This window comes from Sediminicoccus sp. BL-A-41-H5 (assembly GCF_050632405.1).
GTDB lineage: Bacteria > Pseudomonadota > Alphaproteobacteria > Acetobacterales > Acetobacteraceae > Roseococcus.
This window is the reverse complement of sequence record NZ_CP192601.1, coordinates 220673-660543: the sequence shown is the minus strand read 5'-3', so window position 1 is coordinate 660543 and position 439871 is coordinate 220673. Positions and strand designations below refer to the sequence as shown.

General features: G+C 70.5%; 444 protein-coding genes, 5 tRNA genes and 3 pseudogenes (2 of these 452 running past the window's edge). 206 read left to right on the top strand and 246 right to left on the bottom strand.

What is annotated here, in order from left to right; genetic code table 11:
* Nucleotides 1-1668, bottom strand: the 5' portion of a protein-coding gene (locus ACQ860_RS03340; RefSeq protein ID WP_431301992.1) for an HlyD family efflux transporter periplasmic adaptor subunit. Its footprint begins 486 nt before the window's first position; 1668 of the gene's 2154 nt are visible here — the first part of the coding sequence; its start codon is at nt 1666-1668; the stop codon falls past the left edge of the window.
* A complete protein-coding gene (locus ACQ860_RS03335; protein WP_431301991.1) occupies nt 1661-3160 on the bottom strand; it encodes a TolC family protein in 1500 nt (499 codons plus the stop codon). The genes ACQ860_RS03340 and ACQ860_RS03335 overlap by 8 nt, the downstream gene beginning before the upstream one ends.
* Nucleotides 3161-3332: 172 nt before the next feature.
* Between ACQ860_RS03335 and ACQ860_RS03330 the strand changes: the two genes are divergently transcribed.
* A complete protein-coding gene (locus ACQ860_RS03330) occupies nt 3333-3548 on the top strand; it encodes a hypothetical protein (RefSeq protein ID WP_431301990.1) in 216 nt (71 codons plus the stop codon).
* Here the strand turns inward: ACQ860_RS03330 and ACQ860_RS03325 are convergent.
* Genes ACQ860_RS03325 through hisI form a run of 7 tightly spaced genes read right to left on the bottom strand, consistent with a single transcriptional unit; the run spans nt 3502 to nt 9423 of the window.
* Nucleotides 3502-4674 carry an ABC transporter permease gene (locus ACQ860_RS03325; RefSeq protein WP_431301989.1) on the bottom strand — a complete coding sequence of 391 codons (1173 nt, stop codon included), beginning with the start codon at nt 4672-4674 and terminating at the stop codon, nt 3502-3504. The genes ACQ860_RS03330 and ACQ860_RS03325 overlap by 47 nt on opposite strands.
* A 16-nt stretch (nt 4675-4690) precedes the next feature.
* On the bottom strand, nt 4691-5377 hold the full coding sequence (locus tag ACQ860_RS03320; RefSeq protein ID WP_431301988.1) for an ABC transporter ATP-binding protein: 687 nt from the start codon (nt 5375-5377) through the stop codon (nt 4691-4693).
* Nucleotides 5378-5407: 30 nt separating this feature from the next.
* Nucleotides 5408-6517 (bottom strand): lipid-A-disaccharide synthase, encoded by a 1110-nt coding sequence (lpxB, locus tag ACQ860_RS03315; RefSeq protein WP_431301987.1) that lies wholly within the window; start codon nt 6515-6517, stop codon nt 5408-5410.
* Nucleotides 6514-7386: a carbon-nitrogen hydrolase family protein gene (locus ACQ860_RS03310; RefSeq protein ID WP_431301986.1), complete on the bottom strand. Its 873-nt coding sequence runs from the start codon at nt 7384-7386 to the stop codon at nt 6514-6516. The genes lpxB and ACQ860_RS03310 overlap by 4 nt, the downstream gene beginning before the upstream one ends.
* Entirely contained in the window at nt 7383-8018 is a 636-nt protein-coding gene (locus tag ACQ860_RS03305; protein WP_431301985.1) for a GNAT family N-acetyltransferase, read from the bottom strand. Before ACQ860_RS03305 ends, ACQ860_RS03310 begins: the two co-directional genes overlap by 4 nt.
* Nucleotides 8015-8995, bottom strand: coding sequence for a CobW family GTP-binding protein (locus ACQ860_RS03300; protein WP_431301984.1), 981 nt, complete (start codon nt 8993-8995; stop codon nt 8015-8017). The genes ACQ860_RS03305 and ACQ860_RS03300 overlap by 4 nt, the downstream gene beginning before the upstream one ends.
* Nucleotides 8992-9423, bottom strand: coding sequence for a phosphoribosyl-AMP cyclohydrolase (gene hisI, locus ACQ860_RS03295; RefSeq protein WP_431301983.1), 432 nt, complete (start codon nt 9421-9423; stop codon nt 8992-8994). Before hisI ends, ACQ860_RS03300 begins: the two co-directional genes overlap by 4 nt.
* Before the next feature lie 44 nt (nt 9424-9467).
* Between hisI and ACQ860_RS03290 the strand changes: the two genes are divergently transcribed.
* Nucleotides 9468-9920, top strand: coding sequence for a Fur family transcriptional regulator (locus tag ACQ860_RS03290; protein WP_431301982.1), 453 nt, complete (start codon nt 9468-9470; stop codon nt 9918-9920).
* Nucleotides 9921-9923: 3 nt separating this feature from the next.
* Here ACQ860_RS03290 and ACQ860_RS03285 read toward each other — a convergent pair whose 3' ends face one another.
* From ACQ860_RS03285 to ACQ860_RS03270, 4 genes are read right to left on the bottom strand one after another with little or no spacing between them, the layout of a single operon-like run.
* Nucleotides 9924-11585 carry an NTP transferase domain-containing protein gene (locus tag ACQ860_RS03285; RefSeq protein WP_431301981.1) on the bottom strand — a complete coding sequence of 554 codons (1662 nt, stop codon included), beginning with the start codon at nt 11583-11585 and terminating at the stop codon, nt 9924-9926.
* Entirely contained in the window at nt 11582-12256 is a 675-nt protein-coding gene (locus ACQ860_RS03280; protein ID WP_431301980.1) for an XdhC family protein, read from the bottom strand. Before ACQ860_RS03280 ends, ACQ860_RS03285 begins: the two co-directional genes overlap by 4 nt.
* On the bottom strand, nt 12253-12567 hold the full coding sequence (locus ACQ860_RS03275; RefSeq protein WP_213612058.1) for an XdhC family protein: 315 nt from the start codon (nt 12565-12567) through the stop codon (nt 12253-12255). The genes ACQ860_RS03280 and ACQ860_RS03275 overlap by 4 nt, the downstream gene beginning before the upstream one ends.
* Nucleotides 12564-13769 (bottom strand): vWA domain-containing protein, encoded by a 1206-nt coding sequence (locus tag ACQ860_RS03270; protein ID WP_431301979.1) that lies wholly within the window; start codon nt 13767-13769, stop codon nt 12564-12566. The genes ACQ860_RS03275 and ACQ860_RS03270 overlap by 4 nt, the downstream gene beginning before the upstream one ends.
* A 53-nt stretch (nt 13770-13822) precedes the next feature.
* On the opposite strand from ACQ860_RS03270, the gene ACQ860_RS03265 reads away from it, so the two are divergent.
* Nucleotides 13823-14287 carry a hypothetical protein gene (locus ACQ860_RS03265; protein ID WP_431301978.1) on the top strand — a complete coding sequence of 155 codons (465 nt, stop codon included), beginning with the start codon at nt 13823-13825 and terminating at the stop codon, nt 14285-14287.
* Nucleotides 14288-14304: 17 nt separating this feature from the next.
* Here the strand turns inward: ACQ860_RS03265 and ACQ860_RS03260 are convergent, their stop codons facing one another.
* Nucleotides 14305-15195, bottom strand: a complete 891-nt coding sequence (locus ACQ860_RS03260; RefSeq protein ID WP_431301977.1) for an AAA family ATPase — start codon at nt 15193-15195, stop codon at nt 14305-14307.
* On the bottom strand, nt 15192-15800 hold the full coding sequence (locus tag ACQ860_RS03255) for an SRPBCC family protein (RefSeq protein WP_431301976.1): 609 nt from the start codon (nt 15798-15800) through the stop codon (nt 15192-15194). The genes ACQ860_RS03260 and ACQ860_RS03255 overlap by 4 nt, the downstream gene beginning before the upstream one ends.
* A 127-nt stretch (nt 15801-15927) precedes the next feature.
* Between ACQ860_RS03255 and ACQ860_RS03250 the strand changes: the two genes are divergently transcribed.
* Both ACQ860_RS03250 and prpB read left to right on the top strand, forming a co-directional pair.
* On the top strand, nt 15928-17319 hold the full coding sequence (locus ACQ860_RS03250) for a sodium:proton antiporter (protein ID WP_431301975.1): 1392 nt from the start codon (nt 15928-15930) through the stop codon (nt 17317-17319).
* 50 nt (nt 17320-17369) lie between these two features.
* A complete protein-coding gene (prpB, locus tag ACQ860_RS03245) occupies nt 17370-18287 on the top strand; it encodes a methylisocitrate lyase (RefSeq protein WP_431301974.1) in 918 nt (305 codons plus the stop codon).
* Here prpB and ACQ860_RS03240 read toward each other — a convergent pair.
* On the bottom strand, nt 18262-18669 hold the full coding sequence (locus ACQ860_RS03240; protein WP_431301973.1) for a low affinity iron permease family protein: 408 nt from the start codon (nt 18667-18669) through the stop codon (nt 18262-18264). The two genes, prpB and ACQ860_RS03240, sit on opposite strands and share 26 nt — an antisense overlap.
* Nucleotides 18670-18746: 77 nt before the next feature.
* Between ACQ860_RS03240 and ACQ860_RS03235 the strand changes: the two genes are divergently transcribed.
* Both ACQ860_RS03235 and ACQ860_RS03230 read left to right on the top strand, forming a co-directional pair.
* Nucleotides 18747-19850 (top strand): acetoin utilization protein AcuC, encoded by a 1104-nt coding sequence (locus ACQ860_RS03235; protein WP_431301972.1) that lies wholly within the window; start codon nt 18747-18749, stop codon nt 19848-19850.
* Between the two features lie 8 nt (nt 19851-19858).
* Nucleotides 19859-20332 (top strand): DUF192 domain-containing protein, encoded by a 474-nt coding sequence (locus tag ACQ860_RS03230; protein WP_431301971.1) that lies wholly within the window; start codon nt 19859-19861, stop codon nt 20330-20332.
* Nucleotides 20333-20342: 10 nt separating this feature from the next.
* Here the strand turns inward: ACQ860_RS03230 and ACQ860_RS03225 are convergent, their stop codons facing one another.
* The 3 genes from ACQ860_RS03225 to ACQ860_RS03215 are packed head-to-tail and all read right to left on the bottom strand — an operon-like array spanning nt 20343 to nt 22728.
* Nucleotides 20343-20723: a hypothetical protein gene (locus ACQ860_RS03225; protein ID WP_431301970.1), complete on the bottom strand. Its 381-nt coding sequence runs from the start codon at nt 20721-20723 to the stop codon at nt 20343-20345.
* On the bottom strand, nt 20723-21709 hold the full coding sequence (locus ACQ860_RS03220) for a dipeptidase (protein WP_431301969.1): 987 nt from the start codon (nt 21707-21709) through the stop codon (nt 20723-20725). Before ACQ860_RS03220 ends, ACQ860_RS03225 begins: the two co-directional genes overlap by 1 nt.
* On the bottom strand, nt 21706-22728 hold the full coding sequence (locus ACQ860_RS03215) for a histone deacetylase family protein (protein WP_431301968.1): 1023 nt from the start codon (nt 22726-22728) through the stop codon (nt 21706-21708). Before ACQ860_RS03215 ends, ACQ860_RS03220 begins: the two co-directional genes overlap by 4 nt.
* Before the next feature lie 65 nt (nt 22729-22793).
* On the opposite strand from ACQ860_RS03215, the gene ACQ860_RS03210 reads away from it, so the two are divergent.
* From ACQ860_RS03210 to ACQ860_RS03185, 6 genes are read left to right on the top strand one after another with little or no spacing between them, the layout of a single operon-like run.
* Nucleotides 22794-24083, top strand: a complete 1290-nt coding sequence (locus tag ACQ860_RS03210; protein ID WP_431301967.1) for an ArgE/DapE family deacylase — start codon at nt 22794-22796, stop codon at nt 24081-24083.
* On the top strand, nt 24076-25329 hold the full coding sequence (locus tag ACQ860_RS03205) for a Zn-dependent hydrolase (protein WP_431301966.1): 1254 nt from the start codon (nt 24076-24078) through the stop codon (nt 25327-25329). The genes ACQ860_RS03210 and ACQ860_RS03205 overlap by 8 nt, the downstream gene beginning before the upstream one ends.
* Nucleotides 25326-26558, top strand: coding sequence for a Zn-dependent hydrolase (locus ACQ860_RS03200; RefSeq protein ID WP_431301965.1), 1233 nt, complete (start codon nt 25326-25328; stop codon nt 26556-26558). Before ACQ860_RS03205 ends, ACQ860_RS03200 begins: the two co-directional genes overlap by 4 nt.
* Complete coding sequence (locus tag ACQ860_RS03195) at nt 26555-27055, top strand: GNAT family N-acetyltransferase (protein ID WP_431301964.1); 501 nt, start codon at nt 26555-26557, stop codon at nt 27053-27055. The genes ACQ860_RS03200 and ACQ860_RS03195 overlap by 4 nt, the downstream gene beginning before the upstream one ends.
* 2 nt (nt 27056-27057) lie before the next feature.
* Nucleotides 27058-27969 (top strand): M81 family metallopeptidase, encoded by a 912-nt coding sequence (locus tag ACQ860_RS03190; RefSeq protein WP_431301963.1) that lies wholly within the window; start codon nt 27058-27060, stop codon nt 27967-27969.
* A complete protein-coding gene (locus ACQ860_RS03185; protein ID WP_431301962.1) occupies nt 27966-28616 on the top strand; it encodes an MlrC C-terminal domain-containing protein in 651 nt (216 codons plus the stop codon). The genes ACQ860_RS03190 and ACQ860_RS03185 overlap by 4 nt, the downstream gene beginning before the upstream one ends.
* Nucleotides 28617-28637: 21 nt before the next feature.
* Here the strand turns inward: ACQ860_RS03185 and ACQ860_RS03180 are convergent, their stop codons facing one another.
* From ACQ860_RS03180 to flgF, 5 genes are all read right to left on the bottom strand, one after another.
* Entirely contained in the window at nt 28638-30266 is a 1629-nt protein-coding gene (locus tag ACQ860_RS03180) for a GMC family oxidoreductase (RefSeq protein WP_431301961.1), read from the bottom strand.
* 224 nt (nt 30267-30490) lie between these two features.
* Nucleotides 30491-31222: a flagellar basal body L-ring protein FlgH gene (flgH, locus tag ACQ860_RS03175; protein ID WP_431301960.1), complete on the bottom strand. Its 732-nt coding sequence runs from the start codon at nt 31220-31222 to the stop codon at nt 30491-30493.
* Nucleotides 31219-32175, bottom strand: coding sequence for a flagellar basal body P-ring formation chaperone FlgA (gene flgA / locus ACQ860_RS03170; RefSeq protein WP_431301959.1), 957 nt, complete (start codon nt 32173-32175; stop codon nt 31219-31221). The genes flgH and flgA overlap by 4 nt, the downstream gene beginning before the upstream one ends.
* Nucleotides 32175-32960, bottom strand: a complete 786-nt coding sequence (flgG, locus tag ACQ860_RS03165) for a flagellar basal-body rod protein FlgG (protein ID WP_213612079.1) — start codon at nt 32958-32960, stop codon at nt 32175-32177. The genes flgA and flgG overlap by 1 nt, the downstream gene beginning before the upstream one ends.
* A gap of 15 nt (nt 32961-32975) precedes the next feature.
* Nucleotides 32976-33719, bottom strand: a complete 744-nt coding sequence (gene flgF / locus ACQ860_RS03160) for a flagellar basal-body rod protein FlgF (protein WP_431301958.1) — start codon at nt 33717-33719, stop codon at nt 32976-32978.
* A 202-nt stretch (nt 33720-33921) separates the two neighbouring features.
* Here flgF and ACQ860_RS03155 point away from each other — a divergent pair, with 202 nt between their 5' ends.
* From ACQ860_RS03155 to speE, 9 genes are all read left to right on the top strand, one after another.
* A complete protein-coding gene (locus ACQ860_RS03155) occupies nt 33922-34419 on the top strand; it encodes a flagellar basal body-associated FliL family protein (protein ID WP_431301957.1) in 498 nt (165 codons plus the stop codon).
* The gene (fliM, locus tag ACQ860_RS03150) at nt 34416-35501 is read left to right on the top strand and encodes a flagellar motor switch protein FliM (RefSeq protein ID WP_431301956.1); all 1086 of its coding nucleotides are present in this window, start codon (nt 34416-34418) and stop codon (nt 35499-35501) included. Before ACQ860_RS03155 ends, fliM begins: the two co-directional genes overlap by 4 nt.
* Complete coding sequence (locus ACQ860_RS03145; RefSeq protein ID WP_431301955.1) at nt 35498-35908, top strand: DUF6468 domain-containing protein; 411 nt, start codon at nt 35498-35500, stop codon at nt 35906-35908. Before fliM ends, ACQ860_RS03145 begins: the two co-directional genes overlap by 4 nt.
* Nucleotides 35908-36585: a MotE family protein gene (locus ACQ860_RS03140; protein ID WP_431301954.1), complete on the top strand. Its 678-nt coding sequence runs from the start codon at nt 35908-35910 to the stop codon at nt 36583-36585. The genes ACQ860_RS03145 and ACQ860_RS03140 overlap by 1 nt, the downstream gene beginning before the upstream one ends.
* 57 nt (nt 36586-36642) lie before the next feature.
* Nucleotides 36643-37029 (top strand): chemotaxis response regulator CheY, encoded by a 387-nt coding sequence (locus ACQ860_RS03135; protein WP_318646913.1) that lies wholly within the window; start codon nt 36643-36645, stop codon nt 37027-37029.
* Nucleotides 37022-37612: a protein phosphatase CheZ gene (locus tag ACQ860_RS03130; RefSeq protein ID WP_431301953.1), complete on the top strand. Its 591-nt coding sequence runs from the start codon at nt 37022-37024 to the stop codon at nt 37610-37612. The genes ACQ860_RS03135 and ACQ860_RS03130 overlap by 8 nt, the downstream gene beginning before the upstream one ends.
* On the top strand, nt 37612-40707 hold the full coding sequence (locus ACQ860_RS03125; protein WP_431301952.1) for a hypothetical protein: 3096 nt from the start codon (nt 37612-37614) through the stop codon (nt 40705-40707). The genes ACQ860_RS03130 and ACQ860_RS03125 overlap by 1 nt, the downstream gene beginning before the upstream one ends.
* 177 nt (nt 40708-40884) lie before the next feature.
* Nucleotides 40885-41352, top strand: a complete 468-nt coding sequence (gene speD / locus ACQ860_RS03120; RefSeq protein ID WP_431301951.1) for an adenosylmethionine decarboxylase — start codon at nt 40885-40887, stop codon at nt 41350-41352.
* Nucleotides 41353-41441: 89 nt separating this feature from the next.
* On the top strand, nt 41442-42305 hold the full coding sequence (gene speE, locus ACQ860_RS03115) for a polyamine aminopropyltransferase (protein WP_431301950.1): 864 nt from the start codon (nt 41442-41444) through the stop codon (nt 42303-42305).
* A 260-nt stretch (nt 42306-42565) separates the two neighbouring features.
* On the opposite strand, the gene ACQ860_RS03110 is transcribed toward speE, so the two are convergent.
* Nucleotides 42566-42961 carry a carboxymuconolactone decarboxylase family protein gene (locus ACQ860_RS03110; RefSeq protein ID WP_431301949.1) on the bottom strand — a complete coding sequence of 132 codons (396 nt, stop codon included), beginning with the start codon at nt 42959-42961 and terminating at the stop codon, nt 42566-42568.
* Nucleotides 42962-43011: 50 nt separating this feature from the next.
* The gene (locus ACQ860_RS03105; protein ID WP_431301948.1) at nt 43012-43251 is read right to left on the bottom strand and encodes a hypothetical protein; all 240 of its coding nucleotides are present in this window, start codon (nt 43249-43251) and stop codon (nt 43012-43014) included.
* A gap of 69 nt (nt 43252-43320) precedes the next feature.
* Here ACQ860_RS03105 and uvrB point away from each other — a divergent pair, with 69 nt between their 5' ends.
* Nucleotides 43321-45516 carry an excinuclease ABC subunit UvrB gene (gene uvrB, locus ACQ860_RS03100; RefSeq protein ID WP_431301947.1) on the top strand — a complete coding sequence of 732 codons (2196 nt, stop codon included), beginning with the start codon at nt 43321-43323 and terminating at the stop codon, nt 45514-45516.
* A gap of 2 nt (nt 45517-45518) precedes the next feature.
* On the opposite strand, the gene ACQ860_RS03095 is transcribed toward uvrB, so the two are convergent.
* Nucleotides 45519-45728, bottom strand: a complete 210-nt coding sequence (locus ACQ860_RS03095) for a helix-turn-helix domain-containing protein (RefSeq protein WP_431301946.1) — start codon at nt 45726-45728, stop codon at nt 45519-45521.
* Nucleotides 45729-45955: 227 nt separating this feature from the next.
* On the opposite strand from ACQ860_RS03095, the gene ACQ860_RS03090 reads away from it, so the two are divergent.
* Nucleotides 45956-46738, top strand: a complete 783-nt coding sequence (locus ACQ860_RS03090; protein ID WP_431301945.1) for a hypothetical protein — start codon at nt 45956-45958, stop codon at nt 46736-46738.
* Between the two features lie 11 nt (nt 46739-46749).
* Here the strand turns inward: ACQ860_RS03090 and ACQ860_RS03085 are convergent, their stop codons facing one another.
* Nucleotides 46750-48225 (bottom strand): phospholipase D family protein, encoded by a 1476-nt coding sequence (locus tag ACQ860_RS03085; RefSeq protein WP_431301944.1) that lies wholly within the window; start codon nt 48223-48225, stop codon nt 46750-46752.
* 89 nt (nt 48226-48314) lie between these two features.
* Here ACQ860_RS03085 and ACQ860_RS03080 point away from each other — a divergent pair, with 89 nt between their 5' ends.
* From ACQ860_RS03080 to ACQ860_RS03060, 5 genes are all read left to right on the top strand, one after another.
* Entirely contained in the window at nt 48315-49286 is a 972-nt protein-coding gene (locus tag ACQ860_RS03080; protein ID WP_431301943.1) for a Bug family tripartite tricarboxylate transporter substrate binding protein, read from the top strand.
* A gap of 50 nt (nt 49287-49336) precedes the next feature.
* The gene (locus tag ACQ860_RS03075; protein ID WP_431301942.1) at nt 49337-50197 is read left to right on the top strand and encodes an isocitrate lyase/PEP mutase family protein; all 861 of its coding nucleotides are present in this window, start codon (nt 49337-49339) and stop codon (nt 50195-50197) included.
* Nucleotides 50194-51606, top strand: a complete 1413-nt coding sequence (gene cls, locus ACQ860_RS03070) for a cardiolipin synthase (RefSeq protein WP_431301941.1) — start codon at nt 50194-50196, stop codon at nt 51604-51606. Before ACQ860_RS03075 ends, cls begins: the two co-directional genes overlap by 4 nt.
* Before the next feature lie 141 nt (nt 51607-51747).
* Nucleotides 51748-52335 carry a hypothetical protein gene (locus ACQ860_RS03065; RefSeq protein WP_431301940.1) on the top strand — a complete coding sequence of 196 codons (588 nt, stop codon included), beginning with the start codon at nt 51748-51750 and terminating at the stop codon, nt 52333-52335.
* Nucleotides 52332-53312 carry a glycosyltransferase family 2 protein gene (locus ACQ860_RS03060; RefSeq protein ID WP_431301939.1) on the top strand — a complete coding sequence of 327 codons (981 nt, stop codon included), beginning with the start codon at nt 52332-52334 and terminating at the stop codon, nt 53310-53312. Before ACQ860_RS03065 ends, ACQ860_RS03060 begins: the two co-directional genes overlap by 4 nt.
* Nucleotides 53313-53442: 130 nt before the next feature.
* Here ACQ860_RS03060 and ACQ860_RS03055 read toward each other — a convergent pair.
* The 3 genes from ACQ860_RS03055 to ACQ860_RS03045 all read right to left on the bottom strand — a co-directional run bounded on the left by ACQ860_RS03055 (nt 53443) and on the right by ACQ860_RS03045 (nt 54266).
* Nucleotides 53443-53517, bottom strand: a tRNA-Asn gene (locus ACQ860_RS03055).
* 50 nt (nt 53518-53567) lie between these two features.
* Nucleotides 53568-54128: a chlorite dismutase family protein gene (locus ACQ860_RS03050; protein WP_431301938.1), complete on the bottom strand. Its 561-nt coding sequence runs from the start codon at nt 54126-54128 to the stop codon at nt 53568-53570.
* A 64-nt stretch (nt 54129-54192) separates the two neighbouring features.
* Nucleotides 54193-54266, bottom strand: a tRNA-Cys gene (locus ACQ860_RS03045).
* A 122-nt stretch (nt 54267-54388) separates the two neighbouring features.
* Here ACQ860_RS03045 and ACQ860_RS03040 point away from each other — a divergent pair.
* The 12 genes from ACQ860_RS03040 (at nt 54389) to ACQ860_RS02985 (ending at nt 69437) form a co-directional block, all read left to right on the top strand.
* Nucleotides 54389-55060, top strand: a complete 672-nt coding sequence (locus ACQ860_RS03040; protein ID WP_431301937.1) for a protein-L-isoaspartate O-methyltransferase family protein — start codon at nt 54389-54391, stop codon at nt 55058-55060.
* 135 nt (nt 55061-55195) lie between these two features.
* Nucleotides 55196-56626 carry a TolC family outer membrane protein gene (locus ACQ860_RS03035; RefSeq protein ID WP_431301936.1) on the top strand — a complete coding sequence of 477 codons (1431 nt, stop codon included), beginning with the start codon at nt 55196-55198 and terminating at the stop codon, nt 56624-56626.
* Between the two features lie 3 nt (nt 56627-56629).
* Nucleotides 56630-57244 (top strand): DUF2497 domain-containing protein, encoded by a 615-nt coding sequence (locus ACQ860_RS03030; RefSeq protein WP_431301935.1) that lies wholly within the window; start codon nt 56630-56632, stop codon nt 57242-57244.
* 95 nt (nt 57245-57339) lie between these two features.
* Nucleotides 57340-60036, top strand: a complete 2697-nt coding sequence (locus ACQ860_RS03025) for a valine--tRNA ligase (RefSeq protein ID WP_431301934.1) — start codon at nt 57340-57342, stop codon at nt 60034-60036.
* A 24-nt stretch (nt 60037-60060) separates the two neighbouring features.
* Nucleotides 60061-61779: a dihydroxy-acid dehydratase gene (gene ilvD / locus ACQ860_RS03020; RefSeq protein WP_431301933.1), complete on the top strand. Its 1719-nt coding sequence runs from the start codon at nt 60061-60063 to the stop codon at nt 61777-61779.
* A 95-nt stretch (nt 61780-61874) separates the two neighbouring features.
* Nucleotides 61875-62882, top strand: coding sequence for a flagellin (locus tag ACQ860_RS03015; RefSeq protein ID WP_431301932.1), 1008 nt, complete (start codon nt 61875-61877; stop codon nt 62880-62882).
* A gap of 65 nt (nt 62883-62947) precedes the next feature.
* Nucleotides 62948-63295, top strand: a complete 348-nt coding sequence (locus ACQ860_RS03010) for a flagellar biosynthesis regulator FlaF (protein ID WP_431301931.1) — start codon at nt 62948-62950, stop codon at nt 63293-63295.
* Between the two features lie 72 nt (nt 63296-63367).
* Nucleotides 63368-64120, top strand: a complete 753-nt coding sequence (locus ACQ860_RS03005; RefSeq protein WP_431301930.1) for a glycerophosphodiester phosphodiesterase — start codon at nt 63368-63370, stop codon at nt 64118-64120.
* Between the two features lie 127 nt (nt 64121-64247).
* Nucleotides 64248-65420, top strand: coding sequence for an isovaleryl-CoA dehydrogenase (locus tag ACQ860_RS03000; RefSeq protein WP_431305718.1), 1173 nt, complete (start codon nt 64248-64250; stop codon nt 65418-65420).
* Between the two features lie 72 nt (nt 65421-65492).
* Entirely contained in the window at nt 65493-67085 is a 1593-nt protein-coding gene (locus ACQ860_RS02995) for a carboxyl transferase domain-containing protein (RefSeq protein WP_431301929.1), read from the top strand.
* Between the two features lie 5 nt (nt 67086-67090).
* Nucleotides 67091-69088 carry a biotin carboxylase N-terminal domain-containing protein gene (locus tag ACQ860_RS02990; RefSeq protein WP_431301928.1) on the top strand — a complete coding sequence of 666 codons (1998 nt, stop codon included), beginning with the start codon at nt 67091-67093 and terminating at the stop codon, nt 69086-69088.
* A 169-nt stretch (nt 69089-69257) separates the two neighbouring features.
* Nucleotides 69258-69437 carry a hypothetical protein gene (locus tag ACQ860_RS02985; protein ID WP_431301927.1) on the top strand — a complete coding sequence of 60 codons (180 nt, stop codon included), beginning with the start codon at nt 69258-69260 and terminating at the stop codon, nt 69435-69437.
* Between the two features lie 6 nt (nt 69438-69443).
* Here ACQ860_RS02985 and ACQ860_RS02980 read toward each other — a convergent pair whose 3' ends face one another.
* Complete coding sequence (locus ACQ860_RS02980; protein WP_431301926.1) at nt 69444-70775, bottom strand: aspartate aminotransferase family protein; 1332 nt, start codon at nt 70773-70775, stop codon at nt 69444-69446.
* Between the two features lie 97 nt (nt 70776-70872).
* Between ACQ860_RS02980 and ACQ860_RS02975 the strand changes: the two genes are divergently transcribed.
* The 5 genes from ACQ860_RS02975 to ACQ860_RS02955 all read left to right on the top strand — a co-directional run bounded on the left by ACQ860_RS02975 (nt 70873) and on the right by ACQ860_RS02955 (nt 75806).
* The gene (locus ACQ860_RS02975) at nt 70873-71973 is read left to right on the top strand and encodes an NAD(P)/FAD-dependent oxidoreductase (protein ID WP_431301925.1); all 1101 of its coding nucleotides are present in this window, start codon (nt 70873-70875) and stop codon (nt 71971-71973) included.
* A gap of 63 nt (nt 71974-72036) precedes the next feature.
* Nucleotides 72037-73539: a L,D-transpeptidase family protein gene (locus ACQ860_RS02970; RefSeq protein ID WP_431301924.1), complete on the top strand. Its 1503-nt coding sequence runs from the start codon at nt 72037-72039 to the stop codon at nt 73537-73539.
* A gap of 3 nt (nt 73540-73542) precedes the next feature.
* Nucleotides 73543-74151 (top strand): DUF882 domain-containing protein, encoded by a 609-nt coding sequence (locus ACQ860_RS02965; RefSeq protein WP_431301923.1) that lies wholly within the window; start codon nt 73543-73545, stop codon nt 74149-74151.
* Nucleotides 74152-74154: 3 nt separating this feature from the next.
* Entirely contained in the window at nt 74155-74442 is a 288-nt protein-coding gene (locus tag ACQ860_RS02960) for a (2Fe-2S)-binding protein (RefSeq protein ID WP_431301922.1), read from the top strand.
* A complete protein-coding gene (locus tag ACQ860_RS02955) occupies nt 74439-75806 on the top strand; it encodes an FAD-dependent oxidoreductase (RefSeq protein ID WP_431301921.1) in 1368 nt (455 codons plus the stop codon). Before ACQ860_RS02960 ends, ACQ860_RS02955 begins: the two co-directional genes overlap by 4 nt.
* Nucleotides 75807-75932: 126 nt before the next feature.
* Here ACQ860_RS02955 and ACQ860_RS02950 read toward each other — a convergent pair whose 3' ends face one another.
* Complete coding sequence (locus ACQ860_RS02950) at nt 75933-77069, bottom strand: mandelate racemase/muconate lactonizing enzyme family protein (RefSeq protein WP_431301920.1); 1137 nt, start codon at nt 77067-77069, stop codon at nt 75933-75935.
* 93 nt (nt 77070-77162) lie between these two features.
* Here ACQ860_RS02950 and ACQ860_RS02945 point away from each other — a divergent pair, with 93 nt between their 5' ends.
* The 3 genes from ACQ860_RS02945 to ACQ860_RS02935 all read left to right on the top strand — a co-directional run bounded on the left by ACQ860_RS02945 (nt 77163) and on the right by ACQ860_RS02935 (nt 79720).
* Nucleotides 77163-77372, top strand: coding sequence for a hypothetical protein (locus tag ACQ860_RS02945; protein WP_431301919.1), 210 nt, complete (start codon nt 77163-77165; stop codon nt 77370-77372).
* Nucleotides 77373-77552: 180 nt separating this feature from the next.
* A complete protein-coding gene (locus ACQ860_RS02940; RefSeq protein WP_431301918.1) occupies nt 77553-78968 on the top strand; it encodes an amidase in 1416 nt (471 codons plus the stop codon).
* Between the two features lie 80 nt (nt 78969-79048).
* Entirely contained in the window at nt 79049-79720 is a 672-nt protein-coding gene (locus ACQ860_RS02935; protein WP_431301917.1) for a TIGR04282 family arsenosugar biosynthesis glycosyltransferase, read from the top strand.
* A 61-nt stretch (nt 79721-79781) separates the two neighbouring features.
* Here ACQ860_RS02935 and ACQ860_RS02930 read toward each other — a convergent pair whose 3' ends face one another.
* The 3 genes from ACQ860_RS02930 to ACQ860_RS02920 are packed head-to-tail and all read right to left on the bottom strand — an operon-like array spanning nt 79782 to nt 83636.
* A complete protein-coding gene (locus ACQ860_RS02930) occupies nt 79782-81143 on the bottom strand; it encodes an amidase (protein WP_431301916.1) in 1362 nt (453 codons plus the stop codon).
* Nucleotides 81144-82865: an L-arabinonate dehydratase gene (gene araD, locus ACQ860_RS02925; RefSeq protein ID WP_431301915.1), complete on the bottom strand. Its 1722-nt coding sequence runs from the start codon at nt 82863-82865 to the stop codon at nt 81144-81146.
* 12 nt (nt 82866-82877) lie between these two features.
* Nucleotides 82878-83636, bottom strand: a complete 759-nt coding sequence (locus ACQ860_RS02920; protein ID WP_431301914.1) for an SDR family NAD(P)-dependent oxidoreductase — start codon at nt 83634-83636, stop codon at nt 82878-82880.
* Between the two features lie 105 nt (nt 83637-83741).
* On the opposite strand from ACQ860_RS02920, the gene ACQ860_RS02915 reads away from it, so the two are divergent.
* A complete protein-coding gene (locus ACQ860_RS02915; RefSeq protein WP_431301913.1) occupies nt 83742-85256 on the top strand; it encodes an AMP-binding protein in 1515 nt (504 codons plus the stop codon).
* 51 nt (nt 85257-85307) lie between these two features.
* Here the strand turns inward: ACQ860_RS02915 and ACQ860_RS02910 are convergent, their stop codons facing one another.
* The 5 genes from ACQ860_RS02910 to ACQ860_RS02890 all read right to left on the bottom strand — a co-directional run bounded on the left by ACQ860_RS02910 (nt 85308) and on the right by ACQ860_RS02890 (nt 89992).
* On the bottom strand, nt 85308-86189 hold the full coding sequence (locus ACQ860_RS02910; protein WP_431301912.1) for an SDR family oxidoreductase: 882 nt from the start codon (nt 86187-86189) through the stop codon (nt 85308-85310).
* Nucleotides 86186-87145, bottom strand: coding sequence for a Bug family tripartite tricarboxylate transporter substrate binding protein (locus ACQ860_RS02905; RefSeq protein WP_431301911.1), 960 nt, complete (start codon nt 87143-87145; stop codon nt 86186-86188). The genes ACQ860_RS02910 and ACQ860_RS02905 overlap by 4 nt, the downstream gene beginning before the upstream one ends.
* A gap of 73 nt (nt 87146-87218) precedes the next feature.
* Entirely contained in the window at nt 87219-87983 is a 765-nt protein-coding gene (locus ACQ860_RS02900) for a substrate-binding domain-containing protein (RefSeq protein WP_431301910.1), read from the bottom strand.
* Nucleotides 87984-88050: 67 nt separating this feature from the next.
* Nucleotides 88051-89019, bottom strand: a complete 969-nt coding sequence (locus tag ACQ860_RS02895; RefSeq protein ID WP_431301909.1) for a Bug family tripartite tricarboxylate transporter substrate binding protein — start codon at nt 89017-89019, stop codon at nt 88051-88053.
* A gap of 1 nt (nt 89020) precedes the next feature.
* On the bottom strand, nt 89021-89992 hold the full coding sequence (locus ACQ860_RS02890) for a Bug family tripartite tricarboxylate transporter substrate binding protein (protein ID WP_431301908.1): 972 nt from the start codon (nt 89990-89992) through the stop codon (nt 89021-89023).
* Between the two features lie 104 nt (nt 89993-90096).
* Between ACQ860_RS02890 and ACQ860_RS02885 the strand changes: the two genes are divergently transcribed.
* Entirely contained in the window at nt 90097-90885 is a 789-nt protein-coding gene (locus ACQ860_RS02885) for an enoyl-CoA hydratase/isomerase family protein (protein ID WP_431301907.1), read from the top strand.
* Here ACQ860_RS02885 and rfaD read toward each other — a convergent pair.
* Nucleotides 90872-91837 carry an ADP-glyceromanno-heptose 6-epimerase gene (gene rfaD / locus ACQ860_RS02880; protein ID WP_431301906.1) on the bottom strand — a complete coding sequence of 322 codons (966 nt, stop codon included), beginning with the start codon at nt 91835-91837 and terminating at the stop codon, nt 90872-90874. The two genes, ACQ860_RS02885 and rfaD, sit on opposite strands and share 14 nt — an antisense overlap.
* A 47-nt stretch (nt 91838-91884) precedes the next feature.
* Between rfaD and ACQ860_RS02875 the strand changes: the two genes are divergently transcribed.
* Nucleotides 91885-92151: an accessory factor UbiK family protein gene (locus ACQ860_RS02875; protein ID WP_431301905.1), complete on the top strand. Its 267-nt coding sequence runs from the start codon at nt 91885-91887 to the stop codon at nt 92149-92151.
* On the opposite strand, the gene ACQ860_RS02870 is transcribed toward ACQ860_RS02875, so the two are convergent.
* The 6 genes from ACQ860_RS02870 to ACQ860_RS02845 all read right to left on the bottom strand — a co-directional run bounded on the left by ACQ860_RS02870 (nt 92148) and on the right by ACQ860_RS02845 (nt 98491).
* The gene (locus ACQ860_RS02870; RefSeq protein ID WP_431301904.1) at nt 92148-93086 is read right to left on the bottom strand and encodes a tripartite tricarboxylate transporter substrate-binding protein; all 939 of its coding nucleotides are present in this window, start codon (nt 93084-93086) and stop codon (nt 92148-92150) included. The genes ACQ860_RS02875 and ACQ860_RS02870 overlap by 4 nt on opposite strands.
* Nucleotides 93086-94780 (bottom strand): N-acyl-D-amino-acid deacylase family protein, encoded by a 1695-nt coding sequence (locus ACQ860_RS02865; protein ID WP_431301903.1) that lies wholly within the window; start codon nt 94778-94780, stop codon nt 93086-93088. Before ACQ860_RS02865 ends, ACQ860_RS02870 begins: the two co-directional genes overlap by 1 nt.
* Complete coding sequence (locus ACQ860_RS02860) at nt 94780-96480, bottom strand: N-acyl-D-amino-acid deacylase family protein (RefSeq protein ID WP_431301902.1); 1701 nt, start codon at nt 96478-96480, stop codon at nt 94780-94782. Before ACQ860_RS02860 ends, ACQ860_RS02865 begins: the two co-directional genes overlap by 1 nt.
* Before the next feature lie 82 nt (nt 96481-96562).
* Nucleotides 96563-97480 (bottom strand): DMT family transporter, encoded by a 918-nt coding sequence (locus tag ACQ860_RS02855; protein WP_431301901.1) that lies wholly within the window; start codon nt 97478-97480, stop codon nt 96563-96565.
* Nucleotides 97480-97902, bottom strand: a complete 423-nt coding sequence (locus tag ACQ860_RS02850; protein WP_431301900.1) for a redoxin domain-containing protein — start codon at nt 97900-97902, stop codon at nt 97480-97482. The genes ACQ860_RS02855 and ACQ860_RS02850 overlap by 1 nt, the downstream gene beginning before the upstream one ends.
* A gap of 10 nt (nt 97903-97912) precedes the next feature.
* Nucleotides 97913-98491 (bottom strand): carboxymuconolactone decarboxylase family protein, encoded by a 579-nt coding sequence (locus tag ACQ860_RS02845; protein ID WP_431301899.1) that lies wholly within the window; start codon nt 98489-98491, stop codon nt 97913-97915.
* Nucleotides 98492-98604: 113 nt separating this feature from the next.
* On the opposite strand from ACQ860_RS02845, the gene ACQ860_RS02840 reads away from it, so the two are divergent.
* Together ACQ860_RS02840 and ACQ860_RS02835 are read left to right on the top strand one after the other, a co-directional pair.
* The gene (locus tag ACQ860_RS02840; RefSeq protein ID WP_431301898.1) at nt 98605-99522 is read left to right on the top strand and encodes a LysR family transcriptional regulator; all 918 of its coding nucleotides are present in this window, start codon (nt 98605-98607) and stop codon (nt 99520-99522) included.
* A gap of 43 nt (nt 99523-99565) precedes the next feature.
* On the top strand, nt 99566-100114 hold the full coding sequence (locus ACQ860_RS02835; RefSeq protein ID WP_431301897.1) for a histidine phosphatase family protein: 549 nt from the start codon (nt 99566-99568) through the stop codon (nt 100112-100114).
* A gap of 3 nt (nt 100115-100117) precedes the next feature.
* Here the strand turns inward: ACQ860_RS02835 and ACQ860_RS02830 are convergent, their stop codons facing one another.
* Nucleotides 100118-100564 carry a GNAT family N-acetyltransferase gene (locus ACQ860_RS02830; RefSeq protein ID WP_431301896.1) on the bottom strand — a complete coding sequence of 149 codons (447 nt, stop codon included), beginning with the start codon at nt 100562-100564 and terminating at the stop codon, nt 100118-100120.
* A complete protein-coding gene (locus ACQ860_RS02825; RefSeq protein ID WP_431301895.1) occupies nt 100561-100941 on the bottom strand; it encodes a RidA family protein in 381 nt (126 codons plus the stop codon). Before ACQ860_RS02825 ends, ACQ860_RS02830 begins: the two co-directional genes overlap by 4 nt.
* A gap of 91 nt (nt 100942-101032) precedes the next feature.
* On the opposite strand from ACQ860_RS02825, the gene ACQ860_RS02820 reads away from it, so the two are divergent.
* Together ACQ860_RS02820 and ACQ860_RS02815 are read left to right on the top strand one after the other, a co-directional pair.
* The gene (locus ACQ860_RS02820; protein WP_431301894.1) at nt 101033-102952 is read left to right on the top strand and encodes an AsmA family protein; all 1920 of its coding nucleotides are present in this window, start codon (nt 101033-101035) and stop codon (nt 102950-102952) included.
* A gap of 57 nt (nt 102953-103009) precedes the next feature.
* Entirely contained in the window at nt 103010-103975 is a 966-nt protein-coding gene (locus ACQ860_RS02815; RefSeq protein WP_431301893.1) for an IS481 family transposase, read from the top strand.
* On the opposite strand, the gene ACQ860_RS02810 is transcribed toward ACQ860_RS02815, so the two are convergent.
* Nucleotides 103972-104703 (bottom strand): cache domain-containing protein, encoded by a 732-nt coding sequence (locus ACQ860_RS02810; protein ID WP_431301892.1) that lies wholly within the window; start codon nt 104701-104703, stop codon nt 103972-103974. The genes ACQ860_RS02815 and ACQ860_RS02810 overlap by 4 nt on opposite strands.
* Entirely contained in the window at nt 104700-105701 is a 1002-nt protein-coding gene (locus ACQ860_RS02805) for a tripartite tricarboxylate transporter substrate binding protein (protein WP_431301891.1), read from the bottom strand. Before ACQ860_RS02805 ends, ACQ860_RS02810 begins: the two co-directional genes overlap by 4 nt.
* A 191-nt stretch (nt 105702-105892) precedes the next feature.
* Between ACQ860_RS02805 and ACQ860_RS02800 the strand changes: the two genes are divergently transcribed.
* Together ACQ860_RS02800 and ACQ860_RS02795 are read left to right on the top strand one after the other, a co-directional pair.
* Complete coding sequence (locus ACQ860_RS02800; protein WP_431301890.1) at nt 105893-107056, top strand: response regulator; 1164 nt, start codon at nt 105893-105895, stop codon at nt 107054-107056.
* Nucleotides 107057-107075: 19 nt separating this feature from the next.
* Nucleotides 107076-112103: a PAS domain S-box protein gene (locus ACQ860_RS02795; RefSeq protein WP_431301889.1), complete on the top strand. Its 5028-nt coding sequence runs from the start codon at nt 107076-107078 to the stop codon at nt 112101-112103.
* 11 nt (nt 112104-112114) lie between these two features.
* Here ACQ860_RS02795 and tyrS read toward each other — a convergent pair whose 3' ends face one another.
* Nucleotides 112115-113344, bottom strand: coding sequence for a tyrosine--tRNA ligase (gene tyrS, locus ACQ860_RS02790; protein WP_431301888.1), 1230 nt, complete (start codon nt 113342-113344; stop codon nt 112115-112117).
* 53 nt (nt 113345-113397) lie between these two features.
* On the opposite strand from tyrS, the gene ACQ860_RS02785 reads away from it, so the two are divergent.
* Complete coding sequence (locus tag ACQ860_RS02785) at nt 113398-114522, top strand: anhydro-N-acetylmuramic acid kinase (protein WP_431305717.1); 1125 nt, start codon at nt 113398-113400, stop codon at nt 114520-114522.
* 57 nt (nt 114523-114579) lie between these two features.
* Here the strand turns inward: ACQ860_RS02785 and ACQ860_RS02780 are convergent, their stop codons facing one another.
* Nucleotides 114580-114747, bottom strand: coding sequence for a hypothetical protein (locus ACQ860_RS02780; protein WP_431301887.1), 168 nt, complete (start codon nt 114745-114747; stop codon nt 114580-114582).
* 84 nt (nt 114748-114831) lie between these two features.
* On the bottom strand, nt 114832-115794 hold the full coding sequence (locus tag ACQ860_RS02775) for a Bug family tripartite tricarboxylate transporter substrate binding protein (protein WP_431301886.1): 963 nt from the start codon (nt 115792-115794) through the stop codon (nt 114832-114834).
* A 264-nt stretch (nt 115795-116058) separates the two neighbouring features.
* Between ACQ860_RS02775 and ACQ860_RS02770 the strand changes: the two genes are divergently transcribed.
* Nucleotides 116059-116571 carry a hypothetical protein gene (locus ACQ860_RS02770; protein ID WP_431301885.1) on the top strand — a complete coding sequence of 171 codons (513 nt, stop codon included), beginning with the start codon at nt 116059-116061 and terminating at the stop codon, nt 116569-116571.
* A 65-nt stretch (nt 116572-116636) separates the two neighbouring features.
* Here the strand turns inward: ACQ860_RS02770 and ACQ860_RS02765 are convergent, their stop codons facing one another.
* The 13 genes from ACQ860_RS02765 to ACQ860_RS02705 all read right to left on the bottom strand — a co-directional run bounded on the left by ACQ860_RS02765 (nt 116637) and on the right by ACQ860_RS02705 (nt 127808).
* Nucleotides 116637-118154 (bottom strand): amidohydrolase family protein, encoded by a 1518-nt coding sequence (locus tag ACQ860_RS02765; RefSeq protein WP_431301884.1) that lies wholly within the window; start codon nt 118152-118154, stop codon nt 116637-116639.
* A gap of 4 nt (nt 118155-118158) precedes the next feature.
* Complete coding sequence (locus ACQ860_RS02760; RefSeq protein ID WP_431301883.1) at nt 118159-118725, bottom strand: histidine phosphatase family protein; 567 nt, start codon at nt 118723-118725, stop codon at nt 118159-118161.
* Nucleotides 118722-119336: a glutathione S-transferase family protein gene (locus ACQ860_RS02755; RefSeq protein WP_431301882.1), complete on the bottom strand. Its 615-nt coding sequence runs from the start codon at nt 119334-119336 to the stop codon at nt 118722-118724. Before ACQ860_RS02755 ends, ACQ860_RS02760 begins: the two co-directional genes overlap by 4 nt.
* Nucleotides 119333-119950, bottom strand: coding sequence for a glutathione S-transferase family protein (locus ACQ860_RS02750; RefSeq protein WP_431301881.1), 618 nt, complete (start codon nt 119948-119950; stop codon nt 119333-119335). The genes ACQ860_RS02755 and ACQ860_RS02750 overlap by 4 nt, the downstream gene beginning before the upstream one ends.
* A 23-nt stretch (nt 119951-119973) precedes the next feature.
* Nucleotides 119974-120597, bottom strand: coding sequence for a glutathione S-transferase family protein (locus tag ACQ860_RS02745; RefSeq protein ID WP_431301880.1), 624 nt, complete (start codon nt 120595-120597; stop codon nt 119974-119976).
* 22 nt (nt 120598-120619) lie between these two features.
* On the bottom strand, nt 120620-121552 hold the full coding sequence (locus ACQ860_RS02740; protein WP_431301879.1) for a ribose-phosphate pyrophosphokinase: 933 nt from the start codon (nt 121550-121552) through the stop codon (nt 120620-120622).
* A gap of 95 nt (nt 121553-121647) precedes the next feature.
* Nucleotides 121648-122514: a hypothetical protein gene (locus ACQ860_RS02735; protein WP_431301878.1), complete on the bottom strand. Its 867-nt coding sequence runs from the start codon at nt 122512-122514 to the stop codon at nt 121648-121650.
* A gap of 62 nt (nt 122515-122576) precedes the next feature.
* Nucleotides 122577-123311, bottom strand: a complete 735-nt coding sequence (locus ACQ860_RS02730; protein WP_431301877.1) for a polyphenol oxidase family protein — start codon at nt 123309-123311, stop codon at nt 122577-122579.
* Complete coding sequence (locus ACQ860_RS02725) at nt 123311-124264, bottom strand: class I SAM-dependent methyltransferase (RefSeq protein ID WP_431301876.1); 954 nt, start codon at nt 124262-124264, stop codon at nt 123311-123313. Before ACQ860_RS02725 ends, ACQ860_RS02730 begins: the two co-directional genes overlap by 1 nt.
* A gap of 20 nt (nt 124265-124284) precedes the next feature.
* A complete protein-coding gene (lgt, locus tag ACQ860_RS02720; RefSeq protein ID WP_431301875.1) occupies nt 124285-125073 on the bottom strand; it encodes a prolipoprotein diacylglyceryl transferase in 789 nt (262 codons plus the stop codon).
* A 97-nt stretch (nt 125074-125170) separates the two neighbouring features.
* Complete coding sequence (gene mepA, locus ACQ860_RS02715) at nt 125171-125992, bottom strand: penicillin-insensitive murein endopeptidase (protein WP_431301874.1); 822 nt, start codon at nt 125990-125992, stop codon at nt 125171-125173.
* Nucleotides 125989-127401 carry a D-glycero-beta-D-manno-heptose-7-phosphate kinase gene (rfaE1, locus tag ACQ860_RS02710; protein ID WP_431301873.1) on the bottom strand — a complete coding sequence of 471 codons (1413 nt, stop codon included), beginning with the start codon at nt 127399-127401 and terminating at the stop codon, nt 125989-125991. The genes mepA and rfaE1 overlap by 4 nt, the downstream gene beginning before the upstream one ends.
* Before the next feature lie 23 nt (nt 127402-127424).
* Nucleotides 127425-127808, bottom strand: a complete 384-nt coding sequence (locus ACQ860_RS02705; RefSeq protein WP_431301872.1) for a VOC family protein — start codon at nt 127806-127808, stop codon at nt 127425-127427.
* A gap of 70 nt (nt 127809-127878) precedes the next feature.
* Here ACQ860_RS02705 and ACQ860_RS02700 point away from each other — a divergent pair, with 70 nt between their 5' ends.
* On the top strand, nt 127879-128544 hold the full coding sequence (locus ACQ860_RS02700; protein WP_431301871.1) for a substrate-binding domain-containing protein: 666 nt from the start codon (nt 127879-127881) through the stop codon (nt 128542-128544).
* Between the two features lie 69 nt (nt 128545-128613).
* A complete protein-coding gene (locus ACQ860_RS02695) occupies nt 128614-128949 on the top strand; it encodes a hypothetical protein (RefSeq protein ID WP_431301870.1) in 336 nt (111 codons plus the stop codon).
* 48 nt (nt 128950-128997) lie between these two features.
* On the opposite strand, the gene ACQ860_RS02690 is transcribed toward ACQ860_RS02695, so the two are convergent.
* The 6 genes from ACQ860_RS02690 to ACQ860_RS02665 all read right to left on the bottom strand — a co-directional run bounded on the left by ACQ860_RS02690 (nt 128998) and on the right by ACQ860_RS02665 (nt 134138).
* Entirely contained in the window at nt 128998-129732 is a 735-nt protein-coding gene (locus tag ACQ860_RS02690) for a TlyA family RNA methyltransferase (protein ID WP_431301869.1), read from the bottom strand.
* Nucleotides 129733-129739: 7 nt separating this feature from the next.
* Entirely contained in the window at nt 129740-131665 is a 1926-nt protein-coding gene (gene dxs / locus ACQ860_RS02685; protein ID WP_431301868.1) for a 1-deoxy-D-xylulose-5-phosphate synthase, read from the bottom strand.
* Nucleotides 131666-132586: a polyprenyl synthetase family protein gene (locus ACQ860_RS02680; protein ID WP_431301867.1), complete on the bottom strand. Its 921-nt coding sequence runs from the start codon at nt 132584-132586 to the stop codon at nt 131666-131668. It abuts the gene before it with no gap.
* Between the two features lie 14 nt (nt 132587-132600).
* The gene (locus tag ACQ860_RS02675; RefSeq protein WP_431301866.1) at nt 132601-132864 is read right to left on the bottom strand and encodes an exodeoxyribonuclease VII small subunit; all 264 of its coding nucleotides are present in this window, start codon (nt 132862-132864) and stop codon (nt 132601-132603) included.
* Nucleotides 132865-132975: 111 nt separating this feature from the next.
* Entirely contained in the window at nt 132976-133905 is a 930-nt protein-coding gene (locus tag ACQ860_RS02670; RefSeq protein WP_431301865.1) for a histone deacetylase family protein, read from the bottom strand.
* Entirely contained in the window at nt 133902-134138 is a 237-nt protein-coding gene (locus tag ACQ860_RS02665; protein WP_431301864.1) for a sulfurtransferase TusA family protein, read from the bottom strand. The genes ACQ860_RS02670 and ACQ860_RS02665 overlap by 4 nt, the downstream gene beginning before the upstream one ends.
* 62 nt (nt 134139-134200) lie before the next feature.
* Between ACQ860_RS02665 and ACQ860_RS02660 the strand changes: the two genes are divergently transcribed.
* The 5 genes from ACQ860_RS02660 (at nt 134201) to ACQ860_RS02640 (ending at nt 140362) form a co-directional block, all read left to right on the top strand.
* Nucleotides 134201-135079 (top strand): ROK family protein, encoded by an 879-nt coding sequence (locus ACQ860_RS02660; RefSeq protein WP_431305716.1) that lies wholly within the window; start codon nt 134201-134203, stop codon nt 135077-135079.
* Between the two features lie 66 nt (nt 135080-135145).
* Nucleotides 135146-137044, top strand: coding sequence for a PhoX family protein (locus ACQ860_RS02655; protein WP_431301863.1), 1899 nt, complete (start codon nt 135146-135148; stop codon nt 137042-137044).
* A 31-nt stretch (nt 137045-137075) separates the two neighbouring features.
* Nucleotides 137076-138350 carry a DNA polymerase IV gene (locus ACQ860_RS02650; protein ID WP_431301862.1) on the top strand — a complete coding sequence of 425 codons (1275 nt, stop codon included), beginning with the start codon at nt 137076-137078 and terminating at the stop codon, nt 138348-138350.
* Between the two features lie 68 nt (nt 138351-138418).
* Entirely contained in the window at nt 138419-139327 is a 909-nt protein-coding gene (locus tag ACQ860_RS02645; protein ID WP_431301861.1) for an outer membrane protein, read from the top strand.
* 57 nt (nt 139328-139384) lie between these two features.
* Nucleotides 139385-140362: a hypothetical protein gene (locus ACQ860_RS02640; protein WP_431301860.1), complete on the top strand. Its 978-nt coding sequence runs from the start codon at nt 139385-139387 to the stop codon at nt 140360-140362.
* A gap of 7 nt (nt 140363-140369) precedes the next feature.
* Here the strand turns inward: ACQ860_RS02640 and ACQ860_RS02635 are convergent, their stop codons facing one another.
* Nucleotides 140370-141293 (bottom strand): tripartite tricarboxylate transporter substrate binding protein, encoded by a 924-nt coding sequence (locus ACQ860_RS02635; RefSeq protein WP_431301859.1) that lies wholly within the window; start codon nt 141291-141293, stop codon nt 140370-140372.
* Nucleotides 141294-141412: 119 nt separating this feature from the next.
* Nucleotides 141413-142366 carry a Bug family tripartite tricarboxylate transporter substrate binding protein gene (locus tag ACQ860_RS02630; RefSeq protein ID WP_431301858.1) on the bottom strand — a complete coding sequence of 318 codons (954 nt, stop codon included), beginning with the start codon at nt 142364-142366 and terminating at the stop codon, nt 141413-141415.
* Between the two features lie 79 nt (nt 142367-142445).
* Here ACQ860_RS02630 and ACQ860_RS02625 point away from each other — a divergent pair, with 79 nt between their 5' ends.
* The gene (locus tag ACQ860_RS02625) at nt 142446-142883 is read left to right on the top strand and encodes an acyl-CoA thioesterase (protein WP_431301857.1); all 438 of its coding nucleotides are present in this window, start codon (nt 142446-142448) and stop codon (nt 142881-142883) included.
* A 63-nt stretch (nt 142884-142946) separates the two neighbouring features.
* Here the strand turns inward: ACQ860_RS02625 and ACQ860_RS02620 are convergent, their stop codons facing one another.
* The 7 genes from ACQ860_RS02620 to ACQ860_RS02590 form a co-directional block, all read right to left on the bottom strand.
* Entirely contained in the window at nt 142947-143240 is a 294-nt protein-coding gene (locus tag ACQ860_RS02620; RefSeq protein ID WP_431301856.1) for a DUF1330 domain-containing protein, read from the bottom strand.
* A gap of 5 nt (nt 143241-143245) precedes the next feature.
* A complete protein-coding gene (locus tag ACQ860_RS02615; protein WP_431301855.1) occupies nt 143246-144241 on the bottom strand; it encodes a Bug family tripartite tricarboxylate transporter substrate binding protein in 996 nt (331 codons plus the stop codon).
* Nucleotides 144242-144293: 52 nt separating this feature from the next.
* The gene (gene ugpC, locus ACQ860_RS02610; RefSeq protein WP_431301854.1) at nt 144294-145367 is read right to left on the bottom strand and encodes a sn-glycerol-3-phosphate ABC transporter ATP-binding protein UgpC; all 1074 of its coding nucleotides are present in this window, start codon (nt 145365-145367) and stop codon (nt 144294-144296) included.
* Nucleotides 145367-146299: a sn-glycerol-3-phosphate ABC transporter permease UgpE gene (gene ugpE, locus ACQ860_RS02605; protein ID WP_431301853.1), complete on the bottom strand. Its 933-nt coding sequence runs from the start codon at nt 146297-146299 to the stop codon at nt 145367-145369. The genes ugpC and ugpE overlap by 1 nt, the downstream gene beginning before the upstream one ends.
* Complete coding sequence (gene ugpA / locus ACQ860_RS02600; RefSeq protein WP_431301852.1) at nt 146299-147180, bottom strand: sn-glycerol-3-phosphate ABC transporter permease UgpA; 882 nt, start codon at nt 147178-147180, stop codon at nt 146299-146301. The genes ugpE and ugpA overlap by 1 nt, the downstream gene beginning before the upstream one ends.
* A 180-nt stretch (nt 147181-147360) precedes the next feature.
* Complete coding sequence (gene ugpB / locus ACQ860_RS02595) at nt 147361-148710, bottom strand: sn-glycerol-3-phosphate ABC transporter substrate-binding protein UgpB (protein ID WP_431301851.1); 1350 nt, start codon at nt 148708-148710, stop codon at nt 147361-147363.
* Between the two features lie 91 nt (nt 148711-148801).
* Nucleotides 148802-149938, bottom strand: a complete 1137-nt coding sequence (locus ACQ860_RS02590; RefSeq protein WP_431301850.1) for a diaminopropionate ammonia-lyase — start codon at nt 149936-149938, stop codon at nt 148802-148804.
* A 46-nt stretch (nt 149939-149984) separates the two neighbouring features.
* On the opposite strand from ACQ860_RS02590, the gene denD reads away from it, so the two are divergent.
* The 4 genes from denD to ACQ860_RS02570 all read left to right on the top strand — a co-directional run bounded on the left by denD (nt 149985) and on the right by ACQ860_RS02570 (nt 152417).
* Entirely contained in the window at nt 149985-150956 is a 972-nt protein-coding gene (denD, locus tag ACQ860_RS02585; protein ID WP_431301849.1) for a D-erythronate dehydrogenase, read from the top strand.
* Between the two features lie 2 nt (nt 150957-150958).
* Entirely contained in the window at nt 150959-151348 is a 390-nt protein-coding gene (locus tag ACQ860_RS02580) for a RidA family protein (RefSeq protein ID WP_431301848.1), read from the top strand.
* Nucleotides 151349-151434: 86 nt separating this feature from the next.
* Entirely contained in the window at nt 151435-151959 is a 525-nt protein-coding gene (locus tag ACQ860_RS02575) for a surface-adhesin E family protein (protein ID WP_431301847.1), read from the top strand.
* A gap of 92 nt (nt 151960-152051) precedes the next feature.
* Nucleotides 152052-152417 (top strand): hypothetical protein, encoded by a 366-nt coding sequence (locus tag ACQ860_RS02570; protein ID WP_431301846.1) that lies wholly within the window; start codon nt 152052-152054, stop codon nt 152415-152417.
* A gap of 10 nt (nt 152418-152427) precedes the next feature.
* Here ACQ860_RS02570 and ACQ860_RS02565 read toward each other — a convergent pair whose 3' ends face one another.
* Complete coding sequence (locus ACQ860_RS02565; RefSeq protein WP_431301845.1) at nt 152428-153567, bottom strand: ABC transporter substrate-binding protein; 1140 nt, start codon at nt 153565-153567, stop codon at nt 152428-152430.
* Between the two features lie 151 nt (nt 153568-153718).
* On the opposite strand from ACQ860_RS02565, the gene ACQ860_RS02560 reads away from it, so the two are divergent.
* The 4 genes from ACQ860_RS02560 to ACQ860_RS02545 are packed head-to-tail and all read left to right on the top strand — an operon-like array spanning nt 153719 to nt 156775.
* Entirely contained in the window at nt 153719-154729 is a 1011-nt protein-coding gene (locus tag ACQ860_RS02560) for an NAD(P)H-quinone oxidoreductase (protein WP_431301844.1), read from the top strand.
* A 21-nt stretch (nt 154730-154750) separates the two neighbouring features.
* A complete protein-coding gene (locus tag ACQ860_RS02555; RefSeq protein ID WP_431301843.1) occupies nt 154751-155623 on the top strand; it encodes a DMT family transporter in 873 nt (290 codons plus the stop codon).
* Nucleotides 155624-155627: 4 nt separating this feature from the next.
* On the top strand, nt 155628-156383 hold the full coding sequence (locus ACQ860_RS02550) for an alpha/beta fold hydrolase (RefSeq protein WP_431301842.1): 756 nt from the start codon (nt 155628-155630) through the stop codon (nt 156381-156383).
* Nucleotides 156380-156775, top strand: coding sequence for an MAPEG family protein (locus tag ACQ860_RS02545; RefSeq protein WP_431301841.1), 396 nt, complete (start codon nt 156380-156382; stop codon nt 156773-156775). Before ACQ860_RS02550 ends, ACQ860_RS02545 begins: the two co-directional genes overlap by 4 nt.
* Here ACQ860_RS02545 and ACQ860_RS02540 read toward each other — a convergent pair whose 3' ends face one another.
* Entirely contained in the window at nt 156776-157633 is an 858-nt protein-coding gene (locus ACQ860_RS02540; protein ID WP_431301840.1) for a metallophosphoesterase, read from the bottom strand.
* 56 nt (nt 157634-157689) lie between these two features.
* Between ACQ860_RS02540 and ACQ860_RS02535 the strand changes: the two genes are divergently transcribed.
* From ACQ860_RS02535 to ACQ860_RS02520, 4 genes are all read left to right on the top strand, one after another.
* Entirely contained in the window at nt 157690-158844 is a 1155-nt protein-coding gene (locus ACQ860_RS02535) for an FAD-binding domain-containing protein (protein WP_431301839.1), read from the top strand.
* 140 nt (nt 158845-158984) lie between these two features.
* Entirely contained in the window at nt 158985-159113 is a 129-nt protein-coding gene (locus ACQ860_RS02530) for a hypothetical protein (protein ID WP_431301838.1), read from the top strand.
* A gap of 2 nt (nt 159114-159115) precedes the next feature.
* Nucleotides 159116-159874 carry a hypothetical protein gene (locus ACQ860_RS02525; RefSeq protein ID WP_431301837.1) on the top strand — a complete coding sequence of 253 codons (759 nt, stop codon included), beginning with the start codon at nt 159116-159118 and terminating at the stop codon, nt 159872-159874.
* On the top strand, nt 159871-160935 hold the full coding sequence (locus ACQ860_RS02520) for a toxic anion resistance protein (protein WP_431301836.1): 1065 nt from the start codon (nt 159871-159873) through the stop codon (nt 160933-160935). Before ACQ860_RS02525 ends, ACQ860_RS02520 begins: the two co-directional genes overlap by 4 nt.
* A 27-nt stretch (nt 160936-160962) precedes the next feature.
* Here the strand turns inward: ACQ860_RS02520 and ACQ860_RS02515 are convergent, their stop codons facing one another.
* Nucleotides 160963-161802: a nitroreductase family protein gene (locus ACQ860_RS02515; protein WP_431301835.1), complete on the bottom strand. Its 840-nt coding sequence runs from the start codon at nt 161800-161802 to the stop codon at nt 160963-160965.
* A gap of 29 nt (nt 161803-161831) precedes the next feature.
* A complete protein-coding gene (locus ACQ860_RS02510) occupies nt 161832-162551 on the bottom strand; it encodes a DUF1028 domain-containing protein (protein ID WP_431301834.1) in 720 nt (239 codons plus the stop codon).
* Between the two features lie 112 nt (nt 162552-162663).
* Here ACQ860_RS02510 and ACQ860_RS02505 point away from each other — a divergent pair, with 112 nt between their 5' ends.
* Both ACQ860_RS02505 and ACQ860_RS02500 read left to right on the top strand, forming a co-directional pair.
* Entirely contained in the window at nt 162664-163641 is a 978-nt protein-coding gene (locus ACQ860_RS02505) for a Bug family tripartite tricarboxylate transporter substrate binding protein (protein ID WP_431301833.1), read from the top strand.
* Between the two features lie 33 nt (nt 163642-163674).
* A complete protein-coding gene (locus tag ACQ860_RS02500; protein WP_431301832.1) occupies nt 163675-164418 on the top strand; it encodes an NUDIX hydrolase in 744 nt (247 codons plus the stop codon).
* A 6-nt stretch (nt 164419-164424) separates the two neighbouring features.
* Here ACQ860_RS02500 and ACQ860_RS02495 read toward each other — a convergent pair whose 3' ends face one another.
* A complete protein-coding gene (locus ACQ860_RS02495) occupies nt 164425-164817 on the bottom strand; it encodes a rhodanese-like domain-containing protein (RefSeq protein WP_431301831.1) in 393 nt (130 codons plus the stop codon).
* A gap of 99 nt (nt 164818-164916) precedes the next feature.
* On the opposite strand from ACQ860_RS02495, the gene ftrA reads away from it, so the two are divergent.
* On the top strand, nt 164917-165894 hold the full coding sequence (gene ftrA / locus ACQ860_RS02490) for a transcriptional regulator FtrA (RefSeq protein WP_431301830.1): 978 nt from the start codon (nt 164917-164919) through the stop codon (nt 165892-165894).
* 131 nt (nt 165895-166025) lie between these two features.
* On the opposite strand, the gene mazG is transcribed toward ftrA, so the two are convergent.
* Nucleotides 166026-166817, bottom strand: a complete 792-nt coding sequence (mazG, locus tag ACQ860_RS02485; RefSeq protein WP_431301829.1) for a nucleoside triphosphate pyrophosphohydrolase — start codon at nt 166815-166817, stop codon at nt 166026-166028.
* Between the two features lie 161 nt (nt 166818-166978).
* Between mazG and ACQ860_RS02480 the strand changes: the two genes are divergently transcribed.
* The gene (locus ACQ860_RS02480) at nt 166979-167263 is read left to right on the top strand and encodes a helix-turn-helix domain-containing protein (RefSeq protein ID WP_431301828.1); all 285 of its coding nucleotides are present in this window, start codon (nt 166979-166981) and stop codon (nt 167261-167263) included.
* Nucleotides 167264-167303: 40 nt separating this feature from the next.
* Here ACQ860_RS02480 and ACQ860_RS02475 read toward each other — a convergent pair whose 3' ends face one another.
* The 18 genes from ACQ860_RS02475 to ACQ860_RS02390 form a co-directional block, all read right to left on the bottom strand.
* Nucleotides 167304-167570 carry a hypothetical protein gene (locus ACQ860_RS02475; protein ID WP_431301827.1) on the bottom strand — a complete coding sequence of 89 codons (267 nt, stop codon included), beginning with the start codon at nt 167568-167570 and terminating at the stop codon, nt 167304-167306.
* Nucleotides 167560-168129, bottom strand: coding sequence for a hypothetical protein (locus ACQ860_RS02470; RefSeq protein WP_431301826.1), 570 nt, complete (start codon nt 168127-168129; stop codon nt 167560-167562). Before ACQ860_RS02470 ends, ACQ860_RS02475 begins: the two co-directional genes overlap by 11 nt.
* A complete protein-coding gene (locus tag ACQ860_RS02465) occupies nt 168119-168274 on the bottom strand; it encodes a hypothetical protein (RefSeq protein ID WP_431301825.1) in 156 nt (51 codons plus the stop codon). The genes ACQ860_RS02470 and ACQ860_RS02465 overlap by 11 nt, the downstream gene beginning before the upstream one ends.
* On the bottom strand, nt 168271-168471 hold the full coding sequence (locus ACQ860_RS02460; protein ID WP_431301824.1) for a hypothetical protein: 201 nt from the start codon (nt 168469-168471) through the stop codon (nt 168271-168273). The genes ACQ860_RS02465 and ACQ860_RS02460 overlap by 4 nt, the downstream gene beginning before the upstream one ends.
* Complete coding sequence (locus ACQ860_RS02455; RefSeq protein ID WP_431301823.1) at nt 168458-168619, bottom strand: hypothetical protein; 162 nt, start codon at nt 168617-168619, stop codon at nt 168458-168460. Before ACQ860_RS02455 ends, ACQ860_RS02460 begins: the two co-directional genes overlap by 14 nt.
* Nucleotides 168616-169197, bottom strand: coding sequence for a lytic transglycosylase domain-containing protein (locus tag ACQ860_RS02450; RefSeq protein ID WP_431301822.1), 582 nt, complete (start codon nt 169195-169197; stop codon nt 168616-168618). Before ACQ860_RS02450 ends, ACQ860_RS02455 begins: the two co-directional genes overlap by 4 nt.
* Nucleotides 169197-169505 carry a hypothetical protein gene (locus ACQ860_RS02445; RefSeq protein ID WP_431301821.1) on the bottom strand — a complete coding sequence of 103 codons (309 nt, stop codon included), beginning with the start codon at nt 169503-169505 and terminating at the stop codon, nt 169197-169199. Before ACQ860_RS02445 ends, ACQ860_RS02450 begins: the two co-directional genes overlap by 1 nt.
* Nucleotides 169502-170119 carry a hypothetical protein gene (locus ACQ860_RS02440; protein ID WP_431301820.1) on the bottom strand — a complete coding sequence of 206 codons (618 nt, stop codon included), beginning with the start codon at nt 170117-170119 and terminating at the stop codon, nt 169502-169504. The genes ACQ860_RS02445 and ACQ860_RS02440 overlap by 4 nt, the downstream gene beginning before the upstream one ends.
* The gene (locus ACQ860_RS02435; RefSeq protein ID WP_431301819.1) at nt 170116-170562 is read right to left on the bottom strand and encodes a hypothetical protein; all 447 of its coding nucleotides are present in this window, start codon (nt 170560-170562) and stop codon (nt 170116-170118) included. The genes ACQ860_RS02440 and ACQ860_RS02435 overlap by 4 nt, the downstream gene beginning before the upstream one ends.
* A gap of 7 nt (nt 170563-170569) precedes the next feature.
* Nucleotides 170570-170851, bottom strand: a complete 282-nt coding sequence (locus tag ACQ860_RS02430) for a hypothetical protein (protein ID WP_431301818.1) — start codon at nt 170849-170851, stop codon at nt 170570-170572.
* 23 nt (nt 170852-170874) lie between these two features.
* Nucleotides 170875-171294: a hypothetical protein gene (locus ACQ860_RS02425; protein WP_431301817.1), complete on the bottom strand. Its 420-nt coding sequence runs from the start codon at nt 171292-171294 to the stop codon at nt 170875-170877.
* 208 nt (nt 171295-171502) lie between these two features.
* Nucleotides 171503-172123: a hypothetical protein gene (locus ACQ860_RS02420; RefSeq protein WP_431301816.1), complete on the bottom strand. Its 621-nt coding sequence runs from the start codon at nt 172121-172123 to the stop codon at nt 171503-171505.
* Nucleotides 172098-172523 (bottom strand): hypothetical protein, encoded by a 426-nt coding sequence (locus ACQ860_RS02415; RefSeq protein ID WP_431301815.1) that lies wholly within the window; start codon nt 172521-172523, stop codon nt 172098-172100. The genes ACQ860_RS02420 and ACQ860_RS02415 overlap by 26 nt, the downstream gene beginning before the upstream one ends.
* A 298-nt stretch (nt 172524-172821) precedes the next feature.
* Nucleotides 172822-173955 (bottom strand): hypothetical protein, encoded by a 1134-nt coding sequence (locus ACQ860_RS02410; RefSeq protein ID WP_431301814.1) that lies wholly within the window; start codon nt 173953-173955, stop codon nt 172822-172824.
* A gap of 148 nt (nt 173956-174103) precedes the next feature.
* Nucleotides 174104-174382, bottom strand: coding sequence for a hypothetical protein (locus tag ACQ860_RS02405; RefSeq protein ID WP_431301813.1), 279 nt, complete (start codon nt 174380-174382; stop codon nt 174104-174106).
* Nucleotides 174379-174612, bottom strand: a complete 234-nt coding sequence (locus tag ACQ860_RS02400) for a hypothetical protein (protein WP_431301812.1) — start codon at nt 174610-174612, stop codon at nt 174379-174381. Before ACQ860_RS02400 ends, ACQ860_RS02405 begins: the two co-directional genes overlap by 4 nt.
* Nucleotides 174605-174799, bottom strand: a complete 195-nt coding sequence (locus tag ACQ860_RS02395; protein WP_431301811.1) for a hypothetical protein — start codon at nt 174797-174799, stop codon at nt 174605-174607. Before ACQ860_RS02395 ends, ACQ860_RS02400 begins: the two co-directional genes overlap by 8 nt.
* A complete protein-coding gene (locus ACQ860_RS02390; RefSeq protein WP_431301810.1) occupies nt 174796-175146 on the bottom strand; it encodes a DUF736 domain-containing protein in 351 nt (116 codons plus the stop codon). Before ACQ860_RS02390 ends, ACQ860_RS02395 begins: the two co-directional genes overlap by 4 nt.
* Nucleotides 175147-175411: 265 nt before the next feature.
* Between ACQ860_RS02390 and ACQ860_RS02385 the strand changes: the two are divergent.
* Nucleotides 175412-175618: pseudogene (locus ACQ860_RS02385) on the top strand (helix-turn-helix domain-containing protein); the annotation flags it as partial.
* A gap of 229 nt (nt 175619-175847) precedes the next feature.
* Here the strand turns inward: ACQ860_RS02385 and ACQ860_RS02380 are convergent.
* From ACQ860_RS02380 to ACQ860_RS02345, 8 genes are all read right to left on the bottom strand, one after another.
* Entirely contained in the window at nt 175848-176651 is an 804-nt protein-coding gene (locus ACQ860_RS02380) for an MBL fold metallo-hydrolase (RefSeq protein ID WP_431301809.1), read from the bottom strand.
* Nucleotides 176648-177418: a TatD family hydrolase gene (locus tag ACQ860_RS02375; RefSeq protein ID WP_431301808.1), complete on the bottom strand. Its 771-nt coding sequence runs from the start codon at nt 177416-177418 to the stop codon at nt 176648-176650. Before ACQ860_RS02375 ends, ACQ860_RS02380 begins: the two co-directional genes overlap by 4 nt.
* Nucleotides 177419-177425: 7 nt before the next feature.
* Entirely contained in the window at nt 177426-178952 is a 1527-nt protein-coding gene (metG, locus tag ACQ860_RS02370; protein WP_431301807.1) for a methionine--tRNA ligase, read from the bottom strand.
* A 20-nt stretch (nt 178953-178972) separates the two neighbouring features.
* Nucleotides 178973-179962, bottom strand: a complete 990-nt coding sequence (locus ACQ860_RS02365; protein ID WP_431301806.1) for a DNA polymerase III subunit delta' — start codon at nt 179960-179962, stop codon at nt 178973-178975.
* Nucleotides 179959-180579 carry a dTMP kinase gene (gene tmk / locus ACQ860_RS02360; RefSeq protein WP_431301805.1) on the bottom strand — a complete coding sequence of 207 codons (621 nt, stop codon included), beginning with the start codon at nt 180577-180579 and terminating at the stop codon, nt 179959-179961. Before tmk ends, ACQ860_RS02365 begins: the two co-directional genes overlap by 4 nt.
* Complete coding sequence (locus ACQ860_RS02355; protein WP_431301804.1) at nt 180576-181790, bottom strand: D-alanyl-D-alanine carboxypeptidase family protein; 1215 nt, start codon at nt 181788-181790, stop codon at nt 180576-180578. The genes tmk and ACQ860_RS02355 overlap by 4 nt, the downstream gene beginning before the upstream one ends.
* 42 nt (nt 181791-181832) lie before the next feature.
* Complete coding sequence (locus ACQ860_RS02350; RefSeq protein ID WP_431301803.1) at nt 181833-182528, bottom strand: septal ring lytic transglycosylase RlpA family protein; 696 nt, start codon at nt 182526-182528, stop codon at nt 181833-181835.
* Between the two features lie 155 nt (nt 182529-182683).
* Nucleotides 182684-183664 carry a lytic murein transglycosylase gene (locus ACQ860_RS02345; protein ID WP_431301802.1) on the bottom strand — a complete coding sequence of 327 codons (981 nt, stop codon included), beginning with the start codon at nt 183662-183664 and terminating at the stop codon, nt 182684-182686.
* A gap of 134 nt (nt 183665-183798) precedes the next feature.
* Between ACQ860_RS02345 and ACQ860_RS02340 the strand changes: the two genes are divergently transcribed.
* From ACQ860_RS02340 to ACQ860_RS02315, 6 genes are all read left to right on the top strand, one after another.
* On the top strand, nt 183799-185199 hold the full coding sequence (locus ACQ860_RS02340) for an MmgE/PrpD family protein (protein ID WP_431301801.1): 1401 nt from the start codon (nt 183799-183801) through the stop codon (nt 185197-185199).
* Nucleotides 185196-185981, top strand: a complete 786-nt coding sequence (locus ACQ860_RS02335; RefSeq protein WP_431301800.1) for an SDR family NAD(P)-dependent oxidoreductase — start codon at nt 185196-185198, stop codon at nt 185979-185981. Before ACQ860_RS02340 ends, ACQ860_RS02335 begins: the two co-directional genes overlap by 4 nt.
* A complete protein-coding gene (locus tag ACQ860_RS02330; protein ID WP_431301799.1) occupies nt 185981-186718 on the top strand; it encodes a metallophosphoesterase family protein in 738 nt (245 codons plus the stop codon). The genes ACQ860_RS02335 and ACQ860_RS02330 overlap by 1 nt, the downstream gene beginning before the upstream one ends.
* An 8-nt stretch (nt 186719-186726) precedes the next feature.
* Nucleotides 186727-187467 (top strand): HpcH/HpaI aldolase family protein, encoded by a 741-nt coding sequence (locus ACQ860_RS02325; protein WP_431301798.1) that lies wholly within the window; start codon nt 186727-186729, stop codon nt 187465-187467.
* Between the two features lie 53 nt (nt 187468-187520).
* Nucleotides 187521-187610: transfer RNA gene (locus ACQ860_RS02320), tRNA-Ser, on the top strand.
* Nucleotide 187611: 1 nt separating this feature from the next.
* Nucleotides 187612-188940: a GOLPH3/VPS74 family protein gene (locus ACQ860_RS02315; RefSeq protein WP_431301797.1), complete on the top strand. Its 1329-nt coding sequence runs from the start codon at nt 187612-187614 to the stop codon at nt 188938-188940.
* Between the two features lie 7 nt (nt 188941-188947).
* On the opposite strand, the gene ACQ860_RS02310 is transcribed toward ACQ860_RS02315, so the two are convergent.
* The 4 genes from ACQ860_RS02310 to phnF are packed head-to-tail and all read right to left on the bottom strand — an operon-like array spanning nt 188948 to nt 192915.
* The gene (locus ACQ860_RS02310) at nt 188948-189844 is read right to left on the bottom strand and encodes a PHP domain-containing protein (protein ID WP_431301796.1); all 897 of its coding nucleotides are present in this window, start codon (nt 189842-189844) and stop codon (nt 188948-188950) included.
* 5 nt (nt 189845-189849) lie between these two features.
* Nucleotides 189850-190995, bottom strand: coding sequence for an aminotransferase class V-fold PLP-dependent enzyme (locus tag ACQ860_RS02305; protein ID WP_431301795.1), 1146 nt, complete (start codon nt 190993-190995; stop codon nt 189850-189852).
* Between the two features lie 52 nt (nt 190996-191047).
* Nucleotides 191048-192175, bottom strand: coding sequence for an alpha-D-ribose 1-methylphosphonate 5-triphosphate diphosphatase (locus tag ACQ860_RS02300; protein ID WP_431301794.1), 1128 nt, complete (start codon nt 192173-192175; stop codon nt 191048-191050).
* Between the two features lie 2 nt (nt 192176-192177).
* Nucleotides 192178-192915 (bottom strand): phosphonate metabolism transcriptional regulator PhnF, encoded by a 738-nt coding sequence (phnF, locus tag ACQ860_RS02295; protein WP_431301793.1) that lies wholly within the window; start codon nt 192913-192915, stop codon nt 192178-192180.
* An 81-nt stretch (nt 192916-192996) separates the two neighbouring features.
* Here phnF and phnG point away from each other — a divergent pair, with 81 nt between their 5' ends.
* From phnG to ACQ860_RS02255, 8 genes are read left to right on the top strand one after another with little or no spacing between them, the layout of a single operon-like run.
* Entirely contained in the window at nt 192997-193431 is a 435-nt protein-coding gene (phnG, locus tag ACQ860_RS02290) for a phosphonate C-P lyase system protein PhnG (protein ID WP_431301792.1), read from the top strand.
* A gap of 10 nt (nt 193432-193441) precedes the next feature.
* Complete coding sequence (gene phnH / locus ACQ860_RS02285; protein ID WP_431301791.1) at nt 193442-194011, top strand: phosphonate C-P lyase system protein PhnH; 570 nt, start codon at nt 193442-193444, stop codon at nt 194009-194011.
* The gene (locus ACQ860_RS02280; RefSeq protein WP_431301790.1) at nt 194011-195078 is read left to right on the top strand and encodes a carbon-phosphorus lyase complex subunit PhnI; all 1068 of its coding nucleotides are present in this window, start codon (nt 194011-194013) and stop codon (nt 195076-195078) included. Before phnH ends, ACQ860_RS02280 begins: the two co-directional genes overlap by 1 nt.
* Nucleotides 195075-195932, top strand: coding sequence for an alpha-D-ribose 1-methylphosphonate 5-phosphate C-P-lyase PhnJ (locus ACQ860_RS02275; protein ID WP_431301789.1), 858 nt, complete (start codon nt 195075-195077; stop codon nt 195930-195932). Before ACQ860_RS02280 ends, ACQ860_RS02275 begins: the two co-directional genes overlap by 4 nt.
* Nucleotides 195929-196702 carry a phosphonate C-P lyase system protein PhnK gene (phnK, locus tag ACQ860_RS02270; protein WP_431301788.1) on the top strand — a complete coding sequence of 258 codons (774 nt, stop codon included), beginning with the start codon at nt 195929-195931 and terminating at the stop codon, nt 196700-196702. Before ACQ860_RS02275 ends, phnK begins: the two co-directional genes overlap by 4 nt.
* Nucleotides 196699-197397 carry a phosphonate C-P lyase system protein PhnL gene (gene phnL / locus ACQ860_RS02265; RefSeq protein ID WP_431301787.1) on the top strand — a complete coding sequence of 233 codons (699 nt, stop codon included), beginning with the start codon at nt 196699-196701 and terminating at the stop codon, nt 197395-197397. The genes phnK and phnL overlap by 4 nt, the downstream gene beginning before the upstream one ends.
* A complete protein-coding gene (locus ACQ860_RS02260) occupies nt 197394-198527 on the top strand; it encodes an alpha-D-ribose 1-methylphosphonate 5-triphosphate diphosphatase (protein WP_431301786.1) in 1134 nt (377 codons plus the stop codon). Before phnL ends, ACQ860_RS02260 begins: the two co-directional genes overlap by 4 nt.
* A complete protein-coding gene (locus tag ACQ860_RS02255; RefSeq protein WP_431301785.1) occupies nt 198527-199201 on the top strand; it encodes a DUF1045 domain-containing protein in 675 nt (224 codons plus the stop codon). Before ACQ860_RS02260 ends, ACQ860_RS02255 begins: the two co-directional genes overlap by 1 nt.
* On the opposite strand, the gene ACQ860_RS02250 is transcribed toward ACQ860_RS02255, so the two are convergent.
* The 3 genes from ACQ860_RS02250 to ACQ860_RS02240 form a co-directional block, all read right to left on the bottom strand.
* A complete protein-coding gene (locus ACQ860_RS02250) occupies nt 199182-199742 on the bottom strand; it encodes an EF-hand domain-containing protein (protein ID WP_431301784.1) in 561 nt (186 codons plus the stop codon). The genes ACQ860_RS02255 and ACQ860_RS02250 overlap by 20 nt on opposite strands.
* A gap of 128 nt (nt 199743-199870) precedes the next feature.
* Nucleotides 199871-200188, bottom strand: coding sequence for a hypothetical protein (locus ACQ860_RS02245; RefSeq protein ID WP_431301783.1), 318 nt, complete (start codon nt 200186-200188; stop codon nt 199871-199873).
* Between the two features lie 95 nt (nt 200189-200283).
* Nucleotides 200284-200355 (bottom strand) — tRNA-Thr (locus ACQ860_RS02240).
* 66 nt (nt 200356-200421) lie between these two features.
* Between ACQ860_RS02240 and rlmB the strand changes: the two genes are divergently transcribed.
* The 8 genes from rlmB (at nt 200422) to glpD (ending at nt 207329) form a co-directional block, all read left to right on the top strand.
* Nucleotides 200422-201189, top strand: a complete 768-nt coding sequence (gene rlmB / locus ACQ860_RS02235; RefSeq protein WP_431301782.1) for a 23S rRNA (guanosine(2251)-2'-O)-methyltransferase RlmB — start codon at nt 200422-200424, stop codon at nt 201187-201189.
* 4 nt (nt 201190-201193) lie between these two features.
* Entirely contained in the window at nt 201194-201958 is a 765-nt protein-coding gene (locus ACQ860_RS02230) for a 2-keto-4-pentenoate hydratase (RefSeq protein ID WP_431301781.1), read from the top strand.
* Between the two features lie 88 nt (nt 201959-202046).
* Complete coding sequence (locus ACQ860_RS02225) at nt 202047-202277, top strand: hypothetical protein (protein ID WP_318647157.1); 231 nt, start codon at nt 202047-202049, stop codon at nt 202275-202277.
* A 122-nt stretch (nt 202278-202399) separates the two neighbouring features.
* The gene (gene phnD, locus ACQ860_RS02220; protein ID WP_431301780.1) at nt 202400-203473 is read left to right on the top strand and encodes a phosphate/phosphite/phosphonate ABC transporter substrate-binding protein; all 1074 of its coding nucleotides are present in this window, start codon (nt 202400-202402) and stop codon (nt 203471-203473) included.
* Entirely contained in the window at nt 203470-204231 is a 762-nt protein-coding gene (gene phnC, locus ACQ860_RS02215; protein ID WP_431301779.1) for a phosphonate ABC transporter ATP-binding protein, read from the top strand. The genes phnD and phnC overlap by 4 nt, the downstream gene beginning before the upstream one ends.
* Nucleotides 204228-204998, top strand: a complete 771-nt coding sequence (phnE, locus tag ACQ860_RS02210) for a phosphonate ABC transporter, permease protein PhnE (RefSeq protein WP_431301778.1) — start codon at nt 204228-204230, stop codon at nt 204996-204998. Before phnC ends, phnE (ACQ860_RS02210) begins: the two co-directional genes overlap by 4 nt.
* Nucleotides 204995-205846 carry a phosphonate ABC transporter, permease protein PhnE gene (gene phnE, locus ACQ860_RS02205; RefSeq protein WP_431301777.1) on the top strand — a complete coding sequence of 284 codons (852 nt, stop codon included), beginning with the start codon at nt 204995-204997 and terminating at the stop codon, nt 205844-205846. Before phnE (ACQ860_RS02210) ends, phnE (ACQ860_RS02205) begins: the two co-directional genes overlap by 4 nt.
* A 10-nt stretch (nt 205847-205856) precedes the next feature.
* The gene (gene glpD, locus ACQ860_RS02200; RefSeq protein WP_431301776.1) at nt 205857-207329 is read left to right on the top strand and encodes a glycerol-3-phosphate dehydrogenase; all 1473 of its coding nucleotides are present in this window, start codon (nt 205857-205859) and stop codon (nt 207327-207329) included.
* On the opposite strand, the gene ACQ860_RS02195 is transcribed toward glpD, so the two are convergent.
* The 12 genes from ACQ860_RS02195 to ACQ860_RS02140 form a co-directional block, all read right to left on the bottom strand.
* Complete coding sequence (locus ACQ860_RS02195; RefSeq protein WP_431301775.1) at nt 207326-208192, bottom strand: transglutaminase family protein; 867 nt, start codon at nt 208190-208192, stop codon at nt 207326-207328. The genes glpD and ACQ860_RS02195 overlap by 4 nt on opposite strands.
* Nucleotides 208193-208243: 51 nt before the next feature.
* Nucleotides 208244-210694, bottom strand: a complete 2451-nt coding sequence (locus ACQ860_RS02190) for a circularly permuted type 2 ATP-grasp protein (protein ID WP_431301774.1) — start codon at nt 210692-210694, stop codon at nt 208244-208246.
* A complete protein-coding gene (locus ACQ860_RS02185; RefSeq protein WP_431301773.1) occupies nt 210687-214022 on the bottom strand; it encodes a DUF2126 domain-containing protein in 3336 nt (1111 codons plus the stop codon). Before ACQ860_RS02185 ends, ACQ860_RS02190 begins: the two co-directional genes overlap by 8 nt.
* 145 nt (nt 214023-214167) lie before the next feature.
* Nucleotides 214168-214962, bottom strand: coding sequence for an enoyl-CoA hydratase/isomerase family protein (locus ACQ860_RS02180; RefSeq protein WP_431301772.1), 795 nt, complete (start codon nt 214960-214962; stop codon nt 214168-214170).
* A 68-nt stretch (nt 214963-215030) separates the two neighbouring features.
* Nucleotides 215031-215696, bottom strand: coding sequence for a hypothetical protein (locus ACQ860_RS02175; protein ID WP_431301771.1), 666 nt, complete (start codon nt 215694-215696; stop codon nt 215031-215033).
* A 188-nt stretch (nt 215697-215884) separates the two neighbouring features.
* On the bottom strand, nt 215885-216361 hold the full coding sequence (locus ACQ860_RS02170) for a copper chaperone PCu(A)C (RefSeq protein ID WP_431301770.1): 477 nt from the start codon (nt 216359-216361) through the stop codon (nt 215885-215887).
* Nucleotides 216362-216384: 23 nt separating this feature from the next.
* The gene (locus ACQ860_RS02165; protein ID WP_431301769.1) at nt 216385-216693 is read right to left on the bottom strand and encodes a hypothetical protein; all 309 of its coding nucleotides are present in this window, start codon (nt 216691-216693) and stop codon (nt 216385-216387) included.
* Nucleotides 216693-217187: a YcnI family protein gene (locus ACQ860_RS02160; RefSeq protein WP_431301768.1), complete on the bottom strand. Its 495-nt coding sequence runs from the start codon at nt 217185-217187 to the stop codon at nt 216693-216695. Before ACQ860_RS02160 ends, ACQ860_RS02165 begins: the two co-directional genes overlap by 1 nt.
* 13 nt (nt 217188-217200) lie before the next feature.
* Complete coding sequence (locus tag ACQ860_RS02155; protein WP_431301767.1) at nt 217201-219255, bottom strand: TonB-dependent receptor family protein; 2055 nt, start codon at nt 219253-219255, stop codon at nt 217201-217203.
* 67 nt (nt 219256-219322) lie between these two features.
* Nucleotides 219323-219703, bottom strand: a complete 381-nt coding sequence (locus ACQ860_RS02150) for a DUF2946 family protein (RefSeq protein WP_431301766.1) — start codon at nt 219701-219703, stop codon at nt 219323-219325.
* Between the two features lie 32 nt (nt 219704-219735).
* Entirely contained in the window at nt 219736-220272 is a 537-nt protein-coding gene (gene thpR, locus ACQ860_RS02145) for an RNA 2',3'-cyclic phosphodiesterase (RefSeq protein WP_431301765.1), read from the bottom strand.
* A 30-nt stretch (nt 220273-220302) separates the two neighbouring features.
* Nucleotides 220303-220914, bottom strand: coding sequence for an arylesterase (locus ACQ860_RS02140; RefSeq protein ID WP_431301764.1), 612 nt, complete (start codon nt 220912-220914; stop codon nt 220303-220305).
* A gap of 43 nt (nt 220915-220957) precedes the next feature.
* Between ACQ860_RS02140 and ACQ860_RS02135 the strand changes: the two genes are divergently transcribed.
* From ACQ860_RS02135 to ACQ860_RS02125, 3 genes are all read left to right on the top strand, one after another.
* Entirely contained in the window at nt 220958-221680 is a 723-nt protein-coding gene (locus ACQ860_RS02135) for an ABC transporter ATP-binding protein (RefSeq protein WP_431301763.1), read from the top strand.
* Nucleotides 221677-224175, top strand: a complete 2499-nt coding sequence (locus ACQ860_RS02130; protein WP_431301762.1) for an ABC transporter permease — start codon at nt 221677-221679, stop codon at nt 224173-224175. The genes ACQ860_RS02135 and ACQ860_RS02130 overlap by 4 nt, the downstream gene beginning before the upstream one ends.
* A 111-nt stretch (nt 224176-224286) precedes the next feature.
* Nucleotides 224287-225081: a Bax inhibitor-1/YccA family protein gene (locus ACQ860_RS02125; RefSeq protein WP_431301761.1), complete on the top strand. Its 795-nt coding sequence runs from the start codon at nt 224287-224289 to the stop codon at nt 225079-225081.
* Between the two features lie 60 nt (nt 225082-225141).
* Here the strand turns inward: ACQ860_RS02125 and ACQ860_RS02120 are convergent, their stop codons facing one another.
* From ACQ860_RS02120 to ACQ860_RS02105, 4 genes are read right to left on the bottom strand one after another with little or no spacing between them, the layout of a single operon-like run.
* Nucleotides 225142-225315 (bottom strand): hypothetical protein, encoded by a 174-nt coding sequence (locus tag ACQ860_RS02120; RefSeq protein WP_431301760.1) that lies wholly within the window; start codon nt 225313-225315, stop codon nt 225142-225144.
* Between the two features lie 7 nt (nt 225316-225322).
* Nucleotides 225323-225514: a heavy-metal-associated domain-containing protein gene (locus ACQ860_RS02115; RefSeq protein WP_431301759.1), complete on the bottom strand. Its 192-nt coding sequence runs from the start codon at nt 225512-225514 to the stop codon at nt 225323-225325.
* 7 nt (nt 225515-225521) lie between these two features.
* Nucleotides 225522-225923, bottom strand: a complete 402-nt coding sequence (locus tag ACQ860_RS02110) for a MerR family transcriptional regulator (RefSeq protein WP_431301758.1) — start codon at nt 225921-225923, stop codon at nt 225522-225524.
* Complete coding sequence (locus tag ACQ860_RS02105) at nt 225920-228274, bottom strand: heavy metal translocating P-type ATPase (RefSeq protein ID WP_431301757.1); 2355 nt, start codon at nt 228272-228274, stop codon at nt 225920-225922. Before ACQ860_RS02105 ends, ACQ860_RS02110 begins: the two co-directional genes overlap by 4 nt.
* A gap of 85 nt (nt 228275-228359) precedes the next feature.
* On the opposite strand from ACQ860_RS02105, the gene ACQ860_RS02100 reads away from it, so the two are divergent.
* The 8 genes from ACQ860_RS02100 (at nt 228360) to ACQ860_RS02065 (ending at nt 238559) form a co-directional block, all read left to right on the top strand.
* Nucleotides 228360-229436, top strand: a complete 1077-nt coding sequence (locus ACQ860_RS02100; RefSeq protein ID WP_431301756.1) for a trypsin-like peptidase domain-containing protein — start codon at nt 228360-228362, stop codon at nt 229434-229436.
* Between the two features lie 63 nt (nt 229437-229499).
* The gene (locus tag ACQ860_RS02095) at nt 229500-230537 is read left to right on the top strand and encodes an alpha/beta hydrolase (RefSeq protein WP_431301755.1); all 1038 of its coding nucleotides are present in this window, start codon (nt 229500-229502) and stop codon (nt 230535-230537) included.
* Nucleotides 230534-231502 carry a D-2-hydroxyacid dehydrogenase gene (locus tag ACQ860_RS02090; RefSeq protein WP_431301754.1) on the top strand — a complete coding sequence of 323 codons (969 nt, stop codon included), beginning with the start codon at nt 230534-230536 and terminating at the stop codon, nt 231500-231502. Before ACQ860_RS02095 ends, ACQ860_RS02090 begins: the two co-directional genes overlap by 4 nt.
* Entirely contained in the window at nt 231503-232915 is a 1413-nt protein-coding gene (locus ACQ860_RS02085) for an amidohydrolase family protein (RefSeq protein WP_431301753.1), read from the top strand.
* A gap of 2 nt (nt 232916-232917) precedes the next feature.
* Nucleotides 232918-234129, top strand: coding sequence for a M20/M25/M40 family metallo-hydrolase (locus ACQ860_RS02080; RefSeq protein WP_431301752.1), 1212 nt, complete (start codon nt 232918-232920; stop codon nt 234127-234129).
* A gap of 20 nt (nt 234130-234149) precedes the next feature.
* Nucleotides 234150-235127: a Bug family tripartite tricarboxylate transporter substrate binding protein gene (locus ACQ860_RS02075; RefSeq protein WP_431301751.1), complete on the top strand. Its 978-nt coding sequence runs from the start codon at nt 234150-234152 to the stop codon at nt 235125-235127.
* A 1-nt stretch (nt 235128) separates the two neighbouring features.
* Nucleotides 235129-237414: a penicillin acylase family protein gene (locus tag ACQ860_RS02070; RefSeq protein ID WP_431301750.1), complete on the top strand. Its 2286-nt coding sequence runs from the start codon at nt 235129-235131 to the stop codon at nt 237412-237414.
* A 5-nt stretch (nt 237415-237419) separates the two neighbouring features.
* Nucleotides 237420-238559, top strand: a complete 1140-nt coding sequence (locus ACQ860_RS02065; RefSeq protein ID WP_431301749.1) for a benzoate/H(+) symporter BenE family transporter — start codon at nt 237420-237422, stop codon at nt 238557-238559.
* A 6-nt stretch (nt 238560-238565) separates the two neighbouring features.
* On the opposite strand, the gene ACQ860_RS02060 is transcribed toward ACQ860_RS02065, so the two are convergent.
* Nucleotides 238566-239438 (bottom strand): 3-keto-5-aminohexanoate cleavage protein, encoded by an 873-nt coding sequence (locus tag ACQ860_RS02060; protein ID WP_431301748.1) that lies wholly within the window; start codon nt 239436-239438, stop codon nt 238566-238568.
* 132 nt (nt 239439-239570) lie between these two features.
* On the opposite strand from ACQ860_RS02060, the gene ACQ860_RS02055 reads away from it, so the two are divergent.
* Nucleotides 239571-241556, top strand: a complete 1986-nt coding sequence (locus ACQ860_RS02055) for a methyl-accepting chemotaxis protein (RefSeq protein ID WP_431301747.1) — start codon at nt 239571-239573, stop codon at nt 241554-241556.
* Between the two features lie 16 nt (nt 241557-241572).
* On the opposite strand, the gene ACQ860_RS02050 is transcribed toward ACQ860_RS02055, so the two are convergent.
* Together ACQ860_RS02050 and pobA are read right to left on the bottom strand one after the other, a co-directional pair.
* A complete protein-coding gene (locus tag ACQ860_RS02050) occupies nt 241573-242535 on the bottom strand; it encodes a Gfo/Idh/MocA family protein (protein WP_431301746.1) in 963 nt (320 codons plus the stop codon).
* Complete coding sequence (gene pobA, locus ACQ860_RS02045; RefSeq protein WP_431301745.1) at nt 242525-243685, bottom strand: 4-hydroxybenzoate 3-monooxygenase; 1161 nt, start codon at nt 243683-243685, stop codon at nt 242525-242527. The genes ACQ860_RS02050 and pobA overlap by 11 nt, the downstream gene beginning before the upstream one ends.
* Before the next feature lie 68 nt (nt 243686-243753).
* Between pobA and ACQ860_RS02040 the strand changes: the two genes are divergently transcribed.
* Together ACQ860_RS02040 and ACQ860_RS02035 are read left to right on the top strand one after the other, a co-directional pair.
* Entirely contained in the window at nt 243754-244371 is a 618-nt protein-coding gene (locus ACQ860_RS02040; RefSeq protein WP_431301744.1) for a DsbA family oxidoreductase, read from the top strand.
* On the top strand, nt 244371-244853 hold the full coding sequence (locus ACQ860_RS02035) for a CinA family protein (protein ID WP_431301743.1): 483 nt from the start codon (nt 244371-244373) through the stop codon (nt 244851-244853). The genes ACQ860_RS02040 and ACQ860_RS02035 overlap by 1 nt, the downstream gene beginning before the upstream one ends.
* Here the strand turns inward: ACQ860_RS02035 and ACQ860_RS02030 are convergent.
* Entirely contained in the window at nt 244843-245436 is a 594-nt protein-coding gene (locus ACQ860_RS02030; RefSeq protein WP_431301742.1) for a nuclear transport factor 2 family protein, read from the bottom strand. The two genes, ACQ860_RS02035 and ACQ860_RS02030, sit on opposite strands and share 11 nt — an antisense overlap.
* Before the next feature lie 2 nt (nt 245437-245438).
* Entirely contained in the window at nt 245439-246320 is an 882-nt protein-coding gene (locus ACQ860_RS02025) for an alpha/beta fold hydrolase (RefSeq protein WP_431301741.1), read from the bottom strand.
* A gap of 89 nt (nt 246321-246409) precedes the next feature.
* Here ACQ860_RS02025 and ACQ860_RS02020 point away from each other — a divergent pair, with 89 nt between their 5' ends.
* From ACQ860_RS02020 to ACQ860_RS01980, 9 genes are all read left to right on the top strand, one after another.
* Complete coding sequence (locus ACQ860_RS02020) at nt 246410-247510, top strand: ring-opening amidohydrolase (RefSeq protein WP_431301740.1); 1101 nt, start codon at nt 246410-246412, stop codon at nt 247508-247510.
* A gap of 86 nt (nt 247511-247596) precedes the next feature.
* A complete protein-coding gene (locus ACQ860_RS02015) occupies nt 247597-248052 on the top strand; it encodes an SUF system Fe-S cluster assembly regulator (protein WP_431301739.1) in 456 nt (151 codons plus the stop codon).
* 8 nt (nt 248053-248060) lie between these two features.
* A complete protein-coding gene (gene sufB, locus ACQ860_RS02010) occupies nt 248061-249515 on the top strand; it encodes a Fe-S cluster assembly protein SufB (protein ID WP_431301738.1) in 1455 nt (484 codons plus the stop codon).
* Nucleotides 249515-250255: a Fe-S cluster assembly ATPase SufC gene (sufC, locus tag ACQ860_RS02005; RefSeq protein ID WP_431301737.1), complete on the top strand. Its 741-nt coding sequence runs from the start codon at nt 249515-249517 to the stop codon at nt 250253-250255. The genes sufB and sufC overlap by 1 nt, the downstream gene beginning before the upstream one ends.
* Nucleotides 250252-251520 (top strand): Fe-S cluster assembly protein SufD, encoded by a 1269-nt coding sequence (gene sufD, locus ACQ860_RS02000; protein ID WP_431301736.1) that lies wholly within the window; start codon nt 250252-250254, stop codon nt 251518-251520. The genes sufC and sufD overlap by 4 nt, the downstream gene beginning before the upstream one ends.
* A 58-nt stretch (nt 251521-251578) precedes the next feature.
* The gene (locus ACQ860_RS01995) at nt 251579-252826 is read left to right on the top strand and encodes an aminotransferase class V-fold PLP-dependent enzyme (RefSeq protein ID WP_431301735.1); all 1248 of its coding nucleotides are present in this window, start codon (nt 251579-251581) and stop codon (nt 252824-252826) included.
* Entirely contained in the window at nt 252823-253287 is a 465-nt protein-coding gene (sufU, locus tag ACQ860_RS01990) for a Fe-S cluster assembly sulfur transfer protein SufU (protein WP_431301734.1), read from the top strand. Before ACQ860_RS01995 ends, sufU begins: the two co-directional genes overlap by 4 nt.
* Nucleotides 253280-253636, top strand: coding sequence for an SUF system Fe-S cluster assembly protein (locus ACQ860_RS01985; protein WP_431301733.1), 357 nt, complete (start codon nt 253280-253282; stop codon nt 253634-253636). The genes sufU and ACQ860_RS01985 overlap by 8 nt, the downstream gene beginning before the upstream one ends.
* Before the next feature lie 12 nt (nt 253637-253648).
* On the top strand, nt 253649-254017 hold the full coding sequence (locus ACQ860_RS01980; protein ID WP_431301732.1) for a HesB/IscA family protein: 369 nt from the start codon (nt 253649-253651) through the stop codon (nt 254015-254017).
* A gap of 24 nt (nt 254018-254041) precedes the next feature.
* Here the strand turns inward: ACQ860_RS01980 and ACQ860_RS01975 are convergent, their stop codons facing one another.
* The gene (locus ACQ860_RS01975; protein WP_431301731.1) at nt 254042-254863 is read right to left on the bottom strand and encodes a sulfite exporter TauE/SafE family protein; all 822 of its coding nucleotides are present in this window, start codon (nt 254861-254863) and stop codon (nt 254042-254044) included.
* A 147-nt stretch (nt 254864-255010) separates the two neighbouring features.
* On the opposite strand from ACQ860_RS01975, the gene ACQ860_RS01970 reads away from it, so the two are divergent.
* The 5 genes from ACQ860_RS01970 (at nt 255011) to ACQ860_RS01950 (ending at nt 260673) form a co-directional block, all read left to right on the top strand.
* Nucleotides 255011-255919: an SDR family NAD(P)-dependent oxidoreductase gene (locus ACQ860_RS01970; RefSeq protein WP_213611495.1), complete on the top strand. Its 909-nt coding sequence runs from the start codon at nt 255011-255013 to the stop codon at nt 255917-255919.
* Between the two features lies 1 nt (nt 255920).
* Nucleotides 255921-257075 carry an acyl-CoA dehydrogenase family protein gene (locus tag ACQ860_RS01965; protein ID WP_431301730.1) on the top strand — a complete coding sequence of 385 codons (1155 nt, stop codon included), beginning with the start codon at nt 255921-255923 and terminating at the stop codon, nt 257073-257075.
* Between the two features lie 100 nt (nt 257076-257175).
* The gene (locus ACQ860_RS01960) at nt 257176-259188 is read left to right on the top strand and encodes an acetate--CoA ligase family protein (protein ID WP_431301729.1); all 2013 of its coding nucleotides are present in this window, start codon (nt 257176-257178) and stop codon (nt 259186-259188) included.
* Nucleotides 259185-260000 (top strand): nitroreductase family protein, encoded by an 816-nt coding sequence (locus ACQ860_RS01955; protein WP_431301728.1) that lies wholly within the window; start codon nt 259185-259187, stop codon nt 259998-260000. Before ACQ860_RS01960 ends, ACQ860_RS01955 begins: the two co-directional genes overlap by 4 nt.
* Complete coding sequence (locus tag ACQ860_RS01950) at nt 259993-260673, top strand: NUDIX hydrolase (protein ID WP_431301727.1); 681 nt, start codon at nt 259993-259995, stop codon at nt 260671-260673. The genes ACQ860_RS01955 and ACQ860_RS01950 overlap by 8 nt, the downstream gene beginning before the upstream one ends.
* On the opposite strand, the gene ACQ860_RS01945 is transcribed toward ACQ860_RS01950, so the two are convergent.
* Genes ACQ860_RS01945 through ACQ860_RS01930 form a run of 4 tightly spaced genes read right to left on the bottom strand, consistent with a single transcriptional unit; the run spans nt 260670 to nt 264186 of the window.
* On the bottom strand, nt 260670-261542 hold the full coding sequence (locus ACQ860_RS01945; RefSeq protein ID WP_431301726.1) for an MBL fold metallo-hydrolase: 873 nt from the start codon (nt 261540-261542) through the stop codon (nt 260670-260672). The two genes, ACQ860_RS01950 and ACQ860_RS01945, sit on opposite strands and share 4 nt — an antisense overlap.
* Nucleotides 261539-262447 carry a DMT family transporter gene (locus ACQ860_RS01940; RefSeq protein ID WP_431301725.1) on the bottom strand — a complete coding sequence of 303 codons (909 nt, stop codon included), beginning with the start codon at nt 262445-262447 and terminating at the stop codon, nt 261539-261541. The genes ACQ860_RS01945 and ACQ860_RS01940 overlap by 4 nt, the downstream gene beginning before the upstream one ends.
* Entirely contained in the window at nt 262431-263369 is a 939-nt protein-coding gene (locus ACQ860_RS01935; protein WP_431301724.1) for a DMT family transporter, read from the bottom strand. The genes ACQ860_RS01940 and ACQ860_RS01935 overlap by 17 nt, the downstream gene beginning before the upstream one ends.
* Nucleotides 263362-264186 carry an FAS1-like dehydratase domain-containing protein gene (locus ACQ860_RS01930; protein WP_431301723.1) on the bottom strand — a complete coding sequence of 275 codons (825 nt, stop codon included), beginning with the start codon at nt 264184-264186 and terminating at the stop codon, nt 263362-263364. Before ACQ860_RS01930 ends, ACQ860_RS01935 begins: the two co-directional genes overlap by 8 nt.
* A 115-nt stretch (nt 264187-264301) precedes the next feature.
* Here ACQ860_RS01930 and ACQ860_RS01925 point away from each other — a divergent pair, with 115 nt between their 5' ends.
* The 4 genes from ACQ860_RS01925 to ACQ860_RS01910 all read left to right on the top strand — a co-directional run bounded on the left by ACQ860_RS01925 (nt 264302) and on the right by ACQ860_RS01910 (nt 266921).
* Nucleotides 264302-265051, top strand: a complete 750-nt coding sequence (locus ACQ860_RS01925) for a class I SAM-dependent methyltransferase (protein WP_431301722.1) — start codon at nt 264302-264304, stop codon at nt 265049-265051.
* Nucleotides 265048-266001, top strand: coding sequence for a glycosyltransferase family 2 protein (locus ACQ860_RS01920; protein WP_431301721.1), 954 nt, complete (start codon nt 265048-265050; stop codon nt 265999-266001). The genes ACQ860_RS01925 and ACQ860_RS01920 overlap by 4 nt, the downstream gene beginning before the upstream one ends.
* The gene (locus ACQ860_RS01915; protein ID WP_431301720.1) at nt 265998-266339 is read left to right on the top strand and encodes a DMT family transporter; all 342 of its coding nucleotides are present in this window, start codon (nt 265998-266000) and stop codon (nt 266337-266339) included. Before ACQ860_RS01920 ends, ACQ860_RS01915 begins: the two co-directional genes overlap by 4 nt.
* A 63-nt stretch (nt 266340-266402) precedes the next feature.
* Entirely contained in the window at nt 266403-266921 is a 519-nt protein-coding gene (locus ACQ860_RS01910; protein ID WP_431301719.1) for a GNAT family N-acetyltransferase, read from the top strand.
* A 3-nt stretch (nt 266922-266924) separates the two neighbouring features.
* Here the strand turns inward: ACQ860_RS01910 and radC are convergent, their stop codons facing one another.
* The 4 genes from radC to ACQ860_RS01890 are packed head-to-tail and all read right to left on the bottom strand — an operon-like array spanning nt 266925 to nt 275823.
* Nucleotides 266925-267728: a RadC family protein gene (radC, locus tag ACQ860_RS01905; RefSeq protein WP_431301718.1), complete on the bottom strand. Its 804-nt coding sequence runs from the start codon at nt 267726-267728 to the stop codon at nt 266925-266927.
* A 55-nt stretch (nt 267729-267783) separates the two neighbouring features.
* Nucleotides 267784-270033: a xanthine dehydrogenase family protein molybdopterin-binding subunit gene (locus tag ACQ860_RS01900; protein ID WP_431301717.1), complete on the bottom strand. Its 2250-nt coding sequence runs from the start codon at nt 270031-270033 to the stop codon at nt 267784-267786.
* Between the two features lie 49 nt (nt 270034-270082).
* Complete coding sequence (locus ACQ860_RS01895) at nt 270083-272170, bottom strand: methyl-accepting chemotaxis protein (RefSeq protein ID WP_431301716.1); 2088 nt, start codon at nt 272168-272170, stop codon at nt 270083-270085.
* 59 nt (nt 272171-272229) lie between these two features.
* Entirely contained in the window at nt 272230-275823 is a 3594-nt protein-coding gene (locus ACQ860_RS01890; protein ID WP_431301715.1) for a hypothetical protein, read from the bottom strand.
* A 20-nt stretch (nt 275824-275843) separates the two neighbouring features.
* Between ACQ860_RS01890 and ACQ860_RS01885 the strand changes: the two genes are divergently transcribed.
* On the top strand, nt 275844-278774 hold the full coding sequence (locus ACQ860_RS01885) for a bifunctional [glutamine synthetase] adenylyltransferase/[glutamine synthetase]-adenylyl-L-tyrosine phosphorylase (RefSeq protein WP_431301714.1): 2931 nt from the start codon (nt 275844-275846) through the stop codon (nt 278772-278774).
* Nucleotides 278755-280251 carry a M81 family metallopeptidase gene (locus tag ACQ860_RS01880; protein ID WP_431301713.1) on the top strand — a complete coding sequence of 499 codons (1497 nt, stop codon included), beginning with the start codon at nt 278755-278757 and terminating at the stop codon, nt 280249-280251. The genes ACQ860_RS01885 and ACQ860_RS01880 overlap by 20 nt, the downstream gene beginning before the upstream one ends.
* Here the strand turns inward: ACQ860_RS01880 and ACQ860_RS01875 are convergent.
* From ACQ860_RS01875 to ACQ860_RS01855, 5 genes are all read right to left on the bottom strand, one after another.
* The gene (locus ACQ860_RS01875) at nt 280248-281063 is read right to left on the bottom strand and encodes an ABC transporter permease (RefSeq protein ID WP_431301712.1); all 816 of its coding nucleotides are present in this window, start codon (nt 281061-281063) and stop codon (nt 280248-280250) included. The genes ACQ860_RS01880 and ACQ860_RS01875 overlap by 4 nt on opposite strands.
* 108 nt (nt 281064-281171) lie before the next feature.
* The gene (locus ACQ860_RS01870; RefSeq protein WP_431301711.1) at nt 281172-282086 is read right to left on the bottom strand and encodes an ABC transporter permease; all 915 of its coding nucleotides are present in this window, start codon (nt 282084-282086) and stop codon (nt 281172-281174) included.
* On the bottom strand, nt 282083-282454 hold the full coding sequence (locus ACQ860_RS01865) for a VOC family protein (protein ID WP_431301710.1): 372 nt from the start codon (nt 282452-282454) through the stop codon (nt 282083-282085). Before ACQ860_RS01865 ends, ACQ860_RS01870 begins: the two co-directional genes overlap by 4 nt.
* Complete coding sequence (locus tag ACQ860_RS01860) at nt 282454-284103, bottom strand: peptide ABC transporter substrate-binding protein (protein ID WP_431301709.1); 1650 nt, start codon at nt 284101-284103, stop codon at nt 282454-282456. The genes ACQ860_RS01865 and ACQ860_RS01860 overlap by 1 nt, the downstream gene beginning before the upstream one ends.
* Nucleotides 284100-284825 (bottom strand): orotate phosphoribosyltransferase, encoded by a 726-nt coding sequence (locus ACQ860_RS01855; RefSeq protein ID WP_431301708.1) that lies wholly within the window; start codon nt 284823-284825, stop codon nt 284100-284102. The genes ACQ860_RS01860 and ACQ860_RS01855 overlap by 4 nt, the downstream gene beginning before the upstream one ends.
* A 53-nt stretch (nt 284826-284878) precedes the next feature.
* Between ACQ860_RS01855 and ACQ860_RS01850 the strand changes: the two genes are divergently transcribed.
* Nucleotides 284879-285790 (top strand): mitochondrial fission ELM1 family protein, encoded by a 912-nt coding sequence (locus tag ACQ860_RS01850; RefSeq protein ID WP_431301707.1) that lies wholly within the window; start codon nt 284879-284881, stop codon nt 285788-285790.
* A complete protein-coding gene (locus ACQ860_RS01845) occupies nt 285787-286617 on the top strand; it encodes a sulfite oxidase heme-binding subunit YedZ (protein WP_431301706.1) in 831 nt (276 codons plus the stop codon). Before ACQ860_RS01850 ends, ACQ860_RS01845 begins: the two co-directional genes overlap by 4 nt.
* Nucleotides 286618-286620: 3 nt before the next feature.
* Here the strand turns inward: ACQ860_RS01845 and ACQ860_RS01840 are convergent, their stop codons facing one another.
* The 24 genes from ACQ860_RS01840 to ACQ860_RS01725 form a co-directional block, all read right to left on the bottom strand.
* Nucleotides 286621-286914, bottom strand: a complete 294-nt coding sequence (locus tag ACQ860_RS01840) for a hypothetical protein (protein ID WP_431301705.1) — start codon at nt 286912-286914, stop codon at nt 286621-286623.
* A 92-nt stretch (nt 286915-287006) separates the two neighbouring features.
* The gene (locus ACQ860_RS01835; RefSeq protein WP_431301704.1) at nt 287007-287762 is read right to left on the bottom strand and encodes a cold-shock protein; all 756 of its coding nucleotides are present in this window, start codon (nt 287760-287762) and stop codon (nt 287007-287009) included.
* A gap of 99 nt (nt 287763-287861) precedes the next feature.
* Nucleotides 287862-289118, bottom strand: coding sequence for an NAD(P)/FAD-dependent oxidoreductase (locus ACQ860_RS01830; RefSeq protein ID WP_431301703.1), 1257 nt, complete (start codon nt 289116-289118; stop codon nt 287862-287864).
* Nucleotides 289118-289513 carry an AtzH-like domain-containing protein gene (locus ACQ860_RS01825; RefSeq protein WP_431301702.1) on the bottom strand — a complete coding sequence of 132 codons (396 nt, stop codon included), beginning with the start codon at nt 289511-289513 and terminating at the stop codon, nt 289118-289120. Before ACQ860_RS01825 ends, ACQ860_RS01830 begins: the two co-directional genes overlap by 1 nt.
* 46 nt (nt 289514-289559) lie before the next feature.
* Nucleotides 289560-289889, bottom strand: coding sequence for a hypothetical protein (locus tag ACQ860_RS01820; protein ID WP_431301701.1), 330 nt, complete (start codon nt 289887-289889; stop codon nt 289560-289562).
* Between the two features lie 100 nt (nt 289890-289989).
* Nucleotides 289990-290625: a LysE family translocator gene (locus ACQ860_RS01815; protein WP_431301700.1), complete on the bottom strand. Its 636-nt coding sequence runs from the start codon at nt 290623-290625 to the stop codon at nt 289990-289992.
* Nucleotides 290626-290629: 4 nt separating this feature from the next.
* Nucleotides 290630-291424: an FAD binding domain-containing protein gene (locus ACQ860_RS01810; protein WP_431301699.1), complete on the bottom strand. Its 795-nt coding sequence runs from the start codon at nt 291422-291424 to the stop codon at nt 290630-290632.
* Between the two features lie 12 nt (nt 291425-291436).
* A complete protein-coding gene (locus ACQ860_RS01805) occupies nt 291437-293809 on the bottom strand; it encodes a xanthine dehydrogenase family protein molybdopterin-binding subunit (RefSeq protein WP_431301698.1) in 2373 nt (790 codons plus the stop codon).
* A gap of 90 nt (nt 293810-293899) precedes the next feature.
* The gene (locus tag ACQ860_RS01800; RefSeq protein ID WP_213611552.1) at nt 293900-294403 is read right to left on the bottom strand and encodes a (2Fe-2S)-binding protein; all 504 of its coding nucleotides are present in this window, start codon (nt 294401-294403) and stop codon (nt 293900-293902) included.
* A gap of 61 nt (nt 294404-294464) precedes the next feature.
* On the bottom strand, nt 294465-294701 hold the full coding sequence (locus tag ACQ860_RS01795; protein WP_431301697.1) for a hypothetical protein: 237 nt from the start codon (nt 294699-294701) through the stop codon (nt 294465-294467).
* A gap of 80 nt (nt 294702-294781) precedes the next feature.
* Nucleotides 294782-295837: an ABC transporter ATP-binding protein gene (locus ACQ860_RS01790; protein ID WP_431301696.1), complete on the bottom strand. Its 1056-nt coding sequence runs from the start codon at nt 295835-295837 to the stop codon at nt 294782-294784.
* A complete protein-coding gene (locus tag ACQ860_RS01785) occupies nt 295834-296841 on the bottom strand; it encodes an ABC transporter ATP-binding protein (protein WP_431305715.1) in 1008 nt (335 codons plus the stop codon). Before ACQ860_RS01785 ends, ACQ860_RS01790 begins: the two co-directional genes overlap by 4 nt.
* A gap of 11 nt (nt 296842-296852) precedes the next feature.
* A complete protein-coding gene (locus ACQ860_RS01780; RefSeq protein WP_431301695.1) occupies nt 296853-297797 on the bottom strand; it encodes an ABC transporter permease in 945 nt (314 codons plus the stop codon).
* A 46-nt stretch (nt 297798-297843) separates the two neighbouring features.
* On the bottom strand, nt 297844-298785 hold the full coding sequence (locus ACQ860_RS01775) for an ABC transporter permease (protein WP_431301694.1): 942 nt from the start codon (nt 298783-298785) through the stop codon (nt 297844-297846).
* 86 nt (nt 298786-298871) lie between these two features.
* Nucleotides 298872-300467: an ABC transporter substrate-binding protein gene (locus ACQ860_RS01770; RefSeq protein WP_431301693.1), complete on the bottom strand. Its 1596-nt coding sequence runs from the start codon at nt 300465-300467 to the stop codon at nt 298872-298874.
* Nucleotides 300468-300609: 142 nt separating this feature from the next.
* Nucleotides 300610-302199, bottom strand: a complete 1590-nt coding sequence (locus tag ACQ860_RS01765) for an ABC transporter substrate-binding protein (RefSeq protein WP_431301692.1) — start codon at nt 302197-302199, stop codon at nt 300610-300612.
* On the bottom strand, nt 302196-303782 hold the full coding sequence (locus ACQ860_RS01760) for an ABC transporter substrate-binding protein (protein WP_431301691.1): 1587 nt from the start codon (nt 303780-303782) through the stop codon (nt 302196-302198). Before ACQ860_RS01760 ends, ACQ860_RS01765 begins: the two co-directional genes overlap by 4 nt.
* A gap of 25 nt (nt 303783-303807) precedes the next feature.
* On the bottom strand, nt 303808-305388 hold the full coding sequence (locus ACQ860_RS01755) for an ABC transporter substrate-binding protein (protein WP_431301690.1): 1581 nt from the start codon (nt 305386-305388) through the stop codon (nt 303808-303810).
* 69 nt (nt 305389-305457) lie between these two features.
* On the bottom strand, nt 305458-307029 hold the full coding sequence (locus ACQ860_RS01750) for a TRAP transporter large permease (RefSeq protein WP_431301689.1): 1572 nt from the start codon (nt 307027-307029) through the stop codon (nt 305458-305460).
* Nucleotides 307026-307574, bottom strand: coding sequence for a TRAP transporter small permease subunit (locus ACQ860_RS01745; RefSeq protein WP_431301688.1), 549 nt, complete (start codon nt 307572-307574; stop codon nt 307026-307028). The genes ACQ860_RS01750 and ACQ860_RS01745 overlap by 4 nt, the downstream gene beginning before the upstream one ends.
* Nucleotides 307574-308671 (bottom strand): TRAP transporter substrate-binding protein, encoded by a 1098-nt coding sequence (locus ACQ860_RS01740; protein ID WP_431301687.1) that lies wholly within the window; start codon nt 308669-308671, stop codon nt 307574-307576. The genes ACQ860_RS01745 and ACQ860_RS01740 overlap by 1 nt, the downstream gene beginning before the upstream one ends.
* A 132-nt stretch (nt 308672-308803) precedes the next feature.
* Nucleotides 308804-309598 (bottom strand): phytanoyl-CoA dioxygenase family protein, encoded by a 795-nt coding sequence (locus ACQ860_RS01735; protein WP_431301686.1) that lies wholly within the window; start codon nt 309596-309598, stop codon nt 308804-308806.
* Between the two features lie 13 nt (nt 309599-309611).
* Nucleotides 309612-309740: a hypothetical protein gene (locus ACQ860_RS01730; protein WP_431301685.1), complete on the bottom strand. Its 129-nt coding sequence runs from the start codon at nt 309738-309740 to the stop codon at nt 309612-309614.
* A complete protein-coding gene (locus ACQ860_RS01725) occupies nt 309737-309940 on the bottom strand; it encodes a hypothetical protein (protein WP_431301684.1) in 204 nt (67 codons plus the stop codon). Before ACQ860_RS01725 ends, ACQ860_RS01730 begins: the two co-directional genes overlap by 4 nt.
* A 77-nt stretch (nt 309941-310017) precedes the next feature.
* Here ACQ860_RS01725 and ACQ860_RS01720 point away from each other — a divergent pair, with 77 nt between their 5' ends.
* Nucleotides 310018-310962, top strand: a complete 945-nt coding sequence (locus tag ACQ860_RS01720) for a Bug family tripartite tricarboxylate transporter substrate binding protein (RefSeq protein ID WP_431301683.1) — start codon at nt 310018-310020, stop codon at nt 310960-310962.
* Nucleotides 310963-311046: 84 nt separating this feature from the next.
* Nucleotides 311047-311121: transfer RNA gene (locus ACQ860_RS01715), tRNA-Val, on the top strand.
* A 102-nt stretch (nt 311122-311223) separates the two neighbouring features.
* Here ACQ860_RS01715 and ACQ860_RS01710 read toward each other — a convergent pair.
* Nucleotides 311224-311433, bottom strand: coding sequence for a hypothetical protein (locus ACQ860_RS01710; protein WP_431301682.1), 210 nt, complete (start codon nt 311431-311433; stop codon nt 311224-311226).
* Between the two features lie 330 nt (nt 311434-311763).
* On the opposite strand from ACQ860_RS01710, the gene ACQ860_RS01705 reads away from it, so the two are divergent.
* Nucleotides 311764-312912, top strand: coding sequence for a hypothetical protein (locus ACQ860_RS01705; RefSeq protein WP_431301681.1), 1149 nt, complete (start codon nt 311764-311766; stop codon nt 312910-312912).
* 180 nt (nt 312913-313092) lie between these two features.
* Here ACQ860_RS01705 and ACQ860_RS01700 read toward each other — a convergent pair whose 3' ends face one another.
* The 22 genes from ACQ860_RS01700 to ACQ860_RS01595 all read right to left on the bottom strand — a co-directional run bounded on the left by ACQ860_RS01700 (nt 313093) and on the right by ACQ860_RS01595 (nt 335493).
* On the bottom strand, nt 313093-313380 hold the full coding sequence (locus ACQ860_RS01700; RefSeq protein WP_431301680.1) for a hypothetical protein: 288 nt from the start codon (nt 313378-313380) through the stop codon (nt 313093-313095).
* A gap of 32 nt (nt 313381-313412) precedes the next feature.
* Nucleotides 313413-313766, bottom strand: a complete 354-nt coding sequence (locus tag ACQ860_RS01695; RefSeq protein ID WP_431301679.1) for a hypothetical protein — start codon at nt 313764-313766, stop codon at nt 313413-313415.
* A 243-nt stretch (nt 313767-314009) separates the two neighbouring features.
* Nucleotides 314010-316436 carry an AAA family ATPase gene (locus ACQ860_RS01690; protein ID WP_431301678.1) on the bottom strand — a complete coding sequence of 809 codons (2427 nt, stop codon included), beginning with the start codon at nt 316434-316436 and terminating at the stop codon, nt 314010-314012.
* Nucleotides 316433-316648, bottom strand: coding sequence for a hypothetical protein (locus tag ACQ860_RS01685; RefSeq protein WP_431301677.1), 216 nt, complete (start codon nt 316646-316648; stop codon nt 316433-316435). The genes ACQ860_RS01690 and ACQ860_RS01685 overlap by 4 nt, the downstream gene beginning before the upstream one ends.
* Nucleotides 316645-316953, bottom strand: coding sequence for a hypothetical protein (locus ACQ860_RS01680; protein ID WP_431301676.1), 309 nt, complete (start codon nt 316951-316953; stop codon nt 316645-316647). Before ACQ860_RS01680 ends, ACQ860_RS01685 begins: the two co-directional genes overlap by 4 nt.
* A 202-nt stretch (nt 316954-317155) precedes the next feature.
* Nucleotides 317156-317404, bottom strand: coding sequence for a hypothetical protein (locus tag ACQ860_RS01675; RefSeq protein WP_431301675.1), 249 nt, complete (start codon nt 317402-317404; stop codon nt 317156-317158).
* A gap of 110 nt (nt 317405-317514) precedes the next feature.
* On the bottom strand, nt 317515-318270 hold the full coding sequence (locus ACQ860_RS01670; protein ID WP_431301674.1) for a hypothetical protein: 756 nt from the start codon (nt 318268-318270) through the stop codon (nt 317515-317517).
* Between the two features lie 108 nt (nt 318271-318378).
* Nucleotides 318379-319725: a tyrosine-type recombinase/integrase gene (locus tag ACQ860_RS01665; RefSeq protein ID WP_431301673.1), complete on the bottom strand. Its 1347-nt coding sequence runs from the start codon at nt 319723-319725 to the stop codon at nt 318379-318381.
* A gap of 285 nt (nt 319726-320010) precedes the next feature.
* A complete protein-coding gene (locus ACQ860_RS01660) occupies nt 320011-321339 on the bottom strand; it encodes a sigma-54-dependent transcriptional regulator (RefSeq protein ID WP_431301672.1) in 1329 nt (442 codons plus the stop codon).
* Complete coding sequence (locus ACQ860_RS01655; protein WP_431301671.1) at nt 321336-322778, bottom strand: sensor histidine kinase; 1443 nt, start codon at nt 322776-322778, stop codon at nt 321336-321338. Before ACQ860_RS01655 ends, ACQ860_RS01660 begins: the two co-directional genes overlap by 4 nt.
* A 54-nt stretch (nt 322779-322832) precedes the next feature.
* Nucleotides 322833-324143 carry a cation:proton antiporter gene (locus ACQ860_RS01650; RefSeq protein WP_431301670.1) on the bottom strand — a complete coding sequence of 437 codons (1311 nt, stop codon included), beginning with the start codon at nt 324141-324143 and terminating at the stop codon, nt 322833-322835.
* A complete protein-coding gene (locus tag ACQ860_RS01645) occupies nt 324140-324439 on the bottom strand; it encodes a monovalent cation/H+ antiporter complex subunit F (RefSeq protein WP_431301669.1) in 300 nt (99 codons plus the stop codon). The genes ACQ860_RS01650 and ACQ860_RS01645 overlap by 4 nt, the downstream gene beginning before the upstream one ends.
* Nucleotides 324436-324762, bottom strand: a complete 327-nt coding sequence (locus ACQ860_RS01640; protein WP_431301668.1) for a Na+/H+ antiporter subunit E — start codon at nt 324760-324762, stop codon at nt 324436-324438. Before ACQ860_RS01640 ends, ACQ860_RS01645 begins: the two co-directional genes overlap by 4 nt.
* On the bottom strand, nt 324759-326282 hold the full coding sequence (locus tag ACQ860_RS01635; RefSeq protein ID WP_431301667.1) for a proton-conducting transporter membrane subunit: 1524 nt from the start codon (nt 326280-326282) through the stop codon (nt 324759-324761). Before ACQ860_RS01635 ends, ACQ860_RS01640 begins: the two co-directional genes overlap by 4 nt.
* A complete protein-coding gene (locus tag ACQ860_RS01630; protein ID WP_431301666.1) occupies nt 326282-326704 on the bottom strand; it encodes a sodium:proton antiporter in 423 nt (140 codons plus the stop codon). The genes ACQ860_RS01635 and ACQ860_RS01630 overlap by 1 nt, the downstream gene beginning before the upstream one ends.
* Before the next feature lie 5 nt (nt 326705-326709).
* Complete coding sequence (locus ACQ860_RS01625) at nt 326710-327126, bottom strand: MnhB domain-containing protein (protein ID WP_431301665.1); 417 nt, start codon at nt 327124-327126, stop codon at nt 326710-326712.
* Between the two features lie 4 nt (nt 327127-327130).
* Nucleotides 327131-329437, bottom strand: coding sequence for a hydrogen gas-evolving membrane-bound hydrogenase subunit E (gene mbhE / locus ACQ860_RS01620; RefSeq protein WP_431301664.1), 2307 nt, complete (start codon nt 329435-329437; stop codon nt 327131-327133).
* A gap of 378 nt (nt 329438-329815) precedes the next feature.
* Nucleotides 329816-331495, bottom strand: a complete 1680-nt coding sequence (locus ACQ860_RS01615; protein ID WP_431301663.1) for a thiamine pyrophosphate-binding protein — start codon at nt 331493-331495, stop codon at nt 329816-329818.
* 65 nt (nt 331496-331560) lie between these two features.
* Entirely contained in the window at nt 331561-332496 is a 936-nt protein-coding gene (locus ACQ860_RS01610; RefSeq protein WP_431301662.1) for an SMP-30/gluconolactonase/LRE family protein, read from the bottom strand.
* Complete coding sequence (locus tag ACQ860_RS01605) at nt 332496-333299, bottom strand: crotonase/enoyl-CoA hydratase family protein (protein WP_431301661.1); 804 nt, start codon at nt 333297-333299, stop codon at nt 332496-332498. Before ACQ860_RS01605 ends, ACQ860_RS01610 begins: the two co-directional genes overlap by 1 nt.
* A 59-nt stretch (nt 333300-333358) precedes the next feature.
* Nucleotides 333359-334357, bottom strand: a complete 999-nt coding sequence (locus ACQ860_RS01600; RefSeq protein ID WP_431301660.1) for an acyl-CoA dehydrogenase family protein — start codon at nt 334355-334357, stop codon at nt 333359-333361.
* The gene (locus ACQ860_RS01595) at nt 334357-335493 is read right to left on the bottom strand and encodes an acyl-CoA dehydrogenase family protein (protein ID WP_431301659.1); all 1137 of its coding nucleotides are present in this window, start codon (nt 335491-335493) and stop codon (nt 334357-334359) included. The genes ACQ860_RS01600 and ACQ860_RS01595 overlap by 1 nt, the downstream gene beginning before the upstream one ends.
* A gap of 109 nt (nt 335494-335602) precedes the next feature.
* Between ACQ860_RS01595 and hemP the strand changes: the two genes are divergently transcribed.
* The 8 genes from hemP (at nt 335603) to ACQ860_RS01555 (ending at nt 344779) form a co-directional block, all read left to right on the top strand.
* Complete coding sequence (gene hemP / locus ACQ860_RS01590) at nt 335603-335785, top strand: hemin uptake protein HemP (RefSeq protein ID WP_431301658.1); 183 nt, start codon at nt 335603-335605, stop codon at nt 335783-335785.
* Between the two features lie 128 nt (nt 335786-335913).
* Nucleotides 335914-337953, top strand: coding sequence for a TonB-dependent hemoglobin/transferrin/lactoferrin family receptor (locus tag ACQ860_RS01585; protein WP_431301657.1), 2040 nt, complete (start codon nt 335914-335916; stop codon nt 337951-337953).
* Nucleotides 337954-338742, top strand: coding sequence for an energy transducer TonB (locus ACQ860_RS01580; RefSeq protein ID WP_431301656.1), 789 nt, complete (start codon nt 337954-337956; stop codon nt 338740-338742).
* A gap of 23 nt (nt 338743-338765) precedes the next feature.
* On the top strand, nt 338766-339782 hold the full coding sequence (locus tag ACQ860_RS01575) for a hemin-degrading factor (RefSeq protein WP_431301655.1): 1017 nt from the start codon (nt 338766-338768) through the stop codon (nt 339780-339782).
* On the top strand, nt 339779-340639 hold the full coding sequence (locus ACQ860_RS01570; protein WP_431301654.1) for a heme/hemin ABC transporter substrate-binding protein: 861 nt from the start codon (nt 339779-339781) through the stop codon (nt 340637-340639). Before ACQ860_RS01575 ends, ACQ860_RS01570 begins: the two co-directional genes overlap by 4 nt.
* Nucleotides 340639-341637 carry a FecCD family ABC transporter permease gene (locus tag ACQ860_RS01565; RefSeq protein WP_431301653.1) on the top strand — a complete coding sequence of 333 codons (999 nt, stop codon included), beginning with the start codon at nt 340639-340641 and terminating at the stop codon, nt 341635-341637. Before ACQ860_RS01570 ends, ACQ860_RS01565 begins: the two co-directional genes overlap by 1 nt.
* A complete protein-coding gene (locus tag ACQ860_RS01560) occupies nt 341634-342395 on the top strand; it encodes a heme ABC transporter ATP-binding protein (protein ID WP_431301652.1) in 762 nt (253 codons plus the stop codon). The genes ACQ860_RS01565 and ACQ860_RS01560 overlap by 4 nt, the downstream gene beginning before the upstream one ends.
* Before the next feature lie 98 nt (nt 342396-342493).
* Nucleotides 342494-344779, top strand: coding sequence for a xanthine dehydrogenase family protein molybdopterin-binding subunit (locus ACQ860_RS01555; protein ID WP_431301651.1), 2286 nt, complete (start codon nt 342494-342496; stop codon nt 344777-344779).
* A 95-nt stretch (nt 344780-344874) separates the two neighbouring features.
* Here the strand turns inward: ACQ860_RS01555 and ACQ860_RS01550 are convergent, their stop codons facing one another.
* The 4 genes from ACQ860_RS01550 to ACQ860_RS01535 are packed head-to-tail and all read right to left on the bottom strand — an operon-like array spanning nt 344875 to nt 350256.
* On the bottom strand, nt 344875-345849 hold the full coding sequence (locus tag ACQ860_RS01550) for a Bug family tripartite tricarboxylate transporter substrate binding protein (RefSeq protein ID WP_431301650.1): 975 nt from the start codon (nt 345847-345849) through the stop codon (nt 344875-344877).
* A 47-nt stretch (nt 345850-345896) separates the two neighbouring features.
* The gene (locus ACQ860_RS01545; protein WP_431301649.1) at nt 345897-346565 is read right to left on the bottom strand and encodes a hypothetical protein; all 669 of its coding nucleotides are present in this window, start codon (nt 346563-346565) and stop codon (nt 345897-345899) included.
* Nucleotides 346562-347971: a PhoX family protein gene (locus ACQ860_RS01540; protein WP_431301648.1), complete on the bottom strand. Its 1410-nt coding sequence runs from the start codon at nt 347969-347971 to the stop codon at nt 346562-346564. The genes ACQ860_RS01545 and ACQ860_RS01540 overlap by 4 nt, the downstream gene beginning before the upstream one ends.
* Complete coding sequence (locus tag ACQ860_RS01535) at nt 347968-350256, bottom strand: molybdopterin-dependent oxidoreductase (RefSeq protein ID WP_431301647.1); 2289 nt, start codon at nt 350254-350256, stop codon at nt 347968-347970. Before ACQ860_RS01535 ends, ACQ860_RS01540 begins: the two co-directional genes overlap by 4 nt.
* Before the next feature lie 80 nt (nt 350257-350336).
* Between ACQ860_RS01535 and ACQ860_RS01530 the strand changes: the two genes are divergently transcribed.
* From ACQ860_RS01530 to ACQ860_RS01505, 6 genes are read left to right on the top strand one after another with little or no spacing between them, the layout of a single operon-like run.
* Nucleotides 350337-351731 carry an aspartate aminotransferase family protein gene (locus tag ACQ860_RS01530; RefSeq protein ID WP_431301646.1) on the top strand — a complete coding sequence of 465 codons (1395 nt, stop codon included), beginning with the start codon at nt 350337-350339 and terminating at the stop codon, nt 351729-351731.
* The gene (locus tag ACQ860_RS01525; protein ID WP_431301645.1) at nt 351728-352909 is read left to right on the top strand and encodes an O-antigen ligase family protein; all 1182 of its coding nucleotides are present in this window, start codon (nt 351728-351730) and stop codon (nt 352907-352909) included. Before ACQ860_RS01530 ends, ACQ860_RS01525 begins: the two co-directional genes overlap by 4 nt.
* A gap of 9 nt (nt 352910-352918) precedes the next feature.
* On the top strand, nt 352919-353251 hold the full coding sequence (locus tag ACQ860_RS01520) for a DUF423 domain-containing protein (protein ID WP_431301644.1): 333 nt from the start codon (nt 352919-352921) through the stop codon (nt 353249-353251).
* The gene (locus tag ACQ860_RS01515; RefSeq protein WP_431301643.1) at nt 353248-354153 is read left to right on the top strand and encodes an SAM-dependent methyltransferase; all 906 of its coding nucleotides are present in this window, start codon (nt 353248-353250) and stop codon (nt 354151-354153) included. The genes ACQ860_RS01520 and ACQ860_RS01515 overlap by 4 nt, the downstream gene beginning before the upstream one ends.
* On the top strand, nt 354150-355238 hold the full coding sequence (locus ACQ860_RS01510) for an enolase C-terminal domain-like protein (RefSeq protein WP_431301642.1): 1089 nt from the start codon (nt 354150-354152) through the stop codon (nt 355236-355238). Before ACQ860_RS01515 ends, ACQ860_RS01510 begins: the two co-directional genes overlap by 4 nt.
* A gap of 23 nt (nt 355239-355261) precedes the next feature.
* Nucleotides 355262-356233: an alpha/beta hydrolase gene (locus ACQ860_RS01505; protein WP_431301641.1), complete on the top strand. Its 972-nt coding sequence runs from the start codon at nt 355262-355264 to the stop codon at nt 356231-356233.
* Between the two features lie 81 nt (nt 356234-356314).
* On the opposite strand, the gene ACQ860_RS01500 is transcribed toward ACQ860_RS01505, so the two are convergent.
* Nucleotides 356315-357256 (bottom strand): Bug family tripartite tricarboxylate transporter substrate binding protein, encoded by a 942-nt coding sequence (locus ACQ860_RS01500; RefSeq protein WP_431301640.1) that lies wholly within the window; start codon nt 357254-357256, stop codon nt 356315-356317.
* Complete coding sequence (locus tag ACQ860_RS01495) at nt 357256-358317, bottom strand: alcohol dehydrogenase (RefSeq protein WP_431301639.1); 1062 nt, start codon at nt 358315-358317, stop codon at nt 357256-357258. Before ACQ860_RS01495 ends, ACQ860_RS01500 begins: the two co-directional genes overlap by 1 nt.
* Before the next feature lie 170 nt (nt 358318-358487).
* Here ACQ860_RS01495 and ACQ860_RS01490 point away from each other — a divergent pair, with 170 nt between their 5' ends.
* The 4 genes from ACQ860_RS01490 to ACQ860_RS01475 all read left to right on the top strand — a co-directional run bounded on the left by ACQ860_RS01490 (nt 358488) and on the right by ACQ860_RS01475 (nt 363660).
* The gene (locus tag ACQ860_RS01490) at nt 358488-360716 is read left to right on the top strand and encodes a fused MFS/spermidine synthase (protein WP_431301638.1); all 2229 of its coding nucleotides are present in this window, start codon (nt 358488-358490) and stop codon (nt 360714-360716) included.
* 16 nt (nt 360717-360732) lie between these two features.
* Entirely contained in the window at nt 360733-361440 is a 708-nt protein-coding gene (locus ACQ860_RS01485; protein ID WP_431301637.1) for a MarC family protein, read from the top strand.
* A 69-nt stretch (nt 361441-361509) separates the two neighbouring features.
* On the top strand, nt 361510-362649 hold the full coding sequence (locus tag ACQ860_RS01480) for a mandelate racemase/muconate lactonizing enzyme family protein (RefSeq protein ID WP_431301636.1): 1140 nt from the start codon (nt 361510-361512) through the stop codon (nt 362647-362649).
* Nucleotides 362650-362706: 57 nt separating this feature from the next.
* Nucleotides 362707-363660: a Bug family tripartite tricarboxylate transporter substrate binding protein gene (locus ACQ860_RS01475; RefSeq protein WP_431301635.1), complete on the top strand. Its 954-nt coding sequence runs from the start codon at nt 362707-362709 to the stop codon at nt 363658-363660.
* Between the two features lie 109 nt (nt 363661-363769).
* Here ACQ860_RS01475 and ACQ860_RS01470 read toward each other — a convergent pair whose 3' ends face one another.
* Entirely contained in the window at nt 363770-365086 is a 1317-nt protein-coding gene (locus ACQ860_RS01470; RefSeq protein ID WP_431301634.1) for a hemolysin family protein, read from the bottom strand.
* Nucleotides 365087-365178: 92 nt separating this feature from the next.
* On the opposite strand from ACQ860_RS01470, the gene ACQ860_RS01465 reads away from it, so the two are divergent.
* From ACQ860_RS01465 to ACQ860_RS01455, 3 genes are all read left to right on the top strand, one after another.
* Nucleotides 365179-365619: a DUF3429 domain-containing protein gene (locus tag ACQ860_RS01465; RefSeq protein ID WP_431301633.1), complete on the top strand. Its 441-nt coding sequence runs from the start codon at nt 365179-365181 to the stop codon at nt 365617-365619.
* A 137-nt stretch (nt 365620-365756) separates the two neighbouring features.
* Nucleotides 365757-366029 carry a hypothetical protein gene (locus tag ACQ860_RS01460; protein WP_431301632.1) on the top strand — a complete coding sequence of 91 codons (273 nt, stop codon included), beginning with the start codon at nt 365757-365759 and terminating at the stop codon, nt 366027-366029.
* Between the two features lie 9 nt (nt 366030-366038).
* Nucleotides 366039-366782: an SOS response-associated peptidase gene (locus ACQ860_RS01455; protein ID WP_431301631.1), complete on the top strand. Its 744-nt coding sequence runs from the start codon at nt 366039-366041 to the stop codon at nt 366780-366782.
* 12 nt (nt 366783-366794) lie between these two features.
* On the opposite strand, the gene dksA is transcribed toward ACQ860_RS01455, so the two are convergent.
* Together dksA and ACQ860_RS01445 are read right to left on the bottom strand one after the other, a co-directional pair.
* Nucleotides 366795-367211, bottom strand: coding sequence for an RNA polymerase-binding protein DksA (gene dksA, locus ACQ860_RS01450; RefSeq protein ID WP_431301630.1), 417 nt, complete (start codon nt 367209-367211; stop codon nt 366795-366797).
* A 150-nt stretch (nt 367212-367361) separates the two neighbouring features.
* Entirely contained in the window at nt 367362-367742 is a 381-nt protein-coding gene (locus ACQ860_RS01445) for a flagellar assembly protein FliX (RefSeq protein ID WP_431301629.1), read from the bottom strand.
* Nucleotides 367743-367931: 189 nt separating this feature from the next.
* On the opposite strand from ACQ860_RS01445, the gene ACQ860_RS01440 reads away from it, so the two are divergent.
* The 17 genes and pseudogenes from ACQ860_RS01440 (at nt 367932) to ACQ860_RS01360 (ending at nt 382644) form a co-directional block, all read left to right on the top strand.
* Nucleotides 367932-369023, top strand: a complete 1092-nt coding sequence (locus ACQ860_RS01440; protein WP_431305714.1) for a flagellar basal body P-ring protein FlgI — start codon at nt 367932-367934, stop codon at nt 369021-369023.
* Nucleotides 369024-369347, top strand: a complete 324-nt coding sequence (locus ACQ860_RS01435; protein ID WP_431301628.1) for a rod-binding protein — start codon at nt 369024-369026, stop codon at nt 369345-369347.
* Nucleotides 369344-369745 (top strand): hypothetical protein, encoded by a 402-nt coding sequence (locus ACQ860_RS01430; protein WP_431301627.1) that lies wholly within the window; start codon nt 369344-369346, stop codon nt 369743-369745. Before ACQ860_RS01435 ends, ACQ860_RS01430 begins: the two co-directional genes overlap by 4 nt.
* A gap of 44 nt (nt 369746-369789) precedes the next feature.
* Complete coding sequence (locus ACQ860_RS01425) at nt 369790-370539, top strand: RibD family protein (protein WP_431301626.1); 750 nt, start codon at nt 369790-369792, stop codon at nt 370537-370539.
* A complete protein-coding gene (locus ACQ860_RS01420) occupies nt 370536-371588 on the top strand; it encodes a zinc-dependent alcohol dehydrogenase (RefSeq protein ID WP_431301625.1) in 1053 nt (350 codons plus the stop codon). Before ACQ860_RS01425 ends, ACQ860_RS01420 begins: the two co-directional genes overlap by 4 nt.
* A gap of 15 nt (nt 371589-371603) precedes the next feature.
* Nucleotides 371604-372005, top strand: a complete 402-nt coding sequence (locus ACQ860_RS01415; protein ID WP_431301624.1) for a 6-pyruvoyl trahydropterin synthase family protein — start codon at nt 371604-371606, stop codon at nt 372003-372005.
* Between the two features lie 2 nt (nt 372006-372007).
* Nucleotides 372008-373042: a glycosyltransferase family 4 protein gene (locus tag ACQ860_RS01410; RefSeq protein WP_431301623.1), complete on the top strand. Its 1035-nt coding sequence runs from the start codon at nt 372008-372010 to the stop codon at nt 373040-373042.
* Nucleotides 373035-373922 (top strand): class I SAM-dependent methyltransferase, encoded by an 888-nt coding sequence (locus tag ACQ860_RS01405; protein WP_431301622.1) that lies wholly within the window; start codon nt 373035-373037, stop codon nt 373920-373922. The genes ACQ860_RS01410 and ACQ860_RS01405 overlap by 8 nt, the downstream gene beginning before the upstream one ends.
* 276 nt (nt 373923-374198) lie before the next feature.
* On the top strand, nt 374199-375434 hold the full coding sequence (gene urtA / locus ACQ860_RS01400; protein WP_431301621.1) for an urea ABC transporter substrate-binding protein: 1236 nt from the start codon (nt 374199-374201) through the stop codon (nt 375432-375434).
* A 150-nt stretch (nt 375435-375584) separates the two neighbouring features.
* Nucleotides 375585-377135 (top strand): urea ABC transporter permease subunit UrtB, encoded by a 1551-nt coding sequence (urtB, locus tag ACQ860_RS01395; protein WP_431301620.1) that lies wholly within the window; start codon nt 375585-375587, stop codon nt 377133-377135.
* Nucleotides 377132-378193, top strand: coding sequence for an urea ABC transporter permease subunit UrtC (gene urtC / locus ACQ860_RS01390; protein ID WP_431301619.1), 1062 nt, complete (start codon nt 377132-377134; stop codon nt 378191-378193). The genes urtB and urtC overlap by 4 nt, the downstream gene beginning before the upstream one ends.
* The gene (gene urtD, locus ACQ860_RS01385; RefSeq protein WP_431301618.1) at nt 378190-378954 is read left to right on the top strand and encodes an urea ABC transporter ATP-binding protein UrtD; all 765 of its coding nucleotides are present in this window, start codon (nt 378190-378192) and stop codon (nt 378952-378954) included. Before urtC ends, urtD begins: the two co-directional genes overlap by 4 nt.
* Before the next feature lie 112 nt (nt 378955-379066).
* Nucleotides 379067-379759 carry an urea ABC transporter ATP-binding subunit UrtE gene (urtE, locus tag ACQ860_RS01380; RefSeq protein ID WP_431301617.1) on the top strand — a complete coding sequence of 231 codons (693 nt, stop codon included), beginning with the start codon at nt 379067-379069 and terminating at the stop codon, nt 379757-379759.
* 183 nt (nt 379760-379942) lie between these two features.
* Nucleotides 379943-380218, top strand: coding sequence for a hypothetical protein (locus ACQ860_RS01375; RefSeq protein WP_431301616.1), 276 nt, complete (start codon nt 379943-379945; stop codon nt 380216-380218).
* A 110-nt stretch (nt 380219-380328) separates the two neighbouring features.
* Nucleotides 380329-381225: pseudogene (locus tag ACQ860_RS01370) on the top strand (IS481 family transposase); the annotation flags it as partial.
* 45 nt (nt 381226-381270) lie between these two features.
* Nucleotides 381271-381552, top strand: a complete 282-nt coding sequence (locus ACQ860_RS01365) for a hypothetical protein (RefSeq protein WP_431301615.1) — start codon at nt 381271-381273, stop codon at nt 381550-381552.
* Nucleotides 381553-381582: 30 nt separating this feature from the next.
* Nucleotides 381583-382644 carry a ketopantoate reductase family protein gene (locus ACQ860_RS01360; protein WP_431301614.1) on the top strand — a complete coding sequence of 354 codons (1062 nt, stop codon included), beginning with the start codon at nt 381583-381585 and terminating at the stop codon, nt 382642-382644.
* Nucleotides 382645-382656: 12 nt separating this feature from the next.
* Here the strand turns inward: ACQ860_RS01360 and ACQ860_RS01355 are convergent, their stop codons facing one another.
* The 3 genes from ACQ860_RS01355 to ACQ860_RS01345 all read right to left on the bottom strand — a co-directional run bounded on the left by ACQ860_RS01355 (nt 382657) and on the right by ACQ860_RS01345 (nt 386327).
* The gene (locus tag ACQ860_RS01355; RefSeq protein ID WP_431301613.1) at nt 382657-384066 is read right to left on the bottom strand and encodes a DUF1254 domain-containing protein; all 1410 of its coding nucleotides are present in this window, start codon (nt 384064-384066) and stop codon (nt 382657-382659) included.
* Nucleotides 384067-384290: 224 nt separating this feature from the next.
* Nucleotides 384291-385268 carry a Bug family tripartite tricarboxylate transporter substrate binding protein gene (locus tag ACQ860_RS01350; RefSeq protein WP_431301612.1) on the bottom strand — a complete coding sequence of 326 codons (978 nt, stop codon included), beginning with the start codon at nt 385266-385268 and terminating at the stop codon, nt 384291-384293.
* Nucleotides 385269-385331: 63 nt separating this feature from the next.
* The gene (locus ACQ860_RS01345; RefSeq protein ID WP_431301611.1) at nt 385332-386327 is read right to left on the bottom strand and encodes a polyprenyl synthetase family protein; all 996 of its coding nucleotides are present in this window, start codon (nt 386325-386327) and stop codon (nt 385332-385334) included.
* A gap of 157 nt (nt 386328-386484) precedes the next feature.
* Between ACQ860_RS01345 and ACQ860_RS01340 the strand changes: the two genes are divergently transcribed.
* The 3 genes from ACQ860_RS01340 to ACQ860_RS01330 are packed head-to-tail and all read left to right on the top strand — an operon-like array spanning nt 386485 to nt 389073.
* On the top strand, nt 386485-386682 hold the full coding sequence (locus tag ACQ860_RS01340) for a DUF2007 domain-containing protein (protein ID WP_431301610.1): 198 nt from the start codon (nt 386485-386487) through the stop codon (nt 386680-386682).
* On the top strand, nt 386675-387391 hold the full coding sequence (locus tag ACQ860_RS01335) for a tRNA1(Val) (adenine(37)-N6)-methyltransferase (protein ID WP_431301609.1): 717 nt from the start codon (nt 386675-386677) through the stop codon (nt 387389-387391). The genes ACQ860_RS01340 and ACQ860_RS01335 overlap by 8 nt, the downstream gene beginning before the upstream one ends.
* A 47-nt stretch (nt 387392-387438) precedes the next feature.
* Nucleotides 387439-389073 (top strand): flavin-containing monooxygenase, encoded by a 1635-nt coding sequence (locus ACQ860_RS01330; protein ID WP_431301608.1) that lies wholly within the window; start codon nt 387439-387441, stop codon nt 389071-389073.
* Nucleotides 389074-389213: 140 nt separating this feature from the next.
* On the opposite strand, the gene ACQ860_RS01325 is transcribed toward ACQ860_RS01330, so the two are convergent.
* The 4 genes from ACQ860_RS01325 to ACQ860_RS01310 all read right to left on the bottom strand — a co-directional run bounded on the left by ACQ860_RS01325 (nt 389214) and on the right by ACQ860_RS01310 (nt 392849).
* A complete protein-coding gene (locus ACQ860_RS01325) occupies nt 389214-389999 on the bottom strand; it encodes an SDR family NAD(P)-dependent oxidoreductase (protein ID WP_431301607.1) in 786 nt (261 codons plus the stop codon).
* 21 nt (nt 390000-390020) lie between these two features.
* Nucleotides 390021-390755, bottom strand: a complete 735-nt coding sequence (locus tag ACQ860_RS01320; RefSeq protein ID WP_431301606.1) for an SDR family NAD(P)-dependent oxidoreductase — start codon at nt 390753-390755, stop codon at nt 390021-390023.
* Entirely contained in the window at nt 390755-391696 is a 942-nt protein-coding gene (locus tag ACQ860_RS01315) for an alpha/beta hydrolase (protein ID WP_431301605.1), read from the bottom strand. Before ACQ860_RS01315 ends, ACQ860_RS01320 begins: the two co-directional genes overlap by 1 nt.
* Nucleotides 391697-391790: 94 nt before the next feature.
* Nucleotides 391791-392849, bottom strand: coding sequence for a class I SAM-dependent methyltransferase (locus tag ACQ860_RS01310; RefSeq protein ID WP_431301604.1), 1059 nt, complete (start codon nt 392847-392849; stop codon nt 391791-391793).
* 144 nt (nt 392850-392993) lie between these two features.
* Between ACQ860_RS01310 and ACQ860_RS01305 the strand changes: the two genes are divergently transcribed.
* Genes ACQ860_RS01305 through ACQ860_RS01290 form a run of 4 tightly spaced genes read left to right on the top strand, consistent with a single transcriptional unit; the run spans nt 392994 to nt 396343 of the window.
* On the top strand, nt 392994-393764 hold the full coding sequence (locus ACQ860_RS01305; protein ID WP_431301603.1) for a class I SAM-dependent methyltransferase: 771 nt from the start codon (nt 392994-392996) through the stop codon (nt 393762-393764).
* Complete coding sequence (locus ACQ860_RS01300) at nt 393764-394462, top strand: acetyltransferase (RefSeq protein ID WP_431301602.1); 699 nt, start codon at nt 393764-393766, stop codon at nt 394460-394462. The genes ACQ860_RS01305 and ACQ860_RS01300 overlap by 1 nt, the downstream gene beginning before the upstream one ends.
* Complete coding sequence (locus ACQ860_RS01295; protein WP_431301601.1) at nt 394459-395379, top strand: hypothetical protein; 921 nt, start codon at nt 394459-394461, stop codon at nt 395377-395379. Before ACQ860_RS01300 ends, ACQ860_RS01295 begins: the two co-directional genes overlap by 4 nt.
* A gap of 7 nt (nt 395380-395386) precedes the next feature.
* Nucleotides 395387-396343, top strand: coding sequence for a hypothetical protein (locus tag ACQ860_RS01290; RefSeq protein WP_431301600.1), 957 nt, complete (start codon nt 395387-395389; stop codon nt 396341-396343).
* On the opposite strand, the gene ACQ860_RS01285 is transcribed toward ACQ860_RS01290, so the two are convergent.
* Nucleotides 396322-396753 carry an acyltransferase family protein gene (locus ACQ860_RS01285; protein ID WP_431301599.1) on the bottom strand — a complete coding sequence of 144 codons (432 nt, stop codon included), beginning with the start codon at nt 396751-396753 and terminating at the stop codon, nt 396322-396324. The two genes, ACQ860_RS01290 and ACQ860_RS01285, sit on opposite strands and share 22 nt — an antisense overlap.
* Before the next feature lie 77 nt (nt 396754-396830).
* Between ACQ860_RS01285 and ACQ860_RS01280 the strand changes: the two genes are divergently transcribed.
* A complete protein-coding gene (locus tag ACQ860_RS01280; RefSeq protein WP_431301598.1) occupies nt 396831-398009 on the top strand; it encodes a glycosyltransferase family 2 protein in 1179 nt (392 codons plus the stop codon).
* A 6-nt stretch (nt 398010-398015) separates the two neighbouring features.
* On the opposite strand, the gene ACQ860_RS01275 is transcribed toward ACQ860_RS01280, so the two are convergent.
* Genes ACQ860_RS01275 through ACQ860_RS01260 form a run of 4 tightly spaced genes read right to left on the bottom strand, consistent with a single transcriptional unit; the run spans nt 398016 to nt 402306 of the window.
* Nucleotides 398016-398669: an acetyltransferase gene (locus tag ACQ860_RS01275; protein WP_431301597.1), complete on the bottom strand. Its 654-nt coding sequence runs from the start codon at nt 398667-398669 to the stop codon at nt 398016-398018.
* Complete coding sequence (locus ACQ860_RS01270) at nt 398666-399781, bottom strand: glycosyltransferase family 4 protein (protein ID WP_431301596.1); 1116 nt, start codon at nt 399779-399781, stop codon at nt 398666-398668. Before ACQ860_RS01270 ends, ACQ860_RS01275 begins: the two co-directional genes overlap by 4 nt.
* Before the next feature lie 57 nt (nt 399782-399838).
* Nucleotides 399839-401149, bottom strand: a complete 1311-nt coding sequence (locus ACQ860_RS01265) for a glycosyltransferase family 2 protein (protein WP_431301595.1) — start codon at nt 401147-401149, stop codon at nt 399839-399841.
* A complete protein-coding gene (locus ACQ860_RS01260) occupies nt 401146-402306 on the bottom strand; it encodes a DegT/DnrJ/EryC1/StrS family aminotransferase (protein WP_431301594.1) in 1161 nt (386 codons plus the stop codon). Before ACQ860_RS01260 ends, ACQ860_RS01265 begins: the two co-directional genes overlap by 4 nt.
* 370 nt (nt 402307-402676) lie before the next feature.
* Between ACQ860_RS01260 and ACQ860_RS01255 the strand changes: the two genes are divergently transcribed.
* From ACQ860_RS01255 to ACQ860_RS01245, 3 genes are read left to right on the top strand one after another with little or no spacing between them, the layout of a single operon-like run.
* Nucleotides 402677-404857, top strand: a complete 2181-nt coding sequence (locus ACQ860_RS01255; RefSeq protein ID WP_431301593.1) for a glycosyltransferase — start codon at nt 402677-402679, stop codon at nt 404855-404857.
* Nucleotides 404850-406286 (top strand): hypothetical protein, encoded by a 1437-nt coding sequence (locus tag ACQ860_RS01250; RefSeq protein WP_431301592.1) that lies wholly within the window; start codon nt 404850-404852, stop codon nt 406284-406286. The genes ACQ860_RS01255 and ACQ860_RS01250 overlap by 8 nt, the downstream gene beginning before the upstream one ends.
* The gene (locus tag ACQ860_RS01245) at nt 406283-407020 is read left to right on the top strand and encodes a glycosyltransferase family A protein (protein WP_431301591.1); all 738 of its coding nucleotides are present in this window, start codon (nt 406283-406285) and stop codon (nt 407018-407020) included. Before ACQ860_RS01250 ends, ACQ860_RS01245 begins: the two co-directional genes overlap by 4 nt.
* A 1-nt stretch (nt 407021) precedes the next feature.
* Here ACQ860_RS01245 and ACQ860_RS01240 read toward each other — a convergent pair whose 3' ends face one another.
* The 3 genes from ACQ860_RS01240 to ACQ860_RS01230 are packed head-to-tail and all read right to left on the bottom strand — an operon-like array spanning nt 407022 to nt 409686.
* On the bottom strand, nt 407022-407918 hold the full coding sequence (locus ACQ860_RS01240; protein WP_431301590.1) for an NAD-dependent epimerase/dehydratase family protein: 897 nt from the start codon (nt 407916-407918) through the stop codon (nt 407022-407024).
* Nucleotides 407915-408634, bottom strand: coding sequence for a sugar phosphate nucleotidyltransferase (locus ACQ860_RS01235; protein ID WP_431301589.1), 720 nt, complete (start codon nt 408632-408634; stop codon nt 407915-407917). The genes ACQ860_RS01240 and ACQ860_RS01235 overlap by 4 nt, the downstream gene beginning before the upstream one ends.
* A gap of 23 nt (nt 408635-408657) precedes the next feature.
* On the bottom strand, nt 408658-409686 hold the full coding sequence (locus ACQ860_RS01230; protein ID WP_431301588.1) for a GDP-mannose 4,6-dehydratase: 1029 nt from the start codon (nt 409684-409686) through the stop codon (nt 408658-408660).
* Between the two features lie 134 nt (nt 409687-409820).
* On the opposite strand from ACQ860_RS01230, the gene ACQ860_RS01225 reads away from it, so the two are divergent.
* From ACQ860_RS01225 to glgX, 6 genes are all read left to right on the top strand, one after another.
* Nucleotides 409821-410738 (top strand): PfkB family carbohydrate kinase, encoded by a 918-nt coding sequence (locus ACQ860_RS01225; RefSeq protein ID WP_431301587.1) that lies wholly within the window; start codon nt 409821-409823, stop codon nt 410736-410738.
* A gap of 74 nt (nt 410739-410812) precedes the next feature.
* Nucleotides 410813-413290 carry a glycogen/starch/alpha-glucan phosphorylase gene (locus tag ACQ860_RS01220; protein ID WP_431301586.1) on the top strand — a complete coding sequence of 826 codons (2478 nt, stop codon included), beginning with the start codon at nt 410813-410815 and terminating at the stop codon, nt 413288-413290.
* Between the two features lie 5 nt (nt 413291-413295).
* Nucleotides 413296-415527 (top strand): 1,4-alpha-glucan branching protein GlgB, encoded by a 2232-nt coding sequence (gene glgB / locus ACQ860_RS01215; protein ID WP_431301585.1) that lies wholly within the window; start codon nt 413296-413298, stop codon nt 415525-415527.
* Nucleotides 415520-416785, top strand: coding sequence for a glucose-1-phosphate adenylyltransferase (gene glgC / locus ACQ860_RS01210; protein WP_431301584.1), 1266 nt, complete (start codon nt 415520-415522; stop codon nt 416783-416785). The genes glgB and glgC overlap by 8 nt, the downstream gene beginning before the upstream one ends.
* Nucleotides 416782-418215 (top strand): glycogen synthase GlgA, encoded by a 1434-nt coding sequence (glgA, locus tag ACQ860_RS01205; protein WP_431301583.1) that lies wholly within the window; start codon nt 416782-416784, stop codon nt 418213-418215. The genes glgC and glgA overlap by 4 nt, the downstream gene beginning before the upstream one ends.
* A gap of 7 nt (nt 418216-418222) precedes the next feature.
* Nucleotides 418223-422086 carry a glycogen debranching protein GlgX gene (gene glgX, locus ACQ860_RS01200; protein ID WP_431301582.1) on the top strand — a complete coding sequence of 1288 codons (3864 nt, stop codon included), beginning with the start codon at nt 418223-418225 and terminating at the stop codon, nt 422084-422086.
* 81 nt (nt 422087-422167) lie between these two features.
* Here glgX and ACQ860_RS01195 read toward each other — a convergent pair whose 3' ends face one another.
* The 8 genes and pseudogenes from ACQ860_RS01195 to ACQ860_RS01160 all read right to left on the bottom strand — a co-directional run bounded on the left by ACQ860_RS01195 (nt 422168) and on the right by ACQ860_RS01160 (nt 428668).
* The gene (locus tag ACQ860_RS01195; protein ID WP_431301581.1) at nt 422168-422689 is read right to left on the bottom strand and encodes a hypothetical protein; all 522 of its coding nucleotides are present in this window, start codon (nt 422687-422689) and stop codon (nt 422168-422170) included.
* A 211-nt stretch (nt 422690-422900) separates the two neighbouring features.
* Nucleotides 422901-423389 (bottom strand): hypothetical protein, encoded by a 489-nt coding sequence (locus tag ACQ860_RS01190; RefSeq protein ID WP_431301580.1) that lies wholly within the window; start codon nt 423387-423389, stop codon nt 422901-422903.
* Nucleotides 423390-423441: 52 nt separating this feature from the next.
* A complete protein-coding gene (locus ACQ860_RS01185) occupies nt 423442-424044 on the bottom strand; it encodes an IS5 family transposase (protein ID WP_431301579.1) in 603 nt (200 codons plus the stop codon).
* Nucleotides 424023-424193, bottom strand: a pseudogene (locus ACQ860_RS01180) (transposase); the annotation flags it as partial. The pseudogene ACQ860_RS01180 and the gene ACQ860_RS01185, both read right to left, overlap by 22 nt.
* Nucleotides 424194-424300: 107 nt before the next feature.
* Nucleotides 424301-424927, bottom strand: coding sequence for a tyrosine-protein phosphatase (locus ACQ860_RS01175; protein WP_431301578.1), 627 nt, complete (start codon nt 424925-424927; stop codon nt 424301-424303).
* Nucleotides 424928-424935: 8 nt separating this feature from the next.
* Entirely contained in the window at nt 424936-426048 is a 1113-nt protein-coding gene (locus tag ACQ860_RS01170) for an S-(hydroxymethyl)glutathione dehydrogenase/class III alcohol dehydrogenase (protein WP_431301577.1), read from the bottom strand.
* Between the two features lie 187 nt (nt 426049-426235).
* Nucleotides 426236-427216, bottom strand: coding sequence for a Bug family tripartite tricarboxylate transporter substrate binding protein (locus ACQ860_RS01165; protein WP_431301576.1), 981 nt, complete (start codon nt 427214-427216; stop codon nt 426236-426238).
* 291 nt (nt 427217-427507) lie between these two features.
* Nucleotides 427508-428668 (bottom strand): deoxyguanosinetriphosphate triphosphohydrolase, encoded by a 1161-nt coding sequence (locus tag ACQ860_RS01160; protein WP_431301575.1) that lies wholly within the window; start codon nt 428666-428668, stop codon nt 427508-427510.
* Nucleotides 428669-428745: 77 nt separating this feature from the next.
* Between ACQ860_RS01160 and ACQ860_RS01155 the strand changes: the two genes are divergently transcribed.
* Nucleotides 428746-429096, top strand: coding sequence for a HesB/IscA family protein (locus ACQ860_RS01155; protein ID WP_431301574.1), 351 nt, complete (start codon nt 428746-428748; stop codon nt 429094-429096).
* On the opposite strand, the gene ACQ860_RS01150 is transcribed toward ACQ860_RS01155, so the two are convergent.
* Nucleotides 429077-429301, bottom strand: a complete 225-nt coding sequence (locus tag ACQ860_RS01150; RefSeq protein WP_431301573.1) for a hypothetical protein — start codon at nt 429299-429301, stop codon at nt 429077-429079. The genes ACQ860_RS01155 and ACQ860_RS01150 overlap by 20 nt on opposite strands.
* Before the next feature lie 112 nt (nt 429302-429413).
* On the opposite strand from ACQ860_RS01150, the gene ACQ860_RS01145 reads away from it, so the two are divergent.
* Nucleotides 429414-430184, top strand: coding sequence for an exodeoxyribonuclease III (locus tag ACQ860_RS01145; RefSeq protein ID WP_431301572.1), 771 nt, complete (start codon nt 429414-429416; stop codon nt 430182-430184).
* A gap of 4 nt (nt 430185-430188) precedes the next feature.
* Here the strand turns inward: ACQ860_RS01145 and ACQ860_RS01140 are convergent, their stop codons facing one another.
* Nucleotides 430189-431262, bottom strand: coding sequence for a glycosyl hydrolase family 8 (locus tag ACQ860_RS01140; protein ID WP_431301571.1), 1074 nt, complete (start codon nt 431260-431262; stop codon nt 430189-430191).
* Nucleotides 431263-431376: 114 nt separating this feature from the next.
* Between ACQ860_RS01140 and ACQ860_RS01135 the strand changes: the two genes are divergently transcribed.
* Complete coding sequence (locus ACQ860_RS01135; protein ID WP_431301570.1) at nt 431377-432045, top strand: hypothetical protein; 669 nt, start codon at nt 431377-431379, stop codon at nt 432043-432045.
* Between the two features lie 13 nt (nt 432046-432058).
* Here the strand turns inward: ACQ860_RS01135 and ACQ860_RS01130 are convergent, their stop codons facing one another.
* The 6 genes from ACQ860_RS01130 to ACQ860_RS01105 form a co-directional block, all read right to left on the bottom strand.
* The gene (locus tag ACQ860_RS01130; RefSeq protein WP_431301569.1) at nt 432059-432847 is read right to left on the bottom strand and encodes a substrate-binding periplasmic protein; all 789 of its coding nucleotides are present in this window, start codon (nt 432845-432847) and stop codon (nt 432059-432061) included.
* 54 nt (nt 432848-432901) lie between these two features.
* Nucleotides 432902-433756 (bottom strand): transporter substrate-binding domain-containing protein, encoded by an 855-nt coding sequence (locus ACQ860_RS01125; protein ID WP_431301568.1) that lies wholly within the window; start codon nt 433754-433756, stop codon nt 432902-432904.
* A 113-nt stretch (nt 433757-433869) separates the two neighbouring features.
* Complete coding sequence (locus ACQ860_RS01120) at nt 433870-434022, bottom strand: hypothetical protein (protein ID WP_431301567.1); 153 nt, start codon at nt 434020-434022, stop codon at nt 433870-433872.
* Between the two features lie 36 nt (nt 434023-434058).
* Nucleotides 434059-434232 carry a hypothetical protein gene (locus tag ACQ860_RS01115; protein WP_431301566.1) on the bottom strand — a complete coding sequence of 58 codons (174 nt, stop codon included), beginning with the start codon at nt 434230-434232 and terminating at the stop codon, nt 434059-434061.
* Between the two features lie 63 nt (nt 434233-434295).
* On the bottom strand, nt 434296-435210 hold the full coding sequence (ltnD, locus tag ACQ860_RS01110; RefSeq protein ID WP_431301565.1) for an L-threonate dehydrogenase: 915 nt from the start codon (nt 435208-435210) through the stop codon (nt 434296-434298).
* A gap of 54 nt (nt 435211-435264) precedes the next feature.
* Nucleotides 435265-436548 (bottom strand): amidohydrolase family protein, encoded by a 1284-nt coding sequence (locus ACQ860_RS01105; protein WP_431301564.1) that lies wholly within the window; start codon nt 436546-436548, stop codon nt 435265-435267.
* Between the two features lie 167 nt (nt 436549-436715).
* Here ACQ860_RS01105 and ACQ860_RS01100 point away from each other — a divergent pair, with 167 nt between their 5' ends.
* Entirely contained in the window at nt 436716-437516 is an 801-nt protein-coding gene (locus ACQ860_RS01100; protein WP_431301563.1) for a DUF2092 domain-containing protein, read from the top strand.
* Complete coding sequence (locus ACQ860_RS01095) at nt 437513-438148, top strand: hypothetical protein (protein WP_431301562.1); 636 nt, start codon at nt 437513-437515, stop codon at nt 438146-438148. The genes ACQ860_RS01100 and ACQ860_RS01095 overlap by 4 nt, the downstream gene beginning before the upstream one ends.
* Before the next feature lie 145 nt (nt 438149-438293).
* On the opposite strand, the gene ACQ860_RS01090 is transcribed toward ACQ860_RS01095, so the two are convergent.
* Entirely contained in the window at nt 438294-439532 is a 1239-nt protein-coding gene (locus tag ACQ860_RS01090; protein WP_431301561.1) for a flavin-dependent oxidoreductase, read from the bottom strand.
* Nucleotides 439525-439871: the 3' portion of an amidase gene (locus ACQ860_RS01085; protein ID WP_431301560.1), read on the bottom strand. It continues 937 nt past the right edge of the window; the window shows 347 of its 1284 coding nt (coding positions 938-1284); the start codon falls outside the window, past its right edge; its stop codon occupies nt 439525-439527. Before ACQ860_RS01085 ends, ACQ860_RS01090 begins: the two co-directional genes overlap by 8 nt.

Here is a 439871-nt window from a genome sequence, read left to right as displayed (position 1 = left end):
GCGCGAGACGCGGGAGCCGACTTCGATGGTCTCCGCACGGCCCTGGCCGCCCTGGCGCTCGGGCGGCATGAGCACGACGCCGGAGACGGGGGCGCGCACCTCCGCATTGCCGAGGTCGGTCTCCAGTTCCCGCACGCGGGTCTCGGCATTGGCCAGTTCGAGCTCGGCGGTGCGCAGGTGCAGTTCGCTGCCGCGCTCCATCGTGGCGGCCAGATCCTGCTGCGCGGCTTGCAGCTGGAGTTCCTGGTTGCGCTGCTGCTGGATGAGGTTGCGGTGCTCCTCGGCCGGGATGATGCCGCGGCTCAGCAGCATCTGGCTCTGCTGGACGCGCGCGCGCAAGTTCGTCGTCTCCAGCTCGGCCGCCGCCAATTGCCGCCGCGCGCGCGCCACCTCGAAGCCATTGGCCCAGCCGCGCAGTTCTTCCACGCGCTGCCGGGCGCGGATCTCGGCCGCGCGCGCTTCGCGCAGGCGGGTCTCCACATCGCCGCGATCCATCCGCAGCAGCACCTCGCCCTGCCTGACGGCGCCGCCATAGCGGAACAGGCGCTCGCGCACCGTGCCATCATAGGGGGCGACGACGCTGACATTGGCGCCGGGCTCCAGCACGCCGACGACGGCGATGCGCGCGCTGACGGGCTGGGCCGTGGCCGTCATGGTGATCGCGCCGCCCGCGCCGCCGGCCGCGGATTCCTCGGGGCCGCTGGGCGAGAACCAGGTCCAGGCGGCGACGCCGAAGACGCCGAGGAAGGCGGCGGCCACGGCCGCGATCCGCAGCGCCGCGATTCGCCGTGCGATGCGGGCCGAGCGCGCGGCCGAATCCTCGAGCTTGAGGAAGGCATCCTGCAGTTGCGTGAATTGCGAGGCGAGCTCGGCCTGCAGGCGCTCGGTCTCGGTCACGTCGGTGAAGACGGCGGTGATGGCCGGGCGCCCGGCATGCGGCCCGGTCTGCACGCGCCAGCTCGTGGCTTCGACCGAGAGGCGGCGCTCGCCCGGGAAGTCCAGCACGCGGCGGCCCTGCGGCGCCTCATCCTCCTGCAGGGGGGCGAGCACGGCATCGATGAAGTCGTCCGTGCCGTCACGCTCGCTCAGCAGGAGCGCGAGGCTCTGGCCGATCGCCGCCTCGGCATCAATGCCCAGCATGCGGGCGGCGGCGGGGTTCACCGTCATCACCCGCGCATCGGGGCCGATGGCCAGCACGCCATCCGTCATCACGTCCAGCGCGCGGCGATAATCGAGGGCGAGGCTCTCGTCGCGCCCGCGGCGTGCCGCGTCTCGCTCGGCGGTCTCCAGCTCGGCGGCGGCGCGGCTGGCCAGGCGCCCCAGGCCCTCGCGCTCGGCCTCGGTCAGCCGGCGCGGCGCGCGGTCCAGCACCAGCACGGCGCCGCGGCCGAGCGGCAGGGGCGCGATGGCGGCGAAGCGCAGCGCCTGCTCGCCGGTGACGAGGGCATGCCCCGCGAAGCGCGGATCGGCGGCGAGATCGGCGATCTCGGCCAGCGCCTCGCCGAGCGCGGCGCTGAAGGGCTCGTCGGCCAGCGCGGCGCCGGTCACGGCGGCGATGCCCTGGTCGCGCAGGACGACGGCCGCGATGGGCACGCGGCAGAGCAGGGCGGCGAGCCGCGCGATGTCCTCGAAACCGGGCCCGGCGGGGCCCGCAGCCGCATCAGTCATTCAGGGAGATCCGCCATGTGTCGAGCGTGGTGCCCAGCACCTGGTCGAGCTGCGTGAGCGCATTGGCATAGGCGATCACGGCCGAAAGCTCCGCGCTCTCGGCCGATTGGAGCGAGCCCTGGAAGGAGACGACCTGGAAGTTGGAGGAGCGGCCCGCCTGGAGCTTCACCAGTTCCGCCTCCAGCTGCTGCCCGGCCAGTTCGCGGGCGCGGCGCGCCAGCTCGGCCTGGCGGCGCAGCGTGTCGATGTTTCGGACGATGTCCTCCACCGCCTGGCGCAGCCGGTCGCGCGCCTGCTCGATGGCGAGCTCGGACTGGCGGAGCGCGATGGTGGCGTTCACCTCCGGCTGCTCGCGCGCGATCTGGCCGATCGGGATATTGACCTGCAGGCCCACATTGAAGTCGTTGCGGACCTCGGCCAGCGCGCCCAGCGTGCGGGCCAGCTCCGCCCGCTGCGCCGCCCAGCCCGTGCCGGCGACCAGCGAGACATCCCACAGGCGCTGGTTGCGCGCGACATCGAGGTTGATGCGGTTGATCTCCACCGCCAGCAGCGTGCGGAGATAATCGGGCTGGTTGGCGGCGGCGACATCGAGCGCGCGCTGCGGATTCACGCGCGCGGATTCGGCGGCCGGCCGCTCCACTGCCCAGATCTTCTGGTTCTGGTTCACGGCGAGCAGCGTGAGCAGCGCGAGGCGCGCCGCCTCATGCTGGTTGCGCGCGCCGACGAGCTGGAGCTCCTGCTGCGCGATGCTGGTCTCGGCCTGGATGAGCTCCACCTGCGCGAGGCGGCCCGCGGTGAAGAGCGCCTGGTTCACGCTGGCGAGTTCCCGCGCGCGCCGAAGGGCTTCGGTCGCGATGCGCAGCTGCTCCTGCGCCTGCAGCAGCGTCCGGTAGCTCGTGATGGTCTGGGTGATCTGGTCCGAGACCAGCGCCTTGAGCTGGAGCTTGCTGTTCTCCTCCTGGATGCGCGCGATGCGCACCGGGGCCATGGCGAAATCCACGCCGCCACCGGCGAGCAGGGGCTGGATCACCTGGAAGGTGGCGCGCCCCTGGCCGCTCGGGCTCTGGCCGCGCGTGTTGCTCTGCACGCCGAGCCAGCCGAACTGGAACTGCGCGCCCGTGGGGGCCGCGATGTTCACGACGGGGCCCAGCGTCGCCTGGGTCAGGTTCACGCCATTGCTGCGCGAGCGGGTGACGCCGCCGGTGACGCCGAAGCGCGGATCGAAGGTCGCCTCCGCCACGCGCAGCGAGAAGCGGTCGGCCACGCGCTGCAGATATTGGCTGCGGATGGCTCGGTTGCTGCGCAGCGCCAGGAAGACGGCCTCGGGCAGGGTCAGCGGGATGCTGCCCTCGGGCATGTTGGCCGTGGGCATGGTGGTGTTGGCACGCGCCGGCGGCCGTTCGCGCGCCTGCTGCGCCCCGGCGGGCGAGATGGCGAGTGGGATGGCGCACAGGACCAGCGCCGCACCGAGGATCGCCCTGCCTCCCTGCATCGCGCCTCCCTGCATCGCAACGTCTCCTTTTTGCGCTCTGGTATAAACTATTCCACTCTCGGGGCGTCCGCCGCAAGCCACCCGGCCATGGGTCTTGCCGATCGGCGGGATCGTCCCCCTCGACCGCGGGCGCGGTGTGGTGTTCCCTTGGGGCATGATTCGCGCGCGCGCCGTGTCGCTCCTGCTGCTCCTGCTGGTCCCGGCCTGCGCGCCGCCCTCGACGCTGCGCGAGCCGGTCATCGGCGCGAGCTTCGAGCCGGTGAACGCGCCGCTGCCGCCGCTGCCCGCCGTGATGGAACTGACCGGGGACCCGCCGATCGCCCTGCCGGACCCCTCGACCTTCACTCCGATCTTAGCGCCTCGATCGGGTCCAGCCGGGCGGCCATGACGGCCGGGTAGAAGCCGAAGAACACGCCGACGGCGAGCGAGACGCCGGCCCCCAGCGGGGCCGCGACGGGCGAGAAATGCACGGGCCAGCCCGACATCCAGGCGAAGCCCACGCCGCCCGCATAGCCGAGCGCCACGCCAAGCGCCGCCCCCAGCAGGGAGAGGATCAGCGCCTCGCTGAGAAACAGCCGCCGAACATCGCGCCGCCGCGCGCCGATGGCCAGCCGGATGCCGATCTCGCGCTTCCGCTCGGCGACCGACATCAGCATGATGTTCATCACCCCCACGCCGCCCAGCACCAGCGCGATGCTGCCCACCGCGCCGAGCAGCAGCGCCACCAGCCGCACCTGGCTGTTCATGCCGGCGATGAGCTGGCGCGCGGAGAGCACGTTCAGCGTGGAATCCCGCATCCCCGGCCCCAGATGCTGCTGCAATTGCTGCGCCGCCAGCTCGGGGTCGGCGTCGCCGCGCAGGCGGGCGACCGCCATCGACAGCGCGGGGGCCGCCATGACCCGCCGCGCATTGGGCAGGGAGAGGAAGAGTGTGCCGTTCACGTCCATCGGCAGCATGGGGTTCATCAGCACCGGCTCGATGATGCCGATCACGGTGAAGATGTAGCGGCTGACCCGGATCTGCGAGCCAACGCGGATGGGCGAGAAGGGGGTGGAGAGCTGCTGCGCGAGGTCGGAGCCCAGCACCGCATGCAGCTCGAAACGGTCATGCGGCGAGAGGAAGCGGCCCTCGGCCATGGGCAGGCGGCCCACATCGGCGAAGCTGCCGGTGGCGCCGATGAACCCGGCGTTTCGCGTCTGCCCCTCATAGGAGATGGGGCCGCCGCCGATCATGAAGGGCGCGATCTCGCCCACGGTCGGCACCATGAGCGGCACGCTCTCAATGTCGCCCAGCCGGAAATTGCCGAGGCCGGTCGGGCTGTCGGCGCGCAGGACCAGCGTGTCGGTGCCCATCTGGCGGAACTGCCGGATGGTCTCCTGCCGGGCCATGGTGCCGGCATGCAGCATGGAGATGACGGCGCCGGCGCCGACGACGATGCCGATGAGCGCGAGCAGGCTGCGCTGCCAGGAGGCGAGCAGGTTCCCGGCCGCTTCCATCAGGGTTTGCCGGATCATGCTGAAGCCCCGGCGCTCATGCGTGCTCGAGCGCCATCTGGTCTTCGAGGCGCCCCTGCTTCAGCACGAGCCGGCGGCGGCAGCGGGCGGCCACACCCGGGTCATGCGTGATGATGAGCACCAGCACGCCGAGGTCACGGTTGATCTCCTCGAAGAGGCCCATGATCTCGCGGCTCACCGTGGGGTCGAGGGCGCCGGTGGGTTCATCGGCCAGCAGGATGGCGGGCTCGCCCACCAGGGCGCGGGCGATGGCGACGCGCTGCTTCTGCCCGCCCGAGAGCATGTTGGGCACGTGGTTCAGGTGCTGGCCGAGACCCACGCGTTCCAGCATCACCTCGGCCCGGCGGCGCGCCTCGGCCTCCGGCGTGCCGCGATACATCAGCGGCAGGGCCACGTTCCGCCAGGCATTGAGGCGCGGCATCAGGAAGAATTGCTGGAAGACGAAGCCGATCATCTTGTTGCGCATGGCCGATTGCGCATCGGCCTCGGCCGCCAGCACATTCTCGCCGCGGATGCGGTAGGTGCCCGAGCTGGGGCGATCCAGCAGGCCCACGATGTTCATGAAGGTCGTCTTGCCCGAGCCCGAGCCGCCCATCAGCGAGACCAGCTCGCCGGCCGCCAGGTCAAGGTCGATGCCGTGCAGCACCGTGCGCTCGGTAGGACCGATTTTGAACTTTCTGGTGATGCCGCGGAGCTCAAGCATATAAAAATGGTAGCCGAGCGCGCGGCCGCGTCAAAGCTGCCTGAGCACGGCCTCCGCCGCCGCCTCGCTCGGCAGGCCGTGTTCGGGGCGCAGCCGGGCGAGGGCACGGGCGAAGCCGTCCCGCTGGCGGGCCACCGCCTCATCCTCCTCGAAGAGCGTCCTGAGCCCGGCGGAGATTCGCACCGGCTCGCAATGCGGCAGCAGGAATTCGGGGACCACCGGCTCATCCAGCAGCAGGTTCACGAGGCTCGCGTATTTCAGCCGGAACAGCCGGCGGATGATGAAGTTGGTGGCCGGGTTGAAGGTATAGGCGATGACATGCGGCAGGCCGGCGACCGCGGCCTCGAGCGAGGAGGTGCCGGATTTGATCAGCCCCGCCCGGGCGGCCGCGAAGGCATCGGCCTTGTCCTGCGGGCTGCGGACCATGCTGACCGGCCGGCCCCATTCGCCCGCCCGTGCGCGCACCGTCTCCTCCACCGTGCCCGCCAGGCCGATGATGGGGTGGATGTCCGCGGGCAGGCGCTTCAGCGATTCGGCGAAGATGGGCAGCAGCCGCTTCACCTCGCCGCGCCGGCTGCCGGGCATGATGATGAGGCGGCGGCCCTCACCGGGCGCGTTCGCGGCCACGCCGTGCGCGGCCTCGCTCTCCAGGATGGGGTGGCCCACGAAATCCACGGGGATGCCGGCCGCCTCGAAGATCGGCGCCTCGAAGGGCAGCAGGGCGAGGATGCGGTCCACGCGCCTGGCGATCTTCTTTACGCGCCCCGGCCGCCAGGCCCAGACCTGGGGGGCGACGTAATGGATGACCGGGATGCCGAGGTGCCGCACGCGCGCGGCCAGGCGCAGCGTGAAGCCCGGGCTGTCTATGGTGATGATGAGGCGCGGGCGGCGGGCGGTGATGTCGGCCACCGTCTCCTCCATGCGGCGCTTCAGGCGGAGGATGCTGGGCAGCACCTCGGCCAGGCCCATCAGCGCCAGTTCGCGGATGTCGAAGAGGGAGGCGAAGCCCTGCTCGGCCATGCGCTCCCCGCCGATGCCGGCGAATTCCAGGCTGGCGTCGCGCGCCCGCAGCGCCCTGATCAGGCGCGCGCCGAGGATGTCGCCCGAGGCCTCGCCGGCGGCGATGTAGAGCAAGGTCATGCGAAGAGGGCTGGCGCGGGGCGGGGGATGGGCGCGCGCGGCCAGTCGCGGTGGTTGCGCACCGCGCCATCGGCGCGCACCGCCTCGAGCCGCGTGGGGTCGAGATCGGTGAAGAGGAGGCCCGGCGCGTCGAGCGGGTTGGCCGCGACCACGCCATCCTCGGCGAAGCCGCGATCCACGGGGCCGAAGACGCTGGCGGCGCCGTGATTCTCATCGAGGGCCACCGAGGCCGCGAAGCCCCCGACCGTGGGGGCGAGGGCCACGAAGCACTGGTTCTCCATGGCGCGCGCCGCGGCACCGATGCGCACGCGGTGGAAGCCGTGCAGCGTGTCGGTGCAGGTGGGCACCAGGATGAGCCAGGCGCCAGCTTCCACCTGCGCGCGGACGAGCTTGGGGAATTCCGCATCGTAGCAGATGGCGATGCCGATCAGGCCCCAGGGGGTCTCGAACACCATGGGCGGGGCGCCGGCCGAGATGCCCCAGCGCTCATCCTCGAAGCGCGTCATCATGCGCTTGTCCTGGAAGGCGAGGCTGCCGTCGGGCGTGATCAACGGCGCGCGGTTGATGATGCGCGCGCCGTCCCGCATGGGCAGCGTGCCCGGCTGCAGCCACAGGGCATGGCGGCGGGCCGCCTCGCGCATCGCGGCGAGGATGGCATCCGCGTGGTCCACCATCGCGCGCAGTTCCGTCGCGGCATCGGGCGCGCCGCCGGCCAGTGCGGCGCCCAGTTCCACGCAGGCATATTCGGGCATGTGCAGCAGCTCCGCACCGCCAGCCTTGGCCTGCGCCGCCCAATGGTCGAGCTTGGCTGCATAGGCCGCGACATCGGGCGTGGGCTGCACCGGCCAGGCGAGCGTGGCCAGTCTCATGGCTGGGCCTGCGATTCACGCTCCGCCGCAGGGGCGCCTTCCCGATCGCGGCCGAGCGCCTTGATCCAGAAGGAGAGCGCGTGCGGCGAGGGCCGCGCATCGCCGATCTCGGTCCAGTCGAAGACGCAGGAGAGCTCCGGGTGATGCGTGTAGCCGCGCTTGCGCCAGAAGGCGTCGAGCGGCGTGTAGCCGGCCGGCCGGCGCGGGTCATTGCTGTTGCGGACCACGGCGCAGAAGGTGGCGAGCGGCAGGCCGAGCCTCTTCGCATGCGCCTCGCGCGCCGCGAAGAAGGCGACGCCCAGGCCCTGGCCGCGATAGGGGGCCAGCAGCACGGATTCGCCGAAATAGGCATATTCCAGCGGGTTGCGCCCCGACGCCTCGAAGCAGGCGCGCACTGGGCCATGCGTCGCCGCCATGGGCTGGCAGGTGGCGGCGCCCACGATCTCCTCGCCGTCCCGCGCGAGGATCACCGCGGCCCCCTGGTCTTCGGCATAGTGCCGGAGGTAGCGCGCCTCCTCGCCCTCGGGCGCCTGGTACAGGTAGGGCCATTCGGCGAAGACGGTGGCGCGCAGCCGGGCCAGCGCCGGCACATGCGGCAGCAGGCCGGCGCCGGTGACGGTCTCGATCTTCATGCGGCGGCCTTCAGGAAGGCGCGCAACCCGTCCTCGACCACGCGCGGCTCCAGGTCGCGCAGGATGAAGACGAGGCGGCTCGAACGGTCATCGCCCTCGGGCCAGGATTCCAGCATGCGGGGCGGGTGGAAGCTGTGCTGCACGCCATGCATCACCACGGGCCCGCGCTGACCCGCGAGGTTCAGCACCGCCTTCATCCGCAGCATGTGCTGCCCCTGGGTCATCGCCATCATCTCCAGGTAGCTGGCGACACCCTCCCAGGGGAGCGGCGCCTCAAAGCGCAGGCAGAGCGCGCGGATGCGCGCATCGTGGAGGTTCACGTCGTGGTGGTGGTGATGGTGATGGTGGCCCGCGGCGGCGATCCAGTCGCTGATCTGCGGCAGCTTGCCATCGGCGGAGAAAGGCCCGGCGTTGATGAGCTGTGCGGCCGCCACCTCGCCCGTCAGGATGGGCGCCATCGGGTTCAGCGCGGAAAGCCGCGCCACCAGCGGCGCGGGGTCCGCGAGGTCGGTCTTGGTGACGACGATGCGGTCGGCCACGGCGGCCTGGCGCAGCGCCTCGGGCTGCTCGTCGAGCGTGGCCATGCCATGCACCGCATCCACCAGCGTCACCACGCCATCCAGGCGATAATCGCGCAGCAGCAACGGGTCGCCCATCAGGGTCTGCAAGATGGGGGCGGGGTCGGCCAGGCCCGTGGTCTCGATCACCACGCGCGCGATGGGTTGCGGCCGGGCCGCGAGGTCCCGCAAGGCGCGGGAGAGATCGCCGCGGATGGTGCAGCAGAGGCAGCCGGCGGCGAGCAGCACCGTGTCCTCGTCCAGGCGCTCCACCAGCAGGTGGTCGAGGCCGATCTCGCCGAATTCGTTGATCAGCACGGCGGTGCCGGCCATCCCGGGCTCGCGCAGCAGCCGGTTGAGCAGCGTGGTCTTGCCGGCGCCGAGAAAGCCGGTGAGCAGGGTGACGGGGATCTGGTTCATGCGCCGTAGAGGCTTTCGGGGCTGACGAGCGGGGCGGCGATCTCGGTCAATTCGCCGTCGCGGGGGGCAAGAAAGAAGCAGTTCCGCCGGCCGGTGTGGCAGGCCACCCCCTTCTGGTCCACCAGCAGCAGCAGCGTGTCGCCGTCGCAATCGAGGCGCAGATCCACCACATGCTGCACTTGGCCGGAGCTCTCGCCCTTGCGCCAGAGGCCGCCCCGGCTGCGGCTGTAGTAGCAGGCGCGGCCGGTGGCCAGCGTCTCGCCCAGGGATTCCGCGTTCATCCAGGCCATCATCAGCACCTCGCCCGTGTCATGCTGCTGCGCGATGGCGGGCACCAGGCCCCGCGCGTCGAAGCGCACGGCGGCGAGGAGGCGCGCGCGGGCCTCGGCATTCGGGATTTGCAGCGGGGGAGGGGAGGTGCCGGTCATCATCCTGCACTATATGGCATTGCGGAACCGCAAGTGAGGGCCCCATGGAGATCGAAGCGACCCTGGACCGGGCGGCCGAGCAATGCGCGGCGCGCGGGACGCAGCTCACGCCGCTGCGCCGGCAGGTGCTGCGCCTCGTGCTCTCGGCGGGGCAGCCGATGGGGGCCTATGCGCTGCTCGACAAGCTGCGCGAGGAGCGCGGCGTGGCGGCCCCGCCCACCGTCTATCGCGCGCTGGATTTCCTGCTGGAGCAGGGCCTGATCCACAAGCTGGAGCGGCTGAACGCCTTCCTCCCCTGCATCGAGGCCGGCCATGCGCATGCCGGGCATGACCACCAGCACCAGTTCCTCATCTGCGGCACCTGCGGCGCCACCACCGAGCTGACCGACCATGCGGTGGCCCATGCGTTGGAAGCCGCCGCCGCACGGGCCGGCTTCAAGCCGGGCCGGATGACGGTCGAGGTCGAGGGCACCTGCGCCAAGTGCCAGGCGGGTTAGGCTTCAGCCCTTCTTGCCGAAGCCCCCGTGGTTGAAATGGGGCGCCGATTTCAGCGAATCCACCGTGTCGAAGTCGCGCAGCACGCCGTCATCCGCCACCTCCACCTCGATCAGCCGGTCGGCATGCTTGCCCACCAGCTGGCGGGCGCCGACATCGCCGGTGATGGCCATCATCTCCGGCAGGAATTCCCGGCCCCAGAGCACCGGGTTGCCCTGCTTGCCGCGGAAGGTGGGCTGGACGATGGCGCGGCCCTCCTCCGGATCGAAGGCGGCGAGCAGGCGGGCCATCACGGCGCTGTCCACCAGCGGCATGTCGCCCAGCGCCACCAGCACGCCCTCGGGCTCGGGCGGGAGTGCCGCGAGCCCGGCCTTGAGGCTGGAGGAGAGACCCTCCGCATAATCCTCGGCATGGACGAAGAGGATGGGCCGGCCGGACAGCGCCTCCTCCACCCGCTCGCGCTCATGCCCGGTGACGACCAGCACGGGCCGCACGCCGGAGGCGATGACGTTGTCCACCACGCGGGTGACCATGGCGACCCCCTGGGAATCCGCCACCAGCAGCTTGTTGAGCGGCGCCATGCGGCGCGAGCGGCCGGCGGCCAGCACCAATCCCGCCACCTGGCGCGGGCGGCGCGGCGCATTGGCGGGCGGCGGGGATTGCGGCGCCTTGGCCCGTGGCAGGGGCCGCGTCTCGATTTCCTTGAGCAATCCGCCGACACCCATGCCCATGATGTCGCGCGCGCGCACGGTCAGCCCGGCGAAGAGGCGCTGCAGCACCCAGTCGAAGCCGTTGAGCTTGGGGCTGCGGGCGCAGCCGGGCAGCACCATGGCCGGCACCTCGCCCACGGCGCCCAGGCAGATCAGGTTGCCCGGGTCCACCGGCATGCCGAAATGCTCGATGCGCCCGCCCGCCTTCACGATCGCGGCGGGGCCCACGTCGCGGCGGTCCACGGTCGCCGAGGCACCCGCGATGAGCAGCATCTCGGCGCCCTGGCGCATCAGGCGGCGCAGGGCGTCCGCAGCCGCCCCCGTCTCGTGCCGCACGCGCTCGACCGGCAGCAGGCGGCCCATCAGCGCCTCGATGCGCGCGCCCGTCACCTCGACCGCGCCCTCCATCACGCTTTCCTTCACGCCGGGCAGCTCGGTGAGGACAAGGCCCACCTTGAGCGGCCGGAAGGGGTGCAGCGTGAGCAGCGCCTGTTGCCGGAGCAGCACCTCCGCGACGCCCAGGGCCGGCCCCGGAACGGCGAAGGGGATGATCTTCAGCGTGGCCAGCATTTCCTTGGGCTGGACCACGCTGAAATTGGGCAGCGTCGCCAGCGTGATGCTCTCATCCAGCGCGTTCAGCCGGTCCACCAGCGCCGCATCCACGGTGAGCAGGCCGGTCGTCTCCGCCACCAGGTTCACACGCCCCGTGGCGGCGCGGCTGCGGGCGATGAGGGGGGAGAGCAGGGCGTCGGCCAGGCGGCTGGCCGCCTCATCCTCCGGCACATCGCCCTGGCCGAGGCGGGCGGCGATGACCTCGCCGAGGCCGGCGGCGCGGAGTGCCGCGATGGCATCGACGTCCAGCACCGTGCCCTTCTTCAGCACACGCTCCTTCAGGCGGACGCTGTGCGCGAGGATGGCGCCCTCGGCCTCGTCCAGGGGTGTCGGACCGAAGATCATTTGCCGCGCCGCCGCGCCACGATCTGCGCGATGATGGAGAGCGCGATCTCGGGCGCCGTCACCGCGCCGATGTCGAGGCCGACGGGGGCCGCGATGCGGGCGATGTCGGCCGCCTCATGGCCCATCTCGGTCAGGCGCTCCACGCGCTTCGCATGCGTCCGCTTGCTGCCCAGCGCCCCGATGTAGAAGGCCGGGCTGTTGAGCGCGACGTCCAGCGCCGGGTCGTCCAGCTTCGGGTCATGCGTGAGCGTGACCACGGCGGTGCGGGCATCCGGCGCCAGGGCGGCCATCGCCTCATCCGGCCAGTCGTGGTTCAGGATGACGCCCGGGAAGCGCTCCTCGGTCGCGAAGCTGCCGCGCGGGTCCACCACGGTCACGGCGAAGCCCATGGCCACACCCAGGGGCGCCAGCGCCTGGGCGGCGTGGACGGCACCGATGATGATGAGGCGCAAGGGCGGGTTGAAGGGCTGGAGGAACCAGCTCTCGCCATCCTGGGCGAGGGTCGCCGTCCGGTCCGAGTTCAGCGCCTGCTGCGCGGCCTCGGCCAGCGTGCCGGGCAGGGCATCCTCGGGCCAGAGATGCTGCTCGCCATCGGAAAGGCGCGTCAGCAGCACGACGGAGCGCTGCGCCGCGCGGGCCGCCTGCAATCGGGAGAGGAGTTCCGGCGTCATCCGAGCTTTTCCACGAAGACCTTGAGCTTGCCGCCACAGGCCAGACCCACTTCCCAGGCGCGCTCATCCGAGATGCCGAAGTCAAGCAGTTGCGGCTTGCCGTCGCGCATCGCCTGCATGGCAACGTCCGCCACGGCCCCCTCGATGCAGCCGCCCGAGACGGAGCCCGCCATGCGGCCCGAGGCGGTGATGGCCAGCATGGAGCCGGCCGGGCGCGGGCTGCTGCCCCAGGTCTCGACCACGGTGGCCAGCGCCACCTGCTCGCCCGCCGCGGCCCATTCGGCGGCGGTGGTCAGGATATCCTCGCTCATCGACGCTTCCTCTCCCCCAATGCCTCGATCAACTCGCGCAGGCTGGCGAGGTTATGGACCGGGCGGAATTCATGCACATGCGGCAGCATGGCCTTGATGCCCTGGGATTTGGGTTGGAACCCGGCATATCTCAACAGGGGGTTCAGCCAGATCAGCCGCCGGCAGGAGCGTTTCAGCCGGTCCGTGGCTTCGGCAAGACCCCGCCCGCCCTCGCGGTCCAGCCCGTCGGTGATGAGCAGCACCACCGCCCCCTGGCCCAGCACGCGCCGGCCCCAATCCTGGTTGAAACGCTCCAGAGCCTCGCCGATGCGGGTGCCGCCGGACCAGTCGGGCACCATGTGCGAGACCATCTCGAAGGCGATCTCGGGGTCGCGGTGCTTCAGCTGGCGGGTGATGTTGGAGAGCCGCGTGCCGAACAGGAAGGAATGCACGCGCTCGCGGTCATTGGTGACGGCATGCAGGAAGTGCAGCAGCACCTGGGCGTAGCGCGCCATGCTGCCCGAGATGTCGCAGATGGCGACGAGCGGCGGCGGGCGCGTGATGCGGCGGCGGCGCAGGATGCTCCGGAACTCGCCGCCCTGGCGCGTGGTGGCGCGCAGCGTGGCCCGCATGTCCACGCGGGGGCCGAGCGGATCGGTGCGGAAGCGGCGGGTGGGCCGTTCATCGAGCGGCAGGACGAGGCGGCGGATCTCCTGCTTGGCGGTGGCGATCTCGGCCGCGCTCATCGCCTCGAAATCCATCGTCTGCAGGCGCTCGCGCTCGGAGACGGTCATCGCCGCGTCGAGCTGGCGGGGCTGCTCCTCCGGCGTGGGCGGCGGGGGCTTGGGGCGCTCGCCCGCCATCGCTTCCGCGATGCGGCGGCCGCCGGGCTTGGACTTCTCCTCGGGCTTCTGCGCCTCCATCAGGGCAAACGCGGCGGCCGCGGCCGCGCGCTCCGGGTCGCGCCAGAAGAGGTCGAAGGCGGCGTCGAAGATGTCCGCCTGTTCGTGCCGGCGGAGCAGCGTGGCCTTCAGCGCCGCGCGGAGGCTGGCCTTGTCGCCGAGTTCGATGAGGGTCAGCGCCTCCGCCGCGCCCAGCGCATCGCCGGGGCCGACCTGCAGGCCCGCGCGGCGCAGCAGGCGGACGAAGGCCAGCAGGTTGGGGGCGAGGGCCGCCGATGCCTCCCGGGAACGTTCCGCTTCCCTTGCGCCCGGAATCAGCACCGCCCTAGGCTCCGCTCGAGGTTGAGGGGCAAAATATGAAAATTTTCCCGTCCGTGCTGGCCGCAGCACTGCTGTCCTGTGCCCTCATGGCGCCCACGGCCCAGGCGCAACGCCGCGATGAGAAGGTCGGGCGCGTCGGCAACGTGGACATCCTGCGCGTCTGGGAGGGCGGGCGCTTCGACCGCTGTTTCGGCCTGGTTCCCGGGCTCGGCGGCGGCTTCCGCGTGTTCTGGAATGTGGGCCGCAACTACATCATCACGGCGCCGGCCGTGGGAACCCGGCAAGCGGTGGCGGTGGTGGTCACCACCCCGCGCGGCATGGTCCAGACGCGCGGCCGGCTGATCGGCGAGCGCAGCGTCATCGAGCTCAACAACCAGGAGGCGCAGCAGATCATGTCCCTGCGCGGGCGCTTCGAAGTGGACGTGCAAGGGACGATCTTTCCCTACCAGCTGCAAGGCGTAACGATGGAGCAGGTCTTCGTCGCGGTCGAGAACTGCGCCCACCGGAACGCCAGGTAGCGGGCCCGCCGCCCGCATCACGCGGGGCCGCGGCTTTCCTCGATCAGCCGCGCCGCCTCCTCGCCCTTCAGCTTGGCGATGTCGTCCTGGTATTTCAGCAGCACGCCGAGCGTCGCATCCACCGAGGCCGGCTCCAGCTCGCGCGCATTCAGCGCCGAGAGCGCATTGGCCCAGTCGATGGTCTCGGCCACGCCGGGCAGCTTGAAGTAGTCACCCTCGCGCAGCTTCTGCACGAAGGACACCACCTGGGCCGAGAGCGTTTCCGCCACCTGCGGCGCGCGGAGCGCCAGGATCGCCTTCTCCCGCGCCGCATCGGGGTAGTCCACCCAATGGTAGAGGCAGCGGCGGCGGATGGCGTCATGCACCTCGCGCGTGCGGTTCGACGTGATGATCACGACCGGCGGCGTCGCCGCGCGCAGCGTGCCGAGCTCGGGCACGGTGATCTGGAAATCGGCCAGGACCTCCAGCAGGAAGGCCTCGAAGGGCTCATCCGCGCGGTCCAGCTCGTCGATCAGCAGGACGGCGGGCTCCCCCTCCAGCGCCTGGAGCAGGGGGCGCGACTCGAGGTAGCGCCGGTCGTAGATCGAGCTTTCGATGTCGGCCACATTGCCCGCGACCTCGGCGAGGCGGATCGCCATGAGCTGGCGCGCATGGTTCCACTCATAGGCCGCGGCCGAGAGATCAAGACCGTCATAGCACTGCAGCCGCACCAGCTTGCGCGGGAGCTGCGCCGCCAGGACCTTGGCGATCTCGGTCTTGCCGGTGCCGGGCTCGCCCTCGAGGAAGAGGGGGCGGCCCATGCGGAGAGCGAGATGGACGGTGGTGGCCAGCGCCGTGTCCGCCACATAGCCGCCGGCCGCGAGCAGGCCCGCGGTGGCCGCGACATCGGCGGGCAGGGCCTTGCTCACGAGGAGAGGAAGATCAGGTAGAGCACCCAAAGCATCGCGCCGCTGCCGAGCCAGAAGAAGAGAGGCATGCCCATGAACTCCGTGGGGATGAGGGAGAAGATCGAGATGGCGGCCGGCGCGGGGGCGGGGGTGGGCGCGGCGCCGGGGGTGGCGGCATCGGCCTTGGGGGCCAGGGCCGCGGCAAAGCGGTCGAAGAACTGGTCGGCCATCTGCTTGGCGGTACTGTCGATCAGGCGCGCGCCGAGCTGCGCCATCTTGCCGCCGACCTGCGCCTTCACGCTGTACTTCAGCAGGGTCTCGGTGGGGCTGATCGCCTCCAGCGCCACATCGGCGCCGCCCTTGGCGAAGCCCATCGCCCCACCATTGCCCTCGCCGCTGATGGTGTAGCTGGCGGGCGGGTTCAGGTTCTCGAGCTTCACCTTGGCGGAGAACTTCGCCGCCATGGGGCCGATCTTGATGGCGAGCTTGGCCGTCAGCTCGGTGTCCGAGACCTTCTCGATGGATTCGCAGCCCGGAATGGCGGCCTTCAGCGCCTCGGGGTCGTTCAGCGCTTGCCAGACCAGCTCGCGCGGGGCGGCAATCTGCCGCTCGCCATGCATTTCCATGTGGATACTCCGCCAATTCGCCCCGTTATTAGGGGCGGGGGGGCCGGCGCGCAAACCCCCCCAACGCGCATTGACGGGGGCGGTTCATTCGGGAAAAGACCTTAATCACCCTGTCGGGAGCTTCATCTTGCGCGCTGCGACCCTCGTCTTCCTCCTGGCCTGCCTCGCCCTCCCGGCGGAGGCCGCGGCCATCGACGGGCGCCAACTGGGCCTGGTCTGGACGCTGCCCTTCGTGGGCATCCTGCTCTCCATCGCGCTGATGCCCATCCTGACGCCGGGCTTCTGGCACCATCACTACGGCAAGGTGGCGGCCTTCTGGGGGGCGATCTTCCTGCTGCCCTTCCTCATCGTCTTCGGGCCCGCCATGGCCGGGCAGGAGGTGGTCTTCGTCCTGGTTCAGGAATACATTCCCTTCATCGTTCTGCTGCTCGCCCTCTACACGACGGGCGGCGGGGTGCTGCTGCGCGGCACGCTGGTGGGCACGCCCGCCACCAACACGGCGCTGCTGGCCATCGGCACGGTGCTGGCGAGCCTGATGGGGACGACGGGCGCCTCCATGTTGCTGATCCGGCCCGTGCTGCGGGCCAACCAGCACCGCACGCGCAAGGTGCATATCTTCGTCTTCTTCATTTTCCTGGTGTCGAATATCGGCGGCAGCCTGACGCCGATCGGCGACCCGCCGCTCTATCTGGGCTTCCTCAAGGGCGTCTCCTTTTTCTGGCCGACGACGCACCTCTTCCTGCCCTTCCTCTTCTGCGCCCTGATCCTGCTCGGCATCTTCTACACGCTGGACAGCATCCTCCACGCGCGCGAACCCAAGCGCCCCGCGGACACCGCCCCGCGCGAGAAGCTCAGCATCGAGGGCTGGCCCAATGTGTGGCTCATCGGCGTCGTCGTGCTGGGCGTGCTGCTCCAGGGCGTCTGGAAGCCGGGCGACGTCCAGGTGCTGACCGAGAGCGTGGGGCTGGAGCGCATCGTCGCCATCGGCATCTTCCTGGGCGTCACGCTCGTCTCCATGCTCATCACCTCCAACGCGCTGCGCGAGGCCAATGGCTTCGCCTGGGGCGCCATGGCGGAGGTGGCGAAGCTCTTCGCCGCCATCTTCCTCTGCATGGGGCCGGTGCTGGCCATCCTGAAGGCGGGGCCGGAGGGCTCGGCCGCGGCCCTGGTCGCCCTCACCTCCGACGCGTCGGGCGCGCCCATCCCCTGGGTCTATTTCTGGATGGCGGGCGTGCTTTCGAGCTTCCTGGACAATGCGCCCACCTACCTCGTCTTCTTCAACATGGCCGGCGGCGACCCGGCCTATCTGATGACGCAGGGGGCGGCGACGCTGGTGGCGATTTCGGCCGGCGCGGTCTTCATGGGGGCCAACTCCTATATCGGGAATGCGCCCAACTTCATGGTGAAGGCCATCGTCGAGGAGAACGGCGTCCGCATGCCCTCCTTCTTCGGCTATTGCGGCTGGGCGGCGATCTTCCTGCTGCCCTTGTTCGTGCTGGTCACCCTCATCTTCTTCTGACGGCGGGGCCGGGTTAAGCTCGGGCCAACCGTTAGAGGAAGGCCAAACCCATGCCCTATGTGATCGGCGCCGATCTGCCCACGCAACCCGCCGGCGAGCGCTTCCGCGCCCTGCTGGACCGCCCCGAGATCCTGGGCATGCCGGGCGCGCACCTTGGCATCGCGGGGCTGCTCGCAAAGAAGCATGGCTTCGAGGCGCTGTATCTCTCGGGTGCTGCCATGTCCGCCTCCATGGGCCTGCCCGACCTCGGCATGATCACCATCGAGGATGTCTGCTTCTTCATCCGCCAGGTGGCGCGCTCCACCGGCCTGCCGCTGCTGGTGGATGGCGATACCGGCTATGGCGAGGCGCTGAACGTCATGCACATGGTGCGCGCCTTCGAGGATGCGGGAGCGGGTGCCGTGCACCTGGAAGACCAGCTTCTGCCCAAGAAATGCGGCCACCTGAACGACAAGAAGCTGGCCAGCGCCGATGAGATGTGCGCCAAGGTCGCCGCCGCCCATCGCGCCCGCCGCCACCTCTACATCATCGCCCGCACCGATGCGGTGGCGAGCGAGGGGATGGATGCGGCCGTGGCCCGCGCGAAGCGTTACCTGGATGCCGGCGCGGATGCGATCTTCCCCGAGGCGCTGACCACGGTGGAGATGTTCCGCGAGTTCCGCGCCCGCATGCCCGGCGTGAAGCTGCTGGCGAACATGACCGAGTTCGGCCGCACGCCCTTCCTGACCAAGGAGGAGTTCCAGGCGCTGGGCTATGACATGGTGATCTGGCCGGTGACGCATCTGCGCATCGCGGCCAAGGCCTGGGATCAGCTCTACGCCCAGATCGCGTCGGAGGGCGGCGCGCAGGGGGCGGTGGACCGGATGCAGACGCGTGCGGAGCTCTACGAGACCATCGGCTACCACAAGTATGAGGAGCTGGATGCGAGCCTGGTGCGGACGATCATTCCGACGGCGATGCCGCAGTAGCGCCCCTGGCGCGGCCGGGCGGCGGCTCCCCGCAGTCGCCCTCCGGCCGCCCCTGGGCCAGTTCCGCCTGGACCCGCTCGGGCGTCTCCTCGCTCTCCCGCTCGAGTGTCATGAGGTCGGCCTGGGCCCCATGGGTCGCGCGGATCCCTTCGTCCAGCTTGAGCTGGATGGCGGCCGTGTCGCGGTTCCGGGCGCTCTGGATCGGGAAGACCATGACGAAGGTCACGGCCGAGGTGAGCGAGTTGATGACGAGCCGCCAGGTGTTGGGGAAGCCGAAGACGGGGCCGGTCACCACCCAGGCGAGGACCAGCGGGATCGCCGCGAGCAGCGCACCGGGCCGCCCGGCCCGCCGCGTGCAGGCCTGGGCCAGGCTTGCCGTCATGTGTGGGGTGTCCATATGCGGAAAACGCGGCCGCGCCCTCTTGTTACGCACCGCCTTTCCTTTTCGCGCGAGGCGGCATGGCTGAACCCCTGCTCATCGGCTCCGAGGTCTACCGGCGCTCCACCTATGGCCCGAAGCACCCGCTCGCCATTCCGCGCGTCTCCACCACGCTCGACCTGATCCGCGCGCTGGGCTGGCTTGACCCGGTGCAATACCTCGACAGCCCGATGGCGAGCGTGGAGCAGCTCACCCGCTTCCATGATCCGGGCTACATCGCGGCCCTCCAGCGGGCGGAGGCGGCGCAGGGCGTGGATGCGGAGGATCGCGAGCGCTACCGCATCGGCGCCGATGGCAATCCGGTCTATCGCGAGGTGTTCCGCCGCCCGGCGACCAGCGCGGGGGGCGTGATCCTGGCCGCGCGTCTGACGGAGGCGGGCGGCGTCGTGCATGTGCCGGGCGGCGGCACGCATCACGGGATGCGGGATCGCGCCAGCGGCTTCTGCTACGTGAACGATGCCGTGCTGGGGCTGATGGAATGGCGGGGGCAGGGGCTCAGCCGCATCCTCTACCTCGATATCGACGCGCATCACGGCGATGGCGTGGAGATCGCCTTCCGCGACGAGCCGCGCGTGACGACACTCTCCATCCATGAGGCGGGGCGCTGGCCCTTCAGCGGCGCCGCGCATGCCGCCCCGCATGCGCTGAACCTGCCCGTGCCGCCCGGCTTCAACGACAGCGAGATGCGCGCCCTGCTGCATGGGTTCGTGCTGCCGCTGATCGCACGGTTGCGGCCCGAGGCGGTCATGCTGCAATGCGGGGCGGATGCGCTCGAGGAGGACCCGCTGGCGCGTCTCGGGCTTTCCAACAACGCGCATGCCGAGTTCATCGCGGCGGTGAAGGATGCGGCGCCCCGCTTCATCCTGCTGGGCGGCGGCGGCTACAACCCCTGGACCGTCGCGCGCTGCTGGGCGCGGGGCTGGGCCGCGCTGAACGCCCTGCCCGTGCCCGCGCGCCTGCCCGAGTCCGCCGAGGCGGTGCTCCGCGCGCTCACCTTCCACCGCGCCGCCGGCCGCAACCCGCCGGAGCACTGGTTCACCACCCTGGCCGATGAGCCGCGCGAGGGACCGATCCGCGAGGAGGTTCGGGCCCTTCTCGCCCAGGGGCTGGAAGCTGTGGCATGATGCCCCGCATGAAGCGCCTCCTGCTCGCCCTCGCCCTCCTGATGCCCACGCTCGCGGCCGCCCAGCCCGGCGTGGACCGCCCGCAGCCGCGCCTCGCGGAAGAGCCCATGGTGATCGTGACGCGGGATGGCACGCGCCACGCCTTCCGCGCGGAGATGGCGATCCAGCCGAATGAGCAGATGGTCGGCATGATGTTCCGCACCACCATGGCGCCGGACGAGGCCATGATCTTCGACTGGGGCGCCCCGCGCGAAAGCAGCATGTGGATGCGCAACACGCTCATCCCGCTCGACATGCTCTTCGTCGCCGCTGATGGGCGGATCCATCGCATCCATGAGCGCGCGGTGCCGCAGAGCCTCGCGACCATCGACAGCCGCGGCCCGGTGCGCGCCACCATCGAGGTGCCCGGTGGCACGGCCGAGCGGCTGAACCTGCGCGTGGGCGACCGCGTGCTGCAGCGGATCTTCGGCAGCGCCCCCTGAACTGTCGCGATTACCGGGGCAGTCGCGAGGAGTGATGGTCGGCGATGCGCCAGAGGCCATCAGGCCCCCGCATCATCACCATGCTGAAGCGGGACGGCTCCTCGCTCATCATCCCATCCGCGGCGCGGCGCAGGAAGGTGTAGTGGCCCGAGGCGACGGCCAGGCCCGGCGCCAGCTCGCGCAGGGCGAAATCGCCGAAGCGCACGTCGATGCCCGCAGCGCCCGGCCGCGTCCGCACGAAATAGGCGGTGATGGCAGCCGTGCCCACGGTCTGTTCGCGGCTGACCGAACCCCAGAGGCGCGCATCGGAGGTGTATTGCGCGGCGGCATCCGGGGCGGCTGCCTGGGCCGTGCCGATCCCGGCCAGAAGCAGGGCGACGGCCGCGCGCATCACGCGGCGCCGCGCAGCACCTGGCGCCAGACGCGCAGGACATTGCCCGACCAGAGCAGCCCGATCTCGCGCGCGCCATAGCCGCGCTTCATGAGCTCGGCCGTGATGTTCGGCGTCTCCGCCGCGCTGGACCAGCCGGCGACGCTGCCGCCGCCGTCAAAATCCGACGAGATGCCGACATGGTCGAGGCCGATTCGGCGGATCGCATGCTCCACATGGTCCACGAGGTCGGCGACGCTCGCCTGCGTCACGCCGCCTGGGCCGGCGGGCTTGAGGAAGGAGGCGACGGCGGTGATCTGCGCCACGCCGCCCACCGCGCGGATCATGTCGAGCTGCTCGTCATCCAGGTTGCGCGGATGGGCGCAGAGTGCCGCGCAGGCCGTATGGGTGACGGCGATGGGCGTGCGCGAAAGCTCCGCCGCCTGCATCATCCCGGCCTTCGACACATGGGAGCAGTCGAGCATAAGCCCCACACGGTTCATCTCGGCGATGGCGGCGCGGCCGAGCGCGGAGAGCCCGCCATGCTCGGTCTCGGAATCATTGAGGTTGCGCCGGGGGCGGGCGCTGTCGGCCAGGGCATTGTGCCCGTCATGCGTGAGCGTGAGGTAGATGGCGCCCAGCCGCCGCCATTGCGCGATCCGCCCCAGGTCATGGCCCATGGCATAGCCGTTCTCGACGGCCGAGAGCACGGCGGGGATGCCGGCGGCGAAGCTCGCCTCCAGCTCGTCCGGCGTCGCGCAGAAGCGCGCGGCGGTCCCATCGGCGCGGGCGCGGATGTGGCGCAGCATGGCCTCCGCGCGCGCGCCGGCCGCGGCATGGCCCGCATGGTCGCGCGCCCCCTGGCCGACATAGGCAATGAAGACGGCCGCGCTCATGCCGCCGCGCCGCATCTTGGGCAGGTCCACGCATTGCCCGGTCTCGCTCAGCCAATCGGGCGTCTCGGGCCAGCGGATGTCGATATGGGTGTCGAGCACGAGGGGGTTCATCGCGCGTCTCCGAAGCCGGTCAGGAAGCGTTCGAGCAGGCTCCCCAGGATGTCCACATTGTAGCCGCCCTCCTGGCAGATGGCGGTGGGCAGGCGGAGCGCGCCGATGGCCGCACCCGCACGGGCGAAGCCATCGGCCGTCACCTTCAGCGCGGCCAGCGGCTCGAACTCGCTGGCGTCGAAGCCGAGGGGGACCACCAGCGCCTCCGCGCCGAAATCGCGGATGGCGGCGATGCCGTGGTCGAGCGCGGCGAGCCAGGCTTCGTCGCCCGTGCCGAAGGGCTGCGGCAGGTTGAGATTGGCTGCCCTCGTCTCCTCCGCGAAGCCGACATACCAGGGGTAATAGCGACCCGGGTCGGCATGCAGCGAGACGGTCAGCACGTCATCCCGCTCCCAGAAGATGCCCTGGGTGCCGTTGCCGTGATGGCTGTCCACGTCCAGCACGGCCACGCGCTTCGCCCCCGCATCGCGCAGGCGCTGGGCGGCCAGCGCGCTGTTGTTGACGTAGCAATGCCCGCCGGCCCGCGCGGCATAGGCATGGTGGCCGGGCGGGCGGCAGAGCGCATAGGCCACGCCACCCTGGGCCGCCACATCGGCCGCCGCCAGCGCGCAGCCGGCGGCGCCGATCGCGGCCGTCCAGGTGCCGGGGCCGATGGGGCAGGCGGTGTCGGCCGTATGCGCGCCGGCGCGGGCGATGATGTGCGCGGGCTTGCGGCTCGATTGCGCCAGCATCTCGGGCGTGGGGTGGATGTTCGCGACGATCTCGCGCCCGGCTTCCGGCAGCGCGGCCCATTCGGCGGCCGCGTGCTCCAGGAAGTCGAGGTATTCGGCCGTGTGCAGCGTCAGCAGCGCGTCGCGCGGCGCGGGCGGCGGAAGGTCAGGCTTGAGGCCGAGCGCATCCAGCCCCGTGCGCAGCGAGGCGGCGCGGGCCGGCACCTCGTAATTGGCGCGGACCTGGCCGCGCATGAGGAAGAATTGCGGCGCATGCAGCGCCTCGTCCGGGTGATGGAAGGCCTTCATGCACCTGAGTGAAGCGCGGGCGCGGGGCCTCGACAACCTTCATCACCCCTGGCCATGCTGCGGGCATGACAATGCCCGATGCCGGCGCGCGACGCGCCATCCTCGACGCCTGCGATTCGCTGCGCGAGGAAACCCTGGACTGGCTGTTCCGCCTGGTCCGCTGCCCCTCCACCCTGGGCAATGAAGCCTCCGCCCTGAACGAGATGGAGCGGCTCTACCGGCATCTGGGCCTCGCGCCGCAGCGCATCGCGACCGACCCCGCGAAGCTGGCCGACCATCCCGGCTTCTCGCCGCCGCTGATCGACTATGCGGGGCGGGACAATGTGGCGGCGATCCATCGGCCGAAATCGGCCAAGGGGCGCAGCCTGGTGCTGCAGGGCCATGTGGATGTGGTGCCCGAGGGGGCCGCCGACATGTGGGAGACGCCGCCCTATGCGCCGAGCATCCGCGGCGGCCGTGTGTTCGGCCGTGGCGCGGGCGACATGAAGGCGGGCATCGTGAGCTATGCCATGGCCTTCGCCGCCCTGAAGCGCGCCGGACTGCAACCCGCCGCCGAGGTGCAGATGCAGGCGGTGATCGAGGAGGAATGCACGGGCAATGGCGCCCTCGCCACCATGCTGGCGCTGCCCAAGGCGGATGGCGTGATCATCCCCGAGCCCGGGCCGGGCCTCGATGCGCTCTACACGGCCGAGGTCGGCGTGGTCTGGGCCTGGGTGACGGTGAGCGGCCGGCCCGCCCATGTGCGGGACATGCAGGCCGGCATCAACGCGATCGAGGCGGCCAACATCATCGCCGGCGCCTTCAAGGATTACGAGGCCGAGCGGAACCGGGGCGAGAACATCCACGCCGCCTTCCATGGCGTGAACCACCCGGTGAATGTGAATCTCGGCACCATCACGGGCGGCGAGTGGAACTCCTCCGTCGCCACGCGCTGCCGCATCGGGCTGCGGGTTGGCGTCATGCTCGGCTATTCGGCGCGGCAGACCAAGGCCGATATCGAGGCGCTGGTGGCGAAGGCCGCGACCCATGAGCGGCTGCGCGGCGCGCAGGTGAAGCTGGAGTTCAAGGGCTTTCTCGCGGATGCCTGCGTGTTTCCCAAGGACACGGCGATCAGCGCGCTGGCCCAGCGCAGCTACGCCGAGGTGACCGGCGGCACGCTGCGCGACTATCCGGCGACGGGCCTGACCGATGGGCGGCACTTCGTGCTCTACCAGGGCACGCCCTGCGCGGTCTTCGGGCCGGATGCGCAGGACATCCATGGCATTGACGAGAGTGTCGGCATCGAGAGCATCCATGGCATCACGCGCAGCATCGCGCTGACCATGGCCGAGTGGTGTGGAGTGGAACATGCATAACCTGCCCTTGAGCGGCGCCCGCCTCTGGGACAGCCTGATGGAGATGGCGCAGATCGGCGGCACGGCGAAGGGTGGCTGCAACCGCCAGACCCTGACCGATGTGGATGCCGAGGGCCGCGCGCTGTTCCAGCGCTGGGCCGAAGCCGCGGGCCTGACCATGACGGTGGATCGCCTGGGCAACATGGTCTTCCGGCGCGAGGGGCGGAATCCCAGCCTGCCGCCCGTCGCCATCGGCAGCCATCTCGACACGCAGCCCACGGGCGGCAAGTTCGACGGCGTGCTGGGGGTGCTGGCCGGGCTCGAGATCATGCGGGCGCTGCATGAGGCCGGCGCCGAGACCGAGGCGCCGCTGCTGCTGATCAACTGGACCAATGAGGAGGGCTCGCGCTTCTCGCCCCCCATGATGGGCAGCGGGGGGGCCATGGGCATCTTCACCGAGGCGGAGATCCTGGCGAAGCAGAGCCAGGACGGCGCCGTCTTCGGCGAGGAGCTGCGCCGCATCGGCTGGCAGGGCGCCGCCGATCCGGCGGATCTCCAGAAGGTGGGCCATTACCTCGAACTGCATATCGAGCAGGGCAAGCTGCTGGAGGATGCGGGCCTGGATGTCGGCGTCGTCACCCATGCGCTGGGGCAGACCTGGTTCGAGGTGGTGGTGGAAGGCGAGGAGGCGCATGGCGGCTCGCCCATGGCCGGCAGGCGCGATGCGCTGATGGCCGCGGCCCCGCTGATGAGTGCGGTCGAGGAGATCGCCCTCACCACCCTCGCCCCCTCGGGCGAGAAGGGGCGCGGCACGGTGGGTGTGGCGGAGATCTATCCCTCCAGCCGCAACATCGCCCCCAGCCGTGTCTTCTTCACCATCGACATGCGGCATGGCGACCCGGCGGCGCTGGAAGAGATGGAGACGAAGCTGCGCGCCCGCGCCGAGGAGATCGCGATCGCGCGCGGCGTGAAGATCACCGTCACGCGCTTCTGGCACTCGCCGCTGACGCCCTTCGACCCGGCGCTGATCCAGCGCGCGCGGGAGAGTGCCACGGCGCGCGGCTTCAAGTGGCGCGACATCCCGACCGGCATCGGCCATGACGCGGTCTACATGGCGCGCCGCGTGCCGACGGTGATGGTCTTCTGCCCCTGCCATGGCGGCCTCAGCCACAATGAGGCCGAGAGCATCACGCCCGAATGGGCGACGGCGGGCATGCTGGTGCTGGCCGATGCCGCACTCGCCACCGCGGGGCTGGTGCGCCCGTGAACCTGCCCCTCTCCACCGAGCGCCTCTGGGCGCGGCTCATGGAGATGGCGGCGATCGGTCCCATTCCGGGCGGCGGCAACAACCGGCCCGCGCTCTCGGCGCTGGATGGTGAGGCCCGGGCGCTGCTGGCGCGCTGGGGGGCGGAGATCGGCCTCACGCTGAGCGTGGATCGCCTCGGCAACATGGCGCTGCGGCGCGAGGGCAGGGACCCCAGGCGCAAGCCCGTGCTGGTCGGCAGCCACCTCGACACGCAGCCCACGGGCGGGAAGTTCGACGGGCCCTATGGCGTGCTGGCGGGCCTCGAGATCCTGCACGCGCTGCATGAAAGCGGCACGGAGACGGAAGCACCCATCATCCTGGTGAACTGGACGAGCGAGGAGGGCTGCCGCTTCAGCCCCTCCATGATCGGCGCGGCCGGCGCCATGGGCATCCTCAGCGAGGCGGAGGTGCTGGCCCGCCCGGCGCTGGATGACGGGCAGCCCTATGGCGAGGCTCTGGCCGCCACCGGCTGGGCCGGCGCTGCCGACCCTGTGGCCTTGCAGGACGCCGCCGCCTATTTCGAGGCGCATATCGAGCAGGGCCCGGTGCTGGAGGCGGAAGGCTTCGACCTCGGCATTGTCACCGGCGGCTTCGCCACCGAGCGCGCGCTGGTCACCGTCACCGGCGAGACGAGCCATGCCGGCACCACGCCCATGGAGATGCGGCGCGACGCCGTGCTGGCGGCGGCCGAGATGATCTCGGCCGGCGAGGCGGTGCTGTATCGCATCGCGCCCGAGGCGCGGATGACGGTCTGCCGCTTCCTGGTGGACCCCGGCGCCGATGGCGTGGTGCCCGGCCAGGTGCGCTTCGCCTTCGAATATCGCCACCCCGCGGACGCCGTGCTGGCGCAACTGCTCGGCGAGGCCGACGCCGCCATGGCCGCCATCGCGGCGCGGCGTGGCCTGACGGTCAAGCGCGAGCCCTATTGGAGCTTCGCCGCCGTGCATTTCGACGGCGCGCTGGCCCAGCGCCTGCGCGCTTCGGCCGACCGCCACGGCTATCGCCACCGGGACATCCTCTCGGGTGCCGGGCATGACGCCTATCACGCCGCCGCGCGCATGCCGGCGGTGATGCTCTTCATCCCCTGCCACGGCGGCATCAGCCACCACCCGAGCGAATCCATCTCGCGCGAATGGGCGGAGAAGGGGCTGCGCGTGCTGGCCGAGGCGGTGCTGGAGACGGCGCGTTGACGCCCATCCTCACCAGCGAGCGGCTGACGCTGCGCGAGTTCCGCGCCGCGGATTTCGAGCCCTTCGCCGAATTCTGGGCGAGCGAGGCCTCGCGCTTCGTGGGGGGGCCGATGGGCCGCCCCGATGCCTGGCGCCGCATGGCCATGTATGCGGGCCACCGCGTGCTGCGCGGCTATGGCATCTGGGTGATCGAGGCGAGGCAGGGCGGCGCCGTGCTCGGCCAGGCTGGGCTTTGGTTCCCCGAAGCCTGGCCCGAGCCCGAGATCCACTGGACCATCTTGCCCAGCCATCAGGGCCAGGGCTACGCCACCGAGGCCGCGCGCGCCATCCGCCGGCACGCCCGGGATAATCTGGGCTTCACGCGGCTTGTGAGTTGCATCGAACCCGCCAATGACGCCTCCATCCGCGTCGCCCTGCGGCTGGGCGCCGTGCGCGAGGGCAGCGTCACGGTCCCGCCGCGGATCATGGATCTCTATCGCCACAACATGGATTTCTGAACATGCGCATCGCCGTCGCCGGCTTTCTGCACGAGAGCCATTCCTTCGCCCCTCGCCCGACGGAATGGGCGAATTTCCTGACGCCGGGCGGGCTGCCCGCGCTGCAACGCCCTGCCGCGATGATGGAGGGGCTGCGCGGCACCTCCACCTGCGCCTGGGGCGGCATCACGGAGGCGATGAAGCAGGGTGCGAGCATCGCGCCGCTCGGCTGGTGCTTCGCCAACCCGGCCGGCCCCGTGACGCGCGAGGCCTTCGAGCGGATCAGCGCGATGATCCTGGACGCGCTCTCGGTCGCGATGGAGGAAGCGCCGGTGGATGGCGTCTTCCTCGACCTGCACGGCGCCATGGTGAGCGATGACTACCCCGATGCCGAGGGCGAGCTGATGCGCCGCGTGCGCGCCGTGGTCGGGCCCGCCATGCCGCTTGCCATCACGCTTGACCCGCATGCCAACATGACGCGGCAGATGGCGGAACTGGCCGACGTGATCGTGCCCTATCGCACCTATCCGCATGTGGACATGCTGGCGGTGGGCACCCGCGCGATGGCGCTGCTGATCCAGCGCATCAAGCGCGGCCAGCCCTGGGCCATGGCCTTCCAGGAACTCGATTTCCTCATCCCCATCACCAGCCAATGCACGATGGTGGAGCCGATGGCGGGTGTCATGAGCCAGCGCGCGGAGCTGGAGGCAGGCATCGTCGAGCTCGCCTATTGCTTCGGCTTCCCCTATGCGGATTTCCCGGGCTGCGGCCAGGCCATCGCCGCCTATGCCGAGACGCCGGAGGCCGCATCGGCCGCCGCCGAGGCGCTGGCCAAGGCGATCCGCGCGCGCGAGGCGAGCTTCGCCGGTGCGGTGCAGCCGGCGGCCGAAGCCGTGGCCGAGGCGATCCGCGCCTCGGGTCCAAGCCCATCATGATCGCCGACACGCAGGACAATCCGGGCGGCGGCGGCCATGGCGACACGACCGGCCTGCTCGCCGAACTCATCGCGCAGGATGCCCAAGGCGCGGTGCTGGCGCCGATGAACGACGCCGAGAGTGCCGCAGCCTGCCATGCGGCGGGCGAGGGGGCCACCATCACGCTCGAGCTCGGCGGCAAGAGCGATGGCGCGCCGCTGACCGTGACCGGCGTGGTGGAGAAGCTCGGCGACGGCCGCTTCACGCTGACCGGCCCCATGGGCAAGGGCAACCCGGCGGATCTCGGCCCCTCGGCGCTGCTGCGCATCGGCGGCGTGCGCGTCGTCATCGTCAGCCGCAAGATGCAGGCGCATGACCAGTCCATCTTCCTGCAACTGGGCGTGGACCCGGCGGCGCAGAAGATCGTGGCTGTGAAGTCCAGCGTGCATTTCCGCGCGCATTTCCAGCCGATCGCGGCGAGCGTGCTGGTGGCGGCCGCCCCCGGCCCCGTGGTGGCCGACCCGGCGAGCCTGCCCTTCACGGCGCTGCGCGAGGATATGCGCCTGCGTCCGGGCGATAATCGCCGCTTCGGCTGGCAGAAATACCGCCAGCCGAAGAAGGGGCCGCAATCCGTGCTGGAGATTCCGGAGAAGCCTGAGGAAGAATGAGCCCCGGGCAGGCGGCGCGGCTCAGGCCGCGCTCGCCATTTCCCGCCCGCGGATGAAGTCGCTCGCCTTCTCGGCGATCATCAGCGTGGTCGCGTAGGTGTTCGCGCTGACCATGGCCGGCATGATGGAGGCATCCACCACGCGCAGCCCCTCCATCCCGTGCACGCGCAGCCGGTCATCCACCACCGCCGTCGGGTCCTCGCGCGGGCCCATGCGGGCGGTGCCGATCAGGTGGTAGGTGGTGCTGCCGTTCTTGAAGGCGAAGTCCAGCAGCTCGTCATCCGTCTGCACATCGGGGCCGGGCAGCGTCTCCTGGTCCACGAAGGGGGCGAGCTCAGGTGTCGAGAGCATGCGGCGCAAGAGGCGCATGCCGCCGATATGCACGCGGCGGTCCATCTCGTCGGAGAGGTAGTTGGGCTGGATCTCCGGGTCCTCGAACACGTCGGTGCTGCGGGCGCGCACCCAGCCCTTGCTCTCGGGGCGGTGCTGCCAGGCGCCGGCCGTCATGCCGGGATAGTCGTCCAGCACATAGACCATGCCCTCCTTGTAGGAGCCGGGCGTGAAGACGCATTGCAGATCGGGCTGGTCCAGCCCCTCGAAGCTCTTCCAGAACACATGGGCGTGGCTGGGCGCGGTGGCGAGGATGTTGGGCTGGCCCGTGCCCCAGCGCAGCAGCTGCTTGCCGAGGTTGAGGCCCTTCGACAGCTCGTTCAGCGTCTGCGTGCCGGGCTTGGCGCGCATGACGAAGCGGCTCGCATAATGGTCACGGAAATTTTCGCCGACGCCGGCGAGTTCGTGCTTCACCGCCACGCCCAGCTTCTGCAGCAGCCAGCCCGGGCCGATGCCCGAGACCTGCAGCAGCCGCGCGGTATTGGCCGTGCCGCCGGAGAGGATCACCTCGCGCCGCGCCCGCACCTCGACGGGCTTGCCGCCGCGCTCCGAAAGGTAGCGCACGCCGACGGCGCGCTTGCCCTCCATGATGATCTCGCAGGCCCGCGCATTGGTGCGCAGCGAGAGGTTGGGCCGGTTCAGCGCATTGTGCAGGAAGGCGCGATAGGCGCTGACGCGGCGTCCGTTCAGGATGGCGCGCTGGAAATAGCCCACACCCGCCTGGTCGCCGCTGTTGTAGTCGGGGTTGCGGGGAATCCCGAGGCCGACGCAGCCGGCGATGAAGGCCTCCGTCACCGGATGGATCCAGTCCATGTCGGTGACGGGAATGCCCTCGGTGCGGCCGCGCCGCTCGGGGTCGCCATAGCCGATGCGGCGTTCGGTTCGCATGAAATAGGGCAGGCAGTCGGCATAGCCCCAGCCGCGATTGCCGCGCTGCGCCCAGTGGTCGAGGTCGTTCGGCTGGCCGCGGTTGTAGATCATCCCATTGACGGAGGAGGAGCCGCCCAGCGTGCGGCCCTGGACGGTCGCGATGCGCCGGCCGCCCGTGCGTTCGGTGGGTTCGGTGCTGAACTGCCAGGTGACGCCCGGGTCCTTCAGCGTCTTGATGAAGCCGGCGGGGATATGGATGAAGGGGTTGCGGTCCTTGGGGCCGGCCTCCAGCACGCAGACGCTGGATTGCGCGTCCTCGCTGAGCCGTGCCGCCAGCAGCGAGCCCGCCGCCCCGCAGCCCACGATCACATAATCGAATTCATCCGCCATGGCGCTTCCCCCGGTGTTGGGCGAAGCCTAGCAAGAGGAATGAACCGGAGCCAACACGGCCCCGACTGGGCCGCGCGCCCCCGCCCAGGCTGCTCCGTGCCCGCCGCCCCATCCGCCCCCCGGCCGGCGCCGCGGCTCCGCCGCGGCAACGAGCGCGAGCTGCCCAGGATGAGCACCAAACCGGGGCCCCCGCAAAAATGCCGAAGGCGTTTTTGTGGGGAGACCTAGAACGGCGAAATGATGTCGAGCAGCTGCTGCCCGAGCCGCGGCTGCTGGATGTCCGAGAGTGAGCCCCGCCCGCCATAGGAGATGCGCGCCTCGGCCAGCCGGTCGTGCCGGACCGTGTTGTCGCTTGCGATGTCCTGCGGGCGCAGGATGCCTTGCAGCGAGAGTTCGCGCATCTCGTTGTTCACTCGCACCTCCTGCCGCGCCATCACCACCATGTTGCCGTTGGGCAGGGTCTGCGTGACGGTGCCGGCGAGGCGGAGATTCACCGTCTCGTTTCGCCGGACATTGCCGTTGCCGTCGCTGTTGCCGGCGCTGTCGGTGTTGAGCAGGGCGGAGGGGACCGCGCCCGGCGGATAGAGGCGGCGGGGTGCCCGCTCCTGGCCATAGAGATTGACCGCGGCGGCCGTCTCGCTGCCGGTGCGGCTGCGCTGCGTGCGGTTGGCGAGCTGCGCGTCGTCATCGATGGTAACGAGGATGGTGATGAGGTCCCCCACCTGGGCCGCGCGCTGGTCGCGCAGGAAGGTGCGGCTGCCGGGGCGCCAGAGCGAATTGGCCAGCGGCGGCGCCTCATAGGGCGCGGGCATGGGCATGGAGACGGGCCGGTAGCGCGGGTCCTGCGTCGGGTCCGCCACGGGCGAGAAATCGGGCGCGCGGCCGATGCGCGAGAGGCGCTCGGCCTGGCCGCAGGCGGCCAGCGCCAGCGGCAGGAGGAGGAGCGCGGCCTTCATCGCGCGGCCACCGGGATGGCGCCCATGGCGACGCGCACGCGGCCGGGCGCGATGGCGATGCCCTCGACGATGTTGCGGCTGGCGAGGTTCATCACCGGCACGGTGGCGCCGCGCGCGGCGGCTTCCAGCGCGCGGCCCTGGGCGGTGAGCTGAAGCCCGCCCGCATCCAGCAGCAGCGTGACCAGCGCGTTCTTCTGCACGATGGAGGGCGGGCCCAGATCCACCAGCGCGAAGCCCTGGTCCGCCGCCATGGGCCGGCGCAGCTCCTGCCCCACCACCTGGGAGATCTGCTGCGCCTGGCCCGGCCGCACGCGCTCGGCCCGCAGGCGGGAGAGGCGGGCGTCATTCGGCCCGATCACCTCGCCCAGCGCGAGGCGCCGCGTGGCGACGACGACGGGCACGGTGACGACGGCGCGGCCGGCCAAGCGCATGCGCTGCGTGCCCGCGCCATCGGCCAGCACGACAAGCGTCGCCTGGAAGCGCGCGCCGGGCTGCTCGACGCTCACCCCTTCGAGGGCGAGCTGGAACCAGGCCTGGGCCGGGATCATGGGCGGGATGAGGCCGGGCAGCTCGATCTCCATCTCGGGCTCGATGCCGTGGCGCGCGAGTTCGTCGCGCAGCAGCGCCTCGATCTCGGCGCGCGGCACGGTGCGGCCGGGGCGCTCGATCACGATGCGCTCCGTGCCCGTCAGCGGCCGCCAGTTCACGCCGTTCTGGCGCGCGATGTTCACGATGTTCTGCGTCTCCAGTACCATCCGGCGGCCGGGCTGGGGGCTGGCCGCGATGACGCGCTCCGCATGCGGCCCCGCATGTTCGAAGAGGTCGGAGACGCGCAGAACCTCGCCCTCCAGCAGCGCGTGCGGGCGCAGGATGGCGGGCGGCGGCGCATTCTGCGCGCGGGCGGTCGCGGGCCAGGCGAGGGCGGCGAGTGCCAGGAGGTGGCGGCGGTTCATCAGCGCAGCCTCGTCAGCGTGCTGAGCATCTCGTCGCTCGCGGTGATGACGCGGCTGTTCATCTCATAGGCGCGCTGCGCGGTGATGAGGGAGGTGATCTCCTGCACCGTGTTCACATTGCTGGTTTCGATGAAGCCCTGCATGACCGAGCCATGGCCCGGCTGGCCGGGTGCGGCCGCCTGCGGCTGGCCCGAGGCCGGCGTGGCGAGGAAGAGGTTGTCGCCCACCGCTTCCAGCCCGCCCTCATTGGCGAAGATCGCGGTCTGGATCTGGCCGACATTCTGCGGCGCCACCTGGCCGTCGAGGCGCGCCAGCACCTCGCCGCTCGCGTTGATGGTCACGTCACGCGCGGCCGCCGGGATGGTGATGCCGGGCTGCACCACGAAGCCCTCGGCCGTGACCAGCACGCCCTCGGGGCTGAGGGCGAAGGTGCCGTCGCGCGTATAGGCGATCTCGCCCGAGGGCATCTGGATCTGGAAATAGCCATTGCCGCGGATGGCGAGGTCGAAGCGGTTCTCCGTCTGCTGCAGGTTGCCCTGCTCGGAGATGCGATAGACGGCGGCCGTTCGGACGCCGAGGCCCACCTGGGCGCCGGAGGGCAATACGCTGCCCGTGTCGTTGCTCTGCGAGCCGACGCGGCGGAGGTTCTGGTAGATCAGGTCCTGGAACTCGGCGCGGCGGCGCTTGTAGCCGGTGGTGCCCATGTTCGCGAGGTTGTTGGAGATGACCTCGACATTGGTCTGCTGCGCGAGCATTCCGGTCGCGGCGATGGCGAGTGAGCGCATGGGTCAGGCGTCCTTTCAGCTACGGCGGCGGAGCAGGCGGTCCACGGCGCTCTGCTGCCGCTCCCCCTCGCGCTCCAGGAACTGGGTGGCGAACTGGAACTCGCGCAGCTCGGCCATCATGCGCGTCATCTCCAGGACCGATTGCACGTTGCTGCCCTCCAGCGCGCCCTGGACGAGCTGCGGGCGGGCGATCTCCTCCGGCGCCTGGCCCGCGGCATCGAGGTGGCGGTCGCCCTCGGCGCGGAGCTGCTGCTCATCGGCGAAGCGGACAATGCGAAGGCGGCCGATCACGCCATTCTCGGAGCGGATGGTGCCGTCGCCCTGCACCTCGATGCGCGTATCGCCCGGCGCCACGGCGAGGGGGCGTGAATCGGTGTTCAGCACGGGCGCGCCGGTCGTGTCCACGATCTGCCCGTCGGCGCCGATGGCGAAGCGCCCGGCCCGGGTGTAGCGCTCGCCGCGCGGGGTCTCGACCACGAAGAAGCCCTGGCCCGAGATCGCGATGTCGAGCGGATTGCCGGTCGAGCTGATGGCGCCGGGCTGGGTCTCGCGCCAGCTCGCGCGGTCCCAGGTGTAGCCGACCTGGGCCGCGCCGTTCGGGCCATGCACGCGGCCCTGGCGCTCGACATGTTCGGCGAAGACGGGGCGCTTCGCGCGGAAGCCGGGCGTGTCGGCATTGGCGAGGTTGTGGGCCGTCAACTGGCTCGCGCGCTGCTGCGCCGAGAGCCGCGAGAGAACGATGTAGCCGGGGCTGTCCATGGGCACTCCGTGGGATGCGTCGCGCTGGGTTCCGCAAGCCGCGTGCCAGCGTGGCGGCAGCCTTGAAGCGGGCGGCGGGCAGCGCTTGCCGCGCCCGCCGGGCAAAGCCTGCCCGCCCCCGGCAAGGTGCGCCGTCGCAAGGCTTCGTTAACCCGGACGCGCCACACATCGCGCTCCGATCACCAGAAGGGTGTTGCAGGCGATGGCCGCGGCGAAGGGCGAAGAAGAGGCGGGGGAGGCGGAAGCCAAGCCCCGTGGCTCGAAGAAGAAACTGTTGTTGCTGGCGGTGCCGCTGCTGCTGGTCGGCGCGGGTGCGGGCGTGTGGTTCAGCGGCATCCTCTCGCCGGCACCTCCGCCGCCGCCGGCCGCCGAGGCCGAGCCGCAGCCTGTGAACCGCCAGCCGGTCTTCGTGAACATGCCCGACATCACCGCCAACCTGAACGCGCCCGGGCGGCGCGCCTTCATCCGCGTGAAGAGCCAGGTGGAGGTGGCGGGGCCGGCCGATGCGGCGGCGCTGCAGGCCGCCATGCCGCGCCTCGTGGATCTCTTCACCACCTATCTGCGCGAGGTGCGGCCCGAGGAGCTGCGCGGCAGCGCCGGCACGCACCGCCTGCGCGAGGAGCTGATCGCGCGCGCCAACATCGCGGCCGCGCCGGCCCGCGTGACCGACGTGCTCTTCACCGAGATCCTCGTGCAATGAGCGGCACCTCCGAAGAAGACGACATGGCGGCCGCCTGGGGCGCGGCGCTGGCCGAGGAGGGCAGCGCCGCCCCGGAGGCCGAGGCCGCGCCGGAGGAAGTGCCGGCCGACGCCGCGCGCGTGCTGAGCCAGGCCGAGATCGACAGCCTGATGGGCTTCGACGGCGGCGCGGGCGGCGATGCGGTCAAGAGCGGCATCGAGCAGGTGATCCATTCGGGCCTCGTCTCCTACGAGCGCCTGCCCATGCTGGAGATCATCTTCGACCGGCTGGTGCGCATCCTCTCCACGTCCTTGCGCAACTTCACCTCGGACAATGTCGAGGTCTCCATCGAGCGGCTGGCGAGCCAGCGCTTTGGCGACTACCTGAACTCCGTCCCGCTGCCCGCCATGCTGGCCGTCTTCAAGGTGGCGGAGTGGGACAATTTCGGCCTCATCGTCGTGGATTCCGCGATGATCTATTCGGTGGTGGACGTGCTGCTGGGCGGGCGGCGCGGCACGGCGGCCATGCGCATCGAGGGCCGGCCCTACACCACGATCGAGCGCACGCTGGTCGAGCGGCTGATCGGCGTGGTGCTGAAGGACCTCACCGACGCCTTCGCGCCGCTGACCAATGTCCTCTTCGAGTTCGAGCGGCTGGAGGTGAACCCGCGCTTCGCCACCATCTCGCGCCTCTCGAACGCCTGCGTTCTGACGCGCCTCAGGATCGAGATGGAGGATCGCGGCGGGCGGCTCGAATTGCTGCTGCCCTATGCGACGCTGGAGCCGGTGCGCGAATTGCTGCTGCAGCAGTTCATGGGTGAGAAATTCGGCCGCGACAGCATCTGGGAGCGCCACCTGGCCGAGCAGCTGCGCCACACCGACATCAGCCTGGATGTGGTGCTGGACGAGCAGGTGATGCCGCTCTCCTCCGTCATCGCGCTCAAGCCGGGCGATCGCATCGTGCTGAACGCGCCGCCGGGCGCGCCGGTGCGGCTGCAATGCGGCACGGTCCCGCTCTTCGCCGCCGAGTGGGGGCGCCGGGAGAACAAGCCGGCCGTGCGGATTTCCGACCCTCTGCGTCCCCTCTGGGAGGTCCTGCCATGAATGCTCTGGAATGGGCGGTGCAGCTCACCGTCATCGGCCTGTTGGCGGCCACGCTGCCCATGGCCTGGCGGCTGGATCGCATGCTGCGCGCGGTGCGCGCTGACCGCGCGGCGCTCCAGCAGGGGGCCGAAGGGCTGGGCGAGGCGTCGCGCCATGCGGAGGCCGCGCTGATGCGGCTGCGCGCCACGACCGAGCTCGCCGGCCGGCAGGTGGCCGAGCGCGTGGCGGGTGCGGAGACCATCCGCGAGGATCTGCGCTACCTGGTCGAGCGCGCCGAGAGCCTCGCCGACCGGCTGGAAGCGGCGGTGCAGCAGGCCCGCCCCCTGGCGGGCGCCGCGCCGGCCGCCGCACCCCAGGTGCGCAGCGAGGCCGAGCGCGAGCTGATCCGCGCGCTCGGGATGAAGTGATGCGCTGGCCCACCCCCCGCCTCCTGCCGGTGGCGTTGCTCGGCATGGCGGCACTGGCCGGCGTGAAGCTGGAGGCGCTGCTGCGCGGTGGCGAGGCGCCCGGCATCGTCACTTCCGCCGTGGCCCAGGCGCCCACGGCGCCGCCCGCCGCGACGCCCCCCGCCGCTGCGGCCGCGGCGCCCCAGGCCACACCGCCAGCCGGCTCGCCAGCCACACCGCCAGCCGCGTCGCCGGCGGCAGCGCCCGCCGCGCCGCCGCCCGCGCCCGACCAGGCTGCCGAGCGCGCCGTGCTGGAGGCGCTGCGCGCCCGCCGCGCCGAGATCGAGGCGCGGGAGGCCGCTCTCGCCCAGCGCGAGATGCTGATGGCCGCCGCCGAGCGCCGCCTGGCCGACCGGCTGGAGGAGCTGAACGGCCTGCGCCAGCGCCTGGAGGCCGAGGGCCGCCAGCGCGACGAGCGCACGGAGCAGGGCTGGCGCCAGATGGTGCGCCTCTATGAGGGCATGCGACCGCGCGATGCGGCCGGCATCTTCGACGAGCTGGAGATGCCCGTCCTGCTGCAGGTGGTGGACCGGATGCGCGAGGCGAAGGCGGCCCCCGTGCTCGCCGCCATGCGGCCCGAGCGCGCCCGGGCGCTGACCACGGAACTCGCGCGGCATCGCTCGCGCCCGCTCGAATAACCGCATCTTAACCACGCCCGGCGCATCAAGGCGCGCCGCAGCAAGGAGCAACCGCCGATGGCCCTGGACAAGAACATGAACGTCCTCATCGTGGACGACTACAAGACGATGTTGCGCATCATCCGCAACCTGCTCAAGCAGCTCGAATTCGACAATGTCGAGGAGGCGACGGACGGCGCCGAGGCGCTGGCCAAGCTGCGTGCGGGCAATTTCGGCCTCGTCATCAGCGACTGGAACATGGAGCCGATGACCGGCCTCGACCTGCTGAAGGAGGTGCGCGCCGATGCGCGGCTGAAAAACCTGCCCTTCATCATGATCACGGCCGAGAGCAAGACCGAGAACGTGGTCGCCGCCAAGGCGGCCGGTGTCTCCAACTACATCGTGAAGCCCTTCAATGCGGAGACGCTGCGCGAGAAGATCGAGAAGGTGCTGGTCCATGCCTGACGGGAGCGGGCAGGACCCGATCGAAGCCGCCGTGCGCCAGGTTCTCGGCAGCCTGGCCGGCGACATGACCACCACCGAGGCCACGCTGCTGGCCGAGCTGGAGGCGCTTGGCCGCGAGGTGCAGCGCGCCAAGTCCGAAATGGCGGCGCTGCGGGTGGACGACATCAACGCCCGCCACATCCCCTGCGCGACCGATGAGCTGGACGCGGTGGTGGAGCACACGGCCAATGCGACGAACGAGATCCTCGATGTCTGCGAGGGGCTCGAGGTGATGCAGGCCCGTCTGCCGCCCTCCGAGGCGGAGGCGCTGGGCACCGCCGTCACGCGCATCTATGAGGCCTGCTCCTTCCAGGACATCACCGGCCAGCGCATCAGCAAGGTGGTGACGGCGCTGAAGGCGATCGAGACGCGGGTGGCGAGCGTCACCGCCCGCTTCGGTTCGAGCGAGGGCGCGCCCCCGCCCGAGGAGGAGGCGCCCGCCGCGCCGGTGACGGAAGGCCGCGCGCTCGCCAATGGCCCGCAGATGCCGGGTGCCGGCACCAGCCAGGAAGAGATCGACAAGCTCCTGGCGAGCTTCGACTGATGCGCGCCGGTGCGCGCGCCCTCACGCTGGCCATGCTGGGGCTGGCGCTCCTCGCGCCGCCGGGTGCGGCGCAGGAGAGGGTGGGCGTGCGCACCGGCGATCATCCGGGGCATGGGCGCATCGTCTTCGACTGGCTGGCCGCACCCGTCTATCAGGTGGAGCAGCAGGGCGACCGCGTGATCCTGCGCTTCCCGAATGCGGAGGCGATTGATCTGGCGGGTGCCAGGCGGCTGCCACGCAACATCCTGGCGGTGGCCAAGGTGCCCGGCGGCGTGGAGCTGACGCTGCGCCCCGGCGCGCGCATCCGCCATTTCCGCAACGGGCCGAAGGTGGCGCTGGACGCGCTGGACCCGGGCGAGACGCAGGGCACGGAGGCGCCGCGTGCGCCGACCGAACCGCCCCGCGCCGCGGCCCCGCGCCCGACGCGGGAAGCGGCCGCGCCGCCCGCGCCCGCTGCCGCTTCCGCACGCAGGGAGACCACCCGGCCTGAGCCTGCGCGAGCCGAGCCTGCACGCCCCGCGCCGCCGCGGGCGGAGCCGGACCGCATGGAGGTCGCGCGCCTTGAGCCGCCGCGCCCGGAGCCGCCGCGCCCCGAGGCGCCCCGTGCGGAGGCTCCCCGTGCGGAGACTCCCCGTGCAGAAACACCACGTGCCGAGCCGGTGCGCGCCGAAGCCCCGCGCGCGCCGGCGCAGCGCCCCGAACCCGCGCGGCCGGAGCCCGCTCGCGCCGAGCCGCCGCGTGCCGAGCCCGCGGCCGAACCGGCGCGCGCCCCCGCCGCTCGCCCCGCCGCCGCGCCGCCCCCGCCCAACAGCCTCGCCGGGCCGCCGCCGGTGCGCGCCCGCCTGCTGGATGAGCCGGGCATCGGCCCCGGCATGCGCCTGCCGCTCGGCGCCGGCAACGGGCTTGCGGCCTTCCGTCGTGGCGAGCAGGCGCTGATCCTCGCCGAGACGGAGCGTCCCATCGAATTCGGCGGCCTGCTGCGTGAACCCGCTTTCCAGGGCATCCAGGCGCGGCCCGTGCCGGGTGCCACGCTCATCACTTTCCCTCTGGCCCTCGGCCAGCAGCTCGCCGTGCGGCAGGAGGGGAATGACTGGTTCCTCTCCGTCGTGCCGCGCCAGCATCCCGCCGTGACCGCGACGCCCACGCTGCGCGCCGAATTCGACCAGGGACGCGCCATCCTGCACGCGCCGCGCCCCGGCCGCGTGCTCAGCCTGCCCGATCCGCTCACCGGCGGGCCCCTGCTGGTCGGCCTCGTCACCCAGGCCGCACCCCGCCAGCTTGGCACGCGGGGCCTCGCGGAGCTTGACCTGCTGGAGACCTTCCTGGGCGTCGCCGTGCTGGCGCGGGCCGATCGCGTGGCGCTGCGCCCCGGCGCGGGACGCTTCCTGCTCTCGCTCGAGGGCGGCAGCGTGTCCCTCGCCGCGGGCCCCGAGGCGATGCAAGGCCTCGCCCCCGGCATGACGCGCAGCTTCGACATGCCCGGCCAGGCCATGCCCGCGCTGCTGGAACGCCTGCGCGCGCAGCAGGCCGGCATCGCCTCCGCGCCGCCGCTCACGCGGGCCGAGCCGCGCCTCGCCGCCGCGCAGACGCTGCTGGCGCTCGGCCTCCCGCAGGAGGCGCAGGCCATGCTGCGCCTCGCCGCGCAGGAAAGCCCCGAGGCAGCGATGGACCGGCGCTTCGCCTTCCTGGGCGGGATGGCGGCCTTGCTCGCCGGCCGCCCCGGCGAGGCGGCGGGGCTGGACGCCGAGATCCCCGGCTCGGATGAGGTGCTGCTCTGGCGCAGCCTGCGCGCGGCCATGCTGGGCGATGCGCAGGCGGCCGGCCCCGGTCTTGCCGCCGCCTGGCCGCTGCTGCAGGCCTATCCGGAGGGGCTGCGCCGCCGCCTGATCGGCCCGGCTGCGGAGGCCCTGGTGGAAGGCGGCCAGCATGCCGCCGCCCGCCGCCTGATCGAGGGCGCGGCGGAGGACCCCGCCATCCTGCTCGCCCAGGCCATGCTGGAGGAGGCCGAGGGCGAACCCGGCCGCGCGCTGGAAGCCTACGCCGCCGCCACCCAGGTGCGGGACCGGCTGATGCGCGCCCGCGCGCTGCGCCGCGCGATCGAGCTGCGCCTCGCGACCGGGCGGCTCGATGCGGCGGGTGCGGCGCGCGCGCTGGAAGCCGCGCTCTTCGCCTGGCGGGGCGACGGCATGGAGCTGGCCACGCGCCAGCGCGTGGCCGCGCTGCGCCGTGAGGCGGGTGATCCGCGCGGCGCGCTGACCTTGCTGCGCGAAACGGCCGAGGCCTTCCCCGAGCAGGCGGCGCAACTGCGCGCGCCCATCCAGTCCGCCTTCCTGCACGCGCTGGAGGCCGAATCGCCGCTGGGCGCCGTGGCGCTGGCCGATGCGCATCCCGAATTGCTGCCGGCGGGCGAGGCGGGGGAGGGCGTCCTGGCCATGCTCACCGATCGCCTCGTCGCGCTCGACTTGGCTGACCGCGCCTCCGCCCTGCTGCGCCGGGCGATGGAGCATGCGCCGCCGGGCGAGCACCGTGCGGCGCTGGGCGCGCGCCTGGCCGCGCTGCGCCTGTCGGAGCGCGATGCGGAGGGGACGCTGGCCGCGCTCGCCGTCAGCTCCGCGCCGCGCCTGCCGGCTGGGCTGATCGAGGCGCGCAGCCTGCTCGCCGCGCGGGCCGAGGCGCGGCGGGGCAATCGCGCGCTCGCCGCCGAGGCCTTGCAGGCGCTGGGCCCGGCGGGGGATGAGGCGCTCTCGGAAATCCTGGCCGAGGCGCGCGACTTCAGCGGGGCGGCCGCGGCCCTGGGTCGTCACCTGGCTGCGCTGCCGGCCAACGGCCCGCTTCCCGAATCCGCGCAGCGCCTCGTGCTGCGCCAGGCGGCCTGGCTCGCCATGGCCGGGGATCAGCCCGCGCTGGCCCAGTTGCGCGCGCGGCACGGCGCGCAGCTTGCCCCCGGGCCGCTGGCCAACGCCTTCGAGGCGCTGGCGACGGACCCGGTGCGCGGCCTCGCCGACCTCCCGCGTTTGGCGCGGGAACTGAACCTCTTCCGGAGTTTGCCGCAACGGCTGGAGCCTTTGCGGACCGCGCAGGGACCGGCCGGTTGAGTCTTGCGTAGGGTGGGGGGGAGCTCCGCGATTTTTTCGGGCCGCGCAGGCGGAATTTCATTTGACCCCCGGGGCCCCTTGCCCCATATGCCCCCACCGCTGACCTGTTCGAACCGACGGCCACTGGGGCCGCACAGCCGACAATTGGTCATCTGCTGGTGGGAAAGGGAACCCGACATGGACTCTCTCGTCCGACTGGGGATGGACTCGGATACGCTCCCGAGCAACGCCCAGAACACGACTCATGCCTCGGCCGGTTCGGTCAGTGAGACGAAGGACTATTTCGTCGAGCGCAACGGCGTCCGCTTCGCCGGCACGCACCTGATCATCGATCTCTGGGGTGCGACGAACCTCGACGATCCCGCCCATATTGATGCCGTGCTGCGCGAGGCCGCCATCGCCTCGGGTGCGACGATCCTGCATGGGCATTTCCACCACTTCTCGCCCAATGGCGGCGTGAGTGGCGTGCTGGTGCTGGCCGAGAGCCACGTCTCGATCCACACCTGGCCCGAGCGCGACTATGCGGCGTTGGACATCTTCGTCTGCGGCGATTGCGACCCCTACAAGGCCATCCCGCTGCTGAAGACCGGCTTCCTGCCGGAGCGTGTGCAGCTCGCCGAGCACAAGCGCGGCATGGTGGGCTGAACGCCCCCGAGCGATGCGATGAACGGGGCCGGGCGGCAACGTCCGGCCCTTCTTCTTGGATGGGCTTCCTGGCCTGAAGGATTCCGACGATGACCGATGTGTGGGTGAACGAGACACTCTATCCCGATTGGGGCCAGCGCTTCCTGGTGAAGCGGGAACTCGCGCGCGTGAAGAGCGAGTTCCAGGACATCATGCTTTTCGAGAGCACCTCGCATGGCCGCGTCATGGTGCTGGACGGCGTGATCCAGATCACGGAGCGCGACGAGTTCGTCTACCAGGAGATGCTGACCCATGTGCCGCTGCTGGCGCATGGTGATGCGAAGCGCGTGCTGATCATCGGCGCCGGCGATGGCGGCGTGCTGCGGCGCGTGCTGCAGCACCGGAACGTCGAGAAATGCGTGATGGTGGAGATCGACGGCGAGGTGATCCGCCTCTGCCAGGAGCACATGCCGGATGTGGCGGGCGATGCCTGGACCAACCCGCGCGGCCAGGTGATCGTGGGCGACGGCATTGATTACGTCCGCCAGGCCGAGGCCGGTTCCTTCGACGTGGTCATCGTGGACAGCACGGACCCGATCGGCGTGGGCGAGGTGCTCTTCACCGACGAGTTCTACCACAACGCCGCGCGCCTGCTCTCGGCCAACGGGTTGATCGTGAACCAGTGCGGCGTGCCCTTCATGCAGGCGGATGAGCTGCGCGAGACCTCGCTGCGCCGGGGCAAGTTCTTCCCCGACATCTCGGCCTATGTGGCGGCGGTGCCGACCTATGTGGGCGGCTTCATGACGCTCGGCTGGTCGGCCAAGACGCATGGCCTGCGCGATGTGCCGGTGGAAGAGATCCGCCGCCGGGCCGAGGCCGCGGGCATCCTGGGCACGACGCGCTACTGGACGCCCGAGATCCATGCGGGTTCGTTCAATCTGCCGCCCTATATCGCCGAGAACCTGCCGGGCTGAGGCCCGGCGCTCTTGCGGGGGTGATTCACGCCCCCGGCAAAATGGCCGGGGATGATCAACCCCGGGCCGTTCCGGCCGCCGCCGCGCCGCATGCGCGTGTTCGCGGCGATGCCCCCTCTCGCCACCGGATGGCGCGGCCCGCGGGCTGCCCCCTCCGGGAGTTCCCCAGGCTCACGCCTGGGGCGTCGCGACGGGGCGTCGCCTGGGGCTGTTCCCCGCTCACGTCATGCCCGGCGGCGGCCGGTTTCCAGGGCCCGGCGCTATAGCGCCCCCTGTTCCTTCAGCACCTGCTCGGCCATGCGCAGCGCATCAATCGAGGCCGGGAAGCCGCAATAGGCGACGGCATGGGTGAAGACCTCGCTGATCTCCTCCGCCGTGCAGCCATTGTTGAGCGCCGCCACCAGGTGGATGCGCAACTCATGCGGGTGGTTCAGCGCGCAGAGCATGGCGAGCGTGATCAGGCTGCGCTGCTTGCGGTCCAGCACCGGGCGCGTCCAGAGGGTGGCATAGGCCATTTCCTCGGAGAGGGCGCGGATGGCGGCGTTGAAGGGGGTGGTGCTGGCGTCCCGCGCCTCGGTGTAGGGCGCGCCCAGGATCTCGCGCATTTCCTGGCGCCCGCGCGCGCGGAGCGCCTTGTGGGCTTCGGTCTCGTCCATGCTGTTGGTCCTCCCTTGAGGAGGGGAGGCTAGGCCGGTTCAGCCAAGCTTCAAAACGGCTCGGCCGTGTCCCGGCGCAGCAGGCGCCGGAAGGCGCCCTGGGAGCGGTCCTGCCCGGTCACCTGGTCGGCCAGCGCATCCAGCCAGCCGGAGAACCAGGCCTTCCCCCAGTCGCCCGTCTGCGCCATCGGGTTCTCCAGCACCGAGGCGCCGGCGGCGAAGGCCTCGCGGCCGGCCGCATAGGCGTCGTCGCTCACGAAATCGTCGTTCGGGTCCACATCCTCGGGCATCGGGGCATCCTGTGATCTGGGGCCGCATATGGCATCGCAGGGGCGGGGGCGCCATCCTATATTGGGGCCATGAACGTGATCGCACCCGTGCTGTTCCAGCCGATCCGCCAGCCCATGCCGGCCGCCGGCAAGCCGCTGCGCGTCGTCAGCCCCTTCGAGCCCAACGGCGACCAGCCCCATGCGATCCGCGACCTCATCGCGGGCGTGGAGGGCGGCGAGCGGGACCAGGTGCTGCTGGGTGTGACCGGTTCGGGCAAGACCTTCACCATGGCCAAGGTGATCGAGGCGGTGCAGCGGCCCACCCTGATCCTGGCACCCAACAAGACGCTCGCGGCCCAGCTCTATGGCGAGATGAAGAGCTTCTTCCCGGAGAACGCCGTCGAATACTTCGTCAGCTATTACGACTACTACCAGCCCGAGGCCTATGTGCCGCGGACCGACACCTATATCGAGAAGGACAGCCAGATCAACGAACAGATCGACCGCATGCGCCACTCGGCCACGCAGGCCCTGCTGGAGCGGCGGGATGTGGTGATCGTGGCTTCCGTCTCCTGCATCTACGGCATCGGCTCGGTCGAGACCTATTCGAACATGGTGGTGAAGCTGGAGGTGGGCGGCTCCATCTCGCGCGAGGCGCTGCTGAAGGGCCTGGTCGAGCAGCAATATCGCCGCAACGACATGGCCTTCGCGCGGGGTTCCTTCCGTGTGCGCGGCGAGAGCCTGGATGTCTGGCCCGCGCATCTGGAGGACCGCGCCTGGCGGATCAGCCTGTTTGGCGACGAGATCGAGAACCTGCGCGAATTCGACCCGCTGACGGGCGAGATCACCGGCGAGTTCGAGCGCCTCAGCATCTACGCCAACAGCCACTACGTGACGCCGCGGCCCACCCTCACCCAGGCGATCGGCCGCATCAAGGCCGAGCTGAAGGAGCGCCTCGCGGAGCTGGAAAAGGAAGGCAAGCTGCTGGAGGCGCAGCGCCTGGATCAGCGCACCACCTTCGACATCGAGATGATGGAGACCACCGGCTCCTGCAAGGGGATCGAGAACTACTCGCGGTACCTCTCCGGCCGGAATCCGGGCGAGCCGCCGCCGACGCTCTTCGAATACCTGCCCGAGGGCGCGCTGCTGGTGGTGGATGAGAGCCACGTCACCGTGCCGCAGATCGGCGGCATGTATCGCGGAGACTATGCGCGCAAGATCATCCTCAGCGATTTCGGCTTCCGCCTGCCGAGCTGCACCGACAACCGCCCCCTCAAGTTCGAGGAATGGGACAGCTTCCGCCCGCAGACGGTCTTCGTCAGCGCGACACCCGGGCCCTGGGAGATGGAGCGCACCGCGGGCGTCTTCGCCGAACAGGTGATCCGCCCGACCGGCCTCGTGGACCCGGTCTGCGACATCCGGCCCGTCGAGAACCAGGTGGATGACCTGCTGGCCGAGGTGAAGGATTGCGCGGCGCGAGGTGCCCGCGTGCTGGTGACGGTGCTGACCAAGCGCATGGCCGAGCAGCTGACGGAATACCTCACCGAGATGGGGGTGCGCGTGCGCTACCTCCATTCCGACGTGGACACGCTGGAGCGCATCGAGATCATCCGCGACCTGCGACGCGGCGTCTTCGACGCGCTGATCGGCATCAACCTGCTGCGCGAAGGGCTGGACATCCCCGAATGCGGCCTCGTCGCCATCCTGGATGCGGACAAGGAGGGCTTCCTCCGCAGCACCACCTCGCTCATCCAGACCATCGGGCGTGCCGCGCGCAACGCGGAAGGCCGCGTCATCCTCTATGCCGACCGCATGACGGACAGCATGAAGCGCGCCCTGGAGGAGACGGAGCGGCGCCGCGCCAAGCAGATCGCCTGGAACACCGAGCACGGCATCACCCCCACTTCCATCCGGCGCGAGATCAGCGATGTGCTGAAGGATGTGAGCCAGGGCGACTACGTCACCGTCGAGGCCGTGGAGGGCGACGCCACCGCGCAATTCGTGGGGCGCGACCTGCGCGCCAGCATCGCGGAGCTCGAGAAGAAGATGCGGGCCGCGGCGGCGGACCTGGAGTTCGAGACGGCGGCCCGGCTGCGCGACGAGATCAAGCGGCTGGAGGCGCTGGATCTGGGCCTGCCCGCCACGGGCGCGCTGGCGCCGAACGAGGCCGGGCGCAGCCTGCGCGAAGCCGCGCCCAAGAAGGACTGGAAGCCGAAGCCCATGGGGCCGGGCGGCGGCGGCTATGATCCGAAGAAGGGCAGGGGCCGCAGCCGCAAGGGCCCTTAGCGCTACCCGCCCGCGGGCCGGGGCTTGGCCGCGCCGGTTTCGGGCTCCACGGCGCCGCGCGTCGCGTGCTGGTCGAGGAAGCGCTCGAAATCGCGCGGGATGATGCGGAACTCGCGCCCGACATCGATGGCGCGAAGATCCCCCTGCCTGATCCAGTGGCGGACCGTCGCCTCGCCCACCTGCGCGAGGTCGGCCACTTCACGCACGGTCATGAATTTCCGCGTCAGCATCTGATCCCTGCCTCACTGATCCCGGCGGTGTTGAAGATAGTTGAGCAGCGTCGAGCGCCTTTTGACGGAGATCAAGGCGGCTGAACCTCGTCTGCAGCAAGCTGCCGTCGTTGGGTGCTCGGGCTGCCAATGGTTGGCGGCGCCGCATCTGACGAGAGGGCGCGCCGGCGTGCAAGCCGGCCGACCCAGCCAGGGCCGGAGGAGCTTCCATGACCGTCACCACCATCGCCTGCCACATCGAACCAGGGGATGGCGCCGCGCTGGACGCGTCGTTCACGGCGCCCTTCGCCCTGGCCGAGGCCTGGGGCGCGCATGTGACGGCCCTGGTCTTCGCGACCGACGGGGAGGCGAGCCTCGCCGCCGAGCAGAAGGCGGCCGCCCAGCTGCGCGACACGGCCGAGCGCCGCGGCCTGGCCTGCGAGGTGCTGGACCGCAGCAGCTTCGCCTTCGGCGTCGGCGAGGTCTTCGCCGACCATCTCCGCGTCTCGGATCTCGGCGTCATCTCGGCCGGGATGGCGGGGGCGATGGGGACGCGAAACCTGCTGAACGCCGCCGCCTTCGACAGTGGCCGCCCGCTGCTGGTGGTGCCGCCGGACGCGCCGCTCAGCGGCCTTCCGACGCGCGTGGTGATCGCCTGGGACGCGACCCCGGCCGCCGTCCGGGCGGTGCATGGCGCGCTTCCCTTCCTCCGCCGCGCCGAAGAGACGATCATCGTCTCCGTGACGGAGGACAAGGAATTGCGGGCCGGCCAATCCGGCATCGCGCTGGCGCGGCTTCTGGCGCGGCACGACGTTGCCGCCCGTTTCAGCGCGGTCCCGCTCGGCCGTGGCGGCGTGGTGGCGGCCCTCGATGCCGCGGCGGGCGAAGCGGGGGCGGAGATGATCGTGATGGGCGCCGTTCGTCACGCGCCGCTGCGCGACATCGTCTTCGGCAGCGCGACACGGGATCTGCTCGACCGAGGGCCTCGGCGCGCGACGCTGGTCGCGGGCTGAATCCGGCCCGCCTACAACTGCTCCTCCACCGGCAGCCGGCGCACGATGCCCGCCAGCAGCCGCCGCCAAAGCCCCACGCCCGGTTCGCGCGGGGCAAGTGCCGGGCCGTCGCGCCAGACCAGCTCACCTGCCTCCAGCGCCACCTGCCAGCTCATCGCCGGTTCCGCGAGGCGCGCATGCTCCGCCGCGATGCCGGCCGCGATTCCCGCATCGCGCACGAAGCAGCCCATCTCGGTGTTCAACGCGGCCGAGCGTGGGTCGAGGTTGAAGGAACCGACGAAGCCGAGTGTCCCATCCACCGCGAAGGCCTTGGTGTGCAGCGCGGCACCCCGCGAGCCCAGCAGGCTTGGATTGGGCTCGCGCCACTCCGGCTTCAGCTCGAAGAGTGCGACGCCGAGCGCCAGCAGCGCGCGGCGGTACTTGGCATAGCCCCCATGCACCGCGACCACGTCCGTCGCCGCCAGCGAATTGGTGACGACCGAGACGCGCACGCCCCGGCGCCTGAGGTCGCCGATCAGCGCGAGGCCGGCGCGGCCCGGCACGAAATAGGGCGAGATCAGCAGCGCCTCGCGCTCGGCCTTGCGCAGCGCATCGGCGATCTCGGCCGCGATGCCGCCCGCCGCGCGGGCCGCCTTGCGGGCACGCAAGCCGCGCTTCGCCTTCTCCGGCGGGTCGGCCACCACCTGGATGGCATCGGCCGCCAGGAGCGCCAGCCCCGTGGCGAGGCGCGCCCGCAGCGGCGTGTCGGCGCTCAGCAGCAGCGCGTCGGCGGTGGGGCGATCATCCGCCTGGGCGAGCACGGCGCGCAGGGCGGGCAGGCCGCCCGCCCGCTCGGCCGTGGCGGAGGCGAGGCCGGCGGGGCGGGAGAGGGGGCTGTTCCAGTAGCGCTGGAACACGCGGCTCGCCTGGTGCGCGGCAGGGCCGGCCAGCAGCAGATCCAGGTCACGGAAGCGGAAGCTGCCGCGCGCGGCGAGGCCGAAATACGCATCGCCCAGGTTGCGCCCGCCGACAACGGCCATGCGGTCATCGGCGATCCAGGACTTGTTGTGCATGCGCCGGTTCAGGTGGCGCCCGCCAAAGGCCAGCTCCAGCAGGAAGCCCAGCCGGCCGAAGCGGCGCCAGCGCGTGCCGTTGAAGAGCCGCACCTCGATCGAGGGATGCGCGTCCAGCGCGGCCAGCGTGCGTTCGGGGCCGAGCGCATAGACGTCATCCAGCAGCAGCCGGACCATCACGCCACGATCGGCCGCCGCCAGCACCTCGCAGGCCAGCAGCTGGCCCGTCACGTCGCCGCGCCACATGTAGTATTGCAGGTCCAGGCTGCGGCCGGCGGCCCGCGCGCTGGCGGCGCGCAGCGCGAAGGCGGTGGCGGCATCGGGCAGCAGCGCCACGCCGCTGGTGGCGGGCGGCGCCGCGCCCAGCGCCTCGGCCACATCGCGCTCCAGCGCGGTCTCGGCGTGGCGGAGGGGGGCTAGGGGGAGCCTGGTCATCATCTCCTGGCCCGAACAAGGCCGGGCGGCTTGGGTTGCCCCTTCGGGCGGCCCGGGGGCAGCATGCCACGAACCAAGGGAGAGATGCCATGAAACGCCGAAACCTGCTCCAGGCCCTGCCGCTCGCGCTGGCGCCCGGCGCCGCCCTCGCGCAGTCCGACTGGCCGACGCGCGCCGTCACGATCATCGTGCCCTTCGCGCCCGGCTCCTCCTCCGACATCATCGCCCGCGCCATGGCGCAATCCATGCAGTCCGCCACCGGCCGCGCCGTGACGGTCGAGAACCGGCCGGGCGCGACGGGCGAGGTCGGCGCGCGGCAGGTGATCCGCTCGGCCCCCGATGGCTACACGCTGATGCATGCGCCGATCAGCACCTGGGCGATCAACGTCGCGCTGCGGCCCAACCTCGGCTACGACCCGCTGACGCAGCTCACCCGCATCATGCAGACGGTGCGCACGCCCAATGTGCTGGTGATCAACAGCGGTGCGCTGCCGGCCACCGACCTCTCGGGCGTGCTGGCCTGGCTGCGCGCGCCGGGGCGCAATGCCAGCTATTCGACCAGCGGCGCCGGCTCCTCCGATCACCTGACCATGGAGATGTTCCGCCAGGCGACGAACACCGACATCACGCATATCCCCTTCCAGGGCGGCGCACCGGCGACCACGGCGCTGCTGCAGGGGACGGTGCAGCTCTCCTTCCAGAATCTCGGCTCCATCATGCCGCATATCGCGGAGGGTCGGGTGCGCCCCATCCTCATCACCTCCGAGGCGCGCAGCCCGCTGCTGCCGCAGGTGCCGACGGCGGTGGAGCTGGGGCTGCCGGATTTCGTCGTCTATTCCTGGCAGGGTTTCGGCGGACCGCCGGCCATGGCCGAGGCGCTGGTGCAGCGCGTGCATGCGGTGGCGGAGGCCGGGCTGCGCGCGCCCGCGGTCGCCGCGCGCCTCAGCGAACTGGGCTTCGAGATCGTCGCCAGCAGCCCGGCGCAATTCGCGGTCTTCCAGGCCGGCGAGATCGCACGCTGGCAGCGCGTGGTGCGGGCGGGGCGCATCACGGTGGATTGAAGCGCGGGCAGGGCGGGCCTAGCCTTTCCCCAGCAATGCTGAGGAATGCCATGACCCCGCCTGAACGCCTGCGCTCGCTTCTCGCCCAACCGGGCTTCGTCACCATGCCCGCCGTCTGGGACGGGCTGAGCGCCAAGCTCGCCGCCGGGGCGGGCTACAGGACGGCCTTCCTCTCCGGCTCCTGCGTGGCGGCGAGCCGGCTGGGCGGGCCGGATCTCGACCTCATCTCCTTCGCCGAGATGTTCGACAGCTTCCACATGGTGCATGGCGCGGCCCCGGACACGCTGATCCTGGCCGATGGCGACCATGGCTATGGCAACCCGCTGAACGTGCAGCGCACCGTGCGCGCCTATGGCCGGGCGGGCGCGGCGGCGATCCTCATCGAGGACAAGATCACGCCGCGCCAGCTCACCTCCTCCGGCAAGCCCTGCCTGCCGCGCGAGGAGGCGCGGATGAAGATCCGCGCGGCCGTCCAGGCGGCGAAGGACAGCGGAATCCTGGTGCTGGCCCGCACCGATTGCCGCCCGACCCAGGGCATCGACGAGGCGGTGGCGCGCATCGAGATGTATGTGGAGGAGGGGGCCGACATCCTCTTCCTCGACAGCCCGGCCGATGATGATGAGTTCCGCCGCGCGGTCGCCGCCGCGCAGGGCCGCCCCTCCTTCGCCGTGCTCTCGCCCGGGCCGGGGCGCCGCATCCCGACGCGGCCCGAGGCGGAGGCGCTCGGCATCAAGATCGGCACCTATCCGACGGCCATGCTCTCGCCGGCCATCGCGGGGATGCAGGCGGGCCTGGCCGAACTGGTGGCCGGTGGCGCCGAGTCCGCCCTCGCGCTGACGCCGGCCGCGCTGCGGCAGACGCTGGGCTATCCCGACTACGACGTGCAGGGCAAACCCTTCCTCGTCGGATGATCATCGCCTTCCACCTGCTGGTACAGGCGCTGGTCATCACCCGCATCCTGCTGCGCCCGCACCGGGACCCGGCGTCGCGCATCTCCTGGATGGTGGTGGTGCTGGTGCTGCCGGTGCTGGGGCTGCTGGGCTACCTGCTGCTGGGCGAGACCAATATCGGCCGGCGCCGCGTGGCGCGCATGCAGAAGGTGCTGGCGAAGCTGCCGGCACCCGCCAGCATGGGCACGCCCGCCGCCGTGCCCGAGCGGCTGGAGGGCCTGTTCCGCGTGGGCCAGTCCATCGGCGGCTATCCGGCGGTGGGCGGCAACACGGCCCGGCTCTCCGGGAATTCGGACGCGACCATCGGCATGCTCGTCGCCGACATCGAGGCGGCGCGCGAGCATGTCCATCTGCTCTTCTACATCTGGCTGCCCGACCACAACGGCACCCGCGTGGCCGAGGCGGTGGCGCGTGCCGCCCGGCGCGGCGTGACCTGCCGGGTGCTGGTGGATGACATCGGCTCCCGCGCGCTTATCAAGAGCCCGCTCTGGCGGATGATGGGCGAGGCCGGCGTGCGCCAGGCCCGCGCGCTGCCGGTGGGGCTTCCGGTGCTGGGCGCGCTGCATGGGCGGCTTGACCTGCGCAACCACCGCAAGATCACGGTGATCGACCACGCCATCACCTGGTGCGGCAGCCAGAACTGCGCCGATGCCGCCTTCCTGCCCAAGGCGAAATTCGCCCCCTGGGTGGATGTGGTGATGCGCTTCGAGGGACCCGTCGCGCGGCAGAACCAGCACCTCTTCGTCACGGACTGGATGGCCTGGGCCGAGGAGGATCTGAGCGAGCTGCTCTGGGCGCCGATGCCCGAGCCGCGCGCGGGCGGCTTCGTGGCGCAGGTCGTCGCCTCCGGCCCCACGATGCGGCATTCGGCCATGCCCGAGATGTTCCAGAGCCTGATCTACGCCGCCCGGCGGGAACTGGTGATCACGACACCCTATTACGTGCCCGACCCCTCCCTGCAGGATGCCCTGCGCGCCGCCGGCAACCGGGGCGTGCGGACGACGATCGTCTTTCCCGCGCGCAACGACAATTGGGCGGTCGCCGCCACCTGCCGCAGCTACTACGCCGAGTTGCTGGCCGCCGGTGTGCATATCCGCGAATACGAGGGCGGCCTGCTGCACAGCAAGACGCTGACGATGGATGGCGAGGTGACGCTGATCGGCTCGGCCAACATGGACCGGCGCAGCTTCGACCTGAACTACGAGAACAACATCCTGCTGCAGGACGAAGGCGCGACCGCGCTGGTCCGCGCGCAGCAGGCGGAATACCTGGCGCGCTCGCGCACGGTGAGCCTGGCCGAGGTGGAGGCCTGGCCTCTGTACCGCCAGCTCTGGAACAATTTCGCGGCGGTGCTGAGCCCGATCCTCTGAGTCTGATCGTCTTTGGCGGCTTCGCCAAAGGCGTGGATCAGCCTCACGGCAGGGCGCCACTCGCCGGTTGCGAGGCAGGCTGCGAGCGCCGCCTTGGCATGGGCCTTGCGGAGACCCGGGCACCCGCCCTGGAGCCCGCCCATGCCCTTCGATCCCGTCCCCGCAGCGCAGATGGCCCCCGAGGCCCCGGTCCGGCCGCTCAACCTGCTCTACGTGCTCTCCTCCTTCCCGGTGCTGTCCGAGACCTTCGTGAGCAACGAGATCCGCGCCATGCGCGCGCTGGGCCACAAGGTCGTGCCGCTCACCATCCGCGACCACCACGGCCCCTGCCAGCCGGAGGATGAGGCGCTGAAGCCCGGCATCCAGCGGCTGGAGGATCTGCCGCGCGTGCTGGCGATGCTGCGGGCCCTGGCCGGGCCGAGGCGCCTCCGCGCCGCGCTGGATTTCATTCGCGCGCAGCAGGGCCTGCCCGGCCCTTCGCTGCTGGGCTTCGGCCGCGCCCGCGACTGCCCGGAGAAGGGTGTCGTCGGCCGCCCGGCCGTGCGGCGCTATCCCTGGCTGCATGACGCGACGGCCGCCGGCCTCTGGGCGCGGCTGGAATGGCAGGAGGTGGCGCGCCTGGCGCGGCAGGGCCGGCGCTTCGCGGCGCGGCGGCTCGCGCGCGTGATCCCGGGCGCGGAGCGGCCTGGATCAGGCGCCGCGCGCCCTGCCAAGGAGGCGCATTCGTGAGCGCGCCCCGGCTTTCCGTCATCATCCCCACGCGCAACTGCCTGGAATGGCTGCCGCGCGCCATGGCGAGCGCGCTGGCCGTGCCCGTGGACGGCCTCGAGGTCATCATCGTGGATGACGGCTCGACCGATGGCACGGCCGCCTTCCTCGCCACGGCGGAGGCGAACGGCCTGCCCATCCGCGTGCTGCGCCGCACGGGCGGCGAGGGGGCCGCGGCGGCGCGCAATGCGGGTCTCGCCGTGGCGCGCGCGCCGGTGGTGGGTTTCCTCGACGCGGACGACATCTGGCAGCCCGACCGCATCGCCGAGCGACTCGCCTGGCATAAGGCGCATCCCGAGACGGCGCTGAGCTTCGGCGAATACGAGACGCTCTACGCCGACAACCGGCGCGAGCCGCGGCTGATCGGCTACATGCCGCGCTTCGCCGCCGCCGTGGCGCCGCCGGACGAGCCCTGGACCGGCGACATCGGCTGGCTCGGCGCGGGTGGCGCCGGGCTGGTCTATGGCGAGAATCCGGTCTGCACCTCGGTCGTGCTCGCCTCGCGCGCGGCGGTGGAGGCGGTGGGTGCTTTCGATGTCTCGCTCGGCCAGGCGGAGGATTGGGACCTCTGGATCCGCCTCGCGCTGCATGGGCCGGTCGCCTATGCGCCGCGCCCGCAGGGGCTGCACATGCATCGCGCCGATTCGCTGAGCAGCGAGGTGCGGGCGGGCTGCCTCGCCGTCGCGACGGTGCTGGACCGCTATGCGGGGGCCATCCGCGCGCGGGATGCGGGCGCCTGGCGCTGCGGCCGGGCCTTCGTGGCCGAGGCGCGGGCGGAGCTGGCGGAGGAGGAGGGGCGCCGCTTGGCGCATCTGGGTTGGCAGGCCAGGGCCTGGTTCTGGCAGCCGAGCCGGCGGCGCTGGCGCTCCTGCCTGCGGGCCGCCGTGCATGCGGTGGTGCCGAGGGGCGCGGTGCGGCTGGTGGCGCGGGCGGCCTGAGGGCGGTTCGGGCCGGTCACGACGAGCATCGTGGATGCGGCGCTCCAGGGGCGGCCCCCGTGCGCCAGTTGCGACCGCAGCGCTGGCGATCAGGGCGATCGCAGAGGGGCGGGGAGGACTGTGTCGGGGATGGCTCCGGCGGTAGGATTCGAACCTACGACCAACGGATTAACAGTCCGCTGCGCTACCGCTGCGCCACGCCGGATCACCATGAGCGGGGAACTAGCAGGGGTGGTGCGGGAGCGCAACCACCCCTCAGCCGGCTTCTCGCACAAGACGGATTTCCACCTCGCGCTCCACGAAATCCCATTCGCGTTGCGCGCGCAGCCGCGCCAGCATCTCGTCGAAGGCGGCCTCGTGCTCCGGCGCGTATTCGAACCAGGTGAGGAAGTCGAAAGGCTCGCCCAGTTCGCGGCTGTGATGCAGGCGCCGCGCGATGGCGGGGAGGTAGTCCATGCCGATGGCGATATGGCGCGATTCCGCCTCCAGGATGGCGCGCCGCTCATCCTGCGCCAGCGCCCACCAGGGCTCGCTCTTGCGGATGGGGATCAGCGCGGCGCGGCGCGCCTGGGGGCGGGAGAGCCCCTGCTGCCGCGCGGCGAGCGAATCGGCTTCGGCGCGCTCGGTGTAGCGCAGGTTCCCGGTGCTCCCGCTCAGGGTCCAGGCGATGGCGCCCGCGCGCGGGCTGGCGGCGCCCTCCTGCACGGCGATGCGCGCCACCGCCGGCAGGGGATCGCCCGCCAGCGCGCGCAGACTGTTGACGCGCCAGGGGCCGGCTTCGCCGCCATGGAAGCGGACCATCAGGGGAGGGGGCATGGCGGGCTCCGGCGCATCGGGCCAGCAACCATGCCGGAAACATGCTGTTGCAGGAAAGGGCGCTTGGAGGTCCGAGGCGGAATTGAACCGCCGTAGCAGGTTTTGCAGACCTGTGCCTGACCACTCGGCCATCGGACCCCAAGGCCCCGCTGTATCGGCCGGGCGCGCCGCCGGGTCAAGGCGGGGAATGCCGCGCCCGCGCGCTTTCCGCCGCAGGCCGCCCGTCCTATAACGGCGCCAAGGCCGGCCAGGAGATGAGAATGCTCGCTTTGGATGTGGATTTCGCCCGGGCACGCCGCTTCATGCGCGACGGGCAGCTGACCCCCAACGGCGTGACCGACCCCCTGCTGCTCCAGGCGATGGACGAGCTGCCGCGGGAGAATTTCGTCCCCGAGGCACTGCGCGAGCGCGCCTATGCCGATGCCCAGGTGCCGCTGTCCGGCGGGCGGGCCATGCTCTCGCCCATGGCGCTGGCGCGCCTGCTGCAGATGGCGCTGCCCCAGCCGGGCGAGCGCGCCCTGGTCCTCGCCGCCGGCACGGGCTACGGCGCGGCGGTGCTGGCGCGGATGGGCCTGCAGGTGACGGCGATCGAGAGCGACCCGGCCCTCGCCGCCGCCGCGCGCCACGCGCTGGACTTCTCACTCACCGAGAATCGGCCGGTGGTCCAGCAGGGCGACCCACGCCTCGGCGCGCCGGCTGGCGCGCCCTTCCGGCTGATCCTGATCGAAGGCATGGTCGAGGAGGTGCCGAGCGCGCTCTTGTCCCAGCTGGGCGAGGGTGGCCGGCTGGTCACGGTGCGGCGCGAGGGCGGGCCCGTGGGCCGCGGCATCCTGTTGCGTCGCGCCGGCGGCGCGGTCAGCGAGGTCGCGGGCCTGGACGCCGCCGCGCCCTTGCTCGCCGAGTTCGCCGCCGCCCCGGGCTTTGTTCTGTGACGAATATCATTTTTTGACAGGTTTCATTTTGTGACGAGGCCCCAAAGGCGGCGCGCGGCCCTTGGCGCGACGCGGCAGGGGTAGGCTATACTCCGCCGGGAAGCTTGAAGGGGACATGGACCGATGCATCAGGGGATGAAGGCGACACTCCTCGCGGCCGCGGCCGTCATGGCGGTCACGGTCGGCAGCGGCGCGCAGGCCCAGACGCTGAAGGAGGCCCTCGCCATTGCCTACAACAACAACCCGACACTGCTCGCCGCCCGCGCCCAGCTGCGCGGCGTGGATGAGGGCGTGCCCCAGGCACTCGCCGGCTGGCGTCCCACGGTGGTGATGGCGGGCAGCTATGGCGCGGCCGATGTCCGCACGCGCAGCCAGGTGCAGCAATTCCGCAACGACGGCAGCTTCTTCTTCCGCGACCCCGCCTTCCCGCAATCCACCACCATCCGGCAGGAGCGGGCACCCGCCACCGCGACCGTCACGCTGACCCAGCCGATCTATCGCGGCGGCCGCACCACGGCGCAGACCCGCCAGGCCGAGAACCTCGTCCTCGCGCAGCGCGCCCGCCTGATCGCGACCGAACAGCAGGTGCTGGGCGACGCCGTTTCGGCCTATATCAGCGTCATCCAGAATGGCGAGCTGCTGCGGCTCAACATCAACAACGAGCAGGTGCTGGCCCGCCAGCTGCAGGCGACGAACGAGCGCTTCCGCGTGGGTGAGATCACCCGCACCGACGTGGCGCAGGCGGAAAGCCGCCTGGCCGGCGCCCGCACCGCCCGGGTCCAGGCCGAGGGCAATCTGCAGATCGCGCGCTCCGTCTATGCGCGCGTGATCGGGGAGGAGCCGCGCCGGCTGACCAACCCGCAGCCGCTGCAACTCCCGGTCCGCAGCCAGGCCGAGGCGCAGTCCATGGCGGTCTCCAGCAACCCGAGCGTGGTCGCCGCCCTCTTCAACGCCGCCGCCGCGCGCGACAATATCGACGTCCAGGCCTCGGCGCTCATGCCGCAGCTTTCGGGCAATGCCCAGGCCTTCCGCAACGACAACGTAAACCTGCCGCACACGCGCCAGAATGGCGGGCAGGTGACGCTGAACCTCTCGGCGCCGATCTACCAGGGCGGCGCGGAATACTCCGCCGTCCGCCAGGCGCGGCAGGTGGCGCAGCAGAACCTGGCCCAGGTCGACGAGTCGCGCCGTGCGGCCGCCGAGGCCGCGGCCCGTGCCTGGGAAACGCTGACCAGCGCCCGTGCCGCCGTGACCAGCGTGCGCGTGCAGATCCGCGCGCAGGAGATTGCGCTGGACGGCGTGCAGCGCGAGGCCATCGTGGGCAGCCGCACCACGCTCGACGTGCTGAACGCCGAGCAGGAACTGCTGAACGCGCGCACCAGCCTGGTGAACGCGCTGGCGCAGGTCGTCACCGGCTCCTACGCGCTGGCGGGTTCGGTCGGGCGGCTCACCGCGCAGGATCTCGGCCTCAATGTCGAGTTCTATGACATGGCCGCCTATTATCAGGCGGTGCGCAACCGCTGGGCCGGCCTGGGCGACTATTCCAACGTCTCCGCACGGCGCTGAACCGTGTCCGGCCAGACCCCGCCCGGCGGTGCCGACCCCTCGATGGATGACATCCTGGCCTCCATCCGGAAGATCCTGAACGAGGAGGAGCCGGCCCCGCCGCCGGCCGCGCCGGCCGCGGAGGCCATCCAGCTGACGCCGGAGATGATGATCGCGCCGCCGGAGAAACTCGCGGGGCCGCCCGAGCCGCCCCCCGCGCCCCAACCGCCGCCGCCCGAGCCGCCGCCGCCCCCGCGCGCCGTCGAGCCGCCTCCGCCGCCGCCGCTCGTCCCACCACCGCTGGTGGCCGCACCGGCCGTCGCGCCAACGCCCACGCGGGTGCCCACGAACATCATGCAACCTCTCCATCCCAGCCCGGCGCCCGAGCCTTCGGCCACCGCCCCCAATCTGCTCGACCCGCTGGCCGCCGCGGCGGCGGCCGCGGCGCTCGGCCAGCTCAGCCGCGCCGTCTCGCAGGAGCGCAGCGCCAGCGTGAGCCGGGGCGGGCCGACCATCGAGGATGTGGTGCGCGAGGAATTGCGGCCGCTGCTGAAGGCCTGGCTCGACGCGCATCTGCCGGCGACGGTGGAGCGCCTGGTCCGCGCCGAGATCGAGCGCGTCATGGCCCGGCAGGGGTAGGCTGCTCCGCGGGGAGAGCATGCCGCTGCGCGGCGGGGGGCTGATCAGCGTCAGCGGGGCTTGACGCGCCGCCCCGCGCGTTGGACCAGTCCGGCATGCTCGACAAGGCCTTCGACCCCGCCTCCCTGGAAGCGCGGCTTTATGCCGCTTCCGAAGCCTCCGGCGCGTTCAGCGCGGACCCCGCGCGCAATGCCGCGCCCTTCACCATCGTCATACCGCCGCCCAATGTCACGGGCAGCCTGCATATCGGCCACGCGCTGAACAACACGCTGCAGGATGTGCTGGTGCGCTACCGCCGCATGCAGGGGCGCGACGCGCTCTGGATGCCGGGCACCGACCATGCCGGCATCGCGACGCAGATGGTGGTGGAACGGCTGATCGGCGGCCAGGGCCTGACGCGCAAGGGCATGGGGCGCGAGGCCTTCCTGCAGCGCATCTGGGACTGGAAGGCCGAGAGCGGGGGCACCATCACCCGCCAGCTCCGCCGCCTGGGCGCTTCGCTCGACTGGCCCCGTGAGCGCTTCACCATGGATGAGGGCCTTTCCAAGGCGGTCATCGAGGTGTTTGTCCGGCTGCACCAGGAAGGGCTGATCTACCGCGACACGCGCCTGGTGAACTGGGACCCGGTGTTCCAGACCGCGATCTCGGACCTCGAGGTCGAGAGCCGCGAGGTGAAGGGCCATATCTGGACGCTGCGCTACCCGGTGGAGGGCATGCCCGGCCGCTTCATCGAGGTGGCGACGACGCGGCCCGAGACCATGCTGGGCGATACGGCGATTGCGGTTCACCCCGAGGATGAGCGGTTCAAGGACCTCGTCGGCCAGCGCGCCATCCTGCCGCTGACTGGCCGCCTGATCCCGATCGTCGCCGATGACTACAGCGACCCGGAGAAGGGCACGGGGGCCGTGAAGATCACCCCCGCGCATGACTTCAACGATTATGGGGTGGGCCGCCGGCATGAGCTGCCCATGCCCTCCGTGCTGGATGCCGAGGCGCGGATCTGGCTGGACGAGATCGCGGCCGATCTGCGTGAAGTGCCCGGCGTGGCCGACCCGGAATTCGTGCGCGGCCTTGCGGGGCAGGACCGCTTCGTGGCGCGCAAGGCCATCCTGGCGGAGCTGGAGCGCCTGGAACTTCTGGTGAAGGCCGAGCCGCACACCAACATGGTCCCGCATGGCGACCGCTCGGGCGTGCCGATCGAGCCGCGGCTGACGCTGCAATGGTATTGCGACGCGGCGACGCTGGCCAAGCCCGCGATCGAGGCCGTCGAGACCGGCAAGACCGAGTTCGTGCCCAAGCAGTGGGAGAACACCTTCTTCGCCTGGATGCGCGACATCCAGCCCTGGTGCATCTCCCGCCAGCTCTGGTGGGGGCATCGCATCCCCGCCTGGTACGGCCCCGAGGGCAGCGTCTTCGTGGCGCGGGACGAGGCGGGCGCGCAGGCGGCGGCGCGGGCGCAATTCGGGCGCGACGTGGAACTGACGCGCGACGAGGATGTGCTGGACACCTGGTTCAGCTCGGCGCTCTGGCCCTTCTCCACGCTGGGCTGGCCGGAGAGCACGGCGGAGCTGAAGAAGCACTACCCGACCGACGTGCTGGTGACGGGCTTCGACATCATCTTCTTCTGGGTCGCCCGGATGATGATGATGGGGATCCACTTCATGGGCGAGGTCCCCTTCAAGCATGTGGTCATCCATGGCCTGGTGCGCGACGAGAAGGGGGCCAAGATGAGCAAGTCGAAGGGCAATGTCCTCGACCCGCTCGAGCTCATCGACGCGCATGGCGCGGATGCGGTGCGCTTCACGCTCTGCGCGCTGGCCTCGCCGGGGCGGGACATCAAGCTCTCCAAGCAGCGGATGGAGGGCTACCGCGCCTTCGCCACCAAGCTGTGGAACGCGGCGCGCTTCTGCGAGATGAACGGCATCGCGGCGCGGCCGGGTTGGCATCCCGCCACAGCCGCCACGCCGCTGGCGCGCTGGATCCTGGACGGCGCGAATCAGGCGGCGGCCGAGGCTGGGGCGGCGCTCGATGCCTTCCGCTTCGATGACTACGCGGCGGCGCTCTACCGCTTCACCTGGAACAGCTTCTGCGACTGGTTTCTTGAGTTTGCCAAGCCGGTCCTGAACGGGCCGGATGGTGCCGAGAAGGAGGAGGTGAAGGGTGCCGCGCAGCATGTGCTGGGCGTGATCCTGCGCCTGCTGCACCCCGTCATGCCCTTCGTGACGGAGGAGCTCTGGACGCAGTTGGGTTACGGCGGCACGGCGAGCCTGATCAAGGCGCCCTGGCCGCAAGCCAGTGCGGTGCAGGGCGCGGAGGCCGCGCGGGCGGAGCTGGATGGCATCGTGCGCCTCATCTCCGAGGTGCGCGCCGTGCGCTCCGAGGTGAATGTGCCGCCTTCGGTGAAGACGAAGCTGCTGGTGCAGGGTGCGTCGCCCGAGACGATGGCGCGCGCGCAATCCTGGCTGGAGGCGATCCAGCGCCTGGCGCGTGTGACCGAGATCGAAACACTGGAAGGCGCGCCGCCCGCCGGCGTGGCCCAGGTGGTGGTGGGCGAGGCGACGCTGATGCTGCCGCTCGCCGATGTCATCGACCTCGGCGCCGAACGCGCCCGCCTGACCAAGGCCCGCACCGCCGCCGCCGCCGAGATCGGCAAGATCGAGAAGAAATTCGCCAATGCCGAGTTCATGGCCAAGGCGAAGGAAGAGGTGATCGAGGAAAACCGCGAGCGCCTCGAGAATTTCACGGCCGAGATCGCCCGTCTGGACGCGGCGCTGGCCCGCATCGCAAACTGAGTTGAGACACCGAGGAACACGCCAATGACCAAGTGGGACAAGTCCAAGCTGCCGAGCCGCCATGTGACGGTCGGCCCCGAGCGCGCGCCGCATCGCAGCTACTACTTCGCGATGGGCATGACGCGCGAGGAGATCGAGAGCCCGCTGGTCGGCGTGGCCTCCTGCTGGAATGAGGCCGCCCCCTGCAACATCGCGCTCTCTCGCCAGGCGCAGGCGGCGAAGCGCGGCGTGGCCGCGGCCGGCGGCGCACCGCGCGAGTTCACCACCATCACCGTGACCGATGGCATCGCCATGGGCCACCAGGGGATGAAGTCCTCGCTGGTCAGCCGCGAGGTCATCGCCGATTCCGTCGAGCTCACCATGCGCGGTCATTGCTATGACGCGCTGGTGGGTGTCGCCGGCTGCGACAAGACGCTGCCGGGCATGATGATGGTGATGTGCCGCCTGAACGTGCCCTCCGTCTTCCTCTATGGCGGGTCCATCATGCCGGGCCGCCATCGCGGCCGCGACGTGACCGTGCTCGACGTCTTCGAGGCGGTCGGCCAGCACGCGGCGGGCAACATGTCCGACGAGGAGCTGAAGGAGCTGGAAGAGCATGCCTGCCCGGGTGCGGGCGCCTGCGGCGGCCAGTTCACCGCCAACACCATGGCCTGCATCTCGGAAGTCATCGGCCTCGCCTTGCCCTATTCGGCCGGCGCGCCGGCGCCCGACACCGAGCGCGACGAATACGCCTACAAGTCCGGCTTCCAGGTGGTGGACCTGATCCGCAAGCAGCTCCGCCCGCGGGACATCGTGACGCGCAAGGCGCTGGAGAATGCGGCGCGCATCGTGGGCGCCACGGGTGGCTCCACCAATGCCGCGCTGCACCTGCCCGCCATCGCCAATGAGTGCGGCATCGACTTCCCGCTGGAGGAGGTGGCCCGCCTGATGCGCGACACGCCGCACATCGCCGACCTCAAGCCCGGCGGCAAGTATGTGGCGCTGGACGTGCACAACATCGGCGGCATCCCGGTCATCATCAAGGCGCTGCTTGATGGCGGCCTGCTGCATGGCGACGCCATGACCGTCACCGGCAAGACGCTGGCCGAGAACCACAAGGACGTGGTCTTCCCGACCAACCAGGATGTGGTGCGCCCCGTCTCCCACCCGATCAGCAAGATCGGCGGCGTGGTGAGCCTCTTCGGCAACCTGGCGCCCGATGGCGGCATCGTGAAGATCGCCGGCATGGAGAAGCTGCGCTTCGAGGGCACGGCCCTGTGCTTCGACTGCGAGGAGGATGCCTTCGCCGCGGTGGACCAGCGCGCCTACAAGCCGGGCGACGTCATCGTCATCCGCTACGAGGGCCCGAAGGGCGGCCCCGGCATGCGCGAGATGCTCTCCACCACCAGCGCCATCTACGGCCAGGGCATGGGCGACAAGGTGGCGCTCATCACCGATGGCCGCTTCTCCGGCGCCACGCGTGGCTTCTGCATCGGCCATGTGGGTCCCGAGGCGGCGGTGGGCGGCCCCATCGGCCTGCTGCAGAACGGCGACAAGATCGTGATCGACGCCGAGAAGGGCACGATCGACGTGCTGCTCTCCGATGAGGAGCTGGCGAAGCGCCGGGCCGAGTGGAAGCCGCGCGGGCATAACTTCAATTCGGGCGTGCTGTGGAAGTACGCCCAGACGGTGGGCCCGGCCCGCCAGGGTGCGGTGACGCAGCCCGGCGCCAAGGCCGAGACACACATCTACGCTGATATCTGAGCGGGCTCGCTTAACCGTTTTTTGGCTTTTCCCTGCCAGTTTTGGAAAGGAGGTCGGATCCCCCGGCCTCCTTTCGAGCAAAGGGAAAACCCCCAATGACGATGAACTCGGTTCAGACCAATGTCGGTGCGATGGTGGCGCTGCAGTCGCTCAACCGCACCAATGAGGAAATGGCGGCGACGCAAAAGCGCATCTCCACCGGCTTTCGCGTCTCCGATGCGAAGGATGACGGCGCGGCCTATGCCGTGGCCCAGCGCGTCCGCGGCGACATCGCAGGCCTCGGCGCCGCGAATGAGCAGCTCGGCTCCACCAAGGGCCTGCTGGAGACCACTCTCGGCGCGCTGAACGAGGCCTCCAAGAACCTCACCAAGATCCGTGAGACGCTGACCAAGCTCTCCTCGGACACGCTGAGCACCTCGGACCGCGAGACCTACACCAAGGATTTCGAGAACCTGGTCAACCAGACCAACCGGGCGCTGGGCGATGCCAGCTACAATGGCCGCAGCCTCCTGGGTTCGCAGGACTCCAACAAGAATGCCACGAGCACCGCGCAGAACACGGGCGTGGTCCGCAACGAGCGCGGCAACACGCTGAACATCACCGGCGTGGATGCCTCGACGCTGACCTTCGACACGCGCGTCGCCACCGGCGGCCGTGACATCGCCGGCACCTTCGAGGAGCCCGAGGCCTTCGTCTTCAACGCCGGCACCGCGATGACCTCGGAGCAGGCGCGCGTCATGCTGGGCAATGGCGATGCCAGCGCCACGGGTCCGCTGGCGGACACGATCGCGGCCTATGGCGACGAGGCGAATTTCGGCGGCGGCGCGGCAGCGTCGAACATCAAGACCTTCGCCACGGTGGAGCTGGCGCTGAACACCGCGCTGTCCAAGTTCGGCGCCGATGCGCGCGACATTGACGGCGCGCTGAGCACCAACCGCCAGAAGATGGACTCCATGGAAAGCGGCCTCGGCTCGCTCGTGGATGCCGATCTGGCGAAGGAAAGCGCCCGCCTGCAGGCGCTGCAGATCCGCCAGCAGCTCGGCACGCAGTCGCTCTCCATCGCGAACCAGGCGCCGCAGGCCCTGCTCTCGCTCTTCCGCTGATTTCCAGCGCCCACGGGCCGGCAAAACGCCGCCCGGCTCCCTTCCTGTCCTGACCAGAGGCCTTCATGCTCGCAGACACCGCGCCCCGCCCCGATGCCGCCGCCGCCTATCGCCAGCGCCGCACGCCCCGTCAGATGGAGGCCGAGGTCTTCGTGCGCGCCAATCGCAGCATCCGCGAGGCGCTGGCCGAGCAGAGCCCGACGGCCCTTGCCCGCGCGCGGGCCGATAATCGCCGCTTGTGGGATGTGGTGCTGGGCCTCGTGATGGACCCCGCCAACCAGTTGCCGGCGCCGCTGCGCAGCCAGGTCGCCTCTCTCGCCCATGCCGTGCTGCGCGAATGCGAGAGCGATGCGGCCGATCTCCAGTTCATTTCCGAAATGAATGACGCCATCGCGGGTGGCCTCTGGAGCTGATGTCCGACTGACGGCTAATTTTGGCTGTCAGCCCCGCTTGACGTTTTCCTGCCATCTTGGAAGAGGTTCGCCATGGACCGCACCGAGATCGCGAGCCACAGGGGGGGCGCCTTCCTTTGGCCTGAGAACAGCCTGCTTGCCTTTCGCAAGGCACTCACCTGGCCCGCCGAACAGATCGAATTCGATGTGCATGCGAGCGCGGAAGGCGAGCCCGTCGTCATCCATGACGCCACGCTGGACCGCACGACCGATGGCTCGGGCCCCGTCGCGGGACTTTCCTGGGCGGAGCTGCAACGGCTGCGCGTGAAGGGGACGGGCGGCGAATGCCTGCCGCATCTGAGCGAGGTCGCGGCCCTGATCGGCCCCTCGGCGCAGCGCCTGCGCCTCGAGGTGAAGGCCGACCCGGAGAAGCGCCCCTATCCGGGCCTCGTCGCGCGCTGCGGCCGGCTGCTGGACAGCCTGGGCCTCAAGCCCCGCACCATCATGATGAGCTTCGAGCGCCCTTCGGTGGCGGAAGCCTCCGCCATCGGCGGGTTCGAGCAAGTGGTCTGGCTCGTGGATGGCCCGACGCTGCACGGCACCCCGGTGGCCGATCTGGTGCGCGAATGCCAGGCGCTGGGCGCGACCGAGATCGGCGTGCATGTGAAGGGCGCCAGCAAGTCGCTGCGCGATGCGCTGCGGGCGGAGGGGCTGCGGCTTTCCGTCTGGGGCGCCAATCACGGCGAGACGATTCACCGCGCGCTCCTGCTTGGGGTGGATGTCCTGGCCACCGATGACCCACCGCTGGCGATCGAGTTGCGGCGCGACGCCACGCCGTTGCGCTGACCGGCCGCGGCAGGCGGTGGGCGTGGGTGCCGGCGAATGAAGTGCCGGCTTGCCGCGGCGCGTCGCTCTGGGGGATGATGGGGGGCCACCAGAACAACGAGCCCGCGGGCGAGGAAGCAGCCAGGTGATCCCCAACACGAACATCCCCAGTCTGGATTTCGGTCTCGGCGAGGAGATCGACGCGCTGCGCGACAGCGTGCGCGGCTTCGCGACGGACCGCGTGGCGCCCATCGCGGCCGAGATCGACCGCACCGACGAATTCCCGCGCTTCCTCTGGCCGGAGATGGGGGCGCTCGGCCTGCACGGGATCACGGTGGATGAGGAGCATGGCGGGGCGGGCATGGGCTACCTCGCGCATTGCGTCGCCGTCGAGGAAGTCAGCCGCGCTTCCGCCAGCGTGGGCCTCAGCTATGGCGCGCATTCCAACCTTTGCGTGAACCAGCTCGCCCGCAACGGCAATGCGGCGCAGAAGGCGAAATACCTGCCCAAGCTCATCAGCGGGGAGCATCTGGGCGGGCTTGCGATGAGCGAGCCGGGGGCGGGCTCGGACGTGGTGTCCATGAAGCTCAGGGCCGAGAAGCGCGGCGACCGCTACGTGCTGAACGGCACGAAGATGTGGATCACCAACGCGCATTATGCCGAGACGCTGATCGTCTATGCCAAGACCGATCCGGAAGCGGGGCCGAAGGGGATCACCGCCTTCATCGTCGAGCGCGGCATGAAGGGTTTCACGCCGGCGCAGAAGCTCGACAAGCTCGGCATGCGCGGCTCGCCCACCTCGGAGCTCGTCTTCGAGGATTGCGAGGTGCCGGAGGAGAATGTCCTGGGCGCCGTGAATGGCGGCGTGCGCGTGCTGATGTCGGGCCTGGACTACGAACGCGCGGTGCTGGCCGCGGGGCCCTTGGGCATCATGCAGGCCTGTCTCGATGTCGTGGTGCCCTACATCCATGAGCGCAAGCAGTTCGGCCAGGCGATCGGCGAGTTCCAGTTCATCCAGGGCAAGGTCGCGGACATGTACACGCGCTTCAACGCGGCGCGCGCCTATGTCTATGCGGTGGCGCGCGCCTGCGATGCGGGCAAGACGACGCGCAAGGATGCAGCGGGTGCGATCCTGTTTGCCGCCGAGGAGGCGACGCGGGCCGCGCTGGACGCCATCCAGATCCTGGGCGGCAATGGCTACATCAACGAGTATCCGACGGGCCGGCTGCTGCGCGATGCGAAGCTCTATGAGATCGGCGCGGGGACCAGTGAGATCCGCCGCCTGCTGATCGGCCGGGAGTTGTTCCGTGAAACGGCGTGAGACCCACATGAATCCGAAGCTGCAGGAAACCGGGTTTCCTGCCGGGGCGCTTGAGGGGCGGAGCCCCTCAAGATGACCAGCATCAACCCCCGCAGCGAGGAATTCCGCGCCAACGCCGCCGCCATGCAGGCGCTGCTCGATCAGCTCGCCGCCCGCACGGCCGAAGCCGCGCTGGGCGGCAGTGAGGCCGCGCGCGCCAAGCACACCGCCCGCGGCAAGCTCTTGCCGCGCCAGCGTGTCGAGCGGCTGCTCGACCCCGGCGCGCCCTTCCTGGAGCTCTCGCCGCTGGCCGCGAACGGGATGTATGGCGGCGAGGTGCCAGGGGGCGGCGTCATCACCGGCATCGGCACCGTCTCGGGCCGCGCCTGCGTGATCGTTGCCAATGACGCGACGGTGAAGGGCGGCAGCTATTATCCGCTGACCGTGAAGAAGCATCTGCGCGCGCAGGAAGTGGCGGCGCAGAACAACCTGCCCTGCCTCTATCTGGTGGACAGCGGCGGGGCCAACCTGCCGAACCAGGACGAGATCTTCCCGGACCGCGAGCATTTCGGCCGCATCTTCTTCAACCAGGCGAACATGTCGGCTGCCGGCATCCCGCAGATCGCGGCGGTGATGGGCAGTTGCACCGCCGGCGGCGCCTATGTGCCGGCGATGTGCGACGAGGCGGTCATCGTCCGCAACCAGGGCACCATCTTCCTGGGCGGCCCGCCGCTGGTGAAGGCGGCGACCGGCGAGGTGGTGAGCGCCGAGGATCTCGGCGGCGGCGATGTGCACACGCGCCTCTCCGGCGTGGCGGATCACCTGGCCATGGATGACATGCACGCGCTGGGGCTGGTGCGGCGCATCGTCTCCAACCTCAACGCCAAGGCGCCCCCCGCGCCACCGTATGCGCCCGTGGCACCCGCCTACGCGCCGGAGGAGCTGAACGGAATCATCCCCCGCGATGTCCGCCAGCCCTATGACGTGCGCGACGTGATCGCGCGCATCGTGGACGGGTCCGAACTCGATGAGTTCAAGCCGCGCTACGGCACCACGCTGGTCACGGGCTTCGCGCGCATCTGGGGCATGCCGGTCGGCATCATCGCCAATAACGGCATCCTGTTCAGCGAGAGCGCGCAGAAGGGCGCGCATTTCATCGAGCTGTGCTGCCAGCGGAACGTCCCGCTGCTGTTTCTGCAGAACATCTCGGGCTTCATGGTGGGCCGCAAATACGAGACGGGCGGCATCGCGAAGGATGGTGCCAAGCTGGTGACGGCGGTCGCCACCGCGCAGGTGCCCAAGATCACGGTCATCATCGGCGGCAGCTTCGGCGCGGGGAATTACGGCATGTGCGGCCGCGCCTACAGCCCGCGCTTCCTCTTCGCCTGGCCCAACGCGCGGATTTCCGTGATGGGCGGCGAGCAGGCGGCGAGCGTGCTGGCCACGCTGCGGCGGGACAATCTGGAAGCCGCCGGCAAGGCCTGGAGCGCCGAGGAGGAGGACGCCTTCAAGGCGCCGATCCGCGAGAAATACGAGCGGGAAGGGGACCCCTACTACGCGACGGCGCGCCTCTGGGATGACGGCATCATCGCGCCCGCCATGACGCGGGATGTGCTGGGCCTCGCCTTCAACGCGGCGCTGCATGCGCCGATCCCGGCCACGAAATTCGGCCTGTTCCGGATGTGATGGTGATGTTCAGCAAGATCCTCATCGCCAATCGCGGCGAGATCGCCGTTCGCATCATCCGCACGGCGCGGCGGATGGGCATCGCCACCGTGGCGGTGTTCAGCGAGGCCGATGCCAAGGCCCTGCATGTGCGCGACGCGGATGAGGCCTATGCGATCGGCCCGGCGCCAGCCGCGCAATCCTATCTGCGCGGCGAGGTCATCCTGGAGGTCGCGCGGCGCAGCGGCGCGCAGGCGATCCATCCCGGCTATGGCTTCCTCTCCGAGAACGCCGGTTTCGCGGAAGCCTGCGCCGCCGCCGGCGTCGCCTTCATCGGCCCGCCGGCATCCGCCATTCGCGCCATGGGCAGCAAGGCCGAAAGCAAGCGCCTGATGGTGGCGGCCGGCGTGCCGACCGTGCCCGGCTATCATGGCGAGGCGCAGGATGAGGCGACACTCGCGGCCGAGGCGGAGCGCATCGGCTTCCCCGTGCTGATCAAGGCGAGTGCGGGCGGTGGCGGCAAGGGCATGCGCCCCGTCTACGCGCCCGAGGACTTCGCTGCCGAACTGGCTGGCGCCCGGCGCGAGGCGCTGGCTGCCTTCGGCGATGACCGCGTGCTGATCGAGAAATACCTCCAGCGCCCGCGCCATGTGGAGGTGCAGGTCTTCGGCGACGGCCATGGCCGGGTGACCCACCTGCACACGCGCGACTGCTCGGTCCAGCGCCGCCACCAGAAGGTGCTGGAGGAGGCGCCGGCGCCCGACCTTTCCGACCGCCTGCGCGCCCAACTGCACGAGGCGGCCGAGAATGCGGCGCGCGCCGTGGGCTACACCAATGCCGGCACGGTGGAATTCGTCGTCGAGGGCGAGCACGCCTATTTCCTGGAGATGAACACCCGCCTCCAGGTGGAGCATCCGGTGACGGAGATGGCGACGGGGCTCGACCTGGTGGAGTGGCAGCTCCGCGTGGCCGCCGGTGAGGCGCTGCCCGCGCATTGGCCGCCCCCCGCGCAAGGCCACGCCGTCGAGGTGCGCATCTATGCCGAGGAGCCGGAGCAGGATTTCCGCCCCGCCGCCGGCCGCCTGCTCAAGTTCGGGCTAAATCCGCCCGGCCTGGACCAGCGCTTCGACGCGGGCTTCGAGGCGGGCGACAGCGTCACCACCTTCTATGATCCCATGCTGGCGAAACTCATCGCCTGGGGGCCGGATCGCGCCGCCGCGCTGACCCGCCTGGCCGAGGGGCTGGCCCGGCTGGAGATCGAGGGCCTCGGCAATAATGGGCGATTTCTGCGTCGCCTCGTCCGGCACCCGGCCCTGCGCGCGGCGGAGCTGGACACGGGCTTCATCGCCCGCCACGCCGAGGGGCTGCTCGCGCCGCCCGAGGCCGCGCCGGAGCGCGTGCTGATCGCCGCCGCCGCGGGCGGATTGGCGCGGGCTGGGCACGGCATGGGGGAGGGCGTCCGGCCTTGTTCCCCCTGGGCCAGCGCGCGGGGCTGGCGCTTGCAGGGCGAGGCGGAGATCGTCCAGCTCTGGGATGACGGCGTGGCCCCTCGCCGCGTCACCCTCGCCTGGCAGGGACGCGGCTTTCGTGTCGCCATCGGGGAGGGCGCGCCGCGCGCCGTCGCGATCGGCGGCAAGGGTGAGGCGCTGGCCCTGCTGGAGGGCGATGCGTCGGAGGCCTTCAGCCATCTCGATGAAGCCGATGGCTGCACCATCCGCATGGCCGGCGAAAGCTGGCGCCTTTACCGGCGTGACCCCTATGCGCCCGCCAGCGAGGATGCGGCGGGGGAGAGCCGCCTCTCAGCGCCCATTCCGGGCCGGGTGGTGAAGCTGCTGGTCGGCGTGGGCGATGCGGTGGCCAAGGGGCAATTGCTGGCCGTGCTGGAGGCGATGAAGACCGAGATCAAGGTCACCGCCCCACGGGATGGTGTGGTGGCGCATCTCGGCTGCGCCGAGGGTGAAAACATCGAGGAAGGTGTCGAAATTCTGAGCCTTGCCATGGGGGAAACTCCGCAAACTCTGTGACTTTTCGGAAAAATACAACCATAAGGACCCATGCTGAGGCTGCGATTCATCCCCTGGTCGCTATTGCATGTTTTTCAGGCGGCATAACATGCCCGCCGGGTCGGATGGGCCTGCAATGATCGCCGGATGAGCGGTCAAGCGGTCCCGTCCGTGGGAAAAGGGGATTGTGATGATGGTGTCTGAGCAGGAAGCTCCGGCCGTCGCGGCTGTACCGCGCCGCCCGCCGGTGAATGTGATCAGTCTCTCGAAGGAAGAGGAAGGCCCGGTCAAGGGTGAGTTCTGGGCCCTGGCCCGCGCGCTCGGCCTGCTGATCGGGACGATCGTGGTGATCGGCTACATCATCGCCTGACGGCGTTCAGCCCGCGCGGCCGAGCAAGGGGCCGCGCAGGTTCAGGAATTCGCGGAAGGCGGCGACGAAGCCGCCGAGATCGGTGGGCGCCAGCGGCAGGCTGAGCGCCACCATCCCGCGGCGGGCCAGGTAGAAGCCGGCCTCCAGCATGTCCAGGAAGAACAATTCGCGGGCCTGCTCCTCCTCCGGGGTGGCGGCATAGGGCGTGTTGATGGCGCCGGCGCGGAAATGCGCCGTCATCATGCTGCCCGCGCCGGTGAACTGCATGGCGACCCCCGCCTCGGCGCAGAGGGCGTTGAGGTCGGCCCGGAGCTTTTCGCCGCGCTGGAACAGCGCCTCCACCACCTCGCCGCGGAACAGCTCGCCCAGGGCGACGCAGCCGGCGGCCATGGACCAGACATTGTTGTTGAAGGTGCCGGCATGGGGCAGGGCGCCGGGGCGATGCGCGTCGAACACATCCATGATCGCGGCGCGGCCGCCGAAGGCGCCGACATTCATGCCCCCCGCGATGTATTTGCCGAGCGTCGTCATGTCCGGGATCACGTTGTGGCGCTGCTGCAGCCCGCCCTCGCTGTGGCGGCTGGTCATCACCTCGTCGAAGATGAGGACCGCCCCGGTCTCGGTGCAGGCGGCGCGCAGGGCGGCCAGGAATTCGCGCGTGGCGGGAATGCAGCCGCCCGAGCCCAGCATGGGCTCGACCAGGACCGCGGCCAGCTTGTCACCCGCCTCGCGGATGGCGGCCACCGTGCCGTCCACGTCATTGTAGGTCATGAAGCGCGTGGGCACCGGCAGGTTCACGGGGCTCTGGCCGCTGGCGAAGGTCATGACGCCGCCATGATAGCCCCCCTTGGCCACCATGATCTCGGCGCGGCCGGTGAAGGCGCGGGCGGCGGAGAGGGCCATGATGTTGGCCTCGGTGCCGGAATTGGTGAAGCGCACGCGCTCGATCGAGGGCAAGCGGGCGCAGACCAGCTCGGCGAAGCGGATTTCGTTCGCCCCCGCGCCGGCCAGGTTGATGCCGGTGTCCATGGCCGCTCGGGCCGCGTCCAGGATGCGGCGCTCGCTATGACCGAAGAGGCCGGCGGTGTATTCGCCGAGCAGGTCCGTATAGGCGCGGCCGTCCGCGTCCCAGAGGCGCGCCCCTTCGCCGCGCGTCATGCTGATGGGGAAGGGCGACCAGAAGAGCACGGTGCGCGTGTTGCCGCCGGGCATGACGCGGCGTGCCGCCTCGTGCAGCGCGGCACTTTGCGGGCGCGCCGCGGCATAGGTGGCGCGGGCTTCGAGCAGCGCGCTCTCCAGGTCGGCATTGCGGGGCGGGGGGGCGTCGAGCGGGGGCATGGGGCAGCCTCCCGCAGGACTCCGCGCCGCGTCAATCGGGACTTGCCGGCGGGTGCGGGCGCGTGCTCCATCGCGATCTCGGCGAGGGGCATGCGGCATGCTGGTGGATGCGATCGTGGTGGGCGGCGGGCTGGTGGGAACGGCCATCGCCTGGGGCTTGCAGCGCGAGGGGCTCTCCACCGTGCTGCTGGATGAGGGGGACCTCGCCTTCCGCGCGAGCCGGGGGAATTTCGGGCTGGTCTGGGTGCAGTCCAAGGGGCTGGGCGCACCGCATTACCAGCGCTGGACCCGCGCCTCGGCCGAGGCCTGGGAGGGGCTGGCCGCCGAGCTTTCGGCGAAGACCGGCATGGATTGCGGGCTGCGCCAGCCGGGCGGCGTACATCTCTGCCTGAGCGAGAAGGAATTCGAGGACCGCGCCAACCGCATGGCGCGGATGAAGGCCGAGGCCGGAAACTATGCCTATGACTACCGCATGCTCGACGCGAAGGAGGTGCGGGACATGCTGCCGGGCCTCGGCGAGCGCGTCGTCGGCGCCTCCTGGACGCCCTATGACGGCCATGCCAACCCGTTGAACCTGCTGCATGCGCTGCACCGGGCATTGAAGGCGGCCGGCGGGCGCTATGTGCCGGAGGCAGGCGTCACCGGCGCCAGCGCCGCGCCGCGCGACTTCCGCGTGAGCACGCCCGCGGGCGACTTCGCAGCGCCCTGCATCGTGCTGGCGGCCGGGCTCGGCAATGCCAAGCTCGCGCCGCTCTTCGGCCTCGACGCCCCGGTCCGCCCGCAGCGTGGCCAGGTGCTGGTGACGGAGCGCACGCGGGAGGTGCTTCCCATCCCCACCACCTCGATTCGCCAGACGGATGACGGCACCCTCCTGCTCGGCGACAGCCAGGAGGAGGTCGGGTTCGACCTGCACCAGACGCAGGATGTGATGGCGATGATCGCCCAGCGCGCCGCCTGGTCCTTCCCCTGGATCGCGCGGCTGAACATCGTCCGCGCCTGGTCCGCGCTTCGCGTCATGGCCCCGGATGGCCTGCCGATCTACGATGAAAGCGAGGAATTCCCTGGCGCCTTCACGGCCAATTGCCATTCGGGCGTGACACTCGCCGCCGCCCATGCCCGCCTGTTCGCGCCGATGGTGGCGAAGGGCGCGCTGGAGCCGGGGATGGAGCTCTTCTCGGCGCGGCGTTTCGCAAGCTAGGTCACGGCCTTGGCGCGATCTTCGCGCTTTGCGGTCGCGCTCCGTTCCGTGTAGACAGCGCGGATGGACCGCAGAGATTTCCTGGCCGGGCTGTCGGCGCTCGTCGTCGCGTCCGGCACCGCACGCGCGCAGACCGCCGGCGCCGCCGCCCGCACCATGGTGGCCTCGCCCGAGGCGATGCAGCGCCTTTCGGTTCGGCTCATGCGGTTGGAGGAGGATGGGCTCGACCCGCGCTGGTACGGGCTGAACCCGGGCAACCAGGACGACCCCGCCGCCGTCACCCGCGCGGCCGCCGGCGCGGTCACCGACATCGTCCAGGGGCGCGTGGCCAGCCTGCCCGGCCGCGTGGACCTCCGGCGCGACGCCAACCCGGCCACGCTGAACCTCTGGGTCCAACGCATCGCCGAAGCGGCCGAACCCGCCGAGGTGATCGACCTCGCTTCCAATGCCACGCCCGACATGGCGATGCTCAAGCCCGCCCTGGCCGCGGCGCGCGCCCGCGCCACGGGGAGCTGGCCCGGCTTCCCCGTGGGCGGCCGGACACTCGAGCCCGGCGCCTTCGACGAGAGCCGCGTGGCGGCGCTCCGCGCCCGCCTGGTGCTGACCGACCCGCAGCTCGCCGCCAACCCCGGCAGCGGCGGCACCTATGACGAGCGCCTGCAGGCCGCCGTCCGCCGCTTCCAGACGGCGGTGGGCACCGAGCCCGATGCCCGCATCGGCGGCGCGACGCAGGCCGCGCTCAACCGCTCGCCCATGGCGACGGTGAGCCAGCTCCGCGTCGCGATCGACATGCGCCGCGCCCAGCCCGCCCTCTCCGCCGAGCGGCGGATTGACGTGAACATCCCCGACTACCGCCTCCGCATCCTGGAGGAGGGGCGCACCATCATGGACATGCTGGTGGTGGTGGGACGCCCCGCGCGCGCCACGCCCATGATCACGACGCGCATGACTTCGGTGCAGTTCAACCCCTCCTGGGGCGTGCCGCTGCGCAATGCGCGCGAGGACCTGCTGCCGCGCCTGCGTCGCGACCCGGCGGCGCTGCAGCAGCGGGGCTTCCGCATCTTCGGCCGCGTGGATGGCCAGGTGGTCGAGATCGACCCGACCACGGTGGATTGGCGCGCCATCAACCCGGACCGCTTCCCCTTCATCATCCGGCAGGATGCGGGCGACCTGAACGCGCTCGGCCGCATCAAGTTCAACATGCCGAACAATGACGACATCTACATGCACGACACGCCCGACCGGCACTACTTCCGCCGGGCGGATCGCGCGCAATCCTCGGGCTGCATCCGGCTGGAGCGCCCGATGGATTTCCTGATGGCGGCGCTGGAGGGCACGCCCGGCTGGGACCGCGAGCGGGTGGACCGCGTGCTCGCAACGCGCAACACTCACACCATCCCGCTGCGGCGCCAGCCGCCGGTTCGCCTGTTCTATTCAACCGTCACCGTGGAGGGCAGCGAGTTGCGAGTCCGACAGGATATCTACGGCCTGGACGAGGCTTATGCGCGGGCCATGGAAGCCCGCAACCGCCCGCCGGGCATTCCGATGGCGGCGGCGCAGGGCTGAGCCATGCGCCTGTTTCAGCATGCCTGCCCGGCCTGTGCGGCGGGTGATTCCCTCGACTGCCCCAAGGACACCGGGGGCCTGACCCGGCGCGGGCTGCTCGGCGCCGCCATCGGCCTCGGCTTCGCCGCCATGCCGGAGGAAGCCGTCGCGCAGCGCCTGGGCAATTCCGGCACGCGCGCCATCTCCATCCGGCGCGCCCAGACGGGTGAGAGCTTCCAGGGCGTCTATTGGCGCGACGGCCGCTATGACCGCGAGGCCTTGCAGCGCCTCGACCTCGTCCTGCGCGACCCGGGCATGGATGAGGCGACGCCCATGGACCCCCGCCTGTTCGACGTGCTGGTGACGGTGCAGCGCGCGCTGGATTCCACCGACACCTGGGAAGTCATCAGCGGCTATCGCGCGCCCGAGACCAATGCGGCCCGCGCGCGGTCCTCGCGCCGCGTCAGCCGCGCCTCGCTGCACATGTCGGGGATGGCCTGCGATTCGCGGCTGCCGGGGCGCAATTCGCTCGGCATCGCGCGCGTGGCGGCGGACATGCAGACGGGCGGCGTCGGCCTCTACCGGCGTGACGGCTTCGTCCACCTGGATTGCGGCCCGGCGCGGCGCTGGTAGCCGATGTTCCGACGCAGCGGCCCGACCGATTGCGAGATCAGCTGGAACGGGGCGGCGCTGCCCGCGCGGGCGGGTGAATCGCTGGCCGCCGCCTTGCTCGCCGCCGGCATCGCGCAGTTCCGCGACACCGCCGTCTCGGGCGCGCCGCGGGGGCCGCTCTGCCTGATGGGGGCCTGCTTCGACTGCCTGGTGGAGGTGGAGGGTGTGCAGAACCGGCAGGCCTGCCTCGTGATCGTCACCCCCGGGCTTTCGGCGCGCACGCAGGCCGGCGCGCGGGAGACGGGGGCGTGAGGGAGGTTCCGCTCCTCATCCTGGGCGCAGGCCCGGCCGGGCTGGCCGCCGCCGCGGAGGCCGCGCGCCAGGGCATCACCGCCCTTCTGCTGGATGAGAACCCGGCGCCGGGCGGGCAGGTGCATCGCGCGGTGGGCGGCTTCTACCGGCCCGAACCGGGCGCCCCGGGCGCGGACCAGGCGGCCGAGGGGCTGGCGCTGATCGAGGCCGCCGCCGCCTCCGGCACCGAGGCGCGCTATGGCGCCACGCTCTGGGCGATCCAGGAGGATGGCGTCGTCAGCTGGTCCGAGGGCGGGCAGGCCCAACAGGCGCTGGCCTCGGTGCTGCTGCTCTGCCCGGGCGCCACGGAACGGCCCATGCCCATTCCGGGGTGGACGCTGCCCGGCGTGATGGGTGTGGGGGCCGCGCAGATCCTGATGAAGACGGCCGGGCTGCTGCCGGAGGGCAAGACCTGGCTGGCGGGGCAGGGGCCGCTGCTCTGGCTCTATGCGGCGCAACTGCTGGACAAGGGCGTGCGGCCGGCGGGGATCGTGGACCTCTCGCCGGCCGGAATCCCCTGGCGGGCGCTGCCGCATCTGCCGCTGGCGCTGCGCGCGCCGGGCTATCTGCTGAAGGGGCTGGACTGGATGCGGCGCCTCCGCCGCGCCGGCATCCCGGTGATCAGGGCGCGCGAGGTGGCGGCGCTGGGGCGGGAGCGGCTCACGGGAATCTCCATTGATGGCAAGGAGATGGAGGCCGATCTTCTCCTGCTGCATGATGGTGTGGTGCCCAATACCCAGGTGACGCGCGCGCTGCCCGGCTGCGCCCATGAGTGGGATTCCGCGCAGATGTGTTTCCGCCCCGTGCTCGACGCATGGGGCAATACCAGCCTGGACGGGCTGCTGGTGGCGGGCGATGGCGGGGGCATCGGCGGGGCGCGGGCGGCGGCGCTCTCGGGCCGGATCGCCGCGCTGGAAGCCGCCCGGTGGCTTGGCCGGATTACGGTGGAACAGCGCGACGCCCTCGCCGGCCCGCTGCTGCACCGGCGCAGCGCGGAACTCGCCCCGCGCGGGCTGCTGGACGCGCTCTACCCGCCGCTGCCGATGGCCCGCGTGGCCGATGACACGGTGGTCTGCCGCTGCGAGGAAATCACTGCCGGGCGGGTGCGCGCCGCGGTGCGCCTGGGGGCGCAAGGGCCGAACCAGATCAAGGCGTTTCTGCGCGCGGGGATGGGGCCGTGCCAGGGGCGGGTCTGCGGCCCGGCCGTGCATGCGCTGATGGCCGAGGCGCGCGGCGTGGCGCCTGAGAGCCTGGAGCCGCTGCGGACAAGGTTCCCGACGAAGCCTGTGACGGTGGGGGAAATCGCGGCGCTGGCGGAGGGGTGACACCCAGGGGCTCTGCCCCTGGACCCCGGCAGGAAACTCAGTTTCCTGCACCTTCGCGGACATGATGGGGTGAAGGGGGCCGTGCCCCCTTCCGGGGTCGAGGGGCAGAGCCCCTCGGTTCACCCCTCAAACGTAGCCCGGCCCTTCAATCGCCGGGTGCTTGATCAAAAACTCCTCATTCACCTCCACACCAATCCCCGGCGCCTCGTTCGGCCGCACCGTCCCATCCGGGTGGATGCGCCAGGGCAGGCTGCAGAGTTCGTCGCGGAACTTGTTGGCGCGGCTGATGTCGGCTTCGAAATAGCCCGGGTTATCAATGGCGCAGAGCAGGTGGATGGACGCCGCCTGGTTGATCCCCGTCATCGAGGAATGCGGGTGGAACGGGATCTTGAAGGCCGAGCCCATGGCGGCGATGCGCATGCACTCCGTCACGCCGCCGGCCTTGGAGAGGTCGCCCTGCCAGATGCGGATCACGCCGTCTTCCAGCACGCGGGAGAATTCGTAGCGCGTGAAGTGGTTCTCGCCGGCGGCGAGCGGCGTGCGGCCATAGCCGGCGGCCTGCTTGTAGCTGGCGTGGTCATGCGCGGGGAAGGGCTCTTCCAGCCAGCCGATGTTCAGCTCATCCATCACGGGCATGACGCGGCGGACGTCTTCGATGGTGTAGCCGATATTGGCGTCGGTCAGGATGTCGATGTCGTCGCCGAAGGCGTTGCGGACGGCCTGCATGCGCTCGATATCGGCGCGCGGGTTGTCGCCCACGCGGAGCTTCAGCGCCTTGTAGCCGGCCTCCATATGGGGGGCGGCCTCGTCAATGAGCTGCGCGGGCGGCTGGTAGCCCAGCGCCACGCCGCCGGCATAGGCGCGCACGGGCTTGGAGCGGCCGCCCAGCAGCTTGTAGAGCGGCCAGCCCGCGGCCTTCCCGCGGATGTCCCACAGCGCCATGTCGATGCCGCTCATGGCGAGCGAGGTGCCGGCGCCCATCCCGTGGGAGGCGAGCTGGTACTGGTAGATCTTCGCCCAGATGCCGACCACGTCGCTGGCGTCCATGCCCATGATGAGGGTTTTCAGCGTGGTCTCGATGAGGCGGGCCACGGCGGTATGCGCCCGGCCGTGATGGGACTCGCCCCAGCCCACGATGCCGTCCTCGGTCGTCACCTTCACCATGACGGCGTCGCGCTTCACGGCCTGGCCGATGCCCAGGCGCGGGCCGCCCGGGGGCAGGGCGAAGCTGGTGGGATAGGCCTTGATGTCCACGATCTTCATGGGGGCGTTCCTCCGTGTTTGGCGGGGAGGGTGTCGCCTTGCGCGGGGGCTGGCAAGCGGGCCAGTATCCTGGCGCTTCAACGGAGTGCGATGATGGCTGAACCGAAGCTCGTCCTGCCGACCATGGATGCGATCCAGCGCTGGCAGGGCATCGCCGTGCCCAATGCGGCGGCCCGGCATGGGCTCGCGGATTTCGAGGCGCTGATCGCGGACCTCGAGAAGCTGCGGGGCGAGATGGCGTTCGAGGAGGAGCCCGCGGGGTTCGAGGCAGCGCTGCGCGACTGCCGGGACCCGGAGGCGTGACAGTTTTCCTTGCCTTAGGGTGGGTTTAAGGTCTATATTCCTAGACATGGCGCCGCACCCGACCTCTCCCATTTCCCGCATCCTTCGCCCGCCGCAATGGTCCGGGCTCCGCCCTGACACGCCAGGGAATTGCGGCCAGGCCGCGCCCCGGCATTTGTCCGAAACCCAGATGGTGCCGCGATGAGCCCTGACGTCCTCTCCGAACTCTCCATGACCGAGGCCGCCGACGCCTTCGCCCGCGGCGAGGTCACGGCCCGCGCGCTGGTGGAGGCGATGCTGCATCGCCTCGGCCAGCATGAGGCGAAGGTGAACAGCCTGATCCGCCTCGACCGGGAGGAGGCGCTGCTGGCCGCCCATGCGGCGGACAAGGCGCGGGCGGCAGGGCAGAAGCTGGGGCCGCTCGCCGGCGTGCCCATGCTCCACAAGGACATGTATTACCGCGCGGGCAAGGTCAGCACCTGCGGCAGCCGGATCCGGCGCGACTTCGTGCCGCCGGTGACGGCGACGGTCCTGAAGCGCCTGGATGCGGCGGGCGCCATTGATGGCGGCACGCTGAACATGGCCGAATTCGCGCAGAACCCGACGGGCCACAACGCGCATTTCGGCGATGTGATGAACCCCTGGAACGCCGCGCATTGCACGGGCGGCTCCTCCTCCGGCTCAGGCGCGGCGGTGGCGGCGCGCTTCGTGACGGCGGCCCTCGGGTCCGACACGGGCGGCTCGATCCGGCTGCCGGCGGCGATGTGCGGCGTCACCGGCCTCAAGCCCACGCAGACGCGGGTGCCGCGCACGGGGGTGATGCCGCTCTCGTTTTCCGCCGACAATGTGGGGCCGCTCTGCCGCACGGCGCGGGATGCGGCGCGCTTCCTCAGCGTGATTGCCGGGCGTTGCGAGGGCGACCCGACCAGCGCGCGCGAGCCGGTGCCGGATTACGAGGCGGCGCTGACGGGCGATCTGCGCGGGATGCGCATGGCGGTGATCGAGCCGTGGTTCCTGGACGGCATCGAGGAGCCCGTGGCGGCGGCCTTCGAAGCCGCGATCCGCGTGCTTCAGGCGCGCGGCGTGCGGACGGAGATGATCAGCCCGGCCTCGATGCACGGGATCGTCACCTACACCGCCGTCGTCTCGCGCGTGGAGGGGGCCACGATCCACCAGAACTGGATGCGGGAATGCCCTGGCGACTACGCCACGCATCTCTCGGCACGCATCTATGGCGGCTATGCCATCCCGGGCACGGCCTATCTGGAGGCGCTCTCGCGCCGCGGGCCGCTGCTGCGCGCTTTCTGCGCGGAGGCGCTGGAGGGCTTCGACGCGGTGCTGACGCCCACGTTGCGCACCCGCGTGCCGACGCGCGCGGAGACGGACATTGATGCCGACCCCGAGAACTGGGCGCGCTTCATGGGGCTTTCGGCCAATACGCGCCCCTTCAACTATCTGGGCCTGCCAACGATCAGCGTGCCGGCCGGCTTCGATGACCGCGGCCTGCCGGTGGGGCTGCAGATCGCAACGCGCCCCTTCGGCGAGGCGCGGCTGCTCAGGATCGCGGATGCCTTCCAGCGCGAGACGGATTGGCACAAGCGCAACCCCTTCCCGTGAGCGCCCCGTCCGATGACCGGAGGGCGGAGCCCGCAGGTCTGAATCGGCCGGGTGGCCCGGCAAAGCTGGCCATCGGCTTCATGTGCAAGCCCCCGGTGGCGGGGCTGAGCAAGACGCGACTCGCTGCCGTGCTGGGCGCCGAGCGTGCCGCCGAACTGGCCCGCGCCTTCCTGCTGGACAGCGCCGGCATCGCGCGGCAGCTCGCGACGCGCGAGCATGCGGCGCTGACGGCCTTCCACACGCCGGATGATGCAGGCGAGGCGATGGCCGCGCTGCTGCCCGGCTGGCGTCTCGCGCCGCAAGGCGAGGGCGATCTCGGCGCGCGGATGGCACGCGCGGTGGAGCAACTCTTCGCCGAGGGCGCCGGCCGCGCGCTGCTGATGGGCGCCGATGCGCCGACGCTGCCGCCCGCGCTGCTGGAATTGCTGCTGGCCGCGCTGCGCGACGGCGCGGATGCGGCGGTGATCCCGGCCTTGGATGGCGGGTATTGCGCCATCGCCTTCGCGCGGCCGCTACCGGCGCTGCTGGAAGGGATCGCCTGGTCCACGCCCGCCGTGCTGGCCGAGACGCGCGCGCGCGCCGGCGCGCTGGGCCTGCGCTTCGATGAGCTGCAGTCCTGGCATGATGTGGATGAGGCGGCGGATCTGGAGCTGCTGCGCCTGACGCTGGACGGCGCGCGGCCGCCGGGCGGCTCGCCGCTGCCGGGCTATCGCGCGAGTGCGACGCGCGAGGCGATGCGGCTTGCGGGGTAGGGCGCGCCCCACCCGCAACGCCCCACGCCAAGACCAGACTTATTCGTCCGAAACCGCGCTTCTACAGCGCCCGATGCAGCCAATGCGCGATCGCCGTGGTCCGCGCATCCTGATGCGCCTGGCCGATGATCTGCGCGCCCCAGGGCATGCCCTCGACGGCCATCACCGGCAGCGTCACGCAGGGCACGCCCAGCGCCGAGGTCGCGGCATTGGCCGCGATGTCGCCGGTGGGGCGGGGGTTCTGCGTGTCCTCCGGGTCCCAGAGCGGCGCGATGCCGGGGGCGGCGGGGGCGATCAGCGCATCCACCACGGGGGCGAGGCGCGCCATGGCCGCGCGCATCTCCTCGCGCGTGGCGAGTGCGGCGCGGTAATCCTCGGCGGTCAGCGCCTCGGAGGCGCGGAGCCGCGCGATGGCGCGGGCGCTGAGGCCACCCGGGTGGTTGGCTTCCAGGTTCAGCAGGGACCAGCGATTCTCGAAGCCCACGATCACCGCCGTCACCGCCTTGCCCTGGGCCGCGATGCGCTCCAGCGCCGCCAGCGCGGGATGGTCGGTGAGCACGGGGATGCCGAGGGCGCTGATGCGCTGGAGCAGCGCCTCGAAGGCTTCCCGCTCGGCCGGGCGCAGCATGGACCAGGCCTCGGTTTTCAGCAGGCCCAGCCGCTCGGGGCGGGCGGGGTGCGGCGGCGTCTCGGGGCCGACCAGGCCCAGCGTGCCGGGATCACCGCCCGCCCGCTTCGCGATCTCGATGGCGACCTGCCACATGTCCTCGTAGCTGTTGGCATGCACGCCGGCGGTGCTCTGGCTGGAGCCCTGGCGCTCGCCGCGATGGATGCCGCCCTGCGTGGGCTTGAGGGCGATGTTCCCGCAGAAGGCGGCGGGGCGGATGATGGAGCCGCCCACCTGCGTGCCGATGGCCGCCGGCACCATGCCTGCGGCGACGGCGGCGGCGGAGCCGGAGGAGGAGCCGCCCGGCGTGCGCGTGGCATCGAAGAGATTCCTGGTCGGCCCCGGCTCGCTCTGACCGAGTTCGGTCGTGACGGTCTTGCCGAGGATGATGGCGCCCGCCTGCTTGAGCGCCTGGATCATCGCGGAATCGCGGCGCGGGAAATTCCCGGCATAGGCGGCGCAGCCCATCTGCGTCGGGAAATCCTTCGTCTCGATCAGGTCCTTGATGCCGATGGGCATGCCATCAATCGGCGAGAGCGGCTGTCCCGCCTGCCAGCGCGCCGTGCTGTCATCGGCGTGCTGGCGCGCGAAGTCGGGGTCATAGACGACGAAGGCGCGCAGATCCTCCTCGCGCGCGGCGATCATGCCGAGGCAGCGCTCCAGATAGGCGCGGGGGCTGTCGCGCCCCTCGCGGAAGCCGGCGGTGGCGTCATGCCAGGTGAGGCCGGCGAAGGTCTTCGGGTGGTAGCTGGGCATTCAATGGATCTCCGGCTCGGGGGTCGGCTCCCCGCGTTCCAGGAAGTCGAGGTCGCAGCCCGTATCGGCCTGGCCGACGCTGCGCTGGTACAGCGCCGTCCAGCCGCGCTGCTGGGGTTCGACGCGCGGCCTCCAGGCGGCGCGTCGGGCGGCGAGTTCCGCCTCGTCCACCAGCAGGTCGATGCGCCGGCCCGGCACGTCGAGCGAGATCATGTCGCCATCGCGCACCAAAGCGAGCGGCCCGCCGAGCGCCGCTTCGGGCGCCACATGCAGCACGCAGGTGCCGTAGCTGGTGCCGGACATGCGGGCATCGGAGACGCGGACCATGTCGCGCACGCCCTGCGCCAGGAGCTTCTTCGGGATGGGCATCATGCCCCATTCGGGGAAGCCCGGCCCGCCCTGCGGTCCCGCCTGGCGCAGCACGAGCACGCTGTCGGCCGTCACGTTGAGGTTCGGGTCATCCAGCCGCGCATCGAGGTCGTTGTAGTCCTCGAAGACCACGGCCGGGCCGGTGTGGCGCAGCTTTTCCGGGCTCGCCGCGCTGTGCTTGATGACGGCGCCATCGGGGGCGAGCGAGCCGCGCAGGATGGCGACACCGCCCTCCGGGTAGAAGGGATTGTCGAGGGGGCGGATCACGTCGCGGTCATGGACCTCGGCGCCCGCGATCTGCGCGCCCAGCGTGCCGTTCACGGTCACCGCATCCAGCGCCAGATGCGGCGCCAGCGTGGCCAGGAAGCCGCGGCTGCCGCCCGCGTAGAAGAAATCCTCCATCAGATGCGTGTCGCCGTTCGGGCGCAGATTGGCGATCAGCGGCACACGCGCGCTGATGGCGTCGAAGCGCTCCAGATCCATCGCGATGCCCGCGCGGCGCGCGATCGCGATGAGGTGCGGGATAGCGTTGGTGGAGCCGCCGAAGGCCATGGTCGCCGCCACCGCATTGTCGAGGCTGCGCTGGTCCAGCAGCTTCGTGATGGTCAGATCCTCCCACACCATCGAGACGATGCGCGAACCGGCGGCGGCGGCCATACGGGGATGCGCGGAATCCACGGCCGGGATGCTGGCGGCCCCCGGCAGCGTCAGGCCCAGCGCCTCGGCCGCGATGGCCATGGTGCTGGCCGTGCCCGCGGTCATGCAGGTGCCGGCGGAGCGGGAAAGGCCCGCCTCCATCTCGTTCCAGTCCGATTGCGCGATCGTGCCCGCGCGCAGCTCGGAATAATACTTCCAGACATCGCTGCCCGAGCCCAGCTTCTTGCCGCGCCAATTGCCGCGCAGCATGGGCCCGGCCGGGACATAGATCGCCGGGATGCCCATGCTGATCGCGCCCATGATCAGCGCGGGCCCCGTCTTGTCGCAGCCGCCCATCAGCACGAGGCCATCGAGCGGGAGGCTGCGCGCGATCTCCTCCGTCTCCATCGCCAGGAAGTTGCGGTAGAGCATGGTGGAGGGCTTCTGGAACACCTCGGGCAGGGCCATGGCCGGGATTTCCATGGGCACGCCGCCGGCCTGCCACACGCCGCGCTTCACATCCTGCGCGCGCTCGCGGAAATGGCCGTGGCAATGCATCAGGTCCGACCAGGTGTTGATGATGCCGATGACGGGCTTGCCCCGGAATTCCGGCTGGCCGAAGCCGAGCTGCATGAGGCGCGAGCGATGATTGGCGCTGCGCATGGTCTCGACACCGAACCAGCGATGGCTGCGGAGGTCCTCGGGCTTCTTCGTCATCGGATCAGGCTTTCAGCGCGGGGCCATGCGCAGCGCGCCGTCGAGGCGGATGGTCTCGCCGTTCAGATAGGCATTGCCCACGATGCTCATGGCGAGGCTCGCATACTCATCCGGGTTGCCCAGGCGATGCGGGTTGGGGACGCCAGCGGCCAGCGAGGCCTTCACCGCATCCGGCAGGCGCTGGAGCATGGGCGTGTCGAAGATGCCGGGCGCGATGGTGCAGACGCGGATGCCCTTGCTGGCGAGGTCGCGCGCCGCCACCACCGTCATGCCGATGACGCCGGCCTTGGAGGAGGCATAGGGGATCTGGCCGATCTGCCCCTCGATGCCGGCGATGGAGGCGGTCAGGATGCAGACGCCGCGCTCGCCCTCCACGGCGTCATTCTTCGCCATGGCCGCGGCGGCGAGGCGCAGCGCGTTGAAGCTGCCGGTCAGGTTCACGCGGATGATCTCGGCGTAGTGGGCGAGGCTGCCCGGCGTGCCGTCCTTCTCCAGGATGCGCAGCGCGCCGCCACGGCCCGCGCAATGCACCAGCACGCGCACCGGGCCCATCGCCTCGGCCGCCGCGACGGCCGCCGTCATGCTCGCCTCATCGCCCACATCGGCCACCGCGAAGCCACCGCCCAGTTCGGCCGCCACCGCCGCACCCGGGGAGGTCGCGAGGTCCACGATCATCACCTTGGCGCCCGCGGCGGCGAGACGCTTCGCGCTGGCCAAGCCAAGGCCGGAGGCCCCACCCGTCACGATCGCGACAGCACCCTTCACATCCATCTGATTCCTCCCTCGGTGTGTGGGGGGGAGCGCACCATGCATGCCGCATTGACGCAACCCGCCAGGACGCGGAAGTTTGCGGTGAGGAACAACGAGGAAGCGCCCATGCCGCTGCTGGCCCAGAATGCCGCGTGCTGGCCCGATAAGATCTGCGCCATCTTCCCCGATACGGGCGAGGCGCTGAGCTTCGGGCAGCTCGATGCGGCGGCGAACCAGATCGCGAATGGGCTGGTGGCGCTCGGCCTGCAGCCGGGCGAGGGAATCGCGCTGCTGCTGGAAAACGGTCCGGAATTCCTCTGGCTTACCTATGGCGCGAAGCGGGCGGGGCTGATGGTGACGCCGCTCTCCATCCATCTGCGGCCCAATGAGGTGGCGCATGTGCTGCGCGATTCCGGGGCGCGGCTGCTGGTCGCCTCCTCCACGCTGGGCGAGCTGGTGGCCGCGCTCGACCTGTCCGAGGTGCCGCATCGCTACAGCGCGGGCGGCGCCATCACCGGCTTCACGCCGCTGGACGCGCTGCGCACCGGCCAGCCCAGGACCTGGCCGCCGGGCGAGCGGCCGTTGGGGCGGGAATTCCTCTACTCCTCCGGCACCACGGGCCTGCCCAAGGGCATCCGCCGCCCGCCGATCCCCTTCGCCGACCGGCTGAAGCCGGAATTCGACATGACCTGGAAGGGCTTCTACGGATTTGACGAGGCGACGGTCTATCTCTCGCCTGCGCCGCTCTATCACGCCGCCCCCAACCGCTATGTGCAGCGCGCGATGGACCATGGCGGCACGGCGGTGATCCTGCGCAAGTTCGACGCGGAGCGCTGCCTTGCCCTGATCGCGGAACACCGCATCACCCACAGCCAATGGGTGCCCACCATGTTCGTGCGGATGCTGGCCCTGCCGGGGGAGGTGCGGGCCCGGCACGACCTCTCTTCGCACCGCTGCGCCATCCATGCGGCCGCGCCATGCCCGGTGCCGGTGAAGCGCGCGATGATCGAATGGTGGGGGCCGGTCATCCGTGAGTATTACGCAGGCAGCGAGGGCATCGGCACGGTGTTCATCGACAGCGAGACCTGGCTCACCAAGCCCGGCAGCGTGGGGCGCCCCGCCTATGGCCGCGTGCACATCCTGGACGATGAGGGCCATCCGCTGCCGCCCGGCGAGACGGGCCGGATCTGGTTCGAGGGCGGCGCGAAATTCGCCTACCATAACGACCCGGAGAAGACCGCGGCCGCCTATAATGAGCGCGGCTGGGCCACGCTGCATGACCTGGGCTGGCTGGATGCGGAAGGCTTCCTCTTCCTCTCCGACCGACGGGCGGACCTCATCCTCTCGGGCGGGGTGAACATCTACCCGGCCGAGATCGAGGCGGTGCTGATGACGCATCCGCGCGTGAGCGAGGTGGCCGTGATCGGCGTGAAGGATGAGGAGTTCGGGGAGCGCCCGCGCGCGCTGGTGGTGCCCCGCGGCGGCACGGGCGATGCGGCGCTCGCCGAGGAACTGATCGCGCTGTGCCGGCGCGAGCTGGCGGGCCCCAAGGTGCCGCGGGCCGTGGAGTTCCTCGACGAATTGCCGCGCAGCGAGGCGGGGAAGCTGCTGCGGCGCGTGTTGAAGGAACGCTATCTCTGAGGGGGCTTCGCCCCCTCAACCCCCAGCAGGAGGCTGGCCTCCTGCACCTCGCTACCGCTTCGCCTTGTCCTCGTCATTCCGCGCCTTGATGCGCGCGCGGGCCTCGGCCCACTCCGCATCGCCCCAGGCGGTGTAGTCATTGTAGTTGCCCGCGCCATTCGCGAGCCAATTGCCGCCATCCAGCGCCACCGTCTGCCCGCTGATCCAGCGCGCGCCATCCGAGAGCAGGAAGGCCGCGAGATTGCCGAGATCCTCCCCCGTGCCGCCCTTGCGCATCGGGTTCTTCGCCACCGCCTTGCCGACAGGATCTTCGGCGCCAGGGCGGATGCGCGCCAGCATCCCCTCCGTCGGGATCAGGCCGGGCGCGATGCCGTTCAGCCGGATGCCGTAGCGGCCCCATTCGAGCGCGAGCGACTTCGTCATCGCATCCACCCCCGCCTTGCTCATGGCGGACGGCACCACGAAGGGCGCGCCGGTCCAGACCCAGGTGACGGTGATGGAGACCACGGCGCCCGGCTGGCCCGCCGCGATCCAGCGCTTGCCCAGCGCCTGGGTCACATGGAAGGTGCCGTTGAAGACGATCTCCGAGACGGCGCGGAAGCCGCGCGGCGAGAGATCCTCCGTGCGGCTGATGAAATTGCCGGCGGCGTTGTTGATGAGATGCGTGGGGCCATGGCCGACGTCGAAGCTCGCCTGGATGGCGGCGTCCACCGCATCGGCGTCCTTGATGTCCACCGCCTGGAAACGCGCGCGGCCGGGATGGGCGGCGTTCATCGCCGCCACCGTCTCCTCCAGCACCGAAGCGCGACGGCCCCAGATTTCGACCGCGGCACCCAGACCGAGCAGATGCTCGGCCATCATGCGCCCGAGGCCGGTGCCGCCGCCGGTGATCAGCACGCGCTTGCCGGCAAACAGATCGCCCGCGAAGATCACAGGCCGAGGCCCAGGCGCTTCACGCGCGCTTCCTCGTAATTCGCCGTCTCCTGGATGAAGCGGCCGTAGTCCGCGCTGTTGAGATATTCCAGCGGCATGTCGAGCCGCTCCAGCGTGGCGATATGCGCCGGGTCGTGCAGCGCGATACGGAAGCCGTCATGCAGCCGGCGGACGATCTCGGGGTCCATGCCCTGCGGGCCCACGATCCCGTAGGGCGAGGTCACCACCATGTCCTGGTAGCCGAGCTCGATCAGCGTCGGCACGTTGGGCAGCTTGGGCGAGCGCGCGCGCGGCCAGACGTTCAGCGCGCGCAACTGCCCGTCCTGGATGAGCTGCAGCACGCCCGAGCCGGTGCCCGAGGCGTCGATATGGCCGCCGATGAGCGCCGGCACGGCATCGCCCTCGCCGCGGAAGGGCACGTGCAGCACCTCGATCCGCTCGCGCGCCGCAAGCTCGATCAGGGTGAGGTGCGGCGTGCCATTGGCGCCCGTATTGCCGATCTTCACCTCGCCCGGCCGGCGCCGCGCATCGGCGACGAGGTCGGCCCAGGTCTTGTAGGGGCTTTCGGCCCGCACGCAGACCATGAAGAGATAGCCGGTGACGTGGATGATGGGCGTGAAGTCGGTGCGCGGGTTGAAGGCCATGCGCTGCATGAAGGGCAGGCGGATGGCGGGCAGCGCGAATTGCGCGAGCGTGTAGCCGTCGGGCCGGGCGTTGCGCATGTTGGCGGCCGGCAGCGTGCCGCCGCCGCCGGGCCGGTTCTCGATGATCACCTGCTGGCCCATGGCGCGCGTCGCGGCCTCGGCGAAGCTGCGCATCTGCACATCGGTGGCGCCGCCCGCGGGGAAGCTGATCTGGATGGTGATGGGCCGGTTGGGAAAGGCCTGCGCGGCCGCCAGGCCCGGCAGCAGGGCGGGCGTGGCGAGGGCGCTGGCCAGCAATTGGCGGCGGTTCATCTTGGCGTCTCCCGTAGTCTTTTATGAAGAACTCTTCATCGCCGATTTGGCGCGGCGATGCCAGCACGAAGCGTCAGGCGGGATCGAGCCCCGCCGCCCGCGAAACCGCCTGCGCGGCGGGCGAGGCCAGGAAGCGGATCAAGGCCAGTGCCGCCTCCGGCTGCTCGGAGCGTGCGCCGATCCCGGCCGAGAAGGTGGTGACGCGCTGGAGCGGCGCTGGCAGGGGCCCCACGATCTCGATGCCCGGGATGGGCAGCAGCTCGCTCATCTGCTGGAAGCCGATCTCGACCACGCCGTTCGCGACCTCGCGCCCCACCCAGCGCGGGAATTGGCGCGCCTTGCCCTGCATCTGCTCCGAGATGCCGAGGCGCGCAAACAGCTCGGTGGAGAGATAGACGCCGCTGGCGCTGGAGGAATAGCCGATGCTCCGCGCGTCCAGCAGCGCCTGGCGGAACTCCTCCACGGTGCCGATTCGCGGATGCGGCGCGCCGGCGCGCACCGCCATGGCGATGGCGGAGTGCACGAGGTCCCGCTCGCTGCCGGGGCGGACATGCCCCGCCCGGACCAGGCCGTCGAGCGAGCCGCGCGCGAGGATCACCACATCGGCGCGCTCGCCGCGGGCGAGGCGGTTGGGCAGGGCATCGGGGGCCACGCCCATGGAGGCGCCCCGGATGGTCTCGATCGCGTGGCCGGTCTCGGCGGTGAAGCGCGGCGCCAGGATCTCGAAGGGCGCGGTGAAGGCGCCCGAGGTCATCACCTGGAGCGGCGCGGCGGCGCGGGAGGCCGCGGGCAGCAGCCCGGCGAGCCCCAGCCCCAGGAACAGGCGACGTTGCAACATGGCTTCCTCCCTCGTCTTGCGCGCAGTCTTCGCCGGGTGGGCGTCGCACGCAAGCGGGGGAGGGGCGTCAGCCCTCGATGCGGATGTTCGCCACCCGGATCGCCTCGGCGAAGGCCGCGCGCTGCGTCGTGATGTAGGTCGCCATCGCGCTCGCGTTGCGATAGTCGGGCTCCAGGCCGGAGGCGGCGACGCGCTCGCGGATCTCGGGCAGCTGCATGGCGCGGCCCACCTCGCCGTCAATGCGCTCGATGACGCTGGCGGGCGTGCCGGCCGGCGCCATGAGGCCGATCCAGGCACCACCATCGAAGGCGCCAAGCCCCGGCAGCGCGGCCAGCGGCGGGACGCCCGGCGCCAGCGAGGAGCCGTTGCGGAAGGAGATGCCGAGCGCGCGCAGCTGCCCGTTGCGCATGGCCGCACCGGCGGCGGCCACCGTCTCGATCGAGTAGTTCACATGCCCGCCCATCACGGCGGTCAGCGCCGGCGCGCTGCCGGCGAAGGGCACGTGCACGACGTCGACGCCGGCCAGAGCGTGGAACCAGGAGGCGATGATATGCGCCGTGGCGCCCGTGCCGGAGGAGGAGAAGGTGTAGCGCCCCGGATTGGCCTTGAGCAGCGCGATGAACTCGGCGGCATTCTGCGCCGGGAAGTTGGGCGGCACCACCAGCACCAGCGGCGCGATGCCGGTGATGGAGATGGGCGCGAAATCGCGCTCGGCATTGAAGGGCACGCGCTGCACGAGCGGCGAGGTCACGATGGGCCCGGTGGAGGCGGCCAGCAGCGTATAGCCATCGGGCGTGGCCTTCGCGACCTGGTCCGTACCGATCAGGCCCCCGGCGCCCGCCCGGTTTTCGGCCACGAAGGGCTGGCCCAGCGTCTCGGTGAGGCGCTGGGCCATGACGCGGGCGGCGAGGTCCGTCGCCTGGCCGGGCGGCCAGGGGATGATCACGCGCACGGGGCGGTTGGGGTAGGGCGCTTGCGCGGCCGCCGTGCCGGCCAGCAGCGCGGGGGCGGCGAGGAGGCTGCGGCGCGCGAGCATCTCAGCCGTCGATCCGGATGTTGGCGGCACGGATGGCCGTCGCGAAGCCGCGGCGCTGGTTCGCGATGTACGCCTTCATGCCGTCCGCGCCATGGTACACGGGCTCAAGGCCCGCGGTGGCCAGTCGTTCGCGCATCTCGCCACCCTGCATCGCGCGGCCGATCTCGGCGTCAATCCGGTCGATGATCGCGCGCGGCGTGCCGGCGGGCGCCATCAGGCCGATCCAGGCGCCGGCGTCGTAATCCTGCATGCCCGGCAGGCGCGCCAGCGGCGGCACGTCGGGCACCAGGGTGGAGCCGTTCTTGAAGGAGATGCCGAGCGCGCGGAGGCTGCCATTGCGGATCAGCGGGCCGGTCGCGGCCAGGGTCTCGACGGAATAATTCACATGCCCGCCCACGACCGCCGTCAGCGCGGGGCCGCTGCCGGCGAAGGGCACGTGCACGACATCCACGCCGGCCAGCGCGTGGAACCAGGCGGCAACCACATGCGCGGTCGCGCCCGTGCCGGAGGAGGAGAAGCTGTAATGCCCGGGGCGGGCGCGCAGCAGGGCCACGAACTCCTCGGCCGTGCGGGCCGGGAAGTTGGGCGGCACCACCAGCAGATAAGGCGACATGCCGGTAATGGAGACCTCGGCGAAGTCGCGCTCGGCATTGTAGGCCGTGCGCTGGACGAGCGGCGAGGTGACGATGGGCCCGGTCGAGGCGGCGAGCAGCGTATGGCCGTCGGGGGCGGCCTTGGCCACCTGGTCCGTGCCGATCATGCCGCCGGCGCCCGCGCGGTTCTCGGCCACGAAGGGCTGGCCGAGGGTTTCGGAGAGGTGCTGCGCGGCGATGCGGGCGGCGAGGTCCGTCGCCTGGCCGGGCGGCCAGGGGATGACGACACGGACGGGGCGGCTCGGCCAGGCCGGCTGGGCCGAGGCGGAGGCGGCGGCGAACAGGAAGGGGGCGGCGAGGGCCGCGCGACGCTGGATCATGAGTTTCTCTCCCGGAGTTCATGCGCGCATAGCGGCCGGGCCACGGCTTGCGCAAGAGGCTTTGCGCGGCGCCAAATGCGCGCCGCGAAGGAGGAGCAAACTTCATGCAATTCGAGACGCTGGCGCTGGAGTTCCAGGCGCCGCATCTGCTCATCGTGCGCCTCAACCGGCCCGAGGTGGCCAATGCCCTGAACACGCAGATGGGCCGGGACCTGCTGGCGCTCTGGACCGCACTGACCGAGGATGCGCGCGGCATCCGCTGCGTCGTCTTCACCGGCACGGGCGGGCGCGCCTTCTGCGCCGGCGGCGACCTGAAGGAGCGGCTGGGGATGACGGATGCCCAGTGGCAGGCACAGCATGAAATCTTCGAGCGCGCCTATTGGGCGCTGATGGACTGCCCCATCCCCGTCATCGCCGCCGTGAACGGCCATGCCTATGCGGGCGGGCTGGAAATGGTTCTGGCGTCGGACTTCGCCTATGGCGCGGAGGGCTCGCGCTTCGCGCTGACGGAAGTCACCATCGGCATCATGCCGGGCGCCGGCGGCACGCAGAACCTGCCGCGCGCGGTGGGCGAGCGGCGCGCGAAGGAGATCATCCTCACGGGGCGCCCCTTCACCGCGCAGCAGGCGCTGGACTGGGGCATCCTCAACGCCGTGTATCCGGCGGACGATCTCTTCCCGGCCGCGATCGAGACCGCCTCACGCATCGCCGAGAACGCGCCGCTCTCGGTGCGCCAAGCCAAGAAGAGCATCCATTACGGGTTGCAGATGGACGTGCGGACGGCCTTCCGCTTCGAGATCGAGGCCTATAACCGCCTGGTCGGCACCGAGGACCGGCATGAGGGCATCGCGAGCTTCAACGAGAAGCGCAAGCCGGCATTCAAGGGGAAGTAGTCTTCAGCCATGCCACGTAATCCGCGACCCCCTGTTCCAGCGGCGTGGGCGGGTGCGGATAGCCGGCCTGACGCAGCTTCGCCATCGGCGCCTCGGTGAAATACTGGTACTTGCCGGCGAGATCGGCCGGCATGGGCATGAACTCGATGCGTTCGGGCAGGTTCAGCGCCGCGAAGACCGCGCGCGTGAGGTCGAGGAAGCTGCGCGCCTGCCCGCTGCCGCAGTTGAACAGGCCGGAGACGCCCGGGTTGTCCAGCAGCCAGAGCATCACGCGCACGCAATCGCCGACATTCACGAAATCGCGCGACTGCATGCCATCCGCGATGCCGGGGCGATCGGAGGCGAAGAGGCGCGCGGGCGCGCCGGTCAGGATCTCGCGGTACTTGTGCAGGGCCACGCTCGCCATGCGGCCCTTGTGCCCCTCGCGCGGCCCATAGACGTTGAAGAACTTGAGCCCCGCCCATTGCGGCGGCTTCGGCCGGCCGAGCGCCAGCATCTGCGCCACGCGCCGGTCGAAGGCGTGCTTGGACCAGCCATAGAGGTTGAGGGGCCTGAGGCGCGAAAGCTCTTCGGGCGTCTCGCCATCCTCGAAGCCTTGGTCCCCATCACCATAGGTGGCGGCCGAGGAGGCGTAGATGAGGGGCACAGCCTGTGCGGCGCACCAGTCCCAGAGCTTCAGCGAGAGGGTGAGGTTGGAGGCGGCGACGAGGTCCCCATCCGTCTCCGTCGTCGCGCTGATCGCGCCCAGATGCACCACGGCGCGCGGACGCAGCGCCAGGGCGGCGTCCAGCTCCGGGGGCGGCAGCAGCCCGGCCAGCACCGCGCCCTCCAGGTTGCGCCACTTCTCATCCTTGCCGAGCCAGTCGAGCACCACCACCTCCTCGCCACGGGCGGTAAGAGCTGCGACAAGGTTCGAACCGATGAAGCCGGCGCCGCCGGTGACGAGAATCATGGTTGCGGGTTAGAACGCCTGCCATGCCGCAGCAAGGAGGGGTTTCGATGCGCAAGGATGGTCGCCAGCGACTGGATGACCTGGCCGGGATGGCCGGGGGCGCCTTCTCCGTCTTCGCGGGGCTGCGCGCGGAGATGGAAGCCATGGCCCGCGCCCAGGCCGAGGCGATGGTGCGCAAGCTGGAACTGGCCCGCGCCGAGGATCTCGACGCCGCCATGGAAGTGGCCCGCCGCGCCCGCGCCCATGCCGAGGCGCTGGAGGCGCGCGTCGCGGCGCTGGAGGCCGAGATCGCGGCCCTCAAAGCCGCCGGTTAACCCCCGGGGCGGACGCCGGCATCTGCCAAGAGCTTCGTGATCCGCTCCAACTCGACTGCGAATAGGTCGCCATGGCGTTCGGGCGTCTGGTCGGCTGCTGGGAAGGGCGTGGTGCCGAGCTGTGCGAAGCGGGCGACGATGGCGGGGTCCGTCACCGCGGCCCGCAGCGCCGCGTTCAGCCGATTGATGATCTCGGGCGGCGTCCCGCGCGCCACATAGAGTCCGTGCCAGACATGCAGGTTCACCCCAGGCACGCCCGCCTCGGCCGAGGTCGGCACCGTCGGGATGGAGGGCAGCCGCGCGGATGACGTGACCAGGACACCCTGGATGTTGCCGGCCGTGAGCTGCGGGATCGCGTTGGTGGATTGGTCGCAGAGGAGATCAATGCTGCCCGCCACCAGGTCATTCATGGCAGGTCCGCCGCCGCGATAGGTGACGAGCGTCACCGGAATGCCGAGCGCCTGGGCCAGTTGCAGCGCGCAGAGATGCCCGCTGGTGCCAAGCCCGCCATGGCCGATGTTGGCCCGCTCACCCTGCGCCCGCAGCCAGGCGAGCGGCTGCTCGAGCCCGCGCCGCGCCGAGAGCACCGTGGGGCCGGTGTTGACCAGGCCCACGGGCGCGAAGGCGGTGCGTGTGTCGAAGCGGAGGTTGGGGATCAGGCCGGGGGCCGCCAGCAGCGCCAATTGGTTGATCAGGATGGTCTGCCCATCCGGCGCCGAATTGGCCACGCGCTCGGAGCCGATCGAGCCACCCGCGCCGGCCACATTTTCCACCACCACCACCTGGCCGAGGGTGCGGCCCATATGCTCGCCCACCAGCCGCGCGATGGCATCCGTGGCGCCGCCCGCCGCGAAGGGGACGATGAGCGTGATCGGCCGCGTCTGCGCGAAGGCCGGGCCCGCCAGCAGCGCCAGCCAGAGCGCCAGCCAGCGCATCACCGCCCCCGCCGCAGCAGCTGCCCGGGCAAGGCGCCGGTCGCGACCCCGTTGCGATAGGTGACGACACCGCGCTTGATCGTGGCCCGGTAGCCGGATGGCGCCTGCAGCAGCCGCCGCCCGCCCGCCGGCAGGTCATGGACCATGCGCGGCGGCAGCAGGCCCAGTTCCTTCTCGGCGATCAGGTTCACATCGGCCAGCATCCCCGGCGCCAGCACGCCGCGATCGGTGAGTCCCATGGCCCGCGCCGTGTCGCTGGTCTGGCGGCGGATCAGTTCCTCCATCGGGAAGCCCCGCTGGCCCCAATGCATCAGAACGAAGGTCGGGAAGGAACCATCCGAGATGAAGCCCACATGCGCGCCGCCGTCCGAGAGGCCGATGATGGCGTTGCGGTGACGCAAACACTCGGCGGACGCGTCCAGCGTGTAATCCGCGAAATTGGTGAGCGGCGCGAAGATGAAGTTGGTGCCATCGCCCTCGGTCAGCAGGTCATAGGCGACCTCTTCGGGCTGGCGGCCCTCGCGCTCGGCCTGGGCTTCCAGGCTCTTTTCGCGCGGCGGCGCGTAGTCGGGCGGCGCGCCGAAGGGGAACATGCGCGCCCAATGCAGCCGGGTGATGAGCGGGAAGTTGGAGCCGGCGATGCGGTCCTCGCTGAGGATGCGCGCGCGGCGGCCGGGCTCGCGCAGGGCGGCGGCGCGCTCGGCCGGCGGCAGATGCGCCACCTCCTTGTAGGAGGGGCAGCCGGAGAAGGGGTTCTGCGAACCCACCAGCCCCAGCAGGATGCCGATGGGCCGCGGCGGGAAGACCGGCCGGATGTCGAGCCCATTCTCCGCCGCCTCATCGGAGAGGGCGAGAAGCTCCTTCCAGGCCTCGGTGCGGTCATGCCGCGCGGTCAGCGAGAAGACGATGGGCCGGCCGGAGGCGACGGCCACGCGGCGCACCATGGCGAATTCCGTGCCCGGGTCCGGCGTGTTCCAGTCGGAGACCATCTCCAGCAGCCCGCCACCACCCTCGGTAAGACCGGCAGCGAGGCCGATCAGCTCATCCTCCTGGGCCTTGAGCGTGGGTGTCGGGTCGCCGGCCAGCGTCTTGTGGCTGATGGTGCGGCTGGTGCTGGCGCCGAAGGCCCCGGCCGCCGCCGCTTCCGCCGTCAGCGCACGCATCCGCGCGATCTCGTCCGGCGTGGCGTTCTCCAGGCTCAGCGCTCGCTCGCCCATCACATGCACGCGCAGCGCGCCATGCGGCAGCAGCGCGCCGATATCAATGTCGCGCGCCTTGCGCTCCAGCGCGTTCAGGTATTCGGGGAAGCTCTCCCAGGACCAGTTCAGCCCTTCATGCAGCACGGGGCCGGGGATATCCTCCACGCCTTCCATGAGCGCGATCAGCGTGTCCCGATCCTCGGCGCGGCAGGGCGCGAAGCCGACGCCGCAATTGCCCATGAGCGCGGTGGTCACGCCATGCCAGGCGGAGGGGGCCAGGTGGCTGTCCCAGACCGCCTGGCCGTCATAATGCGTGTGGATGTCCACGAAGCCGGGGGTGACCAGCAGCCCGGTCGCGTCCATCTCCTCGGCGCCCTTGCCGCGCACCTCGCCGACCTGGACGATCTTCCCGCTTTGGATGGCGACGTCGCCCTGGAAGCCTGGCGCGCCGGTGCCATCCAGGATCGTGCCGCCGCGAATGACGATATCGAACATCAGGCCTTCCCTCCGCGAATGAGCCGGCCGGGCAGGGCGCCCGTCGCCGTTCCGTGTTCATGCACGATCTCGCCCGCGCAGAGTGTCGCGCGATAGCCGCGGGCGCCCTGCACCAGCCGCTTGCCGCCCGCGGGCAGGTCGTAGCGCATGTTGGGCCGCTCGATGGCGAGATTGTCGAAATCAATCACGTTGAGGTCGGCGCGCAGCCCGGGCGCGAGCCGCCCGCGATCCATCAGGCCGAGTGCCGCGGCATTGTCGGCGGCCAGCCGCTTCACGACGAACTCGACCGGAAGCCTGCCGCCCCGCGCGCGGTCCCGCGCCCAATGCGTCAGCATATGGGTCGGCGCCGAGGCATCGCAGATATAGCCCACATGCGCGCCGCCATCGCCCAGGCCCATCAGCGTATGCGGATGCGTCACCATTTCGCGGATCGCGTCCAGATTGCCATGGGCGTAGTTCAGCAGCGGCCGGTTGAGGATGGCGCGACCCTCCTCCTCCAGCATCCAGTCGTAGCAGAGGTCCTCCGGATCACGGCCTTGCAGCTTCGCCTGCTCCAGCACGCTCGCTTCGGGCGGCGGCTCGTAGTCCGGCGTCAGCTTGTAGATGCGGGCGTAGTTGTTGAGGCGCGCGCGCAGCGCGGGGTCCGTCGTGGGTTCCGCCAGGATGCGGGCGCGGCGCGCGGGGTCGCGCAGGGCGGCCACGCGCTCGGCGATCGGCAGGTGCGCCACCTCGCGGAAGCCCGCGCGGGTCAGGAAGGGATGCTGCGAGAGTTCCCAGCCGAACATCAGCCCGACCGGCCTTCCCATCACCTGGCCGGTGACGCGGATGCCCTGGGCATTGGCCGCGCTCACCTGATCCAGCAGCCAGCGCCAGAAATCGGGGCGGGATTCACGCTGCAGCAGGGAGAAGGTCATGGGCCGCTTCGCCAGCCGCGCGATGCGCATCAGCCGCTCCCACTCTTCCTCCGCCGGGTCGTCGAAATCGGAGATGAGCTGCATCCAGCCGCCTCCGAGCCCCGCCGCGATCTCGGCCAGTTCGATCTCGGCGGCACCCAGCGTCGGCGTGGGTTCGCCCGCCAGCGTCTTGTGCGCGATGGCGCGGGAGGTGGAGAAACCGAGCGCGCCCGCCGCGATCCCCTCGCGCGCGAGGCGCGCCATCTCGGCCCGGTCCTCGGCGGTCGCCGGCTCCCGCTCGAAGCCGCGGCGGCCCATGACATGCACGCGCAATGCCGCATGCGGCACCTGGGTCGCGATGTCCATGTCATAGGGGCGGGCATCGAGCGCGTTCAGATACTCGGGAAAGCTTTCCCAGTTCCAGGGAAGGCCCTCGGTGAGCACGACCTCCGGCAGGTCCTCCACGCCCTCCATCAGCTTCACCAGCATGTCACGGGCCTCGGGCCGGCAGGGCGCGAAGCCCACGCCGCAATTGCCGAGCAGCGCCGTGGTGACGCCATGCAGCGAGGAGGAGAGGATTTCCGAGGTCCAGGTCGCCTGCGCGTCGTAATGCGTGTGGATGTCCACGAAGCCCGGCGTCACGAGATGCCCGCGCGCATCGAGTTCCGGAGTGCCGCGCGGGACTGTCAGGTTCTTCCCGATGGCCGCGATGCGGCCGCCGCTGATCGCCAGATCGGCGTCGAAGGGTGCCGCCCCCGTGCCGTCCACCAGGGTTCCGCCGCGGATGATGAGGCTCGTTTCGGCCATGGATATCTCTCCCTGGCCGAAGTCTCGCATCCCTGGTGGCGATGCGCCAGGGATGCGCGGGGCGGCGTGCCAAGGCTGGTTGTCAGCCCCGCCGCAGGAGGCCCATCGCGACCAGCAGCCCGAGCGAAACCAGCCCAAGCCCCAGCAGTTGCACCCCACCCGGCCATTCGCCCGCGAGCGGAATGCCGAGCAGGATGGCCGAGGCCGGGACCAGCGCCGGGAACAACGCGGCCCGCGCGGCACCCAATTGCTCCGCGGCGCGGGTGAAGCAGATCACCGCCACCACGCCGGAGAGCGCGCCCTGCACCAGGATCTGCGGCAGCAGCACCGCCGGCGGGAGGGCCAACAGATGCGAGAAGCCCGTGGTGGCCGCAGTGACCGGCACCACGACCAGCGCCGAGAGCACCGAGACGGCCGCCGTGGCGGGGATGGCCTTGATCCCCCACCGCCGCGCCAGGATGGTGAAACTCGCCCAGAGCAGGCCGGCGCCGAGGAACATCGCATCGCCGAGGGGCGTCATGGCCGTGCCGGAGAACAGCCCCGGCCCCGCGATCACGCCAATGCCCAGCAGCACGATGCCAAGGCCCACCAGCCGCGTCCGGCCCGGCCGCTCCTGCAGCACGAGGGCCGCGAGAAGCGTGGTGAAGACGACCACCGCCGCCGGCTGCGCCACCGCGCCATGGACCAGCGGCGCGAAGGCATAGCCGCCCACGCCCAGCAGGATGAAGAGCGGCCCTGCCGTCAGGGTCAGCGCCAGGGCGCGCCCCCAGCCCATGCCCGCCATGGTGAGCGGCTGGTGCCGCAGCCACCAGGGGAGCATGACCAGGCCCGCCGTGCCGTAGCGGATCAGGGTGAAATCCCCGGCCGTGATGCCGCCCACCACGCCGGCCCGCGCCATGGCGAGATAGCCGCCCCAGATTAGCACGGCGGCGAAGCCGTAGAGCATGCCGCGCGCCATGGGGCTGAGCGTGGCGGCGGGCAGGGGAAGGGTGGCCGACATCACACCGCCTCCGTGAGGCTGTGCAGCGCCTCCAGCGCCGCGCGCGGCTCCAGCCGGCGGCGATCGTCGGGCTCGATCGCGGCCAGTGCGATGCGCCCGCCGCGCGCGATTACGAAGCTCGCCGGCATGGGCAACGCCCAGCTGCGATCGCCATTGCGCTCCGGCAGCGCATGACCCGCCTTCTCGTAGAAGGGCCGAACCGCCTCGGAGAGCGTGAAGCGGATGCCGAGTGCGCAGGCCAGTGCGCCGCCCACATCGGAGAGCACGGTGAAGCGCAGGTCGTTCTTCTCCGCCGTGCTCAGCGAATGATCCGGCTGCTCCGGCGAGACGGCGACCAGCGCCGCCCCCATCGCCTCGATCTCCGCTCCGACCCGGGCTGCCCAGGCGGTGCGGAACTGGGTGAGTTCGCTGTGCAGGCTCATGTTACGCGCCTCACGCGGCCAGGCTGCGGTTGCGCGGCGCGGTCCAGGCCAGCGAAGGGTCGGCCATGAAGCCTTCCTTCGGCGTATGCGTGATGTGGTTGACGTAGTTGCTGATCGTCTTGGTCGCGACGATGGTCACCACCTCCAGCACGTTCTCCCGCGTGAAGCCGGCGGCGAGGAAGGCATCCACCGCGGCATCGCCCACGAAGCCGCGCTCGCCCACCACGCGCTCGGCGAAGCGGCGCAGCGCCTCGAGGCGGGCATCGGCGATCGGCAGCCCGTTGCGCAGCGCCTGGATCGCGCCCTCATCGAGCTTCGCCGCGCGCGCCAGATAGGTGTGGCCGGCGGTGCAGTATTCGCACTCATGCAGCACGTTGATGGCGAGATAGGCGGCCTGCTGCTCAGCCGGCGTGACGCTCGACTTCGCCACCAGGCCGAACAGCGTGTCATAGGCCTCGAGTGCCACGGGGCTCTCGGCCAGCGTGCCGTGCAGCGTCGGGATGAAGCCCCATGCCTTCTTCACCTCGGCAAGGCGGGCCTGGGCGGCTTCGGGGGCAGTGGCCTGGGTGTGGACGGTGAACTGGGTCATCGGGGTCTCTCCTTCGCATCGGGCGGGCTGTTCCGCCTGAGGGCAGAGAACGCCATTCACACGCGCCGCAGAACGCGGTTTGATCCCATATGATCCATACGCAGAGTGGATGAATGGCCGATCTGATCCCGCTCTTCCGCAGCTTCGTCCGCGTCGTCGAAGCCGGCTCCTTCACCACCGTCGCGGCCGAGCAGAACACCTCCCAGCCCACCGTCTCCCGCCAGATCGCGGCACTTGAGCAGCATCTGGGCTGCCTGCTGCTCCAGCGCACCACGCGCGCGCTGACGCTGACCGAGGACGGCCGCGCCTTCTACGCGCAGGCGCAGCTGGCACTCGAAGCCATCGCGGAGGCCGAGACCTCGGTGGGCCGCCGCAAGGGCAAGCCCACCGGCACGCTGCGCCTGGCCTGCGCCGCCGTGCTGGGGCGGCTGCACATCCTGCCGCGCCTGCCGCGCTTCCTGGAGCGCTACCCGGATGTCGCGGTGGACCTCGTCATGGGCGACGACTTCACCGACCTGGTGGAACAGCGGATCGACCTCTCCATCCGCGTGGGCGCCCTGACCGATCCGGGGCTGGTGGCGCGGCGCATCGGCACCTCGCGGCGCGTCGTCGTTGCAACCCCGGATTATCTGGAGCGCCACGGCGAACCGCGCACGCCCGAGGATCTGCGCGACCACGCCTGCATCCTCTACACGCGCCTCGCCACCGGCGCGAACTGGCCCTTCACGGGGAAGGACGGCCCCAACTCGGTGCCCGTGCAGGGCCGGCTCACGGTGAACAGCACGGAGGGTGTGCGCGCCGCCATCCTCTCGGGCCTCGGGATCGGCATGGTGCCGGTCTGGCATTTCGTTGATCGCGAGATCGAGACCGGCCGCCTGCGCGTGCTGCTGCCGGAACATGAACCGGCGCCACACCCGATCCATGCGGTCTATCCGACCCGCCGCTTCATCGCGCCCAAGCTGCGCGCCATGCTCGACCATCTCGCCACCGAATTCGAGCTCGACCCGCTGCTCAGCGCCTATTCGGAGTAGCCGCGCCCTTGCGGGGGCGGGAAGGGGCCACACCTGCCGGGGCATGCTCCGATTGCTCCTCCTCCTCGCCCTGCTCTGGCCTACCGCCTCCACCCGCGCCGATGAAGCGGCCGCCTGGGCCGCGCTGCGCGACGGCGCCATCGTGCTCTTCCGTCACGCCCATGCCCCGGGTGGCGGCGATCCGGGCGGCATGCGCCTGGGCGAATGCGCCACGCAGCGCAACCTCGACGCCACCGGCCGCGCGCAGGCCGTGCGGATCGGCGAGGCGCTGCGCGAGAAGGGGGTGCCGGTCGGCGCGGTGCTCACCTCCGAATGGTGCCGCACGCGGGAGACGGCCGATCTCGCCTTCCCCGGCCAGGCCCGGGCCGAGCCCATCTTCAACTCCTTCTTCGCCGACCGCCGCACCGGCCCGGCGCAAACCGAGGCCGCGCGCGCCCTGCTGCTGGGCTGGAGCGGCCCGGGCACGCTGTTCGTCAGCACGCACCAGGTGAACATCACGGGGCTGACCCGCATCGTGCCCGCCTCGGGCGAGGGCGTGGTGCTGCGGCGCGAGGGCGCGGAACTGCTGGTGGTCGGCCGCATCCGGCCGTGAGCCTCAGCCGGCACCCTGCTTGCGGAGCGAGCGGGTGAAGCGCGCGCCCGCCTCGGCGAAGCCGGTCGCGCGGCAGAAGGCCTCCAACTCCGGTGTTTCGGCGGCGATCTCGATCCGCTCGCAGCCGGCCACGCGCGCCGCCTGCGCCGCGGCCTTCAGCAGCAGGCGCCCGATGCCCTGCCGCCGCTGATCGGCCGCCACCAGCAGCAGGGAGAGCCGCGCGACGGGCCCCGAGGTCAGTGCCGGGTGCCAATGCAGCAGCACCACGCCGCTGGGTGGCCCCCATTGCAGGGCCACCAGCGCGGTGCCCGGCCCCTGGCGGAGCGCGGCCAGCCGCTCGGCCAGGTCGCGCGGCTCCACCTTGAGCCCCGCCTCCGCCAGCAGCGTGGCCAGCCCCGGCGCCTCGGCTGCCGTCGCGGCACGGATCTCCATGCCGTAGCGCAAATTCATCCCGCCAGCGCCACGCAGGAAAAGCCGACCCGCGCCTCGGTCGGCACGCCGAAGAGCACCGTGTGCCGCGCCGGCAGCCCCTTCGGGAAATGCTTCACATATTCGGCGTTCAGGGCGGCGTAGTCGGCGCGGTCGGTGATCAGCATGGTCACCTGCACCACACGGTCGAGGCTGCTGCCCGCCTCCTCCAGCAGGGTACGGATGAAGGTGAGCGCGTTGCGCACCTCCTCGGCCGGCGTCGCGCCGCGATGGATGCCGCGCGCCGGGTCGTGCGGGGCGGAATGGCCCGAGACATAGACCATCCCGCCCGCCCGCACCGCGCGGGTAAAGGGGCGGGCCTCGCCCGGGGCGGGCGGATGGAAGAATTCGATGCTCATGGCGGCCCTCGCATTGCGTCTCGGTCCACTGTGCCGGATCGCGGCCCGGGTGGCATCCCGCTCCGTGGGGTTTGCCGCTAGGATGCGCCGCATGAAAGCCGCCGTGACCAAGCCCGACACCCCGCCTGCGGAACAGCCCAGGGCGGCAGCCCCGCGCAGGCGCTGGCTCAGGCGCGCGCTCTTCAGCCTGGCCGGCCTCCTGGTGATCCTGGCCGCCCTTCCCATCGCCGCCTGGGCCCTGCTGCCCCGCCTGGAACTGGCGGAGTTCGCCGCCGGACACGCCAGCGCCCGGCTTGGCCGGCCGGTCACCATCCAGAGCCTGCGCGTCAGCCCCGGCCCGCGCATCGGCATCACGGCCAGCGGCGTCACCATCGCGAACATCGAAGGCGGCACCCGCGCGGAGATGCTGACGCTCGACCGCGCGACCGCCGAGCTGGACCTGATGGCGCTGCTGCGGGGCGAGATCGTCCTGCCGCGCGCCGAGGTCGCGGGCCTCTCCCTCCTCCTGGAGCGCGATGCCGGGCGCGTGGCCAACTGGCGGTTCGGCCCCGCCGCCTCCGCCGCCGCTGGGCGCGGCGGGATGCCGCTCTTCGAGGCCATCCGTGTCACCGGCGCCGAAATCCTCTTCCGCACCACCAGCGGCCAGATGCTGCCCACGCGCATCGAGGCGGCAAGCCTGACCGCGGCGGGGCTGCACGCGCCCATCCAGCTCAGCGCACGCGGCAGCTACAATCGCGTGGACCTCACCCTGGAAGGCCCGCTCGACAGCATCGCGAGCTTCCGCAACGCCGCCACCCCCTTCGGCCTCGACCTCACCGCCACGGCGGGCGTGACCACGCTCGCCCTGCTCGGCTCGGCACGCGACCCGCTGAATTTCGACGGCGTGCAGGGCCAGATCGAGCTGCGCGCCGCCAACCCCGATGCGCTACTCGCGCTGGGCGGCGCCGGCACCGAGGGCGTGCCGCGCATCGCTTTCGACCTCGCCGGCACCTTCGACCGGCAGGGCGATGTCTGGCGCATCGGCGCCCCCTTCGGCGAGCTGGACGGCGCGCCCTTCACCGGCACGCTGCTGCAGCTCACCGAGGGCGCGCGCGGCCAGCCCGACGCCCTGCTGCTCGACCTCGCCCTCACCCGGCTCGACCTCAACCGCCTCCTCCAGGCGGGCGGGCACGAGGCCGATGGCGTGGCCGACCTGCCGCTCGCCGTCTTCACCGCGCCCGACCCGCTGATCGAGCTCCGCCTCTCGGCCGAGGCCTTCGCCTATGGCGCGCTGGAGGCCCGCGCCGCACGGCTCGAAGCCTCGCTCGTTCCGGGCCAGGTCCGCATTCCCACCCTTGCCATGCAGGCCTTCGGCGCGCGGATCAGCGCGGGCGGCCTGCTCGAGGCGGATGAGGAGGACCTGCGCATCACCGCCGATGTCACCATGGGCGAGGCCGATCTGGAGCCACTGCGCCGGGCTCTGGGCCTGCGCGAATTGCCGCTTTCCGGCCGCGTCGAGGGGCGGCTCGCCGTGATCGGGCGCGGCCGCAGCCTGAACGCGGCGGCGCGGGAGGCGCATGTCTCGGCCGTGCTGCTCATGTCGGGCGGCACCATCGCGCGCGAGGTGATCGAGATGGCCTCCACCGACATCCGCGCCCTGTTCCGGACCGCGCGCGGCCGCACGCGCCTCGCCTGCGCGATCGGCGTGCTCGACATGAAGGGCGGCGTGGGCGAACTGGCGCCGCTGCGCCTGCGCTCGGCGCAGGGCATGATCAGCGGCCTCGCCACCTTCGACCTCAACCGCCACCGGCTCGATCTCGTGATCGGCAGCCACCGGCAGACGACGGGCAGCTTCGCCCTCGACATCCCCGTTCGCGTGAGCGGCAGCTTCGAGGATCCGGGGGTGCAGCCCGCGCAATGGTCCACGGCGGGGCGCGCGCGGCTCTCTGCGCCCGACCACACCGCACCCCTGCCGCCCGCCCTGCGCGACTACGCCCGCCGCAGCCCCTGCTTCTTCGCGGGCGGGCGCTAGGCGTTTGATCCCGGGTTTTGATGGTGCAGTCTTCTCCAAGGAATGGAAGGATGCGCTATGGGTCAAATTCTCCATGGGTGCGCCACAACGACAGAGGCGGTCCGTCGCGCGATCCAGCATAGTCAAGCGAGCCTGAGAGAACTCGCCAGGCGTTACGGCGTGAACCCCAAGACCATCGCCAAGTGGCGCAAGCGCACCTCGGTCACCGATCTGCCCACCGGGCCGCGAGACGCCCGCTCCTCCACGCTGTCACCCGAGCAGGAGGCCATCGTCGTCGCCTTCCGCCGTCACACCCTGCTGCCGCTGGACGACTGCCTCTACGCCCTGCAGGCCACTATCCCGCAGCTCACCCGCTCCGCCCTGCACCGCTGCCTGCAGCGTCACGGCATCTCGCGCCTGCCCGAGGTCGAGGGCGACAAGAAGTCCAAGGCCAAGTTCAAGACTTACGCCATCGGCTTCTTCCACATCGACATCGCCGAGGTGCAGACCGAAGAAGGCAAGCTCTATCTGTTTGTGGCCATCGACCGCACCAGCAAGTTCGCCTTCGTCCAACTAGTCGAGAGCGCCACGCGCGTCACGGCATCCGCCTTCCTAGAGGCCCTCATCGCCGCCGTGCCCTACCGCATCCATACGGTACTCACCGACAACGGAATCCAATTCCGCTTTGCCCCGCGCTACGCCGACGGCCCGACGGCGCGCTACATGACCCACATGTTCGCCATGCGGTGCCAGGAAAACGGCATCGAGCACCGCTTCACCAAGATCAATCATCCTTGGACGAATGGTCAGGTCGAGCGGATGAACCGCACCATCAAGGACGCCACAGTCAAGCGCTTCCACTACGACAACCACGAGCAGTTGCGACGACACCTCGACGACTTCGTCGCCGCCTACAACTTCGCCCGCCGCCTTAAGCGCCTCCGCGGCCTCACACCCTACGAGTTCATCTGCAGGACGTGGGCAGAAACGCCCGAACGATTCAACAAAAATCCGCACCACCAAATGCCGGGACTAAACACCTAGGCTCCGGTGAGGACGGCGAGCTGCCATCCGAAGGAAGGGGTGCCCGCGCGCTGCGGCACGGGGACCCGTGGCGCCTGGGCAAGGCGCGTGGGCGGCACGCCTTCCGGCGCCAGCAGCACCTCGCCGCGCGACGAGACCAGGGCGATGGGCGCGCCCGCATGGCCCTCCTCGCGCCGGACCACACCCACCACCCAGTCCCAGAGGATGTGCGAGCCGATCATCGCGACGATCCGCCCGTCGCCGTCGCGGATGGGCGAGACGAAGTCGATCAGCCGCAGCATGCCCTGCTCGGGGCTGCGGCTCAGCGCACGCTGGAGCAGCAGCGCGTCATGCACGTCCACCGCCGCGTCGCGCTGCGTGCCCTCGATGAACCACGGGCGCTGCGCCACATCGGCGCCCTCCAGCAGCTTGCGCGTGGCCGCCAACACCCGGCCATCCGAGACGGTGGCGACGCCGATCCAGATGATGTGCGGTGCGTTGTCATGCGCGGTGTCGAGGATGAAGCGCAGTTCCTCGGCATCCTGTGGCGGCCAGAATTCCTGCACCGAGCGCGCGACCCATTGCAGGTGGTCCCATTGGCGGTCGAGCAGGACGCCGACGCGCGCGGCGATGCCGGCCGCGTCCCGCTGGGATGGGGCGAGGGGGGCCAGGGATGCGGTCTGGGCGGCGGCCTCGCCCGCGAGGGCAAGGCTGGCCAGGAGCGCCAGGCGGCGCGGGCAGCCCGTCATCGCGGCCGCTCCATCGAGGTGATGTCGAACTGTCGGGTCAGCTGGAGCCAGCGGCGGTTCTCCGCCTCTAAATAGGCGGGGAAGGCCGCGCGCGTGCCCTGCATCGGCTCGACGCCGATCGGCGCCAGCAGCGTCATCACATCCTGGCCCGACAAGGCCTCGATGCTCGCCTGGTTGAGCCGGGTGAGCGTGCCCTCGGGCGTGCCCGTGGGTGCGAAGAGGGCGAAGTCGGTCGCGACCTCGAAGCCGGGCAGGCCGGCTTCGGCGAGGGTCGGGACATCGGGCAGCTGGGCGGTGCGATGGCTGGCGGAGACGCCGAGCGCCCTGAGGCGCCCGCCATGGATGAAGGGCACGGCCGCCCCCAGCCCCAGCAGCGTGAATTCGGCATCGCCCTTGTCCAGCGCCTCGAACCCCGCCAGCGCCCCGCTGACCAGCACGCTGGTGACGCTGATCTCCAGCATGTCCGCCAGCAGAAGCGTGGGCAGGTTGTAGGCGTGCGGCGTCACGTAGCGCAGCGCGCCCGGGGCGCGGCGTGCGGCCTGCGCGAGATCCGCCACGCTCCGGATCGGCGAGGCGGCCGGGACGCAGAGCACGAGCGGCGTGCGGGCCAGCAGCCCGACCGGCGTCAGCGCCGCCGTGAAGTCGAAGCGGCAGGAGCGGATGTTCATCGTCATGGCGTAGAGGCCGTTTGTCGCCAGCAGGAGCGTCCGGCCGTCGGGCTGTGCTTCGCCGGCATAGCAGACGCCGGAGAGGCCGCCCTGCCCGGGGCGGTTCTCCACCACCACCGGCTCGCCGAGCAGGCGCGACAGCCTGACGCCCAGAAGGCGGCCGACGAAGTGGGGCGGCCCGCCCGAGGCATAGGGAACCACGATGGTGATGGCCCGCCGTCCCGCTGCGCCCACGGAGACGGGTTGCGCCGAGGCGGGCCTGAAGGGGGCGGAGAGCGGGCCGAGCGCCCCCGCGAGCGCGAGGCCGGCCAACCGCCGTCTGCTGAGCATGCGCACAACTCCGGCGACTGCTTCCGAAACGTCTACAAATATGACAGAAATATACCGCGAAATACATTTGTTGGTTTATATGAGTTTTGTCGAGTATCGCAGAGAAGACTGTATCTTCCGACCCCGACATGAGAGGAAGGTTGTCGGACGGCCCTGCCCGGTCGGTGGGCCTGGAAGGATGCCTGCGGGTCATGATCCCTGAAACCCGGTCAGCCGCCGAAGCGGCCACGATCCTCATCGTGGATGACATGCCGCAGAACCTGCTGCTCCTCGGCGAATTGCTGCAGCCGCACTACCATGTGCGCGCCGCCAGTTCCGGCGAGCGCGCCCTGCGCGTGGCCCGCGGCGATCCGCGGCCCGACCTCGTGCTGCTCGACGTGATGATGCCCGGGATGGATGGCCACGCGGTGCTGCGCGAATTGCGTGCGGACCCGGCGACGCGGGACCTGCCCGTCATCTTCGTCACCGCGCTGGACGATGCTGCGGATGAGGAACAGGGCCTGTCGCTCGGCGCCGTGGACTACATCACCAAGCCCATCACGCCCCCGGTGGCGCTGGCGCGCATCCGCACCCATCTCGAACTGGCCCAGGCCCGCCGGCGCCTCGCCGCGCAGAACGAGTGCCTGGAAGGGGAGGTGCAGCGCCGCATGGCCGAGACGCGCCTGATCCAGGAGCTGTGCATCCGCGCGCTGGCCTGCCTCAGCGAGACGCGGGACAAGGAGACGGGCCGGCACATCATCCGCACCCAGGCCTATGTCGGCATCCTCGCGCGCCACCTTGCGGGCCACCCGCGCTTCGCCGAGGCGCTGGCCGGGCGGCGCCTCGAGATGGTGGTGCAAGCGGCGCCGCTGCACGACATCGGCAAGGTCGGCATCCCGGACGCCATCCTGCGCAAGCCGGGCCGGCTCACGCCCGAGGAGATGGCCGTCATGAAGACGCATGCCGCGATCGGCGCGCATGCGATCGGGGCGGCGATGGAGCAGGCGCTGGCCGAGGCGGATGACCTGACGGTGGAGCAGGCCGAGGGCGCGCTCGCCTTCCTGCGCACCGCGCAGGAGATCGCGCTCGCCCATCACGAGAAATGGGACGGCTCGGGCTATCCGAAGGGGCTCGCCGGCGAGGCGATCCCCGTCTCCGCGCGTCTCATGGCGCTGGCCGATGTCTTCGATGCGCTGATGACGCGGCGGGTCTACAAGCCCTCCTTGGGCATCGAGGAGACGACGCGGGTGATCACCGAGGGGCGGGGCGTGCATTTCGACCCGGACGTGGTGGACGCCTATCTCGCCTGCCGCGAGGCCTTCCTTGCCGTCGCGCAGCGCATGCCCGACGCGCCGGAGGCCGCGGCGGTCGCATGAGGATGGACGGAGGACGGGCATGGCGGTGAGCGGGCGCTGGCCGCGCCTGCCGCGCTACGCGCTGGTCTTCATCCTGCCCATGGTGGCGGCCATCCTGGCCCTCGGCCTCATCAACGGCTACTACAACCGGAACCTCCAGCGCTCCCAGGCCGCCTATGTCGCGGCGCAGGCCGAGGCGCTCGACGCGCTGGCCTTCGTCGCCCGCTTCAACAGCAACTTCTCCGACCTGCACCGCCGCATGAGCGTGATGCTGGAACTGGCCAGCGCGGGCCGGATCGACGGCTGGGAGGCGGACCAGTCCCACGAGGCGCTGGAGCCCGAGCTCGCGGCGTTGACCGCGCGGGTGGAGCGGCTGGAGCGGATCGCCGCCAGCCTCGGCGCGACGCTGCCCCTGCTGCCGCGCCTCGACGTGTATCGCGCGGCGCTGCGGGCCGCGGCCGACCATGCCACGGTCCGCCTGCCGGGCGCCCACCGCTACATCGTCCTGGCCGATGCGCGCTTCGCGGAACTCGCCAGCATCACCGGCGCGCTGCTCACCACCGCCTCGGCCGAGGTGCTGCGCCGCGCGGAGGCGGAGGCGCTGGCGCTGGAGGCGCTCTCGCGCCGGCTCACCCGCATCCGCGCCGTGGTCGTGACCGGCTTCCTCACCTTCTGGCTTCTCTTCGCCTGGCTGCTGACGCGCTCGCTCCGGCGCCTGACGGAAGTGCTGCGCCGCCTCGCGGAGAGCGAGACCGCGCCCGCCCGCCTGCCCGAGGTGGAGGCGCTGGCCCGCAGCCGTTCCGGCCTGCTGCGGGACATCGCCCAGGCCGCCATCGCCTTCCGCGACGCGCTCGCCTCGCGCGAGGCGGCGGCGGTCGAGCTGAACGAGCGCATGAAGGAGCTGTCCTGCCTCTACGACACGACGCGCCTGACCGACCGGACCGATCTCAGCATCCGGGCGATGCTGGAGGCGGTGGCGGCCCGGCTGCCCGGTGCCATGCGCCACCCGCCGCTGGCGGTGGGCTGCGTCGAGCATGGCGGGGTCATGCATGGGCAAAGGCCCGAGGGCCCCACGCTCAGCGTAACCTTTCGGGGCGCGGATGGCGCCTCCGGCGTGGTCAGCGTCACCTATGCGCGCGCGCTTCCGCCCGGCATCGGCGAGCCCTTCCTGCCGGAGGAGCGCATGCTGCTCGAAGCCGTGGCCGAGCGCCTGGGGGCCGCCATCGAGCGCCGCCGCTCGGCCCAGGCCGAGGCGGACAGCCGCAACCTTTTCTCGGCCGTGGTCAACGAGGCGCCGCTCGCCATCGAGATCGTGGATGCCGAGACGCTGCACTTCGTCGAGGTGAACAACGCCTCCTGCCGGCTGCTCGGCTACACGCGGGAGGAGTACCGGCGGATGACGCCGGCCGACACCCAGGCCGTACCGCCGCCCGGCGGCTTCCAGGCCATGGCCGATCGCATCCTCGCCGCGGGCGGCGCGCGCTTCGAGGCGCAGCACCGCCACAAGGGGGGCCAGGTGCTGGACGTGCAGGTGAACGTGCAGGTGATCCGCCAGCGCGGCCGCGACTACTTCCTCGCCATGTGGGAGGACATCACCGAGCAGAAGTGCCGCGAGGAACGGCTGCGCACCCTGGTGCGCGCCGTCGAGCAGAGCCCGGCCAGCATCGTGATCACCGATGTGCAGGGCTGCATCGAATACGTGAACGAGGCCTTCGAGCGCACCACGGGCTACACGCGCGTCGAGCTGCTGGGCGAGAACCCGCGCATCCTGCAATCGGGCGAGACGCCGTCCTCCGTCTTCGATGAGATGTGGGAGCGGCTGCCGCAGGGCGAGACCTGGCGGGGCGAGCTGGTGAACCGCCGGCGCGACGGAACACGCTACATCGAGGCCGCCGTGATCGCTCCCGTCCGCCGGCCGGACGGCGCCATCAGCCATTACGTCGGCGTGAAGGAGGACATCACCGCCACACGCCAGATGGCGATGGAGCTGGAGCGCCATCGCGGCCACCTGGAGGAACTGGTGGCCGAGCGCACGGCGGAGCTGCTGAGCGCCCGCCAGGCGACCGAGGTGCTGGGCCAGGATTTCTTCCGCGTGCTCGACCGCTCGCCCGACCTGATCGCGCTCAAGGGGCGCGACCTGCGCCTCAAGGCCTGCAGCCGCGCCTATGTCGAGCTGGCCGGCAAGCGCGGGCCGGCGCAGATGCTGGGCCGCACCGTGGAGGAGAGCTTCGCGCCCGAGATGGTCGCGATGGTGCGGGCGGATGAGGAGGCGCAGCTCGCCGCCGGCGACGCGGTGCGGAGCATGGAGCGCATGCTGCCCCATGCCGATGGAACGCGCCGCCTCTACAGCATCACGCGCACCATGCTGCGCGGTGCCGACGGCGCCTTCGACGGCTTCCTCGTCATCGGCCGCGACATCTCGGCCCGCGCCGAGGCGATGGAGGCGCTCGCCCGCAAGGAGGAGGAGGAGCGCCTGCTGCTGGAGAGCAGCTCCAACGGCATCGTGGGCGTGGGCCCGGACGGCCACATCACCTTCGCCAACCGGGCGGCGGCGCGCCTGCTGGGCCATGCCGAGCCCGTCGCGCTGGCCGGCCTGCACGCCCACCGGCTGATGCAGCCCCGCCGCGCCGACGGCACGGATTATCCGGCCGTGGAGGGCGCCATCCATCGCGCGCTGACGCAGAGCGAACCGGTCGCGAGCGAGGAGGAGGTGTTCTGGCGGGCCGACGGCACGCCCATCGCCGTCGCCTGCTCGGTCGCGCCCATCCTGCACGGCCCGGCGGTGCTGGGCGCCGTGATCTCCTTCGAGGATATCGGCGGGCGCAAGCTGGCCGAGGCGGAGCTGCGCCGCGCCAAGGCCGAGGCCGAGGCGGCGAGCCGCGCCAAGAGCGAATTCCTCTCCAACATGAGTCACGAGATCCGCACGCCGATGAACGCCATCATCGGCTTCGCGCACCTGCTGCGGCGCGACCTGCACGAGCCGCGCCAGCAGGAGCAGCTCGGCCGCATCACCGATGCGGCGCATCACCTGCTCAACATCATCAACGACATCCTCGACCTCTCGAAGATCGAGGCCGGCAAGATCGAGCTGGAGCAGGCGGAGATCGTCGTCGAGCGGGTGGTGGACCGCGTCTGGGCCCTGGTGCGCGACAAGGCCGAGGCCAAGGGCCTGGAGCTGCTGGTGGACCTGCATGAGCTGCCGCCCGTGCTGCTGGGCGACGAGCTGCGCCTCAGCCAGATCCTGCTGAACTTCGCCTCGAACGCGGTGAAGTTCACGGAGGCGGGGCACATCGTCCTCAGCGGCCGGGTGGCGCGCCGCACCGCCCAGGGCCTGGTCGCGCGCTTCGAGGTGGCGGACACCGGCATCGGCATCTCGCCCGCGCAGCAGGCGCTGCTCTTCCAGCCCTTCCAGCAGGCCGACGCCTCCACCACGCGGCGCTATGGCGGCACCGGCCTCGGCCTCTCCATCTGCCATCGCCTCGCCGGGCTGATGGGCGGCGAGGTGGGTGTGGAGAGCGCGCCGGGGGAAGGCAGCGTCTTCTGGGTGGAGGTGCCGGTGGGCGAGGCCCCCGGCACCTCCCCCGGCATGGAGGTGCCGCCGCTCGCGGGCCGACGCGCCCTGGTGGTGGATGACGTGCCGGAGGCGCTGGCCTCGATGGCGGGCACGCTGCGCTCCCTCGGCCTCGATGTCACCGCCACGGGCTGCGGCGGGGAGGCGCTGGCGCGGGCAAGCGAGGCCGATGCCGCGGGCGCGCCCTTCGACGTGGTGCTCGTGGATTGGCTGATGCCGGGGATGGACGGGCTGGAGCTCGGCCGTCGCCTGGCCGGCCTGCCCCTGGCCCGCAGGCCGCTCTGCCTTCTGGTCTCGGCCGAGGCGGAGGCGGTCTCGCCCGCCACCGCGGCGCAGGCCGGGTTTGAGGCGGTGCTGGGCAAGCCGCTGCTGCCCTCGCGCCTCGCCGCCGCGCTGCTCGCCGCCCTGGCGCGGGTGCCCGTCGCGCAGGCCCGGGGCCCCGCGCCGCGCCACTTCCCGGGCCGGCGTGTCCTGCTGGTGGAAGACAATGCGGTGAATGAGGAGGTGGCGGCGGCGCTGCTCGAGGAGGTCGGCCTCGTGGTGGAGGTCGCGCGGGACGGCGCCGAGGCGGTGGAGCGCGCGGCCGCCGCCGATTATGACCTGATCCTGATGGATGTGCAGATGCCGGTGATGGATGGCCGCGCCGCGACGCGCGCCATCCGCGAACTGCCGCGCCACGCCCGCACGCCGATCCTGGCGATGACCGCCAATGCCTTCCTGGAGGACCGTCGCGCCTCGCTGGAGGCTGGCATGAATGATCACCTGGTCAAGCCGATGAACCCCGCGGCGCTGCATGCGGCCCTGGCCCAGTGGCTGCGGCTGGAGCCGGACGACGGCCCCGCGCCCGGCGTTCAGGGACCGGGCGTTCCGGAGCCCGTCCCGGCGGCGCTGCCCGCGGTGGCGGGGCTCGACATGGCGGCCGGCCTCAAGGCCAGCAACGGCCAGCCCAGGCTGTATCGCCGCGTGCTGGAGGTCCTCCTCGACAGCGCCGACATCGCCCCGCTGCACGCGGCGCTCGCGGCGGGCGATGGATTGGCGGCGCGGCGGGCGGCGCATTCCCTGAAAGGGGCGGCGGCGACCATCGGCGCTTTGACGCTGCGCGATGCGGCGGGCGTGCTCGAAGCCGCGCTGGCCGGCAAGGCGGCGCAGGAGACCGGGCTCGAGGCCGCCACGCTGGAAGACCTCCGGCCCGGCGCGGCCGCGCTCGGGATGGAACTCGCCCTGCTCAAGTCACGCCTGGCCGCGGCCCTGGCGCCGGAGGCCACGCCCGCGCCGCCGCCCGAGGCCGCGCCCGCCGCGCCTGAGGTGATCGGCGAACTGGCCGGACTGCTGGAGGCGAACGACATGGCCGCGCGCACCTTTTTCCGCGCGCATGAGGCGGCGCTGCGGGCCAGCCTCGGCCCGGCGGCGGCGGAGATCGGCCAGCTCCTCGACAGCTTCGCCTTCGAGGAGGCGCTGGTCGCGCTGCGGCAGGCGCAAGGGAAGGGGCAGGGCTGAGGCGCGGCCGGTCAGGCCGGCCGCACCAGCACGTGCTTCTTCTTGCCGGCCGAGAGCTTGGCGGCGCCATCCCGCAGATCGGCCAGGGTCACGGCGAGGGCCGCATCGCTCACGGCCGCGTCGTTCAGCCGCACGCCATTCTGGGACACGAGGCGCCGCGCCTCGCCCTTGCTGGCGGCGAGGCCGGCGCTGACCATGAGATCGGCGATGGCGGCCGGCAGGGCATGCGTGATCGTGGGCAGGCTCTCGGCCGCCGCCCCCTGCTCGAAGGCGAGGCGCGCGGTCTCGGCGGCGGCCTCGGCGGCGGCACGGCCATGCAGCAGCGCGCAGGCCTCGGTCGCCAGGATCTTCTTCGCCTCGTTGATTTCCGAGCCGGCCAGCGCGCCCAGGCGCCGCACCTCGTCCATCGGCATGTCGGTGAAGAGGGCGAGGAATTTGCCCACATCCGCGTCCTCGGCGTTGCGCCAGAACTGCCAGTAGTCATAGGGGCTGACGCGGTCGGCATTCAGCCAGACGGCACCCGCCGCCGTCTTGCCCATCTTGGCGCCCGAGGCGGTGGTGATGAGCGGCGCGGTGATGCCGAAGGCGTCCGCCTGATCCATGCGGCGCACCAGGTCGGCGCCCATCACGATGTTGCCCCACTGGTCGCTGCCGCCGAGCTGCAGCGTCACGCCATGGCGGCGGCGCAGCTCCACGAAATCGTAGCTCTGCAGCAGCATGTAGTTGAACTCGATGAAGGTCAGCGGCTGGTCACGATCCAGGCGCAGCTTCACGCTGTCCATGCTCAGCATGCGGTTCACGCTGAAATGCCGCCCCACTTCGCGCAGGAATGGGATGTAGTGCAGCGGCGCCAGCCACTCGTCATTGTCGAGCATGATGGCCGTGCCGGGGCCATCGCCGAAGGTCAGGAAATTGGTGAAGGCGCTGCGGATGCCGGCCTTGTTCTGCTCGATCTTCTCCTCGGTGAGGATCTGCCGCGTCTCGTCCCGGCCCGAGGGGTCGCCGATCTTGGTCGTGCCGCCGCCCATCAGCACCACCGGGCGGTTGCCCGTCTTCGCCAGCCAGCGCAGCAGCATGATCTGCACCAGGTGGCCGACATGCAGGCTGTCGGCCGTCGCGTCGAAGCCGATATAGCCGGCGACCGAGCCCTTGGCGAAATGCTGCGCGAGCGCCGGCTCGTCCGTCACCTGATGGACGAAGCCGCGCTCGCGGATGATCGAGAGAAAGTCGGAGGCTGACATGCAAGGGGACCCGGTTGGCGTTTCGCGGGCCGCCGTAGCACACTCGCCCCATGTTGAGAATCATCGGGCTGATGAGCGGAACCTCGCTCGACGGGGTGGATGCCGCATGGGTGGAGACGGATGGCGAGCGCGTGGGCCTGCTCGGCCCCACGGTGACGCTGCCCTATGACCCGGCGCTGCGGCGTGACCTGCGCCGCCTGCTGGAGATGGCACCCACCATCTCGCCCGAGGATCCGTTCCTGCTCGATTGCGAGGCGCGCCTGACGGAGCGGCATGCGGCCGCCGTGCTTCGCGTGCAGCAGGAGGCACGGCGCGCCGGTCTGCCCGAGGCCGAGCTCGTGGGCTTTCATGGCCAGACGATCCTGCACCGGCCGCTGCGGCCCGGGGACTCGCGCAACGCGCGCGGCCACACCTGGCAGATCGGCGACGCGCGGGCGCTGGCCCAGGCGACCGGGCTTTCGGTCGCCTATGATTTCCGCACGGCTGATGTGGCGGCGGGCGGGCAGGGGGCGCCGCTGGTGCCCATCGCCCATGCGGCGCTGGCGCATAACCTGCCGAAGCCGCTGGCCGTGCTGAACCTGGGCGGTGTGGCCAATGTCACCTGGCTCGGCACGGAGGGCGGGATCCAGGCCTTCGACACGGGACCGGCCAATGGGCCGCTGGATGACTGGGCGAAGCGCTCGCTGGGGCGGGACTATGACAAGGACGGAAACCTGGCGCTGGCGGGCCAAGCGGACGGCGCGGTGCTGGGCCGCCTCATGGCGCATCCCTACCTGGCGCTCAGCCCGCCCAAATCGCTCGACCGGCTGGATTTCGACCGCGCGCTGCGCGATGCCGGGGCGCATCTTCTCTCGCCGCAGGATGGCGCGGCGACGCTGGTGGCCTTCTGCGCGGTCTGCGTGGCGGCGGCTGCGCGGCACTTTCCCGAGCCGCCGATGCAGTGGCTGGTGGCGGGCGGCGGCCGGCGCAACCCGGCCATGATGCGTGCGCTCTCCGCCACGCTGAGCGAGCCGGTGCGCCCGGTCGAGGTGGCGGGCTGGAACGGCGATGCGCTGGAGGCGCAGTGCTTCGCGGTGCTGGCCGCCCGCACGGCGCGTGGCCTGCCGATCAGCTTTCCCGAGACGACCGGCGCACCACGCCCCATGCTGGGCGGGCAGGTGCTGGGCGGGCTTCTCTAGACCGTGCCGTGTTCACTCCGCGCGGTCCAGGCTCTTTCTGAAAGGATGATTCCGCCATCAGGCCTTGGTGGTAGGCCTGCCACGGCGGGCGCTGGAGCGGCGGAGTTGCGGGCGGGTCTTCGCACTCCGCGCGGGCGCAAGAGGCTCGGCCCGCGCCGCCCGGTTGGCGGCAGCGACCTGCAAGGCGGCGGTGGCGAGGGCGATGCCTCGGCTGGAGAGTTCCATGCGGCAAATTCCTAGAGTTGTTGTCGGATATGGGCCTGCCGCGGGCGGTTTCCCAGGCCCTTCCGTTGCGACGGCAAAATAAAATCAATCGGCCCTGAGGCCGGTCGCCCTTTGCAGCTCGGCCCATTGGGCGCGGTCGCGCGCGATATAGGCGGCATAGTCGGCCGTGCTCATCGGCAGGACTTCCATGCCGCCGCTGGCCATGCGCTGCTGGAAGGCAGGACGCGCGAGGATGGTCTGCACCGCGGCGTGGATGGTGGCGACGATGGGCGCGGGCAGCGCGGCCGGCCCGGAGATGCCGTACCAGTTCAGCACCTCATAGCCCGGCAGCGTCTCGGAGACGGAGGGCACGTCCGGCAGCACGGCCAGCCGCGCCTTGGTGGAGACGGCGATCGCCCGCACCCGCCCATCGCGGATGAAGGGCAGCGCGCTGCTGATCGTGTCCGTCATGGCGGCCAGCCGCCCGCTGATGAGATCAGGCATGGCGAGCGCCGATCCGCGATAGGGCACATGCGTCATGTCCAGCCCGGCCTTATGGGCGAGCAGCGCCAGCGTCATGTGCGTGGAGGAGCCGATGCCGGCCGAGCCATAGGCGAGTTGCCCAGGGCGGGAGCGGATCAGGTTCATGAAATCGGGCAGTGTGCGCACTGGCAGGTCGTTGTTCACGATCAGCACGGCCGGCACGCCGGCGAAATTCGCGATGGGCGTGGTGTCGGTGCCCGGGTCGAAGTTCAGCCGCGTCAGGACGGGCGTGATGCCATGCGTGGCCTGGCTGGCGGTGAGCAGCGTGTACCCGTCGGCCCTTGCGCGCGCCACGAACTCCGTGCCGATGGCGCCACCCGCGCCGGTGCGGTTCTCCACGACGACCTGTTGGCCAAGGATCGGCGCCAGCTCTTCTGCGGCGATGCGCGAGATGATGTCGGCGGCACCGCCAGCCGCGAAGGGCGCGATCAGGCGGATCGGCCGATCGGGCGTCCAAGCTTGCGCGCGTGCGGTGAAGGGGAGGGCAGTCGCCGCGAAAAGCGGCAGGAGCGAACGGCGAAACATCGAAAATTCCCGGCTGATGAAGACTGAGCCGGAAGGTCAGCAATTACCGTGCCGTAATCTGTGGAGGGCATCGGCGCGCGGGGGTGAGCCGTCAAGGCGGAGGACTGACCGGACTTACGGCCGCCCGGCGGCTGCACCCATGCCGTGCCAGCCCCATCCGAATCATGAAAATAGAATAAATAAAATCTGCGATGCATCTGGGCCATGAATTCCATGTGGTCGCCAGGTCGAATGATCTGGCATCGATCCGAAGTGGAGCCCGAAATGACCGAAGTCTTCCAGTGGTACATCTATCTGATCAGTATCGCGATCGTTCTGATCCTGAATTTGACTGGCGCGGTCCGGGCGGTCATCGTCTGGGCCTGCGACCTGGGGCCTGGGAGTGACCAGCTGGATGCAGTTGGCGAGGCACAACCAGAACAATCAGCAAAAAAACTGCCCAAGACACCCCAGCAGATCAAGCTCGAAGAATCTTCCCGCGTCATCGGTTGTCTCGAAAAATTTCTTTACTGTTATTTTATCATCCGCGGCCAAGAATCAGCGCTCGGGTGCCTGCTTCTGTTCAAGGGTTTCACGCACTGGCTGCACCAGCAGGAGCAGGTGTCGGCGGCTGGCGCGGCCGAGGGGCACGCTCCGCTGTCCAAGGCGCTGCTGCGTTACTACTCCTACGCCGTCGGCAACTTCATCTCCCTGCTTTTCGCCATCCTCATCTGCGAGGTGGTCACCTCTGTGGTGAGGGGAGTGCCCTGGTTGAAGCAACATTTGTGGCTCGGGTGACAGAGGCCATGCCGGAACCGGGCTGCGCTCGCGCCCCCTGGCGTCGGCAGCCCGCCGGTCGCTCGCTATAGGCCCGAATTCGGCGCGTCGCACATGTAGCGGCTCAGATGATAGGGCCGCGCCGCCAGGCCCGAGCAGAAGCTGGCCACCACGGGCTCCAGCGCCTCGAAGAGCGCGCGTGCCTGCACCGCCGCCGCCTCCAGCCGCTCGCGCGCCGCTTCCGCCGCATCGGCCAGCTTCGCCATGTCCAGCGTCGTGTGCCGGCCGTCGCGATAGACGAAGCGCCCGCCGATCATCACATGGCGCACGCCCGTCGCATCCTCGGCGTGGATCATCTGGTTGAGCGTGGCGTTGTGCGGCATCCACTGCGCCTTGTGCAGGTCGAGGAAGACGATGTCCGCCTTCATCCCCGGCGCGATCGCGCCGATGCCCGCGATGCCCAGCGCCCGCGCCGAGCCCATCGTGCCCGCGCGATAGACCTGCTCCGCCGTCGCCCATTCGTAAGGGTCGGGCTTCTGGACGTGGGAGGTGTGGGAAGCGAGGCGCATCGCCTCGTACATGTTGGAATTGTCGCCGCTGCTGACGCCGTCGGTGCCGATCCCGACATTCACGCCCAGCTCCAGCGCGCGCTTCAGCCGGAACATCCCGTTGCCGAGCTTCATGTTGGAGGCCGGGTTGTGCGCGATGCTCGCACCGCGATCCGCCAGCAGGCGGAAATCATCATCATCCAGCCATATGCCGTGCGCGACGGTGAAGTCCGGGCCAATCAGCCCCAGGCTGTCCATGTAGTGCACCAGCGTCATGCCGTATTTCTGCATGCCCACCACGGCCTGCACCTTGCTCTCGCCCACATGGCTGTGCAGGCCCACGCCATGCTTGCGCGCGAGGTCGCGGCAGCCGCAGAGGAATTCCTGGCTGCAATGATGCGGGATGGTGGGGCCGACGGCGAAGCGGATGTCCTGCGCCGCCCAGCGCCAGCCACGGAAGGCGGCGTCCATGGCGGCGATGGTCTCCTGCCAGGGCTTGAAGCGGATCTTCTCCGCCTCGGCGCGCAGTTTGTCCGGCAGCGCGTCCATCAGCCCGGGGATCGCCTCGTAGAGCGAGCGGTCGGCCACCATGGGCGCGATCATGGCGCGCATGCCGACGGTGGCGTAGGCATCGGCGATGGCGTCCAGGCCGTCCACGGTCGGGAGCGGCACTTCCATCGTCAGGTCATAGGCGGCGGTGCAGCCCTTCGCCACCATCTCGGCCGCGCAGAGCAGTGTGGAGAGGCGCTTGTCCTCCAGCGTGCGCCCGCCGCCGAACCAGGGGGCGGCGGCCAGCAGCGTCTCCAGGCTCATCCGGTCGCCCTGGCTGCGCGCGAGGCCGCCATGGCCATGGGTATGCGCGTTGATCAGGCCGGGATGCAGCAGGCAGGCGCTGGCGTCCACCACCCGCGCGCCCTCGGGTGCCGCCAGGTTCGGACCCACCTCGCGGATGATGCCGTCCTGGATCAGGATGTCGGTGACAGGCGCACGACGCTGCGCGGGGTCCGTCAGGCGGCCCCCCTGGATCAGCTGCCAGCCGGGTTCCGCCTGCGCCATGGGATCAGACCTCCGGGGCGAGTTCGAGGGCGGTCAGGCTCCAGACCTCGGGCCCGGGCTCGGCATGGAGCGGCAGCGCATTGGGCGTGCGGACATTGGAAGGCAGCCCCGCCTCGTAGCGGAAGGCGCGCCACAGCGCCCCATGCGCCACGACGAGAACCGGGCCGGGCAAGGCGGTGGCGCGATTGATGGCGCGGACCGTGCGGGCGCGGAGCACGGCGAAGGGCTCGGCACCGGCCGGCGTGTAGGTGTCGGCGATCCAGTCATCATACCAGTCGCCCATCGGCTTGCCCTCCTGCTCGCCGAAATTCACCTCCATCAGCTCTGGGTCGAAGGTGACGGGCAGGTTCAGCGCGGCGGCCACCGTCTCGGCCGTCACACGGGCGCGGCTGAGCGGGCTCGCCACGATGGTGGCGATCTTCGTGCCCGCCAGCGTCCGCGCCGCGCGCTCGGCCTGCATGTGGCCGATCTTGTTCAGCGGGATGTCGGTCTGGCCCTGGCTCAACCCCTCCGCGTTCCAATCCGTCTCGCCATGGCGCAGGAACCAGAAGGGGATGGGGTTGAGCGTCATGCGGCGAAGCCTTCGGCCTGGAGGGTGTCGGCAAGGGCGGGCAGGGCGAAGACGCGCTTGCGATGCGCCATCAGCGCATCAGGCGGCACGACGCCGACAAAGCCCGCGAAAGTGGTCATCATGGCGGCGACGAGGTCGGCCGCGGTCAGCGCATCGCCCACCAGCCAGTCCCGCTCGCCCAGGCCGGTTTCCAGGAAGGCCAGCACCTCGCCCACGCGCGCGAGGCCGCCCTCGCGGATCTGGTTCTCGGCGGTGGGCGGGCCGAAGATCGCGGGGCGGAAGGCCGGCTGGAAGGCGCGCGGGAACTGGTAGGCATACCAGGACAGCCACTCCATCACGCGCCAACGGGCGACACCCGTGGCCGGGATCAGGCCGCTCGCCGGCGCCATCTCGCCGATGGCGAGCAGGATGGCGGGCGTCTCCGTGATGGTCTCGCCGCTGTCGAGGATGAGGGCCGGCACCTGCCCCTTGGGGTTCAGCGCCAGCATCTCGGCTGTCCTGTGCTCGCCCTGCCGCAGGCTGAGGTCCCGCACCTCCCCGGGCAGGCCGGCGAGGGCGAAGGCGAAGCGGCACGCCAGGCTCGACGTGCGCGCGGAAACCAGAAGGATCAAGCGAGTCCTTCGCGCGCCATCACGCGCTGCACGGCGGGTCGCGCCTTCATCCGCTCATAATGCGCGGCGACGTTCTTCGGCAGGTCGAGCTTGAGGCGCGCGGCGGCCCAGAAGGTCACGTAGAAGGGCGCCGCATCGCCGAAGCTGAAATCGCCGCAGATGTAGTCGCGGCCTTCCAGCGCGCGGTCCAGCCAGGCCAGGCCCTTGTTGAACAGCTCCAGGCCGCGGGCCTTCACGGCCTCATGGTCGCCCTCGCTGGGGGCGAAATTCGCTGGGCGGAACATGCGGGAAAAGCCCTGCATGTGGATGGTGGCCACCGCGTAGTCGGTCGCTTCCAGCGCGGTCGCCTGCGCCTCGGCCGTCGCCGGCATCAGCTTCGCCGCCGGATGCTTGGCCGCGATCCAATAGGCGATGGCGGTGAACTCGGTCAGCACCGAGCCGTCGTCGCGCACCAGCGTCGGTACCTTCGACTTCGCGTTGATGCTGGTGAATTCCGGCTTGAACTGCGCACCCTCGCGGATGTTCAGGAGGGTTGGCTCATAGGCCGCGCCACTTTCCTCCAGCAGCACATGGATGCCGAGCGAGCAGGCGCCGGGGGCGTAGTAGAGCTTCATGGAAATCTCCCTTGCGTGATGGTTCAGGCGGGCTTGGCTTCGCGCGCCAGGGCGCGCTGGACGGCCGGCCGCGCCAGCATGGCCGCATGGTGCCGCGCGAGCTTGGGCGGCAGGGTCATGCCCGCCCGCCCGCTTGCCCAGTTGGTGATGAAGAAGAGCGCGCAATCCGCCACGCTATAGCCTGAGGGCAGCAGCCAGGGGTCGCCCGCCAGCCCCTTCTCGATGACCTGGAGGTAGCCCTCCGCCAGCGCCTTGCCCTGCGCGATCACGCGCGCCTCATCCTCGGCGTCCTTCGCGAAATTGCCGGGGCGGAACTGCCGGGTGAAGCCCTGCGGGTGCACCGTGCCGCAGAGATAGTCCATCCATTCCAGCGTCCGCGCCTCCGCCTCGAACTCGACGGCGATGAGGTTGGACATGGGGTTCGCCTTGGCCAGCCACCAGGCGATGACCGGGAATTCCGTCAGCACCTTGCCGTCGTCCCGCAGCAGGGCCGGCACCTTCGCCTTGGGGTTGATGGCGAGATATTCGGGCTTCTTGTTCGAACCGTCGCGCGTCGAGACCAGCTGCGTCTCGAAGGGCTTGCCGATCTCCTCCAGGATCACGTGGATGCCGATCGAGCAGGCACCGGGCGAATAGAAGAGCTTCATGGGCGGACCCTCCGCGAGTGGTTCAACAGAAGAGCGACGAGACCGAGCGTTCCTCGCTGATGCGGCGCATCGCCTCGGCCAGCAGCGGCGCGATGGGCAGTTGCCGGATGTTGCGCGCGCCCTGCACCGCGGGCGTCGCCGCGATGCTGTCGGTCACGATCATCGTCTCGATGGGCGATTTGGACACGCGCTCGACGGCCGCACCCGAGAAGACGCCGTGCGTCACATAGACGCTGGCAGACTTGGCGCCGTTCTTCATCAGCGCCTCGGCCGCGTTGCAATGCGTGCCGCCGCTGTCGATGATGTCATCCACGATGATGCAGTCACGCCCCGCGACGTCGCCGATCACGTTCATCACCTCGGAGACGCCGGCCTGCGGGCGGCGCTTGTCGATGATGGCGAGGTCGCAGTGCAGTTGCTGCGCGATGGCGCGGGCGCGCACCACGCCGCCCACATCGGGGCTGACGACCATCAGTTCCCGGCCCTTGAAGCGCTCGCTGATGTCGCGCGCGAAGAGCGGGGCGGCGTAGAGGTTGTCCACCGGGATGTCGAAGAAGCCCTGGATCTGGCCCGCATGCAGGTCCATCGTCAGCACGCGGTCGGCACCCGCCTGGGTGATGAGGTTCGCCACCAGCTTGGCTGAAATGGGTGAGCGCGGGCTGCTCTTCCGGTCCTGCCGCGCATAGCCGAAATAGGGCATCACGGCCGTGACGCGGCGCGCCGAGGAGCGGCGCAGCGCATCCAGCGTGATCAGCAGCTCCATCAGGTGGTCATTGGCGGGGTAGCTGGTGGACTGGATGACGAAGACATCCTCGCCGCGGATGTTCTCATGGATCTCCACGAAGATCTCCATGTCCGCGAAGCGGCGAATGGACGCATTGGTCAGCGGGATGCCGATCTTGTCGGCCACGGCCTGCGCCAGGGGCATGTTGCTGTTGCACGCGACGATCTTCATCGGGCCATCTCACCCCTGTTGGCTGGCGTGGCAGCGATAGCGCCCCGCCGCCGTGCTGTAAACTTCACTGCGGTCAAATGAGTTGGACTCGCGGTCTAGCTGGTGGAGCTGGCGTTGCGGATGATCTGCTGCACGCCGGCCGCCGCTTCCTCGGCCGCGACATAGGCGATGTCGCCCCAGGCGCGGGAGAGGCTGCCCATCGGCACCTCGTTCAGCTGCAGCACGCGTCCCAGCTCATAGCCATCGCGGCGCGAGACGATCCACTGGATCTCCACCCGCTGCACCGTGGTGCTCACAGGTGCGACCGCCACCTCCGCCGTCACCGCGAAGGCCGCGCCATCGGCCAGCTCCTGCACCACATAGCCGCGATTGGTGAGGAATTCGCGAAGCCGCGCGGTGAGCGAGCTGTTGCCATCCCCCGGCGCGCCCCGCACCGGAATCAGCCGGACCCGCTCCGGGCCGGTCCGGATCGCCGCGGGGTCGGCCGAGGCGCGGGCCGCCTGGATCGAGAGCAGCATCTGCGTGACGCGCGGATTGGCCTGCTGCGCCACGGCCTGGAGCGTCGGCGTGCTGGCTTCGGCCCAGGCGCGGATCGGCACGGGCGGGCCGGCGACGGCGCCCTGCTCCTGCCCATCGGCATTGGTGATGACATAGCGCGGGATGACGGTGCTGCCGGTGTTCTGCGCCGTCACCACCAGGCGCCAGTCGAGCGGCAGCGGCGTGGAGGTCGCGATGGCCGGCACATCGGCCGATTGCAGCGCCTCGCTCAGCGCCTCGGCATAGCGCTGGGCCGCGTCATCGGTCATCAGCGCCTCGGCCGGCGGCGGGATGGCAAGGCGCACGGCGAGCGGGATGCGCAAGCCGCCCGCGAGCCCGCCCGGGCGGCCGCGATGGGGCTGCGGCAGGCCGGTGCAGGCGGGCAGCGCCAGCAGCGCGAGAAGGGCGACCCTACGCGAAGACACAGGACACCATCATCGTGACGATGAGCAGCATGAGGAACATGATGACGTAGGGCATGGCGCCTTCACAGCATGATGGCGGAGAGCTGGTGCCCGAGCGGCCCGCCGCCCGCCAGGGTGCGGCGCCGATGGCTGAAGAACCGGGCCTCATCGGCCAGCGTGTCCACCCCCAGCGCCTCTGCCGCCACTCCTGCCGCCTGGAGCCGTGCCACGCAATAGCCGGGCAGGTCGAACTGGAAATGCGCGTCATCACGGCCGGGCGCGAAGAAGCGGGCCTGGCCCACCGCATCGCGCAGGTCGGCGCGCACCTCGTAGCTCGCCTGGGCGATGCAGGGACCGACCACCGCGGTGATGCGCCCGCGCGCGGCGCCCAGCGCCTCCATGGCCGTGAGGGTCGCCTCCAGAACGCCCGACGCAGCACCCCGCCAGCCGGCATGGGCGGCGCCGATGACGCCCGCTTCGCCGTCGTGGAACAGCACCGGCGCGCAATCGGCGGTGATGATGCCGAGCGCGATGCCGGGCCTGCGCGTCACCATCGCATCGGCTTCGGGCAGGTTCTCCCAGGGGTCGCCCGCCTCGACCACGGCCGGGCCGTGCACCTGGCGCAGGCCGCGCAGCCCTGCCGGGTCCGCGCCCAGCGCCCGGGCGGCGCGCGCGCGGTTCTCGGTGATGGCGGCCGGGTCATCCTCGCTGCGCAGGCCGCAATTCAGCGTGGCATAGGCGCCCACCGAGACGCCGCCGCGCCGCGTGAAGAAGCCATGCCGCGCGGCAAGGCCCGCATGGGTCAGGAATTCGGCCATCACGCATCGAATCCGGCTGGGGTGGGGAGGGCAGGGTGGGCCAGGACCAGCGCCTTGAACAGCCGCCCCATCCCTTCGGGTGCGACAAGGCGCTGCGCGGCCGCGAGGATCTGCCCCGCCTGGCGTGGTGCCGACTGCGCCAGCATGGCGCTGCGCGCCATCAGGCCGAGCCGTTGGAGGAAGACGCCCATGGGCAGCGGGCCATGCGCCGCCGCCCCCGCCGCGTGGCCGGCCTCGGCCAGCGCCTGGAAATCCACATGGGCCGTGATGTCGGCCGTGCCGGGCTCGCTCAGCGTGTCAAGCGCGGCGTTGTCGCGCAACGCCTGGAGCGTATCGCCCAGCCCGCTCACGGCCGGGCCGTAATCCAGCGCCAGCAAAGCGCCGCCCTGCGCCGCCAGACGCGCGCCAAGCGCCGCGGCGATATGCCGCGCCGGCTCGCAGATCTCGCGGATGCTGCCCTCGGGCGCCGGCTCCACATGGTCGCAGGGCTGCTCCACGAAGGCGCCGCCTGCCACATATCGCTCGCGCCAGCCCTCCGCGCGCCGGATGAATTGCCGGATGGGCAGGGCGTCGAAGAACTCGTTCGCCAGGATGATCGTGGGCCCCGGCGGGATATCCCCCGCCGCCCCATGCCAGCCCGCCACGCGCGCACCCAGCTTCGCCGCCTGCGCCGCGCGTAGCGCCGGCGAGGTCTCGACCAGGTGCAGCTCCAGCGCGCGGCCGAAGGCCGGCACCATCTGGTCCACCGCCCGCAGCGCATCGGCCATGAGCGTGCCGCGCCCCGGGCCGAGTTCCGCCAGCACCACGCGCGTGGGCGCGCCCATCGCCTGCCAGGTCACGGCGGCCCAGAGCCCCAGGCATTCGCCAAAGGCCTGGCTCATCTCCGGTGCGGTGGTGAAATCGCGCCCGATGCCCGCGCCGCGCGCGTAATAGGTGGCGGCAGCGCGGGCCATGAAGGCGTCCAGCCGCTCCATCAGCCGGCCCGGCGCCCCCGCCAGATGAGGTATCCGCCCGCCACGACCATGGGCAGGCTGAGCAGCTGGCCCATCGTGACACCGGCCAGCAGGAAGCCCAGATGTGCGTCCGGCTCGCGGAACATCTCGCCCACCAGCCTTGCCGCGCCATAGCCCGCCAGCAACGCGCCCGTCAGGAGACCCGTCCGCGCGCGGTTGGCCGCTTTGCTCCAGAGGATCAGCATCAGCGCGAAGAGCGCGATGCCCTCCAGCCCCGCCTGATACAACTGGCTCGGATGCCGCGGCAGTTGCAGCCGGTCCGCCGGGAACACCATGGCCCATGGCACATCCGTCACGCGCCCCCAGAGTTCGCCATTGATGAAGTTGGCGAGCCGCCCGAAGAACAGCCCGATCGGCACCACCACCGCCACACGGTCGCCAAAGCGCAGCGGGTCGAGCTTCTGGCTGCGGCAGAAGAGCAAGGTCGCGATGATGACGCCCAGCGCCCCGCCATGGAAGGCCATGCCCCCCTGCCAGACCATCAGGGCCTCCAGCGGATGGAACAGGTAATGCCCCGGACGGTAGAACAGCACATAGCCAAGGCGCCCGCCCAGGATGATGCCCAGCGTCGCCCAGGTGATGTAGTCATCCACCTGCTGCGCCGTCGCCGCCTGGGGCTCGGCCTGCGCCAGCCGCCGCAACAGTCGCCACCCCAGCACGATGCCGGCGATATAGGCCAGCGCATACCAGCGGATGGCCAGCGGGCCGATCTGCAAGGCGACCGGATCGATCTGCGGGAATTCGAGCATGGGCGATGGGTAGCCCGACCGGGCCACCAAGTCACGGCGCGGGAAAAGAAAAAAGGGCTTCCGGCGGCTGGGGCGTCAGGCCCCAGGCCCCATCACTTCAGGGCGCTCTCAAGACCGCGGAACACGCCGCGGGCAGGGAAGGGGGCGGACCCGGCTGGCGGGGGCGCGGCGGTGGGCGGCGCGCCTCCTCGGAGAGCCACCACTCCAGGCTCGCATCGCAGCCGTCGCCCGGCGGGATCGGGTTGGCCTCCCGGCACTCCGACGAACCCGCCGGACACCGCAGCCGGATATGCATGTGGCTGTCATGCCCCCGCCAGGGCCGCACCCGGTGCAGCCATCCCTCGCCCCGGTGCCGCTCGCAGAGACTGCGCTTGATGCCGTGATTCACCAGCACGAGGTGCACGCCGGGGCTTTCGGCGGCCATGCGGATCAGCCGCGCATGCTGGGGCGTGAAGCGCGCATTCACGCCGCTCTGGTCCGGCAGCACCAGCGAGGGCACGTCGATATCCTCGCGCGCCGCCCGGCTCATCGCCGGCTTCGCGTTGAGGTCGAGCCAGATGTCCACATCGAGGCCGGTCTGGTGGCTCGCATGCATGTTGGGCATGGGCCCGCCGCGCGGCTGCGCGAGGTCGCCGATCCAGAGATCGGGCAAGCCCGCCGCCCGGGTGCGCTGCGCGAGATCCCGCGTGAAGCGGATCAGGTCGGGGTGCCCCCAATGCCGGTTCCGCGAGATCCGCACCGCCTGATAGCCCGGCCCTTCCGGTGGCAACTGCACGGCGCCCGCAAGGCAGCCCAGCGTGGTTCCGCCGATCACCTTGGCCGGCCCGGGCGAGGGGGTGGATACCTGCGCCCAGGGGCTCATCGGCTGCGCCTGCGCGGCCGGCGCCAGCAGCAGTAGCGCCAGCACCCAGCGCTTCATCGCCCGCGCGCCAGGATGGAGGTGGTGGAGCGCCCCGGCAGGAGATCCAGCAGCACCGTCCGCCCGCCCCAGGAGGCGACCTCCGGCGCGCCCACCACCTGCTCGATCGTGTAGTCGCTGCCCTTGAAGAGCCGGTCCGGCCTGAGCGCCAGGATGGCCTCCAGCGGCGTGTCCTGCGGGAAGGCGATGACCGCATCCACGCTGGCCAGCGCTGCGATCACCGCCGCGCGATCTTCGAGCGGGTTCACCGGGCGCGTCTCGCCCTTCAGCCGCCGCACCGAGGCATCATCGTTCAGCGCCACCACCAGCCGGTCGCACTCGGCCCTTGCGGCGCGCAGCATGCGGGTGTGGCCGGCATGCAGGATATCGAAGCAGCCATTGGCGAAGCCCACGCGCAGCCCCTGCTCATGCCAGGACTGCACCAGGCGCTGCGCCGCGGGCCAGGTGAGGATCTCCCCCGTGGCGCCATCCAGCTCGCGCATCGCGTGGTCGAGTTCGGCGGCCGAGCAGGTGGCGGTGCCGAGCTTGGCCACCACGACGCCCGCCGCGGCATTGGCGGCGCGCATGGCGCCCTCCAGGCTCAGCCCGGCGGCGACGCCGAGCGCGAGGGTGGCGATCACCGTGTCGCCGGCGCCCGAGACGTCGAAGACCTCGCGCGCCATGGCCGGCACGGCCACGGCGGGCGCATCGCGCCGCACCAGCATCATGCCCTTCTCGCTGCGGGTGGCGAGCACGGCCTCCACCGGAACCGCGGCCAGCACGGCGCGCGCCGCGGCCTCGCACTCGGCGTCGGTGGCGACAGGCATCCCGGTCGCCTCGGCCAGCTCGCTCGCATTGGGGGTGAGGCAGGTGGCGCCGGCGTAGCGGGTGAAGTCGCGGCCTTTCGGGTCGGCCAGGACCGGGATGCCCTGCGCATTCGCGGCGGCGATGGCCGCTTCCAGCACGCGGGGCGTCAGCACGCCCTTGCCGTAATCGGAGAGGATCAGCGCCTGCGCGCCCGGCAGAAGCGCTGCCAGCCGATCCGCGATGGCGGCCTCCTCGGCCGCGTCGGCATCGCGCCGCTCCTCCTCATCCACCCGCACCACCTGCTGGCGGGCGGCGATGACGCGCAGCTTCACCGTGGTGCGCCGCGCGGCACTTCGGAGCAGGTGCCCGGCCTCGCCCAGCAGGCCCGAAATCTCCTGGCCCTCCGCATCCTGACCCGCGAGGGCGATCAGCGCCGCCTCGCCGCCCAGCGCCTGGATGTTGCGCGCCACATTGCCCGCGCCGCCGGCCATGGATTGCGTGCGCTTGAGGCGCACGACGGGAACCGGCGCCTCGGGCGAGAGCCGGCTCGCATCGCCGTAGAGGAAGCGGTCCAGCATCACATCGCCGAGGCAGATGATGCGGCGTCCGGAGAGATCGAGCATGGCGGGCTTCTACGCCCCCCGCATCAGACCGGGAAGCGTTCCAGGATCTCGATCGAGATGTTCTCGGGGCCGCGGATGAAGCAGATGCGGATGCCCGGGCGCGGCTCGTTCGGTTCCATGGTGAAGACGACGCCCTTGGCCTTGAGCTTGGCCACATAGGCATCGAGCCCGGTCACCGAGAAGCCGAAATGGTCGATGCCGAGATAGGGCGCGGAAGGGGCGGGGGCCGCGTCCTTGCCCTCGGGCAGGAGGAAGATGTCGATGCCGCCCAGCTTGAGGTCCACGCGCGGCTGGCCCTGCTGCATGGAGCGGATCACCTCGGCGCCCAGCATCTCCTCGAACCAGAGGGCGGTGGCCTCCGGGTTCGGGCAGCGCAGGTGGATATGGTCGAAGCTCAGAGCGGACATGGACGATTCCTCCAGGGGATGATGGGCCGGGAGGGTAGAGGAGTTTCGCGGTGTGGGTAGAGTGCGCGCCATGACCCAACCTGTCCGCATCCTCTCCACCCTCGCCGTCGCGGGAATGCTGCGCGAGTGGCTGCCGGGGCAGGGGGCGGAGGTCGTGTTCAACCCGACGGCCCGCCTGATGCAGCAGATCGGCGAGGGGCTGGAGGGTGACATCGCCATCCTCACCGAAGCCGGCATCGAGGAACTGACGGCGCGCGGCGTGCTGGCCGCCGGCACGCGGCGCGACCTGGCGCTCTCGGCCATCGGGATGGCGGTGGCCCCGGGCACGCCGCGCCCCGATATCTCCACCGTGGAGGCCCTGCGCGCCACGCTGCTGGCCACCCCCAACCTCGTCTATTCCCGCGCCGGCGCCAGCGGCATCTTCTTCGCGGAGCTGATCGAGCGCATGGGCATCGCGGCCGAGGTCAACGCCAAGGCCATCGTCATCCCGCAGGGATTCACCGCCGAAGTCGCAGCGCGCGGCGAGGCGGCGCTGGCCATCCAGCAGGTGAGCGAGCTGATGGCCGTGCCGGGTGTGGAAATCGTCGGCAAGCTGCCCGAGGGCGCCAACACCTGCGCCATCTTCTCCGCCGCCTGCTTCGGCCAGGCCCAGCCCGGCGCGCAGGCCCTGCTGGAGCGCCTGGCCGCCGCCATGACGCCCGAGCGGCTCGCCGCCCATGGGCTCGACCCCGCCTGAGCTTTTTCCTTGCGGCCGCGCAGCCCCGCGCCGCAAGATTCCCGGCTCGGAGAAGGGAAGGAAACGGCCATGCGCCAATGCATCGTCATCGTGCAGTTCGATCTGCCGAAGCGCAGCGAGGAGCAGGCCATCCGCGGCGCCGTGGCCACCGCACCCATCTATCGCGAGCTCGCCCGCAAGGGGCTGATCCGGAAGAACTATCTGAACGGGGATGCCGGCACCGGCGGCGTCTATCTCTGGGAAAGCCGCTCCGATGCCGAGGCCTGGTTCACCGAGGAGCGCATCGGCCAGCTCACGGAGCGCTTCGGCGTGCGCCCGCGCCTCACCTGGTACGACACCCATGTAACGGTGGAGAACCCGGCCGAGGAGATCCGCGTGAACGGCCGCGCGGTGGAGCCCGCTTAACCCTCAGCCCTGCTGCGCGGCTGATTCACGCCTCGGTTCCCGAGGCGATCAGGCGCGCACGGCCCCGATCAGGAACTCCCGGTTGCCCTCGGGGCCGAGGATCGGGCTGGCCTCCACGCCCAGCACCCGCCAGCCCGGCTGCTCGGCCCACCAGGCGCTGATCTCGTGGCAGACGCGGCGATGCACATTCGCGTCCCGCACCACGCCGCCCTTGGCGATGGCGGGCCCCACCTCGAATTGCGGCTTGATCAGCGCCACGGCCCAGGCGCCCGGCCGGCAGAGCGCGAGCGAGGCCGGCAGCACCACGCGCAGGCCGATGAAGCTGGCATCGCAGACCAGGACGTCCAGCGGCGGAACCTGCCCGGGCTCCAGGTGGCGTGCGTTGACGCGCTCCATCACCGTCACGCGCGGGTCGTTGCGCAGCTTCCAGGCGAGCTGCCCATGGCCGACATCCACAGCATGGACATGCGCGGCACCATGATGCAGCAGCACATCCGTGAAGCCGCCCGTCGAGGAGCCGAGATCGAGGCAGGTCTTCCCCTCGGGTGACAGTCCGAAATGCGCCAGCCCATGCGCCAGCTTCACGCCACCCCGTGAGACCCAGGGGTGATCCTGCCCGCGCAATTCGAGCGGCCGCCCTTCGGCGATGATGTCGCCCGGTTTGTTGATCCGAACCTCGCCCGAATAGACGAGACCCGCCATGATCAGTGCCTGGGCGCGGGTGCGCGATTCCGCGAGCCCGCGCTCGACGAGCGCGAGATCGGCCCGTTGCTTCGCAGCCATGAACGGATCAGGCCCGCGCCGGCTCCATCAGCGCTTCCTTGCCGAGTGCCGCCAGCGCCATCGCCGTGATCTGCGGCGCGTTCAGCCCGGCCAGGTCGTACTGCTTCTTCGGGTTGTCGTGGTCGATCCAGATGTCGGGCAGCGTCATCGGGCGGAACTTCAGCCCGTGGTCCAGCAGGCCGCGCAGCGCCAGGTGGTGCATCACCAGCCCGCCAAAGCCGTTCACGCTGCCTTCCTCGATGGTGATCAGCACCTCGTGGTGACGCGCCAGCTGCTCCACCAGTTCGGTGTCGAGCGGCTTCGCGAAGCGCGCATCGGCCACGGTGGTGGAAAGGCCGAAGCTCGCCAGCTCATCCGCCGCCTTCAGGCATTCCTGCAGGCGCGCGCCGTAGCTGAGGATGGCGATCTTGCTGCCTTCGCGCACCACGCGCCCCTTGCCGATGGGCAGCAGGCTGCCGCGCGCTGGCAGCGGCTGCAGCCCGAAGCCCTCGCCGCGCGGATAGCGAACGCCCGACGGCGCGTCGTCGATCTGCGCCATGGTCGCGATCATATGGGCCAGTTCGACCTCGCAGCTCGGCGCCATCAGCACCATGCCCGGCAGGCAGCCCAGATAGGCGATGTCGAAGCTGCCCGCATGCGTCGCGCCATCGGCGCCGACCAGGCCCGCACGGTCCATGGCGAAGCGCACGGGCAGGCCCTGGAGTGCGACGTCATGCACCACCTGGTCGTAGCCGCGCTGCAGGAAGGTCGAGTAGATGGCGCAGAACGGCTTCATCCCCTCGGTCGCCATGCCGGCCGCGAAGGTGACGGCATGCTGCTCGGCGATGCCCACGTCGAAGCAGCGATCCGGGAAGCGCTTGGCGAACATGTCGAGGCTGGTGCCGGAGGGCATCGCCGCGTTCACCGCCACGATGCGCTCGTCATGCTCGGCTTCCGCGATCAGCGATTGCGCGAAGACCTTCTGGTAGACGGGCGGGCCGGGCGGCGCCTTCTGCTGCTCGCCGGTCACGACGTTGAACTTCTGCACGCCGTGATACTTGTCGCCGCTCGTCTCGGCCGGGGCGTAGCCCTTGCCTTTCTGCGTGACGGCATGGATCAGGAAGGGGCCCTTGTGGTCCGTGTCGCGCAGATTGCGCAGCACGGGCAGCAGGTGGTCCATGTTGTGGCCGTCGATCGGGCCCACATAGTAGAAGCCCATCTCCTCGAAGAGGGTGCCGCCCGTCAGCAGCCCGCGGGCATATTCATCGGCGCGCTTGGCCACCCGCTCGATCGGCCCCGGGAAGTTCTTCGCGATCTTGGCGGCGAAGTCGCGCACCGAGAGGAAGGGGCGCGACGAGATGGTGCGGCTCAGATAGGCCGACATGGCCCCCACCGGCGGCGCGATGGACATGTCATTGTCGTTCAGGATGACGATGAGGTTGGCCTTCTCGGCCCCCGCATTGTTCATCGCCTCATAGGCCATGCCGGCCGACATGGAGCCGTCGCCGATCACGGCGATGACATTGCGCGGTTCCTTCTGCAGCTCGCTCGCCACCGCCATGCCGAGGCCGGCCGAGATGGAGGTGCTGGAATGCGCCGCGCCGAAGGGGTCGTATTCGCTCTCGCTGCGCTTGGTGAAGCCCGAGAGGCCGCCACCCTGGCGCAGCGTGCGGATGCGGTCCCGCCTGCCGGTCAGGATCTTGTGCGGGTAGCACTGGTGGCCGACATCCCAGATCAGCCGGTCATGCGGCGTGTCGAACACCGCATGGATGGCGACGGTGAGCTCCACCACGCCGAGCGAGGAACCCAGGTGCCCGCCGGTGACGGAGACGGTGCTGATCGTCTCGGCGCGCAGCTCATCGGCCAGTTGCCGCAGCTGGTCGGCCGAGAAGTTGCGCATGTCGGCGGGAACGCGGACCCGGTCCAGCAGCGGGGTTGCGGGGCGGTCTTGCATTTAACTTCTCCGCTCGATCACGTAGTCTGCCAGGGCGCGCAGCAGATCGGCGCGCTCCCCGAAGATTTCGATATGGTCCCGCGCCTGCGCCACCAGGCGCTCGGCCTGCATGCGCGAACGCTCGATGCCGAGCAGGCCGACCAGGGTCGCCTTGCCGGCGGCGGCGTCCTTCGCCGTCGCCTTGCCCATGTCCTCGGCGCTCGCGGTGGCGTCCAGCAGGTCATCGGCGATCTGGAAGGCCGCGCCCAGGTCGCGCCCATAGGCGGCGAGCGCATGGCGTTGCGCGGCGGCGGCCTTGCCCAGCACGGCGCCCGCCTCCGCCGAGAATTCGATGAGCTTGCCGGTCTTCAGCAACTGCAGCCGCCCGATGGCCGGCTCATCCAGCGGCTCGCTCGCCTGCTCGGCCATGATGTCCAGCATCTGGCCGCCGCACATGCCGCGCGGGCCGGCCGCACGCGCCAGAATCCGCACCAGCTCGATCCGCACGGCGGGGTCCGGGTGCGTCGCCTCGTCCGCCAGCACGGTGAAGGCGTGGCATTGCAGCGAATCGCCGGCCAGGATCGCCGTCGCCTCGTCGAAGGCCTTGTGGTTGGTGGGCTTGCCGCGCCGGAGGTCGTCATTGTCCATGGCCGGCAGGTCGTCATGGATGAGGCTGTAGGCGTGCATCATCTCGATCGCGGAGGCGACGCGAAGCGCCGCGCTGCGCGAAACGCCGAACTGCTTCGCCCCTTCCAGCACCAGGAAGCCGCGCATGCGCTTGCCACCGCCGATGGTGGAATAGCGCATCGCCTCGAAAAGCCGGGCCTCGTCCCCTTCCACGACGGGAAGGAGCTGGTCCAGGGCCTCATCGATATCCTGGGCGGCTTCGGTCAGGGCGGCCGCGAGAGAGGCGGCTGAAGCGCCGCCGATCACCATGGTCATTCGAACAGATAATCCTATTCCACATCCCTCAGGGTCAGGCCCACGCTGCCTTCGACCACGGCCTGAACCTTGGCCTCGGCCTCGGCGAGCTTCGCCTCGCAATGGCGACGCAGCGCGGTGCCCCGCTCATATTCGGAAATCGCCTGGGCCAGGGTACTCCGCCCGCCCTCGAGCGACTTCACGATTCCCTCGAGCTGGCTCAGCGCCTCCTCGAAGGAGAGTTCCGACACATCGCCATCCGCCAGCTCGGGCGGATGCGACGCTTGATGCGCAGACATCGAACGCTCCCTAAACCAAACTGCACTCCGGCTTCGGATGTTTGCAGCCTGATGACCCCGGCAAGACGCAGCAAACCGAAATTCAGCGGGCAACACAACCAAGACGTTCTGTCAGCTTTGCAACAATGCCCGGACGTGGGCCGCGGCAGACTGGGCCAGCGCCTCCAGATCATAGCCGCCCTCCAGCAGGCTGACCACCCGGCCGCCGCAGCGGCGTTCGGCAATGGCGCATAACTCACTGGTCAACCACGCGAAATCCGCCTCGCTCAGGCGCAGCTGCGCGAGCGGATCCCGCGCATGGGCGTCGAATCCCGCGGAGATCACGATCAGTTCGGGAGCGAAATTCTCGATCGCGGGGAGCAGCGTCTCGGACCAGGCACGCCGGAACTCCACGCCCGAGGCGCCGGGCGGCAGGGGGGCGTTGTGGATATTGCCCACCCCCGTCTCGCTCGCCGAACCCGTGCCCGGATAGAGTGGCATCTGGTGGCTGGAGGCGAAGAGGATGCTGGGGTCGTTCTCCGTGCAGTCCTGGCTGCCATTGCCGTGATGCACGTCGAAATCGCAGATGGCGACGCGGCTGAGCCCATGCGCGGCCTGGGCGTGGCGCGCGGCGATCACCGCATTGGCGAAGAAGCAGAAGCCCATGGGCCGGCGATGCTCGGCATGATGACCGGGCGGGCGGGTCGCGCAGAAGGCGCGGCGCACCTGGCCCGTGCAGACCTCGTCCACCGCGCGCACGGCGGCGCCGGCCGCCAGCAGCGCCGCGCGGGCGCTGCCGTGGCACATCACCGTGTCGGGGTCGAGCGCGACGTAGTCGCCCTCCGCCGGTCGCACGCCGAGGATGGCGGCCACGTAGTCCGCCGGGTGGGCGCGGCAGAGCTGCTCCTCCGTCGCCTCCTCCGGCTGGTCGCGGATCAGTTCGGCGAACTCCTCCTGGTCCAGAGCCTGGAGCACGGCGCGCAGCCGGTCGGGGCATTCGGGGTGGCCTTCGCCCATTTCATGGGCCAGGCAGTCGCGGTGGGTGAGGAGAAGGACGCTCACGGCTCCGCCCTCCGGCGCAGGACGAAGCGGTAGCCGCCATCCTCCTCCGCCCAGGCCAGCAGCTCATGCCCGGTTTCCTGGGCATAGGCATGGAAATCCTTGACCGCCGCCGGGTCGGTGGCGAGCACCGCGAGCGTGGCGCCGGGCGCCATGGCCCGCAGCGCCTTGTTGGCCTTGAGCACGGGCAGGGGGCAGGTCATGCCCCGGACGTCGAGTGTGGTGGTGTCTCCCATCCCGCCAATGCAGCACCGCCGGGGGCTTGCCCGCAAGCCTCGCGCGCCGCAGCTTGGCCCTCATGCGCATCGGCATTGACCTGGGCGGAACCAAGACGGAGGTCGTGGCCCTGGGCACCGCCGGCGAGGTGCTGCTGCGCCGCCGCCAGCCCACGCCGTCCGATTATGCCGGCGTGATCCGCAACATCGCCGGACTGGTTGAGGCCGCCGAGGCGGAGCTCGGCGCGAGCGGCACGGTGGGGGTGGGCATTCCGGGCAGCCTTTCGCCGGCCACGGGTCTGGTACGCGGCGCCAATTCCACCTGGCTGAATGGCGGGCGCCTGGATGTGGATCTCGCCGCCGCGCTGGCCCGGCCGGTGCGCCTCTCCAACGACGCCAATTGCCTGGCGCTGTCCGAGGCGGCGGATGGCGCGGGGGCGGGGGCGTCGAGCGTCTTCGCCGTGATCCTCGGCACGGGCGTGGGCGGCGGGCTCGTCCTCGGCGGGCGGCTGGTGGAGGGGTTCAACCGGATCGGCGGCGAATGGGGCCATAATCCGCTCCCCTGGATGACCGAGGCCGAGTTTCCCGGCCCCGCCTGCTGGTGCGGAAAGCGCGGCTGCATCGAAACCTTCCTCTCCGGGCCCGCACTGGCGGCCGATGCCGATGGCCCCGGCGCCCGCGATGCCTCCGGCCTGCCGGGGCGTGGCGATGCCGCGGCCCGGGGCGCGCTCGCCCGCCACACGGACCGGCTGGCCCGGGCGCTCGCCGCCGTGGTGAACCTGGTGGACCCGGAAGTGATCATCCTGGGCGGTGGTCTCTCCAACATGGCGCATCTCTACGTGGAGCTGCCGCGCCTGCTGCCGCGCCACGTCTTCTCCGACGTGGTCCGCACGCGCATCGTCCCGGCCTCGCATGGCGACAGCTCCGGTGTGCTGGGGGCAGCGCGCCTTTGGGATTCGTAGCGGAGGCATCATTCGCAGCGGCCGCCGGATGAGGCATGTTTGGCGGTGGCAACCCCGATGGACCCCATGGACTTCGACAGCGAAAACACCCCCAGCAACCCCGTGCCGCGCGCGACCATCGGCGAGATCATCGCCCGGCGCTATTCCCGGCGCGGTGCCCTCATGGGCGGGTTCGCCGCCGCCTTTGCCGGGCCGGCCGGGGCCGTGCCGATGCGCGGCGGCCCCTCCACACTGACCTTCCCGGAGCTGCGCCACCAGCTCGCGCAGACCGATGCCGTCGCCGAGGGGCATGAGAGCCGGCTTCTCATCCGCTGGGGCGACCCGGTGCTGCCCGGCGCACCCAGCTTCGACCCGCGCCGCCAGACCGCCGCGGCCCAGGCCCGGCAATTCGGCTACAACAACGACTTCATCGCCGTGCTGCCGGTGCGGCCGGGCGAGCCGATCGGCGAGCGCGCGCTGCTTTGGGCGAACCACGAATACACCAACACCAACCTGATGTTCCCCGGACTCGGCTCTCCCTCCGAGGCACGCACCCGCGTCACGGCGGAGCAGGTCGAGGTGGAACTCATGGCCCATGGCGGCAGCATCGTGGAGATCATGCGGGAGGGCCGCGGCTGGAAGGTCGCACCCCCCGGCCGCCTCAACCGCCGCATCACCGCCGGCACGCCCATGCGGATCAGCGGCCCCGCCGCCGGCCATCCCTGGATGCGGACCAGTGCCGATCCGGACGGACGGACGGTGCTCGGAATGTTGGCGAATTGTGCTGGCGGAATAACTCCTTGGGGAACGATCCTCACATGTGAGGAGAATATCAACTTCGCCTTCGGTGGCGTGCTGGCCGACACCACACAGGCGGAATCCCAGCGCCGCTTCGGCATGACCGACACCCCGCCCTATGCTTGGCATCGCTTCATCCCGCGCTTCAATCGTTCGCGGGAACCGAATGAATCCAATCGATTCGGTTGGGTTGTTGAAGTTGATCCTTATGATCCGGAGAGCCTGCCGGTGAAGCGCACCGCGCTGGGCCGCTTCAAGCATGAGGGCGCGGCCCATGCCTTCGCCCCGGATGGCCGCATGGTCATCTACATGGGCGACGACCAGCGCTTCGATTACGTCTATCGCTTCGTCACCGCCCGGCCGCACAACCCGGCCAACCCGGACCGGAACCTGCTGGACGAGGGCACGCTCTCCGTCGCCCGCTTCGACGCCGATGGCACCATGCGCTGGCTTCCCCTCGTCCAGGGCACCGGCCCGCTGACGCCGGAGAACGGCTTCCACGACCAGGGCGACGTGGTCATCCAGGCCCGCCGCGCCGCCGACCTGCTGGGCGCCACGCCCATGGATCGGCCGGAGGATGTCGAGGCCAATCCGGTCAATGGCCGCGTCTATGTCATGCTCACCAACAACGCCAACCGCACGGCGGCGCAGGTGAACCCGGCCAATCCCCGGGCCGAGAACGCGCATGGCCATGTGGTGGAGCTGATCCCGCCCGGCGCGCCCGGCCAGCCGGACCACGCCGCCGAGACCATGCGCTGGGGCCTCTTTCTGCGCGCGGGCAAGCCCGGCGTGGACCCCGGCACCCAGTATCACCGCGCCACGACCGAGCATGGCTGGCTCTCCTGCCCCGACAATTGCGCCTTCGACAGCAAGGGCCGGATCTGGATCGCGACCGATTCCGGCGGCACGGCCGGCATTGCGGACGGCGTCTGGGTGGCGGATACGGCGGGCGGGGGGAGGGCGCTGACCCGCCTCTTCTACCAGGCACCGACCGGCGCCGAGGTCTGCGGGCCCTGGATCCTGGAGGATGACAGCGCGATCTTCCTCGCCATCCAGCATCCCGGGCAGAACAGCGGCAGCAGCTTCGACACGCCCTCGACCCGCTGGCCGGATTTCGCGGAGGGCATGCCGCCGCGCCCCTCGGTGATCGTCATCACCCATGCCGAAGGGCGTACGATCGGCAGTTGAACCCCCGGGGCGCGGGCCGCATCTTCCACTGATGCCCGACCCGGCCCTCTGCCGTGACTGCCTGAGCGACGACCCTGGCCCGGGCGCGGCCTGCCGCCATTGCGGCGGGCGGCGGCTGGTGCGCCACGCGGAGCTTTTCAGCCTCACCATCGCCCATGTGGATTGCGACGCCTTCTATGCGAGCGTCGAGAAGCGCGACCGGCCGGAGCTGGCGGCCAGGCCCGTGCTGGTCGGCGGCGGGCGGCGCGGCGTGGTGGCCGCCTGCTGCTACATCGCCCGCGGCTACGGCATTCGCAGCGCCGTGCCGATGTTCAAGGCGCTGGCCGCCTGCCCGGATGCCGTGGTCATCAAGCCCGACATCGCCAAATACGCCCGCGAGGGGGCCCGCATCCGCGCCCTGATGGAGGCGCTGACCCCTCTCGTGCAGCCGCTCTCCATCGACGAGGCGGTGCTGGATCTCGCCGGCACCCAGGCCCTGCACAAGGCGCCGCCGGCCGTGACGCTCGCGCGACTGGCGCGCGATGTGGAGCGCGAGGTGGGCGTTACCATCTCCATCGGCCTCGCCGCCAACCGCCTCATGGCCAAGCTCGCCGCGGGGCGGGACAAGCCGCGCGGCTTCGCGGTGATCGGCGCGGGTGAGGCGGCCGCCTGGCTGGCGCCGCAGCGGGTGGGGGTGCTGCCCGGAATCGGCCCCGCCGCCGCGCGCCGCCTGGAGGCGGCCGGCATCACGCGCCTGGGCCAACTCGCGGCCCTGGACGCGAAGGCCGCCATCGCCCGCCTCGGCCCCGACGGCCCGGCGCTGGCCGCCCGCGCCCGGGGCGAGGATGAGCGGCCGGTCAACCCGGAGCGCGAGACCAAGTCCGTCAGCGCCGAGACCACCTTCGAGGAAGACCTCGCCGATCTCTCCGCCCTTGAGGCCGTGCTGTGGCGGATGAGCGAGAGGCTGGCCGCGCGGCTCGCGGGCAAGGGCCTCTCGGCCGGGGGCGTCGTGCTGAAGCTCAAGACGGCGGGCTTCGAGACGCTGACGCGCAACGCCCGCCTGCCAGGCCCCACCCTGCTGCCCGAGACGCTGTTCGACGCGGCGCGCCCCCTGCTGGCCCGGGCGGCCGATGGCACGCGCTACCGCCTGCTGGGCCTGGGCGCCGCGTCGCTCTGCCCGGCGGAAGAGGCCGACCAGGGCGATCTGGCCGACCCCCATGCCCCGCGCCGCGCGGCAAAATGGCGCGCCGTGGAGGCGCTGCGCGAGCGCTTCGGCTCGGCCAGCGTGGTGGCGGGGCGCTCCCTGCAAGGGACGAAAAAATCGTAATTAAAGCGGAAATATTTGACTTTTATATCTCCGCCCCTGCCTCTTTTCCGGATCAGGGAGACTTCACCATGTCACGTGCATTTCGAAACCGGCCCTCGGCCTTGGCGGCGATGGCGATGCTGGGCCTCGCCGGCGCTTCGGGCGCCAAGGCCCAGGCACCCGCCGGCGACTTCGCCGTCCCCACCCAGGGTGTCTATATCGGCGCCGGCGGCGCCTTCAACATCACCCGCTTCGGGACGCAGAACGTCTATGCGCTCGGCCTGTCTGATGTGTACCAGAACGGTGTGCGCGTCTCGAGCGGCTCGGCGGCGGGACCGGCGCGGGTACCGCTCGGCAGCGAGGCGGGCTTCGCCCCGGCGGCGCAGATCGGCTATTTCCAGAACTTCCCGGAGAGCCGCTGGCTCTGGGGTGTGAAGGCGTCCTACAGCTACCTCGGCACCTCGGCCAGCACGCCCAACGCGCTGCTGCCCCAGGCGGGCGCCTTCACCGATGCGCGGACGGGCGCGAGCACGCCCTTCCTCGGCAATGCCGTCGTCCGCTCCTTCGAGCAGAAGGCCGAGCACCAGATCACACTGACGCCCTTCATCGGCCATGCCCACCAGCGGGGCTTCCTCTACCTGGGCGGTGGTCCGACCCTGACGCGTCTCAGCACGCAGATGAACGGCCTGGTGGGCTTCGCCGACATCAACGGCAATCGCAGCGAGATCTCGGGCCCCCCGCAGAACTTCTCCAGTGCCGGCTGGGTCTGGGGCGCGATGTTCATCGCCGGCGTCACCTATTTCATCGACCGCGACTGGTTCCTGGACGTGACCTACACGGCCTCCACCACGCAGCGGCAGACGGGCCAGTATTTCAGCAGCTTCACCAATGCCGGAGGGCCGGGCGGCACCGTCACCACGGGGTCGCTGATCGGCAATTCCTCCAGCGCGCCGCTTGTCTCGCAGGGTGCGATGCTGACGCTGAACCGGCGTTTCTGAGGGGTCTGCGGCGAGGCGGGTGACGAAGGCTTAACCCGCCTGGCCCATTCTCCGGTCGTGCCGCGCCCCGATCCGTTCAGCTTCGATCCCGTCCGCTTCCCGGGCCTCGCCCCCGGCGAGGTCTGGCCGCCAGACGCCTTCGATTTCTCCGCCCCCTGGCTGCGCCACCGCGACCTGGCCTTCGAGCGCGGCGAATCGGGCGAGGTCATCCTCGTGCGCCGCTATGACGAGTTGCGCCTCGTGCTCGACATCGAGACGGCGCATTCGGCGCTGGACGTCCATCCACGCAGCCGGGATTTCCGCCTGCTGCGCCTCGTCCCCTCCGCCCTCTGCCTGGTCGAGACGGTGGAGCCGGGCGATCCCGTGCCGCCCAGCCTGCGCGGCATGCCGCCCGCGCCGCCGGAGGATCACCACATCTATGCCGCCACCACCGCCCTGGTCGCGGCCTTGCAGCGCGGCGCGGGCGAGGCGGGTGGCGCCTTCCTCGACGCGCTGCGCCGCACACCCCCCGGGATCGGCATGTTCGAGGCGGCGGCGGCGCAATGCATCCGCCAGAGCGGCTTCGGGCTGGAGCGCATCGCCAACCTCGCCCGCGGCCTGCAGCGCCTGGCCAATGCCCATGCCGAGGTCCTGGCTGCCGAGGCGACGCGCCCGGATTACGCCGGCATGGAGCGCATGGTCGCCGCCACCGCGCGCGCCATGAGCAATGATGCCGGATGGTCGCGGGACCTGCTGGCGCATGGGCTGCGCCAGATCGCGCCCATCATCTCCCGCCCGCGCGTGGCGACGGAACAGCTCCGCGCCAATGCGGCCGCGCAGCTCGAATCGGGCGGCACGCTGGGTGACGCGGCGCGCCTCGCCTATGCCCAGGGCGCCTATCGTGACCGGCTGATCGAGATGGGCATCTTCTGGCGCCGCCTGGCCGCCGCCTGGGCCAGCGTCCATCCCAAGCTGACCGATCGGCAGGAGATCGACATGCTCTGCCGCAACGCGCTCCGTCGGCTCTCGCTGAAGGAGCTCTACGACCCGCTTTAGGTGGGCCTCACTCCCGCCAGGGGCGGCGCTGCCAGAGGGCGCGCAGATTGTCCTCGGTGCGCTGGGCCATGGAGCGGTAATCGGCGCCGATCATGGGGTTGAGCGGCATGAACTGGCGCTGTGCCTCGCGCAGGAATTCCGGGTCGCGCAGGGCCACCGCGAAGGCCTGGGTCAGGCGCTCGGTGATGGGCGCGGGCAGGCCGGGCGGGCCCACGATGCCGCGCGCGGCGCCGTGCAGGATGTCGAGCCCCACCTCGCGGAAGGTCGGCACGTCGGGTGCTTCGGGGGAGCGGGTGGCGCTGGCCTGGGCCAGGATGCGCAGCTTGCCCTCGCGCTTGAGCTGCAGCGCATCGCCCACATTGATGGCGGCCAGGTCCACATGGCCCCCCAGCAATTGCGGGACAAGCGGGGCGGCACCGGCGAAGGGAACATGGACCAGCGGCGGGACATCGGCCAGCTGTTCGAAGGCCAGCATGAAGAGGTGGTCGTCCGAGCCCACGCCCGTGGTCGCATAGGTCATCTGGCGCGGCCGGGCGCGCGCGGCGGCGATGAGATCGGCCACCGAGCGCAGGGGGCTGTCGGCGCGCACGTAGAAGCAGTTCGCATCCTCGACGATGTTGGCGAGGAAGGTGAAGTCCATCGCGCGGAAGCGCGCCGGCCGCTCCATCGGGATGGCGTTGTGGGCTGGCAGCGTGGTGGCGCCCAGCGTGTAGCCATCGGGGGCCGCGTTGAAGGTTGCCTCCAGCCCGATCTGGCCGGCCGCGCCGCTGCGGTTGGTGACGATGTGGCGCATGCCCGGGATCTGCGCGGCGACCAGCGGCATGATGAGGCGTGTCATCACATCCACGCCACCGCCGGCCGGGAAGGGGACGATGACTTCGACCGGCCGGTCATTCGGCCAGGCGGCCTGAGCGCGCGCGAGGGCGGGCATGGCCAAGGCCCGCGGCTGTACCCGCGAGCCAGGTGCGACGCTGGATCATCTGGTTCCTCCCTGTTGCGCGGGAGGGTGCGGCATCGCGCTTCCGCGAGGCAAGGATTGTTTCGCGGGCGCTATTCCCGCCAGGGGCGGCGCTGCCAGAGCGCCCGCAGGTTCGCGTAGTCCGCCGCCATCATCTGCCGATAGGCGCGGCCGACCAGCGGGCGCATGGGGAAGCCCTGCTGCGCCGCGTCGCGCAGGAAATCCGCATCCGCCAGCATCGCCGAGAAGGCCAGTTCGAATTGCAGCGTGATCTCGGGATGCAGGCCCGGTGGTGCCGCGATCCCGCGCGAGGAGCCGCCCAGCACGTCGAACCCCGCCTCGCGGAAGGTGGGCACGGGCCCGAGCGGCGCCCAGCGCTCGGGCCCGCCTTGAGCGAGGCCCCGGATGCGCCCGTCGCGCAGCAGGGTCAGCGCCTCGCTGCCGTTGAAGGCGCCGATGGCGAGCGTGCCCACCAGCAGGTCGCGCTGGATGGGCGCGGTGCCGGCATAGGGCACATGCAGCAGGTTCACGCCCGCCGCCGCCTCGAAGGCCAGCAGCAGCATGTGGTCATCCGAGCCGATGCCCGCCGTGCCGACGCCGATCTCCCCAGGCCGCCCGCGCGCGGCCATCCGAAGGTCGTCCAGCGTGCGCCAGGGGCTGCGCGCGGTGACCCAGAAGGCGCCCGGGTCATCCACCACATTGGCGATGAGGGTGAATTCATCCGGCCGGTAGCGCGGGCGGCGCTCGATCGCGATGGCGTGCATCGCGGTGTTGGTGGCCGCCCCGATGGTGAAGCCATCCGGTGCCGCGTTGAACAGCGCCTCGAAGCCGATCTGCCCGCCGGCACCCGGCCGGTTGATCACCGCCATGCGCGCACCCGGCAGATGGCGCGGCAGGTGGTGGGCGACGAGCCGCCCCATCTGGTCCACGCCGCCGCCGGGCGGGAAGGGGATGATGACCTCGATCGGGCGCTCCTGCGGCCAGGTGGCCCGCGCGATGCCGGGGATGGCGAGGCCCCCCGCCGCCAGAAGCACCCTGCGCCGCATGCCCTGCCTCCCTGTCACGGTGGCAGGGTGGATGCCAGCGCCGATTTCGTCCAGCTTGGGGCAGGCAAGGAGATAAGGCATGCACGGATCGCTGCTGGAGGAATTCGGCGTCGAGGGGGAATGGAACGTCGCGGTGCGGCATCGCATCCGCTGGGCGGAATGCGACCTCTACGGTCACGTCAACCATGCGGCCTATCTCGTCATGTTCGAGGATCTGCGCGTGGAACACTGGCGCTCCCTCGGCCAGGTGCTGCGCGCGGACCAGCCGGGGCCGGTCGTCGCCAAGCTCGAGGCGCGCTACGTCCGCGCCACCGGGTTCGAGGATGACGTGCTGCTGACGCTGCGGGTGCCGAGCCTGCGCAACACCAGCTTCGTGCACGAATACGCGATGTGGAAGAACGGCCTGTGCTTCGAATGCAAGGCGTTGCTGGTCTGCGTGCAGAACGGCGCGAGCACGCCGATCCCGGAGCAGGCGCGGAAGCTCATGATCGAGCGGGACGGCGCGAAGGCCGGGTGAGGAGGGCTCTGCCCTCCTCACACTCCTCCCGCCAAGGGCCGCAAGGCCCTTGGAACCCGGGAACTAACCCGCGTAGCCCTCGACCAGGGCGACGTGCGAGACGGTGCAGGACTCGCGCAGCGCCAGCAGCGGCGCGTAGTCGGCGCCGTGGTAGAAACGCTTCAGCGTGTCCATGTCCGGGAACTCCAGCACCACCACGCGGTCCAGGCCCGGATCACCCTCCACCGCCGTCACCGCGCCACCCCGGATCAGGTAACGCCCGCCATGCGCGGCGATCACCGGCGCCACCTTCTCGCGGTATTCGCCGAAGCGCGACGCGTCCTTCACCGTGATGTTCGCGATGAGGTAGGCCGCCATCGCCCTCACTCCACTTTGATGCCGGCGGCGCGGATGATCGGCTCCCACTTGCCGATCTCGGCGCGGAGGAAGGCGGCCGAGCTCTCGGGCGTGCTGTTCGTCACCACCTGCATGGTCATCTCGGTCAGCCGGTTGCGCACCGCCTCGATGGCAACGGCGCGGTTCACCGCGGCATTGATGGCGCGCACCACCGGCGCCGGCGTGCCCGAGGGCACCAGCACCATATGCCAGGTATAGGCCTCGTAGCCCGCCACACCCTGCTCGATGAAGGTCGGCACCTGCGGCACCAGCGGGCTGCGCTCCTTCGTCGAGATCGCGAGCGGGCGGAGTTCGCCCCGCTGGATATAGGGGATGGTGGCCGCCGCCACGTCCAGCATCATCGGGATGCGGCCGGCCAGAACATCCGGCATGGCGGCGGACGAACCACGGAAGGCGATGTGGTTCATCCGGAGCGGACCAGAGGGACCGCCGGCCATATGCAGGAACAGCTCGGACGCCAGGTGCACCGCGCCGCCATTGCCGCTGCTCGCATAGTCGAAGCGGCCCGGATTGGCGCGGACGAGGGCGATCAGCTCCGGCAGGGTGCGCGCGGGGAAGTTGTTGTTCACCATCATGATCATCGGGATCTGGCCGACGAGCGCCACGGGGGTGAAATCCGCGATGGGGTCGAAGGGCACGCGCTCGAACAGCGCGCGCACCACGGCGTGGCCGACCGTGGTGTAGAGCACCGTCAGCCCATCCTTCGGCGCCTTCGCCACCAGGTCCGTGCCGATGATGATGCCCGAGCCGGTGCGGTTCTCGACCACGATGCGGTTGGGGAGTGTGCGGGACATCTCCTCCGCGATCATGCGGGCGGGGATGTCGGTCGGGCCGCCGGCGGCGAAGGGGACGATGAAGCGCACCGGCGCGGTGGGCCAGTCGGTCGCGGTCTGCGCCCCGGCGCCGGAGATGAGGGCAGGCGCGGCAAGGGCGGAAAGCGCCAGGGTGCGGCGGTTCAGCATGGATCGTGTCTCCCGTGTGTTGGGCGGGAGATTGGCGCTTTCGCCGCCCCGGTCAATCCCGCGGATCGAGCCTTTTGCCCGTTTCGCCGTCGAAGACATGCAATGATTCCAAGGGCAGGATCACGCCCATCGGCCCATCGGCGTAGGTGGCGCCGGGCAGGCGGGCGGTGAGCGCCGTGCCATCCGGCAGGCGGCCATGCAGAACGCTTTCGCCGCCCAGCGGCTCCACCAGCTCGACATGGATGTCGAGGCCGCCCGTGCCGATCTGCAGATGTTCCGGCCGGATGCCGAGCGTCAGCTTGCGCCCGGCCGCACCCGGGCGCGGGCCATCGGCGAAGGGCAGGACCAGCCCGCTGGTCTCGAGCCGCGCCGCGCCGCCACCCTCCATCAGCGTGGCGGAGAGGAAGTTCATGGAGGGGCTGCCGATGAAGCCCGCCACATAGGTGTCGGCCGGCTTTGCCCAGATCTCCATCGGTGTCGCGATCTGCGCCGCGTGGCCGGCATGCATCACGACCAGCCGGTCGCCCAGCGTCATCGCCTCCACCTGGTCATGCGTGACGAAGAGGCTCGTGACGTTCAGACGTCGCTGGAGCTGCCGGATCTCGGCGCGCATCTGCACCCGCAGCTTGGCATCGAGGTTGGAGAGCGGCTCGTCGAAGAGGAAGAGCTTGGGGTTGCGCACGATGGCGCGGCCCATGGCGACGCGCTGCCGCTGCCCGCCCGAAAGCTGGCGCGGCTTGCGCTCCAGGAGCTGGCCGATGCCCAGCAGCTTCGCCGCCTCATCCACGCGGCGGACGATTTCGTCCCGCGCCATGCCGCGGATCTTCAGGCCATAGGCCATGTTCTGGAAGACCGACATGTGCGGATAGAGCGCGTAGTTCTGGAACACCATGGCCACATCGCGGTCGGCCGGTTCCAACGGCGTCACGTCCTGGCCGTCGATGATCACGCCGCCCGAGGTCGCGGTCTCAAGGCCGGCCACGATGCGCAGCAGGGTGGACTTGCCGCAGCCCGAGGCTCCGACGATCACGATCATCTCGCCATCGCGCACATCGAGGTTCACGCCGTGCAGCACGGCGGTGGGCCCGAAGGACTTCTTCACATCGCGGAGGGTGAGCGTCGCCATTACTTTTCCGTCTCCGTCAGGCCCTTCACGAACCATCGCTGCATGAGCACGACCACGGCGACGGGCGGCAGCAGGGCCAGCACGGCGGTCGCCATGATCACGTTCCATTCATTCTGGGAATCGCCGCTGCCAATCATCTTGGTGAGGCCCACCACCACCGTCTCCATGCTGCGGTCGTTCACGATCAGCAGCGGCCAGAGATACTGGTTCCAGCCATAGATGAAGAGGATGACGAAGAGCGCCGCGACATTGGTGCGGCTGAGCGGCAGGATGACGTCGAGGAAGAAGCGGATGGGCCCCGCGCCGTCGATCTTGGCCGCCTCCACGTATTCATCCGGGATGGTCAGGAAGAACTGGCGGAAGAGCAGGGTGGCGGTGGCACTCGCCACCAGCGGGATGATGAGGCCCTGGTAGGAGTTGGTCATGTTGAGGTCCACCATCACCTGGATGGTGGGAATGATGCGGACCTCGACCGGCAGCATCAGCGTGATGAAGATCAGCCAGAAGAACATCATCCGGAAGGGGAAGCGGAAGAACACGACGGCATAGGCCGATGTCAGGGAGATCGCGATCTTTCCCACCGCCACGCACATCGCCATGATGATGCTGTTCATCAGCATGACGCCGGCCGGCACGCCCATGAAGCGGCCACCGCCCACGCCCCAGGCCTGGGTGTAGTTCGCCACCGTCTCGCCACCCGGCACCAGCGGCACGTCGCCACGGCCGATCGTGTTCACGTCATGCGTGGAGCCGATGATGGTCAGGTAGATCGGGAAGGCGAAGATCAGTACGCCGAGCACGAGGCAGGCATGGGTGACGAAGGCCTCGCGCCGCTGGCGGCGGCGGGTGCGGTCGGCCAGCGCATTCACATCGACGGCGCTGCGCGGCCGATTCACGCCTTCGCTGGCGCTCAGTCGATCGGACGCCGCCATCAGTAATGCACCTTCCGCTCGACATAGCGGAACTGGACCATGGTCAGCACGATGACGAGGATCATCAGGATCACGCTCTGCGCGGCGCTGGAGCCGAAGTTCAGGTTCATCACGCCATCCGTGTAGACGCGGTAGATCAGGGTTTCCGTCGCCTTGCCCGGCCCGCCCTGCGTCAGCGAATGGATGATGCCGAAGGTGTCGAAGAAGGCGTAGACGAGGTTCACCACCAGCAGGAAGAAGGCGGTGGGTGAGAGCAGCGGGAAGACCACCGTCCAGAAGCGCCGCATGGGCCGCGCGCCGTCAATGGCCGCCGCTTCCAGCACGGATTTCGGAATGCTCTGCAGCCCCGCCAGGAAGAAGATGAAATTGTAGCTGACCTGCTTCCAGGCGGCGGCGAAGATGATCAGCAGCATCGCCTGGTTGCCGTTCAGCTTGTAGTCCCAGGGCACGCCGAGCGCGTTCAGCATCCGCCCGAAAATGCCGATATTCGGGTGGAACATGAAGAGCCAGAGCACGGCCGCGATGGCGGGTGCCACGGCATAGGGCCAGATGAGCAGCGTCTTGTAGGTGTCGGCGCCACGGATGTGCTTGTCCGCCTGGACGGCCAGGAACAAGGCAGCCCCGAGTGCCAGCACGGCGACCGAGGTGGAGAAGATCAGCGTGCGGAAGGCGGAATCCAGCCAGGTCGGGTCGCTCAGCACATCCACGAAGTTCTCGAAGCCGACGAATTGGCTGGAGAGGCCGAAGGCGTCCTCACGCAGGAAGGATTGGCGCACGGCCTGCGCCGCCGGCCAGAAGAAGAAGAGGCCCGTGACCACGATCTGCGGCAACAGCAGCAGATAGGGCAGGGCGATGCCCTTGAAATAGACCTTCTTCTCCATCGCCCCCTCAAACCCGTCGTGCGGCGAAGCCGCCTTCCGCCCCCTGATGCCCCTCGGTGGCTTCGCCACCGAGGGATGAGCCGTCCTGGGAAAGGCGAAGCCCAGAACGAGGCCCCGCGAGGGTTTTGCTGTCGTCCACGCCGCGCAGGCGGCGTTGCGACAGCAAAACTTCGTGGGGAATTATCCGCGGTTCGTGCGCTCGAAGTTCCGCAGCACGACGTTGCCGCGCGTGACGGAGTTGTCCATCGCCTGCTGCGCCGTCTGCTGGCCCTGCAGCGCGCGCTCCATCTCCTCCTGCATCGCGGTGCGGATCTCGACGAAGCCACCCAGGCGGATGCCGCGGCTGTTGCCCGTCATCTGGCCGCCGCCGCGCAGCAGCTGCTGGATCGGAATGTCGGCACCCGGGTTCTGCGTGTAGAAGCCCGTCGCCTGCACCTCGCGGAAGGCGGTCTGCGTTACCGGCAGGAAGCCCGTCTCGGTGTGCCAGGCGGCCACGATGCGGGGCTGCGCCAGGAAGGCGAAGAACTCCGCGATGCCGCGATTCTCATCGGCCGAGCGCGCGGCGTTCGGGCCGCGGTTCATCGCCCAGAAGGCGGCACCACCGATGATGGAGTTGATCGGCGCACCCTGCACGTCGTTGTAGTAGGGCAGCATGGCGACGCCGAGATTGGCGATCCCGCCCGGCAGTTCGCGCACGAAGCGTGCCCGCGCGCCGGAGGAGGCGAAGATCATGCCCGAGGAGCCATTGGCGAAGAGTGCATCGCCAGCGCCATCGCGCCCGCCCCAGCGGAAGGTGCCCTCGCGGCCCATTTCCATCAGGGTGTTCAGGTGGCGCACCATCAGCGGGTTGTTGATCCGCAGCTCGGCGTTCAGGCCGCCGAAGCCATTGTCGAGCGTGGCGAGCGGCGTGTTGTGGATGGCGCTGAACTGCTCCACCTGCGTCCAGGTCGGCCAGGCGGTGGTGACCGGGATCTCGACATTCGCGGCCTTCAGGCGGGCGGCGGCGGCGCGCATCTCGGCCCAGGTGGCCGGCGCCTGGTCGGGGTTCAGCCCGGCGCGGCGGAAGGCGTCCTTGTTGTAGAACATGATGGCCGTGGAGGAGTTGAACGGCATGGCCATCATGCGGCCATCGGCCAGGCTGTAGTAGCCCTTCACGGCGGGCAGGTAGTCGTCGAAGTTGATGGTCACACCCGTCTCGCGCAGCAGCTCATGCAGCGGCTTGATGGCGCGGCCCGCGGCCATCATCGTCCCGGTGCCCACCTCGAACATCTGCACGATGTGCGGCGCGGTGCCCGAGCGGAAGCCGGCGATCGCGGCCACCATGGTCTCGGGGTAGGAGCCGCGGAAGCTCGAGACGATGCGGAAGCGGTTCTGGCTCTGGTTGAACTGGTTCGCGATGCCCTCGAGGATGCCGCCCAGCGGCTGCGCCAGCCCGTGCCAGAAGGAAATCTCGACAGGGCCCGACTGCGCCAGGGCAGGGGCAGCGAGGGGGGCGGCAAGGACGGCCTTGCCGAGGGTGCGACGCAGCATGAAGGGGCTCTCCCAGGAATTGCGATGGGTGGCGCCTAAGCCCCCACCATTGCCCCCATGTGACACTAAAAAGTCACTTTCGTGAAGCGGGTTACTCCGCGGTAAGTTTTTCATAGAGTTCGGGGTCGGTGGCGCCCTCCGTCCCGAAGATCAGCACGCGGCTTTCCGCCGTCAGCCCCAGCGCCTCGGCCGCCGCCGGGCTGCCCAAGGCACCCTGGAGCGCGATGAGCCCGGCCACCGCCGATTCCCCCGCCTCGATCCCCTCCGCCTTCAGCGCGCGCATCGCGGGGCCCACCAGCTCATCCGGCACGGCCATGGCGGCGAAGGCGCTGCGCTCCAGCTCCTGCCAGGCAAGCAGCGAGGGCTCGCCGCAAGCGAGGCCCGCCATGACGGTGTCCAGCGCGCCGGTCACGGTGCGCAGCTCGCCCGCCTCAAGGCTGTCGGTCAGGCAGGCGGCCTGGTCGGGCTCGGCGATGATCAGGCGCGGGCCGCTGCCGCACATGGCGCGCAGCTGCACGGCGACGGCGGCCGCGACCCCGCCGACGCCGCCGGGGACGAAGACATGAGTGGGCACCACGCTGCCCATCTGCGTGATCGCCTCCTCCGCCATCAGGCGGTAGCCCTGCATCACGTCGCGCGGCGGCTCGGTATAGCCGGGGTAGGAGGTGTCGCTGATCACGAACCAGCCATTCTCATCCGCCGCATGCTGCGCGGCGCGCACGCTGTCGTCGTAATTGCCCGGCACCACGCGGATCTCGGCGCCGAAGCGGGCGATGGCGTCGCGCCGTCCCTGGCTCACATTCTCATGGACGAAGATGACGCAGCGCGCGCCGAAGCGCTGCGCGCCCCAGGCGACGGAGCGGCCGTGATTGCCATCGGTGGCGCAGGTGACGGTGATCTGCTCGGTCGCATGGGCGTATTGGCCGGATTCGAGCGCCGCGCCATCGGCATTGTTGGCCGTGCCTCGCCGGGCGAGCTCCGCGCCCAGCAGCTTGCAGACTGCATAGGCCCCGCCCAACGCCTTGAAGCTGCCCAGGCCGAAGCGTCCGCTCTCATCCTTGAAATGGACCGAGGCCACGCCTTCCATCGCCAGCGCATGCAGCGGCGTGGGCGCATAGCCGGGCCAGGAGGTGATCTCGCGCTTGGTGCGGCGATAGCCCCCCTCGGGCAGGACGATGATGCCGGGGGTGCCGTGATGGCGGTTCAGGACGAGACGGAACGGGTGCATGGCCGCAAGCTTGGCGTGGCGCGCGCGCGCGGGCAATCTGCCCGCCATGCAGATCACCATTCTCGGCGGCGGGGGCTTCCTCGGCCGCAAATTCGCCGAGCGGCTCGCCGCCCAGGGCCATCTGGGCGGCGAGCCGGTCACGGGCCTGATCCTCTTCGACCTCGCGGCCCCGAAGCCGCTGGACGCACCCTTTCCGGTGACCTGCCTCGGCGGTGATGTCGCGAGCCTGGCCGACGTGTCCGCCGCGATTCCGCCCGGCACCAACCTCGTCGTGCATCTGGCCGCCGTGGTGAGCGCGGCGGCGGAGGCCGATTTCGACCTCGGCATGCGGGTGAACCTCCACGGCACGCTGGCGGTGATCGAGGCCTGCCGGAAGCTTGCGGCACCCCCGCGCGTGCTGTTCACTTCGAGCGTGGCCAGCTTCGGCGGCGGCCAATCCGCCCTGCTGCCCGATGACGCGCGGCAGGTGCCCACCAACTCCTATGGCGCGCAGAAGGCGGCGGCCGAACTGCTGCTGCAGGATGCCAGCCGCAAGGGCTTCCTGGACGCCGTCTCCATCCGTCTGCCCACGGTGATCGTCCGGCCCGGGCGGCCCAACAAGGCGGCTTCTTCCTTCTTTTCCGCCATCCTGCGCGAGCCGCTGCTGGGCCTGGAAACCCCGCTGCCGGTGGAGGATGGCTTCCGCGTCTGGGTCTGCTCGCCCCGCCGCGCGGTGGACTGGCTGTTCCATGCCGCGACCATGGACACGGCCCCCCTCGGCGTGGATCGCGGCATCAACCCGCCGGGCCTCGCCGTCAGCGTGGGCGAGATGCTGGCCGCCCTCAGCCCGGCCGAGCGCGCGCTGGTGAAGCGCGAGCCCGACCCCGCCATCGCCGCCATCGTGGGCGGCTGGCCCGCCGAATTCGCCGCCACCCGCGCCCGCGCGCTGGGCTTCGCGCCGCAGGAGGGGGTGCCCGAGATCCTCGCCGCCTTCCGCGCCGATGACCTGGCGGCGACCCGCGCGGAGAGGGGCCTCTGAGCATGGAAATCACCCGCTTCCTGCTGGGCGACGGCCCGAAGCGCGTCGCCCCCTTCAGCCACGCGGTGCGCGCCGGCGATTTCCTCTTCGTCACCGGCCAGATGCCGACCGAGCCCACGGACAATACGCGCTGCGTGCCGGGCGGCATCGAAGCGCAGACGCATCAGGTCATCGCGAACCTGAAGGCGGTGCTGGCGGGCTGTGGCGCGGATTGGAACCGTACCGTGATGGCGCGCATCTACCTCACCGATTTCGCGCGCGACTATGCGGCGATGAACGCCATCTGGGAAAAGAGCTTTCCCGAGGGCGGACTGCCGGCACGGACCACGGTGGGCGTGACGGGCCTTGCCCTGGGCGCTCTGGTCGAGGTGGACCTGGTCGTCGCGCTTTGAGCGCGCGGAAGTTCGTCGCGCTCTGACACCGAATCGCCTTCACGGCGCGGGGCGCGCGTGGGACCGTTCTGCCCAATGATGGGGAGATGACCATGCCCGTGACGCGCCTCGCCGTGCTGCTGCTCCTGCTGACCGGCTGCGCGGCCGTCGCGCCGGCGCCCGTCGCCACGCCCGAACCCGCGCCGGCCCCCGCCGCGGTGCAGGCCACCGCGGCCCAACCCAGCCTGGCCCTCGCCCCCCGGCGCCAATGGCGCCGCATCCCGCTCACCCGCGGGGCGCGCATGTCCGAGGCTTTCATCGCCTCCGAGATCGTGACCAATCCGGACGGCACACGCCGCGTCTGGATGGTGATCAACCTGCTGGAGCCCATCCGCCTGCCGGAGACCGGCGGCTACGCCCGCAGCGGCGCCTACCTCGCTGATTTCCGCTGCGACCCGCATGCCTGGAACCCCATCCAGGGCGTCTGGTACACGCAGCGCAACGCGGTGGGCGAGGCGCTGCGCGAGCAGGAGCGCGGGCCCGGCGGCATCCGCGACGTGGGGGAGGGGACCTTCATGGACCTCTTCGTCAACGCCGCCTGCGGCACCACACCCGCGCGCCGCCGGCGATAGGCCGGTCCGATCGGCGCCATCCGCGCGCCCGTCTCGATGACGCGCGCGGCGATGTGCAGACTGGGCGCCAGTTGCAACCAGGAGATGTCCCCGTGACCCGCATCCTCGCCCTGGCCCTGGCGCCCGCCCTGTTCCTCTCCGCGCCCGTTCTGGCGCAGACCGCCAATTGCGGCGGCGCGCTGACCGTGGACAGCGTGAACTACGGCACGCAGCGCGTCCCGCGCGTGGGGCCTGGGAGCGACCTGCTGACGCTGACCGTCACCGTCCGCAACATCTCGACCAGCCAGCAGCGCTTCACGGCGCGCTATACCTCGCGCGCCATGCAGCAGGACTTTCTCACCGGGCAGTCCTGGACGCTGGGCGCCGGCGGGCGGACCGAGGTGGTCGTCGGCAATGTGCTGCGCCCGGGCGAGCCCGACGCCACGGTGCGCCAGCTCCTGCAATTCACCTGCCAATAGCCGGCGGCGCTCAGACCGGGCTCGCCGCCGCCGCATCCTCGGGAAACACGGCGACGGCCCGCCCCGTCTGCCATTGCAGCAAGACCGGCCGGGCGCGGCTGTTCTGGCCGCGCTCCTCCAGCCGGAATCCCCAGCCATTGGCCCATTGCCCCTCGGGCTGGTCCAACGCCGCCAGCGCCGTCCGCAAGGGGCCGCGCTCCAGGCTCGGCTGCGCCAGAATGAGATGCGCCCCCGCATAGGTGGCGAGCGAGAGGCCCGAGCGCGGCCCGCTGCCCCAGCGGCGCTGATAGGCCTCGGCGAAGGGCCGGGCCCCCACGGCCCAGCGCTCGGCCGTCTCGATGGGGGGCATGTCGAGGGCGAAGCAGCCCTCCAGCGCGGGGCCGATGGCGCGCGCCAGGTCGGCGAGGCCCCAGGCCGGCCCCGCGCCGATCACCGCCGCCGGGCGCCAGGCGGCGTCCTGCATGGCGCGGAACAGGGCCAGCGCATCGCTCTCGGCCGCCGCATGGATCAGCACGTTCACCCCCGCCGCCCGCAGCCGCTGCACCATGGCCGGCATCTCGGGCGTGCGCGCCGCATGCGGCAGGCGCTCGGCGACGACGAGCCCCGCCTCACGCAGCTTCGCCTCCAGATGGATCGCGATGCTTTCGGGAGAGGCGCCGGATTCGTGCAGGATCGCGATGCGCAGCACATCCGCCGGCTGGCCCAGGTGGTTGGGCAGGAAGCGCGTCAGCGCATCGGCGCCGAGCTGCCCGTAATCCACCGCGGCCGGGGCGGTGCGGATGACATGGCGCGCGCCGCGCTCGATCACCGCATCAGCCGCCGCCGCCAGCTCGACATAGGTGGAATCGAGCGACTCGGCCGCTTGGGAGCCGGCTTGCCCGATCGGCGCCGAGACGCTGCCGAAGAGCAGCGCCACGCGCTCGGCCTGGATGAGCCGCCGTGCTTCCGCCAGGGCCTGGGCGGGCTCGGTCACATCGGCGCGCAGCAGGCGAATCTGCCGGCCGCCGGCCGCGTTGCGCTCGGCGATGGCGAGTTCCAGGCCGCGCGCCGCCTCATCCCCCAGCAGGGCGCTGGCGCCGGAGAGCGGGAACAGCCCCCCCACCCGCAACTCGGGCGGGGCGGTCTGAGCCAGGGCTGGTGCGCCAAGCAAGCTCGCCAGGAGCGCGCGGCGCGAAGGAGGGCCAAGTTTTGTCAAAGCGTCTCAGTTTCCGTCGCATCGCGCGGCGATGCAATGCGGCCGCCGCGCTTGACCAACGCCGCAGGGGCGCGGAACGTGCCGGCCCAAGCCTGAGGAGCACGCCATGAGCCAGACCATGAAACACATCGCCCATGGCGCCGGGGGCGCTGCCGAGGTGATGGTGCTGGCTGAAGGCCCGCGCCCCGCGCCCGCCGCCGATGAGGTGCTGATCCGCGTCGAGGCCGTGGGCGTGAACCGCCCGGATGTGCTGCAGCGGGCCGGCGCCTATCCGCCGCCGCCCGGTGCCTCGCCCATCCTTGGCCTCGAATGCGCGGGCGAGGTGGTGGCCGTGGGCGCCGAGGTCACCGCCTACAAGCCGGGTGACAAGGTGTGCGCGCTGACCAATGGCGGCGCCTATGCCGAATACTGCACGGCGCCGGCCGCGCAGACGCTGCCCTGGCCCCGCGGCTATGACGCGCTGACGGCCGCCGCCCTGCCGGAGACCTTCTTCACCGTCTGGGCCAACCTCTTCGGCACGCCCCATGCCGGTGGCGGCCGGCTGGCCGCGGGCGAGACGGTTCTGGTGCATGGCGGGTCCTCGGGCATCGGCGTCACCGCGATCCAGCTCGCCAAGGCCTTCGGCGCCCATGTCATCACCACCGTCGGCAGCCAGGCCAAGTGCGAGGCCGTGCTCGGCTTCGGCGCCGACCACGCCATCAACTACCGCGAGCACGACTTCGCCGAGGCGGTGAAGAGCATCACCGGCGGCAAGGGCGTGGATGTGGTGCTGGACATGGTGGGTGCCCCCTATTTCGGCCGCAACCTGCGCAGCCTCAGGATGGATGGGCGCCTCGTCCTCATCGCCTTCCTGGGCGGCGAGATGGCGGAGAACCTGGATCTGCGCCCCATCATGCTGAAGCGCCTGACGGTGACGGGCAGCACCATGCGCCCGCGGACCACGGCGCAGAAGGGCGAGATCGCGGACCACCTGCGCGCCCGCGTCTGGCCGCTGCTGGAGGCCGGGCAATGCCGCCCGCACATCCACGCGACCTTCCCGCTGGCCGAGGCGGCAGCGGCCCACGCGCTCATGGAGAGCAGCCAGCACATCGGCAAGATCATGCTGACGGTGGGCTGAGCGCGCTTGTCCCAAGGCCCGATGGCTCAAGGCAGGGCGCTTCAGCTCCTCTTCCTCTCGGTCTTTCTCTTCGGCGGCGTCTGGCCGGTCACGAAATACGCCTTCGCCCACGCGACGCCGCTCTGGTTCGGCTTCACGCGGGCGGCGCTGGCGGCGCTTTCGGCCGCGGTGATGCTGGCGGCGATGGGGCGTTTGCGTGTTCCCAAGCGCGACGACTGGCCGGGCCTCTGCGCCATCGGCCTGTTGCAGATCGGTGCCTTCTTCGCGCTGGCCCATGTGGCGCTTTCGCTGGTGCCGGCCGGGCGCACGGCGATCCTCGGCAATGTCACCATCTTCTGGCTGGTGCCGCTCTCGGTGCTGCTGCTGGGCGAGCCGGTGTCGCGCAGGCGCTGGATCGCGGCGGGGCTGGGGCTGGCCGGCGTGGGCGTGATGATGAGCCCCTGGGGCATGGACTGGTCCGCCCCCGGCGCCGTCTTCGGCCATGCGCTGCTGCTTTGCGCCTCGCTCTGCTGGAGCCTCGCCATCCTCACCACGCGGCTCTATCCGCCGCGCACGCCCATCGCCGACCTCATCCCCTGGATGTTTCTGCTCGGCGCGCTGCTCATCCTGCCCATCGCGCTGTGGCGCGAACCCTTTTCGGCCGGTGGCGGGGTGGGGCAGGGCGCCTGGCTCATCGCGGGCTTCATCGGCCTCATCGCGGCCCCCATCGGCACCTGGGCGACGGTGGAGGCGGGGCGGCACCTGAACGCGGTGCTCGCCTCGGTCGGCTTCCTCATGGTGCCCTTGGTGGGGCTGGTCCTGGCCACCACATGGCTGGGCGAGCCGCTGGGCTGGGACCTGATCCTGGGCGGCGGGCTCGTGGTGTTGAGCGTCATCGTCGCGGCAAGGGGATAGGGCATTGCGCCTGAACGTGATCGAGATGGGGGAGGGCAGCCCCGTCGTGCTGCTGCACGGGCTGTTCGGCGCCGGGCGGAACTGGGGCGGCATCCAGAAGCGCCTGGCGCAGCGTCACCGCGTCCTCGCGCCCGACTTGCGCAACCATGGCGAGAGCGAGCACGCGGCGCGGATGGACTATGCCGCCATGGCCGAGGATGTGGCGGAACTCATCGCGCGCCGCGGCCTCGCGCCCGCCGCCGTGCTCGGCCATTCCATGGGCGGGAAGGTGGCGATGGCGCTGGCGCTCGGCCAGCCCGGCATGGTCGCGCGCCTCGTCGTGGCGGATATCGCGCCCGTGCGCTACCCGCCCGCCCTGCGCGGCTATGTGGCGGCGATGCGTGCCCTGCCGCTGACCCCGGGCCTCAGCCGGCGCGAGGCGGATGCCGCGCTGGAGACCGCGATCCCCGAGGCCGGCATCCGGGCCTTCCTGCTGCAATCCCTGGATTTCGGCGGCGATGCGCCGGCCTGGAAGCTCGGCCTCGCCGAGATCGCAGCCAGCATGCCGGAGATCGAGGATTTCCCGCTCACGGGCCGCTATGAAGGCCCGACCCTGGTGCTGGCGGGCGAGCGCAGCACCTACATCCAGGCCGAGCATCACGCGCTGTTCCGCCGCCTGTTTCCCGCCGCGCGCTTTGCCATGGTCGAGAAGGCGGGGCATTGGGTGCATGCCGACAACCCCCATGCCTTCCTGGCGCTGACGGAGCCCTTCCTCGCATGACCGCGCTGCCCATCACCTCCTTCTACGCGGCCTTCTTCGGGCTGCTGCTGTTCGCGCTTTCCGTGCTGGTGATCCGCGCGCGGGTCGCCTGCCGCATCGCCATCGGCCTGGGCGAGGATATCCGCATGCTGCGCGCCAGCCGCGCGCAGGGGAACTTCGTCGAATACGCGCCGATGATCCTGATCCTGCTCGGCCTGCTGGAACTGGCCGGCACCGGACCCTTCCTGCTGCATGCGCTGGGTGGGCTCGCACTCGCCGGGCGCGTCGCACACGCCATGGGCATCTCGCGCGAGCCGGAGAACCTGAAGCTGCGCCAGCTCGGCATGGCGCTCACCTTTACGGTGCTCGGCCTCGCGCCGCTGCTCCTGCTGGTGCGGATCGCCTTCGCCTGATCAGGCGCCCAGCGTCAATTCCACGATCTCGGGCGGCACGCCGAACCGGACCGGAATCCGGGAGGTGCCGAGCCCGCCCGAGATGATGAGCTCACGCCCGCCCTCGGTGACATGCCCATAGGCATAGCGGTTGCCGAAGCGCGAGGGCACGCGGGGTGAATAGCCGAGCACACGCACCTGGCCCCCATGGGTATGGCCGCAGAGGGTGAGCGCGACGCGCTCGGGCAGGGTGGCGAAGATGTCCGGCTCATGCGCCAGCAGGATCAGGGGCGCTGCATCGGTCACCTGCGCGAGGGTGCCCGGCAGGTCATCCGCCCCGCGTGGGCGGAAGGCGATCTGGCTGTCCAGCCCCGCGAGCCAGAAGCCCTGTGCGAAGCGGCGCGCCTCGTTCTGCAGCGGCGTGATGCCGTGCCGGGCCAGGGCCTCCAGCCATGCGGGGCGGCCCGAGCGCCGTTCCATGGCGGCCTCATCCTCCCACCAGTCATGGTTTCCGGCGATGGCGAAGACGCCGAGGGGTGCGCGCAGCCCGCCCAGCAGCGCCGCCACCTCCTCCGGTGCGTAGGGTTCGCGCACGAGGCGGCTGACCGGGCCGTAGTCGCCCAGCAGCACGATCATGTCGGCGTTGAGCCCATGGGTCGCGGCGGTGATGCGCGCCACGCGGTCCAGCGTCATCAGCGGCGCCCCGGCATGCAGGTCCGCCAGCACGGCGATGCGCAGGCGCAACCCCGCGGGCCAGCCGCGCGGCGTCAGCGCGTAGCGCGTGATCACGGGGTCCGCGAAGGGGGAGAGCCCGAAGCCGTACGCGGCGGCGGCCATTCCCAGCAGCCCGGTGCCGAGAAGGGTGCGACGGAGCATCATGCGTGCCTCCTGACGCCTTGCGGGCGGCGGAACTCGGGCCAGTTTGGGGTCGCATGATGGCAGAACCCACCCGCGCCGCGGCCCTCGCGCGCCTCACCCAATTCGCCCCGCGCATGGGCCGCGACTACGCGGCCCTTCGCAACTCGGATGGCGGGCCGGGGGCGCGCTGCGTCTCCGGACTCTCGCCCCATGTGCGCCACCGGCTGGTCTCGGAGAGCGAGCTGGTGGGCGTGGCCCTGGCGCAGCATGGCCCGGCGCGGGCGGAGAAATTCATCCAGGAGGTCTTCTGGCGCTCCTACTGGAAGGGCTTTCTCGAACTTCGCCCGGCGATGTGGCGGGACTACCGCGCGGCGGTCGCGCGGATGGAGACGCCGCCCGGCCTCGCCGCCGCCATGGCGGGCGAGACCGGCATCGCCTGCTTCGACGCCTGGGCGCGGGAACTGGTCGAGACCGGCTGGCTGCACAACCACACGCGCATGTGGTTCGCGAGCATCTGGATCTTCACGCTCCGTCTGCCGTGGGAACTGGGGGCGGAGTTCTTCCTGGCCCATCTGGCCGATGCCGATCCCGCTTCCAACACGCTCTCCTGGCGCTGGGTCGCGGGCATCCAGACGCCGGGCAAGCATTACCTCGCGCGCGCCGAAAACATCGCGCGCTACACCAATGGCCGGTTCAACCCGCGCGGCCAGCTGGATGAGGCGGCGCCACCGATCGAAGCGCCGCCCCCCCCGCCGGCCGGGCGCCTCCGTGCCGCCGATGCCCCACCGGGCGGGCGCGTCGCGCTGCTGCTGCACACCGATGATCTGGGCTTCCGGCCAGAGGGGCGAGAGGTGGCGGGCTGCGAGGTGGTGGGCATCGCCGCGTTGGCCGATACCGCCGCGCGCAGCCGCTTCCCGCAGGGCCGCGTCGCGGCGGGCTTCACCGCCGGCGCGCTGGCCGATGCCATCGGCCGCATCCTCGCCGCCGAAGAGGTGGCTGGCTGGGCGCGCGGCCTGGGCGTGACCCGCATCATCACCCCCTGGGCGCCCATGGGCTGGACGGCGCCGCTGCTGGACGAGGTCGGAAGGCTCTGCGCCGCCGCGGGCGTCACCCTGCACCGGCTGCGCCGTGAATGGGACGAGGCGTGCTGGCCGCTCGCCCAGCGCGGCTTCTTTCCTTTCCGCACCGAAATCCCGCGCCTGATCGCCGGGCTTCAGCCCACGCCCCCTTGACGCCGGGCCAAGCCGCACCCCATGTCACGGTTATGTTTACGGCGCTTACATCACTAGCTCCTGGCAAAAACCCCTGGGTTGGCCCGCGCGGCCGCAGCAGATGCCTTGCGCGGCGACATCGGCATCGCGATGTTGACCGCATGGAGAAGCACCGCCCCTCGCCTGACCGCCTGATCGCCAGCATGCCGCTGCCGCTGCGCGTGATGCTGGGGCTGGGCCTGCTGGGCCTCTGCGCCTGGCTGCCAGCCGCCATCGCGCTGTTCCGCTGACCATGGACCTCAAGGGCGCCGTGAAGCGGCAGATCCGGGCGGCCGCCAGCCAGCCTGTCTTAGGCTGGCGGGTATGGCTGCTGCCGATGTTCTTCTGGCCGCTCTTCCTCGACGTGCCGGTCGAGATCATTCGTGGCGGCGGCACCCGCCTGGTGGGCACGCTGCTGGGCCTGGGCCTCGCCTGGTATGCGGCGGCCCTGATGGCGCAGGGGCGCCGCCGCAAGGGCGCCCAGCTCTTCGGCGTGGCGGCCGGCCTGACTGCGGGACTCGCCGCCGGGATCACGCCGCCCATCGCCGTCGGGCTCGGCTTCGGCGCCTGGTTCGGGGCGCGCCTGCTGACGGCCGACCTGCCCGAGGCCGCGCCCCCGCCGCCCCCGCCGCCCGAACCAACCCGCCCCGCAGCCCTCGATGGACCCCGCGCCCAGCTCTCCCGCATCGCCGCCGCGGCGCCGCGCCTGCCGCTTGGCACGCTGCTGCTGGAGGCGGCCGGCGCCATGCAGGGCGTCGTTGACGACCTGGAAGCCCGGCCCGCCCGCCTGCACGAGGCGCGGCGCTTCCTCGCCGTCCAGCTCGATGGGCTCTCGCGCATCGTGGACCGGCTCGAGGCCGGCGCCGCGCCGCCCGAGACGCTGCCCAGCCTGCTCACAGATCTCGCCGCCTCCGCGCGCAAGCTGCGCAGCGAGTTGCGGATGGCGGAGAGCGAGGCCCTCGAAATCCAGGTGAAGGTGCTGGCCGAGCGGCTGCGCCAGGAGGAACCATGAGCGAAGTGCAACCGATCCGCGAGGAGGAAGTGACCCGCCTCGCCGCCGCGATCGACCTGAAGGACCCCGGCACCATCCTGCGCTTCGGCGCCGCCGCGCAAAGCCGCGCCCAGGCCGCCGCCGACGCCATGCTGGAAGGGGCGCAGAACCGCGAGACGGGGGAGGCGGGGCAGACCCTCTCCTACATGCTCACGGCCCTGCGCGGCTTCGATGTCACCGGCCTCGCCGAGAAGCCCGGCTTCTTCCAGCGCCTCTTCAACCGGGCGGGGAGCGAGGCCACCGCCATCGTCCAGCGCTATGAGGGTGTGCGGGATCAGGTGCAGGAAATCGGCGACAAGCTCGATCAGCACCGCACCAAGCTGCTGGAGGATGTGGAGCGGCTGGAACGCCTCTACACCGCGACGCTGGACTGGTTCCACGCGCTGGCCGACCACATCGAGGCGGGCGATCGCGTGCTGAAGCAAACCGACAGCGTCACCATCCCCGCCCTCGAAGCCGCCGCCCTGGTCGAGGGAGATCCGCTCGCCCCGCAAGCGCTGCGCGACGGCCGCGCCGCGCGTGACGAGCTGGAACGCCGTGTTCATGACCTGCGCCTGACGCGGCAGGTCGCCATGCAGGCGCTGCCCTCGATCCGCCTGATCCAGGAGAACGACAAGGCGCTCTCGGCCAAGATTCAGTCTGTCCTCGCCAACACCGTGCCGCTCTGGTCCCAGCAGCTCGCCCAGGCGCTCGCCATCCACCGCATGCGCGAGGCCGGGCAGGCGGTGAAGGCGGCCACCGACCTCACCAACAAGCTGCTGGTCGCCAATGCGGAGACGCTGCGCACGGGCAATGCGGAAGCCCGGCGCGAACTGGAGCGCGGCACCTTCGACATGGACGCCATCAAGCAGGCCAATGCCGCCCTCGTCGGCACCATCGAGGACAGCCTGCGGATCGCCGACGAGGCGCGCGCGCAACGCCGCACCGCCGAAGCGGAACTTGCCAAGTGCGAGCAGGACATCCGCCGCGCGCTGAGCGCCGCCCGCGCCCGGGAGACCGCCAGCCCGCCCGCGCGCGCGTGATGCTGCGGCGGCGCGGGCCCGGCGGGTTCAGCGCAGCGGGAATCCCAGCGCGCGCAGCACGTCGGAGAGCCTGTCGCGCCCGCCCATGGCCGTGAGCTTGCCCATGCGGGCGATGACCCGCTGGCTCCAGCTGGTCGCCGCCATTTCGTTCCGCTTCGAGAACTCCGCCATCTTCGCGTCATAGGCGGCGCGCAGCGCGGGCTCGCCGGCCGCGTCATATCGGTCATGGAAGAGGATGGCGGGCTGCGCCAGGCGCGGCTTCACCTCATTCGTGACATCCGGCGCGGCATAGCCGACGCAGAGGCCGAAGACGCCCATGACGCCCGGCGGCAGGCCGAGCAATTCCGCGACCAGCGCCGGATCGTTGCGCAGCGCGCCGATATAGACGGTGGAGAGGCCCAGCGACTCGGCCGCGACCACGGCGTTCTGCGCGGCGAGTGCGGCATCGATGGCGGCGACCAGGAAGGTCTCGAGATAAGGCAGGGTGGGGAGGTCCACGCCTTCCTCCGCGCCCAGCCGCGCATTGCGCGAGACATCGGCGCACCAGACGAGGAAGAGCGGGCATTGCTCGATATGCTTCTGATTGCCCGCCGCCTTGGCCATGGCGGCGCGCGCCACCGGGTCATGCACGGCGACGACCGACCAGGTCTGCAGGTTGGAGCTGGTGGCGGCGGATTGCGCGGCGGCCACCAGCGTCTCGAGCGTGCCGGCGGGCAGCGCATCGGGCCGGTAGCCACGCACCGAACGGTGCGAGAGCAGCAGCGCGATGTGATCGTTCCAGGGCCCGGCGGGCGGGATGGCATCCGCGCCGTAGCGAAGGGCAAGTGCCTCCTGCTGGGCGGCAGGGCGGGGGGCGGAAATGTCCATGATGCGGCCTCGTGAGGGATGGGGCGCGGTCAGCGCCGGAATTTCAGATCCAGGCCCTGCCTGCGCCAATTGGCCTCGATCGCGTCCATGTTCGTGCTGCCCGAGGGATGGGCGCGGCTCGGCTGGTTGCGCAGGCCCGGCGCACGGGTCAGGCGCCAGAGCTTCAGCAGCCGCTCCAGCTCATCGAGCGGGTTCGCGTGGTCATCCACGCGCAGGTCGATGTCGGGGAAATCCTCGGTGGTGATGAGCTTCAGCGCCGCCGATTGCCGGCCACGCTTGTCCCCGCCCGCGACCTCGCCCGCCTGCAGCGCCTGCAGCATGCGCTCGGGCAGGGCGAGTTCCTGCCGCGCGAGAAAGCTCGCCAGCGTATCGGCGATCACGGCCTCGCCGGAGAGCATGTTGCCGGCGATGGACCACCCCGTGCCCGAGCGCGCGCCGGCCCATTCCACGCAGTTCTGCCCGGTCCAGGCGGCGCTGCGGCCATGGCTGTCGATCGCATGCAGCTGGCGGAGGTGCTTGCCGTCATCTCCCACCAGCGCGCCTTCGATGGCGGCGGCGGGGGAGAGGCCGCGCGCCATGGCGTCCAGCACGGCGGGGCCGAGATAGCGGTTCGTGATGGATTGGGTCGAGACGGCGCCGACGCCTGGGCGCACGAAGGGGCAGGAGGCGCCGACGGCGAGCGCGCAGGTGGTGACGGCCACCGCGAAACTGCCGGTTTCAGGCTCATGCGCGAGCAATGACCAGGTCAAGGCGAAATCCTCATGTGGCGCACACCATGCTTGCATGCAGAGAGTGGTCAGGGCAAAGCCCCGGTCAAGAAGGCCCGGGAGGGTTCCATGGGCCAAGCGGGAGAATACGTCCATGTACCCCACCCCTCGCCGGAACTTCCTGGCCGCGGCCGGCACCCTGCTCGCCGCGCCCGCGCTCGCGCAAAATCCCTGGCCGGACCGGCCCATCCGCCTCATCGTGCCCTTTGGCGCGGGCGGCGCGGTGGATACGCTGAGCCGCACCGTCGCCGCGCGTTTCGGCGAGCACACGGGCGGCCAGACGCTGGTGGTGGAGAATCGGCCCGGCGCCGGCGGCACCATCGCGGGCGCCTTCGTGGCGCAGCAGCGGCCCGATGGGCTGACGCTCATGATGTCCGATGTCGGCGCCAATGCGATCGGGCGCCTGCTCTATCCAAGCCTGCCTTATGATCCGATGACGGCCTTCACGCCCATCGTGCACCTCGTGAACCTGCCCGGCGTGCTGATGGCGCACCCTTCGGTCACGGCGACGACGGCGGCGGAGGTGATCGCGGCCGCGCGCGCCCGGCCGGATGGCTTCACCTTCTCCTCCGCCGGCAATGGCAATGGCAGCCACCTCTTCATGGAACTTTTCCTGAAGCGGGCCGGCCTCAAGATGGTGCACGTGCCCTATCGCAGCGGTGCTGAGATGGTGACGGCGCTGATCCGCGGCGACGCGCAATTCGGCTTCCCGACCGTTTCCTCCGGCCTGAACATGATCCGCGAGGGGAGGGCCAAGGCCATCGCCATCTCGGTTCCCGGCGGCACGCCGGCGCTGCCCGGCATCCCGGCCCTGGCCGATACGCTGCCTGGCTACAACACCGCCGTCTGGCACGGGATCATGGCGCCGGCCGGGATGGAGGCGGGCCTCGTCGCGCGCATCAACGAGGTCTTCACCAAGATCATCACCATGGACGAGGTGCGCGAGCAGGTCTTCCGCGCCCAGGCCGGCACCGTGGTGCCCGGCACGCCCGAGCAGTTCGCGAGCTTCATCCGCCGCGAATACGAGACCTGGCTGCCCATCATCCGCGAGGGCAACATCCGGGCGGAGTAGCCGGCGCGCCCGGGCTGGGCTTCACTGTGACGCATGAGCACACCCGTCCTTCCCCGCCCGGCCGCCACCATCCTCCTCCTGCGTGACGGCAGGCAGGGCCTTGAAGTCCTCATGGTCTGCCGCGCGCGGGAGGTGGATTTCGCCTCCGGCGCGCTGGTCTTCCCGGGCGGGCGCGTCGAGACGACGGATGCGGCGCTCGCGCCGGCCGATGACCCGCTGGGCGCCTTCCGCGTTGCGGCCATCCGCGAGGCCTGGGAGGAATCGGGCATCCTGCTGGCGCATCCACCGGGGCCCGAAGTGCCGGCCGAGGGCGAGTTCCTGACGCATCTGCACGCGCGCGGCCTGCGGCCGAGCCATGCGGCGCTGACCCGATTCGCCCACTGGATCACGCCGGCGCATAGTCCGAAGCGCTTCGACACGCATTTCTTCCTGGCGCATGCCCCCGAGGGCCAGGAGGCGGTGCATGACGGGCGCGAGGCGGTGGAGGCCGTCTGGATCCGCCCCGAGGACGCGATCGCCGAGGCCGATGCCGGGCGCCGGACCCTGGTCTTCGCCACCCGGCTGAACCTGCTGCGCCTGGCCCGCCACCGCGCGGCCGAGGAGGCGATCCACGCCGCGCGCACCGCCCCCATCGTGACCGTGATGCCCGAGCCGCTGCCGGATGGCGCGGGCGGCACGCTGCTGCGCATCCCGGAGGCGGCGGGCTATGGCGGCAGCCTCTTCGCCGCCAAGGGTCCGCCCGCCTCGGGTGGGCAATGGCCGGGCCAGAGGGGCTGACGGCGCTCAGCCGGCTTCCAGCGCGAAGCCCTCGTCGAGCCAGCCGGTGATGCCGCCCGCCATGATCTTTACCGGGCGGCCGAGGCGGGCGAGCCGCAGCGCGCCCCGCGCGGCGCCATTGCAATGCGGCCCAGCGCAATAGGTCACGAAGAGCGTCCCCGCCGGCCATTCGGCCATCCGTCCCGCGGTGATCTTGCCATGCGGCAGGTTCACCGCGCCCGGCACATGGCCCTGGGCGAAGAGGGCCGGGGATCGCACGTCCAGCAGCACGAAATCCGCCCCGCGGGAGAGGCTGTCCTGCACGTCCCAGCAATCGGTCTCGAAGGTGAAGCTTGCGGCGAAATGCGCCTCGGCCTCGGCGGGCGGGGCGGCGGGGATGGCGGAGACGGCGGTGGACATGGCTGGTTCGGGCTCCCTCGCCGCCGGCGGGATGCGGGCGGCGGCCCCTCCGGTTCTGCCCGCTTGCGGCGGCGGCCACGAGTGGCGCAAAAGCCATTCATGGATCAGATCGCGCCAAGCCCCGAGGCCACGACCGGGCCGCTGGTGGTGGCACTCGCCTATGACGGGCTCTGCACCTTCGAATTCGCCATCGTGGCCGAGATCTTCGGGCTGCCTCGCCCCGAGATGGGGCCGGGCTGGTATCGCTTCGCCACGGCGGCGGTGGAGCCTGGGCCGCTGCGCGCCCATGGCGGGCTGCGCTTCGAGGCGGAAGGCGGGCCAGAGTTGCTGGAGCGCGCTGACCTGATCGTCGTGCCAGGCTGGAAGGGCGCCGATGTGCCGGTGCCCGCCGAACTCGCGGCCATGCTCCGGCGTGCATGGGAGCGCGGGGCGCGGCTCGCCTCGATCTGTTCCGGCGCCTTCGTCCTGGCCGCGACCGGCCTGCTCGACGGGCGGCAGGCGGCGACGCATTGGCGTTACGCCGAGGCGCTCGCCGCGCGCCACCCGTCGCTCACCGTGAACGCCTCCGTGCTCTACGTGGAGGAGGGGAGGGTCCTGACCTCGGCCGGCAGCGCCGCCGGGCTCGATCTCATGTTGCACATCGTGCGCGCCGATTTCGGGCTGGCGGCGGCGAACAGCGTCGCGCGGCGGCTCGTGTTGCCGGCGCACCGAAGGGGCGGGCAGGCGCAGTTCATCGAACGCCCCGTACCGCCCGCGCGCGAGGGCCGGCTTTCCGCGCTGCTCGACGCCGTCCGGGCCGAGCCGGGCCGGGACTGGACGGTGGCCGCCATGGCGCGGGAGGCGGCGATGAGTCCGCGCACCTTTCTTCGTCGATTCATCGCAACGACAGGCCTGCCGCCGGCCGAGTGGGTGGCGGCGGCGCGGGTCGAGGAGGCGCGCCGGCTCCTGGAGACGACCAGGCTGCCGGTCGAGGAGATCGCGCTGCGTGCCGGCTTCGGCAACGCCTTGGCGCTGCGGCGGCACTTCCGCGCGCGCATTGGCCTCGCGCCACGGGCCTATCGGGAAGGCTTCGGCTGAGCGGCGCGGCCTTGAAGGAGCGAGGGCAGGGGCCTCCATGATATGGGATTTTAATCATGACGCACGAAACCCGCAGCCGGCAGAAGGTAGGAGAAAGAGCCCAAAATCCTTAGAGGAAATTATCCCCAGGATTAAAGGCCGCGCCGTTTCGCGAGAATCCATTCCTGTTCCATTTCCTCCAGCGTGGCATCCGCCGGGGAGCGCCCCTGTGCCGCCAGGGCCGCCTCGATCGCGCCGAAGCGCCGCTCGAACTTCGCATTGGCCTGGTTGATGCAGGCCTCCGGGTCCACATCGAGTTTGCGGGCCAGATTGGCCAGCACGAACAACAGGTCGCCCACCTCATCCGCGAGCCGCGCGGGCTCGGCCGCTGGCAGTTCGGCGCGGAGCTCCGCCACTTCCTCATCCAGCTTGGCCAGCACGGCAGCGGCATCAGGCCAGTCGAAGCCGACCCGCGCGGCGCGGCGGGTGAGCTTGGCGGCGCGGGTCAGGCCGGGCAGGGCGGCCGCCACCCCGGCCAGGACGCCGGTTTCGGCGCGCGAGGCGCGCTCGGCGAGCTTCTGGGCCTCCCAGGCCTCGGTCTGGGCCTCGGCCGTGGCGATCTCGGCGGAGCCGAAGACATGCGGGTGGCGGCGGATCATCTTGGCGGTGACGCCGGCCGCTACATCCTCGAAGCGGAACCAGCCGCGCTCCTGTGCCATTTGCGCGTGATAGACCACCTGGAGCAGCAGGTCGCCCAACTCATCCTGCAGCGCCGCAGGGTCCGGGCCGTGCTGGATCACATCAGCCACCTCATGCGCTTCCTCTATCGTATACGGCGCGATCGACGCGAAATCCTGGACGATATCCCAGGGACAGCCGGTCTTCGGATCGCGCAGCCGCGCCATCACGTCGAGCAGGGCCTGCATGGGGGCGGGGTGGGTCATCGCTGGCTCCGGTTATTCACAGGCGAATTTGTCGCATAATCTTTATTATGGAAAGCCAACCTGTGGAAAAGCGTGTGGATACAATTGCTTGCCGCCGGGTTGCGATAGCCGACGCCGCAATGATATCGGGCCTTCCCATGGCGTCTAAGCTTCCCTGGCACATGATGGACGCCCGCACATTGCGGGCCTTCGCGGCGAGCCTCGAAACGCAGGCGCGGCAGCTCGTCCATCTGGCCGAGGAATTGGAGCGTCAGCAAGCCGTATCCCAACGGCGCGCGAAGGCGTTGAAGGCGTGGCAGGAAGCCCGCCGAGGCCAGCGCGACGCGGCGCGGGCCTCCATTCTGCGGCTTGCCTTGGAAAAGGCGCCAGCGTCCGCGCTGGCGGCGGAGACCGGCATGCCATTACGCACGGTCCAGCGGATCAAGCGCGACGTCACCCCACGATAGGCGAATTCGCCACCTGGTCGCCGTCGCCGATCGGCAGCGCCTATCGCCGATTGCGAAGCCAGATGATCCCGGCCACCAGCAGCCCGGCGCCGGCCACCCAGGGCCAATAGGCGCCGGCATAGGCGCCGATTCCGGGCGATTGACCCAGAGGCCAGACGCCCCCGGCCGCTTGGTAGATGCGCCGCGCGTCGCCTTGCGGCAGCCAGGCCAATTCGGGAGGCGTGGCCATGGGGGGCGGCAGCGGCAGCGGCAAGGCCTGCCATGCCTGCAATTGCTCGTCCGTCGCGTTCAGCGGCTCATCTGCCACGGCCGCGCCCTCCCCCGTCTTGCGTCACCAGATAGAGCCCCGTCACCACTGCCAGGCCAAGCGCGAGCCATAGCGCGACGCCACCGGCCGCGCCGGCAATCGCCTCGATCACGCTTCGGATGGTTTCGATGACGCTTCGCAGCGCATCGGCGGCGAGTTGGAGCGCCCGCGAGAGAAGATCCCGCAACCAATCCAGAACGCGCGCGACAATGCCGCGCGAGGTCGGGCGATATTCGAAGGCGTCGCCGGTTTCCGGGCCCGCTTCGGGCGCCGTGGCGCCGCCCGCCCCCTGCCCTTCGCCACCGTTCAGGGTCCGGTAGCAGAAGCCGCCCGGCGCCAGCACCATGGCGGGCGGAAGGCCCATGGAGTAATCCACCGCGCCCTCCGGCACGACGCCCAGTTCGGCCGCGAATTTCACCCAATCTTCGCGCTCGACTGGCGACATGCGGCGCCAGAGCTGCGCGAGCGTCGTTCCGTCCGAGAGCTCGACCGCACCGCCGCCAATGAGCGAGGCGCAGAGGTTCGGATAGAAGCCCGGTCGCGCGGCTTCAGCTGCCACGGCTCATCCACCGCATGGCATTGGGGCGGGGCGGCGGCGGGGCCTGTTTCTTGGCGTCTGGCGCCTTGTCGGTTGCCTTGCCCTTGGTGCCCACCACCAGCAGGAAGGCAAGGCCGCCGATGATGATCCACTCGCCCGCGCTCATGCTTCAATCCTCATCCATGGGTAAACGTCTCGCGGCGGCTCGGGCGGGTTTTCCGGCTCGGGCGCCGTCACCTCGTCCGGCGCGAGGAGGAAGGCGTCCAGCGCCGCCAACATGCGGTCCGCGTTGCGCTCGCTTTCCTCGCGGCGGAAAGCGTCGATAGCAGCCACGATTTCGCGCGCGATTTCAACCTTCCCCATGTTCGCCCCCATTCATCACACGCCGCGCCACCATGGCTAAGGTCGCTTCAAGCGCGCCGATCTTTCCCGCGATGCCATGCAGCAGGAACAGGGCGACAAGGCCGAAACCGCCGTCGAAAATCAGGCGCAGCAGATCGGGCTCGATCACTGGTATTTCTCCCGCGCCAGGGTCCATTTGCGGACATAGCTTTGGGGGATGAAGCCGCGCAGGACGTTGCCCACGCCCGCGTTATAGGCGCCCACCCATTCGGTTTCCGTGGGGTCGCGCCCCAGGCGTCGCGCCAGGAAATCATGCGCCCATTTCGCATAGTCGATGCCCACGCGAAGCGACACGGCCGGGTCATACATGCGCTCGGGCGAGCCTTGAAGGCCCATGTCGCGCGCCGTGCTGGCCAGCACCTGCATGAGGCCATAGCTCGCCTCGTTCAAATGCGGCTCGAAGCGATAGGCGAAGGGGTTGAAACCGCTTTCAACCTCGACGAAGGCCAGCGCGGCGGCGGGCGGCATCCATCCATCCGGGTCGGCTTCGGGTAGCAGCGCCAGGACATCGGAAGGCGACACGCGGCCGCGCGCGGGCGGATTGGATGGCGGCGGCAAGGCGCCGCTGATTTCTTCGGTCGTCACGATTTCGAAGGAGTCCACAATAGGCACGCGCCGCGCGCGTGAGCCGACAACCAGCGCCGCCGCCGCCGTCACCAGCGCAGCAATTCCGAGCGCGCGGCTCATCAGATCACGTCCCAGGTCACGACATAGGACGGGCCGGCGCCGGTGACATCGATTGAAAGAGCTTGGCCAGGCGGCACCAGCACACCCGGCCCGACGTAGTTAAACACGCCGTTCAGCGCGAGGAAAACCGGCTGGGAGCCGGTTTCAAGCTCGATTGATACGCCCGACGCAGAATAGAGGATGGCCGTCCGCACGATGAGGCCGGTCGTGTTGGCGCCCGCTGAAACCAGCGTAACCGGGCCGCTCGGAGCGCCGAAAGCGATTTGCGCGCCGCGTCGCTGCGGCGCTTGGTTCGGGTTCTGGATCATGCGCCTTCTTCCATCCAGCGAACGAAGCCGCCCGCGCTCGCGGAAAGCCCGAAAAGCGGCGCCGATGTCGTCAGCACCAATGAGCCGCCAGGTTCAATTTGCAGGCCATTCGCCAGGGTGACCGTGTTGTCGCCCAGGACAACGGTTGCCGGATTGGTGACAGGCGCTTGCACAATGAGCCGTTGGCGGAAGCTATTCGCGGGTATCAGCTGCGTTCGTGACGTGCCCACGGTTTGGACGCCCGTTGCAATTCGGGGGGATTGCCCCTGAAAGACCAGCTGGCGCGCGGGAATGTTGTTGGCTTCGAGCGCATCGGCGCTTGCGCTCATCACGATGACGGCGCGGATGCCGGGTTGGGCGGTCCATCGCAGCGTGACCAGTTCGACCGTGGGGCGGAATTGGACGCGCGAATTGTAGCTCAGCGGCACGCCGTCATCTTGCGAGGCCTGCCCGCCGAAGACCGCCGTGATTTGCCCGGAAAGGTTGACCGTTCCGTCTGCCGAATTCTCGAATTGCCAGAGGTGGAAATATCCCACGCGCTGGCGAATGAGTGTCTGGCCGTCCGCGTCCAAGGGGATGCGATAGACCGTGATTTCAGGCCCGGAGGGGATCATGCGGAAACCTCAATGTCCGGCAGCCGGCGCTTGGTGAACAGGTAATAGACGGCGCCCAGCGTTAGCACCGCCGCCGCGATCTTGGTCATCGGTTCCAGGCTCGACGCGAATTTTTCAAGCCCGCTTTGCCCGTCCTTTTCGGCCTGCAAGCCGTCGCCGATTTTGCCGAGGCCGCCCGCCAGCGCCGTGATTGCCAGGGCTTGCCGGTCGGAAGATTTCAGCGCGGCTTGCGTGTTGGCTTCCATCGCGTCGAGCACCCCTTGCGCCATGCGGTCGAGAGGCGCCGCCACAGCATCCGCAAGCGGTTGCGTGTCGACCGTGTTTTGAAAGGTCGGGTTGAATTCGGCCGTCACGTCGACATCGTTCTGGATGTCGTTGTCCAGATAGATGTTGTTGTCGACGGTCGTCGTATTGATGACGGTCGTTTTCTTGCTGCCAAACATGGCCGCCCTATTGGCTTTCGATCAGCAGGAAGGCGCCGCCAGCAATCAGCATCAGGAGCAGAAGGTCATTGGTGGCGAGCGTCTGGCGCGGGGTGGCAAAGCCGGTTCCCAGGCCAAGCGCGCCCGTCGGGCTCGTGCGCGGAAGGATGGAAGCCGGGTTGCTGCCATCGGAATTCGCCATGCTCGGGTTGCTGGTATTGTCCAGCGGCGCGTTGACATTGGGCGAAAGCGATTGCGGAGAGCTCGACCCGCCGGAAGCCGGCGCCACTGCGCTTCCCGCGCCGATCATGTTGGCGATGGTCGGGTTATTCGTCAGCGCCAGGCCGAATGTCTGCGTCGTCGGGTTGACGATGCTGATTGGGTTCGAAACCGTGGTTTGACGATGTCGTAATCCGTCACCGCGTTGGCGGTCAGGACAATGGCGGCATCCATGCCATACGGCCGCTTGCCCATTTCCACCAACGCGCGCGAGGCGAGATGCGCGCCGTTGACGGAAATCAGCGTGTCCGCGCCGTTGATGATGATTTCAAAGCGCCGAATGAGACGCGCAAGCGTCATCCAGAGCGGACCCACCGCCGCCGTCACGCCGTTGGTGACGCGGAATTGCAGGCGCACGCGAAGCATGGTCAGCACGCCGTCGCGGTCGATGGCGATCGTGTTTCGGACACCGGCCTGATAGGGCACGGAAGGGAGACGGCGCTTGACCGTCGCCGGGGCGATGAGCTGGTTCATGGGGCGATCTCCCGCGCGCGGCTCAGATGCGGCCCTTGACCCACTTGTCATAGACCCAGAGTGCGACAACGCCGGTCACGACACCCATGGCGAGCATTTTTGCGGACATTCGAGATCCTCGGAAGGAAGGTTTTTCGGTTCGACCTTCCTTGCCGAGAAAAAAGCGCGCCGCTGGCCGTTATGTAACGTAACGGCGCCCGATAGTTTTTTATCGGAAAGGCGACTTTTTTTGCTTGACTTCGCGCTCGGTCCAATCGAGCGCCACATGCTCACCCAGTCGCGGCGCCGCCGCCGCCGCTTCGGCGCCCATCGTGTCGTTGATCCATCGCAGGTCGCCCGGCTCGGTCATGCGGAACAGGATCACGCGCCCCGCATTGGCCGACAGGTCACGCGACACGCGCCGCACGCGCCGCGAGCAAGCGTAAATTTTCACGCCGCGATGGCGCCCCGCATTCACCATCTGATACGCGGCGGGCGGCAGGCGCCCGGCATCCGTGAAGCGGTCGACTTCATCCCAGATCACAAGGCAATCGCCGGCCGCCAGAGCGCAACGGTTGGCCCATTCGAAGGCGTCGCGCATTTCCGCATCGCCGCGCGCCGCCACGCTGCCACGCCAGCAGATGCGCCACGCGCGGCCTTTCATGGCCTCGACCAGTCCAGCGCGGTCGTGGATCACAAGCGCGCCCTCTTGCCACGCCGCTTCCCCGTTCGGGTCATGGATGAGCAGGCGCCGCGCGCTGGATGCCTGATACCGCGCGAGGTAGCTTTTCCCGCTTCCCGACTTGCCCAGGAACAGGCGGAAATCAGGCGCCGCCAGCGGTCGCGGCATCGTCGCCCCCTTCCCTCGCCTCGCGGATGCGCGGCGCCGCCACGCTGCCCAACGCAAGCGCCAGCGTGGCCCAGGCCATGAAACGCGGGTCGCCATCCGTGGGGAGGTAGTAGACCGCGACGCCCGCCAGCGCATCGCCCACGGCAGAGACTTCGCGGTCGCTCAGCTGCGACACGTCCGCGCGCGCGCAGATGATGCCGCCGATGATCTTGACCAGCGCAGCGCAGCCGAAGCGCAGGCCATCATTCGGCACCATGGATTGCGCCACCGGCTCGCCTTCCACCGCCTCGGCTTCCGGCGGGGGGCTGGATGCGGTCGCTTCGCGCGCCAGGTCATCCAGGCTTTCGGCGGCACCTGGCGCCGGCGGCGGCAGAGCTTGCGCGTGGGTGGATGGCTTCACGTCGTCAGTCACAGGAGGGGCCTTTCCCAGATCGAGAGGCGCGGTTTCGGCTCAACCGGCCTCGGTTCTGGCGCCGGGGGAGCTTTCGGACCCGCGCCAAGTTCAGCGCGCCGCGTTGTGTCGGTCCAATCCGTGGCGCGCCCCGCAAGCCGCTTGTCGCAGGCCAGGGAGCGCGAGAAGAATTGATGACTGCAATCGGTTTCGTTGCAGACGTAGTAGAGGCGCCCCTTTTTCGTCTCGCGCAGCTGCGCGGGGGCCTCGCAGACATGGCAGGCGATGGTTGCGAGTTTCCGGGTCATCAGGCGGGCCTTTCAATCCAGCGATGGCGCTCTTGCAGCCGGGAAATCTTTTCTTTCCGGCGCGGGTCGAATTGCTCGGATGCGGCAACATCCGACATAAAATCATCCATCGCGGCTTGGTCGATCTCGCCATGCAACGCCACCAATGCCGCGCGCGCCGTTCCTATGGCGTTCTTCCTCATCATCGCGTGGAATTCGTCGCGCTTCATGGTGGACAGGTTCACCACCGCCGCGCCGAAATCCGCGCCGCCCGCCGCTTCCATCGCGTGCCACCATAGGGGATGGACATTTGCCCGGCGCGCGCGCGAGGCGCTGCCATCGGTCAGCCGGTAGGCGTGAAGCGCGGTCGAGATCATGGGGCGAAGCGAGGATTCAACCGCCTCGAAACTGCGAATTCCGCGCTCTTTCATCCAGGCGCCAGAAAAGCGGCACTCAATCCGCCAAACGTCGCGCTTCACGCCGCCCCATATCTCGTGAAACCAATCCTTCCCGCTGGCCTGCCGGATTTCCTTGCACTTGTCGTAGAGCTGCACTTGAAGCCCGGCCATACTGCCGAGCGTGAAGGTTTCCGGGCCTTGCGCGCATCCAATGACGCGCAGTTTCGCCGTGCCTTGCGGGAAGCAAAATCCGCGGTCGCCCATCGAATAGGACGGGGCGAAGCCGGGCGCGTGGAGGTCAATCGCATAGTCGAAGCGAGAGACGCGCGGGTTATCCTCGCAAGCCGCCAGCGTGCCCGCGCGCGCCACGAAGGCCGCGACGCGCTCACGCAGAGCCGGGAGGCCATGGCCCCAGATGCCGGCGCTCCGATAGCGCGCCGTGAGGCTCCATTCCGTGTTGAAGCTGCGGCAAAGCAGCATGATTTCCGGGTTGTGCAGGACATGGACAACGCCGCCCTTCGCGCCGTGTGGCATGACCTGCCATTCCTCGCCGCATAGGTTCAGCGGCGCGCCATCCTTCCGGCGCGGGTCCATATCCGCCGCCGCCCGCGCCGCCTCGATGGCCTGCCGGGCCTCGCGGCTCCATTCGATGTTGAAGGTTTCCGCGTAGGTATCGCACCCCTGCCCGATCACGCGGAACGGCGCCGCCTCCCAGCCCGGCGCGGGCGAGAGGGGGGATAGGGGCTTGGCCTTCATGCCGGGGGGGTGGCCGAATAGGGGGGCCTGTTAGGGGAGGCCCCCCAAGACGCACCGGGGGCGCCGTGGGTCTGGCGCGAGGCGATCACGGATAGCGCGAGGGCGGCGAGGATCACCGCGAGGCGTGCCAGGATCAGCCGGGAGGGGTTCATCTGCCGGTCAGGCGCCGGAAGAAGCCGCGCTTCGCGGGGGCCTTCGCTTCAAGGCCACGCGCCGCCGCGCGAATTCGCTTGGCCGCTTCGGATAGCTCATCCGCGATCTTGCGGGCCTGCCGCGCCGTGATGGCCTCGGAGACAACGCCGGGCGTGGCGCCAGCTGGCGCCACTTCGAAGGCCACCGCGAGGCGTTCGCCCTTGCGTCCCACCAGAAACCGGAAACGGCCCCCATAGGGGCCGCCCAGCTTCACCAGGGAGGCGCGGCGGGTCACTTGCCCGCCGCCTCTGCTTTCTCGCCTTCCACCACCCGGCACGCGCGCAACAGACGCATGGCGAAGTCGCGGGCGGCGGCGGGTTCAAGCTTGACGTAGCGGCGCCATGTGGCGCCGCCGATGGTCAGGACGCCGGACAGGACCACGTTGCCGGTAGCAACGTCCGTGGTCACGTCCAGAGAGAGATTTCCCAGGCCCGAAAGCGGGAAATTCAGGGGACGGTCAAGCATCCGGCGCCGCGCCCTTCTTCGGCTTGACGTAGCCCGCCGCCTTCGCCGCCTTCGTCAGTTGCGAAGCGAGGGCGACGGCCGCCGCGTTGTCCATTTCCGTGATGATCTTGTCGCCCTCGGAAGTCTGGAAGCGCACCGCCACCTTCCCGAAGAACGGGGTGGCCTCGATCTTGTCACCGGGCATCATGCGGCCTCCCGCAGCTGGCGCGGCCGGTTCCACACGATGCGCCATGTGTCGCCCGCCTCATCGTTCGGGAAGGCCGCGAGGTTCAGCGGCGCCGGGAAGCTCGGATCATCCAGAGTGATGGACAGGAAACGTGTCCCGTCGCGGGTCGTCTCCTTTTTCCAGGCCGATCCTATGGGAATGAGGTCCGCTCCGTCTTTCGCGTAGACCGTGAAATCCGGGCTTTCCCGGCCCCGCTTATCGGCCGCCTCGATAGGCTCGAATTCCAGGTTGAGGCGATGCGTCAGCGTCCGCACCCGCCCCGAAAATGCTCCACCGTCCAGCGGTCGGAGGGTTCCAATGTCAGGCATTGCCAGTCTCCCGTTGCATGCGCGCTCCGCGCAGGGACCGCGAGGGGTTGGGGGGCGATGCGTGGGGAAGGCGCATGCGTGATGAGCCTCCCCCCGCCCCCCAAGCCCGCACGGTCGCGGTCAGGCCCCGCGCGGGAAACTTCCTCCCGGTCGCCCCCCGCCCGTGGTTCGTGACGGGCGGGGGGCCTGCCGGGAGACAGACATGCGCCAGAGGCAGCATGTAGGGTGTAGGATTACGTTACACACATTCGCGCCGCAATAGGGAATGAGTATCATCCCCCTACGTTACGTTATGGAGGCTCAGATGGATTTGAACGCCTATCTGGATGCAGCCGAAAAGGCGCCCGGCATCACGACTCAGGTTGCCCTTGCGCGCGCGCTTGGCGTGACCCGGCAGTCGATCATTTCGTGGCGGGTGGGGCTTTCGTCGCCTCGACCCGAAACGATGTTGCGCCTTGCCCAGCTGGCGGGCGTATCGCCCGAAATTGCCATGATCGACCGGATGGAATGGCAGGCCGATGGCGTCGCCTCTCGTGATATTGTGGCGCGAATTCGCGCATCCATCGCCGGAATTGCGGCTTGTATCCTGCTGTTTCTTTTCGTTTTTCCGCCGCCGATTAGCGCGGAGACATGCGCCGAAAATCCACCGTGTTCTCTTTATTATGGAAAGAAAAGCCCTGGGGAAAAGCCTGTGGATGGGCTCATCCGGGCACCTCGAGGGTCAGGCCGTCGAAGCCGAGCTCGACCCCCTCCGGCAAGCGCGCCGAGATTCGGGCGAAATCCATCCGGTCGCCCAGATGCGTCAGCACGGTGCGGCGCGGCCGGATGGCGTCACGCCAGGCCAAGACCTGCTCGAGCCCGGCATGCACAGGGTTCTGGTCACCGGGCTGCATGCAGCTGACGACCCAGGTGTCGAGGCCATGCAGCCGCGCCAGGCTCTCGGCCGGCATCCGGATCACGTCGGTCGTATAGGCGAAGCGGTCGATGCGCAGGCCCAGGCTGCGCGTGGCGCCGTGGTCCAGCTCCAGCAACTCGCAAGCCAGGCCGCCCAGGGTGACCGGGCCGCCGGCCGACACCACCTGCCCGTCCAGCACCGGCCGGTAGAAGAAGCCGGTGGGCGCGAGGAAGGCGTAAGCAAAGCGGGCCTTGAGCTCGGCCAGCGTGGTCGCGTTGGCGTAAAGCGGCAGCACGGCGCCCATCGCGCGGTTGACGGCCCTGAGCTCATCCAGCCCCGCGATGTGGTCGGCATGGGCATGGGTGACGAGCAGCCCATCCAGGCGCGTGACCCGCGCGCCCAGGAGTTGCACCCGCGCGTCCGGCCCGGCATCCACCAGCAAGGCGCGGCCATCGGCGGATTGCACCAGGGCCGAGGTCCGCATGCGCCGGTTGCGTGGCTCGGCCGGGTCGCATTCGCCCCAATGGCCCGTCCCGTCCGGGCCGCCCACCGCCGGCACGCCCTGGGAAGGCCCCGTGCCCAGCAGCGTGACCCTGAGGGCCTGGCTCATGTGGCCTTGGGATAGAGGCGATGGAAATTCTCGGTGGTGATGCGGCCGATCTCTTCGAGGCTGACGCCGCGGCAATCGGCCAGCACCTTGGCCGTATGGGCGGTATAGCCTGGCTCGCATCGCTTTCCGCGCAGCGGCACGGGTGCGAGATAAGGCGAATCCGTCTCCAGCAGCAGCCGGTCCATCGGCAGCCGCGCCGCGACCTCGCGCAGTTCGGTGGATCTCGGGAAGGTCAGGATGCCGGAGAAGGAGATGTAGCCGCCCATCTCTACAGCCTCATCAGCGAGTTGGGGCGTAGAGCTGAAGCAATGCAGGAGGAAGGGGAAGGCGCCCCCTGCCCGCTCTTCCCCCAGGATCCGCGCGATGTCGGCATCCGCCTCGCGCGCATGGATGGCGAGCGGCAGGCTGGCTTCGCGCGCGGCGCGGCAATGGCGGCGGAAGCCCTCCTGCTGCACGTCGCGCGGCGACTTGTCGTAGAAATAGTCGAGGCCGCTCTCGCCCAGGCCGATGATCCGCGGATGATCGGCCAGCGCGACCAGATCCTCGACCGTCGGCATCTCGCCCTCGGCCGCGCGGTGCGGATGCACGCCGACCGTGCCCCAGACCTGCGGGAAGCGCTCCACCAGCGCCCTGACCGCAGCGGCCTGCGGCACGGAGGTGCCGATGGTGACCATGCGTGTGACGCCGGCCGCTTCGGCGCGGGCCAGGATCTCCTCGATCTCGGTCTCGGAGAAATAGTCCAGGTGGCAGTGGGTATCTATGATCATCAGGGACTTATCCGGCGATCTCAACCTTGCGGAACAAGGGCGAGGGCGGCGGCAGCACATGCCCCTCGGGCAGCGGCGCGGCCAGCGCGGCGAGGTTGCGCGCATCGCCCGGCACGCCGAGCTGGTCCAGCAGCGCCGCCATGCTGCCGGGCATGAAGGGCTGCAGCACGGTGGCATAGGCGCGCAGCGCGCTATGCAGGTGGCGCAGCACCTGCGCCATGCGTGCGGGGTCCGTCTTCTTCAGGGCCCAGGGCGCCTGGATGGTGATATAGCCATTGGCGCCGCGCACCTGCGCGAAGATCTCCTCCAGTGCCAGATGGTATTGCTGGCTTTCCAGGAGCTTGCCGACCGTCTCAGGCAGGTTGGCGAGCGGGTCGAGCAGCGCGCCATCCGCCTCGGCCGGCGCGGCGGGCCCAGGCAGCTTGCCCTCGCAATTGCGCTGGATGAGCGAAAGGGTGCGATTCGCCAGGTTGCCCAGCACATCCGCCAGTTCGCCATTCAGCCGGTTCACCAAGGCACCGCGGGCGAAATCACCATCCTGACCGAAGGGGACCTCGCGCAGCAGGAAATAGCGCACAGGGTCGAGGCCGAATTCCTCCACCAGCGCCAGCGGATCGATCACATTCCCGAGGGATTTGCTGATCTTCTGCCCCTCATTGGTCCACCAGCCATGGGCAAAGACGCGCTTGGGTGGCGGCAGGTCGGCCGCCATCAGGAAGGCCGGCCAATAGATGGCGTGGAAGCGCAGGATATCCTTGCCGACGAAGTGCACATCGGCCGGCCAGAACTTCCATAGTTCCGCCTTTTCGTCGGGATAGCCCATGGCCGTGATGTAGTTTGTGAGGGCGTCCAGCCAGACATACATCACATGCGCCTCATCCCCCGGCACGGGCACGCCCCAACGGAAGGAGGTGCGCGAGATCGAGAGGTCCGAAAGGCCGGACTTGATGAAGCTGATCACCTCGTTCCGCCGGCTGGCGGGGGCGATGAAATCCGGATTAGTTTCGTAATATTCCAACAACTTGTCAGCCCAAGCTGAGAGCTTAAAGAAGTAGGAAGGCTCCCTCACCCACTCCACCGGCGCGCCGGAGGGGGCGTATTTCACACCATCCCGCTCGGTGAGTTCGTCCGGCCCGTAGAAGGCCTCGTCACGCACCGCGTACCAGCCTTCATAGGCGCCGAGATAGATCTGCCCGCGCTCCGCGAGGCGCTTCCACAGCGCCTGGCAGGCTTCGTAATGGCGCTTCTCCGTGGTGCGGATGAAGCCGTCATTGGAAAAGCCCATCGTATGGGTCAGGTCGCGGAAGGCCTGGCTCACGCGGTCGGTGAAGGCCTGCGGGTCCTCGCCGGCATCCTGGGCGGCCTTCTCCACCTTCTGGCCGTGCTCATCCGTGCCGGTGAGGAAATACACCTCCCGCCCCGCCAGACGGTACCAGCGGGCCAGCACATCGGTCGCCAGGCTCGTATAGGCGTGGCCGATATGCGGCTTGTCATTCACATAATAGATGGGAGTGGTCAGGTAGATCGGGCTCATGCCTGACCTATGAAGCGCCTCTAGCGCCCCCGCAAGGTCTCCATCGCGACCAGCACCGCCTGCCGACGATCGAGCGAGAGGCGTTCTGTATCCCGCACGAGCTTCGAGACCGCCTCCGCCGCCTCCACCCAGTCCGCGAGCGGCCGCGTCGCTAGCCAGGGCGCGGGCGCCTCGCCCCGGGCCGCCGCCCGCACCGCCTGGGAGAGGCCGCGCAGCAAGAGGTTGAAGAAGGCCGGGAAAGCGAGCGCCGCCTCGCGCCCCGCGATCCGGTCGGCCAAGGCATGGGCGGCGAGGCCGCGTGGCAGGTCCTGCAAGGTGGCATCGGCGAGGCGGGCCAGCTCCACCCCCTCCCCCTGCGCCAATTCCAGTGCGCGGCCGGGCGCGCCTTCCGCGAGCCGGATCAGCTCGAGCCGGTCCATGCGGGGCATATCCGGCAGCCACTCGCCGAGGAGCCGTTCCATCGCCGCATCCTCCAGCCCGAAGAGGTCCAGGCGCCGGCAGCGGCTGCGGATGGTGGGTAGAAGCCGCCCGGGCGAGGCGGTGATGAGCAGCAACACGGTCCGCGGCGGCGGCTCCTCCAGCGTCTTCAGGATGGTGTTGGCTGAGGCCGCCTCCATGGCCTCCACCTCATCCATGACGACGACGCGCCAGCCGCCTTCGGCCGCGGTGAAATTCAGGAAGGCGCGGGCCTCGCGCGCCTCCTCCACCTTGATGATGCGGCGCTTGCCCGGCTCGGCCTGGGGCTCGAGCACCATGAGGTCCGGGTGGCTGCCGGCGGCGACGCGGCGGAAGACCGGGTCCGCCTCGGGCACATGCAGCGGCTCCGCCCCTGGCGGCTGACCGGCGAGCAGCCAGCGGGCGAAGCGGTAGGCCAGCGTCGCCTTGCCGATGCCGGGTGGGCCGCAGAAGAGCCAGGCATGGTGCAGCCGGCCCGAGCGTGCCGCCGCGGCCAGGCTCGCCGCAGCCAGCTCATGTCCCGCAAGGATCGGATTCCCACGGGGCGGGATCACGGCAGACCGAGCCGGGCGCGGGTGGTGGCAATCATCGCCTCGGTGACTGCGGCAAGCGGCGCGGATGCGTCCAGCACCGCGAAGCGATCCGGCTCGTCCGCCGCCTGCGCCAGGAAAGATTGCCTGATCCGCTCATGGAAGGCGAGTCCGAGCCGATCATACCGGTTCGCATCGCCACGCCCCATCGCTCGGGCCACGCCGATTTCCACCGGAACGTCGAGATAAAGCGTCAGGTCCGGTGCCACATCGCCCAGCGTCACCTTGCGCAGCCCCTCCCAGGCGGCGCGCGGCGCGCCCTGCCCGGCGACCTGATAGGCCAGGGTGCTGTCGAAGAAACGGTCGCAGACCACGAAGCTGCCGGCGGCGAGGCTGGGCTGGATGCTTCGCGCCCAATGCTCTCGCCGGGCGGCGAAGTGCAGTGCCATCTCCGCCACGGGGTCCCAGCCCGAACGACCCAGCAATAGCCCCCGGATCGCTTCCGCACCGGCCGAACCGCCCGGCTCCCGCGTCCTCAGGACTGAAAACCCAGATGCGGCCAACCAGTTGGAAAGAATTTTTGCCTGGGTTGTCTTTCCTGAGCCCTCGCCGCCCTCAAGGGTGATGAGCCTAGGATTCAAATCCGACCACCGATCATCTGGCCCACCACGGCGGGAATTCGCGCGAAGAGGCCCAGCCGCTCCACATCTGCGCCCGCGTAGAGCGGCAGCGTCATCGGCGGCACGCCGCGGCCCGAGATCTCGAGCCGGCCCAGCTCCTGGCCCTTCACCACCGGCGCGGGCACCGGCGCCTCGTACCGGACGCGCGCCTGCAGGCTGTCCCGCCATCCGCGAGGGACGGTCGCCACCACCTCGCGTCCGCCGATCAGCGGCACGGTCCGGCGTTCGCCCAGATGCACCGGCACCTCCTCGATCGTGTCGGCGGCGCGGAAGAGGATGACGTTGTCGAACTCGCGGAAGCCCCATTCCATCAGCCGCTCCGATTCCTCGGCCCGGGCGCGCATGGTGGGCAGGCCGCCCACCACCAGGATCAGCCGCCGCTCGCCGCGCCGCACGCTGGCCGTGAGCCCATAGCCCGCCTCCTCCGTGTGGCCGGTCTTGAGGCCATCGGCGCCGTTGACGCGACCCAACAGCGGGTTGCGGTTCTCCTGGGTGATGTTGTTCCAGCGGAAGCTGCGCTCGCTGTAGAAGCGATAGAATTCCGGGTGGTCCACGATGATGCGGCGGGCCAGGGTCGTGAGGTCCCGCGCCGTCATCCGGTGCTCGGGGTCGGGCCAGCCGGTCGCGTTTCGGAAGGTGCTGGAGGTGAGGCCGATCTGCCGGCCGAGGCCCGTGATCATGTCGGCGAAGGCGCGCTCGGAGCCCGAGATGTGCTCGGCCAGCACCACGCAGGCGTCATTGCCCGACTGGATGATGACCCCGCGCGAGAGCTCCTCCACCGTCGCCGTGCTGCCGCGCTCCAGGAACATCTTGGAGCCGCCCATGCGCCAGGCGGCCTCGCTCACGGTGAGCGCCTGGTCCATGCGCAGCCGGCCGGCCTTCACCTGTTCGAAGACCGCATACATGGTCATGAGCTTGGACATGGAGGCAGGCGGCATGCGCTCATCCGCCTGCTTGTTCAGCAGGGTGGCGCCGGTCTCGAAATCCACCAGCAGGACCGAGCGCGCGATGGTATCCACCGGCCCGATCGGCGATTGCGCGGGTGAGCTCGGGGGCGCGGCCGGGCGGGCGGGCTGCGCGCGCTGCGGCTGGGCGGGGGCGCGGTTCTGCGCCAGGGCCGGGGCAGCAAGCCCGAGCCCGGCGGAGGCCCCGATCATGGCACGGCGAAACATCTCAATTCCCTCGGCGATGAGTTGAGGCAATACGCCGCGGCTCTAGTCCACCGCAAGCCGCAGGTCGGGCTGGCCAAGCGCGATGGCGCGGGCCAGCGCGGCATCCGCCTCGGCGATGCTGGCGTAAGGGCCGGAACGGACGCGCCATTGCTGCTGACGGCCGGGTGGGCCGAACGGCTCGGCGCGGCCGCCGAGCCGCGCAGCCTGGGCCTGGGCGAGGTCACGCCGGAAGAATCGGCCTGCCTCGAGCCAGATCCGGCCAGGGCTTGGCGCGCCCTGGGTGACCTGCTCGGGCAGGCGCTCCGGCTCGCGGAAGCTCGGCGTCAGCTCCGCCACGCTGCGTGCGGCGGCGGGCGTCGCCTGCGCGGCCCCCCTCGCCCCCTCCGGCGGGGCCAGGGATTCGCGCTCCACACGGCCCACCGGCGCGGTGGCGATGGGCAGGGGCGCCGCCTGACCCGCCAGCCCCTCGATCGCGGCGCGCGAGGCATTGCCGTCCAGCACCACCCGCGCCCGGAAGGGCCCGGCGGCGCCCAGCAGCTGTGCGGCCCGGGGGGAGACGGCGATGACCCGGCCGGCCTCGGTGGGGCCGCGGTCATGGACCCGCAGCCGCAGGGACCGGCCATTGTCGAGATTGGTGACGGTGACGACGGCGGGCAATTGCAGCGTCCGGTGGGCGGCAACCATGGCGCCCGCATCCCGCGCCTCGCCATTGGCGGTCAGCCCTTCGGCGCGGGGCATGATGGCGGCGATGCCGCTCTCATCCAGCGCGAACTCCTCCTTGGGGTAGGCCCAGAGGCCGCCGGCGCGATAGGGTTCGCCTAGGAAATATCTCGGTTGAGGCTGAGGCGGCGTCGTACATGCTGTAAGGACCAAAAGCCCAATGAGGAAGATCCTCACGCGACACGGTCCGACAGTAATCCTACAGCTGTCGCGTAGAAGTTCGACGGGTTGTAGCGGCGGATCGCCATGAAGTTCGCGCCGACCATGAAGGCCTGGTCATCCCCGCGCGACAGGCCCGGGATCACGACGGCCCATTCGCCGGGGGTGCCCGGCAGCCCGCCGCCGCTGGCCCGCACGACGCCCATGCGCGCCCATTCCGCCATGGCGCGCATCTGCCGGTGGTCTGCCAGGCTCGTGTCGAAGCCGCGCGGCAGCAGGACCTCGAAGCCCCAGGGCTCCCCTTCCCGCCAGCCATTGCGAGCCAGGTAGTTGGCGATGGAGCCCAGCGCATCGGCCCGGCTGTCCCAGATGTCCCGCCGGCCGTCGCCGTCGAAGTCCACGGCCAGGCGCTCGAAGCTCGTCGGCATGAATTGCGGGTGGCCCATGGCACCGGCGTGGCTGCCGCGCATGCGGTCGAAGCTGACATTGCCGGCATCGAGGATGCGCAGCGCCGCCATCAGCTCGGCCCGGAAGAAGGCGGCGCGGCGTCCCTCCCAGGCCAGCGTCGCCAGCGCCTCGATCACGTTGAAATTGCCGGTGAAGCCGCCGTAATTCGTCTCCATCCCCCAGATGGCGACGATCACGCGCGCGCTCACCCGGTAGCGGGACTGGATGCCCTCCAGCAGGGTCCGGTTCTCGGCATAGGCGCGGCGCCCGGCCTCGACCCGCGTGGGAGACAGGCGGGCGTCGCGGTATTGCGGCCAGGTCTGGGTGAATTCGGCCTGGCGGCGATCCAGTTCCAGCACGCGCTCATTGGGCTTAAGCCCATTCAGTGCGCGATTGAGGGTCGCCGGCCGCACGCCGGCGCGGCGCGCCTCGGTGCGGACCCCATCGAGGAAGGCCTCGAAGCTTCCCTGACCGCGGGCGTTGCGGGCCAGGGCCGGACAGCCCAGGAGGGCCACGAATCCGGCCGGCAGGACACGACGCTTGAACATGCGGGCTTGGTGCCATTTCCCGCCCCCCGCCGCAACGCGGAACTGCCATGGTCGGCCATCGGTGCAGCGCATGGCGTCTGGTCGCGTCGCGAGGGCTATGGTTTGATCCGGGAAACGTTCCCGAGGACAACGCCATGACCGCCGTGACCGCCACCTTCGCCCGCTACGCCGCGAATATCCGCCACGAGGACCTGCCCGCCGAGGTCGAGACGCGCACCCGCTTCCTCATCCTCGATCTGCTCGGCAACATCGTCCGGGGCCGGCACGATGCCGAGAGCAGCCTGCCGCTGATGGCCGCCGCCCGGGCCATGGGGCTGTCGCAGGGCAACCACGCCGTCTTCGGCGAGACGAGCCGCTGGTCCCCCGCCGGCGCCGCCCTGCTGAACGGCGCCTTCGCCCACAGCCTCGATTTCGATGACACGCATGCCGCCGGCACGCTCCACCCGGGCGCCCCGGTGATCCCGGCCGCACTCGCCGCCGCCGAGATCTGCGGCGCTTCGGGCAAGGATGTCATCGCCGCCATCGTGGCGGGCTACGAGGTGACGAACCGCCTCGCCGTGGCGCTCCCGGGCGGTGATCATTACGACCGCGGCTACCACCCGACCGCGACCTGCGGGGTCTTTGGCGGTGCGGTCGCCGCCGGCCGCGTCTTCGGCTTCAGCGAGGCGCAGATCGCCGATGCGCTCGGCATCGCGCTCAGCCAATCCGCCGGCAGCCTGCAGTTCCTGGCCAATGGCGCCTGGACCAAGCGCTTCCAGGTGGGCTGGGCCGCCATGGCCGGCCTCTCGGCGGCGCTGCTCGCGCGCGAGGGCTTCCGGGGTGCCGCCGAGGCGCTGGAGGGCAAGGCCGGCTTCCTGCGCGCCTATGCGCCCAACCCGAACCCCGAGCGCGCCATCCGCAACCTCGGCCAGGAGTTCGAGCTGATGGAGACGGCGGTGAAGCCCTATCCGTCCTGCCGCTACGGCCATGCCAATGTGGATGCGGCCCTCGCCCTCCGTGCCGAGCACGATCTGAAGGCCGAGGAGATCGAGAGCGTCACCATGGGCCTGCCCAACAAGGGCATGCTGCTGGTGGGCGCGCCGCTCGCCTACAAGCAGAATCCGAAGAACGTGGTGGATGGCCAGTTCTCCGGCCCCTTCGTCGTCGCCTGCGCGCTCGCCCATGGGCATTTCGGCTGGGACAGCTACCCGAAGATGGACGCGCCCGAGCTGCGCGCCCTCATGCCCAAGATCGTGTGCGAGGAAGACCCGGAGATCCAGGCCGAGTTCCCGGCCAACATGTCGGGCAAGCTCACCATCCGCGCCCGCGGCCAGGTCTTCGTGAAGAAGGTGGTGGTCCCGAAGGGCGAGCCCGCGAACTTCCTGACCGAGGCCGAACTGCGCGCCAAGTTCCACGGCCTGGCCGATGCCGTGCTGGGGGCCGAGGGCGCCCGCGCGCTGGCCGATGCGGTGGTGGGCCTCGCTTCCGCCCCTGACGTGCATGGCCTGATGCGCCTGGGCGCCCCGCAGGCCGCACTCCGTCTCGCCGGCGAATGAGCGCGCGGGTCGCCCTCGTCACCGGGGGCGGGCGGGGCATCGGCCTCGCCACCGCGCGGCGCTTCCTGGAGGAGGGCTGGCAGGTCGCCCTCCTCGACGTGGACCCGGATGTGCTGGCGAGCGGCGTGGCCTCGCTTTCCGCCCCCTTGGCCTCGCCCGTGCTGGAACTGCTCTGCGACGTCTCCGACGCGGCCGTCGTGGACCAGGCCATCCGCCGCACGCGCGAGCATTTCGGGCGGCTGGACGCGCTGGTGAACAATGCCGGCATCGCGATCTTCAAGCCGCTGTTGGAGACCACGCAGGAGGATTGGAACCGCGTCCTCGCCGTGAACCTCACCGGCCCCTTCCTGATGACCCAGGCGGCGGCGCCGGTCATGGCGGAAACCGGCGGCGGGGCCATCGTGAACATCGCCTCCATCTCCGGCCTGCGCGCCTCCACGCTGCGCGTCGCCTATGGCACCAGCAAGGCCGCGCTGATGCACCTGACGAAGCAGCAGGCGGTCGAGCTGGCCGCCCTCGGCATACGTGTGAATGCGGTGGCCCCGGGCCCGGTGGATACGGCCATGGCCAAGGCTGTCCACACCCCCGAGATCCGCGCCGACTACCACGCCGCCATGCCGCTCAACCGCTACGGCCTCGAGAGTGAGCTGGCAGACGCGATCTTCTACCTGTGCAGCGAGCGCGCCAGCTACATCACGGGCCAGGTGCTCGCGGTGGATGGCGGCTTCGAAGCGACGGGCATCGGCCTCACCACGCTGCGGGCCGAGCGGCGCAACCTCTGATGCGCATAGCCGTCATCTCCGACATCCACGGCAACCTCATGGCGCTGGAGGCCGTGCTCTCGGACCTCGCGAGCCGCGGCGTGGATGCCACCATCAACCTCGGCGATTGCGTGGCCGGCCCCCTCTGGCCGCGCGAGACCTTCGAACTGCTGGCCGACCTCAACATCCCGACCGTGCGCGGCAATCATGACCGCTGGATCGTGGACCGGCCCGACATCCAGATGCCGCCCGCCGGCCTCTTCGCGCGTGAGGCGCTGACCGAGGCGCAGCGCGCGGCGCTGCACGCCCTGCCCGCCACGCTGCAATTCACGCCCGAGATCCTGGCCGTCCACGGGACGCCGAGCGACGACAGCGCCTACCTCCTGGAGGAGGTGACGGAGGATGGCCGCCTCGCCCCGGCCCGCCGTGCCGTGCTGGCTGATCGGCTGCACGGGGCTGCCCCGCCCGTGCTGCTCTGCGGCCATTCGCATCGGCAGGCCGTTGTCACAGGGCCGGGGGGCACGCTGATCCTCAATCCGGGCAGCGTGGGCTGCCCTGTCTTCGCGGACTCGCCCGCGGCATCGGGCCTGGAGCATCGCTCGCCGCACGCGCGCTACGCCGTGCTGACGAAGCGGCGTGGCCGCTGGGGGGCGGAGCTGCTCGCCCTCGAATATGACTGGGACGCCGCGGCGCGCCGCGCCGAGGAACTGGGCTGGCCGCGCTGGGCGCGCGCCTTGGCAACGGGAAGCGTGGAATGACCAACAGGATGAAGGCCTTGTTCGCGGCGGGAAAGCCGGCGCTGGGCTGTTCACTGATGTTTCCCTCGGCCCCCATCGTCGAGATGCTCGGCCATGCGGGCTTCGACTGGGTGCTGTTGGATTGCGAGCATGGCTCGCTCTCTATGGCCGATGTCGAGCTCATGTGCATGGCGGCGGATGCGGTCGGCATCACCGCCATCGGCCGGCCGCGCAGCAACGCGGCGGCCGATATCCAGCAGATCCTGGATCGTGGCGTGGCCGGCGTGCAGATCCCGCACATCAACACGGCCGAGGATGCGCGCCGCGCCGTCGCCGCCGTGAAATTCGGTCCCGGCGCCGGACGGGGCCTCGCTGCCGGCACGCGGCCTGATCGCTGGGGCATGGGTGCGAAGATGCCCGACTTCGCCGCCCAGGCGAACGCGCATTCGCTGGTCTGCGTCCAACTCGAGCATGAGGAGGCGATCGCCAATGCCGAGGAGATCCTGAAGGTTCCAGGCATTGATGTCTTTTTCATCGGCCCGTCGGATCTCTCGCAATCCATGGGGCATCCCGGCAACCCGAAGGCCGCGCCAGTGGCCGCCGCCATCGAATCTACGCTGGCCAAGATCCGTGCGGCGGGCCAGACGCCCGGTATGCCTGCGACGACGGAGACCCTCCCCGAGGTGCTGGGCAGCGGCTGCCGCTACATCTACACTCACCTGCCCCGCGTGCTGGGCGCGGGGGCGAAGGGCTTCCTCAGCGCGCGATGATAGGCCGACGGTGATTGACGCGGGGGCGCGATCCGCGCGACGAAGCAGCGCCCGGACAGGTGGCCGAGTGGTTTAAGGCAGCGGTCTTGAAAACCGCCGTGGGGGTAACTCCACCGTGGGTTCGAATCCCACCCTGTCCGCCACATGCAACTCATGGTTGCATTCGATGGCCGGTTGAGCAAAACCGGCGCCATGCTCCCTCCCCTCGGGCCACAGGGCCTGTCCATCGCCGAGGCGCTTGAATGGCTGCGCCTTTCGATGCCCCCCGCGCGAAGGTGCCTCCGATGGTGGTCGGACATGGATTACCCGCTCGCGGGCGCGCATCTCGTGGATCTTTCCTTCCAGGGCGTAGTGGACACGGATCTTCACAGCGTCATCCGCGCGCCTCTCCACACCTCCCGGCACGCAAAGAGTACGATGCTGACGCTGCTGGAGGCGCAGGACGGCGTGGCGCCACTGGATGTGGCGATCGAGGCCATCGTCAGCCGCATCGGCGATCTGCGCGCCGCCATCCGTGAGACCCTCCGGGCGAAGGGTGTCATCCGCCGTGAGACCGAGCCGCTGATCTGGGGCTTCGTGCAACTCCGCACCTCGCCTGGCGCGGCGCCGAAGGCAGCCGGGCTGCGCGCCGCGCTCACCGGCCTGATCGAGGGGGAGGAGTTGCCCTCGCCCGAGGAGGCCGCGCTGATCTCGCTGCTGCACGCCTCCGGCAAGATCGCCGAGATGCTGGGCGTCCCCAAGCCGCGCGCCTGGCTCGCGCGGCACGAAACACGGATCGCGGCGATCCATCGCATGGATCTGGTGGGCCAGACGGTCTCGGCCACCGTGACGGCCATGCGCGCGCGGCTCGCCGCCTATCTCCTGCGCCCGGAGGCGGGGATGAAAGGCCATGCCGGCGCCGGCTGGGAGTGGCGCTGCTTCTGGCCGGGCGAGGCCAGCATCGCCCTGCCACCGCCCCTCGACCTCGCCGGCAAGGGCGTGGAAGAGCCGGAGGAAGCGGCGGCGGACACCTACCTCTTTCTCCATGGCAAGCGGGACAACATCAAGTTCCGCGGCAAGGGCCTGAAGGTGAAGCCGGTGATCGAAGCCTTCGACGAATTCAGCGCCTTCGGATCGAGCAGCAAGGTAGCCTTCCCGGTGCGCGCGGAAAGGCTCATGGAGATTTTCCCGCGCTTCAACGAGATTGAGGTGAAGCTTCGCACGCGCGAGGACATGCTGGCCGCGCTCTCCGCCAGCGGCTACCGGCCCGGGGTGGTGACGGTGCAGAAGGCGCGGCGCGAGTATCGCGCCATCCTCGGCGTGAAGATCGAGCTCGCGCGCCTCGAAGTGCAGGGGCGCATCTTCCACTCGCTGAGCCTGGAGAGCCGCTTCCTGACCGCGCTGCGTGTCCTTTGCCGCAATGTTCCCGTGGGTGATGGCATCGTCGCCGGCTATGCCGCCTTCCTGGAGCGGATGGCGCTGGGCCGCGCCTGAGCCGGCGTCAGTCCGGCAGCGGCACGGGGTTCGCCCAGGCGCGGCGCCCCGCCGCATCGGCCACCACCACGCGGGCAAAGCCGCCGCCCTTCAGGGCCTTGAGGGAGAGCCGTGCCCGCGTCTGGCAGAGCCCCACCGACTGATCGGCGCGCGAGCCACGGCCCAGCACCATGATGCTGGCGGCGGCCGAACAGGTCACCTCCACCGCATCCGCCTCCCAGCGGATGTCATGGATCAGCGGCCCCTGCGTCGCGTAGAAATGCCCGGCCTTGAGTGCCGCCAGCAGCGCGTCCGGCTCATTCGCCTCGGCCTTCACCATCACCCAGCCGCCGAAGGCGTCGGGCGATTTGAAATGCGCGTCATCCACCGCGATCAGGTTGATCATGCGCCCCGCGGCGAGCAGCTGGTCGGCGAGATAGACGCCATCGCCGCGCTCGGTCCTCACCTGGGAGGTGTGGTTGTAGACCTCCACTGCGTGAGCGCCCGGCAGCGTCTGCGCATCGGCGAGGCTGAGCGAATACCAGCCGGGATGCGGGATGGCGACGAAGGCGCCGGCGGCCAGCGCGCGCGCGGCGAGTTCCGGTCCGGTCTCGCTGGCTGGCGTCCGCGCGAAATCCAGCGGCAGGCCGACGGCGAGGATGTGCCACATCTCGCCCAGCGCGGTCGCCGGCGCATGCAGTTCCGCGCCCAGGATCGTGGTGAAGCCGGGCGCGCGGAAGGGCCGCGTGTCCACGATGGGGAAGTCATACTTCGGCAGGAAATGATCGGTGATGGCGAGGAAGTCGTAGCCCGCCTGGCGATAGCTGGCGCAGACCTCAGCCACACCCAGGGCGCCGTCCGTCGCGTTGGTGTGGGTGTGGATATTGCCCTTCCAGAAGCGGCCAGGGGCGGAGAAGGCATCCATGCGCGTCAGGCCAGCTTGCGGAAGGCGTCGAGGAAGGCCGCCACATCGGCCTCGTCATTGTAGACATGCGGGCTGATCCGCATGCGGCCGAGGCGCGGGGCCACATGCACATTGCGCTCGGCCAGCGCCTCGATCAGTCCGGGGCGCATGCCGTGGGCGAAGCCCAGGCTCAGCACATGCGGCGCGCGCAGGCCCTGCGGCAGGATCTCAACGCCCGTGCCGGCCAGGCCATCGGCCAGCAGGCCCGTGAGGTGGCCGAGGCGGGCGCTGATCGCGTCCGTGCCCCACTCCGCCATCATTTCCATCCCGACCGCCGCCATCTCGAGCCCGATCACATGGTCGCGCTCGCCCATGTCGAAGCGCTTGGCGCCATCCGTGAAGCCGAGATCGGCCATGTAGGGCCGCGCCTCGGAGGAGACGCGACGGCGGGAGGAGCCGGTCTGCTCCAGCGGCACGCCCTCCTGGTGGCGCTTCGCGACGTAGAGGAAGGCGCGCCCATAGGGGCCCAGCACCCATTTGTAGGTGGGGAAGATCAGCACGTCGGGGTCGAGCGTCGCCACATCCAGCGGCAGCACGCCCGCGTGATGCGTCGCATCCACCAGCAGCATCGCAGCCGCCGCCCGCTTCGCGGCCGCCACCGCGTCGAGGTCGATCAGACCGCCATCGGCCCAATGCACGGAGGAGATGGAGACGAGCGCCAACGGCGCGGCCCCGGGGCGGCGGATCGCTTCCAGCGTCGCCGCGGTCCAGTCGCCATCGGCGGGGGTGGCGATGGTCTCCACCGTGAAGCCGCCCTCGGCCGCGCGCTGCAGCCATTCCAGCACGGGCGAGGAGTGGTCATCGCCCAGCACCAGCACACGCGAGCCGGCCGGGATGGGCAGGATGCGCCCGGCGACGGCCACGCCATAGGAGACGGAGGGGATGATGGCCACATCCTCGGGGGCCGCGTTGATCAGCCGCGCGGCCGCCGAGCGGGCACGGTTGCACTGGCGCGCGATGTGTTCGCCGGTGATGCCCCAGGGCCGCGCCTTCAGCGCGATCCCCGCCTGGCCCGCCGCCTGCACCGCATGCGGCAGCGGGCTCCAGGAGGCGGCATTGAGGTAGGCGACATCGCGCGGGATGTCGAAGGCGTCGCGCTGGCATTCGAGCATGATGATGTCCTTGGCCCCGTTGCCCGCACTCTGCGCCCCGTGGCCGAGGGGATCAATGCAGCCGGCTGGCGAATTCCGGGCCGATCCAGGCGAGTTCGCCCTGCGCGAAACAGGCGGCCAGCGCGCCATCCGGCGTCACCACCGCGATGTCCCCGCGCAGGCCCTCCGCGATGCGGCCGCGATCCTTGAGGCCCAGCGCATCGGCCGGGTTGGAGGAGACCAGCGCCCAGGCGGCGGCGAGGTCCAGTACGCCCCGCGCCGCCATGCGGAAGGGGGCGGCCAGCAGCGCGGGCCAGTGGTAGTCGCTCGCCAGCACGGTGACGAGGCCGCGTTCGGCGAGAGGCGCGGCGCTGGCCCAGCCCAGATGGCTGCCGCCGCGCACGACATTGGGGGCACCCATCACCACCGCCTCGCCCGCGGCGCGGGCGTCCTCGGCGACCGGTTCTGCCATGGGGAATTCGCAGATGGAGGCCCCCAGTTCCCGGAACAGCGCGCGGTCGGCCAGCGTCGCATCGTCATGGCTGAGCATGGGGATGCCGGCGCGCTTCGCGGCCTCCGCCATGCGGATGCGCATCGCCGGCACCTCGGCGCGGTGGCTGAAGGCGGCATCGGCCAGCGCCATCAGCTCGGCCTCGGAGACGCCCGCGCGGCCGGCATATTTGCCGAGCTCCTTCGGGTTCTTCAGCTTCTTCACGATGCTGGGCGTGTGGTCGTTGAAGCCCAGCAGATGCACCTGGCCGGCCGCGATGGCCGCCACCGCATCCGCCTCGGCGCCGAAATTATCGGCCTCGAAGCGCAGGTGCACGCGCAGTTCCGGCCCCGGCGGCGGGGCCTTCAGCGCCTCCAGCGTGGCCAGGAAGGCCGGCAGCGAGCGCAGGCCGGGCTCCCAGGACAGGGTGACGCCGAGATAGGCGGTGGTGATGCCGGCGGCCAGGCATTGCGCGGCGGCGTCGCGCAGCGCGAAGGCGGGCGGGAAATCCACATTGGGGCGCGGCTGCAACGCGCGCTCATGCGCATCGCCATGGATGTCGACGATGCCGGGCATGACGCAGAGGCCCGTGGCGTCGAAGCGTCGCGCGGTGGCGGTACCGGTCACGATGCGCCCCCCGGCCAGCGTCACTTCGCCCGCGTCGAGCGCATTGCCGCGCAGCACGCGGCCGCCCGAGATTGTCCAAGCCATGTTCAGGACTCCACCACCATCTGCGTGCGGCCCGCGGCATAGAGCGTCACCGTCGCATCCACCGGCTTGCCGCCGCCATCCACATTCACCGCCTCCGCAACCAGCACCGGCCGGCTGCGGGATTGCTGCAGCGCCTCCGCCTCCTCCGCCGTCGGCATGCGGGCCGTGATGCGGGTCACGCGCCGGCGGTAATCCGGCACGCCGGCCGCCGCGAGCGCATGGGTGATGGAGGGGTCTTCACGCAACCGCGCCATGATGTCGGGGAAGCGATGCGCGGGGAAGTGGTGCGCGCCGAGCGCCACCGGGCGGCCATCGGCCATGGCGAGGCGCTCGGCCAGGATGACCGGGCGGCCGCGGCGGATTTCCAGCATCTCGGCCACGCGCGGCTCGGCCGGGATTTCGACGAGGCGCAGCACGCGCCCGGCGGGTTCGCGATTCTGCGCGCGGATGATCTCGCTGAAGCGGGTGCGGGCGTTCAGCGGATAATCCAGCACATCCTCCGCCACGAAGCTGCCGCGCCCCTGCTCCACGCGGACGATGCCGCGTGTCTCCAGCTCCTCCATCGCGCGGCGGATGGTGTGGCGGTTCACACGGAAGGCCTGGGAAAGCTCTGCCTCCGTCGGCAGACGCTGGCCGGGCGCATGCCGGCCGTCGCGGATCGCGGCCTCGATCGCCGCGCCGATCTGGCGCCAGAGCGCGATGCCGGCGCCGCGGTCCAGCGCGGCGCTCGCGAACGTCACGGAAGTTTCAACCAAACGGGCGCTCCGGAATGGCAATTGCGGCTTGACCATAGCGGGCCAGATGTATAGCTGTCTAGACAAATGATCACCCGCCCCGAATGGATGGCCATCCTGGCCCGCGCCCCTGCCGAGGAGATGGCGGCATTGCTCGCCCCCGTTCCCCCGCTGCCGGCGCACCGCGTGATCCGCGGCCCCGAGATCGGCCTCACCATGCTGCGCGGCCGGGCCGGCGGCGATGGCGCGGCCTTCAACCTGGGCGAGGCGACCATCACCCGCTGCTCCGTCTCGCTGGAAGGCGGCACGCTGGGCCATTGCTGGCGCCTGGGGCGGGACAGGCGCGCGGCGGAGACGGCCGCATTGCTCGACGCCTGCCTGCAACAGGCGGAGTGGCGGGCGCCGCTGATCGAGGCGGTCATCGAGCCGCTGCGCGAGCGCCAGCGCGAGGCCGCGGCGCTCACCGCCCGCCGTGCCGCCGCGACCGAAGTGCGCTTCGCAACCCTGGCGACCATGCGATGAGGATGGGGCGATGAAGCCAGGTTTCACCGACCCCGTCTTCGGCGCCCAGTCGGGCTTCGCGGCGCTGATGAACGCCATGGCCCGCCCCGGCCGCATCCAGGAGTGCGCCGCCCTGCGCGAACCGCCCCCTGGCCTCCATCCGGCCGCCGCGGCCGCGCTGCTGACGCTGGCCGACGCGGAGACCCTGGTCTGGACCGATGCCGAGGGCGAGGCGCGCGACTGGATCGCCTTCCACACCGGCGCACCGCTGGTGGAGGACCCGGCCCGCGCGCAATTCCTGCTCGCCACCCGCGCCATGCCGCCGATGGCCAGCCTGGACTTCGGAACCGATGAGACGCCGCAGGACAGCGCCACGCTGATCGTGCAGGTCGCGGCGATGGACGACAGCGCCGGATGGCACCTGACCGGCCCCGGCATCCAGCACGAACACCGCCTCGCCGTGACGGGCCTGCCGGCGGATTTCGTCGCGCAATCGGTCAGCAACCGCGCGCAATTCCCGCGCGGCGTGGATGTGGTCCTCTGCGCCGGGACGCGCCTCGCGGCCCTGCCGCGCACCACCCGCATCACGGAGGATCGCTGATGTATGTCGCGGTGAAGGGCGGCGAGGCCGCGATCGAGGCCGCCCATGCCTGGCTCGCGGAACGGCGGCGCGGCGATGCGGCGTTGCCTGCGCTCACCCCCGCGCAGATCGAGCAGCAACTGGGGCTCGCGGTGGATCGGGTGATGGCGGAGGGCAGCTGCTATGACCGCGGCCTCGCCGCGCTGGCGATCCAGCAGGGGCGCGGCGACCTGATCGAGGCCGCCTTCCTGCTGCGCGCCTATCGCAACACCCTCTCCCGCTTCGCCGCCTGCGAGCCGGTGGATACGGGCGCGATGCGCGTGCAGCGCCGGATCAGCGCCACCTACAAGGACCTGCCCGGCGGCCAGGTGCTGGGCCCCACCTTCGACTACACGCACCGGCTGCTGGATTTCGCCCTGGCGGCCGAAGGCATCGCCGCCCCGCAGGAGGCCGAGGCCAGCGAGGCCCCCATGCCGCGCGTGACGGAACTCCTGGCCCGCGAGGGGCTGATGGCGCGCGATACGCCGGATGAAGGCGCGCCGCCCCCTGATCTGACGCGCGAGCCCCTGCCCTTCCCCACGCCGCGCGCGCTGCGCCTGCAATCGCTCGCGCGCGGCGATGAAGGCTTCCTGCTCGGCATGGGCTATTCCACGCAGCGCGGCTACGGCAATGCGCACCCCTTCGTCGCCGAGCTGCGCATGGGCGAGGTGGAAGTGGTGCTCGCCCCGCCCGAGCTAGGTTTCGCCGTCTCCATCGGCGACGTGACTGTGACCGAATGCCAGATGGTGAATCAGTTCGCCGGCAGCGCCACCACACCCCCGCAATTCACCCGCGGCTATGGCCTGACCATGGGCCATGGCGAGCGCAAGGCCATGGCCATGGCGCTGGTGGACCGCGCGCTGATGGCACCCGACCTGGGCGAGGACGCCACCGCCCCCGCGCAGCAGGCGGAATTCGTGCTGCTGCATGCCGACAATGTGGAGGCGACGGGCTTCGTGGAGCATCTCAAGCTGCCGCACCATGTGGATTTCCAAAGCGAGCTCGAGAAGATCCGCAGCATCCGCGCCCGCTGGGAGGAGAAGGCATGAACGCGATGCCGCCGCGGAACACGCCCGATGCCGCGTATAATTTCGCCTACCTGGATGAAGCCACGAAGCGGATGATCCGCCGCGCCATCCTCAAGGCGCTGGCCCTCCCCGGCCACCAGATCCCCTTCGGCGCGCGCGAGATGCCGCTGCCCTATGGCTGGGGCACGGGTGGCATCCAGGTCACCGCCGCCATCCTCGGGCCGCGCGACGTGCTGAAGGTCATCGACCAGGGCGCGGATGACACCACCAACGCCGTCTCCATCCGCGCCTTCTTCGCCCGTGTCGCCGGCATCGCCACCACCACCCGCACGGCGGAGGCCACCATCATCCAGACGCGCCACCGCATCCCCGAGCGTCCGCTGACCGAGGGGCAGGTGATGGTCTTCCAGGTGCCGATGCCCGAGCCGCTCTTCAGGCTCGAGCCGCGCCTGGCTGAAACCCGCCGCCTGCACGCGCTGGGCGACTACAGCCTGGCCCAGGTGAAGCTCTACGAGGACATCGCGAAGCAGGGCGAGGCCGGCACCAGCTACAACCACCCCGTCATGGTGGCGGGCCGCTACCTCATGTCGCCCTCGCCCATTCCGGGGTTCGACAATCCGAAGCTGCACAATTCGCCCGCCATCATGCTCTTCGGCGCGGGGCGGGAGAAGAAGATCTACGCCGTGCCGCCCTACACAACCGTCGAGAGCCTGGATTTCGACGACCATCCCTTCCGGCCGATGCGGGCGCCGCACGCCTGCTCGGCCTGCGGCAGCACCACCAGCTACCTGGATGAGATCATCGCGGATGACCGGGGTGGGCGGATCTATGTCTGCTCCGACACCGACCATTGCCGCGAGAACCAGACGCCATGAACGCGCCGCTGCTGGAGGCTTCCGGCCTTGACCTCCGCTTCGGCGCGGTGCGCGCGCTGGATGGGGTGAGCCTCGACATCCACCCGGGCGAGGTGGTCGCCATAGTGGGCGAGAGCGGCTCGGGCAAATCCACCCTGCTGCGGGTGCTGGCGGGGATGATGGCGCCGCAGGCGGGCCGCGTCCTCTACCGCGACGCCGAGGGTGCGCCGCACGAGATCGGCGCGTTGAGCGAGGCCGCCAAGCGCCGGCTGATGCGCAGCGAATGGGGCTTCGTGCATCAGAATGCGCGCGACGGCCTGCGCATGGGCATCTCGGCGGGCGGCAATATCGGCGAGCGGCTCATGGCCGCCGGCGGCCGCAACTATGCCGCCATCCGCGCCGCCGCCACGGACTGGATGGCCCGCGTCGAGATGGACCCGGCCCGGATTGATGAAGCGCCGCGCAACTTCTCGGGCGGCATGCAGCAGCGGCTGCAGATCGCCCGCTGCCTGGTGACCGAGCCGCGCCTCGTTTTCATGGATGAGCCCACGGGCGGCCTCGATGTCAGCGTCCAGGCGCGCCTGCTGGACCTGATCCGGGGGCTGGTGGCCGAACTCGGCCTCGCCGTCTTCTTTGTCACGCATGACATCGCCGCCGCCCGCCTGCTGGCGCATCGCATCATCGTCATGCGGCAGGGGCGCATCGTGGAGGAAGGGCTGGCCGACCGCGTGCTGGACGATCCGCGCCATTCCTACACGCAACTCCTCGTCGCCTCGGTGCTCTCGGCATGAGGCCCGCGATCCGCGTCGAGGCGCTGGCCAAGGGCTTCACGCTCCATCTGCAAGGTGGCATCGGCTTCCAGGTGCTGCGCGATGAGGCGCTGACCGTGATGCCGGGCGAATGCGTGGCGCTGACCGGACCTTCTGGCGCCGGAAAATCCACGCTGATGCGCTGCCTGCAAGGCAATTACGGCAGCGATTCGGGCCACATCTGGCTGCAACACCGTGGCGCGGCGGTGGACCTCGCCGCCGCCGATGCACGCCTCGTGCGGGAGATCCGGCGCGAAACGCTGGGCTATGTCTCGCAATTCCTCCGCGTCATTCCCCGCGTCTCGGCGCGCGACGTGGTGGCCGAACCGCTGCTGGCGCAAGGCGTGGCCCGCGCCGAGGCGGAGGCCCGCGCCACGGCGCTGCTGACGCGCCTGAACCTGCCGCCCCGCCTGCATGGCCTGCCGCCCGCCACCTTCTCCGGCGGCGAGCAGCAGCGCGTGAACCTGGCGCGCGGCTTCGCGCCGCACTACCCCATCCTGCTGCTGGACGAACCCACCGCAAGCCTGGACGCCGCGAATCGCGAGGTGGTGATCGGCCTGATCGCCGAGGCCAAGGCGCGCGGCGCGGCGCTGGTGGGAATCTTCCATGACATCGAGGTGCGGGACCGGGTGGCGGATCGCACGCACGACATCCTTCCGCTAGAAGACGCCGCATGACAGAGACTGTTTTGACCAATGCCCGCCTCGTCCTGCCCGAGGCGGAGATGGAGGGCACGCTCGTCCTGCGCGGCGGCCGGATCGCCGAGATCCAGCCCGGCCGCGCGCACCACGCGGGCGCCCTGGATTGCGAGGGGGATGTCCTGATCCCGGGCGTGGTGGATGTGCACACCGACAATCTGGAGCGCCAGGTCCAACCGCGGGCCAATGCGCGCTGGCCCTCGCTCTCCGCGTTCCTCGCGCATGACGCGCAATGCGCGGCGGCCGGTGTCACCACCGTGCTGGACGCCCTCTGCCTCGGCGATCTCGGCTTCGACCAGGGCCGGGACCAGACCTTCCATGACGGCGTGCGCGACCTGACCGCGCTGCACGACCAGCCCTTCATGAAGGCCGAGCACCTGCTGCATCTGCGCTGCGAATTGCCCGCGCGCGACATGCCGGGCCTGCTGGATGGCGTGGCGGAGCATCCGCTTGTCGCCATGGTCAGCCTCATGGACCACTCGCCGGGCGTGGGTCAGTACCGGGACCTCGCCCGCTATCGCGCCATGCGCATCAAGCAGACGCGCATGACCGACGCCGAGGTCGAGGTCCGCATCCTCAAGCTCCAGGCGCAGCGCGCGGAACTGCGCGAGCGCCAGCGCCGCCTCGTCATTGATCGCTTCGCCGGGCGCAACATCCCGCTCGCCAGCCATGACGATGAAGATGCCGCGGATGTGCGCCGCAACGCCGAGGACGGCATCCGAGTGAGCGAATTCCCGGTGACGATGGAGGCTGCGCTGGAGGCCGCGCGCATCCGCGTCGGCGTCATCGCGGGCTCGCCCAACATCGTCCGCGGCGGCAGCCATTCGGGCAATGTGGCGGCGATGGATCTGGTGCGCGCCGGTGCCGTGCATGTGCTGGCCAGCGACTATGTGCCCCCCGCGCTGATCGAGGCCGCCTTCCTCATCGCGCCCGAGATTGGGCTGCCGGCGGCGATCGCGACCGTCACCAGCGCGCCGGCGGCCATGTGCAACCTGAGGGATCGCGGGCGGCTGGAGGCAGGGCTGCGCGCGGACCTTGTGCGGGTCACGCGGCACGGGGCGATGCCGGTTGTGCGGCAGGTCTGGCGTGGCGGGGAGCGCGTGATCTGATGCGCGTCGCGGTCTACTGGGCGCCCGAGCTGGACGACCCGCTGCACGCGGCCGGGAGCGCCTGGCTCGGCCGCGATGCGGAGACGGCGGCCCGCGTGGCGCAACCCGACATCCCCGGCCTCGCCGAAATCACATCCGATCCGCGCGGCTATGGGCTGCACGCGACGCTGAAGCCGCCCTTCCGGCTCGCCACCAGCTACCAGGCCTTCCTGACCGATGCCGTGCGCTGGGCCGCCAGCATCGCACCCTTCACCTTGCCGCCGCTCTCCGTGCAGGACCTCAAGGGCTTCCTCGCGCTGCGCGAGACCGCGCCCTGCCCGCCCCTGCACGCACTCGCGGATTCGGCGGTGGCCGCGCTCGACCAGCATCGCGCGCCCCCCACGGAAGAGGAGCTGACCCGCCGCCGCAAGGCGAAGCTGACGCCCACGCACGAGGCGCTGCTGGCGCGCTGGGGCTACCCTTACGTGATGGAAGAGTGGCAGTTCCACGTCACGCTGACGCACCGCCTGTCACCCGAGGAGGCGGCGCGCATCCGCCCGCTGGCGGAGGCGCATTTCGCGGGGCTGGTCGAACAGCCCCGCAAGGTGGGGACGGTCTGCGTCTTCACGCAGGCCGCACCGGGTCAGCCCTTCCTGATCGCGGAACGGCTCGTGCTCAGCGGGCCGGCGGCGTAGCCGGCGCATCGCCCTGCGGGCCGCGCGGGCCGCGCTGGTGATGCGCGCCGCGCTGCGGCAACTCGTCGCGGCTGACGACATTGTCGCCATTCGCGTCCATGCCCCGGAAGCGGGCCTCCACCATCGGGCGGATTTCCACCAGCGTGACCTGGCCGTTGCGATCGGCATCCAGGCCGCGGAACATCATGCCGCGCATCTGCTCCATCCGCTGGGCGTATTCCGGGCGCGGCGCCGGCGCATTCTCCGGGCGCACGCGGAGTGCCGCGAATTCCTCGAGGCTCAGGCCGCCGCTGCGGTCCGCATCGGCCGTGTTGAAGCGCGTGGTCACGAAGATCCAGGCCTCATCCCAGACGACGCGGCCGTCGCGGTTGGTGTCGATCAGCTCAAACATGCGCAGGCCGCCATCGCCGCGCGGGCCGCGCCCGGTCCGGGCCTCGCCGGCCCCAGGGGACGCGGCGGGGGGCGTGGCGGGCTGGGCGAGGGCGACGCCGGCGCTCAGCAAGGCGAATCCAAGACCCAAGGTCGCTGCGGTTTTCATCATCATCTTCTCCGGTTTCGGGAGGCGGCGTGACTGTCGCTCCGTTGAGGGGAAGATGCGCCTCGATTGTAACAGGCGCGTGGCCGACATGCCCCGCGGGCGTGAGGAAATGTGTCGGCCCCGCACCGGTCTCAATTGGTCGGCGCCGAGCCGCCCGTCCGACCGCTCGATTCCGGGTTCCCCGGTGCCGCCATGCCACCGGGCATCGGACGGCCGGGCACCGCGTTGGCTGCGGGCGGGTTCGCAGGGCGATCAATCGCGCGGCCGGTCGGGTTGCCTGGGGTGCCGGGCGGCGTCGGCGGATTGCCCTGGAGGCGCTCCACGCGCGTGCTGGGGTCCGAACCGGGCGGTCGTGGCGAGTCGTTGCTGCTGCCCTGGGCCCAGGCCGCGCCGGAGGCCAGCATCAATGCCGTGCAGAATGCCCCGGCCAGATGTCGGAATCGGATCATGTTCTGCTCCTCCAGGCCCGTGCGGCGAAAAGCCGGCAGGCTTCCTGGGGAACGTCCCCCCAATGGCGAAGTTGCCCGCATGGTGGGGGAGGACATGCCGGGTGTCGGATTTGAACCGACGGCCTACCGCTTACAAGGCGGTTGCTCTACCCCTGAGCTAACCCGGCGCCGCCCTGTATCTAGGACAGCCGCGCGCCGCTTGCCAGCGGGCGCGGCGCGGGCTTGATGGGGGAATGCGCCAGAACCGACACCGCCCCCGCCCCCAAGACGCCAGCCCGGCGCGCGAGGAGGGCGGCGTCTTGCTCTACGGCCTGCATGCCGTCTCGGCCGCGCTCGCCAATCCCGCCCGCCGCCTCCGTCGCCTGCTGGTGACACGCGGCGCCGAGCAGGAATTGGCCGAGCGCTTCTCGCCCCCCTGGCGCATCACGCCGGAACTGGTGGAGCGCAACCGTCTCGATGCCATGCTGCCGCCTGATGCCATTCACCAGGGTGCGGCGCTCATGGTCGAGCCGCTCGCCTCGCCCAACATGGAGCGCCTGCTGGAGGGCACGAGCGGCCCCGTCCTCGTGCTCGACCAGGTGACCGATCCGCGCAATGTCGGCGCCATCCTGCGCTCCGCCGCCGCCTTCGGCGCGGCCGCGCTCGTGCTGCAGGAGCGTCACGCGCCGGCTGAGACCGGCGCTCTGGCCCGCGCCGCCTCCGGCGCGCTGGAGGTCGTGCCCATCCTGCGCGAGGTGAACCTCTCGCGCGCCCTGGAGCAGCTGAAGAAGGCGGGCCTCTGGGTCGTGGGGCTGGAAGCCGCCGGCCCCGTCACCCTCGCGCAGTCCGGCCTGACCGGCCGCCGCGTGGCGCTCGTGCTGGGTGCCGAGGGCGAGGGCCTCAGGCGCCTGACGCGCGAGACCTGCGACGAGTTGGTGCGCCTGCCGATCCAGGCCAGCATGGAAAGCCTGAACGTCTCGGCCGCCGCCGCGGTCGCCCTCTATGAACTCGCCCGGGAGTGAAATGATGAGCCAAGCCGCCGACATGATCCTGCAAGCCTCGAAGGCCAGGCGCATCCTTGCCCCGCTGGGCGCCGCGGCCCCCCGCGACGTGGCCGAGGGCTATCGCGTCCAGCGCGAGGTGGCCGAGGCGCAGGGCGCGATCCCGCCGGCCGGCTTCAAGATCGGCGCGACGACGAAGCAGATGCAGGCCTATCTCGGCCTCGCGCACCCGGCCGCGGGCTTCGTGCCGAAGCCCAGCCTCAATGCCGATGGCTTCACCGCGCCCTTCGCCGATTTCATCGCGGTCGGCGTGGAATGCGAGGTGGGCGTGCGCCTCGGCCGCGACCTGCCCTTCGGACCCACGACCCGCGCCGAGGCCGAGGCCGCGGTGGCGGAAGTCTTCCCCGCCATCGAAATTGTCGAAAAACGCTATGGCGACCTGGCCGAGCTCGGCACGCCGACGCTGATTGCGGACCAGGTCTTTCACGCCTCGGGCGTGCTGGGCCGGCCGGCCACGGATTGGCGTACCCTCGACCTCGGCGCCATGCGCGGCGAGCTTTTCGTGGATGGCGCCTCGAAGGGCGCGGGCCACGGACGGGACCTGCTGGGGCACCCGATGGAGGCGCTGGCCTGGCTGGCCGGCTCGGGCGCGGCCGAGGTCTTTGGCGGGCTGAAGGCGGGCCAGGTGGTCTGGCTGGGCTCGGTCACGCCGCCCATCTGGCTGGATGGCCCCTGCGAGGTGCGGGTGGTCTTCGAGGGGCTGGGCGAGGTCCGCACGCGCTTCACCTGAGGCGCAAGGCTCTGTTAACGGGCCTCCATCTACAAGCGCGGGACAGAAACCCACCGCCAGAAGGGCGGGCAAGCGGATGATCTTTCCCATGCCCCCGCCCTCCGACTGGAAGGACATGCCGGACGAGCTGCAGCTTGTCCTGGCGCGCGAAGCCTTGCGCCGCGCGGCAGAAACGCTCGCCGAACACGCGGAACTCCTCGCCCTCGAGATGGAGGATGGCGCGCTGCGGGACCGTGGCGGTCCCGATGCGCTGCGCCTCTTCGCCTCCGTCGTGCGCGCGACCAGCCTCGATTCGCTCGGGCCGGTCGGCCATGCGTAAGGCGGATCGGCCTGAACTGGACCGCTGACAGCGCCATCCCGGGGCGCTATGTGAAAAAACAGATGACAGGCCATGGCACGCGCAGCGGCCTGTCGTTTCACAAACCGGGGAAACGAACCGTCATGATCAGGATGCTTCTGGCCACCGCCGCCATCGCGCTGCTGCCCGGCCTGGCCGCCGCGCAGACCGCCAACTGCTCGCATCGCGGCGCGCTGGACGACGCCTATTGCGACGAAAATCGCGACCTTGTCGCCGATGCGCCGACCGACCCGGCCCGCCTGCGCAACCCGAGCACGCTGGTCTTCGCCTATACGCCGGTCGAGGACCCCGCCCTCTATGCCAGCCAGTTCCGCCCGCTGCTCGATTATCTCACGCAATGCACCGGCAAGCGCGTGGTCTACTTCCAGGTGACGAGCAACGCGGCGCAGGTGGAGGCCATGCGCTCCGGCCGGCTGCACATCGCCGGCTTCTCGACCGGCCCCACCGCTTTCGCCGTGAACCTCGCAGGCGCCGTTCCCTTCGCCATCAAGGGCAATGAGCGCGAGTTCGAAAGCTATCGCGTCGTCGTCGTCACGCGCGCCAATTCGGACATCCGCACGCTGGCCGACCTGCGCGGCAAGCGGGTGGCGCACACCTCCGCCACCTCCAATTCGGGCAATCTCGCGCCGCGCGCGCTCTTCCCGGCGGCCGGTGTCACGCCGGACACGGATTACCGCGTGCTCTTCTCGGGCGGGCATGACCGCTCGGTGATGGGCGTGAATGCCGGCGATTTCGACGCCGCGCCCGTGGCGAGCGACGTCTACAACCGCATGATCGCGCGCGGCCAAGTACAAGCGGCGAATCTGCGCACCATCTGGCAGAGCGATCCCTTCCCCACCAGCAGCTTCGCCCTCGCGCATGACCTGCAGCCCGAATTGGCGCAGCGCATCCGCCAATGCTTCTATGATTTCCGCTTCCCCGCCTCGATGTCGCGTGACCTCGGCGGCAATGATCGCTTCTGGCCCGCCACCTACCAGGCGCAGTGGGCCCCGGTGCGCGCCGTGGCCGATGCGGTGAACGCGCCCTATACGCGTGCGGCCTTTGACCAGGAGAGCCGCCGCGAGCTGGAAGCCGAGGCCCGCCGCCGCGCCGCCCAGCAGCAGCCCGCAGCCCCGGCCGCGCCTGCGACGCCGGCCCCGGCCGCGCGGCCGCAGTGAGCGCTGCGCCCATCCTGAAAATCCAGGGGTTGGAGAAATCCTACACCCCTGGAAAGCCCGTGCTGCGCGGCATCGACCTCGAGATCGGGGCGCAGGGCATCACGGCCATCATCGGGCCCTCGGGCACCGGCAAATCCACGCTGCTGCGCTGCATCAATCGGCTGGTGGAGCCCACCGCCGGCGCCATCCTGATGGGCGAGGAGGATCTGGCGAAGCTGCGCGGCGCCGCACTCCGCCAGGCGCGGCGGCGCATCGGGATGGTCTTTCAGGAATACAACCTGGTCGAGCGCCTGACGGTCATGGAGAACGTGCTGACCGGGCGCCTCGGCTATGTGCCGCTCTGGCGCGCCTGGCTGCGCAAGTATCCGCAGGCGGATATCGACCGCGCCTTCGCCCTGCTGGACGCGGTCGGCCTGCCCGAACAGGCGACGCGCCGCGCCGACGCACTCTCGGGCGGGCAGCGCCAGCGCGTCGGCATCGCGCGCGCGCTCATGCAGTCGCCCGCACTGCTGCTGGCCGACGAGCCCACCTCCTCGCTCGACCCCAAGACGGCGGTCGAGGTGATGGAACTCATGGCGCGGCTGACCAGCGAGGCGGGCGTGCCGGTCATCGTGAACATCCACAATGTGGACCTGGCCCGCCGCTTCGCCATCCGCATCATCGGCATGACAGGCGGCGCCGTGGTGTTCGACGGCCCGCCCGAGGCGCTGGAGAACCACCACCTGCGCGAGATCTATGGCGGCGAGGACTGGTTGTGACGCGCAACCCCTTCCCCGCCAATTGGCCGCTGCGCATCGGCGGCCTGATCGGCCTCGCCTACATCATCTATGCCAGCGCGCAGCTCGGCATCACGGGCGAGCGGCTGCTGCACGGCTTTGGCGAGGCGCAACGCTTCCTCGCCCGCATGTTCCCGCCCAATTTCGAGCGCTGGGGCCTGCTGGTGGAAGGCATGCTGGAAAGCTTGCAGATCGCCGTCCTCTCCACCGCCCTCGGCATCGTGCTCTCCCTGCCGCTCGGGTTGATGGCGGCGCGCAACCTCTCGCCCGTCTGGCTCGCCGCACCCACGCGCGGCTTCATCGCGGTGTGCCGCTCGCTGCACTACGTGATCGTGGCCATCATCTTCGTGAAGGCGCTGGGCTTCGGGGCGCTGGCGGGTGTGGCCGCGCTGACTGTCGCCTCCATGGGCTTCATCGCCAAGCTCTTCGCGGAAGCCATCGAGGAGATCAGCATGAAGCAGGTGGAGGCGGTGCGCGCCTCGGGCGCCTCGCCGGCCGGGGTGCTGATCTATGGCGTGGTGCCGCAGGTGGCGTCCCGCTTCATCGGCTTCGGCATCTACCTGCTCGATTCCAACCTGCGCAATTCGACGCTGGTCGGCATCGTGGGCGCGGGCGGCATCGGCGGCACGCTCTTCGCGGCCTTCAAGCGCTTCGACTATGACTTCGTCTGCGCCATCCTGATCTCCATCATCGCCCTGATCTTCCTGGCCGAGGTGATTTCCGGCCGCATCCGGGCGGCACTGCGATGAGCGCCCCGTCCGATGGTCGGAGCGCCGAATGGCGCGGAGAGCTGAATCGGCCGGGCAGCGCGCACCGCGAATGGGTGCGCCACAGCTTCCGCGAACGCCTGCTGCGATATTTCCTCTGGCTCGCGGCCATCGCCTCGCTCGTCTGGGCGGTGCGCTCGATCGAGATCATCCCGGAATTCCTGGCCGATGCGCCGGAACAGATGGCGGACCTCCTGATCCGCATGTGGCCGCCCGATCTCGGCCACTACTACCCCTCCGTCCATGCCGCGATGATCGAGACGCTGCACATCGCGAGCCTGGGGACGGTGCTGGGCGTGGCACTCGCCATCCCGGTGGCGCTGCTCGCCGCACGCAACATCTGCCGCAACGCCTTCCTCAACGCCTTCGCGCAATTGCTGCTGGTCTCCTCGCGCTCCGTGAACAGCCTGGTCTGGGCGCTGATCTTCGTGGCCGTCTTCGGCCCGGGCCCGGCGGCGGGCACCTTCGCCATCGCCTTCCGCTCCATCGGCTTCGTGGGCAAGCTGCTGGCCGAGGCCATCGAGGAAAGCGCCCCCGGCCCGGTCGAGGCATTGGAGGCGAGCGGCGCACCCTGGGGCCACCGCATGCTCAAGGGCATCTGGCCGCAGGTGCAGCCCGCCTTCTGGGGCATCGCGCTGTTCCGCTGGGACATCAATGTGCGCGAATCCGCCGTGCTCGGCCTGGTGGGCGCGGGCGGCATCGGCGTGGTGCTGGATGACGCGATCAACTTCTTCCAATGGGAGAAAGTCGCCACCATCTTGTTGGCGATCCTCGCGGTGGTCGTGGTGGCGGAAATCCTCGTCACCCGCATCCGCGCCAAGCTGATCTGACCGGGTGTCCATGCAGGCTTTCGACGTTCTGGTGGTGGGGGGCGGCGTCAATGGCGCCGGCATCGCGCGTGACCTCCAGGGGCGCGGCTATTCGGTGATCCTGGCCGAGCAGGGCGACCTGGCGCAGGCCACCTCCTCCTCCTCCTCCAAGCTCATCCATGGCGGGCTGCGCTACCTGGAGCATTACGAGTTCCGCCTGGTGCGCGAGGCGCTGGGCGAGCGCGAGGTGCTGCTGAGGATGGCGCCGCACATCATCTGGCCGCTGCGCTTCGTGCTGCCCCATCGCCCCGAGATGCGGCCGCGCTGGATGATCCGCGCGGGGCTGTTCCTGTATGACAACCTCGCGCGCCGCGTCTCGCTGCCCGGCGCGCAAGCCTTCCAGACCGCGCAGGACCCGATGGGCGCGGCGCTGAAGCCCGAGATCACCCACGCCTTCGCCTATTCGGATGCCTGGGTGGAAGACAGCCGCCTCGTCCTGCTGAACGCGCAGGATGCCGAACGCCGGGGCGCTGATATCCGCACCCGCACCCGCTTCGAGGAAGCGACCCGCCATCCCGGCCATTGGGAGGTGACGCTGCGGGGCCCCGACGCGCAGGGGCAACGCATCCGCGTGCGCGCCATCGTGAACGCCGCCGGCCCTTGGGTGCAGCGGGCACTCGACTCGGCCCATGCCGAGAAGCCGGGCGCGGTGCGCCTGATCCGTGGCAGCCACATCGTCCTGCCGCGCCTCTATGAGGGCAGGCACGCCTTCATCCTGCAGAATGACGACCGCCGCGTCGTCTTTGTCATTCCCTATGAGGATGAGTTCAGCCTGATCGGCACCACCGACGTGCCGCATGAGGGCGATGCCGCCACCGCGCATTGCACGCCGGAGGAGGCCGAGTATCTCTGCGCCGCCGTCTCCCGCCAGTTCCGCCGGCAGATCACGCCGGCCGACATCGTCTGGTCCTACTCCGGCGTCCGACCGCTCTTCGACGATGGCGCGGATGATCCCTCGGCCGTCACGCGCGACTATGTGCTGAAGCTGGATGAGAGTGCCGCGCCGCTGCTCAGCGTCTATGGCGGCAAGATCACCACCTTCCGCCGTCTGGCCGAGGAAGCGGCCGGCAAGGTCGCCAAGGCGCTGGGCCGCGAGGGCACGCCCTGGACGGCCGGCGCCACGCTGCCCGGCGGGGACCTCGGCGGCCTGACGCGCGAAGCCTTCGCGGCCGAGATGGCGCGCGCCCTGCCCTTCCTGGACCCGGCCTCCATCCCCCGCCTCGTGCGCACCCATGGTGGCGAATTGCCGCGCGTCTTTGAAGGCCGGGACGCCGGGCAGAGCCTCGGCGCCGGCCTCACCGAGGCCGAACTGGACTGGATGCGCCGCCACGAATGGGCTCGCTCGGCCGAGGATGTGCTGTGGCGCCGGACCAAGCTCGGCCTTCACATGAGCGAGGCGGAACGCGCGGGCGTCGCCGCCTGGTTCGTGGGGGCAGCGGGTTAACCCTCGCCTTCGGGCTCCAGGTCCACGCTGACGCTGAGGCGGTGGTCGCCGCCGCCCAGCAGGACGCCGCGCAAGGGCGAGATGTCGGAAAAGTCCCGCCCCCAGGCAAGGATCACATGCTCGTCCCGCACCACGATGCCGTTCGTCGGGTCGAGTTGCACCCACCCCAGGCCCGGCCCCATCCAGGCCGAGACCCAGGCATGCGACTGGTCGGCCCCGCGGCGCCGCGCCTGCCCCGGCGGCGGGCGCGTCCGCACATAGCCCGAGACATAGCGCGCCGGCAGGCCGAGGCCGCGCAGTGCGGCCAGCATCACCTGCGTGAAGTCCTGGCAGACGCCCCGCCGGTCCCGCAGGACATCGGCGATGGGGGTGGTGATGCTGGTGACACCCGCCTGGAAGACGAAATCCTGGCGCATGCGACGATTGAGATCGAGCAAGCCCTCCAGAACGCGCCGGCCGGGCGGAAAGGACGTCCGGGCATAGGCGGTGGCCTCGGCCAGCAGGGGGATGTGGCGCGTGGGCAGGATGAAGTCCTCCGTCTCGGCCCCATGGGCGCTGGCCGCCACCTCTTCCCAGGCCGGCGTCCCGGCGGCTTCGGGCGGGGGCGCGAAATCCACCTCGACCAGGCTTTCGGCCGTCACCTCGAAGCTGGTGTGCGGGGCAACGAGAAAGAGGCGCGTCGCGGCATTGCCGAAATGGTCGTGAGTCTCGGTGTGGTGGTCCGGCCGGGGCGTGCAGGTGAGCCGGGCCGAGATCACGCGCTGGCCGGGCAGCGCCCGGGGCTTCAGGTGCAGCAGATGCGCCGCCAGATCCACCGTCTGGGCGTAGCCATAGGCGGTGCGGTGTCGAAGCCAGTAGATCATCCGGCCCATTGTGACGGATGGGGGGCGTTGCGCCTACCGCCCCCCTCCCGGTCACGCGGTGATGACCGCGGGCTCGCCCACATCAACGCCGACCGCGCGGGCCGGCGGCAGCAGCGCGAAATAGCGGCGCGAGAGCTGGTCCGAGAGGGTCGCGATGTCGCCCGCCATGCCGCGCAGGAGGCGCGGCAGCTGGGCCGCCGCAGCTTCCGCCTGGTCGGGTGCGGCGAGCAGCCTGGGGGTGATGCCCTCCGCCTCGGCCAGCAGGCGCCGCAACTCGCGCGCCGTCTCGGCATCGCCCTCCCCGGAGAGTTCCCGAAGCGCGGTGCCGATCGCCGCCAGCTGGAAGGACAGGCCACGTGGGTTGGAGGGATCGGCCAGCACCAGGTCGAGCGCGGGGGCGGGCTGCAGCACGGCCAGGTATCGGCTGCGATACGTGATCACGCTGTCGCACAGTTCCAGCGTCAGGCGCAGCCCGGCCTCGATGCGCTGGGCCGGCGCATCCAGCGCCACCGCCACCTCGCCCGCCACGGCCATGGCGCGCTCGATCCGCCGGCCAAGCTCCAGGAAGAGCCGCGCGCCGCCGCGCACCATGTTCTCGGAGGCGATGCCCGCCACCGCATTGGCGAAGCGCAGCGAGGGCAGCAGCGCACGGGCCAGGTCGGGCAGCTCGGCCGGGGAATTGTCCAGCGCCTCCTCCGCCGCGCGCAGCGTCTGGGTCAGCGTCGCGTGCATGTCGGCGGTCAGGCGGTCCCGCACGGATTCCACCAGCGCGCCGATCGTGCCCTGGAGCTGGCGGACGGCCGGGCGTCCGGTCGCCTCCAGCGCATTGGCGAGCGAGGCGAGGTTGCCGGCGCTGGGGCGGGCCTCCTCGTCCAGCAGCTGCGCCTCGCGCAGGCAGGTGGCGAGCGTGCCGAGCTCGGCGAGTTCGCGCGGTAGGGGCGCGCCGCGGCGCAGCCGGGTGATGGTGGCGCGCATCAGCCGCGCGGCGCGATCAAGCCGCTCCACATAGCGACCCAGCCAGAAGAGGTTGTCGGCCACGCGGGATGGGATGGCGCCCGCGGTGCGGCGGATCGCGATGGGCGGGCCGGATTGCGCGGCGGGGCCGATGATGGCCTCGGACGGGTCGGCGGGCACCCAGGCATCCTTGCACCAGCCACCGCCCGGCAGCCGGCCGGTGAGCTTGGCGCCCGGCGTCACGAGGCGTGCGATGCCGCCGGGCAGGACCTGCCAGCCCGCGCCGTCGGAAATCGCGAACATGCGCAGGATGAAGGGCGCCGGGGTCAGCACGCCGCCCTCCAGCGCGGGTGCCACCGGCAGGGGCGGCAGGGCAATGGCAGCCACGCCGCCCTCCCCCGGTCGCTCGAGCACCTCCGAGGCGCTGCCCAGCCCCGCGGGGCGGAAGATCCACCGGGCATGGCCCTCGGGCAGCGGCGGCGTCGGGGCATTGGCATCCGGCAGCCAATGGGTCGGCAGGTTGGACAGTTGCAGCGCCTCGCCCAGCAGGGAGGGCGCCAGCGCCCCCAGCCAGGTGCCAAGGGCCGGCATCTCGGCCAGGGCGGCCCCCGGCGCATTCAGCACGGTCAGCGCGCCATGGCGCACCGCGTCCAGCAGGCCGGGCACACCGCTGCCCGCTGGCGCTTCAGGCTGATCCAGCGGATCGAGGGCCGCCGCATCCACGCGGGAAAGCACGACATCCACCGGCTGCAACCCGCTCAGCGTCTTTAGGAAGAGCGCCCCGCCGCGCATCGTCAGGTCGCCGGTTTCGACGAGCGCGCAGCCCAGCTCGCGCGAGAGGACGACATGCTCGAACCAATGCGGATCGCGCGTGCCGGGCGAGAGCAGCGCGATGGCGGGATCGCCCATGCCATGCGGGCCGAGCCGGCCCAGCGCCTCCTGCCACAGCTCGAAGAAGGGCGAGATGCTGCGCGGCTGGCTGGCGCGGGCGATTTCGGGCATCGCAGTGCCGATCAGGCGGCGATTTTCGCGCAGCTGGCCGAGGCCGGAGGCGAGGCCCGTGCGATCCTGCAAGACGGCCCAGTTGCCATCGGCGGAGCGCACCAGGTCCACCGCATAGAGATGCAGCAGCGGGCGGCGCGGCGGGCCCTTGCTGCGCCGCGCGGTGCGCTGGAAGGACGGGCTGCCGAAGACGAGCGGCGCGGGGATCTGGCCGCTCGCGAGCAATTCCTGCGCGCCGTAGAGATCGGCCAGGATCGCATCCAGGAGCCGGGCCCGCTGGATGATGCCGGCGGCCAGCGCCTCGAACTCCTCCACCGGAACCGGCAATGGCAGCGGGTCGAGCCGCCAGAGGGCGGCCCCCGAGGCGCCGGGCAGCAGCGAGGCCACGCCGTCATCGGCCATGGCGCGCGCCAGCCGCTCGCCCCGCTCGGCAAGGCCGGCACGGCCCAGGCTGCCGACGACGCTCATCACGCCGCGCCAATGGGGGCGGATGCGCCCCTCGCCGGAGACCATCTCATCGGGTCCGCCGGCGAGAAGCTCAGTCACGCGCGAAGGCCCGGAGGTCGAGCGTGCAGGGATGCTCCAGGCTCGCGCGGGGCTCGGCCACCACGCGGGCGCCCGGCGCATGGCCCATCGCGAAAAAGCGCGAGCGCCGGCGGGCCTCGGCCGCATTGGCGTTGACCGGGAAATCCTCATAGGCGCGGCCGCCGGGATGGGCCACGTGATGCGCGAGTCCGCCGAGCGAACGGCCCGTCCAGCGATCCTGCACATCCAGCACCAGCGGCGCCTGGGCGCGCACCGAGGGGTGCAGCGCCGAGGGCGGGTCCCAGGCCTTGAAGCGGATGCCACCCACGAACTCGCCGGCCCTGCCGGTCGGTTGCAAGGGCACCGCCACGCCATTCGCGGCCAGGAGGAAGCGCTCCGGCACCCAGTTGGTCACGCGCGCCTGCACGCGCTCGGCGCTGCTGTCCACGTAGCGCACCGTGCCGCCGGCGGCCTGTTCCTCGCCCAGCACATGCCAGGGTTCCAGCGCCTCGCGCAGCTCGAGATTGATGCCGGAGACATTGACCTCGCCGATCTTCGGGAAGCGGAACTCCACATGCGGCGCGAACCAGGCGGGATCGAGGCCGAAGCCCATCTGGCCGAGCTCCTCCAGCGCGCCGTGCAGGTCCTCGCGCGCGTAATGCGGCAGCATGAAGCGGTCATGCAGCGAGTTGCCCCAGCGCACCAGCGAGCGCCGGTAGGGCTGGTCCCAGAAGGCGGCCAGCGCCGAGCGCATCAGCAGCATCTGCGCCGCACTCATCTGCGCATGCGGCGGCATCTCGAAGGCGCGAAACTCGACCAGGCCGCGCCTGCCGCTGGAGGAGTTCGGATCGTACATCTTGTCGATGCAGAACTCGGTCCGGTGCGTGTTGCCGGTCATATCGGCCAGGATGTTGCGGAACAGCCGGTCGGTCATCCAGGGCGCCGGGTTCCCGCCCATGCGGTCCAGCTCGCCGAAGGCGATCTCGAGCTCGCGCAGTGCATCCATACGCGCCTCGTCCACGCGCGGATGCTGGCTGGTGGGGCCGATGAAGAGCCCGCTGAACATGAAGCTCAGCGAGGGGTGGTTGTGCCAGAAGGAGACGAGGCTGCGCAGCAGGTCGGGCCGGCGCAGGAAGGGACTGTCCTCCGCGCGGGCCGCGCCCATCACCACATGATTGCCGCCGCCGGTGCCGACATGCCGGCCATCCTGCATGAACTTCTCGGTGGAGAGGCCGATCTGGCGTGCTTCCTCGTAGAGCTGCTCGGTGCGCTGGACCATCTCGGGCCAGGATTCCGCCGGGTGGATGTTCGCCTCGATCACGCCGGGGTCGGGCGTGATGGAGAAATGCTGAAGGCGTGAATCCTCGGGCGGCAGGTAGCCCTCGATGAAGACCTTGCGGCCCGTCTCGGCCGCCGTGTCCTCGATGGCGGCGATCAGCTCCAGCCAGTCTTCGGCCGCGTAGAGCGGCGGCAGGAAGACATGGATCATCCCACCGCGTGGCTCGACGCAGAGCGCGGTGCGGACCTGGGCCGGATCGTCCATCCCGATCTCGGGCGCCGGCTGCGGGGTGGGGCGCTGGTCGGCCGGGAGCGCGTAGGGGTCGCCCCCCTGTCCGGCTTTGCGGAAGCTCGCGCGAATCTGGTCGAGCAGTGGCAGTTCGGCCTCGGGGGCGAAGGGGTCGCGCGGGCTGTCGAGCTCCTTTGCCAGTTCCGCCGGATCAATCCAGGGCAGCGAGCTGAGCGGCAGGCGCAGGCCCATTGGCGCATCGCCGGGTGTCAGGAAGAGCGTGTCGTCGCGGAAGAACCAGCGGCCCGACTGCCAGCGGCGCTGCCCGCCCTGCACCACGCGGCGCAGCGGCAGCACCGTGCCGGTCGGCGTGGCGAGGCCCCCGCGGAAAAGCCGCGCGAAGCGCTTGCGCTCTAAGGGGTCGGCAAGCTTGCTGTCCTCGGCCACCACATTCGCGGGCAGGCGGCTTTCGCGCCAGAGGTAGTAGTGGATGTCCTCATGCGCGGGCGTGGCGAGCTCCGGCGGCACCTGGAGGCGCTCGGCCAGGCTGGCGGCGAAATGCGCCGCCGTCACATGGCTCGCATCATCCATGTCGTCATCCGAGGCCAGCAGCGACGCATCGCGCCAGATGGGCTGGCCGTCGCGCCGCCAATGGGCGGAGAGCGCGAAGCGCGGTAGCGGCTCGCCCGGATATTGCTTGCCCTGGCCGGTGTGGATGACAGCCCCCGGCGCCCAGAGCGGGATCAGCCGGCGCAGCAGCCCCCCCGCATAGGCGCGCTTGGTGGGGCCCAGCGCATCGGTGTTCCATTCGGGCGCCTCGCGGTCCGTTGCCGCCACGAAGGTCGGCTCGCCGCCCATGGTGAGGCGCATGTCCTGCCGGCGCAGCGCCTCGTCCACGCGGTCGCCCGCCGCGCGGATCGCGGCCCATTGCTCATCGGAGTAGGGCTTGGTGACGCGCGGCGTCTCGACGATGCGCGTGACGCGCATGTCGAATTCGAATTCCGTGTCCGCCTTCTCGACCAGGCCCGAGATGGGGGCCGCGGAGGCGGGCTCGGGCGTCGCGGCGAGCGGAATATGCCCCTCGCCCGCCATGAGGCCGGAGGTGGCATCAAGCCCGACCCACCCGGCGCCGGGCAGATAGACCTCGGCCCAGGCATGCAGGTCGGTGAAGTCGGCGGTCGGCCCTTCCGGACCCTCGATCGGCTTCACATCAGCCACGAGCTGGATGAGGTAGCCCGAGACGAAGCGCGCGGCGAAGCCCAGATGCCGCAGCGCCTGCACCAGCAGCCAGGCGCTGTCGCGGCAGGAGCCCCTGCCCTCGCCCAGCGTCCGCTCGGGGTCCCAGACGCCCGGCTCCATGCGCACGATGTAGGAGATGCGCGACTGCACGAGCTGGTTGATGAAGACCAGGAAATCCACCACGCGCTGCTTCTCGCGCGGAATCTCGGCCAGCAGCGACTTGAACAGCGGGCCATAGGGGGCGAGCTTGCGGAAGGGCGCCAGCTCCTCGTCCAGCACGTGGTCATAGGCGAAGGGGTAGTGCTCGGCCTCCGGCTCCAGGAAGAAGTCGAAGGGGTTGATCGTCGCCATGTCGGCGATCAGGTCCACCGTCACGTCGAAATGCGTCACGCGCTCCGGGAAGACGACGCGGGCCTGGAAATTCCCCTGCGGGTCCTGCTGCCAGTTGATGAAGTGCGGCTTGGGCTCGATCTTCAGCGAATAGGAGAGGATGGGGGTGCGCGCATGCGGCGCGGGGCGCAGCCGGATGGTCTGAGGCCCGAGGGCCACGGGCTTGTCGTAGCGATAGCTGGTGCGATGCGTGAGGGCTGCGTGGATGGACATGCGCGCGTAGAGTCCCCGGCCAGGATGCTGCGGCGCTTATAGGCCGGTTTCCGGGCCCTGGCAGCCAATGGATTCGCTGTTTTTGCAGTGGCCGCACCCGCCCCGCGCATGGCGCGGGCGAACTGCCGCCTTCTTCAGCGCCCCCTCAACGTCCCTTGAAGACGGGTGCGCGCTTCTCGCGGAAGGCGCGCAGCCCTTCCTGCAGGTCCTCGCTCGCCTGGCTCGCCTTGGCGCGGGCGATCGCCCCCTCCACGTCGAATTCCTGCCGCGCGATCTCGTTCAGGCTCTTCTTCACCCCCTGCACCGCGAGGGGCGCCATGGCCGCCAGCCGATCCGCCAGCGCGTCCACACGCGCATCCAGTTCAGCGGCCGGCACCATCTCCGTCAGGTAGCCAATGGCCAGCATCTCACGCGCCTGGATCTTCTCCGCGGTGAGGAAGAGCTTTTTCGCGGCGTTCAGCCCGAGGCGGCTGACGTAGCGCACCATGCCGGAGGGATAGTAGTGCAGCCCGAGGCGGGCGGCCGGCATGAACATCTCCGCCGTGTCCACGCCGATGCGGAAGTCGCAGCACAGCGCCAGATCGGTCGAGCCGCCATAGACCCCGCCATTCAGCCGGCAGATGGTCGGCACGCGCAGGCGCTCCAACTGGTCCGCGACGCCCTCGAAGGAAGGCGCATCGGCGCGGGCGGTAACATCGGCATTCGGGCGCTCGGCCATGTCGCCCAGGTGATAGCCGGAGGAGAAGGATTTGCCCGTGCCGGTCAGCACCATGACGCGGATCTCGGGATTGGCCTCGATCGCGGCGAAGTGCTGGCCGAGCATCAGCAGGTCGGAAGGCTCGATGCGATTGTGCACGGCGGGGCGGTTGAGCCGGATGGTGGCCCGCGCGCCCTCGATGGTGAGGATCGGCGTGCTCGCCTCCGTCGCCTGGATGTTCATGCCCGCTCTCCCCTGACTGGTCGGGGGGGAGGATACAGCCCGGGACGCGCGGTGGAAGGGCCGCCGCCTCACGCGGCCTCGCGCAGGCCCTCCGCCTGCCGGGCTTCGGGCCGCCCCGCCGGTGCCGCCTGGCCTCCCTCGGTTGCCCACCAGGCGAGGCGCATCATCAGCCCGAAGGCGATGGGCACCAGCGCGGCGAGCGCCCAGAACAGCACCTGCGGCGTGACGTAGTAGGCGAGCAGCGCCAGCGCCATGGCGACATTGGCGAAGAAGAGCAGGATGCCGCGGCCGAGCTCATCCTCGGCCCGCTGGTCCCCGGCCGGTGCCGCGGGCGTGAAACCGGGCTCCACCGCGGCCTCCGCCGCACGGCGCGCGAAGACCGAGAGAAGCAGCGTGGCGATCAGCGCAATCACGGCCAGCGCCACGCCCTCTCCGCTCCACCAGAGCCAGGCCGAGCCCGCGAGGCCGATCCCCAGCATGGCGAAGGGCAGCAGGCGCGCCAGCCCCGCCGCCAGGCCAAGGCGCGAGGCCGCGCCCATGGAATTGCCGAGCTGCCGAAGATTCTGGATCCAGAACAGCCCGGCCAGCGGCAGCGAGGTCGCGAGCAGCACCCAGCCGATCGGCGACTGCCAGGCCTCCACCCCGCTGCGCATTCCCGCGGCATAGAAGCCGGCCCAGAGCAGGAAGGGCGTCAGCATGAAGATGGCAATCGCGAAGGGTAGCAGGCGGGGCATCGGGCAGTTCCGTCTCGGGGCTGGAGAAAGGACGCGAAGGCTCGCGGTGCGGGCGGCACTGCACCACCCAAACATGAACAAAACGTCATTTCATGCAGGGTCACCCGCGCCGGAAACCCGGTGCGGCGGGGCGCCCAGCCGGAGCGGATCACGATCCGGCGGCGCCCGGCCGGGCAGGCGGGCCCGTCTCAGTGGCGGTGGTGGCCCTGCTGGCGCGCCCCCGCCGCCTGAACGGCGAGTTGAATGGTCACTTCGCCCGCCTGCTCGAAGCGCAGCGTGACGGGGATGCTCTGCCCCACATTCATGGGCTGCGTCAGGCCGATCAGCATGAGGTGCAGGCCGCCGGGCTGGAGCGTCACCTCGCCATTGGCCGGGACGGGAATGTCATTCACCGGGCGCATCCGCATCACGTCTCCGTCGCGGATATGGGTATGCAGCTCCATCCGGCCGGCGGCCGGAGAACTGGCCGAGACCAGGCGATCGGCCGTCGCAGAGGTGTTGCGGATGACGAGGAAGCCGCCACCCTGCATCCCCTGCCCCGCCGCGCGGGTCCAGGGATTCACGATGCGCAACGGGCCGAGCTCGGTGACGGTGTCCTGCGCGCGCGCGGGCGCCGCGAGCGGCAACAGGGCGGTGGCGAGGAGAAGATGGCGACGGGTGGTCATGGTCTGGGTTCCTTCTTGTTGGTTCAAAGGGAGGCCGGGCGCGGCCGCTCGGCCCGCGCCTCGATCCGGCCGGCAAGGCGGGACAACCGTGCGGCATCCCGCGCCGCAAGGGCCGGGTCGCCCTCGGCGCAGACGCGCCTGAGCGTGATGAGCTGGGTTTGCAGCGCGGCCGCCTCGTCGGCGCCCGCCAAGGGCAGGGCGGCCTCGACGGCCTCGGCCGCGCCGGAGGTGGCGGCGGTGCAGACCTCGGTCATCGCGCGTTCCATCTCGTCCGGATCGCAGGCGATGGCGGGCGTCGCGAGGAGCAGCGCCAGGGCCAGCAGCGCGCGCATCAGCGGGCGCCCAGGCGCAGCGTGGGGGCCGGGCTGCGTGGGCGGGGCTGGCCCGGTTCAGCCACCTCCACCCAAGCATGCTGGGCGCCGCCTTCGCAGCGCTGCACGACGGGAATGACCAGCGTGGCGCCCGCCTGATCGGGGGCGCGGATCATCATCACGAACTCGTCGTAATGCGCATCCGGCAGCGGCCCGCCGCGCCAGGCGATGCTGGCCGGCGCCTCCCTGACCAGCCCATGCCCGCTGGAGACCGGGCGCGCGAGGGCGCGCGCCTCGATGGCGATCTCCCAGCCCGGCTTGGGCATGGGCCGAGCCATCGTCACGGCCTCTGGCAGGTTGACTTCCACCGCGATGGTGGCGGCCGTGCCGCAGCCATGGCCCACGCGGAAGGCGAGGCGGGCGTAGGAATTGGCGGCGACCTCGGGCGGTTCGATCACGACATGCGCGGCGGCCGGTGTGGCGAGAGCCAGCAGGACGGCAATGAGGCGTTTCATCCTCGTGTCTCCTTCAGAAGCGGTAGAGCATGCCGGCATAGGCGGTCGTGCCGATGCCGGGCTCGTAGAGGGCGGGATTGCCGAGCGCGATGGGGGTGACGGAGGCGGAGCTGATGAAGCGGCTGTTCAGCAGGTTCCGCCCCTCGGCGAAGAGGCCAAGGCGCCCGTCCATCAGTTCCGCGCCGGCGCGCAGGCCGAGCAGCGTGTAGCTGTCCGTCCGGCGGGTATTGGCGTTGTCGACATAGAAGCCCTCGGGGACCCAATCCACATTCGGCGCGACCCACCAGCCCGAGGGGTGGCGGTAGCGCGCCTCGGCCCGCAGCACATGCGGCGGCACGCCGGGGAGCTGGTTGTTGCGGAAGATCGGATCATTGTCGAAGAAGAAGTCGCTGAAGGTGTAGGCGCCGCGCAGCGTCACGGAATCCTGCGTGGTGAAGAGGTTGCGCCCGGCCACGTAGCTCGCGGCCAGCTCGACGCCCTGGTGCACCGTCCTGTCCGCGTTTCGGGCGAAGCTGGTGCCCGGCTGCTGGCCGGCGAAGAGCTGGATCTCGTCCTTGAGCCAGCTGTAGTAGTAGGCGCCGTCGAAGCTGAAATCGCCCACCGTGCCGCGCGCGCCGATCTCGCCCGTGATGGCGCGCTGTGGCGCCAGCAGGCGGAAGCCGCCCAGCGGCACCAGCGCCACGAGGTCCGAGAGCGTCGGCGGCTCGGTGGACCAGGTGACGTTGGCATAGGCCTGGACATTGGGCGTGGCCTGCCAGAGCAGGCCGGCGCGGGGATTGATGAAATTCCAGTCCCCGCTGCCGCTGAGCGCGGCGTTCAACCGGTTCTCGCTGCGCCGCACCGCCTGGCCGCCGGAGAGGCCCGCGACCAGGGCGAGGTCGGGCAGGACGTAGAAGCTGTTCTCGACATAGGCGTCGGTGGTCGAGGCGGTGTCCCAGGAGGCGAAGGTCTGCGCGCCCCGCACGCCGCTCAAATTCACGAAGCGGCGGTTGTCGTTGGTGCCCCAGGCGGCGTTGACGCCCGCCACCAGCCGGTTGCGGAAGCCACCCAGCGAACCATCCCAGGTGATGCGGCCGAAGAGGTTGAAGTCATTGGTGTGGTTGTCGATGTACTGGAAGATCGGATGGTCGAGCTGGCGCTGGACGTAGCTGCCGCCGAGTTCCACCAGCGTCTCGGCATTCGGGCGGATGGCGGTGATGGTGCCGAGGCGATAGCTCTCGATGTTGCGCTGGTAGTTGAGCTGGACATTGGTGGGATTGGCCAGGCGCGGCGTCTGCGTGGCCGAATTGCGCGTGACCGTGCCCGGGATGTCCTGCTGGATGGCGTTATAGGTGAAGAAGACGCGCGTCTCGGCATTCTCGGCCCAGCGATAGGCGCCGTTGGAGTTCATCCGCCCCGCGCTGCCGGAGGAGTGATTCCGCCAGCCATCCTGGTTCAGCATGGTGCCCGAGACCCAGCCATCCCAGGCGCCGAAGACGCCGCCCATCTGGGTGTTGCCGCGGATGAAGCCCCGGCTGCCGCCCTCGAGCCGGAAGGTGACGCCCTGCCCTTCCTGTTGCCGCGCCGTGGGTGTGACGAAGTTGATGGCGCCACCGAGCGTATTGGCGCCGAGCGCGAAGCCATTGCCGCCCCGGAACACCTCGGCGCGGAGGAAGCTGGTGGGGTCCAGCTCCTGCAGGTCACCGCTGCCATCGGCCTGGTTGATCGGAATGCCGTCCTGGAAGACGCGCACGCCGCGCAGGTGGAAGTTGCGCGCGATGCCCGAGCCGCGGATGGAGAGGCGCGAATCCTCCCCCCATTTGGGCTGGGCGAAGACGCCGGGCGTGAACTCGAACATGTCCCGCATCGAGAGCACGCCTGGGCGGTCCTGGAACTCGGAGGCGGGGACGACGGTGTTGTTGCCCGGGCTCAGCCAGAGGCGCAGCCGCGCCTCGTTGTTGCTCTCGGAGGTCAGCGGCGGCGGGGCGGCGGTGACCACCGTGTCCGGGTGGGCGCGGATTTCGGTCTGCGCGAGGGCGGGAGAGGCGATCAAGGGCGCGCTGAGCAGCGCGCGACGCAAAAGCGACATGGATTGGGTTCCGGCACGGCATGAACGGGCGCGCCGCCCGGAGTGCCGGGCGGCGCGAGCGGGGTGTTCAGGTCGTGACGGGCGGGGCGCGGGTCGCGTAGGGCGGCGCCCGGGCGGGCGGGCGCAGCGTGCCGATGGGGGACGGGGCCCAGGCGATGCTGTCGCCCAGCCAGGCGGGGGTGGACACCAGCGGCGGCGCGGGCAGGTCCACCGCGGGCAAGCCATGGCAGGCCGGGCAGAAACCGCTTTCCGCGGCCGGCGCGTGGTCGGCCATGGGCTCGCCATTCGCATCCAGGCGGATGCTGCGCAGGCCATCGGCCGAGCAGATCTCGACGACGAGGCCATCGCCCGCGCCCATCCCGCGCAGGCAATGCGCCACCGCCACGCCCGACTGCAGGAGCAGCACGGCCGCGAGAAGACGGATCAGCAGGGAACGCAGGGTTGCCACGTCGGAGGGTTTAGTCCCGCCCCACGAAAGCCTCAAGCCGCCAGATCGTACTCGACCTCGGGCGTATAGACGGCCGCCTCCTTCCCCAGTTGGGAGGAGAAGAGGACGAAACGCTCCACCATCACCGGCTCGGTGCGGAACAGGTTATGCGCCTGGATGAAGCCCGCGAGCTTGGGCAGGGCCGCCCCCTCGGTCCGCGCCAGTGTCACATGCGGCGCGAAGCGCTTGCGCTCGGCCGGCAGGCCGGAGCGTTGCAAGGCGGTCTCGATCTTGGATTGCAGGTGGGCGAGGCCCGGCGTGCGCTCGGCCACCGCATGCAGGGATTGCACGCGGCCCGCCTTCTCGAAGGTGCCAAGCCCGGCGAGGCTCAGCGGAAAGGGCTTGGCGCGGATTCCGGCCAGCGCCAGGTCCAGTTCCTCAGCCAGATGGCCCGGCACCTCGCCGATGAAGCGCAGCGTCAGGTGGTAATTCTCCGGGCGAACCCAACGGACCCCCGGCAGGCCACCGGTGAGCGAAGCGAGGCGATCCTTCACTTCCGGCGGAAGCTCGAGAGCGACGAAGAGACGCATGGGCCAAGCCCCCTTCCCGGATTCGCCCACCTATCCTGCCGGGGAAGCCGCCACCCGGTCCAGCAGTTGTTCCGTGGCGGGCAGCATGTGGCTGACCATCAGGGCCACGCCACGCGGATTGGGATGGATGCCATCCGCCTGGTTCAGCGCGCGCTCTCCGGCCACGCCCTCCAGGAAGAAGGGCACGAAGATCACCTGCGGACGCTTCGCCGCGGCTTCCGTGAAGACGGCGTGGAAGGCGCGGCCGTAATCGGCGCCGAGATTGGGTGGCGCATGCATGCCGGCCAGGAGCGTCGGGATGCGGCGGGCCTCCAGGCGCGAGAGGATGCTTTCCAGCGCCTCGGCCATTCGGGCGGGCGGCAGGCCGCGCAGCCCGTCATTGCCGCCAAGTGCCACGATCGCCGCCTGGGGGCGGTCCGCCATGGCCCAGTCGAGCCGCGCCGCGCCGCCTGACATGGTATCGCCCGAGACGCCGCCATCCAGCACGCGCACCTGGCGCCCGCGCGCCACCAGCGCCGCCTGGAGCTGGGGCACGAAGCCCTCGCCGCGCGGCAGGCCGTAGCCCGCGGTCAGCGAGTCGCCCAGCGCCAGCAGCCGCACCGGCGCCACGGCTTGAGCGGAAGCGGCCGTGGCAAAAAGCAACAGGCCCTTTTGCAGCGCAGCGCGCCGCCCATATGCGATCCCCATGGACACTGCTCTGAATTCCCCTGTCACGCCCCTCATCTCGGCACGCGACCTCACCTTCGAAGTGGGGGGCTCGGCCGGCCGGGTCAACATCCTGAAGGGGGTGAGCCTCGAGATCGGCGAGGGCGAGGCGGTCGGCATCATCGGGCCCTCGGGCTCGGGCAAGACCTCGCTGCTCATGCTGCTGGCGGGGCTGGAGCGGGCCACGGGCGGGCATCTGACGGTTGCGGGGCGCGAACTGGGGCGTCTCGGCGAGGATGAGCTGGCCCGCTTCCGGCGCGAGGAGGTGGGCATCGTCTTCCAGTCCTTCCACCTCGTCCCCACCATGACGGCGCTGGAAAACGTCGCGATCCCGCTGGAATTCGCCGGCGACGAGCATGCCTTCACCCGCGCCGAGGCGGCGCTGAAGTCGGTCGGCCTCGGGCACCGGCTCAACCACTATCCCGGTCAGCTCTCGGGCGGCGAGCAGCAGCGCGTCGCCGTCGCCCGCGCCTTCGTCGCCCTGCCCCGCGTGATCCTGGCCGATGAGCCGACCGGCAACCTGGACCGCGCCACCGGCCTCGCGGTGATGGACCTCCTCTTCGACCTGCGCGCCAGATACGGCACGACGTTGATCCTCATCACGCATGACCCGGCGCTGGCCGCGCGCTGCGAGCGGCAGATCCGCATCGAGGACGGACGCATCACCGACGACACCGCCGCCCTGGCGCTCGCCGCCGAATGAGGAACCTCGCCCTCGGCCTGAAGCTCGCGCGCCGTGAGTTGCGCGGCGGCGTGAAGGGGCTGCGCATCGTGCTGGCCTGCCTCGCGCTCGGCGTCGCCGCCATCGCCGCCGTCGGCACGCTGCGGGCCGGCATCAATGCCGGGCTGCAGGCCGATGGCGCCCGAATCCTGGGCGGCGACCTCGAGATCCGCGCGGGCTACGAGCCCGCCGGCAGCGATGCGCTGGAGTGGGTGCGCGCGCGCGGCGGGGTGATCAGCGAGGTCGCGCTGCTGCGCGCCATGCTCATCGCCCCCAATGGCGAGCGCACGCTGGTGGAACTCAAGGCCGCCGATGGCCGCTACCCGCTATATGGCAGCCTCACGCTCGACCCGGCGCAGGCTCTGCAAGGCCTCATGCTGGTGGCCGAGCCCTCGGTGGCCGAGCGCCTCGGCCTCTCGCCCGGGGACGAGGTGCGCCTGGGCGAGGCGCGCCTGCGTTTCGCCGGCCGCATCACCGAGGAGCCGGACCGGGTGGCCACCCCCACCGTCTTCGGCCCGCGCGCCATCATCCCGCTGGACCAGCTCCCGGCGACCGGCCTCGCCCAGCCGGGCAGCATGATCACCCACGAATATCGCATCCGCCTGCCCGAGGGCGTCTCCGCCCGCGCCTTCGGCGAGGAACTGCGCGCCGCCTTCCCCGGCGCGCCCTGGCGCATCCGGCGCGCGGACCAGGCCGAGCCGGGGGTGAATCGCTTCCTCGACCGCGCCGCCTCCTTCCTCACGCTCGCCGGCCTCACCGCGCTGCTGGTGGGCGGCATCGGCGTCGCCACCGGCGTGCGCGCCTGGCTGGACGCGCGCAGCCGCACCATCGCGACGCTGCGCTGCATGGGAGCGCCGACGGCGGCGATCTTCTCGGCCTACCTGTTCCAGGTGCTGGCGCTGGCGGCGCTCGGCATCCTCATCGGCCTTGCCGTGGGCTGGGGCCTGACGGTTCTGGCTGCCTGGGCGCTGGGCGGCACCCTGCCCGTCCCGGCGCGGATCGGCCTCTACCCGGCGCCTTTGGCCCTCGCCGCGCTCTACGGTGTGCTGACGGCATTGACCTTCGCCCTCTGGCCGCTCGGCCGGGCCGGGCGCATCCCGGGGGCGGCGCTGTTCCGGGACGTGCTGGGCGCGGGCGGCTTCTGGCCGGGATGGGGTGTCGGCCTCGCCAATGCGCTCGCGGCGGCGGCGCTCGTCACGCTGGTCATCGCCACGGCCGAGCAGCGCTTCTTCGCCATCGCCTTCTGCGGCGGGGCGGCGGCGGCCATGCTGTTGTTCCGCCTCGGCGCCTGGGCCCTGATGGCGGGCGCACGGGCCCTCTCGGGCATCCGGCGCCCCGCCTGGCGACTCGGCCTCGCCAACCTGCACCGGCCGGGTGCGCCTACACCCATCATGCTGGTGGCGCTGGGCCTGGGGCTGACCACGCTCGCCGCCATCGCGCAGATCCAGGGCAACCTGGCCTCGGCCATCGGCAGCGAAATGCCGGCCCGCGCGCCCAATTTCTTCTTCATCGACATCCAGCCCGACCAAGTGGCCCGCTTCGACGCCCTGGCGCGGGAGACGCCCGGCGTGGACGAGGTGCGCCGCGTGCCCAGCCTGCGCGCCCGCATCTCCGCCGTGAACGGCGTGCCGGCCGAGCAGGTGCGCGCCACGCCCGAGACCGCCTGGGCGCTGCGCGGGGACCGCGGCCTGACCTATAGCGCGACGCCGCCGCCGGGCACGCGTGTCGTGGAAGGCACCTGGTGGGCCGCGGATTACGAGGGGCCGACACTGGTCTCCTTCGACGCCAACCTCGCGCGCGGCTGGGGGATCGGGCTGGGCGACACCATCACCGTCAACGTGCTGGGCCGCGACATTGACCTGAAGATCGCCAATCTGCGGAACGTCGAGTGGCGGTCGCTCGGCATGAACTTCACCCTCATCGCCTCGCCCGGCCTGCTCTCTTCGGCGCCGCATACCCATATCGCGACGGTGCGGGGCGACCCCGCGCAGGACCAGAGCCTGCTGCGCCGCATCACCGACGCGCTTCCCAATGTCTCGGGCATCCGGGTGCGGGAGGCGTTGGAACAGGTAGGCATCCTGCTCGGCCGCATCGGGACGGCACTGACGGCCGTGGGCTCCATCACGCTCCTGGCCGGCGCCCTGGTGCTGGCGGGCGCCGTCGCCGCCGGGCAGCAGCGCCGCATCCGCGAGGCGGTCCTCCTCAAGACGGTGGGCGCCACGCGCGGGCAGATCCTGCGGGCCTTCCTGGTCGAATTCGGCGTATTGGGCGGCTTCGCGGGCATCCTGGCCGCGCTCGCCGGCACGGCGGCGGCATGGGGCGTGGTGGTGGGCATCATGCGCCAGGAATGGGTCTTCCTGCCCGGCACCTTGGCGCTGACGGTGGCCGGGTGCATGCTGCTGGTGCTTGCCTTCGGCTATGCCGGCACGGCCATGGCGCTGCGGGTCCGCCCTGCGCCACTGCTGCGCAACGAATGATCAAGCGGGCCGGGACTTCCGAATTGCGTTGAATCTGATTACAGAAGTTCCATATGTTATCCATCCCGGGGCGGAGTCCCCGTATCTCGTCCCTCTGGAGGAACTGAACTCATGGCACTGCAACCCGAATCGCGCTGGACCCAGCCGCTGGGCGGCCAGCAGGGCTGGGGCCGCACCGCGGGCGTGGACGCCGCCGCGATCGACGCCGGTCTGCGCGCCTACATGCTCCGCGTCTACAACTGGATGGCCTCCGGCCTCCTGGTGACGGCGATCGTCGCCTATGCGGTGGCCAACACCGGCCTGTCGGAGCTGTTCTACACCGTCGTCCGCACGCCGCGTGGCCTCGCCACCGCGCCGACCATCCTCGGCTATGTCGCGATGTTCGCGCCGCTCGCCTTCATCCTGGTCCTCTCCTTCGGCATCAACCGGATGAGCAAGACGACCGCACAGGCCCTGTTCTGGACCTTCTGCGGCGTGATGGGCGCCAGCATGGCGAATATCTTCGTGATCTACACGGGCGCCTCCATCGCCAGCACCTTCTTCATCACCTCGGCCACCTTCGCCTCGATGAGCCTGATCGGCTACACGACGAAGCGCGACCTGACGAAGATGGGCAGCTTCATGCTGATGGGCCTGATCGGCATCATCCTCGCCTCGCTGGTCAACATCTTCCTGGCCTCCTCGGCGCTGGCCTTCGCCATCTCGGTGCTCGGCGTGATCATCTTCTGCGGTCTCACCGCCTATGACACGCAGCGCATCAAGAACGACTACATCGAGTACTCCTACGCCGAAGGCACGGAGGAGGCCGGCAAGCGCAGCGTGATGGACGCGCTGGGCCTCTACCTGAACTTCATCAACCTGTTCCAGCTGCTGCTCTCCTTCATGGGCAACCGCAACCAGGGCTGATCCGGCACAAAGCCGCAGCACGAGGAACCCGGCGGAGCGATCCGCCGGGTTTTTTCATGTTCAGTGCGAGGCAGCCCGGGAGAAGAGGCTGATCACCGCAACGATGAGGCCGATGCCATGGCCCGGCACCGCCAGGACGGGGGGCACCGGCAGCGTGACACCTTCGGATGGGCGCAGGGCCAAGCTGCCCGCAACCGCCGCCAGGATGGCGAACGGCAGGCAGAGCCGGTTCACCGCGCGCTCAATCCCGCGTGGAGGGCAGCACCTTGTAGCCGGCGCCCTCGATGGCCTGGGTCGCGCTGGCGCGGTCCAGCGCCGTCTCGGCGCTGACCAGCCCCTCCGCCAGGTCCACCTGCACGCGCGCATGCGCGTCCCGCGCCTGGATGGCCTTGGTCACCGTCTGCACGCAATGGCCGCAGCTCAGGCCACTCACCTTCATCTCAAGCACTGGCATCGACCTTCCCTTCCATGTGGTCGAGGATGGGGCATTCGGGCCGGGCATTGCCCTGGCAGGATTGCGCGAGGTGGCGCAGCGAATCCGCAACCGCCTTGAGCGAACGCGCTTTCTCCTCCAGCGCGTCAACATGGCCGAGCGCGATCTTCCGCACCTCGGCCGATTGGCGCCCGTCATTCTGCCAGAGCGCCAGCAGGCGCTTCACCTCGGACAGGGGGAACGCCAGATCCCGGGCGTGGCGGATGAAGCGCAGCACCGCCACGTTCTGCTCGGTGTAGCTCCGATAGTTGTTGGCACGCCGCAACGGCGTGATCAGCCCGAGCGTCTCGTAATGGCGGATCATTTTCGCGCTGACGCCGCTGGCCGCGGCCGCTTCGCCGATGTTCATGTGGTCTTCTCCCTTAGTTTTCCCGTCGGGCGCCACCGCGCCAGCAACATGGCATTTCCCAGCACCGAGACCGAGGAGGCCGCCATGGCCGCCCCCGCCAAGGCCGGTGACAATCCACCCAGGGCCGCGAGCGGCAGGCCCGCGGCGTTGTAGGCAAAGGCCCAGAACAGGTTCTGCCGGATCTTGCCGCGCGTGCGGCGCATCAGCTCGAGTGCCTGGGGCACCAGGGCGGGGTCGCCGCGCAACAGCGTGACGCCCGCGGCCGCCATGGCCGCATCGGTGCCCGTTCCCATGGCGATCCCGAGATCAGCCGCCGCCAGGGCCGGCGCGTCATTGACGCCGTCGCCCACCATCGCCACCCGCTCGCCCGCTGCGCGCCATGCGGCGATGCGGGCGGATTTGTCGGCCGGCAGCAACCCGGCCTCGACCTCGGCGAGACCAAGGCGCAGGGCGAGCGCGCCGGCCGCCGCCGGGCTGTCGCCCGAGAGCACGGTGACATCAAGGCCCATCGCCTGGAGCCCGGCCACCGCCTCCGCCGAGCGGGGCTTCACCTGGTCCTCGAAGGCCAGCAGCGCCAGGACGCGCCCTTCCTCCAGCAGCCAGGCGAGGGTACGGCCCTCGGCGGAGGCCGCCTCGGCCGCCGCGGCGAGCTTCGGGTCGGGCGTGGCGCCCGCCTCGGCCAGCATGCGGGGCGAGCCCAGGCTGAGGCGTCGGCCCGCCACCTCGCCCTGCACGCCGCGGCCGGGCAGCGCCCGGAAGCCCGTGACGCGCGCCGTGGCCGTGCCATGCGCCGTGAGGACGGCACGCGCCAGCGGGTGCTCGCTGCCCGCCTGCAAGGCGGCCGCGAGGCCCAAGGTGCCGGGCTCCATCTCATAGAGGCCTGCCAGCACCGGCCGGCCCTCGGTCAGCGTGCCGGTCTTGTCGAAGGCGACGCGGGTGATGCCGGCGGCGCGTTCGATCGCCTCGGCGTCGCGCACCAGGATGCCGGCGCGTGCGGCCGCCCCGGTGCCCGCCATGATGGCGGCGGGCGTCGCCAGCCCCAGCGCGCAGGGGCAGGCGATGACCAGCACCGCCACCGCATGCATGAGGGACGCCTCCAGCCCCGCGCCACTGATCCACCAGCCCGCGAAGGCCAGGAGAGCGATGCCGATCACCACCGGCACGAAGACGGCCGAGATGCGGTCCACCAGCTTCTGGATCGGCGCCCGGCTGGCCTGGGCGGCGGAGACGAGCGCCGCCACGCGCGCCAGCACCGTCTCCTCGCCAATCGCCGTGACCCGCATGACGAGGCGGCCATCCAGCACCACCGTTCCGGTGGAGAGCGTGGAGCCAGGCGCCTTGGCCACGGCCTGACTCTCGCCGGTGAGCGCGCTTTCATCCAGGCCGGCTTCGCCCTCCGCCACCACGCCATCGGCGGGCACGCGCTCGCCCGGGCGGATGACGACGAGGTCGTCCAGCTTCAGCAACGCGGCCGGAACCTCCCGCTCCTGCCCCGCCTCCAGGCGCATCGCGGTGCGGGGCTTGAGGTCGAGCAGCGCGCGGATGGCGCCGGCCGTCGCCTGCTTGGCCCGGGCTTCGAGGTGCTTGCCCAGCAGCACGAAGAAGATGACGAGGGCCGAGCCCTCGAAATAGAGGTGGTGATGCCCGCCCAGCAGCTGCCAGACGGAGAGCGCATAGGCGGCGCTGGTACCGAGCGCCACCAGCAGGTCCATGTTGCCGGTGCGTGCCCGCAGCGCGCCCAGCGCGCCGCGATAGAAGCGGGCGCCCAGCACCAATTGCAGCGGTGTCGCGAAGGCGAGCTGCCACCAGCCACCCGGCATCCAGTCCCGGCCCAGACCCATCCCCAGCATGCCGACCAGGAAGGGGGTGGCCAGCAGCGCGGCAAGGGCGAGTTCCACGGTGCCGCGGGGGAAGCGCGCATCGGTGCTGTGCGCGGCAATGCCGTAGCCGGCGCGATCCAGCGCGGCCTCCAGCGAATCGGCGGGCGTACCGGCCAGGACCTGCAGGGTCGCGCGCTCGCTGGCCAGGTTCACGGCCGCCGCCAGCACGCCGGGCACGGCCAGCAGCGCGCGCTCCACCCGGCCGGCGCAGGAGGCGCAGCTCATCCCCGTCACCTGCAGCTCCACCACCTGCTCGCGCAGGCCGTAGCCCGCGCCGCGCAGGGCGGCGTCCAGGGCGGGAAGCGGCGCGGTCCCCAGCACCTCGGCCGACTCGGTCGCGAGGTTCACCTGCACCCCGGCCACGCCCGGCACCGCTTCCAGCGCGTGGGTGACGCGGCCGGTGCAGGAGGCGCAACTCATGCCCGCGATGGGCAGGGTGAGGCGCGGGAGGGGGGTATGGCGGTCCATCATGACTCCGAGGTGGCGATTGCCATCGTGGCAGGGTCAAGTGGGGAAGACCTTGCGCTGGCGCAAACCGGTGGGCACATCGCGATGCATGCGCATCGCCGTCATCCCCCTCGCATCCATCCTGGCGCTGGCCGTCCTCACGCCCAGCCTCGCACAAAACGCCGCCGAGCCCTCCGGGTTCCGGGTGGTGAACAGGACGGGCGCCGACGCCACGGCGCTCTATGCCGTCCGCAGCCCGCGGGGCGGCCAGGGCGACTGGGGCGGCAACCTGCTGCGCCCCGACCGGCCGCTGACCGAGGGGGGGGGCTTCCGCGTGAACCCGGCCGCCGATGCCGGCTGCCGCTTCGACCTGCGCCTCGTGCTCGGCGACGGGCGCGAAGCTGTCCTGCGCGACCAGGACATCTGCGTGAACCGCAACATCGACCTCGCGCGGGCGGCCCGACCCGCGGCGCCCGCCCCTGCCCGCCCCCAGCCGATGGCAGCCCCCGCGAGCCGCGAGACGCCGCTCGCCCAGCCCAATCCGCAGGCGCGCCAGGTCTCGACCGGGACCGGCTTCCTGATCGCCAATGAGCGCGTGATGACGAACCACCACGTCATCGACAATTGCAACCGCGTCCTGCTCCGCACGCCCTCGGGCCACTGGCTGGCCGCCGCACCGCCCGCGCGGATGGACGCGCAGCTCGACGTGGCGGTGCTCAACGTGCCGGGGCTGGTGGGCCCGGCGCTGGCCTTCCGCAGCGCGCCCGCCGTGCGGCGCGGCGAGGGCGTGGTGGCCTATGGCTTCCCGCTGGCCGGGCTTCTCAGCTCCGACCCCAAGCTCACGCGGGGCGAGGTGAATGGGCTGCGCGGCCTGGGCGACAACCCGAACCAGTACCAGATCAGTGCTGAGGTGCAGCCCGGCAATTCGGGCGGCCCGCTGGTGGACATGCAGGGCCATGTGGTGGGTGTCGTCGTCTCCAAGCTCAACGCCCAGGCCGTCAGCCGCCGCACGGGCGACATCGCGCAGAACGTGAATTTCGCGATCCAGGGCCAGGCGGCGCTGGCCTTCGCGCGGCGCGCCGGCGTGGAGCCGCGCCTGGCCGAGAGCGCGGGGCCGGACCGTTCCACGGCCGATGTGGGCGAGATCGCGCATCGCAGCACGCTCTTCATCCGCTGCGAGAAATAGGGCCCCCTCGCGGAGTCCGGCGGGCTTGGCTAGTGTCTGCATGACCCTGAGGGAGTGTTCCGCATGCAACGCCGCGTCCTGCTCGCCGCCCCTGCCCTGGCCGCGCCGCTGATCCCCGTCCAGGGTCAGGCGCAGGCGCCGCGCATCATCACCGAGGAGTTCATGGTGCCGGCGGGCGATGCCGGCATAGAGCTCTTCGTCCGGAACAAGCGCCCCGAGAGCATGACGAGCTTCTCGCCCGGCCGGACGCTGATCATGGTGCATGGCGCGACCTATCCCGCGCACACCGCCTTCGACCTGCCGCTCGGCGGCCTCTCCTGGATGGACTACATCGCGGGCCGGGGCTTCGACGTCTGGTGCATGGACATTCGCGGCTATGGCCGCAGCACCCGCCCGCCCGAGATGTCCCAGCCGCCCGAGGCCAATCCGCCGCTGGTGCGCGGCACGACGGCGGTGGCCGACATCATGAGCGTCTCCGCCTTCGTGCGCGGCCGCCGCTCCATCCCGAAATGCGTGCATCTCGGCTATTCCTGGGGTACCGCCCTCATGGGGCGCTTCGCCGCCGACAATCCCGCCGTGGTGGAGCGCCTCGTGCTCTACGCGCCGATCTGGAACCGGCAGACGCCCTCCCTCGTGGACCAGGGCGGGACCATCGGCGCCTATCGCTTCGTCACGCAGGAGCAGGCCCGCGCGCGGCGCGGCGCCGGCGTGCCGGAGGCGCATCGCGCCAGCCTCGTGCCGCCGGGCTGGTTCGAGCATTGGGCCGGCGTCACCTGGGCGACCGACCCCGAGGGGCTGCGCCGCAACCCGCCGGCGCTGCGCGCGCCCAATGGCGTCGTCGCCGATGGCCGCGAATACTGGTCCGCCGGGCGCCCCTATTACGACCCCGCGAAGATCACCGCGCCCACCCTGCTCGTCCTTGGCGAGTGGGACCAGGACACGCCGCCCTACATGGCGCAGACCCTGTTCCCGCTGCTCACCGCCTCGCCCGGCAAGCGCCTCGTCCTGCTGGGCGAAGGCACGCATGGCATGTGGATGGAGCGCAACCGGGGTGCCCTGTTCCAGGCCGTTCAGGTCTTTCTTGAGGAAGCCGCAGCGTGAGCTCTTTTCCGTCCAATCCCACCATCTGCTTCGCCCATGTGGCCTATCGCTGCGCTGACCGCTTCGTCGCGCGCGGCGCGCCCTATCCGCATTTCGAGGTGCGCAGCCTGGACGAGCTCCAGGCCCGCATCCCCGAGGCCGATGTGCTGGTGGTCAGCGGCTTCTGGCGCAACACGCTGCCCGCGCTCACCAAGCGGCTGAAGTTCGTGCAGTCGCTCTCCGCCGGGACGGACCAGTATGACCGGCCGACCTTCAAGGAGCACGGCATCGCGCTCGCCTCCGCCGCGGGCGGCAATGCGGCGGCCGTCAGCGAGCATGCGGTGAGCCTCATGCTCGGCATCACGCGCAAGCTCTTCATCGCGCGGGACGACCAGCACAAGAAATTCTGGTCCGGCATGAAGGGCGATTTCACGCAGCGCGAGGATGAGCTGAACGGCAAGACGGCCGTGGTCATCGGGATGGGCGCGATCGGCAAGCGGGTGATCCGCGTGCTCAAGGCGCTGGACATGACCGTGATCGGCGTGCGTGCCAATCCCGCCTCGGGTGCGGAGGGCGCCGATGAGGTGCATGCCACATCGGCGCTGCCACAGATCCTGCCGCGCGCGGATTTCGTGGTGCTGGTCTGCCCGCTGACGGCGGAGACGACGGGGCTGATCAATGGCGCCGCGCTCGCCGCCATGAAGCCCACGGCCTATCTGATCAACTGCGCGCGCGGGAAGGTGGCCGATGAGGAGGCGCTGATCGAGGCTCTTCGGAACCGCACCATCCGCGGCGCCGGCCTCGACGTGATGGCGACGGAGCCGCTGCCGCCGGAGAGCCCGCTCTGGACGCTGCCAAATGCCTTCCTCACGCCGCACACGGCAGGCGAGACCTGCGCCTATGAAGACAATGTGCTCGACCTGATGATGGAGAACATCCAGCGCCTCCAGGCCGGCCGCAGCGACCTGGTGAACCGGGTCGTCTGAATGATCGTCCTCTCCCCCCGCTGGCTCTGGTGCGCCGAGACCGGATTGCGGGAGGGGGCGCATCTGATCATCCAGGGCGACCGCATCGCCGATGTCGTGAGCGAACGTCCTTCCCTCGATGCCGAGCGCATCGAGGTGCCGGATGGCTTGCTCACGCCCGGGCTGATCAACCTGCACAACCACGCCTTTTCGGCCCCGCTGTTCCGGGGCCTCGCTGATGATATCCAGCCGGGCGACCTGCCCGGGCATATCCTGTTTTCGCTGCTGATGCCGCTCGGCGACCTCGTCTCCGAGATCATGTCGGCCGACGCGATCGGCGATGCGGTGGAGATGGCGCTGCTGGAATGCCTGATGACGGGCACGACGGCGATGCTCGACATCTGGCGGCCGCAGCAGCACCAGTTCGTGCCGCGCGCGACGGGCCTCGGGCTGCGCACCTGGTCCTGCCCCTACCTGTTCACCCAGCCCAACCTCGCCATGGACGAGGCTGGCCAGCCGGTCTGGCGCGGCGCCGATGCGAGCGAAGCGAGCTTCGATTTCGTCATGCGCCTGCATGCCGAACGGCACCAGGGGCCGGACGGGCTCGCTTCCATCGGTTTCGGGCCGCATGGGCCGGACAGCAACTCGCCCGCGCTGTTGCGGCGCATTGACGCGGCGGCGCGGGAGCTGGGCGCCATCGTCTCCATCCATTGCGCGCAGAACCCGATGGAGGTCGCGGCCGTCCAGGCCGCGCATGGCAAGGGGAGCGTGGCGCATATCGCCGATTGCGGCCTGCTGCGGCCGGGCGTGATCCTGGGCCATGCGATGTTCGCGACGGATGAGGAGATCGAGATGGTGCGGGATGCGGGGGCGACCATCGCCTCCTGCCCGCTCGGCTTCGCGCGCTCGGGGCGCGGCGTGCCGCTGGCGCGCTTCCTGCAATCGGGCGTGCGGCTCGGCATCGGCACGGATGGCGTGACACTCGACATGGTGGATGAGCTGCGCGCCGCCGCCGTGCTGGCCAAGACGCAATCGGGCATCGCGGGCCTGGGCAGCGCGGAGCGGCTGCTGACGGCGGCCACGCGCGATGCAGCGGATGCCTTGCGTCGGCCGGATCTCGGGCGCCTCACGCCGGGCTCGCGGGCGGATGTCGTGATCTTCGACCTCTCCCGCCCGCGCTACCAACCGGTCTGGAATCCGTTGCGCGCGCTGCTGACCAATGGCCAGGGGAGCGACGCGGATACGGTCATCACCGCCGGCGTGCCGCGCGTGCGGGGCCGGCAGTTCCTGCGCGGCGATGCGGCGGCCATCGTCCAGCGCGGACGTGCCGCCATCGAGGCGGTGTGGGCGGAAGCCGCGCGGCGGGGCGCCATCCCGGCCAGGCTCGCGGCGCAGCGCGATGGGGTTCGAGTTCCGGGGGCACGAGTGCATTGAGCATGACGACAGACCAGACCATTGCCGCCATCCGCGCCCATGCCGGCTACCGGAAGGCCTGCGAGGTGATGCGCGCCGAGCATGAGCGCACCGTCGCCGACATCATCACCCTCACCGAAATCCCCGCCCCACCCTTCGCCGAGGAGAAGCGCGCGAGCGCCTATCTCGACATGCTGCGCGCCCACGGCCTGGAGGAATGCACGCAGGACGAGGTGGGCAATGTGATGGGCCTGCGCCGTGGCTTCGGCAATGGCGACATCCTGGTCGTCGCCGCCCATCTCGACACCGTCTTTCCCGCCGGCACCGATGTGCGCGTGCGGCGCGAGGGCACGAAGCTCTTCGCGCCGGGCGTGGGCGACGACACGCGCAGCCTGGCCGTGAACCTCGCCTTCCTGCGCGCCATGGATGCGGCGGGGCTGCGCACGCGGCATGACATCCTCTTTGTCGGCGATGTGGGCGAGGAGGGCCTCGGCGACCTGCGCGGCATCCGGCACCTGTTTGCCCATCACCCGAAGCGCGAGCGCATCCGTGCCTTCCTGACGGTGGACAGCCCCGATGTGGACCGCATCGTCACGGGCGGCATCGGCTCGCGCCGCTACCGCGTCACCTTCCGCGGGCCTGGCGGGCACAGCTACGCCGCCTTCGGCATGGTCAACCCGATGTATGCCATGGCCGATGCCGCCCGTGCGCTCGCCGCCATCCAGGTTCCGCGCGAGCCGGTGACGACGCATTGCGTGAGCGTGGTCTCGGGCGGCACCTCGATCAACGCCATCCCCGAGACGGTGACGATGGAGGTGGACCTCCGCTCCGCCAGCGCGGAGCAGCTGGCACGCCTGGAGGAGCAGTTCCTGGCCGGCGTGCAGGCCGCCGTCGCCGCTGAGAACGCCGCGCGCCAGGGTGAGATCACGGTCGAACTCGTGCCCGTGGGCGACCGTCCGGCCGGGCATACGCCCAATGGCTCGCCCGTCGCGCGCCTGGCTTCGGCCGCCGTCGCGGCCGAGGGCTATGCGCCGAGTTTCGAATGGTCCTCCACCGACGCCAACATCCCGATGAGCCTGGGCATCCCCGCCTTGCGCATCGGTTCGGGCGGTACGGGCGGGCGGGCGCATTCGCTGGAGGAATGGATCGACGTGGAGATCGAGGCCTCGCTGCGCGGGATGCGCGCGAGCCTCGCCACCATCCTCGCGATCGCAGAGATGGAGATGGCGGAATAACCGCCACCCGGGAGGAACACATGACCCTGCAACGCCGAAGCCTTCTCGCCGCGAGCCTCGCGGCCCCTGCCCTCACTCCCTCGCTTGCCGGGGCACAGATCGAATGGCGGCCGACGCGCCCCATCACCTTCATCCTGCCCTTCGCGGCCGGCTCGGGCACGGATGCCGTGGCGCGCGTGCTGGCGCAGATGCTGGGGGCCGAACTCGGCGTGAGCATCACGGTGGACAACCGCGCAGGTGCCAATGGCACCATCGCGGCGGCGGCGGCGATGCGCGCCGCACCCGATGGCCACACGCTCTTCGTCACCACCAACACGACGCATGGCGCCAATTCCTGGCTGCTGAAGCGGCTGGACTATGACCCCATCGCGGATTTCACGCCCATCTCGCGGCTCGGCCAATACGTCTTCTGGCTGACGGTCGGCGCCGATGTTCCGGCGCGCAACTTCCAGGAGTTCATCGCCCTCGCCCGCGCCCGGCCCGGCCAGATCAGCTACGCTTCGGGCAACGGCACCGGCATCGTGGCCGGGGCGACCATCGCGCGCCTCGCGGGCGTCGAGATGCTGCATGTGCCCTACCGCTCCACGCCGCCCGCGCTGACCGATGTGCTGGCGGGCCGCGTCACCTCCATCGTGGTGGACCTGACACCCACGCTCGGCCATGTGCGCGACGGGCGGCTGCGCGCGCTGGGCCAGACCAACAAGCGCCGCTCCGCCCTGATCCCCGACGTCCCGACGCTGGACGAAGTGGGGCTGACCGGCTTCGACCTGCAGAGCTTCGCCGCCCTCTTCGGCCCGGCGCGCCTGCCGCCTGAGGTGGTGGCGACCATCTCGGCGGCCATGCAGCGCATCGGCGCGCGCCCGGAATACCGCACCCGCATGGCGGAACTCGGCTTTGATGGCTTCACCTCCACGCCGGAGGAGTTGAACCGCTTCGTCGTCGAGCAGATCGCCGCCTGGGGCGAGATGATCCGCGGCGCCGGGATCGAACCGGAATAGGATGCCGCGCCGGCGCCGCAAGACCGGCCTGCTGGGCCGCCTGCTGCTGGGGCTTCTGCTCCTGCTCCTGGCGGTGCCCGCTGGCCTCTTCGGCGCGGTCTGGTGGACCTTGCCGCCCGATGCGGCGGAGTTGCGCGTCGAGGCGCTCTCCGCCCCCACACGCATCACGCTGGACCAGAACGGCATCCCGCGCATCCAGGCGGCGAGCGAGCGCGATGCGGCCGTCGCCATGGGCTACCTCCATGCGCGGGACCGCCTCTTCCAGATGGAGATGATGCGGCGCGGCGCCGAAGGGCGCCTGGCCGAGGTCGCGGGTAGCGCCATGCTGCGGCTCGACCGCTTCAGCCGCACCTTGGGGCTGAAGCAGGCGGCCGAGGCCGATTTCGCGGCGCTCGATGCCGAGACGCGCGGGCTGCTCGAAGCCTATGCGGCGGGTGTGAACGCCTGGATCACGGAGCGCGGGCGCTTCGCGGCGCCGGAATTCCTCGCCCTCGGCCCGCCCGAGCCCTGGCAGCCGCAACACTCCCTGCTCTGGGCCAAGGTGATGGGCCTCTGGCTCTCGGGCAATTGGCGGGCCGAGCTGGAGCGCGCACGCCTCGCCACCCGCCTCTCGCCCGAACGCCTCTGGGAGCTCTGGCCCTCCGATCGCAGCGCGGGCCGCCCCGATGTGGCGGCGCTGGCGGGCATGGAGCGCATCCTGGCGGCGATCCCGGCCTTCGGGCAGGACGCCCCCCTGCCCGCCTCCGCCTCCAACGCCTGGGCGGTGGCCGGCGCGCGCAGCGCCTCGGGCGCGCCGCTCCTCGCCTCCGATCCGCATCTGGGCTACGGCGCGCCCATCCTCTGGTATCTGGCGCGGATCGAGCTGGCCGATGGGCGCATCCTCTCGGGTGCCACGGCGCCCGGCACGCCGCTCATCATCATCGGCCGCAATGCCGAGCTCGCCTGGGGCTTCACCACCACCCATTCCGACACGCAGGACGTCTTCCTGGAGACCCCGGCCGATATCCGCCGCACCCGCACGGAGACCATCCGCGTGCGCGGCGGAGAGCCCGTGACGCTCGTGGTGCGGGAGACGGCCAATGGCCCGGTCATCTCGGACCTGGACGAGACGCCGCGGCTGGATGGCCGGCTGCTGAGCGTCCGCATGGCCAATCTGGAGCCGGGCGACAGCTCGGCGCAGGGCTTCCTCATGCTCAACCGCGCGCGGAACATCGCCGAGGCGCGGGCGGCGGCCGCACTCATCGCCTCGCCGCCGCAGAACCTGATGGTGGCGGACCGCGCGGGCGGCATCGCCATGTACCTCACCGGCCGCACGCCGATCCGCGCCAGCGGCGATGGCAGCCTGCCCGTGCCAGGGAGCGAGCAGTGGCGCGGCTTCGTGCCCTTCGATGAATTGCCGCATGTGGAGAACCCCGAGAGCGGCGTGCTGGTGAACGCGAACAACCGCGTGAGCCCGGAAGGGCACCCCGTGCATCTCTCGCGCGAATGGTATGGCGATTGGCGCTTCCGCCGGATCCATGAGCGCCTCGCGGCCGATCCGGTGAAGGGCCCGGCCGAATTCGCCGCGATCCAGATGGACACGCTCTCGCTCCTCGCGCGGGAGAGCCTGCCCTTCCTGAACTCGCTGCCGCGCGGCACGGGCCCGCTCGGCCAGGCGCAGGCGCTGCTGGCGGATTGGGAGGGCGAGATGGCGCCGGGCCTGCCGCAGCCGCTCATCTGGAACGCCTTCGCGCGGCGCATGCCCGCCCTCGCCCTGCGACAGGCCCGCGTGCCCGAGGCGCGCGGCACGCCGGAATTCCTGCGCTTCCTGCTGACCGCGCCCGAGGCCGGCTGGTGGTGCGGGGGCGATTGCCGCGCCATGGCGGCCCTGGCGCTGGCGGAAGCCGTGGCCGAGCTCGGTGCCGCCTTCGGTCCGGACCCCGCGCAATGGCGCTGGGGCCAGGCGCATCAGGCGCGCTTTGAACACCCTCTGCTCCGGTTCGTGCCCGGCGTGAACGGCCTCATCGGCCTCGGCGTGCCGGTGGGCGGCGATGGCGAGACGGTGCAGCGCCAATCCATCCGCGCCGGCGGCGCCGAGCCCTATCAGGCCATGCACGGCGCCGGGCTGCGCTTCGTGGCCGATCTCGGCGCGCCGGACGCCAGCTTCGCGATCATCGCCACCGGCCAGTCCGGCCACCCGCTCTCCCGTCATTGGGGCGATCTGCTGGAGACCTGGCGCGCGGGCGGCATGCTGCGCCTGGGCCGAGAGGCCGCGCTGGTCACCGCCACCATCCGTCTCTCGCCGTAGGTCTTATGCTGCAACCCGTCCTGCTGGGCCTGCTGGCCGCCTTTGTCGGCTTCGCCTCCTCCTTCGCCGTGGTGCTGGCGGGATTCACCGCAATGGGTGCCACGCCCGAGCAGGCTGCCTCGGGCCTCATCATGCTCTGCGTCCTGATGGGCGTGCTGGGGGCGGGCTTTTCCATCATCTGGCGCATGCCGGTCTCCATCGCCTGGTCCACCCCGGGGGCGGCGCTGCTGGCGACGACCGGGGCGCCGGCGGGCGGCTTTTCCGCCGCGGTCGGTGCCTTTCTCGCGGCGTCCCTGCTCCTGGTGGCGGCGGGGCTGTGGCGGCCCTTCGCACGGGCGGTGGAACGCATCCCGCCGCCGATCGCAGCCGCCATGCTGGCCGGCGTGCTGCTCGACCTCTGCCTCGCGCCGGTGCGCGCGGTGGGTGCCCTGCCCTGGCTCGCCCTCCCCGTGGTGCTGGCTTGGGCGGTGATGCTGAAGCTGAATCGCCTCTGGGCCGTGCCGGCGGCGGTGGTGGTGGCCGTCGCGGCCCTGCTGCTGGGCCCTGGCCTGCCCGGCGCGGGGGCCTGGGAGGCCCCTCGTCTGGTGTCGGTGACACCCAGCTTCGAATGGGGGGCGATGGTGGGCATCGCGCTGCCGCTTTTCCTCGTCACCATGGCGTCACAGAACCTGCCCGGCTACGCGGTGCTGCAGGCCAATGGCTACAAGCCCGAGATGCGGCCGGTCTTCCTCGCGACCGGCGGCGGCAGCTTCCTCGGCGCCTTCTTCGGCGGGCAATTGGTGAACCTCGCCGCCATCACGGCGGCGCTCTGCGCCGGGCCGGAGTCGCACCCGGAGCCGAAGCGCCGCTGGGTGGCGGGCCTGGTCGCGAGCCTTGGCTATCTGGGCTTCGCGATGGTGGCTGGCGTCGCCGCCGCCGTGGTGGCCGCCGCACCGCCGCTGCTGATCCAGGCGGTGGCAGGCCTCGCCTTGCTGGCCTCGCTGGCCGGCGCGCTGACATCCTCCATGTCGTCGGAGCCGCTGCGCGTGCCCGCGATCGTGACCTTCGTCGTCTCCGCCTCCGGCCTCAGCGTGGCTGGCATCGGCGCGGCCTTTTGGGGGCTGGTGGCGGGTGGCGCGCTGATGTGGCTGCTGCGCCCCCGGTGACGCGCGTCAGGCGCCGTGCAGGATCGCCCGCGCCTCCGCGGGCGTGGCCGCTTGCTCGCCCAGTTCCTCCACGATGCGCTTCGCGCGCGCCACCAGGGGCGCATTCCCCTCGGCCAGGACGCCGCGCGCCAGGTAGAGATTATCCTCCAGCCCCACGCGCACATGCCCGCCCAGGATCACCGCCTGCGCCACCATCGGGAATTGCGCGCGGCTGATCCCGAAGGCGGACCAGATTCCGGCTGGCGGCACCATCTGCTTCAGCGCCACCATCGCCTCCGTCGTCGCCGGCGCGCCCCAGGCGATGCCGAGGCAGAGCTGGAACCAGGGCGGCGCCTCGAACAGCCCGCGCTTCACCATGTCGGCCGCCAGCGCCGCATGGCCGAGGTCGAAGACCTCCAGCTCCGGCTTCACGCCGGCCGCGCGGATCATCTGCGCCATGGCGGCCAGGTGCGCGGGCGTGTTCACGAAGGCCATCGGCCCGAAATTCATCGTCGCCACATCGAGTGAGCAGATGTCGGGCTTCAGCTCCAGCACATGCGCCACGCGCTCCTCGGGTGTGGCCATGCCGCGCGGGCGGGCGTTGACGTTCGGGTCCTCGCCCGGGGCGAAGCTGGCGCCGGGGCCGGTGGTCAGGTTGATCAGCACGTCGCTGCCCGCATCGCGGATGCGGCTCACCGTCTCGCGGTAAAGCGCGACCTCGCGCGAGGGCTTTCCCGTCTCGGGGTTGCGGACGTGGATATGGACGATGGCCGCCCCTGCCGCGCGCGCGGCCAGCGCCTCGGCCGCGATCTGCGCGGGCGTGATCGGCACATGCGGCGAGGCGCCGGTGCTGTCGGCACCTCCGGTCAGGGCGGCGGTGATGATGACGGGTCGGCTCATGGGCGCATCCTCCAGCGAACGGCGCCCCATGGGAGACGCGATGTCCGCCCTTGTGAAGCCCCGCCCGTAACCGCCGGTTAACCAGCGTCAGGCTACCGTGCAGGTCACATAAATTTACGGAAAGACAGGGACTTGCATAGATTTCGCCACCCCTCCGTCACGCTTCGCGCCCTCCTGGTGCTGGGCGCCATGTGCCTTGGAATACTCTTCACGGCCGTGAACCAGTCGCGCGAGGTCGGCCGGCTGAACGAGGCTTACCGCGTCATCGCCGAAGAGCGCTCACCGGGCTACGTTGCGCTCGCGCGCGCACAGCGGCATTTCCAGATCGTCGGCCGGCATTTGAACCGCATGGCGATCGAGGCGCAGAACCCGGCGGCCCTCAACGCCCTTTGGGGTGAGGTCGAGGCCGAGATCCGCAACTTCCATACGCGCAATGACCAGTTCCTGCGTGGCAACCCCGACCGCCAGGATGTCGCGCAGGCCAACCGCGCGCGCCATGCCGAGCTGGAGCGCGCCGCGGTCGCCGTCCGCGATGCGCTCCAGGCCGGCAACCGCACGCGCGCCGAGGAGATCATCCGCACCCAGGTGGACCCCGCGATCAACGCCCTGCGCGACGCGCTGGTGACGCAGGTGGATGGCAATGTCGGCCTGCAGGCCGCCCAGGCCGCCGCCGCGCGCGAGGCGGCGGAGGCCGCCATCCAGCAGATGTGGTTCGCCCTGGGCGGGACGGTCCTGCTCGCGGCGGGCGTGATCTTCCTGCTGTTCCGGCGCGGCGTGGCACTTCCGCTGGACCGCCTGACCGGCACGGCCGAGCAGCTGGCCGTGGGCGAGAGCACGGGCGCGGAGGCCGCTGCCGCCCTCGGCGGCAGGCAGGACGAGGTGGGGCGCCTCGCGCGGGCCGTCACCGCGCTGGCCGAGCGGGCCGCCGCCGCTCGCGCCGAGGAAGCGGCGAACCAGGCGGCGATGACCGAGCGCGAGGCCACGCAGCGCGCCGCGGCCCTCCAGGCCATGGCGCAGCGCGTGGAGGATGAGACGCGCAGCGCCATCGAGACGATGACCAGCCGCATGCGTGCAGTCAGCGACGGTTCGAGCCGCCTGAGCGAGGGCTCGGCCCGTGTCACCGCCGAGAGCGAGGGCGTGGCCAGTGCCGCCGGCACCGCGCTGGAAGCGACCCAGGCGGTCGCCGCCGCGACGGAGGAGCTGTCGGCCAGCATCCGGTCCGTGACGGGGCAGTTGCAGGCGGCCTCGGAAGCCTCGCGCGCCGCCGTGAGCGGCGTGGAGGAGGGCGTCACCACCATCGGCGGACTGCAGGAGGCGGTGGGGCGCATCGGCGAGGTCGCGCGCCTGATCGGCGAGATCGCCGGCCAGACCAACCTGCTCGCCCTCAACGCCACGATCGAGGCGGCGCGGGCGGGGGATGCGGGCAAGGGCTTTGCGGTCGTCGCCGGTGAGGTGAAGGCCCTGGCCAACCTGACGGCCCAGCGCACTGGCGAGATCGCGCAGCAGATCGGCGCGATCGAGACGGTGACGCATGAGGCCGTCGCCGCCGTCCGCCGCATCGCCGAGAAGGTCACGCAGCTCGACCGCACCTCGGGCAGCATGGCCGATGCCATGCTTCAGCAGAGCAGCGCCACGGAGGAGATCGCGCGCTCGGTGGCGGGTGCCGCCGCGTCGGTGCGGGACGTGGAGGCGCGGATCGCCACTGTCGCAGCGGAAGCGCGGCGCGCCCGGGAGCAGGCCTCCGTGATGGATGCGGCAACGGACGAGGCGCGGACTGGCGTCGCCGAGATGCAGCAGAGCCTGGTCCGGATCGTCCGCACCGCCACCAAGGAGGTGGAGCGCCGCCGGGCGGAGCGCCAGCCGGCGCGCGGGAGCTTGCAGCTGCGCGTCGCGCATGCGGCCGCGGCGGCTTTCGAACTGGTGAATGTCTCCGGCGAGGGCTTTGCCGTGCGGGGCTCGGCGCCGGCCGGCGCGGCGATCACCGGCGAGATCGGCGGTGAGACGATCCACGGCCGGGTCGTCCATGCGGGAGATGGCACGATCCGCGTGCAGCTGCTGGAGCCGGCGGCGGGCGCGCGGGAGGCCCTGCTGGCCATGGCCCGGCCTCGCGCCGCCTGACGGGGCGTGCTCGCGGTCAGGCGGCGAGGATGCCCTCGACCACCTCCTGCACCGCGAGCGCCTCCACCAGCGTCGCCAGCTCCACCGCCTCCCCGCGCGTGAGCGCCGCCAGCTTGTCGAGCTGCCCGGCCAGCGTGAGCGGGCGCATCTTCTCGTTGGGCAGCGCATCGGGCGAGGCGTGCCAGGTGCCGTCGGGCGAGAGCTTCTCGGCGAAGGACCAGTCGCGCAGGCGGATGGCGCCCCTGGCGCCCTGGATGCGCGTGATGTTGTGGTCATCGGCGAGCGTGATGCCGACCCCGCCCGAGATGGTGACGGGCACCTCGCCGGCCGAGAGCCGCGCCGCGATGGCCGTCTCGCTGCCTGTGCCGGGCGGGTAGCTGACGCGCGCCTCGGCGAGGCGCAGCGGGCCGCCCAGGCGCTGCGCCAGGAAGAGGAAATGCGAGACCACCTCCCGCGTGAAGCCGCCCTCGGCGCGTTCGGAGAGCCAGGAGGCCGCGCCCTGCTGCCAGCCGCGCGGCCATTGGGCGAAGGCGACCGTGATCTCGATGCGCTGGATGGGCCCGATCTCCGGCAGCCAGGCGCGCAGTTGCGCGATGGAGGGGGAGGAGGCCATGGGGAAGTTCACCGCCGTGCGCTGGCCGCGGGCACCCGCCACGAAGGCGCGGGCGGCCGTGAGGTCGGACGCCAGCGGCTTCTCGAGGAACAGCGCCTTGCCCGCCGCCAGCACCTGCTGGCCGAGCGCGATGTGCGAGGCGGGGGGCGAGGCGATGTAGACCGCGTCGCTCGCCGCGATCACGGCCGCGGCATCACCGCGCATCGTGAGGTCGGGCGTGATGGAGGCGAGGCGCGCCACGGCCGCAGCACCCGGGTCCCAGACGGCGGTGACCTGCGTACCGGCGTGGTTGAGCGCCGCGCGCATCAGGCGCTCGCCCATGATGCCGAGGCCGAGGATGCCCAGCTTCAACGGTTCAGACCTCATAGGGCAGCCCCACATATTGTTCGGCGAGGCCGGTGCGCGCGGCCTCGGATTGCACGAGGTAGTCGAGTTCGGCGACCTGCACGCGATGCTCGAAGGGATCCTTGTCGCTGAACCTGTGCAGCATGGCGGTCATCCACCAGGAGAAGCGCTGCACCTTCCAGATGCGGCGCAGGCAGATCTCGCTGTAGCGGTCGAGCAGGCCCATCCCCTGGCCACGATAGAAGGCGATCAGGCCTTGCGCCAGCACGCGGACATCCGCGACGGCGAGGTTCATGCCCTTGGCGCCGGTGGGGGGCACGATGTGCGCGGCATCACCCGCGAGGAACAACCGGCCATGGCGCATGGGCTCGGCCACGAAGCTGCGCATGGCGGTGACGCCCTTCTGCAGGATCGGGCCCTCGTTCACCGAACCCAGGCGCTGATGCAGGCCCTCCCAGATGCGCGCATCGGACCATTGGCTGAGATCCTCATCCGGCGCGCATTGCAGGTAGAGGCGGGAGACGGTGTTGCTCCGCATGGTGGCGAGCGCGAAGCCATCGGCATGACGGGCATAGATCAGTTCGTGGCTGATGGGCTGCGCCTCGGCCAGGATGCCCAGCCAGGCGAAGGGATAGACGCGCTCATAGATGCGCAGCACCTCGGCCGGCATGGCGGCGCGCGAGATGCCGTGGAAGCCGTCGCAACCCGCCACCACGTCGCAGCGCAGCTCCTGCGCGTGGCCGTCGAGCGTGAAGGTGATGCGGGGCTGGTCCGTCGCGATGTCATGGACCGCCGCATCCTCCACCTCGAAATGCAGCGGGCGGCCGGTGGCGAGCCGCGTGGCCACCATGTCCTTCACCGCCTCCTGCTGGCCATAGATGGTGACGCGCTTGCCGGTCAGCCCGTGCAGGTCGATGCGGTGGGAGGCGTCGTTGAAGCGCAGCTCCATGCCGTCATGCGCCAGGCCCTCGCGGTGCAGGCGCTCAGCCAGGCCCGCCTCCGTCAGCGTGTCCACGCTGCCCTGCTCCAGCAGGCCGGCGCGGATGCGGCCCTCGATATAGGGGCGCGACTTCGCCTCGATGATGACGCTGTCGATGCCCGCCCGATGCAGCAGATGCGCGAGCAGCAGCCCGGCCGGCCCCGCGCCGAGAATCCCCACCTGTGTCCGCATGCCCGAACTCCCGCTATCCGAGAGCCGGGCAATGGCGCAGAATGGGCCGCTCGACAACGGGGGTGATGATGGACCAGCCGCGCCGCATTGACGTGATCTCGGACGCGATCTGCCCCTGGTGCTGGATCGGCAAGCGGCAGATGGAGCGGGCGCTGGCCCTGCTGGACCAGCCCTTCAGCATCCATTGGCGCCCCTACCAGCTCAATCCCGACATGCCGGTGGAGGGTGTGGAGCGCGCCGCCTATCGCGCCGCCAAGTTCGGCAGCGTGGAGCGCGGGCGCGAGCTGGACGCCAACGTGGCCGAGGCCGGCCGCGCCGTGGGGCTCGAATTCCGGCATGACCGCATGCTGCGCACGCCCAACACCATCGCCGCCCACCGCCTGATCCGCTGGGCCGGCGAGAAGCAGAACGACATGGTGGAGGCGCTGTTCCAGGCCTATTTCCACGACGGTCAGGACATCGGCGACCACGCGACGCTCGCCGCCATCGCGGCCACGCTCGGGCTGGATGCCGCGGCTTTCCTCGCCTCGGACGAGCAGGCGGACGAGGTCCGGGCCGAGGATGCGCATTTCCGCCGCATCGGCATCAATGGCGTGCCGAGCTTCGCCCTCGACGGCCAGGTGATGTTCTCGGGCGCCTATCCGGCCGAGCACATGGCGCAGATCTTCGGCCGGCGCGCCGCCTGATGGAGGCGGTGCTGGCCAAGGCCGCCGCCCTGGGCGAGAGGCTGCGCGCGCGGGGGGAGACCATCGCGGTCTCCGAATCCTCCTCGGGCGGGCTGGTTTCGGCGGCCCTGCTCGCCCTGCCCGGCGCCTCGGCCTATTTCATGGGGGGCGCCGTGACCTACACGGCCGCCGCGCGCGAGGCTCTGGCCGGCATCACGGCCGAGCAGATGGTCGGGCTGCGCTCGGCCAGCGAGCCCTATGCGCTGCTGCTGGCCCGCACCATGCGCGAGCGGCTGGGCACCACCTGGGGCCTAGCCGAGACCGGCGCCTCTGGCCCCACCGGCAACCGCTATGGCGATGCGGCGGGGCACAGCTGCCTCGCCATTTCCGGCCCCGTCGAGCTGGTCCGCACGCTGGAGACGGGTCATGGCGAGCGCTGGCCGAACATGCTGGAATTCGCCCTCGCCGCGCTGGGTTTGCTGGACGAGGCGCTCAGCGGTTGAGCGCGCCGCCCGCCAGCCAGCCGGCGCCATCAGCGTAGAGGCGCTCGACCGCAGCGCCCTTCAGCCCCGGCATGTCGCGCTTCACGGCATAGCCGATGCGGGTCTGCAAATAGGCCAGGTGCCGGTAGCCCTCGGGGAATTGCGCGAGCAGCGCCGCGTCCAGCGAAAGCCGCGCATCGGGCGCCACCGGGTCCATCCGGTCCTTCTCATAGATCGGCTGGCGGAGCAGCAGCTTCCAGCTTCCTTCATGGCGCTCCACGAAATCATAGAAGCGGCCGGTGCAGACCACATCCACCAGCACGCCCTCCACCTCGGCGCGCTGGCTGATGGTCATCTTGGTCTGGGCAATGGCGCGATCGCCCCGGATGTCGCTGCTGTGGCCGCCCAGGAAATGGAGGATGGAGACGCCGCGATTCCAGCCCTCGATGCTGGCGGCGATGAATTCCGCCGCCGTGCCTTGCTTCCAGGTGGCCATCATCCGGCCCTCGGGGTGCCAGCAGGTGGCAAAGCGCGCCCAGTCGCCGGCGTCGCGCCAGACGGCCCAGTTCTCGATGAGGGCGCGGATCTCGGCGGCGTCACGCATCGTCAGCGCTTTGCGATGATGCCGCCGGACATGCTGGCCGGGATGCGGTCCCGCCAGGCGCCGGCATCCACGGCCGTGATGAAGTCCAGCAGCGCGCGGTTGAAGACGTCGGGGTCCTCCAGGTTCATGGTGTGGCCGCATTTCGGCATGACCAGCAGGGCGGAGCTGGTGATGGTGCGCTTGAGGTAGAGCGCGGGCTCCAGCGTCGGGTCATCCTCGTCGCCCGCGATGATGAAGGTGGGCAGCTTCAGCTTGCGGAAGCGCTCCTCCAGTTCGAACAGCGAGGGGCGTTCGCGCTGCACGCCCAGCATGGTCAGCGCCGAGCCCTCGGCGGAGTGTTCCGCCATCATCGCCTCGAACTCGGCGAAGCCGCGCGGGTCCTTTTCCTCGAAGACGAGGCGCGTGGGGCCATGGGTGTAGGTGTGGGCGAAGGCCTGCATGCCTTCGGCGCGCAGCTGCGCGACCGAGGCGTCCAGCTCGGACTGGAACTGCCCGCGCTTGCCCGGGGCCGCGCCATAGCCGACGCCGGCCGCGGTCAGGCTGCGCGCCAGATGCGGGTAGCGGAGCCCGAGATGCAGCGTGGCGAAGGCGCCCATGGAGAGCCCCACCACATGGGCGGGCGCCAGGTTCAGCCCCTGGATGACGGCGGCGATGTCATCCGTCGCGCGGTCCTGGTTGTAGGCCTTCGGGTTGGTGGGGACGCTGCTTGGCGGATAGCCCCGCGCGTGGAAGGCGATACAGCGGTAGCGGCGGGAGAAGAAGCGGATCTGCGGTTCCCAGCTGCGCGCATCGCCCGCGAATTCATGGGCGAAGACCAGCGGCGTGCCCTCCCCCGCCTCGATGTAGTGCAGGTCGACGCCATCCTCGGTGCGGATGCTGGGCATGCGGGGAATCTCCTCTCCAGTCGGGTCGCAGCTTGCGTCGGGGCCCAGGGCGCGGCAAGGGACGGCCGCCGTTCAGGAGTGCCTCGCCGATGCCCCGCCAAGCCCTCGCCTTCCGCGTGCCCATGCGCCATCCGGGCGATGTGTCCGAGATCGCCGCCCTGTTCGAGGCGGGCCGGCTGCGGCCGGAGGAGGTGGTGGCGATCCTCGGCAAGACCGAGGGCAATGGCTGCGTGAACGACTTCACCCGCGCCTATGCGGTGAGCGCGCTGGCCGGGATGCTGGGCGCGCGCATGGGGGCGACGCCCGAGGCAGTGATGGCGCGCGTGGCGCTGGTCATGTCGGGCGGGACGGAGGGCGGGCTCTCGCCGCATTTCCTGGTGCTCGCGGTGCGCGAGGTGGCGAGCCCCGCGACGGGGGCGCTCGCCATCGGCGTGGGCTTCACGCCGGATTTCCCGCCGGAGGAGATCGGCCGCATGGCGCAGCTCCGCGCCACGGCTCATGCGGTGCGCGCCGCCATGGCGGATGCGGGCATCAGCGACCCGGCCGAGGTTCACTACGTCCAGGTGAAATGCCCGCTCATCACCTCGGCCAAGGTGGCGGACGCCTTGGCGCGCGGTCAGAGCGTGGCGACGCATGAGACCTATCCCTCCATGGGCCTCTCGCGCGGCGCGGCGGCGCTGGGGGTGGCCCTGGCGCTGGGTGAGATCCCGGAGGCCGCGCTGTGCGATGCCGTGATCGGCGCCGACTGGTCGCTGCACTCGGGCCGCGCCAGCTGCTCGGCCGGCGTGGAGCTGGAGCGCTGCGAGGTGATCGTGCTGGGCAACAGCCCGGCCTGGGCGGGCGACCTCCTCATCGGGCATGATGTCATGACCGATGCGGTGGATTTCGGTGCGGTGCAGCGGGCTCTCTCCTCGGTGGGGCTGGGCGTGCCCGGGCAGTTGGACGCCACGGCCCGGGCGCGGCTGGTGGCGGTGCTGGCCAAGGCCGAGCCCTCCAGCACTGGAAGCATCCGCGGCCTGCGGCACATCATGAATGATGACAGCGACATCAACTCGACGCGCCACGCCCGCGCCCTGGTGGGCGGCGTGATCGCGGCCGCCGTGGGCCGGACCGACCTCTTCGTCTCGGGCGGCGCCGAGCACCAGGGGCCGGATGGCGGCGGGCCGGTGGCCGTGCTGGCGCGGAAATAATCCGGCTTGTCCAACGGAATGTCGCGCGGGGGGCTGGAAACCGGACGCGGTTGGTCCTATTTGACCGACACCGCAGGAGAACGCCGGTGCTGAAACTCTCCAGATTGACCGATTACGCCGTGGTGGTGCTGTCGCGCATGGGGCGGGACAATGAGCCGCTGCAAAGTGCCCCGGGCATCGCCGCCCGCACCGGCCTGGCCGAGCCTACCGTCGCCAAGGTGCTGAAGATCCTCGCGCAATCCGAGATCGTCGAGGGGCTGCGCGGCGCCCGCGGTGGCTATCGCCTGACGCGGCCGCTCAGCAGCATCACCCTGGCAGAGGTCATCGTCGCCTTCGATGGGCCGATCGCGCTCACCGCCTGCGTGGATGGCGGCATGGGCGGCTGTGAGAGCGAGCATCTCTGCCCCGTCCGGGGCCGCTGGGACCCCGTGAACCACGCCATCCGCCAGGCCCTGGCCGGCATCTCCGTGGCCGAGCTGGCCGGCGGAAATTGCGGGGCCAGCCTTCCCTTCACCACCGACCAATTCGTCGCCGCCGAGTAGGAGCGCACATGCCTGCCGTTGCAGAGACCCTCGAGACCGTCCAGGCCGCCAGCGATGGCGGCTACAAGTGGGGCTTCGAGACCGAAATCGCGATGGAATTCGCGCCGAAGGGGCTGAACGAGGACATCGTCCGCTTCATCAGCGCGAAGAAGAACGAGCCCGAATGGCTGCTGGAATGGCGCCTCAAGGCCTATCGCCTCTGGCTCACCATGGAGGAGCCGGACTGGGCCGCGGTGAACTACCCGAAGATTGATTACCAGGACGCCTATTACTATGCGGCGCCCACCACCAAGACGGCCCCCAAGTCGCTGGACGAGGTGGACCCCGAGCTGCTGCGGACCTACGAGAAGCTCGGCATTCCCGTGCGCGAGCAGGAGCGCCTGCAGGGCATCGCGGTGGACATGGTGTTCGACAGCGTCTCGGTCGCCACCACCTTCAAGGAGCGGTTGCACAAGGAAGGCATCATCTTTTGCTCGATCAGCGAGGCGGTGCAGGAGCACCCGGAGCTGGTGAAGCAGTATCTTGGCTCCGTCGTGCCGCCCGGTGACAACTACTTCGCCTGCCTGAACAGCGCGGTCTTCACCGATGGCAGCTTCGTCTACATCCCGAAGGGCGTGCGCTGCCCGATGGAGCTTTCCACCTATTTCCGCATCAACGCCAAGAGCACGGGCCAGTTCGAGCGCACGCTGATCGTGGCCGATGCCGGTTCTCATGTCTCCTATCTGGAGGGCTGCACCGCGCCGATGCGCGATGAAAACCAGATGCACGCGGCGGTGGTCGAGCTGGTGCTGATGGATGACGCCACCATCAAGTACAGCACGGTGCAGAACTGGTACCCGGGCGATGCCGAGGGCAAGGGTGGCATCTACAACTTCGTCACCAAGCGCGCCGCCTGCCGCGGTGCCCGCAGCAAGGTGAGCTGGACGCAGGTGGAGACGGGTTCCGCCATCACCTGGAAGTATCCCTCCTGCATGCTGCTGGGCGATGACAGCGTGGGCGAGTTCTACTCGGTGGCCATCACCAACAACCACCAGCAGGCCGACACGGGCACGAAGATGTGGCACGTGGGCAAGAACACGAAGTCCACCATCGTCTCCAAGGGCATCAGCGCCGGCAAGGGTCAGAACACCTATCGCGGCCTGGTCAAGATCAGCCCCAAAGCGACGGGTGCCCGCAACTTCACCCAGTGCGACAGCCTGCTGATCGGCGACCAGTGCGGCGCGCACACCGTGCCCTACATCGAGAACCGCTGCGTCAGCGCCAAGGTGGAGCATGAGGCGACGACCTCGCGCATCGCCGAGGACCAGCTCTTCTACTGCCGCTCGCGCGGGCTCAGCCAGGAAGAGGCGGTAGGGCTGATCGTGAACGGCTTCTGCCGTGAGGTCCTGAAGGAGCTTCCCATGGAATTCGCCGTGGAAGCCCAGAAACTTCTCGCTATCTCGCTCGAAGGGAGCGTCGGTTGATGTTGCGTATCGAAGGCCTGACGGCCGAAATTGACGGCAAGCAGATCCTCAAGGGGATCAACCTGGAAGTGCCGACGGGCGAAATCCACGCCATCATGGGCCCCAACGGCTCGGGCAAGTCCACCCTCTCCTACGTGCTGAGCGGGCGCGAGGGTTATGAGATCACGGGCGGCAGCGCCACCTTCAACGGCGTGGACATCCTGGCCATGGAGCCGGAGGAGCGGGCCGCGGCCGGCCTTTTCCTCGCCTTCCAGTATCCCGTGGAACTGCCGGGCGTGGGCAATGCGAATTTCCTGCGCACGGCGTTGAACTCCATCCGCAAGGCGAAGGGCGAGCCCGAGGTGGACGCCATGGCCTTCCTGAAGATGGCCCGCGCCAAGCTGAAGACGCTGCAGATGAGCGACGACATGCTCAAGCGCAACGTCAATGTCGGCTTCTCCGGCGGCGAGAAGAAGCGCAACGAGGTGCTGCAGATGGCGCTGCTGGAGCCCTCCCTCGCCATCCTGGACGAGACGGATTCCGGCCTCGACATCGACGCGCTGAAGATCGTCTCCGAGGGCGTGAACGCCATGCGCGGCCCGAACTTCTCGGCCCTTGTCATCACCCACTACCAGCGCCTGCTGGACTACATCACGCCCGACCGCGTCCATGTCCTGATGGGCGGCCGCATCGTGAAGTCGGGCGGCCCCGAGCTCGCGCTGGAGCTGGAGGCGGAGGGCTACGCGAAGGTGGCGGCATGAACGCCATGACCCCTGGTGCCTTTTCCGCCCGTTTCGCGGGTCTGCGCGAGCACCTGCCCGGCGGCCGCACCCCCTGGGTGGCGGCGCTGCGCGGGGCCGCGGCCGAGCATTTCGCCGCGACCGGTCTGCCGCACCGCAAGCTCGAGGCCTGGCGCTACACCGACCTCTCGCCGATCGCCCAGGCGCAGTTCACCGAGGCGCTGACGCTGGCGGCCGAGCACCCCGCGCTGCCGCCGATGCGCGCGCCGCATCGCGCCGTCTTCGTGGATGGGCGCTTCGCCGCAGGCCTCTCCACCCTCCCCGCCTGGTGCCGGACGCTGGCGGGCGACCTGAACGCGGCCGAGGGCTGGCTGGGCGCCCTTGCGCGCGAGCTGCCGGTGGTTTCGCTCAACACCATGCTCTTCGAGGACGGGCTGATGCTCGATCTGCCGGCGGGCGTGGAGGGCGGCGCGCTGGAGCTGCTGAGCCTCGCCAGCCACACCGAGCGCCCCATCGCCTTCCATCCGCGCCACCTGATCCGCCTCGGCGCCGATGCCTCGCTCACGCTGATCGAGACGAGCCTGGGCCCCAATGGCGCGAGCTACCTGCACAACCCGGTCTTCGAGATCCAGGTGGCGGCAGGTGCGACGCTCAGCCATGTGCGCATCCAGCGCGAGGGGCGCGCGGGCTTCCAGCTCTCCACCGTGCTGGCGGCGGTCGAGGGTGGCGGCACCTATGACAATTTCACGCTGAACGCCGGCGCCCGTCTCGTCCGCAACGAGATCCACACCGCGCTGCTCGGCCCCAAGGCCGCCTGCCACATGAACGGCGCGCAGCTCGCGGGCGATGGGCAGCACGCCGACACCACCACCTATCTGGATCACGCCGCACCCGATTGTGCGAGCCGCCAGACCTACAAGACGGTGCTGGCCGGCAAGTCGCGCGGCGTCTTCCAGGGCAAGATCCTGGTGCGGCAGGTGGCGCAGCGCACCGATGGCTACCAGATGAACCAGGCGCTGCTGCTCTCGGAAGAGGCGGAGATCGACGCCAAGCCGCAGCTCGAGATCTACGCCGATGACGTGAAGTGCAGCCATGGCGCCACCGTCGGCGCGCTGGACGAGGCGCAGCTCTTCTACCTGCGCGCGCGCGGCATTCCGGCCGAGGCGGCGCGGGCCATGCTGGTCCAGGCCTTCCTGACGGAGGCGATCGAGGGTGTCACGCACCCCCTCGCCCAGGCCGCGCTGGCCGAGGCGACCGAAGGCTGGTGGGAGCGCGAGGCGGCATGATGCGCGCGACCGATTCACGCCTCCGGTCTGGCGCCCTCCAGCGATCGGGCGCGTAATCATGGACACGCACGTCCCTGCCAGCTTCGACGTCGCCCGCATCCGGCAGGATTTCCCGATCCTGGCGACTGATGTGCGCGGCAAGCCGCTCGTCTTCCTCGACAGCGGCGCCTCGGCGCAGAAGCCACGCCAGGTGATCGCGGCGATGACGCGGGCGATGGAGACGGCCTATGCCAATGTCCACCGCGGCGCCTATCACCTGAGCGAGGTGGCGACCGAGGCGCATGAGGCCGCGCGCGGCGCCGTGCAACGCTTCCTGAACGCGGCCGAGCCGGAGGAGATCATCTTCACCGGCAATGCCACCGGCGCCTTCAACCTCGTCGCACACAGCTTCGGGCGCGGCATGCTCAAGCCCGGCCAGTGCGTGCTGGTGAGCGAGATGGAGCACCACGCCAACCTCGTCCCCTGGCAGATGCTGCGGGATGCGGGCCTCGGCATTGGCCTGCGGTTCGTCCGTGTCACGGACAGCGGCGAGCTGGACCTGGACGATCTCGCGGCCAAGCTCGCGGATGGCAAGGTCGGCCTCGTGTCCGTCACGCACATGTCGAATGTGCTGGGCTCGGTCACGCCGGCCACCACCATCGTGCGCATGGCGCATGAGGCGGGTGCGCGCGTCATGCTGGATGGCAGCCAGGCCGCGGTCCATCGCGCGGTGGATGTCCAGGCGCTCGACGTGGATTTCTACGCCTTCACCGGGCACAAGCTTTACGGCCCGACGGGCATCGGCGTGCTCTATGGCAAGCGCGCGCTGCTGGACGCCATGCCACCCTTCTTCGGCGGTGGCGACATGATCGAGACGGTGACGCTGGAGCGCAGCACCTTCGCCGCCGCCCCTGCCCGCTTCGAGGCGGGCACGCCCGCCATCATCGAGGCGGTCGGCCTGCATGCGGCGATCGACTACGTGAACGCGATCGGCATGGAGGCGATCGAGGCGCATGAGCGTGGCCTGGTGGACCACGCCATGGCGACGCTGACCCGGGTGGAGGGGCTTTCGCTGCTGGGCAAGGCGCAGGATCGCGGCGGCGTCTTCGCCTTCGCGCTGGACGGCGTGCACCCGCATGACCTCTCCACCTATCTGGACCGCGCCGGCATCTGCGTGCGCGCGGGACGCCATTGCGCCGAGCCGCTGCATGCGCGATTCGGCCTCGAGGGCGGCAGCACGCGCGCCTCCTTCGGCCTCTACACGACGCGGGAAGAGATTGATTTCCTCGCGCAGAAGCTGACGGACGCGCGGAGATTTTTTGCGTGAGCGCGCCCGCGGATTTCCAGGAGTTGCAGGACCTCTACTCCAAGGTCCTGCGCGACCTGGCCCGCAACCCGGTCCATCGCGGCCGGCTTGAGAATGCCACCGCGTCCGCCCGCGGCGACAACCCGATGTGCGGGGACCGCGTGGATCTCTCGCTGATGGTAGCCGATGGCGCGATCACCGAGGCGATGTTCCAGGGCCGTGGCTGCGAGATCAGCCAGGCCAGCGCGGCGCTGCTGACTGAGCTGGTCCGCGGCAAGTCGCCGGCTGAGGCCCGTGCCCTGGGTGAGGCGGTAGCCCGCCTTGCGCGTGGGGAAGAAGTCAGCGGCGATGCGCCGGAACTGGAGCGCCTCGCCATCCTCTCGGTCGTGAAGAAATTTCCGAGCCGCGTGAAATGCGCCACCTTGGCCTGGCGCGCGCTCGATGCCGCCCTCGCGGGCGTGAAGGAGACGAGCAGTGAGTGAAAACGCGACCCATGGCAGCTGGACCCCTTCGGGCGAGCGGCTCGCCGCCGTGACGGAAGAGGGCGTGATCGCCGCCATCAAGACGGTCTTCGACCCCGAGATCCCGGTGGACATCTTCGAACTCGGCCTGATCTACGCGATCGAGCTCGGTGATGACGGGAAGGTCAAGGTCGAGATGACGCTCACCACCCCCTCCTGCCCCTCGGCGCAGGAACTGCCGAGCATGACGGAGGAGGCCATCCGCCAGATTCCCGGCGTCACCGATTGCGAGGTCGAGGTCGTCTGGGATCCGCCGTGGGACCAGTCGCGGATGAGCGAAGATGCGCGCCTCGCGCTCAACATGTTCTGAGGGAGACACGCGATGAGCACCACCGCCGCCCCCACCCGCCCCAAGCGCGAATTGCCGCCGCTGATGACGCTCTCCGACAGCGCGGCCGAGCGCCTCCGCAAGCTCTATGAGAAGGCCGAGGCCGGCAAGCTGCTGCGCATCGGGGTGAAGACCAAGGGCTGCTCCGGCATGGCCTATGATTTGAGCTTCGTGGACGAGGCCGGCCCGGGCGATGAGCGCGTGACGGACAAGGGCCTTTCCATCCTCGTGGACCGCAAGGCCAGCCTCTACCTGATCGGCACCATGATGGACTACGAGGTGAAGCCGATGAGTGCGGGCTTCATCTTCGTGAACCCGAATGAGAAGGGCCGCTGCGGCTGCGGCGAGAGCTTCCACGTCTGAACCACGGGGAGGCCCAGCCGCACCTCACGTGAACAGGCTGTAGAACATCCGGATGCTGGTCGCCGCCAGGAAGACCGCGAAGGCGCGCTTGAGCCAGATCGGCGGGATGGTGTGGGCGAGCTTCACACCCCAGGGGGTCGCGATGATCGAGGTCGGCACTATCAGCGCGAAGCCGACTAGGCTCACATAGCCCAGTGAATAGGGCGGCACATTCGGATCGTTCCAGCCGCCCCAGATGAAGCCGATGGTCGCCGGCACCGAGATGATCAGGCCGAAGACGCTGGACGTCGCGACCGCCGCGCGGATCGGATAGCCGAACATCGAGAGGATGGGCACGCCCAGCGTCCCGCCGCCAATGCCCATCATCGCACTCACAGAGCCCATGCCCATGCCGAGTGCCGCGCGCGGCGGCCCCTCGGGCAGCTTGTCCGCCACGCGGAAATCCACGCCCGTGAAGCCCATGTTGAGCGCCACCAGCAGCGCGACCATGCCGAAGACCGCCGTCAGCCCCTCACCGCGCACATGGACGGCGAGCGCCGTGCCAAGCGCCACGCCCAGCATCATGGGCAGCGCCATGGAACGCAGCAGCGCCTCGTCCATCGCGCCCGTCGCGCGGTGCTTGCGGGCCGAGACGATGGAGGTCGGGATGATGGTGGCGAGCGAGGTGCCGACGGCGAGCTTCATCTGCATCGCCTCGGGAATGCCGAAGAGCGGGAAGACGTTGAACAGCAGCGGCACGATCACGATGCCACCACCCACGCCCAGCAACCCCGCGAGCGTGCCGGACACCAGGCCCGTCGCCGCCATCGCCGCCGCGAGCGCGACAAGCCACAAAACTTCGTTCATGAAAACAACCCCGGCAGTCCCATTCTTGGAAGCATTGTCTAAAGACCCGCACCCCTGATGCGAAGTCCAGGTGCGGTAGCCCACCTTCCCGCCCGGCGCATGGCGTTCTAGCCTTCGCGTCGAATCAACCAAGGAAGGGAAAGCGCCATGATGCTCAAGGACAAGGTCGCCATCGTCACCGGATCGGGCGGCGGAATCGGCCGCGAAATTGCCATCGCCATGGCAGAGGCCGGCGCCAAGGTGGTGATCAACGACATCGGCGCCTCGCTGGGCGGCGAGGGCTTCTCCACCAGCCCGGCCGAGCAGACCAAGGCCATCATCGAGCAGAAGGGCGGCCAGGCCGTCATCAACACCGACAGCGTCTCCGAATGGGAGAACGCGAAGAAGATCGTCCAGACCGCGATCGATGCCTTCGGCCGCGTGGACATCGTGGTGAACAACGCCGGCATCCTGCGTGACCAGATCTTCCACCGGATGACGCCGGAGGAGTGGCTCTCGGTCATCAACGTCCACCTGAACGGCAGCTTCTTCGTCAGCCGCGCGGCCGCCGAGCATTTCCGCAAGCAGGAGAGCGGCAGCTTCGTCCACATCACCTCGACCTCGGGCCTCATCGGCAATTTCGGTCAGGCGAATTATTCCGCCGCCAAGCTCGGTATCGTGGCGCTGTCCAAGTCCATCGCGCTCGACATGAAGCGCTACAATGTCCGCTCCAACTGCCTCGCGCCCTTCGCCTGGAGCCGCATGACCAGTTCCATCCCGGCGGAGACGCCCGAGCAGAAGGCGCGCGTGGAGCGCATCATGAAGATGGGGCCGGAGAAGAACGCGCCGCTGGCCGTCTTCCTGGCGTCGGACGCCGCGAAGGAAGTGACCGGCCAGGTCTTCGCGCCGCGCATGCATGAGCTGTTCCTGTTCAGCCAGAACCGGCCGATCCGCTCCGTCCACAGCGAGAGCGGCTGGACGCCGGAGAAGATCGCCGAGATCGCGCTGCCGGCCTTCCGCGCGAGCTTCGTGCCGATGGAACGCTCGGGCGACGTCTTCAGCTGGGATCCTGTGTGACGTGAATTTCCAACTGAACGAGGAGCAGGCGGCGTTTCAGCAGGTGGTGCGCGGCTTTGCCGAACGCCACCTGGCGAAGGGCGCCGTCGAGCGGGCGCATACCGTGGGATTCCCCTGGGATGTCGCGAAGCTGATGGCCGACCAGGGCCTCTTCGGCATCATGATCCCCGAGGAGGATGGCGGGGCGGGTGGCACGGTGTTCGATGCCGTGCTCGCCATGGAGCAGATCGCCCAGGTCTGTCCGCGCAGCGCCGATGTGCTGCAGGCCGGCAATTTTGGCGCCTTCCGCACCTTCGCCGAATATGCCTCCCCGTATCAGAAGGAACGCTTCTTCAAGCCGCTGCTCGCCGGCGAGGCGGTGGCGGCGGTGGGGATGACCGAGCCTGACGCGGGCTCGGCGCTCACCGACCTCAAGACCTTCTGCACGCCGGATGGCGAGGGCTTCCGGCTGAACGGGCAGAAGGTCTTCACCACCAACTCGGCCGAAGCCAACGTCTTCGTCATCTATTGCCGCTTCGGGCCCGGCGTTGGCGGCATCGGCTCGGTGCTGGTGGAGCGTGGGATGGAAGGTTTCCGCCTCGGCCAGCCCAGCCTCTACATGAATGATGAGGAGTGGTGCGCGCTTTATTTCGACAATGTCTACATCCCGCCCGAGATGGTTCTGCTGGGCCCCGGCGGCTTCAAGAAGCAGATCGGCGGCTTCAACGTGGAGCGCGTGGGCAACACCACGCGCGCGCTGGCGCTCGGCGAATACTGCTTCAACGCGGCACGCGACCACGCCATGCAGCGCGTGCAGTTCGGCCGCAAGCTGATGGAGTTCCAGGGGCTGCAATGGAAGTTCGCCGAGATGCGGGTGGCGCTGGATGGCGCGCGCCTGCTGCTCTACCGCGCGGCCATCAATGCGGGGCGCGGCCTGCCGGATGGGCAGGAGGTCGCGATGGCCAAATACGCCTGCAACCAGGCGGGCTGGATGGCGGCCAATGAATCCATGCAGGTCATGGGCGGCACGGGCTACTCGAAGGATTTGCTGATCGAATACTGTGTCCGCCGCACCCGCGGCTGGATGATCGCGGGCGGCAGCCTCGAGGTGATGAAGAACCGCATCGCCGAGGGCGTGTTCGGGCAGAGCTTTTCGCAGCGGCCGCCGCGCGCATGAGAAAGAAGGGGCCTCCGGCGGCTGGGGCCTCAGGCCCCAGACCCCTTGAATGGATTTGGGTCTGGGGCCTCTCGGCCCCAGCCGCCGGAGGCTTTTTTCTTTGAAAGAACTTCTCGCGCCGCGCAGCATCGCGCTCATCGGCGCCTCGGGCGACCCGTCGCGCCTCACCGCCCGCGCGCAGATCTACCTCCGCAAGCATGGCTATGACGGCGCGCTGCACCCGGTGAATCCGCGCGCGCCCGAGGTGCTGGGCGAGCGCGCCTATGCGAGCGTCGAGGAGATCCCGGGCGAGATTGATTTCGCCTATATCCTGCTCAACACCGAGCATGTCGAAGGCCAGATCGCCGCCGTCGCGGCCAAGGGCGCCAAGGTGGCCTGCATCCTGGCGGATGGCTTCGCCGAAGCGGGCCCCGAAGGCGCCGCGCGACAGCAGCGCTGCGTGGAGGCGGCCAAGGCGGCGGGCCTGCGCCTGCTCGGCCCCAATTCCATGGGCCTCATCAACATCCCGGCGCGCATCGCCGTCAGCGTGAATGCGGCGCTGGAGGCCCCTTCCCTGCCGGCCGGCCGCATCGCGCTGGTCAGCCAGTCGGGCTCCATGCTGGGTGCCATCATGTCGCGCGGGGCCGCACGCGGGATGGGCTTCAGCCATCTCGTCGCCACCGGCAACGAGGCCGATCTGAGCGCCGGCGAAATTGCCGCCATGCTGGTGGATGACCCCGGCGTGGACGCGGTGATGCTCTTCCTGGAGGCGATCCGCCAGCCGCAGCACTACGCGCATGCGGCCTGGAAGGCGCATCGCGCGGGCAAGCCGCTCGTCGCGTATAAGCTCGGCCGCTCGCCCTATGGGGCGGAACTCGCCACCAGCCACACCGGCGCGTTGGCCGGTTCGGATGCGGCGGCCGAAGCCTTCTTCCGCGCGCATGGCATCCTCCGCGCCACCATGCTGGAGAGCTTTCTGGAACTCCCGGCCCTGGCCCTCGGCCGGCATCCGGCAGCGCGCCCGCACCGCGCCGTCTCCGTGCTGACAACGACCGGCGGCGGCGGCGCCATGGTGGTGGATGCGCTGGGTGTCGCGGGCATCGAGGCGCGCGTGCCCGATGCCGCCGCCTCCGCCGCGCTGGATGCGGTGAAGATGCACGGCCATGGCCGGCTGCTCGACATGACACTCGCCGGCACCAAGCCCGATCGCATCGAGGCGGCGATCCGCGCGCTCGACAAGGCCGCCGACACGGATGCGATCATTCCCGTCATCGGCTCTTCCGCGCAGTTCCGTCCGGCGGATGCGGTCGCGGGCATCCTCGCCGCGGCGCCGCATGTGCGGCCCGTCGCAGCCTTCCTCGTGCCCCAGGCCGATGCCTCGCTGAAGCTGCTCGCCGAGGCCGGCATCCCCGCCTTCCGCACGCCCGAGAGCCTGGCGGATGCCATGCGCGCCTTCCTTGACTGGCGCGCGCCGCTCGCGACACCGCATGTGGCGCTGCCCGAGGTGAAGGTCCCCGAGGCGCCGGATGAGGCCGACGCGCGCGATCTCTTCGCGGCGCTGGGCCTGCGCACGCTTTATTCGCGCGAGGTGGAGGCCGAGCATCGCTACCCCGTGGCGCTGAAGATCCTCTCGCCCGACATCGCCCACAAGACCGAGATCGGCGGCGTCGCGCTCAACATCCCCGACGCCGAAGCGCTGCGTGAGGCCGCGGCCGCGATGCAGGCGCGGGTGGCGAAGGCCGCACCGGATGCGCGGTTCAACGGCTTCCTGATCCAGCCCATGGCGAAGGGCCTGGCCGAGGTCATCCTGGGATTCCGCCGCGATCCGGAAGTTGGCCCCGTGGTCCTGCTCGGCGCCGGCGGCGTGCTGGCGGAGCTGCACCGCGACGTGGCACTTCGCCTCGCGCCCCTGCACGAGGCCGAGGCGCGGGAGATGATCGCGGAGGTGCGCGCGCTGCGCGTGATCGAGGGCTGGCGTGGGCTCCCGCGCGGCGATGTAGAGGGCCTGGTGCACGCCATCGTCGCCGTCTCGCGCCTCGCCGCCCTGCCGGAGATCCGTGAGGCGGAGATCAATCCGCTGATGATCCATCAAGAAGGCCTGACCGTGGCCGATGCCTGGGTGGTGCGCGCATGAAAGATCCCCGTTCCCTCATCGAGGCCCGCTACGGGCATCTGCCCTTCGAGCCGCCGGCCGAGGTGCCAGAGGCGCTGGCCGCCCTGCTCGACCGGCGCGTGACGCGCCGCTTCAAGCCGGACGCGATCCCGGAGCCGCTGCTGAACATCGTGCTCGCCGCCGCGCAATCGGCGCCCAGCAAGAGCGACATGCAGCAATACTCCATCGTGGTGCTGGAGGATGCGAAGCGCATCGCCGCCATCGCCGACTGGATCGGCACCATGCCCTGGATCAAGGATGCGCCGGTCCTGCTGATCTTCTGCGCGGATATCCGCCGCAACCGCGAGATCTGCGAGCGCGCTGGGCTCGAGCATGCGAATGACAATCTCGACACGCTGCTGAACGCGACGGTGGATGGCGCGCTGGCCTTGGGCATGTGCGTCGCGGCCGCCGACGCGGCGGGGCTTGGCACCTGCCCCATCTCCTACGTGCGGAACCACATGGAGAAGGTGGCGCCACTGCTTTCGCTGCCCAAGGGCGTGTTTCCCATCGCCGGCCTTTCGCTGGGCTGGCCCGCCGCCCGCAACGAGCCCAGCGCACGGCTGCCGCCTTCCGTCATCATCCACCGGGACCGCTATTCGACGGCGGGGGAGCCGGAGGCGCTGGCCGCCTATGATGCGCGGCGCGAGCGCGCCAAGCCGCGCTACCCCGAGATCCATGGCCCCGCGCCCGAGGGCTGCAGCTGGACCGAGAATGTGGCGCGCCAGCTCTCCGTGCCCGAACGCGCGGGCTTCCGCGCCTGGTTGCGCTCGCGCGGCTTCGCGCTTGACTAAGGGCGATGACAATCCCGGCGGCGCCGATGCGGGGGGCCGCAAGCCCCGCCGCGCCGTGCGCCCCAAGGATGCGGCGAGCCTGATCCTCTGGCGCGAGGGTGCGAACGGCACCGAGGTGCTGATGGGCCGCCGCCACCGCGACATGCGCTTCATGCCCGGCGTGCTGGTTTTCCCGGGCGGCCGCGTGGACATTGGTGACTACCATGCGCGACCGATGAGCGACCTTTCCCCGGCGACGCGCCGCATGCTGGAGATCAGCTCCCGCCCGACCCAGGCCGAGGCGCTATGCGCCTGCGCCATCCGCGAGTTGCACGAGGAAGCCGGGCTTGTCATGGGCCGGATCGAGGGCCGCCGTGAGAGCCTGTTCCCCGACTTCGCCCCCCTGCACTACCTGACGCGTGCCATCACACCCTCGGACCGCCCGATGCGGTTCCACGCCCGCTTCCTGGTGGCGGAGGCCAAGCACGCGCACGGCGAGATCCGCGGCTCGGGCGAACTGGAGGAGATTCGATTCTTCGCGCTCAGCGAATTGCACGCGCAGCCGCTGGCGAAGATCACCACCATGATCCTCGATGAGTTCTCCGCCTGGCTCGCGCTCTCACCGCAGGGGCGCGCGCGGCGGCAGCTCATCAGCATCCAGGGGCGGGACGACCGACGGCCGGAAAGACGTTAGACGAGGCGCCAGGCCTCGGCCTCGCGTGCGGCCACGCCATCCTCCTCCAGCATGATGAGCTGCGCGAGCAGGCTGCGCCCGGCCGCGGTCACCAGCTTGGGGTCGAGCGGGCCATAGACCTGCCCGACCAGCGCGGGAATTTCCATCGTCCCGCCCTCGCGGAGGGCGGCGATGATCCGCGCCTCGCGCCGGCGGCGATGCTCGGCCAGGCCATCCAGGAAGGGCATGGGGTCCGGCAGCTTCGGGCCATGGCCGGGCAGGTAGAGCCTGTCCTGCCCCTCACGCGCGCGCAGCCTGGCGAGGCTCGTCATGAAGTCGCGCATGTTGCCGTCGGGCGGGCTGACCACGCTGGTGGACCAGCTCATCACATGGTCCGCGCTGAACAGGATGCCGGAGCCCTCCAGCGCGAAGCAGAGGTGGTTGCCGCAATGCCCTGGCGTGAAGAGGGGTGTCACGCGCCAGTCCCCGCCGTCGAGCGGCACGCCATCGGGCAGCTTCACATCGGGCTGGAAGGCATGGTCCCCGCTTTCCACGCCCGGCGTCGCGTGCGGGCCGTATGCATATGTGGCCGCATCCGTCGCGGCCTGGAGCGCCGCAGCCCCAGGTGAATGGTCGCGATGCGTGTGCGAGACGAGGATATGCGTGATGCGCTCGCCTGCGGTGGCGGCCAGGATGGCGCCCAGATGCTCCGCATCCACCGGCCCTGGATCGAGCACCGCGACGGAGGCGCCGCCGCCGATCAGGTAGGTGTTCGTGCCGCGATATGTGAAAGGCCCCGGGTTGTTGCACAGAACGCGCCGCACGCCGGGGGCGATCACCTCCACCTGGCCATGCACCAGCGGGTCGTCGCGCAGGAAGGGGATGTTCACGCGGTCGTTCCTCGTTTTTGCGCGGCGCGGATGGTCTCACGCCGCATGATGTAAAGGGCCGCCAGCACGATCAAGCCCGAGCCCACGAAGGTCGCGATGCCCGGCGCCTCGCCGAAGAAGATCCAGCCCAGCAGCACCGCCCAGAGAATGCCCGTGTAGGAATAGGCGCCGAGGGAGGAGACCTGCGCACTCGCATAGGCCTCCGTCAGCATCACCTGTGCGACACCGCCGACCAGGCCGATCACCAGCAGCAGCAGCCATTCATGCCCCGTGGGCGTGACCCAGACGAAGGGCAGCGTCAAAGCGGTGAAGCCTGTCATCAGCAGCGACTGCCACAGCACGATGGTGGTGGAGCGTTCGGTGGCGGAGAGGCTGCGGACCAGCAGCGTCGTGGCGGCCGAAAAGACGCCATGCATCACGGCCACGACCATGCCGAAGATGATCCAGGGCTCCATCGGCCCCATGAAGGCGCCCTTGCCGAGCGCGATGACGAGGATGCCGACGAAGCCCAAGGCCACCGCGCTGAACCGGTGGATGCCCACCTTCTCCCCCAGCAGAGGGATGGCCAGCAGCGTCACGAAGATGGGCGTCGTGAAGGTCAGCGCCGTCTGCTCGGCCAGCGGCAGCACGGTGAGCGCGAAGAAGGAGCAGGACATGGCCGCCGTGCCGGTCATCGCGCGCATGACATGCTGCGGGAAGCGCTGGGTGGCGAGGCTCGCGCCCCCGCCCATCCGCAGCACGATCAGGAAGACGACCGGCAGCGCCAGGATGCTGCGGAAGAACATGATCTCAAAGAAGGGGATGCGCTCGCCCACCAGCTTCACCACCGCGCTCATCATGGTGAAGAGCGCGGTGGAGGCGAGCATCAGCAGTGCGCCGCGCCTCGCATCATGCCGAAGCGCCACGTTCCGCCCTTTCCTGCGCGCGGCGCACCCGCTCGCGATGCAGATTGTAGAGCCCGGCGCAGATGACGATCCCGGCACCGATCAGTGTGGTCCAGGCTGGCACCTCGGCCCAGATCAGATAGCCCAGCACCAGGCCCCAGAGCAGCGGCGAGTATTCCAGCGGCGCCAGCGACGCGATGTTGGCGAGCGCGAAGCCACGCGCAAAAAGCAGGTGCGCCGCCGCATTGGCGACGCCGAAGAAGAGCAGCAGCGCCAGCAGCCAGCTCAGCGGAAACAGGTCCGGAAATCCCTCCGGCGGCCAGAGGGCGGCGATGGGCAGGACCATCAGCCCCATCGGGATATGCGTCAGCATCAGCCAGAAGGAGATGCAGGCCGGCGTGTCGGTCGCCGCCAGCGTGCGCGTCCAGATGCGGCTGAGCGCCATGCCGCAGACAGCGACCAGCAGCACCGCCGCCTCCCACCGCCAGAGCTCGCCGCCTGGTTGAAGCATGAACATCACGCCCATGAAGCCCACCGCGCATGAGGTCCAGCGCCGCCAACCCACGCGCTCGCCCAGCATGGGGATGGCGAGCAGCGTCATCAGCAGCGGCGCCGCGGCCGCGACCGCATAGCTGTCGGCCAGGCCAAAGCCCGACATCCAGACGAAGTACCAGAGGATGGAGACAGAGCAGTGCATAATCGAGCGGCCGAAGACCAGCCGCTTGTTGCGCGGCCAGAGGCCCCGCCCGCGCGTCAGCAGCGCGATGGAGAGCGCGCCCGCGCCGCCGCGCCAGAGCATGGCGCCGGCCACGCCCACCACGGGCAGCGCGAATTTGATGGCTGCATCCGCGAAGGAAATGATGGCGTAGCCGAGGGCCGCCAGCATCAGGCCGCGCACCGCGGCCTCACCGCTGGTGGACCGCCCGGGCGGGTCCTTATCCAAGCAAGGCTTCCGCCTGCATGCAGGTGGCACCCCCGTGGTCGCGTGTCTCCGCGGTGGCGGCGTCGCCCTCGACACGCGCGAGGACGGACAGCGCATTCCCCGCGAAGCAGGGGCGCTTGCCGCGGAAGGCGAAGCGCGTGAGGCGCTTGCCGGGGGCCGCGTCCAGGATGGTCTGCGCCATCAGCGTCGCCTGCAGCGGGCCATGGACGATGAGGCCGGGATAGCCTTCCTCGCCGGTCACATAGGGCATGTCGTAATGGATGCGATGCCCATTGCCGGTGAGCGCCGAGTAGCGGAACAGCATCAGCGCGTCGGGCACGAGGTCCAGCCGCTGGTCGGCGGCGAAGGCGGGCGCGGGTTCGGCCGGGCGCACGGCGGCGCCCTCGGTGCCACGATAGACGATGTCATGCTCCTCGGTCAGCACCGGGCCGCGCGGACCCGTGATCTCATGCCGGACCGTGACGAAGACGAGCTTGCCCGAGCCGCCCGACTTCTCGGAGATGGCCGCGATGGTGGAGAGCCGCGTCACGCGGTCTTCCGCGCGCAACGCGTTCGTGTGGAAGTCGAGCCGGCCGCCCGCCCACATGCGGCGCGGCAATTCGTGCACGGGCGGCAGGAAGCCACCGCGCTTGGGGTGGCCGTCCGGCCCCACGCCCGAGGGGCGGCGCCAATCCTGGAAGAGCATCCAGTGCCAGAGCGGCGGGACGTCCCCCTCCGGCGTGGGGCGGTCCAGCGTTGCGGCGAGACCTTCGATCAGGCGGGGGTCGAGGCGGTCCTCACGGGTCTCCGTGCGGCCGAGGAAGTCCTGGTAGCTCATCCGGACATCCTTCCCCGCTTGGCCCGCGCGCCGCAACCGGGTTTTGCGCGCATCTGCCATCCCTTGGCCATGTTCCGGGCTTGCAAGCGCCATGTCACCCGGCCAGAACCGGAGCATGGACGCCGCCGAATACGATCTGATGGATGCGGTCGAGGACCGGATGTGGTGGTACCGCGCCATGCACGGCCATGCGCTGCGGGCGCTGGCCGGCCTGCCCGCGCAGGCGCGCATCCTGGATGCCGGCTGCGGCACGGGCGGTTTCCTGGCCAAGCTGCGCGCCGCCTATCCCGAGGCCGAGCTCTTCGGCCTGGAATATGCCGAGATCGCCGCCTCCCGCGCCGCGGCCAAGGCGGGCGCCCAGGTGGCGGCGGGGACGATCAACGCCCTGCCCTTCCCCGATGCGCAGTTCGATGCCGTGGTCAGCCTCGACGTGCTCTGCCACATGGCGGTGGATGAGCCGGCGGCGCTGGCCGAGTTCCGCCGCGTGCTGCGGCCCGGGGGGCGGCTGGTGCTCAACCTTCCCGCGCATGAATGGCTGCGCTCGGCGCATGATTTGCGCGTGCATACCGCCCGCCGCTACGACCGCGCCCGCGCCGCCGCCGTGCTGGGCGAAGCGGGGTTCGAGCAGGCGTCCCCGCGCCACTGGAACAGCCTGCTGCTGCCGCTCATGGTGATGCAGCGCAAGGTGCTGCGGCGCGACGAGGGGGCGGCCTCCGATGTCGCGCCCTTCCCGCCCTGGCTTGATGCCAGCCTCTATTCCGTCTGCCGGCTGGAGGCGGCCCTGCTCGGCGCCGGCCTGCGCTTCCCGGCGGGCGGCTCCGTCCTCGCCACCGCAACACGTCCCCTGGACCCCGCACGCCCATGAACGACCACCCTGTCGGCCTTTCCATCGTGGTGCCCGTCTATCGCGGGGCCAGCACCATCGGGCGCCTCGTCGAGGCGGTCTCGCAGCTCAAGCCCGCGGGCGGCATCGAGATCATCCTGGTGAATGACGGCAGCCCCGACGAGAGCGGCGATGTCTGCCGCCGCCTGGCCGAGACGGCGACGGTGCCGCTCACCTACATCGAGCACGCACGCAATTTCGGCGAGCACAACGCCGTGATGACGGGCCTGCGCCACGCCCGCGGCGCCTATGTCATCAACATGGATGACGACCTGCAGAACCCGCCCGAGGAACTCATCCGCCTCTACGACCATGCGCGGCTGGGTGGGTGGGACGTGGTCTACACGCGCTACGCCAAGAAGGAGCACGAGGGCTGGCGCAACCTCGGCAGCCGCTTCGCCAACAAGGTGGCGGACAGCCTGCTGGACAAGCCCAAGGGCCTCTACCTCTCCTCCTTCCGCTGCATGAGCGCCATGGTCGTGCGCGAGGTCACGAAGTATTCCGGGCCCTACCCCTATATCGACGGCCTGATCATGCAGGTGACGCAGCGCATCGCCTCGATCGAGGTCGCGCATTACGCGCGCGCGGATGGCGTCTCCAACTACACGATGCGGCGGCTGGTGCGGCTCTGGCTGAACCTCGCCACCAATTTCTCGGTGCTGCCGCTCAGGCTCGCCATCTTCGCCGGCGTCGCGATGGGCATGCTGGGCTTCCTGGTCGCCATCATCGTCATCATCGAGGCGATCTTCTTCGAGACGCCCTCCGGCTGGGCCTCCTCCATGATGCTCATGCTGCTGATCGCGGGTGTGCAGTTCACCATCCTGGGCGTGATGGGCGAATATGTCGGCCGTGCCTTCCTGTCGGCCAACGGCAAGCCACAGGGCGTGGTGCGCGAGGTGATCGAGCCGCGCGAGAAGGTGCGCGGGGAATGAGCCTCTATTGGGGCGCGCTCGCCGCCGCCATCTGCTCCTCCCTCGTGGGCCAGGTGCTGCTGAAGGCCGGCGCCGAGGCGCTCAGCGGTGCCAGCTTCCTCGCGCAGATGCTGCGCTGGCAGACCATGCTCGGCCTCTGCTTCTATGGCCTCGGCGCGCTGCTCTACATCATGGCGCTGCGGCGCATCCCGATGAGCGTCGCGCTGCCCTGCACGGCGGCGAGCTACGTGCTGATCGCCGCCATTGGCTGGTATTTCTTCGGCGAGACGATGGGGGCGCAGAAGATCGCCGCGATCACGCTGATCGCCGCGGGTGTCGCGCTGCTGGCGACGGCCTGAGGCGGATCTTTCTGCGATGGGTCCCGCTTCCCGCGGGCGGCGCGCGGGTCTAAGCGCCGCCGCATGCCGATCCGTGACGCCCGCGATTCCGACCTGCCCGCCATCACCGCCATCTACGCCCATTGGGTGACCCATGGCCGCGCGAGCTTCGACCTCGACCCGCCCGACCTTGCCGAGATGACGCGCCGCCGCGCCACCGTACTGGCCGGCGGCTACCCCTACCTGGTCGCGGAACATGAGGGCGAGGTGCTGGGCTATGCCTATGCCAGCCTCTATCGCGCCAGGCCGGCCTATCGCTTCACCGTGGAGAACAGCGTCTATGTCCGCCCCGGCGGCAACCGCCAGGGGGCCGGGCGCGCGCTGCTGGAGGCGCTGATCGCGCGCTGCGCCGAGAGCGGCTTCCGGCTGATGATCGCCGTCATCGGCGACAGCGGCAATGCGCCCTCCATAGGGTTGCACGCCGCCTGTGGCTTCCAGCCCGCCGGCCTGCTGCCCGGCACGGGCTGGAAGCACGGCCAATGGGTGGACACGGTGCTGATGACGCGCGAACTGGGCGCGGGCCGCGCCACACCGCCCGGCTGAAGGCTACAGCAGCCCCTCGCGCCGGAAGCTCACATGCCGGCCCTGGCCGAGGATCAGGTGGTCATGCAGGGTGATGTCGAGCAGGCCGGCCGCCGCCTTGATCTGCTGCGTCATCTCGACGTCGGAGCGGCTCGGCGTGGGATCGCCCGAGGGGTGGTTGTGCACGAGGATCAGGGCCGTGGCGTGCAGTTCGATCGCGCGCTTCACCACCTCGCGCGGATAGACGGGCGTGTGGTTCACGGTGCCGCGCGCCTGGGCCTCGTCAGCGATCAGGCGGTTCCTGGAATCGAGGAACAGGACGCGGAACTGCTCGATCTTCTCGCGCGCCAGCCGCGCGGTGAGATACTCCAGCAGCCGGTCCCAGTTGTTGAGCACCGGCTGCTCGGCCACCTCGGCCTGCATCATCCGCAGGGCCGCCGCCTGGACGAGCTTCAACGCCGCCACGCTGTGCGGGCCGAGGCCGCGCGTGGCCAGCAGAGCCTCCTGCGGGGCGGCCATGACGCGGGCGAAGCTGCCATACTGGTTGATCAGAGACTTCGCGAGCGGCTTGGTGTCCCCTGTCTTGAAGGCGAAGAAGAGCAGCATCTCCAGCACTTCGTAGTCGGCCAGCGCATCGGGGCCGCGTTCCAGCAGCTTCTCCCGCATCCGCCCGCGATGGCCCTGCGGGCCGGTGGAGATGAAGGGTTGCGGGGTCGTGGCCCCACCGAAATGCTGCGGGGCCTCGGCGAAGCCACGCCTGGGCGGGCGGGACGGCGCCTCCGCCTGTGACGCTGTGCGGCGGCCAAACCAATCGCTGAGCCAGGACACGCGCAATCCTTAACAAAATTGCCACCTAAGGTAGCAATATTGTCGAAGATTTCAATTAATTCCGGCGCCACATCGCCCGCCACAGCGCCTCGGGCGTGGCCGGCATCTGGACATCGGCGCCCACGGCATCACGGATCGCCGCCATGATGGCCTGGGGGGCCGCGATGCAGCCGGCCTGGCCGGTGCCCTTCACGCCCAGTCCGTTCGCGGCGGTCGGCTGGTCCTCGCGCAGTTCCACGCGCAGCGCCGGCAGGTCGGCCGCGCGGGGCATGGCGTAGTCCATGAAACCGCCGGAGAGCAGTTGCGCGCCCTCCGCATCATAGGCGATGCGTTCCATCAGCGCCTGGCCGATGCCCTGCGCGACACCGCCCTGCACCTGGCCGCGCGCCAGCATGGGGTTGAGCAGGCGCCCATAGTCATCCACCGCGATGTAGCTGAGCAGGCTCACCTCGCCCGTCTCGGCATCCACCTCCAGCTCCGCCGCGTGAGCGCCGTTGGGGAAGGTGACGAGGTCCAGCGCATGCGCGACCTCGCCCTCCAGAGCCCCCTCCTCGGCGGCGATCTCGGCCAGTGTCAGGCCGCGCCCGTCGGGCAGGGCGAAGCGCCCGGCCTCGTAATGCAGCGCATCGGGCATGGATTGCAGCAGGCGGGCGGCCACCGAGCGCGCATGGGCCAGCAGCGCACCGGCCGCCTGGCGCATCGCCTCGCCTCCCATATGCAGGCTGCGCGCGCCGCCATGGCCGCTGCCGCGCAGCACCCGGGCGGTGTCGGCCTGGACGTAGCGGATGCTCCCGATCGGGATGTCAAGCAGATGCGCGACATATTGCGGGAAGCTCGTCTCATGCCCCTGGCCGTTGGATTGCGTGCCGATGGCGAGTTCCACGAGGCCATCGGGTGTCGCGCGCAGCCGGGCCCATTCGCCGGGCGCGCCCCTCGCCGTCTCCAGGAAGCCGGTCAGGCCGAAGCCCCGCCGCTTGCCGCGTCTGGCACTCTCGGCGCGGCGGGCGGGAAAGCCCGCGCGGTCGGCCAGCCTCGCGCACTCCATCAGGCGTGCCGCGAAATCACCGTCCCGGATCTCCTGCCCCAGCGCCGAGCGATGCGGCAGGGCGCGAATGGCGTTGAGTTCGCGCAGCGCCTGCGCGTCGCGCCCCGTATCGGCTGCCGCGGCCTCGATCATCATCTCGATGATGTAGTTCGCCTCGGGCTTCCCTGCGCCGCGATAGGCCTCCATCGGCGCGGTGTTGCTGAAGGCGCCCCGGGCGGTGAAATGCACCGCGGGGATCTCGTAGATGCCCGAAAGGGCCGTGGCCGGCGTGTGGCTCGCGCAATAGGGCCCGTTGGAGGAGAGATAGGCGCCCATCTCGGAGAGCGAATCCACCTCCAGCGCGAGGAAACGCCCCTCGGCATCGAGGGCGAGGCGGGCCGTGGCTTCCATCCCGCGCCCATGGGCGGAGGCGGCGAAGTCCTCGCCCATCCGCGCGACCCAGCGGATGGGCCGGCTCAGCAGGCGCGCGGCGTGCAGCAGCACCACATGCTCGCCGAAGGCCACGTTCTTCACGCCGAAGCCGCCGCCCACATCGGGCGCCAGCACGTGCAGGCCTTCGGGCGCCACGCCGAGCGCCGTCGCCACCTGCGCGCGTATCGCGTGCATGTTCTGCCCGTTCAGCTCCAGCGTCAGCACGCCATCCTTCACATGGGCCAGGGCGGCGCGGGGCTCGATCGGCGCGCAGGCCACGCGCTGGTTCACGAGATGCCGCGTCGAGACATGCGCGGCGCGCGCCATGGCGGCGGCGACCGCCGCCGCATCGCCGCGCTGCCAGCGGAAGGCGAGGTTGGCGGGTGCCGCCTCATGCAACTGCACGGCGCCGGGCGCGATGGCGGCCGCGGGCGTGCTCACGGCATCCAGCGGCGTGTAGCCCACCTCGATCAGTTCCGCCGCATCCTCGGCCGCCGCCTCGTTCTCCGCAACGATGCAGGCCACCGCCTCCCCCACATGGCGCACCCGGCCCTGCGCGAGCGCCGGTCGCGGGGGGACCGCCAGCGGCTGGTCGGCGTCCAGGATCGGCAGGCAGGGCAGGCTGCCGATGCCGGCCGCCCGCAGATCATCCCCTGTCAGGATCAGGCGAACCCCCGGCGCGGCCCGCGCGGCATCGAGGCTGATCGCGTCCAGGCCCGCATGGGCATGCGGGCTGCGCAGGAAGACCGCGTGCAGCGTGCCCTCTGGCGCATCCGCATCAGCGAGGTAGCGCCCCTGCCCGCGCAGGAAGCGATCATCTTCCAGCCGACGAATGGACTTTCCGAACATGAGGCTCTCCCGAATCCCGGGAGAGCTTACCGGCGAAAGGGCCCGCGCGTCAGGCTGCCCGCATCTCGTCCAGCATGACCGAGAGATCCGCGCGCAGCGCCTCGCCCTGGCCGGCCACGGCGTCGGTGCCGCCGCTGAGCTGCGCCACCGCCTGCTGCGCGGCGTTCATGCTCTCGCCCACGGCCTCGATCTGCGTGGTGACCGCATCGGTCCCGGCCGCCGCCTCGGCCACGTTGCGGGCGATCTCACGCGTGGCCGCACCCTGCTGCTCGACGGCCGCCGCGATGGCGCCAGCCACCTCGTTGATCTCCTCGACCACGGCGCCGATCCCCTGGATGGAGCGCACCGCGGCGGTGGCCGCCGCCTGGATCGCGCCGATCTGCGCGCTGATCTCGCCCGTCGCGTGGCCGGTCTGGCTGGCGAGGCTCTTCACCTCGGAGGCGACCACGGCGAAGCCCTTGCCCGCCTCCCCCGCCCGCGCCGCCTCGATGGTGGCATTCAGCGCCAGCAGGTTGGTCTGGCCGGCGATGTCGCTGATCAGGCGGATCACCTCGCCGATCCGCTCGGCCGCGGCACTCAGCTCGCGCATGGTCTCATCGGTGCGCTGCGTCTCCGCCATGGCGCGGGCGGCCACCTGCGCCGCCTGGGAGACCTGGCGCGTGATCTCGCCAACGGAGGCCGCCAACTGCTCGGCCGCGGCCGAGACGGTCTGCACATTACCGCTCGCCTGGCCGGCACTGGCCGAGACCTCGTCGGCCTGGCGGGCGGTCTGGCCCGTGCTCTCGCTCAGCGCATGCGCGGCGCCGCGCAGTGTGCCGACTTCCAGGCCCAGGCGCTCCACGACGCCGCCGATCGAGCCCTCGATGCGCTGGGCCAGGGCGAGGCGCGCGGCGCGGCGCTCGGCCTCCGCCGCCTGGCGTTCCGCTTCGGCCGCCCGGTCCATGCTGTCGGCCCGCGCCGCCTCCTGGCGCAGCGCGTCCAGCGCCTGCGCGAGGCGCGCGAATTCATCCTGGCCGGTGGTGCCGGGCACCTCCGTCTCGTAGTCCCGCGCCTTGAGCCGCGCCGTCGCCGCCTCCAGCCGCGCCAGCGGGCGAAGGACGCGCCACACCAGCAGCGCGGCCGAAAGGGCAAGGCCGGCCATGGCCCCCAGCAGCACCAGCAGGGCAAAGCCCGCACGCAACCCGGCATCGTCCACCACGGCCTCGAGTTGCTCCTCCGTCACCAGGGTCGCGGCGTCGCGCACCGCGAGCAGGCTGCCGATCAGGGGCGTGGTGCGCTCGATGAAGGCGGCGCCTTGCATGCGGTTTGGCCCTGGGTCGGCCTGCGCGGAGGAAAGGGCGCGGAAGGCTTCGAAATAATCGCGCCGCGCCTCGGCCATGGCGGCGACGAGGCGCGGCTCGCTGCGCACCGTGGGGTCGGCTTCGATCATCCGCCAGGCGATGTCGACCGCCCCCCGCGAGGCTTGGATGACGGAACGCTCCTCGACCGTGAGGGCGCGGTTGGCGGAGAGCGCATTGGCCACCGTGCTGCGCTCCCGCCCGGCGGCGTCGCGCGCCAGCCAGGAGCCCTGCTTGAGCGCGTTCACCCGCGCGACCATGGGGTCGATCACGCCGCCGCGTTGCAACAGCAGGGCCCAGATGCCCTGCTGGAGCTCGACGAATTCCGACATCTCGCGGAAGAAGCCTCCACGAGCGAAATCGGCCTGACGCTCGGCGAAGGGACGGGCCAACTGGGCATCCGCACGGCCACGAAGGCTGGTGAGGCGCGCCACCCCCTCGTCCAGTTCGCGCAGCATGCGTTGGGTGTCGGCCGCTTCGGCACGGAGCAATGCCGCGCGCGCCTCGGCCATCTTGGCGTCGAACTGCCGCCGGCTGCGGGCGATGGCGTCCGACGCCGGGGCGGCGAGCGCGGCGGGGGCATTGAGCGCGGCATTGGTCGCGGCACGTTCCAGGAGCAGCTCGAACAGGGCCTCATTCAGCCGATTGCCGGCCTGGTCCATCCGGAGCGCCTGGCTGGCCGCGCCCCATTCCCGCCAGGCGCCTTGCAGAACGAAGGCGGCGGGGATGATGGCAAGCCCGGCCAGCAAAAGGCAGCCGCCGAGGATGGGGGCTCGGACGGAACGAAAGACGGCAAGCATGGGGGACACCTGTTCTGCGAAGATGTCCGGATGATCCGTCGCCCTTTGTGAAGGAATCCCTAACGCCCCGGCCGGGCCGTCTCGGCCAGGCCGAACATGCCGCGCAGGAAGCCCGGCGTGACCATGGCCAGCGGATTGACCGTGATCTCCGCATCCTCGGGCGGGCCCTGCGCGCGGAAGGTGGCGGCGAAGACCCCGCCCCCCGCCTCGGGGCTGAAGAGGCGCCCCACCAGCGGCAGGTTGCCCAATAGCGTGTTGAAGAAATAGGCCGGCACGATGGTGCCATCGAGGTCGAGGATCACGCGCTCGCGCAGCACCCGCCCGCGGGCCGTGAGGCCGAGCGAGGCCGAGAAGGCGCGGGCATCGTTCAGCCGCAACTCGGTCGGCGAGAGGCTGAAGGGCACCACCGCCCGGCTGAAGACGAGGCCCGAGCCGCCCTGCACCGCCTCGACCAGCCCGAAGAGCGTCATGGCCTGGAGCAGCTTGCCCAGCGCCGGCGCGTTGCGGACGGTGAAGCCCTCCAGCTCCGCCGTGCCGGTGAGCGGCGTGCCGGGGCGCGATTCCGCGTATTCGGCGTTCAGCTGCATGCGCCCGCCATCGATGGTCCCGATAAGGCCGAAGGCGCGCAGCAGGGCGCCGCCATCCTCGGCATTCCCGCGCAAGTGCCGCGCCTCGCCACGCGGCGTCATGGTGAGGTCGAAATTGCCCGCCGTCCGCGAGGTGCGGGCGCGCAGATGGGCCTCGCGCAGGACGCCCGCTGTGTCGAGCCGGCCGCGCGCCTGGGCGGCGAAGACATCCCGCCCCGGCGCCAGCATCACCTGGTCGAAGCGCAGGTCGAGCGCGAGGGGCGGCTGCGGCCCCTCGACCGGCTCGGCCTCGCGCGCGCCGCCGGCGACATGGCCCGAGGGGCCGAAGAGCGAGCGCAAATCCAGCACCGGGCCGCGCAACGAGATGGACCAGGCGCCGCCCGGCGCGCTGGGCGCCCGCGCATCGCCCACAAGGCGGCTCGCGCCGAAGCCCGTCTCCTGCAGCTCGACGCGCTCGATGCGGCCGGCACGGGCGACGGCGCGGGCGCGCAGCGCCAGTTCCAGGGCCTCGATCCGGATGCCCTCGATGCTGGTGAGCTGGTCGCCCTGCAGCCGCAGCGACGCATCGGCCCGGCCCGGGCTGCCGGCGGGCTTGCTCCAGCCGAGTGGCCGGAAGGCCAGCACGGAATCGCGCAGATCTCCCCGCAGGTTCACCGTGTATTGCCCGTTGCGCCGGCGCTCGGTCCGCACCTCCAGCGCGATGGGCCCGCTCACCAGCGCGCCCATGTCGAAGCCGAGCTCCGCGATGCGGCGCGCATCGGGGCGGCCGGTGATCACCTCGCGTACCACCACCTGGTTCGCGGGGCCCGCGCGGAAATCCATCTCGACATTGAGGCGCAGCGGCACGGCGAGCAGCGAGGCCGTGCCGTTCAGGCGCAGCTGGTCCATGTCCACCGTCAGGTCGAAACTGGCCTCCTCCAGGTCGCGCTCGAGCAGGAGGCGCGTGAAGCGGCCATTGCTCACCTTCGCCTCGGCGTTCAGGCGGACCATGTCCATGCTGAGGTCGGCGACCATCGGGAAGGCGATGTTGAGCCGCCCCTCCTGCGTGCCTGCCACCGGCTGCACCGGGAAGGGTCGCCGCTCGAAGAGGCGCAGCCGGGGATGGCGGAGGATGGCCACCGTCTCGGTGACGGGACCGGCCAGCTGGATGGCCATCTCCGTGCTGGCGGTGCCGCCCGGGGGCAGCAGGAAGCGCAGCGTGGAGGGCTTGAGCTCGATGCCGCCCGGCTGGCCCGCGGCATTGTCGAGCCGCCCGCCGGTGGTCTGCACCGTGATCTCGGTCAGGCCGAATTGCGCCCGGCCATGCACGCCGCGCACCGGCGGCATGGGGCGCAGCCAATGCACCGTGGCCTGCCGGAGGTCGGCCGTGCCGGTCAGGCCCTTCACCGCCGCGTCGGCGAAGCCGGGCGCGCTCTCGGCCTCGATCCGCCAGCGGCCGCCGCTCGCCTCGCCCGTCGTGATGTTGCCGGTGATCCAGTCCCGCGCGCCCTCGGCAAGGCTGGCCGGCCAGAGCACCTGGAGATCGGCCAGGGCCACGCGGTCGAGTGCCAGGTCGAGCGCGCCGCGCCAGCGCCCGGCCTCCAGCCGCGCCTCGCCGCTGGCCTCGAGGGTGGTGACGCCACCGGGCGCAGGCAGGCGCAGCGTCAGCGTCTCGATCGCCATGGCGTCGCCCGAGGCGCGGGCATGGAAGCTGGCGGCCTGGATCGCGAGGGCGCCGCCGGCCGGGAGCGCGAGGCGCGTCTCGCTCAACCCGCCCGCGACGCGGCCTTCCGTCGCGCGCCAGTCGTTCAGCTCGGCGCCGGCGGCGATGCCCAGGCGCAGGCTGGCCTCGCGCAGCATGCCCTGCGGGATGGCGAGGCGCACCGCCTCGCGCGTTTCGGGCGCCAGGTCATTGGGCCAGAGGAGCGGGAGTTCTGCCAGGTCGAGCCGGTCGAGCGAGGCGCGCAATTCGCCCGCCCAGCCCTGCTCCGTCCGGCGCAGGTCGCCATCGGCCTCGAGCGTCGCGCCATGGGTGCCGGGCAGCTCGAGCCGCGCCTCCTCCAGGGCCATGCGTGTCTCGCTGCCGGCCAGGCGCGCGACGAGGCGCTGGAAAGGCAACCGCGTGCGTGGGGTGAGCTGCAGGGCGCCCCCCTCCTCGGCCACCAGCGCCAGGCCGAAGCCGGTGTTGCGCCCCACCGCGTCGAAATCCGCCGAGGCGCGGATGGCGACCGCCGCGTTCAGGATGGCGAGCGGCCCAAGCGGCGGCAGCAGGGTGGAAACCTCAGAGGGGCGCAGCACCGGCAGGTCAAAGCCGACGGAGAAGCGCAACGGCGCGCCCAGCACGCTGCCGGTGACATGGACCGGGATGTCCACGCCGTTGACCTGCAAGGTCGCCTCGCCATCCGCCTCCAGGCCGCCGGCCGGCAGGCGGCGCAGGTCGAGGATCGGGTCCTTCAGCGCCCAGTCGAAGCCGAGCCGATCGTCCCGCACGGTGACGGTCCCGCCAGTGACGCGCATTCGCCGGAAGGAGGTGTGGCGCAGCCGGTCCTCCGGCGGGCGCATCAGGTCGGCCAGGATGTCGGCGAAGCCTTCCTGGGTGGCATGGGGGTCGGCCTCCGCGGCGGGCGGCTCGGCCGCGCCGCTGTCAAGCGCGATCCCGCCCTCCGTGTCGCGGCGGAGGGTCAGGCTCGGCCCGTGCATCTCGATGCTGGCCGGCGCCAGCACCCCGCGCAGCAGCGGCCCGAGGGCGAGCGTGACATTCGCATCCGGCAGGTGCCCGCGCTCACGCCCCGCGGCGTCGCGCAGGATGACGTCGGAGAGGCGGACATCGATCGGCGCGCCCTCGCCATGCCATCCCTGCCAGGCGATGGTGGCGCGGCCGATCTCGACCCGCAGGCGGTTGCCGGGAAGGTTCACCCCCGCCTCGATCCGCCGCGCGAGGAAGCTGCTCGACACCGGATCGGTGGAGAGCCGCCATGCCAGCATTCCCAGCGCCAGCCCCGCCAGCAGCGGCAGCGCGGCGAGAAGGCCGAGGCACAGTCGCAGCGCGAGCGGCCCGTGCCGGCGCGGGGCTTGACCCGCGCTCATCGCGGCGTCTCCCCTGTCGCATGAACGACACGAGGCCCCTCTACGACCCCCAGGCGATTCTCCTGCTGCGCGCCCGCCTCGCCGAGGGCGACGCCGCGCAGCAAGCGCTGGCCGCGCGCGAGGATGCGGCGCCGCTGCTCGACGTGCTGGCCGCGCACAGCCCCTATCTCAGCGACCTCTGCTGGCATGAGGCGCCGAGCCTGCTGCGTCTGCTCGACCGTGGCGCCGAGGAGGCCATGCAATGCGCGCTGGAGCCGCTGACCAAGGCGGACCCGGCCTCCCCCCGCGAGGCGGTGATGAGCCTGCTGCGCCGCGCCAAGCGCCAGGGCGCGCTGGTGGCGGCGGCGGCGGACCTGGCCGGCCTCTGGCCGCTCGACCGCGTCACCGGCGCGCTGAGCGAGCTGGCGGACCTCACCATCGATTTCGCCTGCGCGCACCTGCTGCTGGAGGCCGCGCGGCGCGGACAGATCCGGCTGGCCCGCACCAAGGGCGAGCCCCGGCAGATCACGAAGGGCTCCGGCCTCATCGTGCTTGGCATGGGGAAGCTCGGCGGGCGCGAGCTGAACTACTCCTCGGATATCGACCTCTTGCTGCTGCATGACCCGGAGGGGCCTTCCTATCACGAAGAATATGGCGCGGCGCCCTATATCCGGATCGCGCGGGACCTGGTGCGCCTCATGGAGGAACGCACGGGCGAAGGCTACGTCTTCCGCACCGACCTCCGGTTGCGCCCGGACCCGGCGGCCACGCCGCTCTGCGTGAGCGTACCCATGGCCCTCTCCTATTACGAGAGTCTCGGCCAGAACTGGGAGCGGGCGGCGATGATCAAGGCGCGGCCGGTGGCGGGCGACCGCACGGCGGGCGAGGCCTTCCTGCGCGAGCTGCGCCCCTTCGTCTGGCGGCGTCACCTCGATTTCGCGGCCGTCGCCGACATCCATTCCATCAAGCGACAAATCCATCTGCACAAGGCCGAACGCGGCGCGGGTGGCGAGATTGCCGTGGCGGGGCACGACGTCAAGCTGGGGCGCGGCGGCATCCGCGAGATCGAGTTCACGGTGCAGGTGCTCCAGCTCATCTGGGGCGGGCGGGACCCGGCGCTGCGCGACCCGACGACGCTGGGCGCGCTCTCGCTGCTGGCGGCCGCCGGCAAGATGGACCGCCGTGCCGCGGCCGACCTCGCGGATGCCTACGTCTTCCTGCGCAACACCGAGCACCGGCTGCAGATGGTGCATGACCGGCAGACCCATCGCCTGCCGGAGGAGCCGGAGGAACTGGCCCGCATCGCGAGCTTCATGGGCTACCCCGACACGGCGAGCTTCGCCGAGGCGCTGACCGCGCATCAGCGCCGCGTGCAGGGCCATTACAGCCATCTCTTCGAGGCGGCGCCTCGGCTGACGGCGCCCCAGGCCGCGGGCAACCTGGTGTTCACCGGCGTGGAGGATGACCCCGAGACGCTGCAAAGCCTGCGGGGCCTGGGCTTCCGGGAGGCGCCTTCGATCGCCGCCATGGTGCGCGGCTGGCATCATGGCCGCCCACGTGCCACCCGCAGCGAGCGCGCGCGCGAATTGCTGACCGAGCTGATGCCCGCCCTGCTGGCCGCCTTCGGGCGCCAGCGCGAGCCGGAAGCCGCCATCGCGCGCTTCGACCGGCTGCTGGGCCAGCTCTCGGCGGGCGTGCAGTTCCTCTCGCTGCTGCACCGCAATCCGCGCCTGATGGACCGGCTGGCGGCGCTGCTGGGCGCCGCTCCGCAACTGGCCGACCACCTAGCCCGGCGCCCCTCGGCGCTGGAGGGACTCCTGGCCGGCAGCTACGCCGCACCCGGCGAGAAGCCGCTCGCCGCCCTGCCCGCCTTGCTGCGCGAGGCGCGCGACCTCGAGGATGCGCTGGAAGCCACGCGCCGCCTCGTCACCGAGCGCATCTTCGAGGTGGACGCGGCCGAGCTGGAAGGCCGGATGGATGCGGATTCCAGCGGCGAGGCGCGCAGCGCGGTCGGCGAGGCGGCGATCTGCGCCCTGCTGCCGGCCGTCGAGCGCGACTTCGCCCGCCGCTTCGGCCGCGTACCGGGCGGGCAATTCGCGGTGATGGCGCTCGGCAAGCTCGGCGGGCGGGAGATGCTGCCCAATTCCGACCTGGACCTGATCTTCACCTACGAGCACGAGCCCGAGACGGAGGGCAGCGAGGGCGGGCCGCGTTCGCTGGCGCCCTCGGAATACTTCATCCGCCTCTCGCACCAGGTGGTGGCCGCGCTCACCACGCCCGGCCGCGACGGGCGCGCCTTCGAGGTGGACATGCGGCTCAGGCCCTCGGGCAACAAGGGCCCGGTCGCGGTGCGGCTTTCCACCTTCGCGCGCTACCACGCCGAGGAGGCCTGGACCTGGGAGCGGATGGCGCTGACCCGTGCGCGCGTCATCGCCGGGCCCGCGGCGCTGACCAAGCGCATCGAGGCGGCGCTGGACGCCGCGCTGACCGAACCGCGCGACGCCGCCGCCGTGCTGAAGGACGCCGCCCAGATGCGCGCGCGCATGCTGCGCGAATTACCGGCCGATGGCCCCTGGGACCTCAAGGCCATGCCGGGCGGCCTGGTCGAGGTGGAGTTCATCGCCCAGGCGCTGACCGTGGCCCATGCCGCGCACCATCCGCGCCTGCTGCGCCGGACCACACGGCTGGTGCTCGGCGAACTCGGCCGCGCCGGGCTGATCGAGGAGCGCGAGGCGGCGACGCTGATCCAGGCCGAACGCCTCTGGCGCGCGCTGCTTGGCCTGCTGCGCCTGACCGTCGGCAAATGGAAGGAACCCGGCCTGCCGGTGACCGTGGAGGAGGCGCTGCGCCATGGCGCCGGCACGCTGGTGCATGAGGAGATTCAGAGCCTCTCGCACCTGCGGGACGTGATGCAGGGCCATGCCGAGGCGGTGCGCGCGAGCTTCCTCCGCCATGTCGGCCCGCTCGGCTGAGGGGGCGGCTGCGATGAAGCTCTTCATGGCGGCACTGTTGACCGAGACCAACACCTTCTCACCATTGCCGACGGGACGGGAGGCGTTCCTCGGCAACGGCTTCAGCCGGAACGCGGGCAGTCAGGCACCGCCCTTCTGGGGCAACGTCCCGCTCATCGCCTGGCGCCGGCTGGCGGCGGAGGCGGACATCGGCGTGGTGGAGAGCATCACGGCCAACGCCCAGCCCGGCGGCACCACGACCCGCGCCGCCTTTGAGGAGTTGCGCGAGCTGATCCTGGCCGATCTGCGCGCGGCCGGCCCGGTGGACATCGTACTGCTCAACCTGCACGGCGCCATGGTGGCCGAGGGCTATGACGACTGCGAAAGCGACCTGGTGCGCCGCGTGCGGGAAATCGTGGGGCCTGAGGTGGTGATCGGCGTCGAACTCGACCTGCATTGCCACCTGGACGAGACGCTGCGCGCGAATGCGGACCTCGTCGTCATCTACAAGGAATACCCGCATACCGACATGGCCGAGCGCGCGGCGGACCTGTTCCGCCTCGCCCTGCGCGCGGCGCGGCGGGAGATCCGGCCCGTCATGGCGTACCACCCGCTGCACATGATCAACATGTGGCAGACCCCGGTGGAGCCGATGAAGGGCCTCGTGGCGGACATGCTGGCCACCGAGGCGCGGGGCGAGATCCTCTCCCTCTCCTTCGCGCATGGCTTCCCCTGGGGGGACGTGCCGCATGTGGGCGCGAAGGTGCTCGCCATCGCCGATGGGGATGCGGGCCATGCCGCCCGCACCGCGCGGGCCTGGGGCGAGCGCATCTGGGCGATGCGCGAGGCGACCCGCAAGCGCTTCGACACGCCGGACCAGGCGATTGACGCGGCGCTGGCCGCGCCGTCCGGCACGACGGTGGTGGCCGAAACCTCGGATAATGCGGGCGGCGGCGCGCCGTCGGACTGCACGGCCATGCTGGCGCGCATGCTGGCGCGCGGCGTCCGCGAAGCGGCGATCGGCATGTTCTGGGACCCCATCGCCGTCTCGTTCCTGCGCGAGGCCGGGGCTGGCGCCGTCATGCCGCTGCGGCTGGGTGGAAAATGCGGCTTGATGTCGGGCGACCCGCTGGACCTGATGGTGCGCGTGCATGCGGTGACGGACCGCCATGTGCAGTCGGGGCTTTCGGGCGGGCGGAGCGAGATGGGGCCATCGGCCTGGATCGAGGCGCCAAGTGGAGATGGAGGCATCCACATCATCCTGTCCAGCGCGCGTCAGCAGGTGTTCCACCCGGACGCCTTCACCGGGCTTGGCTGCACGCTGCATGACAAGCGCCTGGTCGTCGTCAAGTCCTCGCAGCACTTCTACGCGGCCTTCGCGCCGCTCGCGCGGGAGGTCCGTTATTGCGCGGCCGAGGCCGGCATCCTGCGCGACTTCGCGGCCATCCCCTACCGGCGCTTCACCGGCCGCTACTGGCCGAAGGTGGAGAACCCCTAACGCCGGCGCGCCACGCCATCAGCGACGAGGTTGCAGCCCAGCACCGTCAGCAGGATGGCCAGCCCCGGCCACAGGGCCGCGAGCGGCGCCTGGAAGACCAGTTCCTGCGCATTGGCCAGCATGTTGCCCCAGGAGGGCGCCGGCGGCGCGATGCCGAGGCCGAGGAAGCTCAGCGTGCTCTCCGCCAGCACGGCGCCGCCCACGGCCAGCGCGGTCGCGATGGCGATGGGTGCCGCGAGTTCCGGCAGCACATGGCGCCACAGCACCCGGCCCTCGGAGACGCCGAGTGCCCGCGCCGCCCGCACGAAATCCCGCGCGAGGACCGAGAGCGCGGTGGCCCGCACCAGCCGCGCCACACCGACCCAGCCGAAGGCGGCGAGCAGCACGGCGATGCGCAGGATGTCGGCCGTCGCCTCGCCGCGCGGCAGGCCCAGCACGGCGGGGTCGAGTGCGGCCAGGATCACGAGCAGCGGCAGGGCCGGCAGAGCCAGGAGCCCGTCGGCAAGGCGCATCAGCACCGCATCCCAGAACCCACCGCGCCAGGCCGCCATGAGCCCCACCAGCGTGCCGATGAGCGTGGCGGCAAGGGCGGCGAGCAGGCCCACCGCGAGCGACACGCGCGCGCCCTCCAGCAGGCGCAGCAGCAGGTCGCGGCCCAACTCATCCGTGCCGAGCGGATGTTGGGCGCTGGGGGGCGCGAAGCGATTGAAGAGGTCGGGCAGGAAGGGATCATGGCCCAGTGCGGCTGCCGCGAAGGGCGCGGCGAGCGCGGCCAGGACAAGCGCCGCCAGCAGGGCGAGGCCCGCCCTCACGCCACGTCCGATCGCCGGAGGGCGCAGTCCGGCGGCGTGAATCGGCCGGTCATCATGCCACGTCCGATCGCCAGAGGGCGAAGCCCGGCGGCGTGAATCGGCCGGTCATCATGCCACCCTCGGATCCAGCCAACGCTGGGCGAGATCGGCCGCCAGCGTCGCCAGCATGGTCACCACCGCCACCACCAGCAGGGCCAGCAAGGCGAGGTTGAAGTCATTGCCCATGACAGCGTCGTAGATCAGCTTGCCCATGCCGGGGCGGGCGAAGATCGTCTCGGTGATGAGCGCGCCCGAGACGAGCGCGCCGGCATCGAGTGCGGCGATGGTCAGCAGCGGCACGCCGGCATTGGGCAGGGCATGGGCCAGCAGGATGCGCCGCTCGCCGGCGCCCTTGGCGCGGGCGGTGCGGATATGCGGCTCGTTCAGCGCATGGGCGAGCGCGGCGGCGCCATGCCGGGCATAGGCGGCGAGATTGGCGAAGCAGAGGGTGGCGACCGGCAGGATCAGGTAGCTCCAGCCGCCCTCGCCTCCCGCCGGCAACCAGCCAAGTTGCACGGCAAACAGGATGATCAGCAGGATGCCCAGCCAGAAGGAGGGCACGGCCTGCGCCACCAGCGCCAGCCCCTGCACGAAGGGTGCCGCGCGCGGCCGCAGCGCCGCCAGGGCGCCGAGCGCGATGCCGAACCCGGCCGCCAGCAGCAGCGCCAGCCCGAGCAATTCGAGCGAACTCAGCAACGCGGGCCAGAGCAGCGCCGCGACCGGCTGGGCAAAGAGGCGCGAATGTCCGAAGCGCCCCTCCAGCACCGCGCCCGCCCAGGCGATGTAGCGGGCCATCAGCGGCTGATCGAGCCCGTGCAGCGCGCGCAGCCGCGCCGCATCCTCGGCCGAAAGGCGCGGATCGCCCGCGATGGCGAGGTCGATCGGATCGCCCGGCATGAGCGCAATGAGCAGGAAGGCGCAAAGCGAGAGGATGGCGGCGGTGGCGGCGATCTGCGCAAGGCGCGAGAGGACCAGCCGGATCATGGCGCGTGGCAGACCGCTTCCACGCGGTTGCCGTCCGGATCGAGCAGGAAGGCGGCGTAGTAATGCGCGTGGTAGTGTGGCCGCAGGCCGGGCCCGCCGTCATCCGTGCCGCCCATGGCAAGGCCCGCCGCGTGAAAGGCGTCCACCGCGGCGCGGCCCGGCGCGCGAAAGGCCCAATGCCGGCGATCCGCCACAACGCCCGGGCATTGGCGGATGGTGAGATAGCCCGCGCCGCTGTCCCGCGCGCCGTAGCCGATGGCATCCGCCTCACGCCAGACACAAGGGACGCCAAGCGCCGCCATCACCGCGTCATAGAAGGGCGCGCTGCGCGCCAGCTCCGAGACGGTGATGGAGACATGGTCCAGCATCAGCGCACACGCCACTCCTCGACCCAGAGGCTGGAGGGGTTCAGATGCCCTGTCGGGCGCACGCCGGTGAGCCAGGCGGGCCAGAGATGCGCGTCCTGCCGGAACCAGAGCGGCAGCGCCGGCAGTTCCTCGGCATAGATCGCCTGGAGCCGGTGCCACAGCACGCGCCGCTTCTCGCGATCCAGCTCTTGCGGCAGGGCTTCCAGCAGCGCGTCCATCTCGGCGTTGCGGAAGCCCGCATAGTTCTGGCCGGACCAGTTGCGCTCGGCGCGCGGAATCTCGTCCGAATGCAGGCTTGAGCGCGGCACGCTCTCGGGCGCCGAGACCCAGGCAAAAAGCGCGGCACCCTGGAAACGGCGGCGCGAGAGCGTCTCGCCGAAGAGCACGCGTGGCGGCTCGTTGCGGATGCGCGCCTCGACACCCACCTGCCGCCACTGCGCCTGGATCACCTGCTGCACCGCCTCGCGCGAGCGGTTGCCGGCGGTGGTCATCAGCTCGAAGGAGAGGCGCTGGCCTTCGGCGTTGCGGCGGATGCCGTCGGGCCCCGGCGTCCAGCCGGCTTCCGCCAGCAACGCGGCGGCGCGTGCGGGGTCATGGGGGTAGCTGCGGACATCGGCGTCATGCGGCCAGTCGAGCGGGTTCACGCTGGTCTGCGCGACGGTCTGCCGCCCCTCGAAGAGGCGCGCGACGATCTGCCCGCGGTCCAGCGCCAGCAGAAGCGCCTGGCGCACGCGGCGGTCGGTCAGCGCGGGCACATCGAGGTTCAGGTCCATGTGCTCATAGATCAGGCCCGGGCGGTATTCGGCGCGGAAGCGGTTCCCCGTGCGCCGGATCAACGCGGTCGCCTGCTCCACCGGCAGGCCGAGCTCGCCCGCGATCATGTCCACCTGGCCGGCGAGCAACTGCGCCTCCAGCGCCGGCGTGCTCTCCACGGTGCGGATCACGATGCGGCGGAAGGCTGGAGCCGGGCCCGACCAATGCGGGTTGCGCTCCAGCGTGATGGCGCTGCCCGCCTGCACCTGGGTGATCCGGTAGGGGCCGTTCCAGAGGCCGGGGTTGGCCGGCTCCGTGTCATAGAGCGTGCGCGTGCGATAGGTCCGCGGGTCGCTCTCCCAGCGGGCGCGCTCCAGATGCGCGGGCAGCGGCGCGAAATCGCCGAGGCTCGCGAACTGGAAGGTCACGCGGTCGAAGCGCAGCGTGAAGCTCCGGGCGTCCTCGGCGATGAACTCATAGGCCGAGCGGAAGAATTCGGCGGGACCGATGCCCGTCGTCCCCTCGCGGCCCGCATCATAGGTGAAGCGCAGATCCTCGGTGGTGATGGGCGTGCCATCGCCCCAGCGCAGCCCTTCGCGCAGGCGCCAGGTGACGCGCAGGCCGGGCTTGCCGTCGGGCGTCGTCTCCCGCACGGCGAGGCCATTCTCCAGCGTGGGGATGCTCTCGCAGAGCAGGCAGATCAGCTGCCAGTCGGCGTCATAGGCGGTGACGGGGCGGCGGACGAAGCCCAGCGTGTAGGACTTCGCCACCATGTTCTCGATGTTGGGATGCAGCGTGGACGGATACTGCGTGATGCCGATGGTGAGCGTGTCGCGCTGGGGCTGCGCCAGCGCGGGCAGCGCGAGGCAGAGCAGCGTGACGAGAAGGCGGATCAACCCGCCTTACCCTTGTGCGCCAGCGCCTCCTCCAGGCTGCCGACGCCGCCATGCGCGCGGGACCAGGCCACCGGGTCCTCCAGGAACTTGCGCACGCCCGAGAGCGCGGATTCGGGGAAATAGGCGCGCTCGCGGCAGACCTCGAGCACATCCCACCAGGTGGCGAGGTGATGCAGCGAGAGGCCCATGGCCTTCATCTGCTCGAAGCTGCCGGGGAAGACGCCGTAGTAGAACACCACGAAGGTATGCGCGCATTTCGCGCCCGCCTCGCGCAGCGCCTCGGCGAAGCGGATCTTGCTCGCGCCGTCGGTGGTGAGGTCCTCCACCAGCAGCGTCTCGCGCTCGACGGGCACATCGCCCTCGATCAGCGCGTTGCGGCCGAAACCCTTGGGCTTCTTGCGCACATAGGCCATGGGCAGGTTCATCCGGTCGGCGATCCAGGCCGCGAAGGGGATGCCCGCCGTCTCGCCGCCGGCGATGCTCTCGATCGTCTCGAAGCCCACGTTCCGGTTGATCTTCTCGACACCCAGGTCGCAGATGCGGGTGCGCGCGCGCGGGTAGGAGATGATCTTGCGGCAATCGATGTAGACGGGCGACTTCCAGCCGGAGGTGAGGGTATAGGGTTCCTCGGGGCGGAAATTCACCGCCTTGATCTCCAGCAGGATGCGCGCCGTGGTCAGTGCCGCGTCCCTGTCCCAATCCGAGGCGTGATGGCCGCTCATTCTCTCACTCCGATCCTGATGGCGTCTCGTAACGCCGGCTGCGTTCGCCGTCCATGATCTGGGTGCTGGAAGATCCGCGCGCGGGTACGGCGGCGCAGGCGCTGGGCATCGCCGAACGGCTGGGGCTGCCCTTCCGCCGCGTGCCGCTGCGCTTCGGGCCGCTCGCCAAGCTGCCCTGGCCCTGGCCGACGCTGGTGGGCCTGGCCGACCGCAGCGCCTTCGTGCCGCCCTGGCCGAGCCTGGTGATCTCGGCCGGGCGGCGCTCGGCGCCGGTGTCGCGCTGGCTGCGGCGGCGCGGGGCGCGAACGGTGCATGCGATGCGGCCGGGCTTCGGCGCCTGCGATTTCGACCTGCTGCTGCTGGGCGCGCATGACCACCCGGCGCCGGCGCCCAATGTGCTGGTGATCCAGGGCGCGACCCATCGCCTGACGCCCGAGGCGCTGGCCGCGGCACCGGCGGCCTTCCCCGACTTCGCCACCCTGCCCCGGCCCATCGTCACGCTGCTGCTGGGAGGGCCGGTGCGCGGCGAGGGGCTGGACCCCGGGCAGGCCGCGCGGATCGCGACAGAGGCCATGGGACTGGGTGCCAGCCTTCTGGTCACCGCCTCCCGCCGAACCGGCCCGCCCGCCACCGAGGCGGTAGCCGCCACGCTGCGGAATTTTCCGCATGTCCTGTATCCCTGGGGCGGGCCCGGGGCGAACCCATATCTCGCCATGCTGGCCAAGGCCGATCGGCTTGTCGTGACAGGTGATTCGATTTCCATGCTCTCCGAGGCGCTGATCACCGAGGCGCCGATCCTCGTGGCCGACCCCGGCGGACTCGGGCCACGCCATCAGGCCATGATCCGAAGCCTGCTCAGCGCCAGCCTCGCGGCGCGGCTGGGCGACCCCCTGCCCCCGCCCCGCGCGGCGCGGGACGAGACGGGGCGCGTGGTGGCCGAGATCCGCGCCCGGGGCTGGGCATGAGCTTCACCCCCTGGCGCGACCGCGCGGGCCGGCTCTCTGTCCTGCGTATCATCACGCTGCTGGTCATGACGCTGCCCGCGCTGCGCCTCCTGCAGCTCTGGCTGAGCGATGGCCTCGGCCCCGAGCCGCTGGAAGCCGCGACGCATGAGACCGGGCGCTGGGCCATCCGCCTGCTGGTGGCGACGCTCGCCGTCACGCCGCTCGGCCGCGTGCTGGGCTGGCCGAAGCTTTTCCAACTGCGGCGCATGCTGGGCCTCGGCGCGCTCGCCTGGGTGCTGCTGCACTTCCTACTCTACATCGGCGACCAGAATTGGCGGCTGCTGCGCGTGGGCCTCGAGATCGTGAGCCGCGTCTATCTCACCATCGGCTTCGCCGCGCTGCTGGGCCTCGTCGTGCTGGGCTGGACCTCCACCGATGGCTGGATGAAGCGGCTCGGGCGGGGCTGGAAGCGGCTGCACCGGCTGGTGTTTCCGGTGATGCTGCTGGGGCTGCTGCATGCCTTCATCCAGTCGAAATCCGACATCTCGCGCGCCGTGGTGCTGGCCGGACTACTGGTCTGGCTGCTGGGCTGGCGCGCTTTGCCCGCCCGTTGGCAAACGAACCTGCTGGCGCTGATGGGTCTGACCCTCGCCGCGCTGCTGGGCGGCGTGCTGATCGAGTACCTCTGGTACTCGGCCTTCTCCAACCTGCCGGCTGGGCGCATCGCCATGGCCAATCTGGACCTCGCCTTCGGGCCGCGGCCCGCGGTTCTGGCCGGGATGATCTGCGCGGGTGTGACGCTGCTCGCGGCGGGGCTCACGCTTTGGCGGCGCGTGGCGCGGGCGTGAGCGTCAGCGCGGCTTGGGGGGCTGCAGCCAGAGCTGCGGCGGCGGGATGTATTGCGGCCAGGGCGGCGCATCGGGCTGTGGCAGCGTCGCGGGTGCCGGCCGGCAATCGGGGCGCAGCGCCCCGCAATCCCAGCGGAAGCCGTCCGACCGGCCGGTGAGCTGCCCGCCCGCCTCAAAGCGGCAGCGGCAGAGGCGGCCATCGAAGCAGGCGGTCATCCCCTCGCGCTCCGCCTGGCAGATCGGAACCTGGGCGGCGGCGGGCCAACTCATCAGCAGGCCGAGAAGCAGGAAGCGCATGCCCTGAGGCTGCGTCCGTGCAGGTTAAGAAACGCAAAAGGCCCCGCGATCTCTCGCGGGGCCTTCGCCAAGCCAGCGCCGAAGCGCCAGGCTTACTTCATGCCGATCGCCTGGCGGCCACGCTGGCCGTCACGCACATCGAGCGAGACCTTCTCGCCCTGAGCGAGGTCGGTGCGGCCGGCGCGCGTCAGGACGGAGGAGTGCAGGAACACGTCCTGGCCACCATCTTCCGGCGTCACGAAGCCGAAGCCACGCACCTGGTCGAACCACTTCACGGTGCCGTTCAGCGGATAGACCGGGCCGGTGCCCTCATCAAAGTTGCGGCGCGGCGGCCGGTCGCCGCCACCACCACCGAAGCCGCCGGAGCGCGGGCCGCCGAAGCCACCACCGCCGCCGCCAAAATCACGGCGCGGAGGACGGTCGCCGAAGCCACCACCGGGGCCACCAAAGTCGCGGCGCGGCGGACGATCGCCGAAACCGCCGCCGGGGCCACCAAAGTCACGGCGCGGCGGACGATCGCCGAAACCGCCACCGGGGCCGCCGAAGTCACGACGCGGCGGACGATCGCCGAAGCCACCGCGCGACGCACCGCCACCCGGGCCGCGCTTCAACTCGGTGATGCGGGTGACGAGCCGGCGACCCTGACGGTCGGACCCGATCTCGCACACCAGAATATCGTCGGTGTCGGGCTGTTCGATGCCCGCATCCGTCAACGCGGATGCGTGGAAGAACACATCCTGCCCATCAGGGCCGAGCACGAAGCCGAAGCCCTTGCGCCCATTATACCACTTCACCTTGGCCTCGATCAGGCCAGTGTCACCGCCCGCAGGCGAATAATCGTCAGACACGTCGCTCTTCAATCCACGCTAGTGTTCGCAGCCAAACGGGATGCTGGGCCGGCGTATCCGAACCATGCCACTGCTGATTTGGAAATGCACGCAAAAAACTCACCGAAACCGCCCGGGCGAATAAGGTCCCGCCGGAATGGGCGCGGGCTTCCCCGCCAGCAGCGCCACCAGCAGTTCCGCCGAGCGCGGTGCGGCCACCAGCCCCACATGCCCATGGCCGAAGCCGTGCAGGATATCGGCGCTCGCCGAGGCAGGGCCGAGGCAGGGCAGGCCATCGGGCATGGAGGGGCGATGGCCCATCCAGAATTTCACCCGATCGGCGGGCAAATCCCGCGGCAGGCCAGGAAAACTGCGCAGCAGATGATCGCGCAGGATTTCCGCGCGCTTCCAGTTGGGGGCGGCCTCAAGCCCCGCGATCTCCACCTGGCCCGCCACCCGCAGGCCCGTCGCCGTCCAGGTCAGGCTCATCTTGCCGTCGGAGGGCATCATCGGCGTGCGCGGGCCGGCCTCGGCATCGGCGATCACGGCGTGGTAGCCGCGCTCGGTCTCGAGCGGTAGGTCATCGCCCGCGGCGCGCGCCAGGACGCGCGAATAGGCGCCGGCCGAGATCACCGCCTTGTCGGCCGGGACGTCGCCCTGGTCGGTGCGGATGGCCTTGAGGCGGCCCCCATCCATGACGAATCCGGTCGCGCGCGCCGCGAGGCGCTTCATCCCCTGCGCCTCGGCCTGGGCGATGAGAGCCGCGACATAGGCGCCCGGATTGAGGCAATGCCCCCCCTCCTCCACCATAACGCCGAAGCTGTACCGGCGGTCGAGGTCCGGCTCGCGCTGGCGGAGCTCGTCCTCGCTGAGTTCGAGCCACTTCACGCCCGTCTCGCGCCGGACGCGCCAGGCCAGCGCCTCGGCCTCGAAATCCGCCCGGCTCGGGTAGATGTAGAGCAGGCCGCGCCGCTCGATCAGATGGCCGACGCCGGCTTCCTCGGCGAGTGCTGCGTGCAGCTCCGGCGCGCCGGCGACCAGCGCCCGCAGGGCGTGGCCGGTCTTCATCACCCGCGATTCGGTCCAGCCGGCCAGCAGGTAGCGGATCAGCCAGGGCGCCACCTGGGGCAGGTAGCGCCAGCGGATGGCGAGCGGACCCAGCGGGTCGCTCAGGAACTTGGGCAGCTTTTTCCAGAGGCCCGGTACGGCGGGCGGCACGACGCTGGAGGGGCTGAGCCAGCAGCCATTGCCATAGCTCGCCGCCTGCTCGCCGCCCGGCGTCTCGGGCTCGATCAGCGTGACGGTGAAGCCCGCGCGCTGGGCCGCGAGCGCGGTGCAGGCGCCGACGATGCCGCCGCCGAGGATGGCGACGTGCATCAGACCCTCCCCGGATCGGTGTTCGTCAGCAGCGAAACATGCGCCGAGACCACGCGCCAGCCCACATCCGGGAGGCGCACCATGATCTTCGTCTCCCGCCCGATCAGCCCGGTGCCGACGCGCTCATATTCCAGATGCGTGCAGGCGAAGTCCTGGCCGAAGCTGGTGATGTGCACGCACTTCTGCACCCGCTTCGCATAGGCCTTCACGCTGGAGCGGAAGGCGCGGATCGCCTCGATCCCGTAGAGGATCTCGGTGATGCCGAATCGCACCGTGCGCGTGTCGGCCCAGAAGATGCTGTCCAGCACCTCGGTGCGGTTGTTCATCAGCGCGTCCTCGTATCGGTCGAAGACGGCACGGGCTTCGGCGATGACGCCGGGATCGTCGAGCTGCATGGCTTGATGTTAGGCGGCCAGCCCGGCGAGGGCCAGCATGTGGCGGCTACCCTCGCCGGGGAAGGCTCTTGCCATCTTTCAGCTCGGCATCCTGCTGTCGCAAGAATTCGTGCGCGGCCAGCGGCAACGGCTGGTCTGGAAACGCGCGCTCCATTTCCAGCGCCGCGCTGGTGATCCAAAGAGCCGCATCGGCTGGCCCCCATTCACTTGCAGCCCCAGTTGGTCCGGCATGGCGTAACCATTGAATCGCTGCGTTCGGCTTGGACCGCCTTGCCGCTTCATCTCCGCAGGTATCGCGCAGGTCTTTCACGACATCGTATCTTGCCGACGAAGCTTCACCCCGCAGGATGCCCTCTGCCGCGCTCGCGAGCGACATCGCAGCAGTCCACGCAGTCTCACGGAATGCAAGGACGCTCCAGGTCAGTTGCTCGGCAGCGGCGTCATGAACGCTATGGAGCCGACGCGCCGCCACGGCGTCAGGCGGCCGGCCGTCGCAGCAACAGCACGCCAAGCCCCAGCGCCATGATCATCGCCGCACTGCCCTGCCGCATCCGCCGCAGCAGCCCGCCGCGCTGGTCGAAGGCCCCGCGCAACCGCCCCGCCGCCAGCGCCACGCCCGCATCCACCAGCGTGTTGAGCGCCACACAGATGCCGCCCAGCAGCAGGAACTGTTCCACCACGCCGCCACGCTCGAGCACGACGAATTGCGGCAGGAAGGCCAGGAAGAAGAGCGCCGTCTTGGGGTTGAGCGCCTCGACCACCGCGCCTTCTCGGAAGGTGCGCCAAAGGCCCAGCGCCGGCAGCGGTGCGTCCAACGGCAGCGCCGCCCCCGCCTCGCGCCAGGAGCGCCAGCCAAGCCAGACGAGGTAGAACCCGCCCAGCAGCTTCATCGCGGTGAAGGCCTCGGCGCTGGCGAGGATCAGCGCGGACACGCCGAAGGCCCCGGCCAGGACGTGGACGAGGCCGCCGACCCCCGTGCCGAGAGTGGAGGAAAGCCCCGCGCCCAGTCCGCCCGAAAGTGTCCGGGCGCCGACGTAAAACATCCCGGGCCCCGGGGTCAGAGCCAGGAGGGAGGCGGCCGCCAGGAAGAAAAGAATCTGGTCGGCCGCCACGATCTCAGCCCGCGGCGGCGACCGCGCGCTTGGCCATCACCGTCACCAGATGCGCGCGGTATTCGGCGCTGCCATGGATGTCGCTGTTCAGCCCATCGGCCGGCTGCTTCACGCCCGCCACCGCATCGGGCGACCAGTTGCGGCCGAGCGCGGCCTCCATGTCGCTCTGGCGGAACACGCAGGGTCCCGCGCCGTTGATGGCGACGCGAAGGCCCGACGGGCCCTTGGAGACGAAGGCGCCCGCCATGACGTAGCGGCTGGCCGGGTTCTTCAGCTTGGCGTAGCCCGCCTTCTCCGGAATCGGGAATTCGATGGCGACGAGGATCTCGCCCTCCTCCAGCGCCGTCGTGAACATGCCCTGGAAGAAGTCATCCGCCGCGATCTTGCGCTTGCTCGTGTGGATGGTCGCCCCCAGGCCCAGCACGGCCGCCGGGTAATCCGCCGCCGGATCGTTGTTGGAGACCGATCCGCCGATGGTGCCGCGGTTGCGGACCTGGTTGTCGCCGATATGGCTCGCCATGTAGGCCAGCGCGGGAATCGCGGCCTTCACCTCGGCGCTCTTCGCCACTTCGACATGCTTGGTCAGCGCGCCGATGATGAGCGAATTCCCTTCGCGCCTGATCCCCTTCATCTCCGCAATGCCGGAGAGGTCCACCAGTGCGGAGGGCTTGTTCAGCCGGTGCTTCAGCGCGGGCAGCAGCGTGTGGCCGCCGGAGACGGGCTTGGCCTCCGGATCGGCCGCCAGGAGCTTGACGGCATCGGCCACGGAAGCGGGCTTGTGGTAGGCGAAATCATACATGCGGGTCGCTCCTTAAACGCTCTTGCCGTGGATGATGGACCAGATTTTCGGCGCTGTCGCGGGCATCTCGATGTGTTCCACGCCGTAATCGCGCAGCGCATCCACCACCGCGTTGATCACGGCCGGCGGCGAGCCGATGGCCCCCACCTCGCCGCAGCCCTTCACGCCGAGCGGGTTGTGGGTGCAGAGCGTGGTGTGGGTCGCGACGCTGACCGGCGCCAGATCATCGGCGCGCGGCATGGTGTAGTCCATCATCGAACCGCTCATGAGCTGGCCGTCCTGGTCATAGACGCAGGCTTCCAGCAGCGCCTGACCGATGCCCTGGGCGACGCCGCCCTGCACCTGGCCTTCAACGATCATCGGGTTGATGACCCGGCCCACATCGTCCACCGCGGTGAAGTTCACCATGGAGACCTTGCCCGTCTCCATCTCGATCTCGACTTCCGCGATGTGGCAGCCGCCCGGATAGGTGAAGTTCTTCGGGTCGTAGAAGGCGGTCTCCTCCAGCCCGGGCTCGATCTCGTCGATCGGATAGTTGTGGGGGACATAGGCCGCGAGGCTGACATCGGTCAGCGTCTTGGTCTTGTCGGTGCCGGCCACGCGGAAGGTGCCGCGGTCGAACTCCACATCCTCGACCGAGGCTTCCATCAGATGGGCGGCGATTCGCTTGCCCTTGGCGATGATCTTGTCCATCGCCTTCTCCATGGCCGAGCCGCCGACGGCGAGCGAACGGCTGCCATAGGTGCCCATGCCGAATGGTACCTTGGCCGTGTCGCCATGCACGATGTCCACATTGGCGATGGAGACGCCGAGCTTGTCGGCCACGAGCTGCGCGAAGGTCGTCTCATGGCCCTGGCCGTGGCTGTGCGCGCCGGTCAGCACCGTGACGGAACCCGTCGGGTGGACGCGGATGACGCCCACCTCGTAGAGACCGGCGCGGGCGCCGAGCGAACCCACCACCGCGGACGGCGCGATGCCGCAGGCCTCCAGATAGGTGGAGATGCCGATGCCACGCAGCTTGCCGCGCAGCCGTGCCTCCGCCCGGCGCGCCTCGAAACCGGCCCAGTCGGCCGTCTTCAGCGCCTGGTCGAGCGTCGAGAAATAGTCGCCGCTGTCATACTGGAGGGCGACGGGCGTCTGGTAGGGGAAGGCGTCAGTCGGGATGAAGTTGCGCCGGCGCAGCTTCACGCGGTCGAAGCCGCATTGCTTGGCGGCGACATCAACCAGGCGCTCCAGCAGATAGGTCGCCTCCGGCCGGCCCGCGCCGCGATAGGCATCCACCGGGACGGTGTGGGTGAAGACCGCCTTCACCTCGGCATAGATGGCGGGCGTCGAATACACGCCGGCGAGCAGCGTGGCGTAGAGATAGGTCGGCACACACGGGGCAAAGGTGGAGAGATAGGCGCCCATGTTGGCATGCGTCAGCACGCGCAGGCCAAGGAAGGTGCCCTCCTTGTCCAGCGCCAGCTCGGCGCGGGTCACATGGTCACGGCCATGCGCGTCGGACATGAAGGCCTCGGTGCGGTCGGCCGTCCACTTCACCGCGCGGCCGAGCTTGGCGGCCGCCCAGGTGACGATCGCCTCCTCGGCATAGTGGTAGATCTTGCTGCCGAAGCCGCCGCCCACATCGGGGGCCACGACGCGCAGCTTCGCCTCGGGGATCTGCAGCACGAAGGCGCCCATCAGCAGCCGGATCACATGCGGGTTCTGGCTGGTGGTGAAGAGCGTGTGCTCGCCCGTGGTGGTGTCATAATCGCCGACGGCGCAGCGCGGCTCCATGGCGTTGGGGACAAGACGCTGGTTCGTCGTCTCGAAGACGACGCGATGCGCCGCCTTCTCGAAGGCGGCATCCACCAACGCCTTGTCGCCGATATGCCAGTCGTAGCAGAGGTTGCCGGCCACATCGTCATGCACGCGGGGCGCGTCGGCGGCCAAGGCGGCCGTGGTCTGGCTCACCGCCGGCAGCACATCGAACTCGACGAAGATCGCCTCGGCCGCGTCGCGCGCCTGGGCACGGGTCTCGGCGATGACGACGGCGATGGGGTCGCCCACATGGCGCACCTTCCCCTCGGCGAGGACGGGGTGCTTCGGCTCCGCCATGGGCGTGCCGTCCTTGTTGTGGATCTGCCAGCCGCAGGGCAGGCCCCCGATGGCGGCGAGATCGGCGCTGGTATAGATCGCGACGACGCCCGGCATGGCCGAAGCGGCCGCCGTGTCGATGTTCAGGATGCGCGCATGCGCATGCTGGCTGCGCAGGATCCAGGCATGGGCCTGGCCGGGGCGGTTGATGTCATCCGTGTATTGCCCGCGGCCGGAGAGGAAGCGGACATCCTCCTTGCGGCGGACACTCGCACCAATGCCTTCGAACGGCGTGACGACGTTCATGCGCGATTCCTCCCTGGTTGTTGGCGGGGTGATGGCCTCCCCACCCGGGGCCGCGGCTTTGGCGCCGCTTATGCCCCACTGAGCGCCAAATTACTCCGCTGCGGCGGCGATGCTCGTGCGCTTGCCGTGCATCACATCCTGGGCGGCCGCGATGGCCTTCACGATGTTGTGGTAACCCGTGCAGCGGCAGAGATTGCCCTCGAGCCCCTCGCGGATCTCCTGCTCGGAGAGGCCTTGTGGATTCTTGGCGACGAGATCCACGGCGGACATCACCATGCCAGGCGTGCAGAAGCCGCACTGGAGCGCGTGATACTCGCGGAAGGCTTCCTGCATCGGGTGCAGCGTGCCATCGGCCGCGGCCAGACCCTCGATGGTGGTGACCGAGGCACCGTCGGCCATCACGGCCAGCGTGGTGCAGGACTTCACGCTGTTGCCGTCGATATGCACGACGCAGGCGCCGCACTGGCTGGTGTCGCAGCCGACATGGGTGCCGGTGAGGCGCAGCTTTTCGCGCAGCAACTCGACCAGGAGGGTGCGGCCCTCGACCTCGACCGTATGCGTCTTGCCGTTCACCGTAAGCGTGACCTGCGGCATCAACCGTCTCCCCGTCCATGCACTGTGTTGAGTCGGAGCCTCGCCAAAGTCACGCAAGGCGTCAAGCGTCGGGTTGTTTCATCCCCGGCGCCGGCTGCTCGATGACGAGGCGCCTGCCGCGCGTCAGCAGCAGCAGCAGGCCCATGACAGGGACGGCCAGCAGCCAGAAGGCCCAGAGCAGGCCGAGCGCCCCCGCACCGAACATCATGGCCCCCGCCGCCACTTCCTCATCCTCCGAGAAGACGAAGCGCTGCAAGCCGGCGCAGGTGCCGAGCATGAGCAGCGGCGGTGCGAGCACTGCGAGCCAGAAGCCCCATTTCACGAGTCGGCCGAAGAGGCTTCGTGGCGCGCGGGCCACGAAGCGGAGGGGCTGGTCGCTCAGGCGTCGGCCGTCCGGAAGGCGGTGGGCGGCGCCTTGTTCAGCAGCGGATTCTCCGCCGCCGGGCGATCATGCAGGTGGCAGGCCGCGAGGTGCCCGGTGCCGTCATCGCGCAACGCCGGCTCCTCCGACCGGCAGCGGTCGAAGGCATAGGGGCAGCGCGTGTGGAAGCGGCAGCCCTTGGGCGGCTTGATCGGGCTCGGCACATCGCCCTGCAGCACGATGCGCTCGCGCATGGCACCCGGCACGGGCACCGGCACGGCGGAGAGCAGCGCCTCCGTATAGGGGTGGCGGGGCGAGCCGAAGAGCGACTTACGGTCCGCGACCTCGACGATCTTGCCGAGATACATGACCGCCACGCGATGCGTCATATGCTCGACGATGGCGAGGTCATGGCTGATGAACAGCATGGCGAGGCCGAGTTCCGACTGCAAATCCTGCAGCAGGTTGACGATCTGCGCCTTCACCGACACATCGAGCGCGGAGACCGCCTCATCGCAGACGATCACGTCGGGCTCGGCCGCCAGCGCACGCGCGATGCAGATGCGCTGCCGCTGCCCGCCCGAGAATTCATGCGGCCAGCGATTCACGGCATCCCGCGGCAGGCGGACCTTATCCATGAGCTGGCCCACGCGCTCATCCACCTCGGCCTCGTTCTTCGCGAGCCCGAAGTTGCGGATCGGCTCGGCCAGGATCTCGCGCACCCGCATGCGCGGGTTGAGCGAGGAGAACGGGTCCTGGAAGACGACCTGAATCTGTCGGCGCAGCGGTCGCAGCGTGCTCGTGGAGAGGTCATCGATGCGGCGGTTGTTCAGCACCACCTGGCCGGATGTCAGCGGAAACAGCCGCAGGACCGCCTTGCCCACCGTGGACTTGCCGCACCCCGATTCGCCCACGAGCGAGAGCGTCTCGCCCTTGTTGATGTGGAAGGAGACGCCATCCACAGCATAGACATAGCCCACGGTGGAGCCGAGCAGCCCGCCCCGGATGGGGAAGTGCTTCTTGAGGTCCGTGACCTCGAGGATGCGCTCGCCGGTTTTGACGGAGGTGCTCATGCGGCGACGGACCCTTCGACCTGGGCGTAATGGCAGGCGGCGATGTGGCCGGGCGCCTTTTCCTGCAAGGCGGGCGCCACGGCGCGGCAGAGATCGGTGACGGCCGGGCAGCGCGTCGCGAAGACGCAACCCGGGATCTTCTGCTTGAGGCTGGGCACCAGGCCCGGAATTTCGGCGAGGCGCGAGGTCTCGCCGGTCAGCGAGGAGCCGAGCTTGGGCACGGAGCCCAGGAGCCCTTGCGTGTAGGGGTGGCGCGGGTTGCGGAAGAGGTCGCCCACCGACGCTTCCTCCACTTTCTTCCCGGCATACATGACCACCACGCGCTCGGCGACCTCGGCGACAACGCCAAGGTCATGCGTGATGAGCACGATGGCGGCACCCACGCTGTGCTTGAGGTCGCGCATCAGGTCCAGGATCTGCGCCTGGATCGTCACGTCGAGCGCCGTCGTCGGCTCGTCCGCGATCAGCAGCTTCGGGTTGCAGGCGAGCGCGATGGCGATCATCACGCGCTGGCGCATGCCGCCCGAGAGCTGGTGCGGATATTCGCGCACGCGCCGGCCGGGCTCGGGGATGCCGACCAGCTTCAGCATCTCGACCGCGCGGTCCTCGGCCTGCTGCTTGGAGAGGCCCTGATGCAGCCGCAGCGTCTCGCCGATCTGGCGCCCATTGGTGAGCACCGGGTTCAGCGAGGTCATCGGCTCCTGGAAGATCATGCTGATCTCATTGCCGCGGATGGCGCGCATCTCGCGGTCCGAGCATTTCAGCAGGTCCTTGCCCTGGAAGCGGATGGCGCCCGCGATCTTGCCCGGAGGCTCCGGGATCAGGCGCAGGATGGACATGGCGGTGACGGACTTGCCGCAGCCGCTCTCGCCCACGATCGCCAGCGTCTCGCCCGAGCGGACGTGGAAGCTGACGCCATCCACGGCGCGGTTGACGCCGTCCATGGTGCGGAAATGGGTCTGGAGGTTGTCCACCTCCAGGAGGATGTCGCGATTGTCGGCCATGGGATTGGTGCTCACAGCTTGGTCGCCAGGCGCGGGTCGATCGCGTCGCGCAGGCCATCGCCCAGCAGGTTCACCGCGAGCACGGTGATCGAGAGGAAGATGGCGGGGAAGAAGACGATGTAGGGCTTCACCTGCCAGAGCGCGCGGCCCTCGGCCATGATGTTGCCCCAGGACGGAATGATGGGCGGCGTGCCCGCGCCGATGAAGGAGAGAATCGCCTCCGTGATCATCGCAGCTGCGCAGATGAAGGTGGCCTGCACCGTCAGCGGCGCCAGCGTGTTGGGCAGGATGTGCTTGAAGATGATGACGGGCGTCTTGGTGCCGGACGCCACCGCCGCCTCAACATAGGGCTGCTCGCGCAGCGAGAGCACCACGCCGCGCACCAGGCGCGAGACGCGCGGCACTTCGGCGATGGTGATGGCGAGGATGACGTTCTGCACCGAGCCGCGGGTCAGCGCCATCAGCGCGATGGCCAGCAGGATGGGCGGAATGCTCATCATGCCGTCCATGACGCGCATGATGATGCTGTCCGCCAGTCGGCTGAAGCCCGAGATCAGGCCGATGGTCAGCCCGATGATCGAAGCGAAGAAGGCGACCGAGAAGCCCACCAGCAGCGAGACGCGCGCGCCGTAGAGCACGCGGGAATAGACGTCCCGCCCCAGCATGTCGGAGCCGAACCAGAATTGCGCGCCGGGCTCACGGGTGCGCAGCGCCGGCGCCAGCGCCGTCGGGTCCTTCGTCCAGAGGAACGGCGCGAAGACCGCGACGAACAGCATCACGAGCAGCAGGCCGCCGCCGATGGCGATCGTCGGATACCGGCGCAGGAAGCCGAAGAAGCCCCGGCGCGGCTTCACATTGGAGAGGATGTCCTGCGTCGGCTGCGCGATGGCGAGGCCGGGCGGGATGGTCACCCCGGGCGGGATGGTGACGCCGGGCGGAAGCGTGGTGGTGCTCATGTCGCCTCCACGGGCAGGACTGGATGCATCGTGCGGAGGAGGGCCATCAGTAGCGGATCCTCGGGTCGAAGAGGGTGTAGAGAAGGTCGATCAGCAGATTGACCAGCACGTAGACGAAGCTGAACAGGAGCACGACGCCCTGGATGACCGGGTAGTCGCGCCGCAGGATCGCATCCACCGTGAGGCGGCCGAGGCCCGGGATCGCAAAGACGCTCTCCGTCACCACCGCGCCGCCGATCAGCAGCGCGATGCCGATGCCGATGATGGTGACGATGGGCACGGCCGCGTTCTTCAGCGCGTGCAGGAAGAGGATGCTGCGCTGGCCCGCACCCTTGGCGCGCGCCGTGCGGATGTAGTCCTGGCTCAGCACCTCCAGCATGGTGGCGCGGGTGATGCGGGCGATGAGCGCGATATAGACGCCGCCCAGCGCCACGGCCGGCAGGATCAGGTTCTCCATCCAGGGGAAGAAGCCCTGGCTGAAGGGCGTGTAGCCCTGAACAGGCAGCCAATCGAGTTCGAGCGCGAAGACGAAGGCGAGCAGGTAGCCCACCACGAAGACGGGCACCGAGAAGCCAAGCACCGCGAAGGCCATCACGGCGCGGTCGATGGTGGTCCCCTGCTTCCAGGCGGCCACCACGCCCATCGGCACGGCGATCGAGACCGCCAGGATCAGCGTCACCACCATGAGCGAGAGCGTCGGCTCGATGCGTTGCGCGATCATGTGACTGACCGGCAGGTTGGTGAAGATCGAAGTGCCGAGGTCGCCATGCAGGATGTCCCAGACCCAGGCGCCGAAGCGCACCAGATAGGGCCGGTCGAGCCCGAGCGAAGCGCGGATGCGTTCCACATCGTCGGGCGTCGCCTGGTCACCGGCGATGACGGCGGCCGGATCACCCGGCGCGAGATAGAGCAGCGAGAAGACGAAGAGTGCGACGACCGCCATGACCGGAATGGTCGCCAGCACGCGCCGGACGATATAGGCCCACATTCAAAAATTCCCCCAACGCCATGCTCCGCCGGGACGCTTTGTGGCGTCCCGGCGGCAAGTCCGCAAGCCGTATCGGCTTCGCAGCATCACGACTTGGAGACGCCCCAGAACCAGGGCAGCGGACCGGCCACGATGCCGGTGACGTTGCCGCGCCACGCCTGATAGGCGCGGTAGAAGCCCGTCGGCACGAAGGGCAGGCTCTGGCAGGCGGCGACGTTGATCTCGTCGCAGGCGGCCTTCTCCTGTGCCGCGTTGGTCGCGGCGAACCACTTGTCGCGCCCCGCTTCGATCGCCGGGTCGTTCGGCCAGCCGAACCAGGCCTGATCGCCGCTCGCGCGCAGGCCGAGATAGGAGGCGGGGTTGGTGCAGTCCGCACCGGCGAACCAGGTGAAGAAGATGTTCCAGCCGCCACGGTCGCGCGGCTCGCGGCTCGCGCGGCGGGCGCCGACGGTGCCCCAGTCGGTCGCGACATAGTCCACGTTCATGCCGATGGCGCGCAGCGCGGCATTCGCCACCTGGCCCATGGCCGAGAGCGCCGCGATGTCCTGGCCCACGATCATCGTCACCGGCTCGTTGTTGTAGCCCGCTTCCTGCAGCAGGCGGCGCGCCATCGCCGGATCGCGCGGGCGGGAGAGGATCTCGCCGCCGGCCTCGGTGTAGTTGGGCGTGTCGGGCGTGAAGAAGCCGTTCATCTGCTTCCACAGCGCGTCGTCATTGCCAACCACGGCGCGCATGAAATCCGGCTGGTTGACGATCCAGGCCACGGCCTGGCGGATGCGCGGGTTGTTGAACGGCGCGTGCAGGTGGTTGAAGCGGAAGCAGCCCACATTGCCCAGCGGGTCGGCCACATCCACGCGGATGTTGCGGTTCCGCCGCAGCACGGGGATGAGGTCGTTGAGCGGGGTTTCCCACCAATCCACCTCGCCCGACTGAAGGGCGGCGCCCGCCGTCGCGGCGTCGGGCTGGATGATCCACTCGACGCGGTCCACCATCATGCGCTTGCCGCCCGAGAGCCAGTTCGGCGCCTCGCTGCGGGGCTGGTACTGGTCGAAGCGGCTCCAGGTCGCGCGCGCGCCGGGCACCCATTCGGAGCGGTTGAACCGCATCGGGCCGGAGCCGACATATTCGGTGATCTGCTGGAACGGATCGGTCCGCGCGATGCGCTCAGGCATCATGAAGGCGATCGGCGTGTTGTTCTTGCCGAGTGCGAGCAGCATCTTCGGATAGGGCTGGCGCAGGACCCAGCGGAAGGTGCGGTCATCCACCGCCACGAGTTCCTGCTGGATCGCGCGGATCATCTGGCCCATGCCGTCGCGCACGCACCAGCGGTTGAGCGAGGCGACGCAGTCGGCGGCGCGGACCGGCTCGCCATCATGCCAGCGAAGGCCCTCGCGCAGGCGGAAGGTCCAGGTCAGGCCATCGGCGCTGACCGTCTCGCTCTCCACCATCTGGCGGCGCGGCGTGAAGGTGTTGTCGATGCCGTAGAGCGTGTCCCACACCAGCATCGAGGCGTTGCGGACGACGAACTGGGTGCCCCAGATCGGGTCGTAATTGGCGAGGTTCGCCTGGGGGACGAAGCGCAGCGTGCGCGCGGCCGCGCCCTGGCTCAGCGCGGGCGCCGAGAGGCCCGTGGTGGCCGCGGTGGCGGCAACGCCCGCCTGGAGGAAACTTCTACGATCCATTAACCCGTTCTCCCTGAGCGCCCGGCCTCTCGCCGACGACTTGCTGTAACTTTCACCGATATCTGCACCAACCTTGGGCATCGCGCCAGCGTCCCCCGCCGACGCGCGCCCATGGCGCGCTGCCAAGCACGTCCTGTGCCACTCAGGCGCGGCGCACACCCCAGAACAATGAAGACCCGCCGCGGACCACATCCGTGATGCTGCGACGCCAGGCCTGCGGGGGCCGCACGAGACCGAGCGGGATGAAGGGCACCTCCTGCCACGCCACGCGCTGGATCTCCTCCGCGATGCGCCGCGCTGCGGCGGTATCGGGGGCGGTGAACCATTCCTCGCGAAGCTCTTCGAGGCGCGGCATGGTCGGCCAGCCGGACCAGGCGGCCGAGCCATGGCCGCGCAATGGCTGGTGGCTGCCGGGCACCGAGACGTCGAGCCCTTCCCAGGTGGTGCAGAAGGCGCTCCAGCCCCCCTGCTCCACCCCGTTGCGGTTGGTGCGGCGCTGGATCTGCGTGCCCCAGTCCATCGCCGGGAAATCCACGTTGAAGCCGACGCGCCGCAGCAGGTCTGCCGCCACTTCCGAGAGGTTCTGCAGCACCGGCAGGTCGGTCGCCGACATCAGCACCACGCGCTGCCCGGCATAGCCGGAGGCGCGCAGGGCCGCACGCGCGGCATCGAGGTTGCGCGGGCCCGACAGCACCTCAAGGCCGGCATCATTGGCCAGCGGCGTCCCCGGCGTGAAGACGCCTGCCGGCACCACGGACAGCGCGGGGTCCGTGCCGATCGCAGCATTCATGAAGTCGCGCTGGTTGACGGCGGGCAGCAGCGCGCGCCGCACCGCCACGTCGTTGAAGGGCGCATGCAGGAAGTTGAAGCGCAGCACGCCCAGGTTGCCGGCCGGGTTGACCACGCCGATCTCGATCTCACGGTTGCGGCGCAGGAGCGGCAGCAGGTCGGGCAGCGGGGTCTCCCACCAATCCGCCTCGTTGTTCTGCAGCGCGGCGCCGGCGGTGGCGGGGTCGGGCATGACCTTCCATTCCACGCGGTCGAAATTCACCCGCTTGCCACCCGCCAGGAAGTTGATCGGCTCGTCGCGCGGCACGTAATCCGTGAAGCGCTCATAGACGGCGACGTCGCCGGGCCGGAACAGGTCCTGGCGGAAGCGGAAGGGCCCGCTGCCGGTGGCCTCCGTGATCTGCGTGAAGGGGTCCGTCCGGGCGATCCGCTCGGGCATGATGGCGCAGATATTGGCGGAGGGCTTGCCCAGCGCCCAGGCGAGGCCGGGCCAGGGGCGCTTCAGCCGGATGCGGATGGTGCGGTCATCCGGTGCCGCAACCTCATCGGCCAGCGCGTCCAGGCGCTGGCCCAGCACGTCGCGCTTGGACCAGCGCAGGATGGAGGCGACGCAGTCCCGCGCGCGCACGGGCTCGCCGTCATGGAAGCGAAGACCCTCGCGCAGCGTGATGGTCCAGGTCAGCCCGTCATCGCTGATCACATGCCCCTGCGCCATCTGCGGGCGCACCTGGTAGTCGGAGCCCAGCCCGTAGAGCAGGTCATAGATCATCAGCCCGTGATTGCGGACGATGACGGCCGAGCTCCAGACCGGGTCGAGGCTGGCCAGGTTGGCCTGAGGGATGAATCGCAGCAGGCGCGCATTGGCCTGGGCCGAGGCGAGACGCGGCGCGGCCATCATGGCGGCCGCGCCGGAGATGGCGGCGCGGCGGGAGATCTCTGTCATGTCTTGCTGATGTTCCAGAACACGGTGGCGGGCGCGCGGAAAACGCCCTGGATGTTGCGGCGCCAGGCGCTGGGCTGCCAGTAGTAGCCGAGCGGCATGTAGTACATCTCGCGCATGGCGGCCGCGTTCAGCGCCTGTGCGATGCGGCGGCCCTCGGCGGCATCAGCCCCCTTCTCCACCCATTCGCCGCGGAGTTGCTCGACCTCCGGCACATTTGGCCAGCCGAACCAGGCATTGGGCCCATTGGCGCGCAGGAAGAGGTGGAACACGGGCAGGGCGAGCGACTGGCCCGAGGCGGTGGTGTGGATGATGCTCCAGCCGCCACGCTCCACCGGCTCGCGGCTCGCGCGGCGCTGCACCAGCGTGCCCCAGTCGGTAGAGATGACTTCGACGTTCATGCCCATGCGCGTCATGATGTCGGCGGTGACGAGGCTCAGCGCGTTGATCTGCGGGTAGTCGCCCGGCGTGATCAGCACGACCTTCTCATTGTTGTAGCCGGCCTCGCGCAGGGCCGCGCGGGCGCGCTCGATGCTGCGCGTCTGCAGGATCTCGCTGCCGATGGTGTTGGCGAGCGGCGTGTCGCAGGTGAAGACGCCCTCGCAGACGCCCCAGCCCGCCTGGTCATTGCCGGCGACGGCGCGCAGATAGTCGCGCTGGTCCACCGCCATGGCGACGGCACGGCGGATGGCGGGGTTGTTGAAGGGCGGCTGCAGCGTGTTGAAGCGCGCGATGCCATAGGTTCCGTCCTGCAGGCGCTGGTCCACCACCACCTGGCGGTTGCGCCGCAGCAGCGGCAGCAGGTCGTGCAGCGGATATTCCCAGTAATCCTGCTCGCCCTGATTGATCGCGTTGGCGCTGGTGGCGGAGTCGACGATGATGGTCCACTCGATGCGATCCAGGCGCGGGATGCGGCCGCCGGCCAGGCCATCCACCGCCTCCTGCCGCGGCACGTAGCGCTCGTTGCGCGCCCAGACGGCCTTCTGGCCGGGGTTCCACTCGCCGGGGATGAAGCGGAAGGGGCCGCTGCCCACCGTCTCGCGGATCTGCTGGAAGGCATCCGTCTGCGCGATGCGCTCGGGCATGATGAAGCAGGGGAATTGCGTCTGGCCGAGGGCCAGCGTCAGCAGCGGCGTCGGCCGGTGCAGGCGGAAGCGGAAGCGGCGGTCATCCAGCGCCGTGATCTCGGCCACGTTCGGCCACAGCACCTGCATGAAGGGATCACGTCGCGCCCAGCGGTTGATCGAGGCCACGCAGTCCCGCGCACGCACCGGCTCGCCATCATGGAAGGCGAGGCCCTCGCGGAGCGTGAAGGTCCAGGAGAGCTGGTCGTCCGAGACGACCCAGCCCTCGGCCATCTGCGGCCGGATGGCGCCCGAGGAATCCTGCGCGCACAGCTGGTCGTAGATCAGGAAGGCGTGGTTGCGGGTGACGACGGCCGTCGTCCAGATCGGATCCACGCTGGTGAGGTTGGCCTGCGGGATCACCCGCAGGGTCCGCGACGCCGCGCTCTGTGCGCCCACGACCTGCGGGGCCGCGACGCTCGCCGCCGCCCCCGCCAAAACGCCGCGCCTGCCGAGTGTCATCGCCCAGTCCTCCCTTGATGAAGTCTCAGCTTCGCTGGATGCCCCAGAACAACGCAAGCCCGCCGACACGGCCCGTGAGGTTGGTGCGCAGCGCCGTGATGGACATGTAGGAGCCCACCGGGATGTAGGGCAGCTCATCCATCGCCACCGTCTGCATCTCACGCGCGAGGCGCTGCTCGGTGGCCAAGTCGGGCGCGTCGAACCAGGCGTCGCGCAGTTCTTCCAGGCGCGGGATGGTGGGCCAGCCGAACCAGGCGTTGGTGCCGTTGCCGCGCAGCGGGAAATGCGCCGCCGGATTGGCGAAGTCGAAGGAGGAGAAGGCGGTGAAGAGCATGCTCCAGCCGCCGCGATCCACCGGCTCGCGCGAGGTGCGGCGCTGCACGGTCGTGCCCCAGTCGGTCAGCAGGATGTCGGCATTGAATCCGAGGCGCCGGACGAGATCGGCGCCCACCTGCGTCATGGCGGAAGGCGCCAGGATGTCGGTAGGCCCGATCAGCCGCATGGGCTGGTTGGTGTAGCCCGCCTCACGCATCAGGGCGCGGGCGCGGTCCACGCTGCGCGGCCCGGTGAGCGGGCCGATCGCCGCGTCGTTGGCAAGCGGCGTGCCGGGCGTGAAGAAGCCCACGCCCGTTCGGTAGTCGGCCGTGTTGGTGCCGACCACGGCGCTCATGAAATCCGCCTGGTTGATGGCGGGCAGCAGGGCCTGGCGCAGGCGCTTGTTGTCGAAGGGCGGATGGAGGTGGTTGAAGCGCAGGATGCCCGTGAGCGGCAGCGGGTCGATCGCCTCCAGCTTCACGTTGCGGTTGCGGCGCAGCAGCATCTGGATTTCCGGCGGCGGCTGCTCGTACCAGTCGATCTCACCCGTTTGGAGTGCGGCGGCCGAGGTCGCGGCATCCACGATGATGTGCCACTCGACGCGGTCGAAATGCGCGACCTTGGGGCCGGCGGTCAGGCTCGGCGTGCCGGTCGAGACGGGGATGTAGTCCGGGTTGCGCGTGTAGACCACGCGGCTGCCCGAATTGTATTCATCCGCCTTGAAGCGGAAGGGGCCGCTGCCGATGGCCTCGCGCACCTGCTGGAACGGGTCGGTGCGAGCGAGCCGCTCTGGCATGATGAAGGCCGGACTGTTCGAGACCTGCGCGAGGGCCGCGAAGAGCAGCGGGAAAGGCTTCTTCAGGCGGAAGACCAGGCGCTTGTCATCCATCACCTCGACGGCGTCGGTGGCGGCGGCGAGCTGCTGGCCGAAGGGGTTGCGGCGCATCCAGCGCTGGATGCTGGGCACCACGTCCTGCGCGCGCACCGGCTCGCCATCATGGAATTTCAGCCCGTCACGCAGCGTGATGGTGACGCGCTTGCCGTCCTGGTCCACCACATGGCCGGCCGCCATCTGCGGCTGGGCGCGGAACTCCGCATCCATGCCGTAGAGGCTGTCATAGATCATGTGCCCGTGGTTGCGGGTGATGTTCGCCGTCGTCCAGATCGGATCGAGGCTGGTGAGGTTCGCCTGGGGCACGTGCTTCAGCACGCGGTTCTGCGTCGGCTGGGCGAGTGCGGGGCCCGCCAGTGCGGCGGCTCCGGCGGTTGCGATCAGGTCACGGCGCTTCATGGGCTTTTCCTTTGGACGTTCGTGGCGTGATGCTCGCGCCCGGCTGAAGCCAGGCTGAACGATCCCCCATCAGAACAACAGATCCGGCAGCCACGTGGCCAGCGCCGGGAACATGACAACGAGCAGGATGCCGATCACCTGCAGGATCACGAAGGGCGTGACCCCGCGATAGACATAGCGTGCGTTCACCTCGGGCGGGAGCACGCCTTGCAGGTAGAACAGGGTGGGGCCGAGCGGCGGCGTCAGGAAGCTGGTCTGCAGGTTCATCGCGATCAGCACGCCGAACCAGATCGGATCGATGCCCATCTGCAGCAGGACCGGCCCCACGATGGGCACGACGATGATGACGATCTCCACGAAATCCAACGGAAATCCGAGGATGAAGATCACCAGCATCACGGCGGCGAGCGCGCCATACTTGCCGCCCGGGATCATCTCCAGCACGGCGCGGATCATCTCGTCCCCGCCCAGCCCACGGAAGACCAGCGAGAAGAGTGTCGCGCCGATCAGCGTCGCGAAGATCATCGCGGTGACCGACATGGTGGCATGCGACACCTGCCCCAGCATGCCGCCTCGGAAGGCCCGGCGCAGCGAGACGATGATGCCATAGGCGAGGCCGACACCCAGGACCGCCGCCGTCCAGACCGCGATGCGGTCCACCAGCGGCGCCTCCTGCCGGCCGATGCGCAGGTCGAACATCACGCCGAGGCCCACCATGGCGACGGCGCAGATGGCGGCGAGGTAGATGGGCCAGGCGCTGTCCTCGCTGTTGCGCAGGCCGGCGAGCAGCGTCGCCCCCACGGCCCCCACGGCCGCCGCCTCGGTCGGTGTCGCGATGCCGCCCAGGATGGAGCCGAGCACCGCGATGATGAGCGCCACGGGTGGGATGAGCGCGCGCGCGATCTGCCCGCCGCTCACCGCGTCGCGCTCGGCCTGCGGGATGGCGGGGCCGACCTCCGGCTTCAGGTAGCAGAGCGTCACCTGATAGAGGATGTAGATGCCGGCCAGCATGAGTCCCGGGATCATCGAGCCCGCGAAGAGCTGGCCGACCGAGATGGTCTGGATCGAGAAGAGCCCCTGCGCGAGTTGCGCCTGCTGGTAGGCCGAAGCCAGAACCTCGCCCAGGATCACCATCACGGTCGAGGGCGGGATGATCTGGCCGAGCGTGCCGGCGGCGCAGATGCTGCCGCAGGAGAAGCCCGGCTCGTAGTTCCGCTTCATCATGGCCGGGAGCGCGATCAGGCCCATCGTCACGACCGTGGCGCCCACGATGCCGGTGGAGGCCGCCAGCAGCGCGCCGACAAGCGTCACCGAAATCGCCAAGCCACCGCGGACCGAGCCGAAGAGCCGCGCCATCGCCTCCAGCAATTCGGGCGCGATCTTCGACTTCTCGAGCATCATGCCCATGAAGACGAAGAGCGGGATGGCGATCAGCACCTCGCTCGTCATCGTGCCGAAGACGCGCTGCGCGAGTGCGCCCAGCAGGAAGGGATCGAAGGCGCCGAAGAGGATGCCAAGCCCTGCGAAGATGATGGCGCAGCCGGTCAGGATGAAGACGACGGGAATGCCGATCATGATGAGGGTGCAGAGGGCCACCATCATCATGACGTCCAGGATGGAACCGATCTCGGAGGGGCTCATCCTTCGCTCACCGCCTGGCGGTACGGGAACAGCTTGTCCGTCGCCCCGGTGATGACGCCGATGGCCCGGATCATGACCGAGAGGGATTGCAGCGCGAGCAGAGCGGCCATCACCAGGATCAGCGCCTTGAGGTAGGGGGTGAAGGGCAGCCCGCCCACGGCCATGGGCCCCTCGCCCATCATGAAGGAGCGCGAGACATAACCCCAGCTCGCCCAGACCAGCAGCCAGCAGAAGGGCAGCACCGTCACCAGCACGCCGATCAGGTCGGTCCAGGCTTTTCGTCGCTCGGACCATCCGCCGTAGAAAAAATCCACTCGGACATGGGCGTCCAGCATGTAGACATAGCCGATCGCCAGCATGAAGAGCGCGGCGTGGATATAGACCACGCTCTCCTGCATCATGATGAAGCTCGATCCGAAGGCGTAGCGGATCACCACCACCGTGAACTGGACCAGCACCAGCAGCACGGCCAGCCATTTCACGACGCCGCCAAGGACGCGGGCGGCCGCGTCTATGCCGTCCGCCAGCGCCAGCAGGGGGCGCATCAGCCCCAGCGGATCGGCAGCGCGCGCGAGTTGAAGTTCGCCCCGTAGCTCTGGTTCATGTAGCCCGCGCTGCGGTTGCGGAAGACCGCGTAGCTGTCGGCGATGCGCTTCACCAGCGGGTCCTGGTGGGCGCGGAACTCGGCCAGCATCTCGCCCGCGGTGTTGCCGAAGGCGATGAGCAGGTCACGCGGCGCCTCGCGCACCGTCACACCCTGGCGGGCCACGAGGTCGGCCAGGGCGATCGGGTGGCGGACGTCGTATTCCGTCGTCGTCTCCTCGTGCAGCGACATCGCCGCGATGCGGACGACGGTCTTGAGGTCATCCGGGAGCGCGTTCCAGCGCGCCATGTTGATGCCGATCTCCTCCGCCGAGGAGGGCTCCTGCACGCCCGGATAGTAGTAGTTCTTCGCCACCTGATGCAGGCCGAGCGGCGCATCGCTGAAGGGGCCGAGGAATTCGGCGGCATCAATCGTGCCGGACTGCAGCGCCGAGAAGATCTCGCCCGCCGGCAGGTTCACGACGGAGGCGCCCGCCCGGCGGAACATCTCGGCGCCGAGGCCCGTGGTGCGGAAGCGCAGGCCGCGGAAATCATCCACCGAGCGGATCTCGCGGCGGAACCAGCCGAGCCACTGCGGGCCGGAATTGCCCACGATGAAGGGCTTGATGCCGAAGCGGCCGTAAATCTCGTCATACATGGCCTGGCCGCCGCCATGCATCATCCAGCCCTGCTGCTCATAGGCGGTGAGGCCGAAGGGGAAGCTGCCGAAGAAGCCGATGCCGGGCGACTTGGAGACCCAGAAGGCGGGCACGCCATGGTAGAGATCGGCCGTGCCGGCGGCCACCGCGTCGAAGGCGCCCGGCGCCGGGACGACCTCTCCCGCCGAGAAGAGGCGCACGGTGAGGCGCCCGCCGGAGAGCGCGCCGATGCGGTCCGCGCAGCGCTGGGCGGCCACACCCGGGCCCGGCAGGTTGCGCGGCCAGATGGTGACCATGCGCCACTCGATCCGGCCCTGGCTGAGCGCGGGGGTCGAGAGGGCGGCGGTGCTGATCGCGGCAGCCCCGATGGCGGCGGTCTGGGCAAGGTTGCGACGCTTCATGGGGAGATCTCCAGCGGAAAGGGTCAGAAATTGTGACAGCAGAGACAGGTGCTTGCCAAGCCTCCCGGCGCCGCCGGGACCGTCACCAGCCCAGGATGGATGAATCGGCAGGCAATCGGCCCGCCGCCTGCCTCAGGCGCGCGCAACCACCGGGAAGTCGGGGCCGTCCAGCGGCGCGCCATCGGCCAGCGTCAGGTGGCGCATGGGCGGCGAGCCACGGCCCTTGCGGTCAATGAAGACGGCATCCTGCCCGACCCAGCGTGCCGAGAAGACACGGCGCCGATTCTGCCGGCTGGTATTGGCAGGCGCGCCGTGCACGGTGCGGAAGTTGAAGGCGACGGCATCCCCCGGCTCCATCGCCCAGCCGAGGATGCGGTAATCGGCGCGATGGGCGTCGATGTCCGGCATCTCGATGGCTGTGTCGCCCTCATAGAGGTCGGTCCCGTCGAAGCGCTTGGGCTTGTGGTTCACGCCCCAGAGATGCGAGCCGGCGACCGATTCCAGCGTCGTCTCGCGCCCCACGGGGTCGAGCGGGATCCAGAAGCTGACGCTCTGCTGGCCGCCCACGCAGTAATAGGGGCTGTCCTGGTGCCAGGGGGTGACGATGGAGGTCCCCGGCTCCTTCACCAGAACATGGTCGTGGAAGAAGCGCGCGATGGGCGAGGCCATGAGTTGCGCCGCGATGGCAGCCGCGGGGCTATCCAGGACGAAGGCGCGGAATTCGGGGATGCGCTGCCAGTTGCAGAGATCCTGGAAGAACTTGGCCGAGCCATCCTTGGGCATGTAGCTGCGCTCAAGCGGGCTGGGCGCCGCCATCAGCGCCTCGATGCCGTCGGAGAGGGGCTTCACCCAGTCGCGGAAGGCGCCGCGCAGAAGGATGACGCCGTCCTCGGCGTAGGATTGGATGTCGGCGTCGCTGATCTGCATGGCGGCGAGGCTATCAAGCGGCGCGCGGCCCCGGCAAGGGGCGCTGGGCCGCGCAGGAGCAGACCAGCGAGCCATCCGGCAGACGGTTCGCCATGGTGGGTTCGCCGCAATGCGGGCATTCGCGCAGGCCCTCCCGGCTCACTGCCGGGCACTCCGCTCGGGCAGCGGGCGCATGGCGCGGAGCTGCGCGGCGAGCGCCCCCTGCCCCGCATGCTCGGCCAGGAGCGCCGCTTCCTCGCGCGCGGCCTCGAAGCCCAGGCGGTAGCCCTCATAGGTGGCGCGGTCGAGGCTGCGGGCGATGGCCAGGGGAACGCCCTTCGGGATGCTTTCCATGCGGCTCATGTGCCGCCACGGCTTTCGCTTGCAAGGGCGCGCCCGGCGGTTTCTCCTGCGCCATAAAGACTTCGGGAGAGACGTTGATGCTGCGCCGCACCCTGCTGGCCCTGCCGCTGGCCACCCCCGCCCTCGCGCAATCGCTCGGCGATCGTCCGGTGCGGCTCATCGTGCCCTATTCGGCCGGGGGCGTCGCGGACACGGTGGCGCGCATCCTGCAGCAGCGCGTCGCCGAGAATCTGGGCCTGCCCTTCATCGTCGAGAATCGCACCGGCGCCTCGGGCGCCATCGGCGCCGGCTTCGTGGCCCAGGCACAGCCGGACGGGCACACGCTGCTGCTGGAGGGGGCGACCTCGATCACAGGCCCGCTCGCCAATCGCGGCCTGCCCTTCGACTATGCCGCCATGCCGCGCGTGGCGCAGGTGACGGCGGCCCCCTACGTGCTGGGCATCCGCGCGGGCTTCCCCGGCGAGGATCTGGCGGCCTTCCTGGCCGAGGCGCGACGCCGCCCGGGCGAGGTGACCTTCGGCACGCCGGGCATCGCGCATGTCGGCCACCTGATGGGGGAATTGCTCCAGTCCCTGGCCGATGTGCGGCTCGAGCACGTGCCCTTCCGCGGCGGCGCGGATGCGGCGCGGGAGGTTGCTGGCGGGCGCATCGACGCCTGCTTCATCAGCGAGAGCAGCTTCTCGCCCGTGTTGCGCGGCGAGCGCGGGCGCGTCATCGGCGTGACGGGCGCGGCACGCCGCCCCAACCTGCCCGGCGTGCCCGCGATCGGCGAGGTGGTCGCTGGCTACGACCTCACCACCTGGATGATGATCTTCTCGCCGCCGGGCACGCCCATGGCGCTGCGCCAGCGTCTCGCCCAGGCCTTCGCCGCCGCGCTCGCCGACGCGCAGATCCGCGAGCGGATCGAGGCGAGCGGCAATGACCCGGTGAGCGGCGGGCCGGAGGCCACCGAGGCGCTCTGGCAGGCCGAGCGCACCAAGCTGACCGCGCTGATGCGCCGCGCCGGATTGGTGCAGGGATAAGTGGCCGGGGGTGGCTTGTGGCGCGGCGCGGGTTTCGCTAGAGACTGCGCCCATCGGCGCGTTGGTCGGTACGCCTTCCCAGGCGGGCGCTTAGCTCAGCGGTAGAGCACTACCTTGACACGGTAGGGGTCACAGGTTCAATCCCTGTAGCGCCCACCATTCAAATCAAGCACTTAGCAGCAGTTCGTGAGCCGGGCGGAAAAGCCTAGGTAGCACATAGGTAGCGGCAGCGCCGGGCGGGCTGATTTTCGGGCTTGCCCCCTACCCCGTCGAGTGCGCCTCTCGCGGCGGCTTCTTCAGCACCACAAACCCACACCGTGCCAGGTGCTGCACCACCCCACGCGCCACCGCTGCCGGATCATCCCGTGTCCGCATGCCCAGCGGCTTGCCGACAAGGTTGAACGTTAGGGCGTAGGCGATCGTTTCGGCCAGATCAGCCGGATCGGCGGGAGTAAGGTCCGGCTCTTTCATGCTTGATCCCCACGGTTGTCTAGCACCGCGTCCACCGCCTCAGAGATCATCCGGGCCGGAAGCGCGGGGTGTAGCGCCCACGCAACCCGGCGGGCCTCCGCAGCCGCGTCCGCACGCCTTGCTAGGGCCAGCACCGCCGCCCGGTGCATGGCGTCGGCAGCCTGAGGGGTGAGCCATGGCGGGGTGCGATAGAGCGGCATGTCCGGAACGTAACAAGAACATCGTCCATAGGCAACGCTAACTGATCACCCAAAATTCCATCGCACGGCCTATTTCCAATCCGTATGCTCGGGAGCGTAGGCTTCCGGTGAAGCAGCCTGGAAACGCCCCATGAAGCCCATCATCGGCCTAGCCTTTATCGCCGCACTGGCCGCACCCGGCATCTCCGCTGCCCAGAACTCCATCATTGCGACCACCAACTTCAATGGTTGGCAGATCAGTTCCTTCCGGTCGCCCAGCACGGGGCAGTTCACCCATTGCGCTGCCAGTGCCAATTATCGCTCGGGCATCACCCTGCTTTTTTCGATCAACAGCAGAACCCAATGGAACATTGGCTTTGTCCACAGAGATTGGACCTTGAGCCAGGGAAAAGATATTCCCCTTCAGTTCAACGTTGACAACGCTCCGCCGCGTCCCGGTGTTGCGACCGCGATCAACACCACCCACGCCGTCATGGGCCTGCCGGGTGACAGCCAACTGTTCCAGCAAATGCGCTCTGGCCAGATGCTATTCGTTACTGCGGCGGGTCAGAATTTCCAGTTTCGTTTAACGGGAACCTCGGTGGTTCTTCAGACCTTGCTGCGCTGCGCTAACAGCAATGGGACGGATGTTGCCACGCAGACCCAAACCGCCGCCCCTGCCCCGCCACCAACTCCACAGCAGCGCGAAGCACCACCGCCGCGCCCGCCATCCGGCCCAACTGCGGAGCAGCGCCTAGAGGCAACCCAATTCGCCGCGAATTTGCTGGCCGAAGACGATATGCGCCGCTTCCGCTTGCTCACATCCAGCGAATTGCGGGCGTCGAGCCTCTCTGATTTCTTTAAGGCGAGTGACGTTGTCTGGCAGGGCGACGGCGTGACCGGCTCCATTCGCATCCTCAGCGGCCATACCCGCAGCCTCGACGCCATCGCGGCCGAAATCATCGGCGCAGATGCCCGCGACTGCCGTGGCGAGTTCATCACCGGCCGCACCGCCGATGCAGACCTGCCCGATATCCGCCGCGTTCAGACTTTCTGCTCCAATGCGGGCGGGCGTCAGGCGGTGGTCGCCTACCTATTCCTTCCGATGCCAGGGGGCGTCATCTACCAGATTTCAACGATGGGGCGTCCCGACCGCCAAGCCGCCAGCACTGAGGACCAGCGCGTCAGAGACGCCGTGCGGTCGGTTGTGCTGCGCGACACAGGGAGCGGAACGCCTAGGCAAGGTTCGGGACCGGCAACCATGACGCCCGCAGTCGAGGGTCCGGCGCGGCGCCTCTAGCGGCGCCACGCTGATGCGGCAGCGTCATCACGCAGTCGTGTTCAGCACCACCCGCCTCCAGATGACGGCGGTTTCTTCCATGACCGGACGCCCCAGCCGCGCCGGCTCTGCATGCTAGATAGGCTGGCTAGAAGCCCTCGCGCGCGCGCACACATGCGCGCGAGATTTTCAGCGTGTGCTTCACCGCTCGGCGCATGGGCGGTGTCTCCATATGCGGATCTTCCGCATAAGCTCGGCATCGCCCCACACCGCTTGCGCTGCCAGGTCCGCGATCCGGTCCTTCAGGTCGTCATCCGCGATGATGGCGAAGTCGCCGCCGTCATTTTTCGGCGGCCACACCTCCCAACGGTCCCGGCGCAATTCGACGTAGCCGAACGTCACCGGCACCCCGTCCAAGGCGATTTCCACCAGCGCGGCGGGCGTGCGGCGGGAGGCTTCCAGAAGGCGCACGCCCAGCACGTCCAGCACCGGGCCAGGTGGTGCAGCTCGACGGCGCCGGGTCATGCGGCGGCCTCGGGCTTGGGACGCTTGCCCACCGGCTTGCGCTTCCCGGGGTGTGGTCCTGTCAGATGGGCGAAGGCGATAGGATCGGCGCGGATGGCCTCGGCCGCCGCACGCTGCATCTGCGCCAGCATTTCAGGCGAGGTGCGGATGGCGGGGCCACCGTCCAGCCCGGTCGGCAGGCGCATGATGTGGCCGCTATTCAGAAGGTTTTGACAGGCGACCGTCACCGCCCAATGCGGCCCCATGGCGAGGTCCACAAAGACAATCGGATTTCGCCGGAAGCCCGGCGGGATGCGGACATTGGCGCCGCGCACGACGAAGGCGGCAGGGGTGTTTTCAGCTTCGCTCATTGGGATTTCCCTTCACACGAGGCGCCGGGGATCGGTCGCCCAAACACAACACCCAGGCGGGGGGATGCCCTCTCTCAAGAGAGGCATTCCCCCCCGTAGGGGGAGAGGTCGGAAACGTGGGAACGCCTAGAGTTCTGTGGGTTTCAGCGTTCCCGGGAACGAGAAGGGCGGGAACGAAGATTTCGGGCGTTTTTTCGCGGTTTTCTGCCGCTTTCCTCGTTCCCGGGAATGAACGGGAACGGCTCATTCCCGCTCGTTCCCGGATTTCGCGGGAATGATCCCCGCCGCTCCGACGCCTCCATGGGCGCGGTATTGGGCGAGGGCCTCGGCGCGTGAGCCTGCGTCGGTGACGATGGGCGGCCCCTTCGCATAAGGGCCTTCCGGCACGTCGAGAAAATCAGGCGCCCGACTGCCCGGCCCCCTGCACTTCACCAAGCGCCCTTGCTCCACGGACTGATTGCCCAAGAGTTCCAGCTTCGCGCGCGGCAGACTGGCCAGCGGCTCAGGCAGATCAGCGCGGCCCTCGAAAAGCCCCGCCGCCCCGGTCAGCTTGAACGGCATCCCGGCTGCCGCGCATTCACCGCACGCGGTGACCAGCGCATCAAGCAAAGCCGCGTCCGGTGCTGGCGGTGCGAGGCGTTGCGTCTCATCAAGCAGACGCCCGCTATCGCGGCAGCGCAGAAAGAAGCGGTCCCGGTAGGTGGGCGCCCCGGCGTGGTTCGCCTTCACAAGCTGACCAATCACGATCCGCTCGGCCTCGATGTGCTGCCGCTTGAATTGTCCGATGGCGCTTTTGTCGTGGTTCGGATCAGGGCGCCTCAGGCTGTAGGCGAAGCGGCTATTCGCCACCCATGCGCCGCTACCGCGCATGCTGGTCCCGCCCGCGCCCTTTGCCACATGGCCCAAAAGCAGGATGGTGGCGCCGTGAGCGCTGGCCTTCTCGCGCAATAGGCGCATGAGGCGTTGGACAAACTTGGCGTCGTTTTCGTCGCCCTCCAGAAAGTCGCCCGCCGGGTCCAGGATCAGCAGCCGCACCGGAAACCCGCTGCCGCGCGAGATGTTCGTCAGCAGCGCATCAAGCCCTGTCTCGGCAAAGCTGGTCAGCACCGCCACACGCTCGCGGCTGGTCGTCACTAGCGCGGGTTCAAAGCCCGGCAGATCAAGCGCCGGGATGACGAAGCAGGGAACGCCGTCCCGCGTGCGGTGTGGATCAAGCGCGTTGGCGCGGCGGTGCAATTCGGCCTTGTCGTCTTCCAACGTGATGAAGACGGAGGCGCCCGCCGCCTCTTGTGACACCGTTCCCCCCAGCGGCCCCGGCAGCCGCCCTGCCAGGCCACAGCCGCGCGTGGCACGGGCGGTCAGAAGGGCGAGGTCCAGCGCCACCATGGACTTGCCCAAGCCGCCCTCGCCAAACAGCAGCCCCACCGTTCCCAGCGGCATCAGAGGTTCAAGCAGGAACCGGCGCGGCGGCGGCTCGCCCTCGGTCAGACAATCCAGCCGGAACCGCATCACGTCGCCCAGGTCGGGCGTCTCGGCGGCGGGCCTTACCTCTGGCGAGTAGGACCGCGTGACGCATCGGGCGATGTGGCGGAGGCGCAAATCTGCATTCGGCCACTCATCCCCGTTCGCCTTGCCGTGGGCGAAGGCTGCCAGGATCAAACCCGCCTCGATTTCGGAGAAGCCCGCCGCCTTCAGCATCGCGGCGAGACTGAAATCCGCGCCGCTCCGGCTATCGTCGTGCCCGGCCTCGGTCAGATCATCCACCATCCCCGCCCAACGGTCGCCCAGGCGCTCCCGCGCCGTGAGGGCGCGTTCAAGCCGTTGCGCCAGATCAGGCGGCAAATCCTCTTGCCGCTTGATCCTCGCCGCCCCGGCCTTCCTGAGGGCGTCCAGAACGCTACCTGACGCCTCCGCGCTGCGTTCTGGCGTGGCAGGATCGGCGGCGGCCTTGCCGCCCTTCCTGACGTGCCCTGAGGCTTCCACACGCTGCGCCCAGGCGGGCAACCGCGCCTCGATTTCCGCCGCCGTGTAGAAATGCGTGGCGGTGTGGATCAGGCGGGCGCGTGTGACAGGGCGGCCCTTCTTCACCTTGGCGCCCGTGGGGAAATTGATCGTCCCCGGCAGCCGCAAGAGGCGGTCAATATTCGCGGTGCCCTTGGCGCCCGTGGCGGCTTCGATGGCCTGGGATTGTCGCTCGGCTTCGGCGTAGTCATCCACGCCAGAGAGTGCCCGGCGCTCCGCCACCCACAGGGCTTGAATGCCGTTGCCGCTATCAATCAGGACGGAGGGCGGAAACACCGCATCCGCCTTCAGATGCTCGGCCAGGTCAGAGAGGCGGCGCCGCTCATCAGCCAGCGGAAACTGATCGTCCAGCGGATCAATGTCTGCATGGCGACACAGGGCCGCCGCCATGCTCGCCTTGTCGGGCTTCTTGGTGCAGCCCGGCGCGGTTTCGTTGGGCGTGAAATAGACGTTCTTCGCCGCCTGTTGCTGGCGTTGAACCCACGCGGTCATCGTGTCCAAATCGCTCGGCCCGAACGTCTGCGTCTCGGTGTCGTTTCTGTGAGAGATCGCCGTCAAAGTCAGGTGTGGCGCGTTCGCCGCATCCATCCAGAAGCGGGCGAAACGCTCGCACTCTGCCAGGTCATTGAGGGGGCTTTCTGCGTTCAAGCCGCACCCCCATCCACTCGCGGCGCGGCGAGGCTGGCGAAGCTGACCAGCGCCGTCAGCACCGGGCGCCGTGCGGGTCCGGTCGCCACGGCCACCACAGGGCCGCCAGAGGGCGTGTGAAGCCCTTCCAGCAACACGAGGCGCGGCGCATCGCCCAACGGCACCAGCGGGCTTCCTGCGGGCTTCTTGGGGCTATTCTTGCGGCGGCTCATTGCATCACCCCGCCCGGCTGAGAGATTGCCGGATGGGTGGCCAGGATGGCGGCCTTCAGGCGTTCCCGCGTGCTGCGGTCGGTCGCAAGCAGCAGATGGCAACCACCCGCCGCGAAGACTTCGCCTACGGCATCCACCGTGGCGCGGATCACCTCGGGCGTTATCTCGCCATCATGGAAGCTGACGCCCAGCACAGGCGGCATCGGCTCGCCCGGCTGCATGCGGCGCGGCGCAACGATGGAACGGAACGGAGCGCGGGCCACCAGGGCGCGCACGTCTTGGTATGGAACCAACTTCTCAGACATTCCCCAAAACCTCCTTGGGAAATGCACGGCGCTGGAAATTGGCGGATGCTCAGGCTATATTCGCGGCGTCCAAGTCGTCCGCGTATTGCAGTTCAGCCCCGCACCGCCTCCAGGTCGTGCGGGGTTTACTATTTCTGGCGGATGACGGTGGCGCTGCCCGGCGGCTTGGGGCCGCCGAGCTTGGGGGCGAAGGGCGCGGCCATCAGGCGGCCACCCGCTGCGCGTCAGCCTCGGAAGTGCTGCACCGCGTGGCGCTGGTAAACTTGCGCGCCCAGGCCAGCGCATCGCCCCAGCGATACAGGGCGCGCGCTGCGAAAATGGCGTAGGGCGGGCCACCGCCGCGTGTGGCCTTGGTTGCCAGCGTGCGGGGCGAGATGGGATACCCGGCCGCCGTCAGGGCCTCGGCTACCCTCTCGCGCGTCAGAAGCGCGTCGTCGGTATTCGGAACCATTGGTAAGCCTCCAACACAAACGCGGAAAGTCGCGCCCGTGTCGAAGCAAACATAAAGCACTGAATATCAACAACAATTCGGCCAATCCTGCTGCCAAGGATCGGCCCCGGCTAAACCTCCCCGGTGGGTTCGGCCGCATGCTTGCGGCTGAGAACAGTCTCCAAGCCGGAAGGCGCGGTAACGTGTCGCGAAGCCCTCCCTTTCCGGATAAATCGATCAAAAGCGCGGTCATCGGTGAAGCCGTATTCAGCCATCACCTGTAGCTTTGCCTCGGCTCGCTTTAAGCGTGGGGGCGCTCCTGATTTGTTTGGCGTCCCCCCTGCCCATCTGCCCGACAACATGTCCCACAACTCGTCTGCGGCTTTCGCGCGCTTGATGGTGTCAAACTCGCTGAAAGCACTCCAGCCAGCTTCCCGCGTGAACCCCATAACCATCGGGATCAGGCTTGCCCTTTGACTAGGCTCAAGCTTCCGCACACGGAACCATTTGTTTAGAGCGGCGCGACCCTTGCCATTGTTGATCCAATCAGCCTGAACATCACGCATGTCCCGCCCCTCGGCCAAATGCATGATCTGTCGCGCCATCGTTGCAAGCACATCCTGCGCCCATTCGGGCAACGGCGGTCGCGGAACCGGCATCTTGAGCATGTCCGCAGTCTGGATGTCAGCAGACGTCTCGCGCATCCGGCGCACATGGCCTTCGTCGTCCCAACCTTGCAAAAGCTGCCAGAAGAAAACGGGATTGCCGGTAGCCTCCAATTCGGCGCGGGCAAACGCGCATCTCGCTGCCCAGTCGGCTGCGTAAACCTCTTCCCATTCCTCTGCGGAAAGGTCTTCAAACTCTGGCGTCGGTTCCATCGGTTCCACGTCGCGCCTCTACCTCGCGCCTCTGCGATGAAGCGGCGGGGCTGCGCGGGCAGAGGTTCCGCGCGGATCGGCCAATCCTGCCCCGCCGAGACGATCCTACAGGATCACTCAGGCGGTTGCCGCGTGAAGCTGCACAACCTCCGCGCCGTTCTGCTTCTCAGGCTGCATGCGCCGCGCGATCTCGGCCGCCACCTTGTCAGCAGCCGCCAGCAGCACCGCATCCGCCGAATGGACGTAACGACTGGTCACGCTGCGCCCGCGATGCCCGATCAGCGCGGCAATCGTGATTTCCGTCATGTCGAGATCAGCCGCCACACTGGCGAAGCTGTGACGCAGCACATGCGCCGTCACGTCAGGCGGCAACCCGCCCAGCTTCACGATGCGCGCCATGAATTTCTTGAAGCCGGTCATGGTGGTTTCACCGCGCGACGGCGGAAACACCAGGGCCTCGGCCTCGCCGCCCGTGGCGGCCTTCTGCGCCGTCAGCACGTCGCATGCCTCGCGCGACAATGGGCGAATGCTGGCGCCCGTCTTGGTGTCACCCAGGCGGGCGGTGCGGCGGGCCAGATCAACCTCTTTCCAGCGCAGCCCGATGGCCTCGCCGCTGCGCCATCCGGTGAGGGCCAGGAAGCGGGCGGCGGCCACGGCGTGGGGCCAGATGGCGGCCTTGTCGGGGCCGCCGTCCTTCTTTGCCGGGATCAGGCGGGCGCCCTTCTCAAGCCCAGCGTGGAACAGCGCATACTCATCATCAGACAGGCGCCGCTCGCGCTTCCCGTCAGCAGGACGCAGCACGCCACGGGCGGGGTTTTCGGTGCAGATGCCAACTTTGACGCCATAGGCGAAGATGGCACCCAGCATGCCGATGGTTCTAGACGCTGCCCCCATGCTGCCGCGCACATTCCGGAAAGCCCGCTTCTTTTCCAGCTTCTCGCGGCGGTGCGTCTTCCCGTCCGCAACATCGTGCATGAAGGCTTCCAGATCGGCCGTGGTGATGCTGCGGGCCTTCCGGTTGCCGAGTAGCGGCAGGACGTGGGCATCAATGCGGCTCTTATCCGCCGCAAGCGTGCTGGCCTTCTTCGCCCCGCCGCGCCGCGTCGGAAGGCGCCCAGCCGCAGCAGCCGTCAGATACCGTTCGCACAGTTCCTTGACGGTCGGGGCCTCGCGCGCCTCACGCTTGGCGGCGGCAGGGTCAGCCCCCCCGGCGGCCTCGGCCAAGATGGTCTTGGCCTTCGCCCGCGCCGTTTCAGGCGTCCATGGCGCACCATGGCGCCCGATGGTCAGGCGGCGGTTACGCCCCTCGGCGTTCCGAAACAGGACGATGTAGGAGACGCCCTCGCCGCGCTGGCGGCGGATGCCAAAGCCCGCCACCGCGCCCTTGCCGCCGTCGAACAGTTCAGAATTGGGCGGGAGGCTCCGCACCTCTGCCAGCCCGATCTTGTTCGCCGCCGTCGCCATCCACCTGCTCCAACCCGCCACCTAGGACCGTCTAGGTAGCGGCTAGGTAGCAGGATGGCGCATGAGGTAGCAACTTCATTCAAACGGCCACAATGGAAATGTGAGTTAAAAGGCTGGCTTGATGTGGCCAAACAAACCAGATCAGAGGGCGAAAACACCTAAGACTTGCCTTGACACGGTAGGGGTCACAGGTTCAATCCCTGTAGCGCCCACCATTCCAATCAAGCACTTGCAGCGCGATCTTCCACTGCCGAACGACCCTGTCGTGGGGCGGCTTTCGCCTGCTCAGTCGCCGGTCAGGCCCAGTTCCCGCATCCGCTTCCACAAGGTGGTCCGTGAAATGCCCAGGAAGCGCGCCGCCTCCGCGCGGTTGCCCCCTGCCCTGGCCAGCGCCTCCGTGACCGCCATGCGCGTGGCACCCTGAATCGCCGCGCCTAGAAGCGGGGCGCCCGGCGCCGCGTCCCGCTCCAGCGCGTGCTCGGGGAAGAGGTCATGCGGCTCCAGCACCTCCCCTTCGGCGAGGGCCACCGCGCGCTCGATGCGGTTGCGGAGCTCCCGGACATTGCCGGGCCAATCGTGGTCGGCCAGGGCCGCCGCAGCGGCCGGCGAGAGGTTCCGGGGCCCAAGGCCGAAGCGGGCGACGACCTCGACCAGCAGGCGCCCCGCCAGCCAGGGCACATCCTCCACCCGGCGCCGCAAGGGCGGGATCTCCACGGCGATGACATTCAGGCGGTAATAGAGATCTTCGCGGAAGCCGCCGGTCCGCACGCGCGCGGCGAGGTCGGCATGGGTGGCGCAGACCAGCCGCGCGGCGAAGCGACGCTCGGCGGCGGCGCCGAGAGGCAGGAAGGCGCGCTCCTGAACCAGCCGCAGCAGCTTGGCCTGCAGCTCCGGCGCCAGTTCCGCGATCTCGTCCAGCAGGAGCGTGCCCGATCCGGCGCGCTCGGCCAGCCCTGGGTGGCGCGCCGCGGCCCCGGTGAAGGCCCCGCGTTCATGGCCGAACAGCGTGCTCTCGGCGAGGTCGCGCGGGACGGCGGCGCAGTTCAGCGCCACGAAGGGCTGCTTCGCGCGGCTGGACGCGGCGTGGAGGAAGCGCGCTGCCACCTCCTTGCCGACACCCGTCTCCCCCGTCAGCACCACCGGCACATCCACGCGCGCCGCCTTGCGCAACATCGCCTCCACCCCGCGCATCGCGGCCGAGACACCAAGTGCGGCGGGCCCGCCCCCCTCCTCCGCGCGGTCCCGCGGGGGGATCAGCGCGGCGCCCAGCGCCTCCAGCAGCCGGTCCACATCCACCGGCTTGGTCAGGTAGTCGCGGGCGCCGGCGCGAACGAGGCGCACCGCCTGCGCCACGTCGCCGAAGGCCGTCATGAAGAAGGCGGGCAGCGCGCCATGTTCGGCCAGCAGGCGCAGATACACCTCCTCGCCTGACATGTCGGGCAGGCGGATGTCGCTCAGCACCGCATCGGGGCGGAGCGCGCGGGCCTCGCGCAGCGCCGCCGCGCCGGTCTCCGCGAGCCGGGGCCGATAGCCTTCCAGGCGCAGCCGGTGCACCAGGGCGGGACCGATGATCGGATCGTCCTCGACGACCAGGACGACCTTGGGTGTCGTCATGCGGGATTGCTCCGGTTGAGGGGAATGGCCAGCCGGATCGCCGTTCCACCGCCGGGCCGCGCCGCGACCGAGGCGCGCGCGTCCAGGTCCCCGAGAAGCCCGACCACGACGCCGAGGCCCAGGCGGCGCGAGGATGCCTCCGGCGCCGGGCCGCCCCCGGCCAGGCGCTCCGCCGCGGCGCGGTCGAGCCCGGGGCCCTGGTCGGTGATCTCGCAGAACAGCTCGCCGCCCTCGATCCAGGCCGCCAGTCCGACCACGCCACCGCGCGGAGTGGCCGCGCAGGCATTGAGGAGGAGGTTCAAGAGGACCTGTCGCACCCCCCCGGCGCCCGTCCCGAGCTGGCCCTCCGGAAGATCGAGCCCGAAGCTGAGCGCGACTCCCTGCCGCTCCGCCGCCGGGCGCGCGAGGAGGCGCAGATCCTCGAGATCCGTCCGCGTCAGCGGGTGGTCCTGCTCCGGCCGGTAGAGGCTCAGCGTGCGGCTGACGATGCGTTCCAGCGCGTTGATCCCGCGCTCCAGGAAGGCCAGCGCTTCCTCCCGTTCGGCGGGGCGATCGCCGAAGCGGCGCATGGTGGAGACGGCGGTGGCCAGCCCGGCGAGCGGGTTGCGCACCTCATGGGCGACGCTCGCGGCCAGTTGCCCGAGGGCCGCGGCCTGCTCCCGGTCCGCGAGTTCCGACGCCAGGCGCTCGCGCTCGCGCACGCCGTCGGCCATCCGGTTATAGGCTTGCAGGACCTGCGCCATCCGCGGATCGGCCTTGGCGAGCACATCCTCGGGCAGGCGCGGCGGCGGGCGGCTCGCGCCCTCGGACAGCGCCCGGACGAGCAGGCGCAGCGGCCGGCCGAGCCGGTGCAGGACGAACCAGGCGAGCAGGGCGAAGAGCCCCGCCAGCAGCAGGTCCATCCCGATGATCGCCCAGGAGAGGCGCTCGCGCGCGGCCAGCATCGGCGCGATGTCGAGCGCCGCGACGATGCGCCCGGCCGGGCCCGCTTCGCCCTCGACGCTGCGCGCCGTCCAGGCGAGGCGGCGGTCCGGCTCGATGCGCCAGCCCTGCCCGGTCATGAGCGCGTGGTCGGGCTCCGACACTGCCGGGTCCCCGTGCCGCGCCAGCAGGCGGCCATCGGGCCCATAGGCGAAGAGCGCGCGTTCCGCGACGCCGTGCTGCTCCTCGAAGGCGCGGCGGAACCGCAGCGCGATGTAATCCGGATCCCGCGCCTCAAGCCCCACCCGGACACTTGCCGCGAGGCCGTCCAGATAGACACGGCCAAGCTGCTGGAACTGCCGGTCCGCCTCCCTGTTCGTGGCCAGCAGCGCGACATGGGTCGTCCCCACCGCGACCGCGAAGACCAGCAGCCCCGCCGCCGCGGGCAGCCGCAGGCCGAGCGGCAGCGGGGAGTGCGGGCGGCGGCCCTGCTGCTCCGGGCCCATCGCGGGCGTCATGCCGCGGGTGCCCCCGTCAGGCGCCGGTCCCGGACCGGCACCGCCCCCGCACGGTCAGGGCAGGAGGATGAGGGGAACAGTCTCCGCCGTCGTTTCAAAGGCACAGTTCCGGATACTGTCGAAGACGCCGCCGTAGCACGTGGACAGGCAGGGGACCACCGCGGCATCGAAGGCGGCCAGGCGCGCGCGGAGTTCCTGCGGCTCGCTGCCCTGCTCCAGGGGAGCGAGGACGGCGACACGCCTGCCGTGGTCGCGCAGCAGTTGGGCCTGCGCCTCCACCATCTCGTGCACGCCCAGGCGCGCATCGGCGAGCGGCAGGATCGCGACGGCCGCCGTGGGCCAGAGCCCCGAGCGCAGCAGGCCGGCGGCGAGAGCGGCGGAGCGCGACGAGGATCCGACGACCAGCACCACGCTCTGCACGCGGTCCGGATACCGGCGCACCCGCAGCACCGGGGCGACCCGCGCCTCGGCCAGGGCGGCCGCGATCTCGTGCGCCGGCTCGCTCTCCGGGCCATGCGGGCCGATGCCGGCCGGCACGACAACGAGGTCCTGCCCGGCCAGCAGCGTCGCGACCTCACGGGCGGAGCTTTCCTCGTGCCGCGCGACGGCCCGCAGCCCCTGGTGCCCGGCCGCGATCGCCTCGAACTCCCCGAGGGCGGCCGCCGCCTGCTCACGCATGCGCGCCCGGCTGCGGGAGGCCAGCCAATCCGCCCAATAGGCGCCGCCCACCGGCAGCGCGCCGCGCCAGATCCTCGGCTCCAGCCCCGCGCCGGAGAGGCCGGTGACCGCGGCATCGGCGGTGCCCGCGAGGCGCATGGCCGCGACCGTGGCGGCACTCTGCGCCGGCCCGCCGACCAGGCAGACCAGCAGGCGGCGCAGGACCACCGGCTCGGTTGCGGGCTGGTCCTGCTGGACCGGAACTGCCGGCCGCTTGAACTCCGGAATGGCGCTCATCGGGGTTTCCTCGGGGGATGGGGCGCGCATCGGCCTGGTCCGCAGGGTGCGCGCCGGGTCGATGTCGAAGACCTTGCGGTGCAGGACGCCCGAAAGGGCGTCGGCCATGGAGGCGGCGCCGAGCGGCGCCCCGGCGACATAGGCGGCGCGGCCCAGGGCATGGGAGGCGATCGGCGCCGTCAGCAGCAGGAAGATGACGGCGGCCAGCGCGGTCAGCAGCGCGCCCGGCGTACCGAGGGCAAGCCCGGCGCCGAGCAGCAGCAGCCCCGCGCCGGCGGCGCCCGCCTTGGCCGCGGCATGCATGCGCATGAAGGGATCCGTCAGGCGCGCGACGCCGAGTGCGGCCAGCGCCACGATGCCGGCGCCGCCGACGAGCAGGAGCGCGGCCAGGACCTCGATCACGGCGCTCATTCCGCCGGCTCCGGCGCGGGGGGCACGCTGGCGCGCTCCATCAGCCGCGCGAAGGCGACGGCACCGAGGAAGCCCACGAGCGCGATGCCGAAGGCGATGTCCAGGAAGGCCGCATGCCCGGCGATGACGGCGACTAGGGCCGCGAAGCAGACGCCCAGCAGGCCCAGCATATCGGTCGCGATCACGCGGTCGGCCGAGGAGGGCCCGGCGACCAGCCGCACCGCGACCGGGATGCAGCCGAGTGCGACGAGCAGCGCGGCGAGGCCCGCCGCCCAGGGGATCAGGCCGGTGGTCATGGCAGCACCTCCCGCACGCGGGCCTCCAGGGTGGATTTCATGCCCGCGACCGCCGCCACCCGGTCCGGCGCATCGAGGACGTGCACGTAGAGCGTCCGCCCATCGGCCGAGACCTCGAGGCTCGTGGTGCCGGGCGTCAGCGTCACCATGTCGGCGAAGAGCACCGTCCCGCCCGGCGAGCGGATGTCGAGCGGCACGGCGAGGATGGCCGGGCGCAGGCGCTCGGGCGGGCCGAGCACGGCGCGCATGGTGCCGAGGGTGGACTTGGCCAGCTCCGCCACGAAGGTGGCGCCGACGCCGAGCCAGGCGAGGACGATCCTCATCGTGCGGCCTCCGCGAGTTGCAGGGGGTTGGGGCCAAGCACGGCCGCGATATAGGCGTCGCGGTCCAGCAGGCTCTCGGCCGCCGCCAGGGAGAAGGCGGCGAAGGGCTCGGTCCAGAGGCCGATGGTCAGCGTGACGCCGCAGAGCAGCAGGATGGGCGCGAAGGTCGCCAGGCGCTGGCCGGGCGTCCATTCCGGCGCGGCCACCGCCTCCGGCGCCGCCTTCCAGAAGGCCTCGTTCCAGATCTTGATCATCGAGTAGAGCGTCAGCAGGCCGACCGCGAGAGCGACGCCCGCCAGCAGCCAGGCCTCCGCCTCCAGCCCCGCGCGGATGACGACGAGCTTGCCCCAGAAACCCGAGAGCGGCGGAATGCCGGCCAGGGACAGCGCGGGGATCAGGAACATCAGCCCGAGCAGCGGCGCCGCGATCCAGAGCCCGCCGAGGCGCGCGAGCGCGAAGGAGCCGCCCACCTGCCGCATCGCGCCCGCGACGAGGAAGAGGTTCGCCTTCACCACGATGTGGTGGATGACGTAGAGCACGCTGCCGGCGATGGCGAGCGGCGTCATCAGGGCCACGCCCACCAGCATGTAGCCGATCTGGCTGATGATGTGGAACGACAGGATGCGCCGCACATCGTAATGCGCGGCCGCACCCAGCACGCCCACCACCATCGTCGCGATCGCGATGCCGGCCAGGATCGGCCCGAACAGCGCATGGTCATGCGCGAAGACCAGGGTGAAGACGCGGATGATGGCGTAGACGCCGACCTTGGTCAGCAGCGCGGCGAAGATGGCGGCGACCGGCATGGAGGCCGTGTGATAGGAGGCGGGCAGCCAGTTGAAGAGCGGAAACACCGCCGCCTTGGCGCCGAAGGAGACCAGCAGCAGCACCGCCGCCGCCGCCAGCGCGCCCTGGTTCTCCACGGCGGGAGTGACGCGCGCCATGTCCGCCAGGTTCAGCGTGCCCGTCAGGCCGTAGAGCAGGCCGACCGCCAAGAGGAAGAAGGTGGTGCCGACCAGGTTCAGCATGACGTAGCGGATGCCGCCATCCAGCTGCTCGCGCGTGCGGTCCAGCACGAGCAGCCCGAAGGAGGCGATCAGCATCACCTCGAACCAGACATAGAGGTTGAACAGGTCCCCCGTGGAGAAGGCCCCGGCGACGCCCATCAGCAGCGCGTGAAACAGCGGCTGGAAGCCCGCGCGGTCCCGCTCCTCGGCGCCGGGGCCCATGGCATAGACGGCGACGGCGACCCCCATGAGGCCGGTGATGACGAGCATCGCCGCCGAGAGATGGTCCACCACCAGGCTGATGCCGAAGGGCGCGGGCCAGTTGCCCATCTGCCCCACCACCATGCCGCCCGACATCACCTCGCCCAGCAGGCCGAGCGTCGCGGCCAGCATCAGGATGGCGGCGGCGAGGCCCGTCCATCGCTGCGCCGTGGGGCGGGACCACAGCAGGGCCGTGATCGCGGCGGCGAGCAGCGGGATCAGCATGGGCGCGACGAGCAGGAACTGGCGCATCACGCCGCCTCCTGCCGGGCGGCGGGCCGGCGCGTGGCCGCGCTTTCCGGCACGGCGGGGTGCTGCGCGAAGTCCGGGCGCTCGGCCTCCTCCATCTCCTCGGCGGCGACGGTGCCGAAGGCGACATGGGCGCGCATCACCAGCACCAGCGCGAAGGCGGCCAGCCCGAAGCCGATGACGATGGCGGTCAGGACCAGCGCCTGGGGGAGCGGGTTCGCGGCGCCCGCGACGAGCGCGGCGGCGCCCGGCTCGACCAGGGGCGGCGTCATGCCGCCGATCCGCCCGGACGCGAAGATGGCAAGGTTCGCGCTGGTGCCGAGGAGCACGAAGCCCAGCAGCGCACGCGGCAGGTCCCGCGCCAGCAGCAGGTAGGCGGCCGCGGCGACCAGCAGGCCGATGGTCAGGGCAAGGGCGGCTTCCATTGCGTTCACTCCTCCGCCACGAGGGCGAAGACCATCGCCGTCACGGTGCCGACCACCACGAGATAGACGCCCACATCGAAGACGAAGGCCGTGTTCAGCGGCAGCGTCAGCGGGATGTCCGGGAACCACCAGCGATGCGTGAGGTAGCCGGCCGCGGGATCAAGCCAGGCCAGCAGCCCGCTGCCGGCGGCCAGCAGCAGTCCGGCGCCGCACCAGGCGGCGGGCGGCGCGCGCATCACCGCGAGCGCCGCCGCCTGCCCGCGCGAGATGGCGAAGAAGACGAGCCCGGCCGCGGCGACCAGCCCGCCCACGAAGCCGCCACCCGGCGCATTGTGGCCGCGCACTAGGAGGTAGAGCGAGACGAGCATCGGCACCCAGAGCAGCAGCGGCGCCGAGACGCGGAGGATGAGAGAGGCCTGCATCGTTTCAGCTCCCGGGCCGGAGAGAGCGCCCCGCGCCGCGCAGCAGCGCGAGGACGGCGAAGGCGGCGACGGCGAGCACCGCGATCTCGCCCAGCGTGTCGAGGGCACGGAAATCCACGAGGATGACGTTCACGACGTTGCGGCCATGCCCAGCCGGAACGCTGTTCTCGCCGAACCAGGCGCCGAGGCGCGGATCGAAGGGCGCGGCCAGCACCGCCAGCAGCAGCGCCGCGACCGAACCGCCCAGCGCCAGCGCCACCGCGGCATCGCCCGCGCGCTGGCCGCGCGTCCGCGCATCCCGCGCCAGGAGCGGCAGGCGGACCAGCACGGCGGCCAGGATCACCACCAGCAGCACCTCGACCGTGAATTGCGTCAGCGCCACGTCGGGCGCCCCGAACATCAGGAAGACCAGCGCCGTGCCGAAGCCGACCAGGCCGGTCGCGAGCACGGCGGCCAGGGTGCTGCGGGCCATCGCCGTGGCCAGCGCGCCGGCGACGATGAGGAGGAAGGCTAAGGCGCGCGGGTCGAGCGTGCCGCCCGAAGGCCGGTCGAAGCCGCCGCGCAGCGCGAGCACCGCGAGGGGCGCGAGGGCGGTGACCAGCAGCAGCGTGCGCATGTAGCCGCGCAGGCTGCCATGCTGCACGGCGCGCGTCGTGGCCTCGGCCCAGGCGATCACACCCGCCAGCGCCCTGTCATAGCCGCGCGAGGGGGCGAGGCGATCCAGCGCGGTGGCCCCGCGCAGGCGTGGCATCAGCCGCTCCCACCCCAGCAGGATCAGCAGGCCGACGCCGATCGTGGCCGCGCTGAGGGCGAGCACGGGGGTGAAACCGTGCCAGAGCTTGAGCGGCACCTCGGCCGGGCGGCCCAGTATGGCGGTGGCCGCGCCGTCCATCAGCCAGGCGCCGGGCAGCGAGGGCGCGACGCCGGCCAGGAGCCCAAGGCCCGCCAGCAGGATGGGGCCGGCCAGCATGGCGAGGGGCGGATCATGCGGCTCTCGCGGTGTGGGCCGGGCTGCACCGAAGAAGATCCGCCAGGACAGCAGCCCGGCCACCGCCACCATGGCGGCGTTCACGGCAAAGCCGATGCCGGCCACGAGGGGCGCCGTGCCGCCGGCGGCGAGCTTCGCCTCGTAGACGATCTCCTTGGCCACGAAGCCGACAAAGGGCGGCAGCCCGGCCATGGACAGCGCCGCCAGCACCGCCGCGGCCGCCGTCCAGGGCATGGCGTGGCGCAGCCCGCCCAGCGCGGAGGCGTCCCGGCTGCCCGTCTCGTGATCCAGCACGCCCGCGATCAGGAACAGCGCCGCCTTGTAGAGCGCATGGACGAGCAGGAAGGTCACCGCCGCCGTGGCCGAGAGGTCCGGCGCGATGCCGATGAGCATGACGAGCGTGCCGAGCGCGGTGACCGTCGTGTAGGCCAGCACCCGCTTCAGGTCCGTCTCGCGCAGCGCCAGCAGGGAGCCGGTCGCCGCCGTCAGCAAGCCAGCCCAGGTCAGCAGGTCCTGCCAGAGGGCCTCGGCCCCGTAGAGCGGGTTCAGCCGGGCCAGCAGGTACACGCCAAGCTTCACCATCGTCGCGGAGTGCAGGTAGGCGCTGACGGGGGTGGGCGCCGCCATGGCGTTGGGCAGCCAGAAATGGAAGGGAAACTGCGCCGACTTGGTGAAACAGCCCAGCACGATGAGCAGCATGGCCGGCACGGCCGCCGGATGCGCCAGCACCGCCTCGCGCGCCGCGAGGATGCCGGTGAGGCTGGTGGTGCCCGCGGCGATCGCCACCAGGACCAGGCCGGCCAGCAGGGCGAGGCCGCCGCCGCCCGTCACCAGCAGCGCCTGCAGCGCGGCCTTCCGCGCGCCGGGCTTCTCATGGTCATGCCCGACCAGGAAGAAGGAGGCGAGGCTCGTCAGCTCCCAGAAGATGAAGAGCGTGACGACGTCATCCGCCGTCACCGCGCCCAGCATCGCCACCATGAACAGCAGCAGGAGGACGATGAGCCGCCGCAGCCGCGGATCGCCCTCCAGGTAGCGCCCGGCATAGAGCAGCACGAGCCCGCCGATGCCGGTGATCAGCAGGGCGAAGAGCAGCGAGAGCCCGTCGAGCCGCAGCCCGCCCACGATGCCGAGCGACGGGACGGCCCAGAAGGCGGCCGAGACCGGCACCGCCGCCCCGAGCACGAGGTAGCCCAGAAAGGCGCAGGTGGCGGCGGCCGAGGCGACCGGCGCGACCCGGGCGACGGGCAGCATGGCCGCGAGGGCTGCGACCGCGAGGCCCGCGAGCAGGAGAAGCGACAGGGCGGGATCCGGTGCGGTCAACATCGCGCCCGGTTTTGCAACGCGTGTGCCAGCGGCATTCTTCAATGTGGCCAATGCCTTGCGGCGGCTGCGGTGGCTTGAGGGTCACACGCCGCGAACGCCGCTGAACATCAACGTTCAGTTTTGTTGACGTTCGGGTGTTGTGCCTCGCGGTCCCGTCATGCCGGGGCCGGGGTGCTCCATGGGAGCCCTGGACCTGGCCTGGGTGGCCATGCCGCGCTACCGCCGCACGGGCACGGCGGCTGGCCACGCGGCGCCCGTGACACGCGCGGGACGCGCGGATGGTGCTGCCCGTCCCGTGGTGATCGGCCGCCCGGCCGCACGATGCGCGCCATGAGCCGCCCCAGGCCGGCATCGTGGCCGCGCCGCCCCGGCGCGCGGTCAGCGCCGCGCGCGTTCCGCGTGCTTGCCCATCGTGCTGTAGGGCGCATAGGGCGGGAAGGCACCGATGGCGGTCATGTCCACCTCGACCAGGCTCGGCCCATCCACGGCGAGCGCCCGCGCCACCACTGCGCCGAATTCCTCGGCCGCGCCGACCCGGAAATAGGGCAGGCCGGCGAGCGCGGCCAGCGGCTCGAGGGCCGGGCCCTGCAGCTCGTCGCCGAAGCGGCGGCCCTCGACCACCGCATCCTGGATGTGGCGGATCACGCCATAGCCGCGATCGTTCATCACGATCGTGCAGAGCCGCGCGCGCTCCTGCACGGCGGTCCAGAGCTCGGTCAGGTTCATGGCGAAACCGCCATCGCCCACCATGGCGACGGTCTTGCGCCCGCCCGCCCCCATGGCGGCGCCGATGCCGAGCGGCAGGCCCGGGCCGATGGCCGCGCCCACCGGATGCACGGCATCGCGCGGGCCATAGACCTCGAAGGTGCGGTTGCCCCAGGTGGAGTTGCTGATGGTGATGTCGCGCACCCAAAGCGCATCGCGCGGCATCACGGCGCGGAGCTGCTTCGCGAAGCTCGCATAGGGGCCGAGGGTCGCCTCGTACTCCTCGATGGCGAGCGCCTTGGTGCGCGCCACATCGGCAGCGAAGCCCGGCTCCACCGCGATGCGGCCACGCAGGCGCCGGGCCAGGCCCTGCGCCACCAGCTCCGCATCGCCCTGGAGGAAGTAGCGGTTGGGATAGGTGCGCCCATTGGCCGCCGGATCCACATCCACCTGGATGAGGTTCTCAGGCAGCTTCATGGAGAACTCCATCATCTCATGCCCGCGCAGGCGCGAGCCCAGCACCAGCATCGCATCCACGGATTCGTAGAAGCTGAGGATGCGCGGCGCGCCATTGCCGTGGAGCGCGCCGAAGGTCATCGGGTGATCCTCGGGGATGATGCCGCGTCCGTTCCAGGAGGAGACGGCGGCGAAGCCGAGGTCGAGCAGCGCCCGTGCCCCCTGCCCTGCCTCGCGCGCGCCATTGCCGAGCCAGATCATGGGCCGCTTCGCGCGCGCCAGGATCTCGGCCACCTCATCCAACGCGGCCTCGCTCGGCGGGAGCGGCGGGGGTGGGGCGAGCGTCAGCGAATCCAGTTCGCCCGGGCGGGGGATGACGGCGCGCTGCAGATCAATCGGGATCTCGACCGAGACGGGGCCGCGTGGCGGCGTCATCGCCTCCTGCGCCGCGCGCAGCAGCACGCCCAACGCCTCGCTCGCCGCGCGCACGCGATAGGCGGCCTTGCCGGAGGCGGCGAGGATCGCGGTCTGGCCGGGCACGTCATGCACCGTGCCCATGTCGCGATCCACGAACTTCGTGGCCGTCTGGCCGGTGATGTGCAGCACGGGCGCGCACGCGAAACGCGCCTCCACCAGCCCGCCGATGCTGTTCGCCATGCCAGGGCCCGTGCTGGTGAAGAGCACGCCGAGGCCGCCGGTCACGCGCGCATAGGCATCGGCCATGTGCGCGCCGCCCATCTCGCCCCGGCACATCACATAGCGGATGGCGTTGCGGCGCCCGATCGCGTCCAGCATCGGGATGTTGTGGACGGAGACGATGCCGAAGACCGTGCTCACGCCGATGCGCGAGAGGAATTCGGCGACCAGGTCGCCCACGGTATAGGGGGTTTGGCTCATGGCGCTTCCTCAGGGTTCTTGGCGCGCATCGTGTCACGATGCGCGCCGGGCGCCAGCCCCTGGGGTCAGGTCGCGCCCCGGGTGTTCACGTAGATCGAATAGAGCGACTTGCTCGCCGCCATGAAGAGCCGGTTGCGGTGCCGCCCGCCGAAGGCGAGGTTGGCGCAGCGTTCGGGCAGGTCGATGAAGCCGATGGGCGCGCCCGCCGCATTGAAGACCTTCACGCCGTCCAGCCCGGCCGCCCCCATGCCCCAGCCGCACCAGAGGTTGCCCCCCACATCCACGCGGAAGCCGTCCGGCGTCTCGCCCGCTTCGCAGCGCACCAGAACGCGGCGGTGGCGCAGCGTGGCGCCGGCCACGTCATAGGCGAGGATGTTGCGCGGCTCGCTGCGGCTTTCGATGACGTAGAGGATCGCTTCGTCAGGGCTGAAGGCGAGCCCGTTCGGGTGGTTCACGTCATCCGCCACGCAGGCGATGGCGCCGGTCTGGCCATCCACGCGGTAGACATTCGTATGCGGCAGCTCCGCCTCACGCCGCTCGCCCTCATAGTCGCCGAGCAGGCCGAAGGGCGGGTCGGTGAACCAGATGCTGCCATCGGATTTCACCACCACGTCGTTCGGGCTGTTCAGCCGCTTGCCCTGGTAATGCTCGGCGATGACGGTGAGGCGCCCGTCATGCTCGGTGCGCACCACGCGCCCGGTCAGGTGCTCGCAGGTGACGAGGCGCCCCTCGCGGTCGCGCGTGTTGCCGTTCGCGTTGTTCGACGGCTTGCGGAACTCGTCCACCAGGCCCGTGCTCTCGGACCAGCGCAGCATCCGGTTGTTCGGGATGTCAGACCAGATGAGGCAGCGATGGTCACCGAACCAGACCGGCCCCTCCCCCCAGCGCCCGCCGGTCCAGAGGCGCTCCAGCCCCGCCAGCGGCAGGCGCAGCGCGTTGAAGGCGGGGTCGAGCACGCGGACGGCCGGGTCCGGGTAGCGGGCGATGGGCGTCTCCATCATCAGCGCCCCTGGAATACGCCCTGGCGCTTTTCGAGCATCGCGTTCACCGCCTCCTTGTGATCCTCGGTCTCATGCGCGATGGCCTGGAAGGCGGCGGAGAGCTCCAGCAACGAGGGCAGCGACATGTGCTGCCCCTCGCGCAGCAGGCGCTTGGTCATGCGCAAGACCTGGGGCGGGTTCTTCGCCACCCGGGCAGCGAGTTCGCGGGCCGCCCCCAGCAGTTCGGCATGCGGGACGACGCGGCTGACGAGGCGCGCGGCCAACGCCTGCTCGGCGTTCAGCGGATCGCCCGTGAAGGACATCTCGGCCGCCATGGCGAGGCCGACGGCGCGCGGCAGCAGCCAGGCGCCGCCATCGCCGGGGACGATGCCCACGCGCACGAAGCTCTCGGCGAAGATCGCCTTGTCGGAGGCGATCCGCATGTCGCACATGCAGGCGAGGTCGAGCCCCGCGCCGATCGCGGCCCCGTTCACGGCCGCGATGGTCGGCACGTCGAGCTCCCAGAGCGCCAGCGGGATGCGCTGAATGCCGCGCCGGTAGTTCTCGCGCATCACGGCGGGGCTGTCGGCCGCCATGATGCCCTTGCGGTCGCGCATGCCCTTGAGGTCGCCGCCGGCGCAGAAGGCCGGGTCGGCGCCGGTCACGATGACGCAGCGCACGCCGTCGTCGCGCGCGATGCGCTTGCAGGCGGCCTCCACCTCGTCGCAATCCTCGAAGCCGGAGATGGCGTTGCGCCGCTCGGGCGCGTCGAGGGTGAGGGTGACGACCGGGCCGTCCTGCTCGATCTTGAGAAAATCAGCCATGACTCAAACTCCTTGTTCTTGGACGACCGATTCAGACCCGCGCGCCTGCGGCGCTGCGGTCATCGGGCGCCATCCACATCCCGCGCCGTGATGTCGGGCCAGAGGCTGGCCCCGCCGCGCGCCATGGCATCGCGGCCGATCTCGGCGGCCCAGAAGCGCTCCGTGCCGCCCTCTTCCCGCCAGGCCCAGAGGCGGCGGGTGAAATGGTGCAGCTCGTGATCCTCGGTGATGCCGATGGCGGCAAACACCTGGTGCACGGTGGCCGCCCCCATGGTCGCGGCCTCGCCCGCCACCACCTTGGCGCAACCGATCTCAAAGCCGGCCTCGGCGAGGCCGCGCGCATCCACCGCACGTGCGGCCTGTTGCACGGCCACCTGCACCGCCGCCACCTCGCCCGCCATGGCGGCCAATTGCTGCTGCACCGCCTGGAACTTGCCGATGGCGCGGCCAAACTGCCGGCGCGTGTTCGCCCAATCCACCGCCAGCGCCAGGATGCGCTCCAGCGCGCCGGCGATCAGCGCGGCACGGATCAGCGCGAGACCCAGCAGCGCGGCGCGCGGGCCGAGCGCATTGGGCAATTCACCCCGCGCGATACGATCACCCGGCAGCACGCCATCGCGCGGCTCGCGGCCGATATTCTCGCCGGGCGAAACCGCGCCGGGGGCGTGCAGCGCCACGCCCGCGCCCTTGGCGAGCACCAGCCGCGCGGCATGGCGGCCGAAGGGCACCGCCCCCTGCCCCGCCAGGCCGAGCGGGCCTTCCGGGGCCTCGATTCCCGCGGCGGAAAGCAGCGCCGCGCCCAGCATGGTCTCGGCGATGGGCGCCGGCGCGCCGTGCCGGCCCAGCACCTGCCACAGCGCGGCCGCATCGCCCCAGGAGAGGCCGACGCCGCCGGCTTCCTCGGGCACCAGGGCAAGGTTCAGCCCCTGCTCCTCCAGCCCGGCCCAGAGGGTCGCGGGCCATTCGCCGGCCTCGACGGCACGCAGCAAGCCGACACCGCCGCCATCGGCCATCAGGCGGTCCACCTGCTCAACGAGGATCGAACGCAATTCGCTCATCAGCGCAGCCCCATGTCGCGCGCGATGATGCCGCGCAGGATTTCCCGCGTGCCGCCCCGCAGGCTGAAGGTGGGGGCGAGCTGCGCCAGGCCCGCCAGCATGCGGCGCAATTCCTCCGGGCTGTCAGCCGGGTCGATCAGGTTGCGGATCTGCTCGGGCAGGGCCTGTTCGAAGACGTTGCCGGCATCCTTCACCAGCGCGGCCTCGACGGCGGGCGATTCGCCGCGCTCCAGCATGCCGCCGACCGAGAGCGACATGCCGCGCAAGGTGTTGAGCCGCGCCACCATCCGGCCGATCGTCACCTCGGCGCCGGGCGTGGGCGCCGCATTCAGCGCATCGATTCCGGCGGCCAGCGCGGGGTAGGAGGAGAGGTAGCGATCCGGCCCGCTGCGCTCGAAGGCGAGCTCGCTGGTGGCCTGCGCCCAGCCCGCGCCCTCCTCGCCCAGCAGGTCATCCTCGCCGAGCCGCACATCGTCGAAGGTGACCTCGTTGAAGCTTTCCTCGCCCGCAAGGTCGCGGATCGGGCGGATGGAAATGCCGGAGAGGCGCAGATCCACCAGGAATTGCGAGAGCCCGGCGTGCCGCGCCCCACCCTCCGGCACGGGGGAGGTCCGGACGAGGGCGATCATGTAGTCGCTCTTGTGCGCGAAGGTGGTCCAGATCTTCCGGCCGTTCAGCTTCCAGCCGCCCGGCACCCGCTCGGCCTTGGTGCGGAGATTGGCGAGGTCGCTCCCCGCCTCGGGCTCGGAGAGGCCGATGCAGAAAGCCAGCTCCCCCGCCGCGATGCCGGGCAGGATTCGCCGGCGCTGCTCCTCGGTGCCCAGGCGCAGGATGAGCGGCCCCGATTGCCGGTCCCCGATCCAGTGCGCGCCGACCGGGGCGCCTGCGGCCAGCATCTCCTCCAGGACCACGATTCGCTCCAGGCCGGAGCGCTCATGCCCGCCATAGGCGGCAGGCCAGGTCATGCCGATCCAGCCGCGGGCACCGACCGCGCGGGAGAAGTCGCGGTCGAAGCCCATCCAGCTGCGCGCCCGCGTCTCGGGCGTCCAGTCGCGCCCGGCCTCGGCCAGGAAGTCGCGCAATTCGCGGCGCAATTCGGCGGCGCGGGGCGGGGCGTCAGGCAAATCGAAACGCATGAATGTTCCTCCGGGAGCGAGGCTAGCAGGGGGTTGGGGAAGCCGGAACACCACCGCATCACCGCAACTGCACTTGCGAGTCATTCGCAAATAGATTAGCAATCTTCCCATGACCGAAGCCGACGACCCCACCCCCTTCCGCCCGCCCAGGCCGCCCGGCGCCCCGCCGCGCCGCCGCAGCCTGGATGCCGAAGTCCTGTTCCGCGACGGCCCGGAGATCGAGATCCATCACCGGGAGGAGATTTATCGCCTGCGCCTGACGCGCGGCGGAAAGCTCATCCTGACCAAGTAGTTCCGCTTCACCGTCCCGCGTCAGCCAGCCCCGGACCCGCCCGCCTGAACGGGCCTCCCGCAAGCCAGCGCGCCATCCGCCGCCCCCGCCATCCCGGGGCGCGATGGCATCCATCGCAAGGCCTTGCCGTGTCCCGCTTCCCTTCCGCCCTGCTGCTCACCACCGCGCTCGTCCTGCCCGCCTTCGCGCAGGAGGCCGCTGCCCCCGCGACCGCGCCCGCGGCGGCACCAGCCGCCAACCCCGCCACCGCACGGGCCGCGACGCCGCTCGACACCGTCACCTCCACCGCGACCCGCACGCCGCAGGTGGCGGGTGACTCGGCGGTCTCGATCTCCGTCATCACGCGGGAAGAGATCTTGCAGCGCCAGCCGCGCTCCCCGGTGGAGCTGCTGGGCGACGTGCCGGGCGTCGAGATCTCGGGCGCGCCGCGCACGAGCGCGCTGCAACCCACCATCCGTGGCCTGGGCGATGAGCGAATCGTGCTGCGCATCGACGGCGTGCGGAACAACTTCAACGCCGGCCATCGCGGCCGCACCTTCATTGATCCCGAATTGCTGCGCCAGGTGGATGTGCTGCGCGGCCCCTCCTCCTCCCTCTATGGCTCAGGCGCGCTGGGCGGCGTCATCTCCTTCCGCACCATCGATCCCGAGGACGTGATCCTGGGCTCCCAGCCCGTCGGCGGCTTCTTCTCGGGCGGTTATCAGACGCAGGGCGCTTCCGCGCGGGGCCTCGGTGTCATGGCGGCGCGGGCGGGGGATTTCTCCACCCTTGTCGCCTCCTCGGGCTTCCGCAACGGCCAGTACCGGGACGGTGCCGACCGCATCATCCAGTTCAGCGGCGACAATGTGCTGAACCTGCTCGGCAAGCTGAACTGGAGCCCCGGCTTCCACCGCTTCCAGTTGCAGGGCAGCCGCTACGAGAACGCGAACCAGATCCCGATCGCCGCCAATACCGCCACCACCACCGGCATCGCCGACCGCACCACGCTGCAGGAGAGCGTCTCGCTGCGCTATACCTACGCCAATCCGGCGATGCCGCTCTTCGAGCCGAGCCTCACGCTCTACAACAACTATGTCGAGTTGAACGAGGCGCGGATCGCGGCGCCCTATGCGCAGGACCGCACGCGGCTCAACACCAAGGGCATCGAGGCGCAGAACACCTCGCGATTCACCCTGTTCGGGCCGGAGCGCCACACCTTCGTGGTCGGCCTCGAAGCCTACCAGGACGAGCAGCGCGGCTATCAGAACGGCCTGCCCCGCCAGCAATTCCCAAGCGCCAACCAGGACGTGCTGGGCCTCTATGTGCAGGATGAGATCCGCTGGGGCAATTGGACGCTGCTGCCCGGCGTCCGCTTCGACCGCTTCCAGCAGGAGCGCGGCTCGGGCGCGCAGTCGCAGGACAACAGCCGCGCCTCGCCGCGCGTCAGCCTGGCCTGGCAGGCGACGCCCTGGGCGCAGCCCTATGTCTCCTATTCGGAGGCCTTCCGCGCCCCCTCACTGACCGAGCTCTATGTCGGCGGGCAGCATTTCCCGGGCAATTTCTTCGTGCCCAACCCGAACCTGCAGCCCGAGACGGCGAAGAACATCGAGGCGGGCGTGGATCTGCGCTTCCGCGACGTGCTGAACGAGAATGACCGCATCCGCGGCCGCATCGCGATCTTCCGGAACAACATCGACAACTTCATCGAGCAGACGGTCGGCCGCACCACCACGACCAGCCGCAACATCGGCGAAGCGCGGATCGAGGGCATCGAGGCGGAGCTGCAATACGACACGCCCTTCTGGTTCGCGCGGCTCGCCGCCTCCGCGCTGCGCGGGACCAACCTGGAGACGAACCTGCCTCTTGCTTCCATCCCCGCCCAGCGGCTGAGCCTCAATGGCGGCTACCGCTTCCTGGAGCAGGGGCTGACGCTGGGTTCGCGCCTCGTGCTGAACGACGCCCAGGACCGGCTGCCCAACACGGAGAGCTACCGCGTCACCGCGGCCTCGGCGGTGTGGGATCTCTATGCCACCTGGCAGCCGACCTTCGCCCCCAACCTGCGCCTTGACGTGGCCGTGAACAACGTGACGGACGCGACCTATCGGCGCTCGAACTGGAATGGCGTGCCGACGCCGGCCTATGCCGAGATCGGGCGCAACTTCCTCGTGGCGCTGCGGGCCAGCTTCTGAATGCGCGCGGCCCGGCCCGAACGCATGCCGGGGGGCGCGGCCGGCGCCTCGCTCGCGCTGCACCTGGGCGCCGGCCTCTGGCTGGCGCTGGGCGCCGCGCCGGGCGGGCTGCCCGCGCGGGAGGCGGCGCGCGAGGTGCCAGTGGCCTTCGCCATGCTCACGCTGGCCGCGCCGGGGGAGGCGCGGGAGGCGGCGGGCTTGCCGGAGCTGATCGAGCCCTCGCGCGCCGAGGCACGGGCTGAACCAATCCCGGAACAGGATTCGCTGGCCGAGGCCGCGCCAGCCCCAACCCCGGAGCCGCAGACCCTCGCCGCGCCCATGCCAGTCCCGGAACCGCCACGCCGCGCCGAGGCGCCACCGCCGCGTCCACGCAACAACCCGACGCCGCGCCCTGCTGCCCGCCCGATGCAGGCCATGGGTCGCGGCGTGCCTCACGAAGCCGCGGCCCCCGCCGGCCAGGCCACCGCCATCCCGGTCGCCGCCGCCGCTCCCCATCCGGGCCCGCCGCCCCTCATCACCCAGGCGCGCTACCGCCATCCGCCGACACCGCCCGCCTATCCGCCGCGCGCCGTGGCACTGCGCATGGCGGGCACCGCGCTGATCCGCGCCCTGGTCGGGCCGGATGGCATGACGCGGGAGGTGCGCCTGCACCGCTCCTCCGGCTTTGGCGAACTGGATCAGGCGGCCCTCGCCGCCGTGCGCGGCTGGGCCTTCGCCGCCGCGACCGAGGGCGGCCGCCCCATCGAAGCCTGGGTGGAGGTGCCGGTGCGCTTCCGCCTGGACGACTGACCCACACCCACAGGAGCAAGACCATGAATCTCAGCGCCCGCCATGACGAACTGATGCGTGAGGAGCCCCGCATGCGCATCCGCGACGCCGCCGAGCGCCTCGGCACCACCGAGGCCGCGCTGGTCGCCCTCCAGGGCGCCACCACGCTGCGGCCCGACTGGTCCGCCCTCTTCGCCGCCCTGCCCGCGCTCGGCAGCATCATGGCGCTGACCCGCAACGCGCATGCGGTGCATGAACGCCATGGCCGCTTCGAGGAAGTCTCGGCGGGGCCCGGCCATATCCTGGTCACGGGCCCCGACATTGACCTGCGCCTCTTCACCCGCCGCTGGGCGCACGCCTTCGCGATCGCGGGCGAGCGCCCCTCGATCCAGATATTCGACGTGGATGGCGAGGCGGTGCACAAGGTCTTCGCCACCGAACGCACCGATCGCGCGGCCTGGGCCAGCCTCGTGGAGAGCTTCACCAGCCTCGCCGCCGCAGCGCCGCCGCTTGAGGCCGCCCCCAAAGCCCCGCCCAAGCCCGAGACGGAGGTGGATGCCCGCGCCCTGCGTTCCGAATGGCTCGCGCTGCGCGACACGCATGACTTCTTCGGCCTGCTGAACCGCCACAAGGCGAGCCGCCGCCAGGCCTTCCGCCTGGCCGGCGAGGATCTGGCGCAGCCGCTGGCCCCCGGCGCGGCGCGCGCCACGCTGGAACTCGCGGCCGCGCGCGCGGTGCCGATCATGGTCTTCGTCGGCAACCGCAACGCCATCCAGATCCACACCGGCCCGGTGCAGCGGCTGGTGGCCACACCCGGCTGGTTCAACGTGCTGGACCCGATGTTCAACCTGCACCTGCGCGAGGCGGGGGTGGCCGAGGCCTGGCGCGTGGTGAAGCCCACCGAGGATGGCGCGGTGACCAGCATCGAGCTGCTGGACGCGGCGGGCGAGACCGTCGCGATGCTGTTCGGCGCCCGCAAGCCCGGCCAGGCCGAGCGCGAGGATTGGCGGCGCCTGGCCTCCGACGTGGCCGAGGCGCATGCGCGGGAGGCGGCGGCTTGATCACGCGACGCCTTCTGACCGCGGGTCTGCTGGCGGCCCCCGCCCTCGCGCGGGCCGCGCCGCCGCGCATCGCCGTCGCCGGCGGCGGCGTGGCCGAGATGCTCTGCGCGCTGGGGCTGGAGGCGTCCCTCTGCGGCGTGGATTCCACCGCGCTGCACCCGGCCCGGCTGCGCGCCTTGCCGCAGCTCGGCTATCAGCGGGCACTCTCGGCCGAGGGGATTCTCTCGCTCCGGCCCGACATGCTGGTGCATGCGCATGAGGCGGGGCCGCCCCCGGTGCTGGCGCAGCTGCGCGCGGCGGGGCTGCCGCTGCTGCCCGTGCCGCGCATCGCCGATGCCTGGCAGCTGATCGCCGCGATCACCGCCCTGGGCGAGGCGCTGGGGGTGGACCCCGCGCCGGTGACGCGCGCGCTGGCCGCGGATTTCGCGGCGCTCACGGCCATGCTGCCGGGTGGGCCGCCGCCGCGCGCGCTCTTCCTGCTCTCGGCCGGCAATGGCGCGCCGCAGGCCTCGGGGCGCGGCACGGCGGCGGCGGCGATGTTCGGCCTCGCGCGCATCCGCAACGTCGTCGAGGGCTATGAGGGCTATCGGCCGCTCTCGCCCGAGGCGGCGCTGACGCTGGGCGCCGACTGGCTGGTGGCGCCGCGGCACAGCGTGGAGGCGCGGGGCGGCGAGGCCACCTTCCTGGCGCAGCCGCAGCTCGCCCTGCTGCCGGCCGCGCGCGCCGGGCGGCTCTACACGCAGGACAGCCTCTACCTGCTGGGCTTCGGCCCGCGCAGCGCCCATGCGGCGCGCGACATGGCCGGCGCGCTGCGCGGCGTCACCCTGCCCCCGCTGCCGGAGCGGCCCTGGCTGTGATGGCGCTTCGCCTGCCCCTGCTGGGTGGCCTTACCCTCGTCACCCTCGCGCTGCTGCTGGGCGTGGGCGCCGTGCCCATCCCGCCCTGGCGGGTGGTGGGGGCGGTGCTCGGCTCGGGCATCGGGGCAGATCACGCCATCATCTGGGGGCTGCGCCTGCCGCGCACGCTGCTGGCGGCCCTCGCCGGGGCGGCGCTGGGGCTTTCGGGCGCCGTGATGCAGGGGCTCTTCCGCAATCCGCTGGCGGATCCGGGCCTGCTCGGCGTCTCGGCCGGCGGGGCCTTCGGGGCGGTGGCGATGATCGTGCTGCTGCTGCCGCATGTGCCGCCGCCGCTGCGCCCGCATGCGGTGGCGCTGGCCGCCTTCGCGGGCGCGCTGCTCGTCACGGCGCTGGTCCTGCTGCTGGCCCTGCGCGAGCGCCAGGTGGGGGTGGCCGGGCTGCTGCTGGCGGGCATCGTGCTGAACGCCTTCGCGGGTGCGGGCACCTCGGCGATCATCTACGCGGCCGATGACATGCAGCTGCGGGACGTGACCTTCTGGACCATGGGCTCGGCCGCCGGCGCCACCTGGCCGGTGCTGGGGGCGACGCTGCTGGCGGGCCTGCCGCTGCTGCTGGCCGCCCCTGCCCTGGCGCGCGGGCTCGATGCGCTGATCCTGGGCGAACGCGAGGCGGCGAGCCTCGGCATCCGGGTGGAATGGCTGAAATGGGGCGCGGTGGGACTGGTGGCATTCGCCGTCGGCGGCGCGGTGGCGGCGACGGGGCTGATCGGCTTCGTCGGCATGGTGGCGCCGCATCTCGTGCGGCTCGCGGGTGGCGCGGGCCATCGCTGGGTGCTGCCGGCCTCGGCGCTGATGGGGGCGCTGCTGCTGGCCGCCGCCGATGGACTGGCGCGCACCGCGGTCGCGCCCGCCGAATTGCCGATCGGTCTCGTCACCGCACTGCTGGGGGCGCCGGTGTTTCTCGTCCTGCTGCTGCGCGGCGAGCGGGGGGTGCGATGATCCTCTCGGCGCAAGGGCTGCGCGTGGCGCGCGCCGGGCGCGTTCTGCTGGACGTGCCCAGCCTGCGCGTGGGCCCGGGCGAGGTGCTGGCCGTGCTGGGGGCGAATGGGGCGGGCAAGTCCACCCTGCTGCGCTGCCTCGCGGGTGAGATGCGGCCCGATGCGGGTGAGGTTCGCCTGCTCGGCCGCGCTCTGCCGCAATGGCCGGCGCGCGAGATGGCGCGGCACCGCGCCGTCATGCCGCAGGCCAGCGCGCTGGCCTTCCCGCTCCGCGCGCGGGAGGTGGTGGCACTCGGCCGGATTCCCTGGGGCGGCGGCGAGGCGGGGGTGGAGGCGGCACTGGTCGCGGCCGGGGCCGAACACCTCGCGGGGCGCTGGTACGGCACGCTCTCGGGCGGCGAGGCGCAGCGCGTTCAGTTGGCCCGCGTGCTGGCCCAGCTGCACGGAACTCGGCCGGGCGAGAGCCTGCTGATGCTGGATGAACCCACGGCGAGCCTCGACCTGCGCCACCAGCACCGCATCCTGGAGGTGGCGCAGGCGCGCGCGGCCGAGGGGGCGGCGGTGGTGATGGTGCTGCATGACCTGCACCTGGCCGCACGCCACGCCACCCATGTCCTGCTGCTGCGGGAGGGTGTGCCGCTGGCGGCGGGGCCAGCGCGCGAGATGCTGGATGGCGCGCTGCTGAGCGCCACCTACGGCGTGCGGCTGAGGCGCGTCCCCGACCCGGCGGGCGGAGCCACGATCTTCGTCCAGGGATGAATCGCGCCCCCGGTGATTTCACCGCGGGCGATCATGCTCTAGTTTGCCCCGAACCCAGGGGAGATGAGCGGATGGACAAGTTCGGAATTGGCCAATCGGTGCGACGCAAGGAAGATGTGCGGCTGCTGACCGGCACGGGCCTCTACACGGACGACATCAATCGCGAGAACCAGGCCTGGATGGTGGTGCTGCGCAGCCCGCACGCGCATGCGAAGATCCTCTCGATCAGCACGGACGCCGCCCAGGCCGCGCCGGGCGTGATCGCGGTGCTGACGGGGCATGATGCCAAGGCCGATGGCCTCGGCCTGTTTCCCGTGATGGTCGAGGTGCCGGGCAAGGACGGCAAGCCGCTCTGGTGCCCCGAGCGCCACATCCTGCAGACGGAGGCGGTGCGCTTCGTGGGCGACCCGGTCGCCATCGTCGTGGCCGAGACCCGCGCCGAGGCGCAGGACGCGGCCGAGATGATCGAGGTGGATTACGACATCCTGCCCAGCATCACCGACACGGCGACGGCGCTGGACGCGAGCGCGCCCGTGATCTGGCCCGAGCGCGGCTCCAATCTCTGCGTGCACTGGTCTAACGGGCGCGAAGCGCAGGCCGAGGCCGCCTTCGCGCGCGCGGCCAAGACGGTCAGCGTGGACCTGGTGAACAACCGCCTCGTCGGCAATCCGATGGAGCCGCGCGTGGCGCTGGGCGAATACGACCCGGCGGAGAACCACTTCACCCTGCACTCGCCGACGCAGGGCGTGGTGCGCGTGCGCGAGAGCCTCGCCAAGTTCATCTTCAAGCTCCCGAAGGAGCAGGTACGCGTCATCTCCCCGGATGTCGGCGGCGGCTTCGGCCTGCGCGGCAAGCTCTTCCCGGAGAGTGCGATGGTGCTCTGGGCGGCCAGGCGCACCGGCCGACCGGTGAAGTGGCGCGCGGACCGGACAGAAACCTTCCTGTGTGATCCGCATGGGCGCGACCATGTGACCCATGCCGAGATGGCCTTCGATGCCAACGGCAAAATTCTCGGCATGAAGGTGGAGACGGTGGCCGCCATGGGCGCCTACCTCTTCGACTTCGGCCCGCGCATTCCGACCGTCGCGGGCGGGCGCATCCAGGGCACGGTCTATGACATGCAGGATGTCAGCATCAATGTCCGCTGCGCCTTCACCAACACCGCGCCGACCGACGCCTATCGCGGCGCCGGCCGCCCCGAGACGGCCTATGTGATCGAGCGCCTGCTGGACCAGGGCGCCCGCGCCTTCGGCATCACGCCGGCCGAGATCCGCAACCGCAACTACGTGAAGCCCGAGCAGATCCCCTACATCAACTGCGCGGGCAATGAGATCGACAGCGGCCGCTTCGAGGAGACGCAGGCCCAGGCGCTGGCGCTGATGGACTGGCAGGGCTTCGACGCCCGCCGCGCCGAAAGCCAGCGCGCCGGCAAGCTGCGCGGGCGCGGCATCGGCTATTTCATCGAGGCCTCGGGCGGGCAGCCGGCCGAATGGGCCCGCGTGCGCATCACCCCCGAGGGCGAGGCGCTGGTGCATGTCGGCACCTTCAGCCATGGCCAGGGGCATGAGACGGCCTTCGCCCAGGTGCTGCATGCGCGCCTCGGCATCCCCTTCGAGAAGGTGAAGCTCGTCCAGGGCGACAGCGACCTGACGCCGGCCGGCGGCGGCACGGGCGGCAGCCGCTCCTCGCAGATGGGCGGCGTGGCGGTCTCGCGCGCCTCGGAGATGGTGCTGGCCAAGGCGCGGCGCCTCGCCGCCCATCTGCTGGAAGCGGCCGAGGCCGATATCGAGCATGAGGGCGAGATCTTCCGCATCGCGGGCACCGACCGCACGATGACCTGGGCGCAGCTCGCCGCCGCCGAGGGCATTCCGGACGAGACGCCGGGCCTGGATGAGGAGCTGCTCTACAAGCGCAACACCGAGTGCAACTTCCCCAATGGCTGCCACGTGGCCGAGGTGGAGGTGGATCCCGACACCGGCATGGTGAGCGTGGTGCGCTATGCCGCGGTGGATGATGTGGGCGTGCCGCTGAACCCCATGCTGGTGCATGGCCAGTGCCATGGCGGCATCGTCTCGGGCATCGGCCAGGCGCTCTACGAGCATGCGCGCTACGATGACGAGAGCGGCCAGTTCCTGACGGCGACCTTCCAGGACTACTGCATGCCGCGCGCGGCCGACCTGCCGCATCTGGAGGTCGGGCTGAACGTGGTCCCCTGCCCCTCCAACGATTTGGGCGTGAAGGGGGCCGGCGAAGGCGGTTCCTGCGGGGCGCCGCCGGCGGTGGTGAGTGCCGTTTGCGATGCGCTGGGCATCAGCCACATTGACATGCCGGTGACACCCGAGAAGGTGTGGCGGGCGCTGGCGATGCGGCAGGCGGCCGAATAGGCCAGTCTGAGGATGATGCGTTGCGGCGGAATCGCCGCAACGCCGGATCACCCTCTCGGCAGCGGCTAGACCGCGCGGCCTGAACGCGGCGCGGTCTAGCCTGCGGTAATCCCGAGCGCGCGGATCATGCCCCCCACCTCGGCCACGTCGCGCTGGACGAAGGCGGTGAAGGCGGCGGGGGCCAGCGGCGTGGGCGCTATGGCATGGTCGAGCAGGCGCGGCCGCACCTGTTCGCTGCGCAGTGCCGCCTGCGTCGCCTCGTTCAGCCGCTCGACGATGGGCGCGGGCAGGTTGGCGGGCCCGGAGATGCCGACCCAATTCAGCACGACCACCGTGGGAAAGCCGAGTTCCGGCATGGCCGGCAGCGTGGGCGCCATCGGGTTGCGCTCGGCCGCGCTGATGGCGAGGCCGCGCAGGCGCCCGGCCGCGAAATGCTCGAGATATTGGGGCATGGTGTCGAAGGCGAGCGGCACCTGGCCGTTCAGCAGGTCGGGCAGCAGGGGCGCGCTGCCGCGGTAGGGCACATGCGTCATCTGCACATTCGCGGCGCGCTGGAACATCTCGCCATAGATATGCCCGACAGAGCCCGCGCCTGAGCTGCCGAAGCCCGGCGGACTGGGCTGCGCGCGGATCCAGGCGATGAGCGAGGGCACGTCTGTCGCGGGGACGAAGCGCGGATTGACCACGATCGCGGCCGGCGCCGCGCCGATATAGGTGACGTAGGTGAAGCTGCGGACCGGATCATACCCCGCCTGCGGATAGAGCGGCGGCGAGGTGGTGATGGGCGCCGTGTTCGAGAGGAAGAGCGTATAGCCATCGGCCGGCTGCTGGGCGACATGCAGCGCCGAGAGCGTGCCGCCGGCGCCGGGGCGGTTGTCCACCACGAAGCGCTGGTTGAAGGCGGCGGAGTACTGCTCGGCCAGCAGCCGCGCCGTGATGTCCGACGAGCCGCCCGGCGGGAAGGAGACGACGATGCGCACCGGCCGCGTGGGCCAGGCGCCCTGGGCACGGGCCTGCACAGCGGGAAGGCACAGGGGTGCCGCAAGCAGGGGCAATTGACGACGACGCATGGGCTGGACCTCCATCAACGGAGGAACCCTGCATCATTCATGCCGGATTACGCGCTGAACATCTCGAGCGCAGCCCTGAGGCCCAGCAGCGTCGCGTCCCAGACAGGCCGGCCCGCATACTCCTCGCCGATCAGCGGCACGGGGTAGTTGGTGCACCAGCCCAGCAGCACGTCGCAATCCGGTGCCGCGCGCGCGGCCTGGGCCGCGATCACCTCGCGCGAGGTCGCGGCGTAGGAGAGGTTGTCGGAGAGGCCCAGATGGTCCTCGGCGGTGACATTCCAGCCGCGTGCGGCGAAGGAAGCGATGAGCTTGGCCTGGTAGGCGTCACTATAGGGCGTGATCAGGCCGATGCGCGTCGGGCCCCGGGCGGCCAGCGCGGCCTCGAGCGCCAGGCCCGAGGTGGTGGCGGGAATCCCCGTCGCGGCCGTGATGCGCCGTGCCAGATCGCGGTCGTGATCCAGCCCGATGGCCCCGCCCTTGCTGCCGTTCCACAGGATGACGCCGGGCTTAGCGTGGCTCAGCAGTTCGGCCGCGCGCAGCATGCCGTCCAGGTCGTAGCTGTCGGGGAAAGGGTCGCTCGTGCCGTGCACGGGGATGCGCGCGAAGATGGGCAGCACATCCCTGACCTCGCGCAGCGCGGCCTGCGTCACCCCCTCCACCACCGTATTGCCCGAGGGCGTGATGGTGCCCAGAACCCTCGGGCCGTGCAGGATCATCGCGCGAGCGAGAGCAGCGCGGAGCGCGGCGGGATGCCGGGCTCGAATTGCGGCCAGCGGGTGGAGGGGCGGGCGAAGGTCGCACCCGGCTCCGCCCCCGGACGGCGCGCCACGGTGAAGATGGTGCCGCCATCCGGGGCCATGACCGCATTGCCGATGCCGGCCGCCCGTGCCGCGCCGTAGAGCATGGTGGCATTGCCGCCCGCATCCACGGCCCAGAGCGTCTGCGCCGTGGTGCCGACCGGCCCACCCGTGTCGGTGCCGATGAGCAACCGCCCGCGCGCATCGGCCGTGGCGGTCTGGACGGCGCCGAGGCCCTGTGTGTTGATCATGTTGCCAGCCATGCCGGCCGCCGCCGGGTCGCCACCATCGGGCGTGAAGGTGAGCACGCCGAAGCCCCCCGTGAAGATCAGACGATTGCCGCGCGCATCCCAGGAGAGGCCGGAGGGCGCGTCGAAGGCCATCGCACCCGCCGCGCGCGCCGCATCCACGGGGTTGGCGGCCGCACCCTGCGGCAGGGCCACCCAGGTGATGCGGGCATTCTGCAATTGCGCGACGCTGAGCGTCCCATTGTCCAGCGCATCCGGCCCGCTGGCCGGCCCGGCCGAGACGAAGCGGAAGAGGTAGCCCCCTGCCCCGCGCTCGGCCACATAGACCACCGCCTGGCCGCCGCGCGCCTGCGCCGCCGCCGCATCCGCCTTGCCGAAACGGCCGAGTGCCGTGCGCTTCACCGGGATGGATTGCGGGTCGAGCGGGTCGAGTTCGACGAGCCATCCGAAGCCATCGCCACGCTGGAAGCGGCGGTCCAGGCCGCCGAGGCGCGCGGACCAGAGCGCCGGGTCGCCCTCCGCCAGCAGCAGCGAACCCCAGGGCGTGGCGGCACCGCCATTCACACCCAGCACGCCGAGCACGGAGGAGCCGACCTGCTCGGCCAGGGGCCCCGAGACGCGACAGAGGGTGGAGGCCGTCAGGCGGCGCGATTGGAAGCCGCCATCCACCACGATCCAGCGCCCGCCCTGGACCTCGAGGTTGAGGAGCGAGGCGCCCTGCATCTGCGCCGCCACCGCCGGCCGGTCCGCGCCGCCGGGGAAGGCCATGGCCGCCTCCACCGTCGGATGCGCGATGGCGAGGATGGCGCGCGTGACGCCATCCGCCGCCATGGGCGGGATCACCTGGGCGGCGATGCGCGCATCCCAGCCGAATTGGGCGGAGGCGCCCTCGGCATCCAGGTTGCCCGGGTCGAAGGGGGGCGCGTCGAAGGTCACGCGGTCACCCCAGCGGATCAGGACGCCACGGCGCAGGCCGGCGCCGACGGTGTCATCCTGCTTTACGGTGGGGGCGGTCTGCGCGGCGGCGATGGCGGGGATCAGCGCTGGCGTGGCGAGAAGGGCGCGGCGGTGGATCATGCGGGCATCTCCTCGATCACCGGAGGCTGGAAGGAACGGACGGGCGGAAGAGGCGCGGTCCAGGCCTCGACACGCACGAGGCAGGATTGGGCGGAGGGGCCCTGCGTCAGGCTCGAGGTGCCGATATCGGCCGTCAGCACATTCGGGTTGCCATGCACGCAGAGGCTGCCCGGGACGCCGGGCTCCAGCGGGTCGAACCAGGCGCCTGTCGCGAGCAGGACGACGCCGCGCGTGAGGTTCGCATCGCAGCGCACGCCGGCGAGGCAGGCGCCGCGCGCGTTGAAGACGCGCACCACCTGGCCCTCGGCGAGGCCGCGCGCGGCCGCATCCTCGGGGTGCATGCGGATGGGCTCGCGGCCCTGGATCTTGTCGGCGGCTGCGATGGGCCCGGGATCGAGCTGCGAATGCAGGCGGGTCGGCGGCTGCTGGCTCAGCAGGTGGAGTTCATCGGCGGCGGCCGCCCCCAGCCATTCGCGCGGCGTGAACCAGGTGGGGTGGCCCGGGCAATCGGGGCGTTGGAACGCCGCGATGGTCTCGGAGAAGAGCTCCACCTTGCCCGAGGGCGTGTCGAGCGGATTCGCCTCGGGGTCGGCGGCGAAATCGCTGAACTGTGTGAAGGCCTCATGCGCCTCGATGGGCGGCATCTCGACATGGCCCTCCGCCCAGAAGCTGTCGAAATCAGGTGCGGCAAAGCCCTGTCGGGCGCAGGCGGTGCGCCACTTGTCGTAGAGGAAGCGCAGCCAGGCGCCCTCGTCGCGCTGCTCGGTGAAGCGGGCGCGGAATCCCTGCGCATCGGCCAGGTCGGCCAGGATGTCGTGGTCGTTGCGCGCAAGGCCCTGCGGCGGGATCGCCTGGTGCATGGCGCGCACGAAGCGGTCGCGCGAGGAATGTGCGATGTCGTTGCGCTCCAGCGTGGTGGTGGCGGGCAGCACGATGTCGGCATGGCGGGCGAGCGCGGTCCACCAGGGCTCCTGCACCACGATGGTCTCGGGCTTCGCCCAGGCGCGCAGCAGGCGGTTGAGGTCCTGGTGATGGTGGAAGGGGTTGCCGCCGGCCCACCAGACCATGCGGATATCGGGCAGCGCGAGGTCCCGACCATTGTAGTGCAGCGTGCCGCCCGGCCGTTCCAGCAGTTCCGTGACGCGGCCCACGGGGATGAAGTGCGAGACCGGGTTGCGCGTGGCGGGCAGCGAGATGCTCGGCATCTCCCGCCGCGGATTGCCGATGCCGCCCGAGGAGCCATAGCCGAAGGCCACCCCCTGCCCCGGCTTGCCGATATTGCCGAGTGCCGCGGCCAGCGCGATCAGCGCCCAGTAGGGCTGCTCGCCGTAATCGGCGCGTTGCAGCGACCAGGCGGCGGTGAGCATGGTTGGCTGGGCCAGGCATTGCTCGGCGAGGTCGCGGATGGTGGCGGCAGGCACGCCGGTCAGCCCTTCGGCCCATTCGGGTGTCTTCCCGGCCAGCGTGGGCGCCAGCTTGTCCCAGCCCACGCAATGTGTGGCGAGGAAGCCGCGATCCTCGCGGCCGAGGGCCATGATGTGCTGGATCATGGCGAGGATCATCGCCGCATCCGTGCCGGGGCGGATCGGCACCCATTCGGCCGCCAAGGCGTCCTCGGTGTCGCCGCGATAGGGCGAGATGTTCACGAATCTGAGGCCGGCGGCGCGGGCGGCGCGCATGTTGGGGCCATAGGTCATGGCGGCCCCGCCCGAGGTGACATAGCCGTTCTTGGCCGCCAGCCCACCGAAGCAGAGCATGAGCTTCGCGTGCTGCGCGATGGCGGCCCAATCCGTCATGCGGCCCAGCACGATTTCATTCGTGCCGACCACATGCGGGATCAGCGCCTGGGCCGTCGCATAGGAATAGGCATTGATCGAGGTGGTGTAGCCGCCGCCCAGGCCCAGATAGCGCTGCAGCTGGCTCTTCGCGTGATGAAAGCGCCCGGCCGAGGACCAGCCATAGGAACCGCCATAGATCGCGGCATCGCCGTGCTCGGCGCGGATGCGGGCGGTCTCCTCGGCCAGCAGGCGCGTGACACGGTCCCAGCTCACCGGCACGAAGGGATCAGCCCCGCGGGCCTGGCCGGCGCGGCGGCCCTCCAGCCAGCCCTTGCGCACATAGGGCTGGTCCACCCGGGCGGCGCTGTGGACCGTGGCCGGCATGGAGTCGATGAGCGTCGCCGGCACCGGGTCCCGTGCGAAAGGCCGCACGGCGACGAGGCGCCCGCCCTCGGTCACGGCGTCGAAGAAGCCCCAATGGGCGGCGTGCGGCTTGATCTCGGTCATGGGACGGATATTGCCCCCATTCTCCCCTTCCGCGAAGCGCCGGGGCGGATAGACTGCGGGGAAGCACAAAGGATGCCTCCATGACCCCGCCGCGCAATTCCAACGCCGCCCGCGACATCGCCAACGTCCTGCATCCCTATACGGATGCCCGCGCCCACCAGAAGAACGGGCCGCTCGTCATCACTCGCGGCGAGGGCGTGCGCGTCTTCGACGAGCAGGGCAACGCCTATATCGAGACGGTGGCGGGCCTCTGGTGCGCCTCGCTCGGCTTCGACAATGAGCGCCTCGTGCAGGCGGCGTTGAAGCAAATGCGCCAGCTGCCCTTCTACCACGCCTTCACCGGCCGCAGCCACGAGCCCGCCATTGATCTCGCAGAGATGCTGATCGAGCGCGCGCCGGTGCCGATGAGCAAGGTGTTCTTCTGCAACTCGGGCTCCGAGGCGAATGACACCGCGGTGAAGATGATCTGGTACTTCAACAACGCCATCGGGCGGCCGGAGAAGAAGAAGATCATCGCCCGCATCAAGGGCTATCACGGCGTGACCGTGGCCTCGGCCTCGCTGACCGGCCTGCCCTACAATCACAAGCTCTTCGATCTGCCGATCCAGGGCATCCTGCACACCGGCACGCCGCACTACTACCACTGCGCCCTGCCCGGCGAGAGCGAGGACCAGTTCACCACGCGCCTCGCGAACGAGCTGGAGGAGATGATCGTCCGGGAGGGCCCGGAGACGGTCGCCGCCTTCTTCGCCGAGCCCATCATGGGTGCGGGCGGCGTCATCGTCCCGCCCGCCGGCTATTTCGAGAAGATCCAGGCGGTGCTGCGCCGGCATGACGTGCTCTTCGTGGCCGACGAGGTGATCTGCGGCTTCGGGCGCACCGGCAGCTACTGGGGCTGCCAGACCTTCAACATGCAGCCCGACATCCTGACCTGCGCCAAGGCGCTGAGCAGCAGCTTCCTGCCGATCTCGGCCGTGATGGTGAATGACCGCGTCTTCCAGGGCCTGGCCGATGGCTCGGCGGGGCTTGGCACCTTCGGGCATGGCTACACCTATTCAGGCCACCCGGTTCCGGCCGCCGTCGCGGTCGAGACGCTGAAGATCTATGACGAGATGGACCTGGTCGGCCATGTCCGGAAGGTGGGGCCGGTGATGCAGGAGGGCCTGCGCCGCCGCTTCGGCGACCATCCGCTGGTGGGTGAGATCCGGGGCGTGGGCATGATCGGCGCCGTGGAGTTCGTCTCCAACAAGGAGACGCGGGCGAATTTCGACCCGGCGGTGAAGATCGGGCCGCGCCTCGTGAAGATCGCCGAAGGCCACGGGTTGATCATGCGCGCCCTGCCGGGGGATGGCATCGCCTTCTCCCCGCCGCTCATCATCACGGCGGACGAGGTGAACGACATGCTCGACCGCTTCGGCCGCGCGCTGGATGACCTCACGGTGCAGTTGCGCCGCGAGAGCATCACGGCGGTTTGAACAACCGGCTCTGGCCGCTGGCGGTGGCGCTGGCGGCGGTTCCCTTCGTCATCGTGCTGCAGAACCGCACGCTGGCCCCGATCGCGCTGCTGGCCTTTGGCGGCGTGATCCTGGCGGGCTGGCGCGCGGGCTGGCGGCCCTCGGCGCCGCCCCTGCTGGTCTGGCCGGCGGTTGGGCTGCTGGGTTGGGCGGCGCTCTCCATGCTCTGGGCGCCGGAAGCCGGGCGCGTGGCCGACAGCGTGCTCCGATTGGGTGCAACCCTGGGGCTGGCCGTGCTGGCCGCCGATGCGCTGCGCGGCGTGCCACTCTCGCCCTTGATCCCGCGCGCGGCGGCGCTCGGCCTTGCGCTGGGCATCGCGGCCGCGCTCTTGGATGACCTTTCCGGCCATGCGCTGCGGGCCGCGGTGCGCGGGCTGCGCGAGGCGCCGCTCACGCTCTCCTACGGGTTGAAGAATGCGGCCTCGGTCATCGCGCTGCTGCTGCCGCTCGCCGTCTTCGCGCCCAGTCTGCCGCGCTTCCTCCGCATCACGCTAGGCGTCTCGGGTGCCGTCGTGGCCCTGCTGCTGCCGGGCGAGAGCGCCAAGCTCGCCGTGCTGGCCGGGCTTGCGGTGGGCATGGCGGCGACGGTGGCGCCGCGTGTGACGCGCGTGAGCCTCGCCGGAACCGTCGCCGTGCTGGTGCTGGCGCTGCCCTGGGTGCTGGGGGCGGCGCTGCCGCGCGATGTGAGCGCCCTGCCCTTCTCGGCCGCGCATCGGCTGCTGATCTGGGATTTCACCGCCGAACGAATCGCGGAGCGGCCCGTTCTGGGCTGGGGCATGGACAGCAGCCGCGCCATTCCCGGCGGCGCCGGGCGCACCAGCCAGGAGACGCGCACCGCCTTCGGCCTCACCGGCGAGAACGCGCATCACTGGTTCATCCACCAGCAGATGCTGCCGCTGCACCCGCACAACATGCCCCTGCAGATCTGGCTGGAACTCGGCGCGGTGGGCGCCGCGCTGATGGCGCTGCTGCTGACGCTGGTGGCGCTCGCCTGCCGCAATCCGGCCGCCTGCGGGGCCTTCGCGGCGGCGCTGGTCATCTCGCTCCTCAGCTATGGCATGTGGCAATATTGGTGGGTGGCGGGGCTGATGCTGGCGGCGGTGAGCGCGCCGCTGGTGGGCGCGCGCAAGCCGGCCTAACTTCTGCCGATGCAACGTTTCTGGTTCAGCGCGGCGGGGCTTTGTGGCGGGCTCGCCGTCGCACTCGCTGCCATTGCCGCCCATGCCGATCTCGAGTCGCGCGCCATGGTGCAGAATGTCGCCATGCTGCTGGGCTGGCATGCGCCGGCCTTCATCGGACTTGCCCTCTGGGGGCGCGGCGGCGTGGTCGCTTCGGTTCTCCTGGCCGGCCTCACGCTGTTCAGCGGCGCGGTGCTGATCCGTGCCTTCGCGGGCGTCTCGCTCGGGCCTGTCGCGCCCATCGGCGGCATGACGATGATCGGCGGCTGGCTGCTGCTCGCCGTGCTGGCGTGGCGCCGATGATCCGCGCCGCCTATCTCGCCGATGAGGGGCTGGAACGGCCCCTCGCCGAGGAGCTGGAGCTCTCCGGCCGGCGCGTCTCCGCCTGGCATGGCCGCCTCGCCCTCTCGCCCGATCCGCCCGCGCCGGCCGCCTGGGCGCTGGATGTCTGGGATGATCCGCGCGAGATCCCGGCCCCGTCGGTGAAGCTCGCGGCCGATGGGCTGCGCGCCATCCAGCGCAACTGGTCGCTTGTGCCCGCGCTGCATCACCGCCGCGCAGCGCTGATCGAGGAACGCCTGCCACCCGTGAAGGCGCGGCCGCTGGCCTTCCCTGAGCCCGCGCCCACCGGGCATCTGGGCGGCTGGACGCTGCTGGCGCCCGAGCTGATCCTGGCCTCGCCCACCAAATCCTCGCCCTTCCCTGGCGGCGCGCCGCGCTTCGTGGAGGATCGCGAAGGCCCGCCGTCCCGCGCCTATCTCAAGCTCTGGGAAGGGCTGGTGCGGATCGGGCGGCACCCGGCGGCGGGCGAGGCCTGCCTCGATCTCGGCGCCTCGCCCGGCGGCTGGACATGGGCGCTGGCGCAATTGGGCGCGCGCGTCACGGCGGTGGACAAGGCGCCGCTGGAGGAGCGCGTCATGGCCATGCCCAACGTCACCTGGCGGCAGGAGAGCGCCTTCGCACTGCCGCCCGAGCCGGTGGAATGGCTGTTCAGCGACGTGATCTGCTACCCCGCGCGCCTCCTCGCGCTGGTGACGCGCTGGCAGGGTGTCGCGCGCAACATCTTCTGCTCGGTGAAGTTCCAGGGCGAGACGGACCATGCGGCGGCGGCGCAATTCGCGGCCATCCCGGGCGCGCGCCTCTTCCACTCGGCGCACAACAAGCATGAGCTGACCTTCGTGCGGCTCGCGGAGGACATGCCATGACCGCTCTCACCATCCGAAGCATCAGCATCCGCGCGCTGGATGCGCCCATGGACCCGCCGCTGCGCAACAGCCTGAACGTGATCCCCCGTGCGCCGCTGGTCATCGCCGAGGTGCAGACCGAGCAAGGGCCGCGTGGCACCGCCTATGCCTTCGCCTATGCGCCGGCGGCGTTGGGGCCGCTCGCCGCACTCACGCGCAACCTCGGCGCCGGCCTCGTCGGGCGTGAGGTCGCGCCCCAGAAGATCTGGGACGAGATGCTGAACGCCAACCGGCTGCTGGGCGCCGAGGGGCTGGTGATGATGGCGATCTCGGTGCTCGACATGGCGCTGTGGGATGCGCTGGGCCAAAGCGTGGGCCTGCCGCTCGCGCGCCTCTGGGGCGGCGATCTCTCGCCCATCCCGGCCTATGGCAGCCTGCGCGGCTGGGGGCCCGCCATGCTGGCGGAGGAAGGCGGGCGCGCGGTCGCGCAGCACGGGTTCCGGGCGGTGAAGTGCAAGCTGGGGGCGCCGAGCATCGCGGGCGATCTCGAGACGGTGCGCGCCCTGCGCGACGCGGTCGGGCCGGAGGTCGAGATCCTGATCGACTACAACCAGGGGCTCGACCGGCCCGAGGCGCTGAAGCGCGGCCTCGCCCTCCAGGCCGAGGGCGTGCGCTGGATGGAGGAGCCGCTCCATGTCACCGATGACGAGGGTCTCGCCTGGCTCGCCGACCAGTTGGAGATGCCCGTGCAGGGCGGCGAGAACTGGTGGGGGGTGACCGGCATGGCTCGCAGCCTCGCCGCGCGCGCGACCGACCTCTGCATGCCCGACGTGATGAAGATGGGCGGCGCCACAGGCTTCCTGCGCGGCATGCCCCTGGCGGCCGCGCATCGCGTGCCGCTTTCCTCCCACATCTTCATCGAGGCGAGCGCGCATCTGCTGAGCGTCTGCCCGCTCAGGCATTACCTGGAGCACCTGGACATCGCCGGCGCGCTGCTGCGCGAGCCACTGCGGATCGAGGCCGGCTGCGCGCTGCCGCCTGATCGTCCCGGGCTCGGGCTTGAATGGGATGAGGCGGCACTCGCCCGCCACGCCGCCGACGCCTGAACCACCAAGAGGAAACGAAACACATGGCCGAAGACCCGCGCATGGACCCCGAAATGGCGGCCTTCACCGCCTATATGGCGCAGCAGATGGCGGGCTATCCGCCCATCATCCTGCCCAACCCGCCGCGCAGCGCGCCCTTCGACGAGCCGCGCCGGATCAATGACGGGCCCCAGGTCCATCTCTCCGAGGGCGGGCCCGTCATGGCGGAAAGCCGCGACCTGCTGCTGCCCATCCGCGGGCGGCGCATGCAGGTCCGCTTCCATCGCCCGAGCAACGACCCGAACCTGCCCGTGCTCATCTACATGCATGGCGGCGGCTGGGTCTGGGGCAGCATCGACACGCATGACCGGCTGATGCGCAGCTATGCCGCCGCCAGCGGCTGCGCCGTGCTCGGCCCCGACTACGCGCTGAGCCCGGAGGCGGTCTTCCCGCAGGCGATCGAGGAATGCCACGCCGTGCTGCGCCATGTGGCGACGCGCGGCGCGGAACTCGGCCTCGACCCCAGCCGCATCATCCTGGGCGGCGACAGCGCGGGGGCGAACCTCGCCTCCGGCCTCGCGCTGCTCAATGCCGAGCAGGCGGCGCCCATCCCGCTCGCCGGCCTGCTGCTGAACTACGGCGTCTTCGACCATCGGCTGGACACCAGGACCTACCAGGATTTCGCCGATGGCTACGGGCTGACGCTGGCCAAGATGCGCTTCTACTGGGACGCCTATTGCCCGGATCTGGTGGCGCGCGCCTCCCCCGTCGCATCGCCCATGCGCGGCAACCTGGCCGTACTGCCGCCGACCTTGCTGCACATCGCGGAGCTGGACGTGCTTTGCGCGGAAAACCTGGCCTTCGCCGAGAAGCTGCGCGCGGCCGGCGTGCCACTGGAGACGGAGCTTTTCCGGGGCACGGTGCATGGCTTCCTCCGCGCGCTCGGCCGCGTGGGAGCGGCGGATCGCGCGGTGGAGCTGGCCGGCGCCTGGCTGAAAGCCCGTTTCAGTTCGTGATCCGCCTTTGGCGGACCACGAACTGAGCTTCGCCGAGAGGATGATGAACCGCCTCGGCCTGTGGCCTCAGCGGATCATGCTCTAACCGGTGATGTTCATCCGCCGGAGCAGCGGGCCCCAGCGCTCGCTCTCCGTGCGGAGGAAGCTCGCGAATTCCTCCGGCGTGCTGCCGATGGCGAAGATGCCCTCCGTCAGCAGCCGCGCGCGGAAATCCTCCGTGCGGATGGCCTGGACGGCCGCCGCGTTCAGGCGCTGCACCATCGCGGCCGGCGTGCGGGCGGGCACCAGCAGGCCGAACCAGGTCTGCGCCACCGTGCCGGGGCGGAGATCGGCCACCAGCGGCACCTCCTCATTGCCCGGCATGCGGCGATCGCCCGTCCATGCGAGGATGCGGCCCTGCCCGGCGCGATGCATGGCCAGCCCCGTGCTGCCGCCCACCACGAGCAGATCAAGCCGCCCACCCAGGAAATCCGCCACCTGTGCGGCATCGCCGCGATAGGTCACGTCCTGCATGCGGACACCGAAGGCCTCGTTCACCAGCAGCATGGCGATGTTGTTGAAGCTTGAGGGGCCGTTGGTGCCGTAGGTGATGGTATTGGGCGCGGCCGCGGCGCGGGTCATCAGCGCCTGCAGGTTCGCCGGCCCATCCGGCCGCGCCACGATGGCGAAGGGCAGCGTCGAGATCAGCGTGACCGGCGCGAAATCCTCGGCCCGGTAGGGGATGTTGCGGACGATGTGCGGGTTGATCGTCAGCGTGGAGCCCGAGGCGATCAGCACCGTATGCCCATCCGCCGCCGCGCGCGCCACGAATTCGGCGCCGATGACGGTGGCGGCCCCAGGCCGGTTCTCGACCTGCACGGGCAGGCCGAGCGGGCCCGCCATGCGCTCGGCCAGGATGCGGGCGGTGACGTCGGTCGAGCCGCCCGGGGGGAAGGGCACGGTGATGGTCACCGGCCGCGCTTGCGCCAGGGCCGCGCCCGGCAGCAGCGCCGACGCGGCCAGCAGGGCACGGCGCGTGGACATCACGAGGCGACCAGGATCGTGCGGCCCGTCACCTTGCCGTCGCGCAGGCGCATCAGGGCCGCATTGGCGTTCTCCCGCTTTTCCAGCGTGATCGGGATGCCCGGGATCTTGCCCTTCTGCGCCAGCGTCACAAGCGCCTTCAGCTCCTTCAGGCTGCCCACATAGCTGCCCTGGATGGTCAGCGCCTTCATCGGCATCAGCGGGAGCGGCACCCGCATCTCGCCCCCGAAGAGGCCGACCTGGACGAGCTTGCCGCCCTTGGCCAGCGCGTCGAAGGCGGCCATCGCGGTCTTCGTGCCGTTGACCAGGTCGATGATGCCGAGCACCGGGCCACCGCACGCCTGGATGATGTGCTGCGCCGTGTCGCCGCCCGCCAGCACCGTCTCGGTCGCACCTTGTTCCTTGGCCGCGGCGAGCTTCGCCTCGTCCACATCCACCGCGCAGATGCGCTTGTGGCCCATGGCCTTCAGGATGGCGATGGCGTTCAGCCCCAGCCCGCCCGCGCCGATGATCACGATGGGATCACTCTTGCCGATCGGCGCCAGCTTGCGGATCGCCGAATAGACGGTGACGCCCGAACAGGCATAGGTGGCGGCGAGCGCCGGATCGAGGCCATCAATCGGAATCAGGTGCTTCCAATGCGTCGCCAGCACATGGGTGGCGTAGCCGCCGTTCTGGAAGACGCCGAGCGCCCGGGGCTTCACGGCGCAGAGATTCTCCTCATCCGCCTTGCAGCGCGCGCAGTTCCCGCAGCCGACCCAGGGGAAGACGAGCCGGATCTGCCCCTTCTTCAGCCCCTGCCCCTTGGCGCCGGCCCCCCATTTCACCACGCGGCCCACGATCTCATGCCCCATGGCGAGCGGCAGCTTCAGCCCACGGTCGGACATCTTGAGCTTGCCGCGCGTGCCCAGATCGTACTCGCCCTCCCAGATGTGCAGGTCGGAATGGCAGACGCCGGCATGGGTCACTTCCAGCAGCACCTCGTCGCCCTGCGGCTCAGGGGTGGGCAGCTCGATCTCCTGCAGCGGCTTGCCCAGTTCGGTCACGGCCCAGGCGCGCATCTTCGTCTCTCCCTCGGTGTTTTCGGTTGGAGGCATGGGAAACCCTTTGACCCCCTCCGGTCAATCATCTCCCCGGGGCGGTCCCGGGATGGCGGGGCTGACATGAAGCGGCCATATTGCCGCCGCCTGCCGGGAGCAGGTGCGGATGGTTTGCTGGAGTTCGCACGCCGATGACACGGCTGATGGTCGCCTTCTTCTGTTCGGGCTTCGCCGCCCTGCTGTGCCAGATCATCTGGCAGCGCATGCTGGGCGTCTTCGCAGGCTCCGACACGGTCTCGGCCGCGCTGGTGGTGGGCGCCTTCCTGGCGGGACTGGGCCTCGGCTCCATCATCGGGGCGAAGCTGGCGGACCGGCTTTCGCCGCATCGCGCGCTGCTGGGCTTCGCGCTCTGCGAGGCGGGGGTCGCGGTCTGCGCGCTGCTGTCCAAGTTCTTCCTCTATGACCTGATCGCGATCGGCCTTTCGGACGCCGTGGAGCAGCCGGCGGCGATCTTCGCGCTCTGCTTCGCGGGCCTCGTCATCCCCACCACGCTGATGGGCGCCTCGCTCCCCTTCCTGGCCCGTGCGGTGGCGACGGACCTCGCGAGCGTGGCCAGCCGGATCGGCACGCTCTACAGCCTGAACACGCTGGGCGCCGGCCTTGGCGCGCTGATCGGCGGCTGGTTCATCGTGGGCAGCCTCGGCTTCGTCGCCGCCCTCACCTTCGCCGCCGGGCTCGACATCGTGGCCGCCGCCCTGGCACTGACGCTGCTGCCCGGCCTCTCGCGCGAGACCCCGCCGCCGCCGGCGCGCCAGGCCGTGGCGGCCGCGGAGCCCTTCGGCGGGCTCGCGCTGTGGTGCGTCCTCGTCTTCCTCTCGGGCTATGTCATCGTCGCGCTGGAGATCATCTGGGTCCGCATGCTGGGCCAGGTGGGCCAGTACCACGCCTATCTCTTCCCGACGGTGCTGGGCGTCTTCCTGCTGGCCGACGGCCTCGGCATGTCGCTCGCCTCGCGCATGGTCCGCACCATGCCGGACCCGCGGCCCGCCTTCTTCCTGACCCAGGGAGCGGGCTTCGTGCTGGGTGTCGCACTCCTCGGCCTGCTCTGGTGGATGATGGGCCTCTCGCCGCTGAAGGACGTGATGGCGGTGGATTTCGACCGCTTCAACCCGCGCGAGATCGCGATCTCGACGGCCATCATCGTCGCGGTGGTGGCCCCCCCCTCCTTCATCATCGGGATGACCTTCCCCTTCGTGCAGCGCGCCGTGCAACAGGATCTGGCCAGCGTGGGCGCGCGCGTCGGCTGGGTGCAGCTCGCCAACATCCTGGGCAATGCGGCGGGCTCGATCGCCACGGGGCTGCTGACCTTCCACCTCTTCGGCATCATGGGCACGCTGCTGCTCCTGGCGATCCTCTCGCTCGCGCTGCTGGGTTTCTGGGTGATGAAGGCGCAAGCCTCGCGGCCGGCCACGCTCGTCCTGGCGGGCCTCACCGCCCTGATCGCCATCGCGGTGCCGAGCAACCAGGATTTCTGGTCCCGCATGCATGGTCTGCCGCCGCAGGTGGAATCCGCCTGGGGCGAGGACCGCTCCGGCGTCGCCTTCTGGCGTGAGCGTGGCGAGGGCGAGGGACGCGCGCCGGGGCGCTTCTTCATCATGGGCCATGGCCAGGGCTTCGTGCCCTTCCTGGATACGCACATCCTGCTCGGCATGCTGGGGCCGATGATCCACCCCGACCCGCAGCGCGTGCTGGCCATCGGCGTGGGCTCCGGCGGCACCCCCTATGGCGCCATGGTCAACCCCGCCACGCGCGAGATCCGCGCCATCGAGCTGATCAAGCCCGTGCTGGACGCGCTGGAGGAGATTGCGCGCGAACGCCCGCAATCGGGCGTGGCCGCCCTGGTTTCCGACCCGCGGGTGCGCCTGGAATACGGGGACGGGCGGCGGGCGCTGACACGCGGCGCGGGCCTCTATGACGTGATCGAGGCCGATGCGATCCGCCCGCAATCCTCCCATTCCGGCCTGCTCTACAGCGCGGAGTTCCTCGGGCAGGTGCGCGGCCGCCTGGCGCCGGGCGGGCTCTACGTGCAATGGGCGCCCACCTGGCGCGTGGTGGACACCTTCGCCGCCGCCTTTCCCTACGCCGTGCTGTTGCGCCCGGTGAACGTCATGATCGGCAGCGACCGCCCCATCCCGCTCGACCAGGCGGCACTGCTGGCCGCGCTGCGCCAGCCCGAGGTGCTGGCCTTCGCCCGGCGCGGCAATCCCGAGGTGACGGATCTCGCGAAGCTCGTGGATGGCGAGGTCACGGTCTGGACGCCGGCCACGCCCCGTGTGGCGCCGCCACTGACCGACATGTTCCCACGGGACGAGTTCTTCCTGAACCACGCGCAGCTGCACAGTTGGTGGCCGCGCCCCTGATGGGCGAGGCCGCGGCATGACCTGGCGCCTGATCATCACCGGCCTCTTCCTGGCGAGCCCGGCCATGGCCGCGTTGGATACAGGGAAGAGCTTCACCCATGCGGTGCCCGCGCAGCGGGTCTTCGCGCTGCTCTTCCTGATGATCGGGCCGCTCAAGATCCTGGGCCCCTTCGTGGCGATGACGCGGGGGACGGAACCCGCCTTCCGCCGCCGGCTTGCCACCCGCGCCATCCTGTTTTCGGCCGCGGCGCTGGTGCTGGCGGGCAGCATCGGCCACCAGATGCTGCGCAACTTCAACATCCCGATCCCGATCCTGGCACTGACCGGCGGGCTGGTGCTGTTCCTCGTTGCGCTCCAGACGCTGCTGGCGCAATTCAAGACCGCCGATCCGCCACGCGCCGAGACCCGCAAGCCCGAGATGGCCATGGCGATCAATCCGCTGGCCTTCCCGACCATCGTCACCCCCTACGGCATCGCCGCCGTCATCATCTTCGTCAGCCTGGCCGAGGGCGATCACGCGGCGCAGCTCGTCATCGCGGGGCTGGTGGGTGTGATCCTGCTGCTGGACTGGCTCGCCATGCTGGCGGCCCACACCATCCTCAAGCATGCGGGGACGGCGTTGCAGATCTTCGCCATCGTACTGGGCGTGACGCAGGTGGCGCTCGGCCTGCTGATCATATTCCAGGCGCTGGCCGCGACGGGGGTCCTCGTGCTGCGGCTCTGAACACCGCCTTGCTTCGCTGCGTCCCCGCACATAGCCTTCCCGCCAACAACGCACAGGGGAAACGGCCGCATGAAGGTCACCGATGTCATCTGCCACGTGGTGCAATCCAAGGTGGAGAAGCCCTTCACCTCGGCGCGCGGCTGGCTCTACACCACCCGCGCCTCCTGCCTCGTCGAGATCCGCACCGATGAGGGTGTGACCGGCTGGGGCGAGTGCTACGGCCCCGCCATGGTCAACAAGACCATCATCGAGACGCAGTATCGCAGCCGCGTCATCGGCCGCGATCCCTTCGACGTGGAGGTGATCTGGGAGGACCTCTACAACCGGATCAAGGATTACGGCCTGACCGGCATGACCATCTGCGCGCTCTCAGGCATCGACATCGCGCTGTGGGATGTGATGGGCCGCGCGGTCAACAAGCCGATCCACAAGCTGATCGGCGGCGCGCATCGCAAGGAACTCGTGGCCTATGCGACGGGGCTCTACTTCATCGACATGAACCGCCTGGTGGAAGAGGCGGTGGAGGAGGCGCTGGCCTACAAGGAGCAGGGCTTCCGCGCGGTGAAGATGAAGATCGGGCTCGGCGATCCCAAGCTCGACATCCGCCGCATCGCCGCCGTGCGCGAGGCGCTGGGCGATGGCGTGCAGCTGGCCGTGGACGCGAACCATTGCTTCACGGTTCCCCAGGCCATCAAGCTCGGCCGCGAGATGGAGAAGCTGGATCTCCTCTGGTTCGAGGAGCCGATCAGCCCCGAGGACCATGAGGGCTATATCGAGGTGTCCCGCGCGCTCGACCTCGCCGTCGCCGGCGGCGAGAACGACTTCACCCGCTGGGGCTTCCGTGACGTGATCGCGAAGAAGGCGATGGACATCGTGCAGCCCGATGCCTGTGCCGCCGGCGGCATCAGCGAATGCCGGAAGATCGCGGCCCTGGCCAGCGCGCATGGCGTGGAATGCGTCCCCCATGCCTGGGGCTCGGCCATCGGGCTCGCCGCGACCGTGCAGTTCCTGGCCGCCCTGCCGGATACGCCGCCGGCCTTCCGCCCGATGCCGCCCATGCTGGAATTCGAGCAGACGCCCAACCCGCTGCGCGACCACCTGGCGAAGGAGCCCATCGTGCAGGTGAACGGCATCGTCCGCGTGCCCGACGGGCCCGGCCTGGGCATCGAGGTGGATCTTTCCGTGCTGGAAAAATACCGCGTGGCCTGACAAGCTGTCCGGACAGCCACCTCGGGGAAACCGGGGGGCAAGCTTCAGGGAGGATTGATGATGCGGCGAATCCTGCTGCTCTTGTTGGCGATGGCCGCTCCCGCGGCCGCGCAGGACTACCCGCCTCGGGACATCCGCTTTCTCAATGCCTTCGCGCCCGGCGGCACGTCGGACCTCCTGGGCCGCGTGCTGGCCGAGCAACTCTCGCAGCAGATGGGCCGGCGCGTGGTGGTGGACAACCGCACCGGCGCCAGTGGCGCCATCGCGGCGGGCGAACTCGCCCGCGCGGCGCCGGATGGCTACACGCTGCTGCTCGTCTCGATGAGCATGATGGCGGTGCTGCCGCAGATGCAGCGCCTGCCCTATGACACGGACCGCGACATCACGCCCATCGTGAACGTCGCCAATGTCTACAACATCCTGGTCGCCTCGCCGGCCTCGGGCATCCAGACTTGGCAGGATGTCCGCCGCATGGCGCAAGAGCGGCCGGGCGCGCTGCGTTGCGCGACCGTGGGCCCGGGCTCCAGCCAGCAGCTCTCCTGCGCGCTCTTCATGTCCCTGACGAACACGCGGCTGGAGCAGGTGGGCTATCGCGGCGGCGCGCCGGCCATCCTCGACATCGTGGCCGGCCGCGTCGAGGTGATGTGGGGCAACATGCCGGAATACCTCGCGCAGATCCGCGCGGGCGGGCTGCGTCCCATCGCCTACGGCGCGGCCAGCGCCTCACCGCTGCTGCCGAACCTGCCGGTGATGTCGCAGGATGGGCTGCCCAATTTCGTGATCCCCAACTGGTTCGGCGTGGCGGGCCCGGGTGGCATGTCGCCGGCGCTGGTCCAGCGCATCAATGCCGAGGTGAACCGCGCGATGATGGCGCCCGAGGTGCAGCGCCGCTTCGAGGAGAACGCCATGCTGCGCATCGGCGGCAGCCAGGCCGACATGATCCGCCAGATCGGGCAGGACCGCGAGCGCTGGGGCGCAGTGATTCGCGACCACGATATCAAGCCGGACTAGGCGTCTGATCGTCCTTGGCATCTTGGCCAGGGGCGTGAATCAGGCGCTCGGCAACAGCTTCTGATCGTCCCTGGCGCTTGCGACGGGGACGTGGATCAGCCGCCCAACATCAGGCTGGAGGAGCGACGGGCGCCGCCTCCTCGCGCACCGCCAGCACCTTGTCCACGCGGCGGCCGTCCATGTCCACGATCTCGAAGCGCCAGCCGGCATGGGCGATGCGGTCGCCCTCGCTCGGGATGCGCTCCAGCAGCGCCAGCATCAGCCCGCCCACCGTGTGATAGGCGCCGGATTGCGGCGGCAGCTCGAAGGCGTCCAGCCGGTCCCGCAACTCGTCCAGCGCCATCATGCCGTCCAGCAGGAAGGAACCGTCATGGCGCTGGACCGCGGAGGGCTTCTCAGATTCCGGCGCGGGGCCCAATTCGCCCACGATGGCCTCCAGCAGGTCGGAGGCGGTCACCACGCCCTCGAAGCTGCCGTATTCGTCCAGTACCAGCGCCATGCCGAGACTGTCGGTCCGCAGGCGCTCCAGCGCGTCCAGGGCGGAGAGGCTGTCGGGCATCACAATGGGCTGGCGAAGGGCCGACGCGATGTCGAGCGGCTGGCCCTCCAGCATCTGGTCCAGCAGGTCCTTGGCGGCGACGACGCCGACCACATTGTCCACCCGGCCATCGGCGACGACGAAGCGGGTCAGCGGCTCCGCCTTCAGCGCGGTGGCGATCTCGTTGGGTGCCGCATTGCGGTCGAGCCAGGCGACCTCCGGGCGCGGCGTCATCAGCGCGCGCACCGGGCGGTCGGCCAGGCGGAGCACGCGTTCGATCATCTGGCGCTCGTGATGCACGAGGGCGCCAGCCTCCACGCCCTCGGCGACGACGGCCTTCACCTCCTCTTCCGTGACGCTCTGGTCGGAGGGCTTGTAGGCGCCGAAAGCTCGGAGGATCAGCGCGGAGGAGCGCGAGAGGAACCAGATGAAGGGCGCGGTGAAGCGCGCCAGCGCGGTCAGCGGCAGCGCGAGGGCCGAGGCCACATGCTCGGGATTGCGCAGCGCGAGCTGCTTGGGAACGAGCTCGCCCAGGATCAGATTCAGGTAGGTGATGGTCATCACCACCAGGAAGAAGGCCAGCTCATGGCCCAGATTGACCATGAAGGGCCAGGTCTCCAGCCAGTCGCCGAAGGGGCCGGCGATGGCGGCACCGCCGAAGACACCGGCCAGGATGCCGACGAGCGTGATGCCCACCTGCACGGTGGGAAGGAATCGCTGCGGGTCCTCCTGCAGGGCGATGGCCGCCGCCGCCCCGCGGCTGCCCTGCCGCTCCATCGCCAGCAGCCGCCCCTTGCGGGAGGAGACGACCGCCAGCTCGCTCATGGCGAAGACGCCGTTGAGCAGCGTAAGGAGAAGGACGAAAAGGATTTCGAGGCTGACACCCATGGGCATGAATGTAGGGCAGAACCCCCCAACCTGTAATCGCCGGGACCGATGTTTCCCTTGCGCAGCCGGCCCGGCGCGGTAGTTCTGCACTCATGGACACGACGACTCGCCGCACCGCCTGGCTGCTCGGCCTGGCTGGCCTCCTGCCCTTCGCCGCCTGCGCGCTCGCCTTCTACGCCGCCCCGGATTCCTGGTCGGGCTTCGCCGAGGGGGCGCTGATCGCCTATGGCGCCGTCATCCTGAGCTTCCTGGGCGCCGTGCATTGGGGCCTTGCCCTGCGCGCGCCGGTTGAAGAGGCGGCGCATGGCCCGGCCCGGCTGCTGCTGGGCGTGGCGCCCGCCCTGCTCGGCTGGGTTGCATTGCTGCTGCCCGACGTCTTCGCCCTGCCGCTGCTGGCCCTCGCCATTCTCGGCACGGCGGGCGTCGAGCAATGGGCGCGGGGCCTGGGTCTGGTGCCGGGCGAATACCTGCTGCTGCGCTGGGTGCTCTCGATCGGCGCGGCGCTTTGCCTCATGGCGCCCATCACGGGCTGAGCCCGCTTCGCGCAACCAAGGATTGCCAACGGGGCTTTGGCGATGACCCAGGGCTGTGCTCGTGGTGAAAGTAAAGCTTGTCTTAAAATCCGGACGGTGTTATAAAATTGTTAACACCTGGACCCTGGAGACCCCCGATGGCCGACATCCTCGCCTTCCCCCAGAAGCCGGAAGACCGCCTGCGCGCCGCGCTCCGCCGACTGGAGGACGCGCTGGCCGAGCAGAAGCTCGCCTTCACGGAGTTCCGGACAAATCTCTCGGCGCTTGGCGGCGCCGTCTCGGGGCTTGAGGGCAGCCTGAACCAGTATCGCGACAATCTCGCCGCCACCCAGCAGGATGTGGCCCGCAGCCAGGAGGCCGCGAAGCGCCTGGAGAAGACCGCCGAGATCTGGCTGCAGACGGCGCGCTGAACCGCCGCCATGTGCGGCCGCTATGTCCTGCAGCGCGATCCGGCCGGGCTCGTGCGCTATTTCGGCGCCTCGCCGCCGGTGCCGAACCATCCGGCCAGCTGGAACATGGCGCCGACGCAGCCTGGCCTCGTCCTGCGCCGCAACCCCGAGACGGGCACCCGCCACCTGGATGTGTTGCGCTGGGGGCTCGTCCCCCACTGGTCGCGCGATGCGACGGCGGGGGCGCGGATGATCAATGCCCGCGGCGAGACTCTGGCCGAAAAGCCCAGCTTTCGCGACGCCTTCCGCAAGCGCCGCTGCCTCGTCCCCATGGATGCCTTCTATGAATGGGCGCAGGACAGCGCGCCGAAGCAGCCCTTCGCGGTCGCGCTCCGCAACGGCGCGCCCATGGTTGCGGCAGGTCTCTGGGAGGGGTGGAAGCAGCCGGACGGAGGCTGGCTCAAGACCTACAGCGTCATCACCTGCGCCTCATCCGGGCGGCAGGCGCGACTGCACCCGCGCATCCCCGCCTTTCTCGGCCCGGAGGACTGGCCGGCCTGGCTGGGCGAGACGCCCGCGGAGGCAGATGCGCTGACCGCGCTCCTTCGGCCGATCGCGGACGAGAATCTGGCCTTCTGGCCCGTCGCGGCGCGGGTCGGGCGCGTGATGGAGAATGACGCGTATTTGCTGGAGCCAGCCCCCATCGAGGGCTGGCCAGAGTTGCGGGACGCGCCCCCGGACTGGGAGCGTCCGCTGGAGCCGGCGGCGCCCTGAGGCGCCCCCGGCTCAATCGTCCCGGTGGACCTTCTCCATCCGCTCGTGGCGCTCCTGCGCCTCGATGGACAAAGTGGCGATGGGGCGGGCTTCCAGGCGGCGCAGGCCGATCGGCTCGAAGGTCTCTTCGCAATAGCCATAGGTGCCGTTGGCGATGCGCTCGATCGCCTGGTCAATCTTGCTGATCAGCTTGCGGGCGCGGTCGCGGGTGCGAAGTTCCAGCGCCCGGTCGGTCTCGACACTGGCGCGGTCGGTCAGGTCGGCTTCGGTGATGCCCCCGGCGGAGAGGGAATTCAGGGTGGCGCCCGCCTCGCGGAGCAACTCGTGGCGCCAGCGCAGCAACTTCTGGCGAAAATACTCCTGCTGCAGGGCATTCATGAACTCTTCGTCTTCTGATGGACGATAATCGGACGGCAGGGTGACGACCATGAGCCTGTACCTCACCTCGTGGCGCCTCCGGCCCGACGCCAGATGCATTCCCAAGGCGTCCGGACCATAGGGAAAGCCGATCGCCGCGCCAAGGGGTGAATTGGCCCAAGTGCATGGCGCGCCTCCGATTTCACCGGATTGTCCCAGGTTTCATGCGCCTTGGCGGGCAAGCTCCACACGGGCGCGGAGAATGATCTCCCCCAGGATCTCGCGCAGCACGGGGTCGGCGCCTGCCTCCCCCTCGGCCAGCAGGGCGAGTCGGGAGAGGCGGCTGGGGTCCGCCGGGCCGTCGAGCAGCGCCAATTGCAGCCCGGCCAATTCCTGGAGGATCGCCTGGCCGCGGCGCTGCGCCGCCGCATCGGCCTCCGCGGGGCTCCAGTCCTGCTGAAGGGCCAGGATTCCGGTGGCGGCCGTGGCCGCCGCCGCCTGCGCCTCCGGCGTTGCCTGCGGCAGGTGGAAGCGCCCTCCGGCGGAACGGCGCGGGGCGCCGGTCGGGCCCGGCGGGGAATAGCCTCGGATCGGCGGCAGCATTCTTCACCCTTTCCTCATCACGGCGCTTTCTGCCGGGGCCGGCGGGCCAGCCCCGCCCCCGCCCGGCAGATCCTGCCACCGGTGGAGCGCCCCGGGCTGGCATGGCGGTTGCCCTGAGACCCTGAGGCGAACTCGTTTTGATAGCAGCGCGGAGTGCCAGGGACAGTGGTGCGAATTCCTTTCGGCCTGATGAAGACGGGGCTCGGCCTCTGGCTCCTGCTCTGGCCGGCGCTCGCCGGCGCGCAGGCGGTCCGCATCAAGGACATCGCCGATGTCGAGGGCGTGCGCGACAACCAGCTGGTGGGGTACGGCCTGGTCGTCGGCCTGCCCGGCACGGGCGACCGGCTGCGGACCGCGATCTTCACGCGGCAGTCGATGGTGGGCATGCTGGAGCGCCTCGGCGTCAACACGCGCGACAATGAGGCGCGGCTGGATACGCGCAACATCGCCGCCGTGATGGTGACGGCGAACCTGCCCGCCTTCGCCCAGCCCGGCAGCCGCATCGATGTCGCGGTCTCCTCGCTCGGCGATGCTTCGAACCTCACGGGCGGCACGCTGCTGGTGACACCCCTGCTGGGGGCGGATGGCGCAGTCTATGCCGTGGCGCAGGGCGCGGTGGCGACGGGCGCCATCGCCGCGCGGGGTGCGGGCGCCTCGATCGCGCGCGGCGTGCCGACCTCGGCGCGGATCTCCTCGGGCGCCATCGTCGAGCGCGCCATTCCCTATACCCTTGCGGGGCGCGATCATCTCCGCCTGGCACTCCGCAATCCCGATTTCACCACGGCGCAGCGCATCGCCGCCGCCATCAACGGTCGTGGCGGCAACGTGGCACGCGCGGTGGACCCGCGCACCGTGCTGCTCACGCTGGGCGGACGCGACCCGATGAGCTTCATCACGCAGATCGAGCAGCTGCGCGTGGTGCCCGACCAGGTGGCGCGCGTCATCATCGAGGAAGCCTCGGGCACCATCGTGATGGGCGAGCAGGTGCGCGTCTCCACCGTCGCCATCGCGCAGGGCAACCTCACCATCCGCATCACCGAGACGCCGCAGGTGAGCCAGCCCAACCCACTGGCCAATGGCGAGACGGTGGTGGTGCCGCGCACGCAGATCGAGGTGGACGACCAGAGCGAGCGCCGCATGGGCGTGCTGCGCGGGGGCGTGACGCTCGCCGAGCTGGTGCGCGGGCTGAACAGCCTGGGCGTAGGCCCGCGCGACCTGATCACCATCCTCCAGAGCATCAAGGCGGCCGGCGCGCTGCAGGCCGAGCTGGAGGTGCGATAGATGATCCCCCTCACCGCCCTTCCCCCCTCCGGTGGCACCCAGACGCCGGCCCGCATGCGTCAGGCGGCCCAGGCCTTCGAGGCGCAGGTGCTGGGCCAGCTCATGCAACCCGCCTTCGATACGGTGGACAGCTCCAAATCCGCCTTCGGTGGCGGCCCGGCCGAGGCGCAGTGGCGCCCCATGCTGGTCGAGGCCTTCGCCACCCATGCGGCGCGCTCCGGCCAGGGCATCGGCCTGCAGGACATGGTGCTGCGCCACATGCTCCGCCTCCAGGAGGCGGCCCGCCATCCCACCCCCACCCCTGATGAGGAGACCCGCCCATGATGGACGCCGTGATCGCCGCCGGAGAGCGCCTGGCCGAGGCGCTGCGCGCCGAGAATGAGGCGCTGGCCGCGCTCGACCTGACGCGCGCGGCCGCTCTCGCCACGCGCAAGATGCAGGCGACGGATGCCTTTGCCGCGGCGACGGCGGCGGCGAGCCGCACCCAGGCCCGCGCCGAGGGCCCGCTGCGCGTGGCGGCCGAGACCCTGGCCGCCGATCTCTCCACGCTCGGGCAGGAGAATCGCAAGCTGCTGGAGGCGGCGATCGCGCTGCAATCCCGCGTGATCGAGACCATCGCGGGCGCGGCGCGGCCGCTGGCCGCGGCACCCGGCTATGGGCGCGCGGGGCGCACGCGCCCGCCGGTGCAGGCTGCCGCCATGGCGCTGGCCACGCGCGTGTGACGGCGTCCTGACAGCCGGGCCATGCTGCGCTATGCGCTGATGCGATGGACCCTGGCCAGGACGACCCCGAATGGACCGCGCTGCGCGAAGGGCGGGAGAGCCGGCTCACCGCGCTGTTCGGCCCGCTGCTGGAGGCGCCTGCGCGCGGCATCGTGATCGGCCGCTTGGCGCAGACGCTGGACGGGCGGATCGCCACGCGCTCGGGCAACAGCAAGTGGATCGGCGGCGCGGGGGATCTGCGCCACACCCACCGGCTGCGCGCGCTGTGCGACGCGGTGATCGTGGGCGCGGGAACGGTGCGGGCGGATGACCCGCAGCTCACCACGCGGCTGTGCTGCGGCCCCTCGCCTACGCGCGTCGTGATCGATGCGGGGCGGCGGCTCGGAATGGATTACGGCATCTTCCAGGGCGGCCCGCCCACGCTGCTCGCCACCGCCGAGCCCGGCCCCGCGCGGCACGGCACCGCCGAGCCGCTGATGGTGCCGCGCGCGCCCGGGGGCGGCCTCGACCTTGCGGCGCTTCTCGCGGCGCTGGCGGCGCGGGGCCTGAGAAAGATCTTCGTGGAGGGCGGCGGACAGACCGTCTCGGGCTTCCTGCGCGCCGGCCTGCTCGACCGGCTGCATGTGACGGTCGCGCCGATGATCCTGGGCTCCGGCCGCCCTGCCTTCGATTTGCCCGAAGTCGGGCGCATCGAGCAGGGCATGCGCTTCCCCTGGACCGTCCATGACATCGCCCCCGATGTGCTCTTCGACATCGCGCTCGACCGCCGCGCGCCCGGCGAGGCCGGCGCATGAGCGAGCGGCGCGACAGCATGGCCCGCGCGCTGTGGCATGTCGGGCCCGGCGCGGCCGAGCTGCGCGAGGCGCGCCTGCCGGGCCTGGGTCCGGGTGAGCTGGTGGTGCAGATGCTCGCCTCCGGCATCTCCCGCGGCACGGAGCGCCTGGTGCATCATGGCCGCGTGCCGGCCTCGCAGCACGCGGCGATGCGCTGCCCCATGCAGGAGGGCGAATTCACCTTCCCCGTGAAGTATGGCTACGCGGCCGTGGGCCGCGTCGAGGAAGGGCCGGCGGAGTGGCTGGGCAGCCGCGTCTTCGCACTGCATCCGCACCAGTCGCGCTTCGTCATCCCCGCGCATTTCTGCGCGCGCGTGCCCGATGGCGTGAGCGATGCGCGGGCCTGCCTCGGCGCCAATATGGAAACCGCGGTGAACGTGATGTGGGATGCGGCGCCGCGGCTCGGCGAGCGCGCGCTCGTCATCGGCGCCGGCGTGGTGGGACTGCTTTGCGCGGCCCTCCTGGCGCGGCTCCCTGGCGTGGCCGTGACGGTGGTGGATCGCGACCCGGCGAAGGCGGCGCTGACGCGCGCCTTCGGCGCGGATTTCGCGCTGCCGGAGGAAGCGCCGCGCGAGCAGGAACTCATCATCCATGCCAGCGCCAGCGCGGCCGGGCTGCGCCTGGCGCTCGACTGCGCCGGCTTCGAGGGCCGTATCCTGGAGGCGAGCTGGTTCGGCGATGCCGAGCCCGCGCTGCCGCTGGGCGCCGCCTTCCACCAGAAGCGGCTGCAACTGATCTCGACGCAGGTGGGCAGCGTCTCGCCCGTGATGCGCGGGCGGCGCAGCCATGGCGAGCGCATGGCCCTTGCCCTCTCCCTTCTCGAAGATGCGAGGCTCGATGCGCTGCTCGGGCCCTTCGTGCCCTTTGAAGATCTGCCCGCCGCCCTACCTGCCCTGCTGGACCCGCCGCCCGGCGCGCCGCAGCCGCTCTGCCCCGTCATTCGCTACGCCTCCGATGACCGAAGCGCTCCGGCGCGCAGGTCCGAATCGGCGGCGCAGCCGAACGTTTGAAGGAACCGCTCTCTCATGTTCAGCCTCACCGTCGTGGACCACATCATGGTCGCGCATTCCTTCCGCGGCGCGGAATTCGGCCCGGCGCAGCGCCTGCATGGCGCGACCTTCGTGGTGGAGGCGGAGTTCCGGGCGCCGAAGCTCGATGACCTGCACCTGCTGATCGACATCGGCCTCGCCAAGGATGAGCTGCGCAAGATTTTGAGCGCGCTGGACTACCGCAACCTGGACGAAGAGCCGGTCTTCGCCGGCAAGAACACCACGACCGAATATCTCTGCCTGCACATCCACGGGCTGCTGGCCGCCGCCTGCCAGGACGGCCGGATGGGTCCGGGTGGCGCGGGGGTGACGGGGATCAAGGTGCTGCTGCGCGAGAGCCATGTGGCCTGGGCCGCCTTCGAGGGGCCTGTTGGCTGATCATGAAGATCGCGCTTCTCGTTCCCGGGCCTTTCGATACGGTCTCAGGCGGCTACCTCTACGACCGGCGCATGGTCGGGGGGCTGCGCGCGCTGGGCCACGCCGTGCGCGTCGCGGAGCTTTCCGGCCGGTTCCCGATGCCGGATGACGCGGCGATGGCCTCGGCGCGGGCGGCCTGGGCGGGACTTGCCGCGGACGAGGTGGCCGTGATCGACGGCCTGGGCCTGCCCGCCTTCGCGCCGCTGGCCACCGAGCTCTCGGCGCGGCGCACGGTGGGGCTGATCCATCACCCCACGGCGATCGAACCGGGGCCGCACCAGGCGGAACTCGCCGCGCTGGAGCGCCAGCTCTTCGCGGCCTGCGGGCGGCTCATCGCCACCTCGCCCTACACCGCCAAGGGGCTCGCGGAACGCGGCGCCGGGGCCGCGCGCATCGGCGTGGTGGAGCCTGGCACCGATCCCGCGCCACGCGCGATGGGCTCGAGCGGGCCGGGGGCGCGCATCCTGGCCGTGGGCTCGCTCATCCCGCGCAAGGGGCATGACGTGCTGCTGCGCGCGCTCTCGCGCCTGACGGATCTCGACTGGAATCTGCGCATCGCGGGCCCGCCGGCCGATCCCGTGCATGCCGATGGGCTGCGCGCGCTCGCCGGGGAACTGGGTCTCGCCAATCGCGTCACCTTTCTCGGCGCCGTCACCGACGCAGCGCTGGAAGCCGAGTACGCGGCGGCCGACCTCTTCGCGCTGGCCACCTGGTTCGAGGGCTATGGCATGGCGGCGGCCGAGGCCCAGGCGCGCGGCCTGCCGCTGATCCTCTGCACCGGCGGCGCCATCACCGACCTGGTCGGACCCGGCGCTGCGATCCTCGCGGCAGCGGGCGATGCCAACAGCCTCTCGCGCGGCATGCGCCGGCCCATCTATGACCCGGCGCTGCGCGCACAGATGGCGGAAGCGAGCTGGCAGGCCGGGCAATCCCTGCCCCGCTGGGAGGACCGCGCCCAGCGCTTCGCGGCCGAGCTGGAGGCGGCAGCCCATGGATGACCAGACCGAGCAGTTCGACGGCGACTGGCTCTCGCTGCGCGAGCCCTTCGACGCGCGGGCGCGCAACCCGGACATCGCGCGCGCCCTGATGGAGCACCTGGACGCGAAGGGCCGGCCCCGGTTCCTCGACCTCGGCGCGGGCACGGGCAGCCTCACGCGCTGGCTCGGCCATCATGTCGGCCGCGCCCATGCCTGGGTGATGGCCGATGCGGATGCCGGGCTCATGGCCCGCGCCTTCGACACGATGATGGACGCGGCGGAGGCCATCGGCTGGCGGGCCACCTGGCCGCAGCGCAAGGTGCTGCTGCTGCACGCGCCCGAGGGCGCCTGGCGCATCGAGGGCGTGCTGACCAACCTCGTGGAAGCCCCCGAGGGCCTGCCTCTGCAGAACGTGGATGCGGTGACCTGCAGCGCGCTCTGCGACCTCGTCTCCGAGGCCTGGGTGGTGCGGCTGGCCGCCGAACTCGCCCGCCGCAAGCTGCCCTTCTACGCCGCCCTGAACGTGACGGGGCGCGAGCGCTTCATGCCCCCCTGCGCCCCTGGCGATGCGCTGGTGGCCCGCGGCTTCGCCCGCGACCAGCGGCGGGAGAAGGGCTTCGGCGGCATGGCGCTGGGGGCGGCCGCCACCAGCACCATCGCGCGCGTCTTCGCCGGCCATGGCTACCGCGTGCTGCGCGGCGCCAGCCCCTGGGTGATTCCGCGCCAGGCGCGCGACATGGCCTTGGAACTCGCGCTCGGCCATGCCGAGGCGGCGCTGCGGCATGAGCGGCGCGGCGCCGCGCAGATCGAGGCCTGGGCCGAGACCCGCGCCGAGCAGGCCGAGGCGGGACTGCTCTCGGCGCGGGTGGAGCACCAGGACATCCTCTGCCTGCCGGGCTGAAGCGCGCCGTGTTCACGGCGCAGGTTCCAGCCTTTGGCGCGGCGGGTGATTCGGCGTGTCGGCGGTTCCGCCGCGACGCATCATGCCCCAGGCACGCTTCCGCAAGGAAACACGCGCCTGATCGCGCATTGGGCATTTTAGCGTCAGACGCACGGTAAAACGGCATTATGCCGTCTGGTTGAGCGATTTCTCTCCTTGGCTTCATGCCCAGGACATGGAATTGGGGGACTGGGCCTCCCTAGGCTCAGGGGCGTTTGAATTCCCCTGGAGGATGCCTTGTCCAAGACCCTGCCCCCGATCTCCCGCCGCGCGCTGCTCGCCGCCCCCGTGGCCGGAGCCTTGGCCGCGCCCGCCATCGGCCAGACGGCGCCCATCCGCGTGGGCGTGCTGCATTCGCTCTCCGGCACCATGGCCATCTCCGAGACCGCGCTGCGCGACACGGCGCTGATGATGATCGAGTGGCAGAATGCGCGCGGCGGCCTGCTGGGCCGGCGCCTCGAGCCGGTGGTGGTGGACCCCGCCTCCAACTGGCCGCTCTTCGCCGAGAAGGCGCGCGAGCTGCTCGCCGTCTCCCGCGTGGACGTCACCTTCGGCTGCTGGACCTCGGTCTCCCGCAAATCCGTCCTGCCGGTCTTCGAGGAGCTGAACGGCCTGCTCTTCTATCCCGTCCAGTATGAGGGCGAGGAGGAGAGCCGGAACATCTTCTACACCGGCGCGGCGCCCAACCAGCAGGCGATCCCGGCCGTGGAATACCTGCTCGGCCCCGATGGCGGCTCGGCCAAGCGCATCGCGCTGCTCGGCACGGACTACGTCTATCCGCGCACGACCAACCGCATCCTGCGCGGCTTCCTGAACTCCAAGGGCATCCCCGATGCCGACATCATGGAAGAGTATACCCCCTTCGGCCACAGCGACTGGCAGGGCATCGTGGCGCGCGTGAAGCGCTTCGCCTCCGAGGGCAAGAAGACGGCCATCGTCTCCACCATCAATGGCGACGCGAACGTCCCCTTCTACCGCGAGCTGGGCAACCAGGGCATCAAGGCCGAGGACATCCCCTCCGTCGCCTTCTCGGTGGGCGAGGAGGAGCTGGCCGGCATTGATACCCGCCCGCTGGTGGGGCACCTCGCAGCCTGGAACTACTTCATGTCGGTGCAGTCGCCCGCGAACACCGAGTTCGTGACGATGTGGCGCAACTACATCCGCAACCCGCGCCGCGTGACCAATGACCCGATGGAAGCCACGCTGATCGGCTTCAAGATGTGGGCCCAGGCCGTGGCCGCCGCGCGCACCACCAGCGTGGACGCGGTGCGTACCGCGCTCTACGGCCAGAAGGTGAACGCGCCCTCCGGCTATGAGGTGGAGATGTTCCGCAACCATCACCTCTCCAAGCCCGTGATGATCGGCGAGATCCAGGCGGATGGTCAGTTCAACATCGTGAGCAAGACGCCGACGGCGATCCAGGCCGAGAACTGGAGCCGCTTCATCCCCGAAAACGCCAATCGCCGGCGGTGATTTATTGATGCCCTCAAGCGCTCATGCCGGAGGCATGACGCGGCGGCTCTGCCGCCTTGGCGGCGCCACACCGCTGGAGCACCCGGCGGCGCGGTTATTTTGGCGGCGCCGGCCGCGTTGCGGCCGGATTCTCTGTGGGGCGTTCAACCCTTGATCCGCTTTCTCCTGTTGCGCGGTGGTGCCCTGGCACTGATGGCGCTGCTATTCCTCTCCCCCTCCCGCGCGCAGGATTTCGACGCGCTGCTGCCCGGCCTGACCGGCGGCTTCGCGCAGCAGGCGGAGACGGTGGAGCGCCTCGGCGCGCTGGGCGACCCGCGCGCCATCCCTCTGCTGCAGGCACTGGCCGATGCGCGGCTGCTGCGCCTGGCCGATGGCCGCATCGCCCCGCAGGAGGGCGCGAGCCCGCCCGAGGGAGCGACCATCATCCGCATCAACAACCGCGTCCGTGTGGCGCTGCGCGGCGCCCTGGGCCGATTGCAGCTCGTCTCGCCCGATCCGGCGGAGCGGCTGCGCGCGGCGGATGCCATCCTGCGCAACCGCAGCGCCGATGACATTCCCCTGCTGGATGCCGCCCTTGCGCGCGAAGCCCGCGCCGACATCCGCGCGCGGATGGAGCTTGCACTGGGCGGCGCGCGCCTCGCCTCGACCGACCCGGCGGCGAAGCGCGCCGGCATCGCGGCACTCGGCGCCTCCTCCTCGCCAGAGGCGCGCAACCTGCTGCTCGCCGCCCGCGCCGCCAATCCGGACCTCACCGCCGAGATCGAGGCCGCGGTCGCCGCGATCGACCGTCGCCTGCAGCTGCGCCGCGCCGCGGAGACCTTCTTCCAGGGCCTCTCGCTCGGCTCCGTGCTGCTGCTGGCGGCGCTGGGCCTCGCCATCACCTTCGGCGTGATGGGCGTGATCAACATGGCGCATGGCGAATTCGTGATGATCGGCGCCTATGTCACCGTCGTGGTGCAGGAGCTCTGCCGCGACATCCCGGCCTTGCAGCCCTATTCGCTGCCGCTCGCGATCCCCACCGCCTTCCTGGTCACGGCCGCGATCGGCGCCGCCATGGAGCGCGGGCTGATCCGCCATCTCTACGGGCGCCCGCTGGAGACGCTGCTGCTGACGTTCGGCGTGGGCATGGTGCTGCAGCAGATCGTCCGCCTCGCCTTCGGCGCGCAGAATCGCGAGGTGATCAGCCCGGACTGGATGATGGGCACGCTGATCCTGCCGGGCGGTGTCGCCATCACGCAGAACCGCGCCTGGATCATCGTCTTTTCCATTGCGGTCCTGCTGGCGACACTCGCCGCCATCCGCCTCACCCGCTTCGGCCTCGAGATGCGGGCCGTGGTGCAGAACCGGCGCATCGCCGCCACCATGGGCATCCGCACCGGGCGCGTGGACGCCATGACCTTCGCGTTCGGTTCGGGCATCGCGGGTCTGGCTGGCGTGGCGCTGAGCCAGATCGACAATGTCTCGCCCAATCTGGGCACGGGCTACATCATCGACAGCTTCATGGTGGTGGTCTTCGGCGGCGTAGGTTCGCTGATGGGCACACTGATCGGCGCCTTCACCCTCGGCCTCGTGAACAAGATCCTGGAGCCCTATGCGGGCGTGGTGCTGGCCAAGGTGCTGCTGCTGGTGGGCATCATGCTGTTCATCCAACGCCGGCCCAAGGGCCTCTTCGCGCTGAAGGGGCGCGCGGCCGACCAATGAACACGCGCCGCCTCATCCTGCTTGGCTTCGTCGCCATCCTTGCCCTCCTGCCGCTGCTGAACCTGCTGCCGGAGGCGCATCCGCTGCATGTCTCGGACTTCCTGGTCAGCATCATCGGCAAGTGGATCTGCTACGCGATCCTGGCCTTGGCGCTGGATCTCGCCTGGGGCTACGCGGGCATCCTCTCGCTCGGCCATGGCGCCTTCTTCGCGCTCGGAGGCTATGCCATCGGGATGCATCTGATGCGCCTCATCGGGCCGCGCGGCGTCTATGGCCACCCGGTGCTGCCGGACTTCATGGTCTTCCTCGGCTATACGGAACTGCCCTGGTACTGGCTCGGCTTCGACTGGTTCATCTTCGCCTTCGCCATGGCGCTGATCGTGCCTGGCTTGCTCGCCGGCATCGTGGGCTACCTCGCGTTTCGCAGCCGCATCACGGGCGTCTATCTCTCGATCATCACCCAGGCGCTGACCTATGCGCTCATGCTCGCCTTCTTCCGCAACGACATGGGCTTCGGCGGCAATAACGGCTTCACCGATTTCAAGGAATTGCTAGGCATGCCGCTCAACAGCGGCCACACCCGCGCGATACTGTTCTACGCCTCGCTCGTCTCGCTCGTGCTGGTCTTCCTGATGTGCGGCGCGCTGACCCGCACCAAATATGGCCGCGTGCTGACCGCCATCCGCGATGCCGAGAGCCGCGTGCGCTTCCTGGGCTATGACACGACGCGCCACAAGCTCTTCGTCTTCGTGCTCTCGGCGATGATCGCGGGGCTGGCCGGCGCGCTCTATGTGCCGCAGGTGGGCATCATCAATCCGGGCGAGTTCAGCCCGGGCAACTCGATCGAGGCCGTGGTCTGGGTCGCCTTCGGCGGGCGCGGCACGCTGGTGGGCGCGGTGCTCGGCGCCTTCTCGGTGAACGCGCTGAAGACCTGGCTGACTTCCGTCGCGCCCGATCTCTGGCTGATCGTGCTGGGCTGCCTCTTCATCGCCGTGCCGCTGCTGCTGCCGAAGGGGCTGATCGGCCTGATCCGCCGCCGCGGGGAGACGAAGCCATGAACGCCGTGGCCCTGCCCGAGGGCGATTCCACCACCGGCCTCTATCTCGATGGCGTCTCGGTCGTCTTCGATGGCTTCCGGGCGCTGAACAATCTCTCGCTGATCGTCGAGCCCGGCGAGCTGCGCGCCGTGATCGGCCCCAATGGCGCGGGGAAGACGACGATGATGGATGTCATCACCGGCAAGACGCGCCCCGGCGCCGGGATCGTCCGCTTCGGCGGGCGGGACCTGACGCGGATGGATGAGGCGGCCATCGCCAATCTCGGCATCGGGCGCAAGTTCCAGAAGCCCACGGTCTTCGACGCGCTGACCGTCTTCGAGAATCTGGAGCTGGCGCTGAAGGCGCCCCGCGGCCCCATCGCCTGCCTGCGCTGGGTGCTGCGCGGCGAGGCGCGGACGCGCATCGAGCGGACCATGGAGGAGATCGGCCTCACCGAACGCGCGGGGGATCTCGCGGGCCTGCTGAGCCATGGCCAGCGGCAATGGCTCGAGATCGGCATGCTGCTCATGCAGGACCCGCGACTGCTGCTGGTGGATGAACCCGTCGCCGGCATGACGGACCATGAGACCGAGCAGACGGCGGAGCTCCTCGTCGGCATCGCGGGCACGCGCAGCGTCGTCGTGGTCGAGCACGACCTGGAATTCGTGAAGGCGCTGGGCAGCCGCGTCACCGTGCTGCATGAGGGCAGCGTGCTCTCGGAGGGCTCGATCACCCATGTGCAGAAAGACCCGCGCGTGATCGAAGTGTATCTGGGGCGATGATGATGCGGCCTCATCTCCGCCCAGCTTCCATGCCCGCGCGGCGCATCTTCATCCGCATGGACGGCGGGCCGATTCACGCGGCTGCCGCACAGCCACGATCGGACCGCTGACGATGTTGCACGTCACCGACATCGACCTTTCCTATGGCGCGAGCCGCTGCCTGCGCGGCGTCTCGCTCTCCGTCGGGCCGGGCCAGGTCGCGGCCGTGCTCGGGCGCAACGGGGTGGGGAAATCCTCGCTGCTGCGCTCCATCATCGGGCTCGAGAAGATCCAGGGCGGCTCCATCCTCTGGGAGGGAAGCGAGATGCGGGCCCTGGGCCCGGCCGAGCGCGCGCGGGCCGGCATCGGCTATGTGCCGCAGGGGCGCGAGATCTTCCCCTTCCTCACCGTGCAGGAAAACCTGCAGACGGCGCTGGCCGCCGCCCCGCGCGGTTCCGCCGTGCCGGAAGAGGTGTTCGATCTGTTTCCCATCCTGCGGCAATTCCTGCGCCGGCGCGGCGGCGACCTCTCGGGCGGGCAGCAGCAGCAGCTCGCCATCGGCCGGGCGCTGACGGCACGGCCACGCCTGCTCATCCTCGACGAGCCGACGGAGGGCATCCAGCCCAATGTCATCAAGGACATCGCCAAGGTGATCCATCACCTGGCGAGGGACCGGAACTTCGCCATCGTGCTGGTGGAGCAGTATTTCGAGTTCGCGCGGGATCTGGCCGACACCATCACCGTCATGGTGCGCGGCGAGGTGGCGCTTTCGGGCAAGACCAGCGAGCTGGACGAGGCAGAGGTCAGGAAACTGCTGACGGTGTGAGGGGCCTGGGCGGGGGCCTTCCGTTCATTCTTTCCACAAATCAAGCTTCTCGGCATGAAGTCGGCCCCCGAGATCCCGGATTTCGCCGAGAATCTGCCCTTCTGCTGGACCGCCTGAACTGGAGCCGCGGCGGGCTAGCCCGCCGCGTGGGCGTGGACAAACCAGCCTGGCGCCACCTGCCGCGTGGCGCTCACTGCCGCGATCGCCGAGGTCCTGCCCGGCTTCACCCGCGCGGATTGGCGGCTCCACCCGGGCGTCTTCACCGCGCGCTGCGTGCGGGCGGCGGAAGCGCCGCCGGCCCCGTCGCGCCCGCTGCTCCCCGCCCTCGCCGCCCCCGGGACGCACACCGCCTCCACCGCGGCGCGCTATGGCGGTCTCTGGCTGCTGCTGCGTGCAAGCGTGCTGACGCCGGAACGGCCGAGCCTCGTGGGGGTAGCTCGCCAGCATCGCACCGCGTGACGGCACGGTGTGGATGGCCGTCCAAGGCGGGCTGCACGGGACCTGGCGGGCGGCAGCGCCGCTCGTTCCGCTGCACCACCTGCTCTACATTCGGAATGGAAGGACGCGCTATGGGCCAGATTCTTCATGGGAGCGCCCGCACGACAGAGGTGGTCCGTCGCGCGATCCAGCATGGTCACGCGAGCCTGAGGGACCTGGCGCGCCGCTAAGGCGTCAATCCGAAAACCATCGCCGAGTGGCGCAAGCGCGCCTCTGTCACCGATCAGCCGACAGGGCCGAAGGCGCCGCGTTAACCACCCTCTCGCCAGACCAGGAAGCCACCATCGTGGCTTTCCGCCGCCATACCGTCCTGCCGCTCGACGATTGCCTCTACGCCTTGCAGGCGACGATCCCGCCGCTCACCCGATCCTCGCTGCACCGCTGCCTGGAGCGCCACGAGATCTCTCGCCTGCCCGAGGTGAAGGGCGACAAGCCCGCCAAGACCGCCTTCAAGCCCTGTCCCATCGGCTTCTTCCACATCGACATCGCCGAGGTGCACACCGCCGAAGGAAAGCTCTGCCTCTTCGTTGCCATCGACCGCACCAGCAAGTTCGCCTTCGCTCAGCTGGTCGAGAGCGCAACGCGCGTTACCGCATCCGCCTTCTTTGAGGCCCTCGTCGCAGCCGTGCCGTACGGGATCCACGCCGTCCTCACCGACAACGGCATCCAGTTCCGGCTACCGCCTCGCTACGCCAACGAGCCCACCGCTCGATATCTCACGCACATGTTCGACGTGCGATGCCAGGATCATGGCATCGTGCATCGCTTCACCCGCATCAACCATCCCTGGCCCCATGGTCAGGTCACGGATGAGCCGCACCACCAAGGACGCGACCGTCAAGCGCTTCCACGACGACAGCCACGACCAGCTCAGGCGGCACCTCCAAGACTTCGTCGCCGCCGATAACTTCGGTCGTCGTCTCAAGCGGCTGCGCGGCCTCACACCCTACGAATTCATCTGCAAGGCATGAGCAGCCGAGCCCGAACGCTTCAACGCAAATCCGCATCATCAAATGCCGGGACCAAACAGCTTCGGCACGGCGGCGGAGGGGACGAGCTTCGCGCAGACTGACGCCACGACGTGGCGGATCACCTCGGCCGATGGCCTGGCGACGGAGACCATCACGCTGGGACATGCGGCCACCCTGCACAGCTCGGACTGGAACTTCGTATGGCGCGGGGGCGCTGCGCCTGATGGCGGGCCGGCGGCCCCTCCTGCGATCCGCGGCGCCGGCGCGCCGAACCGGGCAGCCTCACGCAATGGCTGGATTCCCGCGCTCGGCGATCTGATCTAGCCTCCCCAAAACAGGGGGAAGGACACGCAAATGGGTCATCGCATCGCCATCATCGGCGCGGGCGCCGTCGGCTGCTATGCCGGCGCGCATATGGCGCAGGCCGGCGAGGACGTGACCTTCGTGGACACGTGGCCCGAGCATGTGGAGACCATGCGCCGCGACGGGCTGCGCGTGACGCATCTGAAGGACGTGCCGGAATTCACCGTGCCGGTGACCGCCATCCACCTCACCGAATTGCAGGCGGTCGCGCGCAAGCCCTTCGACATCGCCTTCATCTGCGTGAAGTCCTACGACACGGACTGGGCCACGATGATGATCCGGCAATACCTGGCGCCCGGCGGCTTCGTGGTGTCCTTGCAGAACTGCATGAACGAGGAGACGATCGCGGGCATCGTCGGCTGGGGCCGCACGCTGGGCGCCATTGCCAGCTCCATCACGGTCGAACTGAGCGAGCCCGGCCATGTCCGCCGCGCCTCGGGCAAGGGCGGCGCCGCCCACACCGTCTATCGCGTGGGCGAGGTGCATGGGCGCATCACCGACCGCGCCGAGGAGGTGGGGCGCCTCACCGGGCTTTCCGACAGCACGACCGTGACCTCCAACCTCTGGGGCGAGCGCTGGTCGAAGCTGGTGGCGAACGGCATGGGCAATGGGCTCTCCGCCTCCACTGGCCTCGTCATGAAGGACATCCTGACGAATGATGCGCTCCGGGCCTTCGGCGCGCGGCTGGGCAGCGAGGCGATCCGCGTGGGCCAGGCGCTGGGCTATGCGCTGGAGGAGATCTACCACCTGGACCCCGAGATCATCGCCCGCGCCGGCGAGGGCGATGCCGCCGCCCGCGCCGCCTATGACGCGCATCGCCTGGCTGAGGCGGCCAAGCCCGGCGGCGGCGCGCATCGCCCCTCCATGGGGCAGGACATGGTGAAGGGCCGCCGCACCGAGATCGAGTTCATCAACGGCTTCATCGCCGAGAAGGCCAAGCCGCTCGGCATCGCCACCCCGGCCAACGCGGCGCTCACCGAGATCGTGCTGCGGCTCGAGCGCGGCGAGATCACGCCCGATCCGCGCCACATCCTGGAACTGCGCCTGAACTGAGCGGCCCGGCCGCTAACCCTGCAACTCGATGTCGCCCGGCTTCCAGCTCTGGTCGAACCAGGGCTGCAGCGGGCCATAGAGGCGCAGGATCACGAACCAGGACTTGCCCGGGATGGTCTGCACCCAGTTGCTTTCCTTGCCCGCCGGCGGCGTCGGACCGAACCACACATCCACCGAGCGGTCAGGGTTCACCTGGAGATCAGGCTTCTGGCTGCTAACCGAAGGGAATCGGTTGTCCGTCTGCAGCATGGAGCGCGTCTGCGTGTCATAGACGATGGTGGACCAGAAGGTGCGGACCGGCACCGGGCCCGGCAGCCGCAGGCGATAGGTCTTGCCGCCGTCGAAGGCGTTGCCGTTGGAATCCTCCGCGGTCCAGGGATAGGTCGAGCCCTCGCCCACCACCTTCGTGTCCATCGCTGGCGTCACGCCGGTGGCCGCGAAGAAGTAGAAGGAGCGGGCGTTGAGGTTGGGCACGCCGGGCTGGCGTTCGAACTTGTAGCCGCCGACGAAGGCGAATTTCCACTTGCGATCGGGGAAGATGATCCCCTCCGGATCACGCATCCGGTAGAAGAGCGCGCGCGCGGTGGCGTCCCCGGCAGCTGCGGCCTCGGTCAGCACGCGGCGCATGCGCTCATCCGGGCGGAAGGTCTGGCCCTTGCGGATGCCGACGGCCGCGAAATAGCCGAGGCTCGTCGCATCCGTGGCCTCCGGCGGCTCCTCCTGGACGACGGTGTTCAGCAGTTCCCAGAAGCGGAAATCGGCCGGGCCCACCATGTTGAAGGGGCGCGTCGAGGCATCCACGAAGGTGAGGCGCGGCGGATTGGCCGCGCGGGCGAGCGGATAGACCTTGGTGCGGCGCTTCACCGCGTCCACGCCCGGGCGCGGGTCGCCATTCTCCAGAAAGCTGCGCCAGATGACGACGCTGCTGAAGGTCCTGGGGCGGATCACGTTGTAGCCCTGCGGCACCTGGCCGCGCCAACCCGGCGGCAGGATGAGATATTTGCCGCCCCGCCCGCGATCCGCGCCGGTCAGGCCCAGATCAGCCACCCAGAAATAGTACATGTCATTGATGATGCCGAGCACGCGCGGCGGCACCTCGATGACGAGCGGCCCGCCGCGCAGGTCGATCCAGAACCAGGTGTAGGGCGTGTTGTCATTGGCCGTGAGCTCGACCGTGCGGCTGTCCACCAGTTGTTCCCAGATCGGGATGGTGACGTTGTCGGGGCCGAAGCTGCGGATGGCCTCGCGATTGAAGGCCTGGTTCACGGCCGGGATGCCGAGGAGGTAGGCCTGCACCGCCTGCTGGAAGATCAGGTTGTCGTAGATCGCATCCGTGGTCGGGCCATCCGGCACGCCGTCGAAGAAGTTGAGCCGGCCGAAGCGCGTCTCCACCGTGGCGGGCGAGGCGACGCCGGACGGCATGGGGGTGGTGTAGCGAAAGACGGGCGGGGTGGCGTGCCGGTGAGCGGCTGCGCCTGGGCGCGGCCCGCGCCGAAGGTGCCGCGCAGGGCGGCGGCCGCGGCGGCCAGCGCCGCGAGATCACGTCGTTTCGTCATTCCTGGCCTTGCCTCGGTCGAACCCGGTGAATCCGTGTTCTCATTTTTTGAGGCTAGGCGCTCATGCGGAAGCGCAACAGTGCAGCAGCGTTAATCTACGGACACCCGAGCCGCGCGCGCGATGGCCTGCCACCGCTCGGCGCTCGCCCGGATGAAGGCCTCGTTCTCCGCGAAGGGCAGCGCCATGGGCTCGACGAAGGCGGTGCGCAGCCGGTCATGCGTGGCGGGCGCGCTGCGGGCGCGCTCCAGCGCCTCGGCGAGGCGGGCGACGACCGGCGCGGGCGTGCGGCGCGGCACGCCCAGGTTGAACCAGATGCCGAGGTCATAGCCCGCCAGCCCCGCCTGCTGCATCGTCGGCACATCAGGCAGCGCGGAGGCGCGCGTCGTCGTCGTCACGGCCAGCGGGCGGAAGGCGCCCGAGCGGACATGCGCCGTCGAGGTCGCGGTGGTGTCGAAGCCGAAATCCACCTCGCGGGCCAGCATCGCGGCCACCAGCGGCGAGGAGCCGCGATAGGGCACATGCGTCGCCTCGATGCCCGTCATGCTGAGGAACAGCGCGGCCGAAAGATGCGAGGAGGAGCCATTGCCGACCGAGCCGAAGATCAGCGGGCGGCGCCTGGCCTCCGCGATGAAGCCCGCCATGTCCGTCGCCTGCACGCGGCCCGGGATGACGGAGAGGATGTTCGCAACCTCCCCGATCATGCCGAGGCTGACGAAGTCCCGCACCGCATCCACCCCGGAAGAGGCGGCGTAGAGCAGCGGGTTCACGCCGAAAAGCGCAGTGGTGCCGAACAGGATGGTGTAGCCGTCGGGCTCCGCCTGGGCCGCAGCGACGGTCCCGATATTGCCCCCTGCCCCGGCCCGGTTCTCGATCAGCACGGGCTGGCCCAGTTCGCGCGAGAGCGGCTCGGCGATGATGCGGCCCACGATGTCGTTCACGCCGCCCGGCGGGTAGGTGACGATGATGCGGATGGGCCGCGTGGGCGCCCAGGGTTGCGCCCGCAGCGCGGGGGCCGCGAGCAGCATGCCAAGCCCGGCCAGCGCCAGGCGCCGTGTGGTACGTGCCATCCTCAATACCTCCCTGTGCGGCCGGCCCGTTATGTCCCGGGCCTGACCTGATGCGTGCGCCGCCTAGCGGGCGCGCTCGATGCAGAACCGAACGACATCGGCCAGCGCTTCGCGCGCCTCGCCCTTCGGGAAGATCTCAAGCGCGGCCAGCGCCGCATTGCCGTATAGCTCCGCGCGCTCGATCGTGCGCTCGATGCCGCGGTGCTTGGCGATCAGCCGCTGTGCCTCGGCGAAGTCCTCGTCGGTCTGCTCGCCGGCCTCCAGCGTGCGGCGCCAGAATTCCTGCTCGGCCGCGTCGCCGGCGTGGAAGGCGGTCAGCACCGGGAGCGTGATCTTGCCCTCGCGGAAATCGTCGCCGACCGTCTTGCCCAGGCGCGCCTGCTCGGCCGAGTAGTCCAGCGCGTCATCCACCAGCTGGAAGGCGATGCCGAGGTTGTTGCCATAGGCGTCCAGCGCCTCGGCCTCGACCTGCGGGCGGTCGCCCACCACGGCACCCAGGCGGGCGGCGGCGGCGAAGAGGGCGGCGGTCTTGCCCTGGATCACCTCCAGATACTGCGCCTCGGTGCTCGAGAGGTCGTTCTGGGTGATGAGCTGCAGCACCTCGCCCTCGGCGATGGTGGCCGAGGCGCCCGCCAGGATGCGCAGCACCTCGAGGCTCTTGTCCTCGATCATCAGCTGGAAGGCGCGGGCGAAGAGGAAATCGCCGACGAGGACGGAAGCCTTGTTGCCAAACAGCGCATTGGCGCTGGCCTGGCCGCGGCGCAGCGCGCTCTCGTCCACCACATCGTCATGCAGGAGCGTCGCGGTGTGGATGAACTCGACGCAGGCGGCGAGCGCCACGTGGCGCGGGCCCTCATAGCCGCAGAGGCGCGAGGTCGCGAGTGTGAGCAAGGGGCGCAGGCGCTTGCCGCCGGCCGCGATGATGTGCGCGGCCAGCTGCGGGATCAGCGCCACCGGGCTTTGCATGCGCTGGATGATGAGGGTGTTGCAGGCCTTGAGGTCTTCCGCGACCAGCCGGTTCAGCCGCGCCAGCGCGTCCTCGCCTCGGTCAGCCCGCATGGCGCCATTATCCCTCACCTGTACCACACCCGCCACGCGCGCATTCCCTGTCTCTTCCCTCAGCCCCCATGGTCGAAACTTGACCCCGGCCCGGGCTGTGCAGGATACCGAGAGGCCGACATGGCGGCAAGGCAAGGGAAATCAAGGATTTCAGCCGATGGAAGTGGTGGCGGCCGATGCGGATCCCATCCGGATGCAGTTCCTGGCCTCGCTGCTGCGGGATGCCGGGATCGAGGCCGTGCTGCTCGATCGCAACCTCTCGGGCCTCGGGCTCTCGATTTTCCCGCAGCGGCTGGCCGTCCGCGCGGAGGATGCGGCCCGTGCCCAGCGGTTGCTGAAGGAGGCCGGTGTCTAGCAACCTCTCCGAGGACGCCCTGCTGGGCGGCCGCGTCAAGCTGCTGCAGCCGCGGGACGGCTTCCGCGCGGCGCTGGACCCCGTGCTGCTGGCGGCCTTCGTGCCGGCGCGGCCCGGCGACTCCGTGCTGGAACTGGGCTGCGGCACGGGTGCGGCCTTTCTCTGCCTCGCCGCCCGGGTTCCGCGCCTCGGCATCCTGGCGGTGGATCGCGACCCGGCGCTGGTGGACATCGCGCAGCGCAATGCCGGCCTGAACCTCCTGCCCGCCGAGATCCGCGCGGCCGATGCGCGGGAGTTGCGGCACCTGCCCCCCATCCATCACGCCTTCGCCAATCCGCCCTACTGGGCGGGCGGCACCCCCTCGCCCATGGCCGAACGCCGCCAGGCGGCCCATGAGGATGCTCCACTTCTGGACTGGGTGCAGGCCATGGCGCGACCGCTGCGGCACAAGGGAACGCTGAGCCTGGTGCTGCCCGCCGCGCGCTTCGCGGAAGCCGCGGCCGCCCTGATCGAGGCCGGGTGCGGGGCGGTGCGTCTCCTGCCGCTCTGGCCCCGCCAGGGCGTGCCCGCCAAGCGCATCCTGATCCAGGCCCGCCGGGGTGGCGCGGGGCCGGATGAGGTGCTGCCCGGCCTCGTCCTGCATGAGGCGGATGGCCGCTACACCCCGGCCGCCGAGGCGGTGCTGCGCGAGGCTTCCGCGTTGACATAGCGCCCCCAGGGCGGCGCATCATCGCCCCCAACCACAGGGAGGGGCGCATGGCCCAGGACAGGCAGCCGGAGCGGACCCACGCGCTGGTCATCGGCGCGGGCTTCGCGGGGCTCTACCTGCTGCACAGGCTGCGGGGCCTCGGCATCCCCGCGCTGGCGCTGGAGGCGGGTGATGGCGTGGGTGGCACCTGGTACTGGAACCGCTATCCAGGTGCCCGCTGCGACGTGGAAAGCATGCAGTATTCCTTCGGCTTCTCGGAGGAATTGCAGCAGGAATGGAGCTGGTCCGAGCGCTTCGCGGGTCAGCCTGAAATCCTGGCCTATGCGAACCATGTGGCCGACCGGCTGGACCTGCGGCGGGACATCGCCTTCAACACCCGCGCGACCTCGGCCGCCTGGGACGAGGCGGCGGGATGCTGGCTGGTCGAGACCGATACGGGGCGCCGGATCATCGCAAGCCAGCTGATCCTGGCCACGGGGTGCCTCTCCTCCGCGCGGCTTCCGGATATTCCGGGCATCGGGGATTTCGCGGGCGAGATCCACCACACGGGGCAATGGCCGCATGGCGGCGTGGATTTCACGGGGCAGCGGGTCGCGGTGATCGGCACGGGGTCTTCCGCGATCCAGGCGATTCCGGTGATCGCGAAGCAGGCGGCGCAGCTCACCGTGTTCCAGCGCACGCCCAATTTCAGCATCCCCTCCCGCAACGGGCCCATGACGGAGGATTACGCGCAGGCCTGGAAGCGGGATTACCCGGCCCGGCGCGCGGCGGCGCGGCAGATGCGCACGGGCATCCTCTATCACCTCAACCCCATCTCCGCGCTCAGCGTTAGCGAGGCCGAGCGGCGCGCGGAATACGAGGCGCGCTGGGCGGCGGGCGGCACGGCCTTCATGGCGGCCTTCAGCGACCTGCTCACGAACAAGGAAGCCAACGACACGGCCGCCGATTTCGTGCGCGAGAAGATCCGCGGCCTGGTGCATGACCCGGAGGTGGCGGAGATCCTGGCGCCGAAGAACCATCCCATCGGCACCAAGCGCATCTGCGTGGACACGGCCTATTACGAGACCTTCAACCTGCCGCATGTGAAGCTGGTGGATGTGCGGCGGCACTCCATCACGCGCATCACGGCCAAGGGCGTGGAGGCGGGCGGGCAGACGCACGCGGTGGACAGCATCGTCTTCGCCACCGGGTTCGACGCGATGACGGGGACCATCCTCGCCATCGACATTCGCGGGCAGGACGGGCTTTCGATGCGGGACGCCTGGGCGGAGGGGCCGCGCACGCATCTGGGGCTGATGGTGGCGGGCTTCCCGAACCTCTTCCTCATCACCGGGCCGGGCAGCCCCTCGGTGCTGTCCAACATGATCGTCTCGATCGAGCAGCATGTGGACTGGGTCTGCGACGCACTGGCGCATATGCGGCACGCGGGCTTCTCCGTCATGGAGACGACGGCGCAGGCGCAGGAGGAGTGGGTCGCGCATGTGAACGAGGTGGCGCACCGCACGCTCTATCCGCAGGCGAACAGCTGGTACATGGGCGCCAATATCCCGGGCAAGCCGCAGCTCTTCATGCCCTATGTGGGCGGCGTGGGAACCTACCGGCAACTCTGCGACGAGATCGCGGCGGGGGGCTATCCGGGCTTCGCCTTCACGCCCGCCGAACAGGTCAGGGCAGCCGAATAACCGACCCGAAAGAAGTCAGCACCGCCGCACGAGAATCCGGACGCAAAGCGGTCGGCGCGCCCAGACCGGCCTCCCCGCCAGCGCGCCTCAAGCGGCGCGAAGCCAAGGCGGCGGAGCCGCCGCCCGGCGCTTGAGGGCGGTTAACGAAGTGCCCCGGCGGGGCACGCCGTGCGGCCGCCATCCACCTGGAACTGGCCGCCCGTGATGCCAGAGGCCTCGTCCGAGCACAGGAAGAGCACCATTGCCGTCACCTCGGCCGGTGTGCAGTAGCGGCCGAGCGGGATGGAAGCCATGTATTTCTCCGGCACGTCATTGGCGCCACGCGCCGTCGCCTGCTCCTCCAGCGAATGGATCATGCGCGTGTCGGTCGGCCCGGGGCAGAGCGCATTCACCCGCACGCCCCCGCGCGCCACCTCGCCCGCCGCCGTCTTGGTCATGCCCAGCACCGCATGCTTGGAGGCGACATAGGGGCCGAGCCCGGCCGAGCCCACCAGCGCGGCGGTCGAGGCCGTGTTGACCACCGCGCCCTTGCCCTGCGCCAGCATCACCGGCATCACATGCTTCATGCCCAGGAAGACGCCCTTCACGTTCACCGCGATGACGGCGTCGAAGACCGCCTCCTCCTGCTCGATGATGGGCCGGACATGGCCCTCGATGCCGGCATTGTTGAAGAAGCAGTCGATGCGGCCCCAGGCCTCCATCGCGGCGGCGACATAGCCGCGCACATCGGCATCCTGCGTCACATCGGCCTGGCGGAAGCGCACGTCATGGCCCTGGGCGGCCAGCGCCGCGGCACCGTCGGCGCCGCGGGGGTCGCGGTCCACCATCAGCACCTTGGCCCCTTCGCGGGCGAAGCCGCCGGCGGCGTCCAGGCCCAGGCCGTTCGCCGCGCCCGTGATGATGACGACCTTGTTCTCGAAGCGCATCCTCAACTCCTCATTCCTTGTTCAATTGGCCGTGTGGCCGCCATCCACGGCGATGGCCTCGCCGGTCACGAAGCTCGCGCGGTCCGAGCAGAGGAAGACCACCATCGCGGCGATCTCCTCCACCGTGCCGATGCGCCCCAGCGGCACGCGCGCCAGGATGGCGTCGCGTCGGCGCTCTATGCCGCGGTGGGCCAGCGGCGTCTCGACATAGCCGGGGCAGATGGCGTTGACCCGGATGCCGTCCTTCGCGTGGTCCAGCGCCGCGGCCCGGGTCAGGCCGATCACGCCATGCTTGGCCGCCACATAGGCGCCGGCCTTGGGCAGGGCGATGCGGCCGGCGATGGAGGCGGTGTTCACGATGGCCCCACCCGATGTCATGGCCGCGATCTCGTGCCGCATGCAGAGGAAGACGCCGGTGAGGTTGACGTTGATCACCCGCGCCCATTCCCCGGCGGAGATCCCGGCCAGCGGCTGCGGCTCGGCGGGCGCCACGCCCGCATTGTTGAAGGCGCAGTGCAGCGCGCCGAAGGTCTCGACGGCCGCGCGCACCATGGCGGCCACATCGGCCTCGTCGGTCACGTCGGCCGCGATGGCGCGCGCCTCGCCGCCGGCCTGGACGATGGCGGCGGCGGTGCGCGCGGCGCCGTCGCGGTCCGCCACCAGCACGCGCGCCCCCTCCCCGGCCATGGCGAGCGCGGTGGCGCGGCCGATGCCGGAGGCCCCGCCCGTCACCAGCGCGACCTTGCCGGCCAGCATCACGCGCGCATGCCCTCCTTCAGCGCGCGCGCCGCCGTCTCGATCAGCTCCAGCGCGGGCTTGATGATGGCGCACATGGTCAGCGCGCCGTGCAGGATATCGGCCGCATGCAGATGCGTCACACGCACGCCCTCGCGCTCCAGCCGCGCCGCATATTCGCGCCCCTCGTCGCAGAGCGGATCATGGCCCACGGTCAGCACGAAGGCGGGCGGCGTGTTCGCCAGAGAGGCGGCGCGCAAGGGTGAGGCGCGCCAATCCGTCCATTGCGCGGCATCGGGGATGTAGAGGTTGCGGAACCAGTGCATGCCGGCCGCGACCAGCGGCAGGCCCTCGGTGAAGCGCTGGTAGCTCTCATGCGTCGCCGTCATGTCGGTGGCGGGATACATGAGCAGCTGGAAGCGCAGCGGCGGCAGCGTGCCGTCGCGCGACATCAGCGCCATCACGGCCGAGAGATTGCCGCCCGCGCTGTCGCCGCCGACGGCGAGCCGCGCTGGATCGATCCCCAGGGCGGCCGCGTTGTCGGCAGCAAAGCGCACCGCCTCGGCCATGTCGTCCACGGCGGCCGGGAAGATGTGCTCGGGCGCCATGCGGTAATCCACGGCGAGCACGGCGCAGCCAGAGCCATTGGCGAGGCTGCGCGCAAGGTGGTCATGCGTGTCGAGGTCGCCGAAGACCCAGCCGCCGCCATGGGCGAAGACCAGGCCGGGCAGGATCTGGTCCGGCGTGCTGCCCAGCGGGCGATACAGGCGGGCCGCCACGCCGCTCTTCAGGCGCAGGTCGCGCGCCTCGGCCACATCCGGCGAGGGCGGCTGCACGACATTGCGGCCGGCGGCGTATTGGGCGCGCGCGGCCAGCGGCTCCATCGTGTCGAAGCGCGGACGGCCGCTGGCCTTCACCAGCTCCAGCAGGGCGATGCAATCGGGATGCAGGGGGGCGGTCATGCGCGCGCCTCGCCGGTCGGGAACATGCGTCGTCTTCCTCCGAAGGTCTTCGGCGCAGCATGGACCCGGGCGGCGCGGCGGGGCAACGGCCCCCTCACCCCGCCGGGGCGGCGGGCGGGGTCCCGCGCCGCGCCCAGAAGGCGCCGCCATGCGTGCTGAGGCCGTGGAACAGGTCGTCCCGCGCCCAGAGCGCGGCGAGGCGACCATGCAACCCCGGCTCGCCGCTCGCCCAGGCCACGGGCAGCAGGATCTCGTCGGCGCCCGCGCCGCCGAGCAGATAGGCCATCAACAGGTATTGCTCGCTGTAGAAGCGGTGGTTCCAGGCCTTCGGATAATCCTGCGGCAGGAAGATGTCATGGATGCCGTAGATGACGCCGGGCGGCAGCGCGGGCAGCAGTTCGGTGAAGAAGATGGTGACGTCGGAGCCCGGGAAGCTGCGGTGGCTGTTGTCGATGAAGAGCATGTCGCCTGGCTGCAGCCCTTCCCAGAAGCTGGCCGGCATGTCCTCCATCCGGCTCACGATCGTCTCGTCGCACAGTCCGGCCAGGGCATTGTGCGGGTGTGGGTCGATCGAGACGATCCGCGTCGCGAGGCCGAGATCGGCGATGGCCTGGCGGGCGAAACGGGTGGAGATGCCCGATCCGACCTCCAGGTACAGGCGCGGCCGGTGCCGGGCGATGAGGCCGTAGAGCGCCGCGCCGTCGAAGGGCGGGAACCAGTCATTCTGCCAGAAGGGCCGCAGCGTGCCGTCCGCCAGGCGCGGGATGCGGGCCAGGCCCTGGGCCTCGGTGGCGATGCCGGCGAGCGTCGCCTCGATGCCCGGCAGGGCCTTGCGAAACTGCGCGTCGAGCTGCCGGCCGCCGGCCGAGGACGCGAGCGGACGGGCCGCCGGGTGATAGGCATATTCGGTGATGAAGAGCCGGTCCTCCGCGCGGGCCGCGCGCATCCCGGCCGTCTCAGCTTCGAGATGGGCCAGCGCCGCGCACGCCGCGGCGAGGCGCGCCTCGCGCCGATCCAGCTCCGCCGCCTGCGCGGCAAGCCTCGCGGTCGCGGCATGCAGCTCGGCCTGAAGCCGGTCGCGCCCCTCCACCAGCCGGCGCAGCGGAGGGAACTGGAGGAGGGCTCCGCGCGCGAGGGAACGGGGTGTCGGCATGCCAATTTCTTTCCGCGTGATGTAGGTTATTTCATATTAGACCCATGACCTCGCCGCCATCCCCGCCCGGCCGATCCGCCTTGCGGCCCCTGGGTGGCTGGCCTAATGCTGCGCGCATTGGCGGCTTGACGGGCGAAACACGCGATGGATGAGGCAGAACGCCGGCAGGCCAGGGCTTTCGCGGACCTCACCTATGAGGGGTTCCGCGATCTCGCCGGGCGCGCCGATCTCAGCCGCTACCAGCGCATCGGCTTCCCTGACAGCCTGCGGGCGGGGCGCGAGGCCGCGATCTTCGAGGACATCCGCGCGAAGCTGCCCGCCCTGGAATCCGCGCGCGGGCTGAGGGTGCTCGATATCGGCCCCGGCTGCAGCGACCTGCCGGCCTTCATCATCGAGGCCTGCCGCGCGCAGGGCCACGAGATCATCCTGGTCGACTCCCCCGAGATGCTGGACGCGCTGCCGGACGCCCCCTTCATCCGCAAGGTCGAGGGCCCCTTCCCGCAATGCGCGACCGCGCTCGATGGGCTGCGCGGCGGGGTGGACGTCATCATCTGCTATTCCGTCCTGCATTACGTGTTCGCCGCCGGCCCGCTCTTCGCCTTTCTCGACGCGGCCATGGCGCTGCTGCGCCCGGGCGGCGGGGCCATGCTGATCGGCGATGTGCCCAACGCCTCCATGCGCCGCCGCTTCCTGGCGAGTGCCGCCGGCGCCGCCTTCCACCGCCACTACACGGGCCGCGACGAGGACCCGGTGCCCGGCTTCAACCAGCCGAGCGAGGGCGAGATGGATGACGCGGTGCTGCTCTCACTCGTTGCACGCGCGCGGGCCGCGGGGGTGGATGCCTGGGTGCTGCCGCAGCCGCCGGAGCTCCCCATGGCGAACCGGCGCGAAGACCTGCTGCTGCGGAGGCCGTGATGAGCGCGCCCGAAAAGCGGCATGACCTCGTCCTGGTGGGCGACAGCGCCTTCGCCGAGGTGGCCCACGAATACTTCACCGCCTTCAGCCCCTATCGTGTCGTCGCCTTCGCGGTGGAGCGCGCCTTCCTCAAGCGGGAGACCCTCTGCGGCCTGCCCGTCGTGCCGCTGGAGGAACTGCCCGAACGCTACCCTCCCGCCACGCATCACGCCCATGTGGCGGTGGTCTATACCCAGCTGAACCGGCTGCGCGCGCGGCTGGTGGCCCAGGTCGCGGCGGCGGGCTACCCGCTCGCTTCCTTCGTCAGCCCGCACGCCTTCGTCGCCCCCAGCGCGCGCATCGGGCGGCACTGCTTCATCTTCGAGAACAACGTTGTGCAGTCCTTCACCGAGATCGGCGAAAATGTCGTCCTCTGGTCGGGCAACCATATCGGGCACCACAGCCGCGTGGGGGACAATGTGTTCGTCTCCTCCCATGTCGTCGTTTCGGGCTTCTGCGAGATCGGCGCCAACAGCTTCCTCGGCGTGAATGTCGCCATCGGGAACAATCTGCGCGTGGCGGCCGATAACTGGATCGGCCAGGGCGTCGTCATCTCCCGCGACACCGAGGAGGGGCAGATGTTCCGCCCGCCCGAGCAGGAGGCGGCCAAGGTGGGGGCCAGGCGCTTCTTCCGCGTGCGGGACGAGCCGCCGGCATGAAGTGGCGCAAGCTCGGCCTGCTCTGGGCGCCGGATGGAAGCCGGCCCTGGGCGCAATCGCATGCGATGCTGGCGACGCCGGTCTATCTGGAGGATCGCATCCGCCTGCTGCTCGGCGTGTGCGACGCGAACACCGTCTCGCGCACTGGCTGGATCGAGGTGGATCGCCGCGACCCGAGCCGCGTTCTGGCCGTGGCGGAGCGGCCGGTGCTGGACATCGGCGAGCCCGGGCATTTCGACGACAATGGCGTGAACCCGTGCAGCGCGGTGACGCTGGCCGACGGCTCGGTCCGGCTCTACTACAATGGCTACCAGCTGCAGACGAAGGTGCCCTACACGCTCTTCGCCGGACTCGCGACCGCGCCGCGTGGTGATATGGATTTCACGCGCTGGGCGGTGACGCCCGTGTTCGACCGCGGGCCAAAGGAGCCGATTTTCCGCACCGCGCCCTATGTCCGCAAACGCGACGGCGCGCCGGGCTGGGAGGCCTGGTATATCGGCGGCGCGGGCTTCCGCTTCGTCGAGGGTCGCAAGCAGCCGCGCTACAGCCTGCATTACGCGACCTCGGAGGACGGGATCCACTGGCCGTCCGAGGGGCGGGAGCTGATGGCGCCGGAGGGCGAGGAGATCGGCTTCGGGCGGCCCTGGATCCAGCGCGTGGGGCCCGCCGACTGGCGCATGTGGTACGCGGTGCGCTCACCGCGCGGCTATGCCATGGGCTATGCCACCTCGCCCGACGGCCAGGCCTGGACGCGGCGCGATGCGGAGGTGGGCCTCGATCTCTCCCCCGGTGAATGGGATGGCGAGATGCTGTGCTACGGTGCCGTCGAGCGGATCGGCGGCGCGCTCTACATGTTCTACAATGGCAATGGCTATGGCCGGACCGGCATCGGCCTCGCCGTGCTCGAAAGCGACTGAGGCCAGCATGTCCGCCACCGTCCGTCCCCTCATCGTCGAACGCTACACCGCCGAGCGGCGCGCGGAATGGGACGAGTTCGTCCGGGCCAGCAAGAACGGCACCTTCCTGCTGCTGCGCGGCTACATGGACTACCACGCCGACCGCTTCAGCGACTGCTCCCTCATCATCCGCAGCGGGGATGAGATCGTCGCGCTGCTGCCGGCGCATCGCGATGGCGACCTGGTGGCAAGCCACAATGGCCTGACCTTCGGCGGCTTCATCATCAACGCGCGGATGACGACGCCGATGATGCTGCGCGTCTTCGACGTGGTGCGCGCGCATCTGGCGGCCCAGGGGGCGAAGACGCTCATCTACAAGAGCATCCCGCATATCTATCACCGCCTGCCGGCGGAGGAGGACCGCTACGCGCTGTTCCGCCACGACGCTCAGCTCTACCGCCGCGACCTGCTGAGCACGATCGACATGGCCCGCCGCCCGCCGCCGCAGGAGCGCCGCCGGCGCGGCGCCGCCAAGGCGATGAAGGCGGGCGTCACCGTCGCCGAGGACCAGGATTTCGCGCTCTTCTGGGACCTGCTCGATCGCCATCTGCGGGCGCGCTACGACGTGAAGCCGGTGCACAATGTGGGGGAGATCCAGTATCTCCATTCCGGCTTCCCGCAGAACATCCGCCTCTTCACCGCGCGCGACCCTTCGGGCGGGCTGCTCGGCGGCGTCGTCATCTACGAGGCGGATGAGGTCGCGCACCTGCAATATGCCGCCAGCACGCCGGATGGCTTCGCCATGGGGTGCCTGGACCGCATCTTCCTGTATCTGCTGGACGAGGTCTTCGCGCAGAAGCGCTGGTTCGACTTCGGCAACTCGACCGAGCAGCAGGGCCGCTACCTGAATGACGGCCTGATCGAGCAGAAGGAAGGCTTCGGCGGCCGCGCCGTGGCGCACGACTATTTCCAGCTGAATCTGTAGCGGCTCAGCCGTCCCGCCTCCGGGAGCGGCGGCACGGGCTGGCTGAGCACCGCCGCGGCCAGCAGGGTCTCGGTCAGCACGGCGGCGATGTAGAGCGGATAGATGCGCCGGAGCAGGAATTCGCCCGCGCGCTCGCGCTGCAACACCTGCGTGATGATGTAGCCGGAGACGAGGAGGAAGACGATGACGCCGGCGCCGCCCGCCCAGACGAAGGGTGCCAGGATCTGTGCCATCAGGCGCAGCGTCACATGCAGCGTGGGGTCCTGCGCCGCGGCCTCGATCGCCGGATAGAACTCGTGGCCGGCCAGCACGCTGGCGAAGGCGAAGATGCGCAGCAGGTCGAGGAAGACGACGCGGCCCTGCGCCGTCTGGGGCGCGGGGACGGATTCGGTCGGCCTCGTGATGTGCATCACATGCCGACGAGCCTATTGCCCGGCCCCGGCAAATGCGCCAACCCTCCGGCTCAGGTTTTCTGGAGCCCGCCCGCATGGCCACGACGCCGATCGTTTCCGTCTGCATCCCGTCGTACAACCACGCGAAATACGTGCGCGCCGCGCTGGAGAGCGTGCTCAACCAGGATTTCGGCGACTTCGAGATCATCATCACCGATGACGGCTCGACCGACGGGACGGTGGAGGAGGTGCTCGCCGTGCGCGACGAGCGCATCCACTTCGAGCGCAACGAGCGCAATGTCGGCCCCAGCGTCACCGCCGCGCGCAACATGGCACGCGCGCGCGGACGCTTCTTCGCCTTCCTGCCTTCGGATGACCTCTATCTGCCGGGCAAGCTGCGCCGCCAGGTGGAAGCCTTCGAGCGGCAGCCCGAACTCGCCGCCGTGTTTTCCTGGATGACGCCGGTGGATGATGGCGGCGCCCCCATCGCGGGCGATTTCCCCTATTACCGGCCAGCCGGCGTCACCCGGGAATCCGCGCTGCGCCACTTCTTCTTCGAGGGGAACCTGCTCTCGGCGCCCACCGTCATGGTCCGGCGGGAGGGCTTCGAGCGCGTGGGCGTCTTCGACCCCTGCCTCTGGCAGACCCAGGATTACGACATGTGGGTCAAGCTCTGCCTGAACTTCCCGATCCATGTGATCGAGGAGGCGCTGGTGGCCTATCGGCTGCGCGCGGGCGGCGCCAACATGCACGCGAGCAACCCGGCCACCGATGCGCGCGTCGCCTGGGAATTCGTGCAGGTGCTGCGCAACTATTTCACGCTGGAGCAGGACCCGGCGCTCTTCCTGCGCGTCTTCCCCGAGGCGGCGGCGCATCTGGAACAGGGCCACGGCGTCACCGGCGCGCTCGCGCTGCTCGGCCTTGGCGCCAGCGCGCCCGCGCCGCGCAACTTCGGGATCGAGGCGCTATATCGCGCGCTCAACACGCCGGAGACGGCGGCGGCGCTGGAGCGCACGGGCCATGGCGCGGCCTATTTCTACCGCGCCCTGGCCGAGGTGGACCCGATGCGGACCGGCGCGCTGCGCGCGCTCGCCGCCAGCGGCCAGGAGATCGCCCGTCTGCAGGCCTCGCAGGGCGGTGCCGAGCAGCTGGCGCAGCTGCAGGCGGCGCATGCCGAACTGCTCGCCTATCACCAGCAGGTGATGGAGGCGAAGGAATGGTGGCAGAAGCAGGCCGAGGCCTGGGAGGCGCAGGCCAAGGGCCGCCGGGGCTGACGCGCCTCAGCCGCCGCGCAGCATGCGCGCCGGCACGCCCACCACGGTCACACCCGGCGGCACGTCCCGGATCACCACCGCCCCCGCGCCGACGACGGCGCTGCGCCCGATCCGCCGGCGCGGAATCACGCGCGCGCCGGTGCCGAGATCGGCACCCGCCTCGACATGCACGCCCCCGGCCAGCGCCACGGCCGGGGCGAGCGTCGCGAAATCCTCCAGCACCACGTCATGCGCCAGCGTGCAGCCCGGATTGACCAGCACATGGCGGCCGATCGCGACATCGGTGGTGGCGGAGGCATGGCCGAAGACGATGCTCCCCTCACCCAGTGTCACGCTCTCGCCCAGCCAGGCGGCGGGGTGGCGGAGCGTGGCGAAGCGGGCGCCGGAGAGGCGCTCGACGGTGGCCGCGCGCAGCCCGGGGTCGCCCAGCGCCACGACCACCGAAAGCGTGGGGTCGGCGCGCACCATGGCCATGGCATCGTCATGCACCGGCAGGCCGCCGAGCGTGGGCGCGCCGCGGTGCGAGGGGTCCACCGCGAAGCCGATGGCCTCGGCCGGCCGGCCGCTGGCGGCGATGTCCCGCAGGATCTGCAGCACCTCGCGGCCCAGACCGCCCGCGCCGAAGATCAGAACGCGCCCGGGGCCGGCGGGGGCACTCATGCGAGGCAGGGCAGCGGACGGGCGGGGGCGGCCAGGGCCTCGAGGTAGGCGGCCTCATAGGCGTCCATCATGCGGCGCCGGTCGAAGCGCGCCTCGGCCACCTGGCGCGCGGTCTCGCGCAGCGCCGCGAAGCGGCCGGGGTCCTCCTGCAGGGCGGCGACCAGCGCAGCGCAGCGCGCGGCATCGCGCGGCGGGCAGAGGAAGCCGTTGCGCCCGTCCTCGATCAACTCGGGAATGCCGCCGACGGGTGCGGCGATCACCGGCACGCCGCAGGCATTGGCCTCCATGATCGCGGCCGGGCGGCCATCCAGCACCGAGGGCACCACCAGCACGTCGATCGCGGCGAGCGCGGTGGTCGGGTGGTCGGCGAAGCCGCGGAACGCGATGGCGTCGCGGGCCGGGCTCGCGGCGATGCGGGCCTTCACCTCGCCCGCCATGGCGCCCTCGCCGAACATGACGAAACTGAGGCCCGGCCGGGCCGCATGCAGCGCCTCGGCGAGCGTGACGAAGCCGAGCGGATTTTTCTCGGGCGACATGCGGCCCACATAGCCGAGCACGAGCTCCGGCCCCGGCGGCTGCAGCGCGCGGCCGGCGGGGACGAAGCGGGCGATGTCCACCCCGCTCTCCACCTGCCGCACCCAGGCGCCATGCGGCCCTCCCTCGAGCCGCGAGACCATCTCCCGGCTTTCCACCAGCACGCCGTCATAGCAGGCGCCGTAATGGGCGAAGGCGTGGAAGTGCGGGCCGTTGTTGTAGAGCGTGTCCACGAGGCGCAGTGCCGGGCGGCGCTCCTTCAGCCGGGCCAGGTGCGAGTAGGCCCAAGGGGAGCCGATCTGCAGGATCAGGCCGATGTCGCGCTCCTCGACGAGCGCCTCCAGCCGGTCCGGCCCGTCGGGGCCGATCGCCTCGGAGAGATCGATCAGGCGGCCTTCGGCGGCGAAGTCGTCCAGCGGGTCCATGGTGTAGCCCTGGGCCACGGGCAGGTAGCGCGCCACGGTCACGTCATGCCCGCGGGCGCGCATCTCGCGCATCACCGACACCGGCAGGGAGCCGACCACCAGGAAGGGAAAGAGGGCCAGGATGCCGCGCGCGGCGGGGGCAGGCTCAGCCATGTCGGGTGTCTCGCGGGGCGGCGGCGGGGCGGGTCATCGGGGTCGGGGGCGCCTGCGTCACAGCTTGCCGCGCGGGCCACGCAGCGCGTTGACCAGTGGCTTGAGAGCGGCCTTGAGACGGTGGCGCAGCCCCGCGCAGTAGGAGGCCTCGCAGCCCTCCGCCCGGACCTTCCATTGGTCGCGATCCGCCAGGTAGGCGTCGCGTTGCGCCCGCATATGCGCAAGCTCCGCCTCAAGAACGCCCAGGCGCGCCAGCACGCTCCCGGTGGCCTGCCCCGTGGGAAGATCCCCGGCTTCGTCCAGGCCAGCCATGATCCTGGCCTCACGCTCCCACAGCGCGGCCTGGCCGCGCCAATAGTCGCGCGCCTCGATATAGGCGCCCATATCCGCGTAGAGCTTCTCCAGCAGGCCGGCCGGCAGATGCGACTTGCCGTGCAGCAGGCCGAAGCGGCCGAGGCGGTCCAGCACGCCGGTCGGGTCCTCCGCCTTCAGGCTTTCACGGAAGGCGGGGAAATCGGTCTGCGCCGGCAGGGTCAGCATGTAGCCCGCGAGGCGCGAGGCCTCGCGCGGCGTGACCGAGATGATGTGCGCGTTCTTGGCGAGCCAGCCCAGCATCTCGGCCAGGGCGTCGAAGAGGCAGCGCCGCTCGGCCAGCGGGGCCAGGTTGCGGATCTTGGCGAAGCTCATCTCGAGCAGCGTGCCGACCGGGTCCGCATGGGTCACGCCGCGCGCCTGGAGGCGGTAGAAGGTGTCGGGCTCGTGCAGCAGGCCGAAGCGGCAGCCCTGCGCCAGGGCGCGCGTCCAGAGCTCGTAGTCCGGCGCGCGCACCATCGCGGCGTCGTCCAGGCCGATGCGCAGATGCGCCGCGCGCCGCACCATGGTGGAGGAGCGGCAGAGCGGGTTCTGGCCGATCCAGGTCTCGACGCGGTTGAGCTGGTAGTCGCGGTTGATCAGCGCCTCGACCTCATCGGCCCGGGCGTGGCGCCCGCCTGTCTCGTCCACCACCGAGACCCAGCCGCCCAGGATGTCGATCGAGGGGTCGCGCGCGAGGGCGGCCAGTTTCCGCTCGCACTTGCCGGGTGCGATCCAGTCATCGGCGTCGAGGTTGACGAGCCACTCCCCGCGCGCGGCCTGCACCGCGACATTGTAGCTGCCGGCGCCGCCCAGGTTGCGCTCATTCTCGATCAGGCGGATGCGCGGATCGCCGAAGGAGCGGATCACCTCGCGCGAGGCGTCGGTGGAGCAGTCATCCACCACCACCACCTCGAAATCCTGGACCGTCTGGTCGAGGATGCTGCGCAGCGTGGTGCGGATGTAGTCCTGGTAGTTGTAGGACAGGACGATGAAGGAGAGCTTGGGCGCGTTCACCGCAGCGCCTCCGCCACGCGGCCGATCTCGGCTTCGGTCAGGCCCTCGTAGAAGGGCAGGCCGATGACGCGCGGCGCCAGGTCCTCCGTGACCGGCAGCGCGGTGCGCCGCAGGTCGGCGAAGGCCGGGTGGCGGTGGGTGCCGAGGCCCCACCAGCGCCGCCACTGGATGCCCGCCGCATCGAGCCGGCTGAGGCTGCCCTCCAGCCGGTCCGCGGGGATGACGACGTTGAGCGTCATCGTCGCCCATTCCGTGCCGGCGCCCTCCTGCAGGCGGCAGGGGGAGTTGCGCAGCGCCTCGGCATAGAGCCCACCCAGGTGCAGCAGGCGTTGTTCCTTGGCGTCAATGCCGGCAAGCACCGCGAGGCCGACGGCAGCCGCGTATTCCGAGATGCGGTAGTTGCCCGCGCGCTCGGCCGAGACGCGATCGGTGCCCAGGAAGCCAAATCCGGTATTGGCCGCCAGGCGGTCCGCGAGCGCGGCATCCGTGGTGATCACGGCGCCACCCTCGCCGATGCCGAAGACCTTGGTGGCGTGCAGGCTGACGGCGAGCGGCTGGCGGCCGATGCGGCGCAGCGATGTGACGGCGGCGGCCGCGTCGAAGACGACGGGGACGCCGTGCTTCGCCTCGAAATCCTCCCAGCCCGCGACGTCGGGCGGCGCGCCGAAGGCGCTGACCACCAGCACGGCGGCGGGCGGCTCCGGCAGTTCGGCCATCGCGGCCTCGGCCAGGGCCGGCGTCAGGGTGAAGCGCGCCTCCTCCACATCGGTCAGCACGGGTTCGAGACCGGCATTGCAGACCGCATGGGCGCTGGCGATGAAGGTGAAGGCAGGCATGAGGCAGAAGCGCCGGCCCGGCAGGGCGCGGGCGCGCAGCGCGATCTCGATCGCCGTGGTGCCGCTGCTGGCGGTGACGACGCGCACCCCTCCCACGCCCGCCTTGGCGCCCAGCCAGCGCGCCATGCCCTGCTGCAGCTCCAGGCAGAGCGGGCCGTAGTTGCTGTAGATCCGGGTCGCGTCGATGCGGTCGAGATAGGGCAGCACCTCCGCCGCCCGGGGCAGCAGCGGCCGCAGCACCGTGATCGGCGCCGGCCCGCTGCCCGGCGTGGCCTGGCCCGTCATCGCGGCGCGCCCGCCAGGCCGGCCGTGCGAGAACATGCCTGCAAGGGCTGCAACCGAAGGCAAGGCTGGAAGTTCACGTGAGGCGGTTCCTCGTCTGGGCCACAGCATGCGCGCTGCGCGGCGGTCTTCGGCGGGCCGGCCACCAACCGGCCCGTGTAAAGTTTGGCGTGTCGGACAAATCTACGCCGAAATCAACCGTCCTACGCCGCAATCAACGGAAGTGGCGGCGCGCTTGTGGTCGCGCCGGGCCTCGGCCATAACCCGGCGCGATGGAATCGGCAGACAGAGCTGAAAGGTGCGCCCGGCCGCGGCTTCCGGCACAGGCCATGCCTGTCGCGGCCGCGCCGGCCGCGGTGGGCCCTCGCTCCGGCGGGTCCACGCGCCCGCAGCACCCGAACGTGCGCCGATGACGGCTGGTCCCTTGCGGGGCGCGCTGCGCAGGCTCGCCGGCGGCCTGCTGCGGCGGGGCCGACGCCTTGCGGCCCACTTCGTCCGGCGCCTGCTGGGCCGGGGCAGCGGCGCCAACCCCTTCGTGGCCGGCGCGGGCGCGGAGGAGGATGGCCGGTACAGCGACCCGGCCTTCTTCCAAGCCATCGCTTCCGAACGCCTGCTGAAGCCCGAGACGGGCCACCGCCCCCGCCCGGCCTTCGACCCCGCAACGGCGCCGCGCGTCAGCGTGGTCATCGTCTCGTTCAACTATGGGCGGTTCCTGGGCGCGGCCGTCGAATCCGTGCTGGCGCAGACCTTCCAGGACATCGAGGTGATCGTGGTCGAGGGCGGCTCCACCGATTCCGCATCGCGCGAGGCGGCGCGGGCGCTGGAGGGCGGGCGGGTGCGGGTCCTCTTCCAGGATTCGCCGCGCCCGGCCGGCGCCAACCGCAATTTCGGCATCAGCCAGGCGCGCGGCGCCCTCATCTGCTGCCTCGATGCGGATGACACGCTCGCGCCCACCTATCTCGAGCACGCGGTCTATCTGCTGGACCGCCAGGGCTATGACGTCGTCTCCTGCGGGCTTCGCATGGTGGGCGAGGACAAGGGCGACTACTTCCCGATGGAACGCCCCGAGCTGGCCGACCTGCTGAAGGACAACCAGGTGCTGACCTGCGCGGTGTTCCGCCGCGCCCTCTGGGAGGCGAGCGGCGGCTTCCGCGACATCGAGCGCGACGTGATCGGCCATGTGCACGAGGATTGGCTGTTCTGGGTGCGCCTCGCGGCGCTGGGCGCGCGCATCCGCAACCTGCCGCGCGCGCCCTATCTCCGCTATCGCGTCCATGCGAGCAGCCTGAGCAAGGCGAAGGACGTGCTGCCCGCCTGGCAGCAGCGCATCCTGGTGCAGCGCGCGAACATGGACATCCTCTGGCCGCTGGCCACGACGCGCGGCCTCTCGCACTCGGCCCATGCGGGCCGGGGCACGCCGCAGCGCCGGCGCGCGCTCGCCGGCCCCGCCGGCCCGCGGCCACCGACGCTGCTGCTCGCCCTGCCCTGGCTGGTGCTCGGCGGGGCGGAGCGGCTGCTCAGCGCGGTGGTCGGGCACCTGACCGCCGCGGGCTGGCGGGTCGTCATCGTCACCACCCTGACGCCGGACCCGGCGCTGGGCGACAGCACGCCATGGTTCGCCGCCCACACGCGCGAGATCTTCGAACTGCCCTGCGCCGTGCCGCCCGAATTCCAGGACGACTTCCTGCTGCACCTGGTCGAGACCCGCGCGCCCGACATCGTCTGGATCGTGGGCAGCGCGGCGATGTACGAGATGCTGCCGCGCCTCAGGCTCGCGCAGCCGGCGCTGCGCGTGGCGGACCTGCTGTTCAACACGGTCGGCCATGTCGCCAACAACACGCGGCGCCGCCGGCTGATCGACCTCAACCTCGTGGAAAGCCAGGCGGTGCTGGACCACCTGCTCGAGACCGGCGAGACGCGGCAGCGCATCCGCCTCGTCGAGAGCGGGGTGGATCTGGAGGCGCTGCGCCCGGGCGGCGCGCGCGACGCGTTCCGCCGGCAGATGAACGCGGGCGCGGGGCACCTCCTTGTCGGCTTCATGGGGCGCTGGTCGGAGGAGAAGAATCCGCTGGGCTTCATCGAGATCGCGCGCCGGGTGGACGCGGCCCTGCCCGTCACCTTCGTGATGACCGGCACCGGGCCGCTGCGCCCTGAGATCGAGGCCGCCATCGCCCAGGCGGGCTTCGCCCCCGGCCGCTTCCACCTGCTGGGCGAGGTGGCGGAGGTGGCGCCCGTCCTGAGCGCGCTCGACCTCCTCATCCTGCCCTCGCGCCTCGATGGCCGGCCCACGGTGGTGATGGAGGCCGCCGCCATGGGCGTGCCCGTCCTCGCCTCACGCGTCGGTGGCCTGCCCGACCTCGTGACGGAGGGCGAGACCGGCTGGCTCCATGACGCGGAGGACCTGGCGGGCTTCGCCGCCCGCATCGCGAAGGCGGCGCGCGACCCGGCGGCGCTCGACCGCATGCGCGCGGCGGCGCGGCGCCTGGCCGAGGCCCGCTTCGACCGCCGCGCCATGCTGGCGGGCTACGAGGCCGCCCTGGCCGAACTCCTCCCTCCCTCGCGGCACCCCGGGGCGGCACGTCATGGATAGGCTGAAGATCGCGGAACTGCTGGTGGACCCGGACTGGTACCGGGCCCGGCATGGCGGGGCCGCGGTGGGCGACCCCGTGCTGCACTTCTCCGGACGCGGGATGGATGAGGGGCTCGACCCCAACCCGATGTTCGACACCGCCTGGTACCGCGCGACCCATGGCGCGGCGATGGCCCCGGGCATGAGCGCGCCCGAGGATTTCTGCCGCAACGCGCTGACCGCCCTGCGCGATCCGGGGCCGCTGTTCGACATGGCCTGGTATTGCCGCACCTACCCCGACATCGTGGCCGCAGGCGTGAACCCGCTGCACCACTACCTGCATTTCGGCCGGCCCGAGCGGCGGGACCCCTCGCCGCTCTTCCACAACAAGTGGTACTTCGCCGCCTATCCCTTCGCGGAATCGCCGGGGATGGACGCGCCCACCCATTTCATGAACCACGGCGCGGCCCTCGGCCTCTCGCCCTCGCCCTTCTTCGACGTCGCCTGGTACGTCGCGCAATATCCCGAGGTGGCGGCGCGCGGGATGAATCCCCTGCTCCACTACATCCTGGAGGGCGAGGCGAAGGGCTTCCGGCCGACCCCAGGCTTCGACCCGCTGCGCCATGCGGCGCGCAACCGCCAGAGCCTGCCGGACGCGCGCGGCGCGCTCCGGCATTACGCCGCGCAGCGCGAGTTCCGCCACCAGGCCTATCTCCACGCGAAGGATGCCCCCCTGCGCTTCGTCCGCGGCGCCGTCGCCGCCGAGGCGCGGGCGATGATCGCGCTGGTGCGCGACATCGAGGCCGACCTGGCCGACCTGCCGTCGGCGCTGGAGCAGCTGCCCGCCGTCTCCCTCGCGCTTGGCCCGGCCGAACTGGCCTGGCGCTCGCTCTTCCTCTCGCTCGACACCGTGCCACGCCGCATCCTGCTGGCCGGGCGGCTGGACGACGTGCCGGAGCTGGCCGACCTGCCCGACGACCCGACGCTGCTGGTGCTGGAGACGGATGGGGACGAGGTTTCGGTGGGGCGCCACCTGCCGCGCTCCGTCGCCTCGCGTTCACTCCCGGCCATCAGCCCGGGGCTGGAGGGGAGCGCGCGCGTGCGCGTGGTCACCGCCCTGCTCAACGCCTTCCGGCCCCCGGCCATCATGGCCTGGGGCAGCCATGCGGGGGGTGAGGCGATCGCCCGGCACGGTGGCAATTTCCGGGTGGATGCCCGCCTCTTCATCGCCTGGACCGACAGCCCGATGGGCGAGGCGGCCGACCTGATCAGGCGCCATTTCCGGCGCTGCCTGCCCTTCCTCACCCTCAGCTACGCCCCCGACCTCGCCGCCCTCAACCGCCTGGCCGACGGCTTCGGCCTGCCCGAGGCCGCGCGCGCGCCGTTCCGCCCGCTCGAAGCCTGGCGGGCGGCGGAGGGTTTCCTCGGCGCGGAGCCGCCCGCCCCATGACCGACATCTCCGCCATCCTGAACGTCCATCGCGAGGGCGTGCTGGCCCAGTCCTCGCTGCTGAGCATGGGCCAGGCGGCCGAGCAGGCGCGCGCGGCCGGCCTCGCGGTGGAGATCATCGCCATGGCCGACTGCACGGACCAGACCACGCTCGACGTGCTGGCGCGCCACCCCGGCGTGCGCGTGGTGCAGACCGAGGTGAACGACCTCGGCCTCGCCCGCAACGAGGGCGTGCGCGAGGCGCGCGGCCGCTACCTCACCTTCCTGGACGGGGATGACCTCTGGGGTCCGGGTTGGCTGCTGCGCGCCCATGCGGCGGCGAGCCAGGCGGCCGAGCCCGCCGTCTGGCACCCCGAGGCGAGCCTGCTCTTCGGCCAGGATGTGGCGCCGAGCTGGCTGCCGCACCCGGATGGCGAAAGTGCCGAGGGCGATTGGGTCGTGCTCGGCCTGCGCAACCACTGGACCTCGCCGAGCTTCGCCGAGCGCTCCGTCTATGAGCGCGTGCCCTATCGCCGGACCAACATCGACAAGCAGTTCGGCTATGAGGACTGGAACTGGAACTGCGAGACGACGGCGGCGGGGTTCATCCACCGTGTCGTGCCGGATACGGCGCATCTGATCCGCGTGCGCGCGGATTCCATGGTGCGGCGGACCATCGGCACCCAGTCCCTGATGACGCCCTCCAGCCTCTTCCGCTCGCGCATCGGCTGGCTGCGGCCGGAGGGCGCCGCGTAGCTCAGCCCAGCAGCAGCGCGGCGACCCGCTCCGCATCGGGCGGCGCCAGGCGATAGCCCCAGGAGCGCAGCAGCGCGGCCGAGCCCCAGTGGCGGATCATGTCGGAATTGCCGGCGCGGCCCGGCGCCTCCTGGATCTCGACCGGGCGGCCGGACGCGCGCACCAGCGCGGCGGTGAGGTCGGCGAGGCTGGTGGGCTGGCCGGAGCAGATATTGACCACGCGCCCCTCCGCGCGCGGATCACGCAGCAGGTCCAGCAGCAGGGCGGCGGCGGGGGCGGCCTCCACGAAGTCGCGCTCGCGCGCCAGCGGCCCGGTGCGGAGCACGCCGCCCGAGGCCGGCATGGCGCGGATCTGCGCGGCGAAGGCGCCGAGTGCCAGGTGCCCCGGCATGGCGCCGCCGATGACGTTGAAGAGCCGCGCGACCACGACCGGCAGGTCCGAAGCGGCGGCGAGGCCATGCAGCGTCTGCGCGAGCTTGGTGATGCCATAGACCGAGACGGGCCGGCAGGCGGCGTCCTCGGCCACCGGCAATTGCGCCTCCTCCATCGGGCCGTATTCGGCGGCGCTGCCGGCGAGCAGGATGCGCGGCGGCGCGGGCAGGCGGCGCGCGGCGGCCAGCAGGCGCGCGGCGAAGAGGACATTGACGCGATAGGCCTCCTCCAGCGGCTCGGCGGCGGCGGTGCCGGCGAGGTGGAAGATCAGGCCCGGCTGCGCCTCGCGCAGGACGGTGCCGATGGCGGCCTCATCGCCAAGGTCGGGGATGCGCCAGGCGCGGCCGGGGAGGCTGGCCGCCGGGTCGCCGCGCCCAAGCGTCACGGCCTCGATCCCACGGGCGGCGAGTTCGGCCAGCACATGCCGGCCGACGAAACCCCCCGCCCCCGTGACCAGCGCCTTCACGTTCCGTCAGGCAGGAAGCGGCCGCGATCCGTGTCGAACAGGGCCTGGGCCTGGGCGTAGTCATCGGGCCGGCCGATATCGAGCCAGAAGCATTCGGGCGCGTGGCAGAGGACGCTCCGCCCCCCGGCCACCAGGGCGCGCATCAGGTCGGGCATGTCCAGCCGCTCGCCGGGGGTCACATGCGGCAGCACCGCGTCGCGCTGGAGCACATAGAGGCCCATGCTGACGAGATGCGTCTGCACGGGCTTCTCCAGGTAGCCCGTCATCCGCATGGCATCATCGGTCTCGAGCACGCCGAATTCCGACTTCATCTCGCGCCGGAAGCTCGCGATGGTGGCGTCCGCCCCGCCCGCGCGATGGGCGGCCAGCATGGTGGCGAAATCGAGCGTGGTCAGCAGATCGCCGTTGCTGACGAAGAAGGTCTCCTGCAGCTGGTCCCGCACCAGGCCGATGGGGCCGGCGGTTCCGAGCGGCGAATCCTCCAGGCTGTAGGAGATCTTCATGCCGAGCCGCTCGCCCTCGCCGAAGAAGGCGCGCAGCAGGTGATGCAGGTGGTTGACGGCCAGGATCACCTCGGTGACGCCAGCCGCCTTGAACTGGCGGAGCAGCAATTCGAGGATCGGCATGTCGCCGATCGGCACCAGCGGCTTCGGGAAGGTGGCGGTATAGGGGCCGAGGCGCGTGCCGCGGCCGCCCGCCATCACCAGGACCTGCATCGTCGTCTCCCCTGCGCCCTGCTTCAGACCGTGTAGGTGTTGGTGCGGTAGAGGTGGCGATGGGCGCCCACGAACTCGATGGTCTGGCTCAGGCCGTCATCGAGCGAGACCTGAGGCGACCAGCCCATCAGGCGCTTCGCCTTGCTGTTGTCGGAGACGAGCTTGCCCACCTCGCTCTGCGCCGGGCGCATGCGCGCGGCCTCCTGCACGATGGGCTTTTCCATGCCCATCAGCTTCAGGATGCGGGCCGCGAAATCGCCGATGGAATAGGTGGCGCCGGTGCCGAGGTTGATCGTCTCGCCCGAGATGCCCGGCGTGGTGGCCGCCGCGAGGTAGCCCGCCACCGTGTCCGAGACGAAGGTCATGTCGCGCAGCGGATCGAGCGAGCCCAGGCGGATCTCGTCGCGCGTGAAGGCCTGGGAGATGATGGTGGGGATGAAGGCGCGGGCCGACTGGCGGGGGCCGAAGGTGTTGAAGGGGCGCAGCGTCACCACCTCGGTCTCGAAGCTGCGCCAGTAGCTCTCGGCGATCTTGTCGGCGCCGATCTTGCTGGCCGAATAGGGCGACTGGCCCTGCAGCGGGTGCTCCTCGTCAATCGGTTCGCGCAGCGCGGTGCCATAGACCTCGGAGGTGCTGGTGTGGATGACGCGGCCGACGCCGAGCTGGCGCGCCGCCTCCAGCACGTTCAGCGTGCCCTCGACATTGGCGCGAACATAGCTGCGGGGTGCGACATAAGAATAGGGAATGGCGATCAGCGCGGCCAGGTGGAAGACCACATCCATGCCCTTGCAGGCGCGGGCGACGTAGTCGCTGTCCTCGATGTTGCCCAGCGTCACGCGCAGCTCCGGCTTCACCTCGGGAGCCGCGAGGTCCAGGTTCCCCCAGCTGGAGAGGGCGTTGTAATGGACCATGGCGTGCACTTCCGCACCCTCGCGCACCAGGCGCTCCGCCAGGTGGCTGCCGATGAAGCCGCCGGCACCGGTGACCAGCACGCGCTTTCCACGCAGATTCGTGGCGGCGGGCGCGGGCGCGGGCGAGGCTGAGTGACTCACGTGTATCTCCGGGGACAAAATGTGACGGCGCTTTAGCGCGAAGCCGCCGCAAGGCCAACCGGCGATGGTGGCACGTAACCTTCCCATACCGACAATCCGTGACGCGGGGCTTTTCCGCCTGCTAGCCTCACGCGATGCAGCAAAGCCCCCCGCCCTTGGTGATCTGCCTCGGCAATGTCGTGGCGGACCATGTGTTCCGGGTGGATGACGTGCCGCAGCCGCCGGCCAAGGCGCAGGCGCGGGGCTACAAGCTCGCGATCGGCGGCATGGCGGCCAATGCGGCCATCGCCGTCGCGCGCCTCGGCGGCCGGGCGGCCTTCTGGGGACGCGTGGGCGATGACCCGAATGCGGAGCTGCTCACCAGCGGGCTCAGCGCGGAAGGCATCGACCTCACCGGCCTGCACGTCTTTCCCGGCGCGCGCAGCCCTGTCTCGGCCGTGCTGGTGGACCGCTTCGGCGAGCGCGCCATCCTGGGCTTTCGCGGCGAGGCGCTGGGGACGGACCCGTCCTGGCTGCCGCTGGAGATGATGGGGCAGGCCCGCGCCTTCCTCTGCGACCCGCGCTGGCCGGAGGGGGCGGCGGCCGCGCTCGCCGCGGCCGAAGCCGCCGACATCCCGACCGTGCTGGATGGCGAGCGCAGCGAGACGCGCCTGCTGCTCGATCTCGTCCCCCGCGTCCGCTACGCCATCTTCTCAGCGACGGGGCTGAACAACTACGCGCCCGGCCAGCGCATCCCCGAGGCGCTGCGGCGCGCGACCTCCGAGGGCGTCACGCGCATGGCGGCCGTGACGCGGGGCGAGGACAGCACGCTCTGGCTGATGCGCGGCGAGACGCGGCCGCGCGAGATGAAGGCCTTCCGCATCGAGGCGCGGGACACGACGGGCGCGGGCGATGTCTTCCACGGCGCCTTCGCGCTCGCCATGGCCGAGGGGATGACGGTCGAGGATGGGCTGCGGCTGGCCAGCGCGTCCGGCGCGCTCCGGGCGCGGGATGGCGCGACCGCCCGCCGGGCGGAGGTGGAGCACTTCATGGCGGAATATCCCGCGGGCTGAGATGTCCGCTTCCGGCGGGCGCGCCATCCGTGCCACAATTCATGCCTGCCCACGGAACCAGGACCGCGACCCACGTGAACGACGCCAACGCCGCCCCGCTTCCCGCCGAAGACCTCACGACGCCCCGCCCCGACGGGCAGGCGATGCGCGACGCCATCCTGCGCAAGCTGACCTACGATCTCGGCAAGAGCCGGGCCGGCGCGCTCGACCGCGACTGGTTCATGGCAACCGCGCTCGCCGTGCGGGACCGTGTGGTCGAGCCGTGGCTGAACGACATGCGGGCGACCTACAACACGGGGCAGAAGCAGGTCTATTACCTCTCGCTCGAATTCCTCATCGGCCGGCTGCTGCGTGACAACATCACGAATTTCGGCCTGATGGCGGAGGTGCGGGCCGCACTCGCCTCGCTCGACGTGGATGCCTTCAAGGTCGCCGCCTGCGAGCCGGATGCGGCACTCGGCAATGGTGGCCTCGGCCGGCTCGCCGCCTGCTTCATGGACAGCCTGGCGAGCCTCTCCATCCCGGCCTTCGGCTATGGCATCCGCTATGATCACGGCCTGTTCCGGCAGGTCATCCGCCAGGGCTGGCAGGAGGAATATCCGGAGGATTGGCTGCAGTTCCAGAACCCCTGGGAATTCGCCCGGCCCGAGATCTCGCACAGCATCGGCTTCGGCGGCACGGTCGAGGAGGTGAATGGCGAGGATGGCGAGCCGCATCACGTCTGGAAGCCGGCCGAGACGGTCCTCGCGGTGGCTTACGACACGCCCATCGTGGGCTGGCGCGGCAAGCATGTGAACACGCTGCGCCTGTGGTCGGCGCGTGCCGCGGACCCTCTGAAGATCGACGTCTTCAACCGCGGGGACCATATCGGGGCGCTGTCGGAGCGCGTGCGCGCGGAGGCCATCTCGCGCTTCCTCTATCCCTCGGATGACAGCCCGGAGGGGCAGGAATTGCGCCTCCGGCAGGAGTTCTTCTTCAGCTCGGCCGCGCTGCAGGACCTGATCCGGCGGCATCTGCGCGTCTATGGCGGCATCGAGAGCCTGCCCGAGCGCGTGGCGATCCAGCTCAACGACACGCACCCCGCCATCGCGGTGGCGGAGCTGATGCGCATCCTGCTCGATGACCACAGGCTGCCCTGGGGCGAGGCCTGGCGCGTGACGCAGGGCACCATCGCCTACACCAACCACACGCTGCTGCCCGAGGCGCTGGAGACCTGGCCCGTCTCGCTGATGGAGCGGCTGCTGCCGCGCCACATGCAGATCATCTACATGATCAACGCCTTCCACCTGGATTATGTGGCGGCCGCGCATCCCGGCGATCTCGGCCTGCTCGCCTCCGTCTCGCTGATCGAGGAACATCACGGGCGGAAGGTGCGGATGGGCAACCTCGCCTTCATCGGCTCGCACAAGGTGAACGGTGTGTCGGCGCTGCATTCGGACCTGTTGAAGAAGACGGTCTTCCACGACCTCAACATGCTCTATCCCGGGCGCATCACGAACAAGACGAACGGCATCACCTTCCGGCGCTGGCTGCAGCAGTGCAACCCCTGCCTGACCGAGCTGCTGACCGAGACGATCGGTGGCGAGTTCCTCGACCGGCCGGAGGCGCTGACGGCGCTCAAGCCCCTCGCCTCCGATGCCGGCTTCCAGGGGCGCTTCGCCGAGGTGAAGCGCACGAACAAGGAGGCGCTGGCGAAGCTGATCCGCCAGCAGGTCGGCATCCGGGTGGACCCGGCCGCGTTGTTCGACGTGCAGATCAAGCGCATCCATGAATACAAGCGCCAGCTTCTCAACCTGCTGGAGACGGTGGCGCTCTACAACGAGATCCGCGCGCAGCCCCACAACAACTGGGCGCCGCGGGTGAAGATCTTCGCCGGCAAGGCGGCGGCGAGCTACCACCGCGCCAAGCTCATCATCAAGCTGGCGCATGACGTGGCGCGCACCATCAACCGCGACCCCACCATCCGGGACCGGCTGAAGGTTGTCTTCCTGCCCAACTACAATGTCTCGCTCGCGGAGGTGCTGGTCCCCGCCTGCGACCTCTCCGAGCAGATCTCGACGGCGGGGATGGAGGCGTCGGGCACGGGCAACATGAAGCTCGCGCTGAACGGGGCCCTCACCATCGGCACGCTGGATGGCGCCAATGTCGAGATCCTGGAGCATGTGGGGCCCGAGAACATCTTCATCTTCGGCCTGACGACGGAGCAGGTGGCGGCACGCCGGCGCGAGGGCTGGCGCGGGCAGGATTCCATCAATGCCTCGCCGCGCCTGCAGCAGGCGCTGGAATCCATCGCCTCGGGCGTCTTTTCCTCGGATGATCCGCATCGCTATGGGGAACTCGTGCACATGCTGCGCGAGCATGACCACTTCCTCGTCACCGCCGATTTCGACGCCTATTTCGACAAGCAGCGCGAGGTGGAGCGGCGCTGGGCGGACCAGGCGGCCTGGCAGAAATCCGCCATCCTCAACACGGCCCATATGGGCTGGTTCTCGTCCGATCGGACCATCGCGGAATACGCGCAGGAGATCTGGCGGGTGCCCGTGCCGGGATAGAACACATGCACGCCAGCGAAGGCGACGTCCTGGCATTGCTGGAGGGCCGGCATGCCGATCCCTTCGCGGTGCTGGGCCCCCATGCCGCGCGGGGCGGGCTGATGCTCCGCGTGCTGCGGCCGGGGGCGGCCAGCGTGGAGGCCAGCTTCACGGGGCTGACCCAGCGGCTGGAGCCGCGCCATCCCGATGGCTTCTTCGAGGGCTTCATCCCCGACGTGCGCATGGGCGAGGCCTATCGGCTGCGCATCACGGAGGGCGGCACCACAAGCGAGGCGCTGGACCCCTATGCCTTCGGGCCCGGCCTCGGCCCGCTGGATGACCACCTGCTGATCGAGGGCACGCATCATCGCCTGCATGACCGGCTGGGCGCGCATCTCGTCACGCATCAGGGTGTCGCCGGCGTGCGCTTCGCCGTCTGGGCGCCGCATGCGCGCCGCGTTTCGGTGGTGGGCGAGTTCAACCGCTGGGACGGGCGCTGGCACCCGATGCGGCGCCGCGTGGATTCCGGCCTCTGGGAGATCTTCCTGCCCGGCATCACCGAGGGCACGGCCTACAAATACGAGCTGCTCGGCGCCCACGGCGCGCTGCTGCCGCTGAAGGCCGACCCCTTCGGCTTCGCGGCCGAACTCCGGCCCGCCAATGCCAGCGTGGTCGCGCGCATCGACGACTTCACCTGGACCGATGAGGAATGGATGGCGGCGCGCGCGAAGCGCGACCCGGCGGCGGCGCCCATGTCCATCTACGAGGTCCACGCGCCCTCCTGGAAGCGCCACCCGGATGGCCGCTTCTGGAACTGGGACGAGCTGGCCGCCCACCTCATCCCCTATGTCGCGGATCTCGGCTTCACCCATATCGAGCTGATGCCGGTGATGGAGCACCCCTTCGACGGCTCCTGGGGCTACCAGCCGATCGGCATGCACGCCGTCACCGCGCGGCTCGGCCACCCCTCGGGCCTCGCGCGCTTCATCAATGCGGCGCATATGGCGGGGATCGGCGTGATCCTCGACTGGGTGCCGGCGCATTTCCCGGATGACGCGCATGGCCTCGCGCGCTTCGACGGCACCTGCCTCTACGAGCACCCCGATCCGCGGCGCGGCTGGCACCCGGACTGGCAGACGGCGATCTACGACTATGGCCGCAAGGAGGTGGAGGCCTTCCTGGCGTCGAACGCGCTCTTCTGGCTCGAGCGCTATCACGCGGACGGGCTGCGGGTGGATGCCGTCTCCTCCATGATCCACCTGGATTACTCGCGCGGGCCCGGCGAATGGGCGCCGAACGAGGATGGCGGCAATGACAACCGCGACGCCGTGGGCTTCCTCCACCGCACCAACGCCATGCTGGCCGAGCAGGCCCCAGGGGCCATGATCATCGCCGAGGAAGCCACGAACTGGAGCGGCGTCTCGGCGCCCGTGGCGAAGGGCGGGCTCGGCTTCGCCTTCAAGTGGAACATGGGCTGGATGAACGACACGCTGCGCTATGTGGCGAAGGACCCGCTCTTCCGCGCGCATCACCACCAGCTGATGAATTTCGGCCTGATGTATGCCTTCAACGAGCGCTTCATCCTGCCGCTCAGCCATGACGAGGTGGTGCACGGCAAGGGCACGATCGGCGGGCGCATGCCGGGCGACACCTGGCAGAAGCTGGCTGGCCTGCGCGCCTATTACGGCTTCATGTGGGGGCATCCGGGCAAGAAGCTGCTCTTCATGGGCCAGGAATTCGCGCCCTGGGCCGAATGGTCCGAGGCGCGGGAGCTCGACTGGTGGCTACTGGAACACGCGCCGCACCAGGGCGTGCAGACCTTCATCCGCGAGTTGAACCGCATGCACCGGGAGACCCCTGCCCTGCACGCGGCCGATGCCCGGCCGGAGGGCTTCTGCTGGATTGATGCGAATGACGCGGACCACTCGCTCTTCACCTGGCTGCGCTTCGACGGCGCGGGCGGGCCGCCGGTGGCCGTGCTGTGCAATTTCACGCCCATCCCGCGCGAGGCGGTGCTGATCGGATTGCCGCGGGCGGGCACCTGGCTTGAGGTGCTGAACAGCGACGCGGCGGATTTCGGCGGCTCGGGCCAGGGCAATCTTGGCCGAGTGGAGGCGGTGCCGGTGCCGGCCTTCGGGCAGCCCGCCTCGGCCCGCGTCTTCCTGCCGCCGCTCTGCACAATCCATCTGGCGCCCCAGGCATGGGAAATGCCAAAACCGACCACAGTCGCAACGACGTCCGGGACACCACATGTCTGATCGCGCGCAGAACGCCGCCCCCTTGGCCCGCACCGCCATGGCCTTCGTGCTGGCCGGCGGGCGCGGATCGCGGCTGATGGAGCTGACGGACCGGCGCGCCAAGCCCGCCGTGTTCTTCGGCGGCAAGTCGCGCATCGTGGATTTCGCGCTGTCCAACGCCATCAATTCCGGCATCCGCCGCGTCGCCGTCGCCACGCAGTACAAGGCGCACAGCCTGATCCGGCACCTGCAGCGCGGCTGGAATTTTCTCCGGCACGAACGCAACGAGAGCTTCGACATCCTCCCCGCGTCGCAGCGCGTGTCCGAGAACAACTGGTACATGGGCACCGCGGATGCCGTGTACCAGAACATCGACATCATCGAGGACCTGGCCCCGCGCCACATCGTGCTCCTGGCGGGCGACCACATCTACAAGATGGATTACGAGCGCATGCTGGCCCAGCATGTGGACCAGGGCGCCGATGTCACCGTCTCCTGCATGGCGGTCCCGCGCGAGGAGGCCAAGGGCTTCGGCGTCATGGCCGTGAACGCCGAGGCCTGGATCACGGATTTCGTGGAGAAGCCGGCCGACCCGCCCGGCATCCCGGACCGGCCGGAGCTCTCCCTGGCCTCCATGGGCATCTATGTCTTCGAGACCCGCTTCCTGATCGAGCAGCTGAAGCGCGACGCGGCGGACCCGGACTCCAGCCATGATTTCGGCAAGGACATCATCCCCTACATCGTGAAGCATGGCCGCGCGGCGGCGCATCGCTTCGAGCGCTCCTGCGTGCGTTCCAGCCAGGAATTCACGCCCTATTGGCGCGATGTCGGCACGGTGGACGCCTATTGGGAGGCCAATATCGACCTCACCGACATCGTCCCCCCGCTCGATCTCTTCGACCAGGAATGGCCCATCTGGACCTATGGCGAGGTCGTGCCCCCCGCCAAGTTCGTGCATGACGTGGAAGGCCGGCGGGGCGAAGCGATCTCCTCGCTCGTCTCGGGCGGCTGCATCATCTCGGGGGCGTCGGCGCGGCGTTCGCTGCTCTTCACCGGCGTGCATCTGCACTCCTATGCGCGGCTGGAAGGTGCCGTACTGCTGCCGCGCGTGGATGTCGGCCAGGGGGCGCGGCTCTCCAAGGTCGTGGTGGATCGCAATGTCCGCATCCCACCCGGCCTCGTCGTGGGCGAGGACCCGATCGAGGATGCGCGCCGCTTCCGCCGCACGGAGAAGGGCGTCTGCCTCATCACCCAGGCGATGCTCGACAAGCTCGCATGAAGGTCCTCGCCGTCGCTTCCGAGGGGTTTCCCTTCATCAAGACGGGCGGGCTCGCCGATGTGGTGGGCGCGCTGCCGGCGGCGCTCGCGCCCGAGGGGGTTTCCGTCACCACGCTGCTGCCGGGCTATCCGGCGGTGATGGCGGCCTTGGGCCCCGTGCAGCATGTGGAGCAACTGGCGGACCTCTTCGGCGCGCCCGCGCGGCTGGTGCGGGCCGAGGCCGCGGGGCGGGACATCCTGGCGCTCGACGCGCCGCATTTCTTCGCGCGCGCGGGCTCGCCCTACCTGGCGCCGGGCGGCATGGACTGGCCGGACAATGCGATCCGCTTCGCCGCCCTCGGCCGGGCCGCCGCGCATGCGGCCGATGCGATGGGCTTCGACGCGCTGCACGCGCATGACTGGCAGGCGGGCCTGGCGCCCGCCTATCTGCGCTTCGCGGAAAGCCGCGTGCCCACGCTCTTCACCATCCACAACCTCGCCTTCCAGGGTCAGTTCCGCGCCGATCTCTTCGGCCTGCTGGGCCTGCCCTCGGCGGCCTTCGCCACCGCCGGCCTCGAGTATTTCGGGCAGGTCGGCTACCTGAAATCGGGCCTCTGGTTCAGCGACCGCATCAGCACCGTCTCCCCCGGCTACGCGGCCGAGATCCGCACGCCCGCCTGGGGCATGGGCCTCGATGGCCTGCTGCGCGGGCGCGGCGCGGAAGTCAGCGGCATCCTGAACGGGCTCGACACGGAGGAGTGGAACCCGGCGACGGACCCGCATCTGCCGGCGCATTACGATGCCGGCACCATCGCGCGGCGCGCCATCAACAAGTCGGAATTGCAGGCGCGGATGGGCCTTGCCGTCGAGCCCGCGACGCCGCTCTTCTGCTTCGTGGGCCGCCTCGCCTGGCAGAAGGGGATGGACCTGATCCTGGAGGCGCTGCCGGCCATCCTGGACAATGGCGCGCAGCTTGCCATCCTCGGCAGCGGCGAGGCGGCGCTGGAGGAGCGCGTGCATGGCGCGACCGGCGCACAGCCCGGGCGCATCGGCAGCTTCATCGGCTTCGACGAGGGGCTGGCGCGGCTCTGCTATGGCGGCGCGGATGCGATCCTGATGCCGTCGCGCTTCGAGCCTTGCGGCCTCGGCCAGCTCTGCGCGCTGCGCTATGGCGCGCCGCCCATCGTGGCGCGGGTGGGCGGCCTCGCCGACACGGTGATCGACGCGAATGAGATGGCGGTCGCGGCCGGCACCGGCACGGGGCTGAACTTCGCCCCCGTGAGCCAGGAAATGCTGGCGGCCGGCATCACCCGCGCCATCGGCCTCTATCGCGAGGACGGCACATGGGCGCGCATCCAGGCCAATGCGATGGCGAGCGACGTCTCCTGGGCGCGCTCGGCCGGGCGCTATGCCGCGCTCTTCCGGGGCATGATCGCTGACCGCGCCCGCTGAACTGGGTGTGAGCCTCCGCCCCGATGGGGTGGAGGTGGCGATCCCGGCGCCGGGTGCGGAACGGCTCCACTTCTGCACCTTCGACGGCGCGCGCGAGACGGCGCGCCTGCCGCTGCCGCGGCGCCAGGGTGACGTCTTCCACAGCGTGATCCCGGGCATCCCGCCAGGCACCACCTATGGGCTGCGCGCCGAGGGCCCGGGCTTCGATCCGGAGAAGCTGCTGCTCGACCCCTGGGCGCGCGCGCTGGAAGCCCCGCTGCGCCTGCACCCCACCGCCTTCGGCCCCGGCGATTCCGGCCCGCATGTGGCGCGCGCGGTGATCAGCGCCCCCCTGCCCGCTGAAGCCTGGACGCCGCTGCCCGCCCGGCCCGCCGTGATCTACGAGCTGCATGTGAGGGGCTTCACCGCGCTGCACCCGGAGATTCCGGAAGCACAGCGCGGCACCTTCGCGGGCCTGGCGCATCCGGCCGCCATCGCGCATCTGCAACGCCTCGGCGTCACGCATGTCGAGCTGCTGCCCGTGGCCGCCTGGGTGGATGAGCGGCATCTGCCGCCGCTCGGGCTGACGAATTACTGGGGCTACAATCCGGTGGCCTTCCTCGCGCCTGATCCGCGCCTCGCCCCGGGCGGCATGGCGGAGGTGCGGGCCGCCGTCGCCGCGCTGCGATCGGCCGGGATCGGCGTGATCCTGGACGTGGTGTTCAACCACACGGGCGAGGGCGATGCGCTCGGCCCCACGCTGAGCCTGCGCGGCCTCGGCGAGCCGCATTGGTACCGCCTCGGCCACAATGAGAGCGGCTGCGGCAATGTGCTGGCGCTGGACCGGCCCTGGCCGCTGCGCCTGGTCATGGATGCGCTGCGGCACTGGGCGGAGCAGGCCGGGGTGGATGGCTTCCGGCTCGACCTGGCGACCACGCTCGGCCGAACGCGGCATGGGTTCGACCCCGATGCGCCGCTGCTCGCCGCGATCCGGCAGGACCCCGTGCTGCGGCACCGATGGATCATCGCCGAGCCCTGGGATGTGGGGGCGGATGGCCACCAGCTCGGCCGCTTCCCCGCCGGCTGGGGGGAGTGGAATGACCGCTTCCGCGACGATGTGCGCCGCTTCTGGCGCGGCGATTCGGGGATGCTGGGGCCGCTCGCCACGCGGCTTGCGGGCTCGGCCGATGCCTTTCCGACGCGCATCGCGGACAGCGTGAACTTCATCACCGCGCATGACGGATTCACGCTGGCCGATCTCGTCAGCTACGAGCGCCGCCACAACCTCGCCAATGGCGAGGAAGGGCGCGACGGGGCGGGCGAGAACCACTCCTGGAACCATGGCACGGAGGGGCCGGCCCCGGCGCTGGCCGAACGCCGCGCGGGCGATGCGCGCGCGCTGCTGGCGACGCTGCTGACGGCGCGCGGCACGCCGATGCTGGCGATGGGCGATGAGGGCGGCCGCAGCCAGGGCGGCAACAACAACGCCTATGCGCAGGACAATGCGACCTCCTGGCTCGACTGGGCGAAACTCGACCAGGGGCTGGTGGACCACACCGCGCGGCTGATCGCGGCGCGGCGCGCGCATCCAGCGCTGCATGCCACAGCGCCGCTGACCGGCCTGCCCTGCCCTGAGACCGGCCTGCCCGACGTGGAATGGCGGCACCCCGAGGGCCACGCGCTGGGGCCGGAGGATTGGGGCGCATCGCGCGCGCTGGTGGCCGTCCTCGCCTCGGGCGTGGACCGCGTGGTGGTCGCGATCAATGGTGGCGATGAGCCACGCGCGCTCCGCCCGCCCCGCCCGCGCTGGGGCTTCCGCTGGCAGGTGCTGGCGGCCAGCGCGCCGGCGGACAGCGTCACGCTCCCGCCGCGCAGCATGCTGCTGCTGGCCGAGCAGCCCGCCCTGCCCCACCGCGCCGAGGCGCCGGATGCGGCACTCCTGGGCCGGCTCGCCATCGCCGCCGGCATCGCACCCCATTGGCACGATCTGACGGGGCGCGAGCATGAGGTGCCGGAGGCGACGCTGCGGGCCGTGCTGGCCGCGCTGCGCCTGCCCGCCGAGACCGCCCCCCAGGCGCGGGACAGCCTGGCCCGCCGCCTGCATCGCCCGCCCCTGCCGCCACACGTCCCGGCCCGCGCGGGCGAGACGGCGCGGCTGCCCGTGGGCCCCGGCCTGCCCGAGCGGCCGGCGCTGCACCTCACGCTGGAGGATGGCAGTGCCCGCGAATTCCACGGCCTCATCGAAGGCGGCCAGCTCACCCTGCCGCCCCTGCCCGAGGGCCGGCATGAACTGCGCTGGCGCGATGCGCTCTGCCGCATCACCGCGGCCCCCGCGCGGTGCTTCCTGCCCCTGGAGGCGCCGCGCTTCGGCATCACGGCGCAAAGCTACGCGCTGCGCCATGCGGCGGACCAGGGCATCGGCGACTTCACCGCCATCGCCGACCTCGCGCGCGGCGCGGCCGGGGCGGGCGCGCTGTGGCTCGGCATCAGCCCGCCCCATGCGCTGATGCCGCTGGAGCGTGAGCGCGCCAGCCCCTACCAGCCCTCCGACCGGCGCTTCCTGGAGCCGCTGCTGATTGACGTCTCCCGCCTGCCGGAAGCCACGGGCGAGGCCGCGCTCTTCGCGGCGCTGCGCGCGGGCGGCGACGTGGATTACCCCGCCGCCTGGGCCGCCAAGCGCCGCGTGCTGGCCGCGGCCTGGGCCCGCTTTGACCGGATGGATCCGGATTTCCTGCGCTTCCGCTCGGTGGGCGGTGCCGCGCTGATCCGCTTCGCCACCTTCAACGCGCTGGCCGAGCGGCACGGCAGCAGCGATTCGCGGCGCTGGCCGGCGGGGCTGCGCCACGGGCGGGATGCGGGGATCGCCGCCTGGCAAGCCGCCCATGCCGATGCCGTCGGCTTCCACGCCTGGCTGCAATTCCTCGCCGACCGGCAGATGGCCGAAGCGGCAGCGGCCGGCGCGGGGCTCTATCGCGACCTCGCCGTCGGCATGGCTGGCGATGGGGCCGAGGCCTGGTCGGGCGACATGGAGTTCCTGCCCGGCCTCTCCATCGGCGCGCCGCCCGATCCGCTGGGCCCGCTCGGACAGGTCTGGGGCATCCCGCCGCCCGATCCGCTGGCGGCCGAAGCGAGCGGCCATGCCGGATTCGCCACCCTCATCCGGGCCAATATGCGCCACGCGGCCGCACTCAGGATTGATCATGTGCTCGGGCTCAGGCGCCTCTTCCTGGTGCCCGAAGGTGCCGCCGCCGGCGAGGGCTGCTACCTCGCCCAGCCCCTCGAGGCGGCACTGGGCGAGATCGCGCTGGAGAGCCAGCGCGCCCGCTGCGCCGTGGTGGGCGAGGATCTCGGCACCGTGCCGGACGGCCTGGCCGAGGCGCTGCGGGATTCGCGCATTCTCTCCTACCGGGTGCTCTGGTTCGAGCGGGAGGGTCCGGAATTCCGCCCCCCGGCCGCTTATCCGGAACTGGCTGCCGCCTGCGTGGCCACCCATGACATCCCCACGCTCGCCGGTTGGTGGGAGGGGGCGGACATCGCCGAGCGCGAGGCGCTGCTGCTGCTGGATGCGGCGGGTGCGGCCGCGGCGCGAGCGCAGCGCGCGGCGGAACGCGCGACACTGCTGGCCACGCTGGGCCTGCCCGCCCAGGCCACCCAGGCCCTGCCGGAAGCGGTGGCGGCGGCGATCCATGGCTTCGTGGCCGCGAGCCCCTCCCTCATGCTGCTCCTGCAGGCGGAGGATCTGGCGGGGGAGCTTGTGGGGGTGAACCTGCCTGGCACCGATCGGGAGCGGCCAAATTGGCGGCACCGCATGGCGCCCGAGGCCCGGGCGATCTGCGGGACGCCGCTGGCCCGGGCGATCCTCGATGCCATCCACGCCCGCGCGCGCGCCTGAATAAAAAAGGCCGCCTGCCCCATGAAGGAGGCAGGCGGCCGGAAGCTACGGCGCGGCCCGGCGGGACCGCGCCGTGATGGCTTAGCGACCGATCGTGTTGGTCGGGCCCTGCTGCACCACGGGCGCCACGCCCGGGGCCAGCGTGCCGGGGGCCACGGCCGGGCCACGGCGGTTGCCGCGCGGGCCGGCGACCACGCCGGTCGGCGCCTGCTGGCCGGGCTGCACGAAGGTGACGATCGGGCGGCCCTGGCCGTCCGTGCCGGTGATGACCGGCGTGCCCTCGGGGGCGAAGCTGCCGCTCGCCGGGCCGATGTGCTCGACGATCGGGCGGCCGCCGCTATCGGTGCCGGTGATGATGGCCTGACCGGCCGAGACGCCGGCGGAGACGCGCGGACCGAGGGTCACGAGCTGGTCCATGCCGTTGATGTTCGCGCGGACGGCGGTGCCCGGCGGCGTGTTGCGGACGACCGAGGCGCGCACCATGGCGACGGTGGTGCCGGTGGCGTCGACCAGCGGGAACATGTCCTCGGGCGGGCCGCTGGGCGCGCAGGCGGCGAGGCCGGCAACCGCGATCACTGCGAAGAACTTGGTGGCTTTCTTCATTTCTCTCATCATCCCAACCCCTGGAAATGGATACGCGGGAAACAGGGCCAGCTGCAGGGTTTTCCAGCCTACCATCCCAAACGTGACAAAAGCCTAGCATCAGATGCCTTGCGGGCAATAGCGCCGAATCAAGGCGAAGGCCCGCTGCGGCGCGCCAGCGTTGCAATTCCGCCGCAACCGCGACTTTCTGGTCACAGTCGCCGCGCGGCCCTTACATTACGGAGCGCGAGACGGAGGCCGGGGGCGGGCCACGGCGCCGGCTCGACGGATTCTGGCCGGCGCCCTGGGCGCTCCGAGTCGGGCTCGCCTCCGTGCCGGAGGACGCCGCGAGCGGGTCGAGCGGGGCGGCGGTCACGCCGCCCATGATCGGGATTTCGGCGATGGGCGGAAGGGCCGCGGCCGGCGCCACCGCGGCCACCGCCACAGGCGCGGCGGCGGCCGGGCGCGGGCCCATGGCCGGGCCGAGCCCGACCCGCTCGCCCACCATCACCGACTGCTCCACCCCGCCGAGATTGGCGCGCAGCACGGTCCCGGGGGCGGCGCCGCCGATCTGGGAGGCGCCGGCCATGGCGACGGAACGCCCCATCGAATCGCGCAGGACATAGAGCGGCTCCTCCCCGTCATGGCCCGCGCAGGCGCCGGTTCCGAGCAGGGCGGAGAGCGCCAGCAGGCGGGTCCATCGGGTCTGGGCATGGCGCATGGGCGGTCTCGTTCTCGGCAGGAGGCGGGCGCAGGCTAGGCTCGAGACTCATTCAGCACCAGCAGATGATTGCGGCTGCGATGGCGACGGCCGAGGCGAAGTTGTTGGCGAGCTTGTCGTATCTGGTGTGGATGCGGCGCCAGTCCTTCAGCCGGCTAAAGGTTCGCTCGATGGCGTTTCGCGCTCGGTAGGCAGTCTTGTCGAAGGGATGGAACCGCCTGCGGGTGGGGTTGTTCGGGATGACCGGCAGGGTGCCCCGCTCGGCGAGAAACGCACGCAGGCCGTTGCTGTCATAGGCCGCGTCGGCCAGGAGCTTGGCTGACGGGGGCAGGCGGGCGAGTAGGTCGTGAGCGGGGCGCATGTCGCCCATCTGGCCGGGCGTCACGACGAAGGTGAGAACGCGGCCCGTGCCATCGGTTACGAGGTGGATCTTGGTCCCGCGACCGCCGCGGGAGCGGCCAATGGCCTGGAACTCGGCCCCCCTTTTCCGCCCGCCGCCGCGCGCTGTGCCTTGGCTGTCGTGCTGTCGATCAACTGCAGACCACCTGGCGTCGCCTGTACCAGCGCGGTCAACATCTGCGTCCAGATGCCGCGCTGCGACCAGCGGTGATAGCGATTGTAGATCGTGGTGGGCGGGCCATAGATCCGAGGGCAATCCTGCCAGCGGCCGCCATGCTTGAGCATGTGCACGATCCCGCTGAGCACACGCCGGTCGTCCACCCGACGTGCCCCGGGCTGGTTCTGCGGCAGGAGCGGCGCGATCGCTTCCCACTGCCGATCCGTCAGCCAAAACCCATGCGCCATCCGCGTCGCCCCCCTGAACGAAGGCAGCGAATCACATCGCAACGTGTCGAAGCCAGACCTGATTGGGTTTGGAGCCTAGAGCATGATGCGTTGAGGCGGAACGCCGCCTATTCCCGCCGCAGCACCGAATCGGTGAACCAGGCGGCGATGGGCTGCGGCTTGAAGCCGGCCCGCAGCGCCGCCTCGTCATATTCCGTCGCGAGCCACGTCTCGAAATCGAGGCCGCGCGCCTCGGCCTCGGCATAGGCGGCGAAGAAGGCGTCCAGGATGCCGGTGCGCGCCGCCGCGATATGGCCGTAGCGCAGCGAGAGCTCGGACATGGCCGCCGCCGCCCCCCGGCCCTGCAGCAGATGCCAGACGCCGGCGGCGAGCCCCGTGCGGTCCGCGCCCGACTTGCAATGGATCAGGATGGGCTGCGGCAGGCTGCGGTAGAGCGCGATCAGCTTCAGCAGCCGGTCCTTGTGCGGCGCGCCCCGGCTCTCGAAGGGCTGGTCGGCGTGCACGAGGCCCAGCTCCGCCGCCGCCGCCCGGCCCAGCGCGTCCGAACCGCAGGTGGTGCGGTGGCCGCGCAGGTTGATCATGCTGCGGATGCCATGGCGCTGCACCGCCTCGCGGATCTGCCAGGGCAGCGGGTGGTTGGACCGGTAGAGCCGCCCGCTGTCCACGACCCCCCAGTTGCGCCAGGAAATGCGCAGGAAGGCGTGATCCACGAAGAGCGAGTTCAGCCAGGCCACGGAACCGCTCAATACACCACGACGCTGCGGATGCTCTCGCCCTTGTGCATCAGGTCGAAGGCGTCGTTGATCCTGTCCAGCGGCATCACGTGGGTGATGAGCGGGTCGATCTCGATCTTCCCCTCCATGTACCAGTCCACGATCTTCGGCACGTCGGTGCGGCCGCGCGCGCCGCCGAAGGCCGTCCCCCGCCAGTTGCGCCCGGTGACGAGCTGGAAGGGCCGCGTCGAGATCTCCTGCCCCGCGGCCGCCACGCCTATGATGATGGAGGTGCCCCAGCCGCGATGGGTGCATTCCAGCGCCTGGCGCATCAGCGTGGTGTTGCCCACGCATTCGAAGCTGAAATCGGCGCCGCCATCGGTCAGGTCCTGGATGGCCTGGATGACCTTGTCGCGGCCCACCGCATCGGGGTTCACGAAATGCGTCATGCCGAAGCGCCGCGCCATCTCCTCGCGCGCGGGGTTGATGTCCACGCCGATGATCTTGTCGGCGCCCACCAGCCGCGCGCCCTGGATCACGTTGAGCCCGATGCCGCCGAGCCCGAAGACGGCGACGGTCGCTCCCGGCCAGACCTTGGCGGTGTTGATCACGGCGCCGATGCCCGTCGTCACACCGCAGCCGATGTAGCAGATCTTCTCGAAGGGCGCGTCCTCGCGGACCTTGGCGAGCGCGATCTCGGGCAGGACGGTGAAGTTCGCGAAGGTGGAGCACCCCATGTAGTGCATGACCTGGGTGCCCTCGCAGCGGAAGCGGCTGGTGCCGTCCGGCATCACGCCCTTGCCCTGCGTGCCACGGATCGCGGTGCAGAGGTTGCTGCGCTGGCTGAGGCAGGTTTTGCACTGCCGGCATTCCGGCGTGTAGAGCGGGATCACATGGTCGCCGGGCTTGAGCGTCGTGACACCCGCGCCCACCTCGCGCACGATGCCCGCGCCCTCATGGCCCAGGATGGCGGGGAAGAGCCCCTCGGGGTCGGCGCCGGAGAGGGTATAGGCGTCGGTGTGGCAGATGCCGGTGGCCATCACCTCGACCAGGACCTCGCCGGGCTTGGGCCCGCCGATCTCCACCGTCTCGATGGTCAGGGGTTGGCCCGCGGCCCAGGCGACCGCCGCTCGTGATTGCATGATTCGTGCCCTCAGACGCCGGGCGCTCGCTCCGCGCGCTTGGCTTCGCGCCTCAGGCCGGGCGCTCTGGCGAAACGGTTGGTCGCCGCGCGCCGCGGCTGTTCGCCGCGGATTCGGCGTGGGCCGGAGTGTGCCTTCAGATGGCGCGCCACGCCAGATGTGGCGCGCCATGCGGGACAGGCGGTGCCTAGTCCAGCCGCGCGCCGGAAATGCGCACCATCTCCTGCCAGAGCGGACGTTCGCGGCGAGCGCGCTCCCACACCACCTCGGGCGAGGAGCCGCGCGCATGCGCGCCGGTGCGCAGGAAACGCTCCTGCATGGCGGGCTCGGCCGCGATCTGCTGCATGAGCTGGCTGGCGCGGGCCACGATGGGCGCGGGCACGCCCGCCGGCATGCCGAAGGCGCACCAGGAGGTGACGACGAAGTTCGGGATGCCCGCCTCGGCCATGGTCGGCACGTCCGGCAGGGCCGGGTGACGCTCGGCGCTGGTCACGGCCAGCGCGCGCATCCGGCCTTCCTGGACGATGGGGACATAGCTCGCGAGGTTATCAATGGCGAAGGTCAGGTCGCCGGCGAGCATGGCGGGGGCGATCTGCGCGGCGCCCCGGAACGGCACGTGGACGCCGTCAATGCCCTGGCGGTCGCAGAACAGCGCGCCGCAGAGCTGCGCCGTGGTGCCCACGCCGGGCGAGCCGTAGGAGACGCCCTGCCGCCGCGCCTTGGCGAAGGCGATGAACTCCGCGACCGTGCGGGCGGGCGTATGCTGGGAGGAGACGACCATGACATTGGGCAATTCCCAGTGCATCGAGATCGGCTGCATCTCCCGGTCCACGTCGAAGGGCATGCGGGTGAACAGGAACTGGCTGATGGCCCAGACACCCAGCGTCAGCGGGCCCATCGTGTAGCCATCGGGCGCGGATTTCGCGATTGCGTCGGCGCCGATGTTGCCGCCCGCGCCGGGGCGGTTCTCGATGGCGAAGGGCTGGCCCGTGATCTGCTGCAGCCGCTCACAGACGATGCGGCAGAGCACATCCGTGCTCCCGCCGGGCGGCCAGGGCACGATGACGCGCACGGGCCGCTCGGGCCAGGCGGATTGCGCAAGGCTGCCGGCGGGCAGCAGGGCGGGCGCGGCCAAGCCGGCGGCCAGCAGGGTGCGGCGGGTGGTCATCTGGGTGGGGTTCCTCGGATTGTTGATCTTCTGTCACGCAGGATGGGCCAGGACGGCCACGAGGGCGAGAGGGTTCGCAAGGCAATCTTTACCGCATTGCCACAAAGCTGCCCCGGATCGGGCATAGAGCCGCCTCACCCCCCCGCCAAAACCGCGGTGTTCAACGGGAATTGACGACGATGTTCGCCGCCTTCTTCACCAAGCTCGGGCACAAATTCCGCCGCTGGATCGGCTACCGGCCCGAGCGCCGCTACATGCGCGGCGGCGCGCGCTGATCCAGCCCCTCCCCGCCTATCCGGTCACATGCGGGTCGGTCAGGCGGCGATGCTCCTCCAGGGCGAAGCGGTCGGTCATGCCGGCGATGTAGTCGCAGACCACCTCGGCCGCACTGGGCGTGCCGGATTCGCCGGCCCGCCTGCGCCATTCATCCGGCAGCATCTGCGTGCCGCCATGCAGCAGCTGGAAGAGCATCTGCAGGGCGCGCTTCGATTTCTGCGTGGCCCGGTTCACCCGGAAATGCCGGTACATCCGCTCGAAGAGGAAGGCGCGGACCTCCGCATTCGCCTCCGCCATGCGGGCGCTGAAAGCGACCACGGGTGCGGGCGCGGCGCGGATGTCGGCGGCCGATCCGGGCGCCAGCGCCGTGATGCGCCGCGCCGTCTCCTCCGCCACGTCGTTGATCATGGCCGCGATGACCCGGCGCACCATCTCGGGCGCGGCGCGGCCCTCGGGCAGGTGCGGGTGGGTGGCACGCGCCGCGGCCAGCGCGGCACCCGGCATGGGGAGCTCGGCCACCTCCTCCACGGTGAAGAGGCCGGCGCGGATGCCATCCTCCAGGTCATGATTGTTGTAGGCGATGTCGTCCGCGATGGCGGCGACCTGCGCCTCGGCGCTCGCGTGGCTGGCGAGTTCCAGGTCATGGCGGGCGTTGTATTCCGCGAGGTAGCGTGCGGGGCGCCGCACCGGGCCATTGTGCTTGGCCAGGCCCTCCAGCGTCTCCCAGGTCAGGTTCAGGCCGTCGAAGCCGGCGTAGCGGCGCTCCAGCAGCGTCACATGCTTCAGGCTCTGGGCATTGTGGTCGAAGCCGCCATGGGGGCGCATGGCCGCGTCCAGCGCCTCCTCCCCCGCATGGCCGAAGGGCGGGTGGCCGAGGTCATGGGCGAGTGCGAGCGCCTCGGCCAGGTCCTCGTCGAGGCCGAGCCGGCGGGCCAGGCTGCGGGCGATCTGCGCCACCTCGATGCTGTGCGTCAGCCGCGTGCGGAAATGGTCGCCCTCATGGAAGACGAAGACCTGCGTCTTGTATTGCAGCCGGCGGAAGGCGCGCGAATGGATGATGCGGTCCCGGTCGCGCTGCCAGGGGCTGCGATGCGCGTCTTCCGGCTCCGCATGGAGGCGGCCGCGGGAGGAGGTCACCGCCCAGGGGGCATGCTGGAGGGCAGGCAGAGGTTGCATGGGCAAGGGGTATCAGGCCGGGACGGTGGTGGAAATCCTGAACCCGCGGCCCTAGATTGGGTTCCAGGAGATTTCCCATGCCCGATGGCCAGCCCGCCCGTGCCTTCCACGTCACCCCCCGCGCCGCCGAAGAGATCGCGGCCATCGCCGCGCGCGAAGGCCGCGCGCAGGCCGGCCTGCGCGTGACGGTCTCGGCCGGCGGCTGCTCCGGCCTGCAATACGGCTTCGCGCTCGAGGATGCGGCGGGCGAGGACGACCTGGTGGTGGCGCAGAACGGCACGCGCGTCTTCGTGGACGCCGTTTCGCTCGATTTCCTCGACGGCTCGCAGCTCGACTGGCACGAGGCGCTGATCGGCTCGCATTTCGTGGTGCGGAACCCGCAGGCGGTGAGCGGCTGCGGCTGCGGCGTCAGCTTCGCCGTGGCCTGAGCGCGAGGCCGCTGGCGAGCACGAGCGCCGTCGCGGCGGGCGCGCCGTAGATCAGGCCGACGACCATCCCGGCCGCGAGGCCGAAGGCCGAAAACACGCAGGTCAGCGTGACGGTGAGATGGAGGCTGATCTCCGGCCGCTCCGGAGTCGCGTCTCCGGCCCGTGCGGAGACGGTACGGCTGGGCGCGGCGGCGGGCCGATTCATCCAAATTCTCGGAATTGCATCCAAGAAAGAGACTATCCCACAAATCGAGACGAACGCAAAGCGGAAACGCGCCGCGCTTGCCGAGAGAGCCCGCGCCCGCCACAACAGGCGCATGCGCCTTGCCAGCTTCAACGTGAATTCGATCCGCCGCCGCGTGCCTCACCTGGCCCGCTTCCTGGCGCGGCATGAGCCGGACCTCGTCTTCCTCCAGGAGCTGAAGTGCAAGACGGAGGAGTTCCCGGCCCTCGAACTCGCGGGCACCGGCTATCGCATCCATGCGCTGGGCCAGCCGGGCGGGCGCAACGGCGTGGCCGTACTCGGCCGCGTGGAGTTCGACGTGATCGCCGAAAACCTGCCCGGCGAGGCGGAGGACGCGCAGGCGCGCTTCCTCGCTGTGCGGGCGGCGGGGGTCACCGCCGCCGGGATCTACCTGCCCAATGGCAATAGCGGTGGCGCCGAGGGCATGGCCTATAAATGGCGCTGGATGGACCGGCTGCGCGAATGGGCGGCGGCGCGGCTCGATGCTTTCACGCCGCTTGCCATCCTGGGCGATTTCAACGTCTGCCCGACCGAGCGCGACCTCGCCCCCGGCGCGCTGCCGCCCACCGATGCGCTGGTGCACCCCGAAAGCCGGGCGCGGTGGCGTGCGCTCGAGCATCTGGGCCTGACGGACGCGCTGCGTGCCCTGCACCCGGTGGATGCGCCCTACACCTACTGGGATTACGGCGCGGCCTTCGAGACCAATCGCGGCCTCAGGATCGACCACGCGCTGCTCTCGGCGGAACTGGCCGAGCGGCTCACCGCCTCGGCCGTGGATGTGGCGGCCCGCGCCGAGGACCAGCCCTCGGACCATGCGCCGGTCTGGGTGGAATGGACGGATTGACCCTTCAGGGGGCCGCCTGGCTCAGCGAGTGGTCATGCCAGGCGAGCCGCGCCTGGAGCACCAGCGCTGCCGAATAATAGTCCTGCGCGGCCTCGACCTTGGGCATGCGCGCGAGATTCCCCTGCCCCGCCTGCGCCGCCTCCGAGAGGCGCGCGATCGCGGCGATGCCGGGCGGCGCGGGATAGGTCGGCGTCACATTGGTCATGAGGTCCACCCAGGCCGGCATGCCGCGCTGCGTCGGCGTCGCCCAGAAGCGGATGGCCGAACTCACGGCCGATTCCTGGGCGAGCCCGGCCCAGACCAGGTTGAGCGGGATGCGGATGGCGTCGAAGGAAAAGCGCTTGGGCCAGCCCTCCGCCATGACGGAGCGCCCGCCATCGGCCGGCAGTTCCAGCCAGTCGGGCGGCAATTGGTACATGCCGAAGCGGCTGTCGCGGATCAGCGCGAGGCCATCGCGCTCCAGCCGCTCCCAGGCGGGATCGGGGAGGTGCTGGGCGATCACGCGCAGCGCGGCGAAGGCGTAGTAGGAGAGGTTGATGACGACGCGGTGCCGGCTCTGGAAGCCGAAGGCGCCGGGCAGCAGCACCCAGCGCGGCCCGACCTGGACCACGCAGCGGCGCAGCAGATCGCGCCCGATGGCCTGGCCCATGCGGCGATAGACCGGGTTGGCCCAGATCCGGCTGGCCTCCAGCAGCGCCCAGGCGATGTAGATGTCGCCGTCGCTCGCATTGTTGAGGTCGGTGACGGCGGGCTGGGTGTCGGGCTGCCAGCGCCACGCGAAGAGGTTGTCCGTCGGCCGCTTCAGATTGTTCATCGTCCAGGTGACGATGCGGTCGAAGGTCGGCTGGTCACCGGCGCGCAGCGCCGCGAGCAGGCCGTAGCCCTGCCCCTCCGAATGCGAGACGTTGCGGTTGCCATTGTCCACCACGCGGCCCTCGGGCAGCACGAAGCGCCGCTCGAAGGCGTGCCAGTCCTGCTGCGGGGTCGCGAGCGCCGTTCGGCTGAGCGAGACGCCGGCCAGAACGGCAGGGATCAGCCCGCGGCGAGGCAGAGACGGCAGGGCGGGGTCACACTCCAAAAAACATGCTCTTTGTTCACGTTTGTGCTAAGTCAACGACACACTTCGACCCGTAGGGTACGGATAGCGTCACGATGGAATTGCGCCACCGTGGGACATCGTCTGGAGGGCGTGATGCGCCTGGCTTTTCTGCTCATGTTCGGCCTCGCCGCGGCCCTGCCCCGCATCGCCGGGGCGCAGCCGACCCCGCATGACCTGCTGGGCGTGGCGCGGCAGATCGAGCTCGACGATTCCGAGGAGGAAGTGCTGCGCGAGCTGGGCTCGGCCGATTGGCTGACCATCGAGGCGCCGCGCGCCCTGCCCAATGGCGTGAGCCGCCTCATCCTCGCGGTGCCGACCGATGATGGCTGCATGCCGAGCGGCGCGCCGCTGATCTGCCCCGCGATCCGCGTCGTGCTGGTGATGGACCCGAGCCGGGGCGCGCGCGTCAGCCGGATCGAGGCCTTCACGCCCCTGACCGGCTCGCAGAACGTGATCGAGGTGTTCCGCAACGCCTCCGACGGGCTGGGCCCGCCGCTGCAGACCGAGAGCTGGGCCGAGCAGATCCGCGGCATGCCGCGACATGTCTGGCGCCAGCGCTGGCGCCCCGATGCGAGCGAGGGCAGCTTCATGGAGGTGGTGGTGACCGCCGATCCGGAGCCCGGGAACAGCTTCGGCCTGGCCAATCCGGCGGTGCCGGCCCTCGGCCTCGGCTTCGTCCTGACCGACCCCGCGATCGAGGACTCGACCATGGCGGCGCGGCGGCGCGTGATCTGCCGCCCCGGCTCCGCCGATTGCGGCTGACGGCCGAGGACGCTCACAGCCGCGCGACGACCGGGCGCGGCCCGCCGAAGAAGGTCTCATGGAGGGTGGCGAGCGTGCCGTCCTCGTCGCGCAGGAAGACCCAGGTGTTGAGGAAGCGCTGCAGGTCCGGCTCGCCCTGCGGGAGGGCCACGGCGTAGCGGAACTCGCCCAGCGGGGCCAGGATGCGCATCTCCTCCTCCGGGTGCGCGATGGCCATGCGCCGAAAGGTGGTGAGGCCGACGACGACCGCCGCCGCCTGCTCCGCATGCATCATGGAGACGGCGTGCTCGTAGTTCGGGATCAGGTGGATCTCCGCATCGGGCGGCAGGCCCGGATCCTCGCCCAGCATCTCATGGGAGAGGGTGAGGATGCGCCGGCCGGAGAGATCGGCCAGGCTCGTCACCTGGAGGTGGCGCGTGGTGGCGAGGACGGTGGTGAATTCGCCATGCGGCGCGGCGAAGGCCACCTGGCGCAGGCGCTCGGGCGTGATCAGCATCACGGCGCAGGCGATGTCCACGCCGCCCTCGGCCACCATCGGGAAACGCTGGCTGAAGGCCAGGGGCACCAGCTCGGCCTCGACGCCGAGGGAGCGGGCGATATCGCGCGCCGTCTCCACCTCCATGCCGGAGAGCGTGCCGTCCGCCCGGCGGAAGCCATAGGGCCCGCCCTCGATCCAGACGCCGATGCGGATGCGCCCCTGGGCGAGGATCCGGCCCAGCGCGCCGCCGGGCGGGTTCGCGCGCGCGGAGGCCGCCACGGCGGCGGCGGCAAGGCCAGGAAGGGCGCGACGAGCAAAAAGCATCATGTTGAACTTACGCAGGGTTGTATTGGCCGCCAAACGAAAACCGGGCGACTCTCAAAAACTCGGCAAATCGGGCTGCGGGGTTGCAAGGATCAGCTCGGAGAGCGCCGCGAGCCGGCCGCCCGTGCGCGCGAGGAAGATGAGGCTGTTCAGCGCGCGCAGCAGGTCATGCTCGCCGAAGCGCACACCCACCGACATCCACCGGCGGGTGAGGATGAAGCGATGCGTGAGGCCGAGGCCCGGATAGTCCGTCAGGAAGCGCGTCATCACCGGGCGGCGCAGCACCACCGCCTCGACCAGCCCCTGCGCGCAGGCCGTGGCGAGATCGGCCCGCGTGTCATAGACCTGCAGTCGCGTCTTCATGGGCAGGGTCTCGGCGACGGCGCCTTCGAGCCCCGCGCCGCCCAGCACGCCCACGGCATGCTCCTCGAGTTCGGCCGGGCGGCGGATGACGTGGCGCACGGAGGAGGCGAGCACGATGTCGGCCCGGGTGACGGGCGAGGTGAGCAGGACCAGGCGGGCATCCGCCGTGGTCACCGTCACATTGGCGGTGATGTCGCCCTCGCCCGCGCGCAACCGGCCGATGCGCTCGCTGGGCGGGACATTGTGGAAGACGGGGCGCACGCCCAGGCCCTCGGCCAGGATGCGCCCGATGGCGACGTCGAAACCGGCAGGCTCGCCCATCGCGTCGAGCATGCCGAAGGGCGGCACGCCGAGGCTGACGAAGATGTGCAATTCACGCCGGGCGAGGATGCGGCGCAGGCCCTGATCCGGCGCATCGGCCCGCGCCGCGCCAGGGGCGAGGGATGCGATCCAGGGCGCGGCGAGCAGCAGGCGCCGCGTGGCGGCACCCGCGGCGCCGGACGAATCGCATGCATTCGCCAGCCATTCCGACGCAGGAGATGCCAACGCAGGGAGAACAGGAATTGTTCGCCTGTTGATCATTTTGAGAGGGTGCGGCGACCAGCCCGACAGATCAAGTGTCAGATGTGCTTTACATCCAAAACTTAAGCTTCATCCCATCAGGACCTTGGACCGATCCAGGGGAGGTAGCGGGGCAATTGGGCCGGCGCCGGGTAGACCACGGGATCGGGCGCCACGGCGATCTCGGGCGCGCCCCGCAGATAGGCGCAGCCCGGCAACAGCAACGTCAGGAGAAGGAGCCAGCATCGCATGCGGCGCAGTGCAGCATGGCGCGGCCCCCCGGTCCATCAGCCAATGATGAGGTGGCTCAGCAGCCAGGACAGGCCGAAGGCCGAGGCGGCGGAGATGATCAGTTGCAGCGCCAGGGCATCGAGCGGGCGTGCATTCGCCGGCTGGGCGCGGGCCATGCGGGGCTTGGGCGGGATGCGGAGGCTGTCCGCATGGGGATAGGTCGTGCTCATGCCTCTCAGAGAACACGAACAAACCGTAAACGCAAGCCTAATTTTCTTGCTTTGTTCTATTCCTCACACCTCAGGCTTCCGCGCCTCGGCCCCGCCCGGCTCGCCCGGCAGCGCGAAGCCCGCGATGGCCTGCCAGACGCGCAGCACGAAGGCGTCGTCCCGCCCGCCCTGGCCGATCGCGCGCTGGGCCACGAAGAGTTGCAGCGCCTGGGCCGCCAGCGGCACGGGGAGCGCGGATTCGCGCGCCATGGCCTCCACCAGGCCGAGATCCTTCACGAAGATGTCGCCGGCACTCAGCGGCGTGTCGTCCCCCGCCAGCACATGGGCCATGCGGTTCTTGAACATCCACGAGGCGCCGGCGGCGCCGTTCACCACGCCATAGACCGTGTGCGGATCGAGTCCCGCGCGCAGCGCCAGCGCCATCGCCTCGGCCGCGGCGGCGATGTGCACGCCGGCCAGGAGCTGGTGCACCACCTTCATGGCCGCCCCCTGCCCCGGCTCGGCGCCCAGGTTCCAGACCTGGCCGGCGATGGCATCGAGCATGGGCCTGGCGGCGGCGAAGGCCTCCGCACTGCCGGAGGCCATCACCGTCATCCGTCCCTCGCGCGCGGCGACCGCGCCGCCGGAGACGGGGGCGTCGAGATAGAGCAGGCCGCGCGCGGCGGCTTCTCCGGCGAGGCGCTTCGCATCGGCCGGCGCCATGGTGGCCGAGCAGATGACGACGCCGCCAGGGGCCAGGCGCTGGGCCGCGCCTTCCTCGCTGTAGAGGGCACGCTCGGCCTGGGCGGCGTTCACGGTCAGGACCAGCACGACCTGCTGCCCGGCATCGAGATCGGCGCCACGCGCCACGGCGCGGTTGCCGAAGGCGGTGCGGGCCTTCTCGCTCGGGTCCACGCCGGTCACATCCAGGCCGGCGCGCAGCGCGCTCGTGGCGGCCCCCCCGCCCATGCTGCCGAGCCCGATCACCGCCACCTTCATGCCCACGCTCCCTCTCGCTTCGCCATGCAGCCTTGGGCCGCTGGCCGGGCAGCGTCAACCGCTGGCGCGGGCCCAGACGGCGGCGGCGGCGGCCGCACCGTCGCGCATCACCTCCGCCATGTCGCAGCGCGTGGGGCGGCCGTCCTCGACCAGCACTTCGCCCGCCACGATGACGTGGCTGACATCACGCCCCTGCCCCGTATGCACCAGAGTGCCCAGCGGGTCGTTGTGCGGCACGAGGTGCGGACGGGCGAGGTTGATGATCGTCAGGTCCGCGAGACAGCCCGGCGCCACGCGGCCGAGTTCATGGCCGAGACCCATCGCGTCGGCGCCCGCCTGGGTGGCCGCGTGCAGCATGTGCTCGGGCTGCCAGGAATCCTCGACGCGTCCGGTCTGGATGCGGCCCATGCAGAGGCCCCAGCGCATCGCCTCCACCATGTCGCCATGGCGGTTGTCGGTGGAGAGCGTGATGCGGGCGCCAGCCTCGGCCAGCGCACGGGTCGGCGCATGGCGGCCGCTCGCCGCGTTGTTCTTCGGGATGTGGGCGACATGCACGCGGGCCGCACCCAGCGCCCTGATATCGCCCTCGGTCACGTGGATGCAGTGCGCCGCCACCAGCCGGTCATGCAGCATGCCAAGGCGGGCCAGCAGTTCGACCGGCGTGCAGCCCTCGCGCTCGGCAATGCGCTTCAGCTCGGCCGGGCTCTGGCAGAGATGCGTCTGCAGGCCGAGATCGTGCCGTGCCGCCAGGTCGCGCAGCTGCTCCAGATAGGGCGTGGAGCAGGTGTCCGGCGCGTGGGGGGCGAGCTGGATGCCCATGCGGGGCTGGCCGTGGAAGCGGGCGATCATCTCCTCCGCCTCCTCCATCATCGCCGCGCCGATGGCGTCCTTGTGCTCCCAGCGTCCCTCCAGCACGGCGTCGAAATCCACGTCATGCAGCCGGTTGCAGCCCCAGACGCGCAGGCCGAGATCGGCGATGGCGGGCATCGAATGGCGCGCATGCACATAGACATCGTTGATGAGCGTGCAGCCGCCCAGCAGCGCCTCCAGTGCGCCGAGGCGGGCGAGGGCCACCGTCTCCTCCGGTGTGAGCATCTGCGCCTGGGGCACGCCCTTCGTATAGGAGGGCGCGAAGCCCATATCCTCCGCCGTGCCGCGCACCATCACCAGCGCGCTGTGCAGATGCGTGTTGACCAGCCCAGGCACCGCGAGATGGCCCGCGAGGTTGAGATGGCGGTCCGCCGTCATGCCGGGCGCGGGGGCCACGAAGCGGCCATCGGTGATGGCGATGCGCGCCCCGGTCACGGGGGCCTCGAAGGCGGAGGGGATGAGGGTCACGCCCTCGATCAACAGGTCACAATGCGGCACGCGTCCCCCCCCCGGCTCCGGCGGCCAGACAAGCGCGGGCGGGCGCATGCGTCCAGCCATGGCCCGTGACACCAGGGCCCTTGTCGCGGGCGCGCATCGGCGCGAGCATGCGCGAAGCAACACGAGGAAGAGCCGCGATGCCACGAACGCCTGCCCCTTTCTGGCGAGGCCTTGCCGGTGGCGCGCTCGCCCTGCTCGCGGCCTGCGCCGATCCCACGCCGGCCGCCGTGACCAGCGCGCCGCCCGCCGCCGTGCTGGAGGAGGATGTGAGTGCCGCGCTGCGCCGCATGGCGAACACGCTGACCAGCGCGCCGGCCTTCACGCTGAACTTCACCACGCTGCGCGAGGTGCCGGCCGGCGCCGGCCAGTCCATCCTGCTGAGCGGCAGCGGCGCCGTCGTGGCCGCCCGGCCGGACCGGCTCTATGCGGCGGTGGGCAGCGACGCCGGCAGCTTCAGCCTCTGGTATGACGGGCGCAACTTCACGGCGCTCAACACCTTCCAGAACGTCTATGCCGTGACCCCACTCTCGGGCGACATCGAGACGGCGCTGAAGGCGGTCGAGGCGCGGCTGGGCGTCACGCTGCCCATCCTGCCGCTGCTGGCGAACGACCCCTTTGCGATGCTGACGCCGGCCGGCACCACGGGGCGCCACATCGGCCGCTCCATCATCCGCGACGTGCTGGTGGACCATTACGCGCTGAACGGGCCCTCCGGCCATTGGGAGATCTGGCTCGAGGCCGCGCCGAGCGCCCTGCCGCTGCGCGTCTCCTTCGTCGAGCCGGGGCCTGAGCGGCTGCGGACCATCCTGGACTTCCAGTCCTGGAACCTGCGGCCGCGCCTGCCGGCCAACACCTTCGCCTTCACGCCGCCGCGCGACGCCGCGCGGGCCGATTTCCTCCCGCGCGGGGAAGCCCTGAACCGGAGCCGCACGCCATGAACCGCCCCCTCCTGGCCCTTGCCCTGCTGGGCCTGGGCCTCAGCGCCGAGGCGCAAGCCTGGACCAGCGGCAGCGGCCCGCGCGGCGGCGGCTACGCGGCCGGGCCGCGCGGCGCGGTGGCCGAAGGGCCGCGCGGCGGCGTGGCGGCGACGGGGCCGCGCGGCAATGCGGCGGTGCGCGGGCCACAGGGCAATGCGGCGGCCGTGGACCGCTACGGCAACACCGCCGTGCGCGGGCCGTCGGGCAATGTCACGGTGAACAACAACAATGTGAACGTGGTCCGGCCCGGCTATCCGGCGCGGCCGGTCTATCCCGTGGCGCGCCCGCCGGTGGCCGTGGTGGCGCCGGTGCCGGTCTATCCCGGCTACTCGGCCGGCGCGGTCGCGGCCGGGGTTGCCGTGGGCGCGGTGGCGGGTGCGGCCGTCGCCTCGGCCGCGGCGCGGCCGCCCGCCCCCGTGCCGGGCCCGGGCCCGACGCCGCTGCCCATCGGGGCGGAATATAGCAGCCTGCCCTCGGGCTGCGTCTCGCAGCCGGGTTCGCGCGGCGGCTCGGTCTTCCGCTGCGGCAATGCCTGGCTGCAGCCCTATATGGACGGCACGAACGTGGTCTACGTCGTGGTATCGGGGCCCTGAAACGTGACCCGCTGCGGCGGGATCACGCTTCAGGTGTTTCTGGGAGGATGACTCACGGCCTCGGCGTGCCACCTCCGCGGATCATGTTCCACCGGGAGGATGATTCACCGCTCCGGTGTGCCACCTCCGCGGATCATGCTCCGGATCAGCCCCGCACCACGCTCCAGCTCTCGCGCCCGTTGAGCAGCGCGGGGTCGAAGCCGGCGAGGCGCTTGTAGTTCGCCGCCGTGTCCACCAGCTCCTGGTGGCTGATCACCGCATGCAGGTCGGTGAAGCCGCCGGGCGCGCGGCGATGCACCTCCTCCAGGATGAGGTCGGGGCCGAGGGCGCGGTTGGCCAGCGTCAGCTTCGCGGTCGGCGGCAGGCGCGCCGCCTCGTAGCGCGCGAGCCCCTCGGCGATGTCGCCCGCCTGCGCCAGGTGCAGCGCGAGCTGCCGCGCATCGAGGATCGCCTGCGAGGCGCCGTTGGAGCCGATCGGGTACATCGGGTGCGCCGCATCGCCCAGCAGCGTGACGCGGCCCTCGGTCCAGCGCTCCAGCGGATCGCGGTCCACCATCGGGTATTCCAGCACCTGCTCCGCGCCACGGATCAGGCCAGGCACGTCGAGCCAGCCCCAGTTCCAGCTTTCGTAATGCGGCAGGAAGGCGTTGCGGTCGGCGCCGCGATTCCAGTCCTCGCGGTTGAAGCCCTTCGCCGGGTCCACCTTCATCTCGGCGATCCAGTTGGTCAGCATCATACCGTCCGGCAGCTGGCGGATCGGGTAGACGACGAATTTCTGGTCGTGATGCCCAGCCTGCACCATCGTCGCCCCCGTCAGGAACGGGGGGGCCACCGTCGTCGCGCGCCAGAGGATGGCGCCCTGCCAGGAGGGCGCGCCCTCGCCCGGCGCGAAATGGCGGCGGATGGCGGAATGGATGCCATCCGCGCCGATCAGGGCCGCGCCCTTGGCTTCCGCGCCATTCTCGAAGCGCACAGTCACACCATCGGCATCCTGCGCGAAGCTGGCCACGCGGTGGCCGGTGTGCAGCGGAATGCCGCGCAGGCGGCATTCCTCCACCAGCAGCATCTGCAGCAACCCCCGATGGATGCTGTATTGCGGCCAGCGATAGCCGGCGGCGAGGCCGCGATCCTCACGCCAGATCTCCTGGCCATGCGCGCTGACATAGCGCAGTTCCCGCGTCGCGATTCCCGTGGCGGCGAGCTTCTCGGCAAGGCCTAGTTCGGTCAGCTCGCGCACCGCATGCGGCAGCACGTTGATGCCGACGCCGAGCGGCTTGTATTCCGCCACCGCCTCGAAGACGCGCGGCGCGAAGCCCGCCGCCTGGAGCGAGAGCGCGGTGACAAGGCCGCCGATGCCGCCGCCCGCGACGAGGATCTCAGCCATGCACGGCTCCATGCAGCCATTCGCCCCACATGAGGCAGGCGGCGTCCTCGCCGCGCCGCGTGACGATCTGCGCGCCGAGCGGCAGGCCCTTGGGCCCCTTGCCGACGGGCACGGTCACGGCCGGCGTGTGCAGCAGCGTCCAGAGCGTGTTGAACATGGGGTCGCCCGTGTAGTCCGTGCCGGCCGGCGCCTCATCCGGGGCGGAGGGGGTCAGCACCGCGTCATAGCCCGCAATCGCGTCGTTGAAGGCGAGTTGCGCGGCGGCGAAGGCGGCGCGGCCCTCGGCCAGCTTCGCGCGTGGCTCGGCCAGCGCCCATTCCATCTTCTCGCGCAGGATGG

Coding starts and splice junctions, on each gene's coding strand:
- ACQ860_RS03335 (WP_431301991.1), bottom strand. CDS start 3,160: ATGCAGGGAGGCAGGGCGATCCTCGGTGCGGCGCTGGTCCTGTGCGCC.
- ACQ860_RS03325 (WP_431301989.1), bottom strand. CDS start 4,674: ATGATCCGGCAAACCCTGATGGAAGCGGCCGGGAACCTGCTCGCCTCC.
- ACQ860_RS03320 (WP_431301988.1), bottom strand. CDS start 5,377: ATGCTTGAGCTCCGCGGCATCACCAGAAAGTTCAAAATCGGTCCTACC.
- lpxB (WP_431301987.1), bottom strand. CDS start 6,517: ATGACCTTGCTCTACATCGCCGCCGGCGAGGCCTCGGGCGACATCCTC.
- ACQ860_RS03310 (WP_431301986.1), bottom strand. CDS start 7,386: ATGAGACTGGCCACGCTCGCCTGGCCGGTGCAGCCCACGCCCGATGTC.
- ACQ860_RS03305 (WP_431301985.1), bottom strand. CDS start 8,018: ATGAAGATCGAGACCGTCACCGGCGCCGGCCTGCTGCCGCATGTGCCG.
- ACQ860_RS03300 (WP_431301984.1), bottom strand. CDS start 8,995: ATGAACCAGATCCCCGTCACCCTGCTCACCGGCTTTCTCGGCGCCGGC.
- hisI (WP_431301983.1), bottom strand. CDS start 9,423: ATGACCGGCACCTCCCCTCCCCCGCTGCAAATCCCGAATGCCGAGGCC.
- ACQ860_RS03290 (WP_431301982.1), top strand. CDS start 9,468: ATGGAGATCGAAGCGACCCTGGACCGGGCGGCCGAGCAATGCGCGGCG.
- ACQ860_RS03285 (WP_431301981.1), bottom strand. CDS start 11,585: ATGATCTTCGGTCCGACACCCCTGGACGAGGCCGAGGGCGCCATCCTC.
- ACQ860_RS03280 (WP_431301980.1), bottom strand. CDS start 12,256: ATGACGCCGGAACTCCTCTCCCGATTGCAGGCGGCCCGCGCGGCGCAG.
- ACQ860_RS03275 (WP_213612058.1), bottom strand. CDS start 12,567: ATGAGCGAGGATATCCTGACCACCGCCGCCGAATGGGCCGCGGCGGGC.
- ACQ860_RS03255 (WP_431301976.1), bottom strand. CDS start 15,800: ATGGAAATGCATGGCGAGCGGCAGATTGCCGCCCCGCGCGAGCTGGTC.
- prpB (WP_431301974.1), top strand. CDS start 17,370: ATGCCCTATGTGATCGGCGCCGATCTGCCCACGCAACCCGCCGGCGAG.
- ACQ860_RS03240 (WP_431301973.1), bottom strand. CDS start 18,669: ATGACGGCAAGCCTGGCCCAGGCCTGCACGCGGCGGGCCGGGCGGCCC.
- ACQ860_RS03235 (WP_431301972.1), top strand. CDS start 18,747: ATGGCTGAACCCCTGCTCATCGGCTCCGAGGTCTACCGGCGCTCCACC.
- ACQ860_RS03230 (WP_431301971.1), top strand. CDS start 19,859: ATGAAGCGCCTCCTGCTCGCCCTCGCCCTCCTGATGCCCACGCTCGCG.
- ACQ860_RS03225 (WP_431301970.1), bottom strand. CDS start 20,723: ATGCGCGCGGCCGTCGCCCTGCTTCTGGCCGGGATCGGCACGGCCCAG.
- ACQ860_RS03220 (WP_431301969.1), bottom strand. CDS start 21,709: ATGAACCCCCTCGTGCTCGACACCCATATCGACATCCGCTGGCCCGAG.
- ACQ860_RS03215 (WP_431301968.1), bottom strand. CDS start 22,728: ATGAAGGCCTTCCATCACCCGGACGAGGCGCTGCATGCGCCGCAATTC.
- ACQ860_RS03210 (WP_431301967.1), top strand. CDS start 22,794: ATGACAATGCCCGATGCCGGCGCGCGACGCGCCATCCTCGACGCCTGC.
- ACQ860_RS03205 (WP_431301966.1), top strand. CDS start 24,076: ATGCATAACCTGCCCTTGAGCGGCGCCCGCCTCTGGGACAGCCTGATG.
- ACQ860_RS03190 (WP_431301963.1), top strand. CDS start 27,058: ATGCGCATCGCCGTCGCCGGCTTTCTGCACGAGAGCCATTCCTTCGCC.
- ACQ860_RS03185 (WP_431301962.1), top strand. CDS start 27,966: ATGATCGCCGACACGCAGGACAATCCGGGCGGCGGCGGCCATGGCGAC.
- ACQ860_RS03180 (WP_431301961.1), bottom strand. CDS start 30,266: ATGGCGGATGAATTCGATTATGTGATCGTGGGCTGCGGGGCGGCGGGC.
- flgH (WP_431301960.1), bottom strand. CDS start 31,222: ATGAAGGCCGCGCTCCTCCTCCTGCCGCTGGCGCTGGCCGCCTGCGGC.
- flgA (WP_431301959.1), bottom strand. CDS start 32,175: ATGAACCGCCGCCACCTCCTGGCACTCGCCGCCCTCGCCTGGCCCGCG.
- flgG (WP_213612079.1), bottom strand. CDS start 32,960: ATGCGCTCACTCGCCATCGCCGCGACCGGAATGCTCGCGCAGCAGACC.
- flgF (WP_431301958.1), bottom strand. CDS start 33,719: ATGGACAGCCCCGGCTACATCGTTCTCTCGCGGCTCTCGGCGCAGCAG.
- ACQ860_RS03155 (WP_431301957.1), top strand. CDS start 33,922: ATGGCCGCGGCGAAGGGCGAAGAAGAGGCGGGGGAGGCGGAAGCCAAG.
- fliM (WP_431301956.1), top strand. CDS start 34,416: ATGAGCGGCACCTCCGAAGAAGACGACATGGCGGCCGCCTGGGGCGCG.
- ACQ860_RS03145 (WP_431301955.1), top strand. CDS start 35,498: ATGAATGCTCTGGAATGGGCGGTGCAGCTCACCGTCATCGGCCTGTTG.
- ACQ860_RS03140 (WP_431301954.1), top strand. CDS start 35,908: ATGCGCTGGCCCACCCCCCGCCTCCTGCCGGTGGCGTTGCTCGGCATG.
- ACQ860_RS03135 (WP_318646913.1), top strand. CDS start 36,643: ATGGCCCTGGACAAGAACATGAACGTCCTCATCGTGGACGACTACAAG.
- ACQ860_RS03130 (WP_431301953.1), top strand. CDS start 37,022: ATGCCTGACGGGAGCGGGCAGGACCCGATCGAAGCCGCCGTGCGCCAG.
- ACQ860_RS03125 (WP_431301952.1), top strand. CDS start 37,612: ATGCGCGCCGGTGCGCGCGCCCTCACGCTGGCCATGCTGGGGCTGGCG.
- speD (WP_431301951.1), top strand. CDS start 40,885: ATGGACTCTCTCGTCCGACTGGGGATGGACTCGGATACGCTCCCGAGC.
- speE (WP_431301950.1), top strand. CDS start 41,442: ATGACCGATGTGTGGGTGAACGAGACACTCTATCCCGATTGGGGCCAG.
- ACQ860_RS03110 (WP_431301949.1), bottom strand. CDS start 42,961: ATGGACGAGACCGAAGCCCACAAGGCGCTCCGCGCGCGCGGGCGCCAG.
- ACQ860_RS03105 (WP_431301948.1), bottom strand. CDS start 43,251: ATGCCCGAGGATGTGGACCCGAACGACGATTTCGTGAGCGACGACGCC.
- uvrB (WP_431301947.1), top strand. CDS start 43,321: ATGAACGTGATCGCACCCGTGCTGTTCCAGCCGATCCGCCAGCCCATG.
- ACQ860_RS03095 (WP_431301946.1), bottom strand. CDS start 45,728: ATGACCGTGCGTGAAGTGGCCGACCTCGCGCAGGTGGGCGAGGCGACG.
- ACQ860_RS03090 (WP_431301945.1), top strand. CDS start 45,956: ATGACCGTCACCACCATCGCCTGCCACATCGAACCAGGGGATGGCGCC.
- ACQ860_RS03085 (WP_431301944.1), bottom strand. CDS start 48,225: ATGACCAGGCTCCCCCTAGCCCCCCTCCGCCACGCCGAGACCGCGCTG.
- ACQ860_RS03080 (WP_431301943.1), top strand. CDS start 48,315: ATGAAACGCCGAAACCTGCTCCAGGCCCTGCCGCTCGCGCTGGCGCCC.
- ACQ860_RS03075 (WP_431301942.1), top strand. CDS start 49,337: ATGACCCCGCCTGAACGCCTGCGCTCGCTTCTCGCCCAACCGGGCTTC.
- cls (WP_431301941.1), top strand. CDS start 50,194: ATGATCATCGCCTTCCACCTGCTGGTACAGGCGCTGGTCATCACCCGC.
- ACQ860_RS03065 (WP_431301940.1), top strand. CDS start 51,748: ATGCCCTTCGATCCCGTCCCCGCAGCGCAGATGGCCCCCGAGGCCCCG.
- ACQ860_RS03050 (WP_431301938.1), bottom strand. CDS start 54,128: ATGCCCCCTCCCCTGATGGTCCGCTTCCATGGCGGCGAAGCCGGCCCC.
- ACQ860_RS03040 (WP_431301937.1), top strand. CDS start 54,389: ATGCTCGCTTTGGATGTGGATTTCGCCCGGGCACGCCGCTTCATGCGC.
- ACQ860_RS03035 (WP_431301936.1), top strand. CDS start 55,196: ATGAAGGCGACACTCCTCGCGGCCGCGGCCGTCATGGCGGTCACGGTC.
- ACQ860_RS03025 (WP_431301934.1), top strand. CDS start 57,340: ATGCTCGACAAGGCCTTCGACCCCGCCTCCCTGGAAGCGCGGCTTTAT.
- ilvD (WP_431301933.1), top strand. CDS start 60,061: ATGACCAAGTGGGACAAGTCCAAGCTGCCGAGCCGCCATGTGACGGTC.
- ACQ860_RS03015 (WP_431301932.1), top strand. CDS start 61,875: ATGACGATGAACTCGGTTCAGACCAATGTCGGTGCGATGGTGGCGCTG.
- ACQ860_RS03010 (WP_431301931.1), top strand. CDS start 62,948: ATGCTCGCAGACACCGCGCCCCGCCCCGATGCCGCCGCCGCCTATCGC.
- ACQ860_RS03005 (WP_431301930.1), top strand. CDS start 63,368: ATGGACCGCACCGAGATCGCGAGCCACAGGGGGGGCGCCTTCCTTTGG.
- ACQ860_RS02995 (WP_431301929.1), top strand. CDS start 65,493: ATGACCAGCATCAACCCCCGCAGCGAGGAATTCCGCGCCAACGCCGCC.
- ACQ860_RS02990 (WP_431301928.1), top strand. CDS start 67,091: ATGTTCAGCAAGATCCTCATCGCCAATCGCGGCGAGATCGCCGTTCGC.
- ACQ860_RS02985 (WP_431301927.1), top strand. CDS start 69,258: ATGATGGTGTCTGAGCAGGAAGCTCCGGCCGTCGCGGCTGTACCGCGC.
- ACQ860_RS02980 (WP_431301926.1), bottom strand. CDS start 70,775: ATGCCCCCGCTCGACGCCCCCCCGCCCCGCAATGCCGACCTGGAGAGC.
- ACQ860_RS02975 (WP_431301925.1), top strand. CDS start 70,873: ATGCTGGTGGATGCGATCGTGGTGGGCGGCGGGCTGGTGGGAACGGCC.
- ACQ860_RS02970 (WP_431301924.1), top strand. CDS start 72,037: ATGGACCGCAGAGATTTCCTGGCCGGGCTGTCGGCGCTCGTCGTCGCG.
- ACQ860_RS02965 (WP_431301923.1), top strand. CDS start 73,543: ATGCGCCTGTTTCAGCATGCCTGCCCGGCCTGTGCGGCGGGTGATTCC.
- ACQ860_RS02960 (WP_431301922.1), top strand. CDS start 74,155: ATGTTCCGACGCAGCGGCCCGACCGATTGCGAGATCAGCTGGAACGGG.
- ACQ860_RS02950 (WP_431301920.1), bottom strand. CDS start 77,069: ATGAAGATCGTGGACATCAAGGCCTATCCCACCAGCTTCGCCCTGCCC.
- ACQ860_RS02945 (WP_431301919.1), top strand. CDS start 77,163: ATGGCTGAACCGAAGCTCGTCCTGCCGACCATGGATGCGATCCAGCGC.
- ACQ860_RS02940 (WP_431301918.1), top strand. CDS start 77,553: ATGAGCCCTGACGTCCTCTCCGAACTCTCCATGACCGAGGCCGCCGAC.
- ACQ860_RS02935 (WP_431301917.1), top strand. CDS start 79,049: ATGTGCAAGCCCCCGGTGGCGGGGCTGAGCAAGACGCGACTCGCTGCC.
- ACQ860_RS02930 (WP_431301916.1), bottom strand. CDS start 81,143: ATGCCCAGCTACCACCCGAAGACCTTCGCCGGCCTCACCTGGCATGAC.
- araD (WP_431301915.1), bottom strand. CDS start 82,865: ATGACGAAGAAGCCCGAGGACCTCCGCAGCCATCGCTGGTTCGGTGTC.
- ACQ860_RS02920 (WP_431301914.1), bottom strand. CDS start 83,636: ATGGATGTGAAGGGTGCTGTCGCGATCGTGACGGGTGGGGCCTCCGGC.
- ACQ860_RS02915 (WP_431301913.1), top strand. CDS start 83,742: ATGCCGCTGCTGGCCCAGAATGCCGCGTGCTGGCCCGATAAGATCTGC.
- ACQ860_RS02905 (WP_431301911.1), bottom strand. CDS start 87,145: ATGAACCGCCGCCAATTGCTGGCCAGCGCCCTCGCCACGCCCGCCCTG.
- ACQ860_RS02900 (WP_431301910.1), bottom strand. CDS start 87,983: ATGTTGCAACGTCGCCTGTTCCTGGGGCTGGGGCTCGCCGGGCTGCTG.
- ACQ860_RS02895 (WP_431301909.1), bottom strand. CDS start 89,019: ATGCTCGCGCGCCGCAGCCTCCTCGCCGCCCCCGCGCTGCTGGCCGGC.
- ACQ860_RS02890 (WP_431301908.1), bottom strand. CDS start 89,992: ATGATCCAGCGTCGCGCGGCCCTCGCCGCCCCCTTCCTGTTCGCCGCC.
- ACQ860_RS02885 (WP_431301907.1), top strand. CDS start 90,097: ATGCAATTCGAGACGCTGGCGCTGGAGTTCCAGGCGCCGCATCTGCTC.
- rfaD (WP_431301906.1), bottom strand. CDS start 91,837: ATGATTCTCGTCACCGGCGGCGCCGGCTTCATCGGTTCGAACCTTGTC.
- ACQ860_RS02875 (WP_431301905.1), top strand. CDS start 91,885: ATGCGCAAGGATGGTCGCCAGCGACTGGATGACCTGGCCGGGATGGCC.
- ACQ860_RS02870 (WP_431301904.1), bottom strand. CDS start 93,086: ATGCGCTGGCTGGCGCTCTGGCTGGCGCTGCTGGCGGGCCCGGCCTTC.
- ACQ860_RS02865 (WP_431301903.1), bottom strand. CDS start 94,780: ATGTTCGATATCGTCATTCGCGGCGGCACGATCCTGGATGGCACCGGC.
- ACQ860_RS02860 (WP_431301902.1), bottom strand. CDS start 96,480: ATGGCCGAAACGAGCCTCATCATCCGCGGCGGAACCCTGGTGGACGGC.
- ACQ860_RS02855 (WP_431301901.1), bottom strand. CDS start 97,480: ATGTCGGCCACCCTTCCCCTGCCCGCCGCCACGCTCAGCCCCATGGCG.
- ACQ860_RS02850 (WP_431301900.1), bottom strand. CDS start 97,902: ATGAGCCTGCACAGCGAACTCACCCAGTTCCGCACCGCCTGGGCAGCC.
- ACQ860_RS02845 (WP_431301899.1), bottom strand. CDS start 98,491: ATGACCCAGTTCACCGTCCACACCCAGGCCACTGCCCCCGAAGCCGCC.
- ACQ860_RS02840 (WP_431301898.1), top strand. CDS start 98,605: ATGGCCGATCTGATCCCGCTCTTCCGCAGCTTCGTCCGCGTCGTCGAA.
- ACQ860_RS02835 (WP_431301897.1), top strand. CDS start 99,566: ATGCTCCGATTGCTCCTCCTCCTCGCCCTGCTCTGGCCTACCGCCTCC.
- ACQ860_RS02830 (WP_431301896.1), bottom strand. CDS start 100,564: ATGAATTTGCGCTACGGCATGGAGATCCGTGCCGCGACGGCAGCCGAG.
- ACQ860_RS02825 (WP_431301895.1), bottom strand. CDS start 100,941: ATGAGCATCGAATTCTTCCATCCGCCCGCCCCGGGCGAGGCCCGCCCC.
- ACQ860_RS02820 (WP_431301894.1), top strand. CDS start 101,033: ATGAAAGCCGCCGTGACCAAGCCCGACACCCCGCCTGCGGAACAGCCC.
- ACQ860_RS02815 (WP_431301893.1), top strand. CDS start 103,010: ATGGGTCAAATTCTCCATGGGTGCGCCACAACGACAGAGGCGGTCCGT.
- ACQ860_RS02810 (WP_431301892.1), bottom strand. CDS start 104,703: ATGACGGGCTGCCCGCGCCGCCTGGCGCTCCTGGCCAGCCTTGCCCTC.
- ACQ860_RS02805 (WP_431301891.1), bottom strand. CDS start 105,701: ATGCTCAGCAGACGGCGGTTGGCCGGCCTCGCGCTCGCGGGGGCGCTC.
- ACQ860_RS02800 (WP_431301890.1), top strand. CDS start 105,893: ATGATCCCTGAAACCCGGTCAGCCGCCGAAGCGGCCACGATCCTCATC.
- ACQ860_RS02795 (WP_431301889.1), top strand. CDS start 107,076: ATGGCGGTGAGCGGGCGCTGGCCGCGCCTGCCGCGCTACGCGCTGGTC.
- tyrS (WP_431301888.1), bottom strand. CDS start 113,344: ATGTCAGCCTCCGACTTTCTCTCGATCATCCGCGAGCGCGGCTTCGTC.
- ACQ860_RS02780 (WP_431301887.1), bottom strand. CDS start 114,747: ATGGAACTCTCCAGCCGAGGCATCGCCCTCGCCACCGCCGCCTTGCAG.
- ACQ860_RS02775 (WP_431301886.1), bottom strand. CDS start 115,794: ATGTTTCGCCGTTCGCTCCTGCCGCTTTTCGCGGCGACTGCCCTCCCC.
- ACQ860_RS02770 (WP_431301885.1), top strand. CDS start 116,059: ATGACCGAAGTCTTCCAGTGGTACATCTATCTGATCAGTATCGCGATC.
- ACQ860_RS02765 (WP_431301884.1), bottom strand. CDS start 118,154: ATGGCGCAGGCGGAACCCGGCTGGCAGCTGATCCAGGGGGGCCGCCTG.
- ACQ860_RS02760 (WP_431301883.1), bottom strand. CDS start 118,725: ATGACGCTCAACCCCATCCCCTTCTGGTTCCTGCGCCATGGCGAGACG.
- ACQ860_RS02750 (WP_431301881.1), bottom strand. CDS start 119,950: ATGAAGCTCTACTACGCCCCCGGCGCCTGCTCGCTCGGCATCCATGTG.
- ACQ860_RS02745 (WP_431301880.1), bottom strand. CDS start 120,597: ATGAAGCTCTTCTATTCGCCCGGTGCCTGCTCGATCGGCATCCACGTG.
- ACQ860_RS02740 (WP_431301879.1), bottom strand. CDS start 121,552: ATGAAGATCGTCGCGTGCAACAGCAACATGCCCCTGGCGCAGGCCGTG.
- ACQ860_RS02730 (WP_431301877.1), bottom strand. CDS start 123,311: ATGGCCGAATTCCTGACCCATGCGGGCCTTGCCGCGCGGCATGGCTTC.
- ACQ860_RS02725 (WP_431301876.1), bottom strand. CDS start 124,264: ATGGCCCGCGCTGCCGCCACCTATTACGCGCGCGGCGCGGGCATCGGG.
- lgt (WP_431301875.1), bottom strand. CDS start 125,073: ATGCTCGAATTCCCGCAGATCGATCCGGTCGCCTTGCAGATCGGCCCG.
- mepA (WP_431301874.1), bottom strand. CDS start 125,992: ATGAAGCGCTGGGTGCTGGCGCTACTGCTGCTGGCGCCGGCCGCGCAG.
- rfaE1 (WP_431301873.1), bottom strand. CDS start 127,401: ATGCTCGATCTCTCCGGACGCCGCATCATCTGCCTCGGCGATGTGATG.
- ACQ860_RS02705 (WP_431301872.1), bottom strand. CDS start 127,808: ATGTCCGCTCTGAGCTTCGACCATATCCACCTGCGCTGCCCGAACCCG.
- ACQ860_RS02700 (WP_431301871.1), top strand. CDS start 127,879: ATGACCCAACCTGTCCGCATCCTCTCCACCCTCGCCGTCGCGGGAATG.
- ACQ860_RS02695 (WP_431301870.1), top strand. CDS start 128,614: ATGCGCCAATGCATCGTCATCGTGCAGTTCGATCTGCCGAAGCGCAGC.
- ACQ860_RS02690 (WP_431301869.1), bottom strand. CDS start 129,732: ATGGCTGCGAAGCAACGGGCCGATCTCGCGCTCGTCGAGCGCGGGCTC.
- dxs (WP_431301868.1), bottom strand. CDS start 131,665: ATGCAAGACCGCCCCGCAACCCCGCTGCTGGACCGGGTCCGCGTTCCC.
- ACQ860_RS02680 (WP_431301867.1), bottom strand. CDS start 132,586: ATGACCATGGTGATCGGCGGCGCTTCAGCCGCCTCTCTCGCGGCCGCC.
- ACQ860_RS02675 (WP_431301866.1), bottom strand. CDS start 132,864: ATGTCTGCGCATCAAGCGTCGCATCCGCCCGAGCTGGCGGATGGCGAT.
- ACQ860_RS02665 (WP_431301864.1), bottom strand. CDS start 134,138: ATGGGAGACACCACCACACTCGACGTCCGGGGCATGACCTGCCCCCTG.
- ACQ860_RS02660 (WP_431305716.1), top strand. CDS start 134,201: ATGCGCATCGGCATTGACCTGGGCGGAACCAAGACGGAGGTCGTGGCC.
- ACQ860_RS02655 (WP_431301863.1), top strand. CDS start 135,146: ATGGACTTCGACAGCGAAAACACCCCCAGCAACCCCGTGCCGCGCGCG.
- ACQ860_RS02650 (WP_431301862.1), top strand. CDS start 137,076: ATGCCCGACCCGGCCCTCTGCCGTGACTGCCTGAGCGACGACCCTGGC.
- ACQ860_RS02645 (WP_431301861.1), top strand. CDS start 138,419: ATGTCACGTGCATTTCGAAACCGGCCCTCGGCCTTGGCGGCGATGGCG.
- ACQ860_RS02635 (WP_431301859.1), bottom strand. CDS start 141,293: ATGCCCGCCCTCGCGCGCGCTCAGGCCGCCTGGCCGAATGACCGGCCG.
- ACQ860_RS02630 (WP_431301858.1), bottom strand. CDS start 142,366: ATGCGGCGCAGGGTGCTTCTGGCGGCGGGGGGCCTCGCCATCCCCGGC.
- ACQ860_RS02625 (WP_431301857.1), top strand. CDS start 142,446: ATGCACGGATCGCTGCTGGAGGAATTCGGCGTCGAGGGGGAATGGAAC.
- ACQ860_RS02620 (WP_431301856.1), bottom strand. CDS start 143,240: ATGGCGGCCTACCTCATCGCGAACATCACGGTGAAGGACGCGTCGCGC.
- ACQ860_RS02615 (WP_431301855.1), bottom strand. CDS start 144,241: ATGCTGAACCGCCGCACCCTGGCGCTTTCCGCCCTTGCCGCGCCTGCC.
- ugpC (WP_431301854.1), bottom strand. CDS start 145,367: ATGGCGACGCTCACCCTCCGCGATGTGAAGAAGTCCTTCGGGCCCACC.
- ugpE (WP_431301853.1), bottom strand. CDS start 146,299: ATGGCGGCGTCCGATCGACTGAGCGCCAGCGAAGGCGTGAATCGGCCG.
- ugpA (WP_431301852.1), bottom strand. CDS start 147,180: ATGGAGAAGAAGGTCTATTTCAAGGGCATCGCCCTGCCCTATCTGCTG.
- ugpB (WP_431301851.1), bottom strand. CDS start 148,710: ATGCTGCGTCGCACCCTCGGCAAGGCCGTCCTTGCCGCCCCCCTCGCT.
- ACQ860_RS02590 (WP_431301850.1), bottom strand. CDS start 149,938: ATGCACCCGTTCCGTCTCGTCCTGAACCGCCATCACGGCACCCCCGGC.
- denD (WP_431301849.1), top strand. CDS start 149,985: ATGCAGATCACCATTCTCGGCGGCGGGGGCTTCCTCGGCCGCAAATTC.
- ACQ860_RS02580 (WP_431301848.1), top strand. CDS start 150,959: ATGGAAATCACCCGCTTCCTGCTGGGCGACGGCCCGAAGCGCGTCGCC.
- ACQ860_RS02575 (WP_431301847.1), top strand. CDS start 151,435: ATGACCATGCCCGTGACGCGCCTCGCCGTGCTGCTGCTCCTGCTGACC.
- ACQ860_RS02560 (WP_431301844.1), top strand. CDS start 153,719: ATGAGCCAGACCATGAAACACATCGCCCATGGCGCCGGGGGCGCTGCC.
- ACQ860_RS02555 (WP_431301843.1), top strand. CDS start 154,751: ATGGCTCAAGGCAGGGCGCTTCAGCTCCTCTTCCTCTCGGTCTTTCTC.
- ACQ860_RS02545 (WP_431301841.1), top strand. CDS start 156,380: ATGACCGCGCTGCCCATCACCTCCTTCTACGCGGCCTTCTTCGGGCTG.
- ACQ860_RS02540 (WP_431301840.1), bottom strand. CDS start 157,633: ATGATGCTCCGTCGCACCCTTCTCGGCACCGGGCTGCTGGGAATGGCC.
- ACQ860_RS02535 (WP_431301839.1), top strand. CDS start 157,690: ATGGCAGAACCCACCCGCGCCGCGGCCCTCGCGCGCCTCACCCAATTC.
- ACQ860_RS02530 (WP_431301838.1), top strand. CDS start 158,985: ATGGAGAAGCACCGCCCCTCGCCTGACCGCCTGATCGCCAGCATGCCG.
- ACQ860_RS02525 (WP_431301837.1), top strand. CDS start 159,116: ATGGACCTCAAGGGCGCCGTGAAGCGGCAGATCCGGGCGGCCGCCAGC.
- ACQ860_RS02520 (WP_431301836.1), top strand. CDS start 159,871: ATGAGCGAAGTGCAACCGATCCGCGAGGAGGAAGTGACCCGCCTCGCC.
- ACQ860_RS02515 (WP_431301835.1), bottom strand. CDS start 161,802: ATGGACATTTCCGCCCCCCGCCCTGCCGCCCAGCAGGAGGCACTTGCC.
- ACQ860_RS02505 (WP_431301833.1), top strand. CDS start 162,664: ATGTACCCCACCCCTCGCCGGAACTTCCTGGCCGCGGCCGGCACCCTG.
- ACQ860_RS02500 (WP_431301832.1), top strand. CDS start 163,675: ATGAGCACACCCGTCCTTCCCCGCCCGGCCGCCACCATCCTCCTCCTG.
- ACQ860_RS02495 (WP_431301831.1), bottom strand. CDS start 164,817: ATGTCCACCGCCGTCTCCGCCATCCCCGCCGCCCCGCCCGCCGAGGCC.
- ftrA (WP_431301830.1), top strand. CDS start 164,917: ATGGATCAGATCGCGCCAAGCCCCGAGGCCACGACCGGGCCGCTGGTG.
- mazG (WP_431301829.1), bottom strand. CDS start 166,817: ATGACCCACCCCGCCCCCATGCAGGCCCTGCTCGACGTGATGGCGCGG.
- ACQ860_RS02480 (WP_431301828.1), top strand. CDS start 166,979: ATGATGGACGCCCGCACATTGCGGGCCTTCGCGGCGAGCCTCGAAACG.
- ACQ860_RS02465 (WP_431301825.1), bottom strand. CDS start 168,274: ATGAGCGCGGGCGAGTGGATCATCATCGGCGGCCTTGCCTTCCTGCTG.
- ACQ860_RS02460 (WP_431301824.1), bottom strand. CDS start 168,471: ATGGGGAAGGTTGAAATCGCGCGCGAAATCGTGGCTGCTATCGACGCT.
- ACQ860_RS02450 (WP_431301822.1), bottom strand. CDS start 169,197: ATGAGCCGCGCGCTCGGAATTGCTGCGCTGGTGACGGCGGCGGCGGCG.
- ACQ860_RS02445 (WP_431301821.1), bottom strand. CDS start 169,505: ATGATCCAGAACCCGAACCAAGCGCCGCAGCGACGCGGCGCGCAAATC.
- ACQ860_RS02440 (WP_431301820.1), bottom strand. CDS start 170,119: ATGATCCCCTCCGGGCCTGAAATCACGGTCTATCGCATCCCCTTGGAC.
- ACQ860_RS02435 (WP_431301819.1), bottom strand. CDS start 170,562: ATGTTTGGCAGCAAGAAAACGACCGTCATCAATACGACGACCGTCGAC.
- ACQ860_RS02430 (WP_431301818.1), bottom strand. CDS start 170,851: ATGATCGGCGCGGGAAGCGCAGTGGCGCCGGCTTCCGGCGGGTCGAGC.
- ACQ860_RS02425 (WP_431301817.1), bottom strand. CDS start 171,294: ATGAACCAGCTCATCGCCCCGGCGACGGTCAAGCGCCGTCTCCCTTCC.
- ACQ860_RS02420 (WP_431301816.1), bottom strand. CDS start 172,123: ATGCCGCGACCGCTGGCGGCGCCTGATTTCCGCCTGTTCCTGGGCAAG.
- ACQ860_RS02410 (WP_431301814.1), bottom strand. CDS start 173,955: ATGAAGGCCAAGCCCCTATCCCCCCTCTCGCCCGCGCCGGGCTGGGAG.
- ACQ860_RS02400 (WP_431301812.1), bottom strand. CDS start 174,612: ATGCTTGACCGTCCCCTGAATTTCCCGCTTTCGGGCCTGGGAAATCTC.
- ACQ860_RS02395 (WP_431301811.1), bottom strand. CDS start 174,799: ATGATGCCCGGTGACAAGATCGAGGCCACCCCGTTCTTCGGGAAGGTG.
- ACQ860_RS02390 (WP_431301810.1), bottom strand. CDS start 175,146: ATGCCTGACATTGGAACCCTCCGACCGCTGGACGGTGGAGCATTTTCG.
- ACQ860_RS02380 (WP_431301809.1), bottom strand. CDS start 176,651: ATGAGCCAGGCCCTCAGGGTCACGCTGCTGGGCACGGGGCCTTCCCAG.
- ACQ860_RS02375 (WP_431301808.1), bottom strand. CDS start 177,418: ATGATCATAGATACCCACTGCCACCTGGACTATTTCTCCGAGACCGAG.
- metG (WP_431301807.1), bottom strand. CDS start 178,952: ATGAGCCCGATCTACCTGACCACTCCCATCTATTATGTGAATGACAAG.
- ACQ860_RS02355 (WP_431301804.1), bottom strand. CDS start 181,790: ATGTTTCGCCGTGCCATGATCGGGGCCTCCGCCGGGCTCGGGCTTGCT.
- ACQ860_RS02350 (WP_431301803.1), bottom strand. CDS start 182,528: ATGCCCCGCGCCGAAGGGCTGACCGCCAATGGCGAGGCGCGGGATGCG.
- ACQ860_RS02345 (WP_431301802.1), bottom strand. CDS start 183,664: ATGTTCAAGCGTCGTGTCCTGCCGGCCGGATTCGTGGCCCTCCTGGGC.
- ACQ860_RS02340 (WP_431301801.1), top strand. CDS start 183,799: ATGACCGCCGTGACCGCCACCTTCGCCCGCTACGCCGCGAATATCCGC.
- ACQ860_RS02335 (WP_431301800.1), top strand. CDS start 185,196: ATGAGCGCGCGGGTCGCCCTCGTCACCGGGGGCGGGCGGGGCATCGGC.
- ACQ860_RS02330 (WP_431301799.1), top strand. CDS start 185,981: ATGCGCATAGCCGTCATCTCCGACATCCACGGCAACCTCATGGCGCTG.
- ACQ860_RS02325 (WP_431301798.1), top strand. CDS start 186,727: ATGAAGGCCTTGTTCGCGGCGGGAAAGCCGGCGCTGGGCTGTTCACTG.
- ACQ860_RS02315 (WP_431301797.1), top strand. CDS start 187,612: ATGCAACTCATGGTTGCATTCGATGGCCGGTTGAGCAAAACCGGCGCC.
- ACQ860_RS02310 (WP_431301796.1), bottom strand. CDS start 189,844: ATGGATGCCTTCTCCGCCCCTGGCCGCTTCTGGAAGGGCAATATCCAC.
- ACQ860_RS02305 (WP_431301795.1), bottom strand. CDS start 190,995: ATGCTCGAATGCCAGCGCGACGCCTTCGACATCCCGCGCGATGTCGCC.
- ACQ860_RS02300 (WP_431301794.1), bottom strand. CDS start 192,175: ATGGCTTGGACAATCTCGGGCGGCCGCGTGCTGCGCGGCAATGCGCTC.
- phnG (WP_431301792.1), top strand. CDS start 192,997: ATGATCACCCGCCCCGAATGGATGGCCATCCTGGCCCGCGCCCCTGCC.
- phnH (WP_431301791.1), top strand. CDS start 193,442: ATGAAGCCAGGTTTCACCGACCCCGTCTTCGGCGCCCAGTCGGGCTTC.
- ACQ860_RS02280 (WP_431301790.1), top strand. CDS start 194,011: ATGTATGTCGCGGTGAAGGGCGGCGAGGCCGCGATCGAGGCCGCCCAT.
- ACQ860_RS02275 (WP_431301789.1), top strand. CDS start 195,075: ATGAACGCGATGCCGCCGCGGAACACGCCCGATGCCGCGTATAATTTC.
- phnK (WP_431301788.1), top strand. CDS start 195,929: ATGAACGCGCCGCTGCTGGAGGCTTCCGGCCTTGACCTCCGCTTCGGC.
- phnL (WP_431301787.1), top strand. CDS start 196,699: ATGAGGCCCGCGATCCGCGTCGAGGCGCTGGCCAAGGGCTTCACGCTC.
- ACQ860_RS02260 (WP_431301786.1), top strand. CDS start 197,394: ATGACAGAGACTGTTTTGACCAATGCCCGCCTCGTCCTGCCCGAGGCG.
- ACQ860_RS02255 (WP_431301785.1), top strand. CDS start 198,527: ATGCGCGTCGCGGTCTACTGGGCGCCCGAGCTGGACGACCCGCTGCAC.
- ACQ860_RS02250 (WP_431301784.1), bottom strand. CDS start 199,742: ATGATGAAAACCGCAGCGACCTTGGGTCTTGGATTCGCCTTGCTGAGC.
- ACQ860_RS02245 (WP_431301783.1), bottom strand. CDS start 200,188: ATGATCCGATTCCGACATCTGGCCGGGGCATTCTGCACGGCATTGATG.
- rlmB (WP_431301782.1), top strand. CDS start 200,422: ATGCGCCAGAACCGACACCGCCCCCGCCCCCAAGACGCCAGCCCGGCG.
- ACQ860_RS02230 (WP_431301781.1), top strand. CDS start 201,194: ATGAGCCAAGCCGCCGACATGATCCTGCAAGCCTCGAAGGCCAGGCGC.
- ACQ860_RS02225 (WP_318647157.1), top strand. CDS start 202,047: ATGCCCCCGCCCTCCGACTGGAAGGACATGCCGGACGAGCTGCAGCTT.
- phnD (WP_431301780.1), top strand. CDS start 202,400: ATGATCAGGATGCTTCTGGCCACCGCCGCCATCGCGCTGCTGCCCGGC.
- phnE (WP_431301777.1), top strand. CDS start 204,995: ATGAGCGCCCCGTCCGATGGTCGGAGCGCCGAATGGCGCGGAGAGCTG.
- glpD (WP_431301776.1), top strand. CDS start 205,857: ATGCAGGCTTTCGACGTTCTGGTGGTGGGGGGCGGCGTCAATGGCGCC.
- ACQ860_RS02195 (WP_431301775.1), bottom strand. CDS start 208,192: ATGATCTACTGGCTTCGACACCGCACCGCCTATGGCTACGCCCAGACG.
- ACQ860_RS02185 (WP_431301773.1), bottom strand. CDS start 214,022: ATGTCCATCCACGCAGCCCTCACGCATCGCACCAGCTATCGCTACGAC.
- ACQ860_RS02180 (WP_431301772.1), bottom strand. CDS start 214,962: ATGAACATCCAGGCGACGGAGGCGAGCACGCCGATCCTCACCATCGAG.
- ACQ860_RS02175 (WP_431301771.1), bottom strand. CDS start 215,696: ATGCCCCGCCTGCTACCCTTCGCGATTGCCATCTTCATGCTGACGCCC.
- ACQ860_RS02170 (WP_431301770.1), bottom strand. CDS start 216,361: ATGACCACCCGTCGCCATCTTCTCCTCGCCACCGCCCTGTTGCCGCTC.
- ACQ860_RS02165 (WP_431301769.1), bottom strand. CDS start 216,693: ATGCGCGCGCTGCTGGCCCTGGCGCTGCTCCTCGCGACGCCCGCCATC.
- ACQ860_RS02160 (WP_431301768.1), bottom strand. CDS start 217,187: ATGAAACGCCTCATTGCCGTCCTGCTGGCTCTCGCCACACCGGCCGCC.
- ACQ860_RS02155 (WP_431301767.1), bottom strand. CDS start 219,255: ATGTCGCTTTTGCGTCGCGCGCTGCTCAGCGCGCCCTTGATCGCCTCT.
- thpR (WP_431301765.1), bottom strand. CDS start 220,272: ATGCGTCTCTTCGTCGCTCTCGAGCTTCCGCCGGAAGTGAAGGATCGC.
- ACQ860_RS02135 (WP_431301763.1), top strand. CDS start 220,958: ATGGACACTGCTCTGAATTCCCCTGTCACGCCCCTCATCTCGGCACGC.
- ACQ860_RS02130 (WP_431301762.1), top strand. CDS start 221,677: ATGAGGAACCTCGCCCTCGGCCTGAAGCTCGCGCGCCGTGAGTTGCGC.
- ACQ860_RS02125 (WP_431301761.1), top strand. CDS start 224,287: ATGGCACTGCAACCCGAATCGCGCTGGACCCAGCCGCTGGGCGGCCAG.
- ACQ860_RS02110 (WP_431301758.1), bottom strand. CDS start 225,923: ATGAACATCGGCGAAGCGGCCGCGGCCAGCGGCGTCAGCGCGAAAATG.
- ACQ860_RS02105 (WP_431301757.1), bottom strand. CDS start 228,274: ATGATGGACCGCCATACCCCCCTCCCGCGCCTCACCCTGCCCATCGCG.
- ACQ860_RS02100 (WP_431301756.1), top strand. CDS start 228,360: ATGCGCATCGCCGTCATCCCCCTCGCATCCATCCTGGCGCTGGCCGTC.
- ACQ860_RS02095 (WP_431301755.1), top strand. CDS start 229,500: ATGCAACGCCGCGTCCTGCTCGCCGCCCCTGCCCTGGCCGCGCCGCTG.
- ACQ860_RS02085 (WP_431301753.1), top strand. CDS start 231,503: ATGATCGTCCTCTCCCCCCGCTGGCTCTGGTGCGCCGAGACCGGATTG.
- ACQ860_RS02080 (WP_431301752.1), top strand. CDS start 232,918: ATGACGACAGACCAGACCATTGCCGCCATCCGCGCCCATGCCGGCTAC.
- ACQ860_RS02075 (WP_431301751.1), top strand. CDS start 234,150: ATGACCCTGCAACGCCGAAGCCTTCTCGCCGCGAGCCTCGCGGCCCCT.
- ACQ860_RS02070 (WP_431301750.1), top strand. CDS start 235,129: ATGCCGCGCCGGCGCCGCAAGACCGGCCTGCTGGGCCGCCTGCTGCTG.
- ACQ860_RS02065 (WP_431301749.1), top strand. CDS start 237,420: ATGCTGCAACCCGTCCTGCTGGGCCTGCTGGCCGCCTTTGTCGGCTTC.
- ACQ860_RS02060 (WP_431301748.1), bottom strand. CDS start 239,438: ATGAGCCGACCCGTCATCATCACCGCCGCCCTGACCGGAGGTGCCGAC.
- ACQ860_RS02050 (WP_431301746.1), bottom strand. CDS start 242,535: ATGAGGTCTGAACCGTTGAAGCTGGGCATCCTCGGCCTCGGCATCATG.
- pobA (WP_431301745.1), bottom strand. CDS start 243,685: ATGCGGACACAGGTGGGGATTCTCGGCGCGGGGCCGGCCGGGCTGCTG.
- ACQ860_RS02040 (WP_431301744.1), top strand. CDS start 243,754: ATGGACCAGCCGCGCCGCATTGACGTGATCTCGGACGCGATCTGCCCC.
- ACQ860_RS02035 (WP_431301743.1), top strand. CDS start 244,371: ATGGAGGCGGTGCTGGCCAAGGCCGCCGCCCTGGGCGAGAGGCTGCGC.
- ACQ860_RS02030 (WP_431301742.1), bottom strand. CDS start 245,436: ATGCGTGACGCCGCCGAGATCCGCGCCCTCATCGAGAACTGGGCCGTC.
- ACQ860_RS02025 (WP_431301741.1), bottom strand. CDS start 246,320: ATGCCCAGCATCCGCACCGAGGATGGCGTCGACCTGCACTACATCGAG.
- ACQ860_RS02020 (WP_431301740.1), top strand. CDS start 246,410: ATGCCCCGCCAAGCCCTCGCCTTCCGCGTGCCCATGCGCCATCCGGGC.
- sufB (WP_431301738.1), top strand. CDS start 248,061: ATGCCTGCCGTTGCAGAGACCCTCGAGACCGTCCAGGCCGCCAGCGAT.
- sufC (WP_431301737.1), top strand. CDS start 249,515: ATGTTGCGTATCGAAGGCCTGACGGCCGAAATTGACGGCAAGCAGATC.
- sufD (WP_431301736.1), top strand. CDS start 250,252: ATGAACGCCATGACCCCTGGTGCCTTTTCCGCCCGTTTCGCGGGTCTG.
- ACQ860_RS01995 (WP_431301735.1), top strand. CDS start 251,579: ATGGACACGCACGTCCCTGCCAGCTTCGACGTCGCCCGCATCCGGCAG.
- ACQ860_RS01980 (WP_431301732.1), top strand. CDS start 253,649: ATGAGCACCACCGCCGCCCCCACCCGCCCCAAGCGCGAATTGCCGCCG.
- ACQ860_RS01975 (WP_431301731.1), bottom strand. CDS start 254,863: ATGAACGAAGTTTTGTGGCTTGTCGCGCTCGCGGCGGCGATGGCGGCG.
- ACQ860_RS01970 (WP_213611495.1), top strand. CDS start 255,011: ATGATGCTCAAGGACAAGGTCGCCATCGTCACCGGATCGGGCGGCGGA.
- ACQ860_RS01955 (WP_431301728.1), top strand. CDS start 259,185: ATGAAAGATCCCCGTTCCCTCATCGAGGCCCGCTACGGGCATCTGCCC.
- ACQ860_RS01930 (WP_431301723.1), bottom strand. CDS start 264,186: ATGAGCTACCAGGACTTCCTCGGCCGCACGGAGACCCGTGAGGACCGC.
- ACQ860_RS01925 (WP_431301722.1), top strand. CDS start 264,302: ATGGACGCCGCCGAATACGATCTGATGGATGCGGTCGAGGACCGGATG.
- ACQ860_RS01920 (WP_431301721.1), top strand. CDS start 265,048: ATGAACGACCACCCTGTCGGCCTTTCCATCGTGGTGCCCGTCTATCGC.
- ACQ860_RS01915 (WP_431301720.1), top strand. CDS start 265,998: ATGAGCCTCTATTGGGGCGCGCTCGCCGCCGCCATCTGCTCCTCCCTC.
- ACQ860_RS01910 (WP_431301719.1), top strand. CDS start 266,403: ATGCCGATCCGTGACGCCCGCGATTCCGACCTGCCCGCCATCACCGCC.
- ACQ860_RS01900 (WP_431301717.1), bottom strand. CDS start 270,033: ATGTTCGGAAAGTCCATTCGTCGGCTGGAAGATGATCGCTTCCTGCGC.
- ACQ860_RS01895 (WP_431301716.1), bottom strand. CDS start 272,170: ATGCTTGCCGTCTTTCGTTCCGTCCGAGCCCCCATCCTCGGCGGCTGC.
- ACQ860_RS01890 (WP_431301715.1), bottom strand. CDS start 275,823: ATGAGCGCGGGTCAAGCCCCGCGCCGGCACGGGCCGCTCGCGCTGCGA.
- ACQ860_RS01885 (WP_431301714.1), top strand. CDS start 275,844: ATGAACGACACGAGGCCCCTCTACGACCCCCAGGCGATTCTCCTGCTG.
- ACQ860_RS01880 (WP_431301713.1), top strand. CDS start 278,755: ATGTCGGCCCGCTCGGCTGAGGGGGCGGCTGCGATGAAGCTCTTCATG.
- ACQ860_RS01870 (WP_431301711.1), bottom strand. CDS start 282,086: ATGATCCGGCTGGTCCTCTCGCGCCTTGCGCAGATCGCCGCCACCGCC.
- ACQ860_RS01865 (WP_431301710.1), bottom strand. CDS start 282,454: ATGCTGGACCATGTCTCCATCACCGTCTCGGAGCTGGCGCGCAGCGCG.
- ACQ860_RS01855 (WP_431301708.1), bottom strand. CDS start 284,825: ATGAGCGGCCATCACGCCTCGGATTGGGACAGGGACGCGGCACTGACC.
- ACQ860_RS01850 (WP_431301707.1), top strand. CDS start 284,879: ATGATCTGGGTGCTGGAAGATCCGCGCGCGGGTACGGCGGCGCAGGCG.
- ACQ860_RS01845 (WP_431301706.1), top strand. CDS start 285,787: ATGAGCTTCACCCCCTGGCGCGACCGCGCGGGCCGGCTCTCTGTCCTG.
- ACQ860_RS01840 (WP_431301705.1), bottom strand. CDS start 286,914: ATGCGCTTCCTGCTTCTCGGCCTGCTGATGAGTTGGCCCGCCGCCGCC.
- ACQ860_RS01830 (WP_431301703.1), bottom strand. CDS start 289,118: ATGCACGTCGCCATCCTCGGCGGCGGCATCGTCGGCGCCTGCACCGCG.
- ACQ860_RS01825 (WP_431301702.1), bottom strand. CDS start 289,513: ATGCAGCTCGACGATCCCGGCGTCATCGCCGAAGCCCGTGCCGTCTTC.
- ACQ860_RS01820 (WP_431301701.1), bottom strand. CDS start 289,889: ATGTCGCTCGCGAGCGCGGCAGAGGGCATCCTGCGGGGTGAAGCTTCG.
- ACQ860_RS01810 (WP_431301699.1), bottom strand. CDS start 291,424: ATGTATGATTTCGCCTACCACAAGCCCGCTTCCGTGGCCGATGCCGTC.
- ACQ860_RS01805 (WP_431301698.1), bottom strand. CDS start 293,809: ATGAACGTCGTCACGCCGTTCGAAGGCATTGGTGCGAGTGTCCGCCGC.
- ACQ860_RS01800 (WP_213611552.1), bottom strand. CDS start 294,403: ATGCCGCAGGTCACGCTTACGGTGAACGGCAAGACGCATACGGTCGAG.
- ACQ860_RS01790 (WP_431301696.1), bottom strand. CDS start 295,837: ATGAGCACCTCCGTCAAAACCGGCGAGCGCATCCTCGAGGTCACGGAC.
- ACQ860_RS01785 (WP_431305715.1), bottom strand. CDS start 296,841: ATGGCCGACAATCGCGACATCCTCCTGGAGGTGGACAACCTCCAGACC.
- ACQ860_RS01780 (WP_431301695.1), bottom strand. CDS start 297,797: ATGAGCACCACCACGCTTCCGCCCGGCGTCACCATCCCGCCCGGGGTG.
- ACQ860_RS01775 (WP_431301694.1), bottom strand. CDS start 298,785: ATGTGGGCCTATATCGTCCGGCGCGTGCTGGCGACCATTCCGGTCATG.
- ACQ860_RS01770 (WP_431301693.1), bottom strand. CDS start 300,467: ATGGATCGTAGAAGTTTCCTCCAGGCGGGCGTTGCCGCCACCGCGGCC.
- ACQ860_RS01765 (WP_431301692.1), bottom strand. CDS start 302,199: ATGACAGAGATCTCCCGCCGCGCCGCCATCTCCGGCGCGGCCGCCATG.
- ACQ860_RS01760 (WP_431301691.1), bottom strand. CDS start 303,782: ATGACACTCGGCAGGCGCGGCGTTTTGGCGGGGGCGGCGGCGAGCGTC.
- ACQ860_RS01755 (WP_431301690.1), bottom strand. CDS start 305,388: ATGAAGCGCCGTGACCTGATCGCAACCGCCGGAGCCGCCGCACTGGCG.
- ACQ860_RS01750 (WP_431301689.1), bottom strand. CDS start 307,029: ATGAGCCCCTCCGAGATCGGTTCCATCCTGGACGTCATGATGATGGTG.
- ACQ860_RS01745 (WP_431301688.1), bottom strand. CDS start 307,574: ATGCGCCCCCTGCTGGCGCTGGCGGACGGCATAGACGCGGCCGCCCGC.
- ACQ860_RS01740 (WP_431301687.1), bottom strand. CDS start 308,671: ATGAAGCGTCGCAACCTTGCCCAGACCGCCGCCATCGGGGCTGCCGCG.
- ACQ860_RS01735 (WP_431301686.1), bottom strand. CDS start 309,598: ATGCAGATCAGCGACGCCGACATCCAATCCTACGCCGAGGACGGCGTC.
- ACQ860_RS01725 (WP_431301684.1), bottom strand. CDS start 309,940: ATGAGCCGCATGGAAAGCATCCCGAAGGGCGTTCCCCTGGCCATCGCC.
- ACQ860_RS01720 (WP_431301683.1), top strand. CDS start 310,018: ATGCTGCGCCGCACCCTGCTGGCCCTGCCGCTGGCCACCCCCGCCCTC.
- ACQ860_RS01710 (WP_431301682.1), bottom strand. CDS start 311,433: ATGAAAGAGCCGGACCTTACTCCCGCCGATCCGGCTGATCTGGCCGAA.
- ACQ860_RS01705 (WP_431301681.1), top strand. CDS start 311,764: ATGAAGCCCATCATCGGCCTAGCCTTTATCGCCGCACTGGCCGCACCC.
- ACQ860_RS01695 (WP_431301679.1), bottom strand. CDS start 313,766: ATGAGCGAAGCTGAAAACACCCCTGCCGCCTTCGTCGTGCGCGGCGCC.
- ACQ860_RS01685 (WP_431301677.1), bottom strand. CDS start 316,648: ATGAGCCGCCGCAAGAATAGCCCCAAGAAGCCCGCAGGAAGCCCGCTG.
- ACQ860_RS01680 (WP_431301676.1), bottom strand. CDS start 316,953: ATGTCTGAGAAGTTGGTTCCATACCAAGACGTGCGCGCCCTGGTGGCC.
- ACQ860_RS01675 (WP_431301675.1), bottom strand. CDS start 317,404: ATGGTTCCGAATACCGACGACGCGCTTCTGACGCGCGAGAGGGTAGCC.
- ACQ860_RS01665 (WP_431301673.1), bottom strand. CDS start 319,725: ATGGCGACGGCGGCGAACAAGATCGGGCTGGCAGAGGTGCGGAGCCTC.
- ACQ860_RS01660 (WP_431301672.1), bottom strand. CDS start 321,339: ATGACGACACCCAAGGTCGTCCTGGTCGTCGAGGACGATCCGATCATC.
- ACQ860_RS01655 (WP_431301671.1), bottom strand. CDS start 322,778: ATGACGCCCGCGATGGGCCCGGAGCAGCAGGGCCGCCGCCCGCACTCC.
- ACQ860_RS01650 (WP_431301670.1), bottom strand. CDS start 324,143: ATGAGCGCCGTGATCGAGGTCCTGGCCGCGCTCCTGCTCGTCGGCGGC.
- ACQ860_RS01645 (WP_431301669.1), bottom strand. CDS start 324,439: ATGACCACCGGCCTGATCCCCTGGGCGGCGGGCCTCGCCGCGCTGCTC.
- ACQ860_RS01640 (WP_431301668.1), bottom strand. CDS start 324,762: ATGAGGATCGTCCTCGCCTGGCTCGGCGTCGGCGCCACCTTCGTGGCG.
- ACQ860_RS01635 (WP_431301667.1), bottom strand. CDS start 326,282: ATGCGCCAGTTCCTGCTCGTCGCGCCCATGCTGATCCCGCTGCTCGCC.
- ACQ860_RS01630 (WP_431301666.1), bottom strand. CDS start 326,704: ATGGAAGCCGCCCTTGCCCTGACCATCGGCCTGCTGGTCGCCGCGGCC.
- ACQ860_RS01625 (WP_431301665.1), bottom strand. CDS start 327,126: ATGCAGGCCTCTCTCATCCTCCGCGTCTCGGCGCCGCTGCTGCTCTGG.
- mbhE (WP_431301664.1), bottom strand. CDS start 329,437: ATGTTGACCGCACCGGATCCCGCCCTGTCGCTTCTCCTGCTCGCGGGC.
- ACQ860_RS01615 (WP_431301663.1), bottom strand. CDS start 331,495: ATGAGCCAAACCCCCTATACCGTGGGCGACCTGGTCGCCGAATTCCTC.
- ACQ860_RS01610 (WP_431301662.1), bottom strand. CDS start 332,496: ATGATGGAGACGCCCATCGCCCGCTACCCGGACCCGGCCGTCCGCGTG.
- ACQ860_RS01605 (WP_431301661.1), bottom strand. CDS start 333,299: ATGGCTGATTTTCTCAAGATCGAGCAGGACGGCCCGGTCGTCACCCTC.
- ACQ860_RS01600 (WP_431301660.1), bottom strand. CDS start 334,357: ATGAGCGAATTGCGTTCGATCCTCGTTGAGCAGGTGGACCGCCTGATG.
- ACQ860_RS01595 (WP_431301659.1), bottom strand. CDS start 335,493: ATGCGTTTCGATTTGCCTGACGCCCCGCCCCGCGCCGCCGAATTGCGC.
- hemP (WP_431301658.1), top strand. CDS start 335,603: ATGACCGAAGCCGACGACCCCACCCCCTTCCGCCCGCCCAGGCCGCCC.
- ACQ860_RS01580 (WP_431301656.1), top strand. CDS start 337,954: ATGCGCGCGGCCCGGCCCGAACGCATGCCGGGGGGCGCGGCCGGCGCC.
- ACQ860_RS01575 (WP_431301655.1), top strand. CDS start 338,766: ATGAATCTCAGCGCCCGCCATGACGAACTGATGCGTGAGGAGCCCCGC.
- ACQ860_RS01565 (WP_431301653.1), top strand. CDS start 340,639: ATGGCGCTTCGCCTGCCCCTGCTGGGTGGCCTTACCCTCGTCACCCTC.
- ACQ860_RS01560 (WP_431301652.1), top strand. CDS start 341,634: ATGATCCTCTCGGCGCAAGGGCTGCGCGTGGCGCGCGCCGGGCGCGTT.
- ACQ860_RS01550 (WP_431301650.1), bottom strand. CDS start 345,849: ATGCGTCGTCGTCAATTGCCCCTGCTTGCGGCACCCCTGTGCCTTCCC.
- ACQ860_RS01545 (WP_431301649.1), bottom strand. CDS start 346,565: ATGATCCTGCACGGCCCGAGGGTTCTGGGCACCATCACGCCCTCGGGC.
- ACQ860_RS01540 (WP_431301648.1), bottom strand. CDS start 347,971: ATGATCCACCGCCGCGCCCTTCTCGCCACGCCAGCGCTGATCCCCGCC.
- ACQ860_RS01535 (WP_431301647.1), bottom strand. CDS start 350,256: ATGACCGAGATCAAGCCGCACGCCGCCCATTGGGGCTTCTTCGACGCC.
- ACQ860_RS01530 (WP_431301646.1), top strand. CDS start 350,337: ATGACCCCGCCGCGCAATTCCAACGCCGCCCGCGACATCGCCAACGTC.
- ACQ860_RS01520 (WP_431301644.1), top strand. CDS start 352,919: ATGCAACGTTTCTGGTTCAGCGCGGCGGGGCTTTGTGGCGGGCTCGCC.
- ACQ860_RS01515 (WP_431301643.1), top strand. CDS start 353,248: ATGATCCGCGCCGCCTATCTCGCCGATGAGGGGCTGGAACGGCCCCTC.
- ACQ860_RS01510 (WP_431301642.1), top strand. CDS start 354,150: ATGACCGCTCTCACCATCCGAAGCATCAGCATCCGCGCGCTGGATGCG.
- ACQ860_RS01505 (WP_431301641.1), top strand. CDS start 355,262: ATGGCCGAAGACCCGCGCATGGACCCCGAAATGGCGGCCTTCACCGCC.
- ACQ860_RS01500 (WP_431301640.1), bottom strand. CDS start 357,256: ATGTCCACGCGCCGTGCCCTGCTGGCCGCGTCGGCGCTGCTGCCGGGC.
- ACQ860_RS01495 (WP_431301639.1), bottom strand. CDS start 358,317: ATGCGCGCCTGGGCCGTGACCGAACTGGGCAAGCCGCTGCAGGAGATC.
- ACQ860_RS01490 (WP_431301638.1), top strand. CDS start 358,488: ATGACACGGCTGATGGTCGCCTTCTTCTGTTCGGGCTTCGCCGCCCTG.
- ACQ860_RS01485 (WP_431301637.1), top strand. CDS start 360,733: ATGACCTGGCGCCTGATCATCACCGGCCTCTTCCTGGCGAGCCCGGCC.
- ACQ860_RS01480 (WP_431301636.1), top strand. CDS start 361,510: ATGAAGGTCACCGATGTCATCTGCCACGTGGTGCAATCCAAGGTGGAG.
- ACQ860_RS01475 (WP_431301635.1), top strand. CDS start 362,707: ATGATGCGGCGAATCCTGCTGCTCTTGTTGGCGATGGCCGCTCCCGCG.
- ACQ860_RS01470 (WP_431301634.1), bottom strand. CDS start 365,086: ATGGGTGTCAGCCTCGAAATCCTTTTCGTCCTTCTCCTTACGCTGCTC.
- ACQ860_RS01465 (WP_431301633.1), top strand. CDS start 365,179: ATGGACACGACGACTCGCCGCACCGCCTGGCTGCTCGGCCTGGCTGGC.
- ACQ860_RS01460 (WP_431301632.1), top strand. CDS start 365,757: ATGGCCGACATCCTCGCCTTCCCCCAGAAGCCGGAAGACCGCCTGCGC.
- ACQ860_RS01455 (WP_431301631.1), top strand. CDS start 366,039: ATGTGCGGCCGCTATGTCCTGCAGCGCGATCCGGCCGGGCTCGTGCGC.
- dksA (WP_431301630.1), bottom strand. CDS start 367,211: ATGGTCGTCACCCTGCCGTCCGATTATCGTCCATCAGAAGACGAAGAG.
- ACQ860_RS01445 (WP_431301629.1), bottom strand. CDS start 367,742: ATGCTGCCGCCGATCCGAGGCTATTCCCCGCCGGGCCCGACCGGCGCC.
- ACQ860_RS01440 (WP_431305714.1), top strand. CDS start 367,932: ATGAAGACGGGGCTCGGCCTCTGGCTCCTGCTCTGGCCGGCGCTCGCC.
- ACQ860_RS01435 (WP_431301628.1), top strand. CDS start 369,024: ATGATCCCCCTCACCGCCCTTCCCCCCTCCGGTGGCACCCAGACGCCG.
- ACQ860_RS01430 (WP_431301627.1), top strand. CDS start 369,344: ATGATGGACGCCGTGATCGCCGCCGGAGAGCGCCTGGCCGAGGCGCTG.
- ACQ860_RS01425 (WP_431301626.1), top strand. CDS start 369,790: ATGGACCCTGGCCAGGACGACCCCGAATGGACCGCGCTGCGCGAAGGG.
- ACQ860_RS01420 (WP_431301625.1), top strand. CDS start 370,536: ATGAGCGAGCGGCGCGACAGCATGGCCCGCGCGCTGTGGCATGTCGGG.
- ACQ860_RS01415 (WP_431301624.1), top strand. CDS start 371,604: ATGTTCAGCCTCACCGTCGTGGACCACATCATGGTCGCGCATTCCTTC.
- ACQ860_RS01410 (WP_431301623.1), top strand. CDS start 372,008: ATGAAGATCGCGCTTCTCGTTCCCGGGCCTTTCGATACGGTCTCAGGC.
- ACQ860_RS01405 (WP_431301622.1), top strand. CDS start 373,035: ATGGATGACCAGACCGAGCAGTTCGACGGCGACTGGCTCTCGCTGCGC.
- urtC (WP_431301619.1), top strand. CDS start 377,132: ATGAACACGCGCCGCCTCATCCTGCTTGGCTTCGTCGCCATCCTTGCC.
- urtD (WP_431301618.1), top strand. CDS start 378,190: ATGAACGCCGTGGCCCTGCCCGAGGGCGATTCCACCACCGGCCTCTAT.
- urtE (WP_431301617.1), top strand. CDS start 379,067: ATGTTGCACGTCACCGACATCGACCTTTCCTATGGCGCGAGCCGCTGC.
- ACQ860_RS01365 (WP_431301615.1), top strand. CDS start 381,271: ATGCCGGGACCAAACAGCTTCGGCACGGCGGCGGAGGGGACGAGCTTC.
- ACQ860_RS01360 (WP_431301614.1), top strand. CDS start 381,583: ATGGGTCATCGCATCGCCATCATCGGCGCGGGCGCCGTCGGCTGCTAT.
- ACQ860_RS01355 (WP_431301613.1), bottom strand. CDS start 384,066: ATGCCGTCCGGCGTCGCCTCGCCCGCCACGGTGGAGACGCGCTTCGGC.
- ACQ860_RS01350 (WP_431301612.1), bottom strand. CDS start 385,268: ATGGCACGTACCACACGGCGCCTGGCGCTGGCCGGGCTTGGCATGCTG.
- ACQ860_RS01345 (WP_431301611.1), bottom strand. CDS start 386,327: ATGCGGGCTGACCGAGGCGAGGACGCGCTGGCGCGGCTGAACCGGCTG.
- ACQ860_RS01340 (WP_431301610.1), top strand. CDS start 386,485: ATGGAAGTGGTGGCGGCCGATGCGGATCCCATCCGGATGCAGTTCCTG.
- ACQ860_RS01330 (WP_431301608.1), top strand. CDS start 387,439: ATGGCCCAGGACAGGCAGCCGGAGCGGACCCACGCGCTGGTCATCGGC.
- ACQ860_RS01325 (WP_431301607.1), bottom strand. CDS start 389,999: ATGCGCTTCGAGAACAAGGTCGTCATCATCACGGGCGCGGCGAACGGC.
- ACQ860_RS01320 (WP_431301606.1), bottom strand. CDS start 390,755: ATGCTGGCCGGCAAGGTCGCGCTGGTGACGGGCGGGGCCTCCGGCATC.
- ACQ860_RS01315 (WP_431301605.1), bottom strand. CDS start 391,696: ATGACCGCCCCCCTGCATCCCGATTGCATCGCCCTGCTGGAGCTGGTG.
- ACQ860_RS01310 (WP_431301604.1), bottom strand. CDS start 392,849: ATGCCGACACCCCGTTCCCTCGCGCGCGGAGCCCTCCTCCAGTTCCCT.
- ACQ860_RS01305 (WP_431301603.1), top strand. CDS start 392,994: ATGGATGAGGCAGAACGCCGGCAGGCCAGGGCTTTCGCGGACCTCACC.
- ACQ860_RS01300 (WP_431301602.1), top strand. CDS start 393,764: ATGAGCGCGCCCGAAAAGCGGCATGACCTCGTCCTGGTGGGCGACAGC.
- ACQ860_RS01295 (WP_431301601.1), top strand. CDS start 394,459: ATGAAGTGGCGCAAGCTCGGCCTGCTCTGGGCGCCGGATGGAAGCCGG.
- ACQ860_RS01290 (WP_431301600.1), top strand. CDS start 395,387: ATGTCCGCCACCGTCCGTCCCCTCATCGTCGAACGCTACACCGCCGAG.
- ACQ860_RS01285 (WP_431301599.1), bottom strand. CDS start 396,753: ATGCACATCACGAGGCCGACCGAATCCGTCCCCGCGCCCCAGACGGCG.
- ACQ860_RS01280 (WP_431301598.1), top strand. CDS start 396,831: ATGGCCACGACGCCGATCGTTTCCGTCTGCATCCCGTCGTACAACCAC.
- ACQ860_RS01275 (WP_431301597.1), bottom strand. CDS start 398,669: ATGAGTGCCCCCGCCGGCCCCGGGCGCGTTCTGATCTTCGGCGCGGGC.
- ACQ860_RS01270 (WP_431301596.1), bottom strand. CDS start 399,781: ATGGCTGAGCCTGCCCCCGCCGCGCGCGGCATCCTGGCCCTCTTTCCC.
- ACQ860_RS01260 (WP_431301594.1), bottom strand. CDS start 402,306: ATGTTCTCGCACGGCCGGCCTGGCGGGCGCGCCGCGATGACGGGCCAG.
- ACQ860_RS01255 (WP_431301593.1), top strand. CDS start 402,677: ATGACGGCTGGTCCCTTGCGGGGCGCGCTGCGCAGGCTCGCCGGCGGC.
- ACQ860_RS01250 (WP_431301592.1), top strand. CDS start 404,850: ATGGATAGGCTGAAGATCGCGGAACTGCTGGTGGACCCGGACTGGTAC.
- ACQ860_RS01245 (WP_431301591.1), top strand. CDS start 406,283: ATGACCGACATCTCCGCCATCCTGAACGTCCATCGCGAGGGCGTGCTG.
- ACQ860_RS01235 (WP_431301589.1), bottom strand. CDS start 408,634: ATGCAGGTCCTGGTGATGGCGGGCGGCCGCGGCACGCGCCTCGGCCCC.
- ACQ860_RS01225 (WP_431301587.1), top strand. CDS start 409,821: ATGCAGCAAAGCCCCCCGCCCTTGGTGATCTGCCTCGGCAATGTCGTG.
- glgB (WP_431301585.1), top strand. CDS start 413,296: ATGCACGCCAGCGAAGGCGACGTCCTGGCATTGCTGGAGGGCCGGCAT.
- glgC (WP_431301584.1), top strand. CDS start 415,520: ATGTCTGATCGCGCGCAGAACGCCGCCCCCTTGGCCCGCACCGCCATG.
- glgA (WP_431301583.1), top strand. CDS start 416,782: ATGAAGGTCCTCGCCGTCGCTTCCGAGGGGTTTCCCTTCATCAAGACG.
- ACQ860_RS01195 (WP_431301581.1), bottom strand. CDS start 422,689: ATGAAGAAAGCCACCAAGTTCTTCGCAGTGATCGCGGTTGCCGGCCTC.
- ACQ860_RS01190 (WP_431301580.1), bottom strand. CDS start 423,389: ATGCGCCATGCCCAGACCCGATGGACCCGCCTGCTGGCGCTCTCCGCC.
- ACQ860_RS01170 (WP_431301577.1), bottom strand. CDS start 426,048: ATGCAATCACGAGCGGCGGTCGCCTGGGCCGCGGGCCAACCCCTGACC.
- ACQ860_RS01165 (WP_431301576.1), bottom strand. CDS start 427,216: ATGACCACCCGCCGCACCCTGCTGGCCGCCGGCTTGGCCGCGCCCGCC.
- ACQ860_RS01160 (WP_431301575.1), bottom strand. CDS start 428,668: ATGCAACCTCTGCCTGCCCTCCAGCATGCCCCCTGGGCGGTGACCTCC.
- ACQ860_RS01155 (WP_431301574.1), top strand. CDS start 428,746: ATGCCCGATGGCCAGCCCGCCCGTGCCTTCCACGTCACCCCCCGCGCC.
- ACQ860_RS01150 (WP_431301573.1), bottom strand. CDS start 429,301: ATGAATCGGCCCGCCGCCGCGCCCAGCCGTACCGTCTCCGCACGGGCC.
- ACQ860_RS01145 (WP_431301572.1), top strand. CDS start 429,414: ATGCGCCTTGCCAGCTTCAACGTGAATTCGATCCGCCGCCGCGTGCCT.
- ACQ860_RS01135 (WP_431301570.1), top strand. CDS start 431,377: ATGCGCCTGGCTTTTCTGCTCATGTTCGGCCTCGCCGCGGCCCTGCCC.
- ACQ860_RS01130 (WP_431301569.1), bottom strand. CDS start 432,847: ATGCTTTTTGCTCGTCGCGCCCTTCCTGGCCTTGCCGCCGCCGCCGTG.
- ACQ860_RS01120 (WP_431301567.1), bottom strand. CDS start 434,022: ATGCGATGCTGGCTCCTTCTCCTGACGTTGCTGTTGCCGGGCTGCGCC.
- ACQ860_RS01115 (WP_431301566.1), bottom strand. CDS start 434,232: ATGAGCACGACCTATCCCCATGCGGACAGCCTCCGCATCCCGCCCAAG.
- ltnD (WP_431301565.1), bottom strand. CDS start 435,210: ATGAAGGTGGCGGTGATCGGGCTCGGCAGCATGGGCGGGGGGGCCGCC.
- ACQ860_RS01100 (WP_431301563.1), top strand. CDS start 436,716: ATGCCACGAACGCCTGCCCCTTTCTGGCGAGGCCTTGCCGGTGGCGCG.
- ACQ860_RS01095 (WP_431301562.1), top strand. CDS start 437,513: ATGAACCGCCCCCTCCTGGCCCTTGCCCTGCTGGGCCTGGGCCTCAGC.
- ACQ860_RS01090 (WP_431301561.1), bottom strand. CDS start 439,532: ATGGCTGAGATCCTCGTCGCGGGCGGCGGCATCGGCGGCCTTGTCACC.